The organism is Caenimonas aquaedulcis, assembly GCF_015831345.1.
Lineage (GTDB): Bacteria > Pseudomonadota > Gammaproteobacteria > Burkholderiales > Burkholderiaceae_C > Ramlibacter > Ramlibacter aquaedulcis.
This window is the reverse complement of sequence record NZ_JADWYS010000001.1, coordinates 1681586-2138210: the sequence shown is the minus strand read 5'-3', so window position 1 is coordinate 2138210 and position 456625 is coordinate 1681586. Positions and strand designations below refer to the sequence as shown.

Genomic DNA, 456625 nt, shown 5'->3' with positions numbered 1-456625 from the left:
CCGCTGTGCGTGAAGGAGGGCATCGGCGTCATCAGCTTCTATGCGCTGGCGGCCGGCTTCCTCTCGGGCAAGTACCGCACCGCGGGCGACGCCGCCAAGAGCGCCCGGGGCAAGAACACGGTGGCCAAGTACCTCAATGAGCGCGGCCTGAAGGTGCTGGCGGCCTTGGACGAGGCGGCGCAGCGCACGAACAGCACGCCCGCGCGCGTGGCGGTGGCCTGGGTGATGGCGCAACCGGCGATCGCCGCACCCATCGCGAGCGCGACGTCGCTGGAGCAATTGGGCGAGCTGGCCAGGGCGGCGGAACTGGTGCTGGATGCCGAGACGCTGGCGCTCCTGAACCGGGCCAGCGAGGAGGCCTGAAACCCCTGCTATACTCACGGGCTCAGCGGCTGTAGCTCAGTTGGATAGAGTACTTGGCTACGAACCAAGGGGTCGTGGGTTCGAATCCTGCCAGCCGCACCAGATGTCACCCCCCGGTAATCGAAAGGTTCCGGGGGGTTTTCTTTTGGCCCGCGGCATGAACGCCTCCACGCTTTTGTGCGCCGTCCTGCCGTCCCAAGAGCCATCGGCTGACAGAGCCGTGTACCCGGTGTTTCTATCGTTGCATCACCCGGCCCGGTGCGGTCGAAAAGGAATGAAGATGTCACCGAAGATTCCTGGTGGGCGGCCCGCCCGTCCCATCGAAGACGCTACGCGGCGTACCGAGCAGGTCCAGAAAGACCTGGCCGTGTCCAGCGCCGACCTGCACCTGACCAACACCATCCTCACGCACAGCCTGCCCGATCCGCTGAAGAAGGTGGAAGTGCGCAAGGCGCTGGAGCAGAACGTGGCGGTGGAAGAGAAGGTGGCCGAGGCTGCCGAGGAACTCGCCGAAGTCACCGAGCTGCTGCACGAGGAAGTCGCGCAGCGCCGTCACCTCGAGCGGCAGCTGCACCAGCGCGGCGCCTGACCGCGCTACGCGCTCAGGCTTCGGCCTGGGCCTGCGTGCCGGCCTTGGCGTGCAGCTGCGCGACGCGGAAGCACTGGTGGGCGCAATAGTCCACCAGCGCATCGATTTCGGTGGACTTGTCGAACACCGCATCCACACCCAGTTGCGCGCACCGCTTGCGCACGCTGGCGTTGATGTAGTTGCTGAAGACAATGACCTTCTGGTGGGGCTTGCGATCCACGATCCGCTGGGCGAGGTGGATGCCGCTGCCCTGCTTGAGGAACAGGTCGACGATCAGGACGTCCCAGCCGTCCGCGTTGGCTTCCATCCACGCCAGGGCTTCGTCCTCCGTCGCGCTCGTTCCCGTCACTTTCACGCAGGTCAGCTCTTCCAGAGTCCCGATCAGGTTCTCGCGGATGGTCGCGTTGTCCTCGACGATGAAGGTTTGCAGGTGCACGGGGCGGGGCAGGGCAGGTGGAGGGGTGATAGGGGCGATGGCGGGTGTCGGGGTACAAGACCAATGTAAGCGCGGCAGTTCCAGGATATCAGGGGGCAGGGCCCGCGTTCGGGTGTAGGACCGTGCCTACCGCCTACACAGCCCGACCATCGCCGCATAAGATGGCGCACCCATGCACACCATCGATCGTCCCGGACAGGCCGAACCCGGCAAGCTCCAGCAGGCCGAGACCCTGCTGCAATTGCTCGAGCGCACCGCCTTCATCGGCGTGTGGACGCTCGACCTTCCCGGCGACCGGCTCGAGTGGTCGGAGCAGCTCGCCCGCCTGCACGAAGCGCCTGCGGGCTACAGCCCCTCGCGCAAGGACGCCTACCAGCACTACGCCCCGGAGTGGCGCGACGCGATCGCCCGGCTGGTGCACGCCTGCATCGCCGACGGCACGCCCTTCGACGAGGAAATGCAGGTCATCACGCAGTCCGGCCGCCGCGCGTGGGTGCGCACGGTCGGCCAGGCGGTCCGCGACGACGAAGGCCGCATCGTGCGGGTCGAGGGCGCGGTGCAGGAGATCGCACCGCACAGGCACCGCCTGGGCACGCTTTCGCGGCATACGGTGAGCATGGGAGGCGCGATGGGCAGCGGGGAGGCCTTCGCGACGATCGACAAGGAGGGCCGCTTCACCTACGTGAACGAGCAGGCGGAACTGCTGCTTGGCCGGCCCGCGCCGCAATTGCTCGGGCGCATGATCTGGAACACCTTCCAGAAGACGGTGCGCCTGCGGCTGGAGGAGCAGTTCCGCCGCGCGATCCGCCAGGGCAACCTGCTGGAGACCGAGGAGCTCGACGCCAGCCTGTCGCGGCGCATCGAGGCGCGGGGCTATCCCTTCGGGGCGGGGCTCGCGGTGCACCTGCGCGACGTGACGGAGCGCCACCAGTCCCAGGAACACCTGCGGCTGCTGGAAGGCAGCATCGCGCGCCTGAACGACATCGTCATCATCACGGAGGCCGGGCCCTTCAGCGCGCCCGGCCCGCGCATCGTGTTCGTCAACGAGGCGTTCGAGCGTCGCACCGGCTACACGCCGCAGGAAGTGATGGGCAAGACGCCCCGCCTGCTGCAGGGCCCGAACACGCAGCGCAAGGAGCTCGACCGCATCCGCGCGGCGATGGAGCAGTGGCAGCCGGTGCGCGTGGACCTGATCAACTACAAGAAGAACGGGGAGCCCTTCTGGGTGGACCTGGAAGTCTCCCCGGTGTGGGACAAGGAGCGCCGGCTCACGCACTGGGTGGCGGTGGGCCGCGACATCACCGAGCGCAAGATGGCCGAGGAGAAGATCCAGTACCTCGCCTTCTACGACGCGCTCACGCAGCTGCCCAACCGGCAGCTCCTGCTCGACCGGCTGGAGCGCGCGCTGTCCGACCCGGACCGCTCGCACGAAGGCGCGCTGATGTTCATCGACCTGGACAACTTCAAGGTGCTCAACGACACGCTGGGCCACCAGAAGGGCGACCAGCTCCTGCAGCAGGTGGCCGAGCGCCTGCGCTCGTGCGTCGCGCGCGGCGATACGGTGGCGCGCCTGGGCGGCGACGAATTCGTGATCCTGCTGGAAAACAGCGGGACCAAGCCCTTCCGTCCCGCGGAGGGCGCGCGCATCGTGAGCGAGCGCATCCTCGCCAAGCTCGGCGAGCCCTACCTGCTCTCGGGCTACCTGCACCACAGCACCTGCAGCATCGGCGTGACGCTCTTCGGGCGCACCGTGCCGCTGTCGGTGAGCGAGCTGCTCAAGCAGGCCGACCTCGCGATGTACCAGGCCAAGGCCGCCGGCCGCAATGCGGTGTGCTTCTTCGATCCGGAGATGCAGGCCACCGCCACCGAAAACGCGGCCCTCGCCACGGACCTGCGCCAGGCGTGGCGCGAGGGGCAGTTCCTCATCGACTACCAGCCGCAAGTCGGCGCCGACGGCCGCATGACGGGCGTGGAGGCGTTGCTGCGCTGGCGGCATCCGCAGCGGGACATGGTGCCGCCCTCGCACTTCATTTCGACGGCGGAGGAGACCTCGCTCATCATCCCGATCGGCCACTGGGTGCTTCAGCAGGCCTGCGCGCAGCTGGCCGAGTGGTCCAAGCGCGAGGATCGCAAGCATTTGAGCATCGCGGTGAACGTGAGCGTGCGGCAGTTCCGCCACCCGGACTTCGTCGACGAAGTGATGACGGTCGTGCGCGAATCGGGCATCGCGCCGCACAAGCTGAAGCTGGAACTGACCGAGAGCCTGCTGGCCGACGGCATCGAGGTGACCGTCGCGAAGATGGGCAACCTCAAGGCGATGGGCGTGACGCTGTCCCTGGACGATTTCGGGATGGGGTATTCATCGCTGTCCTACCTGAAGCGCCTGCCGCTCGACCAGCTGAAGATCGACCGCGAATTCGTGAAGGACATCCTCACCGACGCGAACGACGCCGCGATCGCCAAGACGATCATCGGCCTGGCGCAGAGCCTGGGGCTCGGTGTGATCGCGGAAGGTGTGGAGACGCCGGAGCAGCGCGCGTTCCTCGCGAAGCAGGGCTGCGACGAGTTCCAGGGCTTCCTGTTCTGCAAGCCCCTGCCGATCGAGGAGCTGGAGTCCTTCATGGACTCGCTGGAATCCGGCGCGGCCGTCTAGACCGGCGCGATCTGCAGCGGCGCGGTGGCCACCGCGCGCGGCATGCGGATCGAGATTTCGTCCGGGCCGCGCACCAGTTCCACCTGCTCGGAGACAGCCAGTGCCTGCACGTCCGCCCAGTCGAGGTGGCGATAGCTCGGCTCGATCACCAGCGGTTCGGCGGCGTCTTCCAGCGGCGTCACGCGCACGGTGATCTCCGCGGCGCCGTTGCGGATCTCGGCTTTCACCGTCACTTCGCAGGCGCCGGAGGATGCGTCGGTCAGCGAGATGAGCGATGCGATCACCAGGTTGCGCAGCGCGATGCGCCACACCTGGAAATCGGCGTTGGTGAGTTCACGCGTGACCTGGAAGCCGCGGAAGTTGAAGTTGCTCGCGAGCAGCGACAGGCATTCCTCGATGCCCTGGTCCAGCTTGATGCTCACGTCTTCGCCCGGCTCGAACCAGGTCGCGACCTTGATGCAGCTCGCGACCGCATCGCGCGCCAGGCGATTGAGCTTGGAGATGCTGGTCTGGAAGTCGGCCGGCGTGTCGGTGCCGCGCTCCAGCCGTGCATTGAGCACCTCGGCCATCATGGAAATCGCCTGCAGGTTGACGACCATGTCGTGCTTGAGCACGGGGCCGAGCCGCCGCAACACACCGTAGCGCGCGGCTTCGGCTCCCGTTCGGGGCTTGCGGGCGGCGGAGGCCGTGAAGGGGATGGTGTCGTCGGATGCGGTCAAGATGAGCCATTGTTCACCCGAAGCTCAAGCATGTCCGTAGGAGGGCTCGCATGCGGCTGTAGGACAAGCACGGTGGCGCCGCCGTGGCTATGCTTGCGGCCATGAGCAAGGCATTCACCCGGGAAACGGACGGCGACGAGGACGACGAGGAAGCCTCCCTGCCGCCGCTCCCCGGGGGCGGCAAGAACTACATGACGCCCGCGGGATACGCCCGGCTGCGCGCCGAATTGCTGCAGTTGATGGACGATGAGCGCCCCAAGGTCGTGGAAGCCGTGCACTGGGCCGCGAAAAACGGCGATCGCTCCGAAAACGGCGACTACATCTACGGCAAGAAACGCCTGCGGGAGATCGACCGGCGCATCCGGTTCCTGACCAAGCGCCTGGAGATCGCCGAAGTGGCCGACCCGGCGGTGCACCATGGAAGCGACCAGGTGTTCTTCGGCGCCACCGTCACCTATGCCGAGGAATCGGGCGTGGAGCGCACCGTCACCATCCTGGGCATCGACGAAGCGGACAGCACGCAGCAGCAGGTGAGCTGGATTTCCCCGATCGCGCGCGCGATGTTGAAGGCGCGTGAAGGCGACGTGGTGAAACTCGTCACCCCGCTGGGGGCGCAGGACATCGAGATCCTGAAGGTCGACTACCCGCCGCCCGGCCGCACGCGCTGAACGCGCATGACGGCGGGGGTGCGCCGCAGGGTGCGGATCACGGCGTCCAGGTGGGCGAGGTCGCGCACGGCGACGATGAAGCGCATGTCGGTCGCGTCCTGCGCGCGGTCGTCGCCCATGTCCACGTGCGCGATATCGGCCTCCGCATTCGCGAGTGCCGCCGCGACCCGGGCGAGCGCGCCCTTGCCGTTGACCACGGTGACGAGCAGGCTGGTCTCGAAGGGCCGCACCGGCTCGTCGGACCACTCGACGCTGATGAAACGTTCGCTGTCCTTGTGCTGCAGGCGCTTGGCGACCGCGCAGTCTTCGGTGTGCACGACGAGGCCTTCGCCGCGCCCGAGGTAGCCCACGATCGGGTCGCCCGGGACGGGGCGGCAGCAGGTGGCGAACTGCACCGAGGCATTCTCGCTGCCGTCGAGCACGACCTCGCCCTGCGAGACGTTTTCGTGCGCGGTGTAGCGCTCGCGCGTGATGAGCAGCGTGTCCGGCTTCTCGCCGCGCTCGGCCAGCATGGTGACGAGCCGCTTGGCGACGATGCTCGCGATGCGCTTGCCCAGGCCGATGTCGGTGAGGAGTTCCGCGCGGCTGCGGCTGCCGGTGAAGCGCAGCAGCTTTTCCCAGAGGGAGTGGAACTCGGGTTCGTCGGACGGCAGCTTCTCGAGGCCCTCCGCGCGCAGCGCCTGCGTGAGCAGTTTCTCGCCGAGGTCCTGCGATTCCGCCTGCGCGAGGGTCTTGAGGTGGTGGCGAATCTTGGACCGTGCGCGGCCGGTGCGCACGAAGCCCAGCCACGCGGGGTTCGGCGTGGACACCGGCGCGGTGACGACTTCCACCACGTCGCCGTTTTTCAGCTCGGTGCGCAGCGGCACCTGCATGCCGTTGATGCGGGCGGCCACGGTGCGGTCGCCGATGTTGCTGTGGATCGCGTAGGCGAAATCCACCACGGTCGCGCCGCGCGGCAGCGCCATGATCTGGCTCTTGGGCGTGAAGACGTAGACCGCATCCGGAAAGAGGTCGATCTTGACGTGGTCCCAGAATTCCGCGGCGTCGCGCGTCTCGTGCTGGATGTCCAGCAGCGACTGGAGCCACTTGGTGCCCAGCCGGTCCGCGCCGTCGCCGTCCTGCGAGCTCGCCTTGTACAGCCAGTGCGCGGCCACGCCGGATTCGGCGACGACGTGCATCGCTTCCGTGCGCATCTGGAATTCGACGTTGACGCCGGCCGGGCCGACGAGCGTCGTGTGCAGCGACTGGTAGCCGTTGACCTTGGGGATCGCGATGTGGTCCTTGAATTTGCCCGGCACCGGCTTGTACATCTGGTGCAGCAGGCCGAGCGCGGTGTAGCAGTCGAGGAGCGATGGCACGATCACGCGAAAACCGTAGATGTCGGTGACCTGCGCGAAGGACAGGTGCTTCTCGTCCATCTTGCGGTACACCGAGTACAGCGTCTTCTCGCGGCCCGCGATGCGCACGTCGATCCCGGCGGATTCGAAAGCCGCCTCCACCTCGCGCTGCACTTTCTGGATCAGGTCGCGGCGGCGATTGCGGGCCTTCGTCACGGCCTTGCTGAGGATGTTGTAGCGCCACGGCCGCAGGTGGCGGAACGCGAGCTCCTGCAGTTCGCGGTAGGTCTGGTTCAGGCCGAGGCGGTGCGCGATGGGCGCGTAGATTTCCAGCGTCTCCGACGAGATGCGGGACCACTTCTCGCGCGGCACGTCTTCCAGCGTGCGCATGTTGTGCGTGCGGTCCGCGAGCTTGATGAGGATCACGCGCACGTCGCGCGCCATCGCAAGCAGCATCTTGCGGAAGGACTCCGCCTGGCTTTCCTCGCGCGTGTTGAACTGCAGCTTGTCCAGCTTGGTGAGGCCGTCCACCAGTTCGGCGACCGGCGCGCCGAAGCGTTCGATCAGCTCCGGCTTGGTGACGCCGCAATCCTCGATCGCATCGTGCAGCAGGGCGGCCATGAGCGCCTGCGCATCGAGCTTCCATTCGGCGCACTGGGCGGCGACCGCGATCGGGTGGGTGATATAGGGCTCTCCGCTCGCGCGCAGCTGGCCGAGATGCGCCTCGTCGGCAAAGCGGTAGGCCTTGCGCACGAGCTCGATGTCGGACGCGTCCAGGTAATCCAGGCTCGCAGTCAGCGCGGCGAAGCTCGCGGCCGCGGCGTTCGCGGCGGCAGGGCTGGGCATGGTGGCCGCCGGCGGCTTCTTGCCTTTGCCCTTGCCCGATGGAGTTTGGAGGACCGCGCTCATGTCCTTAATGTAGCGTGCGCTCGGACGCAGTGCGCCCATCAGCGAAAAAGCACCGCTCAGCGGTGCTTTTTCTGTTCGTGAACCACCGCGGAACCGGCTTTGCCGGGCCGCTGGCGGTGCCCCCTTGAGGGGGAGCCGTCCTCAGCCGGGGACTTTCTTGAGCATTTCCAGGCCGATCTTGCCTTCGGCGATTTCGCGCAGGGCGGTGACGCCGGGCTTGTTCTTGCTTTCGATCTTGGGGGCGTGTCCCTGGCTCAGCATGCGAGCTCGGTAGGTCGCGGCCAGCACGAGCTGGAAGCGGTTCGGGATCTGCTGCAGGCAATCTTCGACGGTGATACGGGCCATGAAATAACTCCTGGACTCAGAGGATGTGGAGGGCTTTGAAGGTGTCGGCCCGGGCGCGGCGCTGGGCGGAGAATTTGAGCCGCTGGGCATGCACGATCGCTTTCAGGTCGAAAAGCGCTCGCTCAAATAACTCGTTGATTATAACGAAATCGAACTCCGGGGCTTGCTTCATCTCTTCGGCGGCGTTGCGCAGCCGCAGTTCGATGACGTCGGGGGCGTCTTCGCCGCGCCGCTCCAGCCGGGAGCGGAGTTCCTCCCAGCTCGGCGGCAGGATGAACACCAGCACGGCATTGGCGAAGATCCGCTTGATGGACAAGGCGCCCTGGAAGTCGATTTCCAGGATCACGTCGGCGCCCTGGGCGATGCGCTCCTCGATCGCCTTCTTGGACGTGCCGTAGCGCTGCCCATGGACGAAGGCCCATTCCACGAAGCCGTCGGCCAGCACGAGCGCATCGAATTCCTGCGGGGAGACGAAAAAGTATTCGCGCCCGTGCTTTTCCTGGCCGCGCGGCGGGCGCGTGGTGTGGGAGACGGAGGGCTGAACGCGCGAGTCGAGCTCGAGCAGGGCTTTCACGAGGCTGGACTTGCCGGCCCCGCTGGGCGCTGCGACGACGAAGAGATTGCCGGGGTAGTCCATGGGAGGGCGAATCTTAACAGTCGGATTTCGCGACTTCGAGGCGGGGCGAGCCAAAACAAAGGGGCGCCGGAGCGCCCCTTTTGGATCGAAATTCGTCTCAAGAGTAGGAATACATGATCGTATAGGGGATGACTTGCGAGGGATAGCCGGGGATGACGTAGGTCAGCGTGGCGGAAATGCTTCCGGATGTCCCATTGAAGCTGCAGCTGTTGATGGTCAGCGACCCGCCACCCTGCTCGCCGATGCTGGTAAATGTCGTGTCGGAAGTCAGCCCCGAGCAGAAGTCGACTTCGGTGGTCGGCGCCGGGACGCTGCCCACCTGGATCGTGCTGCTGAAGCCTTGCACAGTGACAGTCACCGTCAGGGTCTTGTTGCCGCCGAGGCCGCTATCGATGACCAGGCCCGGAAGGAAGTTGGTGACGACGCCCTGGTATGCGGGATTGGCCAGTGTGCCGAAGCCCGTGCCCACGACGTAGATGCCGTTTTGCGTGTAACCGAGGCCCGCCACGATCGCGACGCCCAGGTACATGTTCGTTTCCGGATAGAAGCGGAAGGCGAACGCGCCGTAGCTCTGCGTCTGCTTGTGGCCGGTGAAGTAACCGGGATAGGCGGATTCCGCGGCGTTCAGGAGCTGCTCGGCGGCCTGCGCCGGGGTGACCGATGCCGCATGGGCGTCGGCGTGCTGCTTGACGGCGGCGAACTTTTCGGCCGACAGGGATGCAGCTTGCTCGCTGCCGCCGCCGCAACCGGCGAGTAAGAGGCTTGCCGCAGCAAGCGCCAGGAACAAATGACGTGCGAACAAGGCAAACCCCCAGTAGTTGAGCCGCTGAGGGTAACTGAGGAGTTACAACTGAACAAGATGGTCAGCCGTCGCTTTTTGCGACTTATTCGATGTTTTGCACCTGCTCGCGCATCTGCTCGATGAGGACTTTCATATCCACCGAGATGTGCGTGAGTTCGAGCGCCGCAGATTTGGAGCCCAGCGTGTTGGCTTCGCGGTGGAGCTCCTGGATCAGGAAGTCCAGGCGCTTGCCGATTTCCCCGCCTTTTTTGACCAGGCGTTCGATCTCCTCGAGGTGCGAGCCGAGGCGCATCAATTCCTCGGCGACGTCGATGCGGATCGCGAACGCGGTGGCTTCGCTGAGCGCGCGATCCTGCGCGGCTTCGGGCAGGGCCGCGCCGTCGGCGAGCGCCATGGCTTCCTTCCACCGTTCCAGGAAGCGTGTGCGTTGCTGCTCTACGAGTTTCGGCACCAGCGGCGTCGCCTGCTGCGCGAGCTCGCGCAGCTGCCTGAGGTGTCCGAGCATCATCGTCGCGATGCGCGCGCCTTCGCGTTCGCGCGCGGCGACCAGTTCGCCGATGGTGCGCCTGGCGAGTTCCGCGAGCGGTTCGGTCCAGTCGACATCCGCGGAACCCTCCGCCGCCGACAGGCGCACCACGTCCGCGACGCTGAGTGCCCGCGCGTCGGGCAGCCAGCTGCGCACGCTGTCCTGCAGGGTGTTGAGCCGCTGCAGCAGGCGCGGCGTCGGCTCGCGCAGGCTGTCGCCAGCGGCGCTCTCCAGCGCGCCGCGCACTTCCACCTTGCCGCGCCGGATCTTCGACGCGATCATCTCGCGCAGCGCGGGCTCGTGCTGGCGCAACTCCTCGGAAAGCCGGAAGGTGAGGTCCAGGAAGCGGCTGTTGACGGACCGTATTTCCAGGCCGAGCCGGCCGGCCGGCGTGCCTTTGGTCTCCTGGCCGGCGGGTGCTTGCGGCGCTGCCTGCTGGCCGCTTGCGTAACCGGTCATGCTGTAAACTGCCATGGAGACTTTTCTCTCTGGTTCGACGGAACGTTGCGGGATAGCGAGAATAACCGGGGCGCGCCTTGTGGCCCATGATTCTTAAATTATGTCAAAGGTGAAACCTGCTCCCTTGCCGCCGGACACCGTCATCGGTGGCTACCGCGTGGTGCGCAAGCTCTCGGCAGGCGGCTTCGGCGTGGTCTACCTCGCCGTCGACAACGAGGGCCAGCAGGTCGCCGTCAAGGAATACCTCCCCGCGTCCCTCGCCACCCGCGCTCCCGGTGAACTGCTGCCGCAGGTGCAGCCCGAGAAGCTCTCGCTCTATCGCCTGGGCCTCAAGAGCTTCTTCGAGGAGGGCCGCTCGCTCGCGCAGATCTCGCATGCCTCCGTCGTGAGCGTGCTGAACTTCTTCCGCGAGAACGAGACCGTCTACATGGTGATGAACTACCTGGAGGGCGGGACCCTGCAGGACTTCATCATCACCGCGCGCGAGCTGAAGAAGCAGAAGGTCTTCCGCGAGTCGACCATCCGCTCGCTCTTCGACGAAATCCTGCGCGGCCTGCGCATCGTGCACCAGCACAAGATGCTGCACCTGGACATCAAGCCGGCCAACATCTTCATCACCGACGACAACAAGGCCGTGATGATCGACTTCGGCGCCGCGCGCGAGGTGCTGTCCAAGGAGGGCAACTTCATCCGCCCGATGTACACGCCGGGCTTCGCCGCGCCGGAGATGTACCGGCGCGATTCGTCGATGGGCCCGTGGACCGACATCTACGCGATCGGCGCCTGCATCTACGCCTGCATGCAGGGCTATCCGCCCAACGACGCGCCGCAGCGCCTCGAGAAGGACCGCCTCGCCCTGGCGCTCTCGCGCCTGCGCGGCGTCTACTCGGACAACCTGATCGAAGTGGTGGAGTGGTGCATGTCGCTCGACCCGCTGTCGCGCCCGCAGTCGGTGTTCGCGCTGCAGAAGGAATTGAGCCGCGAGGGCGAGCGCCGCTACACCAAGCTGTCGGTGGGCGAGAAGATGCGCCTGCAGTTCGACAACATGGTCTCCGACACGAAAAAGAACGTCAAGCGCGCCACCGGTTTCGGCGGCGTGAAGGCCAAGTAAAACGACAGGAACCGAGTCCCCGCGATGAAATTCTCCGTGTTCCAGATCAGCCGCAAGGGCGGGCGCGAAAAGAACGAAGACCGCATGGGTTATTGCTACACGCGGGAGTCGGGCCTGTTCGTGCTGGCCGACGGCATGGGCGGGCACCCGGAGGGCGAGGTCGCCGCGCAGCTCGCGCTGCAGACGGTCTCCGCGCTGTACCAGAAGGAAGCGCGCCCGATCGTGAAGGACGTGTCCGAATTCCTCTCGACCGCGCTCATGGCGGCGCACCACCAGATCATCCGCTACGCCAGCGAAAAGGGCATGCTGGACACGCCCCGCACCACGCTCGTCGCGGCCATCGTGCAGGGCACGTCGGCCACCTGGGTGCACTGCGGCGATTCGCGCCTGTACGTGGTGCGCGGCAGCGAACTCCTCACGCGCACGCGCGACCATTCGTACCTCGAGCAGCAAAGCGGCGCGGGCGGCGTGGTCCGGCTGGACCGCATCAACCGCAACATCCTCTTCACCTGCCTGGGCTCGCCGACGAAGCCCGTGTTCGACGTCACCGGCCCGGTGCAGTTGCAGCAGGGCGACAAGATCCTCCTGTGCTCCGACGGCCTGTGGGGCAGCCTCGAGGACATCGACATCGTGCGCGACCTGTGCACGAAGCCCGTGTCGGAGGCGGTGCCGGACCTGGTCGAGGCGGCCCTTCGCAACGGCGGCGACCACAGCGACAACGTGACGGTGATCGCCCTCGAATGGGAAACCCCCGACACCTTCGAATCGACCCGCGGAATTTCCACCGACAGCATCAGCGACGGCGTGTTCGCCTCCACCATCCAGGCAGGCGTGCTCGACACCATGGTCGAGGACCTCGACGACGCCGCCATCGAGCGCTCCATCGCCGAGATCAATGAAGCGATCCGCCGCTCGGCTGCCCGCAAAACCTGACCCACCATGACAAATTTCGAGAGAAGCGGCCGGCGCGCCGCAGACCAGCTGCGCCCCATCCGCATCACGCGGGGCTTCACCATCCACGCCGAAGGATCGGTCCTCATTGAATTCGGCCAGACGCGCGTGCTGTGCACCGCGTCGGTCGAAGAGAAGGTGCCGCCGCACAAGCGCGGCAGCGGGGAGGGCTGGGTCACCGCGGAATACGGCATGCTGCCGCGCGCCACGCACACGCGCGGGGACCGCGAAGCCGCGCGCGGCAAGCAGAGCGGGCGCACGCAGGAGATCCAGCGCCTGATCGGCCGCTCCATGCGCGCGGTGTTCGACTTGAAGAAGCTCGGCGAGCGCACGATCCAGATCGACTGCGACGTGCTGCAGGCCGACGGCGGCACGCGCACGGCGGCAATCACCGGCGCCTTCGTCGCTGCGCAGGACGCGGTGACCAAGCTCATCGCCACGGGCAAGTTGAGCGAATCGCCCATCACGGGTCCCGTGGCCGCCGTGTCCGTCGGCATCGTCGAAGGCACGCCCCTGCTGGACCTCGAATACGTGGAAGACGTCGGCTGCGACACCGACATGAACGTCGTCATGACCGGCGCCGGCCACTTCGTGGAGGTGCAGGGCACGGCCGAGGGCGCCGCCTTCACCCGCGCCGAAATGGACGAACTGCTGCGCCTGGCCGAAAAGGGCATCGCCGAGCTGGTCGTGCTCCAGCAAGAGTCCCTGGCAGCCTGACCTGCCTTTCTCCCCCTCCCTCTGGGAGAGGGCAGGGGTGAGGGCATCGGGGTCCCTCCGGAGCGACAATCAGTCCCATGATTTCCCGCATCGTCCTGGCCTCCAACAACCGCGGCAAGCTCGCCGAGCTGCGCGCGATGTTTGCGCCGCTCGGCATCGAACTCGTTCCCCAATCCGAGCTGGGCATTCCCGAAGCGGACGAGCCCTTCCGCACCTTCGTGGAGAACGCGCTCGCGAAGGCGCGCCATGCCTCGCAAGCGAGCGGCCTGCCCGCGATTGCCGACGATGCGGGGCTTTGCGTGGAAGCCTTCGGCGGGCTGCCCGGCGTCGACACCGCGTTCTATGCCACGCAGTTCGGCTACGAGAAGGGCGATGCCAACAACGTGAGGGCCCTGCTCGAACAATTGCAGGGCCATGCCGACCGGCGCGCCGCCCTCGTGAGCACGCTCGTCGCCGTGCGCGCCCCGCAGGACCCGGAGCCGCTCATCGCGGCAGGGCGCGTCGCCGGCGAGATCGCGCGCGAGCCCGTGGGCGACAACGGCTTCGGCTTCGACCCCGTGATGTTCATCCCCGAATTCGGCAAGACCTTTGCGCAATTGCCCGTGGAGGTGAAGAACGCCAACAGCCATCGCGGCAAGGCCGCGCGGCAGATGCTCGCCCTGATCCGGGAGCGATGGCTGTGAACGTCACGATGGTGCCGCCGCCGCGCGACGTGCAGCACTACCTGCGGCCCGGCACCTTGCAGCTCGCTGCGCTGCCCCCGCTGTCGCTGTACATCCACCTGCCGTGGTGCCTGAAGAAGTGCCCGTACTGCGACTTCAATTCCCACGAGATGGCGCGCGGCGAACTGCCGGAGAAACGCTACCTCGACGCGCTCGTCGCGGATCTCGAAGCCGCGTTGCCGCTCATCTGGGGACGCACGATCCACAGCATCTTCATCGGCGGCGGCACGCCCAGCCTGTTTTCTCCGGGCGGGATCGACCGCCTGCTCGGCGACGTGCGCGCCCGCCTGAAGCTGGAGCCCGATTGCGAGATCACGCTCGAAGCGAACCCGGGCACTTTCGAGAAGGATCGCTTCCGCGCATTCCGAGGCGCAGGCGTCACCCGCCTCTCGGTCGGGGTGCAGAGTTTCAACGATGCGCACCTTGCCGCGCTCGGGCGCGTGCATGACCGCGCGCAGGCGATCGCCGCGGTGGAGGAAGCACAGCAGGCCTTCGGCACCTTCAACCTCGACCTTATGTATGCCCTGCCGGGCCAGTCGATGGCGCAGCTGGAGCAGGATCTCGCGCAGGCGATGGCCCTGGCGCCGCCGCACCTGTCCGTCTATCACCTCACCATCGAGCCCAACACGTACTTCGCGAAGTTCCCGCCGCGCGTGCCCGACGACGACACGGCCTACGCGATGCTCGACCGCATCACCGAAGTGACCGGCGGCGCAGGCATGGAACGCTACGAGGTGTCGGCGTATGCGAAGCCTGGCCACCGCTGCTGGCACAACCTCAACTACTGGCAGTTCGGCGATTACCTGGGCATTGGCGCCGGTGCGCACAGCAAGCTGAGTTTTCCGCATCGCGTGGTGCGCCAGGTGCGCTACCGCGAGCCGCGCCTGTACATGGACAACGCGCTCGCGGGCCGGCCGCTGGCGCAGGAGGACGAAGTGCCGCGTGCGCAATTGCCCTTCGAGTTCATGCTCAATGCCCTGCGGCTGAAGGAAGGGTTCGCATTGAACCAGTTCACCGAGCGCACGGGCCTCGCCCCCACCGCGATCGCGGCGCCCCTGGCCGAAGCGCTGGCCAAGGGACTCGTCGAGCGCGACATGAGCCACGTGCGTCCCACGACGCGCGGTTTCGATTTCCTGAGCGACCTGCAGTCGCTCTTCCTCGCGCCCGAGGCGCCGGCAGTCCCATGAACGTCCTCGACTCCATTGCGCGGCAGGTCCGCGCGTATCCCCAGCGTCCGGCGCTGATCCTCGGGGCCAACACGCTCACCTACCGGCAGCTCTGGCAGAACGCGGCGCGCGCCGCCAGTCACCTGCAGGCACAAGGCGTCGCGCAGGGCGATTGCGTGGCCGTCGCGAAGATGAACCCGCAGGCCTACCTCGTGATCGTGATGGCGCTCGCGCGGCTGGGCGCCGTTTCCACGCTGGTGCAGCCGGGTTGGAACGCGGGCAAGCGGGCGCAGGTGTTCCTGCGAAACGGCGTGAGCGCGTGGGTGCAGGGCGACGACGCCGGTCCTGCGCAGGCGCAGCAAGGCGTGCCGGGCCTGCGCGCGATCACGGCGCAATCGCTCTTCGCGCCCCTGCCGCAGGACGCGGTCGTTCCCAAGCTGGCACAGGGCCTCGAGGACCGCCCCTGGCGCATCGGCCTGTCGTCGGGGACGACTGGCGAGGGCAAGAGCATCCCCTGGACGCACGGCCAGGTGGCGCGCCTGCATCGCGTGTCACTCGACGTGTATGCGGCGGGGCCCGGTGAGCGCCTGCTCGTGTTCGCCGACCTGGGCATCGGCCTGGGCATGGGCCACGCGATGATGCAGCTCGCAGGCGGAGGCGCGGTGATCCTCTCCGATTCCATCCAGCCCGGCGCTTTCTTCGAGGCCGCCTCGCAACACCGCGCCACCCAGGCACTGACGACGACGGCGATCGCGTTCACGCTGCTCGAACACGCGTCGGCCGTCGGCGCGCCACGGTTGCCCGCGCTTCGCTCGCTGCTGCTGGGCGGCGCGACGGTGCCGCCCGCGCTGCGGCAGGGGCTGCAGGACAAGGTCTGCCCCAATCTGCAGGTCACCTACGGGTCTACCGAGACGGGCACGCTCGCGCGATCGGATCACCATTCGCACCTCGCGCGTCCGGAATCCGCGGGCCGCGTGATGCCCTGGATCACCGCGCAAGCCGTCGACGACAGCGACCGGCCGCTGCCTCCGGGCGAAGCGGGACGCCTGCGTTTCCGCTCTGCCGCGATGGCCTCCTCTTACCTCGGCAACCCCGATGCGACGGCGCAGGTGTTCCGCGACGGCTGGTACTACCCCGGCGACGTGGGCGCGCTGGACGACGAGGGCTACCTCGTGCTCGGCGGCCGCAACGACGACCTCATCAACCTGCAGGGCGTGAAGGTCAATCCGGCGCAGGTGGAAGACGCGATGGCCAGCCATCCCCAGGTGATCGAAGCGGCGGCCGTGGAAGTCCTGCAACGCAATGGCCGCAAGGCGCTGGCCGCGGCCGTGGTGGCCCGGTTCGCGTTCGAGACGCGCGAACTGCGTGCACACGTGCGCGAGAGGCTCGGGCGGCTCGCCACGCCTTCGCTCGTGCTCTTCGTGGAGTCGCTGCCGAAGAACGAGGCGGGTAAGCTGATGCGCGGTGAGCTGCAGGCGCGCATCGAGAAGGCCATCGGCGATTCCGGCCCCGACGATTCTGCCCATGCGAATTAGATTGCGCCGCATCGTGCGCGCCATTGCAGCGGCCGCGCTGATCGCCGCGGCGTGCAGCGCGGCGGCGCAGGCACCGATACGGATCGTGGTGCCGACGACGGCCGGCGGGCCGCTGGACGTGGTCGGGCGCGTGCTCGCGACGGGCCTTTCCCGCGACCTGAAGGAGACGGTGATCGTCGACAACCGGCCCGGGGCGAACGCGATCATCGGGACCGAATATGTGGTCCGTGCGCCCTCGGATGGGCGCACCCTGCTGCTCGGCTCGGGATTCGTCGCGACGAATGCGGTCTTGAACAAGCTCTCGTTCGACCCCGCGCGCGACCTGGCGCCGGTGGCGGAGCTGACGCGCGCGGGCATGGTCGTGCTGGTGCGAAAGGGCCTGCCCGTCTCCGGCCCTCGCGACCTCGCCGGCGCGGCGGCCGCCCAGCCCGGCGGACTGAACTGCGCGGCGCCGCCCGGCGAGATGGGGCTGGGCTGCGAGCAGCTCCGGCAGGCGCTCGGCGGCGCTGTCGTCACCGTTCCCTATCCCGGCGTCGCGCCCGCGATCCAGGCGCTCGTGGGGGGGCACGCCGATGTGATGCTGGCGCCGTACGACGCCGCCCTGCCGTTTCTCGACGGCGGACGCGTGGTCCCCATCGCCACCAGCGGAACGACGCCGGTGATGGCGCCGTTCGAACGGCTTCCCTTGCTCAAGGAGCAGTGGCCGGGCTTCGTGGTGGTCGGCTTCCTCGGCGTGTTTGCTCCCGCCGGCACGCCGGCGGAGACCATCAGGAGGTTGAATCGTGAATTCGCCTCGCTACTGAAGGACCCGCCGGTGCGCGAGTTCATGCGCGCCCGCGGCTCGAGCGCGGATGAGGTCGGGCCACCGGAGAAGCTCGCCGCCACCCTCGCCGACCGGCTCGACTATTACCGGCGCCTCGCCGACGCGATCGGCCTCAAGCCCCAATAGCTTTCACCGGTACTGGCGACACATGCCGTCTTTGCATGGCACCCGCGTGCATCCGGCATTTGCGTGAGGACGGCGCCGAGCCTAGAGTAGCCGTCTGCCTACCTAGGGGACATCCATGAATGCCAACATTGCGGCGCTGCACAACCGTGTGGACGCTGTCATCGCGCTCGCCGCGACCCGGTCCGACGCGCACCGCTCCCAAATTATCCAGGGCTTCGCCCGTGAGTATTTCAGCCGCATGGATGCGGACGACCTGGCCGAGCGAACGCCCGAAGACCTGCTCGGCGCCCTGGAGTCGCACCTGCAGCTCGCGCAATCGCGCGAGCCCGGCACGCCGAAGATGCGCATCTTCGAGCCGAGCCAGGCGCAGGACGGCTGGACCTCGAAGCACTCCGTCATCCAGATCGTCAACGACGACATGCCCTTCCTCGTGGATTCCACGAGCCTCGAGATCAACCGGCAGGGCCTCACGCTGCATCTCATCGTGCACCCGATCTTCGCGGTGCAGCGCGATGCGAGCGGCGTGCTCAAGGCCGTCTCGCCCGCCTCCGCGTCGCCCGGCGTTCCGCGCGAGTCCTGGATGCACATCGAGGTAGACCGCCTGATCGATGCGGAGCAACGCGACACCCTGGCGGCAGGCATCGAACGTGTGCTGGCCGACGTGCGCGCCGCCGTGACCGACTGGCAGGCCATGCTCGGGCGTCTGCAGGAAGCGATCGCCGAGCTCGGCCGCGCACCGGCCTCGTTGCCGCAGGCGAACGTCGCGGAGAGCCGCGCGTTCCTGCAGTGGCTCGCCGACGGCCACATGACGTTGCTGGGGTACCGGCAGCACGACCTCGTGGAAGATGGCGGCGCCGAAGGCCTGCGGCTCGTGAAGGGCAGCGGCTTGGGCCTGCTGCGCGAATCCCAGACCGGCGAGATGTCCGCGAGCTTCGCCGCGCTGCCCGCGACCGCGCGCGCGCTCGCCCGCGCGCCCTTGCCGGTGCTCGTGGTGACCAAGGCCAATACACGTTCGACCGTGCACCGCGCGGGCTACACCGACTACATCGGCGTCAAGCGCTACGACGCGCAGGGCCGGGTGACGGGCGAGCATCGCTTCATCGGCCTCTTCACCTCCACCGCCTACAGCGCGCGCGTCGCGGAAACGCCGCTGCTGCGCGGCAAAGTCGGCGCGATCGCGACCAAGGCGGGCCTGCCGCCCGGCGGCCACCTCGCGAAGGCGCTGGACCACGTGCTGGAAACCTATCCGCGCGACGAGCTCTTCCAGATTCCCGACGACGAACTTTTCGAAACCGCGCTGGGCATCGTGTCGCTCGGCGAGCGGCAGCGCCTGCGCCTGTTCATGTGGCGCGACCCTTTCGACCGCTTCGTCTCCTGCATGGTCTACGTGCCGCGCGAGGCGTACTCCACCGACCTGCGCGTGAAGTTCCAGCGCATCCTCATGGCCGCGCTGGGCGGCGCGAGCGCGGAATTCGACGTGCTGCTCAGCGATGCGGTACTCGCGCGCATCCACTTCACGGTCCGCACGACACCCGGGCAGATTCCCTCCTACGACCGAAAGGACATCGAGCGGCAACTGGCCGCCGCCGCGCGGCGCTGGGACGACGACCTGCGCGACGCGCTCGTCGAAAGCGAAGGTGAGGCAGCGGGCCTCGCCCTGTTCAAGCAATGGAGCGCTGCGTTCCCGGCTGCGTATCGCGATCGTGTGACGGCACGCGACGCCCTGCCCGACGCGCGCAAGCTCGCTGCTGTCACCGCGTCCGCGCCGCTGCAACTCTCGCTCTACCGCCCGGCAGGCAACGCCGGCACGCTCGGCCTGAAGGTCTACCGCCGCGGCTCGCCCCTCGTCCTCTCCGACAGCCTGCCGATGCTCGAACACATGGGCGTGCGCGTCATGGGCGAGAGCAGCTACCGCGTGGGCGATGGCGCGATCTCGCTGCACGACTTCGAACTGCAGGCGCCCGCCGGTGTCGAGGCCGACCCCGCGACGGCAGGTCCGCTCTTCGAGGACGCGTTCGCCCGCGTGCTGAACGGCGACGTCGAAAGCGACGATTTCAACCGCCTCGTGCTGCTGGCCAACCTGTCCGCGGAAGAGGTCGCGGTGCTGCGCGCCTATGCGAAGTACCTCAAGCAGATCGGCTTCGCGCAGTCGCAGGCGACGATTGCCGCGACGCTCTCCACGCATCCGCGCATCGCGCGCATGCTGGTGGGCCTGTTCAAGCTGCGCTTCGACCCGCAGAACGCCGATGCCGAAGGCGCGCAGGCGCAGGTGAACGGCATCGAGAAGGCGCTGGAGAAAGTCAGCAACCTCAACGAGGACCGCGTGCTGCGCCAGCTGCTCGCCCTGGTGGATGCGACCTTGCGCACGAACTACTGGCGCACGGGCGTGGGCCACTCCGGCGCACCGGGGCCGCGCCGCGCGTTCCTCAGCTTCAAGTTCGACTCGTCGAAGATCCCGGGCCTGCCGCAGCCGCGCCCGCTGTACGAAATCTTCGTGTACTCGCCGCGCTTCGAGGGCATCCACCTGCGCGGCGGCAAGGTCGCGCGCGGCGGCCTGCGCTGGTCCGACCGGCCGGACGACTTCCGCACCGAGGTGCTGGGCCTGGTGAAGGCGCAGATGGTGAAGAACACCGTGATCGTGCCGGTGGGCTCCAAGGGCGGCTTCGTGCTGAAGAAGGCGCCCCCGCAATCCGATCGCGATGCGTTCATGAAGGAAGGCATCGCCTGCTACCAGGACTACCTGCGAGGCCTGCTGGACATCACCGACAACCTCGTCGGCGGCAAGCCGGTGGCGCCGCCGCAGGTGGTACGCATCGACGGCGACGACCCGTATCTCGTGGTGGCAGCGGACAAAGGAACGGCCACCTTCTCCGACTTCGCGAACCAGGTCAGCCTGGAATACGGCCACTGGCTGGGCGATGCGTTCGCATCGGGCGGCAGCGTGGGCTATGACCACAAGGTCATGGGCATCACGGCGCGCGGGGCGTGGGAGAGCGTCAAGCGGCATTTCCGCGAGATGGGCGTGAACACGCAGTCGCGGGCGTTCACAGTCGCGGGGATCGGCGACATGTCGGGAGACGTCTTCGGCAACGGCATGCTGCTGTCGCCGCACATCCACCTCGTCGCAGCCTTCGACCATCGGCACATCTTCATCGACCCGAATCCCGATGCGGCGGCCTCCTTCGCGGAACGCCAGCGCCTCTTCGCGCTGCCGCGCTCCTCGTGGGCGGACTACGAATCGAAGCTCATCTCCGCCGGTGGAGGCATCTGGGCCCGTTCGGAAAAGTCCATCCCGATCTCGCCGCAGGCAAGGGAAGCGCTCGGCATCACGGCGGACAAGCTGGCCCCGACGGAGCTCGTGTCCGCCATCCTGAAAGCACCGGTCGACCTGCTCTACAACGGCGGCATCGGCACGTACGTGAAGGCATCGAGCGAAACCCATGCCGATGTGGGCGATCGCGCCAACGACGCGCTGCGCATCAACGGCAACGAACTGCGATGCAAGGTCGTGGGCGAGGGCGGCAATCTCGGCTTCACGCAAAGAGGCCGCGTGGAAGCCGCGCTGGCCGGCGTGCGCCTGTACACCGATGCGATCGACAACTCCGCGGGCGTGGACACCTCCGACCACGAGGTGAACATCAAGATCCTGCTGGGGCTCGCTGTAGGCAAGGGCCGCATCGATGAAGCCAAGCGCAACGCCATCCTGCCGACCATGACGGACGACGTCGCGGCGCTCGTGCTGCGCGATAACTACTTCCAGACGCAGGCGCTGTCCATCGGCAAGCGGCTCGCGCCGCAGTTGCTCGATGAACAGGCTCGCTTCATGCGCTTCCTCGAGAAGAACGGGCGGCTGAACCGCGCCATCGAATTCCTGCCCACGGACGACGAGCTCGCCGAGCGCAAGACGCGCGGCCTGGGCCTCACCACGCCGGAGCAGGCGGTGCTGCTCGCCTATTGCAAGATGTGGGTGTACGACGAGCTGCTGGAATCCAACCTGCCCGAAGACCCGTGGGTCGAAACGGCGTTGGCGCGTTACTTCCCTTCGGCGCTGCAGCGCGACTTCCCGCAGGAGATCGCGGCGCATCCGCTGCGGCGCGAGATCATCTCCACGCACGTGCTCAACAGCATGATCAACCGCGTCGGCCCGACCTTCGTGCACCAGGTGTCCGAGGTGACCGGCGCCGCGCCGGCGCAGGTCGTGCGTGCCTACCTCCTGTCGCGCGAAGTGTTCTCCAGCGTCGCGCTGTGGCAGCGCATCGAGGCGCTGGACAACCAGGTCAGCGACGACGTGCAGGGCGAACTCATCATCGAGTGGCGCCGCCTGATTGCCCGCGCGACAGGATGGTTCCTGCGCTCGCGGCGCCTGCAGGAGCCGATGGAGCGCGTCGCGCAGAAGTTGCAGCCCGCCGTGGCGGCGCTGCGCGAGCGGCTGGAGCCGGAAGGCGCGGAGTCGCCGCGCGTTTCGCAGTGGATCGCCGCCGGCGTGCCGCGCGACCTCGCGCTGCAGGTGAACGCGGCGGACCGCCTCTTCAGCGCACTGGACATCGCGGAGATTTCCGATTCCGCGCAGCGACGCCTGGACGTCACGGCCGACGTGCACTTCGGCGTGGGCGAGCGCCTGGGCCTCGAGCGCCTGCGCCAGCAGATCGACCTCCTCCCCGCCGACAACCACTGGCAGGCGATGGCGAAAGTCGCATTGGCAGAGGACCTGGGTGGCCTTCGCCACACCATCGCCCTCGACACCGTCAAGGGCGACGCGGGCACCGCCGCGGAGAAACTCTCCGCGTGGGAAGCGCGCAACCCGATGGCATTCGCGCGCGCGCGGCGCCTCGTGGGCGACCTCGCCGACACGCCCAACCCCGACCTCGCGATGCTGTCCGTCGCGCTGCGCGAACTGCGCAACCTCGTGCAGGACTGAAGCGCGGGACCGGTGCGGGGACTGAAGGACTGAAGCGGGGACCGCGGGATCAGGCCGACAGCGCCTGCATCTCGCGGTACAGGTCCGCCTTGCCTTCGAAGCCGATGCCCGGAAGGTCGGGCAGCGTCACATAGCCGTTCTTCACCTTCACGCCGTCGGGGAAGCCGCCGAAGGGCTGGAACAGGTCCGGGTAGGACTCGTTGCCGCCCAGGCCCAGGCCCGCCGCGATGTTCAGCGACATCTGGTGGCCGCCGTGCGGGATGCAGCGGCTCGCGGACCAGCCATGTTCCTTGAGCATGTCGAGCGTGCGCAGGTATTCGACGAGGCCGTAGCTCAAGGCGCAATCGAACTGCAGCCAGTCGCGGTCGGGGCGCATGCCGCCATGGCGGATCAGGTTGCGCGCATCCTTCATCGAGAACAGGTTCTCGCCCGTGGCCATCGGGTTCCTGTAGTAGTTGCGCAGCGTCGCCTGCAGTTCGTAGTCGAGCGGATCGCCCGCTTCCTCGTACCAGAACAGGTCGTACTGCGACAGGGCCTTTGCATACGCGATCGCGGTGTCGAGGTCGAAGCGCCCGTTCGCGTCCACCGCGAGCTTCTGGCCGTCCTGCAGCACGGAGAGGATCGAGTCGATGCGGCGCAGGTCTTCATCGAGCGACGCGCCGCCGATCTTCTTCTTGACGACCGTATAGCCCCGGTCGATGTAGCTGCGCATCTCGTCCTTCAGCTTGCCGTGGTCCTGCCCGGGGTAGTAGTAACCGCCCGCGGCATACACGAACACATCGCGATTGGGTTTGCCGTTGCCGTAGCGGTCGGCCAGCAACTGGAAGAGGGGCTTGCCCTCGATCTTCGCGACGGCATCCCACACGGCCATGTCGATCGTGCCGATCGCCACCGATCGCTCGCCGTGGCCGCCGGGCTTTTCGTTGGTGAACATCGTGTTCCACACCTTGTGCGGATCGATGTTCTTGCCGTCATCGGACATCAGCGATTCCGCGCTGGCTTCCATCACGCGCGGGATGAAGCGTTCGCGCATCAGCTTGCCCTGGCCGTAGCGGCCGTTGGAGTTGAAGCCGTAACCGACCACCGGCTTGCCGCCCTGCACGACGTCGGTGATGACCGCCACGAGGCTCAGCGTCATCTTGCTAAAGTCGATGTAGGCGTTGCGGATGGGGGAGCTGATGGGAAGGGTGACTTCGCGAATGTCGACGATCTTCATGGGTGTGTCCTCGGGTTCCTGCCAAAACTGAATCGTCCGCGATCCCGGCCGCTTGCGCCAATGCCCAATTTCTCTGCTTCAATGCCCTGGAGGCACCGATGCTGAACTTTCTCTGGCTCGAAGACTTCCGTGTGCTCGCTGCGACGGGCAATTTCTCCCGCGCCGCCGACGAGCGGCATATGACGCAGCCCGCGTTCAGCCGCAGGATCCGCGCGTTGGAGGAATGGCTTGGCGCGGAGCTCTTCGACCGCAGCACGCAGCCCGCGAAGCTCACCGAAGTGGGCGAGTGGTTTCGCGGCGTCGCGGATGAGCTGCTGGCGCGCGTAGCCCGCGTCCCCGGCGAGGCGCGCATCGTGGCGGAGGCGAGCTCGGTCACGTTGCGAATCGCCGCGACGCATGCGCTGTCGTTCACCTTCCTGCCGCTGTGGCTTCGCGGCCTCGAAGCGCGCACCACGCTCGGCCCGGTGCAGCTGGTGTCGGATGTGCTGCAGCGCTGCGAGGCGCTGATGCTGCAAAGCAAGGTGCAGTTCGTCCTGAGTCACTCCCATGCGCAGGCGCGGGGGGCGCTGGATGGCGAGGCTTATGTGTCCGTGGTGGTCGGGCACGACAAGCTGGTCCCGGTGTCGGCGGCGAACAAGCAGGGCAAGCCGCTGCATGTGCTGGGGGGCAAGACGGCGAAGGCCGTGCCGGTGCTGGAGTACGCCGGCGAGTCCGGGCTGGGGCGCATCGTGCGTGCGGTGGTGGGGCCGCGGCTGGAATCCCTGCCGGTGCGCGTGGCTTTCACCGCACATCTCGCGTCGGTGCTGCGCACGATGGCGCTGGATGGGCGCGGGGTGGCGTGGCTACCGGAGATCCTGGTGAAGGAGGACATGGCCGCTGGACGACTCGTGCCCGCCTCGGATGACGGTTGGAACGTGCCGATCGAGATCAGGCTGTACCGCGAGCGCAGGGCCTTGGGTGCGGCGGCGGAGGCGTTCTGGAGTTCCGCAAAGTAGCCGCAAATGGCGGAGAGTGTGGCTGCTACAGTATAACTCAAAGGCGTACCAATGGCCACCAACAAAAGCCAACAGCGCTAGGCGTGGTGCGGCATAGCGCCCCGGTGGCGGTGCAAGGCGTACTACCAAAAACCACGAAAAACAACGAAAAAAGGGGGGTAAAATGGGGGGTAACTACCAAACCATCCCTGCTGCCGCAGCCGTGACCCGCCACAACCTGCTTAACGACGCCGCCGTGCGTAGCAAAGGCAAAGCGCCTGGCTACCACCTGGACGGCCACGGCTTGTACTTGCAGGTTGGCGAAACTGGTACACGCTCTTGGGTGCTGCGCTACACGTTAAACAATTCACGCCGCGAGATGGGACTCGGATCTGCCTCCGACTTTGGGCTGGCAGAAGCGCGGGAGCGCGCCCGCGAAGCTCGGAAGCTAGTCGCAGAAGGTGTTGATCCTATTGCTGCGCGGCGACAGGCAAAGGACGAGCGCGCAGCGGGCATTGCGCGACAAAAACTCGAAGGCAAGACCTTTAAGCAATGCGCGCTGGAGTACATCGAAGAATACTCAGCCGACTGGAAGAACGCCAAGCATGGTGCTCAGTGGCTCAACACGTTGACCACCTACGTCTTTCCTAAGCTCGGGGCGAAGCGCATGTCAGATATCGACAAGGCTGACATACTGCGCGCCATTTCGCCAATTTGGAAAGACAAGGCCGAAACTGCATCGCGTACGCTTCAGCGTATACGGATTGTTTTCAACTACGCCGCCGCCAAGGACCACGTGCAAGCGCCGGATGCGGAATTCTGGACCCAGGTGAAGATCGCGCTTGGTGGCAATGTCAGGGCGCGCAAGGTCAAACACTTCGCGTCCTGCCCGCATTCTCAGGTGGGTCGCGTCTTGCAAAGAGTATGGGAAAGCACGGCGACGGATCGGGTGAAGATCGCGTTCGAGTTCGCCGTCCTCAACGCCACGCGATCGGGTGAGGTTCGAGGCGCACGATGGTCGGAGTTCGACAAGAGCTACAAGGACTGGACAATTCCAGGCGAACGCATGAAGTCGGGGCGGCCCCATCGCATTCCGCTGTCGAAGCGTGCACAGAAGTTGATGAAGCTCGCCGAGAAGCTTCGAACGACAACTGACGGCGACCTGGTGTTTGCCAATCCCTCCGGCAAACCCTACAGCGACATGGTGTTCACACAGCTGCTCAAGCGCCTGAAAGAGCCATTCACGATGCACGGGTTTCGATCGAGCTTTCGAGTTTGGGGCTCCGAAGAAACGCAATATGCGCACGAGCTAATGGAGTTCGCTCTAGCGCACGTTGTCACCGATCAAACAGTCCGCGCCTACGCGCGTAGCGACATGCTGGAAAAGCGCCGCGAAATGATGGACAGTTGGGCCAACTACATCTGGCAGCACGCACCGACAGCAACGGCAACCGAGAGCTAGCTCTCGTCTTTGGAGCGAATCGCTCCGCCCTCCGCAAATCAAACTGACCTGCGCAACAGGTGGCGCTAGCACGCGCCTGTCTCAAGTCAGCTGGTCACTCAACACGCAATTTCCACTGGACCAACCTGAGGTCAGACATGGTCACGCCTGCATTCCGAATCATCCTGCTCAACGTCAAGCCCTTGTTCGAACTTGGGCAAATTCTCGTGACGCCAAACGCCGCGCGCCTCATTGCGACACATCGCACCCGTGTCGAGGTGCTACTCGCGAGGCATGTCACCGCCGATTGGGGCGATGTAACTGCCGTAGCGGATATAGCAAACCGCCTGGCGCTCCAGAGCGGCGGCGAACTCATGTCGATCTACAAACTCAAGACAGAAAGTGAGGTACTTCCGACAGCAACCCATCAACTAAACCCGCAACTGTGGGTGGTCACCGAGGCCAATCGTGAGACCACCACATTTCTAACACCTGGCGACTATTAGACGCCAAGCATCTCAACCCAAACCTGAAAAATCAACCATGGAACAGAAAGCCACCTACGCTGCGTTGAAAGGCCAAATCGCCAAGCTCCAGAAGGACGCCGACGAACTCCTCAAGACGGAACGCGTAGCGGTCATCAACCGCATCAAGGAAGCCGTAACGGTCTATGCACTGACCGCAAGAGACCTGGGCCTAGGTAAACAATTGCGCAAACCGCGTAGGAAGAAGAATTTGGAAGCCGCGGGCCAAGAAACGCCTGCAAAGGTTGCGCGAAAGCCGAGGCCGGCGAAGTTCTCCGATGGCAAAGGGAACGAGTGGAGCGGGCGCGGCGAGCAGCCGGAGTGGGTGAAGGGCGCGCTAGGCGCCGGCCAGACGCTCAACGACCTCAAGCGAAAGCCTGCGAAGTAGACCTCGATCAGCACCCAGCAGTGCTGCTGGGTGCTCAGACTCCTTGCGTTCGGTCGCGTGAGTGTCGACAAGTGGCCGACAGGCCTCAACACACCTTTCCGTCAGCCTGTAGTGAAGGTACCCCCTCTCGGCAACCAAGCCCACGGATACGCGCAATTGCCGTCACCTGGCAAGCCCGCCGGTTGAAAAAACCTACGCGAATGCGTCCCACACGTCGCGACGTCCGATCGTGGTGCCTCTTGGATTCCCTTGAACTTGTAAATATTTGGGCGTCGGACTTCGGCGCGCAACCACACGCAAGGAACAAGATGATATTCAGCAAGGAAGCCAACTCCACACGCCCCCGCGTGGCATTGTTGGAACGTCGCCCCAACACATTCGTGCGGCAATGTGCCGTTGATGCAGCGCGAGCATCGAATGCAAAGCTGAAGCGCAGACGGCCCACTCGTAATACCCCGCACACAGGCACCCACGCGTATGGACCTGGAGGCAGACATGAGGGAGTAATGGGAGGGTTAGGGAGAGTCATAGGGAGGGCAGAGTGATGAATAACGAGTCCGAATCTGGCAAGTCAAAGCCTTGGTTCTCCTCCACGTTCGACACCGTAGGCGTCAAGCTTCGTGCCGATGGCGTTGACCTCTACCAATTGCACCAACTCCACCCCAAACGAGTTGTCTACCGTGAGGGCAGATACCGCGTAAAGAGTCGCTTCGGCACCTTTGCCTGGCTTCGCAGTCGGCGCGGTCAGGGAGTGCTGTTCATTGAAGCGTCAGTGCCGAAGTTCCTCACTGGCCAAAATCTGGTCGGTACGGAAAGACTTCGCCAAGGCGCGATCGAGCTGATCGACAAGGTTCTTGCACGTGCCAGGATAGAGTTGTCGTCCGAAGAGGTGCGCAGCTATCGGGCGGGTGACTTCGAGTTGACTCGGGTGGACTACGCAAATCACCTCTGGTGCGGTAGCAAGGCTCACGCATTGGTCTTCATGCGCGCACTCCATCGTCGAACAGTGGCGAAGATATGGAACTTCACGCAGTACCGCAGGCAAACCCTGTACTGGAGCAAAGATTCGAAGCGCTGGACGATGAAGGCCTACTTGAAGGCGCTGGAACTCAAGAAACGGCCGATGGGGTCGCAAGTCCGCGCTCGGAAAACCCTCACGCAGAAGGCCGAGGGCATGATTCGCTTCGAACTCACGCTGCGCGGCCAGGAGTTGAAACGTCTGGGTCTAAACCGCCCGGAAACGTGGACCCCAGAAAACGCGCGCGAGCTGCTCACAGAACGTGTAAAGGCCGTGCTGCCCCAGGAAGGCCAGGTGATCGACTTGAGGGGGATGGAACAATTAGGTGACAGAACGCGCATCCGTCTTGAGCTGTTTCTTCTTGGACAGACCGCTGCGTTTGACCAATACGAGCGCGCAAAGCTCGATGATCGGCGCGACATCCGTGAGCACACGGGTTTCGATATCGACTCGGTTTTGACCCCCAGTGAGCAGCACGAGAGCATGAAAACCCTACTTCAAATGTTCGAGCAAGGCTGGGGCTTTCGCTCGCGAGAAGCGAAATGGGAAGACATGAAACAGGGGAAATTGGGCCCAGTTTAATGAGCGAAGGGGAGGCAGCATCCGTTCGTCTTCAGATGCTGCCTCCGGGAATTACGGCCTACTTGCGGATGCCGTTACGAATAACTTCTTCAATGTCACTTCGCGCAACTCGTCGGCCGCGAAGGCCAACACTGACGCTTCTGAGCTTACCGTCGTTGATGAGGTTGCGAAGATGATTGATTGAAATTGAAAGATCTCTCGCCGCTTCGGCATATTTCATGAGCGATGGCTGGAAATTCGCGGGTTCAATTCTGGGCTTTGATGGGAACCCTTTGGGCCGAAGAGCGCCCTTTTTCTGGGATGGGCCAGATTCCACCGTTCTAGTGGGGCGATTGATTGGCTCGGGATCGTCGAGCCACATATTGCGCTTCCTCGCAAGGGACTGACCTTGCGACTGCGACTGCGCACTTTTCTTCATATGAGCCTCTCCTAAATGCAGGCCCACCCTCCCGTCTACAGCAGACAGGCTTGGCATGCTCGCTGACTCGGAAAGACGAGTCAGGTGGGCCAGGAAAGTCGAGTTGTGATGGCTTGAAATGCAAGATGGCGCATGGAAAAAGCGTATCACATCTACACGTCCAACGAAGTGCAAATCAATGAGGCAAATAGATGCCTATAAATTCAGCAGCGGTCTTTCATTTCTTTCGTCCGGAAAAACTAAACCCGTTCGGCGGAACGCTGCTCAAGTTAATTCGATGCTTGAAAGATTGTTGAGGGAGACAAACATTCTTCATCAGCTAGAGCACGACTGCGGCACGCCCGTTGAGCTTAATTTAATCGTGCAGGCATGCATTTCAACCGGAGACGGTAATGACAACGCAGAGAGACTCGAAGTTCTGTTTTGCGCGAATCATGGTACGCAACAAATGAATGGAGCTACTCAAATGACACGATATTTATATGGGCTTCCAATTTCGGATCGGTTCGAGGTGATTCGCTGCACATCAATCACCGAGAATGATGGTACGGTGATTTACGCGAAGGACGTTGGCCTAGACTATTTTTTGCGGCTGGTCCCATTTGTGGCTGCCACGTTGGCGGAATTTCCGGACCGGGGCGTGGGTGAGACTTTCAACTAGCAGCCTTTCCCGATGCCGCCTCACAGGTTCGGGAATTGAACTCTGGTCCGACGTCATAGCCATACTAGGTTCGTCGCAAAACTGCCGGCCAAGTGCCAACGTACGGGCCAGCGAATCCGATTCGTCTGAGCAATGCGAGTGCTTCGACTATGTCATGCACGGCGATAGCAGCTATGGATAGATCCGGAACGCCGAGTTCCTTGGGGAGTGCAGTCTCCCAACCTTCGAATGCTGGCCAAGGTACTAGCTTCTGGGACGAGTCGCAGTGTTCCACGCGGATCCACTTTGCCCCGCCAGGCGCTTCGAGCAAGGCGACAGACGTGCGGCTCGGGTGCTGCCAAGGCCAAGGTCGTGACCCGGAACGAGAAAAGCTGGGGAGGGTTGGTTGTTGCTGCAACGGTGTAGGCTCGGGCGAATACGGACTGGCGTTTCGGCGCTCGCAAGTAAGCTCCTGTCTGGCCAACTCGCGTGCACGTTGATCGGCCAATCGCGAATTGGCTGCCGTCTGCGCTTCTGCCTCAAATCGGGAAAGCAAGTCGCGGGTGTTTGCGGCTAGTAGCGCCCGTTCATCGTCTGTGAGCAAGCGACCCCCTCCGGCACCGAACTTCGCAGCGCCCAGCGCATCAGCGGCACCGTAGCGACGGGAGAAGCAGGTCGACCCTAGTACTATCAATTCGCCGCTGTCTTCGACCACGTGGATTGCGGCGTAAACGCCATGCCCACACCCTGGTTGCTGGCAAGCAACGCGATGTTCATGTGGCACGCATACGATCGCAAGCAAACGAGCCTTATGCTTCAGTTCGATGGACTGTTCCATAGACAAGCGCTAACCCAATACGGTGGTGAACTAAGAAGCTGCCACCACTTGCGCCAGCTCCACGGAAATGCCTGCAAATTCAGGCGTGTTGGCATGATCACGCCAGTAGGACACGAAATCATCGTTCGGGGCCGTTCGCACGATCTTCCAGATGTGGGTGGTATTTTCCTCCGTGTAGGGCGCAGCCAGCCCTTCGACCGATGTCGCATCGCCAACCACGACGTAATCCAGTTGCTTCGGTGCATCAGCGATAAACACATGATCGACTATCGAAATTTTGCTGTCTGGGTGAGCACCCATCCGGCAAATAAATGGACTCACAACCTCGTAGTACACAGCGCCGTCAGTAGGCGTATGACGGTAGATGGGTGCAGGTGAGATCTGGTCACACGAAACCCAGCCCGCCAGAACGTGTCGGCGTTTGCGGGTGCTCCCGCGGTAGACCTTGAGAATCAGGTCTGGCTCTGGACCTTGATTCTGATCGACCTGATATCCAATCTTTTCGTTGCTGGCCATTGCGATCTGCAGCAGATCAGCCTCTTCCGAAATTTCGTCGAGCGGCGTGAGATAAAGATATGCGATATTGACTAACTTCTCCGTTCCCTTGATGTTCCAGCTCGACGTCCAAAAGTAACCGGATTTGCGAATATCTCGCTTGGCCGATGCTGACGTGTGGTGGAAGAGGCGAATTTGGGGGGCGTTTCCCAGAAGTCTGGCTTCCCCCGTAGCGAGCGACGGCAGGTAAGGAACTCCGTGAACTGTGCAGGCATAGAGCAGACTTCCGTCCGTCAAATGTGTACGCACAGCGTCGCTTGAAAACCTAACCTGTACGCGAGCACCATGCGCCACATCCACTATCAACAGGCCCGCTCCCGTCTCTTCATCAAAGCCGACATGTGATGCCAAAAAGAATAGCGGTTGAATCCATAACAGCTTGGAGGCTACCTCAAGAAAAATGAGGTCTGGGACAATGGTGGAATAGTTTGGGTGATGAACCAACTTGCACTTTAAAAACCCTTGAAACTCGGTATCTCCCGAATGAGCAACGGAGAAGTTTCGGACGTACTCGCGACGGCCTGCGACGGCGCGCCTATTAAAGGAAAGGTCTCGATTCATCAGGCCAATCCTCGCACAGTTGTTTGCCGCACGCTCGCCACACCTAGGATCAGTCACGAGTTACCCGGCGTGTTCGGGCCATCGATTGTCTATGTGTATGGCTACATCGCGCGGGCGCTCTCTCATTCAAGGCCGTCTGCCCCGTCCCGATGACGAACAAGTAACATTCGCCATGCCCACTGATTTATTAGCTAATTTTAGGAGGCTGGATACAGCCGCTCTCGCGGCGGATCATGGGGTCGAGTTTGAAAAGGCGGCAGCGGCCGACCTGGTTATCAACTCGCTTGGTCCAATCTTGGAGGTCGCGTCGCTCGCACAGAGCAGCGCAAGCTGGTCAAAATTCGCGAAAGAGCGGTTGCCACGGCACATAGCCACTCCCCTACGAAACGCCCGCAAATCGCCATTGCAGACATTCACCTGCAACCAGGCGGAGCAAGCAGCGGGATTCATGTGCCTTGATGCAGTAAGTGCCGACGCTTTCAGGCCGGCTCTCTTGGCCTTCGATACTGAGGCGCGCCGCATGATGAAGTTCAAGCGGAACGGATCGCAAACCAAGGGTCTGGTGTGCGGGGCGGTGGGTGAGATGCTTGACAATGTTTTTGAGCACTCCGGCGCACCCCGGACTGGCATCGTGGGATTTCTAGGAACACCCGAATACCTTGACATTTCCGTGAGTGATGCAGGGATGGGTGTTATGGCAAGCCTGAGACAAAATCCAGCCTATGCGTATCTTTCTGATGCTGGAATGGCCTTGGCCTTGGCAGTTCGGGACGGGACATCGCGATTCTCGACGACAGCGGACGGCGAGGGCCGCGGGCACGGCTTTAGCACCTTGTTTCGCGGGCTGAATTCACTGGACGCGGAAATTCGCTTACGCAGCGGAGACTATTCGCTCGAAGTCAGCGGCAAGGCTCTTATGGAAAGGGCGCCTACGATTTCACAGAAGGCCCGGTTGCCGGGCCTCGTCGTGACGTTTCGGACGTACTTCTAGCGGCGCTTTCTTCCGGGACGGCACCGGAGCAATCGTCTTCGCGCTGAACCACAGGCTCACGCTGCGCAGGTTGTGTGCGAGCAGTTCATCCAAAGCCTCTCCTTCTTGCGTCGGCGCGCTTGCCCAACTCAACTGCTCACCTGCTAAGACCGCCCGCCTTCTCATTCGGGTCCTGATAGAAGCTGAGCCGTTTAGAGCAGTGATGCTTGGGAAACTCTTCTGCAGCATGGGAACCCAACGTGCGTCGCCCCTAAAGACAAGATGAAGAGGCCGCCCAATCCGTTGAACAAGTTCATCGAGCTGTTGAGCGTGGTAGACGCCCTGCTCCTCGGGAGCCGCTCCAGTTTCAAATTCGACACTTACAGCGCGGATTTCCGAATGAGCGCTCAGAAACTCCGCCATGCGACCGTAGTCGCGATCCGTAACGGCGTTGAGGTGCAGGGCTGTGCGGAGGCCGGCGTCGTGCAGTTCCGACCAAGACAATAAGATGCGCTTCAAGCTGTGCATTGCATCGTGGCGTGGAGCGTCGAGCGTGACGCTGTAGTTCGGCGTAGTCACCATCAGCGGATCTAAAGCGCGGATACCGGCAAGCAATTCTGATCGGCCACGCGTCACACCCCAAAACTTTTCGATCTTCCGGTCAAGCCCGACGCCGGACAAGATCAGAGGCGTCTTGGCCGCCAACCGAAAGCGGCTGTCGACCTCGCTGCGGGTGAGCGCTGTACCACCTTTTCCTGACCGATTGAATGCATCGCTTAGCGGAATCGCAGCTACAGGGAGTTGAACGAGGTTCGAGATTTTTGGGTAGGTGAACAGCAGATGGGCGAACGTCGGTAATTGCACGAGCGGAATGCCGCGACGGCGCTCGATGTCGTCATACCCAAAGCCGCGCACCTCGTGGATGCGCGCGACAAAGTGTCGATTGTTGGGACATACCTTCTGACACGCCTGACGATCCACACAGGTGCAGTGATCCATGCAATCGAACAACGACGCCGACACCTGGAGTCCGCCGCATTCGGGGCGATCGGGACAATCACGACATCCCATCGCCGGCGGTTCGCCGCGGTTGTGCCACAGGGTGCGGATGAGAGATTGGGCGTCAGCTTTGTCGATCACTTGGTGGCTCCTTCAGAGACCTTGACGATCATCACATTGGCCTCGGAAATTACCTCCGTAACCACGCCCCGCATCACGCCATGCTTTGAATCGACCATCTCAAACAGGGCCAGCGAAGGCTTGTCTGCGGCCGCCAGCGGCGTCAGCCCCTGGAAAACAACGAGACCTGTTTCGATGCGTCGCACGTGGACGATTTCACCTTCAGCCACTTTCAGCGCCCCACCCGATTTCGCCACAAACGTGCGCTCAATGGGGTTTGCAGGCAGCGCGAAGAGGTTGTCGGCGGACTGCGTGAACCGGTCACTCCACGCCTTGGTATGGCTCTTCGCCTGCGAATTGATGTAGTTAAACCCCATGCCTGATTTCCTTGAAGATCGGCCGGTAGAACTTGGAACGCCCATCGACGCGCTCGCAGATAAGCCCCTTTTGTGAGAGCGCCGCAAGACGGTTGCTCCACGCGGCCGACGTGGAGAGTGGCGGATTTTCTGGGTAACGCGAAAAAAGCGTGGAGGCATCAGCTTCGCCGAGTTCCGTGATTGCGTCCAGCGCACGTCGCTGTTTGTCATCGAGCGCACCAACTAGGAATGGTCGGACGATTTCTCCGTGCCCGTCAATATCGCCGAAGAGAAATGCGTCGCTGACATCACCCGCGTAGGCTGCGACCTCCTCGATGGTCGCCTTGTCGCGGCACAGATGGACGACATAGAAGTCGGCCTGATTTCGACCGTAGTCTCGTAGCGCCTTAAACGATGAGCGAAAGAAGGACGCGGTGACCAGGTCTGTCTTCCGCAGATCCACCGCCGCAAGTGCTTGGGCGGGAACGCTGGCGCACTGCTCAATCAGCTTTGGTAAGAAGGCTTTTCCGGCCCCGGTGCCGGCTAGCGTCTTCGAGCCGTAGAGGACTTGCACATCGATGACGGTGGCAGGATTCATTTAGTTATCTCACGTGAATTGCGTGAATGTTATCCGAAGGGCAATAGTGCCGCAAGCTCAGTCGCAACGACATCAAGTGAGTGAGCGCTCACAGTTCTGGGTGGGTAGCCACGTTGTGTCGAGTTAGCGCGTGCACTCGCCCTTGGCACAGGGAAGAGCACGGTTGAGCTGAACGGAGAGACGAGTAGGTTAGGATTCAAGCGCGGCACACTTTCAGTTGGGGGAGTAAACGTCCCTTTGGTTGTCTGACCTCGGTCGTGGTGGGCTCAGCATCGGGGGGGTACCCGAAATACGCACCAAAATACCCGGAGGGGCGGAGCTTGAATGCAGTTGAGATTGAACAAGCCATCACCGACCTGGCTGACCGCCCGTTTGATGCGCTTAACTTCCCCTACTCTTTCCTTGAGGCCTTCGGCAACAAGGAAACGACGATTAAAAGGCTACGCGCCGGGACTTCTAACAAATCCGACCTCGGGGGCGTTCTTCAGACTAACAACATCCACATTGCGGCCGCAGACCCTGGCACAGTGACCGAAACGCTGGCCGCACTTAAGGCCAGCCCCGCAACCGCCAAGGCTAAGGCGAAGTTCATTCTCACCACCGACGGAGAGGACTTCGAGGCCGAAGACCTGACTAGCGGCGAGACCGTCGCCTGCGCCTTTAAAGATTTCCCCGACCACTTCGGCTTCTTTCTACCTCTGGCGGGTATCAGCACCGTCCGTCAGATTAGCGAGAACGCCTTCGATATCCGGGCGACAAGCCGTCTAAATCGACTCTATGTCGAACTGTTGAAAGACAACCCGGACTGGGGCAGGGCAGAGCGCCGCCACGACATGAATCACTTCATGGCACGGCTAATCTTCTGCTTCTTTGCCGAAGACACAGACATCTTTGTTGGCAGAGGCAAATTCACTGAGACGATTGCGCGAATGAGCGCAAAGGACTCATCGAATACCCACCAGGTGGTGAGTACGCTGTTCCTAGCCATGAATACCAAGGCGGGTGCGGACAGAACAGCCGCCAATATTCCCCGCTGGGCCGATGATTTCCCGTATGTGAACGGCGGCCTTTTCTCCGGCAGCATGGACGTGCCTACGTTCAGCAAGATCGCCCGCTCTTACCTGCTGCACGTCGGCGGCCTTGATTGGACCAAGATCAATCCGGACATCTTCGGGTCGATGATTCAGGCGGTTGCCGAAGACGAAGAGCGCGGCGAGCTGGGGATGCACTACACAAGCGTCCCCAATATCCTCAAGGTGCTGAATCCGCTATTCCTCGACGATCTCCGCGCGCGCCTGGACGAGGCGAGTGACAATCCCCGCACCTTGCTCAACTTACGCAAGCGTATGTCGAAAATCAGGGTCTTCGACCCGGCCTGCGGCTCCGGCAATTTTCTTGTCATCGCGTACAAGGAAATGCGCGCGATAGAAGCAGAGATCAACCGGCGGCGCGGAGAGCCAGATCATGCTTCAGAAATCCCGCTCACCAATTTGCGAGGAATCGAGCTGCGTGACTTCCCGGCAGAGATCGCTCGCCTCGCCCTGGTCATCGCCGAGTACCAATGTGACGTGCTCTATCGCGGGCAGAAGCTGGCGTTGGCAGAGTTTCTGCCTTTGCGCAGTGAAAACTGGATCACTTGTGGAAATGCGCTTCGACTCGACTGGCTGAGCATCTGCCCGCCTAGCGGAACGGGCGTGAAAATCCAGGCCGATGACCTATTCGGAACCCCGCTTGACCAAGCTGAGATCGACTTCGAGAACGAGGGCGGCGAGACCTACATTTGCGGGAATCCCCCTTACAAGGGAAGCAATTGGAGGACGACGGAGCAGACCGAGGATTTGGGAGCGATCGCCTCTCACAAGGCACAGGACTGGAGAGCTCTCGACTATGTTGCGGCTTGGGTTATCAAGGCAGCGCAGTACGGCGATAGATGCCGGTGCGCCACAGCTTTCGTGACGACGAATTCCATTTGCCAAGGCTTACAGGCCTCCATCCTCTGGCCCATCGTATTCGGACACGGCCAAAGCATCGCCTTTGCGCATACATCGTTCAAATGGTCAAACCTAGCGAGCCACAATGCCGGCGTTATTGTCATCGTGGTAGGCATCACATCCGACGCTGCTGGCAAGAGAAGGTTGTTTGAAACCGACGAGAATGGCGAAACCCGAGTCCGTGAGGTTTCTCAGATCAATGCGTACTTGTTGAACGCAAGCAACGTATTCGTCAAAGGGCGGAAGGTACCTATTGGGTTTGACGCGGAGATCACCGACGGAAGCGGTGCTTTAGACGGGGGCAATTTGATTCTGGACAAACTCAGTTGTGAGCAGGTCAGCGCGAGTGGATCAGAAGACACAGCTCGATTCGTCAGACCCTATCTAGGATCGTCCGAGTTTATCCGTGGAACGCAGCGTTGGTGCCTGTGGATTCGCGATGAAGAGCTCAACAAGGCACTTGAGCACCCCGAAATAGCAAAAAGAGTTGAGGCCGTTCGCAGTTACCGTCGGAACGCTGGGACACGCGCACGCACCGCGGCGAACCGAGCGCATAAGTTTGCTTGGATTAACAAGAGAGAGGGGCGCCAGATCATTGTCCCCACGGTATTTTCGGAGCGCCGAGAGTTCATTACCGCGGGATATCTCTCTGATGAGTACATCATCAACAATGCGGCGAGCATTGTTCAGAATGCGAGCTTGTATGTCCTGGCAATAATGTCTTCGACACTACATATGAGCTGGGTAAGAGCTGTTGCGGGGAAGCTAAAAAGTGATCTTCGCTATACCTCCGCGACCTGCTACAACACATTCCCACTTCCGCCATTGACTGAGAAAAACAAGGCCGACTTGACTCGCTGTGCCGAGGACATATTGATCGCACGCGAGCATCACTTCCCCGCTACCATCGCTGATCTCTACGATCCCGACAGCATGCCTAGTGAACTACGGGCTGCTCATAAGCACAACGATGAGGTGCTGGAGCGCATTTACATTGGTCGCCGCTTCAAGAACGACACCGAGCGGCTGGAGAAGCTGTTCGACCTTTATACCAAGATGACCGCCGCGGATTTGCCGGCCGAAGCCAAGAAACGTAAGGCGGGAGCGAACGCATGAACGAGAAGATCAAGTCCGTCCCCACGGTTTCCGTTTCCTACGTGCGCAACGGCGCATCGACCAAGGCTAACGCTTTGGGGATGCGACCGATGCAGGAGCGCGCCTACGAAAAGCGCGGGGAGCAGTATCTTCTGATCAAGTCGCCGCCCGCTTCGGGCAAGAGCCGCGCGCTCATGTTCGTGGCACTCGACAAGCTCAAGAACCAAGGCATCAAGCAGGCCATCATCGTCGTGCCCGAAAAGTCCATTGGCGCTAGCTTCAGCGACGAGCCGCTGTCAAGTTTCGGCTTCTGGTCGGACTGGCATGTCGAGCCGAAATGGAATCTATGCAATGCACCCGGCAATGAAAACGGCGGCAAGGTGAAATCCGTCGGCGTCTTCCTTGACGGCGCCGACAAGGTACTTGTCTGCACTCACGCGACGTTCCGTTTCGCTGTCGATGCCTACGGTATCGAAGCGTTCGACGACCGGCTCATTGCCGTCGATGAGTTCCACCACGTTTCGTCCAATTCCGACAACAAGCTCGGCCAGCATCTCGGGCAGTTCATCGGCCGTGGCAAGACGCACATCGTCGCGATGACCGGCTCCTACTTCCGGGGCGATGCAGAGTCCGTGCTGTCGCCCTCAGATGAGACCAAATTCGACACTGTTACCTACACCTACTACGAGCAGCTCAACGGGTATGAGTACCTGAAGCAGCTCGATATAGGCTACTTCTTCTACAGCGGGCCCTACGTTGATGACATCCTCGACGTCCTCGACCCGGCCGAAAAGACGATCATCCATATTCCCAACGTCAATTCGCGCGAGAGCACGAAGGACAAGGTGCGCGAGGTCGAGCACATAATCGAGACGCTCGGTGAATGGCAGGGCATCGACGCCACGACCGGTTTTCAGCTTGTTAAGCTCCCCGACGGCCGCGTGCTGCGGATCGCCGATCTTGTCGACGACGACGCCACGAAGCGCGACCGCGTGTCGGCTGCGTTGAGAGATCCAGCACAGAAAAATAGTCGAGACTATGTGGACATAATTATTGCGCTTGGCATGGCCAAGGAGGGCTTCGACTGGATCTGGTGCGAGCATGCGCTCACGGTTGGCTACAGAGCTAGCCTTACTGAAATAGTCCAGATCATCGGGCGCGCCACTCGCGACGCGCCAGGGAAGACCCGTACGCGATTCACCAACTTGATTGCCGAACCTGATGCTTCGGAGGAAGCCGTGACGGAAGCCGTCAACGACACACTCAAGGCCATCGCGGCGAGCTTGCTGATGGAACAGGTGCTCGCTCCGCGCTTTGAGTTCCGACCTAAGAACCCCAACAACGGGCCTACACCTGGCTTCGACTACGGCGAGGGGGGATACGATCCGAGCAGGTCCAACGTCGGTGTCAATCACGAAACGGGACAGGTGCAGATCGAGATAAGGGGCCTTGCCGAACCTAGGAGCAAAGAAGCCGCGCGCATTTGCCAGGAGGACTTGACCGAGGTGATCGCCACGTTCATTCAGGACAAGACCGCGGTTGAGCGCGGACTTTTCGACGAAGACCTTGTGCCCGAAGAGCTCACTCAGATTCGCATGGGCAAGATCATCAGGGACAAGTATCCTGACCTTGACGTGGAAGATCAGGAGGCCGTTCGTCAGCATGCCATTGCCGCTATCAATCTGACCCAGCAGGCCAAGCAGATCGTTGCCGGCGGCAACGCCGTTGAACCAACGACCAACACGGCGCTCATCGATGGCGTGCGCCGCTTTGCGATGGACGTGCGCGAGCTAGACATCGACCTCATCGACCGAATCAATCCCTTCGGCGAAGCCTATGCGATTCTTGCAAAGACGATGAGCGAAGGAAGTCTCAGGCAGGTTGCGGCGGCCATCTCTGCCAAACGCACGAGTCTGACGCCCGATGAAGCGAAAGAGCTTGCTGTCCGCGCGGTGCAGTTCAAAAGGGAGCGCGGTCGGATTCCGGCGCTCGACTCACAGGACGTGTGGGAGCGGCGCATGGCTGAAGGCGCGTCGGCGTTCATGCGCTTCAAGGCGGAGGGGCGTTATGAATGATCCGGACCTCGACGAATTGGCTTCGGAGCTTTCAGAATTCTCCGCGCCCGAAAAAAAGGGCGGACGCTCCCCGCGGGAAGAGCGCGTCATCGCAGGCTTTGAGGAAATTCAGCGATTCTTCGCGCAGTATGGTCGCGCCCCCCAACACGGCGAGGATCGGGACATCTTCGAGCGCGTATACGCCGTTCGCCTTGATCGGCTGCGCGCGCTTCCTGACTGCCGCAGCCTGCTTGTGCCACTCGATCATCAAGGCTTGCTAGCAGGCGGGGTGATCGCCTCAGAGCCGTCGGACGCCATCGATGTGTACAAGCTAGCCGCCGAACTTGCAGGTGTAACGGGCGCAGATGACATCAACGTATTGCGTCATGTCCGCACAAGCGCGGAGAAACGCGCTGCCGAAGAGATTGCGGCCCACACCCCCTGCAGGGATTTCGAGGATTTCAAGCCGCTGTTCCAAGAAGTCGAGACGGGCTTGAAAGAGGAGCGGTGGCAGACCAAACCCTTTGGCAAGGACGCCAGCATCGAGGTTGGGGACTTTTTTATCCTGGCAGGACAGATCGCGTATGTCGCCGAGATGGGCGACACGTACAAGACTCCCAATGCGGAAACAAATGGGCGGCTCCGGGTCATCTACTCTAACGGAACAGAAAGCGACTTGCTGCTTCGATCCCTCCAAAGAGCTCTCTACAAGGACAGCGATGGCAAGGCTGGACGCCGTCTGGTTAAGGTGGATGATGGCCCGCTATTCTCCAATGAGATAGACGACGACGACCAGCAAAGTGGCACCATCTACGTGGTCCGAAGCAAGTCTGAGTTGCCTGCTGTCGCGGCGCACCGCGAGGTGCTGCACAAGATTGGTGTTACCGGTCGCAGCAACATCGCCGCGCGCTTCTCGGGCGCCAAGTACGACCCGACGTTCCTCCTCGCCGACGTCGAGATTGTCGCAACCTACGATCTTTACAACATTGACCGAGTCAGGCTCGAGAGCTTGATCCATCGCGTGTTTAGCCCGGCGCGCATGGACGTCGAGATCAAGGATCGTTTCGGCAACCCCGTCGTCCCGCGCGAGTGGTTCCTCGTTCCGTTGTTCATAGTTGATGAGGCCGTCAAACGCATTGCGGATGGTTCAATTACTCAATACGTCTACGATCCAAAAGCTGTGCAGCTGGTGAAGATGGGGGCGACGCGCGAGACCTGATTTGGCTCAATGGTCAGGCGCGACATCTTGGCTCAGTTCCGACATGTGCGCGTGCATCGCGTCGTGGCCGTTAGCGACGTGCTGGAACTGGTTGTGCTTAGCTATTGGGCTCAATCGTGACGCGAATTTCGTGTAGTCGCAGCTTGTGTCAACCGCTGTTCTTCGCGTAAGCTGAGTAGTAGACGCCGATGGACCTATTCCGGACGCGCCCCTCAGCCACCAGTTTCTGACACATCTTGAAAACCACTTCAACCATGTTTTCGCCGTCGGGTGCTTCCACCAGGGGCTTCGTCAAGATCTGTGGTGTGTGCACGATCGACGATGCTGTTCTATGTGCAGACCTGGGTGCGGATGCAATCGGGATGCTTTTAACCAAGCCAGGAGTGTCCCGTAAGTTGGGCTCGGATCGGTTAGCGCTCGACGAGGCGGCGAGTTTGGCCGCGGCTCTGCCGGTGGGGCTGAAATCGGTGTTGCTTGTCGATGCCGTTCAGCTGGATGACTTGCTCCGGCTGGCTGAGGAAATCAAACCGAACGCCATGCAGATCCGGCAGCCCCTTAGTCCAGCGATGCTTTGCCGGCTGAAAGAGCGGTTTCCCGATCAGGGCATCATCAAGACTATATCCGTTGTATCTGGGGCGCCCGTCTCCTCGCTCGAAGACGAAATCCGCGCGTACGTCGATCATGGGGCTATCGACGCCGTGCTGCTCGACAGCCCGCAAGGCGGCAGCGGCGTCGCTCATGACTGGGTAACATCTGCGAGCCTGGTGGAGCGGTTTGCCGGAACGCCCGTCATCCTCGCGGGCGGGCTGAGCGCGGACAACGTTGCTGAGGCTCGTCGCTTGGTTCGCCCCTACGGTGTGGACGTCATGTCGGGCGTCACATCTTCCGAACGACGCGATCGCAAGGATCCAGTCCGACTGCGTGCCTTTCTCGAAGCATGCCATGAGAGCCCAGAGCAATGAATGATGAACGGCAATTCACGACACCGTATCTCCGGGGATTGGATACATACCTACGTGATGAACTTCGCAACCGTCGCATAGCCTGGGGCATGGGAGTTGAGGATTTCTACAACCGAGTGGACGCGTGGTTTGGGAACTTTGCGCACGCCGATCAGCCTCTGGCCTTGAAGGTGATGCTGAAGCTGCAGCATTACAGCGAGCCGGACTTCAAGCGCGCAATCGACAATTTCCTTGTGCCAATCCAGCAATATCTCGTTCAAACCGGCAGTAGTCTCGGCGATCTGCGACTCGTGTTGCCCTCGGAACGCGGCGACAGTGCAGATCGTCACGCCTATGACATCATTAAGGCTTGGGGTTTGCGACAAGACCAGGTGGTAACGGTCGAGGATCTCGCCCGGACGGACGCGGGATGCGTCCTCGTCTTCTTCAACGACACGCATGGCACCGGCAATCAGTTTCTACGTGAAGTCTTTTCTAAGGTCCGGAGAGAGAACTTTAAGGCAGTGTTCCTCGTCGCAGTGACGATCGCGGAGAAAGCGCTGCTACGATTCAGCCGTGAATTAAAAGGCATTCGGCTCTTGCCGGAGGTAGCGACACTCAGCATCTTCGATGAATTCACGGCACGTGAAGTGAACCGCCTGCGGGAACTCGGGTCGCAGGTGTACTCCAAGCATCCGTTTGGATATGGCAACGCCGGCCTGCTGGTTTCCTACTGGTTCCAATGCCCGAACAATACGCTGCCCTTAATATGGGCGAATCACAAAACAGAAAACAACAAGGTGGACGGCATCGCGTTTCCATGGGCCCCTCTCTTTCCCTATCGGCCCAAGGCAACGCAGACCGAGCCTGCCCTCCCCAACGTGCCTTCACCTGAATCGCCCGATAACTCGATCCTGAACTGCGATTGGACGTGGTCAAACGAGCAACGACAACTAATCGTCAACCAGATAGAAGCGTGGGGGTTGACGAGCACGGCGTTCTATCAGACGGCCAGCGACTGGTTCCGCAACTTCAAGCAGGAAGAGCGCGAAGCCGCACTCGAGATATTCTTTAAGACTAGCTATTTGAACATCGCGGCGATACGTAGCGCCATTCGGGAAATCCGAAGAACACTGATGGTCGAATTGGGTCGCGTCGGCGGAGACATGGGCGACATAGTCCTCGTAACGACGGGGGACGAGAAAAATTCGGTCTACCACTACGTGTACGAATTCATGCGGGAATGGCACCTAAGCATTGATCAAGTTGAAAGTCTCGAACGTCTGAGTCCCGATCGAGTCATCGACAAGACGCTTGTCTTCTTCTACCACACCAGACCGAACGGACAGCACTTTGAAAAGCATCACGCCGAGCGACTGGCCAAACTGACCCCGCGCGCGAACGTGTTTGCCGCGTATGCAATGTCAAGTGCTGCAAAGAAGAAATTCTGCGAATTGAAGGTCGAATCGCCAAGCGTTGCGTGCTCTCAAGCTGCATCCCGCACCATGGATACGCTGGTGCCAGGAAGCCTAGAGGTAGTGTCTCGGATAGAGCGTGAGTTGCGACCCGACTCGACACCTCGCGATCCGGCCAACACATTTCTCAGCGCGTACTACTTTCAGTGCCCAGAGAACTCCAGCCCGCTACTGTGGGCTGAACAGAGCGAGACCGAGCAGCGGCGTCGCTGGAGGCCGCTTTTTCGCCGAATCATCATGCCCTCGTCGGGCACGGTTCCAAGCGATTGACCGGCCGACGTTTTGGCTCTTACGACCACGCTCTTATCTTAACAAGAGAGAAGAAGACGCGTCCTTAGTGCCGTTTGGAGAGATCCAAACTTGGTGAAGCTAGCACTTTTCTGCGGAGTCGAATGTCTTGTCTGGTACAGACACTCCCTTCAGGCACACCGTGCCCTGACGCTTTGCGGCTTCCAGGACAGATGCGCGGTCCGCGTCAGCGATGGCAAAGGCGTTTCCCGTGTATGTCACTCCAGTCGCGTCGGTTATGCAGAGGGCTTCAGGACCGCACATTTCAGCCTTCGCAACCTGAATCTTCAAAGGTTGATCCGTGGCGGTCGCGGGAGCTGGTTGAGGACTCGATTGAGCGGAAGTAGCTGGCGCCGCTTTCGCCTCTCGTTGTTGCCGCTCGACAGCCAAGCGCGCCAGCTGCGGAAACTGGTTGAACTCCACCGAGCCACCGCGGACTTCGACTGCGAGGTTCTTTGAGCCGCCCGCTTCGAACTGCGAAGTGAAGGTCATGGCCGCCTTCAACTCCTCCTGCGCGTACGGCTTCCACGCACGGGCTTCAAGTGCGAAGGCCAAGCCTTGCTCCTCGTCGGTAAGGAATTTCTTTCCTGCCATCCGATATAGTGCGATCGCGGCAGCCTGATCCGCGTCTGGATGCGTCACCGTTTGGATCATTTTGATCTCTTCGCTGACCGCCTTCAAAACTTCAGGCGTGGTCTGCAAGTTTGCCTGCCCAGAACATGACCACTTTCCGACATCGCCGTTGTACCCCGCTTCCGTAACGATGCTCAGCGCAACCTGAATCCGGCTCAAACCGTTGGGGTCGGCCTTCTTCACGATGCTCTCTTCGACGATTTGCTTCGCCAACTCAATTACCTTCGGGTCGGCACAACCCGGCGGCTTGTTGGTGCAAGCCGTGAGCGTCGAGAGTATCAGCGCGCACGGCACTGCGAGTAATACGAGGCGCGTTACGCCTGCGACACTGCCGAGTTTCGAACTTACCTTTTTCATGTTCATGGTAGATGCACCTTTGGGTGTGTATGTGGTTTGCAGGAGAGGTTGTGCTTTGGTGGGAGCACGCTTGATTGACCGAGGTGGCCGATTGACCGCCTCGCTCGGATGTCGTCCTGGTTTTGATGCCAGCATTCGCGTGTGCGAACACTGTTGGCCGAGACGTCATTGCTACAGAGCCCCTTACCACCCTCCTCGGAAGCTGGAAGATAGCTCAGTCGGTTGTTTCGCACAACCATATGGTTCACACGCGAACCAGCCGCGCTTTCACACTCTTTCCCATGCCGACTGCCTGGGACGACAAAGCCGCCTTTTCTGAACGCCTCCGCTCGGCACTCAAGCGGGCGCCTGGGGCAATTCAATCCGCCGCCCAGCTCGCACACGAATTCAACTTGCGCCACGACGGGGAGTCCGTCTCGGACCAAGCAGCCCAGAAGTGGATCACTGGAAAGGCAAGGCCTTCGCCTGAAAAGCTGGAGACGCTGGCGCAAATGCTTGGAGTTACCGCCTACTGGCTCCGTAACGGGTCTCCACCTGCTCCTGTGCGGAAGTTGGCGGGAAAAAAGTCTAGCCAAGCTACCGCTGCAGGCCGCCTCAGCGAACCCGAGGCAAAGCTAGTTTCGCGACTTAGAACGTTGTCTGAACATCAAGTCCGTCTGATTTCAGAGCTCGTCGAGCAACTGGCCGTGGAGCGGGAATTGGCTGGGCACTGACCCGGCTTTTTTGCGCCTATAGGGGCTAGTTTGGTGGGGCGTGCGGTTGCCCCTACTTGCATTGCCAGGGGGCCGCTGCCGGGAGCGTAGGGGCGCTTAAGCGGCCGGTTGCGCGCCCGTGCTGGGCCGCCCAAGCCCCAAGGCAGGCTACCTGTGCAAGGCGCGCCACAGCGCGCTACAGCAGCACATGCCAAAAAGTGGGTAAAAAGGGGGGTAAACCGGGGCGGTAGGCCAAAAGCCGCGCCAATGCTGGGTGTGTGGCGGAGAGTGTGAGATTCGAACTCACGGACGTCTTGCGACGTCGCCGGTTTTCAAGACCGGTGCATTCAACCGCTCTGCCAACTCTCCGTACCCACCGATTCTATCGGCCCACCGAGTACAGCCTCGCGTTGTTCACCGCGTACACCTTGCCGTCCGCGCCGATGGCGGTCGGGGTGTAGGCCTCGCCCAGGCCCTCCGTGAGGCGGATGCCCTGGCTCAGGGTGTTGGTCACGAGGTCCCAGCGGTAGAGCACGCCGTCCTCGCTGTTCACGAGGATCGAGCGCGTCAGCGGGTCGACCGCCATGGTGTTGATGCACCACTCCTTCACCGGGCCGCTGGTGCCGCTCTCGAAGGTAGGGCCGGAGATCGCGAGCACCACCTTCATGACTGGAATACCGGAGATCGGGTCGGGCTCGCTCACGCCGGGGTCGATCACCGCGATGCGGTTGTCGCCGTCGCCGGTGCCGGTGCCCGCGTAGTTGTTGTACTTCACGGCGAGCAGGTAGGAGGAGGGCCCCGTGTACGACGGCACCATGGCCGCAGGGATGACGGAGGCCGTGTCGTCCCAGCCGAAGGCGCCGGGCGAGAGGGTCGGCACGAGCTGCGGCGAGAACTGCAGCAGCCAGCCGCGTGCGTTGTGCGCGCCGAACACCGTCTCCAGCACGCCGAAGAACACCCGGCCGTCGGGCCCCACGGTCGGCGACGCCGTGCTGTCGTCGGAGACGCGCGCGGGCGTGCCCGATTGCGGATCGGTGAGCAGCACCTTGTGCTTGACGGCCAGGGTGAGGCTGTCGAGCGCCACCAGGTAGCCGCGCTGCGTCACGAAGGGCACCGGATCGCCGTTGAACGTCACATACACCGTGGAACCGTCCGGCGAGAGCGCGGGCGCGCTGTTGGTTGCCACCTTGACGATGCCTGCCTGGCCCACGGCGGCCGCGGCCGACACCCACGATCCCTGACCGTCCGGGCCGATGCGCGCAAGCCCGCTCGTGAGCCCCGCGGGATTCGCGCCCGCGGCGATGAAGCCGAAGTACACGTTGCCGCGCGTGTCCGTCGTGAGCGGCGTGTTGATGAAGATGGTCTGGTTGAACGCGGCCGGATTGGCGTCGTACGCGGCCTGCCCGTAGAACACGACGTTCTGCATCGCGCCCTGCGCGGCATCCGGCGCGCTGCGCACCATCAACTTGCCGCCGGCGCCGGGGGCCAGCAAGAGGCCGCCCGGGGTGAGCGCGATGTTGTAGCTGGGCGTCCAGTGATGCGCGGGCAGCACGTAGTCGCTGTCGGCCGACCACAGGAGCGAGCCGTCGCCGCCTGCATGCGCCTCGATGCGAAAGCCGTCCGTCGCGCCTGTCTTCACCGGCACGATCACGGTGTTGCGCGCGGTCACCACCGGGGATCCGTAGTGGATCAGCAAGGCGCCGGTGCTCGTGTATTGCGGCTGCAGGTCGACCGGCGTGGACCAGGTGATGCGGTCCAGGCTTTGCGTCGCCACGCCCGAGCGCGCGGTGTGCCGCTCGTCGCGTCCGAAGTTCGCCCAGGCGGGCGGCGGTGCCGATGCCACGCAGTCGTACACGCGGCATGCGAAGTCGGCGAGCGCCCCGACGCGCTGCACCGTGTTCCCGTTCATCGGGCCGTACACGTACACGTCGTCGCCGAGGATGCCCACGTAATTGCCCTGCGCGGGCCAGTAGCGGTAGTAGAAGGTGCCGTAGCCGGCGATGTCCGCGTAACCATCGGAGGATGCGCCGCTGAAATACTGCGGGTAGGCGGTGGGCGCCCAGTCGAGCGCAGCGATGTAGTCCAGCATGGGTGCGGTGGCTTGCGCGCCCGGCGCGGCCTGTTTCGCGCGCGAGGCGGAGGCCGCCAGGCGACCGTCCTGCGCACCCCCGCCACACGCCACCAGCAGCGCACTGGCCGCGACGGCGGCCACGACATGAACCAACTTCTTCATGATTGCTCCAGCATTCCCTTGCGTTCGATGAATTCCACGACGGCCGCCAGGCCGTCGCGGGTCTTGAGGTTCGTCATCACGAAAGGCTTGTCCTTGCGCATGCGCTTCGTGTCCGTTTCCATCACGCCCAGGTCCGCGCCGACATAGGGCGCGAGGTCGGTCTTGTTGATGACGAAGAGGTCGCTCTTGGTGATGCCCGGCCCGCCCTTGCGCGGGATCTTCTCGCCGGCGGCCACGTCGATCACATAGATGGTGAGGTCGGACAGCTCGGGGCTGAAGGTGGCCGCGAGGTTGTCCCCGCCGCTCTCGACGAACACGATGTCGGCTTGCGGAAAATCCACCAGCATGCGGTCGATCGCCTCGAGGTTGATGGATGCATCCTCGCGGATTGCGGTGTGCGGGCAGCCGCCCGTCTCCACGCCCATGATGCGTTCGGCGGCGAGCGCGCCGCTCACGGTGAGCAGGCGCTGGTCTTCCTTCGTGTAGATGTCGTTGGTGATCGCGACCAGGTCCCACTTGTCCCGCATCGTCTTGCAGAGCATTTCCAGCAGGGTGGTCTTGCCCGACCCGACAGGCCCGCCGATGCCCACACGAAGCGGCGGCAGTTTCTTGGTGCGGTTGGCGATGTGGTGCAGGGGGGTCATGAGCGAAAGAGCCTCGAGTATTGCGTTTCGTGCCGCGCGGAAAGGATCGCCAGCATCGGCGAGAAGGATTGGCGCGTGTCGTCGTCCAGCGAGAGTGCATGGTCCACGGCGGCCGGGATGTCCGCGGCCAGCCGCGAGAGGATGCGCTGGCCCGCGCTCTGGCCGAGCGGCACCGACTTGATCGCCGCCTGCATCATGTTCTCCGCCCAGCCGAAGGCGAAGGCCATGGCGGCGTCGCGCGCGCTCGCGGAACTCTCCGATGCGGCCAACGCGAAGGCGACAGGGTAGGTCGGCGGCGACACCGAACGCGCGGCGGTGTCGGGACGGATGGATTTCAGCCACTCGATCATCGAGCGTCCCATCTGCTCGGTCTGCTGGCGCAATTCCGCCGTCTCGCGGGTCTGCAGCACCCACGCGTCCAGCGCGGCGACGCGCGCTTCGTCGTTGGCTCGCCAAGCGACCATCGCCTGCGCGACGACCGCGATGTCGGACCGTGCGAGCGTCATCTGCAACTGCGCGGCGAGCCAGGCCGATGCGCTCGCTTCGTCGTGCACGAGGCCCGCGTCGACGGCCGACTCCATGCCTTCCGAATAGGAGAACCCGCCGACCGGCAGCGCGGGCGACGCGAGCCAGATGAGCTGCAGCAGCGCGGCGTCAGTGGCCGTGGTGTCCGTGGTCATGGTCGTGATCGTGGGCGCGGCCTTCGTAGGCGTTCTCGCGCAAGGGGCCGTGCGCGTGCCCACCCGTGGCGTACGCGCCGTTCTCCGGTTCGAACGCGGCTTCGGTTTCGTTCACGATCAAGTGCATGGCCCGCAGCATGTCCGCGAGCACATGGTCGGGCTCGATCTTCAGGTGGTCGGGCTTCAGCTCGATCGGCACGTGCCGGTTGCCCAGGTGGTAGGCCGCGCGCGTCAGGTCGAAGGCCGAGCCGTGCTGCCCGCAATGCGTGATCACCAGCACGGGTTGCGGCGCCGCGACGACCTGGATGAGCGACCCATCCTCGGCCACGAGCACGTCGCCGCCGCGCGCGACAGTCCCGCGCGGCAGGAACACGCCGAGGTGACGGCCTTGCGAATCGGTGCAGTCGAAGCGGCTTTTCTGGCGCACGTCCCAGTCGAGTTCGACGGTGGAAGCGCGTTTGAGCAGGACGGGCGCGAGGCCGTGGCCGCCCGCGAGCAGTTTGGAAACCTGGAGCATCCGCCGATGCTAAAAGAGAAAGTAGCGCTGCGCCATCGGGAGAACCTTGGCCGGCTCGCAGGTCAGCAGCACCCCGTCCGCGCGCACGGCGTAGGTTTGCGCATCGATCTCCATCTTCGGCGTGTAGCCGTTGTGGATGAGGTGGTGCTTGCGCACCTGGCGGACGTTGCGCACCGCGCTCAGGTTCTTCTTGAGGCCGAACTTGTCGCCGATGCCTGCCGCGAGGCCCGCCTGCGACACGAAGGTGAGGGAGCCCTTCGCGACCGCGCCGCCGAAGGCGCCGAACATGGGCCGGTAGTGCACCGGCTGCGGCGTCGGGATCGACGCATTCGGGTCGCCCATCGCGGCCATCGCGATGAAGCCGCCCTTGAGGATCAGCGCGGGCTTCACGCCGAAGAAGGCGGGCTTCCACACCACGAGGTCCGCCCACTTGCCGGCTTCGATGCTGCCGACTTCGCGCGAGATGCCGTGCGAGATCGCGGGGTTGATCGTGTACTTGGCGATGTAGCGCTTGACGCGGAAGTTGTCGCTCCGCGCGTTGTCTTCCGCGAGCGTGCCGCGCTGCACCTTCATCTTGTGCGCGGTCTGCCAGGTGCGCAGGATCACCTCGCCGACGCGGCCCATCGCCTGGCTGTCGGAGCTCATCATGCTGATCGCACCGAGGTCGTGGAGGATGTCTTCGGCCGCGATGGTCTCCTTGCGGATGCGGCTTTCGGCGAACGCGAGGTCCTCTGCGATCGCCGGGTCGAGGTGGTGGCACACCATCAGCATGTCCACGTGCTCGTCGAGCGTGTTGACGGTGTAGGGCATCGTCGGGTTGGTCGACGAGGGCAGGAAGTTCGATTCGCCCACCACGCGCAGGATGTCCGGTGCGTGGCCGCCGCCCGCGCCCTCCGTATGGAAGGCGCACAGCCCGCGGCCCTTGGTCGCGGCGATGGTGTTCTCGACGAAGCCCGATTCGTTGAGCGTGTCGCTGTGGATCGCGACCTGCGTGTCCGTCGCCTCGGCCACGTCCAGGCAGTTGCTGATCGCGGCCGGCGTGGTGCCCCAGTCCTCGTGCAGCTTCAGGCCGATGGCGCCCGCGTTGATCTGCTCGTGCAGGGCCTGCGGCAGGCTCGCGTTGCCCTTGCCGAGAAAGCCGAGGTTCATGGCGAACCCGTCGGCGGCCTGCAGCATGCGCTCCAGGTTCCACGGCCCCGGCGTGCAGGTCGTCGCGAAGGTGCCGGTCGCCGGGCCGGTTCCACCGCCGAGCATCGTCGTCACGCCCGAGGCGAGGGCTTCCTCGATCTGCTGCGGGCAGATGAAGTGGATGTGGCTGTCGATGCCGCCCGCGGTGACGATGTTGCCTTCCGCGGAAATGATCTCCGTGCCCGGGCCGATGATGATGTCCACGCCCGGCTGCGTGTCCGGGTTGCCGGCCTTGCCGATCGCGTAGATGCGTCCGCCCTTCACGCCGATGTCACCCTTGACGATGCCCCAGTGGTCGACGATCAGCGCGTTCGTGATCACGAGGTCCATCGCATATTCGCCGCGTGTGCGCTGCGATTGCGCCATGCCGTCGCGGATCGTCTTGCCGCCGCCGAACTTGACTTCCTCGCCGTAGCCGCCCGCGCGCAAGGTGTAGTCGTCCTCGACTTCGATCACGAGCTCCGTGTCCGCGAGGCGGACGCGGTCGCCCGTCGTCGGACCGAACATTTCCGCGTAGGCGCGGCGACCGATCGTGGCCATTACAGGTACCCCTGCACGAGGCCGCGAAAGCCGTAGACCCTGCGGTCGCCGGCGAAATCCACCAGTTCCACCGTGCGCTGCTGGCCGGGCTCGAAGCGCACGGCCGTCCCCGATGCGATGTTCAGGCGCATGCCGTGCGCGGCTTCGCGATCGAAATCGAGCGCGCCGTTCGTCTCGGCGAAGTGGTAGTGCGAGCCGACCTGGATCGGCCGGTCCGCGGTGTTGCGCACCACGACCGTCGCGGTGCGCCTGCCGGGATTGATGACGTGGTCGCCCGCGTCGGTGAAGAGTTCGCCGGGGATCATGGTTCAGACGATGGGTTGGTGCACGGTGACGAGCTTGGTGCCGTCGGGGAAGGTGGCTTCGACTTGGATGTCCGGGATCATCTCCGGGACGCCGTCCATCACGTCGGCGCGGGTGAGGAGGGTGCGGCCTTCGCTCATGAGCTGCGCGACGGTCTTGCCGTCGCGCGCGCCTTCCATCACCGCCGCGGAGATCAGCGCCACCGCCTCCGGGTAATTGAGCTTCAAGCCGCGGGCCAGCCGCCGCTCGGCCAGCAGGCCGGCGGTGAAGATCAACAGCTTGTCTTTTTCGCGGGGGGTCAGCTCCATGGCGAACCATCTTAGTGCAAGCCTTGGCGCCCGGCATACGCCGAAAGGCGCATTGCGGGCACGGAAACTGCAATTCCTACCCGTGAGCAGCCACCCCACCATCCCGATCCTTCCCGTCACGGCCGATCCGCCCCAGCGCGTGGTGAAGGTACGGCGCGACTACAACTCCTGGGTCGCCAGCGAGACGATGGAGGACTATGCCCTGCGCTTCACCCCGCAGCGCTTTCGCAAGTGGTCGACCTTCCGCGTCGCCAACACCGCATTCGGCGCCGCGTCCTTCCTGATCCTGGAGGCCGTGGGCGCCACGCTGCTGGTGCAATACGGCTTCCTCAACGCCTTCTGGGCGATCCTCGCCACCGGGCTCATCATCTTCGTGGCGGGCTTGCCGATCAGCATCTACGCCGCCCGCTACGGCGTGGACATGGACCTGCTCACGCGCGGCGCGGGCTTCGGTTACATCGGCTCCACGCTCACCTCGCTGATCTACGCGTCCTTCACCTTCATCTTCTTCGCGCTGGAAGCGGCGGTGATGGCGTACGCGCTCGATCTCGCGCTGGGCATCCCGCCGGTCTGGGGCTACCTCGTGTGCGCGCTCGTGGTGATCCCGCTCGTTACGCACGGGGTGTCGGCGATCAGCCGCTTGCAGATGTGGACGCAGCCGCTCTGGCTCGTCATGCTGGTAGTTCCTTTCGCTTATGTCCTGATGCGCGATCCCGGTGCCTTCGCCGGCATCACGCACTACGCCGGGGAAAAGGGACAGACCGCGGCCTTCGACATGCACATGTTTGGTGCCGCGCTCACCGTGGGCATCGCGCTCATCACGCAGATGGGCGAGCAGGCCGACTACCTGCGCTTCATGCCCGCGCGCGAATCGGTGAGCCGCCGCAGCTGGTGGCTGGGCGTGCTGGGGGGCGGGCCCGGCTGGGTGGTCCTCGGGGTCGTCAAGATGCTGGGCGGCGCGTTGCTGGCCTACCTCGCGATCACGCACATGGTGCCGCCGGACCGCGCGGTGGACCCGAACCAGATGTACCTCGCGGCCTACGAATACGTCTTCCCGCGCTACGGCTGGGCCGTCGCGGCGACGGCGCTCTTCGTCGTGATCTCGCAACTCAAGATCAACGTGACGAATGCCTACGCCGGCTCGCTCGCCTGGTCCAACTTCTTCTCGCGCGTCACGCACAGCCACCCGGGCCGCGTCGTGTGGGTGCTGTTCAACACGCTCATCGCCTTCATGCTGATGGAGATGAACGTCTTCCAGGCGCTGGGCGACGTGCTCGGCCTGTATTCCAACATCGCGATCGCCTGGATGATGGCGGTCGTCGCGGACCTCGTCGTCAACAAGCCGCTGGGCCTCTCGCCCAAGGGCATCGAGTTCAAGCGCGCTTACCTTTACGACATCAACCCCGTCGGTGTGGGCGCGATGGCGCTCGCGTCCACCCTGTCGATCGTGGCGCACCTCGGCTTCTTCGGTCCGGGGCCGCAGGCGTTCTCCGCGGTGATCGCGCTCGGCGTCGCGTTCGTCACCGCGCCCCTCATCGCCTGGGCGACGAAGGGCCGCTACTACATCGCGCGCCAACCCGCGCAAAAGGGGAGCTATCTCGGTACCGCGCTCCAGCGCTGCGTGATCTGCGAGCGCGAATACGAAGGCCCGGACATGGCCCATTGCCCGGCCTACCAGGGCTCCATCTGCTCGCTGTGCTGCACGCTGGACGCGCGCTGCGGCGACCTGTGCAAGCCGCACGCGAGCCTCTCCGCGCAGTGGTCCGGCGCGCTGCGTGCCTTGCTGCCGCGCCGCGTGTGGCCCTACCTCGACACCGGCCTCGCGCACTTCCTGCTGCTGATGCTAATCATCGTGCCGTTGCTCGCCTCGCTCTTCGGGTTGCTGTATCACCAGGAAGTGCAAGCCGTCGCGCCGCTGCTGCAGGACACGGAGTTTTCCGACATCACGCTGCGCTCCGGCTTCCTAAAGGCCTACATGGCGCTGCTGGTGATCGCGGGCATCGTCGCGTGGTGGCTGGTGCTCGCGCATAAGAGCCGGCAGGTGGCTCAGGAAGAGTCCAACCGACAGACGCACCTGCTGATGCGGGAGATCGAGTCGCACCGCCAGACGGACGAGGCGCTGCAGACCGCGCGGGTGCTCGCCGAAGAAGCGCGCCTGGCCGCCGAGCAGGCCAACCAGGCCAAGAGCCGCTACATCAGCGCGATCAGCCACGAGCTGCGCACGCCGCTCAACAGCATCCTGGGCTACGCGCAGCTGATGGGCGAGGACACCGGCGTGCCGCCGCACCGCAAGCAGGCGGTGCACGTGATCCGGCGCGGCGGCGAGCACCTGCTGTCGCTGATCGAAGGCACGCTGGACATCGCGCGCATCGAGTCCGGCAAGCTCACACTGAATGTGAAGCCCATGGGCTTCGAGGACTTCATGCACGAGATGGCCGGCATGTTCGAGCCGCAGGCGCAGGCCAAGGGCTTGCGCTTTCGCTTCGAGGTGCAGGGCAGCCTGCCGGAAGTCGTGCGCGCGGACGAGAAGCGCGTGCGGCAGATCCTCATCAACCTGATCGGCAACGCGGTGAAGTTCACGGCGCAGGGCGAGGTGCGCCTGCACGTGCGTTATGCCCGCGAAATGGCGACGATCGACGTCGAGGACACGGGCCCGGGCTTGAGCCCGCAGGAGCTCGCGCAGATCTTCGAGCCCTTCGCGCGCGGCAGCAGCGCCAGCCCCGCGGCGCCGGGCGCGGGGCTCGGCCTCACGATCGCGAAGATGCTCACCGACCTCATGGGCGGGGAGCTCACCGTGACGAGCACGCCCGGCACGGGCTCGGTGTTCCGCGTCAAGCTGTTCCTGCCCGAGCTGCGCAACGCCACCCTCGCGGCGCCGCTCGCGCAGCGGCCGCGCCGCGGCTACGAAGGCCCGCGCCGCAAGCTGCTCGTCGTGGACAACGAAGAGGCGGACCGCGAACTGCTCGTGCACCTGCTGGAGCCGCTCGGCTTCGAGCTGCGCACCGCGGCGAGCGGCCACGACGCGCTCGACCTCCTTGCCGCCGGCCTCAAGCCCGACGCGATCCTCATGGACCTCGCGATGCCGGGCATCGACGGCTGGGAGACGATCAGGCGCGCGCGCCTCTTGCCGCACGTCCACGCGAAAGTGGCGATCGTCTCCGCCAACGCCTTCGACAAGGGCCTGGACAACGACGTGGGCGTGCGGGCGGAGGATTTCATCCTCAAGCCGGTGCGACATCCCGAACTGCTCGACTGGCTGGAGCGGCAGCTGCAGCTGCGCTGGCTCGACGCGCCGGTCCCCGCAGTCGTGGCGCCGGCGGCGAAGCGGCCTGGCGACTGGACCTGGCCGGACGCCGACGCGCTCGACGGCTTGCGCCAGGACGTGCAGCTCGGCTACTACCGGGGCATCCTCAACCGGCTCGCGCAGATCGAGACCGCGCGGCCCGATTGCGCGGACTTCGTGGCCGCGCAGCGTGAGTTCGCGCGTCAATTCCAGTTCGAGGCGATGAGCCAGTCATTGGCACTGGCGCCGCTGGCACAGGAGAAATCATGAGTGCAGTCCTCAACTTCGAACGCTCCACCAGCGAGGTGGTGCTGATCGTCGACGACGTCCCCGACAACCTGTCCGTGCTGCACGACGCGCTGGACGAATCGGGCTACACCGTGCTCGTCGCCACGGGCGGCGAAGCCGCATTGCAGCGCGCGTCGCAGGCGCTGCCGGACATCGTGCTGCTCGACGCGATGATGCCGGGCATCGACGGCTTCGAAGTCGCCAAGCGGCTGAAGGCATCCGCCCTGACGGCGCACATCCCGATCATCTTCATGACCGGGCTCACGGAAACCGAGCACCTGGTCGCCGCGCTGGAGGCGGGCGGGGTGGACTACGTCACCAAGCCGATCAAGCCCAAGGAAGTGCTTGCGCGCATGGGTGTGCACATGCAGGGCGCGCGGCAGGCACGCCAGACGCGCAACGCGCTCGACGCCTTCGGCTACGCCAGCATCACGGTGCGCGCGAGCGACGGCAAGCTGATGTGGCAGACGCCGCTCGCACGCGAGCTGTTGATGGCCTACTACGGAACGACCGCTCCGGCGGCGCCTGAAGCCGTGGTGGCATGGCTGCGCCGCCACCTGAAGGAGGCCGAGCAGCAGATCGAGCCGCCGCGCCTCACCGCGCAGCTCGGCGCGCGGCGCCTGACCTTCCGCCTGCACCAGCAGACGGGGGACAGCGAAGGCGGCGGCGACTGGCTGATCGTGATGCGCGAGGAATCCGATGCGCAGGTGATCGAGGCGATGAGCCTGTCGTTCAAGCTCACCGCCCGCGAGGCCGAAGTGCTCTACTGGGTGGTGAAAGGCAAGATCAACCGGGACATCGGCGACATCGTGGGTTCGAGCCCCGCCACGGTGAAGAAGCACCTGGAGCGCGTGTTCGCGAAGCTGGGCGTGGAGACGCGGACTGCTGCCGCCGGGATGGCGATGACGCGCATCCGGCAGTTGCATCCGCAGTTCGAAGGCTAGCCCGCGCGTGCCGCCATGCGCGCGCAGAGATCGAACGCGTGCTGCAAGCCTTCCACGCGCGCCACGCCGCGACCGGCGATGTCGAAAGCGCTGCCGCTGGCCGACGTCGCCACCGGCACAGGCAGGCCGCCGTGCAGCGTGACGCCGCGCTCGAAGCCCATGAGCTTCATCGCGATCTGGCCCTGGTCGTGGTACATCGCGACCACCGCGTCGAAGTCTCCCCGCCTCGCGGCGATGAAGACGGTGTCGGGCGACCAGGGGCCCGTGGCCTCCAGGCCTTCTTCCTTCAGGCGCCGCACCGCGGGCGCGATGATCTCGATCTCCTCCATGCCGATCGAGCCACCGTCGCCGGCGTGCGGGTTGAGGCCCGATACCGCGATGCGCGGACGCTCGATGCCTGCGCGTTTCAGGGCGCCGTCGATGATGCGCACGGCCTCGCCGATGGTCTCTTCGGTGATCAAGGCTGCGACGTCGCGGATCGGCACGTGCGAGGTCACGCGCGACGTCCACAAGTCGCCCGTGATGTTGAACTCGCACACGAAGTCGCGCACGCCGAAGCGTTCCTGCATGAAGCGCAACTCGTCCTCGTGCGTCATGCCCGCCATGCGCAGCGCGTGCTTGTTGAGCGGCGCGAAGACGATCCCGTCCACGGCCCCCGAGCGGGCGGCGTCGGTCGCGGCCGAGAGCGCCCGCAGGGCGACGCGCCCCGCGGCCGCGGTCGACTGCGCGCGCTCGATGGTGCCTTCGCCTTTCTGCACGAGGTAGCTGATGCGGTCCGGCTCGAAGCGCAGGTCTTCGATGGCCTCGATGCGCAGCACGGGCAGGCTCACACCGGCGAGCCATTCGCCGTCCGCCAGCGACGCGTCGTCCGCGATGAGCAGGATGTCCGCGGCGCGCAGGTTGGCGGCGTGCGCCAGCAGCTTCACGCCCATCTCCGGGCCCACGCCCGCCGGGTCGCCCAGCAGCACCGCCAGGCGGGGCCTCTTCGCGTTCGATGCGGCCTCGTTCATGAGCCGTCCGCCTTGATGTTCGCGTCGCGCACGAGCTTGCCGAAACGCTCGTATTCGCCGCGGTTCATGTCGCTGAACTGCTCGACGCTGATCGCGCCGACCTCGCCGCCCAGGCCCTTGATACGCGCCTGCACGTCGGGCATCTTGAGTACGCGCGCGAGTTCCGCCGTGAGGCGATCCACCACGGGTTTGGGCGTTCCCGCGGTGACGAAGAGGCCGTACCAGGTCTGCACGTCGGCGCCCTTGATGCCCTGCTCGGCGAGCGTGGCGACGTCCGGCATTTCGGGGGAGCGCTTTTCCGCGGTGACGGCGAGCGGGCGGAACTTGCCGGCGCGGATCTGTCCCATCGCGGAGGAGGTCGAGTCGAACATCATGTTCACCTCGCCGCCGATGATGTCGATGTGCGCCTGCGCGCTGCCCTTGTAGGGCACGTGGATGGACTTGGTGCCCGTCACGAGCCCGAAGGCTTCCCCCGCGATGTGCTGCGTGCTGCCCACGCCCGAAGAGGCGTACTTGAAGCTGCCGGGCTTGTCGTTCATCGCGGCGACCAGTTCCTTCACCGACTTGTAGGGAGAGGTCGCCGACACCACGAGCACGTTGGGCATCACCGCGACGAGGCCGATCGGCTGCAGGTCCTTCAGCGGGTCGAACTTCAGCTTGAGCAGGTGCGGCGCGATGGCCTGCCCCGTGTTCGTGGCGAGCAGCAGCGTCGTGCCGTCCGCGGCCGCCCGCGCCGTCAACTCCGCGGCGATGGTGTTGGAGGCGCCGGGCCGGTTCTCCACCACCACCGACTGCTTGAGGTCGGCCGCGAACTTCTCGGCGAGCAGCCGCGCGAGGATGTCGGTGCCGCCCCCGGGCGAAGCGCCGACCATGATGCGGATGGACTTGTCCTGTTGGGCCGCGGCGGGTGCGGCGGCAAAGGCAAGGCTCAAGGCGGCGGCCAGGGCCCCCAGCCAGCGGGTGGTGTTCATCGTGTCTCCAGCTTTATAGGTAGGTGCCGGCCCAGCGTACGGGAGGGCGCCATTCACATCCAATGAAATTAGTGGAAGAATCCATATATCGATGTGGATAGTATGTACTTGACAAACTAGAAGCAGGTACTATAATTGGGCCATACCGAGAGAAAATCATGGCCGCAATTCTGAACCAGCCCCACTTCCAAGACGCAGAGAAGGCACGCGAGTACCTTGAAGCCCTGCGCTGGCCGCATGGCGTGGTCTGCCCCCACTGCGGCGTGATTGGCTCTGCCACGGCCCTGACCGGCAACAAGAACTACCGCCCCGGCCTGTACAAGTGCACCGCCTGCACCGACCAGTTCACCGTCACCGTGGGCACTGTGTTTGAACGCTCCAAGATCGCCCTGAACGTGTGGCTCCAAGCCGTCCACCTGATGTGCGCCAGCAAGAAGGGCATCAGCGCCAAGCAGCTGGAGCGCATGCTCGGCGTGACCTACAAGACTGCCTGGTTCATGGCCCACCGCATCCGCGAAGCCATGAAGAGCGAATCCGGCTCCCTGCTCGGCGGCCCCGGTTCCTCCGGCATCGTGGAAGCCGACGAAACCTATTGGGGCAATGCGACCGACGAAAACGACAAGCCGGTTGCCAAGCCGCGCGGCGGCTTCCGCCACAAGATGATGATCGTCTCGCTGGTCGAGCGTGACGGCAACAAGCGTTCCATCCACGTCCCGAACGTCAACGGCCAATCCCTTGCCGCAGTGCTCAAGTCGCAAGTGTCCGAGAAGGCCCGCCTCATGACGGACTCTGCGAAGTACTACCGCAAGGTCGGCAAGGAGTTCGCCTCCCATGAGTACGTGGACCACGGCAAGAAGGAATACGCTCGCGGCGACGTCACGACAAACACGGTCGAGTGCTCGTTTGCGATCCTCAAGCGCGGCCTCATCGGCACGTTCCACAGCGTCAGCGAGAAGCACCTGCAGCGCTATTGCACCGAGTTCGACTATCGCTGGAACACCCGCACCACGGCAGGCTACAGCGACACGATGCGCGCTGACGCGCTGCTGGCGCAGATCGGCGGCAAGCGCCTGACCTATCGGCGGACTGATTGCCAGCCGCAAGCCCTCGTTTGAGAGCCTTCTTTCCCTCCTAATGAAAAACCCGCCGCGTGCATGGCAAGCGGCGGGTTAAAGGCTTAGAACCTTTTAGACCGGGAACAGCTCAAGCTGGCCCGGATGGGAGCGCCAGTGTTGGCACACGTCTTCCCACTGACCCAAACGGAACCGGCGGTAGGCGCGCACGAAGACGCTCTTGAACTTGGCGTAGCGCATGGCTAACTCCTCGATTCAAGGAGTGGCCTTTCCTTGTCGGATCGCCGCCCGAGGAGTAAACTCCCCCTACTCGTCCAGAGTGGTGGACGGCGCTCCGAGATGGCTTTTGCAGGCCACGGGAACGTCACCATCGAAGCCAGCGCCGCGTCAACGGTGCTGGTGGCTTTCAGCAAGCCCAAGAGCTTGCGTCGTCTTTCAGCTTGCCAACGGCCCCTGTAGTGCTCTTTCCGTCAAGAGCGTGCACTACAGGGGCCTTCTCTTTTCCGCCCCGGCTACGGCAGGCTGATCACCGGGGCCGACTTATCTCCGCATAAAACCCCCTTCAAGAGCCGCTATTGTAGCTGCTAGCCTAGGCGCGTCAATAGCGATATGATAGCGCCCAGTAGCAATCAAGAAAGGAATAGACATGGCGACCACCGAAGCAAAGCCGGCTGCACCTCAGGTGAAGACTCAGCGCGAGCGCAGCCCTGCCTACCCGTTCATTTCTCTCAAGGTGGCATTTGAGCGGGCCGCAACCTTCGACGCGAAGTTGGGGCGGCATGGCGCGCCTTACGACAAGGCGGGGATTGCGTGGGGCTACAAAGGTGATGGTAGCCAAGCGCAGCAAACCCTATCCGCCCTCAAGTACTACGGCCTAGTGGAATACGTTGGCCCGACGAATGACCGCAAGGTGGTGCTTACCGAAGACGCGCGCAACTACATGCGCGCACAACAGGCAAGCACAAAGGCCCAAATCGCTCAAGCATGCGCGCTTCGTCCAAAAGCAATGCAGACGTACTGGGCGCGTTGGGGCGCTGATCGACCGATGGATGAGATTTGCCTTGATCAACTCGTGATCAAAGACAACTTCACGGAGGGCGCGGCCAAAGTCTTTCTCCGGGTCTACGATGAAACAATTGCTTTTGCAGGGCTGTCTGACGGCAGTAAAATCGACCCTGAAGAGGATGGTGTCGAGCAAGAGCCCGAAGCAAGGCAGGAGCGCGCCGCCTCACCGCATTTGCAGGCTGCGCCGGCGCCGATTTTGTCGGCTGCGGCGATTAGGCTGGCGATGCCGCTGAAAGGAGTTGGTATGCGACAGGAAGTGTTTTCGCTGGCGGAGGGTGACGTTGTCGTTCAATGGCCAGCGCAACTTAGCAAGGACAGCTTGCAGGACGTGGCGGATTGGCTTCCAATTCTGGAGCGCAAGATTAAGCGAAGCGTTTCTACGGAAGCGCCTGCGGCGCACCGTCAAATAGACTTGGGCGATGACCACACGCAAGCGCCAGACAACGACGAGCTCTGATGCTCTGAAGCCCGACGACGTTCTCCGGCGGATGCTCAACACGCCGCCCACGCCCAAGGTGAAGCCACCAAAGCCCGCGCCTGCCGCTCCAAAGAAGGCGGGCGGGCGGGTGCAGCCGCTGTTGAATCAGAAAGTGCGCGACGACGTTGGCGGCCCGAACGGCTGGGATTGAGGCCTCCAGCGAAGCCGAAGGGCTAGCGACGGGTGATGGGCGGGATGGTGTCGGCGAAGCCTTCGCTGAGAGCTTTAGAGGCGGCATTGGTGCGGCCCACGGCCTCTAGCCACTGCTGGAACAGCGCCAGATCGAAGCCAGGCTGGCCGGGGCCTTTGCCCTGAACCTTCTCCCACAGGACCAGTTCCGCCTGATTAGCGGCATGGTACTCGTCCACCAAGGCTTGTCGTCTTTGCATGTTTCAAGCGTAACAGGTAAGACACGCACATAAGGTGTGTGCGACCTGCTACGCTTCAACCCCTGTTAACGTGTACAGTGGTTTGTCACGTACATACTATCCATCGATGTATATGTCAATCTTTGGGCGGTGTCCTACAAAGTGTCCTGGCGTCCACGGCGCAAGCTCAGGCGTAGGCCCACTCCACCGCCCGAATCATGAGTGCAACCCTCGAAGTCACTTGCGAGGCCCCCGCGAACGTGTGGGGGCCGTTCGGCAACATGTACATCGCCGCGTACTCCTCGCGGCTCGCGTCCAGCAAGTACATGGCCTATGCGAAGGTCTTTCCCTACCGCCCGCGCGACTTCTGGGACGGCTGCGGCCTCGCGAAGTTCGCCACGGACATGCAGTGGGCGAGCAGCGCGGCCGCCATCCTGGATGCGGTGTTCATCGCCCAGTACGCCGTCGAGCGCCGCCTGGGCATCGCGGCCTCGCGCGGCGACACGGACTTCGAAACCACGCCCGCCCCGCTCGAAGTGCTGCGCATGGGTTGAAGGCGTCCGCCGGGGGTTCCCGGTGCGCCTGAGCGACGCGTCGCTCCTCATGCGGCTGCGCACGCGGCAGTTGCTGCTCATCGCGAAGCTCGGCGACGAACGCAACCTGGGCCGCGCGGCATCGGCGCTGGGGGTGAGCCAGCCCGCGGCCACCAAGCTGCTGCAGCAAGCCGAAGACACGCTCGGCACCACCCTGTTCACGCGCGAAGCACGCGGCATGACGCCCACCGCGAGCGGCGAGGTGCTGATTCGCTACGCCCGCCATCTCACCGTGGAATTCGGCTTTGCACGCGAGCAGATGACTGCGCTGCGCACCGGGCTGCGCGGCCTGCTGCGCCTGGGCAGCGTGCCCGGCGCGCTGCCCCAGCTGCTCGCGCCCGCGCTGTCCGCATACAAGCGCGAGCATCCGCGCGTCGCTGTATCCGTGCTGGTCGAAACGAGCGACGTGATGATCGCCCACCTGGAAAGGGGCGAGGTCGATCTCGTCGTCGGCCGCCTGCTGGAAGGCAGCCACGAGGACGAGTACGACAGCCGCATGCTGCTGGAGGAGCCGCAGGTCGTCGTGGTGCGCCGCGGCCATCCCCTGCTCGACGCCGCCGAGCCCCTGACGATGGCCGACCTCGTGCGCTGGCCCTGGGTGCTGCAGCCGCCCGGCTCCCCGCAGCGCAGCCGCTTCGAGGCGGCGGTGCGCGGCGCGGGCCTGCACGGCCGGCTGGACATTACGGAAACCGCGTCCACCGTCGCGACCACGGCGCTGCTGGAGGCGAGCGACATGGCCGCCGTCATGCCGGAATCCCTCGCGGCCCATTACGGGCGCCTGGGGCTGCTGCAAGTGCTGCCGATCACGCTGGCGCTGCGCGTGCCGTCGATCCACCTGATCACGCGCCGGCACCGGGAGCTCTCGCCGGTCGCCCAGGAATTCATCCGCCTGCTCGCCCCTTCCGCCTGAGGGGCGGCGCATACGCCACCCGGCGTATATGCCGGAACTGCCGCGCTACCCAGAATCAATCCGTCCACTTCTCCCGGACCGACCCCTCAATTTCGATTCTGGTTTTACTCGCAAGGAGCATTCGCATGCAACGTCGTTTCACACTCAAGGCGCTCACGGCCGCCGTCGCGCTGGCCGGCCTCTCGGCCATCCCCGCGCATGCCGCCGACACCATCAAGGTCGGCGTGCTGCACAGCCTGTCCGGCACCATGGCCATCTCCGAGACGGTCCTGAAGGACACGGTCCTCATGGCCATCGACGAAATCAACGCCAAGGGCGGCGTGCTGGGCAAGAAGCTCGAGCCCGTCGTCGTCGACCCGGCCTCCAACTGGCCGCTCTTCGCCGAAAAGACCAAGCAGCTGCTCGGCCAGGACAAGGTCGCCGTGATCTTCGGCTGCTGGACCTCCGTCTCGCGCAAGTCGGTGCTGCCGGTCGTGGAAGAAATGAACGGCCTGCTGTTCTACCCCGTGCAGTACGAGGGTGAGGAGCTCTCCAAGAACGTGTTCTACACGGGCGCGGCGCCCAACCAGCAGGCGATTCCCGCCGTCGATTACCTGATGTCCAAGGAAGGCGGCGGCGCCAAGCGCTGGGTCCTGCTGGGCACCGACTACGTGTACCCGCGCACGACCAACAAGATCCTGCGCGCCTACCTCAAGAGCAAGGGTGTGAAGGAGTCGGACATCGACGAGAAGTACACGCCCTTCGGCCACAGCGACTACCAGACCATCGTCGCGGACATCAAGAAGTTCTCCGCGGGCGGCAAGACGGCGGTGGTCTCCACCATCAACGGCGACTCCAACGTGCCGTTCTACAAGGAGCTGGGCAACGCCGGCCTGAAGGCCAAGGACGTGCCGGTCGTCGCCTTCTCCGTGGGCGAGGAAGAACTGCGCGGCGTGGACACCAAGCCGCTCGTGGGCCACCTGGCCGCCTGGAACTACTTCCAGTCGATCAAGAACCCGACCAACACCGAGTTCGAGAAGAAGTGGGCTGCCTACGCCAAGTCCAAGAACCTGCCCGGCGCCGACAAGCCGCTCACCAACGACCCGATGGAAGCCACCTACATCGGCATCAACATGTGGAAGCAGGCCGTCGAGAAGGCCAAGTCCACCGACACCGACAAGGTGATCGCGGCGATGGCCGGCCAGACCTTCAAGGCGCCGAGCGGCATCGTCTCCAAGATGGACGAGAAGAACCACCACCTGCACAAGTCGGTGTTCATCGGCGAGATCAAGCCGGACGGCCAGTTCAACGTGGTGTGGAAGACCCCCGGCCCGGTGAAGGCCAAGCCCTGGTCCCCGTACATCGAAGGCAACGACAAGAAGCCCGACGAGCCGGTGAAGAAGTAAATCGCGACGCTTCCTCCCCCCGGGCCGGGGGAGGAGCTTGCAGGAAGGGTCGCGTGCTTCCCTTCCTACAGGTTCCTTCATGTTCATCCGCTGCTTCCTCTTCCTGCTCTTTTTCGCCGCCGGCCACGCGCACGCCTTCACCCCCGCCGAAGCGAAAGCCATGGCGACGGGTGAGACGGATGCGCGCATCGAGGCACTGAACAAGGCCGTCGCCTCCGCCGACGACCAGACGGCCGCCTTCCTGCAGGCGCTGATCGACGACAGCGTGAAGGTCGCCGGCGACAAGGTCTTCGTCGTCAAGGGCGACAAGGCTTTCGACCCCGTCACCGGCGCGCAGACGCCCCTGCCGGCGGACGCCGAGGACGTGATCAACAACAACCGGATGCGCGGCGAACTCGACACCGCGATGGCCGCGCTCAAGCTCTTCTCGAAGGACGAGAAGGAGCGCGCGGCGGCGGTGAAGCTGCTGCGCACCGAAACCGACGAGGCGCGCCTGCCGCTGATCGAGAAGGCCTATGCCGCCGAATCGAATGCGCAGATCAAGGAGCAGCTGGGCCTCGTGCGCGCGGCGGTGCTCCTGGGCTCCAGCGACAAGGGCAAGCGCATGGACGCCGCGAAGCTGCTGTCGCAGAGCAACAGCGGCGGCACCAAGCTGCTGCTCATCGAACGCCTGAAAGTCGAGACCGAGCCCGACGTGAAGGCGACGCTCGAAGCCTCGCTGCGCACCGTCGAAGCCTCGCTCGCCTGGGGCGACAAGCTCGGCGCGGTCTTCTCGGGCATCAGCCTCGGCTCCATCCTCCTGCTGGTCGCGCTGGGCCTCGCCATCACCTACGGCCTGATGGGCGTCATCAACATGGCGCACGGTGAGCTGATGATGATCGGCGCGTACGCGACCTACGTGGTGCAGGGCATCTTCCAGAAATACCTGCCGGGCGCGTTCGACTGGTACCTGCTGGCCGCGGTGCCGGCCGCTTTCCTCGCGTCCGCGTTGATGGGCGCGATCCTCGAGCGCAGCGTCATCCGCTTCCTGTACGGCCGCCCGCTCGAAACGCTGCTCGCCACCTGGGGCATCAGCCTCATGCTGCAGCAGCTCGTGCGCTCGACCTTCGGCGCGCAGAACGTCGGCGTGGAAAACCCGAGCTGGATGAGCGGCGGCATCGTGGTGCTGGGCAACCTGCAGCTGCCCTGGAACCGCATCATCATCATCGGCTTCGCGTTCGCCGTGCTGCTCGGGATGGGCTTCCTGATCGGCCGCACCCGGCTCGGCCTCTTCGTGCGCGGCGTCACGCAGAACCGCCCGATCGCGTCCTGCATGGGCGTGAACACGGCGCGCATCGACACCTATGCCTTCGCGCTCGGCTCGGGCATCGCGGGACTTGCGGGTTGCGCCTTGAGCCAGATCGGCAACGTCGGGCCCGACCTCGGGCAAGGCTACATCGTGGACTCGTTCATGGTCGTGGTGCTCGGCGGCGTGGGGCAGCTCGCGGGCACGGTGTACGCGGCGCTCGGGCTGGGCGTGCTCAACAAATTCCTCGAGGGATGGACCGGCGCGGTGCTCGCGAAGATCGCGGTGCTGGTGCTGATCATCGTCTTCATCCAGAAGCGGCCGCAGGGGATCTTCGCGGTCAAGGGCAGAAGCGCGGAAGCATGATGAAAAGAGATCCAGTGCCGGCCGTCCTGCCGCTCGTGCTGCCGCCCCGGCCATCCATGCTGAGCGGCAGGGGATGGACTGCCTTCGTCGTCGCGCTGATCGTCGTGTGCGCCGTCGCGCCGCTGCTCAACCTCTATGTTCCCCAGGGCAATGCCTTACACATGAGCGACTACGCGGTCGCGCTGGTCGGCAAGATCATGTGCTACGCCATCTGCGCGCTCGCAATGGACCTGATCTGGGGCTACACCGGGATCCTCTCGCTCGGGCACGGCCTGTTCTTCGCGCTCGGCGGCTACGCGATGGGCATGTACCTCATGCGCCAGATCGGCACCGACGGCCAGTACCACTCCCACCTTCCGGACTTCATGGTGTTCCTGGACTGGAAGGCGCTGCCCTGGCACTGGACTTTTTCGGGCAGCTTCGCGGCGACGCTCTTCCTCGTCGTCGCGGTGCCGGCCGCGGTCGCCTTCGTGTTCGGCTTCTTCGCCTTCCGCTCGCGCATCAAGGGCGTGTATTTCTCCATCATCACGCAGGCGCTGACGTACGCCGCGATGCTGCTGTTCTTCCGCAACGAGACGGGCTTCGGCGGCAACAACGGCTTCACCGACTTCAAGCGCATCCTGGACATCCCGATGCAGACGCCGGCCATGCGCATGGTTCTCTTCGTGTTGACGGGCGTCACGCTGCTCGCGTTCTACCTTTTCGGCCGCTGGCTGGTCGCGAGCAAGTTCGGCCGCGTGCTGCAGGCGATCCGCGACGCGGAATCGCGCGTGATGTTCTCCGGCTACAACCCCATCGGCTACAAGCTCACGATCTGGACGATCTCCGCGGTGATGTGCGGCGTGGCGGGCGCGCTCTACGTGCCGCAAGTGGGCATCATCAACCCGAGCGAGATGAGCCCCGCCAATTCCATCGAGATCGCGATCTGGGCGGCGGTCGGCGGGCGCGGCACGCTGATCGGCCCGATCCTCGGCGCGTTCATCGTCAATGGCGCCAAGAGCTGGCTCACGGTGACGGCGCCGGAGTTCTGGCTGTACTTCCTCGGCGCGCTCTTCATCGCCGTCACGCTGTTCCTGCCGCAGGGCGTGGTCGGCCTCGTGCGCAAGCTGCGCGGGAGCAAGGCATGACGCCCGACCTGCTGGACGACGGCGCACGCCGCGCGAAGGCCTACCGCGAGCGCGAGCCCGCGGGCAAGACGGAATCGGGCGGCCGCGCCGCCGGCTTCTCGCGCGTCGTCACGGACCGCGAGGTCGACACCACGCACGGCCGCATCCTCTACCTCGAGGACGTGAGCGTGAGCTTCGACGGCTTCAAGGCGATCAACAAGCTGTCGCTGGACATCGCGCCGGGCGAGCTGCGCTGCATCATCGGGCCGAACGGCGCGGGCAAGACGACGATGATGGACATCATCACCGGCAAGACGCGCCCGGACGAAGGCACCGTGTTCTTCGGCAGCACCATCGACCTGCTGCGGTACACCGAGCCCGAGATCGCGCAGATGGGCATCGGGCGCAAGTTCCAGAAGCCCACCGTCTTCGAGCAGCTCTCCGTGTTCGAGAACCTCGAACTCGCGCTCAAGACGGACAAGGGCGTGAGGCCCTCGATGTTCTTCCGCCTCGACTCCGGCCAGGGCGACCGGCTCGCCGAAGTGCTGCACACGATCCATCTTGCCGACGGCGTGAACCGCCTGGCCGGCAACCTCAGCCACGGGCAGAAGCAGTGGCTGGAGATCGGCATGCTGCTGATGCAGGACCCGAAGCTGCTGCTGCTCGACGAGCCCGTGGCCGGCATGACGGACGAGGAGACCGTGCGCACCGCCGAGCTCTTCCTCAAGCTCAAGGGCCAGCATTCGCTGATGGTCGTGGAGCACGACATGAGCTTCATCGAAACGATATCCGACATCGTCACGGTGCTGCACGAAGGGTCCGTCCTCGCGCAGGGTCCCCTGTCGCAGGTCCAGAACGACGAACGCGTGATCGAGGTCTACCTCGGCCGATAGCCATGCTCAGCGCCAAGAACATCAACCAGTACTACGGCGGCTCGCACATCCTGCGCGACGTCAGCCTCGACACGCACCTGGGCAAGGTCACGGTGCTGCTCGGCCGCAACGGCGTGGGCAAGACCACCTTGCTGAAATCGCTCATGGGCCTCGTGCCCGTGAAGACGGGCACGATCGCGCTGTCGGGCCAGGACATCACCCATGCCACGCCGTACCAGCGCGCGCGCGCGGGCATCGGGTTCGTGCCGCAGGGCCGCGAGATTTTCCTGCGCCTCACGGTGGAAGAGAACCTGCGCATGGGCCTCGCCTACAAGCCCGCAGGGACCGCCATACCCGCCGAGCTCTACGAACTGTTCCCCGTCCTCAAGCAGATGCTGGGACGGCGCGGCGGCGACCTGTCCGGCGGCCAGCAGCAGCAGCTCGCGATCGCGCGCGCGCTCGCCGCGAAGCCGAAGGTGCTGATCCTGGATGAGCCGACGGAGGGCATCCAGCCCAGCATCATCAAGGACATCGGCCGCGTGATCCGCATGCTGGCCGACCGTGGCGACATGGCGATCCTGCTCGTGGAGCAGTACTACGATTTCGCGAAGGAGCTCGCCGACGACTACCTCGTCATGGAGCGCGGCGAGTTCATCGCGCGCGGCCAGGGCAAGAACATGGAAGCCGACGGCGTGCGGCAGCTGGTGGCGATCTAGACCTCCTTCGGTCCTGCGCCACGGGTAGGCACCTGCCTACCGGATCAGGGGGCGGCGTCGCTCAGAGGCGGCGCCGGGGCGAACGTATCTTTCAGGCATCAACTTAACCACCTGGGAGAAATCAAATGCCCGTCATCCTCTGGCTTCTTGGCGTTCCGCTCGTCGTCGTCGTGCTGCTGATGCTGCTGCACGTGGTCTGATCAGGGCTTGCCCCTGGCCGCGGCCAGCTGCTCGAGGGTTCGCCCCGACTGCTCGCCGCGGTCACCTTCTTCCGCTTCGCCGCCGGCCGCAGGCGGTATCTCTTCGGTGCCCTGGTTGGCATAGGGTTGCCGGCCCTGGCCGTTGTCCCACGTGACTTCCGACTTCGCTCCATGCTCGGCCTGGGGCGCGTTCGCGTTGCTGGGATCCTGCGGATGGTTCATGAGGGGCTCCGGGGTGAGGGGAAAGAAGGCGGCGCCTGCACGAAGGTTTCCTGCGGGGCGCGGATTTCGGGAAGCACGTACACCACGCTCGCGCGCCCGCGCAGCGGGCCCAGGTGATTCGCATAGAACGCGTCGGCCACGTGCAGCGAGCCGTCGGAAATCCTCTTGTCCTCCACCGCGTCGGACGCCAGGCGCTGGCTCGCGCGCCCGGGCGAGACCGGCGACGAGATCGGGTGCAGGGTCAGCGCCGCATCGTGGTTCACCCAGACGATGCCGTCGCTCGCGAGCGATCGCCAGGAGCTGCCCTCGAATCGGCCGGCGGGCGTGAACGGAACGGCGGCCGCGTCGCCGCGCCGCGAACCCAGCAGCACGGGCGCGCTGCCCGCGAGCTTGCCGGTGCCGTCGAAGGAGAAGATGCGCGCATGCGCCTTGTCGACGACGAAGAAGGGCAGGCGGCCGTGGTCCTGCGTGTCCACGGCCCACTTCGCGACACGCAGCACTTCGGGCGAAGCGCGATCGCGCTCCAGCTGCGCATGCAGGGGCGCGGTCTCGGGGGAGGTCCGCACGGCAGACGACATCCGGTCGAAGAAGATGCCGAAGCAGACAAGGACGACGGCCAGCGCGGTGTAGAACACCAGGCCGGCCCGTCCCAGGGAATTGGAAGCTGGTGCGCGCACCCGCAACAGCCTAGCGGCCCTGCCGCCCTTGTCTGTAGGACGTGTGCCCGTCAGGGGCCATAGGCCAGGGGCACCGTCACCGATGAGCCGCCGCCGATGTCCGCAGGCTTGTCGATGTTGGCGCGTCCCGGCGCCCTGGCCTGCATGTTGTATTTACCGGCGACCGCGGAGTCGGGTGCGAAGGTCAACGCGCCTCCCGCCGTGTACGCCGCCTTCACGGGCGCCGCGACCGGCAGGTGGAAGCGATAGGTCGCCGCGGTCGCATCGACCGCCTGGCTGCCCATCGCGATCGTGGGTCCGCCCGTCAACACCTGCGACGCGTAGACGGAAGCGTCGGTCAGCGCCGTGGACACGGTCGAGCTGCCCGACACCGTGCTCACGACCACGGTGCCCGTGACGTCGGCCATGGTGGAGACCGGCGTCGCGATCGCCGTGGCGGTGCCGTTGATCGACGTGGTCGTGGTGCCCGCCGTCACACCCGTGACGACGGCCGTGGCGTGGCCTTCGCTCGCGACGACGAGCGTGTAGGTGCCGGTGCCCAGGTAGGGAATCGAGAACTTGCCGGTGGCGTCGGGCGTCGTGGAGCGGACGACGGCGCCATCCTGCTGCACGGAGACGGTGGTGCTGACGAGGGGCATCGAGGTGGCGACGTAGCCGGAGACACCGGATGCGACGCGCGGCACGACCGCGATCACCGGCTTCAGGATGTACTGGCCGGAATTGCCCGCCTTGACGATCGACTTGCAGGCGTCGAAGTCCAGCACCACGTCGGCCATCTGGCCGGACGCCACGTCGAAGTGCGCTTGCAGCTTGAGGCCGCTTTGCTGCGCGCTCGGCGTACTGAGCGCGGTGACCGCGCCGCCCGTGGGCTGGATGGAATTGGCCAGCGTGGTGGTGCCCGTGCCGGAGTTGCTCGCGAGCACGAGGCGGATCTGCGAGTACTGGCCGGCCGGCAGCGGCGTGGAGCCGAGTTCCTCGAGGACGCCATTGGTGAGGGCGAGCAGGTCGACCTTGCGGGCGGGCGAGACGACGAGGTCCTTCCAGCCGGCGTCCGCTTCGGCCGCGGCGCTGCTCTGGTGGACGCTGACTTTCTCGATGGTGATCCACACGTGGTCGTAACCGCAAGCGGGCGCGTCCGTGAGCGCGACGCGCAGGGTGCCGTCGCCGCCCACATTTCCGGTGCCGGCGCCGTTGTCGTCGCCTCCGCCGCCGCAGGCGGCCAATACCGCCGTCAATGCCAGCGCGCCCGACCAGCGCATGACGCCCGATGTCCAGCTGTTCAATCTCATCCCGGGTCCCCCAGTTGTGAATGGACACCCATGGTGCGGACTCGGCCGGACGGTATGTGACTGAACGTTAGCGAAAGCAGGGAAAACGGGGGCTTGCGCCGCATCCTGTAACGAGAACGGATGAGTTCGAACAATTCAGGCAAAAAAATGCCCCGCATGCCGCGGGGCGCTCCCTGAAGACGACCTTCTTGTAGCGACAGCGAACTTATTTCGTGGGGACGAGCACGACCGGGTCGGCGGTCTTGGGCTCGATCGTGACGGGGCCGGAGCCCGCGGGGATCACGACGGTTTCCACCTCGCGGATCACGCCGCCGCCGGCCACGCTGCCGCTGGTGCTGCCGTAGCCGATGACGCGGGCCTGGCAGGCCGCTTTCTCTTCGCCAGAGAGCACGTCGCAGCGCTGGGCGGCATTGTTCTGGAACTGGGCGCCGGCGTTGTCGAGCACGCCGCGCTGCTTGTCGGCGCGCGCATTGCGCGCTTCCTTCAGGCAGGTCTCCTGGTCTTGCTGGGTCTTGCCCGTCATGCAGGCCTGGACTTCCTGCTGGTACACGCCGGAAGCGTCGATGCCCGTGGTGCCGGTGGCAACCTGCGCGGTGGCGGCGGTCACGGCCAGGAAGGCGATGACGCCGAACGAGGCGAGGCTCTTGCGTGAGTGGTTGCTGCGTGCGTTCATTTGTCTTTTCTCCTGGATGCGTTTCCTGATTCGATGGATGAAGTCTAGGAACGCATCCAGCCCGGCGGTGCCGGAGGAAGGGCCGACACACCGGTCGCGTTGGGCGGGTCGCACCGTAGGACGTGGACGGCAGGCGTGGGAGAGCACGCCGGCTGAGCTACGAAAGGAGAACTAAAGCGCCCAGGTGCGCGGCCGCGTGGCGGGTAATTGCCACAACAGCGGCCGCCAGGCGTCGCGCACGAGCTTGAGCAATTGCAGCGCGGGCTCGACCAGCGGAGCCAGCACGCGCACGACGATCACGCGCGGGCCGGGTGCGGTGGCACCGGCGAGGCCGGAGAGTTCATGCGCGTCGATCACGGCGCGCGCCGCTTCGAGGACCGCGTCGCGCCGGGCGCGCGGGATCTCCGTGCCCGCCGCGAAGAAGAGCGTGCCTGTGCAGCGATGTCCGGCAAGTCCCAGCGGGCCGTCCATCAATGCAGCGTCCTTCGCGGCAATGCGCCCGCGCTCCAGCCACGCGCCTTCGAGCTCCACGTGTTGCAGCAGGCTGCCGTTCACGAAGGGCTGCCCGGACGCGGGCAGTCCCAGCGCGGCGACGTCCCAGCCCATCGCCTCGCCACCCGGCGCGACCTGCAGCGACAGGAGGTTGTGCGCGATGCAGCCGTTGTGGCAGATGGCTTCCAGCGGCAGCCATTCGATGCGCGCGCCGTCTTCCACCACGATGCGCGTGCGCTGCAGCGCCGCCTCGCCGTCGCTGCGGTAGAAGCGCGTCGCGCCCGGCGTGGTGACGAGGCCGTGGGAGCCCGCACGCGCACGGACGCTGATCTCCAGCGTGTCGCCGCCGACCAGCCCACCCGGCGGGTGCACGACGACGTTGTGCGCGAGCGCATCGCCTTCCGGGTAGAGCGACTGCAGGATGCGCAGCGGCCCGTCGTGCTCGAAGCGGGACACGCAGCGATGGCCCTCCATCCGGTAGTCCAGCGACAGGCGCGCGTGCCAGGCCATGGAGTGCGCGGCAGCTCAGTGGCCTTGCGAGCCGCGATGCGCCCAGGCCGTGGTGTGCCGCTCCAGCAGGCTGAAAAGCTCGTACATCACCATCGCCATCGCGCCGATGACGACGAGGCCGGCGAAGGCGAGGCCCATCTGCATCGCCGACCCGGCGGAGATCAGCAGGTAGCCGATGCCCTCGTTCGCCGCGGTCATCTCGGACACGGTGGTCCCGACGAAGGCGAGCGTGATCGCGACTTTCAGCGAGGCGTAGAAGTAGGGCAGGGAGCGCGGCAGGCCGACTTTCACGAGCACGTCCCAGCGCCGCGCGCCGAGCACGCGCAGCACGTCCTCGAGTTCCGGCTCCAGGGTCGCCAAGCCCGTCGCGATGTTCACCATGATCGGGAAGAAGGAGATGAGGAACGCGGTGAGGATCGCGGGACCGGCGCCGATGCCGAACCACACCACCAGGATCGGCACGAAGGCCGCTTTCGGCAGCGCGTTGAACGCGGTCATGAGCGGATAGACCGCCGCGTACGCCATGCGTGAACTGCCGATGAGGAAGCCGAGCAGCACGCCCACCACGATCGCCAGGCCGAAGCCCGCCATCGTGACCCAGAAGGTGCGCCACGCGTGCGCGGCGATGATGCCCTTGAATTCCACCATCTGGTTCCAGATGCGCAGCGGGCTCGGGAAGATGAATTCGGACACGTCGAACGCGGAGCAGATCACCTGCCACAGCAGGACGACCGCCACCAGCAGCACCCACGGCGACCAGGTCTCCAGCTGGCGGCGCTTCATGCGGGCACCTGCGTCGTCTGCCGGATGGCCCCGATGTGCCCGCGCAGCTCGTGCACGATGTCGGTGAACTCCTTCGTGTAGGTGAGCTCCAGCTCGCGCGGGCGCGGCAGCCCGATTTCGCGCCGAACGACGAAGCGGCCGGGGCGCTTGCTCATCACATACACCGTGTCGGCGAGAAACACCGACTCGCGCAGGTCATGCGTCACGAGGATCACGTTGAAGCGCTGCTCCGTCCACAGGTCGCGCAGGATGCACCAGAGCTCCTCGCGGGTGAAGGCATCGAGCGCGCCGAAGGGCTCGTCGAGCAGCAGCATCTTGGGCTCGTGGATCAGCGCGCGGCAGATGCTCGCGCGCTGCTGCATCCCGCCCGAGAGTTCCCACGGATACTTGTCCTCGTAGCCCGCGAGCCCGACTTTCTGCAGCAGCTTGCGCGCACGCTCCGCATACTCCGACCGCTTCGCCTTGAAATTGGCGCGGTAGGGCTCGACGATCTCCAGCGGCAGCAGGACGTTGTCCACCGTCGTGCGCCAGGGCAGCAGCGACGGCGCCTGGAACGCCATGCCGGAAATCTTCAGCGGGCCCGTCACCGGCTGGCCATCGACGCGGATCGCCCCGCGCGAAGGCTTCTTCAACCCCGTGGCGAGTTTCATGAACGTGGACTTGCCGCAGCCCGAGGGCCCGACGATGGCGATGAATTCGCCCTGCTTCACGTCGAGGTCGATCGCCTCCACCGCGAAGTTCCCGGCGGCCAGCGCGTCCTCGTCGTAGGCGAGCCAGACGTCTTCGAACTTCGCGAAAGCGGGCCCTGCGCTCAAGCCGCCCCTCACTTCTTCGGCAGCACCGCGTTGAGCTCCGCCGCGGGCGGCAGGAACGAGCCGTTCCACACCGCGTCCGGGTTCACGCGCGTCTTGGTGCCGAAGGCATCGGACACCTGCGAGGCCATGAGCGACATGCGGCCCGGATTGACCTTGCCGAAGCCCTCGGCCCGCGCGTCCGGGCTGTTGATGACCGTGTCGATCGCGAGCTTGAGCCGGCGCGTCTCCAGTTCCGTATTGATGATGCCGTCGCGTGCCTTCACGTCGGCGATGGCGGCCTCCGGCTTCGCGATGACGTCCTTCATGCCCTTGGTGAAGGCCGAGAGGAAGGCCTTCACCGCGGCCGGGTTCTCCTTGAGCAGCTTCGGCGTGGCGATGACCACGTTGCCGTACAGCTTCACGCCGTTGTCCGCATAGGGCAGCACGACGACGTCCTGCGCCTTCACGCCGCGCGCTTCGAGGTTGAGGAGCGAAGTGAAGGTAAAGCCCGTGATCGCGTCCACGTCGCCGCGGGCGAGCATGGTCTCGCGCAGCGGCGGATCCATTGCGGTCCAGGTCACCCCGGAGATGCCGTTGGCCTTCTGGAAGATCGGGAAGGCGCGGCGGCCGGCGTCGAACACCGGCGCGCCGAGCTTCTTGCCGTTCAGGTCCGCCGGGGCCTTGATCCCGGACTTCTTGAGGGCCATCACGGAGGCGGGCGTGTTGTTGTAGACCATCATCACCGCGACCGGCTTGTTGGGCGCGTCGGGGTTGTTGGCGTGGAATTCCATCAGGGCCGCGAGATCGGCGAAGCCCATGTCGTAGGTGCCCGACGCGACGCGCGTGACGGCGCCGCCGGAGCCGTTGCCTGCGTCGATCGTGACGTCGAGGCCGGCCTCCTTGAAATAGCCTTTCGCCGCAGGTGTGAGGAAGAGCGCGGCGGGCCCCTCGAAGCGCCAGTCGAGCTGGAATTTGATGGGGGTGGTTTGCGCGTACGCGGGCAGCGCGGCGGCCAGCGCCAGCGCGCCGAGGGTGAGCAGGGACTTCATGAGCAGGCGTTTCTTCATCGACAGGACTCCATTGTTCAAAACGATGGGGCGTTCAAGCAAGAAGGGTGCCTCAGCAGCAGGCGCTCCCCATTGTGCCTTCCCCGCCAAACGCCTCCTGGCTCAGCCGTGGAGTAGGGCGCGTCCCACGCGCCCACGCGCCAAGCACGCACGATGAGCCTGTGTGGCCGACTACGCCCCGGCCTTGCGCGCCAGCCGATATTTCTTTCACCGGCTGCTCACCAGCGGCAGGTGGTCGGGAACCGGTAGGGCCGGCCGCTTTCAACAACATGCCGTTCGCGGCTTAAAGGAGTCTCAAATGGGTTTCATTCTCTGGCTTATCGTGGGTGGTATCGTTGGTTGGCTCGCCAGCCTGGTCATGAAGACCGACGGCCAGCAGGGCATCCTGCTGAACGTGGTCGTGGGTATCGTCGGCGCCTTCATCGGCGGCTGGCTGATCTCCCCGATGGTCGGCACGGGCACCATCAATGACGGTTTCAGCATCGGCTCGCTGGTCGTGTCGCTCGTCGGCGCCATCATCCTGCTCGCCATCGTCAACCTGTTCCGCCGCGGCCGCGTCCGCTAAGAACACGCGCTGAGCAAAAGCGCACCAAGCAGTATTCGGGCATCCGCTTCGCAAGAAGCGGATGCCTTCTTGTTTGCGGGCCCGGAAACTACTTCGCGAAGACCTGGTTCATGTCCGCGAAGGCCTTGAACTCCAGCGCGTTGCCCGAGGGGTCCAGGAAGAACATCGTGGCCTGCTCGCCCACCTCGCCCTTGAAGCGGATGTGCGGCTCGATGATGAATTTCGTCCCGGCCGCCGTGAGCTTGTCCGCGAGCAGCTGCCAGACCGGCACCGTGAGGATCACGCCGAAGTGCCGCACCGGCACATCGTCGCCGTCCACGGCGCTGGTCGACGCGCTCCTGCATTCCTGCGGCGCGAGATGGGCCACCACCTGGTGGCCGTAGAAATCGAAATCCACCCATGCGTCGCTGCTGCGGCCTTCGCGGCAGCCGAGCAGGCCGCCGTAGAAGCGGCGCGCTTCGGCGATGTCGCGAACGGGAAAGGCGAGGTGGAACAGGGGAGTGACGGCCATGCGGGTTTCTCTTCTTGGATGAGGGGGATGACAGCAGGCATTGTCTTATGAAGCGCACAATCGCACGCGGCGCATCACCAGCAGCCCCACGCTGTACGAACAATGTCCTCACCGAAAGACGATCGCAAGACACCCCCGGCCGCCGGCGGCATGCGCAAGGGGCTCACGAACTACGGCGACGCCGGCTTCTCGCTCTTCCTGCGCAAGGCCTTCATCAAGGGCGCGGGCTATACCGACGCCGCGCTGGACCGCCCGGTGATCGGCATCGCCGACACGGGCAGCGGCTACAACCCCTGCCACGGCAACATGCCGCAATTGATCGAGGCGGTGCAGCGCGGCGTCATGCTCGCCGGCGGCCTGCCGGTGAAGTTCCCGACCATCTCCATCGGCGAGAGCTTCGCCGCGCCCACGAGCATGTACCTGCGCAACCTCATGTCGATGGACACCGAGGAGATGCTGCGCGCGCAGCCGATGGATGCCGTCGTGCTGATCGGCGGCTGCGACAAGACCGTGCCGGCGCAACTGATGGGCGCGGCCTCCGCGGGCCTGCCCGCGATCCAGCTCATCACCGGTTCCATGCTGACCGGATCGCATCGCGGCGAGGTGGTGGGCGCCTGCACCGACTGCCGCCGCTACTGGGGCAAGTTCCGCGCGGAGGAGATCGACGACACCGAGATCGCCGACGTGAACAACCAGCTCGTGCCCAGTGTGGGCACCTGCTCGGTGATGGGCACCGCGAGCACCATGGCTTGCGTCGCCGAAGCGCTGGGCATGACGGTGCCGGGCGGCGCGTCGCCTCCGGCGGTGACCTCCGACCGCATGCGCGTCGCGGAGCTCACCGGCAGCACGGCGGTGCAGATGGCCAGGGACGGCCTCACCATCGACAGGGTTCTCACGGCGCAGGCGTTCGAGAACGCGATGCGCGTGCTGCTGGCGATCGGCGGCTCCACCAACGGCATCGTGCACCTCACGGCGATCGCGGGCCGCATGGGCTACGACGTGGACCTGAAGGCGCTGGACCGCATGGGCCGCGAGACGCCGGTGCTGGTGGACCTCAAGCCCTCGGGCCATCACTACATGGAGCACTTCCATGCGGCGGGCGGCATGACGGCCCTGCTGCGCGAGCTCAGGCCGCTGCTGCACCTCGATGCCATGACGGTGACCGGGCGCACGCTGGGCGACGAGCTGGATCGCGCGAGCCCGGGTTTCGCGCAGGACGTGATCCGCACGCGCGCCAACCCGATCTATCCGCAGGGCGGCATCGCGGTGCTGCAGGGCAACCTCGCGCCCGGCGGCGCGATCATCAAGCAGTCCGCGGCCGACCCGAAGCTCATGGAACACGAAGGGCGCGCGGTGGTGTTCGAGGGGCTCGAAGACCTCGCGAACCGCATCGACAGCGACGCGCTCGACGTGACGGCCGACGACATCCTCGTGCTCAAGAACATCGGGCCGAAGGGCGCGCCGGGGATGCCGGAAGCCGGCTACATCCCGATCCCGCGCAAGCTGGCGAAGGCCGGCGTGAAGGACATCGTGCGTATCTCCGACGGGCGCATGAGCGGCACGGCCTTCGGCACCATCGTGCTGCACGTGACGCCGGAGTCCGCGGTGGGCGGGCCGCTCGCCTATGTGCGCAGCGGCGACCGTATCCGCCTGTCGGTGGAGCGGCGCGAGCTCGAGCTGCTGGTTTCTGCCGAAGAACTGGCGAAACGCGCCAAGGAAAATCCGGTGCAGGTCCCGACCGCGCAGCGCGGATACCGCAAGCTGTTCCTGGAGACGGTGACGCAGGCCGACCAGGGGGTGGACTTCGATTTCCTGCGGGGCACGCAGGCGATGGGAGCGCTCCCCAAGGCCTGAGGGCGTTAGGCTTTCGCGGCGCCCATCCTGCCGCGAAGATACGCGACGAACGCCTGCTTCTCCTCGTCGCCGGCGAAGGCGCGGTTGGGCACCCAGTTGCGCACGCCGTCGCTGAAGCCGAGCAGCACGCCCAGCCGCGCCGCTTCGACCGCCTCGAGCTCCGCCCATGCGCGCGCGTACGAGCCGCCTTCCGGCGTCACCGTGGCCATGCCTTCGTCGGTGAAGGAAATATCGAGCTGCTGTTGCGGCTTGCTGGCCTTGGTGATGCGCTGCCGTTCGATGAGCGGCTTCAGGCCCATCTTCCAGGTCACGAACACGCCCAGCGCGAGCCACGCAAACGAGATGAGGGGCGCGTCGCGGAAGGCGCCGGGCCCGAGGAAAAAGAATCCGCCGAACCACAGCACGCCCACGAACCACATGAGGCCACGCGAACGCGGGTGGCGCCCGGCGCGCGCGCTGCGCTCGGCGTCGTACGCGTCGATGAGGTCCCGGTGCGTCGAGACGAAGGAGAATCGGTACGTCACGCGCGAAAGTCTAGCGCGCCCCGTCGCTATCATTCGCGCATGCCCGAGATCACCCGCGAAACCCTTCCCGACGGCACGCTCCGGCTGGCCGGTGGCCGGGCGACCTTCGCCTACCGGCGTCTTCGCCCCGGTGCGCTGCTGGTCACGATCTCCGGCATCGACGAAGGCCAGTTCGGCACGGCCACGCTCGATGAAATCCGGATGGAGATGCTGCGGCACCGGCCGGTGGAACTGTTCATCGACACCGCGGCGGCGATCGCGGTGACGGGCTCCGTGCCCCAGGAGTGGACGCAGTTCTTCGCCCTCAACCGCGAACACCTGACCCGCGTGAGCGTGCTGGTGGGCAACAAGGCGATCGAGCTCACCGTGGCCATCGCGCAGCACCTGTCGCAGACAGGCAACCTGATCCAGATCTACAGCGACGCGGAGCTGTTCGCGGCGCGCGTCGCGGCCGCCGCTTCGCACCGCTAGCGCGTCCGAAGTCGTTTCAGTACGTCTTGTAGGGCAGGAACTTGCCCGACAGCACCACATGGACCCGGTCGCCCTTCGGGTCGGGTTCGCGCTGGATGTCCATCGAGAAGTCGATGGCGCTCATGATGCCGTCGCGGGCACGGCCGGAGGCTGCGGGCGGCCTACTTCTTGAGGTCGCTCTTGCTGTTGACGATGCGTCCCACCAGGCCGTAGGTGATCGCTTCCTCCGGGCCGAGCCAGCGGTCGCGCTCGATGTCCTGCAGCACCTTCTCGTAGTCCTGGCCGGTCTCGCGGGAGATGGTGCGGGCGATGCGTTCGCGCGCCTTGATGATCTCCTGCGCATGGATCGCGATGTCCGTGGCCTGGCCGCCGGCGCCGCCGCTCGGCTGGTGGATCAGGAAGCGCGTGTTGGGCGTGCAGAAGCGGCGCTCTTTCGGCACCGCCAGGTACAGGTGGGTGGCGGCGCTGCCGACCCAGCCCGTGCCGATCATGTTCACGGGCGCGGTGATGAACTTGATCATGTCGTGGATCGCGTCGCCCGACTCGAGGTGGCCGCCCGGCGAGCTCACCAGCATGTCGATAGGCTGGTGCGAATCGGCGTCCAGCGCGATCAGGCGGCGCGTGATGTCCGCGGCGGCGCGGTCGTTGATCTCGCCGAAGACGAGGACGGTGCGCGACTTGAAGGCTTTTTCCTCGAGGAACGCGTTGCGTGGCTCGGCCGTGCTGGCGGGTTCGTTGTCGTGCTCGTGTGGGGTTTCCATGGCTGTGTTCCTTGTGCTGTCGCTGTGCGGCGTAAGAAAAATAGTACGCGCCTGTCGGTCTGTTCCGGCGATGGGGTGCCGCGCGGATGCCTAGAGTAACCCAATGCGCAAATCCACAGAAAACGCACCGGGCGGTGACCTGACCCGCCGCACGGTGTTGAAAGGCGCGACCGCGCTGGTCGCCGTACAGGCCCCTATGCAAGTAGACGCCCAGCAGGCCGCCCCGCCGGCCACCTCATCCATGGACGCGCCGCCGAGCCGCCTGCGCATCCGCCTCACCGTCAATGGCCAGCCGCGCGACCTGGACGTCGACACCCGCACGACCCTCCTGGACGCGCTGCGCGAGAACCTGCAGCTCACCGGCAGCAAGAAGGGCTGCGACCACGGCCAGTGCGGCGCCTGCACGGTACTGGCCGACGGCCGGCGCATCAACGCCTGCCTGTCGCTCGCGGTGATGCACGACGGCCAGTCGGTCACGACGATCGAGGGCCTCGCGCGCGGCGAGCAACTGCACCCGCTGCAGGCGGCCTTCATCAAGCGCGACGGCTTCCAGTGCGGCTATTGCACGCCTGGGCAGATCTGCTCGGCGGTCGGCATGCTGTCCGAGGTGCGCGCCGGGATGCCCAGCCATGTGTCGGCCAGCCTGGAAAGGGCGGGGCCGTTCAACGAGGAAGAGATCCGCGAGCGCATGAGCGGCAACATCTGCCGCTGCAGCTGCTACCCCAACATCGTCGCGGCCATCAAGGACGTGGCGGGAGGCGCGGCATGAAGTCCTTCAGCTATGAACGCGCGGCCACCGCGGAAGCCGCTGCCGGCGCGGTCGCGGCGCGCCCGGGCGCGAAGTACATCGCAGGCGGCACCAACCTGCTGGACCTGATGAAGCTGCAGATCGAGACGCCCGCGCACCTGGTGGATGTCAACCGCATCCCCGGCCTCGACCGCATCGAGGACGTGGCGGGCGGCGGGCTGCGCATCGGCGCGATGGTGCGCAACAGCGATCTCGCGGCCGATGCGCGCGTTCGCAGGCGCTATGCGGTGCTGTCCCGCGCGCTGCTCGCGGGCGCCTCCGGGCAATTGCGCAACAAGGCCACCACCGCAGGCAACCTGCTGCAGCGCACGCGCTGCTACTACTTCTACGACACCAGCAAGCCTTGCAACAAGCGCCAGCCCGGCACCGGCTGCTCGGCGATCGGCGGCTTCAACCGCATCCATGCCATCGTGGGCGCGAGCGACCAGTGCATCGCGGTGCATCCGTCCGACATGGCGGTCGCGATGCGCGTGCTGGACGCGCAGGTGGAGACGGTGCTGCCGCAAGGCGGGCGCCGCGTGATCCCGATCGCGGACTTCCACCGCCTGCCGGGCAACACCCCGAACGTCGAGACCAGCCTGCAGCCCGGCGAATTCATCACCGCCGTGACGCTGCCTGCTCCGCCGCCGGGCGTGCAGCTGTATCGCAAGGTGCGCGACCGGGCGTCTTACGCCTTCGCGCTGGTGTCGGTCGCGGCGATCGTCGATGCGCGTGGCGGAAACGTCCGCGGCGCGCGCATGGCATTCGGCGGACTGGCCCACAAACCCTGGCGCGTGCCCGAGGCCGAGGCCGTGCTGGCCGGTGAGAAGGCGGGGCGGGCGGCTTTCGAGGCCGCCGGCGAGGCGGTGCTGCGCGGCGCGCAGGGCCGGGGCCACAACGATTTCAAGATTCCGCTGGTCCGCCGGGTGCTGGACGGCGTACTGGCGCAAGCCACGAGCTGAAAGGACGAGCATCATGGAAATGAACCAGCCGGCGCCGCAGAACCCCCTGGACCAGAACCACCAGGGGCTGATGGGGCGCGCGATGGACCGCGTCGACGGCCACCTCAAAGTCACCGGCCGCGCGCCGTATGCGTACGAAGTGAAGGAGGGCGCGAAGCCCGCCTACGGATGGCTCGTGGAGGCGACGATCTCCCGCGGCCGCGTGAGCGCCATCGACACGCAGGCGGCCGAGCGCTCGCCCGGCGTCTTGATGGTGATGACCCACCGCAACGCGCCGAAGCAGGCGCCCTTCGCCCATGAAGGCGAGGACCGTTTCGCGCGGCCGCGCCCGCAGCTGAACGACGCGCGGATCGAGTACTACGGGGAGCCCGTCGCGTTCGTCGTGGCCGAGACGATCGAGCAGGCGCGCGCGGCCGCCGCGCTGGTGCGCGTGAGCTACGCGCAGGACAAGGGCGAGCATGAATTGCAGCCGCTGCTCGCGAAGGCCGAGAAGCCCGCGGGCGGCGAGGGCAAGGAGCCCGACAGCCATGTGGGCGACTTCGACGGCGCGTTCGCCGCGGCCCCGGTGAAGATCGACGCGACCTACACCACGCCCATGCACATCCATGCGCAGATGGAGCCGCACGCGAGCCTCGCGTGGTGGGAGGGGGATCGCGTCATCGTGCACTGCTCCTCGCAGCTTCTGGAGAGCGCGCAGAAGTGCGTCGCGCACACGCTGCAGATCCCCGAGGAGAAGGTGCGCATCGTGAGCCGCTACATCGGCGGCGGCTTCGGCGGCAAGCTGCCGATCTACGGCGACGTGATCCTGTCCGCCCTCGCGTCGCGCGAGCTCAAGCGCCCGGTCAAGACGGCGCTCACGCGCCAGCAGATGTTCCACGTCACCACGCACCGCACGGAGACCGTGCAGCGCCTGCGCCTGGGCGCCACGCGCGACGGCGTGCTCACCGCCATCGGGCACGAGGCCTGGTCGCACAGCGCGCGCTTCGACGACTTCTACGAGTCGGCCGCCAAGCAGACGCGTTCCCTCTACGCCGCCGCGAACCGCATGACGCAGCATCGCGTGGTCAAGCTCGACCTGCCGGTGTCCGACTCCACGCGCGCGCCCGGCGAGGCGGTGGGCATGCTCGCGCTGGAATGCGCGATGGACGAACTGGCCGACGCGTTGAAGATGGATCCGGTCGAACTGCGGCTTCGCAACGAGCCGAAGCAGGACCCGGAAAAGAACGTGCCGTATTCGACGCGGCAGCTCGTCGCCTGCCTGCAGGAAGGCGCGAAGCGCTTCGGCTGGAGTCGCCGCAGCGCCCAGCCCGGCCAGGTGCGCGAGGGACGCTGGCTGGTCGGCATGGGCATGTGCGCCACCACGCGCGGCAACCTGCTGCGGCCCTCGAAATGCGGCGTCGCCATGGACGGCGAGGGCGTGCTGACGGTGAAGATGTCGATGACCGACATCGGCACCGGCAGCTACACGGTACTCACGCAGATCGCGGCCGAGATGATGGGCATCGCGCCGGAGAAGGTGCGCATGCTGCTGGGCGACAGCGACTTTCCGCCGACGGCGGGCTCGGGCGGATCGTTCGGCGCGGCGAGCGCGGGCTCCGCCCTGTACGACGCCTGTGACAAGCTGCGCACGAAGTTCGCGCAAGGTGCCGGCATCGATCCGGCGCAGGCGGTGTTCGAACGCGGCCGCATCAGCGGCGGCGGCAAGTCGGCCACGCTCGCGGGCCTGGCCGGGGCCTCGGGCGTGCAGGCCGAGGGCGAGATCAAGCCCGGCGAGATGGAAAAGAAGTTCTCGCAGCAGGCCTACGGCGCGCAGTTCGCGGAAGTGGCGGTCGATATGGATTCGGGCGAGGTGCGCCTGCGCCGCATGCTGGGCGTGTTCGCTGCGGGCCGCATCCTGAATGCCAAGACCGCCCGCTCGCAGGCGATCGGCGGGATGATCTGGGGCGCGAGCAACGCGCTGCACGAGGACGCGGTGGTCGATCCGCGCTACGGCTACTTCGTCAACCATGACCTGGCGGAGTACCACGTGGCGGCCCATGCGGACATCCCCGCGATCGAGGCGATCTTCCTGCCGGAGGTGGACGACAAGACCAATCCGCTGAAGATCAAGGGCGTGGGCGAACTGGGCATCAGCGGCGCCGGCGCGGCGGTGGCCAACGCCATCTTCAACGCCACCGGCGTGCGCGTGCGCGACTACCCGGTGACGCTGGACAAGATCCTCGCGGGCCTGGGCGGCGCGAACTACGCGAGCCGCTGATCAGGGCACGATGGTGATGAAGAGGTAGACCGCGAAGATCACCAGGTGCACCACGCCCTGCAGCACGGTGGTGCGCCCGGTGCCCAGCGACAGCGTTGCGACCATCAGCGACAGCACCAGCAGCACGGTGGACTTGGCGTCGATGCCCAACTGCAGTGTCCAGCCCGTGAGGAGCGACACGATGGCTACCGCGGGAATCGTGAGGCCGATGCTGGCGAGCGCGGAGCCGAGCGCGAGGTTCATGCTGGTCTGCAGCCGGTTGGCGCGCGCGGCGCGCACCGCGGCCAGGCTCTCGGGCATCAGCACCACGGCCGCGATGATGATGCCGACGAGGGAGTGCGGCGCGCCCATGGCCTCCACGCCGGATTCGATGGTCGGCGCCAGCGCCTTGCCGAGCAGCACCACCGCGCCCAGGCAGGCGAGCAGCACGCTGCCGCTGACGGCCGCGGTGCGTTTCGACGGTGGTTGCGCATGGTCGTCCGGCGTGGCCTTCGCGGGCAGGAAGTAGTCGCGGTGCCGGACTGTCTGCACCAGCAGGAAGGTGCCGTAGAGCACCAGCGACACGAGCGCGATGAACCCGAGCTGGCTGCGGCTGTACATAGGGCCCGGCGCCGTGAGCGTGTAATTGGGCAGCACCAGCGTGAGGGTGACGATGGCCGCGAGCGTCGCCAGCGACGCATTGACGCCCGACAGGGTGAAGGTCTGTTCGCCATGCCGATGGCTGCCGACGAGCAGGCACAGGCCCACCATGCCGTTGAGGATGAGCATGACCGCTGCGAACACCGTATCGCGCGGCAGGGCCGCCGCGGCCGGTCCGCCGGAGAGCATGAGCGAGACGATCAGGCCCACCTCGATCACCGTGACGGCGACGGCCAGCAGCAAGGTGCCGAAGGGCTCGCCCACTCGGTGCGCCACCACTTCGGCGTGGTGCACCGAGGCGAGCACGCAACCCACCAGGCCCGCGGCGACCAGCAGGCCGTACCAGCCCGACAGGCCCAGCCATGTCCCGGCGAGAAGGAGCCAACCCGCAACGGGCGCGACCAGGGTCCAGCGGGGCAGGGCGTGTGACGAGGGCATCGGCCGATGATAGGGGGCGCCATGCGCGGCGGCCCGGCGTTTCATTCGTAAGCGCAACTTCCGGGTGTAAGTAGGTGCGGGTGATTGGCGATTGCCGCCGCGGGGCTTAAGGTCGGCAAGCCCATTCCACTCCTTCCCCAACGACGAGATCTCCCATGCTCAGACGCCTTTTGCTCCCCGTCCTCGTGCTCGCCGCCACGGCCGGGCTGGCGTGGCCCGCCCACGCCGCCTATCCCGACAAGACCATCCGCCTCATCGTGCCCTCGGCGCCCGGCGGCGCACCGGACGCCCTGATGCGCGCGCTGGCCCAGCAGCTGACGCTGCAGATGAACGTGCCCATCGTCATCGACAACAAGCCCGGCGGCTCCTATGTCATCGGCACCATGGACCTCGTGAAGTCCGCCCCCGACGGCTACACGCTCGCCTACGGCAACGTGGTTTCGCTCGCCACCAACAAGTCGCTGCTCACGACCGTGCCCTACGACGTGGAGAAGGACCTGACGCTCGTCTCCAACGTGCTGCGCCTGTCGAACCTCATGGTGGTGAACAACAACCTGCCGGTGAAGACCGTGCCCGAGCTCATCGCCTATGCGAAGAAGAATCCCGGCAAGGTCGCCTTCGCATCGGACGGCAACGGCACCACCGCGCACCTGGGCGTGGAACTCTTCAAGGCGATGACCGGCACGCACATGCTGCACGTGCCCTACCGCGCTGCGACCTCGGCGGTGACGGACCTCATCGGCGGCGGCATCCAGATGATGATGATCAACACGCCCGTGTCCGGCCCGCTCGCGCAGGCCGGCAAGGTGCGCGCGCTGGCGATCTCCTCGCCGCAGCGCTCCCCGACGTACCCCGACGTGCCGACGATCGCCGAGTCCGGCGTGCCCGGCTTCGAAGTGACGGCGTGGGGCGGCATCGTCGGCCCGGCCAACATGCCCAAGGACGTCGTGGCCAAACTCAACGCGGAAATCCGCACGGCGCTGGCCAGCCCCGCGCTGCGCGAGCGCTTCCGCGCGCTCGGCGCGGACACTTCGCCCAGCACGCCGGAGGAATTCCTGGAGCTGTCGCGCCAGGAGACCATCAAGTGGGCGAAGGTCGTGAAGTTCTCCGGCGCGAAGATCGATTGAGGCCCTCGCGATGAGCCCGTGGAAAGCCGCGCAGCCGGGTGACGACGCCGGCGCCATCGACACCCCCGCGCTGGTGCTCGACCTCGATGCCTTCGAGCGCAACCTCCAGCGCATGGCGGACGCCTTGCGCGGCACGAAGGTGCGGCTGCGCGCGCACGCCAAGAGCCACAAATGCCCCGAGATCGCGAAGCGGCAAGTGGCGCTCGGCGCCGTGGGCATCTGCTGCCAGAAGGTGAGCGAGGCGGCGGTGTTCGCGGACGCGGGCATCGCCGACATCCTGGTGACCAACCAGGTGATGGGCGAGGCCAAGCTGCGCCGGCTCGCGCCGCTCGCGCGCAAGGCGCGCATCGGCGTGCTGGTGGACGATGCGCTGCAGGTGCAGCCGCTCGCTGCGGCGGCACAGGCGCACGACGTCACGCTGGACGTCTACGTCGAAGTGGATGTCGGCGCGCACCGCTGCGGCGTGGCGCCCGGCGAGGCCGCGGCGCGGCTCGCACGCGACATTGCCGCCGCACCCGGCCTGCGCTTCGCGGGGCTGCAGTGTTATCACGGGCCGGCGCAGCACCTGCGCACGCCGGTGGAACGCAAGGCGGCGATAGACAGCGCCTGCGACGCCGCGACGCGCTCGCACAAAGCCATCGAGGCGTGCGGCATCGCGGTCGAGCGCATCACCGGCGCGGGCACGGGCAGCTTCGTGAACGAGCGCGACAGCGGCGTGTTCGACGAGATCCAGGCGGGCTCCTACATCTTCCTGGACCGCGACTACGGCGACAACACGCGTGGCCCCAATGATGTCGCCTTCGAACACGCGCTCTTCGTGCGCACGACGGTCATGAGCCGCGCGACCGATGCCTTCGCGATCGTCGATGCCGGCCTCAAGGCGTCCAGCGTGGACTCCGGGATGCCGACCGTTTGGCAGCGGCCCGACCTGCGCTACGCCAAGGCCGCTGACGAACATGGGGTGATCGCGACCGCGGACGCCGGAGCGCTCGCCCTCGGCGATGTGCTCCACCTGGTGCCCGGCCATTGCGACCCGACCGTGAATCTCTACGACGAGCTGGTGTGCGTACGCGCCGGCCGTGTCGAGGCCCTGTGGCCCATCGCGGCGCGCGGCGCGCTGCTGTAACCCGCTCAATCCCAACCTTCCCGGAACTCCTGAATGCAAGCCTTCGACCTCCTCATCCGTAACGCCAGCATCGTGGACGGCACCGGATCGCCGCGCTATGCGGGCGACATCGGCATCCGCGGCGACCGCATCGAGCGCATCGGCGACCTCTCCGCCGAGCGTGGCACGAAGGAGATCGACCTCGGCGGGCGCATCGCCGCGCCCGGCTTCATCGATGCGCACACGCACGACGACCGCCTGATGCTCTCCAGCCCCGACATGTCGCCCAAGGTGAGCCAGGGCATCACCACGGTGGTGGCGGGCAACTGCGGCATCTCGCTCGCGCCGATGCCGCGTCCCGTGCCGCAGCCGGTGACGCCGCCGCTGAACCTGCTCGACGAGGAGGGCGGGTGGTTCCACTTCCCGACCTTCGCGTCCTACGTGGCCGAACTGCGCGCCAAGCCCGCGGCCACCAACTGCGCGCTGCTCGTCGGGCACACCACGCTGCGCGTCGCCACCGTGGACGACCTCGGGCAGCCCGCCTCGGCCGGCCAGATCGGGCAGATGCGCGAGCTCGTACGCGAAGCGATGGAAGCGGGCGCGGTCGGCGTGTCCACGGGCCTCTTCTACGAGCCGTCCGTCGCCGCGCCGACGGAAGAGGTGATCGGCGTCTGCCAGCCGCTCAAGGAATTCGACGGCGTGTATTGCACGCACATGCGCGACGAGGCGGACCGCGTGATCGATTCGCTGGAGGAGACCTTCCGCATCGGCCGCGAGGTCGGCGTGCCGGTCGTGATCTCGCACCTCAAGGTGGTCGGCGAGAAGAACCACGGGCGATCGCAGGAAGCCCTGAACTTCATCGAGAAAAACATGGCGAGCCAGCCGATCTGCATCGACTGCTATCCGTACACCGCGGGATCCACCATCCTGTCGGCCGACCGCGCGGCGAGTTCGTCGCGCGTGATCGTGAGCTGGTCCAAGACGCTGCCGGAGTACGCGGGCCAGGACCTCGATGCGATCGCGCGGCAGATGGGCGTGGCGCAGGATGAGGCGATCCGACGCCTGAGCCCCGCCGGCGGCATCTACTTCCGGCTCGCCGAGTCCGACGTGCAGGTGATCCTCAAGCACGACAAAGTGATGATCGGCTCGGACGGCTTGCCGCACGACGCGTCGCCGCATCCGCGCCTGTGGGGCAGCTTCCCGCGTGTCCTCGGGCACTATGGCCGCGTGCTGGGGTTGTTCCCGCTGGAGATGGCAATCTACAAGATGACGGGCCTCACCGCGAAGAATTTCGGGCTGAAGGACCGGGGGGTGCTGAAGGAGGGTGCCTTTGCGGACCTCACACTCTTCGACGCCGACACCATCGACTCCGCCGCCACCTACGAGAAGCCCATCGCGCCGGCGCACGGCATCGACACGGTCATCGTCAACGGCCAGCCCGTCTGGCAGGCGGGCCGGTCCACCGGCGCGCGCCCGGGCCGCGTGCTCTCGCGTGACGTGCAGCCCGCGCAGGCATGACCATGGCATCGCTCGCGCAACTGGAAACCCCCGCGCTGCTCCTGGACGAGGCGCAGATGGACCGCAACATCGCCCGCATGCGCGATCGCGCACGCAAGCTGGGCGTGACCTTCCGCCCGCACGTGAAGACGAACAAGTCGATCGAGGTGGCGCGCCGCCTGATGGAGTCGCCCGAGGGCCCGATCACCGTATCCACGCTGCTCGAGGCGGAGTATTTCGCGGAGCGCGGCGTGAAGGACATCCTCTACGCCGTGTGCATCGCGCCGAACAAGCTCGATCACGTCGCGGCCCTGCAGGCCAAGGGCGTGCGCCTCTCGATCATCCTGGACAGCATGGAGACGGCGCGGCTGCTGGCGGACCGTGTCCGCTCGCATGCCGCCCGCTTCGACGTGCTCATCGAAATCGATTCGGACGGCCACCGCTCCGGCGTCAAGCCCGGGAGCGAAGACTTGCTGCGGATCGGCCGTTTCCTCGAGGACTCGGGCATTCCCGTCCAGGGCGTGATGACGCACGCCGGCAGCAGCTACGACAGCCCTTCGGTGGACGCGATCCGCGCGATGGCCGAGCAGGAGCGCGCCGCGGTGGTGCTGGCGGCGACGCGGCTGCGCGCAGAGGGCATCGCGTGCCCGGTCGTCAGTGTCGGTTCCACGCCCACAGCGCTCTTCGCCGAGCACCTGGAAGGCGTGACGGAATTGCGCGCCGGTGTGTTCGTGTTCTTCGACCTCGTGATGGCCGGCCTGGGCGTATGCCGCATCGACGAGATCGCGCTGTCGGTACTGGGCACCGTGATCGGCCATCGCCCGGACAAGGGCTGGACGCTGGTCGACGCCGGGTGGATGGCGATGTCGCGCGACCGCGGCACGTCGGCGCAGGCCGTGGACCAGGGCTACGGGCTGGTGTGCGATGTGCACGGCAAGCCGGTGGACGACCTCGTGATGGTCGGCGCCAACCAGGAGCACGGCATCATCGCGCACCGCTCCGGCCGCATCGACGGCGCGCTGCACCTGCCCGTGGGCACGCAGCTGCGCATCCTGCCCAACCATGCGTGCTCGACCGCCGCGCAGTACCCGCAATACCAGGTGCTCGGCCCGGCTGGCGATGTCACCGCCACCTGGCAGCGCTTCAGCGGCTGGTGAACCCGATCCGAGGATGCCCATGATCATTATTTCCGAGCAGGAAGCGCGCGCGCTGGTCGGCGTACCCGACGCGATCGCGGCGGTGGAGCAATCGTTCGCCGCCATGGCGCGCGGCCAGGCGCGCAACTATCCCGTGGTGCGCGAGGCGGTGGGCCACCAGGACGCCGTGTTCGGCGTGAAGACCGGCTGCGATACGTCGGCGCCGCTGCTGGGGCTCAAGGCGGGCGGCTACTGGCCGCACAACCTGGCGCAGGGCCTGGGCAACCACCAGTCGTCCACGCTGCTGTTCGATGCGGAGACCGGCCGCGCGAGCGCGCTGGTCAGCGCCAACTACCTCACCGGCGTGCGCACGGGCGCGGCCAGCGCCATCGCGACCAAGTACCTGTCGCGTCCCGGCAGCAGTGTGCTGGGCATGATCGGCGCGGGCGTGCAGTCGCAGCACCAGCTGCGCGCCACGCTGGCCGTGCGCCCGATCAGGACCGTGTACGCGTGGAACCCCTCGCCCGACAAACTCGCCGCGTTCGGCCGTGTGGTGCAGGAGCTCGGCCTGGAATTCATCTCCGCGGACCGGGAGGTCGTCGCTTCGAAAGCGGACATCCTCATCACGGTCACCCCGTCGAAGCAGGCGCTGGTGGACAAGTCCTGGGTGCGCCCCGGCACGCACATCAGCGCGATGGGCGCCGACACGAAGGGAAAGCAGGAGCTGGACCCCGCGCTCGTGGCCGCGAGCGCGATCTTCGTGGACGAGGCTGCGCAGGCCATCACGATCGGGGAATGCCAGCACGCGTTCGGCGCCGGGCTCATCACCGAAGCGTCCTTTCGCGGCAGCATCGGGCAGGTGATCGCGGGACTGTGCGAGGGCCGCCGGAACGACGCGGAGATCACCCTCTTCGACGGCACCGGCGTGGCCTTGCAGGACCTCGTGGTGGCCGAGCTGGCGGTGCGCCAGGCCCTCGCGCGCGGTGGCTGCACGATGGTCGACTACTAGCCGGCAGGGCGCGCGCGTACCATGCGCGCATGCCGCACGACATCACCGACCTGCGCTTTTTCGTCACGATCACCGAGAGCGGATCGCTCGCGGAAGCGGCGCGGCGGCTGGACGTGACGGCCTCGGCCGTGTCGCAGCGGCTGCGTCACCTGGAAGCGAGCCTGGGGATGCAACTCGCGCATCGCAGCACGCGGCGCTTCATGCTCACCGAGGAAGGCGAGCTGTTCCACGCGGGCGTGGTGGAGATGCTGGCCAACCTGGACGGCCTCGTGGACAGGCTGCGTGCCCGCTCGGGCGAAGTGGTGGGCACCCTGCACGTCGGCGGGCCGCTCGGGTTCGGCCGGCACTACCTCGCACCCGCCATCGCTCAGTTCCACGCGCTGCACCCGAAGCTGATGGTGTCGCTCACGCTCAGCGATGTCGTCTCGGCGGCGGACGCGAACCGCTTCGACCTGATCGTGCACATCGGCCAGCTTGGCGACTCGAGCATGGTGGCTTACCCGATCGCGCCCAATTCGCGCTTCGTGTGCGCCGCGCCGTCCTACCTCGCGAAGCGGCCGGCGCCGCGCGAGCCGAAGGACCTCGCGCAGCACGACTGCATCGTGCTACGCGAGAACGGTGAGGACGTGACGCTGTGGCGCTTCAGGCGCAAGCGCAGCGAGGCCGCGGTGCGCGTGCCCGCGATTCTCAGCAGCAACGACGGCGAGGTCGCGAAGCAATGGGCGCTGCAGGGCAAGGGCGTGGTGCTCCGCTCCGAGTGGGATGTGGCGGACAGCCTGGCGTCGGGCCGGCTCGTGCGCCTGCTGCCCGGCTGGAGCCTACCGGACGCGGACGTGGTGGCGCTGGTGGCGGGGCGCACGGGGATGTCGGCGCGCGTCAAGCTGTTCCTGTCTTTCCTGCAGGCGCGGTTCCAGCCGGCACCGCCCTGGCGCCGCTAGCGGGCCGCGGCGGGCGGCTCGCCATCCAGGCGCCCGCCGCGACCGTGGCGATGCCGCACCAGCCGGCCAGGCCCAGCGGCTCGTCGAGCAGCAGCCATCCGCCCACCGCCACGAGCGCGGGGACGAGCGCGCCCGCCGCCGACGTGGCGGCCGGGCCCAGGCGGCGCACGGCGGCCGCGAAGACGGCAAGGCCCACCACGCCGGCAAGACAACCCTGCCACAGCACCTGCAGCGCGACCTGCCGCGGGCTCGCGTGGAACATCAGGCTGCGGCCGGATGCGTAGGCGGCGATCCACAGCGGCACGACGCAGAGGGCGGACCACGCACTGATGACCGCCGCAGACTCCCACGCGGTCAAGCCGCCGCCGCGCAGCGCGAGCGTGTACGTCGCCCAGAGCAGCGCCGCGACCAGGAACAACGCGTCGCCCCGCCAGTGACCGGTGCCGCTGGTCCAGCCGGGCAGGGTGATCAATGCCAGTCCCGTTGCCAGCAGGGCGAGACCGCAGCCTTGCGAAAGGCCGGGGCGCGAGCCGAACACCAATGCCCCGAGCGCCGCGACGAGCAAGGGCGAGGCGCCCGGCAGCAACGCGCCCATGTGCGCCGCCGGCGCAAAGGAGGCGCCCGCCATGGCCAGCAGGCCGAAGGGCAGGCCCGCCCCGGCAACGAGCGCCGCGAGGCGCCACGCGGGCAGGCCCGCCGGCCGCAGCCCGCAGCGTCGCCACACGGGCGCGAGCAGCAGGGCGGGGACGCCGTAGCGCAGCAGGGCGAGGTCCCAGGGCGCGAGCTCCGAGCGCACGCCGGCGCGCGTCACCAGCTGCCACCCCGTGGCGATCAGCACCATGGCGGTGGCGGCCGCCCACCCCAGGAGCCGCGGCTTGCGTTCGTTGTCTGTTTTCATTAGACTATCAGTATAGTCAATATTGAAGTATGAACAAGGCAGTACCCCGCGCGTATGCGCAACTGGGCCGGCAGGTGCAGGCCGGCATGACGCGGATGCTCGTGCTTCGCGCCGCGCGCGACCTGGTGGTCGAGAGCACGCAGGCCGCGGCATTCACGTTGGATGCGGTGGCGGCGCGCGCTGGCGTGTCGCGGGCCACGGTGTTCAACCTGTTCGGCGGCAAGGCCGGCCTGCTCAATGCGCTGTTCGACGAGATGTCGCACCGCGCCGGGCTGATGGACGTGGACGCCCTGTTGACGCAGGACGATGCGCGGCGCGCACTGGGCGAGTACGTTCGCGCCTTCGCGGACTTCTACGCGTCCGAGCACGCGCTGCTGAAGAAGCTGCGCGCCTACGCCGCGCTGGACGCCGACTTCGCCCGTCTGGTGGAGGGACGCGAGGACAAGCGCACCGCCGGCCTGGAATTCCTGGTGAACCGCCTGCAGGGCGGCGGACGCGTGACGCTGGCGCAGAAGCGCCTGGCCGCGAAACTCAAGGCGCTGCTGGTGCTGGAGGTGTTCGAGATGCTGGCGGCGTCGCTGACGGTGGCGAAGGCGGGGGAGGCGCTGATGGAGATGGTGGTGTCGGTGCTGGATCGGGACGGTCGAAGGGTCGTCAGGGCAACACGCGCCGCAGCGCACGGATGCGCTGCCAGACCAGTGCCTTCGTGACGTTCATCGACATCATGTCCATGCAGCGCTCCAGCCAGCCATCGCGGGATTTCATGCGGTGGATCGCCCTGCCCAGGTCGCGCAACACGGATTCGCCGTAGGCGCCCTGGGCCTTCGCCACCGCAGCGCGCAGCAGCGGCAAGTCCGGCTTCATCATGGCCAGGTCGATCAGGTCCCGGCTGAAGACGCCGTCATCCATCCAGCGATCCGAATTCGCCAGCAGTTTGCTGGCCGCCATGTCCAGGGGCGAAAGACAGGCCACGCCGCAGATCACGTCCGTCCTGCCCGGCGGGGCCAGCGCCATGCGGGCTTCGAGGACGATCTCGAATTTCACCGCCTTCCCCGCGGCCATCACCGCCACCCGGATGCCATAGGGATCCGCGCGGACCTCGCGTTGGAGTTCCAGCGGTTCGGCGCCTTCGCGCACGAGGGACGAGATGCCTTGGGGACCGGTCAGCAGGGCGCGCAACTCACGCCAGCCGCCCACGTCCGACACGAGGAAATCGATGTCCACCGACTCACGGTATTCGCCATGGCGCAGCGCGATGGCGGTGCCGCCACCGAAATAGCAATGGTGCGCGCGAAGCACGTCGGCGTCCAGCGACTGGAGCACCTGCGCGATCCGCAGATGATGCAGCCGTTCAAACATCGCGCCGGGTGGAGAAGGCGATGCGCAGGGCAGTGATCAGGTCGCGCTCGGCCGTCTCGAGCGCCTGCACGTCGAGATGGCGCGCATTGCGTTCGTAGATGTCGAATGCCTCCGCCGGCGTCAGTTCGGCGCCTTCCTTGAGTTGCCAGGCCAGCTGCCGCAATTGCGGATACCTTGCAAGCTGCACGCGCGCCGGTATCCAGGGGTCCGGCTCGGCGGCATGCGGGTAGTGCGGCGCCGACCGGGGTGTCGCTGCCAGATCAAGGCCCAGTGCGGCCATGACGCTCGCATAGGCGCCGATCGCCACGGAAGGCTCGCCGCGCTCGATCCGGTGCAGGGTCATGCGCGAAATCCCGGCGGCCTCAGCCGCCGCGGTTGCATTGACGCGCTGCGCCCTGCGCTGCTCGCGGATGCGCTTTCCCATGGCGCCGAGCGTCGCCTCGTGGGGCAGGTCAGGCGCCGTAACAGGTTTCATGTATCTCATTATTGACAAAAACAGATATTTGTCAACTATGAGATACAAAATTCAGACCAGCAAATCCCTCAACGTCCGGGCCACCACCTTCGTCGCCTTGCGCAGATCCTCCAGCTCCAGCCGCTCGTCCGCGCGCTTGGCGTGCGACTCCAGCACGGTGCGCGGGCCGGCGCCGTAGATGACGCCGGGGACGCCGGCCTCCGCATACAGCCGCACGTCGGTGTACAGCGGCGTTCCCATCGCGGGGATCGGCTGGCCGAAGACCGCCTCGCCATGTTTCTGGATCGCATCGACCAGGGGCCGGTTGCCCGGCAGCGGGCGCATGGAATTCGCGAGCAGCAGGCGCTTGATATCCACGGTGATGCCCGGGCACAGGGCGGCGGATTCGGCGATCACGCGGCGGATGGAGGCTTCCACCTCCGCGGGATTCTCCTCGGGGATCATCCGGCGGTCGAGCTTGAATACCACCTTGCCCGGCACGACGTTGGTGTTGGTGCCGCCCTCGATCCGCCCGACGTTCAGGTACGGATGGGTGATGCCGGGCACCTGCGACGTGACCTTCCGGTAGCCGGCGTTCTGCGCGTACAGGGCATTCAGGATGGAGACAGCGCCCTGCAGCGCGTCGACGCCCGACTGCGGAATCGCGGCGTGCGCCATCTTGCCGTGCACCGTCACTTCCATCTGCAGGCAGCCGTTGTGCGCCGTCACCACTTCGTAGCTGAAACCCGCGGCGATCATGAGGTCGGGCTTCGTCAGCCCGTGGCGCAGCAGCCAGCCCGGCCCCATCTCGCCGCCGAATTCCTCGTCGTAGGTGAAGTGCAGTTCCACCGCGCCCTTGCGTTTCCCCTGCAGCGACTCGAGCGCGCGCACGGCGAAGGTGAAGCTCGCGAAGTCGCCCTTGCTCACCGCGGTCGCGCGGCCGTACATCTTCCCGTCCTCGATCTCGCCGCCGTACGGGTCGTGCGTCCAGCCTTCGCCCGGCGGGACCACGTCGCCGTGCGCGTTGAGCGCGATGGTGCGGCCGCCGTCGCCGTAACGCCTGCGCACGATCAGGTTCGTGATGGATTGCAGGCCGTACTCGTGCACGTCCGCCTGCGGTACGGCGTGCTTCTCGGCGTCGAAGCCGAATTCCCCGAGCAGGTCCGCGGTGCGTTCGGCATGCGGGGCGTTGTCGCCCGGGGGCGTGTCCGTGGGGATGCGCACGAGCGCCTGCAGGAATTTCACTTCCTCGTCGAAGTGCGCGTCGATCCACGCGTCGAGTCGTTCGTAGTCGGTCATGGGTTTTCTCTGGCGAGATCGTCCAGCAGGCGCTGGAAGGCGTGGACGGCGAGCTCGATGTCGTCGCTGGTCGTGGATTCGAGCGGGTTGTGGCTGATGCCGGAGTTCTGGCCGCGCACGAAGAGCATCGCCTGCGGCATTACTTCGTGGAGCTTCATGGCGTCGTGGCCCGCGCCGCTGGGCATGCGGTGCAGCGGCACGCCGAGGCTTTCCACCGCGCGCTCCCAGCGCTGCTGCCACTTCGGGGCGCTCGGCGCCGCCGCGGCGCGCATCGTCTCTTCGAGGGTGTGCCGCACGCCGCGCCGCGTGCAGATCGCCTGCAGTTCATCGAGCACATCCTTCACCAAGGCGTCGCGCTGCGCGTCCGTCGGCGCGCGCAGGTCGAGCGTGAACTGGCAGCGGCCGGGCACCACGTTGGTCGATCCGCCGGGCACGGTCCAGATGCCGATGGTGCCCACCGAGTCGCCGTCGCGCGCGGCGCGCTGCTCGATGTAGAGCGCAAGTTCCGCCACGGCGGACGCCGCATCGCGCCGGCGGTTCATCGGCGTGGTGCCCGCATGGCTGGCCATGCCGATCACCTCGCACAGGTAGCGCACGCCGCCATTGATGGAGGTGACGATGCCCAGCGGCAGGTCGATCTCGTTGAGCACGGGGCCCTGTTCGATGTGGACTTCGACGAAGCCGAGGTAGCGCGCCGGGTCGCGCCGCAGCGCGGCGATCGCCTCCAGCGTCGCGGGCAGTCCGGCGTGCCGCATCGCCTCGCGCATGGTGACGCCGTCCGCGTCCTTCTGCTCCAGCCACGCCGGGTTGAACGCGCCGATGAGCGCGCCGGAGCCGAGAAAGGTCGCCTTGTAGCGCTGGCCTTCCTCCTCCGAGAAGCCGATCACTTCGAAGTCGAAGGGCAGGCGGCGCTGCTGCCGCGCGAGTTCGCGCACGCACGCCATGGGGGTGAAGATGCCCAGGCGCCCGTCGTACTTCCCGCCATTGCGGACGGTGTCGTAGTGGCTGCCGGTGAGGAGCGCCTTCGCGCCGGCGGCCGCCGCCTTGTGTACCCCCACCACGTTGCCGACCGCGTCGATCTTCACCTCGTCGAAGCCGCAGGCCTTCATCTCGGAGGCGATGAACGCCGCCGCCGCGCGATGCGCGTCGGTCAGGTAGGTCACCGTCAGCTGCCCCTTCTCCTTGAACTCCGGATCGCTGAACTGCGCGAGCTTCTCCTGCCAGTCCCACACGATGTTCCCCAAGTCCGGCTCCACCCCGAACTTGTCGTTCACGCGCAGCTCCACGATCCGGTGGATGTTGCGCAGCGCCTCGGCGCGTTCGAAGTCCACCGGGTTGTCCAGGCGTCGCGCGAAGGTGTCGATGATCTCGCGCCGCGTGAGGCCCGTGCCCCGCGGCCCGCGCACGGCGAGGATGAACGGGAAGCCGAACTTCGCGTTGTAGTCCGCGTTGAGCTGCTGGATGCGCGCGAATTCCTCGGGCGTGCAATCGGTGAGGCCGGCCTTGCCCTGCTCGTTCGTGGACTCGGAGGTGAGCGTCCTGCTCACCATCGCCTTGCCCGCGAGCTCCGGGTGGGCGCGGATCAGCGCGAGCTGCCTGTCCGCGCCCGCCTCGGCGACGATGCGCGCCATCGCGTGCTTGAGCTGCGTGAGCGACGCGAAGGGGCGCTGTGCGAGCGCGGCCTGCGCGATCCACGGCGAGTGTTCGTAGAGGCCGTCCAGCATCGCCGCGGCTTCCTGCGGCGCGGCGGCATTGAGTTGTGCAAGTGTGATCGTCACGTTCAGCCTCGATAGGGATGGGTCTGTTTCCAGTGGCGCGCGATGTCGATGCGGCGGCAGACCCACACCTTGTCGTGCTTCTCCACATGGTCCAGGAAGCGCTGCAGCGCGACGATGCGCCCGGGGCGCCCGAGCAGGCGGCAGTGCATGCCGATGCTCATCATCTTCGGCGCGGTGTCGCCCTCCGCGTAGAGCGCGTCGAAACTGTCGCGCAGGTAGATGAAGAAGTCGTCGGCCTGCGCGAAGCCCTGCGGCAGCGAAAAGCGCATGTCGTTCGCATCGAGTGTGTAGGGAACGACGAGATGCGGCACCACCGCCCCGTCGCTCTTGCGCACCTTCATCCAGAAGGGCAGGTCGTCGCCGTAGTAGTCGCTGTCGTATTCGAAGCCGCCGTAGTCCGCCACCAGCCGGCGGGTGTTGGGGCTGTCGCGCCCGGTGTACCAGCCGAGCGGGCGTTCCCCGGTGAGCCGCTCGATGATGCGCATGGCCTGCATCATGTGTTCGCGCTCGACCGCTTCGTCCACGTTCTGGTAGTGGATCCACTTCAGGCCGTGGCACGCGATCTCGTGGCCCATGTCCCGGAAGGCGGACGCGAGGTCCGGATGGCGTTGCAGCGCCGTGCTCACGCCGAACACCGTCAGCGGCAGGTCGCGCTTCTCGAATTCACGCAGGATGCGCCACACGCCGGCGCGCGAGCCGTATTCGTAGATGCCTTCCATGCTCATGTGCCGCGCCGGGTAGCTCGCGGGATTGAACATCTCCGACAGGAATTGCTCGGAGCCCGCGTCGCCGTGCAGCACCGCGTTCTCGCCGCCTTCCTCGTAATTGAGCACGAACTGCAGCGCGATGCGCGCGCCGCCCGGCCACTGCGCATGCGGCGGGTGGCGGCCGTAGCCGGCGAGGTCTCGCGGGTAGGGGGCGGTGCTGTCGTAGGTCATGGCGTGCTCACGAGAGGGCGGCGGCGATGTCGTGGGTAGGCACCTTCCGGTCGAAGGCCAGGCTCTCCTCGACATGAACGAGGTGGGCCTGCATCAGCGTCGCGGCGCGCTCCGCATCCTTCGCGGCGATCGCCTTCAGGAGTTCGGCGTGTTCCTCGTGCGAATGCTTCGCCGCGCCCGCGCGCTGGTACATGAGCGTGATGAGCGAGCTGCGCGAGACGAGGTCCTTGAGGATCTGCGCCAGCACCTCGTTGCCCGTGAGCTCCGCCATGCGCACATGGAAGTCGCCCAGCAGGTCCATGCCCGCCGCGTCGCCGCCCTCGAGCGCATCCTTTTCCTGCGCGACGTGCTCGCGCAGCGCCCGCAGTTTCGCGGGGGTGAGCTCGCGCACGAAGGCGCGGGTCATCCCGGCCTCCAGCATGCGGCGCACCGCGAAGACCTGGCGCGATTCCTCCACCGTCGGCGCGGCGACGAACGCGCCGCGCGCGGGCTCCATGCGCACCAGCCGCTTCTGGGAGAGCTGGAAGAGGGCCTGGCGCACGAGCGTGCGGGAGACGCCGAAATGGTCGGCCAGCTTCTGTTCCGCGAGCTTGGTGCCCGGCTGCAGGCGGTGTTCCACGATCGCGCGGGAGAGCGCTTCGACGATGAAATGCGTGGTGGACGACTCCATCGGGCGATGGTAGCTCCAATCGAAGAAAGTGTATACACTTGCGTCCACAATTTCTGGAGATCGCCATGGGCCTGAGCACCCACGTCCTCGACACGATGCACGGCAGCCCGGCCGCCGGCATGGCGGTCGCGCTCTACACGACGCAGGGCGACGCCGCGACGCTGGTGAGGCGCTTCGTGCTCGATGCGGATGGGCGCAGCCCGGAGGGGCCGCTGTACGCGGACGGCGAACTGAAGGCGGGGACCTACCGGCTCGTCTTCGACGTGGCCGCGTATTTCGAGGCGAAAGGCGTGGCGCTGCCGAAGCCCGCGTTCCTGGACCGCGTGACGCTGGATTTCGGCGTCGCCAGCCCGCAGCAGCACTACCACGTGCCGCTGCTGGTCAGCCCGTGGAGCTACTCCACCTACCGCGGTTCATGACAGGCTCAGAGCTGGCCTTCGGTCAGCGTGTCCAGCTGGAACTGGCCGCTCTTGTGCCACAGCCAGGTGTCCGTGTAGACCACCTTGCCCATGCGCGCGGGCACGGGGAAGGGCGCCGCGGCGCGAACGGTGCGCTCGATCTCGGCGATCACTTCCGGCGCGTGCTTGGGTGCGCGCATCCAGCTCAGGTTGCGCACCTGGCCGCGCCCGTCGACTTCCACCTGCAGCACGCCGATGGCGTACAGCAGCGGGGGCAGCTTGCCCTTGTAGATGCGGTTCTGGTTGAGCCCGTACAGGTGGGACGCCGCGTCGGCGCGGTAGGCGCGCGGCGTGGTGGCGTTGGAGGCCTGCCCGAAGGCGGGCTCGGCTGCCGGCGGCGTGACTTGCGCTTCGGCCGGAGGCGCCATGGGCTGCACGGCGACGCGCGGGGGCGCGACGGGGGCAAGCGGGGTCGACGAGCAACCCGCCAGGATGGCGGCCACCGCGGTGGCCAGGACGCGCAGGCTGGGAATATGCTTCATGGAGGTCTCCGGGTGGGTGCGCATGTCTGGGCGCGTTACAGCTGAGTTCAATTGAACGCGAACCCGGCTATTTTGACGACGTGCTTTACGTAAACGCTACGAATCTTGCGATTGGACGCGGGCTCGCAACACTTGACGATGGAACTTGTCACATCTTCGCTGCCGGATGAGCCGCTGGTCCTTGTAACAGTGGCGTCGACGCAGGGCTCCGTCCCGCGCGAGGCGGGGGCGTGGATGGCCGTCACCGCGAGGGCCGTCTCGGGCACCGTCGGCGGCGGGCATCTCGAGTTCGACGCGATCGCGCTCGCGCGGGTGCTGCTCTCGCAGCCCGCCCACGCCGGTCCGGAGGAACGGTCGTACACGCTGGGCCCGAGCCTGGGCCAGTGCTGCGGCGGGGTGATGCGGCTTCGCTACGAGCGCCTCGAGGCCGCGGACATTCCCGCGGCGCGCCGGCGGCTCGCCCCGCGGCTCGTGCCGCTGGCGCTTTTCGGCGGCGGCCATGTCGGCCGGGCTCTCGTCAACGTCCTTTCCACCTTGCCCTTCGCCGTGACGTGGATCGACAGCCGCGACGGGATATTCCCCGCTGAACCGCCGCCGCACGTGCAGTGCGAGCATTCCGAGCCCGTGCAGGGCGCGGTGGCGCAGTTGGCGGCAGGCTCGCGCGTGCTCGTCATGAGCTTCAGCCACGCGGAGGACCTCGATATCGTCGCGGCGTGCCTGCTGCGCCAGAGAGAACGCGGCGACCTGCCCTATGTCGGCCTCATCGGCAGCAAGACGAAGTGGGCGGCCTTCCGCCATCGCCTCGAGGCGCGTGGCTTCCCGCCGGCCGAACTTGCCCACGTGACCTGCCCCATCGGACTGCCAGGCATCGCGGGCAAGGAGCCGGCGGTGATCGCGGTGAGTGTCGCCGCGCAGCTCCTTCATACACTGCGTTAGACGCACCGTATTTTCGAAAGACCCCATGGAAAGCTACCTCCTGGACTGGGCCAACCTGCTGCTGCGCTGGGCCCACGTGATCACGGCCATCGCCTGGGTCGGTTCGTCCTTCTATTTCGTCTTCCTCGATTCCAGCCTGACGCCGCCGGTCGACGAGGACCTGAAGAAGCAGGGCGTGAGCGGCGAGCTGTGGGCCGTGCACGGCGGCGGGTTCTACCACCCGGTCAAGTTCGCGGTGTCCCCGCCGAAGCTGCCGGAGCACCTGCACTGGTTCTTCTGGGAGAGCTACACCACCTGGCTCACGGGCTTCTCGCTCTTCACCATCTCCTACCTCTGGCATGCCAGCACCTACCTGATCGACAGGAGTCTCGTCGCGTGGTCGCCCCCGATGGCGATCGCCGTGGCGCTGGCCTTCCTCGTCGTGTTCTGGATCGCGTACGACGCGATCTGCCGCCTCTTCGGGCAGAGGAAGAACGGCGACGCGATCGTCGGCGCGCTGGTGCTGGTGCTCGTGTGCGTCGCGTCCTGGCTCGCGTGCCACTGGTTCGCGGGCCGCGCCGCCTTCCTGCTGGTGGGCGCGATGATCGCGACGGCGATGAGCGCCAACGTGTTCTTCTGGATCATCCCGGGCCAGCGCAAGGTGATCGCCTCGATCAAGGCGGGCGAGCCGGTGGACCCCATCCACGGCCAGCGCGGCAAGCAGCGCAGCGTGCACAACACCTACTTCACGCTGCCGGTGATCTTCGCGATGCTGTCGAACCACTACAGCTTCACCTGGAGCCACCCGCGCAACTGGCTGGTGCTGATCCTGATGATGTTCGCGGGCGCGGCGATCCGCCAGTTCTTCGTCATGCGCCACGGCTACAAGCTCGGGCGCAACGCCAACCCGCTGCCCTATGCGCTGGTGGGCGTGGCCGTCATCGCCGCGACCGTCGTGTGGCTCGCGCCGGCGGCGAGCACGCAGCCCGCGGCCGCAGCGCAACCTGCGGCGGATTACGCGGCGGTGCAGAAGGTCTTCGAGCAGCGCTGCTACCTGTGCCACGGGGCGCAGGTGCAGATGAAAAACGTGCGGCTCGACTCGCCCGAGGGCGTGAAGCAGCACGCGCAGTCGATCTACCAGCAGGTGGTCGTGACGAAGGTGATGCCGATGAACAACGCCACGGGCATCACGGAGGCGGAACGCGGGCTGGTCGCCCGCTGGTTCCAGGCGGGCGCGCCGGCGCCCTGATCAGTTTTTCTGCGTGGGGATCGGCGCCGCGGCCTGGGGCGCGCACTCGCTGCGGCGCACCAGGTTGCTGCCCGTGGGCGCGTCCGTGTTGCGGCAGGCGGCGCGTTCGCTCGACTGCTGGGGGGTCATGGGTTCGGGAGAAGCGCAGGCGGCGAGCAGGGTCGCCGCGGCGATGAGGAGGAGATTCTTCATGGAACTGCTACTGCGTTGTTGTGGAAGGCAGCCGCGATTTTAGGGGGACTCGCGCCGCCTCTTCGCGCGCATCACCGCAAAGCGCCAGCGGACCAGGCCGAACGCGTAGCCGATGTAGTAGCCCGCCAGCAGGCCGAAGACGAGGAGCGTGAGCGGGCTGCGCGTGAATTCGTCGGGTTGCTGCATCGCGGCGGCGTCCATCGTGAACACCTCCACCATCCGCCAGACGAGGCGGCCCACCAGCAGCAGCGACAGGGCGATGCCCAGGTGCGCGTTGGGCGTGTAGAAGAGGCCGGTCGGCGTCGCCTCGAACACGGTCTTCTTCAGTCCCCAGACGGCCAGGCCGAGCCCGCAGGCGACGCCGCCCGCGAGCCACCAGAGGCGCTGCGCATGGTCCTTTGCCAGGAAGCTGAACAGCGCGAGGACCAGCGGAAAGATCACGAGCGTGACCCAGGGCCGGATGCGCCCCGCGCGCTGCCGCCCGACCATGCGCTTGACGCGGACGATCATGCGCCACACCAGCAGCGGCATGAGGGCGAGCAGGGTGACGGTGGTCGTGTCGTGGGGCGTCATGACGCTTCGAGTATCTCGCGGCCCGGTAACGGGCGTGTGAAGGACGCCGCCGTTTCTAGCGCGCCAGCGCCGCCCACAGCATCGTGAGCCCGGCCACCAGCAGCAGCCCATCCATGAGCAGGCGGAAGCGCTCCGCGTCGATCTTCCTCACGTAGCGCTTGGCGATGAAGGCGCCGGCCATGAGCGAGCTGCCGATGATGAGCCCGTCGATCACCGCTTCGGCCGGCAGGGCGCCGAGCGCGCGGAAGGTCACGGCCTTCGCGCCGAACACCGCGAGCGAGCTCATGGCTTCGGTGCCCAGGTACGCGCCCTTCACGAGCCCGTGCATCAGGAAGAAGGGTGTGTTGAGCGGCCCCGTGCTCACGACGATCCCGCTCAGGAATCCGATGAACGCGCCGACCACGGCCAGGTGCCAGCGGTTGAGCCTCCAGTCCTGCAGCGCCATCCACCGGCGCACGGGAATCATCACGATGAAGAAGGCGCCCAGCACCGCCTCGACGATGCCCGGGGGCAGCACCAGCAAGGTGCGTGCGCCCATCGCGGCGAAGGGCATGCCGGTGGCCGAATAGGCGAGCGTGGTGCGCCAGTCCACTTCGCGCCACCAGGCCGCCACGCGCGAGGCGTTGGCCATGACCACGGCGATGGCCATGATCGGCACGGCCTGCCGCGGGCCGTACACGAGCACCAGCGCGGGCATGACCATGATGGACGTGCCAAAGCCGACGATGCCGCCGACGGTGCCCGCGACCAGGCCCAGGATGAGGACGAGCGCGAAGTCCAGTTCAGCCCCGCATGAAAGTGTCAGCAGCCATGTCAGGCGGCATTATGGGTGGGCGCGGCTGGGTTAGCATCCCGCGCCATGAACAACATCCGCTTCAACCGCCGCGCGGTGAACGCGGGGCTGGCCACGAGCCTGCTCCTGGGTTCCACCGCCTGGCGCGGCGCACTCGCCGCGTCCCCTGCCAACGCCTCGCAGCGCGTCCTCGCGCTCGCCGACACGTACTACGAGGAGGGCCTGGCGCTCTTCCCCGTGGGCACGACCGAGAACGTGGGCGACGCGCGCTACGAAGGCGCGTTCGAAATCGAGATCGCGCCGGCCCACCAGGCGCGGCAAAAGCGCCTCTATGAGCGCACGCTGGCGCGGCTGCGAGCGATCGACCGCTCGCAGCTGGACGCCGATGCCGGGCTCACGTACGACCTGTTGAAGTACGAATGCGAGGACCGCCTGTCGACCCTGGCGGTGCCGTGGCACCTGATGCCGGTGGGCCACGTGGATGCGATGCCGATGAAGCTCTCGCAATGGGCGAGCGGCGATGCGGCGCAGCCGATGACGACGGTCGCGAACTACGACCATTTCCTCGCGCGGCTGAAAAAGCTGCCGGCCTGGATCGACCAGGCGATCGTGAACATGCGCGACGGCATCGCGCGCGGCATCACGCTGCCGCGCGAACTGGTGGAAAGGACCCTGCCGCAGTTCGACGTGCTGCTGCCGGCCGATCCGCTGCAAAGCCCGTACCTGGCCGCGACGCGCAGCTTTCCGGCGGAGATTCCACCGGCGCAGCAGCGGCGGATCGCCGCGGCCTACCGCGCGGTGGTGTCGGGATCGGTCACGCCCGCGGTGCGCAAGCTGCGCGCCTTCATGGCGGACACCTACCTGCCCGCGGCGCGCACCACGGCCGGCATGGGCGACATGCCCGGCGGTGCCGATTGGTACCGCCTTCAGGTGCGCTCCTTCACCACGACGTCGATGACGCCGCAGGAGATCCATGAACTGGGCCTGAAGGAGGTCGCACGCATCCGCGCCGAGATGGAGCAGGTGAAGGCGAAGTTCGGCTTCGAAGGCCCCCTGGACGAATTCTTCAGGTCGCTGGACGGCCGTCCCGAGCTGCAGCCCTTCCGCAGCGAGGAGGAAGTGCTCGCGGCGTACCGCGCGATCAACGAACGCGTGAAGCCGGGCCTCGCGAAGCTGTTCGAGCGCGCGCCGAAGGCGGCCCTCGAGATCAAGGCGATCGAGCCGATCCGCCGCGCGACGGCTTCCGACAACTACGTGCCGCCGGCCTCCGACGGCTCGCGGCCGGGCGTGTTCTATGCCGTGGTGAACGACCCGAAGGAGTACCGCAAGACCACGATGACGGCGCTCTTCCTGCACGAAGGGCAGCCCGGGCATCACTACCAGATCGGCATGCAGCGCGAGCAGGGCGGCTCGCGCTACCGGCAGACCACCTGGTACGACGCCTACGGCGAAGGTTGGGCGCTGTACGCCGAGAGCCTCGGCTACGAACTGGGCGTGTACGACGACCCGGTCGCGCAGCTCGGCAGGCTCTTCATGGAGCTGCACCGCGCGCTGCGGCTGGTGGTGGACACGGGCCTGCATTCGAAGGGCTGGTCGCGCGAGTACACGATCGCGTACCTGCGCGAGAAGGAAGGCTCGACCGAGGATTCGGCGCGCCGCGCCACCGAGCGCTACATGGCCTGGCCGGGCCAGGCGCTGGCGTACAAGGTGGGCGAGCTGAAGATCCTGCAGCTGCGCGAGCGCGCGCGCCAGGCGCTCGGCCCGAAGTTCGACATCCGGCGCTTCCACTCGCAGGTGCTGGGGGACGGGTGCATGCCCCTGTCGATGCTGGAAGCGCGCATCGACCGCTGGATCGCCGCCACCCGTTAGCTGTACAGTGGGAGCCTCCACTTCGGGGTTGCTCGCATGTCCAACGGCAAGTCTGCCCACCGCCTGAGCGCACAGGAAAGATCCACGCTCGAGCGCGCCATCGACAAGATCACGCGGCGCATCAAAGAACTGCGGGGCTTCGATCCCTCGGGCATCCAGGAACGCTGGGACCCCCGCATCGAGGCGATGCAAAAGCAGGTGAACACGACCCTCTCGGATGTGCTGGGGGGCAAGGATTCGGCCGAATATCGCCGCTACCGGATCGAGGATCTCGGCTCGCAGATGGAATCCGTGTTCGGCGATCGCTATTCCACCAACGAATTGCGCCAGGGCATCAAGGACGGTATCGCCCATGCGATCTCGAACCTGAACGCCGTCAAGCAGATGATGGCGGATCGCCTGGAGGGCAAGGCCGCGCCGGAGCCCGTCACCGCGCCCGCGCCGATGCCCACGCCGGAGTCCGCCACCGCACCGGCCCCGCTGCCCACGCCAGAGCCCACGCCGGCTCCGACACCCGAGCCCACGCCTGCACCGACGCCGGCCCCAACGCCAGCCCCAACGCCGGCCCCAACGCCGGCCCCAACGCCAGCCCCAACGCCAGCCCCAACGCCGGCACCGACGCCAGCACCGACGCCAGCACCGACGCCAGCACCGACGCCTGCGCCCACGCCTGCACCGACGCCGGCACCGACGCCTGCCCCAACCCCTGCACCCACACCGGCACCAACGCCCGCCCCGACACCAGCGCCCGCCCCAGCGGTCGCGGACGCGCCGGGTGGCCAGGTCGCACTGCTGTCGAGCCGTTGGGGCGTCGAGCTCGAGTCGCTCTCCGACTTCATCGAAGACCTCTCGCTCGAACCGGTGCTCGCGCCGCAGGCCGAAGGCCCGACGCTGCTCGCGGCCGCCTCCGCGCTCGACGCGATGCAGGGCGCCCGGTACGCGGTGCTGTTGGTGTCGGGCGACAAGCTCGACGCCAGCGTCCTGGAGGTCGGCTACATCCTGGGCGCGCTCGGCCCGGGGCGGCTGTGCCTCATGCTGCTGGACCAGGTGCGGCCCTCGGCGCAGTGGGAGGGCATTCCGCGCGTCGTGATGGACGAAGGCGGCGTGTGGCGCCTGCTGCTGGCGCGGGAAATGCGCAAGGCGGGCCTGGACGTGGACCTCAATCGCGCGCTGTAGGCGCGGCCGGCATCACTCCGCGGTCTCGAGCCGCCACGCCGCCTCGGCCTTGCAGCCCAGGCTCCGGCCGACCATGGCCATGCCCTCTTCCCACGCCGCGGCGGACGTCTCGATCAGTTCGCTCGCCTGCAGGGGGCGGCCGCTGTTCACCGAACGCGCGGCCTTGAGGATCAGCGTCTTCATCGACTGCGCGATCTCGTCGAAGCGAAGGGCGGCGTCCGCGAGGCCGTAGTGGCCGAAGTCGGACTGCCAGCGCAGGTACTCGGCCGTGAGGTCGAAGGCGGCGCCGGCCTGGCGGATCGTCGCGAAAGCCCAGGAGTGGTAGTGCGCCAGTCCCGCGCTGCGCAGCGACGGAAATTCGGAAGTCAGCCGCTGGCCAAAGCGCGTCAGCGGATTGGTGCGCGGGCGCCTGCGCCAGTGCCGCTCCAGCAGGTCGAGCGAGAGCGAGGCGAGCTCCATCGGCGCGCGGCGCTTCACCCGGTCCGTGCGGATCAACTCCGCGAAGAGCGGCATGTAGCCCGGGTCTTCCGGCTCGCCGATGCGAAAGAGGCCGCGGAAGTCCTCGCCCTGCAACTCGTAGTACCCCGCGTTGTGGAAATAGCCGAGCCACTGCTCCTCGATGTCGATGTTGGCGAGCACGATGGTGGTCTTCGTGTGCTTCTGCCGGTAATCGGTGGCCGCCGTATCAGGCAGCCAGAAGGCGTCCATCTCGCACGCGATGAGCTTGCCCGCGGAGAGGTGTTCGCGCGCGTGGTCCACCATCGGCCGCCATACGGCGAGTTCCTGGACATCGAGGCCGTACAGGTCGTGCAGCTCGCCGAGCGGCGGCTTGAAGAAGGTCCACTGGTCGCCCTCGAAATCCACGGCGAGCGTGAAGGGCAGCATCGCGCAGGGGTCCAGGCGCAGGCAATGCAGCAGTTCGATCCACAGGTCCCCGTAGCAATTCTTCTCCACCCACACCGCGTCGGGCCCGTGCAGCGGATGGGGCTCGTAGCCCTTCGCCGCGAGCCCGGGGAAGCGCTCGATTCGGGTGGAAGGCGGGGGCGCCGGGGGTGCCGGGGCCAGCAGCGCCATGAGGGGGGCTTGCGGCATCGTCTTACGTTCAGGTTCAAGTGTTGCGCCTATTCTGGGAACTCCCCGTGTCCCCGATTTGTAGGAAGCAGCCCCTTGAGCCTTTCCGCTTTCACGGCATCCGACGCACGCGTCCGCAGACTCAGCGACGAGGCGGGCTGGGCATTTTGCGAAGGGGAAGCTGCCTCGGCGCCTGCTGCCGGCGACGCGGCGTGGCGCGAAATGCCACGCGCGCTCCCCGTCGCCGCGGCATTGCGCGAGCGCGGGGAGTGGAGCGTGGACGATGCGCCGGCCGCCTTCGACGACAGGACTTATTGGTACCGGTTGGTGTTCCACCACACTGGCGCGGCGGGGGAATCGACCGTGCTGAGGTTCGACGGACTCGCCACATTCGCGCGCATCTGGCTGAACGGTGAGGCGCTCGGGCAGAGCGACAACATGTTCGCGGCCTCGGACTTCGAGGTGGGCCCTGTGCTGCGCGAAGGCGTGAACGAATTGATGCTTTGCTTCGACGCCCTCGGGCCTCAGCTGACCCGCAGGCGTCCGCGCCCCCGCTGGCGCGTGCCCATGCTGCAGGCCCAGCAATTGCGCTGGCTGCGCGCCACACTGCTGGGCCGCACCCCGGGCTGGTCGCCGCCCGCGCCTGCGGTCGGCCCATGGCGCGACATCTGGCTGCTGCCGCGTGACGCGGCCGCGCTCGCGCGCTGCAGCTTGGAAGTTGCGTGGGACGGATCGGACGGCACCGTCCGGTGCGACCTGGGCAACGACGGAGTGTTCGCCCTCCCGCTGACCTTCACGGTGGAGGGCCACGGCATGACGGTGTCTGCCGCGATGGAGGCCGCAGGAGACGCAACGCTGTCCACGCAGCTTCGCGTGCCGGGCGCCAGGCCGTGGTGGCCGCACACGCATGGCGAACCCGCGCTCTACACCGCCACGCTCGCCGATGCGAAGGGCGTCACGCTGGTGAAGCGCCGCATCGGCTTCCGGACGGTCGCGATCGATACAGGCGAGGAGGGCTTCGAGCTGCGGGTCAACGGGGTCGCGGTGTTCTGCCGCGGCGCGGTGTGGACGCCGCTGGACGCGGTGAGCCTGCGCGCCCCCGCCGGGGACTACGCGGCGGCGGTCTCGCAGCTTCGCGCAGCCGGCATGAACATGCTGCGCGTCGCGGGCATCACGGTCTACGAGGAGGACGCCTTCTACGACGCGTGCGACGAGCAGGGCGTGCTGGTGTGGCAGGACTTCATGTTCGCGAGCATGGACTATCCCGCGCAGGACGCGGCCTTCGCGGGGTCGGTAGAGCGCGAGGCGCAGCAGCAACTGCGGCGCTGGGGCTGGCGCGCGTGCCTGGCCGTCCTGTGCGGCAACAGCGAGGTGGAGCAGCAGGCGGCCATGTGGGGAGCCCTGCGCGAGCAATGGCGCTCGCCGCTGTTCGACGGGATCCTGCCGGCGGCGTGCGCGCGGCATGCGCCCGGCGTGCCCTACTGGCCGTCCAGCGCGCACGGCGGCGCGGTGCCGTTCCAGGCCGACGCGGGCACCACCTCCTATTACGGCGTCGGTGCGTACCTGCGGCCGCTGGACGACGCCAGGCGCTCGGGCCTGCGCTTCGCCACGGAGAGCCTGGCGTTCTCGAACGTCCCCGGTGACGACGCGATCGCGCGCATGCCGGGCGGCCTGGGGGTGCGCATGCATCACCCGCAATGGAAGGCGCGCGTGCCGCGCGACCTCGGCGCGGGGTGGGATTTCGAGGACGTGCGCGATCACTACCTGCGGGAGCTGGCCGGCGTCGATCCCGTGCGCCTGCGGTCCACCGACCCCGCGCGCTACCTTGCGCTGAGCCGCTGGGTGACGGGGGAGGTGATGGCGGCCGCCTACTCGGAGTGGCGGCGACCGGCGTCGCCGTGCGGCGGTGCGCTGGTCCTGATGCTGCGGGACCTGTGGGCCGGCGCGGGCTGGGGCGTGCTGGACGAACGCGGTGCACCGAAGCCCTGCTGGCATGCGCTCGAGCGTGTGCTGCAGCCGCGCACCGTGCTGCTCACCGACGAGGGCGGCAACGGCCTCTGCGCGCACGCGATCAACGACCGCCCGCAAGCGCTCGACGCGGTGCTCTCCGTGCAGGCCTGGCAGCACGGCCACGTCGCGGTCGCGCAGGGCCGCAGGGAGCTCTCCTTGCCGCCGCGCGGTGCCCTGAGCGTGCCGCTGCTGGAGATGCTCGATCACTTCATCGACCTGAGCTACGCCTACCGGTTCGGCCCGCCGCCGTGCGACGTGGTGGCGGCGAGCCTGCACGACGCGCAGGGCGTCCCCATCGCACGGGCGCTGCACTTTCCCGCGGGGGTGGCGCCGCTGCTCGCGCAGGACCCCGGCCTGGCGGCGACGGTGCGGGTGCTCGACGCGCGCACCGCGGAAGTCGTCGTGACCGCGCAGAGGATCGCGCTCGGCGTGCACTTCGAGGCAGGCGCCTTCCGCGCGGATCGCGAGTGGGTGCACGTCGCGCCCGGCGAGGAACTTGCCGTGGTGCTGCGCAGCGCGGCCGATGCACCCCTGCATTGCATCGTGCACGCGCTCAACGCGGCGGCGCCCGTCCAGCCGAGGCGCTAGGCCGCGCTCAGCCTGCGCGTTCGAGGTAGCTCTGGAACACCGCGGCGTGCACCAGCGCGGAATCGGCGCCGCCCGGCCAGAGGTCTTCGCTGCGGAAGCGCACGTCGTAGGTCGGCTCGTCCTCGGATGGCACGCCGTGCGCATGCGCATCGGGGAAGGGATAGGCCGGCGACTCGCCGACGACCACACCCTCCTTCCCGCGGATGTAGCCCGGCATGCGCGAGTGGCCGGGCACGTGGTCTTCTCGCACGCGCACGCGGTCGCCGGGCCGGAAGCGTTCGCGCGAAGCCGCATTCGCCCGGCCGGGGCGGCTGGGCATCGCGAGCGGCACCGGCCCGCCCGCGCGTTCTTCCAGTTCCCCGCGCGTCATCACGCCTTTTTCGACGCACAGGCTCGCGAGGCTGGTGAGCGAACGCTCGTAGTAGCTCGCCGCCAGGTAGTGGCGCGGCTCCATCCGCTCGATGGCGTGGCGGTACTCGTCCATGTTGAAGATGCCCTGCCGCACCGCGAAGGCATAGAGCGCGTTGGCGCGCACTTCCCACCTGGCGTGGAAAGCGGGCGCATCGAGGGTGTAGCGCACGGTGCCGAAGCCTTGCCGGCCGCCGAGGTCGTGGATGCCGTCCATGGGGTGTCCTTCAGAGCCGCGCCACGCCGATGAGGCCGTCGCGCGTGACGAGGTCCGCCAGCCGCTCTTCGCTCCAGCCTCCGGTGCCCTCGGGCCGCTCGGGCAGCACCATGTAGCGGGTGTCCGCCGTGGTGTCCCACACGCGGATCTGCACCTCGGGCGGCAGGTCCAGGCCCATCTCGCGCAGCACGGTGCGCGACTCGCGCACGACGCGCGCGCGGTATTCGAGATCCTTGTACCAATCCGGCGGCAGGCCGATGATGGTGAAGGCGGTGCAGGAGCACAGCGTGCAGCAGATGACGTGATGGACGTCCGGTGAGTTTTCGAGCACGACGAAATGCCGGTGGTGCGGCGGCATCGACAGGCCGAGTTCGGTCACGGCGGCGCGTCCGTTCGCCAGCAGGCGCGCGCGGAACGCCGGGTCCGTCCAGGCACGCGCGACCACGCGCGCGCCGTTGCGCGGCACCCATTCCTCGGTGGCCAGGTGCGAGAGCTCTTCCACGCCGCGGATGGCCGGCATCCCCCGCGCTTCGAAAGCCGCCTGGATCGCGTCGACGCGGCGGTCGACAGGGGCGAATGAGTGGGTGCGCTGTTCCATCGGGGCACTTTAGCGGGGCGGCGGGGCGTCGTCCAGCGGCGGCCGCGGTTCTCCCGGCGGTGTCAGGTGAATACAGACGCCGATGACCCGATGAATCCGGCGGGCGTCATGATTCGCACCCGGTGCCAGGGGTCGAGGCAAAGCAGGTCCTCGTCGCTGCTGACGATGATGTCGGCATCGCAGGACACAGCAAGGGCGAGGAACTTGTCGTCCGCCGGGTCACGCGAGCGGGGCCTGAGCGCCCGGGTCACGGCTTGCGGGACGTCGTGGATTTCCACGACCCGCACCAGGGAGTCGAAGAATTCCCTGCGCGAGGCGATCGGAAGGTAGCGGTCGAACTTCGGCCGGCGCAGCACGTCCTGGAGTTCATCCAGCGTTTCCGCGGATGCGCACAGTCGCGCCAAGGAGAGCGCACGGCGGTACGCCTGGTTGGGGATCGAGCGGGCCAACAGCACCGCGCCCACGATACTGCTCGTATCGAAGACGACGCGCAGCACCGCTTACCGCCGGCTTTCCTTCACGAGCTGGACGATGTCCTTCTCGGTGAGCTGGCGGGCTTCCGGCGACAGCAGCTTTTCGGTCCGCCGCGTGAAGGCGTCGAACTCCGCGACGATCCTGCTGCGCTTTTGGCGCGCATCCATCAATTCGTCCATGTCCCGCGGGGACACGATGAAGGCGGCGGGACGGCCGTGGCGCGTGACGACCACGGGCTCTCTCTGGGCTGTATCGAGCAGCTTGCCGAAACTGTTCTGCGCCTCCACCGAGCTGACCTTGATCATGGGTACTTCCCAAAAGTAGCTAATATGTACAGTATAGCCATGTTGGCTATCACGGCGACCGCTGCGTCCCGCGGCCCCCGCCCGTGAGTTACCGCCCGGTTACGGCGTCACAATCCCGGCAGGAGACCACCATGACCGCGCCGAATCCCGCCGCCGACCCGCGACGCTTCCTCGAACACCTGTACCACGCCGCCGTGCGGCGCGCGCTGCCGCTGCACAACACGGGCGCCTTCCTGCCCCAGCCGCCCAAGGGACGCACCATCGTGCTGGGCGCGGGCAAGGCGGGGGCGTCGATGGCGCATGCAGTCGAAGCGCTCTGGCCCGCGGACGCGCCGCTCGAAGGGCTGGTCGTCACGCGCTACCACCACGTGCCGCCGCGCCCGGAAGGGGTGAAGCCCCGCATCGAGATCGTCGAGGCCGCGCACCCGGTGCCGGACGATGCCGGCTTGCAGGCCGCGCAACGCATCCTCGCAATGGCGCACGGGCTGACCGCGGATGACCTGGTGCTGTGCCTGATCTCCGGCGGCGGCTCCTCGCTGCTGACGCTGCCCGCCGAGGGGCTCACGCTGCAGGACAAGCAGCGCATCAACAAGCAGTTGCTCGATTCGGGCGCGAACATCTCGGAGATGAACTGCGTGCGCAAGCACCTGTCGCGCATCAAGGGCGGGCGGCTGGCGGCGGCGTGCGCGCCCGCGAAGGTCGTCACGCTCACCATCAGCGATGTGCCGGGGGACGATCCGTCCATCATCGCCTCCGGCCCGACGGTGCCCGATGCCACGAGCTGCGCCGACGCCATCGCGATCCTGCAGCGCTACGGCATCGACGTTCCCGGCGCGATCATGAGCCTGCTGGAGCAGGGCGCGCTGGAAACCCCCAAGCCCGGCGACGCGTTGTTCGAGGGGCACGCCGTGCATCTCATCGCGACACCGCAGCAATCGCTCGAGGCGGCGGCGCAGGAGGCGCGCGCCGCAGGGCTGCAGGCCTACATCCTGAGCGACGAAATCGAAGGCGAGTCGCGCGAGGTCGGCAAGGTCCATGCGGCGCTGGCACGTGCGGTCGCGCATCGCGGCCAGCCGTTCGCGAAGCCCTGCGTCATCCTGTCGGGCGGGGAGACCACCGTCACGATCAGGAAGCAGCCCGAAGGCACGCCGCGGGGTCGCGGCGGCCGCGCCGGCGAGTTCTGCCTGGGCCTGGCGCAGGCGCTGCAGGGGCGGGCCGGCGTCTGGGCGCTGGCGGCGGATACGGACGGGATCGATGGCGTGGAGGACAACGCCGGGGCGGTGGTCTCGCCCGACACGCTGCGGCGCGCCCTGGCGCACGGCATGAAGGTCGACGCTTACCTGTCGCGCAACGACGCGTACGGCTACTTCAGCGCCTTGGGCGACCTGGTGACCACCGGACCCACGAACACCAACGTGAACGACTTCCGCGCGATCCTGGTGCTGTGAGCGAAGGGGACCTTACTGGATCGCCTTGGCGGCGGCCAGGATCAGCTGGGTCGCGCCCGGCTCGGACAGGGAGTCGATCGACACCGTGATGTCGTAGTCCTGCGGCGACTCGTTCTTCACGTCGTAGAAGCGCTTGAGGTAATTGGCGCGTGCCGCGTCGCTCTCCCGGATGATCTCCTGCGCCTCGCGCGGGCTCTTGCCGCCGCTCTTGGGCAGCCACTTGTTGGCGCGGCCGAACTCGGAGCCGGTGATCAGCACGCGCAGCACGTCGGGACGGCGCGCCAGCGCGTAGGAGGCCGCATGGGCGACGATCACGACGTTGCCCTCGTCGGCGGTTTCCATGATCGCGTCGCGGATCAGGTGCCGCACGTCGTCGTGGGCGCCGGCTTCCTTGGGGTTGGTGATGAACTTGATGACGTCCGTGCTGCTGTCGCCGATTTCCTCGACCAGGCTCGCGAGCAGGGACTTTCGCCGTTCGGCGTTGGCGACTTCGGCGGGGGAGAGGTTTCGCCGCTGGGCCGCGCGGGCGACGATCTCCTCGTCGACGATGCGGTAGCCGAGGCCTTCCGCAACGCCCTGGGCGATGACGTCCGCATTGGTCAGCATGGCACGCGAAATACAGATCACACGAGCAGTCATGGCAAAACCTCCGGTAAAGCTGAAAGGATTATCGGGATGAGCCTTGCGCGGCGCAAGCCGCCCTGTCGTTTTTTTGGCGGGCGTCAGGCGCAGAGCGCACGGATGTCCGCCGGGGCTTCCACGGCCCGGATGCCCGTTGCGTCGCCGTCACGCCGGGCCGCGAAAATACGGATTTCTTCGCATTCCATGATCAGCTCGGCCCCGCGGGTGACGCGGTAGCGCTGGACGAAGCTCTTGCCGCGCCATTGCGCGATGGAGGTATGGATGTGCAGGGTGTCGCCGTAGCTCGCCGTCTTGACGAACTTCGCGTGCGTGTCGACCAGGGGGGTGCCGATGATGCCGTGCGTCTTTTCCAGCTCGTGCCAGGGCGGCACGCCGCACTGGACGAAGAAGTGCCGCGAGGCCGCGTCGATCCACCGGAAGAAGTTCGGGAACCACACGATCCGCGCGGGGTCGCAGTCGCCGAATTCGACCTGCAGGGTGTAGGTGACTTCCCTGGTCATCTCAGGCGCTCGCGGCCGCGACGGGGGCGTCCTCCTCGGCCGGTTCGGTCGAGATCCAGTTGCGTGTCGAGAGACCCAGGAGCACCAGCCCGCCGAAGAGCGGCACGAGGTACATCAGCAGCTCGGCCACCGAGTGAAGCGTGGGCATGGCGTTCAGCTTGTCCAGGTGGTAGCGCCCGTGCATGGCGAGCAACAGCGGCGCGGCCCACAGCGCCGCGCGGCGCCACGGCCCGGCCTCGCCGGCCAGCACTTCGCGCCCGGCCAGCAGGAACAGCGCGGACGAAATGAAGACCAGGGTGAAGAAGGTGCCCATGATCGGCTGGCCCGCGCCGAGCATCTCGTGGTTGGGCCAGTAGAGCAGCCAGAGCAGGCAGCAGACCCCGAGGACGGCCGAGGTGTTGCGGGCGCGGACGTGCGCGAAGGCATCGGTGAAGCCGCTCGACCTGCGCTTCATCCACGGCAGCAGCAGGATGCACAGCGGGCCGGTGATGGCGTCCACCAGCAGTGTGACCGGGTAGCCCCAGGCCTCGACGGCGACGCCCTGCCAAGTCGCCGCGATGGAGATCGCGAGGTTCATCATCGCCATGTACGCGGTGAACTGCGTCGCCGCCACGCGCGGGTTCGTCACGTCCATCATGATGGCCGAGCGAGTGCCGTACATGAGGCCCTGGAACACCGCATAGGCCATCACCGCGATCCACAGCGGCAGCAGCAGCTCGGGCATGGGCGCGCCACCCGGTGCGCGCGGCATCACGTAGCCGTGCGACTGCAGCACCCACAGCAGGTAGATCACCGGCAGGCTCATGCCCGCGAGATAGAAGGCGAGCGTGCGCCGGCGGCCCCACCGGTCCGAGAGCCAGCCGCCGAACACCATCGCGGCGGCCGAGATGATGGACGACCAGAGGTTGAGCATCGCGACCTCGTCGTCGTCCATGCCCAGTTCCACCGCCAGGTTCGATTGCAGCGCGAGGCCGAGCGACATCGCGCCGGCCGGCAGGAGGGAGAAGAACACGCCGGAGAAGGCGCCACGCGTTCCCATGAACGAGCGGAAGGACTGCACCGCGAACATGCGCATCTCGGTCGCCGCGGCGCGCCATCGCGTGACCCCGGCCGGCAGCGCCAGCGCTTCGACCACGGTCTCCTTCATCGGCAGCACCACGAAACCCGTGACGGCCGTGATCGCGGCGGCGACGAAGATGAAGCTCGACTGGAAACCCATGTAGCCGATGAGGAAGAGCACGCCGCTGCCGCCGACCGCCTGGCCGACCGAGGCGCCAGCGAACATCAGGCCATTGGCGAGCCCCCGCTCGTCCTCGCCCAACGTGTTGACGGCCAGCGAGTCGATCGCCACGTCCTGGATCGCGCCGAAGGTGTTGTGCACCAGCAGGATCGCGGTGAAGATGCCCAGGCCCGCGGGCAGCGGCACGGCGATGAGCGCGAGGATGGTCGCGGCCATCACGATCTGCGTCACGATGATCCAGGCGCGCCGGTGCCCGAAGCGCTGCGAACGGAACACGTCGACGAACGGGCCGAACGCCCATTTGAAAGCCCAGGGCAGGTAGAAGGAAGCGACGAACGCCCCGATCTCCGCGGGGCCGATGCCCTGCCGGCGCAGCTGCGTGGCGACGGCGGTGGCTGCGAAGCCCAGGGGAATGCCCTCGGTCACGTAGAGGAGGAAGAACGCCGCGAGGCGTCCGTTGCGTGTTCCGAGGAGGTTGGGCAGTCTCATGTCCGTCTGTTCTCTTTGTGGGAGTGGGGGATGAAGCGCAGGGGGTTGCCCCGGCTTGGGAGCGGGCACCATTATGCAGAGGGGCCGGACGCAGAATTCGCAGAGGTTCCGCAGAAGAAGCCAAGAAGACACCGAATTGCCTTTGGACTTTTTTGAGTTCCTTCTGCGTAACCTCTGCGAATTCTGCGTCCGGTCAAGTCCGCATTCGAGGCTGCCAACGGTCCCCGTGCTGGCAGGGTCCTTGCTTGATACAGCAAAGGGAGTGCTTCCCGCTCGCCCGTACATCAGTGTTTGCACGGTGTACGAGCGGGCGGCTTGCGCCCATCCTTTCGTTCTCATTCAAGAGCAGGAGCCTTGGTCATGCAGGAAAAACAGATTCGCGATGCGATCGAGCAGGTCAAGAGCGGCGACATGCCGCGCCGCGCCTTCATCGAGGCGATGGTCGGGGTCGGCCTCACGGCGCCGATGGCGTCGATGATGCTCATGCATGCCGGCGTGGCCCAGGCCCAGCCGAGCCCTGTCTACAAGCCGACGAAGAAGGGTGGCGGCGGCGCGCTCAAGGTGCTGTGGTGGCAGGGCGCGACGCTCCTGCAGCCGCACTTCGCCAACGGCACGAAGGACCAGGAAGGCTCTCGCATCTTCTATGAACCCCTGGCCGTGTGGGACAACGACGGCAACCTCGTGCCCATCCTCGCCGCGGAAATCCCCACCCGCGAGAACGGCGGCGTGGCGGCCGACGGCAAGTCCGTCACCTGGAAGCTCAAGCGCAACGTCACCTGGCACGACGGCAAGCCCTTCACCGCCGACGACTGCGTCTTCACCTGGGAATACGCGAAGGATCCGGCCACGGCCGCCGTCACGATCGCCGTCTTCAAGGACGTCGTCGTCACCAAGGTCGACAACTACACGGTGAAGGTCGCCTTCCAGAAGCCCACGCCCTTCTGGGCCACCGCGTTCGTCGCGGCCGAAGGCATGATCATCCCGAAGCACGTCTTCGCCCCCTACATCGGCGGCAAGTCGCGCGACGCGCCCGGCAACCTGAAGCCCGTGGGCACCGGCCCGTACAAGTTCGTGGACTTCAAGCCGGGTGACCTCGTGAGCGGCGTGGCGTACGACAAGTACCACATGCCCAACCGCCCCTTCTTCGATTCCATCGAGATGAAGGGCGGCGGCGACGCGGCGTCGGCCGCGCGCGCGGTGCTGCAGACCGGCGAGTACGAATACGCCTGGAACCTGCAGGTGGAAGACGAAGTGCTCAAGCGCATGGAAGACGGCGGCAAGGGCCGCGCGCACATCATCCCCAGCGGCGACATCGAGTTCATCCAGCTCAACCTCACGGACCCGTGGAACGAGGTAGAGGGCGAGCGCGCGAGCATCAAGAGCAAGCACTTCGCCTTCACCGACCCGGCGGTGCGCGAGGCGATGGCGCTGCTCGCGGACCGCCAGTCGATCCAGCAGTTCATCTACGGCCGCACCGGCATCGCCACGCCGAACTTCCTGAACAACCCCGCGAAGTACCGCTCGAACAACCTGAAGATGGAGTTCAACGTCGACAAGGCGAACGCGATCCTGGACGGCGCGGGCTGGAAGAAGGGCGCGGACGGCATCCGCGAGAAGGGCGGCAAGAAGATGAAGTTCGTCTTCCAGACCTCCGTCAACGGCATCCGGCAGAAGGAGCAGGCGGTGATCAAGGGCGCCTGCCAGAAGGCGGGCATCGACCTCGAACTCAAGTCGGTCACGGCCTCTGTCTTCTTCTCGTCGGACGTCGCCAACCCGGACACCTACGGCAAGTTCTGGTGCGACATGCAGATGTACACCACGACGCAGACCCAGCCGGATCCCGAACGCTTCATGAACCAGTACGTGACCGAGGAGATTTCCTCCAAGGCCAACAAATGGCAGGGCCGCAACATCGCGCGCTGGCGCAGCGACGAGTACGACAGGACCTTCAAGATGGCCGAGGGCGAACTCGACCCGGTCAAGCGCGCCGCCCTTTTCATCAAGCTGAACGACCTCGTGTGCAAGGACAACGCGATCATCCCGCTGATCAGCCGTCCGCGTGTGCGCGGCGCGGGCAACAAGCTGGTCACCACGCTCTCGGGCTGGGACCTGGACTTCAGCCAGTTGCAGAACTGGTATAGGGAAGCTTGAACGCCGCGCCGGAGTAAACCGCAGTGGGCTCCTACCTCCTGCGGCGCTTGCTGATCGCGCTGCCCAGCCTGCTGGGCATCAGCGTGGTGCTGTTCACCATCCTCGCGCTCGCGCCGGGCGACCCGTTCGGCGAGCTCGCGACGAACCCCAACGTCCCGGCCGAAGTCGCGCAGATGCTGCGCAAGAAGTTCGGCCTGGACGATCCCATCTGGCAGCGCTACTTCCGCTGGCTGTGGGCGATGCTGCAGGGCGACTGGGGCTTCTCGTTCATCAGCCGCGTCGACGTCGACAAGCTGATCTGGCAGCGCGTGCCCGTCACGCTCGCGGTCATCGGCGCGTCGCAGGTGCTCGCGCTGTGCATCGCGCTGCCCGTGGGCATCTATTCGGCGATGCGGCCCTATTCGCTCTTCGACCGCATCGCGAGCGCGCTCGCCTTCGTCGGCTTTTCCCTGCCGACCTTCTTCACCGGCCTGCTGCTGATCCTGCTTTTCTCGATCAAGCTGGACTGGCTGCCCTTCGTGTTCCGCTCGGACATCGCGGCGACCGGCTGGCAGTGGTGGTGGGAGCACATCAAGCAGGCGATCATGCCGGTGATGGTGCTGGGCCTCTTCCAGGGCGCGAGCTGGACGCGCTATGTGCGCTCCGCGATGCTGGACGTCGTGCGCCTGGACCATGTGACCACCGCGCGCAGCAAGGGCCTGTCCGAGTGGGACATCATGATGAAGCACGTGGTTCGCAACGCGCTGATCCCGGTCGTGACGCTCGTGTTCCTGCAGATGCCCGCGATCTTCGGCGGCGCGATCGTCACCGAGCAGATCTTCCGCATCCCCGGCATCGGCTCGCTGCTGATCGACGCGATCCTGCGCAACGACACGCCGGTGATCATGGGCGTGACCTTCGTCTTCTCCTGCCTCGTGATCCTCTTCAACCTGATTGCCGATCTGCTCTATGGCTGGCTCGACCCCCGCATCAGTTATCGCTGACCGCTTCGCCACGGTGGCCAGGCCCGTGTCGCTGTGGGCGGATGCATGGCGGCGCTTCCGCCGGCACAGGCTCGCGCTCGTGAGCCTCGCCGTGCTCGCGGTGATGGTGGCCTTCGTCGTGCTCGGTCCGTGGCTGTGGAAGGTGGCGGTCAACGACATCGACTTCAGCGCGCGGCTCAAGCCCCCGTCCTGGGCGCACCCCTTCGGCACCGACGACCTCGGCCAGGACATCTTCGCGCGCATGCTCTACGGCGGACGCATCTCGATGGCCGTGGGCCTGGCCGCGATGGCGATGGCGCTCACCGTCGGCGTCGCCATCGGCGCGATCGCGGGCATCTCGCGCGGCTACGTGGACACCGCGCTCATGTGGCTCACGGACCTGTTCCTGTCGCTGCCGCAACTGCCTTTGCTCCTGCTGCTCATCTACCTGTTTCGCGACGGCCTGAAGACCGCCTTCGGCCCGGAGGTGGGCGTGTTCCTGCTGATCGTGTGCGTGATCGGCGGTTTTCGCTGGATGCCGGTCGCGCGTCTCGTGCGCGCGCAGTTCTTCTCGCTGCGCGAAAAGGAATTCGTCGAGGCCGCGCGCGCGCTCGGGGCGACCACCACGCGCCAGGTCGTGCGGCACATCCTGCCCAACGCGCTCGGCCCGGTGATCGTCGCGGGCACGATCGACGTCGCGGCGGCCATCATCGCGGAGTCCACGCTGTCCTTCCTCGGGCTCGGCTTTCCGCCGGACATCCCCACCTGGGGCCGCATCCTGTACGACAGCAAGGAGTACCTGGACATCGCCACCTACTGGGCGCTCTTTCCCGGCGCGGCGATTTTCATCGCGGTGCTCGCGATCAATTTCATCGGCGACGGCCTGCGCGACGCGCTCGATCCGCGGAAAGTCATGTGATGGCGTTGCTCGAGATCAAGGGGCTCAAGACCCACTTCAAGACGGACGACGGCTGGCTGCACGCGGTCGACGGCGTGGACCTCACGGTCGAGCGCGGCGAGACGGTGTGCGTGGTCGGCGAGTCCGGCTGCGGCAAGACCGTGACGGCGATGACCGTGCTCAAGCTGATCCCGATGCCGCCGGGCAGGATCGTCGCCGGCCAGGTGTTGTGGCAGGGCCGCGACCTCGTCCCGCTCGACAACGCCGGCATGCGCAAGGTGCGCGCGAAGGAGATCGCCATCGTCTTCCAGGAGCCGATGACGTCCCTCAACCCGGTCTACACCGTGGGCGAGCAGATTGCCGAAGTGGTGCGCCTGCATGGCGGCTTCAGCCGCAAGTCGGCGCTCGACCAGGCCGCGGAGATGCTCAAGCTCGTGAACATCCCGCAGCCGGAGCGCCGCATCCACGACTACCCGCACCAGTTCTCCGGCGGCATGCGCCAGCGCGTGATGATCGCGATGGCGCTTTCGTGCAATCCGCAACTGCTCATCGCGGACGAGCCGACCACCGCCCTGGACGTGACGATCCAGGCGCAGATACTGGACCTGCTCAACGAACTGAAAGAGCGGCTGGGCATGTCGATCCTGCTCATCACGCACGCGATGGGCGTGGTGGCGGAGGTCGCGCAGCGCGTCGTCGTCATGTACGCGGGCAAGGTGGTGGAGGAGGCGACTGCCGCCGAGCTCTTCGCGCGTCCGCGCCATCCCTACACGCGGGGGCTGATCCGCTCCATCCCGCGCATCGACCGCGCCGCGACGCATCGCACGCGGCTGGAATCGATCGCGGGCACGGTGCCCAAGCTGCTCGATCCGCCCGAAGGCTGCCGCTTCGCGCCGCGCTGCAAATACGCGGTCCCCGCATGTGTCGCTGCCACGCCCGCGCTGCGCGAGATCGAGCCCGGGCACAAGGTGGCGTGCATCCGCGCCGAGGACATCACGGAATGACAGAGCCTTTGCTGCGGGTGAGCAACCTGGTCAAGCACTTCCCGATCAAGGGCGGGCTCCTGCGCCGCCAGGTGGACAAGGTGCATGCGGTCGACGGCGTGAGTTTCGACATCGCGGCCGGCGAAACGCTGGGCGTGGTGGGCGAGTCCGGCTGCGGCAAGAGCACCACCGGCCGCTGCATCCTGCGCCTGATCGAGCCCACCTCGGGCGAGGTGTGGTTCGAAGGGCGCGACGTCACCGCGATGGGCGGGGACGACCTGCGCGCGCTCGCGCGCGACATGCAGATCATCTTCCAGGACCCGTATGCGTCGCTGAACCCGCGCATGACGGTGGGCGCGATCATCGGCGAGGCGCTCACCATCCACAAGCTCGCGCGCAACGCCGCCGAGCATCGCGAACGCGTGGCCGAACTCCTCACGCTCGTGGGCCTGTCGCCCGACCACATGCGGCGCTACCCGCACGAGTTCTCGGGCGGGCAGCGCCAGCGCATCGGCATCGCGCGCGCGCTCGCGGTGAATCCGAAGCTGGTGGTGTGCGACGAGCCCGTGTCGGCGCTGGACGTGTCGGTGCAGGCGCAGGTGATCAACCTGCTGGAGGACCTGCAGGACAAGCTGCAGCTCACCTACATGTTCATCGCGCACGACCTGTCGGTGGTGGAGCACTTCTCCGATCGCGTGGCGGTCATGTACCTCGGGCGCATCGCGGAGATCGCGCCCGCGCGTGACCTTTACGCGAACCCGTTGCACCCCTATACCGAGGCCTTGCTGTCGGCGGTGCCGATCCCCGACCCGCAGGTGCGGCGCGAGCGTATCCGCCTGCAGGGCGACGTGCCGAGCCCCATCAACCCGCCCACGGGCTGCCGCTTCCACACGCGCTGCCCGATCGCGCAGTTTCCGCTTTGCAGCGCGGAGACGCCGCCGCTCAAGGAGTCGGGCGCGGGGCACTGGGTGGCGTGCCACTTGCGCGGCTGACGCCCCTCCCTACTCCGCCGGCGGCGGGGCCGACTTGAGCTGGCGCATCAGCGACCACGCGACCGCACCCAGCACCAGCACGCCGGCGACCAGCACGGCCCACAGCACCGCCGAGCGCTCGGTCATCCCGGCGGGGCGCAGCGACGCCAGGAAGCCGGGCTCGGGCTGCGCATCGCCGCCGGTGACCGCCGCAGCCGTGACGGCCTGCGGCAAGTCGTCGATGCGCTTGCCTGCCAATGCCGCCGACAACGTGGACAGCGGCAAAGCGGCTGGCGGCGTGGCGGCCCGCCCCGCCGCCAGCTGGAACGGTGCGTCGCCGGTGGCGACGAAGACCACGCGAAGCGGCTCGAATTCCGCGGCCGCCGTGATGGCTCCGGGCGCAAGCGCCGCTCCCTGTGTGGACTCGATGCGCAGCCACGCCACCGGCGCGCCATGCAGGGGCAGCGGCTCGTTGGTCGTTTCGTTCCCGGCCGAGCCGAGTCGGAAGATGACGGTGCTTGCCAGGACCCGCCACGGTTGCGACGGCTCGTTGCGCCCGAGGATGCGCACGGGCTGCAGGCTGTTGGCCTGGTTCGTCGCGAGCGACAAGGTGGCGATGGGCGTCGCGAACGGCACGCGCACTTCGAGGCCCTGTGCCTGGGGCTGCAGCGCGGGCAGTGCCGTGCGAAGGCGCGCGCGTGGCCGGAGGGTCGAGCCCGTGGTGCCCGTGACGGAGGACACGGCGACGCCTTCCTGCCCGTCCCAGTCGAGCCGCAGGTAGCGGCCTTCCAGCACGAGCGGCGCGTCGAGCTGCAGGGTGTCGTTCGCCGGGGCGCCTGCGCCCTCGAAGCGATAGAGGCGGCCGCGCGCGCCGGCGCTGTCCCATCTCGCGAGGTCGCTGCTGCTGGAAACCTCCAGGCGCACAGGTGTGTTGGGGGGCAGGGTGGCCTGCACCTGCAGGGCCGCCAGCGGCTCCTTGAGTCCGCGCGTGTCGAAGATGACCGAATCGACTCTGGCGGCGCCGGGCGCCGGCGCCTGCCCGTCGGTGCGCACCCAGACCGAGCGCTGGCCGTCCCCGATCTGCACCTGGATCGCCCCGCCCACGGGCCGGGACTGCCGCGCGCTCGTGCTGAACAGCGGCATCGCGGGGAACGCCTGCGTCGTGGAAGGTGGTGCGGTCACATGCGCGGGCGCGCCGGCGAACGCGAAGGGCACGGCCTCGCCCGCCGCGTTGAACACCCGCACGTCGCGCGCGTCGCGCGATTGCAGGCGCGCGAGCGCGTCCACTGGCAGGTCGATGCGCGCCATGCTCGCGCCTGCGGGCAGCGTGACGGGTGCGCGCCACGCGAACTCGCGCGCTTGCGGCGCCTGCGCCGACGCGGCCGGGGCGCCGCACATCGCCACGCCCCACGCGAGCGCCAGGGAGAGTCGCTTCATGACCCGGCTCCCTGCAGTTCGCTGTCCACCGGGGCGGCTTTCGCGCGCGCCGGCGGCAGCGGTGCGAAGTAGCCCACGACCAGCATCAGCACGCCGACGGCGATGAACACGAAGATCCGCTCGGACCCGCCGCGGTTGGACAGGTCGATCACGAAGAGCTTCAGCACCGTGGCGCCCAGCAGGACGGCGCCGAGCATCCACGCGTTTCGCAGCGCGCGGCGGTGCGCGCCCACCATGAGGCCGAGCGCGAGCAGCGTCCAGAGGATCGAGTAACCCGCCTGCACGAGGAAGGACGCGAAAAGGCTGCGCCCATCCCACGCCACGCCGAAGTACTGGTGCGCGACGCGCAGCCACACGGTGTTGATGGCGACGAAGGCGATACCGGCCAGCGCGTAGAGCCACACGTCTTCATGCGCCGCGCGCGGCACGTCCAGTGCGCTGCGCCGCAGACGCACCAGCCATAGCGCGCATGCCGCGAGGCCCAGCGCGACGGCGAGGTCCGTCGGATTGAGCAGCGGCACGTAGGGCAGGGGGCGCGCGTTGCCGCTGGAGTACACGGCCACGAGCAGGCTCCCCGCCGCGACGCCGGCCGCGAGCGGCGCGGCCGCGAGCCAGAGGTAGGCGCGCGCGAACCGGTCCAGCGGCCAGCCGGGCCGCGGCCGGTCGAACCACGGCTTGCGCGACAGCAGCAGCAGCACGAGGGTGGCCGCGACCAGCAGGATCACCGTCGCCCACGCGGTCTGCCAGAGGCCGCCGCGCCCGATCGCGAAGACGAGCAGGTTGCCCTCCAGCAGCACGATGAGCCACACGCCGCCCGCGTGCACCCACGGCCACCAGGAGGCCGGGGGCCCCGCATCGAGCTTGCGCAGCATCGTGTAGTGCAGGGCCAGCACGAGGGGCCATGCGAGCCAGCCGCCTTCGATGAAGACGTGGTCCATGCTCGCGGCGCCGCGGATCGCGTAGTACAGCAGCAGCGGCATCACGGCCCAGGCCGGCGTCGCCGCGATGGGCCAGGGACGCTGGCGCGCCGGCCATGCCAGCAGGTGCGCAGCGAACGCACTGGCGACCCACGCGAGCATCTGGAGGTGAAGCTGCATCGGCCGGCTGAACACGGGCGAAGCGGCGCCGAACGCATCCGGCACGAGCCGCACCGCTTCGCCGTGCAGCGCGCCGAGCCACCACAGGAAACCGACCCAGAAGAGCACGGGCGCGAGCGTGGCCTCGATGCCCGCGAAGGACCGGGCCAAGTGCGATTCGCCCATCGCGCCGGAGGGGGCGGGTTCGCGCGTCCACCACGCCATCGCCATCGCGGAGGCGGCCAGCATGAGTTGCCCGATGAAGAGCGGGTTGGCGAAGGGATGCAGGGCCACGCGCGCGCCGGGCGTGTGCTCGAGCGCGGAGAGGAAGGACACGGCGGCGAAAGCCTGCAGCGCGAGGCCCGCCGCGCGCGCGAGCCAGCGTCCCTGGCGGCGGCCCATCCAGAACACGGCCCCGCCTTCGACGGACCACACGGCGGACGTCCAGCGAGCGTCCAGCGCAAGCGGCACGGCCAGCGTGACGAAGCCCAGCCCGAGCGCCAGGAAACACTCGGCCATCCAGCGACTCGCGGCATCCGCGCCGCGCTTGCGCCGCGCCATCCACGCGCCCAGCAGCAGGTAGAACGCGCCCATGGCGAGCGACGAAAACGCGAGCGCGTAGTCGATATCGCGCATCAGGCCGGCCTGCAGGCCGAACGCGACGATGGGCACGCCGAACACCAGCGTGCCGTCGACCGCGCGCCGCGCCGAGAGCGAGTGCCGCGTCGCGTAAAGCACGCTCGCGGCGACGTAGACGAGGAAGAAGGCGATGAGGAAAGGCTCGGTGGTGTCGAGGTCTTCGGGGCGGTACTTGAGCACGCCCCACGCGGTGGCGACGCCGAAGGTCGCGAAGAAGCCGAGCAGGTTCAGCGCGCGCCACGCCTTCGCCCACGCGATGGCCGCGATGGCCACGCCGAGCAGCAGGTAGTAGCTGAAAAGGCCGACGTGGCTGCCCTGGCCGGTGGAGACGAGCAGCGGCGCCGCGAAGCCGCCGGCGAAACCGATGAAAGCCATCGCCATCGCGTTCTGCGCGATGGCGATCACCGCGGCGAAGGCGCAGATGAGGCCCAGTGCCGCGAAGGCCGCGCCCGCTGGCAGGAACTGGTAGAGGCGGAACGCCGCGAACACCGTGAGGTACAGCACCGCGACGCCCGCGCCCTGCAGCGTGAGCGCGTAAGCGAGCTTGTCCGGGGCTTTGCCGCGCAGTCGCATGCCGAAGGCGAACAGGGCGATCCCCGCGGCGGCGATCCCGGCGAGGCGCAGCTCGGGCGGCAGCAACGAGTTGTCGATGGCGTACTTCGCCAGGAAGGCGAGCCCGACGAAGACCACCAGCACGCCCATGCGCACGACCGTGTTGCCGCCGAACAGCCAATCGCGCGCCTTGCCCGCGAGCAGCGTGAAGACATCGGGTTGCGGGGGCGCAGACGGCCTGGCTGCAGGCGCCGCCACGGACGCGGCGGCGGTCGGCTGGACCGCGGCCGCCTCCTGCGGGAAGGTCTCCTGGAAATCCGGCGGCGCCGGCGCGCGGGGCGCGGACGCTGCGACCGGCGCCATGGCGGCCGGTGTGCCGACCGGTGCCGGCGCGGCGATGGGCGCCGGGGCCGGCGGTTTGTCCGCGCCGGCCTGCGCGCCGAGGCGCGCCTGCGTCGCCTCGACCTCGCGGCGCACCGCGTTTCGCAGCATGCGCCCGGCCAATGCGCCGAGAAGCGCGCCGGCCACTGTTTGCCATTCCCAGCCGTACCCGTGCCACAAAAGCCCGAGCACCGCTCCCCAGATTGCGCCCCACAGCACCATGTCGTGCCTCCATCCTCGATACGTCCAGCCGCCGGCGGCGACTGTGGCGCCCCCTGGCGCCTCGCCGGGGATGCTCATCCGTGCAGTATAAGAACTTGCTACTAGGCGTCTCGCCTCGTGCGGCGCCCGCGTCCAGTGGCGACAATGGGGCGATGGACATCGCACGCATCCGCCAGGAAGACAGGCAGCTACACGCTTTCGCATCGCTCCAGGAGGACGCCGCCGTGCAGCGCGCGCAGTCCGCCGCGCAGGGGCCGCTCGCGGGCAGGTTGGTCGCCGTCAAGGACATCTTCGACACGGCCGACCTGCCCACGGCGTACGGGTCCGCCATCTACGCGCGCCATCGCCCCGCGAGCGAGGCCGCGATGGTGGGCATCATCCGCCGCGCCGGCGGCGTGATCGTCGGCAAGTCCGTCACCACGGAATTCGCGTACCTGCAGCCGGCAGCCACGCTCAACCCGGCCGCCCACGGGTGCACCCCGGGCGGATCGTCGGCAGGGTCCGCCGCCGCGGTCGCGGCGGGAATGGTGCCGCTCGCGATCGGGTCGCAGACGGGCGGCTCCACCGTGCGCCCGGCGTCGTATTGCGGCATCGCGGGGTTCAAGCCCGGCTTCGACCTGCTGCCGACCTCGGGCATGAAGGCGTTCTCGTGGTCGCTGGACACGGTGGGCCTTTTCGCGCGCACGGTCGGGGAAGTCGCGGAATTCGCGCAGGCCGTGAGCGGCGGGCGCATCGCCGCGCCGCTGCCCGCTTCGCTCAGGCGGTGGAGCGTCGGCGTGCCGCGCGCCTACCCGTGGGGGGAGATTTCCCAGAGCGGGCAGCAGGCGATGGGCCGGGCCATCAGTGCCTTGCGGGCGGCCGGGGCCAACGTGGTGAGCTGCGACTTGCCGGCCTGGGTGGGCGAAGCCTTCACCGCGCACGACGCGATCCAGGGCTGGGAAGCTTCGCGCGCGCTGCGCCGTGAAATGGAGGAGCACGCGGCGATGCTGTCGCCGCTGCTGCGCGAGTACCTCGCGGGCGCGATGAAGGTGAGCGACGCGCAGTACGCGGATGCGCAGGCGACGGCGGGCGTCGCGCGCGCGCGCGGCGACGCGTGGTTCGACGGGATCGACGTGCTGCTCACGCCGAGCGCGCCGGACGAACCGCCGGAAGGATTCGGCAGCACGGGTGCGTCCACCTTCAACCGCGCGTGGACTTTGCTCGGCACGCCCTGCCTGTCCGTGCCGGGAGCTACCGGCATCCACGGCCGGCCGATGGGTTTGCAGGTGATCGCGCCGCGCGGCCTGGACAGCCTGTGCCTGGCGGCCGGCGCCTTCCTGGAAGGCGCGCTCAGCGCTTTCGAGCGGTGACTTCGATCTCGATACGCATGCGCGGATCGGCCAGGCCCGCGGAGATCATCATCGCGGCCGGGCGGATCTCGCCGAAATACCTGCGCAGCACGGGCCAGCACGACTCGAACTCATCCGCCTTCGGCAGGACGTAGGTCACGCGCACCACGTCGCGCAGGCTGGAGCCGGCTTGCTGCAGCGCGGACTCGATGTTCTTCATGCACTGCTCGGCCTGTTCGACCACGCCGTCCTGGATTTCCATCTTCGCGTAGTCGAAGCCGGTGGTGCCCGAGACGAACACCCATTCGCCGTCGACCACGGCGCGCGAGTAGCCGATCTGCGCTTCGAAAGTGGAGCCGGAGCTGATGAGTCGGCGGGTCATGGCGCGAATTCTACGCACGAGCCGCAAGGAAGACAGTGAAGACTGCACCTACAAGGGGAGGGTCTGCTTGCCGACCCGGGGCGCTGCGATGGGGCGCGATAGTGGGTGATCGAAGCAACCAACCTGGGACACCACAACATGAAAACCCAAACGATCGCGATCTGTGTTTTTGCGGCGCTGACCGCCGCGTCAGGCGCTGCGAGCGCCAAGGGCTGCCTGAAGGGCGCCGCCGTGGGCGGGGCCGCGGGCCACGTCGCCGGCCATCATGGGCTGGCAGGCGCGGCCGTGGGTTGCCTGGTGGGCAAGCATCGCGCAAACAAGAAGGCCGCCGAAGAGCAGGCTGCCGCGCAGTCGACCACGGCCAACAGCACGACGAACGGCACGAGCAACACCAGCACGACGACCAAGCATTGATCCGGGATACGGATCAGGCAAAGACGCGGCGGGCCTTGTCCTCGAGCTCCTGCCTGCGCATCATGATGCGCGGCACGTCGGGGTGCAGGGGGTTGATCTCGCGCAGCGCCCACGAGTAGAAGGCCTGAGCTACCGTGACATGAATGAAATTGAGTATCTTCATGTAGCGTATGGTGCGAAGCCGCAGAGCCACACCCTGTAGGTGTGTTTCCAGTGACTACGCGCCCTTTTCCGACACGGCGTGTCGGCGCGCGCGACGAGATCCGCCGGGGCCCGCGCCGGCACGCGCTTTCCCATGGACGGGCTGGCGCGAAATCATGCCCCGTGACGTGCGCTCGAGTGTGGTGTGCCGCACACAACTTGCAGCGTTTCACACACGGTCGCGCAGGTTCGGGCTCGCTTCGGACCAACTTTTTGACAGCTCCGCGCGCACGGCCGCGGCCTCGGCGGCTTTGCCCTGGGCGCTCAGCGACGTCGCAAGCCCGCGCAATGCCCAGCCGCTGCCCGGATGTTCGGCCAGCGCCTGCCGGTAGGTCGCCTCGGCCTGCGGCCAACGTCCCGCGCGCGCCTGGAGGCCGCCCAGCGCGACACGCGTGCCGTCCGCGAGCAGCGGCGGTTCGCGTGCATCGACCTTCACGCTCGCGGCCATGGCCTGCGCCTGCAGCTTCTCCGCATCGTCGAAGCGTTTGTCGGCCAGGGCCACTTCCGCTTCGAGCCCGCTTTGCGCCATGTCGAGCATGGAGCGCACGTTCCTGTGCATGCCCGACTTGCCGTCGTTCGCCTTGCGCGTGGTGGCGGCCACTTCCTGCAGGTGCGCGAGCGACTGGCGCGCCTCGTCCATGCGGCCCAGCCGCACCTGCGCGATGCCGTGCGCGTATTCCATCCAGGCTTTTGCCAGGCCCTTGTCGCCCGGCGCCTGCGGCTCCGCCAGCGCGGCCTCCCAGTTCTCCATGCGCACGAGCGTGATGAGCGGCAGGCTGCGCACGTACTCGCCCATGATGTTCTTCGCGGCGGCGGCGCGCAGGGCCATGGCACGCGCCGCGGTCAGCGCCGCATCCTCGCGGCCCGCCATGAGCGCGGCGTACCAGAGGAAGTGCGTGTTGTGCCCGCGCCAGTCCTTGCTCACGCTGAAATCCTGCGCCTTCTCGGTGGCGGCGAGCGTGGCGTCGGCCTCGAGCGCGCGCTCGTTGACGCGCGCCGCCTCGGCGTAGCGCCCGACGTGGACGAAGGTGTGCGCGGGCATGTGCACGAGGTGCGGCGACTGCGGCGCGAGGCGTCCCAGCTTGTCAGCGGCGGCCACGGCGCGGCTCGCAACGGGCAGCGCATCGGCGACGTGGATGAGGTAGTGGTTGAGTCCCGTGTGGTCGGGGTGCAGCGCGAGTGCGCGCTCGAGGCGGTCGGCGACCTCGCCGATGCGGCCCACGGGCTGCCCGGATTTCTGCCACATCACGGGGCCCTCGGTCGAGATGATCTCGGCCTCGGCGTAGAGCGACAGGATGTCCGCATCCTGCGGGTAGCGGTCGGCGAGCGTGCGCATCCGCTGCGCGTAGGCGACGTCCAGCGGATGCGCCTTCTCGTCGTCCTCGTCCTGCGCGCCCTTGCCGCACATGTCGGCCATCAGCGGCGCGGTCTCGCGCGCGACGCTGCTGTGTCCGTAGCGCAGCGCCAGCGATTCGACGAGCGCGCGTTCGCGCGGTGTCGCGTGGTCCAGGCGCTTGAGCGCATAGCCGACGTATTGCAGGGCCTCGGCGTTGTTGTCGCGGTCGGAATTGTTGATGTTGGGCCCGAGCTGCCACGCCACGCCCCACGCGCACATCGCGCAACCGGAGTCCTGCGCGAGCGCGGCCTTGAAGATCCGCACCGCCTCGACTTCGTTGAAGGCATAGGCCTGCAGAACGCCCTGGTTGAAGAGTTCCTGCGCGCGCGGGGAGCTCGTGGTGATCGGGATATGGATCTGCCCGTAGCCGTGGAGCACCGGCGCGCGCGCGTTCGGGTCGGGCATGAAAGGCAGCAGGCTCGCGCAGGATGTGAGCAGTGCGAGCACCGCCACGGAGGCGGCGACGGGACGCAGGCGGAATGCGGTGTTCTTCATGGAGACCCTCCTCGGCTTCAGGCCCGCAAGGACGATACCAGTTCCAGCACCGCATCCGCAAACAGCCGCGGCGCTTCCTGCGGCACGTTGTGCCCGACCCCGGGCACGACGCGATGCGAGCGTGGCCCGCTGAACTGGCGCGCATGGGCCTGCGCCGGGGCCGGTGGCCGCACGCCGTCGTCGGCGCCGTCGAATGTGATGGCGGGAACGGTGATCACGGGCTGGGCGGCCAGGCGCGCTTCGATCCCTGCATAGGCCGGATCGCCGGCCGCGAGGCCGAAGCGATGGCGATAGGACTGGATCACCACGTCGACGAAGTCCGGGTTGTCGAAGGCGGGCGCGGTGCGCTCGTAGGTGGCGTCGTCGAAAGGCCAGGTCGGCGACCACAGCCGCCACAGCAGCCGATTGAATTCGCGGCGGTGCTGCGCCAGCCCCGCGCGGCCGCGCTCGCTGTGGAAGTAGTACTGGTACCAGAGGCTGTGCTCGCCCGACGGGTCGAGCGGGCGCATCGCCTTCGCGATGTCCTGGATGTTGTAGCTGTTGCAGGAGACGAGGCCCGCGCAGCGCTGCGGCCACAGGGCCGCGACCACGCACGCGGCGCGACCGCCCCAGTCGTAACCGGCCAGCACGGCCCGGGGCACGGCCAATGCATCCATCAGCGCCAGCAGGTCCGCGCCCAGGGCCGCCTGCTCGCCCGAGCGCGGCGTCGCGGCATCGAGGAAGCGCGTCGGCCCGTAGCCGCGCAGGTAGGGCACGATGACCCGGCAGCCCGCCGCCGCGAGCATCGGCGCCACCTCTTCGTACGCATGGATGTCGTAGGGGAAACCATGCATCAGGAACACCGGCGACCCCGAGGCAGGCCCTGTCTCGTGGAAGGCGATGGACAGGGGACCGGCGGCGATCTCGCGAAGCGGTGTCATGGCGAAGGCACTCCAGGGTGTGGGCGGCATTGTGGCGCATGGCTACCATACGCGCATGGCCCTCATCCTCATCGTCGAAGACGAAACCACGCAGCGTTTCGCGGCGAAGTTCAGCCTCGAGAAAGCCGGCCACAAGGTCATCGAGGCGGTGGACGGCATCGAGGGCCTCGCGCAGGCGCGCGCGCGCCTGCCCGACGTGATCGCCTGCGACGTCGTGATGCCGCGCATGGACGGCTACGAGTTCCTCGCCGCGCTGCGAGGCGACGCGCAGCTGGCCGGCATCCCGGTGCTGCTGCTCACCTCGCTCGCCGAGCGCGCGGATGTTCGCAAGGGCATGCGCAGCGGCGCGGACGACTACCTCACCAAGCCCTTCAAGTTCGCGGAGCTGGTCGAGGCGGTGCAGGGCCTGGTGGGCAAGCGCGTGCAGCGCGAATCGCAGGCCGCGCGCAGCGCGCTGACGGATCTCGAGGCCGCCATGCAGTCGCAGAAGAACGAGCTGAGCCTGCGCTACGAAGTGCAACTCCTCAACGAGCTCAATGCGCGCTGGACGAACAAGGACCAGGCGAACGTGCAGCTCCAGTTCGCCGACGCGGTGCTGGTGCTGGTGGGCGTGTTCGCGGGCCCGCTGCCCGCGAGCCCCGGCTTCAGCGAAGCCGACGAGATGCGCGCGGCCTACCAGTTCGCGCGCGACCAGCTCACGCTTTTCGGCGCGCAGCACGTCCTGCCCTGCGGCAACGACATCCTGGCGGTGTTCCCGGCCGACGTCGCGTTCCAGGAGCCGGGCGAGGCGGTCGCGCATGCGTGGCGCGCCACCGAATCCCTCGTGCGCGCGGTGCCGGTGCAGGCCCTGGCACGCGGCCCGGTGAGCCTGGTGCAGGTGGCGGACCCGATGCTGGGCGGTGCGTCGACGCAGCTGGTGGGCGGAAGCGCGTACCTGGAAGCCCAGGTCCTGCGCGACATCGCGCGATCGCGGGGCTGGGCTGTCGTCGCGGCGGAGGTCTTGCGGGCTGACTTGGAAAGCGCGAACGCGTTGGCGCCAGGCGAAGAAGGCTCCGACGCGCAGGAGCCCTTCTTTCGCGTGCGTTGAAGCGCCGGCCGCTCATCGCCGCTTCTCCTTCGCGCGCTGGTTTCCCGCCTTGCCGAGCGCCTTCCACTTCCTGCGCTGCGCGATGCGCTCCAGCGGCGTCTGCTCGCTGCGCTGCGCGTCGCGCATCAGCTTGCGCATGTTGAGCAGGCGGTCCCCGGACACGTGGTCGCGCACCGCGCAGCCCGGCTCGCCGCGATGCGTGCAATCGCGAAACCGGCACGCGGGCGCGAGCCGCTGCACGTCGTCGAAGGTGGAGGCGAGCGCCTGCGCATCCGCATCGGGGCGCCAGGTGCGTAGCCCCGGCGTGTCGATGATGCACGCGCCTTCCGGGCACAGGTGCATGGATCGCGCCGTCGTGGTGTGCCGCCCGCGCCCGTCGCCTCGGCGCACCGCGCCGGTGTCCTGCGCGGCCTCCATCGTCAGCGTGTTCGTGAGCGTGGACTTGCCCGCGCCGGAGGAGCCGAGCAGCACGAGCGTCTGCCCGGCGCCCAGCCACGGCGCGAGCGCGAGCCGCGCGTCGGCGCTCGTGCCGTTGACGGCGAGGATGGGCAGGTCGTCCGGCATGCGCTCGCGCAGCAGCGCCACCTTGCCGTGCGCATCGCCCACGGCGTCGGCCTTGGTGAGCACGACGACGCAGGCCACGCCGCAGGCGCGCACGAGCGCGATGTAGCGCTCGATGCGGCGCGCGTTGAAGTCCGCGTCCAGGCCCATCACGAGCAGGGCGGTGTCGACGTTGCTCGCGAGCGGCTGCCTGCGCCCGTCGTTCGCGCGCCGCGCGATCTGCGTGACCGGCGGCGCGCGGCGCGTGATCCAGTGGTCCTGGTGCGCGTCGGTTTCCACCAGCACCCAGTCGCCGATGGTGAGCGTGTCGCCCTGCGCCTGCAGCGCATGCAGCACGCGCGGCAGCGTGCGGGCGAGGCGCTCTTCCAGCCCGTCGTGCAGCGTGAACCAGTCGCGCTGCGTTTCGACGATCCGCATGGGGCGTGCCGCGGATTCGCCGCTGTCCTCGATCGCCGCGAACTGGTTGGCGATGAGGGGAGTGAGCCCGATACGGCTCAGCGTCTCGAATTGAAAATCGATCATGGTGTCTTTTTGGAATCGGTTGATGCGGGGATCGGGCGCGCGTGGGCGCGCACATGCCGCCTGCGCGAAGGCGCGCAGCGGGCGGAAGCAGCAAGGGCGTGGGTCGGCCGCTAGGCGCGGCGATCGGGGGCGATCAGCGAGACCGGGTCAAAAGAGGCGCGTCGCGCTAGGGCGCGATGCAGGCGGCTGGAAAGCCGGGGAGCGACGCAGGGTCAGGCGGCCGACAGGAGGGCAAGGGGCATCTGGTTCATGGCTTGGTCTCCTGTGGTGTTGAGGGAAGGCGCGAGTGTGCACCTCGCGCCGCCGGGATGTCAATAGTCCAACCACTCCAGGGGCGCGACGAGCCTGGCGCCGCGGATGCGCGCGATGGTCTCGCCGACGGCGTCGATGTTGTTGTCGAAGGAGCCGTGCGATGACGCGATGTGGTCGTTGGCCTTCGTGGTGATCACCTCCGGCGTGTCGACGGTGCGCAGCAAGGCCGGCTTCGCGCCCGGCCAGCGCGCGCGCCAGCGCTGGATTTCCGCGAGCTGGCCGGCGTCCCACTGGTCGTCGTCCTGCTCGTAGTCGGCGCGCTGCGCGCGTTCCATGCCGAGCAGCGGCATCTTGCGCACGTCGTCGAGCGCCCGCGAGACGAGGTACAGCAGCGACTTGCCGTACGCCGGCAGCGAGGGCGAGGGCAGCGCGTCAGATTTCTCGTTCGCGTCGGACAGCACGTAGAGCCACAGCGACGAGAGATTCAGGACGCCCGCATCCGCCGCCGCCACGTAGTGCGCGTTCGCGAATGCAGACGAACACGCGGCCGCGAACAGCGTCGTCGTCCTCACGCGCAGCGGCGGCGCGCCGGCCGCGCCTTGCGCGCCCGCGGCCGCGGAGACGAAGTGGCCAAGCAGGATGGAGCCGGCCGAATGCCCCGCGAGATGCAGCTCCAGTGTCTTGCCTTTTTGCGCGAGGTCGTCCGCGAGTGCCGCGAGGTTGCGCAGCAGCAGGTCCAGGCCGTGGCCGGTTTGCACGGAATCCGCCGCGTTGCCGCGCATCTCCGTCCACAGGCCCTTGCCCAGCACGTGCGCGAGCGCTTCGACCGCGCGGTCCTTCGCGTCGCCCAGCGCGTCGAGGATGCCTTTCGAGCGCGCGGCCTCGTCGCCGAGCACGCGCGCGGCGCAGTCCTGTGCGATCTGCGAGAGCGTCTCGCCCACGCCGGTCTTCCAGGTCATGAAGACCGGATAGACGCCGTTGGCCTCGAAGCACGGGCCGAGCACGCGGATGCGCTTGATGGATTCGTCCTCGCTGTTGAGGCCGCCGTGCGCGTACACCACCACCTTCAGCACCTTGTCCTGCGCGGGCATCCACTGCTGCGGCGCGATGCGCACGATCTCCTCGGCGAGGCCCTCCTTGTCGCCGGCGTCGCGCGTGAAGTCGGTCGCGGCGAGCTCGCCGTTGTTGCCCGTCACCAGCGTGTGTCGGTACGCCGAGTCGGTGGACCAGGGCTCGTACGGCTTGTGGGCGAAGGGATGGTCGAGCGGCCACGGGTCGTCGGCGGGGTTGTCGTCCTGCCGCGTGCTGCGGTCCAGGCCCGTGAGCGAGCCGCCGCGCCCGACGCGCCAGCGCGAGGCGACCATCGGCCGCGCGGAGGCCTTGCCCGTCGCGCGCACGAAGGCGGGCACGCCGAGCGCGCAGGCCCAGGCATCCGTCGCGTTCACGATCCAGTCGTCGTAGGGCAGCACCGCGAAGCCGGACGCGCCCCACTTAGTGCCCCAGGAGTTCTGCACCACGAAGCCGCGCTCGTTGTAGCCCACGAGCGCGAAGGCGTGGCCGCCGCGGCTCCTGGGATCGGTGATGGGCGCGATGTCGTTCAGGTCCGCATGCTTCTTGGGTGCGGCCGTCGCGCGCTTCGCCGCCAGCGCGTCCCAGCCGTCGTGGGCCGTCGCCGACACGTAGATCGCGCCGATGTTGACGATCGCCGCCTGCAGGTCTACCACCGAGTTGCGGTCGATGCGGTAGTACACGCCGAGCGGCCGGCGCGCGGCGTCCTCCGCCCACTTCGCACCGGGCCGCACGAATTTCGGCGTGCCGTCCTTCCCCAGCACGTAGGGCCACTCGTCCTGGCTGCACACGCCGTGCTTGTGCCAGCCCTTGAGCGCGCCGCGGCAGCTGGAGCCTTCGTAGTCCACGCCCGGCCATTCGTCGTAGCGCTTGGCGAGCTCGTAGAGCATGCGCGGGCTGACCGGGAGGAAGGGGACCTTGACGTCGTCCTGGATATGCCGCGTCCAGAACAGGTAGTTGGTGACGCAGGCGAGGCCGAATCCGGTGCAGGCGCCCTGGTTGCCCTGGTCCAGCACCAGGCCCTGCGCGACGTAGCTTGCGATGAAGCGGTCCACTTCGTCGTTGGGCGGGTAGACCGCGGGCAGCGAGCGCAGCGGCGCGCGGTAGGGAAGATCGCGCAGGTCCAGCCGGTCGGGACGCGCATCGAAGCGCCGTGCAGTCGCCTGAGTCATGTGCTACCCCTTCCCATGCCATGTGCACGGGAAGGTCATGCTAGGCCCGCGCGGCGTGCGCCGCAACCTCCATTCTGGGGAGGAAACCGGTGCTTATCGCTTGGCGGTCGACCACCAGTTGCCCGAGGCCACCGCCATCGACAGCAGCTGGATCTCGCTGTCGTAGTAGCCGGTGGTCAGGTGGGTGGCGTTCCAGTTCCACATCGTGTCCAGGAAGCCCTGGAAGCGCGCGTCGACGCAGGCGCCCGCGCAGATCGGGCCGTGGTAGGCCGCGCTGTTGCCGCCCGGGAAGTTGCCGCCCATGAGGATGGTGCCATCCAGGGCATAGCCCATGCCGATGTTCGCCGGGTCGCCCTTGGAGGACGACTGGAAAAAGTCGATCATGCGGCCCGTGATCTGCTGGAAGCGCGTGTCGCCCGACAGCACGAAGTCCGAGGAGAAGCGCCACGGGTTGCGGCAGGCGTTCCACCAGAAGTAGCCTTCCTTGTCGTTGCCGTCGCCGATGTAGCCGGTGGAGGGCTGCGCGCCGTCGTCGTTGTCGGTGTTCATGACGAAGTCGGGCATGAGTCCCACGGGCGAGTACACCGTCTGCATGCGGTTGAGCAGCTTGTACGCCTTGTCGACGGCCTTGTCCCACAGCTTGTCGCCGGTGGCGGCCGCGAATGCGCGAAAGTGGCCGATCATGTAGTCGGAGGTGCGGTTGTTCTTCGCGCTCGGCAGGCCCCGCGTGGAGCCGTCGGGGTTCATGCTCCAGGTCTTCAGCGCCTCGATGGTGTTCTTGCCTTCCTGCAGGTAGTTCCACGTCCCGCTGGAGCCCCACTGGCGGTCGGCCATCAGCAGGGCCATGGCGATGTCGAGGTCGCCGTCCATCGCGCTCCAGCCTTCGCCGCCGGAGGTGCCGTTGGCGTTGATGCGCCATTCGTTCAGGTACTTGCCGTTCGGGTCGAACGGGATCACCGCGTACGCGGGGCGGGCACGCACCACGGCCAGCAGGCCGTCGAACAGTTGCTGCGCCTGGGGATCGTGGCCGGCGAAGAGCGCGGCCAGCAGCATGCCGTAGCCCATGCCCTCGGACACGGTCATGTAGGAGGAATTGGAGAACAGCACCGCATAGCCGCCCGCGACGATGGAGCTCGCGTCGACGATGCGCGCGGCCTTCCAGGCGGAGTATTGCGTCTTGAGCAGCGTGTCCATCGACTCGGCGCTCTGCGACGGGGCGATGCCGGCGGCGTACTTGTCGAGGCGCGCGCCGAAGGGATAGGCGGCCGCCGCGCTGGGAGTGGCCGTGGCGGACAGCGGCTGCTGGGTGCCGGCAACCGGCGCCGCGGCCGGGGGGGTGTATGCGGAGTCGGTGCCGGTGGCTGCCACCGTGCCGCCGCCACCACCGCCGCCGCAACCCGTCAGGGCGACAACAGCGGCAGAGGTAGCGGATTGGAGAAAAAAGCGTCTTCTCATGTTCAACAAGTTGTAAGGAGGGGAGGCCGGGCGGGGCATGTACTGCTGACCCAGGGCCCTGTTGAAAGATGAGCTGCGGCTCCGTCCACCAGCGTGACGATGTGTGTGCCTGTTCGGCGATCCACTTGCATCGAGCTCGGCGCAACCTCAGCGAGAGCCGCGACTGTAGTAGGAGAAGTCCGACATGGCGATAGGCTCGCGCCTACGAATGTAAGGAGGCTCGGCAATTGTTAGCCGTGAATTCGTCACGAATGCGCGCTCGGCCATTTCACGAAATGCATGCGGGCAAAGGCAAAAAGATGAGCCAACGCACCGCAGGCTCAGCCGAATCTACGGATGAGGACCCCCGTTCCGTACGGCCGAGGCATGTGCGCATCGCGAACTAAAAACGGCCGAGCCACAGGGTCGCGCGCAGGCTCGGCCGTAGAAGTTGCAATTTCTCACCGGCTTGGGCGGCCGTGAATCGCGGGTAAAGGCCGGCGGCGGGCGCGCAGGGGGGCCACGGAAGAGCTATCCTCGGGGGCAGGGTAATCACAGAGAAAACCGATTCACATGTCCGTAGCACATCAGGACCATGCCGCCCACACGGTGCTGGTCGTGGACGACCATCCGGCCGCGCGCTACGCCACCTGCCGGGCCGTGCGCGCCGCCGGGTTCCAGGTCCTGGAGTGCGCCACGGGCGCCGCGGGCCTGCAGATGGCTCGGCAGGGCGTGTCGGCTGTCGTGCTGGACGTCCACCTGCCGGACCTGCACGGCTTCGAGGTGTGCCGGCTGCTGCGGGCCGATCCCGCGACCCGCACCATCCCGGTGGTGCACGTCTCGGCCATCCACGTCGGCACGAACGACATGGTCAACGGTCTGGGGGCCGGCGCCGATGCCTATTACGTGAGCCCGGTCGAGCCTTCCGTGCTGGTGGCGACGCTCGACGCCCTCATCCGCGCGCGTACGGAGATGACGTACCTGGCCGCGCAGGACCGGCGCTTCCGGGGAATTTTCGAAGGTGCGTCCAGCGCCATCGCCCTGGTGGGAGCCTCGGGGGAACTGCTGGAAGTGAATGCGGCGTTTGCCGAACTGGCCCAGACACACCGCCAGCGCCTGACCGGCGTGCACCTGAGCAAGCTGGTGCCGGTGGACTGGACGGTGCGGGTCGAAGCCCTGGCCGCCGGATGGTCCGGCACGTCCTGGACGGGGAAATTCCCGTTGAGCGCCGGCCGTCGCGGCGCGGTGCCCGTGGAATGGAGCGTCAGCCCGCATCCCGATGAGCACGCGAGCGTCGCCGTCGCGCGGCTCGACCCCGCCGGCAGGCCCTGACGGGGAGCCCGCTCAGTCGTCCAGCCGGACGAACGGGCGCGGGATCCCGCGGGCATCCCCTTCGACTGCGACCTGCCGCAGGCCTTCGGGCCCGGGCTCGGGCGCCTGCGCGGTTTCCAGGGTGACGTCGCGGACGCCGAACTTCTCCATGTCCGATGGCGACAGGTAATAGAAGGCCTCGGCGTCATAAGGGGCGATCTTGCCGAACCAGCAGATGAAGCCGTCGACGCCGATGCGCTGGAAGAACGCTGCTTCGCGCCGGGCGAGGCGGCGGGCGTCGGCCATCCGTTCGTCGCTCCAGGCGGCTTGGCCGGTCTGCTGCAGGTAGAGCACGTGCGTCATGTTGCCGTGCCAGGCCACGGCGCCGGGCCAGCCGAGGCGTTTCCTGCGTGCCGCGGGGAAGATGTAGTTGGCGCAGGAGGACAGGCAGTCGGCGGGCACCTCCACGTCCAGTTGCCGTTCGTGGATGGCTTCGGCCATGTCCAGGGCCGGGTCGACGAGGCCGCCGCGCGAGGTGATGACGAGCCGCGTGACCTGCGGGTCCTGCAGCAGCTGCAGGAACTGCGCGGCGGACGTGCGGTCGATGCGTCCATCGAAGGTGATGGTGTCGCCCGAAACCCTCACGCTGCCTGCGCGCGCCGGAAGCGACGCCATGGCCAGTGCGCACGCCAGGCCGAAGCCGTGAACGACGATGCCCCGCAGCAAATGCATCGCGCCGCCGCGTCGCTCAGCGCAGCGCGCGCAACACCGTCTCGGCCGTCGCGGGTGCCGGCATGCCGGCGGCCGAGCCGTCGGCGCGCGCACCGCTGACCGCGTCGCGCAGGGCTTCCCACACGCTGATCGCGAGCATGAAGGGCGGTTCGCCCACGGCCTTGCTGCCGCCCACGTTGTCCTCGCGGTTGGCTTCGTGCCAGAAGCTCACCTTGAAGTGCGCGGGAATGTCGCCCGTCGCCGGGATCTTGTAGGTGCTGGGGGCGTGCGTGGCGAGCAGGCCCTTGTCGTTCCACACCAGCTGCTCGGTGGTGAGCCAGCCCATGCCCTGCACGAAGCCGCCTTCGATCTGCCCGAGGTCGATCGCGGGGTTCAGGCTCGTGCCCACGTCGTGCAGGATGTCGACCTTCAGCACGCGGCTCTCTCCGGTGAGCGTGTCGATCGCGACCTCGCTGCAAGCCGCGCCGTAGGCGAAGTAATAGAAAGGCCGGCCGGTGAGCGTGGCCTTGTCGTAGTGGATCTTCGGCGTGCGGTAGAAGCCGTCGCTCCACAACTGGATGCGGTTCGCGTACGCGGCCTTCACGACCTCGTCGAAGCTGCGCGTGGACTTGGGCGTCGTCACGCGGCCGCCCGCGAAGCTGACCGCGCCCGCGCCGCAGCCGTCGAGCCCGCTCACGAAGGCCGCGAGGTTGTCGCGCACGTTGCGCGCCGCGAACTGCGCCGCGCGGCCGTTCAGGTCCGTGCCGCTGGACGCCGCCGTCGCCGACGCGTTGGGCACCTTGCTCGTGTCGGCCGCCGTGGAGCGCACGCGCTCGAACGGCACGCCGAGCTCGTCCGCGACGATCTGCGCGACCTTGGTGTTGAGGCCCTGGCCCATCTCCGTGCCGCCGTGGTTCACCTGCACGCTGCCGTCGGTGTACACGTGCACCAGCGCGCCGGCCTGGTTGAAGAAGGTGGCGGTGAAGCTGATGCCGAACTTGACCGGCGTGATTGCGATGCCGCGCCGGATGACGCCGCCCTTCGCGTTCCACGCGGCGACCTCCGCGCGGCGTTCGCGGTACCGCGCGTCGCGCTCGAGCTGCATGATGAGCGGATGCAGGATGTTGTCCTCCACCTTCATCCGGTAGTGCGTGACGTTGCGGTCTTCCACGCCGTAGAGGTTGCGCAGGCGCACGTCCAGCGAGTCGAGCCCGAGCCTGCGCGCGATGTCGCCGAGGATTGCCTCGATCACGATCACGCCCTGCGGCCCGCCGAAGCCGCGGAAGGCCGTGTGGCTCTGCGTGTTCGTCTTGCAGCGGTAGGACACGATCTCGACGTCCGAGAGGAAGTACGCGTTGTCGGCGTGGAAGATCGCGCGGTCGGCGACGGGGCCGGACAGGTCCGCGGAGAAGCCGCAGTTCGCGAGCATCGTGAGCTTGAGCGCCGTGACGAGGCCGCTGCCGTCGTAGCCCACGGTGTAGTCGTAGGCGAAGGGGTGGCGCTTGCCGGTGATCATGAAGTCGTCGTCGCGGTCCAGCCGCAGTTTCACCGGCCGCCTGAACTTGCGCGCGGCGAGCGCCGCCCACACCGCGAGGTGCCCGGCCTGCGTCTCCTTGCCGCCGAAGCCGCCGCCCATTCGCCGGCACTCCACCGTCACCGCGTTGTTCTCCAGCCCGAGCGCATGCGCGACCCAGTGCTGGATCTCTCCGGGGTGCTGGGTGCTGGAGTGGATCCACCATTGGTCCTGCTCCAGCGGCAGCGCGTACGCCACCTGCCCTTCGAGGTAGAAGTGCTCCTGCCCGCCGACTTCGAGGTGTCCCGTCATGGTGTGGACGGACTGCTTCAACGCGCCGTCGGCGTCGCCGCGCCGCACCGTCACCGGCGGCAGCACGTAACTCTTCGCGGCGTGCGCGTCGCGCGGCGACAGGATCGGCGCGAGCGGCGAGATGTCGGGCTGGACCTTGCGGGCCGCGCGGCGCGCCTGCATCACGGTGTCCGCGACGACGAGGCCGATCACCTGGCCGACATGCTGCACGGTGTCGCGCGCGAAGATCGGTTCGTCGCCGACGAAGGTCGCCAGCATCGGGTCGCCGGGGATGTCCGCCGCGAGCACAACGCCGCGCACGCCCGGCATGGCGAGTGCCGCGGCCGCATCCACGCCGCGCAGCTTGCCGTGCGCGACGCTGGAGAGAATCGGCGCCGCATGCAGTGTGCCCTTGACCTCCGGGATGTCGTCGACATAGGGGGCGCTGCCGGCGACCTGCGCCCTCGCGCTCTCGTGCGGCCGCGAACTGCCCATCGCGCGGCCCGTGTCCGCCTCGGCATGCGGCGAGTCCGTGCCGGGCGCGAGGTTGCGCTCGCCCGCGTCGGCCGGCCCGCCCGGCCCGCCGCCGGTCGACGCGTTGAATTCCTTGTCCCGCATGTTCATGCAGACACCTCGCTGATCGTGATGGACTCCAGGTTGATCCCCTGCACGCCCTGGCTCTCCAGCCAGAAGCGCTGCATCAGGTTGCCCAGGACTTCGCTGCGGTAGGCGGCGGAGGCGCGCATGTCGCTGATCGGCTGGAACTGCGCGCGCAGCGATGCCGCGGCCGCTTGCGCCGCGTCGGCCGTCCAGCGCTTGCCGCGCAGGGCGGCTTCGGCCTGCACGGCGCGTACGGGCGTCGCGGCCACGCCGCCGGCGCCGATGCCGGCCTGCGCCACCACGCCGTCCTGCAGCGCGAGGTTCACCACGAGGCACACGGCGGAGATGTCGTCGTCATAGCGCTTGCTGATCTTGTAGGCGCGCAGGAACTCGTCCTGGCGCGGCAGCGGCACCTTGATCCACGCGAGCACTTCATCGGGGGCGAGCACGTTCTTGCGATAGCCGGTGTAGAAGTCTTCGAGCGGCATCTCGCGATGGCCGCGCGCGCTCATGAGCACGATGCTCGAGCCCAGCGCGATGAGCAGCGGCATCGAGTCGCCGATGGGCGAGCCGTTCGCGACGTTGCCTCCCAGCGTGCCGGAATTGCGCACCGGCAACCCGGCGAAGCGGTTCGCGAAGGTCTTGAGTTGCGGGCGGTCGGCGGCGAGGGCGCCGTAGGCATCCTCCAGGGTCACCGCCGCGCCGATGGCGATGTGGTTCGCGAAGCGTTCCACGCGCCGCAATTCCTCCACCGCGGTCACGTCGAGCACCTGCGCGAATTCCATGTGCATCTTCGTCACCCACAGGCCGGCGTCGGTGCAGCCGGCGACGACCTGCGCCTGGGGGTGCGCGGCGCGCAATGCGAGCAGCGAGGCGAGCGATGCCGGCCGCATGTAGCCGCCGGCGTCCGGCGCGGGCCGCAGCGCGGCCAGTTGCGCGCGCAGCGCCTTCTCGTTCACGCGCACCGCGGGCAGCTTCGCCATCTCCTGCGCCGCCTCGAGGATGGGCCGGTAGCCCGTGCATCGGCACAGGTTGCCCGAGAGTTCTTCCTGCGCGAGCTCCCGCGTCACGGCCTCGCCCTTGCACACGTGGTTCTGGTACATCCCGAACAGGCTCATGACGAAGCCGGGGGTGCAGAAGCCGCATTGGGAGCCGTGGGAGCGCACCATCGCCTCCTGCGCCGGGTGCAGGGTGCCGTCGCCGGCCGCGAGGTCTTCCACCGTCCACAGCGCCATGCCGTCCACCGAATGCGCGAGGCGGATGCAGCTGTTGATCGCGCGATAGCGCAGCGCGCCACCCTCGACCTCGCCCAGCACCACGGTGCAGGCGCCGCAATCGCCCTCGCCGCAGCCTTCCTTGGTGCCGGTGCACGCGAGATCCTCGCGCAGCACTTCCAGCAGCGTGCGCGCGGGTGGTACATTGTCCAGCGCAACCAGCTCGCCGCGGCGGATGAATCGGAGGGTCTTGGATTCCATATCAACGCATGTTAGGTGTTGTCAGGCCTTTCGGGCAGTACTGAGAATGTTTCACTTCGCAGCTTCCCGCGAGAGTGCGCAGGTCACGATGCGCACCGGAGGACGACGCCCGTGACCGCCCGGCTCCAGCTCGCCCACATCACCAAGCGCTACCCGGCGGTCGTCGCCAACAGCGACGTGTCGCTCACCGTCCAGCCCGGGGAGATCCATGCCGTCCTCGGCGAGAACGGCGCGGGCAAGTCCACCCTCATGAAGATCATCTACGGCAGCGTCAAGCCCGACGAGGGCAGCGTGCTGTGGAACGGCGAGCCCGTGCACGTGCGCAACCCGCAGGAGGCGCGGGCGCTGGGCATCAGCATGGTGTTCCAGCATTTCAGCCTGTTCGACACGCTCACCGTGGCGGAGAACGTGTGGCTGGGACTGGACAAGCACCTCACGCTCGCGCAGGTGACGCAAAGCATCACCGCCAAGGCGGGCGAGTACGGCCTCGACATCGATCCGCAGCGGCCCGTCCATACGCTCTCGGTGGGCGAGATGCAGCGCGTGGAGATCATCCGGGCCCTGCTCACGAACCCCAAGCTGCTGATCCTGGACGAACCCACCTCCGTGCTGACCCCGCAGGCGGTGGAGAAGCTCTTCGTGGTGCTGAACAAGCTGGCCTCCGAGGGCTGCAGCATCCTCTACATCAGCCACAAGCTGCACGAAATCCGCGAGCTGTGCACCGCGTGCACCGTGCTGCGCGGCGGCCAGGTGACGGGCGTGTGCAACCCGCAGGACGAATCGAACGCGTCGCTCTCGCGGCTCATGATCGGCGCGGAGCCGCCGCAGCTCGAGCACCACGAGCGCCAGGCCGGCGAGGTCGTGCTGGCCGTGCGCGACCTGCGCCTGCCGCGGGGTGACCAGTTCGGCGTGGACCTGGACGGCGTCACGCTCGAAGTGCGCGCCGGCGAGGTCGTCGGCATCGCCGGCGTGTCGGGCAACGGCCAGAAGGAGTTGCTGTACGCGCTCTCGGGCGAGGACACGCGCGCGCAGGCGCCGATGATCCAGGTGTTCGGCCGCGATGCCGCGCGCCTCGGCCCGGCGCAGCGCCGCGCGCTGGGCGTGCACTTCGTGCCGGAGGAGCGGCTGGGCCGCGGCGCGGTGCCCACGCTCGGGCTCGCGCACAACCTGCTGCTCACGCGCGACGACGCGATCGGCCGGGGCGGATGGATCCGCGTGAAGACCCTGCAGCAGCAGGCGAAGGACATCATCGCCCGCTTCAACGTGAAGGCCGGCGGGCCCGACGCGGCGGCGAAGTCGCTGTCCGGCGGCAACCTGCAGAAGTTCATCGTGGGCCGCGAGATCGACGCGAACCCGAAGCTCCTCATCGTCTCGCAGCCCACCTGGGGCGTGGACGTCGGCGCGGCGGCGCAGATCCGCGGCGCCATCCTCGCCCTGCGCGATGCCGGCTGCGCGGTGCTCGTGGTGAGCGAAGAGCTCGACGAGCTGTTCGAAGTGTGCGACCGCCTGCATGTGATCGCGAAGGGGCGGCTCTCGCCGTCCATCGCCCGCGCGCAGGCGACGGTGCCGCAAGTGGGCGAGTGGATGAGCGGTTTGTGGACGTCGGGACAGGGTGACATGCATGCTCAAGCTTGAGCCCCGGCCGCAGGCCTCGAAATTCTGGAGCGTGGCCTCGCCGATCCTCGCGCTGCTGATCACCGTGGTCATCGGCGTGATCCTCTTCGTCGCGCTCGGCAAGGACCCGGTGAAGGGACTCCAGGTGTTTTTCTGGGAGCCGATCAAGTCGCCGTACGCGCTGGGCGAGTTGACGGTCAAGGCCACGCCGCTGCTCGTCATCGCCCTGGGCCTGGCGGTGTGCTTCCGCTCCAACGTATGGAACATCGGGGCGGAGGGCCAGTTCATCATCGGCGCGGTGGCCGCCGGTGGCGTGGCGCTGCTCGCGGGCAAGGACACCGGCCGCTGGATCGTGATGGCGATCGTGCTGGCGGGCATCCTCGGGGGCATGGCCTGGGCCGGATTCGTGGCGCTGCTGCGCGACCGGTTCAACGCGAACGAGATCCTCGTGAGCCTGATGCTGGTGTACGTCGCGGACATGGTCCTCAGCTACCTGGTCTACGGGCCCTGGAAGGACCCTGCGGGCTACAACTTCCCGCAGACCAAGAATTTCGACGCGATCACGCAGATTCCGCGCCTGATGCAGGGGTCGCGCGTGAGCATCGGCCTGCTCATCGCGCTGGCGGGCGTGGCGGCGCTCTGGGTGTTCCTGTTCCGCACGCGCGCGGGGTTCGCGCAGCAGGTCGGCGGGCTCGCGCCCGCCGCCGCGCGCTATGCCGGCTTTTCCTCGCGCAAGGCACTGTGGATCGCGCTGCTCACCTCCGGCGGCGCGGCGGGGCTCGCGGGCGCGCTCGAGGTCGCGGGGCCGATCGGCCAGCTCACGCCGTACGTGCCGGCGGGCTACGGTTTCGCGGCCATCATCGTCGCCTTCGTCGGGCGGCTGCACCCGGTGGGGATGGTGTTCTCTGCGGTGCTCATGAGCATGTTCTACATCGGCGGCGAGCTCGCGCAGTCCCGCCTGGGGCTGCCCAAGTCGCTGACCGGCGTGTTCCAGGGCCTGCTGCTGTTCACGCTGCTGGCCTGTGACACCCTCATGGCCTACCGCCTGCGCTTCGCGGCGCGGCCCGCGCTGAAGGAATCGGCCTGATGGAATCCTACGCACTGCTGTTCGCGGCAACGCTCAATGCGGGCACGGTGCTCGCCATCGCGGCGTTGGGCCTCCTGATCAACGAGAAGGCCGGCATCGTCAACCTGGGCGCCGAAGGCATGATGCTGTGCGCCGCCGTCGCCGGGTTCGCGACCGTGGTGCATACCGGCAACGACTGGATCGGCTTCGCCGCCGGCATGGGCGCGGGCGCGGTGCTCGCCTTCCTCTTCGGCCTGCTCGTGATCTGGCTCAATACCAACCAGTACGCGACCGGCCTCGCGCTCAGCCTGTTCGGCGCGGGCTTTTCCGCCTTCGCGGGCATCAAGTACGTGCAGGAGAAGTTGCCGGAGCGGCCGCACTTCTCGATTCCCCTCCTGGGCGACATCCCGCTGCTCGGCCCCGCGCTCTTCCGCCAGCACCCGATGGTGTACCTCACCATGGCGCTCGTGGCGTGGCTGATCTGGTTCCTGTACCGCTCCCGCACCGGATTGGTGTTGCGGTCGGTGGGCGAGTCGCCCGAATCCGCGCATGCCCTGGGCTACCCGGTGCGCCGCATCCGCCTGGCCGCCGTCGTCGCAGGCGGCGCGCTGTGCGGCCTGGCGGGGGCCTACATCTCCGTCGTGTACACGCCGCTCTGGGTGGAGGGCATGGTGGCGGGCAAGGGCTGGATCGCGCTGGCGCTCACCACCTTCGCCACCTGGCGCCCGGCCCGGGTCTTGCTGGGGGCCTACCTGTTCGGCGGCGTCACCATGTTGCAGTTTCACTTCCAGGGCATCGGCGTGGACATCCCCAGCCAGTTCCTCACGATGCTCCCCTACCTGGCGACCATCGTGGTGCTGGCCCTCATTTCGCGCAACCCGGCCTGGATCCGCATCAACATGCCGGCGTCGCTGGGCAAGCCGTTTTATCCCGGCTCATAATCACCGTTTTCGTCACACCTATGGAGAAGGACCCCGGCCATGATTGACTCGAAGAAGCGATCGATGCTGAAGCTTGCCGCGCTGACCGCGATGGCGGCTGCGGCGCTTGCAGGATGCAGCAAGACAGAGGCACCGGCGCCCGCGCCCGCCGCGCCAGCCCCCGTGGCCTCCGCCGCGGCCCCCGCGCCCAAGCCCGAACCCCTGAAGATCGCCTTCGCCTACGTCGGCCCGGTGGGCGACGGCGGCTGGACCTTCGCGCACGACAACGGCCGCAAGGCGATCGAGAAGGAATTCGGCGACAAGATCGTCACGAGCTTCGTCGAGAAGGTGCCGGAATCGGCCGACGCCGAGCGCGTGCTGCGCGACATGGTGTCCCAGGGCAACAAGCTGATCTTCGGCACGACCTTCGGCTACATGGAGCCGATGCTCAAGGTCGCCGCCGACAGCAAGGACGTGAAGTTCGAGCATGCTACCGGCTACAAGAACGCCCCGAACATGCGCGCCTACGATAGCCGCACGTACGAAGGCGCGTACATGGCGGGCGTGATCGCGGGCAAGATGACCAAGACGAACACGCTGGGCGTGGTCGGCTCGATCCCGATCCCGGAAGTGATCCGCAACATCAACAGCTTCACGCTCGGCGCGCAGTCGATGAACCCGAAGGTGAAGGTCAAGGTGGTGTGGGTGAACGAGTGGTTCAGCCCGCCCAAGGAAACCGAGGCCGCGACGTCCCTCATCAACGGCGGCGCCGACGTGCTGATGCAGAACACCGACTCGTCGGCCGTGCTGCAGACGGCGGAGAAGATGGGCAAGCGCGCCTTCGGCTGGGACAGCGACATGACGGCCTACGGCCCGAAGGCGCACCTGGGCTCCGCGGCGATCAACTGGGCGCCGTACTACATCAAGGCCACGCGCGACGCGCTGGAAGGCAAGTGGGCCACCTCCGCCGAGAAGACCTGGTGGGGCGTGAAGGAAGGCGCGATCGACATGGTGTCCATCGCCGCCGACGTGCCGGAAGACGCCAAGAAGAAGGTCGACGAAGTGCGCGCCGGCCTGAAGGACGGCAGCTTCTCGATCTGGAAGGGCCCCATCATGGGCCAGGACGGCAAGCCCATCAAGGACGCCGAAGGCAAGGAATGGACCGGCAGCGATGCGCAGCTCGGCGGCATCAACTTCTATGTCAAGGGCGTGGAAGGCAAGGTCCCCGGCGGCGACAAGAAGTAAGCCAATTGCTCCTTCCCCGAAAAGCGCGGCGCTGCCGCGCTTTTTTCATGGGCGCCGCGTATCCTTGGATGCTGTGCACACTTTCCTGATCCGATCCGTCCTGGTCGCTGCGTCGCTGCTGGCACCCATCACCGCGCGCAGCCAGTGGGCCGACCCCGCTGCCGCCGTGGCGGCCGCGCGCGAGGATGCGGTGCGACGCGCCGGCATCCCCGAAGGCGAACTGCAAGTGCTGTCGGTGGAGCGCGTCACCTGGCCCGACGCGAGCCTGGGGTGCCCGCGCGAAGGCGTGCTCTATACGCAGGCGCTGGTGAAGGGCTGGCGCGTGCGGTTGCAATCCGCCGCGGGCGAGCTGGACTACCACCTCGGCGAGCGCGGCGCGCCGCTGCCGTGCCCGCCCGGCCGCTCCAGGGCGCCCCTGCCGGCTTCGAGCAACTGAACATGGCCGCTGCGCGCATCCCCGCGGGCGTCTGGGTCCTCGGCCTCGTCAGCATGCTCATGGACATCTCCTCGGAGATGATCCACAGCCTGCTGCCGGTGTTCATGATGACGGGCCTGGGTGCGAGCGCGACGGCGGTCGGGCTGGTCGAAGGCCTGGGCGAGGCGACGGCGCTGATCGTGAAGATCTTCTCCGGCACGCTGAGCGACTACCTCGGCAAGCGCAAGGGCCTGGCGGTGCTCGGCTACGGCATGGGCGCTGCGAGCAAGCCTCTGTTCGCCATGGCGAATTCGCTCGGCGTCGTCGTGTGCGCCCGCTTCATCGACCGGGTCGGCAAGGGCATCCGCGGCGCGCCGCGCGATGCCCTCGTCGCGGACATCACGCCCGCCCACCTGCGCGGCGCCGCGTTCGGGTTGCGGCAGTCGCTGGACACGGTGGGCGCGTTCGCGGGCCCCCTGGTCGCCGTGGGCTTGATGCTGCTCTGGTCCAACGACTTCCACCGCGTGTTCTGGGTCGCGGTCATCCCGGGCGCGCTGGCTGTGCTGCTGTTGTGCTTCGGCCTGCGCGAGCCGGCGCGGCCGCCGGCGCAGCAGCGCGTCAATCCGCTTCGCCGCGAGTCGATGAAGCGCCTGCCCGCCGCGTTCTGGTGGATCGTCGCGATCGGCGCGGCGTTCACCCTGTCGCGCTTCAGCGAGGCATTCCTGGTGCTGCGCGCGCAGGGCACGGGCTTTCCCATCGCGCTGGTGCCGCTGGTGCTGGTGGCGATGAACCTCGTCTATGCCGCTTCCGCCTACCCCTTCGGCAAGCTCGCCGACCGCGTCGACCACCTGCGCCTGCTGGCGATCGGCGTGGCCGTGCTGCTGGCCGCCGATGTCGTCCTGGCGCTGGCGGCCCACTGGAGCGTGGTGATGGCCGGGGTGGTGCTCTGGGGACTGCACATGGGCATGACGCAGGGCCTGCTGGCCGCGATGGTCGCGGATGCCGCGCCGGCCGAACTGCGTGGCACGGCCTTCGGCCTGTTCAACCTGGTGAGCGGCGTCGCGATGCTGGCCGCCAGCGTGCTGGCGGGCGTGCTGTGGGACGCCGGGGGGCCGGCCGCCACGTTCTACGCGGGCGCGATTTGCTGCGTGGCGACGCTCGCCGTCCTGGCCGCCGTACGGACCCGGGTGCCCGTGAAGCCGCCCGCGGCCTGAATCCTGTTCGTTCAGCCTGCATTCATGCAGGCACCCGGATGATCGCTCCATCACAACCGAAGGAGCCCTCATGAACCGCATCGCCATCGCCTCCCTGATCGCCGCCGCAGCCGCCGGCGCGCACGCCGAGACCTACCTGGACAACGCACGGGTGCGCAGCGCCGATCCGCAGTTCGAGAGCGTCAGCGTCCCGCGCGAGGAGTGCAGCCGCCAGCTGGTAAGCGAGGTGCGCCGCGTGGACGGCGACCGCAATTACGGCGGTGTGGTGGTCGGAGGCGTGGCCGGTGCGGTGCTCGGCAACCAGGTCGGCCAGGGCCACGGCCGCGAAGCCGCCACCGCGCTCGGCGCCGTGGTCGGCGCGTTGGCGGGCGACCGCATCGCCAACGGCGACCGGGTGCAGCAGTACCAGGAAGTCCCGCGCGAAGTGACCACATGCCGCACCGTCAACGAGGTGCAGAACCGCCTCACCGGCTACCGCGTCGCCTACGAGTACCGCGGCCAGCAGTTCACCACGCTGATGCGCGAGAACCCCGGCCCCAGCCTGCAGGTCCGGGTTTCGGTCGAGCCTGCCGGAAGGTAATAACATGCGCAGACGTCTCTGGCTGCTTCCGCTGAAAATGAACCTGCTCATCCTGCCGATCCTGCTCGTCCTCCTCCTTCTCACCGGCCCCGCATGGGCCGACGTGAGCCGGGACGACGCGGCCGCCGTCGCGCAGCGCATGACCAACGGGCGCGTTCTGTCGGTGGAGCGGTCCGAGGCGGGCCGGCGCGTCGTGTGGCGCGTGAAGGTGGTCACGGCGCAGGGCGAGGTCCGCGTGATCCTGATCGACGCCGCCACGGGCCGGCCGCTGTAATGCCATGCGCCTGCTGCTGATCGAGGACGAGGCGCCGCTGCGGCTCACGCTGGCTCGCCAGCTCGAAGCGGACGGCTACCGCGTCGACCAGGCGAATGACGGGGAAGACGGCCTCTTCCAGGCGCGCGAATATCCCGTCGACCTCGCCATCGTCGACCTTGGTCTGCCCAAGCGGAGCGGCCTTTCCGTGGTGGAGCAGCTGCGCGCCGACGGCCGCACCCTCCCCATCCTGATCCTCACCGCGCGCGGCAGCTGGCAGGACAAGGTGACGGGGCTGGAGGCGGGCGCCGACGACTACCTCGTCAAGCCTTTCGAATACCCGGAGCTCGCCGCCCGCGTGAAGGCGCTCTTGCGCCGCTCGCTCAAGGCCACCTCCGACGTGCTCACGCTCGGGCCGCTCGCCATCGACTTCTCCGCGCAGTCCGCGAAGCTCCACGGCGAGCCGCTGGACCTCACCGCCTTCGAATACCGCGTGCTCGAATTCCTGGTGCGCGAGCGCGCGCGCGTGGTGACCAAGCAGGAGCTCGCCGATTACCTGTACCCGCACGACGAGGACCGCGACAGCAACGTGCTGGAGGTGCTGATCGGCCGCCTGCGCCGCAAGCTCGACGCGGACGGCACGCTCGCGCCCATCGAAACCCTGCGCGGCCGGGGGTACCGCCTCACGCTCCAATGAAGGTCCAGGACTCCATCCGCGCGCGCCTGATCCTGGGCGCCGCCGTGGTGCTGGTCACTTTCGTCGCGGGCGCGGGCTGGGCGGTGCAGCGCGCGCACCAGGACAGCGTGCTCACCCAGCGCTTCGCGCAGCTGCAAAGCACGGTGTACCTGCTGCTCGCCGGCGCGGAGATCGACGACGCGGGCGCGCTCGTCATGCCGCCGTCCTTTCCCGAGCCGCGCCTGTCGCTGCCCGCCTCCGGGCTGTATGCCAATGTCGTCAACGTCGCGAAGCGCGAGGAGTGGCAGTCGCCTTCCACCGTGGGCGCGGAGCCTCCCTTCCAGCGCGACGTGCCCGTCGGGCAATGGCGTTACGACACGCGCACCACGCAGGGCCGCACCTACCTCGCCGCGAGCTACGGCGTGAGCTGGGCGGGCAAGACGCAGCCCGTGCCGCTGGTGCTCTCGGTGCTGGAGGACAAGTCGGAATTCAACCGCGAGATCGCTGTCTTCGAACGCACCATGTGGACCTGGCTCGCGGGGGCTTCGCTCTTGCTGCTGCTCTCGCAGACGCTGCTGCTCGAATGGGGCCTGTCGCCGCTGCGCCGCGTGGCGCGCGAAGTGCGGCGCATCGAACAGGGCGAGCAGTCCGAGGTCGAAGGGCGCTATCCCGCCGAGATCGCCGCGCTCACCGGCAACCTCAACACGCTCATCAAGCAGGAGCGCGTGCGCCAGACGCGCTACAAGGAGGCGCTGAGTTTTCTCGCGCACAGCCTGAAGACGCCCCTGGCCGTGCTGCGCGGCGCGCTGCACGAGCCCGCGGAGCTGCCGGCCGCGGTGACGCAGCAGGTGGCGCGCATGGACGACATCGTGCAGCACCAGCTCGGCCGCGCGGCGGCCAGCGGATTGGCGCGTTTCGCGCCGCACCTTGCGATCGCGCCGGTGCTGCATCGCATCCGGGACTCCCTGCAGAAGGTCTACGCGGACAAGTCGCTGGACTTCGCCATCGACTGCCCGGCCGGCCTCAGCTGGCGCATCGACGAGGGCGATGCCTTCGAGATGCTCGGCAACGTCATGGACAACGCGGCCAAGTGGGCCGTGCACCGGGTGCGCGTGAAAGCGTGGACCGAGCGCAGGCGCCTCGTGCTGGAGATCGACGACGACGGCAAGGGCTTCGGCGACACGCAGGCCATCCTGCAGCTGCATGTGCGCGCCGACGAGCAGGTGCCCGGGCACGGGGTGGGCCTGGCGGTGGTGAACGACCTGGTGGCCAGCCACGAGGGGGAACTGAAGCTGGAGCGCTCGGAATGGGGCGGGGGGCGCGTGCGCATCGCGCTTCCCGCAGCCTGAACGGATTTCTGCGATCCGTTCAGTCAGCGTTCATGCAGGCAGGCAGATGATGGACCCATCCCAACCAAGGAGTCCACATGAAAGCCTCTCTCTCCGCCAAATTGCTCGCAGGCGCCGCCCTGGCGGTCGCGGGCCTCGGTGCCGCCTCCGCGGCGCATGCCCGCAGCGACGTCTTCTTCTCCATCGGCCTGCAAGGCGCGCCGGTGTACGTGGAGCCCGCGCCCGTGTACGTGCAGCCCCGCCCGGTCTACGTGCAACCCCGGCCGTACTACGAACAGCGCCCGGTGTACGTCGAGTCCGAGCCGATCTACCTCGGCCCCGCGCCGATCTACTTCCGCACCACGTATGAGGAGCGCGCCTGGCGCCGTGCCGAATGGCAGCGCCGCGAATGGGCACGCACCCACCACCATGGCGGCGGCTGGGAACGCCACCACCGCGACGGCCGCCGCGACTGAAGCCCCCCGGCGGGCGCGGGTGAACGCCCCCGGCTAGAATCGTGCGGTCATTGGGGAGTAGCCGTCCTTCCGCCCCGAAGGAGCTTGCATCAACACACTTGGCCCTCGCGGCCATGGTGCAAGCAGCATCCAGCCTGGCAAGACCTTTGACTACGCCGCCACCCCTCGGCCGGGAGGCGCGTAGTCATTGGACTTCGTTCATCCCGGCCTGGAGCATTCATGGAAGCATTCCTCGTATCGACCGGCATCGTCGCGGTCGCGGAAATCGGCGACAAGACCCAGCTGCTGGCCTTTCTCCTGGCCACCAAGTTCCGCAAACCCATCCCCATCATCCTGGGCATCCTGGCCGCCACCGTGGTCAACCACGGCCTGGCCGGGGCGCTGGGCGCCTGGCTGACCTCGCTGGTCGAGCCGCAGACCCTGCGCCTGATCCTGGCCGCGTCCTTCGTCGCCATGGCGGCCTGGACGCTGATTCCCGACAAGCTGGAGGACGACGCGAAGTTCGCGGCCTTCGGCGCCTTCGGCACGACGCTCGTCGCCTTCTTCCTGGCCGAAGTCGGCGACAAGACGCAGCTCGCGACCATCGCGCTCGCGGCGAAGTACAACTCGCTGTTCGAAGTCGTGGCGGGCACGACGCTGGGGATGTTGATCGCCGACGTGCCGGCCGTGCTGCTGGGGGACCGGGCGGCGCATCGCATCCCGTTGCGGCTGGTGCGGATCGTGGCGGCGCTGCTTTTCCTTGCGCTGGGCGTGGCGACGGCGTTCGGCGCGGGGTCGAAGTGGGGCTTTTGAGGCGAAGAAAAAAAAGCCCGGCATGGCCGGGCTTTTTTTATTCAGGCCGCGCGAGCGGCCATCGCTCACCTCATCACGGATCGACGCGGATGATCGTCGGGTTGGGCAGGTTGCTCGTGCCGCTGTAGGCCACCGAGCCCATGTACTTCGTGCCCGGGGTCAAGCCGCTGGTCGCGATGTTGATGGTGCCGGCCTGGCCGGTGGTCGCCGTCGACGGCGCGGTCACCGTCATGTTGCCCGTGGCCGCGGCACCCAGTTGCCAGCTGTACAGGTTGAAGTTGGCCGCGCCCGAGGGCACCGCGAACCCGATCACGCGCACGGTGTACGTGCCCGCCGGCGGGTTGCGGAAGCTCACTTCTTCCTGCGCCGTGGCGCCGCCGCTGGAGCCCACGAGGTTGCCGCCGTAGTACACCTCCATGTCGAGGTCGCTCGCCTGGCTCACGTCGCTGTCGAAGGTCGAGAAGCGGACGTGCGTCATGCCCGCTGGCAGCGTCACGGTGAAGTCCACCGCGCCGTTCGTCGCGACCGAGCCCGGCTGCTTGGCCGCCGGCACGAGCCCGCGCGCCGTCGCGGTGAATGCGCCGTCGTAGCCGAAGGTCACGTTGTACGAACCGCTCGCCTCGGTCGGCGCGCCCATGGCCACCGGCCGCGCGACGATCGGGATGCGCACGTTGTGCGTGCCGTCGGAGAGCGTGAGCTGCCCGCCCGCGTACGTGAGCAGCGGCGCCGCCGTGGTGCGGGTGAAGGTCGTGGTGAACGACTTCGTCTGGCCGGGCGCGATCGTGAAGGTCGCGGGGTTCACGGCCACCGTGAAGCCCGCCATGCCGGTGAGGCTGGCGTTGTAAGTGGCAGTGGTGTTGCTCACGTTCGTCACGCGGCGCGTCACGGTCTGCACGCCCGGCAGGGCGCCCAGCGCGATCGACGCGACGTTCATGTCGCTCGGGTTCAGCACCGGGATGCCCGACGAAGTGCAGAACGAGGCCGGCAGCTGCGTGCCGCACAGGAAGCCCAGCCAGTCCGCGTAGCCCGAATCGAACACCAGGCCGGGGTCCGTCGCCGCGATCGGCTTCACGTGGCCCGCGCCCTGGCGGAAGATCACCAGCGGGTTGGTGTTGGGGCCGTCGAGCACGTCGGTGCCGGTCGTCATCAGCGCGGACTTGATCGCCATCGGGGACCACGTGGGCTTCAGCTGCTTGAACAGCGCCGCGAGGCCGGCCACGTGCGGGCTGGACATCGAGGTGCCGCTGTACAGGTCGAAGCTGCGGCCCGAGTTGCCCGGGGGCGCGACCGCCGCGAGGATGTCGTTGCCCGGCGCGATCAGGTCGGGCTTGAGCAGGCTGCCGCCGCCGGCGAGCAAGGGGCCGCGCGAGGAGAACGAGGCGGTGAACGGCGCCGGCGCGCTGAAGTCGAAGGTGCCCTTCGCGACGGTCGCCGTGGCGCCCGTCGTGGCGGCATAGGCCTTGAGCGACGGACGCGCCGTGTCGTCGACGTGCACGGTGGGCACCGAGTGGTAGTCGGCGTTCAGCGACGAGCCCGGTGCGACGTTGACCAGCACCATGCCGATGCCGCCGGCTTCCTTCACCGCGAGGCTCTTGTTCACGCGGTCGTTGGTGCCGCGGTCGCACAGGACGACCTTGCCGGAGACCTTGGCCGGGTCGAGCACGGGGGTGCCGCCGTTCCAGGACGCCGAGAAGCACAGGCCCGCGGAGGCCGTGCTCGCGCCCGGGAGTGCTGCGGCGCTGGCGTCGATGAACCCGGCCGGACCCGCGGCGGTGGCCGCCAGCGAGATGCCGTTGTAGGTCGTGCCGTTGCCGAGCGTGACCGAGCCCACCGCCGTGCGGTTGTGCGTGCCTGCCGCCACCGTGGTGAGCCACGGGCCGGGGTGCGCCACGGTGCTGGCCGTGGGGCCGCTGTTGCCGGCGGAGGCCGCGACGAAGACGCCCGCGTCCGCCGCGAACAGGAAGGCGATTTCCACGGGGTCGCGGAAGTTCGTCGTCGAGCCGCTGATGGAGAAGTTGATCACGTCCACGCCGTCCGCGACCGCCTGGTCGATGGCCGCGACGCTGTCCGACGAGAAGCAGCCGCCTTCCGGCTCGACCGCCCAGCAGACCTTGTACGCCGCGATGCGCGCGCGCGGCGCCATGCCGCTGATCGTGCCGAAGGGCGCCGCGGGGCCGGTGACCGGCACGCCGCTGTTGCCGCCCGCCGTGCTGGCCGTGTGCGTGCCGTGGCCGCCCCAGTCGCGCGGCGAGTTGTACTCGAAGGGGAAGGCCGCGGCGACGCCTGCATTGCCGCCCCAGCCCGCGTTGTAGTAACGCGCGCCGATCAGCTTCTGGTTGCAATCCGTGCCGGAGAACTGGTCGCCGGGCGTGCACTTGCCGTTCCAGCCGGGGATCTGCTGGTAGTCCAGCTTGCCGTCCTTGGACGCATTGCCGTTCGTGCCGGTGCGGTCGGTGAAGCTGAGGGACTCGGGCCAGATGCCCGAATCGACCATGCCGATGATCACGCCTTCGCCCTTGGCGCCGGTCGTGTTCCAGAAACCGCCCGAGCCCGCGAGGCCCAGGAAGTTGGGCGTGGACGAGGTGTCCATGCTGCGCACTTCGTCCTTGCTCACCGCGAGCACGCCCTTGGCCTGCGAGAGCTTGGCGACCTGCGCGTCCGTGAGTTCGGCCGCGAAGCCGTTGTAGACATAGCCGTAGCTATAGAGCTTCTTGGCGCCGCCGACGCCCTGGATCGCGGCGTCGTGCTTGGACGCGAGGTGCGCCATGTAGTTGACGACGGCCGGCGAGTTCGGGTCGATCTTCTGGCCCTTCTTCGGCTTGGTCGCCTGCAGGCCCTTGATGCTTCCGTCGTACGCGGTGACCGGCTTTTCGTCCAGCTGCACGATGTACACGTTGTTCTTGCGCGCCTGCCCGACCCGGCTGCCGCGGTCGGTGTCGACCGGTGTGCTGGTGACCTCGCCGGAGGGGGAGGGCTGCGCTCGAAGCGGGGCGGGGGCCTGGGCCGCCGCCAGCGGGGCCTGGGCCGAGGAATTGGTGGAGGCCGTATCAGCGCCGCCACCGCAGGCCGCGAGCATCGCCGCAGCCACCGCCGACGCGCACGCCGGCATCCATGTCCTGGATAGGATTTTCACTGCTTACCCTCCTTGGGCAGTCGATCGGCGTGCCTCGTAGGCGCGCCGAAAGTTTCGGTTGATACTTGGATCCGCTCGGCGCGGGCACTGGTAATGCGCGCGCCGGGCCCATTCGGTCATGCAGGCTTCATGCCGTCAATGGGAGCAACCTGAGGGGCCGGCTGGATGAGCAGGACTATTTGGTAACGAGCTGTTGCGACTGCGTCGGCGCGATATCCTGCATGTGTATTTTTCTGCGTCGCCGACTCCATGAACCAACACCCCGACATTTCCCCCGCACGCCTGCCCGAGCTGCTGCGCCGCATGCCGAAGGCCGAACTGCACATCCACATCGAGGGCTCGCTCGAGCCCGAGCTGATCTTCGAGCTCGCGCAGCGCAACGGCGTGAAGCTTGCGTACCCGGGCGTCGAGGCGTTGCGGCGCGCCTATGCCTTCACCAACCTGCAAAGCTTCCTGGACATCTACTACGCCGGGGCGAGTGTGCTGCTCAAGGAGCAGGACTTCTACGACATGGCGTGGGCGTACTTCGAGCGCGCCGCCGCGGACCACGTGGTGCACGCGGAACTGTTCTTCGATCCGCAGACGCACACGGCGCGGGGTGTCGCGATGCGCACGGTGATCGACGGCCTGCATCGCGCCTGCGAAGACGCGCGTGCGCGGCTCGGCGTGGACGGTTCGCTCATCCTGTGCTTCCTGCGCCACCTGAGCGAGGCCGAGGCCTTCGCGACGCTGGAGGAGGCCATGCCCTTCCGGGACAAGTTCATCGGCGTGGGCCTCGATTCGAGCGAGGTGGGCCATCCCCCCGAGAAGTTCGCGGGCGTGTTCGAGCGCTGCCGCGAACTCGGCCTGCACCTCGTCGCGCATGCGGGCGAAGAGGGCCCGCCCGCGTACGTCTGGACGGCGCTGGACACCCTGCACGTGGAGCGCATCGACCACGGCGTGCAGTCGGTGAAGGATCCCGCGCTGATGAAGCGGCTGGCAAAGGACCGCATTCCGCTCACGGTGTGCCCGTTGTCCAACCTGAAGCTGTGCGTGTTCCCGAAACTGGAAGACCACAACCTGAAGCAGCTGCTCGACGCGGGCATCGTTGCGACGGTGAACTCGGATGACCCGGCGTACTTCGGCGGCTACATGAACGACAACTTCCTGCAGACCTTCGCGGCGACCGGCATGGATGCGAGGCACGCCTACCAGCTGGCCGCGAACAGCTTCGAGGCGAGCTTCGTGGATGAGGCGATGAAGAAGAAGTGGCGTGCGCAACTCGACGAGGTGTTTGCGTCCTTTGAGTGATTTGTAGAGCGCGCTGGTCGCGTCAGGCGGTATGCGGCAGGGGCTCATACTGTGGCGGTTTTTGCTTCGCAAAAACTCCGCTGCTTTCGCTGCTCCGGCGGCGGCACCGCAAAAACTCGCTTCGCTGACGCTCTCGCTCAAACACTTGCGGTGAGTCAGTTCACAAGGCGCGCAAGCGCGCTCCGCCGCCGGAGCAGCGAAAGCAGCCACCACAGAAATCGCCCCTGCCGCCTACCGCCTGACGCGACCCGAGGAGTGGCGTGCCTGCGGGTTTGAACATCCGAGTACCACTCTCCGGGTCGCGGCAGGCGGTGCCCGGTGGGGCGATTTCTGCGGCGCCTGGGATTTCCGGGCTGGGGGCGGGCGCGCTTGCGCGCTTCGTGAACTGACTGGCCGCAAGTGTTTGAGCGAGAGCGTTAGCGAAGCGAGTTTTTGCGGCCCCGCCCCCAGCCCGGAAATCCCAGGGAAGTTTTGCGAAGCAAAACCGCCGCAGTATGAGCCCCACCGGGCACTGCCTGACGCGACCCAGCGCGTGACTACACCGAGCTTCCCAGCCATCGACCAACGCGACTGGGTAAAATCATCGTCGCCGTTGCGCCCCGCAGCGGCAATTTCATTTTCGGGGCCATGTAGAGGACCACCATGTACAAAAACCTCGCTGCTGCGCTCGCGGCCGCCTGTTTTTCGATTCCCGCCTTTCATGCCGCCGCGGCCGAGCCGCTGAAGATCGGCTTCGTCTATGTCGCGCCGGTCACCGAGGCCGGCTGGGTGCGCCAGCACGAGGACGCGCGGCAGGCCGTGCAGTCGGCCTACGGAGACAAGGTCAAGGCGGACTTCGTGGAGAACGTGCCCGAAGGCCCCGACGCCGAGCGCGTGATTCGCGATCTCGCGGCGACGGGCCACAAGCTCATCTTCACGCCGAGCTTCGGCTACATGGAGCCCACCATGAAGGTGGCGAAGGAATTTCCGGATGTGAAGTTCGAATCCATCACCGGCTACAAGACGGCGCCCAACGTGGCAACAGCGAACGCCCGCTATTACGAAGGCCGCTACCTCGCGGGGATCGCGGCGGGGCGCATGTCGAAGTCGCACGTCGCGGGTTACGTGGCCGGCTTCCCGATTCCCGAAGTGCTGCAAGGCATCAACGCCTTCACGCTGGGCATGCGCTCGGTGGACCCGAAGGCACAGGTCAAGGTCGTGTGGCTCAACGCCTGGTTCGACCCGCCGCGCGAGCGGGAGGCGGCGATGACGCTCTTCAACCAGGACGTCGACGTGATCGCGTTCCACACCGGTTCCACCGCCGTGATGACGGCGGCGCAGGAGCGCGGCAAGATGGCCGTGGCCTACCACTCGGACATGCGCAAGGCCGGCCCGGACGCGCAGATCGTCGCCGTCACGCACCAATGGGGTGACTACTACAAGCGCCGCACGCAGGCGGTGCTCGACGGGTCCTGGAAGAGCGGCAACGTGTGGGGCGGCGTGAAGGAAGGGATGATCCGCGTCGGCGACTTCGGCCCGAAGGTGCCGAAGTCGGTGCAGGGCGAAGTGCTCGCGCGCCAGCAGGACATCGCATCGGGCAAGCTGCGACCCTTCGTGGGGCCGATCGTGGACAACGAAGGCCATGAAGTGCTCGCGCGCGGTCAGGCCCTGACGGACGAACAGATCCTCTCCATGAACTACCTCGTGTCGGGCGTGCAGGGGAAAATTGCAAAATAGGGCGATGCGCGCCTTTCGAGCCTCCCTTCTCCGTTTCGCCGACGATGCTTCGGCGGTCTTCGACGAGGACGGCCTGCTGGTGGTCGGCCCGGATGCGCAGGGGCGGCGCGTCGTCCGGGCGGCGGGCAGCTACCAGGCGCTGGCGGGCAACTTCCCCGGCGTCGCCGTCGAACACCTCCCGTGCCGCATCATCGCCCCCGGCTTCATCGACCTGCATATCCACTTCCCGCAACTGGACGTGATCGGTTCGCCGGCCCCGGGGCTGCTGCCCTGGCTCGAGAACTACACCTTTCCCCACGAATCCAAATTCTCGGACGAGGCCTATGCGGGCGAACTCGCGACCTTCTTCGTCGACGAATTGCTGCGCCACGGCGTGACGAGTGCGCTCACGTTCGCGACATCGCATCCGTCGTCGGTCAATGCGCTCATGACCGAGGCACAGGGGCGCGGCATGCGGATGATCGCGGGCAAGGTGCTGCAGGACCGGCACTCGCCCGACGGCGTGCGCGACCAGACGGAGCAATCGCTCGTCGACACCGAAGCGCTGATCCAGCGCTGGCACGGCAACGGCCGGCTGGGCTATGCGATCACCCCACGCTTCGCGCCCAGCTGCACCGAAGCGCAGCTGCGCGGCGCGGGCGAGCTCGCGGCCAGGTATCCGGACGTGTGGATCCAGTCGCACGTCGCGGAGAACCTCGACGAGATCGCATGGGCGCGCGAGCTCTTTCCCGCCTCGCGCAGCTACCTGTCGATCTACGACGATTTCGGGCTGATGCGCGAGCGTGCCATCTACGCGCATTGCATCCATTTCGACGACGAAGACCGCGCGCTGATGCGCTCCACCGGTGCGGCGGCGGCGGTGAGCCCCACGAGCAACCTGTTCCTCGGCAGCGGCTTCTTCGACTACGAAGGCGCCCGGCGCATCGGCTTCAAGCATGGCCTCGCGAGCGACGTCGGCGGCGGCACGAGCTTCAGTCCCTTCCACACGATGCTGGCGGCGTACTACGTGGGGCGCGAAGGCCAGACCAAGCCCGGCGTGTCGCTGTCGCCGCAGAACCTCTGGTGGCAGCACACGGCGGGCGCGGCGCAGGCGCTGGGCCTCGACGGCGTCGTGGGCAACCTGCAGCCGGGCTGCGAAGCGGACTTCATCGTGATCGACCCGAAGGCCACGCCGCTGCTCGCGCGCAAGACAGCGCAGGCGGCCAACCTCGACGAGCTGCTCTTCTCCCTGATCGTGCTCGGGGACGACCGGGCGATCGAACGCGCGGTGATCGCCGGTTGAGGGGCGGGGCCCCGCCCCTACAATTCCCGGCAGGAGAGAACTTCATGAGCATCAAGAGCGACAAATGGATCCGCCGCATGTCGGAGCAGCACGGCATGATCGAGCCCTTCGAGCCGAAGCAGGTGCGCGAGCGCGAGGGCCACAAGATCATCAGCTACGGCACCTCCAGCTACGGCTACGACATCCGCTGCGCGCCCGAGTTCAAGGTGTTCACCAACATCCACAGCACCGTGGTGGACCCGAAGAACTTCGACGAGAAGAGCTTCGTGGACATGCATGGCGACTTCTGCATCATCCCGCCCAACAGCTTCGCGCTCGCGCGCACGGTGGAGTACTTCCGCATCCCGCGCAACGTGCTCACGATCTGCCTGGGCAAGAGCACCTATGCGCGCTGCGGGATCATCGTCAACGTGACGCCCTTCGAACCGGAATGGGAAGGCTACGTGACGCTGGAGTTCTCCAACACCACGCCGCTGCCCGCGAAGATCTACGCGGGCGAGGGCTGCGCGCAGGTGCTCTTCTTCGAGAGCGACGAAGTCTGTGAGACGAGCTACAAGGACCGCGGCGGCAAGTACCAGGGGCAAAGCGGCGTCACGCTGCCCAAGGCCTGAGCCGCTGCGACGCGGCGATCCGGATCGCCGGGCCGCGAATCTTCATCCCGCTTCCCCTTGCCTGACCGCCAGGCGGGCGGCGGCCAGGTCCCAGCCGGCCCAGCCGCAGCTCTTGAACAGCACGGGTCCGCGCCCGGCCGGCGCCGCATCGCGCAGGACCTCGCCCAGTGTGGGGAACGAGGACACGTCCAGGCCGGCCTGGATCAGGTCACCGGCTTCGTGTTGAGCATCGCGCGTATCGACGACCACGCGTCCCCGTTGCGCCATGTCCCGGCACATGCCGGCGTCCAGCTCGACCATGGCGGGCGTGAAGGCGCCGACGGCCGCGATGAAGGCGTCATCGCGTGGCCTGGCACGCAGCACGACTGCGTTCGCGGGTGTGCAGGTCACTACCAGCGGGCAGTCCGCGAGCGCCGCGTGAGGGTCCTCCACGACACGGGCCGCAAGGCCGAGCGTCCGTGCATGGGCGGAGAGCGCCTGCGCGCTGGCGGCGCTGCGGGACGCGATCGCGACCTCGCGCACGCCGAGCCCCTGTGCAAAGGCTTCCACGTGCGCACGCCCCTGCGCGCCGGCGCCGACCACCAGCAGCGGCCCGGCCGCGCTGGGTGCGAGATGCTGCGCCGCCAGCAGCGACACCGCGGCGGTCCGGCGCGCGGTGACGGTGGGACCGTCGAGCAGGCCGATGCGCGCGCCCGTCGCCACGTCGAACACGGCGACGTCGCCCTGGATGGCGGCGCGGCCGCTGCCCGCGTTAGCGGGCGTGAACGTGATGAGCTTGGCGATCGCGATGCGGCTGTCGCAGGCGGGCATGACGAACAGGCTGCCGCCTCCGGCGAGGGGCTGCACGAGCCGTTCGGGCACCTGCACCGACGCATCCGCCAGCAGCCGGCGAATCTCCTCGGCCAGGGCGGGATAGGGGAGCCGGGCCGCCGTCATGGCCGCGTCGAGCAGGTTCTGCATGCCGCGATTGTGGCGGCTCCCGCCGCGCCGCGCTCCCGTCCTACAGCCTCACGCGGCTGCGGCCTGACTCGGCCGTGCAAGGGGCTTCCTAACATCGCTGCAACTTCCGCAGGAACCCGACATGCCCACCTCTTCCGCCCGCACCCGCGCCGCCACGCCCCGAGACATGCTGATGTGGGCCGCCCTCGGTCTGCTGGCCATCGGCCAGCTCGTCGCGTTCTGGATGCTGTGCAGCCAGCAGGTGGCCAGGGCCCAGACGCGTGACGCGGCCGCCCCGGTGCAGCGTGTCGCCATGGCCGACTGCCAGCGCGCCATGCCGCGCTCGACCTTCTACACCTGCGCCGACAGGGCCCATCGCGATTGACTACGCGCGGCGGCGGCAGGCGTCCGACAGACGGAACCTGCCCTCGCCGACCGCGCCGACGCGGGGCTCGACCTAGGATCAATCCAGGTCGAAACGAGAAACCCCAGCCACCGCAGGAGCCCCGTCATGAACAACGCCGTCGCCCACGTCAATGTGCCCTGGAGCGAAATCACCCTGACGTCGATCGATGCCTCGGACGAGTACGACGCCCTGACCGGCTCCATGCGCTACTGCCCCACCTCCCTGCTCTCGGCTTTCGCGCTGCTCATGGCAGGGCATGGCCGCTGCATCAACACCTCCATGATGCTGGGCGACCGCGAGTACGCGATGTGGCAGCTGGCACGCGCGCACACCCTGCAGGACCGCGAGCTGCGCGGCATCGCGGCCAAGCTCTTCGCCTATTTCGACGACGAGCGCGCGCCGGTCCCCGCTGGCCTGCACGCCTGAGTCACGCCTGCTCGTCGGCGCCTTCCACCAGGAAGCGCACGCGCCGCACCCCCTGCCATTCGTCCGCATCGAGCCGGAACGCGAGCGTCACGCGCGCGGGCAAAGGTTCCGTGCGGCCGAACCAGATGCCGTCCACCGGCTGGCCCTGGTGCTTCAGCTTCAGCTGCAGGTGCTTGTCCCCCACGAGGCGCTGTGAAATCACTTCGACCTCCTCGCTGAACACCGGCGGCGCGAAGCCCTGGCCCCACACTTCATGATGCAGCGTGTCGACCAGGTCGGCGCGGCGGTATTCCGGCGCGAGCGGGCCGTCTGTGGCGAGGCTACGCTTGAGTGTCGCGGCGTCCAGCCATTCGTGAGCGACCTGCGTCAGCGCGTTCTCGAAGACGTCGAGCTGGTCCTCCGGCACCGTGCAGCCCGCAGCCATCGCATGGCCGCCGAAACGCAGCAGCACGCCGGGGTGGCGCTTGGCCACGAGGTCGAGCGCGTCGCGCAGGTGGAAGCCCGGGATCGAGCGGCCCGATCCCTTGAGCTCGTGCTCCTTGCCCGGCGCCTGGCTCGCCGCGAAGACGAAGGTGGGGCGGTGCAGCTTGTCCTTCACGCGCGAAGCGACGATGCCCACCACGCCCTCGTGGAAGTCGGGGTCGAACACGCAGATGGCGGGCGGCGGTTCCTCGCCTTCGTCGAACAGCGTGTCGACGATTTCCATCGCCTGTTCGCGCATGTCGCCCTCGACTTCGCGGCGCTCGCGGTTGATCGCGTCGAGCTGCTTCGCGAGTTCGTCGCCGCGCGCGGCGTCGTCCGTCATCAGGCATTCGATGCCGAGCGTCATGTCGGACATGCGGCCCGCCGCATTGATGCGCGGCCCGAGCGCGAAGCCGAAGTCGAAGGTCGTGGCCATCGCATGCTTGCGCGCGGCGGCGGCAAAGAGGCTCGCGAGTCCGCAGGGCATCGCGCCCGCGCGGATGCGCTTGAGGCCCTGCGCGACGAGGCGGCGATTGTTCGCGTCGAGCTTGACGACGTCGGCCACAGTCCCCAGCGCGACGAGCGGCAGGAGCGCGTCGAGCTTGGGCTGCGTCTGCGCATCGAAGACGCCGCGCTGGCGCAGCTCGGAGCGCAAGGCCAGCAGCACGTAGAACATCACGCCGACACCGGCAATGGATTTGCTCTCGAAGCCGCACTCGGGGTGGTTCGGGTTCACGATCACCGCGGCGTCCGGCAGTTGCGCGCCGGGCAGGTGATGGTCCGTCACCAGCACCTGCAGGCCCAGCTCGTTCGCGGTCGCGACACCCTCCACGCTCGCGATGCCGTTGTCCACCGTGATGAGCACGTCGGCGCCGCGCTGCTTGACGCGCCGTGCGATCGGCGGCGTGAGGCCGTAGCCGTCGATCACGCGGTCGGGCACGAGGTAGTCGACGTGCTTCGCGCCGAGGAGGCGCAGGCCGCGCACGGCGACGGCGCAGGCGGTGGCGCCGTCGCAGTCGTAGTCCGCGACGATGCACAGCTTCCGGTCGCCGGCGATGGCATCGGCCAGCAGCACGGAGGCCTGCGCGAGGCCCCGCATGCCGGCGGGCGGCAGCAGGCGGGCGAGGCCGTCGTCGAGTTCGTCCTTGCCGAGCACGCCGCGCGCGGCGTAGAGCCGCGCGAGCAGCGGATGGACACCCGCCTGTTCCAGCGCCCAGGCGGCGCGCGGCGGGATGTCGCGGGGAATGATCTTCATAGGGCTTCGAGCACGTCGGCGGGTTTCACGGGCGCGATCATGCCACCGAGCCTGCGCATGAGTCCGCCGGCGCCTTCGCTCGTCCAGGTGCGCGCGCTGCGTTCGCCGCACAACGAGAGCTGGACCGGCGCCCCGGTGCGCAGCGTTTGCACGAGGGCCGCGCACTCGGTCGCATCGATCTCGCGCCACGCCGAGGCCCACGCGGCCCAGTCTTCATGCAGCGCGGGCTGGCGCAAGGCTTCGGCGATGCGCGGCGGAGCCGTGGACGCCGCGCTGTCGGTGCCCAGCGCGCCCGTGCCGCTCGCCCAGAACGACGTGATGGGCAGCAGCCCGCGCGCGATGCGGTCCTCGTTCAGCGGATGCGTGTACAGCAGCATCTGCATCTCCTGCTGCAGGCGGCGCAGCGGCGCGGCGCCGGCCGTGCGCGGCATCCAGGGGTCGATGACGCGGCCTTCCACGCGATCCAGCGATGCGGCGGGCAGTTGCCGGAAGAGGTCGCCGCGCGCGAGCCAGCGGGTGGGCGCGACATAGTGCAGGTCGATCCCGTCCTCGGCAAAGTAAGGGCGCATCGCTTCGAGGCAGGTGCGGGACTGCTGCTCATCTACGGACAGGTCGGCCACCACGTCCATGGCCACGTGGTCGGTGCCCACGCGCCAGTGGCAGGGCGTGATCCAGGCCCAGGCGCCGTCCGCGCCGCCGAGCCGCTCATGCGACGCCTCGCGCGCGGCCCACGGGATGAGGCCGTCGACGGTGGGGAGCCCCAGGAGCGTGGCGAGCAGGCGCTCGTGCGGCATCGACAGCGAGTGCTCGTCGCCCGGCGGCTTCTCGCCGGGAACGAGGCGCGTGAGCAGGCTCGCGAGGTGGGGCAGGGGAGTGCTCCGCAACGCCTCGCCGGACCCCGGCGCCAGGCATGAGGCGAAGGGGATCAACAAGTGGGCGCCGTCCGACATGCCCGTATTGTCGGGGATGCCACAATCTGGCCCAACAATAAGCAGGGCTTGCCCTCATCCATGCGAATCCCTTACGAACTGGCCCTGGGCTGGCGCTACACCCGCGCAGGCCGCGCCACCCGGCGCAACGGCTTCATCTCCTTCATCTCCGGCGTGTCCATGCTCGGCATCGCGCTGGGCGTGGCGGCGCTCATCATCGTGCTGTCGGTGATGAACGGCTTCCAGAAGGAAGTGCGCGACCGGATGCTGGGCGTGGTGTCGCACATCGAAGTGTTCGGCCCCGGCGGGGGCATGCTGCCGGATGCGAATCGCACGATCGCGGAGGCGAAGAAGAATCCGCAGGTCGTCGGCGCCGCAACTTTCGTCTCGGCCCAGGCCCTGCTCGCGCGGGGCGAGGACATGCGCGGCGTGATGGTGCGCGGCATCGACCCCGCGCATGAAGCCGAGGTGACCGACATCGCCGCGAGCATGCAGCCGGTGCTCGACAAGCTGGTGGCCGGCCAATTCGGCGTGGTGCTGGGCGTCGAGCTCGCGCGGGCCCTCGGCGTGCGCACCGGCGACCCGGTCACCCTGATCGCGCCCAGCGGCCAGGTCACCCCGGCCGGCGTCGTGCCGCGCCTGAAACAGATGACGGTGGTCGGCACCTTCGATTCGGGCCACTTCGAATACGACAGCGCGCTCGCGATGCTGCACCAGGACGACGCGGCGAAAATCTTCCGCTACGAAGGCCCGACGGGCATCCGCCTGAAGCTCAAGGACCTGCACCAGGCGCCCGAGGTGGCCGCCGAGCTGGGCCGCACGCTCACCGGCGAAGTGCTGATCCGCGACTGGACGCGGCAGAACCGGACCTGGTTCGCGGCGGTGCAGGTCGAAAAGCGCATGATGTTCATCATCCTCACCCTGATCGTCGCCGTGGCCGCGTTCAACCTCGTGAGCACGCTCGTGATGACGGTGACCGACAAGCGCGCCGACATCGCGATCCTGCGCACGCTCGGCGCGAGCCCCGCCAGCATCATGGGGATCTTCGTCGTGCAGGGCGCCGCGGTGGGCGTCATCGGCACCTTCGCCGGCCTGATGCTGGGCCTGGGGATCGCCTACAACATCGATGTGATCGTGCCGGCGCTGGAGCAACTGTTCCACGCGAGCTTCCTGCCCAAGGACATCTACCTGATCAGCCGCATGCCCAGCGACCCGCAGCGATCGGACATCCTGCCGATCGCCGTCATCTCGCTGGTGCTCGCTTTCGTGGCGACGATCTATCCGAGCTGGCGCGCGAGCCGCGTCAACCCCGCGGAGGCCCTGCGTTATGAGTGAGCCGATGAGCGACTACGTGCTGCGCGCCAAGGGGCTTACCAAGCGTTTCAGCGAAGGCGGACTCGACGTCGAGGTGCTGCGTGGCGTCGACATCGAAGTGCGCAAGGGCGAGACGGTCGCGATCGTCGGTGCGTCCGGCTCGGGCAAGAGCACGATGCTGCACCTGCTCGGCGGCCTCGACGCACCCACCTCGGGCACTGTCGAACTGATGGGGCACGAATTCACGCGACTGGACGCCGCCGCGCAGGGCAAGCTGCGCAACCGGCACCTGGGCTTTGTCTACCAGTTCCACCACTTGCTGCCTGAGTTCAGCGCCCTGGACAACGTCGGCATGCCGCTTCGCATCCGCCGCGACTCGCCGGAAGATTGCGCGCGCGTTGCGAAGCAGACGCTGGAGTCCGTGGGCCTCGGCCACCGCATCGGCCACCGGCCGGCGGAGCTATCGGGCGGTGAACGCCAGCGCGTCGCGATCGCGCGCGCGCTGGTCGCGAACCCGGCCTGCGTGATGGCGGACGAGCCCACCGGCAACCTCGACCGCGGCACCGCCGACATCGTGTTCGACCTGATGCTCAAGCTCGCGCGCGAGCGCGGCACGGCGTTCGTGATGGTGACGCACGACGAGACGCTGGCCGCGCGCTGCGGCCGGCAGCTGCGGCTCAACAGCGGATCGCTGGTCTAGCGCGCCAGCGCCATCTCGCGCAGCGCCTGCGTGAAGTCGCGCGCGAACAGGGCCGCGTCGAAGAGCGGCGTGCCCGCCACCCGCTCCCGCAAACCGCCCCGCAGCTTCGCGAGCGCGTGGATGTCCGAGCAGAACGCCTGCGCCTTTTGCAGGTAGTCGCCCTCGTCCTTCGCGATCCACCCATCGAGCCCGGCCGCATGCAGCAGGCTTGCGCCCTGGCGCGACAGCATGCGGTCGCCCGCGAGCGTGAGGGTGGGCACGCCCATCCACAGCGCCTCGCAGGTGGTCGTGCCGCCCGGGTAGGGGAAGGTGTCGAGGATCATGTCGACCTTGGAATGCGCCCGCAGGTACGCGAGCCGCGACGTGCGCCCGTGCATCGCGACGCGGCCGTCGTCGATTCCCGCGGCCCGCAGGCGCCGCATCAGCTGCTCGCGCGCGCCGGCGTCGCCGAGCTGCCCGTTCTGCAGGCGCAGGTGCGAACCGGGCACGGCCCGCATCGCGCGCGACCAGGCCGCCAGGACCGCGTCGCCGATCTTGCCGAGGTTCTGGAAGCTGCCGAAGGTGATGTGGCCGTTGGCGAGCGCGGGCAGTGCCGCCACGGGGGGCGCATCGCCCGGCGGCCGGAAGCACAGGCGCGTGCGCGGCAGCAGCCCGATGCGCTCGGTGTAGTGCGTCTCCTCGCCCGGCGCGATGCTCGCCGCGTCGGCCAGCAGCCAGTCCATCTGCTCGACGCCCGTCGTCGCGAAGTACCCGAGCCAGGTGGCCTGGATGGGCGCGGGCCGGTACGCGAACACGCAGAGGCGGTTGTACGCGGTGTGCCCGGCAAGGTCGATCAGCACGTCGATGCCGTCGGCATGGATCAGCCGTGCCGCGGCTTCGTCGTCCAGCCGCGCGATCTCGCGCCACTGCGCGAAGTACGGGCGCATGCTGTCGCTGAGCGAATCGCGCCGCATCACCGTGGGATAGGCGTACGCCGTCACTTCGGCCGGGTCGAGGTGCTCGAGCAGGCCCTCCAGGAAATAGCCGACCGGGTGCTGGCGCAGGTCGCCGCTCACGAAGCCCACGCGCAGCGGGCGGCGCGCCGGGACTTCGCCCTGGACGGTGAACGGGATGCCGCGGGCGCGCTTGGAGGCGAAGCGGCCGAACGCCATGGCCGCCGCCTTGAAATCGGAGGGCGTGACCGAGGGGTCGTGGTTCAGCGCCAGCAGCAGGTTGCTGCGCGCGCCGGCGAATCCGGGGTCGAGTTCGACGGCGCTGCGGTACGCGGCCTGCGCTTCGGCGTGGCGGCCTTGTTCCTTCAGCAGGTTGCCCAGGTTGCTGTGGATCGCGCCCCGGTTCGGCTGCAGCGCCAGCGCCCGCAGGTAGTGCCGCTCCGCACCGCTCACGTCGCCGAGGTCGGACAGCGTGTTGCCGAGGTTGCTGTGCGCCTCCGCGAAGTCCGGCCGGTGCGAGATCGCCTCCTCGTAGCGCCGCCGCGCCTCGGGCATGCGGTGCGCGTCGCGCAGCAGGTTGCCCAGGTGGTTGAGCGCATCGGCCGGCTCGCGCAAAAGCGGCACGGCCTGTTCGATGCAGGCGATCGCCTCTTCGAGCTGCCCGGCCTGCACCAGCGCATTGGCGAGGTTGTAGCGCGCCTCGCCGTCGCGCGGCAGCAACTGCACCGCGCGCCGCTTCGCCTCCAGCGCCTCCTGCGGTTTGCCGAGCGCGGCGCACGCGACGCCGAGCGCCTTCCACAGGAAGCCTTCCTTCGGGTGGGCCGCGACGAGCCGCCGGGTGGCGGCCTCGAGGTCTGCGTGGCGTCCTTCCCTGTGCAGCTGCGCCAGTTGGGCAGCCGCCCCGCGCGGCAGGCTCTGGGGCGCTACAGGATCCGGTTGAACCATAGGAGCGACAGGCCGGCCGACAGCAGCGCGAGCACGGCGGCGGCCATGGCAAGCAATGCGGAGATTTCGGTTTCCTTTTTCTCCACGGTCAGGCGCGAGCTCAGGGTCTCGTAGACCTTCTTCAGGTCGCCGGCGGTGCCGGCGTAGTAGTACTCCGCGCTCGTCTTGTTGGCGATCGCTTTCAGGGTTTCCTCGTCCAGCCGCACGCGCATCGACCAGCCCTCGAAGCCGATGGTCTCGCCGTCCACGGTGCCGATGCCCACGGTGTAGACGCGCACGCCCCGGTCCGCGGCGAGCTTCGCGGCCTCCAGCGGGTCCACGCCGGTGGTGCGCTGGCCGTCGGTGAGCATGATGATCGCGGCGGACGTGTACGAGCCCGGTGCGACGGGCACGAAGTCCTTCTTTTCCTTCTTGTCGCCGTCGATCGCGAAGCCGCGCTGGCGCTCGCGGCCCGACTGCAGCGATTGCAGGTCGATGCCCGCATCGGGAAAGAGGGTCGCCAGCGAAATCACGATCGCGTTGCCCGTGGCCGTGGCGCGCTGCAGCTGGAAGCGGTCGATCGCGGTGACGAGGTCTTCGCGGTTCACCGTGGGCAGCTGCGCCACCTGCGCCGAGCCGGCGAAGGCGACGATGCCGACCTTCACGTTGCGCGGCAGCTCGCTGATGAAGGACTTGGCGGCGTTCTGCGCGGCGACGATGCGGCTGGGCTGCACGTCGGTCGCGCGCATGCTGCCCGAGACGTCCATCGCGAGGATGATGGTCTGCTGGTTCGACGGCAGGGTGACGACCGCCACCGGGCGCGCGGCCGCGATGAGCATCGCGGCCATCGCGAGCAGGAAGAGCGCAGGCGGGATGTGCCGGCGCACGGTCTGCCCCGCGCCCATCGCCTCGCGCACGATCGAGAGCGACGCGTAGCGCAGCGCCATCTTCTTCTTGCGCCGCAGCAGCCAGACGTACAGCAGCACGAGCACGGGCAGTGCCAGCAGCAGCCACAGGAATTCGGGCCAGAGAAAGTTCACGGGAAAACCTCCGCTCCGCGAGCTGCGGTATTCGCCTTGGGAGCGGCCCGGCGGCTCATGCGGCGCGCCTCAGGTGATGCGGCAGCCCGCCGCCGGCGGCCAGGCGGATGCGGCGCTTGCGCATGTCCGCGAAGCGCACGACCGCGTCGACCAGGTCGCCGTCGGTGGACAGCTCGAGCGCGTCGACGCCGGCCTTGACGAAGGATTCGCGCAGCTCGGCTTCGCGCTGCGCGGCGACGCGCGCGAAGCGCTTGCGAAAGCCCGCGTCGTGCGTGTCCACGAGCAGCTGCTCGCCGGTTTCGGAATCGCGGATGGTGAGCAGGCCGAGGTCGGGCAGCTCGAGTTCCAGCGGATCGAGCACGCGCACCGCCACCACCTCGTGCCGTTGCGCGAGCAGGGCGAGCGGGCGTTCCCAGCCGGGTTCGCTGATGAAGTCGGAGACCACGAACACGGTGGAGCGGCGCTTGATCGTGCCGGCCGCCGATTCGAGGAGGTCGGAAAGGCGCGTGACGCCGCTTTCGGCCGCCGCGGGCCGGGCCTGGAGGCTGTGCAGCACGTGCAGCACATGCCGGCGGCCGCCGCGCGTGGGGATGACGGTGTCCACGCCGCTGCCGTAGAGCATGGCGCCGACGCGGTTGCCGTGGCGCGTGAGCAGCCGCGCGATGACGGCGACGAATTCCGCCGACACGCCGCGCTTGCGCTGCTCGCCCGAGCCGAAGTCCACCGAGGGGCTGAGGTCCACGAGGAACCAGGCGGCCATCTCGCGGTCTTCCGTGAAGACGCGCACGTGCGGCACCTGCAGTCGCGCGGTGACGTTCCAGTCGATGTGGCGCACGTCGTCGTGGTGCTGGTATTCGCGCAGGTCGGCGAGGTCCAGGCCGCTGCCGCGCATCAGCGTGCGGTAGTTGCCCTGCAGCAGGCCGTCGAGCCGCCGGATGACGGTCCACTCCAGCCGGCGCAGCACCGTCTCCGCGCCCGGCACCGGCGCGCTCGCGGGCGCGGCGCCCGGCACCGCGTCCCCGCTCCGCGAAGTTCTACGCCACCAGCTTTTCATGTTCGAGCGGCTTCGGCGGTGAGGGAATCTTGGCCATGATCTTCGCGACGAGCGCATCGGCGGACAGGCCCTCCGACAGCGCTTCGTAGGACATCACCAGGCGGTGGCGCAGCACGTCGGGCACGAGGTCGGTCATGTCTTCAGGCAGCGCGTAGGTGCGGCCGCGCAGCATCGCCAGGGCGCGCGCGCCTTCGGTCAGGTTGATCGTCGCGCGGGGGCTCGCGCCGAAGGTGAGGTATTTGCCGATCTCCTTGAGCCCATGCTTGTCGGGATCGCGCGTCGCGGACACGAGCCGCACCGCGTATTGCACGAGCGACGGGTCCACGTAGACGCGCCGGCACTCGCGCTGCAGCGCGGCGAGCTGCTCGGTCGTCGCGACCGCGCTCACCTCGACCGCCGGGCCGGTGACGCGTTCGACGATCACGAATTCCTCCTCGTCGGTCGGGTAGTCGACGAGCACCTTCATCATGAAGCGGTCCACCTGCGCCTCGGGAAGGGGGTAGGTGCCTTCGGTCTCGATCGGGTTCTGCGTGGCCATCACGAGGAAGGGGCTGGGCACCTTGTGCGTCTCGCCGGCGATCGTCACCTGCCGCTCCTGCATCACCTCCAGCAGCGCGCTCTGCACCTTCGCGGGGGCGCGGTTGATCTCGTCGGCCAGCAGCAGGTTGGTGAACACCGGGCCGAGCGCAGTGCTGAAGTCGCCCGTCTTCTGGTTGTAGATGCGCGTGCCCACGAGGTCCGCGGGAACGAGGTCGGGAGTGAACTGGATGCGCTTGAATTGCCCGCGGACCGTGCTCGCCAGCGTCTTCACGGTGAGCGTCTTGGCCAGGCCCGGCACGCCTTCCACGAGCAGGTGCCCCTGCGCGAGGATCGCGACCATCACGCGTTCGAGGAATCGGTCCTGCCCGACCACGACGCGCTTGACCTCGTAGAGGATCTGCTCCATCAGCTGGGCGGTGTCGCTGTCCTGGCGTGTGGTGGGTTCCATGGAGGCGGTGGTCCTTGCGAAAGAAATGGGTATGGCGTGGCCGTCAGAACGGCGGCAGGCCGGCGGCGGTGGCGGCGTTCTCGATCGGCACGGCAAAGCCGATGCCGAGGAAGGTGCGCGCCGAGGTCGGGTTCAGGATGGCCGTGACGATGCCCACGACTTCCCCGTCCATGGTGACCAGCGGCCCCCCGGAGTTGCCGGGGTTGGCGGCGGCGTCGAACTGGATCAGGTTGTTCATCTCCTGCTTGCCCTCGGGCGAGCGGAACGCGCGTTTCAGGCCGGACACCACGCCGCCGGAGGCGGACGGCCCGATGCCGAAGGGAAAGCCCACGGCCATCACCTTGTCGCCGGGACGCAGGTCCGCGGTGGAGCGCATGGTGGCGGCGATCATGTCGTCTGGAATCTTCGAGGCCTGCAGCACCGCGAGGTCGTTCTCCGGCTGCGCGCCGGTGACGGTGGCCGAGGCTTCCAGGCCGTCGGAGAAGATCACCTTGATGCGGTCCGCGCCGGAGACGACGTGCAGGTTGGTGAGGATCACGCCCTTGTCGATGATGACGACGCCGGTGCCCACGCCCTGCTCGACTTCCTCGTCTTCCGCGGCGGGCGTGGCGGTTCCGGGCGGCACGGCCGGGCCCAGGGGCTTGGGCTTGGGCGTGGCCTTGGCGCCCGCCTTGGGCTTTTCGGACTCATCCTTGAGCCGGCTCTTCTTCACGTAGCTCACCACCCGCACGACCGAAGGCAGGATGTTTTCGTAGGCCTTGGCGTATTCGGAGGGAAGCGTTTCCTTCTCGAGGGTCTTGAGCACCGCGGCGTCGATGTCTTCCTGCGTGAGGCGGCGCTGGCTGCCGTGCTGGTTGTGCCAGGTGCTGAAGGCGAGCGCGGCGGCGAGCAGGACGATCGCGGCCCACAGCAAGCGCGTGCCGGCATGGGCGAAGCGGGAGGGGCGGGCCGGAGCCGCCGGAACCGGCGCAGCCTCGCCTTCGGGAACCTGCGCCTGGGCGGAGCGGTCCGGTCGGCTGGAGCTGTAGAGAGCTGGCCTTCGCATGCGTTCACCTATCGAAAACAAGATCGCGAGAGTGAAATGACACGGTATCACGGTTTGCGCCCGCATGCACGTGCGTGACCCCGCGCCCGTCATGCGGGCATGATGGGCGCATGCCCGCATGGATCGACACCCATTGCCACCTGGACGCGCTGGAGTTCGCCGCCGACACGGCCGCCATGCGCGCGCGCGCGTCGCGCGCCGGCGTGGTGCATTGCATCCTGCCGGCCGTGGCCGTGTCGAATTTCACGGCGGTGTGCGAGCTCGCACATGCGCACGGCGACAGCTACGCGCTCGGCATCCATCCGCTGTGCACGGGCGATGCGCGCGACGAAGACATCGAGACGCTCGATCGCGCGCTCGCGGCGGCGGCGGGCGATCCGCGCCTGGTCGCCGTCGGGGAGATCGGCCTGGATTATTTCGTTCCCGGGCTCGATCCGGCGCGGCAGGAGAAGTTCTATGCCGCGCAGCTCGACCTCGCGCGGCGGCACGGCCTTCCGGTGTTGCTGCATGTGCGGCGCTCGGCGGACAAGCTGCTCAAGCACCTGCGCGCGGGTGGCGTGCGGGGCATCGCGCATGCGTTCAACGGCAGCGCACAACAGGCGAACGAATTCATCCGCCTGGGCTTCAAGCTGGGCTTCGGCGGCACGGTGACCTTCGACCGCGCGTTGCAGATCCGCCGGCTCGCCGCGGAATTGCCGCTGGAATCGATCGTGATGGAAACCGATTCGCCCGACATCCCCCCGCACTGGCTTTACAGGACGGCCGACGAGCGCGCGCAGGGGCAGCCGCAGGGCCGCAACGAACCGGCGGAATTGCCGCGCATCGCGGCTGAGCTGGCGTCGTTGCGGGGAATCGAGGTGGAGGAACTGGCGGCGGCTACGTCCAGGAATGCGGTCGAGGCGCTGCCCAAGCTGGCACAGGTGGTGGAGCTGGGCAGGCTTTGACCGTGGAGCTATTTCATGTCGGCCAGCGCCCGCTGCACCGTCGGCGTTTCCGGCACCGGGTAGCCCGCGGCGCCGAAGGTGTCGACGATCGCCTTGTGCGTGTCGAAGTACACCTGCCAGTAGTTGTCCGTATGCGTGTACGGCCGCACCGCCAGCAGCGGGCCTTCAGGCGTGAACTGCAGGATCTGCACTTCGGGCGCCGGGTCTTTCGACACGTTGGGGATCTTTTCCAGCGCTGTCTTCAGGCGCGCGATCGCATCGTGCACGTCCACGCTGTTCGCGACCTTGGCGGTGGTGTCCACGCGGCGCGCGGGGAGGGTGCTGAAATTCTGGATCGTGTCCGACAGCACCTTGTTGTTGCCCACCAGCGCGACCACGCCGTCGCCCATGACGAGCGTCGTGCCGAAGAGGCCCAGCTCCGTCACCTTGCCGTTGACGCCGCCGATGATCACGTGGTCGCCCAGCTTGTAGGGCCGCAGCACCTGCAGGAAGATGCCGGCGGCGAAGTGCGTGAGCAGCCCGCCCCACGCGGTGCCGATCGCGATGCCCGCGCCGGCGAGGAGGGCGGCGAACGAGGTGGTCTTCACCCCGAAGACCTCCAGCACCGCCAGCACGAGCAGGATGTTCAGGCCCATCGACAACGCGGCGCTGAGATAGCCCGCGAGCGTCGCGTCGATGTGCCGGCCGCGCTTGAGCGCCGCGAGCGCGAGGCGGCGAATCCATCCGATCACCCATCGGCCCACGATCCAGACGGCGATCGCGCCCAGCACCTTCAGCCCGAAATCGACACCCTGCGTGCCGAGGAAACTCCACATGACTTCCGTATTCATCTTCGCTCCGCTGCTTTGGACAGCCGGCATTCTCCGATAATGCGCGCCAGTGAAACATAGTCCGCCCGCACTCCCCGAAGTCAACTTCTCCGACCACGGCGACGTCCGCTACCTGCACCTGGGCACCGAGTGGGTGCAGGGGTCGATGTGGCTGGACAAGCCCTTCGACATCCACCTCGAGTACGTGCAGCGGATGATGGCCTGGCTGCTCTTCGTCGAGCCCGCATCGGTGGCGTCGCGCCACGCGATGCAGCTGGGCCTCGGGTCCGCCGCGCTCACCAAGTTCTGCCGGCGCAAGCTGCGGATGAAGACGACCGCCATCGAGCTGAACCCGCAAGTCGTGGCCGCATGCCGCCTCTGGTTCAAGCTGCCGGCGGACGACGCGAAGCTCTCCGTCGTGCTCGGCGACGCGGCGGAAGTTGCCGCGCACGCGCACTGGCGCGGGCAGGTCGATGCGCTGCAGGTGGATCTCTACGACCACGAGGCGGCCGCGCCGGTGCTGGACAGCGCGGAGTTCTATGCCGACTGCCGCGCGCTCCTGACCGGGGACGGCTGCATGACGGTGAACCTCTTCGGGCGCTCGTCGAGCTATCCGGAGAGCCTCGCGAAGATCGTGGCGGCCTTCGGCGCCGACGCGGTCTGGGCCTTCCGGCCCACGCGCGAAGGCAACACCATCGTGCTCGCCCTGCGCGAGCCGCAACACCCGGTGCGCGGGGAGCTTGCCGAACGCGCCGAAACCATCGAAACTCGTTGGGGCCTTCCCGCACGCAAGTGGTTGCGCGTGTTCAAGCCCGCCACCTCCGCCGACGCATGAGCACCGCCGCCAAACCCAAAGTCATCCCCGCCGCCCGCACGCCGCACCACGGTCCCATCGACTGGCGCCGCCTCGTCGAGTGGCTGAGCCACGACGCGATGATCTCTCCCGACGAAGCGCGGCGCACGATCGCGCGCTGCTCCCAGGCCGAGAGCGCGCAGCATCCGCTGGTGCGGCTCGCCGCCGTCGCGATGGCTCGCGCGAGCGACGGCAAGCCGCTGGACATCGAGACCCTCACCCAGTGGCTGGCGGCGCGCGCGGGGCTGGACCACCTGCGCATCGACCCGCTCAAGGTCGACGTGGGCAAGGTCGCGGACACCATGAGCGCGGCCTACGCCGAGCGGCATCGCGTGCTGCCGGTGCAGGTGACGGCCGCCGAAGTGGTGGTCGCGACGGCCGAACCCTTCATCACCGACTGGGTCGCGGAGGTGGAGCGCCAGTCGCGCCGCAGCGTGCGGCGGGTCGTCGCCAACCCGGTGGACATCCACCGCTACACGGCGGAATTCTTCGCCCTGGCCAAGTCGGTGCGCGCGGCGCAGAAGGCCGGGGGCAACGCGGGCGCCGCGAGCTTCGAGCAGCTCGTCGAACTCAACAAGACAAACAAGCAGCTCGACGCGAACGACCAGGGCGTGGTGCAGGTGGTCGACTGGCTGTGGACCTACGCCTTCGACCAGCGCGCGAGCGACATCCACCTGGAGCCGCGGCGCGAGCAGGGCGTGATCCGCTTCCGCATCGACGGCATCCTCCACCCGGTCTACCAGATGCCCCTGGGCGTGCTCAATGCGATGACGGCGCGCATCAAGCTGCTCGGCCGCATGGACGTGGTCGAGAAGCGCCGCCCGCAGGACGGCCGCATCAAGACGCGCAACCCGCGCGGCGACGAGATCGAGATGCGCCTTTCCACCTTGCCCACCGCATTCGGCGAGAAGATGGTGATGCGCATCTTCGACCCCGACACCGCGGTGAAGGACCTCGATGCGCTCGGCTTCGCGCAGCACGACGCCGCGCGCTGGGAGGCGCTGGTGAAGCGCCCGCACGGCATCGTCCTCGTGACCGGGCCGACCGGCTCCGGCAAGACCAGCACGCTCTATTCGACGCTCAAGCGCCTCGCCACCGAGGAGGTGAACGTGAGCACGGTGGAAGACCCGATCGAGATGATCGAGCCGGCCTTCAACCAGACGCAGGTGCAGCCACAGCTGGACTTCGGGTTCGCGGAAGGGCTGCGTGCGCTGATGCGGCAGGACCCGGACATCCTCATGGTCGGCGAAATCCGCGACCTGGAAACCGCGGAGATGGCGGTGCAGGCGGCGCTCACGGGCCACCTCGTCTTCTCCACGCTGCACACGAACGACGCGCCCTCGGCGATCACGCGCCTGATGGAGCTCGGCGTGCCGGCCTACCTCATCAATGCCACCATGCTGGGCGTGCTCGCGCAGCGCCTCGTGCGGACGCTGTGCAAGCAGTGCCGCCAGCCCGACGACGAAGCGTCGCGCGAAGCGCTGGACGCAGCCATCAAGCCCTGGAAGATCAACGGCGGCTACACGCCCTACAAGCCCGTGGGTTGCGTGGATTGCCGGATGACCGGCTTCATGGGCCGCATGGGGCTGTACGAACTGCTGACCGTCAGCGACGCCTTCAAGCAGAAGCTCGGCCAGGAGCCGGGCATGGATGCGCTGCGCAAGCAGGCGGTCACCGACGGCATGCGCCCGCTGCGCCTTGCTGGTGCATTGCGGGTCGCCGAAGGGCTCACGACACTGGAAGAAGTGTTGACGGCGACCCCGCCGCTGGATTGAAATCCGGTCCCAGGCTGAGTGGGGCCTAACTGCGGCCTGACCGGAAGCTGTAGGTGTAACCCACAACGGTGGGCCGCGAGATTGCACCCACAATGCGCCATCGAAATCCTTCCCGAGGAGACAACACCGTGAAAATCAAGAGTCAGCAAGACTTCTTTTCCGGCCTCATGTTCATGACGGTCGGCATCGCCTTCGCGTGGGGCGCCACTACCTACAACATCGGCGAGGGCGCCCGCATGGGGCCCGGGTACTTCCCGCTGATGCTGGGCATCCTGCTCACGGGCCTCGGGGGCTTCATCGTCTTCGAATCGCTGGTGGTGGAAACCGAGGATGGCGAGAAGATCGGGTCTTGGGCGTGGCGGCCGCTGGGCTTCATCATCGCGGCCAACCTGGTGTTCGGCATCCTGCTGGGCGGACTGCCGAGCATCAAGCTGCCCGCCATGGGCATGATCGTCGGCATCTACGCACTGACCTTCATCGCCAGCCTCGCCGGCGACGAATTCAGTTTCAAGGAAAACATCGTCCTGGCGACCCTCCTGGCCATCGGCAGCTACCTTGCGTTCATCGTCCTCCTGAAACTGCAGTTCCAGGTGTGGCCCTCGTTCATCACGGGCTGAAACAAGGATCAAGAAAATGGATCTCATCTCCAACCTCGCGATCGGCTTCGGCGTCGCTTTCACCCCGATCAACCTGCTGTATTGCTTCATCGGCTGCCTGCTGGGCACGCTGATCGGCGTGCTGCCCGGCATCGGCCCGGTGGCCACCATCGCGATGCTGCTGCCCGCCACGTACGCGCTGCCGCCCGTGTCGGCGCTGATCATGCTGGCCGGCATCTACTACGGCGCGCAATACGGCGGCTCCACCACCGCCATCCTGGTGAACCTGCCGGGGGAATCCTCGTCGGTGGTGACCGTGATCGACGGCTACCAGATGGCGCGGCAGGGGCGGGCCGGCCCGGCGCTGGCGGCGGCGGGCCTGGGCTCGTTCTTCGCCGGCTGCGTCGGCACGCTGATCCTCGCGGCTTTCGCCGCGCCCCTGACCGAAGTCGCGTTCAAGTTCGGTCCCGCCGAATACTTCTCGCTGATGATCCTGGGCCTGATCGGTGCGGTGGTGCTGGCATCCGGCTCGCTCATCAAGGCCATCGCGATGATCGTGCTGGGCCTGCTGCTCGGCCTGATCGGCACCGATGTGAATTCCGGCGTCGCGCGCTACTCGTTCGACATTCCTGAGCTCACCGACGGCATCGGCTTCATCACCATCGCCATGGGCGTGTTCGGGTATGGCGAGATCATCAGCAACCTCTCCAAGTCCGCCGAGCACCGCGAGGTCTTCACGGGCAAGGTGAAGGGCCTGTTCCCCACCAAGGAAGACTTCAAGCGCATGATTCCCGCCGTGCTGCGCGGCACGGCCCTGGGCTCCGCGCTGGGCATCCTGCCCGGCGGCGGCGCGCTGCTGGCCGCCTTCGCCGCCTACACGGTGGAAAAGAAGACCAAGCTGCAACCCGGCGAAGTGCCGTTCGGCAAGGGCAACATCCGCGGTGTGGCGGCGCCCGAGTCGGCCAACAACGCCGGCGCGCAGACGTCCTTCATCCCGCTGCTCACGCTGGGCATCCCGCCCAACGCCGTGATGGCGCTGATGGTGGGCGCGATGACGATCCACAACATCCAGCCGGGCCCGCAGGTGATGACCAGCAACCCGCAGCTGTTTTGGGGCCTCATCGTGTCGATGTGGCTGGGCAACCTGATGCTCATCATCCTGAACCTGCCGCTGATCGGCATGTGGATCAAGCTGCTGACGGTGCCTTACCGCTGGCTGTTCCCCGCCATCGTCCTGTTCTGCGCGATCGGCGTGTATTCCACCAACAACAACACCTTCGACGTGTGGATGGTCGGCATCTTCGGCGTGGTCGGCTACGCCTTCATCAAGCTCGGATGCGAACCCGCGCCGCTGCTGCTCGGCTTCATCCTCGGCCCGATGATGGAGGAGAACCTGCGGCGCGCGCTGCTGCTGTCGCGCGGCGACTGGAGCGTGTTCGTCACGCGCCCGCTGTCGGCCGGTCTCCTGGCTGCCGCGCTGCTGCTGGTGATCATCGTGGCGCTGCCGTCGATCAAGGCCAAGCGCGAAGAGGCTTTCGTCGAGGATTGACGCCAGGGCTCCTTCCGCAAAAAGCCGCCTTCGGGCGGCTTTTTTTTAGCGCGACAATGGCGCCAGAGGGACCGTATGCTGACGAAAAGCCACCCGCAGCGCATCGCGCTGCACAACGAGATCCACGCCCGGCCGCCCGAGGCGATGCAGGTGCCGCTCGCGCTGTCGCACATCGTGATGGCCGGCGGCACGGAGGACCGCGAGGCGAGCCGCGCGCACCTGGCGGACCTGCTGCGCGACCACCACCTGCCGCTGCCCGACGCGGATTCGACGCACCTGCGCATGGACGTGGGCGCCTTTCGCCTGCGCTGGGAACTGCACACGGAATTCGTCACCTGGACCTTCTCGCGCCCGTACGACGCGCAGGGATTCGGCGACCGCGACCCGGACACGGCCCTCGACGCCGTGCCCGAGGACTGGCTGGCCGGCCTGCCCGGGCAGTGCCTCGCAAGCCTGCACCTGTGGGTGCTCCCGGCCAAAGCCGTGACCGGCGCGTCGCTCGCCAGGAACGTGCTGCACGAGGACACGCTGGTCGCCTCCACCGTCGCCGAGGGGCTGGGCGAGGTCTACACCGATTTCGCGCTGCACCCCGACGGGTTCTCGCGCATGGTGCTGCTCACGGGCAGCGTGACACATCGGCGCCTCGGGCGGCTGGTGCAGCGCCTGCTGGAGATCGACACCTACCGCATGGCGGCGCTGCTCGGCTTGCCGGCCGCGCGCGAAGCCGCGTCGGTGCTCGCCTATGCCGAGCGGGAGCTTGCCGAACTCGCCGGGGCCATCCGCAATGCCGGGCGTCACGAGGAGCCGCAACTGCTGGACCGCCTCACCAAGCTGGCGGGCCAGGTCGAGAGCCAGTACGCCGCGACGCATTCGCGCTTCTCGGCGAGCTCGGCTTATTTCGAGCTGGTGGACCGGCGCATCGCCGACATCGGCGAGGCGCGCCTCGGCACGCTGCAGACCATCGGTGAATTCATGGACAGGCGCCTGTCCCCGGCGCGCGCGACCTGCGAGTGGGCGACGCGCCGGCAGGACGCGCTGTCGCAGCGCGTCTCGCGCATCAGCAACCTCTTGCGCACGCGCGTGGAGATCGAGCAGCAGCAAAGCAGCCAGGCGCTGCTGGCCGCGATGAACACGCGGCAGGGCCTGCAGCTCAAGTTGCAGGCCACGGTCGAGGGCCTGTCGGTCGCGGCCATCACCTATTACATCGTCGGGCTGGTGAGCTACCTTGCCAAGGGCGCGCATGCCATCGGCTGGCCCTGGAGCGCGGAGAGCACGGCGGCGTGCGCGATTCCCGTGGTGGCGCTGGCGGTGTGGTGGTCGCTGAGGCGGCTGCACTCGCGGGTGTTCGGGGATTGACGGGCGCCGGGGTCCGCTAGCCGTCCTTGCGCCGGAGCCTCCGGCGTGCGCTATCCCTCACCACCAGCTCGAACTCCATCACGCGGCTTCGCGCTTCGCCGCGCCCTTCGATCAGGGCGACCAATTGCTCCGCGGCCGCCTCGCCGATCTCCACGATCGGGGTCCTGACCGACGTCAGCCCGGGCGTTTGCGTCGCGCCGAGGTCGGTGTTGTCGATGCCGGTGATCGCCACGTCGTCCGGGATCGAGATCCCGGCTGCCCGGCAAGCCATCATCGCCCCCACCGCCAGCACGTCGTTCGTGGCGAGCACCGCCGTCGGCCGGGGTTTGCGCGCGAGCAATTTCTTCATCGCGGCGGCGGCGTCGTGCAGGGCGATGCGCGCATGCTCCACCTGCGGCTCCTTCAGGCCCGCCTGTGCGATCGCGGCGCGGAACCCCGCGAGCCGCTCCCGCCCCCGGTCATTGCCCTCGACCGGGGCGCTCACGATGCCGATGCGCTCGTGCCCGAGCGAGATGACGTGCCGCGCCACTTCCTGCGCTGCCGCGCGGTTGTCGAAGCCGATGTAGGGGTGCCGGCCCGTGGTGTCCACGCCCCAGGTCAGCACGAAGGGTCGCCGGTGCTCGTCGAGCAGGTCGAACAGGCGGGGGTCGTGGTCGATGCCCACCAGCATGAAGGCGTCCACGCCGTGCTCCACCAGCTGGCGCGCGACGTGCAGCTCCTGTTCCAGGTCGTAGTGATGTTCGGCGAGCACGACCGAATAGCCTTGCGCAGACAAGTGCTGCTGCAGCGCGCTCGTCGTCTTGGCATACAGCGCGTAGTCGAACGAGGGCACGATGGCGCCGACCATGCGGCTGCGCTGGCTTCGCAGCGAGCGCGCCGCACCGTGCGGTACGTAGCGCAGCTGGGCCACCGCGTCGCGTACGCGCTGCAGCGTGGCGGGGTCCACGGCGCCGGGGGAGTTCAGCGCGCGCGAAACCGTTGCCGTGGACACGCCGGCCAGCAGGGCCACGTGCTTGGCGCCGGGCCGGTTAGTCGCGTTTCGCTGGTCCATGGCGCATGAGCTTATTCGGATATGTAAACGATTTCATTGTATTGGCGGCCGTCAAGGGAATTCCCCTACATTGCGGGGCTGGAGCAGGGGGCCATCCCCGCTCACAATCCGCATGTAATCGAATACATCCAGCCTGCCACAGGAGACGCCATGACGCAACGCGAACCGCTCGATCCCCATCCCTCGCAACCCACGCGCCGCCGCGCCCTGAAGCAGGCCGCGTCCGTGGGCCTGCTCGCCACCGCCGCGCCGCACCTGCTCGCGCAGGGCGACGACCTCGCGCCGTATCGCAGCGCGAAGATCAACTGGAAGCAGGTCGAGGGCGAATCGATTTCCGTCGCCGTGATCCCCGCGAGCTATTTCGACAACCTCCTGTCGCTGCTGCCGCAGTTCGAGGCGCTCACCGGCATCAAGGTGCGCGCCGAGAAGGTGCCGCCCGGCCAGATCCGCCAGAAGGCGCTGCTCGACCTGTCGTCGCGCACGACCACCTACGCGACGCACGCCGCCGACCCGATGTACTACCCGCTGTACGTGGCGAACAAGTGGGTCGAGCCGCTCGACAAGTACCTCAACGACGGGACGCTCACCGACCCCGCGTGGTTCCGCTACGACGACATCCTCAAGGCCTGGCGCGACGCCGACTCGATCGACGGCAAGCCCTACGGCATCCCGTACGACGGCGAAGTGACGGTGCAGGTCTACCGCAAGGACCTCTACGACGCGAAGGGCCTGCACCCCGCGACGACCTACGACCAGCTGCTGTCCAACGCGAAGGCGCTGAACGATCCGGCCAACCGCGTGTACGGCCTGGCGATGCGCGGCTTTGCCGGCGCCGGGCAGAACATGTACATCTACCCGTCGCTCTTCCGTGGCTTCGGCGGCAACTGGTTCCAGGGCAAGGACGTCGTCGTGAATTCGCCCGAGGCCGTGAAGGCCCTGCAGTGGTACGTGGACGCGCTCACCGCCTACGCGCCGCCCGCGGTGCGCAACTGGAACTGGCCGGACATCGCCGATGCGTTCTCGCAGGGCACGGTCGCGACCTACCTGGACGCGCATTCGTCCGCCGCGGTGCTGAACGATCCCGCGAAGTCCAAGGTGATCGGCAAGATCGGCTTCGCGCGCTGGCCCAGGGGCCCGAACGGCAAGCGGGTCACGTCCATCTGGAACTGGGGCTTCCCGATCAACTCGGCCCTCACCGACAAGCAGAAGAAGGCCACCTGGCTCTTCATCAGCTGGGCCGCGTCGGCCGAGACGCAGGCGCGCACCTCGTGGAAGTTCGCGGGCGCGGCCAAGCGCTCGGGCGTGAACCGCCTCTCCGCCTGGAAGTCCGCGGAGTTCTCGCAGGCCGTGGGCGGCGCGGGCAACAACTTCATCGCGGCCGCGCTCGAATCGCTGGAGCAGGACACCGACGTCGAATGGCGCCCGCGCGTGCCGCAGTGGCCCGCGATCGGCGAAACCATGGCCACCGCGATCCAGTCGGCGCTGGTCGGGCAGAAAAAGCCCAAGGAAGCGCTCGACGAGGCGCAGGCGCGCATCCAGCAGATCCTCAAGAGCTAGCGTGTCCGTCCCCGCGGCCTACATCCCGCGTCCGGGCGACAGCCTCGCGCGGCAGGAGCGGCGCTTCGCGCTCGCCCTGCTCGCGCCCGCGCTGCTGGTGCTGCTCGTCACGACGACGGCGCCCCTCTTCTACCTTGCGTGGAACAGCCTGAACCGCATCGACCTCGGCATGCCGTGGCTGTCGGGCTTCGCGGGGCTGGGCAACTTCGCGAAGATGGGGAGCGATCCGCGCTTCTGGAATTCGCTGTGGCTCACGCTCGTGTACACGGGCTCCACCGTGGTGCTGCAGGTGCTGATCGGCCTGTCGCTCGCGCTGCTCGTGCTGCAGATCCCGAAAGGACAGGGCGTTCTGCGCGTCGCGGCCATTCTTCCGATCGTGCTCGCGCCGGTGGTGGTGGGCCTTTTCTGGAGAACGCTGGTGCTGTCGCCGGAGTTCGGCCTGGTCGACCTCGTCACGCGTTCGCTCGGCCTGGGCAGCCACAACTGGCTGGGCGATCCGCAACTCGCGCTCGTGTCGGTGATCGCGATCCATACCTGGCAGTGGACGCCGTTCGCCTTCCTCGTGCTGCTGGCAACGCTCGCCACCTTGCCACCCGACGTCTATGAAGCGGCGCGGCTGGATCGCGCGAGCGCGTGGCAGCGCTTTCGGCACATCACGCTGCCGCTGGTGCGGCCCGCGATCATGATGGTGGTGATCATGCGGATGATGACGGCGCTCTCGGCCTTCGCCGCGATCTTCGCGGCCACGGGCGGCGGGCCGGGTTCGTCAACGGAGATTCTCAATCTCTACGCCTACCGCACCTCCTTCACCGAGCTGAACATCGGCTATGGCGCTTCGCTCGCGATGGTGCTGCTGGGCATCACGCTCGCCGTGTCGTACTTCATGTTCCGCCTGCGGAGGGCGCGATGAGTCCCGCCTCGCGTGGCGCGCCGCTGCGCCGCCTCCTGCTGTGGATGGGGGCGGGCGTGCTGCTCGCGGTCTGGGCCTTCCCGGTGGTGTGGGGACTGCTTACGTCCTTCAAGACCGAGCGCGACGTGCTGGCGTACCCGCCGGTGTGGCTCTTCACACCCACGCTGGACAACTACCGCGAGGTGATCTTCGGCACCTCGTCGATCCTGCCCAACCTGTGGTCGAGCATCGTGGTGTCCAGCGCGTCGACCCTGCTCACGATGCTCTTCGCCGTGCCCGCGGCGTATGCGATCGCGCGCCTGCGCTATCCGGGCAAGCGCGCCTCCGGCTTCTACGTGCTGGCCACGCAGATGCTGCCGCCGGTGGGCCTGATCATTCCCTACTACCTCGTGCTGCAGAAGACGGGCCTGCTCGATTCGTACAGCGGCCTCACCGCGATCTACCTCACCTTCTCGCTGCCCTTCGCGGTGTGGCTGATGGTGTCGTACTTCGAGGACGTCCCGTTCGAGATGGAGGAGGCGGCGCTGCTCGACCGCGCCGGGCGCATGCGCACGCTCTGGTACGTCATCCTGCCGCAGGTGCGCGGGGGCATCGCCGTCACCACGGTGTTCGTGTTCCTCAACGCCTGGAACGAGTTCCTCTTCGCCGTCGTGCTCGGCGGCAACCGCGTGCGGCCGGTCACGGTCGCGATGTTCAATTTCATTTCCGTGGAGCAGACCCAGTGGGCGCGCCTGGCGGCCGGGGCCATGCTGGCCATGGCGCCGGTGATCCTGATCGGTCTCTTCGCGCAGCGCCACATCGTCAAGGGCCTGACGGTGGGCGCTGTCAAAGGGGGAGGCAGGCGATGAGCCCATCGGCCAACGTTCGCCTGGAAGGCATCGTGAAGAAGCATGGCAGCTTCACGGCCTTGCACGGCATCGACCTGGAGGTTCGTCCGGGCGAATTCTTCGCGCTGCTGGGGCCTTCGGGCTCGGGCAAGACCACGACGCTGCGCATCCTCGCGGGGCTGGAGGCGGTCGACGCGGGCCGCGTCGTGATGGACGGCGTCGACGTCACGCATGCGCAGCCCGGCGAGCGCGACGTGGCGATGGTGTTCCAGAGCTACGCCCTGTATCCGCACATGACGGTGGCGGGCAACATCGGCTTTCCGCTCAAGATGGTGGGCATGGCCCCGGCGCAGATCGACACGGCGGTGCGCGAGGCGGCGGCCAAGGTGGACATCGGACACCTGCTCGACCGTCGGCCGGGGCAGCTCTCCGGCGGCCAGCAGCAGCGCTGCGCGCTCGCGCGCGCGATCGTGCGCCAGCCCAAGCTCTTCCTGCTCGACGAGCCGCTGTCCAACCTGGACGCGAAGCTGCGGCTGGAGACGCGCGCCGAATTGCGCAAGCTGCAGCGTTCGCTCGGCGTCACCGCCGTGTACGTCACGCACGACCAGGAAGAGGCGATGACCGTCGCCGACCGCATGGCGGTCTTCATGGAAGGGCGCATCGTGCAGGTGGGAACGCCGCACGAGATTTTCCGCAAGCCGGCCACGGTGGCCGTGGCCGGCTTCATCGGCACGCCGCCGATGAACCTGCTGCCCGCGGTGCTCTCGCCCGCCGGCGTGCAGGTCGCGGGCGCGCTCATGGACGTGCAGGCGGGCCACGGCGCCGAGAATTCCCGCGAGGTGATGCTGGGCGTGCGCCCCGGCGACCTGCGCATCGCCCCCCAGGGCATCCCGGCGCGCGTGGAGTTCATCGAGGACTTCGGCGACAGCAGCATCGTGAACCTCGAAGTCGAGGGCCAGCGCGTCAAGCTGCGCGCGGGCGAGACGCCGGGGCTGAACGAAGGCGAGCGCGTGCACCTGGCGTTCGATCCGCGCGGCGCGCACCTGTTCGACCGGGCCAGCGGCCTGCGCATCTGAGCGTCAACCCCCATTTCCTGGAAGTCCGACCATGGCCAACCGACCCAACATCCTCCTCATCCTCAACGACGACATGGGCTTCTCCGACATCGGCTGCTACGGCGGCGAAGTCCAGACGCCCCACCTCGACCGCCTCGCGGCGGGCGGTGTGCGCTTCTCGCAGTTCTACAACACGGCGCGCTGCAGCCCGTCGCGTGCCTCGCTGCTCACCGGCCTGCATCCGCACCAGACCGGCATCGGCGTGCTCACGTACAACATGGGACCCGAGGGCTATGCCGGCAACCTCAACCAGCGCTGCGTCACCATCGCCGAAGCGCTCAAGGCGAGCGGCTACCGCAGCTACCTGAGCGGCAAGTGGCACGTGGCGGGCAACCTCACGCAGCCGACTGAGAGCTGGCCGCTGCAGCGCGGCTTCGACGGCTTCTACGGCACCATCATCGGCGCGGGCAGCTTCTACGACCCCAACACGCTCACGCGCGGCAACGAGAACATCGAGCACGAGGCGCGCGAGCCGGGCTTCTTCTACACCGACGCGATCAGCGACAACGCGGTCAAGTTCATCCGCGACCACGACCGCGAGCACAAGGACAAGCCCTTCTTCCAGTATGTCGCCTACACCGCGCCGCACTGGCCGCTGCATGCGCACGACGAGGACATCGCCAAATACAAGGGCCGCTTCGACAAAGGCTGGGACAGGTTGCGCGAGGAACGCCTGCAGCGCCTGGTGCAAAGCGGCATCCTGGACAAGCACTGGCCCCTGAGCGACCGCGACCCGACGCAACCCGCGTGGGTGGATGCGCGGCACAAGGAGTGGCTGCTGCGCTGCATGGAGGTATACGCCGCGCAGATCGACCGCATGGACCAGGGCATCGGCCGCATCCTCAGGACGCTCGAGGAAACGGGGCGCCTCGACGACACGCTCGTGATCTTCCTCTCGGACAACGGCGCGTGCGCGGAAGACATTCCCGAAGACCTGACCGTCGACGAGCTGGTGAACAAGCTCATGATCGCCAAGGAACACACGCGCACCGGCGAGCCGGTGCGCTTCGGCAACGACCCGTCTCTGATGCCCGGGCCGGAGGACACGTACCAAAGCTACGGCCGTGCGTGGGCCAACCTGTCGAATTCGCCGTTCCGCCTGTACAAGCACTGGATCCACGAGGGCGGGATTTCCACGCCGCTCATCGTGCACTGGCCCCGGGGCATCGCGGAACGCAATGCGGTGCGCCACACGCCGGGCTACCTGCCCGACATCATGGCGACCGTGCTCGAGGCGACAGGCACGGCCTATCCGAAGGAGTGGCCCGGCCGACAGGTCGAGCCGCTCGAAGGCCACAGCCTGCTGGGCGCGATGCGGCAGGAGAGCACCACGAGACCGCCGATGTTCTGGGAGCACGAAGGCAACGCGGCGGTGCGCCTCGGCAAGTGGAAACTCGTGCGCAAGTTTCCCGACCCGTGGGAGCTGTACGACATGGAGCAGGACCGCACCGAACTCAACGACCTCGCGGCGAAAGAGCCGCAGCGCGTGCAGGAGATGAAGGCCCAGTACGACGCCTGGGCGAAGCGCTGCGGCGTGATCCCGCGCGAGCGGGTGGAAGAGATGCTGCGCGAGCAGAACGTGGGCACGGCGTTCTGGGAGCGCGACGACTTCAAGGCGCCGTACCTGCCGTGAACGGCAAGCCCTGCTGCACGCCGTCGCGCGATGCGGCGGGAACGGCGCCGGCTGGGGCGGCGCCCCCGTCGCGGGCCATGCGCACAACGAGCGCATGGTGCGACATCCCGGCAGGTGAATTCCTCATGGGCAACGACGGCGGCGATGGTTTTCCCGCCGACGGTGAGGGCCCCGCGCGGCGCGTGGCTCTGGATGCCTTCCGCATCTCGCCTACCGCCGTGACCAACGCCGAGTTCGCGCAATTCGTGCGGGACACGCATTACGCGACGCAGGCCGAACAGCTCGGGCAGTCCTTCGTCTTCTACCTGCAGGTGCCGGCTGCGCAGCGCGACGCGCAGCGCCAGGTCTCTGCCGGCATGCCGTGGTGGCTGGCCGTGGACGACGCCTGCTGGCAGCGTCCCGAGGGGCCTGGATCGCATGTCCGGGACCGGCCCGATCATCCGGTGGTGCATGTCTCCTGGCACGACGCGAAGGCGTATTGCGACTGGGCCGGTGTGCGATTGCCCACCGAGGCGCAGTGGGAGTACGCGGCGCGCGGGGGCCTCGCGCAGTGCCGCTACCCATGGGGCGACGAACTCGCTCCCGGCGGCGCCGCGCGCTGCAACATCTGGCAAGGCGAATTCCCGCATCGTCCCGCGGACGGCTGGCGCCCCGGGACGAGACCGGTGACTTCCTTCGAGCCCAACGCCTGGGGCCTGCACAACACGGCGGGCAACGTGTGGGAGTGGTGCGAGGACTGGTTCTGCCCCGCCTACCACCGCGACACGGCGGCGGAGAACCCGCTGCAGGCGCGCGCGACCGGCGAGCGATCGACGCGCGGCGGCTCCTTCCTGTGCCACGACTCGTATTGCAACCGCTACCGCGTCGCGGCGCGCGGGCACAACACGCCCTCGAGTTCCGCGAGCAATTGCGGCTTCAGGGTCGTCGCGGACCCACGCTGAACTGATGCCGCGGCCCGTGGGACACTCGGTGCATGAGTGATCCCGAAGTACCCGCCGCACCGGCGAGGGGCGCGGCATGGTCGGGCCTGGTGTTCGCACTGGCCGGCTCCATTGCCTTCAGCGGCAAGGCCATCATCGTCAAGCTCGCCTACCGCTACGGCGTGGACGCGGTGACGCTGATCATGTATCGCATGCTGTTCGCGCTGCCCATCTTTCTGGCGATGGCGTGGTGGGCAGGACGCGGGCAGCCGCGGCTCTCGGGGCGCGATGCGTTGGGCGTGGTGGCGCTGGGCTTCTCGGGCTATTACCTCTCCAGCTTCCTCGATTTCATGGGGCTGCAGTACATCAGCGCCTCGCTCGAGCGGCTGATCATGTACCTCACCCCGACGATCGTGATGCTGCTGGGCTGGCTGCTGTACCGCAAGGTGTTCACGCGCGTCCAGGTGGCCGGCATGGCGATCAGTTATGCGGGTGTGTTCATGGTCTTCGGCCGCGAGGTGTCGCTCGCAGGCGCCCATGCCGCGCTCGGCACGCTGCTTGTCTTCACGAGCACCGTCACCTATGCGATCTACCTCGTCTACAGCGGCCAAATGGTCAAGCGCGTGGGTTCGCTGCGGCTGGTCGGCTGGGCCACCTCGGTCGCCTGTGTCTGCTGCATCGTCCAGTTCCCCCTGCTGCGGCCGCTCGCGACCGCGACCCACGTCGCGCCCGAGGTGATCTGGCTGTCCCTGTTGAATGCGACGCTCTGCACGGCCGTGCCCGTGCTGCTCGTGATGATGGCCATCGAGCGCGTGGGGCCCGCGGTGTCGGCGCAGGCCGGCATGGTGGGCCCGATGTCGACGATCCTGATGGGCGTGGTGATCCTGGGCGAACCGTTCACCGCGTGGATCGCGGCGGGCTCCGCGCTCGTGATCGCGGGGATCTTCGTCTTCAGCCGCGCGTCACGTTGAGGTGCGCTTTGCCGGCGTGAACTTCCACCCCGCGGGCGGCCCGGATTCCAGCTTCGCGCGCATCTGGGCATTGGCGCAATTGGCCGCGTAGGCGAGCGTCACGTCCTGCCCGCTGGTGCCGGCGAGCGAGAAACATTCCATGCCGAGCTTGGCATTGAGCGGACGCACTACCGATTCCTGTACGAGGTCGGGCAGGTTGCCTTCGGAGAATTGCAGCTGGTACTTGCCGGGCTCCGCCACGAGCTGCGCATCGAGCACCGTGCGCATGCCGCGCAATTCGCGCAGCAGGGCTGCACTGCCCTGGTCGGGCAAACCGGTGACGACGAGGTTGGTCTTCTGCGTGCGGTAGTTGAAATGCTGCAGGAAGAAGTTGCGCGAAAACTCGTCGCCCACCAGCTTGCCGATGTCCGCCAGCGCCTGGTCTTCGGTGGCCCAGCTCTGGCCTGTCGGCAGGCGTGTGCTCAGGTAGACCTCTTCGCCGGTCGCGACGTCGATCGCCTTGAGCGTCCACGAGGTGAGCATCGTCTTGGTGATCGTCAGGCCGGACGCAGGCAGCTTCGTGGAAAGCTGCTTGACCTTCACTTCGCCCTTGATGGCGAAGTCCGCGGGCTGCGCGTTCGCGGGCGCCGGGTTGTCGCCCTCGCCGGACCACACGCGAAAGCCGAAGGACTTGATGCGGTCCTTCACCACGTTCTCCGCGAGCTGCGAACGCTCGCGCGCGAGGTTCGCCCCGTCCGCGCTGCCCACGTCGATGCGGATGGAGATCTTCGGGTCGCCCTTGTTGCGGATGAAGTCGATGCGCTCCTCGCGCGAGAGCTGGTTGAGCGATTTCTGCACGTCGCGCATGCTCACCACGGCGCGCGTCTGCATCTCGACCAGGCCGTCCTTGCCGGTGCTCGGCGCGCCTTCCTGGATCACGGTCTTGATGAACGCGCCGGAGTTCGCCAGGAGCTTGGCCTGCAGCACGTCCCGGTTGCTGTCCAGCGAGGACTTGTCCACGTAGAGCGCCAGGGCCTTCTCGACGAGCTGGCGCTTCGCGTCGTTGCGCGCCTCGGCCTGCGCCGCGGCGGCGTCGCCCTTGAAGCGCGCGTCCTGCGGGTCGACGAGGCCCAGCGCGCTGATGACCATCGTGCCGGGCTCCACCGGCGCGGCCGCGGGCGCAGGCGCCGCGGCCACGGCGGGCGCGACGTTCACCGGCGCCGTGGCGGGCGCTTGCGCGGCGGCAGGGGCAGCCGGGCGGCCCGGTGCGAAGGCGATATAGCCGATCGCACCCAACGCGACGACAGCGGCGGCGCCCGCCGCCCACAGGCCGGCGGCGCGCGGCTTGACGGCGGTGACGGGAGCGGGTGAGGGCGGCGCGACGGGCATTGCGGCCACCGGCTGCGCCACAGCCGGCGCCTCCACCGCCTCCTGCAGCGCCTGCGCGAATTCGTGCCCCGTCTGGAACCGTTGCGCGGGTGCCTTCGCCAGCGCCTTGCGGATCACCGCGTCGAGCGACGGTGCGATGGAGACATTCAACTGCGAAGGCGGCACCGGCTCCTCGCGCAGCACCTTGTACATGATGGTCGTCGTCGATTCGCCGGTGAAGGGCTTCTCGCCGGTGAGCAGCTGGTACAGGATGATGCCGCAGGAAAAGAGGTCGCTGCGCCCGTCCACCGGCTGGCCGGTGAACTGTTCCGGCGACATGTACGACGGCGTGCCGAGCACGGTGCCGGTCTGCGTGAGCTCGGAGGCCTCGATGCGCGCGATGCCGAAGTCGGCGATCTTCACCCGGCCGTTCTGCAGCAGGATCAGGTTGGCGGGCTTCATGTCGCGGTGCACGACACCCTGGGAATGCGCGTGGTCCAGCGCGTCCAGCATCTCGCGCATGATCCGCACCACTTCCGGCAGGGCGAAGCGCTCGCCCTTCTCGAAGTAGTCGCGCAGCTCGCGGCCCTGCACGAATTCCATCGCGATGTAGGCGACCCGTTGCGCCGACGACGCCGGCGCGGCCATCATCGTCGCCTCCTCGTCGCTGATGTCCTGCGCGAGTTCCTCGCCGTAGTCGTAGATCGCGACGATGCCCGGATGGTTCAGGCGCCCGGCCGCCTGCGCCTCTCGCCTGAAGCGCGCCATGACGCCGATGACGTCCTGGCCGCCGAGCTGCGAGGGCAGGATGGTCTTGATCGCGACGGTGCGCTCGATCACGGGATCGAAGCCTTCGTACACGATGCCCATCGCACCCTTGCCGAGGGTGCGGCGGATCTGGTATTTGCCGAGCTTGTTCACGCGCGCCGCGTCACTTGTATTTGGAGTCGATTTCCCAGACGGTGGTCTGCACCAGGCGCTGCACCATGGTGTCCAGGCCGACGCCGCCCCTGGCCTGCTGCGACACGCCCATGACGGAGCTCGAATTCGCGCCGACTTCCATCTTCAGTTCCTTGTAGCCCTGCGCGACCTGCTCGGTGGTGTTGGCGTCCATGATCTTGTAGCGCATGCCGATCAGCCACACGCCGGTGGACTCCTGCGTGTTCACGCTGCTCGTCACGTGGCCCGCCGCCGCGCCGCCGACGCCGCCACCGAGCATCGACATGAGCCCGCCCACGGCGCGGCCGTCGAAACCCTTCTTGTTCTCCGCGATCTGCTCGGCCTTCAGGATGTCGAACTTCACGACCCACTGGGTGGTCTTCAGGCGGCCCACCTGCATCGTCTTGCGCGCGGCCTGCACGTCGCCCAGGTTGTAGGCGAGGGATACTTCATTGAGCAGCGGCCCGAGGTTGGAACGCTCGAGCACCGCGAAGTTGGCCTGCGACAGTTCCAGCTCACCGAAATCGGCGATGTTGTTCGGGCCGAACTTCGCCATGAAGCCCGCGTTGTTGCTCTTGATCTCGCCGGGGATCACGACGAGCGCCGGTCCCTTCTTGCCCTTGTTGACGTACGACACTTCCTGGTAGGTCGCGGCGTCCGCGGCGGCATTCGCCTGCTGCGAGGTGGAGCTGCCCGCGTTGGGCGACGGGTTGCCGAAGGTCGGCTGCGCGAGCGCGGGCGCCATGGCGGCCAGCGATGCCGCGGCGGCGAGCGCGAAAGGCAGGATGTTCTTGCGGTTCATGGTGCTTCTCCTTGTCATGCTGGAATCGGACGGCAGCGCCTTCAGCGCGCGGCGCGGCAGTAGTCGCTGTACAGGCGCGCGACCACTTCGTCCGCGCGCTCCTCGATGAGCGTGAGCGCCATGCCGGAGGTGTCGCTGCCCGCGTAGCTTTCGTTGGTGGCCGACGCCGTCGAGACCGGCCGGCCCGCCGCGTCCGAGAGCGTGAAGTTCATGCCCACGCGCACCTGGTTCACGTTGACCATGGCATTGCGCGTGGCCTGGCTCGCGATCACGCCGCGCAGCACGTACTTCGCGGCGAGGCGTTTGGAGGCGCTCAGCGCGCGGTCCGCGTCGCCCTTGAAATACGCGTCGACTTCTTCCTGCGCGATCTGCGCGCGGATCTGTTCGGGGGAGAAGGTCTTCAAGCCCAGCGCGCGCAGGCGGTTGTTGATCGCATCCACATGGCGGCCGTAGCCGCCCTGGCTCGCGTTCACCGCGCCGTTCTTCTCCTCGGCGATGAGGACCATGATCTTCGCGTTCCTGATGCGCTCGCGGCAGGGCGTGGAAAGCATCTCGTCGATGGTGGCGCGGCGGTCCGCCTGGGCCTGCGCTTCGGCTTTGGCTCCTTCCGGCGGGTTCGAGAATTTGAACCCCTGGGCGTGCACGGAAACCGCGACGGACCAACTGGCAAGCAAAATGGCCGATGATGTGCGCATCACGTGTACAGCTCATCTGGATGGAAGGACGATTATTATGGATTTGGGTATAGCGGGCAAATGGGCGCTGGTGTGCGGCGCCAGCAAGGGTCTCGGCTTCGGCTGCGCGCAGGCGCTGGTGCGCGAGGGCGTCCATGTCGTGCTCGTGGCGCGCGGCGAGGACGCGCTGAACGCCGCCGTCGAGAAGCTGCTGGCGGAGCCGTCGCGCCCTGCCGACACGGCCGTGCAGCACGTCGCGGCCGACATCACCACCGTCGAGGGCCGCGCCAAGGTGTTCGCCAAGCGCAGCGACTTCGACATCGTCATCACCAACGCGGGCGGCCCGCCGCCCGGCGATTTCCGCAGCTGGGACCGCGACGCCTGGATCAAGGCGGTGGACGCCAACATGCTCACCCCGATCGAGCTCATCAAGGCCTGCGTGGACAACATGGCCGCGCGCGGTTTCGGTCGCATCGTCAACATCACCTCCAGCGCGGTGAAGGCGCCGATCGACATCCTCGGGCTGTCCAACGGCGCGCGCAGCGGGCTCACGGGTTTCGTCGCGGGCCTCGCGCGCACGTCCAAGCTCGCGTCGGCGAACGTGACGATCAACAACCTGCTGCCCGGCGCCTTCGACACCGACCGCCTGAAGGGCACGATGGCCGGCGCCGCGCAGAAGTCGGGCAAGCCGATCGAGGAGGTGATGGAAGCGCGCAAGGGGACCATCCCGGCGAAGCGCTTCGGCACGCCGGAGGAATTCGGCGCGGCCTGCGCGTTCCTGTGCAGCCAGCAAGCGGGCTACATCACGGGGCAGAACATCCTGACGGACGGCGGCGCCTACCCGGGCACCTATTGATGTTCAGCGGCGAGACGACACGACGATCCCGCCGACGATCAGCACGAACGCGATCGCGTGGTAGAGGCGCGGCGGCTCGCCCAGGAATGCCGTGGACAACAGCGCCGTGAACAGCGGCGCGAGGTTCGAGAAGAAGCCGGCGACGCTCGGCCCCACGCGCTGCACGCCCAGGCCCCAGCAACGGTACGCGACCACGGCGGGGAAGATCGCGATGTACGCGAGCGCCGCGGCGAGGGGCCAGCCCCACTCGAAATGCGCGTTGCCCGAACCGAGTTCGGCGCCCGCGAACAGGGCCGACCAGCCCAGCCCGTACAGCACCTGCGCCATGAGGAAGGCGGCCCAGTCGCCGCGTATCTCGGGCGGGTCGCCGGGGCGCACGAGCAGCCAGCTGTAGAAGCCCCAGGCCGCCGTCGCCACGAGCACGTAGACGTCGCCCGGCACGAGTCGAAGGTGCCGCAGCACGTCCATGTCGCCGCGGCTCAGCACCAGCACCACGCCGGCGATGGAAAGGACCGCGCCCAGCCATTGCCGCGCGGTGACGCGCTGGTCGAAGAACAGCGCGCCGATCACCAGCATCCACACCGGGATGCTCCCGGCCACGAGCGTCACGTTGAGCGGCGTCGTCGTCTTGAGCGCGAGGTACTGCAGCGCGTTGTAGCAGCCGACGCCGAGCAGGCCCAGCAGGGCGAATCGCTTCCACGAGCCCCACAGGGGACTGCCCCGCCGCAGCACCCAGCCGGCCATCGGCAGCAGGATGAGGAAGGCGAGCCCCCAGCGCAGGAAGTTGAGCGTGACCGGCGGCACGAGGCCCTGGACCATGCGCCCGACGATGGCGTTGCCCGCCCACAGCAAGGGCGGGACGGTGAGCAGCAGCGCGGAGCGCAGGTCGAGTTTCTGGGTCATGGGCGGACCCGCCACTGTATCGGGCCGGAACGTGTCCTGCCTTGCGCAAGGCTGGCGATTTCGTGGCACGATCCTTCGCCCGAGTTTTTTTCTTTCATTGCCTGAGGTATTCCCATGAGCAGAGCCGTCCAGATCCAGCAGCCCGGCGGGCCCGAACAACTGAAGATCGCCGACGTGAGCGTGGGCGAGCCCGGCCCCGGCGAGATCCGCATCCGCCACAAGGCCGTGGGCCTGAACTACATCGACGTCTATCACCGCACCGGCATGTACCCGCTCAAGCTGCCGCACACGCTCGGCATGGAGGGCGCGGGCATGGTGGAAGCGGTGGGCCAGGGCGTCACGCACCTGAAGGTGGGCGACCGCGCGGCGTATGCCAGCCAGCCGCCCGGCAGCTATTGCGAGGTGCGCGTCATGCCCGCCAAGACAGTGTGCAAGCTGCCCGATGCGATCTCCTTCGAGACCGGCGCGGCGATGATGCTCAAGGGCCTCACCGCGCAGTACCTGCTCAAGCGCACGCAGCCGCAGGGCGGCCTGAAGGAAGGCGACCACATCCTGTTCCACGCGGCCGCGGGCGGCGTGGGCCTGATCGCCTGCCAGTGGGCCCGCGCGATGGGCCTGCAATTGATCGGCACCGCGGGCTCGGACGCGAAGTGCGCGCTGGCGAAGGAGAACGGCGCCGCGCACGTCATCAATTACTCCACCGAGGATTTCCAGGCGCGCGTGAAGGAGATCACCGGCGGCCGCGGCGTGAAGGTCGTCTACGACTCCGTCGGCAAGGACACCTGGGACAAGTCGCTCGATTGCCTGCAGCCCTTCGGCCTCATGGCGAGCTTCGGCGCGTCTTCCGGCGCCCCCGCGCCTTTCGCACCGGCGATGCTCGCGGCCAAGGGCTCGATCTACGTCACGCGGCAGACCTTGTTCACCCACATCGCCACGCGCGAGGCGGCGCAGGAGATGGCGGACGACCTGTTCGCCGCGGTGACGGGCGGCAAGGTGAAGATCCACATCGAGCAGCGCTATCCGCTCGAGCACGTCGAGCAGGCGCACCGCGACCTGGAAGCGCGCAAGACCACCGGCAGCACGATCCTCACGCTGTGAGCGGCGAGTTGCTGGATGCGGCCTGGCTGGCGGCCTTGCGGCGGCAGGCGGACGAGCCGCCGCGCGTGCCGAGGGTCGCCTTGTGGGCGGGCGGCACGCGCATCGGCTCCGTCGAGCCGGAGTGGGCGCGCGGCCTCGTGCTCCGGCCCGAGTGGATCGCGCCCGCGCAGCGGGGTGGCGAGGCGGGGTGGGAAGTGCTTGGCGACATCACGGCGAGCCTCCACGCGGTCGCGCTCGCGCTGCGCGATGCGGGGGCGGCGCATGCCTGGCGCGACGAGCAGCTGGCCGTGCGGGACGACTCCGGCGCGATCATCGCGACGGTGGAGCGCGCAGCGGTGCGGCCCCTGGGCATCGCCACCCGCGCCGTGCACCTCGTGGGCCTGTCGCCCGACGGCCGGCATTGGGTGCAGCAGCGCTCGCTCACCAAGCCCAACGACCCGGGGCTGTGGGACACGCTGATGGGTGGCATGGTGCCGGCTTCGGACTCCGTCGAGGCCGCGCTCGAGCGCGAGACCTGGGAAGAGGCGGGGCTGCGCGTCGCGCAGCTTCGCGAGTTGTCGCGTGGCGGCCGCGTGACGCTGCGCTGCCCCACGGACTCCGGCCGCGGCGGCTACGTCGTCGAACAGATCGACTGGTATCGCTGCGTCGTGCCCGAGGGCGTGGTGCCGGTGAACCAGGACGGCGAAGTCGCGCAGTTCGGCCTGCTCGCGCCTGACGAGCTCGCGTCGCGATTGCATCGTGACGAATTCACGCTGGAAGCGGCCCTGATCATCGCGCAGTGCATGGCGCTGTAGTCACTCTCCCACAGGCGCGCGGGCCGTGCGCCCTGCTGAACGATCACTCCTACAGGTGCAAGGCCCCGGGCCTTGCACCTTGCGGCGGCCTGACCGCGTAGATTGTCCTCATCAGACAGCAAGCTGCGCGGGTGCTGGCCCGGCAGCACAAGGGAGAACAACAATGGCATGCCGTGCATTCATCGTCGAGGACAGCCCGACGATCCGGGACAATCTCATCGAGACGCTGCAGGAACTCGCGCAGGTCGATGCCGTCGGGACGGCGGACACCGAGAGCGAAGGCGCCGTGTGGCTCGCGCAGAACGATTCCTACTGGGACCTCGCGATCGTCGACCTGTTCCTCAAGGAAGGCAACGGGCTGAACATCCTGGAGGCGCTGCGGGAACGCAAGCCCACGCAGAAGCTCGTCATCCTCAGCAACCACGCGACCAACGACGTCCGGTGGCGCTGCGAGCAGATGGGTGCGGATGCGGTGTTCGACAAATCCACCGAGATCGAGAAGCTCGTGGACTTCTGCCTCGAACAGGGCGGCGCCCGGTCCGGCGACTAGCCGGAGGCTTCCTCGATCGCGGCCTGCCGCAGCCGGTTGGGCGCCAGCGCGCCGGCGGAGTCGAGGATCGGATAGGCGATCGAGCAGATGTGCGAATTGATGCGCTTCAGGTCGCTGATCAGGTCGATGTGCAGGCCACTGGTTTCGATGCTCTGCATCGTGTTGCCCGACAGCCGCGTGAGGTGCGTCGAGGCATAGGCGCGTTCGAGGTCGCGAAACCGCGCCTTTTCTTCGAGGAGCTTCTGCGCATCGCGCACCGAGCCGTTGAGAAAGACGCTCATGCCCAGGCGCAGGTTGTCGATGAGGCGCGCGTGCAGCTCGCAGATCTCGGCCATGCCGGCGTCGGAGAAGTTGCGGTCCTTCTTGATCTTCTTGTCTTCCACGTCGATGAGGATGCGCTCGACGATGTCGCCGATCTGTTCCATGTTGATCGTGAAGCTGATGATGTCCGTCCAGCGGCGGCTCTCTTCCTCGCCCAGCGCCTCGCGCGAGATCTTGGTGAGGTAGTACTTGATGGCGGAATACAACTCGTCGACCGAGTCGTCCAGCTTGCGCAGGTCTTCCGCGAGCTTCAAGTCGTTGTTCTTGATGACGGTGAGCATGCCGACCATCATGGTCTCGACGACGTCGGCCTGGTGCAGGGCTTCGCGCGCGGCGCAGGAGATCGCGAGCGAGGGGGTCGCGAGCGCCGATGGGTCCAGGTGGTGCGGCCGGCCCGCGACCATGTTCTTCTCGGGCTTGGGCAGCCACTTGCCCACCCAGCCCGCGACCACCTGCGTGAGGCCGATGAACAGCACCCCGACCACGATGTTGAACGTGAGGTGGAAGAGGACCACCACCGTCGCCGCGTCCGTGATGTACGGCCGCGCGTAGCGCAGCCACAAGCCCGCGAAGGGCGCGACGACCATCACGCCGATCGCCTTGAAGACGAAATTGCCGAGCGGAACCTGCCGCACTTCGATCGCGGACTTGGCGGTGGTGAGCACCGCCAGCAGCCCGCTGCCCAGGTTCGCGCCGAGCACGAGGCCGAGCGCCGACTCCAGCGGCACGAGGCCGGACGCCGCCATCGTCGCGGTCAGCAGCACCATGGCGAGGCTCGAATAGGCGATGAGCGAGATGAAGGCGCCCACGGTGATTTCGAGCAGCAACTCGGTCGTGATGGACTCCAGCAGCGCCTTGACCACCGGCGACTGCGTCATGATGGCCGTCGACGCGGCGATGAGGCGCAGCGCCAGCAGCATGAGCCCGAGGCCGATCAGCACCCGGCCGAAGCGCCCGACCGGGCTCGACTGGCGCGAGAGGAACATGACGACGCCGGAGAAGATGAAGAGCGGGGAGAGCCAGGAGAGGTCGAACGAGAACACCACCGCCATGAGGCTGGTGCCGACGTCCGCGCCGAGCATCACGGCAAGCGCGATCGGGAGCGTGACGAGGCCCTGCCCGACGAAGGACGAGACGATGAGCGCGGTGGCGGTGCTCGATTGCACCAGGGCGGTGACGCCCAGCCCGGAGATGGCGGCGGTCCAGCGGTTGGAGACGCTGTGGGACAGCACATTTCGCAGGTTCGCCCCGAACACCCTCAGGATGCCGGCCCTCACCAGGTGCGTGCCCCAGACCAGCAGCGCGATGGCCGCCAGGAGATTCAACAAATGCTTCATTGCTTGAGGTTTCAACTATACGCCGTGGTGCGGCGCAGCATCGGCCTCGTAGCAGGAAGCGGGCCCTATCTGTTGCGCCGGACGCGAAGGATCTCGTCGAGGATCAGGCAGCCGGCGCCGATGGTGATCGCGGTGTCGGCGACGTTGAAGGCCGGGAAGTACCAGCCGTTCCACTGGAACTGCAGGAAGTCGACCACGTAGCCATGAAGCAGGCGGTCCACCACGTTGCCCACCGCGCCGCCCAGGATGCAGGCGAGCGCGAAGGAGAACAGCTTCTGGCCCGCATGCGAGCGCAGCATCCAGACGATGAAGATCGCGGCGGCGACGCCGATGCCCACGAACAGCCAGCGCTGCCAGCCCGCCGCCGACGCGAGGAACGAGAACGCCGCGCCAGTGTTGTGCGCACGCACGACGTTGAAGAAGCTCGTCACGTAGGTGGAGTCGCCCAGGCGGTAGTAGCCCAGGATCAGCACCTTGGTGAACTGGTCGGCAAGGAACAGGACGAGGGCGAGGCCGAGCCAGGGCAGCCAGCCGGTGCCGGAGGCGCCGCGGGGGGCGTTGCGGGATGCCATCAGGCGAACTTCCTTTCTTCGCCGGCGCCGAACAGGTTGCTCGTGCAGCGGCCGCAGAGGGTCGGGTGGGCCGGATCGATGCCGACGTCATCGCGCCAGTGCCAGCAGCGGTCGCATTTCGCGGCTTCGGACGGCGTGACCTTCACGGCCATCGTGTCGCCCGCGGCGATGCGCATCACCGAGGTGATGAAGACGAACTTGAGGTCGTCGCCCAGGCTGGCCAGGGCCTCCCACAGCTCGCCGTGCTCGGCCATCGGGACGGTGAGTTCCACGTTCGCCTGCAGCGACGAGCCGACCTTGCCGGCTTCGCGCAGCGCCTCGATTTCCTTGTTCACCATTTCGCGCGCGACGCGGATGCGCGTCCACTTTTCCATGAGCGCGGGGTCGGGCGCGCCGATCTCGGCGTAGGTCTCCAGGAAGATCGACTCGGAGTCGCCGAAGATCTTCCAGGCCTCTTCCGCCGTGAAGCTCAGGAAAGGCGCCATCCAGCGCAGCATCGCGTGCGTGATATTCCACAACGCCGTCTGCGCGCTGCGGCGGGCCAGCGACTTCGGCGCGGTGGTGTAGAGGCGGTCCTTGAGGATGTCGAGGTAGAAAGCGCCGAGGTCTTCCGAGCAGTACACCTGCAGCTTCGCGACCACGGGGTGGAACTCGTAGACCTCGAAGTGCGCGAGCACCTCGGCCTGGAACTGCGCGGCGCGCGACATCGCGTAGCGGTCGATCTCCAGCATGTCCGCGAACGGCACGGCGTCCTTCGCGGGGTCGAAGTCGCTCACGTTCGCGAGCAGGAAGCGCAGCGTGTTGCGGATGCGGCGGTACGCGTCCACGACGCGCGCGAGGATCTTGTCGTCGCCCGCGATGTCGCCCGAGTAGTCGGATGCGGCCACCCACAGCCGGGTGATTTCCGCGCCGAGCTTCTTGTTGATCTCCTGCGGATCGATCCCGTTGCCGAGCGACTTGCTCATCTTGCGGCCCTGCGCATCGACGGTGAAGCCGTGCGTGAGCAGGCCGCGGTACGGCGCGCGGCCGTACATCGCGCAGGCGGTGAGCAGGGACGAGTGGAACCAGCCGCGGTGCTGGTCGTGGCCTTCGAGGTACAGGTCGGCCTCGGGGCCGCTGTCGTGCGCCGAGCCCGGGTGCGAGTGCTTGAGCACCGTGGTGTGCGTGGTGCCGGAGTCGAACCAGACTTCGAGGATGTCGGTGCTCTTGTTGTACGAGGCCGCATCGACCGCTGCGCCGACCTTCGCCAGGATCTCCTCGGGCGAGGCCTTGCTCCAGGCTTCGATGCCGCCCGCCTGCACCATGTCGGCGGCGAGGTCGAGGATTTCCATCGTCTTCGGGTGCAGGTCGTGCGTGTCCTTGTGCAGGAAGAAGGGCAGGGGCACGCCCCAGCTGCGCTGGCGGCTGATGCACCAGTCAGGCCGGCCCGCGATCATGTCGCGCAGTCGGGCCTGACCGTTTTCCGGGTAGAAGCTGGTCTCCTCGATCGCGGCGAGCGCCATGTTGCGCAGCGTGTCGGGCGCCTTGTCCTTCGTGAAGACGCCCACGCCTTCGTCCATGCGGATGAACCACTGGGCGGCGGCGCGGTAGATCACCGGCGTCTTGTGGCGCCAGCAGTGCGGGTAGCTGTGCGAGATCGTTTCGGTCGCGAAGAGGCGGCCGGCGCCCTTGAGCGTGTCGATGATGGTCGGCACGGCCTTCCAGATGTTCAGCCCGCCGAACAGCGGGAAGTCCGGCGCGTACGAACCGTTGCCCTGCACGGGGTTGAGGATGTCGTCGTAGGCGAGGCCGTGCGACACGCAGGAGTTGAAGTCGTCCAGGCCGTAGGCGGGCGAGGAGTGGACGATGCCCGTGCCGTCGTCGGCCGTCGCGTAGTCGGCGAGGTAGACCGGGGAGAGGCGCCGATAGCCCGCATCGACGTCGTAGAGCGGATGCTGGAAGTTCAGGCCGCCCAGCGCTTCGCCTTCCACCGTTGCCAGCACCTTGCCCTTCAGGCCGTAGCGCTCCATGCACTTCTCGACGAGCGATTCGGCCAGGATGAGGCGGCCGCGCTCGGTCTCGACCAGCGCGTAGATGATCTGCGGGTTGAGGTTGAGCGCCTGGTTCGCGGGGATCGTCCAGGCGGTGGTGGTCCAGATGACGGCGAAGATGTCCTCGTCCGTGCTCTTGCCTTCCAGCCCGAAGGCGCCCAGCACCTTGTCCGGCTCGGCCGCCTTGAAGCCCACATCGAGCGTCTGCGACTTCTTGTCCGCGTACTCGATCTCGAATTCGGCGAGCGAGGAGCCACAGTCGAAGCACCAGTACACGGGCTTCAAGCCGCGGTAGACGAAGCCGCGCTCGATCACGCGCTTGAACGCGCGGATCTCTTCGGCTTCGTTCACGAAGTCCATGGTGCGATACGGGTGGTCCCAGTCGCCGAGCACGCCCAGGCGCTTGAAGTCGGCCATCTGCAGGCCGATCTGCTCGGTCGCGTAGGCGCGGCTCTTCGCCTGCATCTCGTCGCGCGGCAGGTTGCGGCCGTGCTTCTTCTCGATCGCGTTCTCGATGGGCAGGCCGTGGCAGTCCCAGCCGGGGATGTACGCGGCGTCAAGCCCCTTGAGCTGCCGGGCCTTGACGATCATGTCCTTCAGGATCTTGTTGACTGCATGGCCCATGTGGATCTGGCCGTTGGCGTACGGCGGGCCGTCGTGCAGCACGAACTTCTCGTGGTTGCAGCGCGCGGCGCGCAGGGTCTTGTACAGGCCCTTGTCTTCCCACTCCTTGACCCAGCCCGGCTCGCGCCTGGGCAGGTCCCCGCGCATGGGGAAGGGCGTGTCGGGCAGGTTGAGCGTGGCGCGGTAGTCGGTCTTGTCGGCTGTCTTGTCGGTCATGCGAATGCCTTGAGGTTGTCATGCCGGGCTCGACCCGGCATCCAGGATGTTCGGAATGCGGAAGATGGATCGCGGCGGATTGGGGGAGATTCCCCCGGGCTCTGCCGCAATGACAGACCTTTAAATTCGGTCGCGCGTCGTCTGGCGCCGCGTGGAAGCGAAGAACGCCCGCGCCTCGTCGCAGTCCTTGCGAATGCCCGCCGTGAGGGCATCGAGACCGTCGTACTTGAGCTCGTCGTGCAGTTTGTGCAGCAGTTCCACCTGGATGATTTTACCGTAGGCCCCTTCCTCGCCGAGCCCGTGCGGCCATTCCAGGCAATGCGTCTCCAGCAGCACGCGCCCGCCGTTCACGTCCTGCGGGTCCAGCGAGGGCCGGATGCCCAGGTTCGCGACCCCGGGGAGGGGCTCGGGCCCCAGCCCCTCGACCCGCACCGCGAAGATGCCGCTCGCGGCCGGCTTCCAGTGGGAAAACCGCAGGTTCAGGGTCTTGAAGCCGAGCTGGCGGCCAAGCTTGCGGCCATGGACCACATGGCCGCTGACGCTGTAGGGCCGGCCCAGCAGCGCCGTGACGCGGTCCATGTCGCCGGCCCCCAAGGCTTCCCGGACGGCGGAGCTGGACACGCGCAGGCCGTGGACCTCGTAGCTGTTCATGCGCGCGACGTCGAAGCCGCGTTCCTGGCCCGCCGCATCGAGCATCGCGTAGTCGCCCGCCCGCTTCGCGCCGAAGCGGAAGTCGTCGCCCACCAGCACGTATTTCGCGCCGAGCCCGCGCACCAGCACGTTGTCGATGAAGGCCATGGGAACTTGCGAGGCCAGGCGCGCGTCGAACGGAAGCACCACGCACTGGTCGACACCGCAGCGGTGCAGCTCGGTCAGTTTGTCCCGCAGGGTCGCGATGCGGGCGGGCGCGATGTCGGGCTTGCGCGCCATCGCGGCGAAGAAGTCGCGTGGATGCGGCTCGAAGGTGAGCACGCAGCTGGGCACGCCGCGGTGGCGCGCCTCGCTGTTCAGCAGCGCGAGCATGGCCTGGTGGCCGCGGTGCACGCCATCGAAGTTGCCGATGGTCAGCGCGCAGGCCGGGGCGATCCCGGGATGGTGGAAGCCTCTGAAAATGCGCATCGGTCGGTTGGTATCTTTTTGATAGCAGCGGGCGACCGTGGGGCCGGGTTCCGCAAGGGGTTGCTCTTGCGTGGTGGATCGCCAAAACAAGGTATATTGTGCTGTAGAGCGCACGGGTTGCGCCGTGCTGAGCCTTTACGTGGTTTCCTCGTCACAAGGAGTCGTGTCTTGAAGGTGTTGAAGCTGTCCGCCCAAGGTCTGCCGCAGTCCTGGATTTCCCTGGAGCAGGCCGTGCTGCATTACGCCGCAGACGAAGTGCGGTGGGAAGTCGGCGCGCAGGTGGCCCTCTTTCGCGGCGGGCACAACGCCGAGACGGGCGAGCAGTCGCGCATCGCGGTGAGCAGCATCATCGGCACCAAGGGCGTGCCGAACATCAATCCCTTCGACCTCAAGCCCGGCCTCACCAACAGCAAGCTGTTCGCGCGCGACCGCAACGTCTGTGCGTATTGCGGCGGAAACTTCCACGAGGAAGAGCTCACCCGCGAGCACATCATCCCGTTCGCGCAGAACGGGCGGGACCACTGGATGAACGTGGTCACGGCCTGCCGCTGCTGCAACCACCGCAAGAGCAACCGCACGCCCGAGCAGGCGCGCATGCCCCTGCTGTACGCGCCCTACGTCCCCAGCCTGTGGGAAGACTTCATCCTGCGCAACCGGCGCATCCTGGCCGACCAGATGGAGTTCCTGATGGCGCACCTGCCCAAGACGTCGCGCCTGCACATGCAGTAGCGCGGCGGCCCGGCGCCCCTTCAGTACGTCAGTTCCAGGATCGTGAGTTCGTTGTTCGCGGCCGGCCAGGTGCGGCCGATCACGCGCTCTCCGTTGAATTCACCCGTGATCGCGCGCGGCAGGCCCGTGGGCTTCACGCGTGAACTGGCGACGCCGGCGCCCAGCACCGCACCCGGAGGCGGGGACTGGCCGTCGAAGGCCATCTTGTCGCGGCCCGGGTCGAGGTAGCCGCGGGCTCGCACCATGATGGCCAGCGCGGGGGCGTTCCTGTCGTCCGCGGGAATGCGTTCGGCTCGCAGGTTCACCACGTTGCTGGAGCGGGGGAAGGGGCTGCGATAGAAATGCGTCGTGGCGTAGCCAGGTGCCGCGACGGCGAACTCGAGGCGCGCGCCGGGCGGCACGGCGAAGGGACCCCAGGCTCCATCCGCGGCGATCGTCTTCGCGTAGAACGCAGGTCCCTGGCGCTCACCGGTGTTCGGGTCGATGCTGAAGACCTGCAGCTGCGCACCCGGCAAGGCAAGGTTGTTGAAACCGTTGCCCGACGCAGGGTCGGTCGAGGAGGCGCCCTGCCCGGTCACCTTGCCGCTGAGCACCACGCGATCTTCCGGTGTGACGGCCGTCGTCGCGGGGGCACGCCCGGTGATGAAGCGATAAGCCGCATCGAAAGCCGCCGGCGAGAAAGCGGTCTCGCGGTGATCGATGCGCGGGATCACCACGTTCGTCGCGCCCTTGAGCGCAGGCCCTTCGAACGTCACGTTCGTCGGTTTGCCGCGCATGCCGACCCACAGGCCGTCCGGCTGCGCGAACTTGTCGTTGCTGTCCGAACGGATGGTGAGCCACTTCACGGGGCCCGTGACCTCGTCGCCGGCTGCGTTCTTCGGCGCATTGAGCGAGCGGAGGAAGGGGCCCGTTCCCGAGAATTCGTTGGCCTCGTTCACGCCAGGGATCGCCTGCACGCCATGGTTGGGCGTTCCGCCGAGGATCGCGTGGCTCACGGTCTTGTCGCCGCCACCGTTCTGGATGTAGTTGCGGATGGCGTTGCCGCCGCGCGAATTGCCCATCAGCACCACCTGGCGGGACCCGGTGGCCTGGAGCACTTTCTCCACCTCGGCGCGCAGGTAGGCCATGTGCTCGGCCGTCGAAGAGCGGCCGGGCTGCGCCTTCGTGTCGTCGTCGCGCGCGAGGGGGTAGGGATGATCGATGGCGTACAGCCGGTCGCGCGGCCAGCCGTTGGATTCGAAGCGCCAGATCGTGGTCTGCCAGAGCCCGGCGTGGTCGCCGTTGCCGTGCACGAAGACGATGGGCGGTGGCAGTTCCTGCGGCGAGGGAGCGGACGCGCAGCCGGCAAGTGCGAGGACGCACGCGGCCGCGCCAAGGAAAAGGCGCCTGGAAGTCATGGAAGGTCCTGGTTACGCGAAGACACCCGCGGTGTCCTGCATTCTTTCCGAGACCTCGCCCAGCTGGTGCAGGGTATCCCCGAAGCTCAACTCGAGCTGCGTGAGCTTCTTGAAGTAGTGGCTGCCGATGTATTCGTCCGTCACGCCGATGCCGCCGTGCAGTTGCACGGAAGCCTGGCCGATGAATCGCATCGCCACGCCGAGCTGGTACTTGGCGCGCGCCATCGCGCGGCGGCGTTCCTCGGCGGGGGCGTTCAGCTTGAGTGACGCGTAGTAGCTCATCGACCGCGCGAGTTCCAGCTGCATCTTCATGTCCGCGACGCGGTGGCGAAGCGCCTGGAAACTCGCGAGCGTGGTGCCGAACTGCTTGCGCGTGTTCATGTACTCGACGGTGACGTCCATCGTCTTGTCGAGCACGCCCACCGCTTCCGCGCAGGCCGCTGCGATGCCGATGTCCACCGCATGTTCCAGGGCCGTGAGGCCGTCGGGCGTCACCAGCGTCGCGGGTGAGGAGGCGAACTTCACTTCCGCCGCACGCCCGCCTTCCTGCGTCGCGTAGCCGCGCGTCGTCACGCCCTGCGCGGCGCGCTCGACAAGGAAGAGCGCCATCTGGCCGTCGGCCAACGCGGGCACGAGGAAGGCATCGGCCTGGTCGCCGGCCGGCACGATGCTCTTCGCGCCGGTGACGGACCATGCATCGCCCGACTTCGCTGCATTAGTTTCGCAAACATCGACGCGGTAGCGCGCCTTGCGCTCCTGGTACGCGAGCACGACGAGCGCCTCGCCCGCGGCGATCTTCCCGAGCCATGCGGACTTCACGGCCGCTGGCGCGTAACCGTTGATCACGCCGCCCGCAATGAGCGCCTGCGCCAGCGGCTCGAGCACGATGCCGCGGCCGAGTTCTTCCATCACCACCATGCCCTCGACCGGGCCCATGCCCATGCCGCCCTGGTCCTCGGGGATGTAGAGGCCGGCCAGGCCCAGTTCCGCGAGCTGCGTGTACACACCGCGGTCGAAGCCGCCCGCCTTCACGATCGCGCGGCGGCGCTCGAAGTCGTAGCCCTTGTCCACCCATTTACGCACCGCATCACGCAGTTGCTGCTGGTCGTCGCTGAAGTCGAAATCCATGTCTGTTCTCCTGGGTTCAGCCGAGCACGGTCTGGGCGACGATGTTGCGCTGGACCTCGTTGCTGCCGCCGTAGATGGTGGTCTTGCGCAGGTTGAAGTAGGTCGATGCCAGCGGCGCTGCATGCGCGGCGCCGACGTACTCGCCCTGCCAGCCGGCTTCCATCGCCTCGTGGATGTAGGGCAGCGCGTAAGGGCCTGCCGCGAGCATCATCAGTTCACTGTAGCGCTGCTGGATCTCGCTGCCCTTGATCTTCAGCAGGCCCGCGATGTCCAGGGAGTTCTTGCCCGACTTCTCGGCCGACAGCACGCGCAGCACCAGCATCTCCAGCGCGACGACGTCGACTTCCAGCTTCGCGATCTCGTCGCGGAAGCGCCTGTCCTCGTACACGCCTTCGGCCTTCGCGATGCGCTTCAGGCGCTCCAGCTCGCGCTTGGCACGGTTCACGTCGGCGATGTTGGTGCGCTCGTGCGACAGCAGGTGCTTGGCGTAGGTCCAGCCCTTGTTCTCCTCGCCGATGAGGTTCTCCGCGGGCACCTCGACGTTGTCGAAGAACACCTCGTTCACCTCGTGCTCGTTGTCCAGCATGATGATCGGGCGGACCGTGACGCCGGGCGACTTCATGTCGATGAGCAGGAAGGAGATGCCGGTCTGCGGCTTGCCTTCGGTGCTGGTGCGCACGAGGCAGAAGATCCACTCGCCGTGCTGCGCGAGGGTGGTCCAGGTCTTCTGGCCGTTCACGATGTACTTGTCGCCCTTGCGTTCGGCGCGGGTCTTGAGCGAGGCGAGGTCGGAGCCGGAACCCGGCTCGCTGTAGCCCTGGCTCCACCACACCTCGCCGCTCGCGATGCCGGGCAGGAAGCGCTGCTGCTGCTCGGCATTGCCGAAGGCCATGATCACGGGGGCCACCATCACCGGACCGAAGGGGACGATGCGCGGCGCGCCGGCGAGCGCGCACTCTTCCTCGAAGAGGTGCTTCTGGATCGCGTTCCAGCCGGGCCCGCCGAACTGCTGGGGCCAGCCGTAGCCGAGCCAGCCCTTCTTGCCCAGGATGCGCGCCCAGCGCTGCATGTCGTCACGCGACAGGCGCAGGGCGTTGTGGACCTTGTGCGAGATGTCCTTGGGCAGGTTCTCGTGCACCCAGGCCCGCACGTCCTCGCGGAATTTCTGTTCTTCGGGGGTAAAGGCTAAATCCATGGCGTGTCTCCGTTGACCGCGCCATTATCGGCACGGTCGTGCTTTTCCGGGTGTCCGGGTTGCGACATCGGATAATCCGCGCCGATGAAGAACATCGTGATCCTGATCTCGGGCGGCGGCTCCAACATGGCCGCCATCGTGCGCGCGGCGCAGCAGGGCGACTGGCGCAGGACGCTGGATGCGCAGGTCGCCGCGGTCATCAGCAACCGCGCCGACGCCGGGGGGCTCGCCTTCGCGAAGGAGCACCAGATCCCGACCGAGGTGGTGGACCACAAGCGCTTTCCCACGCGGGAGGCCTTCGACGCCGAGCTCGCCGCGGCGATCGACCGGCGGCAGCCCTCCCTGCTGGTGCTGGCGGGTTTCATGCGCATCCTCACGCCGGGTTTCGTGCAGCGCTACGAGGGCCGGATGGTCAACATCCATCCGTCGCTGCTGCCGGCATTTCCGGGCCTGCATACGCACCGGCGGGCGATCGAGGAAGGCTGCAAGTTCTCCGGCGCGACCGTGCACCGCGTCACGGCCGAGCTGGACCACGGGCCGATCCTGACGCAGGCGGCCGTGCCGATCCTGCCGGACGACACCGAAGAGGCGCTCGCCGCGCGCATCCTCACCCAGGAGCACCTGCTGTATCCGCGCGCCATTGCCGCGCTGCTGCCTTCGCTCTGAACGCCGGCGCGAGACTGGGACAATAGGGGCATGCACCCCAAAGCCCTGCTCGATGCCTGTTCCGAGCTCGTGAAGCTCGCGCTTCGATTCGAACACCCCGCCGACTCCGTCGTTTCGCGCTATTTCCGCGACCACAAATCCCTCGGCCCGCGCGAGCGCGCGACGCTCGCCGAGACCGTCTACACGGTGCTTCGCAAGAAGCTGCTCTTCGACCACATGGCGCCCTCGGGCAGCGGGCCGAAGGAGCGGCGCCTGGCGATCCTCGGCTTCCACGGGCCGCGCGATTTCCTCAAGAGCGCGCTGACCGACCAGGAGCGCAAGTGGCTGGACCAGTGCGATTCGATTTCGGTCGCGGACCTGATGGAGCGGCACCGGCACAACCTGCCCGAGTGGCTGGTACAACCACTCAAGGATCAATTGGGCAACGAGTTCTGGCCCCTGGTGGACAGCCTGAACCAGCCCGCACCGCTGGACCTGCGCGTCAACACGCTCAACGACAAGCGCGCGGAGGTGCAGCGTGAGCTGGAACTGGCCGGTGTCGCCTCACGCGTGACGCCTTATTCGCCCTGGGGATTGCGGCTGGCGGACAAACCGGCGCTCACCAAGCTCGATGCCTTTGCGCGCGGCGCGATCGAAGTCCAGGACGAAGGCTCGCAACTGCTCGCGTTGCTGCTGGACGCGAAGCGCGGCGAGATGGTCGTGGACTTCTGCGCGGGCGCCGGCGGCAAGACGCTGGCCATCGGCGCGACGATGCGAAATACAGGGCGCCTGTATGCGTTCGACACCTCGACCCATCGCCTCGATGCGCTCAAGCCGCGCCTGGCGCGCAGCAAGCTGTCGAACGTGCATCCCGCTGCGATCGCGCACGAACGGGACGACCGCGTCAAGCGCCTGGCCGGAAAGATCGATCGCGTGCTCGTCGATGCCCCGTGTTCGGGGCTCGGCACGCTCCGGCGCAACCCGGACCTGAAGTGGCGGCAGTCGCCCGAAGCGGTGCAGGAGATGACGGTCAAGCAGGACGCGATCCTCGCCAGCGCGGCCCGCCTGCTCAAGCCCGGCGGCAGGCTCGTCTATGCGACATGCAGCATCCTGCCGCAGGAAAACGAGGAGATCGCCCGGGCCTTCACCGAGGCCAATAGGGAGTTCAGCCCACTGCCGGCCGCGGAAATCCTGTCCAATCTGAAGGTCGAGTCCGCTGCCGCGCTGTGCAGCGGAGGCGAAACCGGTGGCGACTACCTTCGCTTGTGGCCCCACCGGCACCAGACGGACGGCTTTTTCGCCGCCGTGTGGGTGAAAAATTGACGCAGGTCAAGCGAATGGCGCCCCGCTGTGGTTAACCACAGCTTGTTTTTGAACCTCGCACCGTAAAATGCGTCCAACGACGAGCGGCACCGTCCCGAGTAGCCGCATTTCCTAAAGAGAGAGACCTCCTTCCATGTTGCTCCCCGACTGGGCCGTGCTGAATTCGACCATCGACTGGCTGTCCAACGGCCTGTGGGACCTGTCCTGGTGGCAGATCGTCCTGTACACGCTGGTCACGACCCACATCACGATCGTTGGCGTCACGATCTTCCTGCACCGCTCCCAGTCGCACCGCGCGCTGGACCTCGGGCCGATCCCTTTCCACTTCTTCCGCCTCTGGATGTGGCTGGGCACCGGCATGGTCACGAAGGAATTCGTGGCGATCCACCGCAAGCACCACGCCAAGGTCGAGACGGAAGAAGACCCGCACAGCCCGCAGACCCGTGGCCTGAAGAAGCTGCTGCTGGAGGGCGTCGAGCTCTACCGTGCAGAGTCCAGGAACGCCGAGACGATGACGAAGTACGGCACCGGCACGCCGGACGACTGGATTGAGCGCAACCTCTACACCCGTTACAGCTGGCAAGGCGTGGGCCTCATGCTCATCATCGACCTCGCCTTGTTCGGCGCGATCGGCCTGGTCGTGTGGGCCGTGCAGATGGCCTGGATCCCGGTGATGGCCACCGGCGTCATCAACGGCATCGGTCACTACTGGGGCTACCGCAACTTCGAGTCGGCGGACTGCAGCACCAACGTGTCCTTCTGGGGCATCATCATCGGCGGCGAAGAGCTGCACAACAATCACCATACCTACCCGACGTCGGCGCGCTTCTCGGTCAAGCCCTACGAGTTCGACATCGGCTGGTTCTACATCTCGATGATGGAGAAGATCGGCTGGGCCAAGGTCAAGAAGACGGTGCCGCGCATGCAGCTCGGCGACGTGAAGCCGGTGGCCGACGAGAAGACGCTGGAAGCGCTGATCGCCCACCGCTACGAAGTCATGGCCGGTTATGCGCGCGAGATGCGCAGCGTGTGCAAGGCCGAGATCGCCGCACTCAAGGAAAAGCAGGTCGACCTGTCCCCGCTGAAGGCTGCGAAGCGCTGGCTGCACCGCGACGACGACAAGGTGCCCGCGGCGGCCCGTCCACAGCTGGCCCAGGCGCGCGCGGCGCACCCGGTGCTCGACAAGATGGTCACCATGCGCGAGGAACTCCGCCAGATGTGGCTGAACACGTCACAGTCGCGCGAGCAGCTCGCGCTCGACCTGCAGGCCTGGTGCCACCGCGCGGAAGCCAGCGGCATCGAAGCGCTGCAGCAGTTCTCGATGAGGCTGCGCGCCGCGCACTGAGCTGCCATGCGCCCGCAAAAGGCCCCGCAATGCGGGGCCTTTTTTGGCTTGGGGGTTGTTCAGTCCTTGAGCTCGGCAGGCACCTTGCCGCCGTTTTCCGCGAGCTTCTTCATCACCGCCTTGTGCAGCCAGAGGTTCATTTCGGCAGAGCCATCCTTCGCGCCGGAATAGCCGAGTTCGGTGGCGAGTTCCTTGCGGGCCTGCAGGCTGCTGTCGAGGTCGAGCAGCTTCATCAGGTCGACGATGGACGTGCGCCAGTTGAGCTTCTGCGAATTCTTCTCCGCGAGGCCGTTCATCACCTCTTCGACGTCCACGACGGGCCGTGCCGCCTGGTCGGCGGCCTGTGCCGCAGTGCCGGCGGCAGCGGCACTACTGGCGTCCGGCAGCGGGGCCTGGGCGGTCGTCGCGCCGGGCGTGCCTGAAGTGGTGGTGCTGGTGGTCGAAGCGGCGGCGCCGCCGCGGTGGAATATCTTGTTGAGGATGTTGCCGAAAATGCTCATGGTTGCTCCATTGCGCGGTGAAAGGATGCCGCATCCCTATGGTCGGGCCAAGCGAGAGGACGCCTTGTCGGACAACCTCCCGTCTCATGGATCACCTGACGGTACGAGCGGTAACCGTCCGACATGCAATCGGCACGCGCGCGATACGCCCCGGACATGTGCCGCGCGTTGAATGGAGGCATACGGGCTGCCAGCCCGCCTGAAAGGACCTCCATGAAAAAGCTCTTGCTCGCTGTTGTCGCCGTTGCAAGCCTGTCGGCCGTTGCGGCCTTTGCGGATGCCGCCGACCAAGCGGGGTCTGCCTGGAACAACCACCCGCTGGGCGCCGCTCCCGGCGTCGCGCCCAACTGGGACCCCCAGAACACCGCGGACTCCCAAGCCCAGGGCTACGGCTACGGCTATTGGGGCAACCGGTACTACAACGAGCGCAATCGTGTCGCGCCGGCGTACCCGTACACCCGCGAGGGACGTGCCGCGCGCCGCGACCGTGATGGCGATGGCGTGCCCAATGCCCAGGACCGGTACCCGGACAATTCCCGCCGCTGGTAAAAACAAAAAACCCCGCAGTGCGGGGCTTTTTTGATGGAGAGGGGCGGAAGGTTTACTTCAGCTTGGTCTCTTTGTATTCGACGTGCTTGCGAGCCTTGGGATCGAATTTCATGATCGCCATTTTCTCGGGCATCGTCTTTTTGTTCTTGCTCGTGGTGTAGAAGTGGCCGGTGCCCGCGGAGGACTCCAGCTTGATCTTTTCGCGTCCGCCTTTGCTTGCCATGGTGCTGCTCCTTGGGGTTAGGCCTGGCCGCGGGCACGCAAGTCCGCGAGCACGCTGTCGATGCCGTTCTTGTCGATCAGGCGCAGGGCGGCGCTGGAAACGCGCAGGCGCACCCAACGGTTTTCTGCTTCGACCCAGAAACGGCGGTATTGCAGGTTCGGGAGGAACCGGCGCTTGGTTTTGTTGTTGGCGTGGGAAACGTTGTTCCCGACCATCGGGCCTTTGCCCGTGACGTCGCAGACGCGTGACATGAGAGGGTTCCTTCACCGGCCGCCACTTCGTGGGGGCCTCACCTCGCCCGAGCGGGGGCGGTATCCGGCGGAACGGCCGCGAGGCCAAATCCAGCTAAGCCCGCAATTATAGCCCGATTCAGCTTTCCTGCTCCAGGAAGCGCTGGGCGTCCAGCGCAGCCATGCAGCCCGTGCCCGCGCTGGTGATCGCCTGGCGGTACACGTGGTCCTGCACGTCGCCGGCCGCGAATACGCCCGGCACGCTCGTCATCGTCGCGAAGCCCTGCAGCCCCGCCTTCGTGATCACGTAACCGTCCTTCATCTCCAGCTGGCCCTTGAAGATGTCCGTGTTGGGCTGGTGGCCGATCGCGATGAAGCAGCCCTGCAGCATCAGGTCTTCCGTCTCGCCCGACTTCGTGTCCTTCAAACGCACACCCGTCACGCCCGTGTTGTCGCCCAGCACCTCGTCCAGCGTCTTGAAGGTCTTCAGCTCGATCTTGCCGGCCGCCACCTTCTCCATCAGCTTGTCCACCAGGATCGGCTCGGCCTTGAACTTGTCGCGCCGGTGCACCAGGTACACCTTGCTCGCGATGTTCGACAAATACAGCGCCTCTTCGACCGCGGTGTTGCCGCCGCCCACCACGCAGGTGACCTGCCCGCGATAGAAGAAGCCGTCGCAGGTCGCGCAGCCGGACACGCCCTTGCCCATGAACGCTTGTTCCGAAGGCAGGCCGAGATACTTCGCGGACGCGCCTGTGGCCACGATCAGCGAATCGCAGGTGTAGGTACCGCTGTCGCCGGTCAAGGTGAAAGGCCGCTTGCTGAAGTCCACGGCGCTGATGTGATCGAAGACGATCTCGGTCTTGAAGCGCTCGGCGTGTTCGAGGAAGCGCTGCATCAGGTCAGGCCCCTGCACGCCCTGCGCATCGGCGGGCCAGTTGTCCACGTCGGTGGTGGTCATGAGCTGGCCGCCCTGCGCGATGCCGGTGACCAGCACCGGGTTCAGGTTGGCGCGGGCCGCGTAGACGGCGGCGGTGTAGCCGGCGGGGCCGGAGCCGAGGATCAGGACTTTGGCGTGCTTGGTGGTGGACATGGTGGAAAGCCTGTGTGGAAAACCCCACACCTGGGTGTACATTTCGGGCCAGAGGGGCAAGTATCAACCCGACGCGGGTGAGCAGTTGCTTGCCGTTTTCAATCGCCCCGATTGTAAGAACCCATGACTTGCACGCGGGCCTGAAGGGAATTGAACGATGTCGATGCTGTCCAACCTGGAGTTGATTCGCCGGGTTCCTTTGTTTGCGTTGCTCACCGCGAACCAGGCGGAGTCCGTCGCGGAATCGGTCGTCAAGCGCCGCTTCAAGCGCGGCGAAGTCGTGGTCGAACAGGGCGAGAAGTCCAACACGCTCTTCATCATCCTCACCGGACGGGTGCGCGTCGTAACCTCGGACAAGCGAGGCCGCGAGGTGATCCTTGCCACGCTGCAGCCGGGCGACTACATCGGCGAGATGAGCCTCATCGACAACGAGGCGCACTCGGCCACGGTACGCGCGGAGGTCCAGACGGACATGCTGGCCCTGGGCCGCGCGGAGTTCGCGCGTTGCCTGCCGGAGAACAGCTCGATGGCCTACGCGATCATGAAGGGCCTCGTGCAGCGCCTGCGCCAGGCGGATCGCAAGATCGAATCGCTGGCTTTGATGGATGTCTACGGCCGGGTGGCGCGGGCCCTGCTCGAGTTCGCGCAGCCCGACCGCGAAGGCCAGATGACGATCAAGGACCGGATCTCCCGCCAGGACATCGCCAAGATGGTGGGCGCGTCGCGCGAGATGGTGAGCCGCGTCATGAAGGACCTCGAGGACCGCGGCTTCATCGAAACGCGCGAGGACGGCTCCATGTTGATCAAGGACCGGCTCACGACGCTGGGATGATGCGCAGGGTGTCTGCGGTAAGCTCGCGCTTGCCTCCATGACGTACTCGCTCAATACCCTGAATGATCCGCGCGGCGCGTCGCCCGCGCGGCCGGCGGCAAACCGCTTCGTCCACGAGTTCGCGCTCGTCGCGGGCTTCGTCGTCCTCGTCTTCTGGCTGCTGGCGCTTGCGAGCTACTCCGCGGCCGACCCCGCCTTCTCCACTTCCGGCACCGGCGACGCGATCCGCAACTGGGGCGGCCGCCTGGGCGCCTGGGTCGCGGACGGCAGTTACTTCCTGCTCGGATTCTCGGTGTGGTGGTGCGTCGCGGCTGCGCTGCGCGCGTGGCTCGCGGTGCTGGCGCGCTGGATGCGGGGGCAGGGGGAACCCGAGCCGTCATCGGCCGGCTTGTCCCGCACGAAGTGGGCGTTCTGGCTGGGCCTGGCGGTGCTGCTGTGCGCGAGCACGGCGCTGGAGTGGTCGCGGCTCTATCGTTTCGAGGGGCGCCTGCCCGACCACGCGGGCGGCGCGTTGGGGCACGTGATGGGTCCCTGGGGCATGAAGTGGCTCGGCTTCACCGGTTCCGGCCTCGTCGGCGTCGCACTCGTGGTGCTGGGCGCGGCCATCGTGTTCCGCTTTTCCTGGAGCCACGTCGCAGAACGCCTCGGTGCGCGCCTCGACGGCTTCGTCGAGGCGCGGCGCGAAAAGCGCGAGATCGCGCAGGACCTCGCCTTCGGCCAGCAGGCCGCGCGGCAGCGCGAAGAGGTGTTGATCGAGGAACGCATCGAGATCGAGGAGCATCATCCGACGCCTGTGCTGATCGAACCGGTCCTGGTCGACGTGCCCAAGAGCGAGCGTGTCGCCAAGGAAAGGCAAAAGCCCCTGTTTTCCGAAATGCCCGACTCGAAGCTGCCGCAGGTCGACCTGCTCGACGGCCCGACCGGACGGCAGGAGACGGTCTCGGCGGAAACGCTGGAGATGACGAGCCGGCTCATCGAGAAGAAGCTCAAGGACTTCGGGGTCGAGGTACGCGTCGTGCTGGCGCAGCCGGGGCCGGTGATCACGCGCTACGAGATCGAGCCGGCGACGGGCGTGAAGGGCTCGCAGGTCGTCAATCTCGCCAAGGATCTGGCGCGTTCGCTGAGTCTCGTGTCGATCCGCGTGGTCGAGACGATTCCGGGCAAGAACTACATGGCGCTGGAGTTGCCCAACGCCAAGCGTCAGTCGATCCGGCTGTCCGAGATCCTCGGCTCGCAGGTCTACAACGAGGCGAAGTCCATGCTCACCATGGGCCTGGGCAAGGACATCATCGGCAACCCGGTCGTCGCCGACCTCGCGAAGATGCCGCACGTGCTCGTCGCCGGCACCACCGGTTCGGGCAAGTCCGTCGGCATCAACGCGATGATCCTCTCGCTCCTGTACAAGGCGGAGGCGCGCGACGTGCGTCTTCTGATGATCGATCCGAAGATGCTGGAAATGTCGGTCTACGAAGGCATCCCGCACCTGCTGGCGCCGGTGGTGACGGACATGCGCCAGGCGGCCCACGGCCTCAACTGGTGCGTGGGGGAGATGGAGCGGCGCTACAAGCTGATGAGCAAGCTCGGCGTGCGCAATCTCGCCGGCTACAACCACAAGCTCGACGAAGCCAAGGCGCGCGGCGAATTCCTCTACAACCCCTTCAGCCTCACGCCGGACAGCCCCGAGCCGCTCGACCGCCTGCCCCACGTGGTGGTGGTGATCGACGAGCTCGCCGACCTGATGATGGTCGTCGGCAAGAAGATCGAGGAGCTGATCGCGCGCCTCGCGCAGAAGGCGCGCGCGGCCGGCATCCACCTGATCCTCGCGACGCAGCGCCCCAGCGTCGACGTGATCACGGGCCTTATCAAGGCGAACATTCCCACGCGGATTGCCTTCCAGGTCTCCAGCAAGATCGACAGCCGGACCATCCTCGACCAGATGGGCGCGGAGGCGCTGCTCGGCATGGGCGACATGCTGTACATGCCGAGCGGCACGGGCCTGCCCATCCGCGTGCACGGCGCCTTCGTGAGCGACGAGGAGGTGCACCGCGTGGTGGCCTACCTGAAGGAGCAGGGCGGAGAGCCCAACTACATCGAGGGCGTGCTCGAAGGCGGTACCGTGGACGACGAGGATGGCGCTTCGGGCGGCATCGGCGGCGGAGCCGGCGAGAAGGACCCGATGTACGACCAGGCCGTGGAGGTGGTGCTGAAGAACCGCAAGGCCAGCATCTCGCTCGTGCAGCGTCACCTCAAGATCGGCTACAACCGCGCCGCGCGGCTGGTGGAGGACATGGAAAAGGCCGGCCTCGTCAGCGCGATGAGCGGCAGCGGCCAGCGCGAGATCCTCGTGCCCAACCGCGAATAACGTCCTGTCACAAGTACGGCCGAACGGGAGCACGGCCTACACGGGCGCGATACCTCGGCAGGAGAAAATGCGGGCATGAAAAAGACCCTCGCCGCACTCCTTTTGCTGGCTTCCTCGCTCCCGACGTGGGCCTCGGGCCTCGATGCGCTCGAGAGTTTCGTCAGGAACGCGAAGTCCGGCCATTCCGACTTCACCCAGGTCGTGACGAGCCCCTCCAGGGACGGGCAGGCCGCGCGCAGCAAGACATCCTCCGGCACCTTCGACTTCTCGCGTCCCAACCGCTTTCGCTTCACCTATCGCAAGCCGTTCGAGCAAATCATCGTCGCCGACGGACAGACCTTGTGGATCCACGACGTGGACCTGAACCAGGTCACTTCGCGCAAGCAGGCGCAAGTGCTCAATTCGACGCCCGCCGCGCTGATCGCCGCCGCGCCTGACCTCGCGAGCCTGCGCAAGGACTTCAACCTCGAGGCCGCGCCGGACAAGGACGGCATGCAGTGGGTGCATGCCACGCCCAGGACGAAAGACGGCCAGCTGCACTCGGTGATGATCGGCTTTCGTGGCAACGACCTCTCGGCACTCGAGATCCTGGACAGCTTCGGCCAGCGTTCGCGGCTGACTTTCAACAAGATGGAGCTGAACGCCGCGGTGGCGCCGGACGCCTTCCAGTTCAAGCCGCCGCAGGGCGCCGACGTGGTCAAGCAGTAGCCTTCCTATACTCGGACGGTGAGCAAGACACCCGCCGCCGCGCATGCACCGCTGGCCGAACGCCTGCGTCCCCGGACGCTGGGCGAGGTCATCGGCCAGCAGCACCTGCTGGGCGAGGGCATGCCGCTGCGCATCGCGTTCGAATCGGGCCAGCCGCACAGCTGCATCCTCTGGGGGCCGCCCGGAACGGGGAAGACGACGATCGCCCGCCTGATGGCCGACGCCTTCGACGCGCAGTTCATCACCATCAGCGCGGTGCTCGGCGGCGTCAAGGACATCCGCGACGCCGTCGAGAAGGCGCAGATGGCGCAGGGCACGGCGCTGGAGAACGCTTCGGGTGCCGGAGGCAGGCGCACCATCGTGTTCGTCGACGAGGTCCACCGCTTCAACAAGAGCCAGCAGGATGCCTTCCTGCCCCACGTGGAGTCCGGCCTCTTCACCTTCATCGGCGCCACCACGGAGAACCCGTCGTTCGAAGTGAATTCCGCGCTGCTCTCACGGGCCGCGGTGTACGTGCTGCAGCCGCTGACACCGGCTGACCTCGAGCTGATCGTGGCCAAGGCGCAGGACATCGGCGCGGTGCCGCCGGTTGAAGCCAAGGCGCTCGCGCGCCTGGTCGCCTATGCCGACGGCGACGCGCGCCGGCTGCTCAACACCCTGGAAACGCTCGCCGTCGCGGCGATGCAGGAGAAGCTCGCCGGCATCGGCGACGAGTGGCTGCTGAAGGTGCTGGGCGAGCGCATGCGCCGCTACGACAAGGGCGGCGAGCAGTTCTACGACACGATCAGCGCCCTGCACAAATCAGTGCGCGGCTCGGACCCCGACGCCTCCCTTTACTGGTTGATGCGCATGCTCGATGGCGGGGCGGACCCGCGCTACATGGCGCGCCGCATGATCCGCATGGCTGTCGAGGACATCGGCCTGGCCGACCCCCGCGCGCTGCGCATGGCGCTCGACGCGTCGGAAACCTACGAGCGGCTGGGGTCGCCGGAGGGCGAACTGGCGCTGGCCGAGTGCGTGATCTACCTGGCGATGGCGCCGAAGTCGAATGCCGCCTATACCGCCTTCAACGAGGCCAAGGCCTTCATCAAGCAGGACGGCACGCGGCCCGTGCCACTGCACTTGCGCAATGCGCCGACGAAGCTGATGAAAGAGCTCGATTACGGCAAGAACTACCGCTATGCCCACGACGAGGAGGGCGGGTTCGCCGCCGGGGAGACTTATCTCCCCGACGGAATGGACAACCCGGGTTTCTACCGGCCGGTGGAGCGGGGGCTGGAGATTCGCATCGCCGAGAAACTGCGCGAGCTGCGCAACCTGAACGATCAGAAAAAATAATCGCGCAGGAATCCGCGTGACGCCCGGTGTACAACGAGGGTAAACCCCCCTCGTCCAAACGTTTTCGCCCGAGGGGGCGCTGGCTACAATCGCCCGCATGAACCCGCCCAATGCGAGACCTTGGCGGGTTTTTTGCTAGATGGTGGAGGGCACGAGGGGTTGTGCCGAGAACGGAGAAAGCGCTATGGAAACACTGCTGCAGCAGATCATCAACGGTTTGATCCTGGGCAGCATGTATGCCCTGGTGGCCCTGGGCTACACCATGGTGTACGGCATCATCAACCTGATCAACTTCGCGCACGGCGACGTGCTCATGGTGGGCGCGCTCACCAGCTGGGCGATCATCGTCAGGATGCAGGAGTCCATGCCCGGGACGCCCGGCTGGCTGATCCTCCTGATCGCCCTCCTGATTTCCTGCGTCGTCGCCGCTGTTCTCAACTTCGTGATCGAGAAGGTCGCCTACCGGCCGCTTCGCAACAGCCCCAAGCTCGCACCCCTCATCACCGCGATCGGCATGTCGATCCTTCTGCAAACGCTGGCGATGATCATCTTCAAGCCGAACTACAAACCTTACCCGATGCTGCTGCCGTCCAAGCCGTTCCAGGTCGGCGGCGCGGTGATCACGACGACGCAGATCATGATCCTGGGGCTCACCGCGGTGTCGCTCGCGGTGCTGATGTACCTCGTGAACTACACCAAGCTGGGACGCGCCATGCGCGCGACGGCGGAGAACCCCCGCGTGGCCGCCCTCATGGGGGTCAAGCCGGACATGGTGATCTCGGCGACCTTCGTCATCGGCGCGATCCTGGCCACCATCGCGGGCGTGATGTACGCATCCAATTACGGGACGGTGCAGCACACCATGGGTTTCCTGCCCGGATTGAAAGCCTTCACCGCGGCCGTGTTCGGCGGCATCGGCAACCTCGCCGGCGCGGTGGTGGGCGGGATTCTCCTCGGCCTGATCGAGTCGATCGGCTCGGGCTACATCGGCACGCTCACCGGAGGCGTCCTCGGCAGCCATTACTCGGACATCTTCGCGTTCATCGTGCTGATCATCATGCTCACGCTGCGGCCCTCGGGCCTGCTCGGCGAGCGCGTGGCGGACCGGGCCTAAAGGAACACCTTCATGTTGAACTTCATCAACCGCCAGAACCGCTATGTGCTGATGACGATCGGCGCCATCGCGCTGCTCGTGCTGCCGCTGATCCTCCAGCAAGGCGGCAACGCCTGGGTGCGCATCGCGGACGCCGCGCTCCTGTACGTGCTGCTGGCCCTGGGCCTGAACATCGTGGTGGGCTATGCCGGCCTGCTGGACCTGGGCTATGTCGCGTTCTACGCGATCGGCGCGTACATGTTCGGCCTGCTGGCCTCGCCGCACCTCACGGACACCTTCCCCGCCATCGCCGCCGCGTTCCCGAACGGGCTCCACCTTCCACTGTGGATCGTGATTCCCTCGGCCGCGGCGCTCGCGGGGATTTTCGGCATCCTGCTCGGTGCGCCGACCTTGAAGCTGCGCGGCGACTACCTGGCGATCGTGACGCTCGGCTTCGGCGAGATCATCCGCGTGTTCCTGAACAACCTGGACCATCCGGTCAACATCACGAACGGGCCCAAGGGCCTCAACCAGATCGACTCCATCCATTTCTGGGGGCTGAACCTCGGCAAGCCCCTGACCCTGTTCGGCTTCGACATCGCGTCGGTGTCGCTCTACTACTACCTGTTCCTCGGGCTCGTCCTGGTGAGCATCGTGATCTCGCACCGTCTGCAGCTCTCGCGCATCGGCCGCGCGTGGATGGCGATCCGCGAAGACGAAATCGCCGCGAAGGCCATGGGCATCAACACCCGAAACCTCAAACTGCTCGCGTTCGGCATGGGCGCGACATTCGGCGGGGTGTCGGGCTCCATGTTCGCGGCGTTCCAGGGCTTCGTGTCGCCGGAATCGTTCAGCCTGATGGAGTCGGTGATGATCGTCGCGATGGTGGTGCTGGGGGGCATCGGGCACCTGCCGGGCGTGATCCTGGGAGCGGTGCTGCTCTCCGCCTTGCCCGAGGTCCTGCGCTATGTCGCGGGGCCGCTGCAGCAGATGACGGATGGCCGGCTCGATTCCGCCATCCTGCGGCAGTTGCTGATCGCCCTGGCGATGATCACCGTGATGCTGATGCGCCCGCGGGGCCTGTGGCCCACGCCCGAGCACGGCAAATCGCTGCAGAACAACACGGCGAAATGACGGAGACGACCCCCATGGCAGAAACTGTTCTTCGCGTCGCCGGCATCTCCAAGCGCTTCGGCGGCCTGCAGGCGCTCTCGGACGTCGGCATCACCATCGAGCGCGGGCAGGTGTATGGCTTGATCGGCCCGAACGGCGCCGGAAAGACGACGTTCTTCAATGTCATCACGGGCCTGTACACGCCCGACAGCGGCACGTTCGAGCTCGCGGGTAAACCGTACGTGCCCAGTGCCGTCCACGAGGTCGCCAAGGCGGGCATCGCTCGCACCTTCCAGAACATCCGGCTCTTCGCGGAGATGACGGCGCTCGAGAACGTGATGGTCGGGCGCCACATCCGCACGCATTCCGGGCTGCTGGGCGCCATCTTCCGCACGCCGGGGTTCAAGGCGGAAGAGCTCGCGATCGCCAAGCGGGCGCAGGAGCTGCTGGAGTACGTGGGCATCGGCAAGTACGCGGACTTCAAGGCCCGCACGCTGTCGTACGGCGACCAGCGCCGCCTCGAGATTGCGCGCGCCCTGGCGACCGACCCGCAGCTCATCGCCCTCGATGAGCCGGCGGCCGGCATGAACGCCACCGAGAAAGTGCAGCTGCGCCAGTTGATCGACACGATCCGCAACGACGGCCGCACGATTCTCCTGATCGAACACGACGTGAAACTCGTGATGGGCTTGTGCGACCGCGTCACCGTGCTCGACTACGGCAAGCAGATCGCCGAAGGCACGCCGGTGGACGTGCAGCGAAACGAAAAGGTGATCGAGGCTTACCTCGGCCACAACCACACGCAGCCGGCAGCGGTGGCGGCGACCGGAGAAGCGCAATGAGCCAGACCCTGCTGAAAGTGAGCGGCCTGAAGGTCGCGTACGGCGGCATCCAGGCCGTCAAGGGCGTCGATTTCGAGGTGCGCGAAGGCGAGTTGGTCACGCTGATCGGCTCCAACGGCGCCGGCAAGACCACGACGATGAAGGCCATCACCGGCCTGCTGGCGATCAGGGAAGGCGACATCGAGTACCTGGGCCAAAGCATTCGTGGCCGCGGCGCGTGGGACCTGGTCAAGGAGGGCCTCGCGATGGTGCCGGAGGGCCGCGGTGTCTTCACCCGGATGTCCATCACGGAGAACCTCCTCATGGGCGCGCATATCCGCAACGACAAGCCCGGGATCGCGGCGGACATGGACAAGGTCTTCACGATCTTTCCCCGCCTGAAAGAACGCAAGGACCAGCTCGCCGGCACCATGTCGGGCGGCGAACAGCAGATGCTCGCGATGGGCCGCGCGCTCATGAGCCGCCCCAAGGTGCTGTTGCTGGACGAGCCTTCGATGGGGCTCTCGCCCATCATGGTGGACAAGATCTTCGAGGTGGTGCGCGAGGTGTACGCGCAGGGCGTGACGGTGCTGCTCGTGGAGCAGAACGCGAGCCGCGCGTTGCAGATCGCCGACCGGGGCTACGTGATGGAATCGGGTGTGATCACGATGTCGGGGGATGCCAGGCAGATGCTCAGCGACCCGAAAGTGCGGGCCGCGTACCTCGGGGAGTGAGGCGCAAGGCGAGGGAGTCGCTCAGTAGCGATAGCGCAGGCCCAGGCTGGTGGTGCGCTGGGGCTCGCGCGGGACGCCCGTGAACCGCAGGTCGCTGCTGCTTTCCACGTCGAGGGTGGCCGAAAGGCTCGGCGTGAATGCATAGCTCACGCCGACGGTATAGCCCTGGATACGCGGTTCACTGAGAAAGAGGCGGGGTTTGTCGACGACGCCCAGTTGCACGCCCCAGAAGCTGCCCGCCAGGCGCTCCTGCTTCACGTACAAACCTTCCGCGTGCACAGGGTGCGGCGCGCCCAAGGCAAACAGCAGTCCAGCAAGGCACAGAAGATCGCGTGTCGCTTTCATGGCCGGCTCCTCGCGCCGGAGAAAGCTCCGGCAGAGTCACTGTAGCCAGAGGTAACGAAATCCCCTGTCGGACAATTCGCACACGCGGCGTAGGACGCCCAGCAAATGCCTAGTCGACCTTGGCACCCGAAAGCTTCACTACCTTTTCGTATTTGACGAGCTCGGATTTCATGAAGGCGGCGAATTCCTCGGGGGTGGTGGCGACCGGCTCGGCCATCAGCGCCGCGAAGCGGGTCTTCGCTTCCGGGGACTGCAGCGCCGTCACGAAGGCCTGGTTGAGCTTGTGCACCACGTCGCGCTGCAAGCCGGCCGGGCCGACGAGGCCCCACCAGGTGTCGATGGCGAAACCCTTGAGCGTATCGGCCACCGGCGGAATGTCGGGGAGTGCGGGCGAGCGACTCAGCGTGGTCACCGCGATGGCCTTGAGCTTGCCGGCGCGGATGTTGGGCGCCGCGGTCGCCAGGTTGTCGAAGTTGAAGTCGACCTGCCCGGAGAGCAAGGCCAGTTGCGCGGGGTTGCCGCCGTTGTAGGGGATGTGCACGGCGAAGATGCCTGCACCCTGCTTGAACATTTCGCCCGCGAGGTGCCCCGCGCTGCCGTTGCCGCCGCTGCCGTAGTTCAGCCGGCCGGGATTCGACTTGCCGTAGGCGATCAGGTCGGCGAGCGTGCGGATGTTCAATCTTGCTGCAGTGTCCGCATTCATCACCAGCACGTTGGGCACGCGAACCATCTGCGTGATGGCGGTGAAATCCTTCACCGCGTCATAGGGCATCTTCGAGAAGAGCCACGGGTTGATCGCATGCGTGGCGACGGCGGAGATGCCGATCGTGAGCCCGTCCGGCGGCGCCTTGGCGATGACGTCGGCGCCGATGTTGCCGCCGCCCCCCGGCCGGTTCTCGATGATCACGGTGCCGAGCGAATCCTTCACGCGTTCCCCCAGCAAGCGCGCGGTCACGTCGATGGGGCCGCCGGCGGCGTAAGGCACGATGATGCGCAGCGGACGCGCCTGCGCCCGCGCGAAGGGGGAGGCGAACGCGGCGGCCGACGCGGCGGCGGAAGCGATGAGGGTGCGGCGTTTCATGGGGCGACGGGGTCCTTGTGCTTGTCGGCTTCGGTGGTGAAGGAATCGGCGTGGAATTCGTCGGGCGGCAGCTTCGCGAGGGCGGTGTATTCGGCACGCGCGGAGTCCACGACGATGGGTGCGCCGCAGGCGTACACCTGGTGGCCGGAGAGGTCGGGCAAGTCCTCCAGCACGGCCTTGTGGACGAAACCCGTGCGCCCGGTCCAGTTGTCCTCGGGCAGCGCGTTGGAGATCACGGGGACATAGCGCAGGTTGGGCATCTCCGCGAGCTTCGCCTGCACCCAGTCGTCCAGGTAGAGGTCCGCCGGCCTGCGTCCGCCCCAGTACAGCGTGGCGGGTCGGGTGATGCCCTTGAATTGCATGTGCTCGATCACCGCCTTGATCGGCGCGAAGCCGGTGCCCGAAGCGAGCAGCACCATCGGTTTGTCGGAGTCCTCGCGCAGGTAGAAGCTGCCGTAGGGCCCTTCCACGCGCAGGATTTCCTTTTCCTTCATGGCCGTGAAGACGTGGTCGGTGAACTTGCCTCCGGGCATGTGGCGGATGTGCAATTCCACGCCCGGCCCGTTGTGCGGCGCGTTGCCCATCGAGTAGCTGCGCCGCGCGCCGTCGCGCAGGATGAACTCGATGTACTGGCCCGCGTGGTAGCGCATCGTGTCGTTGGCGGGCAGTTGCAGCTTCACGATCATCACATCGTGCGACTTTTTCTCGAGCGAGGTGACGCGCGAAGGCATCTTGCGGATGGGGAATGCGCTTTCGTCGGTCACCTGCCGCGACTCGAGCACGACGTCGGTCTGGGGTACGCCGCAGCAGGTGAGGACATAGCCTGCTGCTTCTTCCTCCGCGCTCAGGGCCTTGCTCTGGTGCACGCCATGGACGACGATGCCTTCGAGCTTCTTGCACTTGCACGATCCGCAGGCGCCGTCCTTGCAGCCGTAGGGCATGCCCACGCCCTGGCGGATGGCTGCGGCGAGAATGGGTTCACCGGCATTGGCGCTGAACGCGCGGCCGCTCGGCTGCACGGTGACCAGGTGGGAGCCTTCGGGGGCCGGGGTGCTCGTCATGTTTTCAGTATCCTCGGGCTCTTTCGACTTCGTTCCGCTCCTGATTTTGCCCTCAAACCAGAACCCCCTCGGGGCATTGCCCGCGCGCTTTCGCCGTGAACGCGTCCTCATCGTCGGCTGCGGGGATGTCGGCACGCGCGTGGCCGGCCTGCTCGGCCGGGGCGTGCACACGCTCGCGCTGAGTTCGACGCCGGCGAAATTCGGCGCCCTGCGACGCCGGGGCATCACGCCGCTGGCGGGCAACCTCGACGAGCCCGGCAGCTTGTCCCGGCTCGCGGGCATCGCGCATCGCGTCATCCACCTCGCGCCACCGCCGAGCGAAGGCCACGCACAGTGGTGGCGCGACCCGCGGACCCAGGCGTTGCTGCGCGCTCTGCGCCGCCGCGGCGCGCCCCCGCGTGTCGTCTACGGCTCCACCTCGGGGGTTTACGGGGACTGTGGCGGCGCCTGGGTGGACGAGGCGAGGCCGACCAGCCCTTCGACGCCGCGCGCCCAGCGGCGAGTGGACGCGGAGGCAGCGGTCCGCCACTTCGGGCGGGCGGCGCATGCGCGCGTTTCGATCCTGCGCATCCCTGGGATCTATGCAGCCGACCGTGCAGGCGGAACGCCGCGCGAGCGTCTGGAGAAGCGCACACCGGTCCTGGATGCGCGGGACGACGTCTACACTAACCACATCCATGCGGACGACCTGGCGCGAGCGATGGTCGCCGCGCTCTGGCGCGGGCGGCCGCAGCGCATCTACAACGCCAGCGACGACAGCGAGCTGAAGATGGGCGACTACTTCGACCTGGCGGCCGACCGTTACGGCCTGCCGCGGCCGCCCAGAGTGCCGCGAAGCACGGCAGGTGACCAACTGCCGCTCATGCTGCTGAGCTTCATGGGGGAGTCGCGGCGCCTGCGCAACGACCGACTCAAGCGCGAGTTGCGCCTGCGGTTGCGCTATCCCACGGTGGCCGCGGGCCTGTAGGTCTCAGGGCAGGCGGCCGCGTTCCCGCAGCAGCTTGATAATCTGGTCGACCGATTCTTCCGGCGACAGCTTGTCGGTTTGCAGGCGCAGCTCCGCCGCTTCGGGGGCCTCGTAGCGGGAGTCGATGCCGGTGAAGTTCTTCAATTCGCCGCGCCTCGCCTTTTTGTACAGGCCCTTCACATCGCGCTGCTCGGCCACGGCGAGCGGCACGTCCACGTGGATCTCCAGGAACTCGTCCGCTTCCACCAGCGAGCGCGCCATCCGCCGCTCCGCCTGGAACGGCGAGATGAACGCGGTGAGGACGATCAGGCCTGCGTCCACCATGAGCTTGGCGACTTCGGCGACGCGGCGGATGTTCTCCACGCGATCGGTGTCGGTGAAGCCAAGGTCCTTGTTCAGGCCGTGGCGCACGTTGTCGCCATCGAGCAGGTAGGTGCGATGACCCATCGCGTGGAGCTTCTTCTCCAGCAGGTTCGCAACGGTGGATTTGCCCGAGCCCGACAGGCCGGTGAACCAGACGACGCATGACTTCTGGCGATTGAGCTCGTTGCGCGCGGCCTTGTTCACATCCACGTGCTGGACGTGGATGTTCTGGCTGCGGCGCAGCGCGAAGTGGATCAGGCCCGCCCCCATCGTGGCGTTGGTGAGCCGGTCCACCAGGATGTAGCCGCCGGTGTCGCGGTTTTCGGTGTACGGGTCGAAGCCGACGGGCCGGTCGAGGTTGAGCGTGCACACGCCGATGGAGTTCAGGCCCAGGGTCTTGGCCGCGACGTGTTCCATCGTGTTGACGTTGACCTGGTACTTCACGTCCATCACGGAGGCCGTGACGGTCTGCGTGCCCATCTTCAACAGGAAGAAGCGGCCGGGCAGGAGCGGTTCGTCGTGCATCCACACCAGCGTCGTTTCGAACTGGTCGGCCACGCCGGCGGGCGCATCCGCCTGCGAGAGCAGGTCGCCGCGCGAGATGTCCACTTCATCGGCCAGGGTGAGCGTGACGGACTGGCCGGCGACTGCTTCTTCCAGGTCGCCGTCGAAGGTCACGATGCGCGACACCGTGCTTTCCTTGCCCGAAGGCTGCACGCGGATGCGGTCACCGGGTCGTACCTTGCCGCCCGCGACGGTCCCGGAGAAGCCGCGGAAGTCCAGGTCCGGCCGGTTGACCCACTGCACCGGCATGCGGAACGGTCCGCGCTGCATGCGCTGCTCGTCGATCTCCACCGTTTCGAGGTACCCCATCAAGGTGGGGCCGTGATACCAGGAGGTCTTCTCGCTCGTGGCCGTGATGTTGTCGCCCTTGAACGCGGAGACCGGAATGTAGGTCACGTTCTCGAGGCCCACCTGCTTGGCGAAGGCGCCGTATTCGTCGACGATGCGCTGGTACACCTTCTCGCTGTAGTCGACGAGGTCCATCTTGTTGATCGCGACGACCACATGTCGGATGCCCAGCAGCGACACGAGGTAGCTGTGGCGCCGCGTCTGCGTGAGCACGCCCTTGCGCGCATCCACCATCAGCACGGCGGCGTCGGCAGTGGATGCGCCTGTGACCATGTTGCGCGTGTACTGCTCGTGCCCCGGCGTGTCGGCCACGATGAACTTGCGGCGCTCGGTCGAGAAGAAGCGGTAGGCGACGTCGATCGTGATGCCCTGCTCGCGCTCGGCGGCCAAGCCGTCCACGAGCAGTGCGAAGTCGATGTTGTCGCCCTGGGTGCCCCATTTGCGCGAGTCGGCTTCGATCGAGGCAAGCGTGTCCTCGAACAGCATCTTGGAGTCGTACAGCAGGCGGCCGATGAGGGTGCTCTTGCCGTCGTCGACGCTGCCGCAGGTGATGAAGCGCAGCAGGCTCTTGTTCTCGTGGGCCTTCAGGTAGCCCGCGATGTCGGTGGCGATGAGGTCGCTGGTGTGTGACATCAGAAATACCCTTCCTGCTTCTTCTTTTCCATGGACGCGGCGGCGTCGTGGTCGATCACGCGTCCCTGCCGCTCGGAGGTCTTCGTGAGGAGCATCTCCTGGATGATCGCGGGCAGCGTGTCCGCATCCGATTCGATCGCGCCCGTGAGGGGATAGCACCCCAGCGTGCGAAAGCGCACCTTGCGCATCATCGGCACCTCGCCCGGGGCGAGCGGCATGCGGTCGTCATCCACCATGATGAGCGTGCCGCTGCGCTCGACCACCGGACGCGTCGCGGCGTAATACAGCGGGACGATCGGGATGTTCTGCAGGTAGATGTATTGCCAGATGTCCAGCTCGGTCCAGTTGGACAGCGGGAACACGCGCAGCGATTCGCCCTTGTGCTTGCGCGTGTTGTAAAGCTTCCAGAGTTCGGGCCGCTGGTTCTTGGGGTCCCACCGGTGCTGGGCGGAGCGGAACGAGAAGATGCGCTCCTTGGCGCGCGACTTTTCCTCGTCGCGACGCGCGCCGCCGAAGGCCGCGTCGAAGCCGTACTTGTCCAGGGCCTGCTTCAATCCTTCCGTCTTCATGACATCCGTATGGATGGCCGAGCCGTGGGTGAAGGGGTTGATGTTTTTCGCGATGCCCTCGGGATTGATGTGCGTGATGAGGTCCAGTCCCAGGTCCTTCACCATCCGGTCGCGAAAGCTGTACATGTCGCGGAATTTCCAGCGCGTGTCGACGTGCAGCAGGGGGAAGGGGGGCTTGCTGGGATAGAAAGCCTTCATCGCGAGGTGCAGCATCACGGCGCTGTCCTTGCCGACGGAATACAGCATCACGGGCTTGTCGACCTCGGACACCACCTCCCGCATGATGTGGATGCTTTCGGCTTCGAGGCGTTGGAGATGGGTCAGGGGCATGGACGTCCTTTCGGCGCGCGAGGGGGGCGCGCTTCGCGTGGAGGCAGGGGATGCGATTGTGCTGGGTTCGCCGACCTGGGGGTCGACAAGTTGCAGGTCATCGCGGCGAGTGTCGAGCCATTCGCGCATTTCAGGCAAGCGCAGCAGGCGGGCGGATCCGGGAATGGCCAATTGCACGGCCCCGCGGCGCGGGGGAAGATGAGACAGCAGCGCCAGATAGTGACGCGTCTCGAGCGGACCCGCGAACGCGAGCCACTGCAGCTGGCCGCGAGCCGCTTTCACCAGCAGGAGGCCGATCTTGCCGCTGTCTGCGGGGATACCCGGCCACGCGGCGAGGTACCGTTCGAGGCCGTGGTACCGGGTGGTCCGTGCATCGACCGGCCCCGGTGGGGGAAGGGCTTCGTCATCCGCGTCCAGGTCGAGCGCAGCGCACAGGCGGTTGATCGTGCCGCTGCCCGGGCGTGAGCCCGTTCTGGCTTCCAGCCAGTCGCCGACTGCCGCACGGCTCCAAAGCCGTGGGACGGGCCCCGAGGCGGCTGGCGGACCGGCGAGCATGGCCTGTACCAGTGCTAAGAGGACCCGTGGGGGTATACCTTCGTTCTCTTTTCGGGGCCGACCTGTGCGAGGACTCACTTCGACAGCGGTCCATCCCCCCGAGCGATACGCCTTGACCGCAGCGATGACGGTCGGGGTGCTCAAACCGGTAGCCGCTGTTACAACTGTCAGCTTCTCGCCCTGCAAACGCAAGCGGACGGCGAGCCGCCGCTTTGCGTTCAGGTCGTCGACACTGACTTGATTGCCGTTCATTTGCAACTAGTTGTAGCTGTGCGATATTCTGCATTAAACATTAATGCAAAAGAACATGTTAAAGATATATTTTGAATATACCAGACTCTGTGATCGCAATGAAAAACCACCCCACCTATGCCATCGTCGGCGCCGGCTTTTCCGGCATGGCGGTGGCCATCCAGTTGCTGCGGAAACTGCCGGGACCGGCCCGCATCTGCCTGATCAACCGCTCGCTGAGCTTTGGCCGCGGGCTTGCGTACGGCACGAATTCGCCGAGCCACCTGCTCAATGTCCCGGCGGGACGGATGAGCCTGGATCCGGATCAGGATTCAGGCTTCATCGACTTCCTGCAAAGCCGGGGCCTGCCCTACAAGGGCGGCGATTTCGTGCCGCGTAGCCTGTATGGTGACTACCTGGAGAGGAGCCTTCTGAAGGCGCAGGCCGGCGCGGCGGACGGCGTCAAGCTGGAGTTGGTCGAAGCTGAAGTGCTCAGCATCGATATGGAAGGGGCCGGCGAATCGCCGACGCTGGTCTTGAACTCGGGTCGGCGCATCGAAGCCACCGAGGTGATCCTCGCGCTGGGCAACTTCACGCCGCGACCCCCTGCGACCGCAAGCAATGCCCACTGGAACGGCGGCCCCCTGGTCAACGACGTATGGTCGCACGGCGTGCTGGAGCGCCTGCAGCCTGAGGAGCATGTGTTGCTGGTGGGCACGGGCCTCACCGCATACGACGCCGTGCTGCGTCTCCTCGACCAGGGCCACAGGGGGCCGATCACGATGCTGTCGCGCCGCGCCTTGCTACCGCAGCCGCATCGCGAGCAGGAAACAGCCCCGCACGCAGGCCTGGTCGCGCCGGACTTCCTGACCGGGGAAGCGAGTGTGCGTGCGCAATTGCGCCGCGTGCGCGCCCTCGTCCGCGACGCCGCCAAGGAGGGTCACGATTGGCGCGATGTGATCGGGGGGCTGCGATCGCATACGCCCCGACTGTGGCAGCAGCTCAGCCTTGCCGGCCGCAGGCAGTTCATGCGGCACCTCATGCCCTATTGGGACACGCATCGCCATCGTGCCGCGCCGGCGATCTACAGGCGCATCCGGGCCGCAATGGACGCGGGTCAGCTGAGCGTCCAGCAGGGGAGACTGATCGATGCCAGCGTCGAAGACGGGCGTGTGCGCGTGACCTGGCGGCCAAGGGGATCGGATCGGCCAGCCACGGCGACTTATGGCGTAGTCATCAACTGCACCGGGCCTTCCAGCGACTTGAATCGAGTCAGCGATCCGCTCATCGTCCAGCTGCGCGACGCCGGGGCGTTGGCTGTGGACGAGCTGGCTCTGGGTCTCGCCGTCGATGACAGCTACCGCATCGTCGGTAGCGCCGGCCGTTCGTTGACGCACGTCCGATACGTAGGTCCCCTTCTGAAGGCTCAGCTTTGGGAGGCGACCGCCGTTCCCGAGCTGCGCACACACGCCCGCAAGGCAGTTGAAAACTTATTGTCGAGCGTTGCCTGATACAGACAGTTACATATTTTTGAGCCTCATCGGCGTGTGGGAAGTCACAAGTAGCAGTTTCCTCAGATGTATCCCTTTGCGAGAATCGTTATTCCCCGTACACTTAAGCTCATGCTGAACAAATTGGTCAGCACGCAGTACATAACAGAGCAGAAACCACACCTGGATAGGGATTACAAATGGCCGGCGCAGACTCAATCATCGGTGGTGGAACGGACCTATCCGCCATTGTCGATGAGCATTCCGTTTCCCTGATCGATCAGTTCCTGTTGGATACCGTCGGAGGTACTGCCCACACGACGGACTTGGACGGTGCAATTCTGGTTACAGGTACGGGCTCCAACGGGGAAGTGCAGGGCGTGTTGTTGCCGAACGGGGTGGCCGTTCTCGGAACCATCAACAGCGGCACATTGCATCTCGATGTATCGCTCCCGGATGGTCTTGGCTTGGTGTTTGCCGCCCATGATGGGATCAGCGTGGAGGAGGTCAGTACTTTCCTCTTCAGCATCGTTGACCAGTATCTGCCGCCTGGTACCAACGATGCTCTTCGCGCCAATCTGCTGGAGGCCGTGGATGATCTCGTGTCGAGCATCGAAGCCCTTGGTCTGCCGAGCATCACCGTCACGATGGTGGACTTCATCAATAGCACTCCGAGCACGCAGCTCTCCGGCGAGAAGTTCGGCGCTTTGCCGTCGAACGAAGTCACATTCGACCCGGGCAACTCCGGCAGCACGGACCTGTTCGCCTTCAATCTGCGCAGCCTCAGCCCCAGCGAACTGCTCCTGATCAAGAACGTCGAAAATGCGCTCGTGTCGGGCGACGGCGTGGTGAAGATCGGCGACAACAACGGCACGCTGATCACCAGTGACAGTGCCAACCAGCAGATTATTGGTGGCGGCGGCAATGACACCCTGATCGGTGGTGGTGGACATGACACGCTGACTGGCGGCGCGGGCGATGATGTCTTTGCTTTCTCGCGCGTCGGCGACTACACGATCACCGACTTTACGCCGGGGCATGACACCTTTGCGTTCAAGCTCCCGGGTGTCACGAATGTTCAGGAACTGCTGCACATGGTCACCAGTTCGGAGCAAACCACCGCAGGGGTGACGTTCCATCTGGCCAATGACACCTCCATCACGTTGGTGGGCGTCACCGCAAGCGAACTCACGGCGGATATGATCAAGTTCACCTTCTGATAAAAAGAGGGTGTGCTCCAGCAGTGTCTATCACCGCTGGTCATTCGCGGCGGCTTCGCATGGGGCTGGGCCACCGGTCCCATCAAGCCGCTCCCCGTCCACCTTTGGGTGGACGGTCGCCATGTGGCCACGGAATTCACGGGAATCGAACTGCCGGCTGACTGCCATGCGGTTTGCGGCCGGCCGCCCGAGCCGCGTTCCGGGTTCAAGTTCGCGCTTCCTTCCCCTGTCCTCGACGGATTTCCTCACGACCTCAACGTCGGCATTCGCCTCGACCACGACGACGGCGTGCATGGGGAAGTGCAAACTTGGCGCAGCGGACCGGTAAGAGGTGAGGTGCGCCAGCAGGGACGCAGCTTCAATGGAACGGTGTGGTTCGATTCGGCAAAACCGGGACGGGTCAACCTGGACGTCCGGGATGAAGCGGGCCGGCTGTTGCTCAGACATCCACTGTCGATCTCGCCCACTCCGGACCCCCAGGGCTACGCGGCCTCCTATACGGTTCCATGCGAATCCCTGCCGCCCACCCCTTTACATTTCGAGTGCCGGGGCCAGCCCTTGCGAGGCTCGCCGCTGACGCGGCGCGTGAGCGTCGTCGGCACCGTAGAAAGCATCACGGTCAGCGGGATTCGTGGATGGGCTTTCGACGGTGCGGACGCCAACAGCCCGCTCGAGTTATGCCTGCGCGTCGATGGCAGGGTTTGCGCATGGTTTAGACCCAACGCCCTGCGCCCCGAACTCGCCGCGCGCCTTGCCCATCCAACGGGTTTGATCGGTTTCTTCGTCCGGTTGCCTGAAGGTATCGCAGACGGCAAGCAGCATCGCGTCGAAGTGGTAGCCGCAGACGACGGGCAACTCCTGTCCAAGGGACAGCAATTCGTGCGGTTCGAAAGAGGCTGGATACCAGCCGCCCTTCCCCGCTTGCGGGCAAGTGCCTCGGTACGCCGGCGCGCGCCCGCGTCGCCGCTCGACAAGCCAGAAGTGACCGTGGTGATTCTCAACCGCAACGGCGCGGAGGTGCTTGATTCCATGCTGGAGTCCTGGACGCGGTACAGCAGCACAGTGGCTGCGGAAATCATCGTGATCGACCACGCGTCGGAAGACGACAGCTTGAGGATGCTCAAGCGCTGGGAGAGTGGACTGGACCTCCGCGTCGTCGCGCTCGACCACAACGCGTCGTTTTCGGCTTCGTGCAATCGCGGCGCCAAGCTGGCGCGGGCGGATACGCTATTCTTCCTCAACAACGACATCATCTGGCTGCACGATGGCTTGCCGCGTCTCCTCGAGTCGCTGCGGGACGAGCGGGTGGGCATCGTCGGCATGAAACTGATCAAGGAAGTCGGCGAGTCGCGCCATGCACTACAGCCGGCCAACGAGGTGCAGCACCTCGGAATCCGGTTCAAATTGCACAACGGCGGCTACTGGCCCTATGAGGTCGCTCCGTCGCCATTGCGCGCCGACCAGGAGCATTCACCGCAGGCCGTACCCGCAGTGACCGGCGCGGCCATGTTGTGCCGCAAGTCGGACTTCGAAGCGGTCGGCGGATTTGATCCGGCTTATTTCTATGGCTACGAGGACGTCGAGTTTTGCCTGCGCCTGTCGCAGCGATTGGGCAAGCTGGTCGTCAGCCGCAACGACGTCTGCGCCCTCCATCGGCATGGGCATACGCGACTTTCGGGGCGGGACATGTCGATCGTGGACAGGGTGCAGGCCAACGCATCTGTCCTTGCCTCGCAAACTGCCCTCTGGACGAAGCAGGCATACTGGCGCAGCCTGCTCCAGGGTGATGGTTTCATCACCAACGAGCCCTTCACGCTGGGCGTGGTTGCCGATCCCTCGCCCGGGGATGAAATGCAGCAGCTCGCCGCCCAAATCCTGTCGGAATTCCCGCACGCACGCGTGGTCTTCTTCCAACCTGGTTCCAACTGGAAGGACGCAGGGGACATCCATGTGTTGATCGTCGGGTCGCACGACTACGACATCCGCTCCCTGCACGGCGCGCGCGCGGATCTGTTGACGCTGGCGTGGATTCGCGACAAGCCAGCACGGTGGAAGGATGCGCCGTGGTGGCAGGATTTCGGCGGCTCCTTCGGCAGGGGGCAGTCGTCGGTCAACTTCGCGGGCGGGCTGCTCGATCGCACCCGCTGGCGGCTGCGCGTTGCCATCCATGTTCCGCTCGGGGCGGAGGAAGTGGCCGGCACTTCGGAGTTGGCCGAAGTTGCGCGCGCGCTGAGGCTCTCGCTGAGCGAAGCGGGCTCGCCTTGCTGGGTGGTACCCCTGGAGCATTGGTCGGACGATGCAGTCATGGCGGATGTGTGCATCACGTTGTGCGCGTTGCAAAAGTCCGGTTCTGGCCCGGTGCCGTCGCTCGCATCCGACACCTTGAACGTGATGTGGCTCGTCCAGGAGGGTTCGAGCATTCCGGAGTCTGCGAGCAAAGCAAAATGCCTGGTGACGCGGGAAGCCCCGACGTATGAGTGGCTGCAAGAAGCCATGAGAGACCGAATTGGACGTACTTTTCATCCATCCTAATTTTCCGGGCCAGTTCCGCAGGGTTGCCGCAGCCCTGGCGCGTCAGCCGGGCATGCGAGTCATCGGCATGGGCGACCAAAGCTGGATGGACCCTGCGCGCGCTATCGCGGACGTACCCGTGATTGCGTATCCGAAGCCAGGTGACTCCGCCATGGGAGCGCATGCCCACTCGCGGTCGTTCGATGCCGCCGTGCGCCGCGGGCACCAGGTGGTGACCACGTTGTCGGCGCACAAGCAGCAGGGCCTGGAGCCGGACGTGATCTTCGTCCACCCGGGCTGGGGCGACGGCTTTTACCTTCGGGATTTCTTCCCCGGCGCCAAAGTGGTCGGCCTCTTCGAGTACTACTACCACCCCAGGGGCACCGACGTAGGGTTCGACCCTGAATTTCCATCCAGTTTCGAAGACATCTTTCGGCTGCGGACGACCAACGCGACGCAGCTGCTCGCGCTCGACTCCTGCGACGAGGGCTTCAGTCCCACCGCGTGGCAGCGCAGCCTCTTTCCTGCGGCCTGGCGATACCGCCTGTCGCTGTTGCATGAAGGCGTGGAAACCGATGTCGTCGCCCCGGATCCGAATGCGCAGATCACCTTGCCCGATGGGACCGTTCTCAAGGCGGGCGACGAGGTCTTGACTTACGTCAGTCGCAATCTGGAGCCCTACCGCGGCTACCACATCTTCATGCGGGCGCTGCCGGCCATTCTTCAGGCGCGGCCGGAGTGCCACGTGGTCATCGTGGGAGGCGATGGCGTCAGTTACGGCAAAAAGCCCGAGCCCGGAACCACCTGGAAACAAAAATACCTGGACGAAGTGAAGGACGGGCTCGACCTCTCGCGCGTGCATTTCACCGATACGCTGCCGTACGAAACGTATGTCAAGGTGCTGCAGGTCTCCCGGGTGCACGTCTACCTGACCTATCCCTTCATCTTGTCGTGGTCCATGCTGGAAGCCATGTCGGCGGGGTGCCTGGTGCTGGCGTCAGGGACTCCCCCGGTGGAAGAAGTCATCAGTCACGGCGACAATGGACTGCTGTTTCCATTTCTTCAGCCGCAGCGCCTGGCAGATGCGGCCATTGAAGCCCTGGCGGATCCGGTCCGATTCTTGCCTTTGCGGGAGCAGGCGCGAAAGACGATCGAAGAGAAATTCGACTTTCACAGGGTGACCGTTCCGGGGTATCTCCGAATGATGGAAGGTTGAACACATATGGCTAAATCCCTTGCAACCCTGTTGCAGGAAGCTGGCCAGCGGCTCGAGAAATTCGACTTCGGCTCAGCCCTGCACCTCTACCAGCAGGCGATGGCTGCGGCTCCCCACAATGCCGCCGCTGCGATGGGGATGGCATTGACGCTCAATCGGACCGGGCGGCCCGCCGACGCCCTGACCTTGCTGCAGAAGATATGGGGCGCGATGAGCGTGGCGAGCCCGAAGCCCTCGCCCACGCAACAAGCTTCCGTGTTGGCGCAGATCGCGCTGGCGCACGAGCAGTTGGGAAAAATGGGCGATGCGCTGGAAGCTTATCGGCAGGCCGCGCGTCTGGTGCGGTCCGACGAATTGCGTCATCGCATCAAGCAGCTGGAGCCGCTCGTCAGCAGTTCGCCACCGGTACAGCAACTCATCTTGAATGGACGCAGGCTGCACAATGCGCGCCAGTACGAAGAAGCCGCCAAGACATTCCAGGGAGCGCTGCGTATCCAATCCGACAACGCCGAGGTGCTGCACGGCCTCGCCCTGGCGTTGCGGGCGCTCAAGCAATCCACGGAAGCGATGCCGTTGCTGCAGAAGGCGATCATCCTCGTCCCGGATCGCGCCGATTACTACAACGATCTTGGGCTCCTCTTCCAGGATCGGCTGGACTTCGCCAAGGCCGTGAGCTTCCACAAGCGGGCGATCAAGGTCGACCCCCGGTTCATCTCCGCGTGGATCAATCTGGGAGTGGCCCACAAGCGCCTCGGTCGCCTCGAAGATGCGGCGTCGGCCTATGCGAAAGCTTTGGAAATCAACCCGCGATCGCCCGAGGCTCATAACAACCTGGGCAACCTCATGCGGATCCAGGGCCAGCTCGTCGAGGCCCGCAATCACCTGCGCAGGGCGCTGGCGCTTGCGCCTACCTACGAGGACGCGAAGTCCAACCTCGCGGAAGTGACCAAAGCGATTGCGGATTCCCGCAAACCCCCTCCGCCACCCGAAGTGAAACCCAAGTCGCCGCGCAAAGTGGTCGCGAAGAAGAAGCCCGCCAAGGTGATTCGGACCGCGAAACCCGCGCGGGCTAAGAAGTAATGCACGACCGCCGGCCCCGGCCGGCCTTTCCCATCTGAAACCGAAAACGAACCATGACCAAGCGCAATATTTCGGCCCGCCCTCGACCGTTGCCAGACGCAACTACGCAGCGCACGGTGATCGACAAGGCCACCGAGAAGGGCTTGTCGGATATCCAGAAGCCGGTGGATGCACCTGCGACCCGGATCGCCAGTACGACGCCGCGCGCCGTCTACTTTTCCTTCATGCATCCGGATCTCGTGCCGGGTGGAGCGCAGACCATCGCGAAGAATCTGCACGAAGCCCACCTGCGGCGCCATGGACCGGGCACTTCCCTGTTCATCGGTGCGATGGTGGGCGGCGGGCCCAGGCGGCCCGCCGGCAGCGACATCGTACAGATGGCTCCCCAGGAATTCGTGTACATCGCGCCCAATTTCGATTTCGAATACTTCACCAACCATGACGAGCTGGGCCAGGTCGCCCTGCTCGAACTCGTGCAGTCGTTCGGACCGACCGTTCTGCACTTCCATCATTTCATGGGATTCGGCATCGACTTCGTGCAGGCCTGCCTGGCACGATTCGATGCGACTTCGGTGTTCACGATCCACGAACACATGCTCGTCTGTCATAACGATGGTCACTTGCTCCAGAACAACAACAACCACATTTGCACCGAGATCAGCTATGCACGGTGTTCGACCTGCCTGCCGCAATTCCGGTACGACTACTTTCAGCACCGGATGGCGCACTTCGCGCGCGTGATCGAGAAGTTCGACCACGTCACGGCGGTGAGCGCGTTTACTGCCGGGCTGGTGGGCACGGCCCTCGGATTGTCGAAGCCCGTGACCGTGGTCCCGAATGGCCCGATCTTCCGGGACCGGGCGGTGATCGACGACGACTTGTCCATCCTGCGAATCGCGTTCATCGGCCAGATTCACCGCACCAAAGGGGTCCACTTGCTGCTCGAAAGCGTGTTGGCTTTGTGCAAGATGAGCTCCAGTGTCGCCCGGCGATTCGACATCGGCATCTGGGGCAACTTTGTCGGAGACGACGCATACCGGGCACGGATCGAGCAGGCAGTCGCGGAACTGGCCGCGTTGCGAGTTCCCGTGGCCCTGCACGGTGCCTACGACGCGTCGGACCTGCCGGCGCTGCTCAGCGATCGCAATGTCGTGGTTATCCCTTCACTCTGGCCCGAGAGCTACTGCCTCACGGCCGATGAGGCGCTGCAACTCGGGAAGATCCTCGTCTGCAGCGAGTTCCCCGCCATCCGCGAACGGTTTGCCGCTTCCGACAGCACGCTTTACTTCCCGATGGGCAGTGCGGGGGGCCTGCGCATGCGACTACAGGAATTGCTGGCGCGACCGCCGGCGCCGCGTTCGCAAGTGGCCGCCGCCCAGAGCTTCACGTCGTTCGAAGACATCTACAACCGGTACTCCGCCATGAACGAGGTCGCACATGCAGCCCACTGAAGCCCCGCAACTGACGAAACGGCTCTCGCTATGCGGGTGGTCCGCGGTGAATTACGTTCGCATGAACCCGGATCTCGAGTCGCTGCCCGCCGATGGGCTGGCGGATCACTTCCTGACCTATGGGCTTCGCGAGCGCCGCAAGTATTCCGACTCGAAGTACGAGCATGTCCACGTGGAGAGAATCGCGTGCGCGGACAGGGACTTCGTACTTTACGGCTGGAGCGAGCACGAGAGCGGGGACCTGGGCGTCTTGCTGGTCAAGGAGGAGGGCGGGAAGGTCGAGTGGGAATTCATCGATGCGGCTGGTCTTTGGCACTGGCGAGACGATGTCGCCAAGCACCTGAACCTGCCGCCGAGGACCGAGCGCCACGGTGTGGTGATGGCAGGACGCGCAACCAGGTTCGATCCGGCGGGAGCGCAGATTTACGTCTATGCCCATAACCGGTTCATCGATTATTCCGGCGTGTTCGAACCACGCCAGTCGGCGCGCGAGCTCTACCTGGAGTGCTTCCGTCTGCTGCAGAGCCAGCAGACGCACAAGGAATTGGTGTTCCTGTTGAGCAGATATCCGGGCTTCCTCGCGCAGATCACACTTGCGCACGAGCAGATCATGGCAGAAGTCCCGGTTGCCGCGGTCTTTGAATCGGCGAACGAAAAGGCCGCGTATTCCATCTGTGCGGTGGTGCTGGGCAATCCGCAGATGCTGAAGGCATGGCTGATGGCATTGCCGGACCACCACGATCTATCGAAGTGCGAGGTCAACATCCTTTGCAATGGCTCGGACGGGTACGACAACGTGGTGAGGGCCGCGCGCTGGTTTGCCGAAGGGCTGGGAGGATTCATCCGGGTCTTTTATTCGCCCCACAACCTCGGCTTCAACATCGCGGTCAATCACCTCGTGCGGCTTTCCACGACGGAGCACGTGATGGTGACGAATATCGACGTGAAGTACCGGCGGTTCGACTACGACAAGCTCGTCACACTCTGCCAGGGAGACAAATGGATCTGCGCCGCGCGCCAATTCAATGGCATGGGCGCGCTGCAGCATCTCAGCCTGGGCATCACGGTAAAGCAGGAAATCGTGCATGGCGAGGCCTTCTCCGCGGTGGAGTCGAAACTGATCGGCCGGAACACTTTTCCTGCTGACAAGACGGGTATCGACCAGGAAGTCCAGTATTTCGGGGCCGCGTGTTTCTTCGCGAGCCGCAAGCTCCTCCACACGCTCGGCCCTTTCTCCCCGCGCTTTCTCTACGCGTATCATGAAGATTCCGATCTGGCGCTGCGAGCTCGCGCGCTGGGCGCAAAGCTGGTGGTCACTCCCGCGCTCGATCTTGTCCACTACGAGAGTTCTGGATCGACCGTGGATCTTCCGAAGAGCTTCTTTATTGCCGCAAACTCCGTGTTGCTGCTGAAATCCATGCAACAGTTGCCCGAGGCGGATCCGGGCGAGGAGCGGGCACGCACAAAATCACCTCTGGCGGCAGACCGGAAGGAATCCGTGCCGGAGACATCGAAGGCGAGTCACTTCCGCGAGAGCCTGCGGGCTTGAATGGCGATACATTCCAAGGTTGAAATGGAGAAAAATAAATGCAATTTCCCGTCTTCATCGTAGGTTCGCCGCGTTCGGGCACCAGTGCGTTGGTGGACGTGCTGCTGTCGGCCGACTATTCCGGATATCGCGAAGGCATGTTCTTCTCGGTGCTGCATGGGCTCGATGAAGTCGTGAGCCGTCACTTTGCGGCGTTCGCGCGCGGCGCGAGCGACAAGGTGCTTATCTCCGCCATCAATGAGGATCAGTTCAAGAGCGAGCTTTTCGCCGTGGTGAAAAAGCTCGGGGATGCGGCCAATGCCTCCGGGCCATGGTTCGACAAGACAGGCAACCCGGAAATGATCTGGGCGATCCCTATCATTCGAACCTTGTGGCCCGAGAGCCTCTTCATATTTGCCAAGCGCCGTGGTATCGAGAATGTCGTCTCGAGGATCAAGAAGTTCCCGGGGCACGACTTCCAGTACCACTGCCGTGACTGGGCCGCCAATATGAGTGCATGGCGGGAGACGCGTAAAAGCTTGCGTCCGGATACCTTCCTGGAAGTGGACCAGCAAGACATGATCCAGCGGCCCGAGCTCATCGCTGGGCAACTGGCGGCACTACTCAAAGTTTCCTCTCCCGAGCGAATGATCCAGACGCTTCGTTCCAACCGGCCGCAGCAGACGGACGCCACCAGCGCCGAGCGCATCATGAGCGTGGACACGCTCGGGTGGACGCAGCAGCAGCTTCTGACTTTCGGGCGGTATTGCGGGCCCGAAATGGAGGCCTATGGTTATTCTTACGATGAAAGCTATCGATCGAAGGGGGTTCAACCAGCCGCTGCCGTCGACCCGATCCCCGGCGAAATGTAGGGGGTACTCCTGATGGCGATTGAAGCGGCTTCTCCTACTGCGAGCGAGGAGTTCGTTCGTGCTCTCTTCGAGCTCGCCTTGCAGCGTCAGCCAAGGCCTGGCGAGCTTGGACCTTGGGTCGATGCGAGCCGGAAGTTGTCCCCGGCAGCCCTCCTGAACAAGATGGGGACGACTCCCGAATTCCTCCAGCGAACCAAGGTAAAGCCGTTTTTCCCCAACGGGCATTACCATTCTGCGGTCGTGGATCCCTCGACCGTGGCGGATTATGTTGCTGCGAGAAGCGGGCGCCAGACGTTCGCTGGAATCGATATAGATCGCCGACGCATGGATACATTGTGGGAGGAGATGGCGGAATCAATCCGCCACGCGCCGTTCCCCGATCAGAAGGAGCCAGGGCTCCGATTCCATTACGAAGGCGGCCCCTTTCCCTATGGCGACGCGTTGACACTGCATGGTTTGATGGGCCGCTACAAGCCGAAGAGGATCGTGGAAATCGGCTCCGGCTTCTCCACAGCATGCATGCTGGATTCAGCGGATATTCATGAAATTGATGTGCAGATTACCTGCATAGAGCCGTTTCCCCAGAGGCTCAGAAGCCTCTTGCGGCCACTGGACAGCGCCCGGATAACGCTGATCGAACAGCCGGTCCAAAGCGTTCCCGTTGAAGATGTGGTCGGGGCCCTGGAAGAAGGCGACATCCTTTTTGTTGATTCGACCCATGTGCTGAAAACAGCAAGCGATGTGCACTATGAGCTGACAGAACTCATTCCGGCGGTGAAGAAAGGAGTCCTGGTACACGTGCACGACTGCCCATATCCGTTCGAGTATCCGCAACTCTGGATCGAGCGAAACTATTCCTGGAACGAAGTCTATGCCCTTCGCGCGTTTCTGATGTTCAATTCCGCCTTCAAGATACTATTTTGGGGCGGCATGTTTAGGCGTATGCGACATCAGCAGGTTATTGAAGCGAGCGCAAAATTCGCCAAAAATGCTGGAAGTTCGATATGGCTCGTTCGGGAATCTTGAGCATCCAGACCTGATGACGCAAAGATGCCAGTGGCTTGTCGACGGCACCTTGGATTGAGCCGGCCCGTCCGAACCCTCATGTGATTGCCGCGCGTCTTGTGGCTACTTCTTGCGCGATCCGCTCCATATCTTCCAACCCATTCGTTCAGGAACGTTACTGATGGCCGAAAGTACTTCGTCCCGCCGCGCGCTCGATTTTATCGTCGTGGGTGTGGCGCGCTCCGGCACCACTGCACTTGCGCGATCGATCAACCTCGATGCGCATTTGTATTGCGCCATCGAATATTTTTCCGGCCAATGGGACGTGGATTATGGCAACCTGTCTGTGCCGGAAGCATTCTTTGACGATGCCTACCATGCCAGCGGACCAAAAAACACCGAGTTGTCCCGGCTTACGTTACGCGAAAAGCTGGCGCAGGGCGAGGTCGCGGCGTTTGGCAACAAGTTGCCGACCTATCACCTCATTCTGGATCGCGTGAATGCGCAACTTCCGGCGCTACGCAATTTGTGCATCTATCGCAGCCTCAATTTTGTCACGGACTCCGTCGACCGGCGCGCTGCGAACCCCAATGACGATTGGCCGGAGGGGCGCACGGGACTCTTCAGCCTATTCGATTGGGTGATCTTGCTAGCGCGTATTGCCGAAGCCCGGTTCGATATGAAGGTGCTTGACTATGACGCGATGTTTTTTGCGGATCCTGCAATCGCCGGACAGGTCCTGCACTACGTAGGGGGCAGGGTGCCGTCCAGCGCAGCGCTGGACCTGTTTCGGCGCAACGAGTTCGCGGGCGGGGGACGCATCATTAGCAAGTCTCCAAAGGCTACGCGCTACGACGCGTTCCTGCGAAGGATCGGCGCTCCGGAACTCGACCGCGAGATTTCCCGGGCGATGTTCGTTCCTGCCGCCGACCTGCATCCCACGTTGCGAGCTTTTGTTCAGGAGAATCTTGCAGTGACGATCGCGCACGTCGCCGACTCAGTCGTCGCAGGAGGACTCTCTTCGGAGATGAGCTGGGCGCGGCGGTGGGCTTTCATGACGTTGGCCGCATTCGACAAATTGGATTCCTGGACGTTCAGCTTGTTAGCCCCAGCGCTGATTGATTTCCAGGAAAGACTGTTTGGATCGCATTTGGCAGACGGGATGGACGACGTACTGCGCTTCTGCTCGGTCTGGCAGCGCAGGGGGCTCGACGCTGCGGCGGCTCAGAGAATTCGCCGCCTCGTACCTGGTCACGAGGCGCAGCCATCTCTGCGTGTATCCAAGGGCGATCCCGCCAAGCCTTCTCGCGGGTCCAAGATGGAAGGCCCGTCATCGCCCAGCCAGGCCGATCAGGACGCCGCCAATGCAGTCACGGAGGCGCGCAAAGCGGTTGATGCGGCACCGAATGACCGGCGAGCCCGCTTGGTCCTCGCGCAGGCGTTGTATCGCAGCGGTGCGAACGGCGAAGCCCTTAGGCTTTTGACGCAACTCATTGCCAGCGGAGCACAAGGAGGCGGCGTCTTTCTGACTTACAGCCGGGCGTTGCATCGAGAGGGTCGCGCCGCCGAAGCATTGCAGGCGGCGCAGCACGCGGTCAGGGCTTCACCCGACAGCATTCCGGCGGCCAAGTGGCTCGCTCAGCTTCAGAACGTCCACAAAGGGTGAGCGCTGACCGGCGGCGGAGCGACACTGCAAAGTCCGGACGCCTATGCTGGACGGCGAATCTTCGCAGCTGCCGCTCTTCGCTCTGCGCGGAGTTTGGCTCGGATATCGGCTTCAAGCAGTGCGAAGGAGTTCGCAAACGCGGCATAGACTTCTTCAGGAGATGGGGGCACAGTGTCACCAACTTGGATCCGGTCTGACTTGATGAGCAATTCCCCGTGGCCCTTCAGGAAGTGCTTGTTGACCGCATCCACTATGGGCTGGTTACGGCTTGCGAACGCCGCAAATTCCTGTTCGGTAACCGACGTCACGGCTGGGCCACCCGGCGGCCGGTTGAGCGTCAACCTGTCGACGAGCCGACAAAGGCGAGGGCCGTCCGGCAGGCGGGACAATTCTTGAAAGACTACCTGCTCAGCCGCAGTGGGCGACCGGTTGATGACGCCGACTGGAAGCGGCACATCAAAGGGCTTTTCTCGCAGCAACCGCAAAAATCCCGGAATGAGATCTGTCCGTTCGGTATCGTAAAGCCTCACGATTATCCGTTCGGCAGGAAGTACCTGGGCAAATTGCTCCAGGCTCACCAGGTAGGCCGTCCTCTCTCTCTCAAAGAAGGTCTTCCGATCACGCAATTTCTCGCGAGGGCCGTTGCCAATTTGTCCGCGTTTGAGATGTTGCAAGAAGGTGGCGACGGCTTGATCGAGTGCGTGGCGCACGTAATGGATGACCGTCACCTCGTAACCTGCGGACGCGAAGAAGTTGCATAGCTCCGTCATCTCGGCCGCACGCGCAAACTGCATGGCTTCACTTGAAAAAAGCAGATCACGGCCCGCCGCTTCGGCGATGCAACCGTTCAGCCAACCCATGACGGCAGGCATGTCGTACCGGGCATGTCGCTTGTTGGCATTGACGAGCCCTCCCATGGCGGCACCGTTCCCTTGGCTAACCTCGCCGCGCGCAGCCCCTTCGTCCGAGTCGTTGAAGCCAGCAGGATAGAGGATGCCGGCGGCTGCGAGTGAGGGACGTAGCATCGCAAGAGCCGCCTGGATCGCAGATGTGCCGGTCTTTCCGGCGCCGGTGTGAAGATAGACTTTCATGCGAGCAGGCTCGGCAAACAGTTTCGGAAGGATACGGTGAGCATATGCGCTGTGGAGGCGCTCGAGCGACCAATCTCCTACATATGTCGCGAGCTTCTGTGTCGAATAAAGTGCCCCCTCCCGCCCCCGGCCCAAACATGTTCCGGTAGCGATGACCAGCATCAGGCTTGCGCCAAATCAATCGATGGCGCGGAGGGGAGTGCGGGACGGCCAAACGGCCGGATGCATTACTGCTTGGCAGGCAGGGGGCGAAAGTGGATCTTTTTGACCAGGGTCTTTGCGCCGTCTTTTTCGCGCTCGACTTCCGTCGTGCGAAATGCGCCGAACCCCGGGATTCGAACCGGCTCTGATCCACCTGCTTGAATCTGCTTTCCGATTTCCGCCAGCACAGCGCGCACCAAAGCGCGGGCTTTCGGATCGGGGACCGCCTCAAACTGCTTGCCCCCGGCCGCTTTCACTTGATCGACGAGTTCATTGATAGTCATACTGGGTTTTCCTTACGTTAAGAGTTAAAAAAATACGCCGCACCGAAACCTACTCGACAAGATCCGCCTTTCTCAGAATTGCCCTCAGCTTCTGCCAGCTCTGCAGGATTTGCGGAGCCGCGTTCCTGGCGACGTCTGACGCGGCATTCTGTTCCAGCCACTTCGCCGCCAAATCGATGTTCGTGGCAAGCTCGAACACCGCCAGCTCCGTGCGCAGCGCCGTCAGGCGGTGGTGCTCTGCTATCCACTCTTCCGTCTCCGAAATCTCGGAAGGCGACAATTGGCCCCGGATCTCATCGGTCAGGATGGGATCCGTCAGCGGCATTCGGCCCACCACGCTCGCCACGGCCTTCTTCGACGTGGCGTCATAGGTATTGCGGACAAGCTGGACGACGTTCTTTCTGATTCGGAAGTGCATTTGTCGGGCATTATAATGCCCGGAAAAATAAACGCAAGCTGTGTCTGCGCGGGTTCGTTCCGCATGCAGATGAGCGCCCCGGCCGAAGTCCTGGGAAAGCCTTCCGAGCGCACCTGCCCGCCTTGCGCCGCCTGTACGGCTCCGTCCTTTCCGTATAGTGTTCCAATCCGTCACTAGGAATCCAATGAAGCGAATTTTGCTGATGCTCGCCTTTTCCGTCGGAGGCGCGATCGCACAAGGCACGGCGACGCCGGTACAGCCCGGTACGGCGGCGAGAGGGGTGGGCGGCGGGGCTGCCGCGTCCCGTCCGCTGCCGGACCCTGTCCCGGAGCGGATCAACGTGAAGGAATTCGGTGCGGTAGGCGATGCCACGACGGACAACACCAGCGCATTCGACGCGGCGGTGTCGCGTGCCAATGCGCTGCGCGCAGCCGGAACGCGTGCCTGCATCTACATTCCGTCAGGCAATTTCAAGATTCACGCGGCGTTCACCCAGTTTGCACCCGGCAACCCGGGATGCATCGTGGGCGAAGGACCTCACCAGTCGAAAATCATTCTCGATGCGGGATTTTCGGGAACGCTGTTTTCCTGGACGGAAGCCTGGTATCAGAGCAACTACGGCCCGGACACGGGCCCTTCGACAGACGATCGGGTGGGCCCTTCGGTGCGAGGCATCGGGGTCCAGGGCGACAAGCGTAGCCCTCACATCCAGAATGCATTTGTTTTCTATGACCGGAACGATGGTGTCGTCATGGAGGACGTGGCCGTCTACTTCCTGCACGGCCGCGCGTGGCATGCAGGGGTGACTCGCACGATGCCGCTGGCCTTCATGCGGGAATCGGAGTTTCGCAACCTGACATTCTGGCAATCGGGCACCGAATCCCTCCCTGTCATGGAAATCGACAGCAGCGGAACGGGCGACAGCTCCAATCAGCTGGTTTTCTATAACGTCAATATTTTGAGGTCCGTCGGCAAGGGGCTCTTCCTCCACAATTCCGCCAACACGTCCAAGGGAACCGGAAACATCCGCTTTTTCGGCCTGCGCACGGAGTCCGGGGGTGACGACCTGTTCACCATCGGGAGCGAATCTGACAGAGGCAAGGCCGTGAACAACATCTCCGTCTACGGCTTCATCGGCAACGCCTCGGCCAAAGGGTTCCATGCGATCAGGATCACGGCTCCAAACAAGTCTTTGGCGCCGTATAACATCCTCATCGACGGCACGATTACCTCCGGCGCAGGCGGGGGGATCAACATCGATGCAGCGCGAAGCATCCAGATTTCCATGCGGCAGATTTCCACGCAACAGACCCACGTGACCGTCGGCCCTTCCACGAAAGTCGGAAACAATATCAACTTCAATGCGCACGGCAACGAGCGCAATTTGACTTATCGAATCGATCCGTCCTCGCTCAAGAACTTCCTGACCCCTGCAGCCCCGAGAGTGGGAGACCCCAGCGTTGCCAACTGAACTACGTGCCCGTCGCAAAGTCGCCATGAAACGACCCGCCGTCCTGGACCCGGCCAGGCCCCGGGCCATCCCGACCTACATTCCGCCTTTCGCCGTCATCCGCAATGCCTTCGCGCTGGCCAGCAATTCCACGGGTGAGGTCGCGGCAACGATTTCCTATGACGGGCTGGTCAAGCTCGTCCAATCGCTCGTGCGGATTGCGCCGGTGGATGAGGACTGGTATCTCAAACAGTATCCGGATGTCAGGCAGGCCATCAAGTCAGGGCAGTTCCACTCGGCCCGTCACCATTTCGTGGATTGCGGGTACGTCGAGGGACGCCTGCCGGGACCGCTCAAGGTCGACGAGGACTGGTATCTGAAGGAGAACCCGGATGTCGCCGCGGCAATCCAGGCACGCAGGTACAAATCGGGTTCGCACCATTTCGTGGAGGCCGGCTACCAGGAAGGCCGCGCGCCCGCACCGCTTGACGAAGACCTGAGAGGCTCGGATGAGCCTCGATGAGGTGGCGCCCGATTCCGGGCAGCAGCGCGCTGATCGTAGCCAGGCCACGCTGCCCTTGCGGGTGGTCATCGACGCCGCGCGGTTCGACCAGGATGGCGCACTCAATTGCCTGGGGTGGGCCGTGGGCTCGCCAGAGATCATCGCCCTGACGGTCATGTCGCGAGGGCAGGAGATCGGGCGTGCGAAGTATGGATTGAAGCGCCCCGACGTGGGGGAGCGGATGGCCCGCTACCCAGGCGCCGCCGTGTCCGGGTTTTCTTTTGTAGGCTCCAGTCCACTTCTGTCCGACCTGCGTTTCATCACCCTCCAGGTGCTACAGCGCGATGGCAAGCAGACGAACGTGCTGGTTCCGCTGGCGATGCAGGCGGATTCCCCCGTCCACGTGTCGCGGACCGCATCGGTGGCGCGCGCGGTCCCCGACACGCCGCCGCAACGACCTGCCGCAGCGCTGCGGATGCATTGCGACAAGGTCACGATCCGGGCCGACGGTTCCGTCGGTGCCAGCGGCTGGGCGCTGCACAAGAGCGGCATCTCATCGATCGAGATCTTCGTTGGCGATGCGAAGGTCGGGGAGGCAACGGCGGTCCTGCCGCGTCCCGACGTGGCCGACGAGTACCCTGAAGCGGCCCAGGGGCCGAACTGCGGCTTCGAATTCCGGGGTGCCGTGGGCCGTCCGCTCGAGGGCCCGCAGCACGTCAGTGTCAGGGTGCGATCCAACAGCGGCGAAGAAGTGACGGCCAGGCGGACTGTCGAGGTCGAAGCCACGGCCCGCCCTGCCGCGGTGGCAGGTGCGTCCGCGATCCGATTGCACCTGGATGCGCCCGAATCGGCAGACGGAGTGGTGCGTGGCAAGGTGGACGACCGCCTGACGGTGATCGGCTGGGCGGTCGGCCAGGCTGCCATCGCCAGCGTGACGGTCTACTTCGACGACGAGCGCCTGGGCGACGCATATCACGGCATCCGGCGCCAGGACATCGAGCAGGCCGTCCCCGATTGGCCAAACGCGCTGCTGAGCGGCTTTGCGTTTGCGGTGCCGGCGCGCGTCCTGAGGAACGGGGATCATCGGCTGAAGGTCGTCGCCACCGATGCCGAAGGCCGCACGCAAGCGGTCGAGGTCTCGGTCGCCGTCGACCGCCAGTCCGGCAACGCGCGCCAGCCGCTGCGCACCCGCATTCCGTTCGTCGAGACCCAGACCTTGCGCAATTTGCTGGAAAGCTGGAGGCAGTCCCCGCGCTTCCTGGCGATCGTGCCCGTGCGCGAATTCGGTGAAGCTGGCGAGTCGCTGGCCGCAACTTTGAAAAGCATCTGCGCTCAGACGTATGCCGACTGGCAAGTCATCGTGCTGCACGACTTGCGGGGGGCCCAGGCGACCTCGCTCAAGAAGCGCAGCCTGGAGGCGATGGGGGAGGTGGCCGCGCGATTGTCCGTGCGCTCGCTTGGCGAAACCGGCTGGCCCGAAGCGGCCCGAGGCGCCTCCGACCTGGTCGCCGTCTTGCGGCCAGGCGACGTGTGGGCCAGTGATGCCTTCATCCGGTTCGCTCTGCGCTTCGCCTCCGGCGATCGTGGCCCGGCCGTGATTTATGCGGACGAACGTCGCCAGGACGAGCTTTCGGGTGAGTGGCAAGCATTCCACAAGCCCGGGTGGTCGCCCCAACTCGCCTGGTCCACCAACTACCTGGGCAGGGGATGGGTCGCGACGTCTCCGCTTGCGCAGGAAGAGTTTCAAACTCCCGGCGCCTACGCGTGCGCCTCTGACTACGAGCGGGTGCTTCGTATGACGGAGCGTGCGAAGGCCGTCATCCACCTGCCTCAACTCCTGACCCAGCTGGGGGGTACCGCGGACACCCCGCAGGCCGAGCGTGCCGCCCTTCAGTCCGCGATGCGCCGGCGGGGCGAGGGCGCAAAGGTGCTGCAAGGCCTGGTGCGTGGAAGCTATCGCATCAAGCCGGCGGCGGCCGTTGTCGGAAAGGTCTCCATCATCATCCCGACCATCGCGGCGCGCGGCCTTGTGGAGACCTGCGTGAGGTCGATCCGGGAGCGGTCGACTTACACCGATTTTGAAATCATCCTTGTCGACAACATCCGCGGCCCCAGTGCGAAGTGGAAACGATGGTTCAAGGCCAATGCGAATCGCGTGGTCCACGTCGACGAAGACTTCAACTGGTCGCGGCTCAACAACCTGGGGCGCAAGCAGGCGTCGGGGGACTACCTGCTTTTCCTGAATGACGACATCGAGGTCATCGAACCCGGATGGCTGGAAGCGTTGCTCGAGCAGGCTTGCAACCCGCAGGTCGGAGTCGTCGGTGCTCGACTGCTGTATCCGGACGGGAAGGTCCAGCACGCGGGGATGTTCCTGTCGAATCATGGTGTGGCGCGGCATGCCTTCAGGTTTGCGGAAGCCGACGATGCGGGCTACTTTGGCCAATCCCTGACCTTGCGCAATGTCGCTGCGGTTACCGGCGCATGCATGATGGTCAAGGCGGAGGTGTTCGACCGCCTGGGGGGCTTCGACGAGGCGCACAGCGTGATCAACAACGACATCGACTTCTGCCTGCGCGCCCAGGCGGCGGGCCTGAACGTCGTCTACACGCCATTCGCGCAGCTCCGGCATCATGAGCTTGCGAGCCGCGCCCAGGTCGCCGATGTATACGACCGGAGCGCGTTCCTGAAGCAATGGGCAGCCGCGTTCGACCATGGCGATCCGTATTTCAATCCCAACCTTCTTGCGGACGCCGACGACTTCCTCATCGACACGGAGCCGCTTCGAACGATATTCGCGGGCAGCCCGCTCTTCGACGCCGCGGCCATCAGGAGAATTCTGGTCGTCAAGCTCGACCACATCGGTGACTTCATCACCTCCATCCCGGCCATACGCAAGCTGCATGCGGCATTTCCGGAAGCGTCGCTCACGCTGCTTGTAGCTCCGGCGGTCGCGCAGCTGGCGCGGTCGCTCGAGGGCGTGAGCGAAGTGATCGAGTTTTCGTTTTTCCATGCGAGGTCGGGCAGCGGAATGGTCCCGCTCACTCCCGAGGCGCTGGATGCACTGCGGGCCCGACTGGTTGCGCGACAGTTCGACCTGGCGGCCGACCTGCGCAAGCATCCCGACACGCGCCACCTGCTGCAATGCACGGGGGCCGTCTGGCTCGCGGGTTTCGACCACCGGGGGGAATTCCCCTGGCTCGACATCGCCCTGGAGTGGGAGGGCGACCTCGCCACGCGCAACAAGCACAGCCACGTATCGGAAGACCTGGTCAATCTCGTGTCCGCCATCACCAATGCCGGAGAGGTCGATCGAAGCCTCATGCCTCGGGAGGCGTCGCTTGGGCCACTGCCCGCGAACGTCCCGGAAGAGATCTATCGCCGCCCGGTCGTGTGCATTCACCCCGCCGCCGGAAGCCCCATGCGCCAATGGCCCGCAGCACACTTCTCGCGGCTCGTCGACCTGCTGGTGCGTGCGTTGCCCGTGAACGTCGTGCTCGTCGGGGGACCGGACGAGGTGGACCTCGCCGGCGAAGTCCTGGCCGGCGTGACCGACCGGAAGCGTGTCTGGTCGCTGGTGGGAAAGACGAAGTTGTCGGAGATGCCGGCGGTGCTCCAGCGCTGCGCTCTGTTCATCGGCAACAACAGCGGGCCACAACACCTCGCGGCCGCGCTCGGCGTGCCGACCGTGGCCATTCATTCGGCCGTCATCGACTCCCGCGAGTGGGGGCCGATCGGAACGCGTGCGATCGCCCTGCGCCGCGACATGCATTGCGGCCCGTGCTACCTCGCCACGCCGGGCGACTGTTTCAGGGGCCTGGCGTGCCTCACGCAGATCACTCCCCGCAGCGTATTCGAGCGCTGCCGTGAATTTCTCCGGATACCCCAATGATCAAGACCAATCCCCTCGCCGCGGACCCGATGGCCTCGAAATACTGGGATCCCGTCACGGCCTCACTGACGGAATCCAAGAACACGTACGCCGACAAGATGGCCTCGGGTTTCTTCAAGACCTACCTCGGTGGGGATGTGGTGCTGGACATCGGCTTTCGGGGCGGCCGCGCCGACGCCGTCCCCATCCTCAGGAATGCGATAGGGATCGAGTTGGACTACCCGGGGTATGACGGCCGGCGCCTGCCGTTCGATGCCAACAGCGTCGATACCGTCTATTCCTCGCACTGCCTGGAACACATCGCAGACTACGCCGGCGCATTGATGGACTGGATGCGGGTGCTCAAGATCGGCGGTTTCATCGTGGTGGTCGTGCCCCACATGTATTTGTACGAGCGCAAGACGCACCCGCCGAGCCAGTGGAATCGGGATCACAAACGCTTCTATTCTCCCGCGCGGCTCCTGCGGGAGTTCGAGGAGAGCCTGCCGCTCTCCACGTTCCGGGTGTGCCACCTGCGCGAGAACTGGAATCCGAACTTCAATTACCAGTCCGATCTCACCAAGCACGCATCGGGGCCCTATGAAATCGAAGCTGTCGTCAAGAAGATTGAATGAGCGTCATGGCCGGTAACCTGCAGCGAAGAAAGCTGTACCTGCACGTCGGGATGCAAAAGACGGGCTCGAGCTATCTGCAGCACATGCTGCGCCTGAACGCGAAGGTGCTGGACGGACTGGGTGTGGCCTACCTGAATTATTCGGAGGAAATCGTCAGCAGCGGCAATGGGGATGCCCTGATGAAGGCGGCGGCCGGCAAGGGGCTGCCTATCCCGCTGGAGCACTACTTCGGGGCGCATCGCACTGCGATCATTTCGTCCGAACTGCTCTATTCCGTAGGCCATGATTGGGTCAAGACCTTCCAGGCCATGCGCGACCTGGACGTGGAGGTGGTGCTGATCGCTTTCTTCCGCGATCCGCTCGCCTATTTATTGAGCGCGTATTCGCAGAACGTGAGCCGTCATGGCTACCAGCACGACTTCGAGACTTTCGTCCTGCAACTGCCGGTCGATCTCTACATCGAGCCGATTCGCACCATGGTGGACGCGGCCGTGGCGACCGGAGTCAAGGTTTCCTGGAAATTGAAGAATTACGACGCTTGGGGCGACGGATTGTTCAAGGAGTTCCTGGCGCTTTGCGAACTCGATGCGCAATGCTTCCAGACAACGGGGCCAAGGTTGAATGCGTCGCTGAACGCGGACCAATTGCTCGTCCTGCGCGTCTACAACTCCCATTTTCCGCAGGACATTTCCTCCAGTTTGTCGCAATACCTGCAAGCCAATGACCTGTTTGCCGGCGGGAGGCCGCAAGCTGCGACACCCAGGGCCCGCGACATGGTGCGGGAGAAGTATTCGCTGGCGCTCCACTGGATCAATCTTCGCTTGTCGGACCCTCCGCTCGACATCGCCGAGGTGCCTTCACAAGCGCCCGTTTCGACCTTTTCCATGGGCGAAAGCGAACTTTCGAAACTCATGGGATTCTTTGCTTCGGGCGTCAACATCACGAAGACGATGGAAACTTATATCGAGCGAATGATGCGCCGCAGCAGCGAGGTCCATGTGGACGTCCTTCGAAGGTATCCGGACTTCGACCCGGTGCACTACCTCGTGTGCAACCCGGACCTCGTGATTGCCAACGTCAATCCCTTCCAGCATTTCGCTGATCACGGAGCGGCGGAAGGGCGGTCCTACAAGTTGAAGCTCGATCCCGTCGGGGATTGAACTGCTTTCCTCATGAGCAGAGCCTGCTGCGCGTGGTGCCGGAGGCCGGAATCGAACCGGCACGCCATCTCTGGCGGGGGATTTTGAGTCCCCTGCGTCTACCAATTTCACCACTCCGGCACGAAGGGAAGGGACTTGGAAATTATGGCACAGTGACAGCGATGAACTACCCCACGATCGAGGACGCGATCGGCCACACGCCGCTCGTCGCGCTGCAGCGCATCGGAGCCGATGAGAACCGCAAGAGGGGCAACGTGCTGCTCGGAAAACTCGAGGGCAACAACCCCGCAGGCTCGGTGAAGGACCGGCCCGCCCTGTCCATGATCAAGCGCGCCGAAGAGCGGGGCGAGATCAAGCCCGGCGACACGCTGATCGAGGCGACATCCGGCAATACCGGCATTGCGCTCGCGATGGCTGCGGCCATTCGCGGCTACCGCATGGTGCTCATCATGCCGGAGGACTTGTCCATCGAACGCGCGCAGACGATGAAGGCCTTCGGCGCGGAGCTGATGCTCACGCCCAAGAGCGGCGGCATGGAGTACGCGCGCGACCTGGCCGAGAACATGCAGAAGGAAGGCAAGGGGCGCGTCCTCGACCAGTTCGCCAACGCCGACAACCCGCGCATCCACTACGAGACCACCGGTCCCGAGCTGTGGGAGCAGACCGGCGGAAAGATTACCCACTTCGTCAGTGCGATGGGCACGACGGGCACCATCAGCGGCGTGTCGCGTTTCCTGAAGGAAAAGAACCCGGCGGTGTGCATCGTCGGCGCGCAGCCGAGCGAGGGCTCGCGCATCCCGGGCATCCGCAAATGGCCCGAGGAATACATGCCGAAGATCTACGACCCCAGCGCGGTGGACGAACTCGTTTCCGTCAGCCAGGACGATGCCGAAGAAATGTGCCGCCGCCTCGCGCGGGAGGAAGGCATCTTCGCCGGCATCTCGGCCGCCGGCGCGTGCTGGGTCGCGCAGCAGATCGCGAAGACGGTGGAGAAGGCGACCATCGTGTTCGTGGTGTGCGACCGCGGCGACCGATACCTCTCGACGGGCGTGTTCCCGGCCTGAAGGCATCGATGCAGCACGAATACAGGTTCTGCCCCAACTGCGCCGGCCCGCTGGCGTTCTTCGCGCAGATGGAAGACGGCGGCGAGAAGCAGCGGCTGCGCTGCGCCGCGTGCGCCTGGACGCACTGGAACAACCCGACGCCCGTGCTCGCGGCGGTGGTGCAGTATCGGGACCAGATCCTGCTCGCGCGCAACGCGGCGTGGACGCACAAGATGTATGCGCTGATCACGGGCTTCATGGAGGCGGGCGAAACGCCGCAGCAGGGCATCACGCGCGAGATCAAGGAAGAGACCAACCTGGACGCGAGCGAGGTCAACCTGATCGGCGTCTACGATTTCCAGCGCATGAACCAGGTGATCATCGCCTACCACGCGGTGGCGGATGGCGAAGTGAAGTTGTCGCCGGAGCTCGTCGACTACAAGCTGTACGACTACGACGCGGTGAAGTGCTGGCCGGCGGGGACGGGATACGCGCTCGCAGACTGGTTGCGCACGAAGGGGCTGGCCCCGCAGTTCATCGAGATGCCGCGCCGCGACTGACGCACGCCTAGAATCCGGGCATGGATATCGCCAAGGAAATCGACACGCGCGGGCTCAATTGCCCGCTGCCCATCCTGAAAGCCAAGAAGGCGCTCGCGGACCTCGCGTCCGGCCAGCTGCTGAAGGTGGTGTCCACCGACGCCGGGTCGGTGCGGGACTTCCAGGCTTTCGCCAAGCAAACGGGCAACGAGCTGATGGAGCAGTCGACGGTCGGCGGCGACTACATCCACGTGCTCAGACGCCGCTGAGCACCTCTTTCAGGTATTGCCTGAAGCCCGGGCCCACCTCGGGGTGGCGCAGGGCAAGTTCGACGGAGGCTTCCAGGAAGCCCTGTTTGCTGCCGCAGTCGTAGCGCTTGCCGCGGTACTGGAAGGCATGCACGCCCTCGGTGGCCATCAGCTTCGCGATGCCGTCCGTGAGCTGGATCTCGCCGCCCGCACCTCGCGGGTTGTTGCGGATGTGGTCGAAGACGCCCGGGGTCAGGATGTACCGGCCCGCGACGCCCATCCGCGACGGCGCATCGGCAGGCTTGGGCTTTTCGACCATGCGGTCCACCTTGGTCAGGCCTTCGCCGGCCGGTGAGCCCGCGACGATGCCGTAACGCTGCACGTGATCCGCCGGAACCTCCTGCACCGCTAACAAAGATGTCGGCAGTTTCTGGAAGACACCGACCATTTGCGTCAGCACGCCCGGTCCGCCTTCGGGTCCGCACATCAGGTCGTCCGCGAGCAGGACGGCAAAAGGCTCGTTCCCTACGAGCGGCTGTGCGCACAGGACCGCGTGGCCAAGCCCGAGGGAGCGGGGCTGCCGTACATAGGAGCAGTCCATGTCGTCGGGATGCATGGCGCGCACGATCCGCAGCAATTCCGTCTTCTGGGCGGCCTCGAGTTCGCTCTCGAGTTCGTACGCGGTGTCGAAGTGGTCTTCGATGGCACGCTTGTTGCGACCTGTCACAAAGATCATGTGGCGGATGCCGGCTTCATAGGCTTCCTCCACGGCGTACTGGATGAGGGGTTTGTCGACGACCGGCAGCATCTCCTTCGGTTGCGCCTTGGTCGCGGGCAGGAAGCGCGTTCCCAAGCCCGCCACAGGGAAAACCGCCTTGTTGATTTTCGTGATTTTGTTCATCGACTACTCTAAAATATACCGCTAAAGTTTGCCCGCTTTTGGGGCTCAGGCTCAACTATCCGGCCAAACGCTACGCATATTTGTAAGACAAGGACGCAAACGGGTGGATATCCTACTTCTCGAACGTCTGGTGCCTGAAGCCCATGCATGGCTGGAGGCTCGCCACTCCGTCGAGTCGCGTCCGGAGCTTGCAGGAGACCCGAGCGCGTTGCGAAAGGCGGTCTACAACGCGCAGGCCGTGATCCTTCCGCGCAAGGTCGTGGTAACCCGGGAATTCCTGGATTTCGCCCCGCTCCTCAAAGCCGTCGCACGCATGCACGTCGGAACCGACAACACCGACCTCGAAGCCTGCCGCGAACGCAACGTCCGCGTCATCCAGGCCACCACCGCCAACGTCCGCTCCAATGCCGAGTACCTGCTGGCCAGCCTGCTGCTGCTCTACCGCCGCGGTATCGGCTCCTCGCTCAATGGCGACCGCCACGCGGACATCCGCCTCGGCCGCGAGCTCAATGGCAGCACGATCGGCATCTTCGGCCTGGCGCCGACCGCCCACACGCTCGCGCTGATGCTGAGCGCCCTGGGCGCCAAGCTCATCGGCTACGACCCCGCCATCCACCACACGGCGCCGATCTGGGCGCGCCTGCAGATCCAGCCCGTCAGCCTGCAGGACCTCATGTCCACCGCGGACGCGGTTTCGGTGCAGGTGATGTATGCGTCGCGCTACCAGAACTTCATCAACGACAAACTGCTCGCGCATTGCAAGCCGGGGCAGATGTGGGTCGGCATCAGCCGCTCCCACCTGTTCGACCAGGAAGCGCTCGCGCGGGCGCTGACGGACGGCCGCATCGAGGCCTGCATGATCGACGGGGCGGAGTCGGGGTTCGCGTCCCGGGGATCGCCGCTGCACGAGATCGAGAACCTCTACATCACCCCGCGGCTCGGCTCGCACACGCGCGAATCGCGCCTGCGCGCGAGCTGGTATGTGGTGCACCGGATCCACGAAACCCTGACCGCGACCACCTCGCGGCTCGCGCAGCTGGACGCCATGCCCAGCGCGCCCATGGACCTCGAACCCGGCGACCCGAAGCCGCCGCCGCAGTTCATCGTCCGCTAGGGCCTAGCCCAGCCGCGCCAACTGCTCGCGAATCTTCGCAAGCGTTGCCGTGAACTCGGCGATGCGCTTACGTTCCTGCTCGATGACCGCCGGCGGGGCCTTCGCGACGAAAGCTTCATTGGCCAGCTTGTTGTTGGCCTTGGCCACTTCGCCCTCGAGGCGTGAGGCCTCCTTGGACAAGCGGGCCTTCTCCGCCGCCACGTCGATCTCCATGTAGAGGCACAGCCGTGCCTCCCCGGCCACGGCAACCGGTGCCGACTTCGCCGCCGCCGCCCACGATGCCTCGTCGTCGAAGACCTTGACCTCGCTGAGCTTGCCCAGCGCCTGCAAGGCCGGCGCGGCTTCCCGCATGAAGGCCGCGTCCCCCAGCACGTAAGCGGGCAAGCGCGTGCTCGGTGACACGTTCATCTCGCCGCGCAGGTTGCGGCAGGCATCGATCACGGCCTTCAGCTTGGCGACATGCGCTTCGGCCGCGGGGTCGATCGCCGCGCTGTTCGACTCGGGGTACGGCGCGATGCTGATCGACTCGCCCGTCTTGCCGGCGACGGGAGCGACCTTCTGCCAGAGCTCCTCGGTGATGAAGGGGATGATCGGGTGCGCGAGCCGCATGATCGCCTCCAGCACGCGGATCAGCGTGCGGCGCGTGCCGCGTTGCTGCGCGGCGTCGCCGGTCTGGACCTGCACCTTCGCGATCTCCAGGTACCAGTCGCAGAACTCGTCCCAGACGAACTGGTAGATCGCGCCGGCGGCGTTGTCCAGGCGGTATTCGGCGAAGCCCTTCGCCATCTCCGCTTCCACACGCTGCAGAAGCGACACGATCCAGCGGTCCGCCGCGGTTTGCGTCGCGCCGGCTTCCGCGAGGTCGTGGCCTTCGCAATTCATCAGCACGAAGCGCGTCGCGTTCCAGAGCTTGTTGCAGAAATTGCGGTAGCCCTCGCAGCGCTTCGCATCGAAGTTGATGCTGCGGCCCAGCGACGCGAGCGACGCGAACGTGAAGCGCAGCGCATCGGCCCCGAAAGCCGGGATGCCTTCCGGGAATTCCTTCTCGGTGTTCTTGCGCACCGTGGGCGCGGTCTCGGGCCGGCGCAGCCCGGTGGTGCGCTTGTCCAGCAGCGGCGCGAGCGCGATGCCGTCGATGAGGTCCACGGGGTCGAGCACGTTGCCCTCGGACTTGCTCATCTTCTTGCCGTGGGAATCGCGCACCAGGCCGTGGATGTAGACATGCCTGAACGGCACCTGTCCCGTGAAGTGCGTCGTCATCATGATCATCCGGGCGACCCAGAAGAAGATGATGTCGTAGCCGGTGACGAGTACCGAAGAAGGCAAGTACAGGTCCAGGTCCTTCGTCTTCGCGGGCCAGCCGAGCGTGGAGAAGGGCACGAGCGCCGACGAGTACCAGGTGTCCAGCACGTCCTCGTCCCGTCGCAGGGTCTTGCCCGGCGCCTTGGCCTGCGCCTCCGCTTCGTTGCGCGCGACGATCACGTTGCCGCCCTCGTCGTACCACGCGGGAATCTGGTGGCCCCACCAGAGTTGCCGCGAGATGCACCAGTCCTGGATGTTGTTCATCCACTGGTTGTAGGTGTTGACCCAGTTCTCGGGCACGAAGCTCACTGCGCCGGATTGCACCGCGTCGATGGCCTTCTGCGCGATCGACTTGCCCGTCGGGTCCTTGTCGCTCACCTTCGACATGGCGACGAACCACTGGTCCGTGAGCATGGGTTCGATGACCTGGCCCGTGCGCTCGCAGCGCGGCACGGTGAGTTTGTGATTCTTCGTCTCCACCAGCAGGCCCAGCGCGTCCAGGTCCGCGACGACCAGCTTGCGCGCGGCGAAGCGATCCATGCCGCGGTACTTCGCGGGCGCGTTGTCGTTGATCTTCGCATCCAGCGTCAGCACGCCGATGATCGGCAGCTGGTGGCGCTGGCCCACCGCATAGTCGTTCGCGTCGTGCGCGGGCGTGACCTTCACGACGCCGGTGCCGAATTCCTTGTCCACGTAGTCGTCCGCGATCACGGGGATGTCGCGGTCGCACAGCGGCAGCTTCACCTGCTTGCCCACGAGGTGCCTGTAGCGCTCGTCCTCCGGATGCACCATGAGCGCGACGTCGCCCAGCATGGTTTCGGGCCGCGTGGTCGCCACGACCATGGAGCCCGATCCATCGGCCAGCGGATACGCGATGTGCCAGAGGAAGCCGTCCTCCTCCTCGCTCACCACTTCCAGGTCGCTCACGGCGGTCTTGAGTTCCGGGTCCCAGTTCACCAGCCGCTTGCCGCGATAGATGAGGCCTTGCTCGTAGAGCTGCACGAAGGTCTCGGTGACGACGTGCGACAGGTCGTCGTCCATCGTGAAGTACTCGTGGCCCCAATCCACGCTGTCGCCCATGCGGCGCATCTGCGTCGTGATGGTGTTGCCGGACTTTTCCTTCCACTCCCACACGCGCGAGACGAAGTTCTTGCGGCCGAGGTCATGGCGCGACTGGCCCTGCTCCTGCAGCTGCCGCTCCACCACGATCTGCGTCGCGATGCCGGCGTGGTCCGTGCCGGGCACCCACAGCGTGTTGAAGCCGCGCATGCGGTGGTAGCGCGTGAGGCTGTCCATGATCGTCTGGTTGAACGCATGGCCCATGTGCAGCGTGCCCGTGACGTTGGGCGGCGGCAGCTGGATGGAGAACGCGGGCGCGCCGTCTTTGGGCTCCCCGGTGCCGCGGTAGCCGGCGCGGCCGTAGCCGCGCTCCTCCCATGCCGGGCCCCACCGGGCCTCGATGGCGGCGGGCTCGAAGGACTTGGACAGGCTCTGGAGGCCGGGTTGCTGGGGCGTATCGCTCATAGGAGTGGAATGCAAAACGGCACCCGCGGGTGCCGTTGGATGACCGGGTGGGGGAAGGCGCGATTTTACTTGGGGAGCGCCCGCGCCGCTTCGATGCACGCCGCCAGCACCTTCGCGTCGCCGACCTGGTTGGCCAGCAGCAGGATGAGGCGGGCGTTCAGCAGCTCGGACTCTTCCTTCGACAGGCCCTGGTGCGCATCGAGCAGCTGTTCGTAGAAACCGTCGGCATCCTGCAGGTTCAGGGCGGTCTTCATGCAGTCTCCCTGTCGGCCGCGAGCGCCCGCGCCACGGCGCGCACCAGACCCGCATCGACGCTCTCCCCGGTGGCCGCCACATAGCTGTCCGGCCGCACCAGAGCCCACGCATGGCCGAACACGTGGCAGGCACCCTGCAGGCGTCCATCGGTGTCGCGGACGAATTCCCGGGCGCCCGCTCGCTCTTCGGGTCCGGTCACCTGGACGGCGCGCAGCGGCGCCGATTCGCAGAGCGCGCGTAGCCGCTGCATGGATGAGACGCTCGCCTCGCCGAAGAGGAGCAGGAGCAATCGCCCATCGGCCCAACGCAGCAGGTCGTTGACCTTGCCGCGCGTGCCGTCCGCCCATTCGAAGCCGACGTTCTGCACCGACTGGCCGCCCGTCGAGTGGCACACGCTCGAGCGGGAGTAGGGGTTGGCGATCGCCATGCGCCCGGTGTTCACGAGGTGCCGCGCGAACACGTGCTGCCGCGCCAGGCCCAGCGCGGCCGCCCGGAAGGTTCGCTCCATGCCGTCGGCCGGCCGCAGGAAGCGCGCGGTGCGATTGGTCACCAGCACGTTCTGGCACGCCGCCTCATGCCGCTCTTCGTGGTAACTGTCGAGCAGGCCCGGCGCGGCGCGGCCCTTGATGACCGCGGCGAGCTTCCAGGCCAGGTTGTCCGCATCCGCGACGCCCGTGTTGCCGCCGCGCGCGCCGAAGGGGCTGACGACCTTGGCGGCGTCGCCCATGAAGAAGACGCGCCCGTGCCGCATGCGGTCGATGCATTCGCTGCGGTAGGCATAGGGGCCCACCCAGACGATTTCCACCGCGCAATCCGCGCCGAACTGCCGCAGCAGCCGCTCGCGCACGACGTCCTCGCGGCTCACGTATTCCGGGTCGGCGTCCGGAGGCATCTGGTAGTCGATGCGCCAGACGTTGTCACCCATCAAGTGCTGCCAGACCGCGCGGTTCTCGTTGAAGGGCGCCTCGATCCAGGTGTGCCGCTCCACCGGCGGGTGCTTCGTGAAGCGCACGTCGGCGATGCACCAGCGGTCGTCACCCTTCTTCGCCGTGACGCTCGCGCCTGCCCATGCGCGAAAGGGGCTGTGCGAGCCGGTGGCATCGATCACATGGTCGGCCCGCAGCTCGTACTCGCCGGCCGGCGTGCTCACGGTGAGCGTGGCGCATTCGGCGTCCTGGCGGAAGCCGGTCACGCGGCTGGACCAGCGCAGGTCGATGCCGCCGAGCTCATGGATACGCTCGACGAGGAAGCCTTCGATGTAGAACTGCTGGATGTTGATGAACGGCGGCTGGCTGGACAGGTGATAGCCGGGCTGCTGCTTCAGGTCGAAGGAGTACACCTCGTCGTGGCCCGCGAAGGTACGGCCGACGCTCCACTGGATGCCCTTCGCCGCGATGCGCTCGTAGAAGCCCAGCCGCTCGAAGATCTCCAGGGACTTCTGCGTGTAGCAGATGCCGCGTGAAGACGCGCCCTTCACGCCCACCGTGTTGTCTTCGTCGAGGAGGACAGCGGGCACCCGGTAGTGCGCGAGTGCGCAGGCCATCGTCAGGCCCGCGAGACCGCCGCCGACGATCACGATGGGGTGATGGCCGGGCTGGCCTGCGCGCAGCTCGGGCGGCTCGATGAAAGGGTATTCGGGCAGCTTGTAGCCGCTGCCCTGGGTGAATTCGTAGCCGTTGGTGAAGGCGCTGGACGCGAACTCGGCCACGGGCGTCACTTCCGAGCGGAGACTTCCGGCCGGTCGTTCTGCTGGGGCTTCAGTGGCGCGGCCTGCTTGCCCGCCGCGCGATCCTTGCGCCACGCTTCCTTGCGCGCCGTCCATTCGGCGAGGCGCGCATGCGCGGTCTTGCTTTCCTGCAGCATCTGGAATTCATCCGCGAGCTGCGCGGTGAGCTCGAGCCGGACGCCGTTGGGGTCGAAGAAGTAGATGCTGTGGAAGATGTGGTGGTCCGTGATGCCCAGCACTTCGATGCCATGGGCCTCCAGGCGCGTCTTCATGTCCCTGAGCGCCTGCACGGAATCCACGCGGAATGAGATGTGATTGACCCAGGCCGGCGTGTTGGGCGAAGGCTCGCAGGCCTGGTCGTCGCCCAGGTCGAAGAAAGCGATGAACGAGCCGTCCTGCAGGCGGAAGAAGAAGTGGGTGTAGGGGCAGTACTCGCCGGTACTCGGCACGTGGTCGCTCTGGATGATGTGATAGAGCGGCAGGCCCAGGATGTCTTCGTAGAAATGCCGCGTCTCTTCCGCATCCTTTGCCCGATACGCGAAATGGTGGAGCTGGTGGATGGGCGCCGGGGCGGGCAGCGGACTCGTCTGTTTCAGCACGGCGGCCATGTCGTCTCCTGATTCAACATTGCGTAATGCATTTACTATAGCGTAATCGGTCCGTGGCTGTCACCCGGGCTATGCAAGCAGCATTGCCGTGCGCGATGCTGTGGTAAGCTATCAGTGCAACCGTATCGATAGTCTATATCAATGCGGTGCATTGTCGCAGGCTATTAGACGATGCGTCGGGACGGGACTACCCTGCGGGTGTTTCGCCCCGCACCGGGCGACGCGACAACGTTCATCAACCCAACTAGGAGATTTCCAAATGGCAGCACTCAAAGGCTCCAAGACGGAAGAAAACCTGAAGGCAGCCTTCGCCGGCGAGTCCCAGGCCAACCGCCGTTACCTGTACTTCGCAAACAAGGCGGACGTGGAAGGCCAGAACGATGTGGCGGCCCTGTTCCGCTCCACCGCGGAAGGCGAGACGGGCCATGCGCACGGCCACCTGGAGTGGCTGGAGCAATGCGGAGACCCGGCCACCGGGCTGCCGATCGGCCCGACGCGCGACAACCTGAAGGCGGCGGTTGCCGGCGAGACGCACGAGTACACGGACATGTACCCGGGCATGGCCAAGACGGCCCGCGAAGAAGGCCATGACGAAGTGGCCGACTGGTTCGAGACGCTGGCGAAGGCCGAGCGCTCGCATGCGAACCGCTATACCAAGGCGTTGAACGAACTGGTGGATTGATCCGCTGAGAAAGCGGGTTCAAGGACGCAGAACCCGCGGAAGTGACGCAGAAGGAAGACAAGAACAATTCAATTGAATTTTTTTGAATTTCTTCTGCGTCATTTCTGCGCTTTCTGCGTCCAAAAAGGCTGCGGCAAATCACTCCCATCGAGAGAACAAGAATGGCATCACGCGAAGGCAACCTCGAAGCGCCGACCCGGCATCCCATCGACTGGAAGAATCCCGAGTACTACGACGAGAAGAAGACCTTCGACGAGCTCGAACGCATCTTCGACATCTGCCACGGCTGCCGCCGCTGCGTGAGCCTGTGCGGCTCGTTTCCCACGCTCTTCGACCTGGTCGACGAAAGCAAGACGCAGGAAGTCGACGGGGTCGACCGCAAGGACTACTGGAAGGTCGTCGACCAGTGCTACCTGTGCGACCTCTGCTACATGACCAAATGCCCCTACGTTCCCCCGCACGAGTGGAACGTGGATTTCCCGCACACCATGCTGCGCGCCAAGGCGATCAAGTTCAAGAACGGCGACGTGAGCTTCGGCGAGAAATTCCTGTCGTCCACCGACGTGCACGGCCAGTTCGCCGGCATTCCCATCGTGACGCAGGTCGCCAACGCGGTGAACCAGACGAAGCCGGCCCGTGCCCTCATGGAATCCGCGTTGCACGTCGACCACAATGCGTGGCTCCCCGCGCTGGCGACGCGCAAGTTCCGCTCCGGCGCGCCCAAGTCGAAGGACTTCCCCGTGAAGGAAGGCGCGAAGACGCCCGGCAAGGTCGCGATCTTCTCGACCTGCTACATCAACTACAACGAGCCCGGCATCGGCCACGACCTCCTGAAGGTGCTGGAGCACAACGAGGTGCCCTATGTCCTCGTCAACAAGGAAAAATGCTGCGGCATGCCCAAGCTGGAACTGGGCGACCTCGACTCGGTGAACGAGAGCAAGGAAGCGAACATCCCCGTCCTCGCGAAGTACGCGAAGGAGGGCTGGGCGATCCTCACGGCGGTACCGAGTTGCACGCTCATGTTCAAGCAGGAAATCCCGCTGATGTATCCCCATGACGCCGACGTGCAGGCCGTCAAGGAAGCGATGTGGGACCCGTTCGAATACCTCATGCAGCGCAAGCGCGACGGCCTGCTCAAGACCGAATTCCCGAAGTCCCTCGGCAAGGTGAGCTATCACGTGCCATGCCACACGCGCGTGCAGAACATCGGCCGCAAGACCGAGGAGATGCTCAAGATGGCGCCCGACACCCAGGTTCACACCAACGAGCGCTGCTCGGGCCACGCAGGCACCTTCGGCGTGAAGGTGCCCTACCATGAGCAGGCGATGAAGATCGGCAAGCCGCTCTTCAAGAAGATGGCGGAGCATCCCGCGGGCGGCGCGCCGGATTACATCGCCTCGGACTGCCCGTTGGGCGGCCACCACATCGACCAGGGCTTCGACGTGAACGCGCTGGGCACACCGCAGCTCGCCCATCCGCTCACGCTGGTGCGCAAGGCATACGGGTTGGACTGAACATGCAACTCACCGGACACATCACCGCCGACAGCCTCATGACGCTGGAGGCCTACAGCAAGTACCGCAAGGCGCGCAAGGGCGAAGTGATCGCGCATCGCAAGCTGCGCAGCGTCGCCCTCGGCGACCACGTCACGCTGCAGTTCGAAAGCGAGATGACCATCCGCTACCAGATCCAGGAGATGCTGCGCATCGAGAAGATCTTCGAGGAGGAGGGCATCGCCCAGGAGATCGAGGCCTATGCGCCGCTGATGCCCGACGGCAGCAACTGGAAGGCGACGATGCTCATCGAGTACCCCGACGAGAACGAGCGCCGCCGCGAACTTGCGCGCCTCATCGGCATCGAAGACCGCATGTTCGTGGAGGTCGAGGGGCACGAGCGCGTGTACGCCATTGCCGACGAAGACCTCGACCGCGAGAACGACGAGAAGACATCGGCCGTGCACTTCGTGCGTTTCGAGTTCACGCCGGCGATGGTGGCGGCGATCAAGGCGGGTGCGAGCGTGAAGCTGGGCTGCGATCACCGCAACTACCCGGCGCACACGATCATCGCGCCGGAGCCGCTCGCGTCGCTGGCCGGGGACCTCAAGTAGGCGGGAACAAATCCACGCGGTCGGTGATGATGCCGTCCGTGCCGAGGTCCACCAGGCGCTGCGCCGCCCACTCGTCGTTGACGGTGTAGCTGAGGCAGCGAAAGCCCGCGCTCTTCGCCTGCGTCACGCTGCTTGTGTCCCACAGCGCATGGTTGCAGACGATGGCGGTGCAATCCAGCGTGAGCGCGGTTTCCAGCCAGCCCTTCCAGAGCGTGTCCAGCAGCAGCCCGCGCGGCAGGTGCGGTGCCGTGGCCTGCGCGCCCTCCAGCGATTCCACCTGGAACGAAGTGAGCAGCGGCGGGATGGGCGCGTTGTTCCAGAGCCTGTCGGCGTGGCGCGCCACGACCTCGCCGGTGAAGCGTTCGACACCGGGCGTCGGCTTGATCTCGATGTTCAACAGGTGGCCGTTCGCGATGCAATAGCGCGAGATGTTCTCGAGCGTCGGCAGTGGCTCCCCGGCGTAGGCGCGCGAATGCCAGCCGCCGGCGTCGAGCTTTGCGAGTTCGCTCCAGGGATGGTCCCCGCCTGTCGCGCTGGGCGCGGGCCCGAAGATCTCGCGCACATTCGTCGTGCGCGTCAGCGTCGCGTCGTGCATGAGGAAAGGCACGCCATCCGACGACAGCTTGGCGTCGCACTCGAACATGCGATAGCCGTGGCTCGCCCCGAGCTTGAACGCGGCGAGCGTGTTTTCCGGCGCCAGCTTGCCGGCGCCGCGATGCGCGACCCAGCGCGGGTAGGGCCAGGGCTTGTCCGTCACATGCGCTTGCCGGTTTGCGCGTCGAACCAGTGCACGCGGTCTTCGCGGGGCTTGACCTGGATGGTGTCGCCCGGCGCCGGGGCGATTTCGTGCTCTTCGCTGCGCACGATGATCTGCTCCGTGCCCACTCGCGCATAGATCAGCCGCTCGGCGCCCAGCAGCTCGGTCGTCTCGACCTGCGCGCTCCATCCGCCTTCGCCGATATCCAGGTGCTCGGGGCGGATTCCCATGACCGAACGAGGACGCGCGCCCGGCGCACTCATCAGCAGGTTCATCGGCGGCGAACCGATGAAGCTCGCGACGAATGTGGTGGCCGGGTGGTGATACACCTCTTCGGGCGTTCCGAACTGCTCCATCTTGCCGGCGTTCATCACGATCATCCGCTGCGCGAGCGTCATCGCCTCGACCTGGTCGTGCGTGACGAAAAGCGAAGTGATGCCGAGTTCGCGGTGCAGCTTCTGGATCTCGATGCGCGTCTGGGCGCGCAGCTTCGCATCGAGGTTGGACAGCGGCTCGTCGAACAGGAACACCTTCGGCTGGCGCACGATGGCGCGGCCCATCGCCACGCGCTGGCGCTGCCCGCCCGAGAGCTGGCGCGGCGTGCGGTCCAAGAGGTGGCCCAGCTCCAGGATGCCGGCGGCCTTGTCCACGCGGGACTTGATCTCGGCCTCCGGCATCTTGCGGATCTTCAGGCCGTAGGCCATGTTCTGGAAGACCGACATGTGCGGATACAGCGCATAGTTCTGGAACACCATGGCGATGTCGCGATCGGCCGGTTCCAGGTCGTTGACCACGCGTCCGTCGATCTCGATGGTGCCTCCGGAGATTTCCTCCAGCCCCGCGACCATGCGCAGCAGCGTGGACTTGCCGCAGCCCGAGGGGCCGACGATCACGACGAATTCGCCGTGCCCGATTTCCGCGTTCACGCCGTGGATGACCTGCAATTCCTGCTTGCCCTTGCCGTAGCGCTTGACGACGTCGCGCAGTGCGATGCCTGACATCAGTAGGTACTCCTCATGTTCTTCATTTCCAGCTCTTTACTTTTCCGTGTCCACCAGGCCCTTGACGAACCACTTCTGCATCAGCGTGACCACCAGCGCGGGCGGCAGCATGGCGAGGATGGCGGTGGCCATCACCACGTTCCATTCGATCTGCGCGTCGCCGCCGGTGGGCATCATCTGCTTGATGCCCAGCACGACGGGGTACATGTTCTCCTGCGTCGTCACCAGGAGCGGCCACAGGTACTGGTTCCACCCGTAGATGAACTGGATGACGAAGAGGGCCGCGGTGCTGGTCGCCGACAGCGGCAGCAGCACGTCCTTGAAGAAGCGCATCGGCCCCGCGCCGTCCATGCGGGCCGCCTCGGTCAGTTCGTCCGGCACGGTCAGGAAGAACTGGCGGTACAGGAATGTCGCCGTCGCCGACGCAATGAGCGGAATCGTGAGGCCCGCATAGGAGTTGAGCATGCCGAGGTCGGAGACGACCTTGTAGGTGGGCAGGATGCGCACCTCCACCGGCAGCATGAGCGTGATGAACACGGCCCAGAAGAACGCCATCCGGAAAGGGAAGCGGAAGTACACGATGGCGAAGGCCGACAGCAGCGAGATCGCGATCTTGCCCACGGCGATGGCCACGGCCATGATGAGGCTGACGGTCATCATGCGTGCAACCGGCGCATGCGAGCCGCCGCCGCTGCGCTCGCCCATCAGGGCGGCGCGGTAGTTGTCGGCCAGGTGCGTACCCGGCGTGAGCGGCATGGGCACCTGCAGGATGTCCTGCGTGGTGTGCGTGGACGCCACGAACGTGAGGTAGACCGGGAACGCCACGATCAGGACGCCGATGATCAGCACCGCGTGGGTGATGAAGGTGAGGATGCGGCTGCGCTCGACCATCAGTAATTCACCTTCTTTTCCACGAAGCGGAACTGGATCACGGTGAGGGCAATGACAATCACCATCAGCACCGCCGATTGGGCCGCGGAGCCGCCGAGGTCCAGCGCCTTGAAGCCGTCGAAGTACACCTTGTAGACCAGGATCGACGTGTCCTTGCCCGGTCCACCGTGCGTGGCGGCGTCGATGATGCCGAAAGTGTCGAAGAACGCGTAGACCACGTTGATCACCAGCAGGAAGAAGGTCGTGGGCGACAGCAGCGGAAACTGGATCGACCAGAAGCGGCGCCACGGCCCGGCGCCGTCGATGGCGGCCGCCTCGATCAACGAGCGCGGGATGCTTTGCAACCCGGCGACGAAGAAAAGGAAGTTATAGGAAAGCTGCTTCCATACCGCCGCCATGATGACCAGAGCCATCGCGTGGTTGCCGTTGAGCAGGGGGTCCCAGGGCAGGCCCGCGTTGTGCAGCCAGTAGGCGATCACGCCGATGCTGCCGGAAAACAGGAACAGCCACACCACGCCCGCGACGGCCGGCGCCACCGCATAGGGCCAGATCAGGAGCGTGCGGTAGAAGAGCGTGCCTCGCGTGACGCGGTCGGCGAAGTAGGCGAGGAACAGCGACAGGGAGATGCCGAAGAACGCCACGAACAGCGAGAACATCGCCGTGGTCTTGAACGATTCGAGGTAAGTCGCGTCGTTGAAAAGATTGCGGTAGTTCTCCAGCCCGGCCCACTGCACGGAGGTGCCGAAGGCGTCCTGTTGCTGGAACGACTGGAGCAGCGCCTGGGCCGCGGGCCAGAAGAAAAAGACGCCGATGATGACCGCCTGCGGCGCGAGCAGCAGCCAGGGCAGCCATGACGATTTGAAAGTGACCCGCTTCTCCATTGCATTCCCATTGTGTCACCGCGTGGCGCGGAAAAGAAAGCGGCCCGCAGGCCGCTCCTTGCGATGGCCCCCCGACGGGGCCGGGTCCTCAGGAACCCTTGTTCGCCTTCTCGAAGCGCTCGAGCAGTTCGTTGCCGCGCTTCACGATGGAGTCTAGGGCTTCCTTGGCGGTCTTCTTGCCGGCCCACACCTGCTCGAGCTCTTCGTCCTCGATGGTGCGGATCTGCACGTAGTTGCCCAGGCGGATGCCGCGCGACTTGTCGGTGGTCTTGCGCACCATCTGGTTCACCGCCGTGTCCGTACCGGGGTTCTGCTTGTAGAAGCCCGAGTCTTCCGTCAGCTTGTACGACGCGAGCGTAACGGGCAGGTAGCCCGTGCGCTTGTGGCTGGCCGATTGCACTTCAGGGTTGGACAGGTACTCGAAGAAGGCGGCGACGCCCTTGTATTCCTCCGGCTTCTTGCCGGCCATGACCCACAGGCTCGCGCCGCCGATCACGGTGTTCTGCGGTGCGCCTGCGACGTCGGGGTAGAAGGGCAGGGGCGCCACGGTGAACTTGAATTTCGCGTTCTTGGCCACGTTGCCGTAGAAGCCCGACGAGGTCGTGATCATCGCGCACTCGCCCGAGACGAACGAACCTTCGGCGGTGTTGTTGCGGCCCTTGTAGACGAAGAGGCCGGTTTTGGCCATGTTGCCCAGGTTCTCGATGTGGCGCACGTGCAGCGGCGAGTTGCCGACGAGCCGCGCGTCCATGCCGTCGAGGCCGTTGCGTTTGGTGGCGAGCAGCGTGTTGTGCCAGGTGGAGAAGCTCTCCAGCTGCGTCCAGCCCTGCCAGCCGATGGTCAGCGGGCACTTGTGGCCGCTCGCCTTGAGCTTGGCCGCGGCGAGCGCCACTTCGGGCCAGGTCGCGGGCAGCTTGTTGGTGTCCAGGCCCGCCTTGTCGAACGCGTCCTTGTTGATGTAGAAGACCGTGGTCGAGCTGTTGAACGGGAAGCTCATCATCTGGCCGTTGGGCGCGGTGTAGTAGCTCGCGACCGCCGGGATGTACACCGAGGCGTCGAACTTCTTGCCGGCGTCGTTCATCACCTTGGTGACGGGCACGATGGCGTTCTTGCTGGCCATCATCGTGGCGGTGCCCACTTCGAACACCTGGAGGATGTTGGGTGCGTTGCCGGCGCGGAAGGCCGCGATCGCCGCTGTCATGGATTCGTCGTAGCTGCCCTTGTAGACGGGCACGACCTTGTAGTCTTTCTGGCGTGCGTTGAATTCTTTTGCCAGGTCGTTGACCCATTCGCCGTTCACGGCAGTCATGGAATGCCACCACTGGATTTCGGTCTGGGCGTGCGCTGCGAACGATGCGGCCGCGGCCAGCACGAGCGCGGTCAATTTCTGTTTCATGAGTACTCCTGTATGAAAGTGCGTCCGGTGGTCCGGAAGGGGGCGACTGTACCGCCCATTTGTGACCGCCGATTAAACATTGCGCGCGGGACACGCCACAAGCGGGTTTCCCATGAGCCAAAGTGCAGTTCGCCCTCCGCCCGCGCAGCATGCTGCACTGCGGTAACATCAATCCACCCCCCCATGAACGCACCCACAACGCTCAATCACCTCATGGACGCGGCCCGGGACGACGTCCCCCGCCTGCGCGAGATTCCGTACAACTACACCTCGTTCTCCGATCGCGAAATCGTGATCCGCCTGCTCGGTCCCCGGGCCTGGGACGTGCTGAACGAGCTGCGCGACGAGCGCCGCACGGGGCGCTCCGCCCGGATGCTGTACGAGGTGCTGGGCGACATCTGGGTCGTGCAGCGTAATCCCTACCTGCAGGACGACCTGCTGGACAACCCGAAGCGCCGCGGCCAGCTGGTCGAGGCCCTGCACCACCGCCTGGCCGAAGTGCAGAAGCGGCGGGAGTCGGCGGGCGACGCGGGGCGCGACGGCCTCGTGGCCGAACTGCTGCAGGCGGCGGGCAAGGCGGTGGAAGCCTTCGACGAGAGCTTCCGCGAGATGGGCGCCCTGCGCAAACAGGCGGCGCGCGCCCTGCGCCGCTACACCGCGAAGGACAACATCAAGTACGACGGCCTGTCGCGCGTCTCCCACGTGACGGACGCGACCGACTGGCGCGTGGAATACCCCTTCGTGGTGCTCACGCCCGATACGGAAGAAGAGATGGCCGGCCTGGTGAAGGGCTGCATCGACCTGGGCCTGACGATCATCCCGCGCGGCGGCGGCACCGGCTACACCGGCGGCGCGGTGCCGCTGACCTGGAAGAGCGCGGTCATCAATACTGAAAAGCTCGAGGCCATGACCGAAGTCGAGATGATCGACATTCCCGGCCACACCGAAAAGCGCCCGACGATCTGGACCGAAGCCGGCGTCGTCACGCAACGCGTCGCGGACGCGGCCGAGCGCGGCGGCTTCGTCTTCGCCGTGGACCCGACGTCCGCGGAAGCCTCGTGCATTGGCGGCAACGTCGCGATGAACGCGGGCGGCAAGAAGGCCGTGCTCTGGGGCACCGCGCTGGACAACCTCCTGTCGTGGCGCATGGTGACGCCGCAGGCGCAATGGCTGGAAGTGGTGCGCCTGGACCATAACCTCGGCAAGATCCACGACGCGGACGTCGCGACCTTCGAGCTGCGCTACTTCCAGGCCGACGGCAAGACCCCGATCCGCACGACGCGGCTCGAGATCCCGGGCCACACCTTCCGCAAGGAGGGCCTGGGCAAGGACGTCACGGACAAGTTCCTCTCCGGCCTGCCCGGCATCCAGAAGGAAGGCTGCGACGGCCTCATCACCAGCGCGCGCTGGATCGTGCACCGCATGCCCAGCCACACCCGCACGGTGTGCCTCGAATTCTTCGGCAATGCGAAGGACGCGGTGCCCAGCATCGTGGATATCAAGGACTACATGTTCGCGGAGCAGCAGCGCTCCGGCGTCCTGCTCGCGGGGCTGGAGCACCTCGATGACCGCTACCTGCGAGCGGTGGGCTACTCCACGAAGTCCAAGCGGGCGATCCTGCCGAAGATGGTGCTGTTCGGCGACATCTCCGGCGACAACGCCGACGACGTGGCGCGGGTGACCTCTGAGGTGGTGCGCATCGCCAATTCACGCAGCGGCGAAGGCTTCATCGCGATCAGCCCGGAAGCGCGCAAGAAGTTCTGGCTCGACAGGAAGCGCACCGCCGCGATCAGCAAGCACACCAACGCCTTCAAGATCAACGAGGACGTCGTGATTCCGCTGCCGCGCATGGCGGAGTACACGGACGGCATCGAGCGGATCAACATCGAGCTGTCGCTTGCCAACAAGATCAAGCTGGCCGACGAGCTCGAGGCCTTCTTCGCCCGGGGCAACCTGCCGCTGGGCAAGCAGGACGACGCGAGCGAAATTCCCTCTGCAGAACTGCTGGAGGACCGAGTCGGCCAGGCGCTGGAACTCGTGCGCGACGTGCGCGCCCTCTGGCGCGGCTGGCTCGCCAAGGTCGACACGCTGTTCCCGGAGCTGCAGGACCACTCCCTGCGCGCCAGCTGGAAGACGCAGATCCGCGCGCCGCTGCAGACGATCTTCGCGGGCGAACCCTTCGCCGCGATCCTCGCGGAGTGCAACGCCATCCACCAGCGAGTGCTCAAGGGCCGCGTGTGGGTCGCGCTGCACATGCACGCGGGCGACGGCAACGTGCACACCAACATCCCCGTCAACAGCGACGACTACGAGATGCTGCAGTCGGCGCACGCCGCGGTGAAGCGCATCATGGTCCTCGCGCGTTCGCTCAATGGCGTGATCTCGGGCGAACACGGCATCGGCATCACCAAGCTGGAATTCCTCACCGACGAGGAGCTCAAGCCTTTCGCGGACTACAAGCAGGAAGTCGATCCGGAGGGGCGCTTCAACAAGGGCAAGCTGCTGCGGCACGCCCAGCAGGATTCGCCGACGTCCGTCTATGCGGACCTCACGAACGCCTACACGCCCAGCTTCGGGCTGATGGGGCACGAATCGCTCATCATGCAGCAGAGCGACATCGGCGCGATCAGCGACAGCATCAAGGACTGCCTGCGGTGCGGCAAGTGCAAGCCGGTCTGCGCGACGCACGTGCCTCGCGCGAACCTGCTGTACAGCCCGCGCAACAAGATCCTCGCGACCTCGCTGCTGGTCGAGGCCTTCCTCTACGAGGAGCAGACCCGGCGCGGCGTATCCATCAAGCACTGGGAGGAGTTCGAGGACGTCTCCGACCACTGCACCGTGTGCCACAAGTGCCTGTCGCCCTGCCCGGTGAAGATCGACTTCGGTGACGTGTCCATGAACATGCGCAACCTGCTGCGCAAGATGGGCAAGAAGAGTTTCCGGCCCGGGAATGCGGCAGCCATGCTGATGCTGAACGCGACGAACCCGGAAACGATCAAGCTCATTCGCGGCGCGATGGTGGGCATCGGCTTCAAGGTCCAGCGCCTGGCCAACGACCTGCTGCGCGGGTTTGCCCACTTCCAGGTGAGAAAGCCCCCGGCGACGCACGACCGCGCGCCGATCAAGGAGCAGATCGTCCACTTCGTGAACAAGAAGCTCCCGGGTAATTTGCCCAAGAAAACGGCGCGTGCGCTGCTGGACATCGAGGACAAGGATTACGTCCCGATCATCCGCGACCCGAAGGCGACGAATGCGGAGACGGAAGCGGTCTTCTACTTTCCGGGATGCGGTTCGGAGCGCCTGTTTTCGCAGGTGGGCCTCGCCACGCAGGCGATGCTCTGGCACGCGGGCGTGCAGACGGTGCTGCCCCCGGGCTACCTCTGCTGCGGCTACCCGCAGCGCGGCTCGGGCCAGTACGACAAGGCCGAGAAGATCATCACCGACAACCGCGTGCTGTTCCACCGGGTGGCCAACACGTTGAACTACCTGGACATCAAAACGGTGGTGGTGAGCTGCGGCACGTGCTACGACCAGCTGCAGGGCTACGAGTTCGACAAGATCTTCCCGGGCTGTCGCATCATCGACATCCACGAGTACCTGCTGGAAAAAGGCATCACGCTCGACGCGTCGAATTCGGCGGGAGCGTACATGTACCACGACCCCTGCCACACGCCGATGAAGCTGCAGGACCCGATGAAGACGGTGAAGGCGCTCGTCGGCGACACCGTGCGCAAGTCGGATCGCTGCTGCGGCGAGTCGGGGACCTTCGCCGTGACCCGGCCGGACATCTCCACGCAGGTGCGCTTCCGCAAGGAAGAGGAACTTCGCAAGGACGAGGCCGCGCTGCGCGAAACGGGCAAGCTCGGCGCGAAGGAGAACATCAAGATCCTCACGAGCTGCCCGAGCTGCCTGCAGGGCCTGAACCGCTACAGCCACGACCTGCAGAACGGCCTGCTGGAAGCCGACTACATCGTGGTCGAGATGGCCAACCGCATCCTGGGCGACAACTGGATGCCCGAGTACGTCGCCGCGGCGAACAACGGCGGCATCGAGCGGGTGCTGGTCTGATGGCCGTGCCCGGCTGCCCGCTGTGCGAGGGGCCAGGAGGAACGGTCATTTTTTCCGGCCCGAAGTTCCGGGTCGTCCGTGCCGCGGAGGAGGGCTTCCCGGCGTTCTACCGGGTGATCTGGACAGCGCACGTGGCGGAGTTCTCGCAACTGTCGCCGGAGGATCGCGAAACCTGCATGGCGGCGGTCGTCTGCGTCGAAGAGGCGCTGCGCGAGCACCTGCAGCCGACCAAGATCAACCTCGCGGCCCTCGGCAACATGGTCCCGCACCTGCACTGGCACGTGATTGCACGCTTCGACTGGGATAGCCGCTTTCCCGATCCGGTGTGGTCGCCGGCGCGCAGGCAGGTCCCGTCGGAGCGAGTCGCCGACGTCGAGGCGCTTCGACCCGGCCTCGAAGCACGGATTTCTGCGCGCCTCGTAAACTCTCCCCCATGGCCGGCCTGAACCCCCAATCCCCTACGCCCCGCGACCTCACCGTGCACGGCCAGTCGCGCGTGCTCGAGGTCGAGTTCTCGGACGGCGCGCATTTCCGAATTCCCTTCGAGCTCATGCGCATCTACTCCCCGTCGGCCGAGGTGCAGGGCCACGGCCCCGGCCAGGAAGTGTTGCAGACCGGCAAGCGCGACGTCACGCTCACGGCGCTCGAACCCATCGGCAACTATGCCGTGCAGCCCACCTTTTCCGATGGGCACGACACGGGCATCTTCTCCTGGGAATATCTCTACTTCCTCGGTTCCGAGCAGGAGCGGCTCTGGGCCGATTACGCCAAGCGCCTTGCTGCCGCCGGCGTCGACCGTGACTCGCCCATGCCGGACAAACCCGGCCACGCCTGCGCGCACTGATGTGCTTTCGCGACGCCGGCCCCGGCCTATTCCCGGTCGGTCCGCGGGGTTGTGCGCACACCTCGCGTGAATGCCCTAGCATCGAGCCATGAGTTCCACGCATTTCGGGTTCGAGACGGTCGAGGAGACGGAGAAGGCGCGCCGCGTGCGCGGCGTTTTCGACTCCGTCGCGCCGCGCTACGACCTCATGAACGACCTCATGTCCGCGGGCCTGCACCGCGCATGGAAGGCGTTCACCGTGCTCACCGCGAACGTAAAGCCGGGCGACCGCGTCCTGGACATCGCGGGCGGCACCGGCGACATGGCGCTGGCCTTCGCGAAGAAGGCCGGCCCCACCGGCCGTGTGGTGCACACCGACATCAACGAGGCGATGCTGCGCAGCGGGCGCGACCGCCTGCTCGACGCGGGCGTCGCCCTGCCGACGCTCGTGTGCGACGCCGAGAAGCTGCCGTTCCCCACGGATTCGTTCGACGTGGCGTGCGTGGCCTTCGGCCTGCGCAACATGACGCACAAGGACGCGGCGCTGGCCGAGATGAACCGCGTGCTCAAGCCCGGCGGCAAGCTGCTCGTGCTGGAGTTCTCCAGGGTCGCCAAGCCGCTGGGGAAGGCCTACGACTGGTATTCGTTCAAGGTGCTGCCGCAACTGGGCAAGCTGGTGGCGGGCGACGATGCGAGCTATCGCTACCTCGCCGAATCCATCCGGATGCACCCCGGGCAGGAAGAATTGAAGGCGCTGATGAAGTCGGCCGGTTTCGGGCATGTGGACTACCACAACTTGACGGGCGGCATCGCGGCACTACATGTGGGTATCAAGTGTTAGGGCGCGCCTGCGCCATGGAGTCGAAATGAAAATCTGGTCCTGGTTATTCGTCCTCATCCTCTCGTTCGCGAGCTTCGAATCCGAGGCGGCGCGCCGCCTGGGCGGCGGCTCGTCGGTCGGCAGGCAATCGAGCAACGTCACGCAGCGCGAGGCGACGCGCAGCCCGAACACGGCGCCCACCAACTCCCAGCAGAACCAGGCCGCTCCCGCGCCCGCGCCCGCCGCACCTCCGGCGGCGGCGGCCCCGCGCCGGCCGTGGGGCGCGATGCTCGGCGGTCTCGCCGCCGGCCTGGGCCTCGCGTGGCTGGCCCACAGCCTGGGCCTGGGCGGCGCGTTCGGCTCGATCATCATGTTCGCGCTGCTCGCGTTCGTGGCGATGGCCCTGATCGGCTGGTTCATGCGTTCGCGCCGTCCGCAGCAGGGCGGCCTCGCCTACCAGGGCGCGGGCGCAGCGGCCGATTCCGCGGTGCCCCCGCGCCAGTACAGCCCGGACAAGGTCGGCAACGACGCCTCCGCCCGCCCGTGGGAGCGCAGCAGCATGGCTTTCGAAGCCGCCAAGTACGCGCCGCAGGGCAGCGGCGTGCAGATCGGTTCGGCGCTGGCCGGTTCGCAGTCCTGGGGCATCCCCGCGGGCTTCGACGCCGACGGGTTCATCACGGCCGCCAAGCGCAACTTCGTGACGCTGCAGGACGCCTGGGACCGCTCCGACATCGCCACCCTGCGCTCGATGATGACGGACGAGATGCTGGGCGAGATTCGCTCGCAGCTCGCCGAGCGCGAAACGCACACCGCGGGCCAGCCGAACCGCACGGAAGTCGTGATGCTCGAGGCGCAGCTGCTGGGCATCGAGGACCTGGGCAACGACTACATGGCCAGCGTGGAGTTCTCGGGGATGATCCGCGAGGAGCCGTCCGCCGGGCCGAGCCCGTTCCGCGAAGTGTGGAACATGACCAAGCCCAAGAGCGGCGCGAGCGGCTGGCTGGTGGCGGGCGTGCAGGCACTGCAGTAGTCCGCGCATCGCAGGCGCCCGAAGGCTCCCGCGAGGGAGTCATCATGAATAATGGGGGACTATGGCGACACAGTCCCCCTTTCCATTCCTGGACACCTTCTTCAACCGCATCGGGCAGGGGCTGCAGCCACCCGTCTGGATGGTCGAGGAAGTCCAGCGGCGCATCGTCCTGCTGCTCAACCACGTGCTGATGCAGGAACCCGAAGCGCAGGCGCGGCTGAAGCGCCAGGTGGGGCGGGTGGTGGAGGCGCACTGGCGCGTGTTCAACATGCGGCTCGCGGCCACGCCCGCGGGCCTGCTCGAACTCTCGACGACGGCCGTTCCTGCCGATCTGTCGCTGACGCTGACGGAAGAATCCCCCTGGGAGTTGCTCCAGTCCGCGCTGCGAGGCGACAAACCGCCGGTGCGCATCGTCGGTGACGTGCAGTTCGCGGCGGAGATCAACTGGCTGGTGGATCACGTCCGCTGGGACCTGGAAGAGGACCTCTCGCGCATCGTGGGCGACGCGCCTGCGCATGCCATGGGCGAGGGCGCGCGCCGCATGGTGGAGGCGCTGCGCGGGTTCGCACGACCCGCTTCCGCGCCGCAGACCCCCACCCCGCCCGCGGCGACGCCCACGCCGGGCACGGGCGCGTGACGCGGTTTATGCGCGGCTTCTTCATCATGTGGGTCGTGCTGCGGTACGGCCTCGACGAGCTGGTGCTCACCAGCTTCCGGCGGCCGTGGCTCAGCACCGCGGCGCGCGTGATGTCGTTCGGCCGGGACCTGCGCGCGCCGCGCGGGCAGCGCCTGCGCCAGGCGCTGGAGCACCTGGGGCCGATCTTCGTGAAGTTCGGGCAGGTCCTGTCCACCCGGCGCGACCTGCTGCCGGTGGACATCGCCGACGAGCTCGCGCAGTTGCAGGACAACGTGCCTCCTTTCCCGACGTCCGTGGCGATCGCCACCATCGAGCGCGCTTTCCGCCGCCCCGTGGATTCCATCTTCACGAGCTTCGAGCGCGAGCCCGTGGCGAGCGCATCGATCGCGCAGGTGCACTTCGCGACGCTGGTGGACAAGCACGGCAGGACGCGCGATGTCGCGGTCAAGGTGCTGCGCCCCGGCATGCTGCCGGTGATCGAGAAAGACCTGCACCTGATGCGCACGATGGCCGGGTGGGTGGAGCGCCTCTCCGACGACGGCCGGCGCCTGAAGGTGCGCGAGGTCGTGGGCGAATTCGACAAGTACCTGCACGACGAACTCGATCTCGTCCGCGAAGCCGCCGCCGCCGCACAGCTGCGCCGCAACATGGACGGCCTGAACCTCGTGATGATCCCCGAGATGCTCTGGGACTTCTGCCATTCCGACGTGATGGTGATGGAGCGGATGTACGGCGTGCCGATCAGCCAGATCGACCGGCTGCGCGATGCCGGCGTCGACGTGAAGAAGCTCGCGCGCGACGGCGTGACGATCTTCTTCACGCAGGTGTTCCGCGACGGCTTCTTCCACGCCGACATGCACCCGGGCAACATCCAGGTGAGCCTCGCGCCGGAGACCTTCGGGCGCTACATCTCGCTGGACTTCGGCATCATCGGCACGCTCACCGAGTCCGACAAGGAATACCTCGCGCAGAACTTCGCCGCGTTCTTCCGCCGCGACTACAAGCGTGTCGCGCAGCTGCACATCGAATCGGGCTGGGTGCCGCCCGGCACGCGCGTCGACGAACTGGAAGCCGCGGTGCGCACCGTCTGCGAGCCGTATTTCGACCGCCCGCTCAAGGAGATCTCGCTGGGCCTGCTGCTGATGCGCCTGTTCCAGACCTCGCGCCGCTTCCAGGTGGAGATCCAGCCTCAGCTCGTGCTCCTGCAAAAGACGCTGCTGAACATCGAAGGGCTCGGCCGCCAGCTCGACCCGGATCTTGACCTGTGGAGCACCGCCAAGCCTTTCCTGGAGAAGTGGATGCTGGAGCAGGTCGGCCCGCAGAAGCTGATCGACGAATTGCGCGACCAGGCGCCGCGGTACGCGAAGATGCTGCCCGACCTGCCGCGCCTGCTGCACGACTTCCTGCACCACCGGCCTGCGGACCACCGGCGCGACCTCGAAGACCTGCTCATCGAACAGAGGCGCACCAACCGGCTGCTGCAGCGCATCGTCTACGGTGGCGTGGGATTTGCATTGGGCCTGGTGGCCATGCAGCTGCTGAACGCGCGACTGCACCTCTTCTGAGCGCGGGCCCGTCGGGCATAATTTCGCTGCCCAAAACCGGGGTGGGGAACAACGATGAACTACACGCTGATCACCTTCGTGGTGCTGTATCTCGTGGGGACGCTCGGCATCGGCGTCTGGGCCGGCACGCGCATCAAGAACACCACGGACTTCGCCATCGCGGGGCGCAGCCTGCCGCTCGTCATGGTGGTGACGACGACCTTCGCCACCTGGTTCGGGGCGGAGACGGTGATGGGCATCCCTGCCAAGTTCGTGCAGGGCGGTCTGAACGCCATCGTCGAGGACCCGTTCGGGGCCGGCACCTGCCTGATCCTGGTGGGGCTGTTCTTCGCGTCGCGGCTCTACCGCATGAACCTGCTGACCATCGGCGACTTCTACCGCCAGCGCTTCGGCCGCGGGATCGAGGTGTTCTGCTCGGTGGCGATCATCCTGAGCTACCTCGGCTGGGTGGCCGCGCAGATCACGGCGTTGGGCCTGGTGTTCTCGGTGCTCACGAACGGCGCCATGTCCGAGACGAGCGGCATGATCGTCGGCACGCTGGCGGTGCTCGTCTACGTCGTGATCGGCGGCTTCCTGGCCGTGGCCTGGACCGACTTCATCCAGATGATCGTGCTGGTGATCGGCCTGTCCGTGATCGCCTTCTTCGCGAGCGACCTCGCGGGCGGCTCGGACAAGGTGCTCACCATGGTGGGATCGAAGGACCTGTGGAACTTCCTGCCGCCGCCCACCTTCACCGACATCGCGTTCTTCATCGGCGCGGGCCTCACCATGATGCTCGGGAGCATCCCGCAGCAGGACGTCTTCCAGCGCGTGATGTCCGCGAAGGACGAGAAGACCGCGCGGCGCGGCGCCGTGATCGGCGGGGTGAGCTACATCCTCTTCGCCTTCGTGCCGATGTTCATCGTGGCGAGCGCCGTGGTGGTGATGGGCGAGAGCGCCGTGGAGCTCGCCAAGAACGACTACCAGCGCCTGCTGCCGACCTTCGTGCTGACCAAGATGCCCCTGGTGATGCAGATCCTCTTCTTCGGCGCGCTGCTGTCCGCCATCAAGAGCACGTCCTCGGCCACGCTGCTCGCGCCCTCGACCAGTTTCGTGGAAAACATCCTGAAGAACCTGCGCCCCGGCATGACCGACAAGCAGCAGCTCTTCGCGATGCGCGCCACCATCGTCGTGTTCACCGCGTCCGTCCTCGCGTATGCCGTCGCCATGAAGGGCACGCCCATCTACGACCTCGTCTCCAGCGCCTACCAGGTCACACTGGTCGGCGCCTTCGTGCCCTTGGTGATGGGCCTTTACTGGAAGCGCGCGACCACGCAAGGCGCGATCGTGTCGCTGGCCGCCGGCATCGCCGCCTGGGTGCTCTTTTTCCCCCAGGTCGGCGGGGAGGCGCTCAGCAAGATGTTCCCGGGCCAGCTAGCGGGCCTCGTGGCCGCTTTCCTGGGCATGGTGGTCGGCTCGCTCGCGCCGCAGGTGCTGCGCAACCGCCACGAGCCGCGCAAGCCGCTGGCGGGCATGGTGCCCCACTGAGGGGCTTGGGAAACCCCCCTCCGCCTATAATTGAAGGCTTTGCACCCTCGCCGGGGTGCGCCCAACCCTTTCCGACTGCCATGCCCATCTACGCTTACAAATGCGGATCCTGCGGACATGCCAAGGACGTGCTGCAGAAGATCTCCGACGCCCCGCTGACCGTTTGCCCGGCCTGCGGCGCCGCCGCGTTCACCAAGCAGGTCACCGCGGCGGGCTTCCAGCTCAAGGGCTCGGGCTGGTACGCGACCGACTTCAAGGGCGGTTCCACCTCCGCGCCGGCCCCCGCGACCGACTCCAAGCCGCCCGAGGGCGGCAAGACCGAAGGCGCGAAGACTGAAAGCGCGACCAAGCCTTCCGAAGGCTCGGCCCCCACTTCCACCAAGACCGACACCCCGTCGGCATCGGCCTGAGTCGCACCATGTCGGCCCTGCGCAAATGGTTCGTGGCCGGCTTGCTGGTGATCGTCCCGGTGGCGATCACCATCGGCGTTCTCCAGTGGATCATCGGCACGCTGGACCAGACGCTCCTGATCCTGCCGGAAGCCTGGCAGCCCGATCGCCTGATCGGCGTTCACATCCCCGGCTTCGGCGTGCTCCTCACGCTGGGCATCCTGCTGGTCACCGGCGCGGTGGTGAGCAACTTCCTGGGCAAGAAGCTCGTGCGCTGGGGCGACCAGCTCGTGAGCCGCATCCCGGTGGTCCGCTCGATCTATTCGAGCGTCAAGCAGGTGTCCGACACCCTGTTCTCCCCCGGCGGCAATGCGTTCCGCACCGCGGTGCTGGTCCAGTGGCCGCGCCCCGACGTGTGGACCATCGCCTTCGTCACCGGCGCGCCCGGCGGCGAAGTCGTCGAGCACCTGAAGGGCGACTACGTCAGCGTCTATGTGCCCACCACCCCCAATCCCACGGGCGGCTATTTCGTCATGCTGCCCCGGCGCGACTGCATCGAGCTGCGCATGAGCGTCGACGATGCGCTCAAGTACGTCATCTCCATGGGTGTGGTCGTCCCCCACGCCGCGCTCCACACCAATCCCCGGTAACGCGCGGCCCCTCCCGCCCGCGCGTCATCCTTCAACCGAAGAGCACCTGCCATGTCCCAACAGAAAATGCGAACGACCTATTGCGGTCTCGTGACCGAAGCCCTCCTGGGCCAGACCGTGACCCTGTGCGGCTGGGTGAACCGCAGGCGCGACCACGGCGGCGTGATCTTCGTGGACCTGCGCGACCGTGAAGGCTATGTCCAGGTCGTCTGCGACCCGGACCGCGCCGAGATGTTCAAGACGGCCGAGGGCCTGCGCAACGAATTCTGCGTGCAGGTCACGGGCCTCGTGCGCGCGCGCCCCGAGGGCACGACCAACGACAACCTCAAGAGCGGCAAGATCGAACTGCTGTGCCAGGAATTGACGGTCCTCAACCCCTCGGTGACGCCGCCGTTCCAGCTCGACGACGAGAACCTGTCGGAGACCACGCGCCTCATGCACCGCGTGCTGGACCTGCGCCGCCCGTACATGCAGAACAACCTGATGCTGCGCTACAAGGTGACGATGGAGGTTCGCAAGTTCCTCGACGCCAACGGCTTCATCGACATCGAGACGCCGATGCTCACCAAGAGCACGCCCGAGGGCGCGCGCGACTACCTCGTGCCCAGCCGCGTGCACGACGGCATGTTCTTCGCGCTGCCGCAGTCGCCGCAGCTGTTCAAGCAGCTGCTGATGGTGGCCGGCTACGACCGCTACTACCAGATCACCAAGTGCTTCCGCGACGAGGACCTGCGCGCCGACCGCCAGCCGGAATTCACGCAGATCGACGTGGAAACCTCCTTCCTCACCGAAGAGGAAATCCGCGAGATGTTCGAAGGCATGATCCGCAGCACCTTCAAGAACGTGAAGGGCATCGACATCGGCGCCTTCCCCGTGATGAAGCACGCGGACGCGATGCGCCTCTACGGCTCGGACAAGCCGGACCTGCGCGTGAAGCTCGAATTCACCGAACTCACCGACGTGATGAAGGACGTGGACTTCAAGGTGTTCTCCGGCCCGGCCAACGCCGAGGACGGCCGCGTGGTGGCGCTGCGCGTGCCCGGCGGCGCCGGCATGAGCCGCGGCGACATCGACCAGTTCGGCGAATTCGTGAAGATCTACGGCGCCAAGGGCCTGGCGTGGATCAAGGTCAACGAAGTGGCGAAGGGACGCGAGGGCCTGCAGTCGCCGATCGTGAAGAACATCCACGACGCCGCCGTCGCCGAGATCCTGAAACGCTCGGGCGCCAAGGACGGCGACATCATCTTTTTCGGCGCGGACAAGGCGAAGGTGGTGAACGACGCGATCGGCGCGCTGCGCGTGAAGGTCGGCCACAGCGAATTCGGCAAGGCCAACGGCCTGGTCGAAGGCGAGTGGAAGCCGCTGTGGGTCATCGACTTCCCGATGTTCGAATACGACGACGACGGCCAGCGCTGGAACGCGGTGCACCACCCGTTCACCTCGCCGAAGGACGGCCATGAGGACCTCCTCGAAACCGACCCGGGCAAGGCGGTCGCCAAGGCCTACGACGCGGTGCTCAACGGCATCGAACTCGGCGGGGGGTCGGTGCGTATCCACCGCGAGGACGTGCAGAGCAAGGTGTTCCGCGCGCTCAAGATCGACGCGGAAGAAGCGAAGCTGAAGTTCGGCTTCCTGCTCGACGCCCTGCAATACGGTGCGCCTCCGCACGGCGGCATCGCGATCGGCCTGGACCGCTTCGTCATGCTGATGACGGGCGCGGAAAGCCTGCGCGACGTGATCGCCTTCCCGAAGACCCAGCGCGCGCAGGACCTGCTCACGCAGGCGCCGGGGCCGGTGGACGAGAAGCAGCTCCGCGAGCTGCATATCCGGTTGAGGAATACCGCGGCAGCGTGATACAGGCTTCTTGTGGGTGCTCCACTGTTTGGCTAAAATGGCCAACAAGGAGACACGCCCATGCAAATCACCGCGACTGAAGCCAAGAACCGGTTCGGCTATTTCTGCAGCCAGGCCAAGGGCGAGCCGGTCATCGTGGAAAAGGATGGCCGGCCAGACACGGTGTTGTTGGGCTACGAGGAGTTCCAGGCGCTGACGATGGCCGCCCGTGGCAAGTCCCTGTCGGCGCGAAAGAAGGAATTCAACGAGACCTACCGGGATTGGCTCGACGCGCAGAACCGGGAATTCGAAAAGAATGGCCTGTGGTGCGAAGGCTCTGTTGCCTGGCAGCAAGGCTGAGATGGCGCAGTTCGATATTTATCTCAATCCCATCCAGGCATCCCGCGAGTCCGTGCCGTACGTCGCGGACGTACAGAGCGGTTTGCTCGAGCGTTTGCCGACGCGCCTGGTCATGCCGCTGTCAAGGGTCGGCGCCGATGTGACCAGACTTCCCGAGAATCTGTGCCCTGTGGTGCAGGTGGATGGTGAAACCCTGATCCTGCTGGCCCATCAGGCGGCGCCTCTTCCTGCCCGAATGCTCAGGAAACCCGTGGCCTCGATCTCGCATCGCGCTGGCGAAGTGGCTGCGGCGATGGACGCCATCCTCAGCGGCTTCTGAATAGTCGGCGAGATGTCTCGACAAGACTCATGACCCGCGAACTCAGCAAACGCAGTTATCTTTTTTCACTTTCTTTTGGATTTCTGGGGCGTTTACTACGCTTTCTATTTCATTGAAAAAGCCGTTTAAGAGTGATAGGAGGGTCGTGCAGCAGAGGCGATCCGAAATCGGCGCAATCAAGCAGTCCGATATATCGCCCCAGATTTTGTGGCGAAGATGAGTTCTACGCGCGTTACAAGGAATGGGTCGACATGCACCACGACGTCGTGGAGCAGTTCGGCGTCTTCGGCGAGGAATTTCGGATCTGGTAAATGGGCAGCTTCGTCACAATAGGCGGGTGACGCCCCCCTTCAAGATCCCCCAATCCGTCCTGGTGGTGATCCACACCCCGGCGCGGGATGTCCTGCTCATCCATCGCGCCGACGCCGCCGGCTACTGGCAGTCCGTCACGGGCGCCAAGGACAGGGATGACGAATCCTTCGAGGATTGCGCCACGCGGGAAGTGCGGGAAGAAACCGGCATCGACGCACGCAAGGGCATCCTCACCGACTGGGGCATCGAGAATGTCTACGACATCTACCCCCGCTGGCTGCACCGCTACGCGCCCGGCGTGACGCGCAACACGGAGCACGTCTTCGGCCTGTGCGTGCCCGATGGCACGGCCGTGACGCTGAATGCGCGGGAGCACACGGACTTTCGCTGGCTGCCCTGGCGCGAGGCCGCGGATGCCTGTTTCTCGCCTTCCAACGCCGAGGCCATCCTCTTGCTGCCACAATTTGCGCAATGAGTTCCTCGCTGTTCCGGATCGCCACCTACAACATCCACAAAGGGGTGCAAGGCATGGGGCCGGTCCGGCGGCTGGAGATCCACAACATCGGCCACGCGGTCGAGCAGCTCGACGCCGACGTCGTCTGCCTCCAGGAAGTGCGCAAACTCCACCGCCAGGAAGAAAAATACTTCAAGCGCTGGCCGGAACTGCCGCAGGCCGAGTTCCTCGCGCCCGAGGGCTACGAGTCGGTCTACCGCACCAATGCCACCACGGCGCACGGCGAGCACGGCAATGCGCTGCTGTCGCGCTGGCCGGTCGTGTCGCATGCGCATGAGGACGTCTCGGACCACCGCTTCGAGCAACGCGGCCTGTTGCACGTCCACGTGCAGGTCGACCGCAAGCCGATCCATGTGATCGTCATGCACCTGGGCTTGATCGCGGGCAGCCGGCTGCGGCAGGTCGAACGGCTCGGCCAGTACATCGAGCGCGAGATCCCGAAGAAGGAAGCGCTGGTGGTCGCGGGCGACCTCAATGACTGGGGCTGCAAGCTGCGCCCGGCGATGAACAAGCTCGGCCTGCGGGATTTCGTCGGGGAGCGGCAATTCACCTTCCCCTCGCGCCTGCCGCTCACGCAGCTCGACTTCGTCTACTCGCGCGGTCTCGAGCCCGTGGGCGTGCACATCCCGCGCGGGCGCATCTGGTGGCGCATGTCCGACCACCTGCCGCTGATCGCGGAGTTCCAGCTGTAGGCGGGCCCGATGGCGCACGCCCTTCCGCCCCTGCGCGCCGGCCACGAGCTGTACCTGCTGCAGGGCAGTGTCGAATTCTTCCCCGCGCTCGTGCAAGCCATGGACGCCGCGCGTGCGGAAGTGCGCCTCGAAACCTACATCTTCGATTTCACCGGGCAGGGCGCCGAGGTCGCCTATGCGCTGGAGCGGGCCGCGCGGCGCGGCGTGTCGGTCAAGGTCGTGATCGACGGCTTCGGCAGCGGCGCACTTCCGCCGTCCTGGGAAGAGCGCTTCCTGCAGGCCGGGGTGCAATGGCACGTCTACTCGCCGGTAGGCACCTTCAGCCTGCTGCGCTTCGGCAGCTGGCGCCGCCTGCACCGCAAGCTGTGCCTCGTCGACGGCGAGACCGCGTTCTGCGGTGGCATCAACATCCTCGACGATTTCCACGACCCCACCTACGGCCGGCTGGAGGCGCCGCGATTCGATTTCGCGGTGCGCGTCCGCGGACCCCTCGTTGCGGAAGTGGCCGACACCATGTCGCGCCTGTGGTTGCGAATGCAGGCGATGCAGCAGGCCCGCCGTGCGCGGCTCGCGGGTGCCCTCGTCTCGTTCCGGGCATCCGGCAACCCGCGCACGCACGGCGTTGCGGCGAGCGGCGAGGGCGCCATCTCGCACGCACGGGCCGCGCTCGTGCTGCGCGACAACCTGCGCAACCGCATGCGCATCGAGCAGGCTTACCGCCGCGCGATCGGTCGTGCGCACGACGAGATCGTCATCGCCAACGCGTACTTCGTGCCGGGCCGCAAGATGCGCAACGCGCTGGTCGCGGCGGCGCGCCGCGGGGTGCGCGTGCAGCTGCTGCTGCAGGGGCGCTACGAGTACTTCATGCAGTACTACGCGGCGCGGCCGATCTACAGCGCCTTGCTGCGAGCCGGCGTGGAGATCCACGAATACGCGCCGAGCTTCCTGCACGCGAAGGTGGCGGTGATCGATGGGCACTGGGCCACGGTCGGCTCGTCCAATCTCGATCCCCTGAGCCTGCTGCTCGCGCGCGAGGCGAACGTCATCGTGGAGGACGCCGCATTCGCGGCCCAGCTGCGCGGCAAGCTCGTGGCGGCGATGCAGGCGGGCCGCGCGATGGACCCGGCAGCTTTCGAGAATCGCCCCATGCGCCAGCGCGTGATGGAGCGCATCGCGTTGCTGGCGATGCGCCTCGCGCTCGCGGTGCAGGGAAAGAATTACCTCTGACGATGGCGGACCTCGTCGTTCACCGGCCCGAAGGCCTGTATTGCCCGCCGGGCGATTTCTACATCGACCCCTGGCGCCCGGTCGACCGGGCGGTGATCACGCATGCGCATGCGGACCACGCGCGCGTGGGCCACGGCCACTACCTGGCCGCGGCGTCCGCGGAGGGCGTCCTGCGCACGCGACTGGGCGACATGAACCTGCAGACGCTGCCTTATGGCGAGCGGATCCTGCACAACGGCGTCGCCGTGTCCCTGCACCCCGCCGGCCATGTGCTCGGCTCCGCGCAGGTGCGCCTCGAGCATGGCGGCCAGGTCTGGGTGGCCAGCGGCGACTACAAGGTCGCGCCGGACAGGACCTGCACGCCCTTCGAGCCCGTGCGCTGCGACGTCTTCATCACCGAATCGACCTTCGGCCTGCCGATCTACCGCTGGTGCGACGATTCGGAGCTCTTTGCGGACATCAACGCCTGGTGGTCGCGCAATGTGCTGGCGGGCCGCGCGAGCGTGATCGCCTGCTACAGCTTCGGCAAGGCGCAGCGGCTGCTGTCCGGGGTCGATCCGTCGATCGGCCCGATCATCGTGCACGGCGCCGTGGAGCCGCTCAACCGCGCGTATCGCGCCGAAGGTGTGGAGCTGCCAGCCACCCAGCTGGTCACGGACGTGAAGGACAAGGCCGACCTCAAGCGCGCGCTCGTCGTGTGCCCGCCGAGCGCCGCCGCGAGCACGTGGATGCGCCGCTTCGGCGACGCGAGCACCGCCTTCGCGAGCGGCTGGATGCAGGTGCGCGGCAACCGGCGGCGCGGGGGCTGGGACCGCGGCTTCGTCCTGTCGGACCACGCGGACTGGCCCGGGCTCATGCGCGCGATCGGCGCCACCGGCGCGCAACGCGTCATCGTCACGCACGGCAGCGTGCCCGTGATGGTGCGCTACCTCACGGAGCAGGGGCTGCAGGCCGAGGCCTTCGAAACCGAGTACGGCGGCGATGCGGTCGAAGGCGACGCGCAGGCGGCGCCGGACGTGCCGCCGGACGGCGGGGCCGCGGCATGAAGCGCTTCGCCGAACTCTTCGCCGAGCTCGATGCCACGACGTCCACCAACGCGAAGGTGGATGCGCTGCAGCGTTACTTCGCGCAGGCCCCCGCGCAAGATGCGGCGTGGGCCGTCTATTTCCTGTCCGGCGGCAAGCCGCGTCAGGTGATCCCGACGTCGCATCTGGCGACGCTCGCCTGCGCCGTGGCGGGCATCGAGCCCTGGCTGTTCGACGAGTGCTACCAGTCCGTGGGCGACCTCGCGGAAACGATCGCGCTCGTGCTGCCGCGGGATGCGGAGCCGACCGACGTCGGCCTCGCGGAATGGATCGAGCAGCGCCTCTTGCCCCTGCGCGGCGCCGGCGAGGCGGAGATCACCGAGCGCGTGAAGTCCTACTGGCGGGAGCTCGATGCGCAGGGCCGCTTCCTCCTCACCAAGCTCGTGGGCGGCGGCTTTCGCGTGGGCGTGAGCAAGCTCCTCGTGCAGCGCGCGCTGGCGGCGCATTCCGGCGTCGATGCCAAGCGCGTCGCACAGCGCATGATGGGCTACACCGACGGCAAGGTGATGCCCTCGGTGGAGCGCTTCGAGGCCTTGATCGCGCAACACCAGGAAGGCGCGGAGGTGAAGCTCGACGAGGGCCAGCCCTATCCCTTCTTCCTCGCCCACCAGCTCGACGCGCCGGCGGAAGTCTTCGCGTCGCGGCTGGGCCCGGTGTCGGACTGGCAGGTCGAGTGGAAGTACGACGGCATTCGCGGCCAGGTCGTGAAGCGGGGCGGAAAAGTCTGGGTGTGGTCGCGCGGGGAGGAACTCGTCACGGAGCGCTTCCCGGAGATCGTCGCCCTGGCGCAGCCGCTGCCCGACGGCACGGTGCTCGATGGCGAAATCATGGTGTGGGGCGACGCCGGTCCTGCGCCTTTCGCGCTCCTTCAGCAGCGCATCGGCCGCAAGACGCTGACGAAGAAGGTGCTCGCCGATGCGCCCGTCACCTTCATGGCCTACGACCTGCTGGAGCAGGACCACAAGGACGTGCGTGAGCTCACGCAGCGGGAACGCAGGCAGCGGCTGGAGGCCCTGTTGGCCGGCTCGCTCGTCAAGATCTCTCCCGTCGAGACGGCGCAGTCCTGGCTGGAGCTCGCGCAGCGGCGGGAACGTTCGCGCGAACTCGGCGTCGAGGGCCTGATGCTCAAGCGGCTGGACGCAGCCTATGGCACGGGGCGCACCAAGGCCGAGGGCCTCTGGTGGAAGTGGAAGATCGACCCGATGGCCATCGACTGCGTGCTGATCTACGCACAGGCCGGCCACGGCCGCCGCGCTTCGGTGTACACCGACTACACCTTCGCCGTCTGGAACCGGCAACCGGAGAGCAGGGAAGAAGCCGAGGCGGTGATCGAGGCCATCGCCCGAAGGGAACCCGCCCAGCCCGGCGCGTTGCAGCTCGTGGCCTTCGCCAAGGCCTACTCCGGCCTCACGGACGAAGAATTCCGCCAGGTGGACGCGATCATCCGCAAGAGCACGCTGGAGAAGTTCGGGCCGGTGCGCAGCGTCAAGCCTTCGCTCGTGTTCGAGCTGGGTTTCGAAGGCATCAACCGCAGCCCGCGCCACAAGAGCGGCATCGCGGTGCGCTTCCCGCGCATGCTGCGCATCCGCCACGACAAGCCGATCCACGAGGCCAACACCCTGCAGGACCTCGAAGCGCTATTGAAGTGATAGCGACTGTCGCCCGCCGGACATGGCTTGGGGCCAAAACCTTGCCAAACCGCCGCGAATGCGGCAGTGTTACCATTTGCCCATGCTGATGAAAGCACAAGACGCCATGAAGGACGGAGACAACGACGCGGGCACGCCCGTGTCGGTGAAGATCCGCGAGCGCATCCAGGCTGCCCGCAAGCGCTTCCACTCCAACGACAACATCGCCGCGTTCATCGAACCCGGCGAGCTGGAGCAGCTGCTGGACGAGGTCGAGGCCAAGATGCAGGGCGTCCTCGACAGCATGGTGATCGACACGCGCAGCGACCACAATACCAGCGACACGGCGCGCCGCGTCGCCAAGATGTATCTGCAGGAAGTCTTCAAAGGCCGCTACGTCAAGCAGCCCGCGATCACCGAATTCCCGAATGCCGAACACCTGAACGAGCTGATGATCGTCGGCCCGATCACCGTGCGCAGCGCGTGCAGCCACCATTTCTGCCCCGTCATCGGCAAGGTGTGGATCGGCGTGATGCCCAACGAACACACCAACGTCATCGGCCTGTCCAAGTACGCGCGCCTGGCCGAATGGGTCATGGGCCGCCCGCAGATCCAGGAAGAGGCGGTGGTGCAGCTGGCCGACCTCATCATGGAAAAGACCCAGCCCGACGGCCTGGCGATCGTGATGGAAGCGAGCCACTTCTGCATGGCCTGGCGCGGCGTGAAGGACATGGATGCGAAGATGATCAACTCCGTCATGCGCGGCGCATTCCTCAAGGACTCCGCGCTGCGCCGCGAATTCCTCGCTCTCATCCCCGGAAAGAACTGAGATGCTGGTACGCCTTCTCTATGCAAGCCGGGCCGTGGACACGAGCCCCGAAGCGATCGAATCCATCCTCAACCAGGCGCGCCAGCACAACCCGGAGAACGGCATCACCGGCATCCTGTGCTACGGCGGCGGCATCTTCCTGCAGGCCATCGAAGGCGGGCGGCTGCAGGTGAGCGACCTGTTCGGCCACATCCAGCGCGATGCGCGCCACAAGGACGTCGCGTTGCTGCACTTCGAGGAAATCTTCGAGCGGCGCTTCGGCGGCTGGAGCATGGGGCAGGTCAACCTGTCCAAGATCAACCACGCCATCCTGCTGAAGTACTCCGAGAAGCCCGAGCTCGACCCCTACTCGGTCTCGGGCAAGGTTTCGCTCGCGCTGCTGGAAGACCTGATGGCCACCGCCGCGATCTGCGGCCGGGTCTGAGCACGCAGCCTTGCCGGCGAGCGCGCTTGCCCTCGTCCTCCTCGCCGGCCTGATCCACGCCAGCTGGAACATCGCGGCCAAGAAAGCCGGCGGCGACTCCCGGTTCGCGGTCTTCACAAGCCTGGTCATGGTGGTCTTCTGGGCCCCGCTGGGCATCTGGCTCGGGGTGCGGCAGGTGCCGGCCTGGGGCTGGACCGAATGGCTGCTGCTGGCCGCGAGCGCGCTGCTGCACACGCTCTACTACATCGTCCTGCTGCGCGGCTACCGCAAGGCTGACCTCACCGTGGTCTATCCGCTGGCGCGCGGCTCCGGCCCCCTGCTGTCCTCCCTGGCGGCCATCCTCCTGCTGGGCGAGCACCTGTCGGCACTCGGCGCCTTCGGCATCCTCGGCGTCGCGCTCGGGGTGTTCCTCATCGCGGGCGGCCCGGGCCTCTGGCGTGCCTCGCACGACCCGCTGCAGCGCCAGCGCGTCCGCAAGGGCATGCTGTACGGGGTGCTGAGCGGCGCGTTCATCGCGAGCTATACCGTGGTCGACGGCTACGCGGTGAAGTTCCTGCTGATGTCGCCGATCCTCGTGGACTACGTGGGCGGACTGCTGCGCCTGGCCGTGCTCGCGCCCGTGCTCGTGCGCGAGCGGCCGGTGGTCGCCGCGATGTGGCGCAGCCAATGGAAGTACGCGACCTACGTCGGCATCATCAGCCCCGTCTCGTACGTGCTCGTGCTGTATGCGATGCAGGTCGCCCCGCTGTCGCACGTGGCGCCGGCGCGTGAAGTCTCGATGCTTTTCGCGGCCTTGATCGGCGGGCAGCTGCTGGGCGAAGGCGAACGCGGCCTGCGGCTGCTCGGCGCGGCCTTCATCGCGGCCGGCGTGATGGCACTGGCCCTCGGATGAGCGCCATGCCAACGCCCACCCTCCTCGGGTGCGACTTCTCGAGCTCGCCCACCCGGCGCAAGCCGATCGTGATCGCATCGGGCTCACTCGTGTCGGGCCGCGTCGTGTTGTCCCGAATGGAGCGGATCGAGTCGCTCGCCGCCTTCGGCGAATGGCTCGCGCGCCCCGGCGACTGGATCGGCGGCTTCGACTTCCCGTTCGGCCTGCCGCGCGAGCTCGTCGAGCACCTGCAGTGGCCGCTGCAATGGCGCGATTGCATCGCGCACTACGCCGGCCTGTCGCGCGCGGAAATCCGCGAAACCTTCGCGGCCTTCTGCGATGCGCGCCCCGCCGGTTCCAAATTCGCGCATCGCGCCTTCGACAAGCTCGCCGGCTCCAGCCCTTCGATGAAGTGGGTCAACCCGCCCGTCGCGTACATGCTGCACGCCGCGCTGCCCCTGCTGCTCGAGGCCGGCGTGCACATGCCGGGGCTCCACGAGGGCGACCCGCGACGCGTCGCGCTCGAAGCGTATCCGGGCCTACTTGCGCGCGAGCTCATCGGCCGGCGCAGCTACAAGAGCGACGAAAAGGCGAAACAGACGGCGGACCGGCTCATCGCGCGCAAGGACCTCGTCACCGCGCTGGAACTGGGCGGCACGCGGCTGGGCGTGCGGCTCAAGCTCACGCACTCGCAGCGCGACACGCTGGTGGACGACGCGAGCGGCGACAGCCTGGACGCCGTGCTGTGCCTGCTGCAAGCCGCGTGGGCGCAGCGGCAAGGCGCGCCGCGCTACGGGTTGCCCGCCGCGTTCGACCCGCTGGAAGGCTGGATCGTCAGCGCCTGATCCGCGGGCGCGTCGCCCAGGGACCTGAACGCGTGAAGCGCTTCGGCATCCGTGCGGTACATGAAGAGCAGCGGGTTGTCGTAGAGCGCGTCCGATTTGCGCAGCACGCGCTCCACCGGAAGCTTGATCCCGCTGATGTGCAAGCCGATGCCGCGCTCGTCGAGCATCTTGCGCAGCTGCATGAAGACCTCCACGCCGGTCGCGTCGACCCGGTTGATCGGGTGCGCGAAGAGCGCCACGTGCCGTGTGTCCGGGTGCGCCGCGAGATGGTCCACGATTGCGCGCTCGAACGCCGAGGCCGAGGCGAAGTCGAGTTCATCGTCCATGCGCAGCGCATACAGGCCGTCCGCGAGCGGCGGCAGCTTCCACAAATGCCGGTCGCGCAGGCTGCCGTCCGGGTGCAGGCCCAGCTCGATGATGCGCGGGTGCAGGCGCAGGTACAGGAAGTGGGCGAGCCCCATCACCACGCCGGCGAGCACGCCCCAATAGATCTTCGGCGCGGTGATCACCGTAATCGCGAACGTGACCAGCGCCGTGACGGCCTCCACCCGGTCGACGCGCCAGAGGCGCAGCAGGCTCTGCGGCTTGAAGAGCCCGGCGACCGCGACGACCACGACGGCGGCCAGCACGGCGCGCGGCACGTGGAAGAGGGCGGGCGTGAGGAACAGCAGCACCAGCACCACGATCAGCGTGGACGCCACGGTGGCCCAACCCGTCTTCGCGCCGGAGTACAGCGTGATGGCGGAGCGCGAGAACGAGGTGCTGGTCGGGAAGCTGCCGGAGAACGCGGCGGCCAGCTTGCCCATGCCCTGGCCGATGAGGTCCTGGCCGGCGTCCCAGCGCTTGCCGTCGTGCTGGCTTTCGATCTTCGCGCTGGAGGCCATCTCGAGCGAACTCACCAGCGCGATGACGAGCGCAGGCACGACGAGCGCACCGAGGTGGTTCCAGCCGGGCCATCCCGGCCAGTAGAACGACGGCAGGCCTGCGGGCAGGCTGCCCACCACGGCGCCGTGGGCCGAATAGCCCGTGGCATAGGCGATGGCGCCCGAGGCGACGATGACCGCGAGCACCGTGGGCAGGCGCGGTGCGAACCGCTTGCCGAGCACGAACGCGGCCACACTGCCCAGACCGAAGGCCAGCGCGACGGGATCGACCTGCGGGGATTGCCACAGCGAGGTCAGCCCGCCCTCCAGCCCGATGAGCGCCGGAATCTGCGACACGATGATGAGCAGCGCCGCCGCCTGGCTGAAGCCGGCGAGCACCGGCGAGCTCACGAGGTTGAGCACCCACTGCGCGCGCAGGGCGCCCAGTCCCAGCTGGATGCCGCCCGACAGCAGCGCGAGCCATGCGGCGAGCGCCACCCACTCGCCGCTCGCCGGTGCGGCCAGCCCCGCCAGCGACGCGCCGACCAGCACGCTCGACAGGGCCGAGGGCCCGACCGACAGGCGCGTGGACGCGCTGAACAGCACGGCCGCCAATGCGGGAAGGAAGGTCGCGTACAGGCCTGTGACGAGGGGCATGCCCGCGAGGCCGGCATACGCGACGGACTGCGGAACCATCACGACCGCCACCGTCAGCGCGGCGGCGAATTCGCTGCGCAGCAGCGGCGCGGTCAGGCGGGGCCAGCGGAGAAAGGGAAACCAGTCGTGGCGGCGGGACATCGTGTGAGTATGCCAACCCGCCGGGCTAGCGCTGCGGCATGTCCTTCGCCGAGTAGCCGAGGCTGACCGTCGCATCCTCGGGAATTGCGGGCATCGTGTCGTTCCAGCGCTCCCAGTCGCTGCGCATGGCGGCGAGACGGTCGGGCTCCCGCGCGGCGTGGTTGGCGCGCTCGCGCTCGTCGGCGGCGACGTCGAAGAGATAGTCGATGCCGTCCACCCGCAGGTACTTCCAGTCGCCGTCCCGCAGCGCGCGCTGTCCGCGGTGCTTCATGCGCCAGTGGAGCGGCCGCGCGAAGCGGTGCTTCGCGTCGCGCAGCACCGGCAGCAGCGAGACGCCGTCCAGCGGATAGGCCTCATGCGCCGCCACGCCGGCGGCATCGAGCAGGGTCGCCGACCAGTCCATCGTCATGCAGTGCTGGCCGCTCACGCCGCCGCGCGCGATTTGCGCGGGCCAGTACGCGATCCACGGCACGCGGATGCCGCCTTCGGTCAGGTCCATCTTGCCGCCGACCAGCGGCCAGTTGTCCGAGAAGCGTTCCCCGCCGTTGTCGCTCGTGAACACGACCAGCGTGTCGTCCGCGATGCCCTTCGCGCGCAGCGCGTCCATCACCCAGCCGATGCCCTCATCCATGTGGTGGATCATCCGGCGATAGGTGTGGATGTTGCCGCCGTGCAGGTGGAAGAGGTTGTCCTTGACGTCCCGCGCAAGTGCCTCGTCGTCCCGCGTTTCCCAGGGCCAGTGGGGCGCGGTGTAGTGCAGGCTGAGGAAGAACGGGTCGCCGCTGCCGGACGCGCGGTTCACGAAGTCCACCGCGCGGCGCGACAGCAGGTCGGTGAGGTAGCCGGCCTCGTGGCGCTCGGTCTCGCCTTCGTACAGGTCGTGCGCGCCGGTGAAGGCGCAGTGCGTGAAGTAGTCGACGCCGCCGGACATCGGCCCGAAGAATTCGTCGTAGCCGGAGCGCAGCGGGCTGAACGCGGGCGGGTAGCCCAGGTGCCATTTGCCGACCAGCGCGGTGCGGTAGCCCGCTGCTTTCAGGAGCGATGGCAGGGTGGGGTGCCCGGGCGGCAGGCCCAGCGTCGTGCTGCCCCGGCTCCTGCTGTTGATGGGTTCCTCGGCGGCGCCGCGCAGCCGGTACTGGTAGCGCGCCGTCATCAGCGCGAACCGCGTCGGGGAGCACACGGGTGAGTTCGAATAGCCCTGCGTGAACTTCAGCCCGTTCGCCGCGAGCGAGTCGAGCACCGGGGAGACCGGGCCGAACGCGGCGTCACGCCCGCCGTAACAGCCGAGGTCCGCGTAGCCGAGATCGTCCGCGACGATGAAGATGATGTTGGGCCGCATGCGCGCACTGTAAACCCAGCACAATCCTCGCTTGCCTGCGGATCACCCTCATGCCTGAAGCTTCCTCCCTCGCGCAAGACTGGCTCGCACGCCGCGGCTGGAGCGCGTTCGATTTCCAGCGGGAGGTGTGGGACGCCGTCGCGCAGGGCCGCAGCGGCATGCTCCACGCGACGACGGGCTCGGGCAAGACGTACGCCGTCTGGCTCGGCATGCTGCAGGAGCTGATCCGCCGGCATCCGCCGCGCAGCACCGCCGAGCCGCTGCGGGTGATCTGGCTCACCCCGATGCGCGCACTGGCCTCCGACACCACCAAGGCGCTCGCCGAGCCGCTGAGGGACCTCGCGCCGCACTGGACCATCGGCCAGCGCACCGGCGACACGCCCGCGGCGGAGCGCGCGCGGCAGGACAGGCGGTTTCCCACCGTGCTCGTGACCACGCCGGAATCGCTGAGCCTGATGTTGACGCGGGAGAAGTCCCGCGAGGAACTGCAGTCGGTGCAGTACGTGATCGTCGACGAGTGGCACGAGCTCATCGGCAGCAAGCGCGGCGTGCAGGCACAGCTGGGCATCGCGAGGCTGTGGCGCTTCAACCCGAAGCTGGTGGCCTGGGGCTTGAGCGCCACCCTGGGCAACCTGCGGGAGGCGATGGAGGTCCTGTGCCGGCCCGGCGCCACGGCAGGTGTCCCGTCCCCGGTGCTCGTGCGCGGCCGCATCGACAAGAACATCGTGATCGACACGCTCATCCCGACCGACCCCGGCAAGTATTCCTGGGCGGGCCATCTCGGCGCGCAGATGCAGCAGCCGGTCGTGGACGAGATCGAGCGCTCGGGCACGACGCTCGTCTTCACCAACGTCCGGTCGCAAGCGGAGATCTGGTATCAGCTCCTGCTGGATGCGAAGCCCGAGTGGGCGGGCCAGATCGCGCTGCACCACGGCTCGATCGACAGGGCCACGCGGGAGTGGGTGGAGGACGGCCTGAAGGGCGGCACGCTGCGCGCGGTCGTGGCGACGTCCTCGCTGGACCTCGGCGTGGACTTCCTGCCCGTGGAGCGCGTGCTGCAGATCGGCTCGGCCAAGGGCATCGCGCGGATGATGCAGCGCGCCGGCCGCAGCGGCCATGCGCCCGGCCGCGCGAGTCGGCTCACGCTGGTGCCGACCAACACGATGGAGATCGTCGAGGCCGCCGCGGCGCGGCGCGCCGCGCAGGCCGGGCGCGTGGAAGAGCGCAACGCGCCGGACAAGCCGCTCGACGTGCTGGTGCAGCACCTGGTCACCATCGCGCTCGGAGGCGGCTTCTTGACCGAGGCGCTGTACGAGGAAGTGCGCACGGCGTGGTCGTACAGGACGCTCACGCGCAAGGAGTTCGACTGGGCGCTCGCGTTCTGCGCGCGCGGTGGCGACAGCCTCACCGCCTACCCGGACTACCACCGCATCGCGCAGGACGAGGAGGGCGTCTGGCGCGTCCCCGACCGCGCCATCGCCAAGCGCCACCGGCTGGGCATCGGCACCATCGTGAGCGACGCCGCGATGCAGGTGAAGTACCTGAGCGGCGGCAACATCGGCACGATCGAGGAGGGCTTCATCGCGCGGCTGCACAAGGGCGACTGCTTTTTTTTCGCGGGCCGCCTGCTCGAATTCATCCGCGTGCAGGACATGGCGGCCTACGTGAAGAAGGCGACGAAGCGCAAGGGCACGGTGCCCACGTGGCAGGGCAGCAAGATGGCACTGTCCGCGGAACTGGGCGACGCGGTGCTGGAGATGATGCAGCGCGCGGCGGGCGGCGATTTCCTCGAACCGGAGCTCGAGGCCGCGCGCCCGATGCTGCTCACACAGGAGCGGCTGTCGAAGATTCCGACGCCCGGCACCTTGCTGGTCGAGACCTTCCGCTCGCGCGAAGGTCATCACCTGTACGTCTATCCCTTCGCGGGCCGGCACGTGCACCTGGGCCTCGCGAGCCTGCTCGCATGGCGCCTCGCACGCGAGCAGCCCAACACCTTCAGCATGTCGGTCAACGACTATGGCTTCGAGCTGGTCAGCGCCGACGCGATCGATCTCGCCCAGGTGCTGGACCAGCGCGTCTTCTCGACGCAGGACCTGCTGCACGACGTGCTCGCGTCGCTCAATTCGACGGAGCTCGCGCAGCGGCGCTTTCGCGAGATCGCGCGGGTGGCGGGCCTCGTGTTCTCGGGCTACCCGGGCCAGCACAAAAGCGCGAAGCAGCTGCAGGCGTCCAGTGGCCTGTTCTTCGAGGTGTTTCGCAAGTACGACAAGGGCAACCTGCTGCTCGACCAGGCCGAGCGGGAAGTGCTCAGCCAGGAGCTGGAGATCTCGCGCCTGCGTGCGACGCTGGAGCGGCTGCTCGGCAAGGCGGTCGCGCATGCCGAACTGCGGCACCCCAGCCCCATGAGCCTGCCGCTGATGGTGGAGCGCTTTCGCGAGCAGCTCACCACCGAGCAGCTCTCCACGCGCCTGGACCGCATCCTGCGCGACATGGAGCGCGACGCGGGCTAGTTCTGCGCCGCCGGTTCGGCAGGAGCCGCTGCCGGGGCGGCCACCGGTGCGTCGGTGGGAGGCGCCGCCTCGGCCTGCTGCGCGGGCGCCTTCATGACCGGCTGGTGGATCGCGTCGTGCACGAACTTCAGCTTTTCCAGGGCCTTCGCGGTCAACGCGAACGGGTAGGCGTCGTCCTGGCCGAGGCTGCGGTTGAGGCTGTTCACGAGCAGCGTGAGCGGGATCCATTGGTCCACGAGCTGATCGAAGCTGGAGAACTCACCCTCGAAGGGATCGACCACCTCCTCTGCATCGTCCGCATCGGTGCCGGGCACCACCACGCGTGTGCTGTACGAGGACGCGGTTTCCATCAGGTCGACCATGTGCAGGTAGTGCGCCCAGGTCTCCGCCCAGTCTTCCCAGGGATGCGAGGTCGCGTAGGCGCTCACATACTCGAGTTGCCAGTTGGCGGGCGTACCGCCGGCAGCATAGTGCGCCTGGAGGGCCTGCGCATAGTCCGTGCGTTCGTCGCCGAACATCTCGCGGAAGGGTTCCAGGCGCTCCGTGCCGGCGATCAGACGATCCCAGTAGAAGTGGCCGGATTCATGGCGCAGGTGGCCCAGCAGGGTGCGATACGGTTCGTGCAGCGCCAGGCGACGGCGCACGCGTTCTTCATCGTCGGCTTCCGCCACGTTCAGCGTGATCACGCCCTGCGCATGGCCCGTCATGACGTGCTGGCCGGGCTGGTCCTCCAGGAACTGGAACACCGGGCCGTCGCGCTCGCCGTTGGGCGGCTCCACCGACACCAGCCGGAGCCGGGCGAGGGTGTAGAACAGGCGACGCTTGGCGGACTCGATGCGAAACCAGCGGGTGTGGTTCTCGCCCAGGGTGAGGTCCGGCAGGATATGCGTCTGGCGGCAGGACACGCACAGCGGGTTCGGGTCTTCCGCCGGCACCACGAAGTTGCACGCCTGGTACTCCACGGCGTTGCTGCATTGCCGGTACTGGCGCGACACCGTCTTGGTCCGGTTGGCGCGCTTGCGGCGCCACAGCCCGGAGGTGTCGTCCGGAACGGGTTCGATGGCGCACAAGGCCAGCCGGTTCGGCAGGAACGCGAGCGTGCTGCCGCAGTGCAGGCACTTCACGTTTTCGAAGAACAACGGATTGCCGCAGTTGTCGCAGCGGAACGTTCTCATGAATACGGCTCCCTCAAAATGGGCGAAGGCAGTCGACGCCCTGCGGCGCACTGCCTTCGCGCAAGTCCGCGCCGGAACGCGGGCCCGTCGTCGCCTTCCGATTACGGACGGACGGCGAGGTTGTTGCGGACTTCGCGCACGCCCTTGGTGTTGCGCGCGATCACTTCGGCTTGCGCCTTCTCGGCGTTCGACTTGGCGAAGCCGGACAGGGCGACGGTGCCGTTCAGGGTCTCGACCTTGATGGCGCCGGCGTCGACCGTCTTGTCTTCGACGAACTTGGCCTTGACGGCGGTCGTGATCGAAGCGTCGTCCACATAGGCGCCGACGGTTTCCTGGCCGCGGATCACCGAGCAGCCGGTGCTGACGATGGTTGCACCTGCCACCAGGGCGAATGCGAGGGCTCGAGCGTATTTCATGACTTTCTCCTTCAGTTGATTGGGTAAATCCCAGTGCGCTTGCTTGCCAAAATGCTTCCCCGGCCGTCGCACCACGCGGCCCGGGTTGCGTTCATTCATTCGTAGGGCGGCTCGTCCTTGCCGAAGTCCGCACCCGACATGGCGGACATCACGATGTTGGAGAGCTGCGAAGACTTGAGCAGCGCCACGACCAGCCCGGTCGCGGACATCAGCCGCCAGGGCCTGGCAACCACGACGACCGCGCCGACCGCGGCTGCGATGCCGAGGAACTGCGCCGGATGCTTGCGTGCATAGGACGACAGCACGGGCGTCGCCACTTCCAGTGCCATGTGCGCGGGATGGTGTCTCCACCAGGTCTGCGCGGCACGATTCAATCCGTCGAAGCGACCGCCGAAGCGTCCGCCGAAGCGGCGGCTGAACCAGCCTTCGCCCGGCGCGCGCGCCTGCTCGCCCGCGGTGTCGTCACCCGCCGCGCGCGCGCGTGTCGTGTCGTCGCCGTCACGGCGCTTTTCGCGCCGCTCCAGCTGCTGCAGGATGGCCAGGCGGCTGCGCGCGAGGCGGTCGGCGGCGCCGGTCATGCCTGCGCCCCGAGGGTGCGCAGCGTCTGGGCGTCCGCATCGAGCTGCGCCTTCACTTCGGCGAAGGCCTGCGCGGGCAGCGGCTTGCGCGCCACGTTCCATGCCAGCACTGCCAGCACGAGCGGCAGGCCCGGCACCACGAGCAGGATCCAGTGGAACTCGTCCAGCATCACCCCGAGCATCGCGGCCACGCCGGCGAGGACCAGGAACACGACGAGTCCCACACCCGCGACGGCCCAGGCCACCGCCCGGCGGGCGACCTGGCCGCCCACCGACGACGCTTCTTCCTGCACCAGCGCGGCATAGCCCGCCAGGTGGTCGATGACCAGCTCGGGCTTGTGGATCAGCACCGAGAAGATGGGATGCAGCATGGCCATTCGGGTCGGCTCGGCAGGTCAGTAGTCGCGGCGGCGGTCGGCGTTGCGGCGCAGGGCCAGCAGCAGCGCGGCGACGCCGGCGCCGATGGCGGCGGCGATCAGCGCGGACTTCACCGGCTGCTCGCTCACGTAGCGCGTCGTCGACTGCGTGTAGTGGCCCAGCTGGCGTTGCGCGGCGGCGGCCGCGTCGCTCATCGTGCTCGCGCCGCGGCTGGCGAAGCCCTTCATGCTGTCGCGCAGGTCGCGCGCCTTGTCGCTCGCGCTCTCGAGCGCGTGGCTCGCGAACTGGCGGCCCGAATCGAGCGCGTCGTCGGCGTAGCCGGATGCGGCGGCGCGAAGGTTTCTGTTGTTGGTGTTGGTGTTCATGAGGATTTCCTTTGGTTCAGCCTCTGCGGCCCAGGCTCACCACGAAGGCCACGACGGCCATGATGATGAAGACGAAAAAGAGGATCTTGGCGATCGACACGGCGCCCGCGGCGATGCCGCCGAACCCGAAGAGGGCGGCGATGAGCGCGATCACGAGGAAGACAATGGCGTAGTGCAACATCTGGAACTCCTATGCGGGACGCGCCCGGGTGTGGTGGGTGGAGTGCGGGAGGTCCGCGACGCCTGCGGCAAGGTTAGTGGCGCTACGGCCGCGCAGTTCATCGGAGGCGCACCTGACTGCGTGTCGGTGCGCGGGATGCAACTGTGTAGGAGACGGCCGACTGCCGGTCGGCTGTTTTTGGAAACGGCGGCGCGGCGCCGGTCCGGCTAGTCAGGCCGGCTGCAGGCTCTTGGGCAGCACGGCCGAAATGCGCGTGCCCTTGCCGGCTTCGGAAGTCACGGTCAAGCGCCCGCCGGCGGCTTCCACGCGGTGCTTCATGCCGGCGAGCCCGTGCGTGGAGCTGCGGATTCCCTGCGTGTCGAACCCCTTCCCGTCGTCGCGGATATCGACTTCCACATGGTTGCCGTAGTTGCGCACGCTGATCTCGACCTGCTTCGCGTCCGCGTACTTCCCGACGTTGGTGAGCGACTCCTGCACGAGGCGGTAGACGGTGAGCTGCTTGGCTTCGTCCAGCTCCACGGGCTCCAGCCCCGAGGTGATCTCGATGCCGGAGCGTTCGGAGAATTCGCGGGCCAGGATTTCGAGCGATGCCGTGAGGCCGAGGTTGGAAAGCGAGGACGGCCGCAGGTCCTCGATGATGCGGCGCTTGAGCGCGATGCCGCTGTTGAGCGATTCGGTCAGGTGCTGCAGGCGCTGGCCCACTTCGGGCGATTGCTGGTTGAGCCGGGACTTCAGCCGCGCGACATCCAGTTTCGCCGCGGTGAGCAGCGCGCCGAGCTCGTCGTGCAGCTCGCGCGCGAGGTGGCCGCGCTCTTCCTCGCGCACGTTCTGCAGGTGGGTCGCGAGCTCCGCCAGCGTCGCGGTGCGCTCGCGCACCTGGCGCTCGAGCAGGTCGCGCTCCTGCTGCAGGATTTCCTGCTGCCGCTCGCCGGCGGCCTTCAGCGCCGTGGTCTGGCGCAGGTACAGGTAGAAGGCGAGGAGGCCGGCGAGCGTGACGGCGGCGATGCCCAGGCGCGACAGCATCAGCGTCTTGCGCACCTGCGACTGCGCCACTTCCATGCGGCGGGTGGAGCTGTCGATGAGCTTGGTGGCCTCGGTACGGATCGCGTCCATGTGCTGCTTGCCGACGTCGGTCAGCAGCACGAACTTCCAGGCGTCCTCGTTGCCCTGCTTTCGCATGCGCACGGACAGGTCCATTTCGGCGAGTTTCTGCTGCACGTTGCGGCTGAGCTGCCCGAAGGTCGCGAAGTCGTCGCCGGGCGCCGCGTACGTTGCGCGCATGGCATCGAGCTGGGTGCCGATGGCGGCCACGGCGGATTCGTAGGGCTCCAGGTAGCGCGGATCGCCGGTGAGCAGGTAGCCCCGCTGGCCTGTCTCTGCATCCAGCACGTGCTGCAGCACGCGGTTGAGGGTGGCTCGCGTGCGCGAGGCCTGGGCGATGTCGTCGAGCGCCTCGCTGGACTGCACGAAGCCGGTTTCGTTGATGCCGATCAGGATGACGGCCGCGAGCAGCGCGAGCATCAGGCTGATCGCCATCTTGGGCAATGAGAACGAACGCATGAATATCACCCCAAATCGCCTCTGTTGTGCATAGAATCCGGCATAGTCGAGGCTGAAGGGTAGGCCATTTCAGTCGAAAGTTGGGCACAATGGGTCAACAACAGGACCCCGAAAGAGTACAGACATGATCAAAGTCGGCATTGTGGATGACCACGCCATCGTCCGGTCCGGATTGAAGCAATTCTTTTCCGAACAGGTGGACCTGCGCGTCGTGGGCGAAGCGGCGAGCGGCCGGGAAGCCATCGACCTCGTGCGCACCACCGAACTGGATGTGCTGGTGATGGACTTGTCCATGCCCGGCCAGAGCGGTATCGATGCGCTGGGCATGATCCGCGCGAAGGCGCCGGACGTCGGCATCCTGATTCTCTCCGGCTATCCGGAAGAGCACTACGCGATGAACCTGATCCGCCAGGGCGCGAGCGGTTACCTGAACAAGGAATGCGAGCCGATGGAGATCGTCAACGCGATCCGCACGATCGCGCTCGGCCGCCGCTATATCTCGCCCGCCGTGGCCGAACTGCTGGCGCAGCAGCTCAACCGCAAGGAAGGCGGCGCGCCTCACGAACAGCTTTCCGAGCGCGAGTTCCAGGTGTTCCTGAAACTCGCCAAGGGCGAGACCGCGGGCGACATCGCCAAGGCCTTGTCCCTGAGCGTGAAGACCGTCAGCACGTACCGCACGCGGCTGATGGAGAAGATGAGCCTGGCATCGAACAGCGACCTCACGTATTACGCGTTGAAGAACAAGCTGATCGATTGATCGATTGATCGATTGATCGATTGATCGATTGATCGATTGATCGGGTGATCCGGCCGGGCGTCACGCGCCCGGCTTCGGGGCCTCGTGCAGGGCCACGCAATAGTCGACCAGCGCGTCGATCTCATTGGACTTGTCGAACACCACGTCCGCACCGAGCTGCAGGCAGCGCTTGCGCATGTCCTCGGTCGCGTAGTTGCTGAGCACCACCACCTTCTGTCCCGCGGCGCGCTCGCGGCATGCTTCCAGCACGCCGAGGCCGCTGCCCTGCTTCAGGAAGAGGTCGATGATGGCGAGGTCCCACTTGCCCACGTGGGCCGCGAGCCAGGTGTTGGCCTCGAGCTCGGTCTCGGCCCAGCCAAGGGCCTCGATGGAGGCCAGCTCCTCCAGCGTTCCGATGAGGTTTTCGCGGATGGTGGCGTTGTCTTCGACGATGTAGGTGCGCAGTTCCACGGTCAGTGATTCGGCGGCGATAGGCGCTGGGGCGCCTCTCCGGGGTTGTGCACGGATGTGTGTTGCATGTGTGTCGTCGCCCGCCTCGCCCATTCTGCCAGCCGGGGCTCCAGCCGAACGTAGGAAGTTTCCTACACCGGCAAGGAGGAACCGTAGGCACCCGCCGACGCGAGCTGGTGCCCGGGGATGACCGCGCCGGCGCAGGGCGCACCCGAGACTCGATCGACATGCATGACGCCACCCCATCGACCCCGACGCACGCGGCGCATCCCCTGTGGATGAAGATCGCGCTCGGATTTCTCGTGCTGGTCGCAGTGCTCGCACTCGTGCTGGTCTTCTTCCCCTGGGACGTCCTGCGCGGGCCGCTCAACCGCTATGTGAGCGAAAAGACGGGACGGCACTTCGAGATCACGCGCAAGCTCGATGTGAAGCTCGGGCGCAACACGCGCATCCTCGCGGACGGGCTCCAGTTCGCCAACCCCGACTGGGCGAAGGACCCCCAGCTCGTCACCGCGGACAGCGCGGAGATCGAGCTCAGCCTGCTGCCGCTGCTGCACCGTCGCATCGTCATCCCGCGCATCGAACTGCGCCATCCGCAGCTGGGCCTCCAGCTGGAGCCCGACGGCCGCCGCAGCTGGGCGCTCGGGCAGGACACGGCCGATCCGAAGAACCGGCCGGAGATCGGCGCCTTGGTGGTGGACGAAGGCAGCGTGCATTTCATCGCGAGCGGGCACGGCGCCGACATCCAGACGCAGTTCTCCATCCGCGGCCCCGACGGCAATGCGTCCGCGGGCGACATGCCGCTGGCGTTCAAGTCTTCCGGCACCTGGCAGAGAGAGCATTTCACGGGCGGCGGGCGCACGGGCAATGCGCTGTACCTCAGTGCGCCGCTGGAGCATCCGTTCCCCATCGACATCTCCGCGGTGGCGGGCCAGACGACCGTGCGCGCCTCCGGTGCGGTGTCCAGCCTCGCGACGCTCGACGGCGCGAAGATCGAGGTCAACATCAAGGGCCACGACCTGGCCGACCTGTACAAATTCTTCGGCGTGGTGCTGCCCTCCACGCCGCGTTACGTGCTGCGCGGCGACGTGTCGAAAAACGGGGCGGTGTGGCATGCGACCAACCTGAACGGCAAGCTGGGCAACTCGGACCTCACGGGCGAGCTCTCCTTCGACCGCAGCGGCGCCGTCCCGCTGCTCACGGGCAACATCAAGTCGAAATCCCTGGACTTCGACGATCTCGCGCCGCTGGTCGGCCTGCCCGAGACTACTCGCAGCGCCGCGGCGCTCCCGGAGGTGAAGGGCGTGCGCGCGGCGCCCGTCGCGGTGAAGACGGCCGCGAAGGGGGACCCGAACGGAAAGATCCTGCCCACGGCACGTATCGACGGGCCGCGCCTGAAGCGCATGAACGCGGACGTGCACTACCAGGCCATCAAGGTCACCAACGTGCGCCACCTGCCGCTGGAGCGCATGAGCGTGCATGTGAACATGAAGGACGGCGTGCTGCAGCTCGACCCGCTGGACATCGGCGCCGCGGGCGGCAGCTTTGTCGGCGCGGTGCGCATCGACGGGAACAGTTCGCCTGCCGCTGCGACGATGCATCTCACCGCGCGGCAGCTGGAGCTGAACAAGCTCTTCGGCGGCCTGAAGTTCACCAAGGCGGCCTTCGGCAAGATCCACGGCGAGATCGACCTCAAGGGGCGCGGCGATTCGGTCGCGCAGATGCTCGGCACCTCCGGCGGCAAGGTCGCGATGCTGATGGGCGGCGGCGAGATCAGCAACATGCTGCTCGAGCTCGCGGGCATCGATGGCGGCGAGATCATCAAGTTCTACCTGAAGGGCGACGAGAACGTGCAGCTGCGCTGCGCCGCGACCGCATTCGACGTGAAGAACGGCGTGATGCAGGCCAGCGCGTTCGTCGTGGACACCGCGGACACCGTGATCTACGGCGACGGGCAGATCAGCCTCGCCGCCGAATCCATCGACCTCACGCTGCATCCCTACCCGAAGGACATGAGCATCCTCGCGCTGCGTTCGCCGCTCAAGGTGGCGGGCAACTTCGTCAAGCCCCGGATCGGCCCGGAGAAGGGCGCCCTCGCCATGCGCGGCGGGCTGGTGCTGGCACTGGCTGCGATCAACCCGCTGCTGGGCCTGGCCGCCACCGTGGAGACGGGACCGGGCAAGGATGCGGACTGCGGCCCGGTGCTGCGCGATGCCGCCTCGCCCTATGCTGCCGCCCGCATCACCGCCTTGTCGAAGGCAGCGCAGGGCAAGGAGCAGGACAAGCCCAAGCGGCCCGGCATCCTCAGCCGACTGCTCGGCGGCCCGGCGCGCGCCGCGGACAAGTCCACCGAACCGTCCACCGAACCGTCCACCGAACCGTCCACCGGCAAGCCGGCCGGGCAACTCCCCTGAGCGGCGCGGTGCCGGTCAGCGCTTGGCGAGCAGGCTCACGTAGTCGTGGCTCGCCGTGTTGACGGTGGAGATACGGTATTCCACGGGTTTGTCGCCGAACGTCAGCGCGACGCGATGCACTTCGAGCACCGGCGCGCCCATCGCGACGCCCAGGATGCGCGAGGTCTCGCGGCCCGCGGCGGTGGCGCGCGCACGCTCCCGCGCGCGCAGCACCGTGATGCCGTAGTCCGTCTGGTAGAGCGTGTAGATCGTGCTCGGCCGCTCGAGGAAGCGCTTTTCCGTGAGTCCCTTGAAGGTCTGCGCGGCGATCGCGATGTGGTCATGGACGACCGCGCGGCCCGACAGCGACAGCCGGTTGTCGATCCGCACGACCGCGTCGCCGGGCTTGATGCGCAGCGCGGACGCCTCGGTGTCGTCGGCCCGCGCGCGCAGGAAGCCCACGCATTCGACCTGCGGATATTCCCGCGCCCGCAATTCGTCGGCGACGGGAAACTCCTCGCGCGGCTCGACGTGGAAGAACTGGAACATGAACCGCGCGTCGTTGTGCAGCGCGACGAACGTGCCCTTGCCCTGCCGGCGCACGAGCACGTTCTCGTGCACGAGCTCGTCCACCGCCTTGCGCAGCGTGCCGATGCTCACGCCCAGCGCGCGCGCGATCACCGGCTCGCTCGGGAGCGTGTCGCCCGGGCCATAGCGGCCGCCTTCCACGAGGCGCTGCAGCTCGCGCTTGGCTTCCCGGTACAGCGGCCCCGAGCCGAGCGCGGCAAGCGGCTGCAGGCCGTGGGGAGGAGGCGTCGTGCTCATCCGGCCAGTGTAGTCGAGGCCGTCGAGTCATCTATATGACTTGATTGACAGTACCGGCCGCGGCGTCAAAACTCGTGCCGTCGAAGGAGAACACCGTGATCCATTTTGTCTTGCACGACCCGGCCGACAATGTCGCCGTCGTCGTGGTGGAGGGCGTGAAGTCCGGCGCCGAGCTGACCGGCTGGGTGATGGACGACGACCGCACGGTGTCGCTCACCGCGCGGCAGGACATCCCGATCGGCCACAAGATCGCCTTGAAAGACCTGGCCGTGGGCGACACGGCCGTGAAGTACGGCATCGACATGGGCCGCATCGTCGCGCCCATCCAGGCCGGCCAGCACGCGCACGTGCACAACATCAAGACCAAGCGGTGGTGAACGGCATGCCCCTCATCCACTCCGACACCACCTTCCTCGGCTACCGCCGCGAGAACGGCCGCGTGGGCGTGCGCAACCACGTCATCGTCCTGCCGCTCGACGACCTGTCCAACGCCGCCGCCGAAGCGGTCGCGCACAACATCAAGGGCGCGCTGGCGATCCCGCACCCGTACGGGCGGCTGCAATTCGGCGCTGACCTCGAGCTGCACTTCCGCACGTTGATCGGCACCGGCTGCAACCCCAACGTGGCGGCGGTGGTGGTCATCGGCATCGAAGAGGGATGGACGAAGAAGGTGGTCGACGGCATCGCCGCGACCGGCAAGCCCGTCACCGGCTTCGGCATCGAGGGCCACGGGGACCACGACACCATCATGCGCGCGAGCAAGGCCGCGCGTGAGTATGTGCAGTGGGCGAGCGAAAAGCAGCGCGAGCGATGCGGCATCGCCGAGCTGTGGGTGTCGACCAAGTGCGGCGAGTCCGACACGACCTCGGGTTGCGGCGCGAACCCCACCGTGGGCAACGCCTTCGACAAACTGCACCCGCTCGGCGCGTACCTGTGCTTCGGCGAAACGACGGAGCTCACGGGCGGCGAGCACATCGTCGCCGCGCGTTGCGCGAACGATGCGGTGCGCGAGAAGTTCATGTTCATGTTCGACCGCTACCAGGAGGTCATCAACCGCCACAAGACGAGTGACCTGTCGGACTCGCAGCCCACCAAGGGCAACATCGCGGGCGGCCTCACGACCATCGAGGAAAAGGCGCTGGGCAACATCCAGAAGATCGGCCGCAAGTGCACGGTGGACGGCGTGATCGACAAGGCCGAGGTGCCGGCGCATCCGGGCCTGTGGTTCATGGATTCGTCGAGCGCGGCGGCCGAGATGGTCACGCTGTGCGCGGCCTCCGGTTATGCGGTGCACTTCTTCCCGACCGGCCAGGGCAACGTGATCGGCAACCCGATCCTGCCGGTGATCAAGATCTGCGCCAACCCGCGCACGGTGCGCCTGATGGGCGAGCACATCGATGTCGATACCTCGGGCCTGCTGCAGCGGGAGATCAACCTCGACCAGGCCGGCGACCGGCTACTCGAATGCATGCTGCGCACCGCGAACGGGCGGCTCACGGCGGCGGAGGCGCTCGGCCACCGCGAGTTCGTGCTCACGCGCCTGTACGAATCGGCGTGAGCATGCGGCTGTCCCTCGACGAAGCCGCCGACCTGGCGCGGCGGGCCCTGCGGCGCGCGGGCGCGGGCGAGCAGATGGCGGCGAGCACGGCGAGGGCGCTCGTGCTCGCCGAAGCGCAGGGCATCGCCTCGCACGGCCTGTCGCGTGTGGCGCAATACGCGACGCACCTGCGCAATGGCCGGGCCGACGGCGCGGCGATGGCGCAAGTGCTCCGTCGCAAAGGCGCCGCGCTGCTGGTCGATGCGAAGCAGGGCCTCGCGTTTCCCGCGTGCGATCTCGCGGTGCGCGAAGGCATCGCCATCGCGAAGGAACTCGGCGTGTGCTTTGCCGGCGTGACGGCCAGCCATCATGCGGGGGTGGTGGTCGATCACCTGCGGCCGGCCGTTGCCGCGGGACTCGTGGGGCTGGGCTTCGCCAACTCGCCGGCGGCGATGCCGGCGGCGGGAGGGCGTCATCCGGTGTTCGGAACGAACCCCGTCGCGGCCGCGTTTGCGCGCCGGAGCGATGCGCCCCTGCTCATCGACCTGTCGCTTTCGGAAGTCGCGCGCGGCAAGCTCATGGTCGCGGCGAAGGAAGGCCGGTCCATTCCCCCCGGGTGGGCCCTGGATGCGCAGGGCGAGCCCACCACGGACCCACGCGCGGGACTGGAGGGCTCGATGCTCCCGGTGGGGGCCGCGAGCAGCACCAAGGGCTCCATGCTCGCGCTGATCGTCGAACTGCTGGTGGTGGCGCTCACGGGCGCGAACTTCGGCTTCGAGGCGTCGTCCTTCTTCGTCGACGAAGGCAATGCGCCGCGCATCGGGCAGGCCTTCCTGCTGGTCGATCCGGCGGCGCTGGCGGGCAGCGAGGTGTACTTCGACCGGATGGAGGCACTGGTTGCGGAAATGCTCGTCGATGAAGGCGTGCGGCTCGCCGGGCAAAGGCGGGCTGCGCTGCATGAGAAGGCGTCGGCGCATGGACTCGAGCTTCCCGACGCGCTGGCCGCGCAGCTGCAGTCGCTCGCCGGTTCAGCGCCCTGACGCGCAGACGGGGCACGACGCGTTCCTCGGCACCCGCATCTCCGTCCATTCCATCCGCCTGCCATCCAGCATCTGCAGCCGCCCCGCCATCGATTCACCGGCACCGCACAACAGCTTCAGCGCCTCCGCCGCCTGCATGGCGCCGATGATGCCCACCAGCGGCGCGAACACGCCCATGGTCGCGCAGCGTGTCTCCTCGAAGTCGTCGTCGGGCGGGAACACGCAGGCATAGCACGGCGATGCCGCATCGCGCGTGTCGTACACCGACAACTGGCCATCGAAGCGGATCGCCGCGCCCGACACCAGCGGCTTGCGGTGCTTCACGCAGGCCGCGTTGATCGCGTGGCGGGTCTTGAAGTTGTCGCAGCAGTCGATGACGACGTCGGCGGCGGGCACCAGCTCATCGAGCAGCGCCGCATCGGCGCGTGCGTGAACGGTGCATACGACGGCCTCGGGGTTGATCGCCCCGACCGCCTCGCGTGCGGATTCGACCTTCGAAGCGCCCACGCGCGCCATGTTGTGCGCGATCTGCCGCTGCAGGTTGGTGAGGTCCACCGTGTCATGGTCCACCAGCGTGATCCGGCCCACGCCCGCGCTGCCGAGGTACAGCGCGACGGGCGACCCGAGCCCGCCCGCGCCGATCACCAGTGCGCGGCCGGTGGCGATGCGCTCCTGTCCCTCCACCCCGATCTCGTCGAGCAGGATGTGGCGGGAATATCGCAGGAGCTGCTCGTCCGTCATGCCCGCGATTGTGGCGCGGAAAGAAAAAAGCCGGCTGCTGCCGGCTTTTTCCAGGGAGGGCGGAAGATCAGTTGGTCTTCTCGGCCTTGTTCTCGACGATCTGCGTCTTGCTGATCAGCACCGGGCGGCCCTTGAGCTGGTTCAGCGCCTGCACGAGCTGGAAGTCCTTCTCGCCACCGAATTCGGTGACCTTGCGCTCGGCGGCGGGGCGCTTGGCTTCCTCTTCGGCCTTCTTGCGGGCTTCCTCGCGCAGCTTGTCGCGCGCGGCGTCCTTGGCGTCGTTCGCGCCGACGACCAGGTGCTTGTCCAGGTCGGCTTCACGGGTGCGCAGCGCGGCGAAGACGTTGCCTTCCTCGAATTCGTCCACCATCACGTCCGGCACGATGCCCTTGGCCTGGATCGAGCGGCCGCTGGGGGTGTAGTACTTGGCCGTGGTGAGCTTCAGGCCGTTGGTCGGGCAGTTGTCGCCGCGGTAGGCGAGGTCCAGGCAGCGCACGGTCTGCACGGAGCCCTTGCCGAAGGTCTGGCTGCCCAGCACGATGCCGCGGTGGTAGTCCTGCAGCGCGCCGGCGACGATCTCGCTCGCGGAGGCCGAGCCTTCGTTGACCAGCACCACCAGCGGCACGCTCTTCAGCGCGGCCGGCAGGCGGCGCAGCGGGTCCGCGCCGCTGCGGCGCATGTAGAACTCCGGCGAGGCGAGGTAGGTGAACTTGCTGTCCGCCAGCTGGCCGTTCGTGGACACCACGTTCACGCGCTCCGGCAGGAAGGCCGCGGACACGGCGATCGCGCCATCGAGCAGGCCGCCCGGGTCGTTGCGCAGGTCCAGCACGAGGCCCTTGAGGTTCGGCTCGGCCTTGTAGATTTCCTCGATCTTGCGCACGAAGTCGTCGACGGTGCGTTCCTGGAACTGCGAGATGCGGATCCACGCGTAGCCCGGCTCCACGACCTTCGAGCGCACCGATTGCGTCTTGATTTCCTCGCGCGTCACGGTGACGGGGAAGGAGCGGTTCTCGTCCTTGCGGTAGATGGTGAGCATCACCTTGGTGCCCGGCTCGCCACGCATGCGCTTGACGGCGTCGCTGAGCGTCAGGCCCTTCACCGCGGTGTCGTCGATCTTGGTGATCAGGTCGTTGGGCTTCAGGCCGGCGCGGTACGCGGGCGAGCCTTCGATGGGCGAGACGACCTTGACGAGGCCTTCTTCCTGCGAGATTTCGATGCCCACGCCGATGAAGCGGCCGGACGTGCTCTCGCGGAATTCCTTGAAGGTCTTCTTGTCCATGAACTGCGAGTGCGGGTCGAGGTTGGACACCATGCCGCCGATCGCGTCCTGGATCAGCTTGCGCTCGTCCACCGGCTCCACGTAGTCGGTCTTGATGATGCCGAAGACCTGCGCGAGCTGCTGCATTTCTTCCAGCGGCATCGGGGAGAGCGAGCCGCGCGCGACCGTCTGCAGCGACACCGTCGTCAGCGCGCCGGCCAATGCGCCTACGGAAATCCAGCCGGCTGTCTTGAGTTTGTGGCTCATGGGGAGTGAATCCTGTCCTCTACTGCTGAAAATATACACCTGGGAAGGGGTTCTGACGCATCCATTGCGCAAGGGTTCCGGCCCTTTGTCCCAATCGTGCAAAACTCACGCCATTTACCCGGCCTTTACCTGCCTCGCAGCAGGGCGATTCATGCCTTGCCTTGGTGCGCGACCGCCGCGGCCGCCCGGACCGCGGCCTCCGCGTCGCCGAGGTAGTAGCTGCGCAGGGGCTTCAGGTGCTCGTCGAGTTCGTACACCAGCGGGATCCCGTTGGGGATGTTCAGGCCGACGATGTCCGAATCGGAGATGCCGTCCAGGTACTTCACCAGCGCGCGGATCGAGTTGCCATGGGCGGCCACCACCACGCGCCGGCCGGACTTGATCGCTGCCGACATGGACTCGTTCCAGAAGGGCAGCACGCGCGCCACCGTGTCCTTCAGGCACTCGGTGAGGGGAACCTGCGCCGGGTCCAGCTTCGCGTAGCGCACGTCGCCGCGCTCGCTGCGCGGGTCGCCGGGCTCCAGCGGCGGCGGCGGGGTGTCGTAGCTGCGCCGCCAGGCCAGCACCTGCGCGTCCCCGTACTTGCGGGCCGTCTCGGCCTTGTTCAGGCCCTGCAGGCCCCCGTAGTGCCGCTCGTTCAGGCGCCAGGAATGGGCGACGGGCAGCCAGGTGCGGTCCATCTCGTCCAGGCAATGCCACAGCGTGCGGGTCGCGCGCTTGAGCACGCTCGTGTAGCAGAGGTCGAAGTCGTAGCCCTCGGCCTTGAGCAGGCGGCCGGCGGCCTTCGCCTGCTCGACCCCGGTGGGCGTCAGGTCGACGTCAGTCCAGCCGGTGAAGCGGTTTTCGAGGTTCCAGGTCGATTCGCCGTGGCGGATCAGGACGAGTTTGTGCATGGGCGGGGAAGTGAAAGGAAAGGGGAGGGGGAAGGTGCGGGGACAGCCGTCATTTTAGAATCGCAGGTTGCCCTTGCCGGGCTTCAACCCAAGGAAAGACGTGAAATTCATTCTCGATAACTGGATGCTCCTGTCGGTGGCCATCGCCTCGGGCGGCATGCTGATGTGGCCGCTGGTCGCCGGCGCGACCGCGGGGGGCATCGGCAGCGCCGCGGCCGTCCAGCTGATCAACCGCGACCGCGCGGTGGTGGTGGACGTGAGCGAAACCGAAGAGTTCGCCGCCGGCCACGTGGGCGGCGCGAAGAACGTGCCGCTGGGCCAGCTCGAGCAGCGGCTTCCCGAAGTCGTCAAGAACAAGACCGTCCCGCTGATCCTGGTGTGCGCCAGCGGCGCGCGGGCCAACCGTGCGCTGGCCACGGCCAAGAAACTGGGTTACGAGCAGGCCCAAGTGCTCGCGGGCGGCCTGAAATCCTGGAAAGAGGCTAACCTGCCGGTTGAGAAATCCTGAGGCCCTCCTCCCATGCAGCCAGTCAAGATGTACACGACGGCCGTTTGCCCCTACTGCATTCGCGCCAAGCAAGTCCTCGCCTCCAAGGGCGTCACCCAGATCGACGAGATCCGCGTCGACATGAATCCGCAGGAACGCATGAAGATGATGGAGATCACCGGGCGGCGCACCGTGCCGCAGATCTTCATCGGCGACACGCACGTCGGCGGCTGCGACGAACTCGTGGCGTTGGACAGCCGCGGCGGGCTCGTCCCGCTCCTGAACGGCGGCTGATCGCCCCGCGCGGGGCGCCTCCCGCGTCCTGAGATAATCGCGCTCTTCCCATCCGGCCCGCTCGGTACACCCGACGGGCCTTTGTATTGACCCGAAAGAATCCATCATGGCCGACCAGCAAGACCCCGTGTTCCAGATCCAGCGCATCTACCTGAAGGAAGCGTCGATCGAGCAGCCCAACTCGCCCGCCATCCTCATCGAGCAGGAACAGCCCGCTGTCGACATCCAGCTCGGCGTCGAAGCGCTGCAGGCCGCCGAAGGCGTGTTCGAGATCAGCGTCACCGCCACGGTCACGACCAAGATCAAGGACAAGACGATGTTCCTCGTCGAGGCCAAGCAGGCCGGCATCTTCGAGATCCGCAACCTGCCGCAGGACCAGCTGGACCAGGTCATGGGCATCGCCTGCCCGCAGATCGTCTATCCGTACCTGCGCGCCACCGTCGCCGACCTCGTCACGCGCGCCGGCTTCCCGCCCGTGCACCTGGCCGAGATCAACTTCCAGATGATGTACGAGCAGCAGCGCGCCGCGCAGGACCAGGCCGCCGCCAACGAACCCTCGCAGATCATCACCACGGCCTGAGCGCCGCTCGGAAGGCGCCTGCCGTCATGAAGGTCGCGATCCTCGGCGCCGGCGCATGGGGAACCGCCCTGGCGGTCAGCATCGCCGGGCGCCATGAGGTCTCGCTCTGGTCGCGCGATCCGGCGCAGGCCGCCGGCCTGTCGGCGAGCCGGCGTAACGAACGCTACCTGCCCGGCATCGACCTGCCGGTGTCCGTTTCCATCGCCGCCACGCCGGCCGGCGGGCTGCGCGCCCTCGCGGATACCCATGAACTTGTGATCGTCGCCACGCCCATGTCGGGCCTGCGCGGCGTGCTGGCGGCCCTGGATGGGTGCGCCGCACCCGTCGCGTGGCTGTGCAAGGGTTTCGAGGAACCGGCCGGCGGCTCGCCGGGCCTGCTGGGGCACGAAATCCGCGCCGCGGTCGCGCCCCGTTTGATGGCGGGTGTGCTGAGCGGGCCGAGCTTCGCGCAGGAAGTCGCGCAAGGCCGCCCGACCGCGCTCGTCGCCGCGAGCGAGCATGCGCAGGTTCGCGACCTGCTGGTAGCGGCGGTGCACGGCCCGTCGGTGCGGGTCTACGGCAACGACGACATCGCCGGCGTCGAGATCGGCGGCGCGGTGAAAAACGTCCTCGCGATCGCTACGGGCCTGTGCGACGGACTCGGGCTCGGCCTGAATGCGCGTGCCGCGCTGATCACGCGCGGCCTGGCCGAAATGACCCGCCTCGGCCTCGCGCTTGGCGCGCGCGCCGAGACTTTCATGGGGCTGTCCGGCCTGGGCGACCTCGTGCTCACCGCCACGGGCGACCTGAGCCGCAATCGCCGCATCGGCCTGCTGCTCGCGCGCGGCGACAGCCTGCCGCAGGCGCTGCAGTCGCTGGGCCATGTCGCCGAAGGCGTGTACTGCGCGCGCACGGTGGTGCAGCGCGCACAGCGGCTGGGCGTCGACATGCCCATCGCCCGGTCGGTCGTCGCCTTGCTCGACGGGCGGCTGTCGCCGGCCGACGCGGTCGCGGACCTGATGGGCCGCGAAGCGCGTACCGAAAGCGAAGGCTAGGCGTCGATCGCCGCCAGCGCCTGCGCGATCGATCCGGCATCGTCCGGCCGCACGAGCCGCGAGACCTCCACGCCATCGCGCAGGAAGATGAGCGTGGGCCACAGCTTGACGCGATAACTCCTGCCCAGGGGCCGCCCGCTGCCGTCTTCGACCTTCAGGTGGCGCACCTTCGGGTGCGACGCCATCGCGGTCGCAATCGCCGGCTGCGCACCGCGGCACCAGCCGCACCACGGGGTGCCGAATTCGAGCAGGGTGGCGCCCGGCATCGCGTCCACCGCCTGGCGGTCGGGCGCCTGGGTTGCATAAGTGGTTTCCATTCCGTGATTCTCGCGGAGCCGAAACTGTCCCGCCATAATCAACTCAACCGCAGGAGGGAGCCCCCGAGGATGAATATCGTCGAAGCCATCGGCCGCAATGCGCTGTTCCATCCGGACAGCCCGGCGTGGATCGGACCGCCCGGCGAACTCACCTACGGCCAGCTCATGGGCCAGGTGGCCTGGCTCGCGTCGCAGCTCGCCGCCGCCGGTATCTCGCAGGACGACCGCGTCGAGCTGCAGGTCTTCGGTGCGCGCCCGATGATCGTCGCCACGCTCGCGCTGGCTTACCTGGGCGCCGTGTCCGTGGCGCTGCCCAAAGGCAACCGGGGTGACGGCCGCGAAGAGTTGGCGCGTGCCTGCGGCGTCAAGTTCATCGTGCACAACCTCCCGGCGGATCGCGCGCAGCGCCTGGGCACGGCCTGCCCCCTCATCTCGCTCCAGGATCTCGACGCCCAGCGCAAGGCCGCGCCCCGTGTGCGCATGGCCGATGTGGCGCCGGATGCCCTTTGGCGCATCGGCACTTCGTCCGGCACCACCGGGCAGCCGAAAGCCATGGGCTTCACCGCGGGCGCGCTCATCGTCGGTGCGCATCTCGTGCGCACCGTCTATCCGAATTTCCCGACGGACCGGGTGCTGATCGCCATGGGCGCGGGCATGCCCTTCGCCTTCCACTACTGGTTGCGACCGCTCTATGCGGGCGCGGCCGTGACCGTGCCCGAAACGCTGGTCGCGCGCGACATCTTCGAGACCCTCCGAAGGGAGCGGATCACCGTGATGATCACGACGCCTTCCACCGCAGTCGATCTCGCAAACGCGGCGTCGAAGCCCGGCTCCCCCTATGCCGAGCCGACGGAGCACCTTCGCGTGCTCGCGTCCGGGGGCGGCGCCATCACGCCCGCGACGCAGGCGGCGCTGCGGCGCCATGTGTGCCCCGGCTTCACCGTCAATTACGGATCGTCCGAAGGGGGCCTCATCGCCGTGGCGGATGCCGCGCTGCAGGAGACCGACCCGAAGTGCGCTGGCCGGCTCCTTCCGTGGATGGAACTGCAGGCGGTGGACGACGCCGGCGCGCCGCTTCCCGCAGGCAAGACAGGCCGCCTGCGGCTGCGCTCGCCGACCATGGCCAGCGGCTACATCGGCGCGCAGGCCGGGGAGGACGCAGAGGGTTTCCGTGGCGGCTGGTTCTACAGCGGCGACTTCGGCAAGGTGGCGCGAGACGGGCGCGTGTACCTGTCGGGCCGCAAGAGCGATGTCATCAACCTCTCCGGCGCGAAGATCGACGCGAGTCGCGTCGAAGCGGTGGTCGCGCAGGACTCGCTGGTGACGGAGTGCGCCGTGCTCGTGGTGCCGGGCCCCCGCAACAAGGACATCCTCGTGGTGGTCGTGGCCGCGCGCGAACCCGTGGACAAGGAGGCGATCGTCCAGCGCTGCGGCGACCAGCTGGGCGCCGCGTGGCGCCCCCGCGCGATCGTGCGGGTCGACAAGCTGCCGCGCAACGAAGCCGGCAAGGTCATGCGCGAACGCCTGCGCAAGAACATCCGTTTCGGTGAAGGGAGTACCGTCCAATGAAGCAGCTGGCTGTTGCCGCGTCGCTGGTGTGGGCCCTGCTGGCAGGCGGGGTGCATGCGCAGGACCGCACCGTTCGCCTGGTCGTGCCCGTGCCGGCCGGCGGCTCGCTGGACATGCTGGCCCGGGGCCTCGCCACGAAGCTGTCGACGCCCGGCGGCGAGACCTGGGTCGTGGACAACCGGCCCGGCGCGGAAACGATGATCGGCTCCGAAGCCGTGGCGCGTGCGCCCGCGGACGGACGCACGGTGCTGCTGGCCGGCTCGACCCTCGTGCTCGCGCCGCTTACGCGCCGCGTCAACTTCTCGCCGGTGGACGAACTGCGGCCGGTCGTGCAGCTGTCGTACTCGAACTACCTGCTGGTCGTTCCCGCGGAATCGCGCATCGCATCCGCGGCCGATGTGGCTTCCGCCGCCGCCTCCCGGCCCGGCGGCCTGAACTGCGGTGCACCGCCGGGGCCGATGGCGCTCGCGTGCACGCAGCTCGGCGCCCGGCTGGGGGGCAAGGTGACCCCCATCCCGTTCGCGGGCGTGGCGCCGGCCGTGACGGCGACGCTGGGCGGGCACGTGGACATCCTCTTCGTGAGCGCGGAGTCGGCGGTCAAACTCGTCGAGGCCGGAAAGCTGCGCGTGCTCGCGGGATCGTCTCCCGGGATCGTGGGCACGCACCCGGTCTTCCCGGATGTATGGCCCGGCTTCCTCATGGACGGCTTCATCGGCCTGTTCGTGCCCGCGGCCACGCCCCCGGATGAGGTGAAGCGCCTCAACGCCGCCGCGAACCATGCCCTCAATGACCCCGCGCTCGCCGCGGCGATGCACGATGCGGGGCAGGAGCCCGTGGGCGGCACGCAGGAGCAGTTCGCCTCGCACATGCAGCGCACCCAGGCGCTCTATGCCGACCTGATCCGCAAGCTCGGCCTCGGTCCGCGCTGACGTGCCGGGATTGCGCCGGCGCACCGGCGGCGCGGCCCCGATGCCGCTATGCTCGGTGGCATGAAGGCAACCCTCGAATTCACACCCGAAATGCTCGCGCGGCTGGCGCAGGAGGACGCGGCGCGCGCGCTGGCGGAAGACGTCGGCGCGGCCGACCTCACCGCCGCGCTGGTGCCCGCCGGCCGGCGGGCACTTGCACGCGTGCTGGCGCGCGAATCCGCCGTGATCTGCGGCGCGCCCTGGGTCGAAGCCACGATCCGCCAGGTCGAGCCGGAGGCGGAGATCCACTGGATGGTGCGAGAGGGCCAGCGTTGCCTGGCCGACCAGGTCGTGCTGGAAGTGACGGGGTCTGCGCGCGGCCTGCTCACCGCCGAGCGCACCGCGCTCAATTTCCTGCAGCTCATGAGCGCGGTCGCGACGAAGACCGCAGCCTACGTGGACGCGGTGCGCGGCACGCGCGCGCACATCGTGGACACGCGCAAGACGCTGCCCGGCCTGCGCATGGCGCAGAAGTACGCGGTGCGCATGGGCGGCGGCACCAACCACCGCATCGGCCTGTACGACGCCGTGCTCATCAAGGAAAACCACATCGCGGCAGCGGGCGGCGTCACGCAGGTGATGAAGGCCGCGCAGGCGGCCGCGGCGCAGGCGAGCTTCATCGAGATCGAAGTCGAGACGCTGGACCAGCTGAAGGAAGCGCTCGATGCCGGCGCGAAGATGATCCTGCTGGACAACATGGAGCTGCCCACCTTGCGCGAGGCCGTGCGCATCAACGATGCGCGCGCCGTGCTGGAAATCTCCGGCGGCGTGACGATGGACAGCGTGCGTGCGCTGGCCGAGACGGGCGTGGACCGCATCTCCATCGGCGCGTTGACCAAGGACGTGAAGGCGACCGATTTTTCGATGCGCCTGAAGGAGCTATGACGTGAGTGCAGTGATCCCGATCAAGGACGTCGAATACGAACACCCGCTGCCGGGCAACACGTGCGACACGAAGCACGCCTGGGCGCGCATTCCCGCGGAGCCGTCACCCTCGGAGCGCGTGGCGCTCAAGGAGAAGATCAAGCGGCTGCTCAAGGAGCGCAACGCGGTGATGGTGTCGCACTACTACGTGCACCCCGACCTGCAGGACCTCGCGGAGGAAACCGGCGGCATCGTGAGCGACTCGCTCGAGATGGCGCGCTTCGGCCGCGACCACCCGGCCACGACGCTGGTCGTGTCGGGCGTGAAGTTCATGGGCGAGACCTCCAAGATCCTGTCCCCGGAAAAGCGCGTGCTGATGCCGGACCTGGACGCGACCTGCTCGCTCGACCTGGGCTGCCCGATCGACGAGTTCTCCGCGTTCTGCGACCAGCATCCGGACCGCACGGTGGTCGTGTATGCGAACACCAGCGCGGCGGTGAAGGCGCGTTCGGACTGGCTCGTGACATCGAGCTGCGCGCTGGACATCGCGCGCGCGCTCAAGGAAGCGGGCCACAAGCTCCTCTGGGCGCCGGACAAGCACCTGGGCGGCTACATCCAGCGCGAAACCGGCGCGGACATGGTGTTCTGGAACGGCTCGTGCATCGTGCACGACGAATTCAAGGCCTTCGAGCTGGAAGCGCTCAAGAAGCAGTACCCGAAAGCCAAGGTGCTCGTGCATCCGGAATCGCCCGCGGACGTGGTCGCGCTCGCGGATGCGGTGGGTTCGACCTCCGGCATCTTGAAAGCCGCACGCGACATGCACGCGAAGGAATTCATCGTCGCGACCGACAACGGGATGATGCACAAGCTGCGCACGTTGAACCCGGACAAGGTCTTCATCGAAGCGCCGACGGCGGGCAACAGCGCGACCTGCAAGAGCTGCGCGCATTGCCCGTGGATGGCGATGAATGGTTTGGCCGGGCTGGCGCACGTGCTGGAGACCGGCGCGAACGAGGTGCACGTGGACCCGGCGCTGGGCCTGCGCGCCCGTGTGCCGATCGACCGCATGCTGGCGTTCACGGCCGCGTTGAAGGCGGGCCAGCCGGCCGGCTCGCTGGTGCCGAACATCGGCGCGGCCTGAACGGGTGGATGCGCGCAAGCGCGCGGGCGCTCACGCGCCCGGCGTGAGGATGGTCGGGTTGGCGACGTCCGCGAGCTCCGGGTAGTCCTTGATGAAGTGGCCGCCGCGGCTCTCGTGGCGCGCCTGGGCGGAGCGCACGATCAGGTCGGCCACCGTCACGAGGTTGCGCAGCTCCAGCAGGTCGCGCGTCACGTGGAAGTTCGCGTAGAACTCCTGAATCTCTTCCTGCAGCAGGCGGATGCGGTGCGCGGCGCGCTCCAGACGCTTGTTGGTGCGCACGATGCCCACATAGTCCCACATGAAGCGGCGCAGCTCGTCCCAGTTGTGGGAGATCACCACGGCCTCGTCGGCATCGGTGACGCGGCTCTCGTCCCACGCGGGCACGGAAGGCGGCGCGGGCAAGGCCGTCGCGCGGATGTCCTGCGACGCCGAGTTGGCGAACACCATGCATTCGACCAGCGAGTTGCTCGCGAGTCGATTTGCACCGTGCAGGCCCGTGTAGGCGCATTCGCCGATGGCATGCAGGCCCGCGAGGTCGGTGCGGCCCGCGAGGTCCGTGTGTACGCCGCCGCAGGTGTAGTGGGCGGCGGGAACGACGGGGATCGGCTGCTTCGTGATGTCGATGCCGAGCTCCAGGCAGCGCGCATAGATCGTCGGGAAATGTTCCTTGATGAATGCCGGCGGCTGGTGCGAGATGTCCAGGTACACGCAGTCCAGGCCGTGCTTCTTCATCTCGAAGTCGATCGCGCGGGCCACGACGTCGCGCGGCGCGAGTTCGGCGCGTTCGTCGTGCGCGGGCATGAAGCGCGTGCCGTCCGGCAGCAGCAGCTTGCCGCCTTCGCCGCGCACCGCCTCGGTGATGAGGAAGGACTTGACGCTCGGGTGGTACAGGCAGGTCGGGTGGAACTGGATGAACTCCATGTTCGTCACCCGGCAGCCCGCGCGCCATGCGGCGGCGATGCCGTCGCCGGTGGAGGTGTCGGGGTTCGTCGTGTACAGGTAGACCTTGCCCGCGCCGCCGGTGGCGAGGATGGTCTGCGGCGCGCGGTAGGTGATGACCTCGTCCGTCGCCTCGTCCAGCGCGTAGAGGCCCACGCAGGCCGCCGGGCCGGGCAGGCCGAGCTTCTTCGTGGTGATGAGGTCCACGAGGGTGTGGTGCTCGAACACCGTGATGTTCGGCGTGCGGCGCACGTGCTCGATCATCGTCTGCTGCACGGCGGCGCCGGTGGCGTCCGTCACGTGCACGATGCGCCGCGCGCTGTGCCCGCCTTCCCGCGTGAGGTGCAGGTGGCCGTCCTCCTGCGAGAAGGGCACCCCCAGCTGGCGCAGCCAGGTGATGGTCTCCGGCGCGTGCTCGACGACGAAGCGTGTCGCGTCGATCTGCGACAGGCCCGCGCCCGCGACCAGGGTGTCGTCGACGTGCGACGCGAAGCTGTCGCCTTCGCCGAGCACGGCCGCGATGCCGCCCTGCGCCCAGCTGCTGGAGCCGTCGCGCATCTCGCGCTTGGTGAGCACCGCGACGCGATGCGTGGGCGCGAGGTGCAGCGCGGCGGACAGGCCGGCGAGGCCGCTGCCGACGATGAGGACATCGAAGTCGAGGGAAGTGGGTTTCATTGGATGGTCGCCGCCGGGCCGCCCCAAGGCGACCGCGCCCCCTCGGGGGGCAGCGCAGCACACGAAGTGGCAAGCATGGGGGTCATGTCAGGCAGGCTGGTAGGCCAGCCGCACGTAGATGGGGGCGTAGGCCTCGGCCTGCGTCACATCGATGAGCGTTTCCTTCGCGAGCTCCAGCATCGCGATGAAGGTGACGATCAGCACCTGGATGCCGCGCGACGGGTCGAACAGGTGCTCGAACTCCACGAACTTGCGTCCCTGCAGCGCGCGCAGCACGATGCTCATGTGCTCGCGCACCGACAGCTCCTCGCGCGTGATCTTGTGGTGCTGCACGAGCTTCGCGCGCTTGACGATGTCGCGCCAGGCCTCCTGCAGGTCGACCACGTTCACGTCGGGGAAGCGCGGCTGCAGCGCCTGCTCGATGTAGACCTGCGCGCGCAGCACGTCGCGGCCCATCTGCGGCACTTCGTTCAGGCGGGCGGCGGCGAGCTTCATCTGCTCGTATTCGAGCAGGCGCCGCACGAGTTCCGCGCGCGGGTCCTCGGGCTCCTGGCCTTCCGCCGTCTTGCGCGGGGGCAGCAGCATGCGCGACTTGATCTCGATCAGCATCGCGGCCATGAGCAGGTATTCGGCGGCGAGTTCGAGGTTGCGCGTGCGGATCTCCTCCACGTACACCAGGTACTGGCGGGTCACGCCGGCCATCGGGATGTCGAGGATGTTGAAGTTCTGCTTGCGGATGAGGTAGAGCAGCAGGTCCAGCGGGCCCTCGAAGGCCTCGAGAAAGACTTCCAGCGCATCCGGCGGGATGTACAGGTCCGTCGGCATGGCGAAGAGCGGCTCGCCGTACAGGCGCGCGAGCGCGACCTGGTCCACCACCTGCGGCATGCCCGGGATGTCCCCGGCCCCGGGCGCCGCGGATTCGGGCAGCGTCGCCTCGCCGGGATGGCTCATTTGTTCTCGGTGGAGTAGACGTAGGGCTTTTGCGCCACCCGTGCGTCGCGGAACTCGGCCTGGGCGTCCCGGTCGAGGTTTTTGTCCCACCAGATCGCCCGGCCCGCGCGCTGCCGCGCTTCGAGATCGGGGCTGTCCGACTTCATGCCGGAGATGAGGTCGGTGATTTCCGAGTTGTAGTCGGGACGGCGAAAGATGCGTTGGAAGAAGGACATACTGGAAACCTTTCCGATGATTTTACTTCCCGTCCCATGAAGATCGTCTTGAAGCTGCTGGCGCTGGTCGCCGCGTCCTGCTTGTTGTCCGCCTGCGACCCGCAGCGCATCGCCGAACTGGAGGAGGGCGTGTCCACCGAGGCGGACGTCCGCGCGAAGTTCGGCGCCCCCGATGGCGTCTGGCCCGGAGCGGGTGGCGAGCGCATCTTCGAGTACAACCGCCAGCCGTCGGGCCACCAGAATTACATGATCGGCATCGGCCCCGACGGCCGGATGAGCTCGCTGCGGCAGGTGCTCAACCCGGGCAATTTCGCGAAGGTGGTGCCGGGCATGCCGGCGCAGGACGTCCGCCGCTTGCTCGGACGGCCCGCCAAGGAGGTGCCGTATGCGTTGAAGAACGAGACCGCGTGGGACTGGCGTTTCATGGAGCCGCCCAACACGTCCATGATCTTCACCGCCTGGTTCGGCCCCGACATGCGCGTCATGCGCACATCGACCCAGCGCGACCCGGAGGCGCCGGAGAATCGCTAGCCGCGGGGGCTACTCCTTGCTGGAGGGCGTGACGACATCGACCGCCGCGCCCACGGCCTTGCCGGTGAGCTTGGCGGCGCCGACCGCGGCGTCCACGGCGAGGCTGGCCGCGGTGGCCGTGACCACGACCACGGCGCAGCCGGACAGGGCCAGGACGCCGGACAGGGCCAGTGCGGGCAGCAGGAGTCGTTTCATCGCAAGGCCGAGCTTAGCGCACCCGCATGCCCGGTTGCGCGCCGGGCGAAGGCGACAGCACGAAGATGCCGGGCGTCGTCTTTTCATCGCCGTGGCTCGCGGCGAGCACCATGCCCTCGCTCACGCCGAACTTCATCTTGCGCGGCGCGAGGTTCGCGACCATCACGGTGAGCTTGCCGACGAGGTCTTCGGGCTTGTAGGCCGAGGCGATGCCCGAGAACACGTTGCGCAGCTTGCCTTCGCCCACGTCGAGCGTGAGGCGCAGGAGTTTGGTCGAGCCCTCCACGGCCTCGCAATTGACGATCTTCGCGATGCGCAGGTCGATCCTGGTGAAGTCCTCGATGCCGATGACCGGCGCCATCTCGTCGCCGCCGGGAAGTTCGCTCCCTGCCCCACTGGGCGAGGGTTGGGGTGGGGGCAGGCTGTTCGCCTCCGCCTGCACCTCGAACAACGCGTCCAGCTGCTTCACATCCACCCGCTGCATCAAGTGCTTGTAATCCCCGACGGCATGCCCCGCACCCATCGGCTGGCCGGCATTGGCCCACTCCAGCGGCTTGCATTGCAGAAAGGCTTCCGCCTGCGCAGCCAGCGCCGGCAACACCGGCTTCAGGCACGCCGTGAGCACCTTGAACATCTCCAGGCACCAGCTGCCCACGGCGGCCGCCTGCGCGGCTTGCCCTTCCTTCACGAGCTTCCACGGCGCCGCGCTGTCGAACTGCGTGTTCACCTGGTCGGCGACGGCCATGATCTCGCGCAGGGCGCGCGCGTAGTCGCGCGATTCGTAGAGCGCGCGAACCTGTTCCACCAGCGCCGCGCCGGCATCCAGGGGTAGATCGCTCGCGACCAGCTTGCCGCCCGGCACGAACTTCACCGCGCGGCTCGCGATGTTCACGTACTTGCCGATCAGGTCGCTGTTCACCCGGGCCATGAAGTCCTCGGGGTTGAAGTCGATGTCCTCGTTGCGGCCCGAGAGCTTGGCCGCCAGGTAGTAGCGCAGCCACTCGGGGTTCATGTGGAGCGACAGGTACTTGAGCGGATCGAGCCCGGTCCCGCGGCTCTTGCTCATCTTCTCGCCGTTGTTCACGGTGAGGAAGCCGTGCACGAACACCTTGTTCGGCACCTTGCGGCCGCTGAAGTGCAGCATCGCGGGCCAGAAGAGGGTGTGGAAGGTGATGATGTCCTTGCCGATGAAGTGGTACTGCTCGACCTGGGGGTCGGCGATGAACTTGTCATAGTCCACACCGATCCTGCCGAGGTAGTTTTTCAGCGACGCGAGGTAGCCGACCGGCGCGTCCAGCCACACGTAGAAATACTTGCCCGGCGCATCCGGGATTTCGATGCCGAAGTAGGGGGCGTCCCGGCTGATGTCCCAGTCGCCCATTGCCGTCTTGCCCGTCTCGTCGGGGACCAGCCATTCGCTGATCTTGTTGAGCACCTCGGGCTGCACGGCGCCGCTCGTGGTCCATTCCTTCAGGAAGGCGAGGCAGCGCGGGTCGGACAGCTTGAAGAAGAAATGCTCGGACGACCGGAGCACGGGCGTCGCGCCGGAGAGCGCGGAGTACGGGTTGATGAGGTCGGTCGGGCTGTAGACCTTGCTGCACACCTCGCAGTTGTCGCCGTACTGGTCCTTCGCGTGGCAGTTCGGGCACTCGCCCTTGATGAAGCGGTCGGGCAGGAACATGTTCTTCTCGGGGTCGAAGAACTGCTCGATGGTCTTGCTCGCGATGAGGCCGTTGGCCTTCAGGTCCTTGTAGATCCGCTGCGCGAGATCGTGGTTCTCGGGGCTGTCGGTGCTGCTCCAGTTGTCGAAGGCGATGTGGAAGCCGTCGAGGTAGGGCTTGCGGCCCGCCGCGATTTCCGCGACGAAGGCCTGCGGCGTCTTGCCCGCCTTCTCCGCCGCGATCATGATCGGCGCGCCGTGCGCGTCGTCCGCGCAGACGAAGTGCACCCGGCTGCCCTGCATCCGCTGGTGCCGCACCCAGATGTCGGCCTGGATGTATTCCATGATGTGGCCGATGTGGAACTTGCCGTTGGCGTACGGCAGGGCGGTGGTGACGAAAAGCTGGCGCGGTGCTGCAGGCATGTGGGTTTTTTCCAGGGGAACCGCGCATTTTAGCGAGGCAGGGATGAAGCGCCGGGCGCAAGGGCGTTGGGTGGCCGCCAGTCACTGTAAAAATAAACAGCGTCCCTGCATAATGGCGGCCCATGAGCGCACAACCGAAGATCATCATCGTGGCGGGGCCCAACGGCGCGGGCAAGACGACTTTTGCCCGCGAGTTCCTGCCCGGCGAAGCGGCTTGCTCCTCCTTCATCAATGCAGACCTGATCGCGGCGGGCCTGTCGCCGTTCGCCCCCGAACGCGCGGCCATCCAGGCGGGGCGGCTGATGCTCGAGTCGATCGGCCAGCACGTCGCGAGACACGAAAGCTTTGCGCTGGAAACGACTCTGTCCGGCCAGGGCTATGCAAGGCAGATTCCCCAGTGGCGCAAGCTGGGCTATCGCGTCGAACTGCACTTCCTAGCCCTCGAGTCTGCGGAGCAGGCGATAGAGCGTGTCGCACAGCGGGTGAGCCAGGGCGGGCATGACATCCCCGAACCCACCATCAGGCGCAGGTTCGAATCGGGCCGGCGCTTGTTCGATACGATCTACCGGCCGCTGGTGGACCGGTGGCATCTCTACGACAACTCCAGCGACGACTTCGTGCTGGTTGAATGGAGCGACATGCATATGGCCAAACCCCAGGACTTGCGCGAACCCCAACCCGCATACGGCCGGGTGCCACCCAATGCCGACGAGGCCTTGAAGGGCGCGATGGCCGCCATGACCCGGGCTGCGGAGCGCGCCAGGAAGGTCGCCCTCCAGACAGGGACGTTCCTTGTTTACATGCGCGATGGCCGCGTGACGCTCGTGAGTCCCCACGACAAGCGCAGTTGATTGCGGGAGCGGGGCCGGCTCTGCCTGAAGGCAATCGCTACACTGCACCCGCATCCACCCACATTCCCATGCCCACCCCAGAAGCGTTATCCCAGGCCCTCGCGGCCGTCATCGATCCCAACACGGGCAAGGACTTCGTCAGCACCAAGGCGCTGAAGAACCTGCAGGTCAGCGGCGCGAACGTCTCCTTCGACGTCGAGCTCGGCTATCCCGCCAAGAGCCAGATCCCGGCGCTGCGCAACCAGCTCGTCGCCGCGGCCAAGGGCGTGGCCGGCGTCGGCAACGTCACGGCGAACGTGACGAGCCGCATCGTCGCGCACGCGGCGCAGCGCGGCGTCGCGCTGCTGCCCGGCGTCAAGAACATCATTGCCGTCGCCTCGGGCAAGGGCGGTGTCGGCAAGAGCACGACCGCCGTCAACCTCGCGCTGGCGCTCGCCGCCGAGGGCGCGGCGGTCGGCCTGCTCGACGCGGACATCTACGGCCCGAGCCAGCCCATGATGATGGGCATCGAGGGCCGGCCCGAATCGTCCGATGGCAAGACCATGGAGCCGATGGAGAACTACGGCGTGCAGGTCATGTCGATCGGCTTCCTGGTGAACCAGGACGAGGCCATGATCTGGCGCGGCCCGATGGCGACGCAGGCGCTGGAGCAACTGCTGCGGCAAACCAACTGGGGCGATCTCGACTACCTCATCGTCGACCTGCCGCCGGGCACCGGAGACATCCAGCTCACGCTGTCCCAACGCGTGCCGATGACGGGCGCGGTGATCGTCACCACGCCGCAGGACATCGCGCTGCTCGATGCCAAGAAGGGCATCAAGATGTTCGAGAAGGTCGGCGTGCCGATCCTGGGCATCGTCGAGAACATGGCCGTGCACATCTGCAGCCACTGCGGCCACGCCGAGCACATTTTCGGCGAGGGTGGCGGCAAGCGCATGGCCGAGCAATACAACATGGACTACCTGGGCGCCTTGCCGCTGGACATCAAAATCCGCGTGCAGGCGGACAGCGGCAAGCCCACCGTCGTATCCGACCCCGACGGCGAGCTCGCGGGCATCTACAAGGCGGTGGCGCGGCAGATGGCGATCAAGATCGCCGCGAAGGCGAAGGACTTCTCCGCGAAGTTCCCGTCGATCACGATCTCCAAGGACACCTGATCGTGGAGCGCCCGGGCATCGAAGTCGCGGTGGTGATGCGGCGCGAACGCCTGGACAACCGCTGGCAGCCCTGGCGCTGGATCCTCGAGGACGTCGTGCCGCAGGAAGCGGGCTTCGGCACCGAAGCGCGCCTGATGCGCAGGGACGACGACGCCGAGCAATGGCTGCATCCGGGCTTCACCGTCGAGCTGTTCCGTGACGACGCGGAAGGCTATTACCTGAACGCCACCACGGACCATCCTTGCTGGTTCGTCCTGTGGCGCATGGACGAACCGCGGGAGGGCGAAGAGCCCTTCGCGCGGCCCGCCGCGGTGTCGCTGAGCTATCACGACGCGGGCCGCTGGCTCGACGCCCAGGAGACCGTCGAGCAGGTGCCGGCGCCGCCCGAAGTCATCGAGTGGTTGCGCGCCTACGTCGAAGAGCACCACATCGTCGAACCCAAGCGGCGCAAGCGGCCCGAGAGTTTCAAACGGCTGGAGGACCGGTTCGGGAACCCGGCGTCCGTCACGACGGAGAAGAAGTTCGGCGGGGGCGGCCATGAGTGACGGATTTCTGGGCCGGTGGTCGCGGCGCAAGCTCGAGGTGAAGGAGGGCAGGGAGGTGCCTCCTGAGCCGGTGGCGGAAATCTCCCCGGCCTCACCCCGACCCGCTCCCGCCAGCGGGACAGGGAGCGAGCCGGCCGCTTTGCTCGCCGGGGACCCGCCCCCGCCCCCACCGCCGCCGCCCACCCTCGAAGAAGCCCATTCCCTCACCCCCGATTCCGACTTCCGCCGTTTCGCGACGCGCGAGGTCGCGCCCGAAGTGAAGAACGCGGCGATGAAGAAGCTCTTCGCCGATCCGCGCTACAACGTGATGGACGGCCTGGACATCTACACCGGCGACTATTCCCAGCCGGACCCCATGCCCGAATCCATGCTGCGCCAGCTCGCGAGCGCGAAATTCCTCGGATTCTTCGCCGACGAAGACAAGCAGGACGAAGCCGCCGCAGCGCCGCAGACCCGGGATGTTGCCGATGACCCCACCGGGCAATCCGTGGCACAGTCGGATCCGGCACCCCCAGCAGTACCCGAGGGCCCCGACACACATGCCGACGCTGATTTGCGATTGCAACAAGACCATGCCGCTGCAGGAGAAGACCCTGGGCGCGGCACTGGGCGAGAACCTGACGCTGCATAGCAGCCTGTGCCGGCGCGAAGCCGGCGACTTCCAGAGCGCGATCAGGAGCGGCGGCGACGTCGTCGTCGCCTGCACCCAGGAAAAGCGGCTCTTCGCCGAGCTGGGCGGGAACACCGAGGGCGCCGTGTCCCCGATCCGCTTCGTCAACATCCGCGAAACCGGTGGCTGGAGCGCGGATGCGCCCAAGGCCATGCCCAAGATCGCGGCGTTGCTCGCCGCGGCGCACCTGCCCGAGCCGGAACCCGTCCCCGTCGTCACCTACAAAAGCGCGGGCCGCCTCGTGATCATCGGCGAACTCGACGATGCCGAACGTGCCGCCGCCATGCTGGCGGACGTGCTCGACATCACGCTCTTCACGCAGGGCGGCGCCGGCGCGCAGGAGCGCAGGTACCCCGTGCTGGGCGGGCGCATCGACGCGCTGGCGGGCTGGCTCGGCGCCTTCGAGTTGAAGTGGACACGCGACAACGCGATCGACCTCGACCTGTGCACGCGCTGCAACGCCTGCGTCGTCGCCTGCCCGGAGCAGGCGATCGGCCTGGACTACCAGGTCGACATGGACAAGTGCACGTCGCACCGCGCCTGCGTCCAGGTGTGCGAAGCGGCCGGCGCGATCGATTTCGACCGACCCGCGCAGGCCTTCAGCGAAGCCTTCCACCTCGTGCTGGACCTGCGCGCCGAAGCGGCGTTCCGGCAGCACGCGCCGCCGCAGGGCTATTTCCATGTTCCCGATCCCGCCGATCCGCGCAGCCTGTCCACGCTCCTCGAACTGCGCGGCCTGGTCGGCGAATTCGAGAAGCCGAAGTTCTTCCAGTACAAGCAAAAGCTCTGCGCGCACAGCCGCAACGAAACGGTGGGCTGCAACGCGTGCATCGACGTGTGTTCGGCCGAGGCGATCTCCAGCGAGAAGTCGCGCCAGCAGGTCAAGGTCAACCCGAACCTGTGCGTCGGTTGCGGCGCGTGCACCACCGTATGCCCTACCGGTGCGCTTACCTTCGCCTATCCACGCGCGGGCGAGCAGGGCGACAAGCTGCGGACCTTGCTCGGCACCTACGCGAAGGCCGGCGGACGCGACGCCGTGGTCCTGTTGCACAGCCACGAGAAGGGCCGCGAACTCGTCGAGGCGCTGGGCCGCGCCGCGCAGCTCAAGCGCGCCGCCGGTGTCCCCGCGCATGTCATTCCCGTGCCGGTGTGGCACACGGCCAGCATCGGCCTGGACGTCTGGCTGTCCGCCATCGCGCTGGGCGCGACGCAAGTCGCGGTGCTCGCGGCAGGCGAGGAAGCGCCGCAGTACCTGCAGGCGCTGCGCGCGCAGATGGATGTGGCGGATGCGATCCTCAATGGCCTGGGCTATGCCGGGTCGCACTTTCGCCTCATCCAGGCGCGCACGGTGCCCGCGCTCGACCAGGAACTCGTCCAGCTCGCGGCCCACCGGCCGCGCGCCGTGGCCACGCCTGCGCGCTTCGCGCTGGCACAGGAAAAGCGCGCGACGCTCGAACTGGCGATCGACCACCTGGTCGAGCATGCGCCTCAGCGCGCGGATGCGATCGCCCTGCCCGCGGCCGGCTCGCCCTTCGGCGCGATAGAAGTGGACAAGGACAAGTGCACGCTCTGCCTGAGCTGCGTCGGCGCCTGCCCGTCGAACGCGCTGCTGGACAACCCGCAGTTGCCGCAGCTGCGCATGGTCGAGAAAAACTGCGTGCAGTGCGGCCTGTGCGAGCAGACGTGCCCGGAGGACGCGATCACGCTCGTGCCGCGCCTGCTCACCACGCCGCAGCGCAAGGAGCCACGCGTGCTCAACGAAACGCAGCCCTATGGCTGCATCCGCTGCGGCAAGCCTTTTGGCACGCTCAAGGCGATCGAGGCCATGCTGGGCAAGCTTGCGGGCCACTCGATGTTCCAGGGCGCGGCGCTCGAGCGCCTGAAGATGTGCGGCGACTGCCGGGTGATCGACATCCATTCGAGCACCGACGAAACGAAGATCACCGACCTATGAACAGCGCGCAGACCGGCCGTTCGCCGCCGCAGTCGTCGGCGCTGGACGAGGAAACCGCGCGGGCCGAGGTCTACGGCCTGCTCGCGCTGTTGTTTTATGCACCGCCCGAACCCGCGCTGCTCGCGGACCTGCGCGTGGCGGTGACCGAGGCGCCGGCCGCCGGCGGGTTCCTCGAGGAGCCCTGGCGCGGCGTCGTTGCCGCCGCGCGGGCGATGGGCGACGAGGAGATCGCGCGCGAATACGACGCGCTCTTCGGCGGCGTGGGCAAGCCCGACGTCTACCTCTTCGGCTCGCACTACCTGAGCGGCTTCCTCAACGAGCGGCCGCTCGCGAAGCTGCGCACCGACCTCGCGTCGCTCGGGCTCGCGCGCGGCGACGAGATGCCCGAGACCGAGGACCACATCGCCTACCTGTGCGAGGTCATGCGCTACCTCATCGCGGGCGACGAGGTGGAAGTGTGCAACCTCGCGCGCCAGCAGGAGTTCTTCGCCGCGCACGTGCAGCCCTGGGCCACGGCCATGTGCGACGCGCTGGCGGCGCACCCGCGCGCGCGCTTCTATGCGGCGCTCGCGGCGTTCACGCGCGCGTTCATGGGCGTCGAGGCGCAGGGCTTCGACATGCTCGATTGAACGTTCGTTTGAACGCGCCGAGCATGGTGCGTTGCAGCATGCGGCGCGCGGCCGTCGCAGATTGCGACGCGGCGAACACACCGGTGTTTGCATGCTTGCACAAGGCTGGTGCGCAGGCTACATTCGTCCAAGGATATGCAGTTCAATTCCTAACGGGCGCCAGGAGACACACCATGAGCCAACCAAAAGCCACGCTTTCGCGCCGGACGCTGTTCGCCGGCGCGGGAACCGCGGGGGCTCTCGCCGCGGCCGCGAGCCTCCTGCCCGGCGCCCAGCCGCCCACCGTGGCGGTTCCCGAACTCAAACCCCCGCCGGAGAACGGCGGCGGCTACCAGCTGACCGATCACGTCAAGCGGTACTACAAGACCACCCTCATCTAACTCCCGCACGGAGTCATGACCATGTTGCTGACCAAAAAAATGGGCGCCGCCGCCCCGGGCGCCCGCTCGCCGTTCCTGCACAGCCTGCACCGCGGCCTGTCCACGGCGCTTCCGACGATGGACCGGCGCGCGTTCCTGCGCCGCTCGGGGCTCGGCGTGGGCGTCGGCATCGCCGCGTCTTCGCTCACGCTCGTGAAGAAAGCCCGGGCGGCCGACGGCGCCGCCGTCGGCATCGGGCAGGGCAAGGTCGAGGTGAAGCGCACCGTCTGCAGCCACTGCTCGGTGGGCTGCGCGATCGACGCGGTGGTGGAAAACGGCGTGTGGGTGCGCCAGGAGCCGGTGTTCGACTCGCCGATCAACCTCGGCGCGCATTGCGCCAAGGGCGCGGCGATCCGCGAGCACGGCCACGGCGAGTTCCGCCTGCGCTACCCCATGAAGCTGGTCAACGGCAAGTACGAGCGCATCAGCTGGGACACGGCGCTCAATGAAATCAGCGCGAAGATCCTGGAGCTGCGCAAGGCGAGCGGCCCCGAGTCGGTGTACTGGGTCGGGTCCTCCAAGCACAGCAACGAGCAGGCGTACCTGATGCGCAAGTTCGTGAGCCTGTGGGGCAGCAACAACTGCGACCACCAGGCGCGCATCTGCCACTCCACCACCGTCGCGGGCGTCGCGAACACGTGGGGCTACGGCGCCATGACCAATTCGTACAACGACATGCAGAACAGCAAGTGCGCGTTGTACATCGGCTCCAACGCCGCCGAGGCCCACCCGGTGAGCATGCTGCACATGCTGCACTCCAAGGAAAACGGCTGCAAGATGATCGTGGTGGACCCGCGCTTCACGCGCACCGCCGCGAAGGCCGACGAGTACGTGCGCATCCGCTCCGGCTCCGACATCCCCTTCCTCTTCGGCCTGCTGTACCACATCTTCAAGAACGGCTGGGAAGACAAGAAGTACATCAACGACCGCGTCTACGGCATGGAAGAGGTCAAGGCCGACGTCATGGCGAAGTGGACGCCGGACAAGGTCGAGGAAGCCTGCGGCGTGCCCGAGGCGCAGATGTTCAAGGTCGCGCAGATGATGGCGATGAACCGCCCGTCCACGCTCGTGTGGTGCATGGGCCAGACGCAGCACACCATCGGCAACGCGATGGTGCGTGCCTCTTGCATCGTGCAGCTCGCGCTCGGCAACGTCGGCGTGTCCGGCGGCGGCGCGAACATCTTCCGCGGCCACGACAACGTGCAGGGCGCGACCGACATCGGCCCGAATCCCGACTCGCTGCCCGGCTACTACGGCATCGTCGAAGGCTCCTGGCGGCATTTCGCCAAGGCCTGGGGCGTCGACTACGACTGGATCAAGGGCCGCTTCGCCAACGTCGGCATGATGAGCAAGCCCGGCATCACGGTGTCGCGCTGGATCGACGGCGTCCTCGAGAAGAACGAACTCATCGACCAGGACCCGAACCTGCGCGGCGTCGTCTTCTGGGGCCATGCGCCGAACTCGCAGACGCGCGGCCTGGAGATGAAGCGGGCGATGGACAAGCTCGACCTGCTGGTGGTCGTCGACCCGTATCCCTCGGCCACCGCCGCCATGGCGGCGATGCCGGGCAAGCCGGAAGACCTGAACGCCAACCGCGCGGTATACCTGCTGCCGGCCGCCACGCAGTTCGAGACGAGCGGCTCCGTCACGGCGTCGAACCGCTCGATCCAGTGGCGCGAGAAGGTCATCGAGCCGCTGTGGGAGAGCCGCACCGACCACATGATCATGTACCAGCTCGCCGAAAAGCTCGGCTTCGGCAAGGAACTGGTCAAGAACTACAAGATGCAGAAGGTCAAGGGCATGGACGAGCCCTTGCCGGAGGACATCCTGCGCGAGGTGAACAAGTCCTGCTGGTCCATCGGCTACACGGGGCAGAGCCCGGAGCGGCTCAAGGCGCACATGCGCAACATGGCCAACTTCGACGTGAAGACGCTCAAGTCCAAGGGCGGCAAGGACCCGGTCACCGGCTACGACCTCACGGGCGATTACTTCGGCCTGCCGTGGCCGTGCTTCGGCACCCCGGAGCTCAAGCACCCCGGCTCGCCCAACCTGTACGACACCAGCAAGCACGTGATGGACGGCGGCGGCAACTTCCGCGCGAACTTCGGCGTGGAGCGCAACGGCGTCAACCTGCTGGCCGAAGACGGCTCCGCGTCCAAGGGCGCGGACATCCAGACGGGCTATCCCGAATTCGACCACGTGCTGGTCAAGAAGCTCGGCTGGTGGGAGGAACTCACCGACGTCGAGAAGGCGGCCGCGGAAGGCAAGAACTGGAAGACCGACAACTCCGGCGGCATCATCCGCGTCGTGATGAAGAACCATGGCTGCCATGTGTTCGGCAATGCGAAGGCGCGGGCCGTGGTGTGGAACTTCCCCGACGGCATCCCGCAACACCGCGAGCCGATCTACAGCACGCGCCCGGACCTGGTCGCCAAGTACCCGTCGCACGACGACAAGAAGGCGTTCTGGCGCCTGCCCACGCTCTACAAGTCGCTGCAGCAGAAGAACGTCACCGACAAGGTCGCTGAGAAATTCCCGCTCATCCTGACCTCGGGCCGCCTGACGGAATACGAGGGCGGCGGCGAGGAGACGCGATCCAACCCCTGGCTCGCCGAGTTGCAGCAGGAAGCCTTCATCGAGATCAACCCGAAGGCGGCGGCGGCGCGCGGCATCCGCAACGGCGAGCGCGTGTGGGTGAACACGCCCACCGGCGCGCGCCTCAACGTGCAGGCGATGCTCACCGAGCGCGTCGGCCCGGACACCTGCTGGATGCCGTTCCACTTCTCGGGCCGCTGGCAGGGCGCCGACATGCTCGCCTACTACCCCAACGGCGCGGCGCCGGTGGTGCGCGGCGAGGCCGTGAACACCGGCACGACCTACGGCTACGACAGCGTGACGATGATGCAAGAGACCAAGACCACGATCTGCAACGTTGAGCGCGCCACTGCGTAACGGAGAACGAATATGGCAAGAATGAAATTCGTCTGCGACTCGGAGCGCTGCATCGAGTGCAACGGTTGCGTCACCGCGTGCAAGAACGAGCACGAGATCCCGTGGGGCGTGAACCGCCGCCGGGTCGTCACGCTCAACGACGGCGTGCCGGGCGAGCGCTCGATCTCCGTCGCGTGCATGCACTGCTCGGACGCACCCTGCATGGCGGTGTGTCCCGTCAACTGCTTCTACCGCACCGACGAAGGCGTGGTGCTGCACGACAAGGATGTCTGCATCGGCTGCGGCTACTGCAGCTATGCGTGCCCCTTCGGCGCGCCGCAGTTCCCCTCCGCCGGCACCTTCGGCGTGCGCGGCAAGATGGACAAGTGCACCTTCTGCGCGGGCGGCCCCGAAGCCAACGGCTCGGAAGCCGAATTCCAGAAGTACGGCCGCAACCGGCTCGCCGAAGGCAAGCTGCCCGCCTGCGCCGAGATGTGCTCGACCAAGGCGCTGCTCGCGGGCGACGGCGACGTGGTGGCGGACATCTTCCGCAACCGCGTGGTCAAGCGCGGCAAGGGCGCCGAGGCCTGGGGCTGGGGCACCGCCTACGGATCGAAGCAGGCCGGCCAGCCCGGGGGAGCGAAGTCATGAAGCGCGTACTCATCGTCATCTGGACCTTCGCGCTGCTCGCCGCCTGCGGAGAGACGCCCCAGGCCCTCGACCACAGCCCGAAGCAGGACACGGCGGCCTTCCAGGGCACCGGCATGTCGTTCACCGCCGCCGGCTGGAAGCCGGGCGACAAGGCGAGCTGGGAGCAGCAGCTCAAGACGCGCGCCCAGAACGGGCAGAACGACTACACCAAGGTCAACTGAAGGGCTCATCGATGCTGCGTCACGTGCTGTCGATTCTTGCGCTGGCCGCCAGCGTGTCCGCGTTCGCCCAGGGCAAGCTGCAGGTCGAACCGCTCGCGCCGCCCGCGCAAGCCGCGTCCGCCGCGCAGCACGACGGCATCCAGGGGCAGAACATCTTCGAGGTCAAGCCGGAGGTGAAGCCCGACGCGAGCTCCGACGCCAATTACATGAAGCAGAGCAACGGCCAGCGCAACGCGGTGCAGCCCGGCAACAACGCGCCGATGTGGCGCGGGGCTGTGTCCGGCCAGGCGGGCTTCACCAACTACCCGCACAGCCAGGCGCCGGAAGCGGGCGTGCTGATCCAGGCGCCGGTGCAGTATCCCGGCTCGCGCTTCACGACCGCGGGCGAAGCGTGGCGGCAGGTGCGCAACAACTGGCTCATCCCCTACGGTGGCGCCCTGCTGCTGATCGTGCTCGGGGCGATCGCGCTCTACTACTTCGCCAAGGGGCCGATCGGCGTGCACGGCGTGGACGAAGGCCAGCACCGCATCGAGCGCTTCACGCCGTTCGAGCGTTCGGCGCACTGGGCCAACGCGATCGCCTTCAGCATCCTCGCGATCTCCGGCATCGTCATGGCTTTCGGCAAGTTCTTCATCCTGCCGGTGGTGGGCGGCGCGATCTTCGGGCCCTTCACCTGGCTGCTCAAGAGCCTGCACAACTTCGCGGGGCCCGTCTTCGCGGTGTCCCTCGTGATCATGTTCTTCACCTTCCTGCGCGACAACTTCCCCGGCCGCGGCGACCTGAACTGGCTGCTCAAGGGCGGCGGCCTCTTCGGCAGGAGCAAGGGCCACGAGCCGCCTTCGGGCCGCTTCAACGCGGGCGAGAAGATCGTCTTCTGGTTCGGCATGCTGGTCCTCGGATTCTTCGTCGTGTCCTCCGGGCTGGTGCTGGACAAGCTCATGCCCGGCATCGAATACGACCGCATGGGCATGCAGTACGCGCACATGATCCACAACACGGCGACCGTCCTCATGATGTGCGTGTTCATCGGCCACATCTACATCGGCACCATCGGCATGAAGGGCGCCTACACCGCGATGCGCCGCGGCTGGGTCGGCGACGAGTGGGCGAAGGAGCACCACGCCTACTGGTACGAGGACATCGCCGCAGGCAAGATCCCCGCGCAGCGCAGCCGCCCGACGGTGATGGCCGCGAACGACGCAGAAACCCCCCGCACGGCCTGAAGCGCCGCACAGGAGACCCCGACCCATGAAGAGACTCCTCGCCCCCGCCCTGCTGGCCGCCGTGTGCGGGCTCGTGCTGGCGAAAATCCCGCCGCCCGACCCGGCGACCAAGGCGAAGGCGGACGAGGCCGCCGCCAAGACCGCATGGCAGGGCAAGGTGGATGCCTACCTCACCTGCAAGGTGCAGGACAAGATCGCCGCGCAGTACCTGAAGTCCGCCGGCAAGCCGGCGCCCGCGGTGGCGGCGCCGGCGGCATCGAAGGCTGCGTCTGCCGCGGCACCGGCGGTGGCCAGGGCCGCGTCGGGCTCGGCCGGTGCGGCGTCGGCGTCGATGGCCGCCGCCTCGACGTCCGCGCCCTCGGGAACGCCGGTCGCCTTCGCGCCACCGCCCCCGTGCGCGGACCCGGGCCCGTTCGCCTACAACAAGCCCGAGGAAAAGCCCCTGGAAACCTCCGGCGCGCACTCGCCCGCGGGCAATGCCACCAGCCCGCCCAGCGTGAGGCAGGAGTCGGCGACGATGGCGCCCGCGAAGAAGTAACGCCGGGTCCCTCCCGGACGCGATCGAAGCCGGGCCGCGAGGTCCCGGCTTTTTTTCATGTAGCCTTGTCCCATGGCATTGCCCCATCTCACCGAAGCCCGGGCGCCGCTGACGCGCGAGGTCGAGACCGTCAACGAGCACGGCGAGCGCGCCACCACGTCCATCCCGGCCGAGCGGCCGCTCACGGTCTACGTCGACAAGCGCGAACTCGTGACGCTGATGACGCTCGGAGCGCGCCCGGAATGGCTGGTGCTCGGCTACCTGCGCAACCAGCGGCTGGTGACGTCCATCGAGGAGGTCGAATCCATCACCGTGGACTGGGATGTCGGCTCCGCCGCGGTGAAGACCCGGGAAGGCATCGCGCGCATCGAGGAGCGCACGGCGCAGCGCGTGGTCACCACGGGATGCGGGCAGGGCAGCATGTTCGGCGGCCTGATGGACGAGGTCGATGCGATCTCGCTGCCGGCCGCGCGCATCACGCAGGCGCAGCTCTACGGGCTGCTGGGCGCGATCCGTGCGCAGGAGAGCACGTACAAGTCCGCCGGGTCGGTGCACGGATGCGCGTTGTTCCGCGGCGCGCAGATGCTGCTGTTCGTGGAGGATGTCGGGCGGCACAACGCGATCGACACCATTGCCGGATGGATGTGGCTGCAGGAGCCGCAGGAGCCCGCGGGAGACAAGGTGTTCTACACGACAGGCCGCCTCACGAGCGAGATGATCATCAAGTCCGCGCAGATGGGCGTGCCGATCGTCGTCTCGCGCAGCGGCATCACGCAAATGGGCCTGGACATCGCGCAGCAGCTGGGCCTGTGCGCGATCGGCCGCGCGACCAACCGGCACTTCCTCTGCTTCACGGGCAGCGAGCGCCTGCAGCTGCAGCCGGAACTCGCCGCCCGACCGCTAACGGCGCCTTAAGTCTTCGACGCTAGCCTGCCGCTCATGACCCAATCCCCCTGGAAGCTCGGCTGGCGAACGCTCTGGCGAGACCTGCGCGCGGGCGAGCTGCGCCTGCTCATCGTCGCGGTGACGCTCGCCGTCGCCGCGCTGACCGCCGTGGGCTTTTTCGCCGACCGGCTGAAGGGCGGGCTCACGCGCGACGCGCGCCAGCTGCTCGGCGGCGACGCCGTCGTCTCCAGCGACAACCCCACGCCGCAGGCCTTCCTCGACCAGGCGAAGGCGCTCGGCCTGCAGGGACTCACCACACTCACGTTCCCGACGATGGCGCGCGCGCCCGATGCGCAGGGCGGCGGCATCAAGCTCGTGGCGTTGAAGGCCGTGCCCGCGGGTTATCCGCTGCGTGGCAACCTCGAAGTGGCCGCGCAACCCGACACTGCCGGCGCGAAGACGCGCGACGTGCCGGCGCGCGGCGAGGCCTGGCTCGATGCATCGCTGCTCGAAGCGCTGGAGCTCAAGCCCGGGGACCCGCTGCTGCTCGGCGACCTGAAGCTGCGTATCGGCAAACTGATCGTGACCGAGCCCGACCGCGGCGCGGGCTTCGCGGCTTTCGCGCCGCGCGTGATGATCAACGACGCCGACCTGCCCGCGAGCAAGCTGATCCAGCCGGCGAGCCGTGTGCTTTATCGCTTCGCCGTGACCGGCCCCGACGCGCGCGTCGCATCCTTCGTCACCTGGGCGCAAGCGCAGGCCAAACTGCCCTCCGTGCGCGGCGTGCGCGTGGAGTCGCTGGAAGGCGGCCGGCCCGAGATGCGCCAGACGCTGGACCGCGCCGAGAAATTTCTCAACCTCGTCGCGCTGCTCTCGGCGCTGTTGAGCGCCGTGGCGGTGGCGCTCGCGGCGCGCGGCTTCGCGGCGTCGCACCTCAACGACTGCGCGATGCTGCGCGTGCTGGGGCAGAGCCAGCGCACCATCGCGTGGAGCTACACGATCGAGTTCGCCCTCGTGGGCGCGTTCGCGAGTGCGCTGGGCGTCGCGATCGGCTACGCGGTGCACTTCGTGTTCCTCATGCTGCTGGCCGGACTCATCGGCGACGCGCTGCCCATGGCCAGCCTGTGGCCCGTCGCCTTCGGCATGGGCATGGGCCTCACGCTGCTCTTGGCCTTCGGGCTGCCGCCGGTGTTGCAGTTGGCGCAGGTGCCGCCGCTGCGCGTGATCCGGCGCGACCTCGGCAACCTGAAGCCCGCTTCCTTGTTGGTGCTGGGCGTCGGCGTCGCGGGCTTCGCGGCGCTGCTCATGGCGGCCAGCAGCGACTTGCTGCTCGGCGGCATCGCGGTGGGCGGGTTCGCGGGCGCTGCCATCCTGTTCGCGGGCCTGAGCTGGCTCGCGGTGAAGGTGCTGCGCTGGTCCGTCAACGAGGCGACGGCGCCGCGATGGCTGGTGCTGGCGACGCGGCAGATCTCCGCGCGGCCCGCCTACACGGTGGTGCAGGTGAGCGCGCTGGCCGTCGGACTGCTGGCGCTGGTGCTGCTCGTCCTGCTGCGCACCGACCTGATCGCGAGCTGGCGGCAGGCGACGCCACCCGACGCGCCGAATCGCTTCGTCATCAACGTGATGCCCGAACAGAGCGACGCGTTCCAGAAGGCGCTGACCGACGCGGGCGTGAAGCGCTTCGACTGGTTCCCCATGATCCGCGGCAGGCTCGTCGCGGTGAACGGCAAGACCGTCACCCCCGACGACTACGTGGAGGACCGCGCCAAGCGCCTCGTCGACCGCGAGTTCAACCTGTCCAACAGCGCGCAGCAACCGCCGCACAACGAAGTGGTCGCGGGCCGCTGGACGCCCGAAGAGCAGGGCGCCGCGAGCGTGGAGGAAGGCATCGCGAAAACATTGGGGCTCAAGCTCGGGGACACCGTGCGCTTCGACATCGGCGGCCTGCAGACGGAGACGAAGATCACTTCGCTGCGCAAGGTGGACTGGACGTCGATGCGCGCGAACTTCTTCGTGATGTATCCCGTGAGCCAGCTCAAGGACGTGCCCGTCACCTACATGGGCGCCTTCCGCGCGCCGGGCACCAAGGGCTTCGACAACCGGCTGGTGCGGGCCTTTCCCAACATCACCAACGTCGACATGACCAGCACGATCACGCAGGTGCAGGGCGTTCTGGACAAGGTGATCCGCGCGGTGGAATTCCTTTTCGGCTTCACGCTCGCGGCGGGCGTCGTGGTGCTATTTGCCGCGGTGACGGCCACGCGCGAAGAGCGCGCGCGCGAGTTCGCGGTGATGCGCGCGGTGGGCGCGAGCTCGGCGCTGCTGAGGCAGGTGCAGCGCGCGGAACTGGCGGGCGTGGGCCTGCTCGCGGGCTTCCTCGCGAGCGTCGTCGCCTCCATCGTGGGCTGGGGCCTGGCGCACTACGCGTTCGACTTCGAATGGACCGCGTCGCCGTGGGTGCCGCTCGCCGGCGCGCTCGCCGGTGCGTTGCTCGCCCTCGCCGCCGGGTGGTGGGGCCTGCGCGAGGTGCTCAACCGGCCGGTGGTGGAAACCTTGCGCCGCGCGGCGGAATAGGCCGCACGCGACAATCGGGCCATGCAGATCCAGGAAAAGCCCCCCGCCGGAACGCCCTTCGAGTGGATTGGCGGCGAAGAGAAGGTGCGCGCGCTCGTCGAGCGGTTCTACGACTTGATGGACCTCGAGCCCGCGTATGCCGTCCTGCGCGGGGTGCACGGCACGGAGCTCGCGAAGGCCCGCCAGCACCTCTTCTGGTTCCTGTGCGGCTGGCTGGGCGGGCCGCAGCACTACACGGAGAAGTTCGGCCATCCGCGGCTGCGCATGCGGCACATGCCTTTCAAGATCGGCATCAAGGAGCGTGACCAGTGGCTCGCGTGCATGGACCAGGCGATGGCGGAGACAGGTGTTCCTGAAGACTTGCGCGCGCGGCTGAAGGAGAGCTTCTTCGGCACCGCGGACTGGATGCGCAACACGCACGGCTGATTACAGCAGCGCGACCGGCGTGGCCGGCTTGAGCAGCACGACGACCGCCCCCGCCCCGCCTTCATCCCCACGCGCCTGTACGAAGGCCATCACCTCGTTCTTCTGGATCAGCCAGCTCTGAACCCGGCCTTTCAGGACAGGTGTCTTGCCGGGCGACCCCAGGCCTTTGCCATGGACGATCCGCACGCAGCGCCACCCGCGCTTCTGCGCGCCGCGCATGAACTCCGACAGGGCCTCGCGCGCTTCCTCTCGGCGCAAGCCATGCAGGTCGATCTCGCCCTGGATCGACCACTTGCCTTTGCGCAAATCGCGCGTCACGTCCGTGCCCACGCCCGGCCGCCGGAAGCTCAATGCGTCGTCCACGTCGAGCAGCGTGCTCGCGTCGAACTGGTCGCTGAGCGCCTCGTGCAGCACGCGCTGGTCGTCCAGTTGCTGCTGCACAGGGATCGGCGCGGGCGGGTCGGGTGCGAGGTTCGCGCGTTGGGGCGTGCGCATCGGCTTCACCGCACCGGCCGCGCGCACGAAGAGGTCGCGCTCGGCCTGCTCGCGCCGCTGCGCTTCGCGCCGCGCGGCTTCCTGCGCCGCCGCGAGGCGCTGCTGTTCGGCGAGCTTCTGCTGCATCGCCTGCAGGTCTTTCAGGGACTTCGCCTTCATGGAAGGTGCGTCAGAGCAGGCCCCGCTCCGCCATGGAGAACGCGTCGCCCTGCGCGACGATCACATGGTCGAGCACGCGGACGTCGACGAGCGCGAGCGCCGACTTGAGCGTCTGGGTGAGCGCCTCGTCGGCGCGTGAGGGACTCACTTCGCCGCTGGGATGGTTGTGGGCGAGCACGACGGAAGCCGCATGGTGATTGAGCGCCCGCTTGACGATCTCGCGCGGATAGACGCTGGTGTGGGTCAAGGTGCCCTGGAACAGCTCTTCCATGGCGATGAGCCGGTGCTGCGCATCCAGGAAGAGCACCGCGAAGACCTCGTGCTGCTTGCGCGCCAGGTGCAGCTGCAGGAATTGCTTGACTGCGCCGGGCGTGCCGAAGACTTCGCGCGCACCCAGCTGCTGGGCCAGCCCGCGACGGGCGAGTTCCAGCACCGCCATGAGCTCCGCCCGCTTGGCGGGGCCGCCCAGGCCCTTGATGCGCTTCAGGTCTTCCGCGGCGGTGTGTAGCAGCCCCGCAATGCCGCCGAAGGTGCTGAGCACCTCCTGCGCCATCTGGAGCACGCCGCGGCCCGCCGTGCCGGTGCGCAGCAGCAGGGCCAGCAGCTCGGTGTCGCTGAGGGCCGCGGCGCCGCGCATCAGCAGCTTTTGGCGCGGCTGGGCATCCGCCGGAAGGTCTTTGAGGTTCATGGGAGTCGCGCGGGCGGCGGCTTTCTACAATGGAGGCATCTTATCGGGACTTCCATGGCCTCCACCGCGACCCGCATCCATCCGGGTTCCTTCCTCACGCTGCACTACCGCCTCGCCGGTCCGGGCGGCGACATCATCAACACGTTCAAGGACAAGCCCGCGACCTTGACGCTGGGCACGGGCGAGCTGTCGCCCGCGGTCGAGCAGCGGCTCATCGGGCTGGAGGAGGGCGCGCACGAAATCTTCGACATCCCCGCGGGGCAGGCCTTCGGCGAGCGCAATCCGGAGATGGTGCAGTGGGTCGCGCGCAGGCTGCTCAACGAAATGGGCGACCCCGACGAGAAATACCAGGTCGGCGACGTCGTGCAGTTCCCCACGCCCGACGGCATGGGCCAGTACGCGGGCTCGGTGCAGAAGGTCGGGCAGGACGGCGACGGCGACGGCAAGGCGGACGCCGTGTTGTTCGACTTCAACCACCCGCTCGCGGGCCAGCCCGTGACCTTCGAAGTGCAGGTGATCGGGGTCCTATGAACGCGCTGGACAAGCCCGAGCACCTCGAGATCCTGCTGGCCGAGCCGCGCGGCTTCTGCGCCGGCGTGGACCGCGCGATCGAGATCGTCGAGCGCGCGCTGCAGAAATTCGGCGCGCCGATCTACGTGCGCCACGAGATCGTCCACAACACCTTCGTCGTGAACGACCTCAAGGCCAAGGGCGCGATCTTCATCGAGGACCTCGCCGAGGTGCCGCCCGGCGCCACGCTCGTCTTCTCCGCGCATGGCGTGAGCAAGGCGGTGCAGGCCGAGGCGCAGGCGCGCGGCTTCGACGTCTTCGACGCGACGTGCCCGCTCGTGACCAAGGTGCACGTGGAAGTCGCCAAGCTCGCGAAGGAGGGCTACGAGTTCATCATGATCGGCCACAAGGGGCACCCGGAAGTCGAGGGAACCATGGGCCAGCTCGAGCGCGGCATCCACCTGGTGGAAGACGTCGAGGACGTCGCGAGCGTGCAACCCGCCCAAACGGACAAGCTCGCGGTCGTCACGCAGACGACCCTGTCGGTGGACGACGCGGCCGAGATCGTCGCCGCGGTGCGCGCGCGCTTTCCCTCGATCCGCGAACCGAAGCAGCAGGACATCTGCTACGCCACGCAGAACCGCCAGGACGCGGTGAAGGTCATGTCGCCGCAGGTGGACCTGCTGATCGTCGTGGGCAGCCCCACGAGCTCCAACAGCAACCGGCTGGCGGAACTCGCGCGCAAGCTCGGCGTGGAAAGCTACATGGTGGACAACGCCGACGAGATGCGTCCCGAATGGCTGGAAGGCAAGTGGCGCGTCGGCCTCACGGCAGGCGCATCCGCGCCCGAGGTGCTGGTGAAGGAAGTGATCGACCGGATCAAGGCTCTGGGCGCCGTGTCCGTGCGCAGGATGGACGGCATCGAGGAGACCGTGAAGTTCCCGCTGCCCAAGGGACTGAAGCTGTGAACCGCGAGCAGGTCGAAGCCGCTGCGCGACGCTTCTCGCAGGCGCGCGTGCAGTTCCTGCTGCGCACGCCCTTGTGGAAACTGCCCGGCGCGATGTTCGGTGCGGAAGGCGCGCAGGTCTGGCTGAAGCTGGAGCAGTTCCAGGCGGGCGGCAGCTTCAAGGCGCGCGGCATGCTCAATCGCCTGCTGGCCAACGACATTCCCGCGAGCGGCGTGATCGTCGCGTCCGGCGGCAACGCCGGCATCGCGACTGCGGTTGCCGCCAAGGCGCTGGGCGTCCGCTGCGAGGTGTTCGTGCCCACGGTCAGCAGCCCCGCAAAGCAGGCGAAGTTGCGCGAATTGGGTGCACACCTGGTCGTGACGGGCGACGCTTATGCCGACGCGCTCGAGGCCTGCCTCGCACGCCAGCGCGAAACCGGCGCGCTGCTCACGCACGCCTACGACCAGCCCGAAGTGGTGGCCGGCGCGGGCACGCTGGCGAAGGAAATCGAAGAAGACGGCGGCCTGCCGGACAGCGTCTTGGTGTCGGTGGGTGGCGGCGGGCTGATCGCCGGCATTGCCTCGTGGTTCGAAGACCGCGCGCGCGTCGTCGCGCTGGAGCCCGAACTCGCGCCCACGCTGCACGCCTCTCGCGCGGCGGGTGAGCCCGTGGACGTGAAGGTGGCTGGCATCGCCGCGGATTCGCTGGGCGCAAAACGCATCGGCGCGATCGCCTGGGACGTGACCCAGCGCCATGTGCACGATGCGTTGCTACTGCCCGACGCGGCGATCCGCGATGCGCAGCTGTGGCTCTGGAAGACGATGAAGCTGGCCGTGGAGCCGGCGGCCGCGCTGCCCGTGGCGGCGCTGCAGACCGGCCTCTACAAGCCGCGCGCGGGCGAGACGGTCTGCCTCGTCATCTGCGGCGCGAACCTCGATCCGGCGACGCTCTCCTGAGCGCGCGGCGCTTCAGCCCTGCTGCGCCTCGCAGTTCACCATCCACGGCACGCCGAACTTGTCGTTGAGCATGCCGAAGCCCTCGGCCCAGAAGGTTTTCTGGAAGGGCATGGTGACTTGGCCGCCGGCCGCGAGCGCATCGAAGGTGCGCATGCCCTGCGCGGTGTCCGGCACGTTCACCGACACCGTGAAGCCCTTGTAGCCCTGGAAGGGCTGGCCGGGGCCGGCGTCGCTGCCCATGAGGATCTGCCCGTTCGCCTCGACGCGGCCGTGCATCACGCGGTTCTTGAATTCGGCGGGCATCTTGCCGTCGTCCATGGGGGAGCCGCCGAAGCGGTGGAATTCGCCGATGGTGCCGCCCAGGGCTTGCGCGTAGAACTTCAGCGCCTCCTCGCAGCGGCCGTCGAAGGTGAGGTAAATGTTGAGGTCCATGCTGTGCTCCTTGGTGGGTCGAACCGTGAAAGGGTGTCCATGCTAGCGCTTCAGCCCGGCAGGACATGGCAGGAGTCCCCGCCCCGATAAAATCGCCCGATGCTCGATATCAACCACCTCCGCAAAGACCTGCCCTCGGTCGTCGCGCGCCTGGAGACGCGCAAGAAGCCGCAGGCCTTCCTGGACGTCGCCGCCTTCACCGCGCTCGAAGCCGAACGCAAGGCGATCCAGACCCGCACGGAGGAACTGCAGGCGCAGCGCAACCAGCTCTCCAAGCAGATCGGCCAGCTCAAAAGCAAGGGCGAATCCGCCGACGCCGCCATGGCGCAGGTCGCGGCGCTCAAGGACGAGCTGGAGTCGTCCGCCAAGCGGCTGGACGCGATCCAGCCGGAGATGCAGGCGCTACTGCTGGCCGTGCCGAACCTCCCGCACGAGAGCGTGCCCGTGGGCGCGGGCGAAGCCGATAACCAGCAGGTGCGCCAGTGGGGAACGCCCCGGTCCTTCGACTTCCCCGTGAAAGACCACGTCGACATCGGCGCCAAGCTGGGGCTGGACTTCGAGCTGGGCGTGAAGCTCAGCGGTTCGCGCTTCACCGTGATGAAGGGCCCGATCGCCCGTCTGCATCGCGCGCTTGCGCAGTTCATGATCGACGTGCAGACCACCGAGCACGGCTACACGGAGTGCTACACGCCGTACATCGTGAACGAGGCCACGCTGCGCGGCACGGGTCAGCTGCCCAAGTTCGAGGAAGACCTTTTCGCCGTCACCAAGGGCGGGCAGGAGGGCTTCGATTCCGGGGAGCAGCAGGCGCTCTACCTGATCCCAACGAGCGAGGTGTCGCTGACCAACTTCGTGCGCGACGAGATCCTCGCGGCCGACGCGCTGCCGATGAAGCTCACCGCGCACACGCCGTGCTTCCGCTCCGAGGCGGGCAGCGCCGGCCGCGACACGCGCGGCATGATCCGCCAGCACCAGTTCGACAAGGTCGAGATGGTGCAGATCGTACATCCGGACACGAGCTACGAAGCGCTGGAGCAGATGGCCGGCCACGCCGAAGCCATCCTGCAGAAGCTGGGCCTGCCGTATCGCGTGATGCTGCTGTGCACCGGCGACATGGGCTTCGGCGCCGCGAAAACGTACGACCTGGAGGTGTGGCTGCCCGCGCAGGGAACCTACCGCGAGATCAGCTCGGTGTCCAACTGCGAGGCCTTCCAGGCCCGGCGGCTGCAGGCGCGGTTCAAGAACGCGCAGGGCAAGAACGAGCTCGTCCATACGCTCAACGGCTCGGGCCTGGCGGTGGGTCGGACGCTCGTGGCTGTGCTGGAAAATTGCCAGAACGCGGACGGGTCGGTGACCGTCCCCGAGGCGCTGCGGCCCTACATGGGCGGGCTGGAAACGATCCGCCCGTGATCGGTTAGAATTTCGGGCTTCGCACCACGCGAACCGAATTCAGGAGCGGTGGCAGAGTGGTCGAATGCGCCGGACTCGAAATCCGGTGTACGGTTATGCCGTACCGTGGGTTCGAATCCCACCTGCTCCGCCAAAGACCAAGCCCCGTTGCTATTCAAACGATAGCGCGGGGTTTTTGCTTTATCGCGATGCGGTCACAGGCATGGCGTGGCGGCGCGTCAGCCCTTCGCCGGCCGTGCCATCAAGGTGAACCCCCTTCGCGGCAGCTGCAGCGCCACGACGGCAGCTGCCATCAACAATGCGCCGGCGGCACCGAAGGCAACCCAGTGCGTGCCGAAGTGCTCGAAGCCCCAGCCCCCGAGCCACGAGCTGAGCATGCCGCCCAGCTGGTGTCCGACGTACGCCGTGCCGTAAAGGACGCCCACGAGCCGCACGCCGTACACGTCGGCCAGGATGGCCGACGAGAGCGCGATACTGCCTGCCCACACGAGCCCGCCGATCGTCGCGGTGAGGTAGAGCTCCCAGTGCGCGCCGACGGCGACGAGCGCGAAGAAGCCGAGGCCGCGCACGAAGTAGATCGCGGCAAGGATGTGCCGGCGAGGCAGGCGGTCGGCGAATCGCCCGAGCACAAGTGTGCCGCCGATCGCAACGAAGCCGATCACGCCGATGCCCATCGAACTCGTGAACGCATCGAAGCCATGGTCCATCAGCATCGGCATCCCGTGCGTGCCCAGCAGGTTCATGCTGAAGCCGCAGCAGAACAGGCCGAAGAAGATCTTCCAGAAGGGGGCCGTGGACATCGCCTGGCGCAGCGTCAGGCTTTCCGGCCGGCCGCCGGGACGGGCGCGCAGCGCGGCGAAATCCTCGGCACTGAGGTCCGTTTGCGCGGGCGCGGCCTCGTGGATCACGAACACTGCGGCAGGCAGCGTGAAGAGCGTGAATACCGCGGCGAAACCCGCCAGGGTCGACCGCCAGCCGACGTGCTCGATGGCGAAGCTGAGCAGGGGTGTCATCGCCGCCATGCCCGCCATCGACCCGGTGGAGAGAAAGAAGAGGGCCATGCCGCGCCGCTGTGTGAACCAACGGCTGATGACTGGAGTCAACGCCACCGGGCTGGTGAAAGCGAGCCCGATGGACAGAAGCAACCCGAACGCCACCAGGAAGGCGGCAGCGTTCGTCGTTGCGATGGTCCACAACACCGCAACGATGACGAGCGCGTTGCCCGCCAGCAGCACGGGCCGCGTGCCGAAGCGCGCGATCAACGCACCGGCCAGCGGCATCGCCAGGCCATAGGCCAGCATGCCGACGGCGACGATGCTCGCCAGGAGGCTGCGGCTGAATCCGAGGTCGTGCGCCATCGGCAGGAAGAAAGGGCCGAAACTCAGGCGCATACCCGACGACAACAGTGTCAGGAACGCGGCCGCGGCGACGATGTTCCAACCGAAGTACCAGCGTGCGTGCATCACGCATCCTAAATGGATTGGGCCGCCGCCGGGGAGCGGCGGCCGGCCATGCCGTGGCGACCCCGGTTAGGCGGGATTGCCACGCGACCGCTGCACGGCAGCGATATCGATGCCGGGGATCATTGCCGCCATGGCGAAGCCGCCATCCACCGGGAGCACCGCGCCGGTGATGAACTTCGCCGCATCGGACGCGAGGAACACCGCCGCGTTGGCGACGTCTTCGACACGGCCGATCACGCCGAGCGGCGTGCGGCGGCGGCGCTCTTCCCAGCCTTTCTCGTCGAGCGTCCGGCGCGACATCTCGGTCGGGATGGCGCTCGGTGCGATCGAATTCACGCGAATGCCGTCGTGCCCGAGCTCCACGGCCAGCCCGCGCGTGATGGCATCTGCGCCGCCCTTGAGCGCGGCGTACGCGCTGCTGTAGCCGACACCCGCCAGCCCCACGACCGACGAGATATTGAGGATGACGCCGTGCTTCCTGTCGCGCATCTGCGGAACGACCCGCTGGCACATCAGCAGCACCCCCTTGAGTCCCACGGCGAGCATGCGATCGATCGTGGCCGCATCGACCTCCTCGATGGGGCCATAGCGCGCGAACATCGCGCTGTTGACGAGGACCGAGACGTACCCGAACTTCCTCGACGCCGCGTCGACACAGCCGAGCACACTCTGCGGGTCGGTGACGTCCAGCGCCAGGCCCAGCGCCCTGCCGCCATTGCCCTCGATCCTCGCGGCGAGCGCGAGCGATCCGGCTTCGTTGATGTCGGCGATCACCACGGCAGCGCCGGCGCGGGCGTAGGCGAGCGCCATTGCTTCCCCGAGGCCCTGGGCCCCGCCCGTGATGAGGACGACTTCCTTCGCGAGGTTCAAGGCTGTCCCCGTCATGTGGCATACCCCTTCGCGAGTTCGTCGAGGCCCGGTTTTCCGACGAGGCGCTGCCGCTCGGCGAAACCGACGACGAGTCCGCCCTTCTCCTCGATGAGGCCGTCCTTTTTCAGGGCACCCAACGCCCTTTGCATGCCGAGCACGGCGCCTTGCAACGCGGTATTCGCATACAGCACGAGGCTGTAGCCCATCTCGCCGAAGGCCCGTACCGGCATGGCCGGCGTCTTGCCGCCAACCACGATGTTGATCAGCAAGGGCTTGGTGAATGCCTTTGCGACCGCGGTGATCTCGTCCATCGTGGTCATGGCCTCGACGAACAGGATGTCAGCGCCGGCTTCGGCATAGCGATGCGCGCGCTCGATGGCGGCCTCGAAGCCCTCCACGCCGCGCGCATCGGTACGGCCGATGACCAGGAAGTCGGGATCCTCGCGCGCGTCGACGGCTGCCTTGATCTTGGATGCCATCTCCGCAGCGGAAATGACCGCCTTGCCGTCGAAGTGGCCGCATTTCTTCGGGAAGGCCTGGTCTTCCATCTGGATCGCGTCGGCGCCGCTGCGCTCGAGCACCTTCACGGTGTGGCGGACGTTCATCGCGTTGCCGAAGCCCGTGTCGGCGTCCACCACCAGCGGCAGCGCGACGACGTCGCGGATGCGCGCCGTGTGGTCCGCGATCTCGTTCAAGCCGGCATAGCTGAAGTCGGGCAAGCCCAGAGCCATGTTCGTCACGCCCGCGCCGGTGAGGTAGACGGCCTCGAAGCCGATGTCCTCGATGACGCGCGCGCTCATCGCGTTGAACGCGCCGGCCAGCAAAGTGCCCCTGCGGGTTTCCACGGTGCGCCGGAATGCGGCGCGGCGTTCTGCGTGGGTCATGCGAGCGATGGTCCTCACTCGAGCCGGATCCTGGCGGCCTTGATCACGGTGCCCCAGCGCGTGCCTTCGGTTTCGATGAACTTCTGGTACTGCGGCGCGGTCATCGCGGGATGCGCGTCCACGCCGAGCTTGCGCAGGGCCTCGGGAAATTCGTTCCCGCGCAGGAGGGCGTTGATCTCTTCGTTGACCTTCTGCACCACTTCCGGCGGCGTCTTCGCGGGCGCGACCACGCCAAACCAGTTGGCCACGTCGATCTTGTAGCCTTGCTCGGAGAGCGTGGGCACGTCCTTCAGCAGGGCGAAGCGGCTTCCGGTGGTGACTGCGAGCACTTTCACCTTGCCGTCCCTGGACAACTGGTCTGCGCGCGCGGCGGGCATGACCATCAGGTCGACCTGGCTGCCGAGCAGCGCGGTGACGGCCGGCGCTTCACCCTGGAAAGGCACGTGGAGCACGTCGATGCCGGCCTGGCCCTTGATCATCTCCAGGATGATCTGCGACGTGCTGCCGATACCCCAGCTCGCGCTGGTCAGCTTGCCGGGCGAGGCTTTGGCCAGCGCCACGGCCTCCTTCATGTTCGATGCCTTGATGTCGGCGCGGGCGGTCACCGTGAACGGGTTGATCGCATAGGGCGCGATCGCGACGAAATCCTTGATGGGGTCGTACGGGACGGAAGCGAACACGGTCGGATTGATCGCGTGCGTCTCGGCACTCGCCAGGAAGAACGTGTAGCCGTCCGGCGGCGACTTCGCGGCGAGCTCCGCGCCGATGCGGCCGTTGGCGCCGGCGCGGTTGTCCACGACCACGTTCTGCTTGAGGCGATCGCCCAGGTGCTGCGCGAGCAGCCGCGCGGAAGCGTCGGTCACCCCGCCTGCGGGCCACGGCACGATCAGCTTGATGGGCCGATTGGGGTAGGCCTGGGCCATCGCGGGAGCGGCGGCAAAAGTGCCGAAGGCCGCGGCGGCCAAGGCAAGGACGGCTCGGCGCCCGAAGGCGTGGATGGTTCTCATGGATGTCTCCTGTGGGGATGCGCTTGTGCACGGACTTTCGGCCAAGCGTCCTTTCCCTTCAAGAGGCCGTTGCTGAATTCACAGTTGCGTGGAGCGAGATAATCGATTCATGCCGGCCCGTCGTGCGGGGCAACACAGCGCTCCTCCAGGAAATCCACGAAGAAGCGCACCTTCGGCGCGAGCTGCCGGCGGCTGGGGTAGACGACCCACAGATCCGGATCCACGGACTTGAGGCCCGGCAGCACCTGCACGAGCCTGCCCGAGCGCACATCGTCCTCCAGGATGAACAGGGGGCCGCGGCCGATGCCCACGCCCTCGAGCGCGGCGAGGCGCAGCGTGTTTGCATCGTTGGACCGCACGGTGCCCTGCACCGGTACGCGCAACTCGGGCTCGTCTCCACCCCAAAAGCGCCACTCCACCTGTTCCCCCGAATGCGCATAGACCAGGCAGTTGTGGCCGGACAGGTCGAGGTAGCTGCGCGGAGTGCCGTGCTTCTCGAGGTAGGCGGGCGATGCATAAAGGATGCGGTGGAGCACGAGCAGCGACCGCACGACCAGCGAATGTCCCGAGGGGCGCTCGATCTGCAGCGCCAGGTCGTAACCCTCCTCCACGAGATCGACGTTTCGCTCCGTCAGGTTGACCTGCACCGAAATCTTCGGGTAGCGCTTGAGGAACTCCGGCAACACCGGTGCGATGCGCTTCATCCAGAAGAGGGTTGTGGAGCTGATGCGCAGCAGCCCCTGCGGGTTCCTGCGGCCCACCTGCACGAGCTGCGTGAGGTCCTCCACCTCGCCGAGGATGCGGTGGAAGCGCTCCAGGCAGAGCTGCCCTGTCTCGGTCAGCCGCACCTTGCGCGTCGTGCGCTGCAGCAGCCTCTCGCCCAGCGTCTCTTCCAGGTATGCAATGTGGCGCGACACCGCGGCAGCGGAGAGGTCGAGCCGGTCCGCAGCGCGCGCGAAACTGCCTAGTTCGGCGACCGTCACGAAACTTCGCGCGCAATCGAGCAGGTTCATTCTTGCGTGGAAGGTAAGACTAAGTTGCGGCCCGCCATCTTACTGCGTGGGCCTGCCGCACCTATAGTCGCCGCCAGCCCGCAACAAGAAGAGACCCACCCGATGAAAAAAGAGATCCTCCTCGTCCTCGACATGCAGAACGACCTCGTCCATGTGGACGGACCCAACGGAAAGTCGCCGCTCGGAGCGCAGGTGCGCGAGCGTGCCATCCTCGACAAGACCGCATCGGCGATCGGGAAAGCGCGCGCCGCGGGCATTCGGGTCGGTTATGTGCGCGTGGGCTTTTCGCCGGACTACAAGGAGTGCCCGGCCGCCTCGCCGGTGTTCGGCGGCGCGCCCAAGGCAGGCCTCTTCAAGCTGGGCACCTGGGGGACGGAGATCCATCCGCAACTGAGCCCGCTGGACGACGACGTGCAGGTCGTCAAGCATCGCGTCAGCCCTTTCTACGGGACCGACCTCGAATTGCAGCTCAGGACCCTCGGCATCGGCCGCATCTACTGCTGCGGCGTGTCCACGCAGGCCGTGGTCCAGGCGACGGTGCGCGATGGTCACGACCGCGACTACGACATGGTCGTGCTGGAAGACTGCTGCGCCGCGCATTCCCCCGAAGAGCAGGCGAATTCGATGGGCAGCATCGCGCGTTTTTGCCGCGTCACGACCAGCGACGCGGTCCGGTTCGGCTCGGACTGAGCGTCCGGCCACAACATCCCAAGGAGACCCACACATGACAACCACAGCAGCGGTTCACGCCTTCGACGTGATCGTCGTAGGCCACGGCATCGCAGGCCTGTCGTCCGCCGTATCGGCGATGGAAGGCGGCGCGAGAGTCGCCGTGCTCGAGCGCTCGCCCGCCGAGGAGAGCGGTGGCTGCACGCGCTACACCGAGGCCTTCCTGCGCCTGAAGAACGAGAACGAAGTCTCCGACGATTTCGAAACGGCCATGGCCGAGTGCGGCAGCGCCAACTCCGACCCGAACATCATGCGCGCGCTCGACGCCGCGCCGGAGCAATGGTCCGGCAAGGTGCGCGCGACCAACGTGACGGACCCGGAGTACATTGCGACCTTCGCGCGCGAAGCCGTTCCCGCCGTGCAGTGGTTGAAAGGCATGGGCGTTCGCTACATCCCCACCGTGATGCCCCAGCTGTCGTGCCGCAAGGACACGCCGCTCATCTGCCCGAGCGGCGGCGGCCTCGCGATGATGGACGCATTGATGGCGAAGGCTCGCGCGGGTGGCGTGCAGTTCTTCTACGAAACGCCCGCACGCTCGCTCGTGCAGGACGACAGCGGGGCCGTCGTCGGTGTCCGCGCCATGGGCAAGGGCAACAAGCCCGTGACCTTCCGCGCGCCGGCAGTGATCCTGGCCAACGGCGGCTTCGAAGGCAGCCACGAAATGCTCGCGCGTTACGTCGGCGTCGGCGCGGCCAACATCCGCCCCGTGGCGCCCGGCTGCCACTACAACCACGGCGACGGCATCCGCATGGCCATCGACGTCGGAGCCGCGCCGAGCGGCGACTACAACGCGTACCATGCCACGCCCGTGGACGAGCGCTCGGGCCGCTTCGAAGCGAAGATCCTCATCTTCCCGTACGGCATCGTCGTCAACAAGCTGGGTCGCCGATTCACCAACGAATCGTCGAGCTCCACCTACGACAACTTCGACCGCCTGTGCTACGGCATCCAGCAGCAGCGCGACGGCATCGCCTACGTGATCGTCGACGCGAAGATCAACGACATCCCGGACTGGAAGAAGGCCGTCTACACCGACAAGCAGCCGATCGAGGCGGCCACGCTGGAACAGCTGGCGAAGCAGCTGGACATTCCTGTCGACACCTTCCTGAAGACGGTGAAGGAATACAACGCAGGCTGCCGTCCCGGCGCGTTCGATCCCTTCGACGGTGACAACCTCGCCACCGAGGGCGTGGAGCCGCCGAAGTTCCATTGGGCCCGCACGATCGATCAGGGTCCGTTCCTGTGCTATCCCGTCGTGCCTTCCAGCATCATCACCTACGGCGGCATCAAGACCGACTCGTCGGCGCGCGTGCTGAACACCGAAGGCGACCGCATTCCCGGCCTGTTCGCCGCCGGCGCGCTGGTCGGCGTCTACTACCGCAAATACGCCGGCGCGACGTCGGTGCTGCGCGGCGCGACCTTCGGGCGCATCGCGGGTCGCGAGGCCGCAGCGCAAACGCGCGCGGTGGCAATGCCTGATGCTTGAGCAGCTGGCGGTAGCGGGCACCGGCTATGACTACTACAGCCTCAAGGCGGCGCAGGCCGACCTGGGACTTGCGGGTATCGAGCGGCTGCCGAAGACGCTGAAGCTCGTCCTGGAGAACCAGCTTCGCCTGCGCGCCGAAGGCCTCGCCTCCGACGAGACGATCGCCGCGATCGCGGCCTGGCTGGACAGGCGCGAGAGCCCGCAGGAGATCGGCTTTCGCTTCGGCCGCGTGCTCATGCCCGATTCGTCGGGCGTGCCGCTGCTGGGCGACCTGGCGGCCATGCGAGAGGCGCTCGCGTCCCTGGGGGGCGACCCCGCCCGGCTGAATCCGACGGTGCCGGTGGACCTCGTGGTCGACCACTCCGGCATGGTCGAGTTCTGGGGCGAGGAAGCTGCGGCCGCGAAAAACCTCGCGCTCGAAATGCGGCGCAACCAGGAGCGCTACGAATTCATCCGCTGGGGGGCGGGAGCGTTCGACAACCTGCGCGTGATCCCGCCCGGCAGCGGGATTTGCCACCAGGTGAACATCGAGTCGCTCGCCACGGTGGTGACCACGCGGGAGGTGAATGGGCGCTTGGTTGCCTTCCCGGACTCCGTGCTCGGAATGGACAGCCACACGCCGATGGTGAACGCCCTGGGCGTGCTCGGGTGGGGCGTCGGCGGCATCGAGGGCGGGAATGCGGCGCTGGGCGAGCCCATCCCCATGCTCATGCCGCAAGTGATCGGCGTGAAGCTGAGCGGGCACCTGCGCCCCGGCATCACCGCGACGGATCTCGTGCTCACCCTCACGCAGTTGCTGCGCACCGAGGACCTGGTGGGGAAGTTCGTCGAGTACTTCGGCGAGGGGGTGGCGAAGCTCTCCACGCCGCACCGCGCCACCGTCGCCAACATGACGCCGGAAATCGGCAGCACCGTCGGCTTCTTCCCGGTCGACGAGGAGACGCTGCGTTACCTGCGCGAAACGGGGCGCGCGCCGGGCCACGTCGCGCTCGTCGAGATGTATTGCAAGGCGCAGGGACTCTGGGGAGGCGAGGGCGCGCCGGAGTCCGACTACACGAGGGTGATCGAGTTCGACCTGCGGACCGTCGAGCGGTCCGTCGCGGGGCCGAGCCGGCCGCAGGACCGCATGCCGCTTTCGCAGGTGCCCGCCGCGCTGCGCCGGTCGCTCCCGGGCGGCCGCAAGGAAAGCCCCACGTTGCAGGACGGCGATGTCGTGATCGCGGCGATCACGAGTTGCACGAACACGGCCAATCCATCCGCGATGGTGGCGGCGGGGCTGCTCGCCCGCAACGCCGTGCGGGCCGGACTGCGCACGCGGGAGTGGGTGAAGACATCGCTATCCCCGGGATCGCTGGCGGTCGCCGATTACCTGAATGCAAGCGGCCTCCAGGAATTCCTGGACCGCCTGGGCTTCCACGCCGCCGGGTTCGGCTGCATGACATGCATGGGAAATTCGGGCCCGCTGCCGGTGCGAACCATGGAAGCGATCGACACCTACGGCGTCACCGCCGCGGCGGTCCTGTCGGGCAATCGCAATTTCGAGGGCCGCGTGCATCCCGCCGTGCGCGCGAACTTCCTCGCGTCGCCGCCGCTGGTGGTGGCGTATGCACTGGCCGGCACCGTCTCCAGGGACATCGAGGGCGAGCCGCTCGGCGAAGGCGCGCATGGAAAGCCCGTGTATCTGCGCGACATCTGGCCGCCCGACGGGGAGGTCGCGCAAGTGGTCGCCGCGTGCGTGAAGCCGGCCGTGTTCACGCAGCGATATGCCGCGATCGAGGCATCCGGCGCTGACTGGCGCGCCGCACGCGAAACCGGCAGGCTGCTCTTTCCGTGGCGGGAGGCGAGCACGTTCATCCGCAAGCCACCCTTCTTCGCGCAGCTCCAGGCGCAGGCTCGGGCGCCTTCGGACATCCGGGGTGCGCGAATCCTGGCCATGTTCGGCGACATGGTGACGACGGACCATATCTCGCCCGTCGCGGAAATTCCGCTGAATACCGCGGCCGCCCGCTACCTGCAGTCGCAGGGAGTGCTGCCGCGCGACTTCGTGAGCTACGCCGCGCGCAGGCTCAATCACGACGTGATGGTGCGCGGCACCTTCGGCAATGTGCGGATTCGCAATGAACTCGTGCCGGGCACCGAAGGCGGCGTCACGCGGCACGCGCCGGGCGGGGAGCTGCTGCCGGTACACGAGGCCGCCGACCGGTACCGCGCCGAGGGCGTGCCGCTGATCGTGGTCGCGGGCGCGCTGTATGGCGCGGGCTCATCGCGCGACTGGGCGGCGAAAGGCGTGCGCCTGTTGGGGGTGAGGGCGGTGATCGCGGAATCCTTCGAGCGGATCCACCGCTCCAATCTCGTCGGCATGGGTGTGCTGCCGCTCGAGCTGCCCGCGCACGTCACGCGCGAGACCCTGCAGCTGAACGGCATGGAAACGATCGACCTGCAGGGCATTGCCACGATGGAGGCGCCCGGGCAGGCCATCCGTTGCACGATCACGCATGCCGGCGGCCGGCGCCGCAGCCTGCAACTGCGGGCGCGCATCGACACCCAACGCGAGCTGGAGTACTTCCGCAACGGCGGCCTGCTCGAGAAGGTGATCCGGGACCGGCTGCAGTCACAATAACAAACCGTCACGTCGGTTTATTATAGAATCTCCGGAGTGTTCCTTTCCGGAGATCATGCGTGAACGTCCTCATTGTCTTCGCCCATCCCGAACCCCGGTCCTTCGGACGTGCCCTGCTCGACCGCGGCGTGGCGACACTGCGTGAAGCGGGCCATGAAGTCGTGGTGTCGGACCTGTACGCCATGGAGTTCAACCCCGTGGCCGGTGCGGGCGACTTCACCGAGCGCCGCTTTCCCGATGCGCTGCAATACGACCGGGAGCAGAAGCACGCCAGCGCGCACCATGCCTTCAGCCCCGACATCCAGGCGGAAATCGACAAGCTGCAGGCCTGCGACATGCTCATCCTGCAATTCCCGCTGTGGTGGTTCTCGATGCCGGCGATCATGAAGGGCTGGGTCGACCGCGTGTTCGTGAACGGATTGGTCTACGGCAGCGGCCGCCGCTTCGATTCCGGCGGCATGAAGGGCAAGCGCGCGATGGCCGCGATCACCACCGCGTGCTATCCGGAGATGGTCGAGGCCGACGGCCTGCTCGCGCACCTGGACATCAACCTCTGGCACCTGCAGCACGGCACGCTCGGCTACGCTGGCTTCGACGTGCTGCATCCCTTCACCGCCTGGTCCATCCACTACACCACGCCCGAGAAGCGCGCCGCCTATCTCGACGCGTACGCGCAGCGCCTGCGCGGCATCGCAGAGGAAACGCCGATGCCCGCGCACCGGCTCGCCGAATTCGGCAGCGACTGGCGGCTCAAGCCCGGCATCGCACCGCGCACGGTCGGCCATCGGCGCGTGGCGCAAGCGCAGGAGTGACGATGGCGCTCGCGAAGTGGAACGAACTCGACGTGCCCGCGCTGCTCGCGCTGGAGCCGGGCGGCGGGCCGGGCGTCTGGCGCAACCGCTTCGGCGACTCGAACCTCAACGGCCGCTCGTACGGCGGCCAGCTGCTGGGGCAGGCCATGGCGGCGGCCCTGATGGAAGCGCCCGCGGACCGCGCGCCGACCATGATGCAGTTTCTCTTCATGCAGGGCGCGATGCCGCAGGAGCCGATCGATTTCACCGTGACGCCGCTGCAGGACGGCAAGCGCTTTTCCTCGCGGCACGTGCGCGGCGCGCAGCAGGGCCGCCTCCTGCTGGATGCGCAGGTGACTTGCGCGGTCCCGCTGGAGGCGCCGGAACACGCCGACCCCACGACGGCGCCCGCCGGCGAGCATCCGCATGACCTGCCGGAATTCGCGCAGCTCGACGCGGGCCTGCGCGAAGGCATCGAGCGCCTGGGCGGCTATTCGGCCGACCACAAGCCGAGCGTCGAATTCCGCATCCCGCATGCGAAGCGGCAACTCTCCGCGGCGACCGCCACGGAGCGCTTCCGCTTCTGGATGCGGGTGCGCGGGCCCCTGCCGCAGGACTCCCGCCTGCACGCGGCCGCGTTCGCGTACATCTCCGACTGGTGGCTCAATTTCAGCAGCCTCTCGATGCACCTGCGCGACATCGGCGAGCGCAGGCTCTACATCTCCAGCCTCAACCATGCGATGTGGCTGCACCTGGCGCCGCGCGTGGACGAGTGGCTGCACGTGGAGACGGTGAGCCCGCGCGCGGTGGCCGGCCGCGGCCTCGCGATGGCGTGCTTTCACGACCTGCACGGCCGCTTCGTGGCGTCCGCCACGCAGGAGTGCCTGATGGCGTACGCCGGCTAGCGGTAACTAGCGGGCCGGACGGGGCGCACTGCGTCGCAGGGTGGCGCGCGTCATCATCAGCGCGGTCTCCACCACCTCGTCGAGCGGCGCGCGGCTGTCGCTCCACCACTCCACGGTCCAGTTCAGGCCGCCCAGGATCAGCAGGCGCAGCGCATCGCGCTGCGAGCGCGTGCTGAACTGCGTGCCCTCGGCCGCCGCGTCCACCAGGCCCTGCCACAGCCGCCCGTGCTTGCCGATCTCGTGGCGCAGGGTGGTGCGGATGTGTTCCGGCACCTGGCCCGTATTGCGGATCACCGCCTGCGTGTAGTTGGAGATCTCCAGCACGAAGCGAAGGTGCGACTCCACCACCGCGCAGAGCCGCTCCACCGGCGGCGCCTTCGGGTCGAGCGCGGCGAGCGTCTCCAGCGTGTGCTCGCGCACGTGCTCGACGCCCGCGACCATCACCGCCTCCACCAGCGCCTCGCGGGACTCGTAGTAGTAGTAGAGCGTGCCGATCTTCAGCTGCGCCTGTTCGGCGATGTCGGCCAGCTTGGCGCCGGCGAAGCCTTCGCGGCTGAGCACGAGCGCCGCGGCGTCGAGGATGCGCTGGCGCGTCGCTTCCGACTTCTTCACGTCTTCGCCCGCGGCGCGCGAGGCGCCGGATTTCGGCGCCATGGTCCTGGCGCGCTTCGCCGGCGCGGGCGCCTTCGCGGCGCGGAGGGTGGATTTCTGCATGCGGGCGATTGTCGCCGCTGGCCGGGGACTTGCGCCAACGCCCCGTTCAAATATAAAATCTAAATTAGATTTGAAAATATACAGATCCCCACGCCACGACAAAGGACCTCACCGAAATGCTGCCCACCAAGGAAATCAGCCGGATCGCGCAGGAGCGCTTCGCCGCCTTCGAGAGCGGGGACGCCGCGCGCGCCGTCGCCCTCTACGCCGACGAGGCGAAGTACTGGGACACGAAGACCCCCGGGGGCGTGAACGGCAAGGCCGGGCTGCACGGCCACTTCGCGCGTTTCCTGCAGGCCTTCGACGTGCGCTATGCGCTGCTGGAGGAGCATCGCCTCGAGGGCCGCAACGCCTCCATCGTGCTGTGGGAGTGCGCCGTGCGCGGCCGCGGCGCGGACGGCGCGCCGGGCGAGGGCCTCGTGATGCAGCGCGGCATGAACCTCTTCGAGATGAGCGGCGGCCTCATCACCCGCGAGGAGTCCTACATGGACCTCGCGTCGCTCGACCGCCTGCTCACCCCCGCCGCCTGAAAGGAAAGACGCCATGCTCACCGATTCCGAAATCTTCGCCGCCACGCGCCGCTGCATCGACATGTGGAACACGCTGGACCTCGAGGCCACGCTGGACACCTACACCGACGACGTGATCTATTGCGACCCGAAGACCGGCAAGCGCATCATCGGCAAGGCGAACCTGCGCCGGTACCTGCGCAAGTTCTTCGAGCGCTGGGACATGCAGTTCGTGGTGACCGAGGAGTACCGGCTCGAAGGCCTCGACGGGCAGGCCGTGCTGTGGGACTGCAGGATCAGCCGCCGCGAAGGCGGGCCTTCGCGCGTCGTGCGCGGCATGGACATCTGCATGGTGCGCGGCAACCAGCTCTGCCGCGACGAGGCCTACATGGAGACCTCGGTGCTGCAGGAACTCATGCAGCTGCCCGTGGCCGCGGCCGCAGCGGCCTGAACGGGGCAGGGGAGAATCCGCCGATCATGCAGGCCACCCAGATGCTCATGCAGGCGCACGCGCTCTCGCGCGGCGGCGTCGCCACGATCAGCGGCGGGCGCGAGCGCACCTGGGGCGAGATCGCGCAGCGCGTGCCGCGCATGGCCGGCGCCTTCCAGTCGCTAGGGCTGCAGCGCGGCGACCTCGTCGCCGTGCTCTCGATGAACAGCGACACCTTCCTCGAGCTCTTCTTCGCCGTGCCCTGGGCCGGCGGCGCGCTGGCGCCGCTCAACATCCGCTGGTCCATCGCGGAGAACGAATACGCCATCGGCAATTCACGCGCGCGGCTGCTGCTGGTCGACGAACACTACGTGGCGCAGGCGCTCGAGCTGAAGACGCGCTGCGGCTCGCTCACGCACCTCGTGTTCATGGGCGGGGGCGAGCCGCCGGCCGGCATGCTGTCGCTCGAGTCGCTGCTCGATGCGGCGGCGCCGGTGCCCGACGCCTGCGTGAAGGACGACGAGCTCTACGTCATCTTCTACACCGGCGGCACGACCGGGCGTCCCAAGGGCGTGGCGCTCTCGCACCGGGCCATCGTGTACTCCTCGATCTGCTACCTCGCGATGCTGCCGTCCATCGAGTCGCTGCGCTTTCTCTACGTCGGCGGCTTCTTCCACTTCTCCGGCGCGAGCCCGCTCTGGTACATCACGCTCGCGGGCGGCACGCACATCATCCTGCCGAAGTTCGAGGCCGAACCGGTGATGCGCGCCATCGGCGAGCACCGCGCGACCAATGCGACGCTGATCCCGACGATGGTCAACATGATGATGAACCATCCGGACTTCGGCACGTACGATTTCAGCAGCATGCAGGCCTGCATCTACGGCGGCGCGCCCATGCCGGAGGCGCTGCTGGTCGAGGCGATGCGCAAGCTTCCGGGCTGGAAGTTCTTCCAGATCTACGGCATGACCGAGACGGGGGGCTTTTCCACCATGCTGCGCTGGCGCGATCATGCGGCCGACCGCCCGGGCGGCAGCAAGCTGCGTTCGGCCGGGCAGGCGGCCATCGGCGTGCAGGTGGAGATTCGCAGGCCGGACCGCAGCCGCGCCGGCGTGGGCGAAGTGGGCGAGATCGCAGTGCGCAGCGGCGCGCTCATGACCGGCTACTTCCGCGACCCGGAAGCCACGGCCGCGGTGCTCGCGGACGGCTGGATGCACACGGGCGACGGCGGCTACATGGACGCCGACGGCTTCGTCTTCATCGTCGACCGCATCAAGGACATGATCGTCTCGGGCGGCGAGAACGTGTATTCCGTCGAGGTCGAGCGCGCGCTCTACTCGCACCCCGCGGTGCGCGAGGTGGCCGTGTTCGGCATCCCGCACGAGCAGTGGGGCGAGGCCGTGCATGCGGTGGTGGTGCTCAAGGCCGGCGCCACGGCCACGCAGGCCGAGCTGGTGGCGCACTGCCGCGAGTCCATCGCCGGCTACAAGGTGCCGCGCTCGCTGGAGTTTCGCGATGAGCCGCTGCCCACCACCCCGGTCGGCAAGATCCGCAAGAACGTGCTGCGCGACCCGTACTGGCCCCGTCGGCCCTCATGACCTGCAGCTGGTCCTGGACCAGGCGCCACCGCGGGCAGAGAGGTGGCGAGGCGTTCGAGCAGGCGCTCACCAGCCTCCCCGAGATCGAGGCCTGCCTCGCGGCGACCCGCCAATTCACCGGCCGCGAAGCGGAAGTCATGGCGCGCGTGCTGTTCGGCATCTCGACGGTCGGCATCGCGATCGACCTGGGCCTGAGCGAGCAAACCGTCAAGAGCTACCGCAAGCGCGCCTACCAGCGCCTCTCCTTCGGCAGCGAGCGCGACCTCCTCAACTGGTACCTGAAAGCCTGGTCGCTGCGCCGGCGTTCCCGCGGCGATAAATAGTCCGTTCAGACGGTCTATATTTCATTTCGTCCCCGCGCGCAACAGGTGTGATGCGTAGCGCTTCGGAGGGGCAGACGCGGGGGCGCGCGAGCCCTATCGTCCCCATGCCCCGAGTTGGGCATCACTCCACACGCATGAGGACCTCCATGAAACTTTCACACTTCGCGCTCGCCACGGCGGCGTGCATCGCCGCCGGCAACGCCTGCGCGCAATCGAACGTCACGATCGGCGGCATCGTCGATATCAACCTCGCCCACGGCTCCGGCAGCATCGCGAACAAATCCTTCGTGGGCAGCAGCGGCATCGGCGCGAGCCAGTTGCGCTTCACCGGCGTCGAGGACCTGGGCGGGCAACTGCGCGCCGGCTTCTGGCTGGACTCCATGCTGCAGCCCGACTCGGGCGCAGGCACGCCCACCAACACCAACAACCAGGCGAGCGGCGGCGCCGCGGCGCTCGCGGGCTCGCAGGGCCTCACCTTCAACCGCCGCTCGACGCTCAGCCTCGGTGGCCCGCTCGGCGAGCTGCGCCTGGGCCGGGACTACACGCCCTCGTACTGGAACCTGCCGGTTTACGACCCGTTCGGCAACCTCGGCGTGGGCTCCACGCACACGCTGAACGGCGCGATCACCGGCGCCACCGGCGTACGCGCGTCCAACGCCATCGCCTACTACTACGGCCATGCGTTCAACGCGTTCGCGACCGGCCAGTCGCTCCAGGGGCTCAACGTCGGCGCGATGGCGTACGCGGGCGAGAACGCGAGCAACGCGGCCGATGCCGGCAGCGGCAACGGGGCCAGCGTCCGGGTGGGCTGGACAGCGCCCGCCTGGTCCGTCGCCGCCGCCACCGGCCGCACACGCAACGTCGCCGGCGACCTACGGCAGACGAACCTCGGCGGCGCCTACGACTTCGGCGTCGTCCGGGTCATGGGCCACCTGGTGCGCGACCGCAATGGGGCCGTCACGGCCAAGGGCTACCTGCTCGGCCTGACGGCGGCGGTGGGCATCCACCAGTGGCGCGCGTCGGTGTCCGCGTACGAGACCGATGCGCCCGGCCGGCCGAAGGCGACCAAGCTCGCCGTCGGCTACGTGCACAACCTCAGCAAGCGCACCGCGGTCTACGCCACCGGCGCCGTGATCGACAACGAGGGGGGCGCCGCCTTCGGCCTGAACCAGGCGGTCACCGCACCCAATGCCCGTTCGCGCGGCTTCGACCTGGGCGTGCGCCACAGCTTCTGAACACGCGCGCACTTGCGCCGCGCTGCGAACAAATATAAAATCTAAATTAGATTTGAAAAAAGGGCGGCCGCCGCCCGGAAAGGTCTCATGAGCAAGTCCGTTTGGGGTAGATCCACTTTCACGGCGGTGCTCGCCGCCGCCCTTGCCTTCGCGGGCAGCGCGTTCGCGCAGAAGCAGTACGCGCCCGGCGTCACCGACACCGAGATCAAGATCGGCCAGACCATGCCCTACAGCGGGCCGGCGTCCGGCTTCTCCGGCATCGGCAAGGGGGCGGTCGCTTACTTCGCCATGCTCAACGAGCGTGGCGGCATCAACGGCCGCAAGGTCAACCTGCTGAGCCAGGACGACGCGTATTCGCCGCCCAAGGCGCTGGAGATCACGCGCAAGCTGGTGGAGCAGGACGGCGTGGCGCTGATGTTCGGCACGCTCGGCGCGGCGAACAACACGGTGATCCGCAAGTACCTGAACGACAACAAGGTGCCGCAGCTCTTCTTCGCCGCGACCGCGCACGAGCTGGGCGACCCGGCCTATCCCTGGACGCTGGGCTTCGCCGCCTCCGGCACGATCGAGGGCCGCATCTACGGCAAGTACATCCTGGCCAACAAGCCGGCCGCGCGCGTGGGCATCCTCTACCAGGACGACGCCTTCGGCCGCGACTACCTGAAGGGCCTGATGGAAGGGCTCGGCGACAAGGCGAAATCCATGGTCGTCGCCACCGCCACCTACACGCCCACCGACGCCACGGTCGATTCGCAGCTCACCACGCTCGCGGCGGCCAAGGCCGACACACTGGTGCTGATCTCGATCCCGAAGTTCACCGCGCAGGCGATCCGCATGGCGTACGACACCGGCTGGAAGCCGATGATGCTGATGGCGGGCGCCTCCAACACGATGGGCCAGACGCTCAAGCCGGCGGGCTTCGACAAGTCGGTCGGCATGCTGTCGGCGCAGTTCCTGAAGGACCCGAGCGATCCGGCCTGGAAGAACGACGCGGGCATGAACGACTTCCGCGCCTTCATGCGCAAGTACGCGCCGAACGGCGACCCGACGGATTTCTACTATGCCTACGGCTACAGCCTCGCGCAGACGCTGGCCGAGGTGCTGCGGCGCTGCGGCGACAACCTCACGCGCGAAAACATCATGCGCCAGGCCACGAACCTCAAGGACCTGGAATTGCCGCTGCTGCTGCCCGGCATCAAGGTGAACACCTCGCCCACCAACTACCACCCCATCACGCAGATGATGATGTGGCGCTTCGACGGCGCGAACTGGCAGCTCTTCGGCAAGGTCATGTCGAGTGAATGAAGCCGCATTGCTGCAGGTGCACGGCCTGTCGGTGCGCTTCGGCGGCATCACGGCGCTGGACGGCGTGTCCTTCTCCGTCGCGCGGGGCAGCATCTGCGGGATCATCGGCCCGAATGGCGCCGGCAAGACCACGTCGTTCAATTGCCTGAGCGGCCTCATCGTGCCGCAGGAGGGCCGCATCGAGCTGGACGGACGCTCGCTCCTGGGCTGCCCGCCGCACGAGATGGTCGCCCGCGGCATCGGGCGCACCTTCCAGAACGTGGCGCTGTTCCCGACGCTCACGGTGCTCGAGAACGTGCTGGTCGGCTCCTACAGCACCACGCGTGCCGGCGTGGTGCCGTCGATCCTCAACCTGCGCGGCGTACGCACCGAAGAGGCGGCCACGCGCGAAACCGCCCAGGCCCTCATGGCCCGCTTCGGGCTCTCCGGCTATGCGCAGGTGCGCGCGGCCGAACTGCCGTTCGGCGTGCAGAAGCGCATCGAGCTCGCGCGCGCCATGGCCACGCGTCCCAAGGTGCTGCTGCTCGACGAACCGGCGGCCGGCCTCACGCATGCGGAGCTCGAAACGCTGAGCGACATGATCGTGCGCATTCGCGACGAGATGGACACCACCATCCTCCTCATCGAACACAACGTGCCGCTGGTGATGCGCCTGTGCGACTGGATCGTGGCGATGGACTTCGGCCGCAAGATCGCCGAGGGCCTGCCCGAGGCGGTGCGGCGCGACCCGGAAGTGATCCGCGCCTACCTGGGGGCCGAGCATGCCGCATAAGCTGGAACTGCAATCGGTCTTCGCGAGTTACGGCGCGACCTCGGTTTTGAAGGACGTCAGCCTGCGTGTGGCCGCCGGCGGCATCACGGCCCTGCTCGGCGCGAACGGGGCGGGCAAGACGACGACGCTGCGCGTCATCTCCGGCGTGTTGCGCGCCTCGGCCGGCCGCGTGCTGGTCGATGGCGAGCCGCTCGCATCGCGCTCCCCGCATGCGGTGGCGAAGCTGGGCGTCGGGCACGTGCCCGACGGCCGCGGCACGCTCGCGGAACTGAGCGTCGAGGACAACCTGCGGGTGGGCGGCTGGCTGCTCCCGCGGGATGCGCAGGTGCGCGAGCAGGCCGAGCGCATGTACGAGATCTTTCCGGCGCTGAAGCCCCGCCGGCTGCAGCAGGCCGGCACGCTGTCGGGCGGCGAACAGCAGATGCTCGCGATCGCGCGGGCGATGATGCCGCGCCCGCAGCTGCTGCTGCTGGATGAGCCTTCGTTCGGCGTCGCGCCGCTGGTGGTGGAGCGCATCTTCGAGGTGCTGCGTGCGATCAACCGCAGCGAGGGCGTCTCCATCCTGCTGGTCGAGCAGAACGCGAAGCTCGCGCTGCGCACCGCCGATTACGCCTACGTGCTCGATTCCGGACGCGTCGCCCTGCACGGCGACTCCGCGCAGCTGCGCGAGAACGAAACCGTGCAGAACTCATACCTGGGAGCCTGAGCTTGGACGCATTCGACATCTTCCTGCGACAGGTGCTCGGTGGCATCGCCACCGGCAGCATCTACGGCTCGCTCGCGCTCGCGCTGGTGATGATCTACCAGTCCACCCAGAAGATCAATTTCGCGCAGGGCGAGATGGCGATGTTCTCGACCTATATCGCCTGGTGGCTGATCGCCGCCGGCCTGCCGTACTGGCTGGCCGCGCTGGCGACGGTCGCGATCGCGCTGGCCATCGGCGCGCTGGTCGAACTGCTGGTGATCCGCCGCATCTCGGGCGGCCCGCCGCTGTCGGTGATCGCGGTGTTCATCGGGCTGCTGCTCATTTTCCACAGCCTCGCGGGCGCGATCTTCGGCAATGCGCTGCAGCAGTTCCCCAGCCCCTTCAAGGGCGAGATCGCCGGGCTCTCGCGCATGATCTCCGTGCATTCGCTCGGCATGCTGGGCGTGAACCTGGCGGTGCTGCTGGTGCTCTTCCTCTTCTTCCGCTACACGCGCCTGGGCCTCGCGATGCGCGCCGCGGCATTCAACCCGGCGTCCAGCCAGCTCTCCGGCATCCCGGTGCCGCTCATGTTCACGCTCGGCTGGGGCGGCGCGAGCGCGGTGGGCGCGGTGGCGGGCATGATGGTCGCGCCCATCACCTACCTCGACCCGGACATGATGGGCGGCGTGCTGATCTACAGCTTTGCGGGCGCCCTGCTCGGCGGGCTCACCAGCCCGGGCGGCGCGATGGTGGGCGGCATCGTCGTCGGCATCCTGGAGAACATCCTCGGCGCCTACGTGATCGGCACCGAGCTCAAGCTGCCTGCCGCGCTGGTGCTCATCATCCTCGTGCTCCTCGTCTGGCCCTCGGGTGTCTTCGGGCGGCGCATCGTGTCCCGTGTCTAGCGTCCCGAGTCCGCGCATGTCCAACTTCTTCCATCGCCACCCGGCCGCGCGCAACGTCCTGCTCGCGGGCGTCCTCCTGCTGCCGCTCTTCGCGGCGAGCGGCTACCAGCTGCTCAAGCTCAGTTCGCTCGCGATCTACGCCCTGGCGCTCCTGGGCATCGTGCTGCTCACCGGCTTCGTCGGGCAGATCTCGCTGGGGCAGGGCGCGTTCTTCGCGTTCGGCGGCTATTCGGCCGCCGTGCTGATCGCCTCCTTCGGCCTGCCGTACTGGGCCAGCATCGTGCCGGCGGCGGCGCTGTGCTTCGTGTTCGGCTACCTGTTCGGCATCCCGGCGATCCGCCTGTCGACGCACCACCTCGCGCTCGCCACCTTCGGCCTCGCGATGGCGGTTCCGCCGCTCATCCGCTACAAGGTCTTCGCGCCGTGGACCGGCGGCGTCCAGGGCATCGTGCTCGACAAGCCGAAGGCGCCGTTCGGCCTGCCGCTGTCGCCCGACCAGTGGCTCTACGCGCTCACGATCTGCGTGGTGCTCCTGTGCTTCGCCGGCGCGGCGCAGCTCGTGCGCGGGCGGCTCGGGCGCGCCATGCGCGCCGCGCGCGACAACCCGGTGGCCGCCGCCGCGATGGGCGTGGACGTCGCGCGGATCAAGTGCATCGCCTTCGGCCTGTCGGCGCTGATCACCGGCGTGGCCGGCGCATGCAGCGCGGTGGTGACGCAGTTCGTCTCCCCGGACAGCTACGACGTGTACCTGTCGCTCTACATGCTGGTCGGCGCGATCGTCGGCGGCCTCTACTCGCTGTGGGGCGCGGTGCTGGGCGCCATCGTGATCGAGTTCCTGCCCACACTGGCAGAACACATTTCCAAGACCGGTACCTCGGCCGTCTATGGCGCGATGCTCATCGTCGTCGTCTTCCTCGCGCCCACGGGCGTCACGGGGACGATCGGCCGCCTGGCGGACAAGGTGCGCGAACGCACCGCGCGCAAGTCCGCCCCCGGGGCGTCCGCGCCCGCGGTGGCGTCGCCGGCGGAGTGAGGGCCGCGATGCCGCAGACCCGGGCCGACCTGCAGGCGCGCCTGCAGGACTACCTGCAGGGCCTCTGGCACAAGCCGGTGCGCGTGCGGGGTTTCCGTCGGTTTCCGGTGGGCCTTTCGTGGACCACGATCGGGTTGACCGCGGAGGTCGGCGAGGGCAACGACGCCCGGACGCTGCCGCTCGTGCTGCGCCTGGGCGACCCCGGCGGCCTGTTCGCGCCCTATACGGCGCGCCCCGAATACCTGGCGCTCCAGGCCTTCGCCGACGTGCCCGCGCTTCCCGTGGCGCGCGTGCACGGCTACAGCGACGACGAGACGATCCTCGGCGCGCCCTTCATGGTGGCCGACCTCGTCGCGGGCGACACGCCCATGCCCTGGCGCGGCGCGGGCGCGGCCGATGGCGCGCAGGTGCAGCCGTCGCTCGCGCAGGACTTCGCCGACGCCCTGGCCGCGATCCACGCCTTCGACTGGCGGCGCGGCGGGCTGGACGGCCTCGCGGGGAACGTGCCGGCGTCCGAGGTGGCGCGCCACCAGGTGCGGCACTGGGCGCGGCATGCCGGGCTCGGCGAAGACGGCGCGCACCCGCAGATGCATTACGCGCAGCGCTGGCTCGAGGCGAACGCACCGCAAGCCGAACATGTCACCGTCGTGCACGGCGACTACCGCGTCGGCAACTTCCTGCAGCAGGACGGGCGCATCACGGCGATCCTCGACTGGGAGACGGTGCACCTGGGCGATCCGCACGAGGACCTCGCCTGGGCGCAGTCGCGCACCTTCGCGGCCGGCACCGCGCGGGTCGGCGGGCTGTTCGACCGCGAGGCGTTCCACTCGCGTTACCAGGAAAGGAGCGGCATCCGCATCCGTCCCGCGGTGCTGCGCTATTACGACGTGATGGTGCAGTTCAAGATGTGCGCGATCCAGATCGGCGCGCAGCGGCGCGTCGATGCCGGCCGCGCGAGCGACGTGCGCATGGCCGTGATCGGCTTCCAGGTGGCGCCGGCGCTGATGGAATTGAACCGCCTGATCGGGGAGCTGCCGTGAGCACCTTGGCCGGCCTCATCGAGACCCTGCGCAATTCGCTGCGCGAAGGCGTGGCACCGGAGCTCGTGTCCGATGCGGCGCACTCGCAGTTCGCCGGCGTGATCGACGTGCTGGACAAGCTGCAGGGCATGGCGGTGTGGTCGCCGGCGCTGCTGCGCGAACGCATCGCGGTGCTCGAAGCGGGATGCGCGGCGGTCGTGCAGCGTGCGCTGTCGGCGGGTGTGGCGCCGCCGGTCGATCCCGCGCCTGCGCTGCCGCCGCAGGCCACGCAGGCGCAGCTGGAAGAAGCGCTGCGCAACGCCGAGCGCCGGGTGGCGCGCCTGACGGACTGGCTCTTCGAGCCCGGTGCCGATGCCGCGCCCGCACCGGCGCTGCGCCGCGAGCTGGACCTGCTCGTGCGCGCGACGCTGCGCGACGCACTCGCGGTGGAAAAGCGCCTCACGCCGCGGGCCGACCTGTCCGGCATGACGCGCGCCAGTGAGGAAGACGTGGATTCCGGCGCGAGGCCGGGTTAACAGAGTACCGGGAAGCCCCATGAATTTCGTCCATTCGCTGCAGCGCTCCGCGCAGCTCCATGCCTCGCATACGAGCACCGTGTTCGGCGAACGCTCGCGCACCTGGGGCGAGACGCTCGCCCGCGTGCAGCGTCTTGCCGCCGCGCTCCAATCCCTGGGCGTGCGCGAGGGCGCGCGCGTCGCGATCCTCTCGCTCAACAGCGACCGGTACTTCGAGATGTTCTACGCGGTCTCCTGGGCCGGCGGCGTGTTCGTGCCGCTCAACACGCGCTGGGCGGTGGCCGAGACGACTTATGCGCTGCGCGATTGCGACGCGCGCGTGCTGTGCGTCGACGAATCGTTCGCCGACGTCGCGCGGGCGCTGCAGGCCGACGGTGGCGTGGACCACGCGATCTTCATCGGGGAGGGCCCGGCGCCCGAGGGCATGCACGGCGCCGAAGCGCTGCTCGCGCAGGCGGAGCCGGCGCAGGAGCCCGATGGCGCAGGCGGGGACGCGGTGTGCGGCATCTTCTACACCGGCGGCACCACCGGCCATCCCAAGGGCGTGATGCTGTCGCACCGCAACATCCTGTTCGCTTCGCTGAACTGGATCGGCTGCCTGCAGGTGTCGCAGGCGACCGTGTACATGCACGTCGCCGGCTTCTTCCACCTGGGCGGGGCTTCGCCGGCCTTCACCGTGGCGCTGGCGGGCGGCACCAACGTCATCCTGCCCAAGTTCGAACCGGTGCCGGCGATGCGCGCGATCGAGCGCAACCAGGTCAACTACGCGCTGCTCATCCCGGTGATGGTCAATACGCTGATCAACGATCCCGCGCTTGCGGACCACGACCTGTCGAGCGTGAAGCGCTGCCACTACGGCGGCTCGCCGATTCCCGAGTCCGTGCTGCGCGGCGCCATGGCCAGGTTGCCGACCTGGCAGTTCTTCCAGGGCTATGGACTCACGGAGACCTCGTCCGTCATCACCACGCTCGCCTGGGAGCACCACGCCCTCGAAGGCGCCACGGCGAAGCGGCTGAAGTCCGCTGGCTGCGCGAGCTATGGCTGGCAGGTCAGGATCGTCGGGCCCGACCGGAAGGAAGTGCCGCGCGGCGAGGTGGGCGAGATCGCCGCGCGGGGCGACGGCATCATGCTGGGCTACTGGGGCAAGCCCGACGCGACCGATGCGGTGAAGGCGGACGGCTGGATGTACACCGGCGACGGCGCATGGATGGACGAGGACGGCTTCGTCTACATCGTCGACCGGCTGAAGGACATGATCGTCTCCGGCGGCGAGAACATCTTCTCCACCGAAGTCGAGAACGCGATCCACAAGCACCCGGCGGTGCTCGAGTGCGCGGTGATCGGCATCCCCGACGAGCAGTGGGGCGAGGCCGTGCATGCGGTGGTGGTGCCGCGGCCGGGCGCCGCGCTGACGGCGGCCGAGGTGATCGCGCACTGCCGCACGCTGATCGCGAACTACAAGTGCCCGAAGTCGGTGGAGGTCACCACGCAGCGCCTGCCGGTGTCGGCGGCGGGGAAGATCACGAAGAACGTCTTGCGCGATCCGTTCTGGCAGGGCAGGGCGCGGCGCGTGAATTGAATGAAATCGGACTTGGCCGTACGCAGAATTCGCAGAAGTTACGCAGAAGAAGACAAGAAGGTTTGAAAACTCCGATTGAATTTTCTGTATTCGTTCTGCGTAGTTTCTGCGAGTTCTGCGTCCTGTCCCTCAAACCTGCTCTTCCGGCAGCCGCACCACGATGCCGTCGAGTTCGGGCTGCATGCGGATCTGGCAGCACAGGCGGCTTTCCTCCTTCAGCACCGGCACGCCCTCCAGCATGAAGATTTCCGTCTCGGTCTTGGGCGGCAGCTTGTCCGCGAATGCAGGGTCCACATAGCCGTGGCAGGTGGCGCAGCTGCAGGAGCCCCCGCAGTCGCCCAGGATGCCGGGCACGCCGTTGTCCACGGCCACCTGCATGAGGCTCTTGCCGATGGGCGCTTCGACGGTGCGCTGCGAGCCGTCGTACTCGATGAAAACTACCTGGGGCATGGCGAATTCTTCCAATGGGGCGGATGGCAAAAAAGCCGTTGACATAGTCCGTCTCGTCGGACTATTATTGCATCAACGCGATCCGCGAACAACCTGATTTTTCCGTCTGAGTGGAGGTCTGTCTTGGACAACTGCGCAACCGTCATTCCCATCGTCCCCGACCGCTCGGCAGCACCGCGCTGGGACCAGCTCGTGCAGGCCGACCACGTGCATGGTTCGCTCTACACCGACCCCGCGATCTTCCAGGCGGAGCTCGCCGCGATCTGGTTTCGCACCTGGGTCTATGTGGGCCACGAGAGCGAAGTGCCGAACCCGAACGACTACGTGATGAAGTCCATCGGCCCGGAGCCGGTGATCATGACGCGCGCGAAAGACGGATCGATCCACCTGCTGCACAACCGCTGCCCGCACCGCGGCAACCGCGTGTGCGTGACGGACAAGGGCAATGCCCGCTCGTTCACCTGCCCCTACCACGGCTGGACCTTCGCCAACGACGGCGCGCTCAAGGGCTACCCGTTCCCTTCGGGCTACGAGGACGCGGACCGCTCGAAGCTCGGCCTCGGCAAGGTCGCGCGGGTCCAGAGCTACCGCGGCTTCGTCTTCGGATCGATGGCCGAAGAGGGCCCGACGCTCGAGGAACACCTGGGCGCCGCGATGAAGGCGATCGACGCTGTCTGCGAGACCTCGCCCGAAGGCGAAGTGCAGGTCACGGCCGGCTTCCTCAAGCACAAGGTCCGCTCCAACTGGAAATTCCTGGTGGAGAACGAGACCGACGGCTACCACCCCTCCTTCGTGCACGCGTCCATCTTCGAGGTAGCGCAAAGCGGCATCGGCACGCTCTACAGCAGCGAGTCCACCGCCGTCTCGCGCGATTTCGGCAACGGCCACACCGAGAACGACCTGCGCCCGGAATTCCGCAAGCGCGACGTACCGATGAGCTGGTTCGGCACCACCGCCGAAAAGCTCCCCGAGTACACGCAGAAGATGAACGCGGCCTACGGCGAGGAGAAGGCGCGCAGGATCATGATCGACGGCACGCCGCACATCATGATCTTCCCGAACCTGTTCATCGCGGAGATCCAGATCTTCGTGATCCAGCCGATCGCGGTGAACGAGACGGTGCAGCACGTGACGGCGCTGCAGTTCAAGGGCGCGCCCGACCTGAACCGCCGCATGCGCCAGCAGACCATGGGCTCGGTCGGCCCGGCCGGCTTCCTGCTGGCCGACGACGCGGAGATGTACGAGCGCACGCAGCTCGGCGTGCAGTCGCAGAATCCCGAATGGCTCTATCTCGGCCGTGGCCGCCACCGCGAGCGGCGCGACGAGAACGGCTTTCGCATCGGCGACGCCACGGACGAGACGCCCAGCCGCGGCATCTGGCGCCACTACCGCGCGCTGATGGAGGCCGCGTGATGGCCATGACGCCCGAGCAACGCGCGACGCTGGAAGACGTCACGCAATTCATCTACCGCGAAGCGCGGCTGCAGGACGAGCATGCGTACGACGCCTGGGAAGCCCTCTGGACCGACGACGGCGTGTACTGGGTGCCCGCCAACGGCGAGGGCGGCGACCCGGAGCAGGAGATGTCCATCCTCTACGACAACCGCTCCCGCATCGCGCTGCGCATCCGCCAGTTCCACACCGGCAAGCGCTTCAGCCAGACGCCGCGTTCGGGCCTGCGCCGCGTGGTCTCGAACATCGAGGTGATCGGCGACGACGGCAAGGAAGTGCGCGTGTGTTCCAACGCGATCGTCTTCGAGTCGCACGTGCGCGGCGACACCATCTGGGCGTCGCGCAACGAGTACACGCTGCGGCGCGAGGGCGAAGGCTTTCGCATGGCGCGCAAGAAGGTGGTGCTGGTGAACAACGGCACGGCCCTGTGGTCCATGGCCTTCCTGATCTGAACCGGACAAAGGTGAACGCGATGACATCCTCCACTACCGGTCCGGTGCTGCTCACCGTCCACGACGATGGCGTGGCGCACGTTCGCCTCAACCGGCCCGAGTCGGCCAACGGCCTCAACATCGAGCTGCTGAAGGCGCTGCACGAGGCGCTCATGGAAGTGCACGGGGACGGCCGCGTGCGCGCTGTGCTGATTACAGGCGCGGGCAAGAACTTCTGCGCCGGCGGCGACGTGCACACCTTCCTCTCCAAAGGGGAGCAGCTGCCCGACTACATCCGCGTCGCCACCTCGTACCTGCAGATGGCGGCCGCGCTCCTGATGCGCATGAACCCGCCGGTGGTGTCCGCCGTGCAGGGCTTCGCGGCCGGCGGCGGCGGCATGGGGCTCGTGTGCTCGTCGGACTTCGTCATTGCCGGCGAATCCGCCAAATTCCTCGCCGGCGCGACGCGCGTGGCGATGGTGCCGGACGCCGGCGTGTCGGTCACGCTCACCCAGCTCGTCGGATTGCGCAAGGCCATGGAGATCCTGATGCTCAACCCGGTGATTCCCGCAGCCGAAGCGAAGGCGATCGGCCTCATCACGCGCGTGGTGCCGGATGCGAGCCTGGAAGGCGAGGCCTGGGCGCTGGCGCGCGAGCTCGCGCAGGGCGCGCCGGCCGCGCTCGCGCACACCAAGCGGCTCCTCTGGAGCGGCATCGGCCAGGGCGTGGAAGCGGCGATGCCGGAAGAGAACAACACGCAGGCCACGCTCTCGGGCATGGCCGACGCGCGCGAAGGCCTCGCGGCGGTGATCGAGAAGCGCGCCCCGCGCTTTACGGGGCGCTGATGGCTGCGGTCGCCGGATCGCCCACGGGCGAACTGCAGGGCCGCCGCGCGCTCGTCACGGGCGGCGCGAGCGGCATCGGCGCGGCGATCGTGCGGCGCCTGGCCGCGGGCGGCGCTGTGGTCGCCATCGCGGACCTGCAGGCCGAGGCGGCGCGAGCGCTGGCGCAGGAAGTCGGCGGCATCGCGGTCACGCTGGACGTGACGGATTTCGACGCGGTGGCTGCGGCGGTGACAGACCACGGCCCCTTCCACATCCTCGTCAACAACGCGGGCATCGACCAGCACGCGTTCTTCACGCGCACCACGCCGGTCGAATGGCGCCGGCTGCTCGCGGTGAACCTCGAAGCTGTGTTCAACACCACGCACGCCGTGCTGCCCGGCATGCAGGCCGCCGGCTACGGCCGCATCGTGAACGTCGCCTCCGAGGCGGGCCGCCTCGGGTCCCGCGGCGGGGCGGTGTATGCGGCGGCCAAGGGCGGCGTGATCGCCTTCACACGGTCCATCGCACGCGAGAACGGCGCAAAGGGCATCACCGCCAACGTGGTGGCGCCGGGTCCGATCGATACCCCGCTCCTGCGGCAGGCCGTGGCGCAGGGCGGCGAGAAGCTGCTGGCCGCGATGACCGGCGCGACGCTGGCAGGGCGCCTGGGCACACCGGAGGAAGTCGCGGCGGCCGTGGCATTCCTCGCGAGCGAATCCGCGGGCTTCATCACCGGCGAGGCGCTGGGCGTCTCGGGCGGCATGGGGGCGGGCGCATGAGCGAGACAAGTTCCAGCGCGGCCGTGGACGAGGTCATCGCGCGCGTGAAAGCGGTGTACGGCAAGTGGAGGCGCGACACGCCCGTGGCGCAGATGCGCGCGGATTGGGACGCACTCTTCTCGGCAGGCGGCGATGCGCGCGTCGAGCCCGTCGATGCGGCGGGCGTGCCCTGCCAATGGGTCGCCGCCCCCGGTGTTCGCACGGACCGGGCCATCGTCTACCTGCATGGCGGCGGTTTCCAGGTCGGTTCGCTCGCGTCGCACCGCGAGCTCATGGCGGAACTGTCCGCCGCGTCCGGCGTGCGCGTGCTGGGCGTGGGCTACCGGCTCGCGCCGGAGCATCGCTACCCGGCCGCGCTGGACGACACGCTCGCGGCGCTCGGCTGGCTGCGCTCGCAGGGCTTCGCAGCGAAGGACATCGCACTCGCAGGCGATTCGGCAGGCGGTGGCCTCGCGCTTTCCGCACTTCTTTCCCTGCAGGCGCGCGGCGAGGCGCTGCCCGCAGCCGCCTTCCTCATGTCCGCATGGACGGACCTCACCGCCGCGGGTGCGAGCTACGAGACGCGCGCCGCCGCCGACCCGATCCACCAGCGGCCGATGATCGTCATGATGGCGCGCAACTACCTGGGCGCGGGCGCCGAAGCGAACGACCCGCTCGCCTCGCCCCTGATGGCGTCGCCCGCGCAACTGCGCGCGCTGCCGCCCTTGCTGCTGCAGGTCGGCGACCGCGAGACGGTGCTCAGCGACTCCGAGGACTTCGCGCGCAAGGTGCGCGAGGCGGGCGGGCAGGCCGAGTGCCAGGCTTGGCCCGGAATGATCCATGTGTTCCAGCAGTTCCCCGGCGAGCTTGCGCAGGCGCGGCAGGCGCTCGCCGGTGGCGGACAGTTCCTCGCGGCGCACCTGGGCGCCGCCCCTTCCCGAAAGACCCACCCATGATCGGAATCACCGGATTCGGCGGCTACGTGCCGCGGCTGCGCCTCTCGCGCCAGGCCGTCGCGCAGGCCAATGCCTGGTATGCGCCCCAGTTCGCGGGCCGCAAGGGCACGCGCGCGATGGCCAACTGGGATGAAGACAGCATCACCATGGCGGTGGCCGCCGCGCGCGACTGCCTGGGCGCGGCGGGCGACCGCCGGCGGGTGCGCGGCCTCATGCTCGCCTCCGACACGCTGCCCTTTGTCGAGCGCCTGAACGCAGGCGTGGTCGCGGGCGCGCTCACGCTGGCCGACGACGTCGATGCGATCGACCTCGGCGGCTCGCAGCGAGCCGCGCTCTCCGCCGTGGCGCAGGCCGTCGCGCGCGTGAAGGCAGGCGGCGGCAGCACGCTCGTCGTCGCCGCCGACAACCGCAAGACCCTGGCCGGCAGCGCTCAGGAACTGGAGTACGGCGACGCCGCGGCGGCGCTGCTCATCGGCAGCGAGAACGTGCTCGCGGAGTACCTCGGCGGCGGCACGCTGTCGGTGGACTTCGTCGACCACTTTCGCTCGGCCGGCGAAGAGACCGACTACCACTGGGAAGAGCGCTGGGTGCGGGACGAGGGCATCGGCAAGCTCGCGCCGAAAGCCATCGCCTCGGCGCTGGCGCAGGCCGGCGTGCAGGCCGGGCAGGTCGACCACTTCATCTTCCCCTCGGCCTTCGCGAAGATGGATGCACAGCTCGCGAAAGCCTGCGGAATCCGCGCGGAGGCGGTCGTCTCCATGCTGACCGACCAGGTCGGCGACAGCGGGCTGCCGCACGGCCTGCTGGTGCTCGCGCACCTGCTCGAGACCGCGAAGCCCGGCGCGCACATCCTGCTCGCGCAGTTCGGCAGCGGCGCGCAGGCGCTGGTGTTCCGCGTGACGGAGGCCATCGGTTCGTTCCGGCCCGCGCGCGGCGTGAGCGGCTGGCTCGCGCGCGGCGCCGAGGAGCGCAACTACACGAAGTTCCTCGCCTTCAAGGGCCAGCTTGCGCTGGAGCGCGGCATGCGCGGCGAACAGGACAAGAAGACCGCGCTCTCCACCGCATGGCGCCACCGCACCGCGCTCGCGGGCCTGGTGGCCGGGCGCTGCGAGGTGACGGGCAGCGTGCACTTCCCGCCGTCGCGCCTCTCCTACGACCAGGGCAAGCCGCTGCAGGACACGCAGAAACCCTATCCCCTCGCGGACCGTCCGGCGAAGGTCTTGAGCTGGTCGGCGGAGTACCTGTCCTACCACCCGGCGCCGCCGCACCACTACGGGCAGGTCGACTTCGAAGGTGGCGGCCGCATCCTGATGGACTTCACCGACCTGGACGTCGGCGAGGTCGATGCGGGCACCGCGATGGAGATGGTGTTCCGCATCAAGGACACGGACGAGCGGCGCGGCTACACGCGCTATTTCTGGAAGGCCACGCCCGCGCGCGCCGCCGCCATCCCCCACGCGAACTGAACGGAGCAATCGATCATGGCAACAGGCATCAAGGACAAGGTGGCCATCCTCGGCATGGGCTGCAGCAAGTTCGGCGAACGCTGGGACGCGAGCCCCGAGGACCTGATGGTCGAGGCGTACACCGAGGCGATGGCGGATGCGGGCATCACGCCCGAGCAGCTCGGCGCCGCCTGGTTCTCCACGCACATGGACGACGTGGGCACCGGCCGCGGCGGCACGCCGCTCAGCATCGCGCTGCGCCTGCCCAACATCGGCGTGACGCGCGTGGAGAACTTCTGCGCGGGCGGCTCCGAGGCGATCCGCGCCGCGGTGTATGCCGTGGCCGCGGGCGCGTGCGACATCGCCCTGGCCGTGGGCGTCGAGAAACTCAAGGACACGGGTTACGGCGGCCTGCCGATGTCCACCGTGGGCACCTACATCCCGCAGTGGTACCCCAATGCCGTCGCGCCGGCGAACTTCGCGCAGCTCGCGTCGGCCTACCGCACGCGGCACGGCGTGGACGCGGCCCTGCTCAAGCGCGCCATCGCGCACGTGTCGGTGAAGAGCCATGCCAACGGCGCCAAGAACCCGAAAGCGCACTTCCAGAAGGCGGTGAGCGAGGAGACCGTGCTGAAGGCGCCGATCATCGCGGAGCCGCTGGGCCTCTTCGACTGCGCAGGAGTCTCCGACGGCGCGGCCGCCGTGATCGTCACGCGGCCCGAGATCGCGCGCGAGCTCGGCAAGCGCAACCTCGTGACCTTCAAGGCGCTGCAAGTCGCGGTGTCGAACGGCTGGGAGCTGCAGTCGAGCGAATGGGACGGCAGCTATGTCCACACCACGCGCATCGCCGCGAAGCGGGCGTACGACGAGGCCGGCATCCGCGATCCGCGCAAGGAAGTGAGCATGACGGAGGTGCACGACTGCTTCTCCATCACCGAGCTCGTCACCATGGAGGACCTCTTCCTCTCCGAAACCGGCCAGGGCTACAAGGATGTCCTGAACGGCGACTTCGACGCCGAGGGCCGCATCCCCTGCCAGATCGACGGCGGCCTGAAATGTTTCGGGCACCCCATCGGCGCGAGCGGCATCCGCATGCTGTACGAGCTGTACCTGCAGCTGCAGGGCCGGGCCGGCGCACGCCAGCTCGCCAACCCCACGATCGGCCTCACGCACAACCTGGGCGGCCAGCCCTCGCAGAACGTGTGCTCGGTGTCCATCGTCGGCCTCGAGGGCGCGTGAGCGATGGGTGAGCCTGTCGTCCTCGTCGACCGTCCCGCGCCGCACGTCGCGCGGCTGCGCATCAACCGGCCCGACAAGCGCAACGCGATCGACTACGACGTGCGCCAGGGGTTCATCGAAGCGCTGCCCGCGCTCCTGGCGGACAGCAGCGTGCGCGCGCTCGTCTTCGGCGGTGTGCAGGGCGTGTTCTCGGCCGGCGGCGACGTCGCGAGCATGGAGGGCCTGGACGAGCAGGGCGCGCGCGAACGCTTTCGCCACATCCACAAGCTGTGCCGGCTGGTCGCGGGCGCGCGCATCCCGGTGGTGAGCGCGATGGAAGGTTTCTCGGCGGGCGCCGTGGTGGGCCTCGCGCTGCTGGGCGACCACATCGTGGCCGGGCCGGGCACGAAGATCCTCTTTCCCTTCCTCAAGCTCGGCCTCGCGCCGGACTGGGGGCAATTGCTCACGCTGCCGCGCCGCGTCGGTCTCGGGCACGCGCGGCGCATCCTCTCGAGCGGCGACACGCTAGGGGGCGAGGAAGCCTTTCGCATCGGCCTCGCGGATACGCTGGTGGCCGATGCGCAGGTGATGGACACCGCCGTGTCCCGGGCGGCCGCGTTCGCGCAATTGCCCGCCGACGCCTTTGCGCGCATGAAGCGGCGCCTGAACGAGCCCGCACCCTCGCTGGAAGCCGAGTTCCAGCGCGAGGCCGACGACCAGGCCGTGCTGTTGACCGGCCCGGAATTCCGCGAAGGTTTCGACGCGTTCCGCAACAAGCGCGCCGCGGACTTCATCGCCCTGCCGGGAGCCGGGAAGCCATGAGCGACGTCGTCACGCCGCCCGTGCTCGTCCAGCGCGAAGGCGCGGTCGGCATCGTCACGCTGAACCGGCCCGACAGGCGCAACGCGCTCGATCTCGCGATGCGCGCCGCCATCGCTTCGGCCTTCACCGACCTGCAGGCCGACGCGGGCGTGAAAGCCATCGTGGTCACCGGCGGCGACGCCGTGTTCGCCGCGGGGGCGGACTTGAACCTTCTGGTGGACAAGGGTTCGCAGCAGGTCGCCGACATCGACCTCGGCCGGTACTGGGCGCCGGTGGCCGGCAGCCGCAAGCCCGTGATCGCGGCCGTGAGCGGCTTCGCGCTGGGCGCGGGCTGCGAGCTCGCGCTGATGTGCGACTTCATCGTCGCCGACCCCAGCGCGCGCTTCGGCCAGCCGGAACTCGCGGTGGGCATCATGCCCGGCGCGGGCGGCACGCAGCGCCTCGTGCGAACCCTCGGCAAGCAGGTCGCGAGCCTGATGCTGCTGACGGGCGAGCAGATCACGGGCGAGCGCGCGTTCGCGCTCGGGCTGGTGGCCGAACTGGCGGGCGACGGACAGGCGCTCGCGCGCGCCATCGAGCTCGCGCGCAAGGCCGCACGCATGCCGCCCAAGGCCGTGGAGGCGACCCGCCGCGTGCTGCGCCAGGGCGCGGACCTGCCGCTCGAGGCGGCGCTCGCGCTCGAGAACCGCGAGTTCCTGCTGCTCTTCGACACCGCCGACAAGACCGAAGGCATGCGTGCCTTCCTCGACAAACGCAAGCCCGATTTCACCGGGACCTGACATGAACGACACAACGATCGGCGTCATCGGCGCCGGCACCATGGGCCGCGGCATCGTGCAGCTTTTCGCGCAGGCAGGGCACCGCGTGCTGTGCCACGACGCGCAGCCGGGCGCGGCCGCCAAGGCGGTGGATTACGTGGGCGGCATGATCGGCCGCGGCGTGGAGAAGGGCCGCATCACGGCGCAGGAGTTCGCGCGCATCCAGGGCCGCATCCATGCGGCCGCCGATATCGCCGCGCTGTCGGAGTGCGGCGTCGTGATCGAGGCCATCGTCGAAGACCTCGAGGCGAAGCGCTCGCTGTTCCGCGCGCTGGAGGCCGTCGTGCGCGGCGACGCGATCCTCGCAAGCAACACCTCGTCGCTCACCGTGGCCGAGATCGCCGCCGCCTGCGCGAAACCCGAGCGCGTCGCCGGGCTTCATTTCTTCAACCCGGTGCCGCTGATGAAGGTGGCGGAAGTGATCGCCGCGGTGCGCACCTCGCCCGCCACGGTGGAGACGCTGCGCGCCCTGACCGAGGGCGCGGGCCATCGCGCGGTGGTCACGGCCGACCAGCCGGGCTTCCTGATCAACCACGCAGTCGCGGCCTCTACACCGAGGGCCTGCGCATCGTCGAGGAGCAGGTGGCTTCGCCCGCCGATGTCGACGACGTGCTGCGCGATGCCATGGGTTTTCGCATGGGTCCGTTCGAGCTGCTCGACCTCACCGGGCTCGACGTGTCCTCGAAAGTGATGGCTTCGATCTACGAACAGTTCCAGCAGGAGCCGCGGTTCAGGCCTTCGTCGCTCGTCGCCCCGCGCGTCGCGGCGGGCCTGTTCGGCCGCAAGAGCGGCGAGGGCTGGTACCGCTACGACGGCGAAGGCAGGAAGATCGCATCGGCTTCACGTCCGGCACCGCTGCTCGCGTCCGGCACGCGGGTCTGGATCGATCCCGAAGCGCACGCCGCCGATGAACTGCAGGCGCTTGTCCTGAACGCCGGTGCAGCGATCGCGGCCAATCATAGTGAAGCCGACCTCGCCATCGTCCAGCCCTGGGGCCGGGATGCCACGGCCACCGCGATGGCGCTCGGCCTCGACGCCACCCGCTGCGTGGCGGTGGACCCGCTGCCGCCGCTCGCGCTGCGCCGCACGCTGATGCTCACCGCCGTCACATCGCCGCAGGCGCGCGATGCGGCGCATGCGCTTCTTTCGGCCGACGGCACGGCCGTCACCGTGATCGGCGACAGCCCCGGCTTCATCGCGCAGCGCGTGATGGCGACCATCGTGAACATCGCCTGCAACATCGCGCAGCGCGGCATCGCGAGCGTGGCCGACCTGGAAGCCGCCGTGCCCCTGGGCCTGGGCTATCCGCACGGCCCGCTCGCCTGGGGCGACCGCCTCGGCGCGCCGCGCATTCTCGCCATCCTCCGGGCGCAGCTCGAAGCCACCGGCGATCCGCGCTACCGCGCGAGTCCCTGGCTCGTGCGGCGCGCCGGGCTCGGCCTGCCGCTCACCACACCCGAGGCCGCGCGCTGAGCGCGACCTGCCCGCACATCCCCCATCCACCCAGGAGAACCGAATGAACGCTCCCACATCCAATCCCGCGCGCTACGACGCGGTCATCATCGGCGCCGGCGCCGGCGGCCTGTCCGCGGCGGCGCGCCTCGTCGCCGCCGGCAAGAAGGTGCTCGTCGCCGAGCGGCTGGACCGCGTCGGCGGCCGCGCGTCCAGCGAGCAGATCGACGGCTTCACCGTGAACATCGGCGCGATCGCGATCGAGCGCGGCGGCGTGTTCGAGGAAACCTTCGACCTGCTCGGCGTGCCGCTTGACATCCGAGAGCCGAGCCCGGCCACGGTGTTCTTCATCGACGGCAGGGTGATCAACGTCGCCAAGGGCGGCTGGGGCATGCTGCTCGGCACCTTCACCAAGCAGGCGGCGAAGATCGGCGCGAAGTTCTCCGACGCGCGCGCGGGCGGCGACCTGCCCGAGGCCAAGATGAGCACCGCGGAGTGGCTGTCGCAGTACACGGGCAACGAGACCGTGCATGCGATCTTCCGCAACCTGTGCGCGGCCATCTTCGCGGCGAACGCGGACGAAGTGCCGGCGCGCGCCTTCCTCACCTACTTCGCGATCAAGGGGGCGTTCAAGCGCTTCGGCTTCTGCCCGCGCGGCACCATCGGCCTCTGGAACGACCTGGCCGGCGGCATCCGCAGCCGGGGCGGCGAGGTGTGGACGGGCGCAGCGGTCAAGGCGCTCCATGCGCAGGACGGCCGCGTCACCGCGCTCGACATCGACAAGGACGGCGTGACGCAGCGCGTCGAGGCCGACGTGTTCATCAGCAACATCGGCCCGGCCGCCACCGTGGCGCTGCCCGGCGCCGAAGCGTTCGGCGCGGAGTACATCGCGCAGACCCGCCAGCTGCTGAAACCCGCGGCCAACATCGTCATCAACTTCGCGACGCAAAAGCGCCTGATCGACGTGCCCGGCCTCGTCACCTTCGGCAAGACGCGCACCCTGTGCAACATGGGCGAACTCACGGCGACCTGCCCCGAGCTCGCGCCTGCCGGCTGGTACCAGTACGTGGCGTATGCGGTGCCGCGCCCGGCGATCGGCGACTTCGACGAGAAGGCCCAGATCGAGGACTCCCTGCAGGACCTGCGCGAGCAGTTCCCCGGCTTCGCCGACGCGAAGATGCTGTCGATCCGCGTGATGCGCGGCGAGTGGCCGGCGCAGCGCTCCTGCGCGGGCTTCGACATGTCGCAGGACACGCCGCTCGCGAACTTCTGGCACGTGGGCGATGCGGTCAAGGACTATGGCGACGGCGGCACCCAGGCCTGTGCCTACACTGGGCGCGAGGCCGCGAAAAAAGCGCTCGGCTACATGAGCCCGGCCATCGCCTGAGCGACCACCAGACCACGGGAAGACACATGGACGACGCACGGCAACAGCAGGCCGCCTCCGCACACCGGGTGTTGGCGGCGCTGCGCGCATCATTCGACGCGGCGGCGGCGGCGCTCGCCGCGCGATGCAGCGAAGGCGGCAAGCTGAACGCGCGCAAGCTCGACGCCGAGCAGGTGCCCAGCTTCGAGCTGGCCTGGGCGGGCGCCGAGCTGCTGGCGGCCGAAACCGGCATGGCCGCGCTGCAGGCCGACGCGCCCGCCGTGGCGGTGGACCTCGCACTGATCTTCTGCGTCGAGGCGGCCACCGCGGTGGTCGCGCGGCTGGAGACGCTGTACCTGGAGCTGGGCCTGTCCCTGGCGCCGCTGCGCGAACTGCAGTCGCAGCCGGCCTGGGACGGGTTGCGCCGCGATGCGGGCGGCGCGCGTGCGCTGGAAGCAGCCGGGCGCGCCGTCGCGCTGTCGGATGGCGAGGTGGGTCCCACCGAACTCGACGAGCCGCATGCCCTCGCGCAGGAAGCATTCCGGCGTTTCTCGGCCGAGGTGGTGGCGCCGCAGGCCGAAGCGATCCACCGCGACGACCTCACGATTCCCGAGAGCCTGTTGCAGCCGCTGCGCGAGATGGGTGTGTTCGGCCTGGCGATTCCCGAGAAGTTCGGCGGCAGCAGCCCCGACGACCGCGAGGACACCCTGCTCATGGTGGTGGTGACGGAGGCGCTGTCCGAAGGATCGCTCGCGGCGGCCGGCAGCCTGATCACGCGGCCGGAGATCCTGAGCCGCGCGCTGATGGCAGGCGGCACCGACGCGCAGAAGGCCGAGTGGCTGCCGAAGCTCGCGGCCGGCAATCCGCTGTGCGCGATCGCGATCACCGAGCCCGACTACGGCTCGGACGTCGCGGGCCTCGCCCTGAAGGGCGTGCGCGTCGACGGCGGCTGGCGTCTCACCGGGGCCAAGACCTGGTGCACGTTCGCCGGCAAGGCCGGTGTGCTGATGGTGGTGACGCGCACCGATCCGGACCGGTCCCTGGGCCACAAGGGCCTGTCGCTGTTGCTGGTGGAAAAACCTTCGTACGAAGGCCATGATTTCGAATACGTGCAGGACGGCGGGGGAACGCTCGCCGGGCGCGCCATTCCCACCATCGGCTACCGCGGCATGCATTCCTTCGACCTCTCGTTCGAGAACTTCTTCGTGCCCGATGCGAACGTCGTCGGCGGCGAGGCGGGCCTCGGCAAGGGCTTCTACCTCACCATGGCGGGGATGGTGGGCGGCCGCATGCAGACCGCGGCTCGCGCGTGCGGCGTGATGCGCGCGGCCCTGCGCGCGGCGATCCGCTACACCGGGGACCGAAAGGTGTTCGGCTCGGCGCTGGCGGAGTTTCCGCTCACGCTCGCCAAGCTCGCGCGCATGGGCGCGCGGCTTGCCGCCTGCCGGCAGCTCGCCTATTCGGTGGCGCGGCTGGTAGACACCGGCGCGGGCCGCATGGAGGCGAGCCTCGTGAAGCTGCTCGCCTGCCGCTCGGCGGAGCTGGTGACGCGCGAGGCGCTGCAGTTGCACGGCGGCATGGGCTATGCGGAAGAGACGGCCGTGAGCCGCTACTTCGTCGATGCGCGCGTGCTGTCGATCTTCGAGGGCGCGGAAGAAACGCTGGCCCTCAAGGTGGTCGCGCGCAGCCTGATGGAACGCGCACTGGGCATTGCGCCCTCGGGGGCTTGAGATGGCGGCGACCGGCGTCCTCTCGGGCATGCGCGTGGTGGAGGCCGCGGCCTTCGTCGCCGCGCCGCTGGGCGGCATGACGCTCGCGCAGATGGGCGCCGACGTGATCCGCATCGACACGCTGGGCGGCGGCCTGGACTACCGGCGGTGGCCGGTCACCGATGACGACACCAGCCTGTTCTGGACCGGACTCAACAAGTCGAAGCGCTCTGTCGCGCTGGACCTGTCATCGCAGGAGGGCCGCGAACTCGCCATGGCGCTGATCTGCGCGCCGGGCCCCGACGCGGGCCTGTTCGTCACCAATTTCCCGCCGCGAGGCTGGCTCGATTACGACAGGTTGCGCGCCGGAAGAAGCGACCTGATCCAGCTCACGCTGCAAGGCGACCGGCATGGCGGCTCGGCGGTGGACTACACCGTCAACCCGCGCCTGGGCGTGCCTGCGATGACCGGCCCCGCGTCCAGCGGCGAACCGGTGAACCACGTGCTGCCGGCATGGGACCTGATCACCGGCCAGATGGTGGCCGTCGGCCTGCTCGCGGCGGAGCGCCATCGCGGACGCACCGGCCAAGGCCAGCACATCAAGCTCTCCCTGCAGGACGTGGGACTTGCCGTCATGGCGCACCTCGGCTTCATCGAGGAAGCGCGCCGCGGCCAGCCGCGCGCACGGCACGGCAACGAGCTCTTCGGCGCCTTCGGCCGCGATTTCCGTTGCGCGGACGGCGAGCGCGTGATGGTCGTGGGGCTCACCGGCAAGCAGTGGCGCGCCATCGCGGACGCCACCGGGCTGGGCGCCGAATTCGACGCGCTCGGCCGGCAGCTGGGCCTCGACCTCGCGCAGGAAGGCAACCGTTTCCGCGCGCGGCGCGAGATCGGCGAGCGGGTCGGCGCGTGGATCGCGGCGCGTCCGCTCGCGGCGGTGGCGCAGGCCTTCGACGCGCAGGGCGTCTGCTGGACGCGCTACCAGGGCATCGAGCAGCTGGTCAATTCCGATCCCGAGTGCAGCCCGGCGAACCCGATGTTCTCCACGCTGCATCAGCCCGGCGTCGGCGAAGTGCTGGCACCCGGCATCCCGCTGGACTTCCAGGGATCCGGGCGCCTTCCGGCGCAGCCCGCGCCGGTCCTGGGCCAGCACACCGAAGAGGTGCTGGCGCAATTGCTGGGCCTGGACACCGCGCAGTTCGGACGGCTGGCCGAACGCGGCGTCGTCGCCCGGCCGCCTGTCGGCTGAGCCCCGTTTTCTCCGTGTAAATACTATGCAACCCCCCGGGATTTGCTCATAATATAAACCGTCCCGTCGGTCTATTTAACGGCCCCCACCCCCTTCAGGAGACATCCATGCGTGCTACCTTCCGACAACTCGCCGCGGCACTTACGGTGCTCGGCGCTTCCCTCGCCGCGCTGCCGGTTTCCGCGCAGACGACAGTCATCAAGTACTCCAACTGGCTGCCGCCCGGCCAGGCCATGCGCGTCAACGTGATCGAGCCGTGGATCGCGGAAGTGGAGAAGGTCACGCAGGGCCGCGTGAAGATCGAGACGCAGCCGAAGGTGGTGGGCACCGTGCCCGCGCAGTTCGACGTGGCGCGCGACGGCCAGGCCGACCTGGTGATCTTCGTGAACGGCTACACGCCCGGGCGCTTCGACATCATGGAAGTGACCGAGCTGCCTTTCACCAGCGACAACGCCGAGCAGTACGCCGCCGTCGTCTGGCGCTTCTACCAGAAGCAGCTCGTGAAGTACGGCGAGTACAAGGGCGTGCACCCGCTCAGCGTGTTCGTCGTGGGCACGGGCCAGTTCTTCAACAACAAGAAGCCGATCAAGACCATGGCCGACTTCAAGGGCATGAAGCTCCGCAGCCCGCAGGCCGGCGTGAACCAGAGCCTCACGCTGCTCGGCGCGGTGCCGGTGCTCAAGCCCATCTCCGAGCTGTACGAGCTGCTGTCGTCGGGCGTCCTGGACGGCACGGTGCTGGTGCCCGAATCGGTGGCATCGTTCAAGCTGGCCGACTCGCTGCCTTACGCCACCATCATCCCGGGCGCGCTCTACAACACCATCCTCACCCTGGGCATCAACGAGGACAAGTGGAAGAGCATCCGCAAGGAAGACCAGGACGCGATCATGAAGATCTCGGGCGAGCCTTTCGCGCGTTCGGTGGGCCGCACCTACATGCAGGGCGACGAGGCCACCTGGGCCGCTTACCGCAAGGCCGGCCGCACGATCGAGACCGCGAGCCCCGCGATGATCGCCGAGATGAAGACGGCCCTCAAGCCGGTGGAAGCCACCTGGATGGAGAAGGCGAAGAAGAAGGGCGTCGCCCAGCCCGAGAAGCTGATCGAGGCGCTTCACGCCGAGCTCGACGCGGTCAAGGCTGGAAAGTAGACGCGCCATGACAAAAGGCCCGACGCGCCAGGCGGTGCGGCTGCTGGAGGCGGCCAGCGCGGTGGCACTGCTCCTTCTCATGCTGCTGGTGCTGGTGGACGTCGCCGGCCGCAACGTGCTGAACAAGCCCGTGCCCTGGAGCACGGAGCTGCTGGAGATCATCGTGGGCGTGATGATCTTCCTGCTCTACCCGGTGCTCGCGCTGCAGTCGGGCCACATCACGGTGGACCTGATCCACGTGCGCCCCTCGCTGCGGGTCGTGCAGCGTCTCCTCGGGGCGGTGGTCGGCGGCACGCTCTTCGGCGTCATCGCCTGGTGCCTGAGCCGCCAGGCGATCCGCGCCCTGGGTTACGGCGAAGCGTCGCCCATTCTCGGCATTCCGCTCGGGTGGGTACTCGCCACGATGTCGGTGCTGGCCGGCGTCTGCACGCTGGCCTTCATCGTGTCGGCCGTCGGCGTGCTGCGCAACAGGGAAACGCCGGCGCAGCTCGCCGGCAACGAGGTGATCTGATGCTTGCCGCCTGCCTGGGTTTTCTCATCGCTTTCTCGTTCATCCTCTTCCAGGTGCCCATCGCCACCGCGCTGGGCCTGGTGGGGTTCGGCGGCTACGTGATCCTCAACGACTGGAAGCCGGCGCTCAGCATGGTGGCCACCGTCACCAAGGACAGCACGCTGGTCTACACGCTGATCGTGCTGCCGCTCTTCGTCCTCATGGGCAACCTGGTGGCCGGTGCGGGCATCTCGGTGGACCTGTTCCGCGCGGCCCAGGCCTTCATCGGGCGCCGCCGCGGCGGCCTCGCGATGGCCACGGTCGCGGCCTGCGGCGGCTTCGGCGCGATCTGCGGCTCCAGCGTCGCGACCGCGGCCACCATGGGCAAGGTCGCCATCCCGGCGATGCGCAAGCTCGGTTACTCGGATTCGCTCTCGGCGGCATCGGTGGCCGCGGGCGGCACGCTCGGCATCCTGATTCCGCCCAGCATCATCATGGTGGTGTACGGCGTCGCGACGCAGACGCACATCGGCAAGCTGTTCGCCGCCGGCATCGTGCCCGGCATCATCGCCATCTTCGGGTACATGGCCGCGGTGAAGTGGTCCGTGTGGCGCAACCCGGCGTCCGCTCCGCTCGCCGACGAGATGGAAAAGACCGACAAGGCGGCGCTGCTCAAGTCGCTCTGGCCGGTCGCCGTGATCTTCGGCGTGGTGATGGGCGGCATCTACGGCGGCTTCTTCACGTCGATCGAGGCGTCCGGCATCGGCGCCTCGGCGGCGATGGTGTTCGCGATGACGCACCACTCGCTGAAGATGAAGGACATCTACGCGATCCTGGTCGACACGGCCAAGACCTCGACCATGATGTTCGGCATCATCCTGGGCGCGGCGCTGTTCGGCGAGTTCATCAACCTCACCGGCGTGCACGAGGGCTTGCTGAAGGTGGTGAACGGCAGCGGCCTGCCGCCCTTCGGCATCATCCTGCTGATGATCGTCCTGTACATCCTCCTGGGCAGCGTGCTCGAGAGCCTGTCGATGATCCTGCTCACGATCCCGATCTTCTTCCCGATCATCAAGCAGCTCGGCTACGACCCGGTGTGGTTCGGCATCCTGATCGTGGTGGTGGTCGAGATCGGCCTCATCCATCCGCCCATCGGCGTGAACCTGTTCGTGATCCGCTCGGTGATGCCCGACATCCCGATGATGTCCATCGTCAAAGGGGTCATTCCCTTCATCGTGGCGGACTTGTTGCGTATCCTGTTGATCGCCTCGGTGCCGGCGCTCTCGCTGTGGCTGCCGAACCTGCTCTTCAAGACCGCCGTTGGATGACGCCGCTCCCGTGACCGATCTCTCGCTTCCCCCGCCGCTGGACCTGCGGCCCGAAACCCTGGGCCCCCGCCTGGCCGCCTTCCTGCAGGCACGCTGGGGCGAGCCGGTGCAGCTGTCGGACTGGAAACGCTTTCCTGCGGGCTTCTCGTGGACCACGATCGGCTTGCGCGCGCTGCGCGCCTCGCAGGCGGAGCCGCTCGACCTCATCCTGCGCGTGGGCGACCCGCGCGGGCTGCTCGCGCCGTACAGCGCACAGCCCGAGTACGTGGCGCTCGCCGCGTTGCAGGACGTGCCGGGCTTGCCGGTGCCCAGGGTGCATGCGTTCAGCGACGACACGTCCTTCATCGGCGCGCCCTTCCTCATCACGCAGCGCGTGGACGGCGATACGCCGATGCCGTGGAAGGGCGATGCCGCCCGGCGCGAGGAGGCGCACAACGCGTCGCTCGCGCTCGACTTCATCGATGCCGTCGCCGCGCTGCACCGCGTGGACTGGCGCGCGACGCCGCTCGCGCAGCTCTGGGCGGGCGTGGACACGAACACGCTCGCGCTGAACCAGGTCGAAACGTGGGCTCGCCATGCCTGCATGCTGGATGGCGGCCACCGCGCGGGGCGCTCGCCGCAGATGCACTACACGCTCGCCTGGCTGCGCCGCCACGCGCCCGCCGGCGGTCACGCGGTCATCGTGCACGGCGACTACCGGGTGGGCAACTTCCTGCAGCAGGACGGGCATATCACGGCCATCCTGGACTGGGAGCTGGTGCACCTGGGCGACGCGCACGAAGACCTCGCGTGGGCGGGCCTGCGCGTCTTCGCGGGCGGCTCGCCGCGCATCGGCGGGCTGGTGGACCGCGACCTCTTCTACAAGCGTTACGCGGAACGCACGGGCTTCACGCTGCAGCCGCGGGTGCTGCGTTTCTACGAAGTGCTCGGCCTCTTCAAGAGCGCCGCGATGCTGGTGGGGGCGGTGCGCCGTATCGAGACCGGGCAGGCGCGCGACATCCGCATGGCGTCGATGGGCTTCCAGCTCGCGTCGACCCTGCTCGAGATCAACCGCCTGATCGCGGAGGCCGCATGAAGCAGTCGCTCCCCGAACTGGTCCGCGCCGCGCGCGTCGCGCTCGCGGAAGCGGTGCGGCCGGAGCTCACCAGCGACCATGCGCGCTCGCAGCTCGCGGGTGTGCTGGACATCCTCGCCAAGCTCGAACGCATGGTGGTGTGGTCGCCGGAGGCACTGCGCGAGCAGGCGGCGCTGTTGCGTGCCGGCTGCCAGGCGTTCACGGCGCGCCTCGCGGCGGACGGCGTGACGCCACCCCCACTCACCACGCCACCCGGTTCGCCGGACGACTCCGCCGAGGCGCAGGCCCACGCGGCGGAAGAACAGGTCATGCAGCTGACCGACTGGCTGTTCGATCCGTCGACCCGCGTCGCAGAGGCCTTGCGCAGCGACCTCGACCGCATCCTGCAGCAGGCCCTGCGCCAGGCGCTCATCGTCGAGCGCAAGCTGATCCCGCTCACCGATTTCACCGCCATGTCAACGGCCGCCTCCCCGTCCCCGAAGGACTGAGCGTGCGCCCCAACCAGGATGACGATTCCATGCTGACTCCCCAGGACGACCTGCTCGGCCACCCGACTTCCGGCACCTTCGACGGCACCGGCGGCCCGACAACCCAGGCCGGCAACGGCGACCCGCGTTTCACCGAGCGCTACTGGTACACCGGCCAGCCGCTGGACGGCACGCCCATCATCTTCGACATCGGCCTGGGCTACTACCCGAACAAGGGCGTGATGGATGCCTTCGCGGGCGTGACCATCGGGCGCAAGCAGATCAATTTCCGCGCGTCGCGGCGGCTTGCCGGCAACCCGCTGGAGAGCACCGTCGGGCCGCTGAAGATCCAGGTGGAAGAGGGGCAGTCGCGCCACCGCGTCACGCTGGGCGAGAATGGCTCGGGCATCTTCTTCGACTTCCAGTTCCAGGCGAGCTTTCCGGCGGCGAAGGAAAAGCAGAGTTACCGCGAGCGCAAGGGCGTGGTCGAGGAGGACCTGGCCCGCGTGGCGCAGCTGGGCCGGTGGCAGGGCTGGATCGTGGCCGACGGCAAGCGCTACACGGTGGAGCCCGCGACCTGGTGGGGCCAGCGCGACCGCTCGTGGGGCATCCGCTCGGAGATGCGCACCGACGACGCGAAACCCCCGGTGCAAACGCACAGCAACTTCTTCTGGACCTGGTCGATGTTCCAGTGCGAGAGCGTGGCCGTGTCGATCTTCCTGAAGGAACGCGAAGCCGGCAAGCCCTATTACCTCTCCGGCGCGGAATTCGTGCGGCAGCCGGACGGCAGCGTGAAAAAGCGCGAAGCGACCGGCGCCACGCACGACCTCGTGTGGGCGGACGATCCGCTCGGGCAGAGCATCGAGAGCGCGACGCTGCGCCTCGAGTTCGAGGAAGGCCCGCCGCGCGAGCTGCGGCTGCAGGCGCTGCCCACGCGCTTCTACCTGAAGGGTGGCCTCTACGGCGGCTTCGGCGGCTGGAACCATGGCGACGACCGCGGCGAGTACGAGGAGGCGCATGACGTCTGGAACCTGGACGATCCGCAGGTGCGCGCACGCGCCCGCACGCTGTCCGACCACGTGGTCCGGGTGACGACCGACGGGCTCACGGGCATCGGCATCGCGGAATACGGCGTGGCCGAAGGCTTCGCGCGCTATCCCGCGCCGCAGCGTTTCCCGGCCTTGTGAGGAGGACGACGTCATGCAACTGACGCAAGCATTGACCCGCGCGGTGCAGACCCGCCATGCCCACACCGCCACCATCTACCAGAACCGCAAGCGCAGCTGGAAGCAGGTCGGCGAACGCGTGCCGCGCCTGGCGGCGGGGCTGCGCGGCCTGGGGCTGAAACGCGGCGACCGCCTCGCCGTGCTGGCGCTCAACAGCGACAACTACATCGAGCTCTTCTTCGCGGCGGCCTGGGCCGACCTCGTGCTGGTGCCGCTCAACACGCGCTGGGCGGTGCCCGAGAACGTGTACACGCTGCGCGATGCGGAATGTTCCGCGCTGATGGTGGACGACGCGTTCGCGGCGCAGGTGCCGCAGCTGTTGGCGGGCCACCCGATGCCGCAGGTCGTGCACATGGGCGACGGGGCCACGCCCGTCGGCCTGCGCAGTTACGAGGCGCTGGTTGCCGATTCGAAACCGATGGCCGACGAGTGCGGCAGCGGCGACGAGCTGTGCGGCATCTACTACACCGGCGGCACGACGGGCCATCCCAAGGGCGTGATGCTCTCCCACGCGAACTTCACCGCCGCGTCGATCAACTGGATCGCGACGCTGCATTTCGACGAGGACACGGTGTACATGCACTCGGCGGGCCTGTTCCACCTGGCCGGCGCGTCGCCGGCGTTCGCCCTGACGATGGCGGGCGGCACGCACGTTTGCCTGCCCAAGTTCGATGCGATGCTGGCCTTCGAGGCCATCCAGGAGCACCGCATCAACTACTGCCTTTTCGTGCCGACGATGATCAACATGATGCTGAACCATCCGGATTTCGACCGATACGACCTGACCAGCGTGCGCTACTGCGAATACGGCGCGTCGCCGATGCCAGACGCGGTGCTGGAGGCGGCCATCCGGAAGCTGCCGTCGTGGGTGTTCATCCAGGGCTACGGCATGACGGAGACGGCCGCGCTCACGGTGAGCCTGCCCTGGAAATACCACTTCGACGGCGAGCACGGCAAGGCGAAGCGGCAGGCGGCAGGCCGCGCCGCCTATGGCGTGGACGTGAAGATCGTGGATGCGGACGGCCAGGAAGTGCCGCGCGGCACGCCCGGCGAGATCGCGGTGCGGGGCGCGCAGGTGATGCTCGGGTACTGGAAGAAGCCCGAGGCCACCGCGGCGGTGCTGCGCAACGGCTGGATGCATACCGGCGACGGCGCCTTCATGGACGAGGACGGCTTCGTCTACATCGTCGACCGGGTCAAGGACATGATCATCAGCGGCGGCGAGAACATCTATTCGCGCGAGGTCGAGAACGCGGTGCATGCGCACCCGGCGGTGCGCGAGTGCGCGGTGATCGGCGTGCCCGACGAGAAGTGGGGCGAGGCCGTGATGGCCGTCGTCTCGCTCAAGGACGGCAGGACAGCCACGCCGGCCGAGATCATCGAGCACTGCAGGACGCTGATCGCGGGCTACAAGTGCCCGAGGCACGTGGAATTCCGAGATGCGCTCCCCCTTTCCGGCGCGGGAAAGATCATGAAGAACGTGCTGCGCGAGCCCTACTGGGAAGGCAAGAAGCGGTCGGTGAACTGAACTAGCGCGCGCCCAGCGCCCGCCGCGTCATCTTGAGCGCCGCGCTCACGACTTCGTCCACCGATGCGCGCGAGGGCGTCCACCACTCCACCGTCCAGTTGAGCGCGCCGAGGATCAGCAGGCGCAGCGCGCGCCGCTCGTTGGGGCTGGGGTAGTCCTTGCCCATCACGGCGTCGTCCACGAGCTTCTGCCAGATCTTCCCGTAGCGCGCCTGTTCCTTCTCGACTTCGGCGCGCAGGTGCTCCGGCATCTGGCCCGCGTTGCGCACGGCCGCCTCGGTGTAGTGGGAGATCTCCAGCACGTAGCGCAGGTGCGACTCCACCGCCACCGCGAGCCGGTCGATCGGTGCAATGCCGGGCGCCAGCGCGGCGAGCGCCGCTTCGGTGTGCTTGCGCACCTGCGTGCTGCCGGTCAGGAGCACGGCCACGACGAGCTCTTCGCGCGACGCGAAGTAGTAGTACAGCGTGGAGATGCGCAGGTCCGCGCGCCTGGCGATGTCGGCGAGCTTGGTGCCGGCATAGCCTTCCTGGCTGAGCACATAGGCGGCGGCGTTGAGGATGCGCATGCGCGTGTTGTCGGACTTGCGCAGTTCGCCGTCCGGCACGTCGCTCAGCATCGCGTCGCGGCCGGCCGCGGTCGTCTGTTCGATCTTGGTCGGGGGTGTGGGCTTCTTGGGCATGTTGGAGCGGATTCTGAACGAAGTCGTCAGCTGCCCGCGATCCGCCCCGCATGGCCGGCCCACCAAGGATCCTTCAGGGAGTTGCGCAGGACCTTGCCTGTCGCCGTGCGGGGCAGGGCAGGGGCGAAGTCGACGGAGGTCACCTTCTTCACGCTCCCCACGATCTCGCGCACGTGCGCCATGAGCTCGGCCGCGCTCGCCGATGCGCCCGGGCGCAGAACCACCACGGCCTTGGGCGTCTCGCCCCACTTTTCGTCGGGCACGCCGAACACGCAGGCCTCGGCCACGGCGGGGTGGCGCTGCAGCGCCTCTTCCAGTTCGGTCGGCCAGACGTTGTAGCCGCCCGAGACGATCATGTCGTCCTTGCGGTCGACGAGGTAGATGAATCCGTCTTCGTCGAGATAGCCCATGTCGCGGGTGAGGATGCTGCCGTCGGCGAGCGTGCGCGCCGCGGTGGCCTTGGCATCGCCCCAGATGCCCGTCATGGTGCATCCGCGCGCGGCGATCTCGCCGATCTCGCCCGGGGGCAGCACCTCGCCCTCTTCACCGCGGATCGTCACGATCACGTTGGCGGTGGGCCTTCCCACCGAGCGAAGCCGGCGCATCTGCGCATCCGTGCCGCTCGTGACGTGCTGGTGCGGCAGCAGCATGCTCACCGGCGCCGTCTCGCTCTGGCCGTACATCTGGTAGAGCGCCTTGCCGAAGATCTCGATCGCGAGGCCCAGCGTGGAGGCGGCGATGGGCGAGCCGGCGTACATGAGGCATTCGAGGGCGGACAGGTCGCGCCCGCGCGCGGTCGGGTCCTTCAGCATCTCGCGGATCATCACGGGCGCGGCGACCGCGTGCGTGATGCGCAGCGACTCCAGCAATTCCAGCGTGCGCGCCGCATCGAACGACGGCATGGGCACGATGCGCGCGCCCACCGTCAGCATGCTCCAGAGGAAAGCCACGCCCAGGTGCGCGAGCGAGGTCGGCACGAGGTAGCGGCTGCGCTCGGTGACCAGCGGGGTGGACCAGCGCCATTCGGCGTTGTACTTGCGCCAGTCCGCGATCGAGTGGTAGATGCCCTTGGGTTTGCCGGTGGTGCCGCTGCTGAAGCGGATGATGTGCGGGTGGTCGTCGCCCACCTCCAGGGGAACATCCTCGCTGGAAGCGCCGGCGAGGGCGCTTTCGTAGTCGAGCATGCCAGCCGGCGCGGGGCCGCCGTAGACGATGACCGTCTTCAGGTGCGGCAGGCCTTCGAGCAGCGGCGCCACCGCCTCGATGTACTTCGCCTGTACAAGGAATACCCGCGCCCCCGTGAGCTCCAGCAGGTAGCGGTTCACCGTGCTCGAGTGATAGGTGTAGAGCGTGGCGCGCGGATGCGCGCCGAGGGCGCACGCGGCGGCCTGCTCCACGGTCTCGGCGGCGTTGTCCCCGAGCATCGCCACCGGGTCGCCCGGGCCCGCCCCCGCCGCGCGAAACACGTTGGCCAGGCGGCAGGCGCGATCGAACATCTGCGCGTAGGTCTGCTCGCGGCCTTCGAACCAGACGGCCACGTTGCCCGCGTACATGCGGGCCGAGCGGCGAATGATCATTGCGGGATCCATGACTTGCCTTTCTTCCGGGTTCCGGTTTATTATAGAATCGAAATTCGATTCGAAAAGGAAAAACGATGCAGATCAAGCCCGCACCCACCACGCCCCCAGCCGTCGTTCCCTACGGCCATCCCGATTTCTTCGATGCCTACGGCGCCGCCTGGGGCTTCAAGGAAACGCTGATCAACTTCTACGCGCCCGACGGCCAGTACACCGACAAGGCCTCCATGGTCGTCGTGAAGGGCCACGAGATGCTGGCGCGCTTCATGAAGGTATACCTGCAGTTCTCCCCGAAGTGCACGGTGACTTTCATCAACTGGATCAAGTCCGACAAGGGCTTCGCCGCCGAGTGGGTGTGGGAAGGCACCAACGACGGCCCGCTGCGGCTGCACGGCCAGGAAAGCCCGAAGAACGGCAAGCCGTGGTCGATTCCCGGCATCTCGATCTGCACCGTCAACGACCAGGGGAAGATCCAGACGCACGCGGACTACTGGGATTCCGATGCGCTCCTCGCCACCTGGAAGTGAGCGGACATGAGCGTGCAAGACAACGCCGGGCCGATCCAGCCCAACGACGACCTGCTCGGCCACCAGACGCCGGCGCGCATGTCGCGTCCCGCCATGGCCGACACGGCCGAGGCGATCTTTACCGAACGCTACTGGTACATGGGCGCCTCGGTGCCCGACGGCAGGACGGTATTCGGCGCCGGGCTGGGCTACTACCCCAACCGGGGCGTGATGGACGGCTACGCCGGCTTCACGCTGGACGGCGTGCAGCACAGCTTTCGCGCCTCGCGCCGGCTCGGCGCGAACCCGCTGGAAACGCGGATCGGCCCGCTCTCCATCGAAGTGGGCGAGGGCCTGGGCGTGCACCGCATCCGTCTCGCGCCGAATGACTCCGGGCTCGCGATGGACATCGAGTACCGCGCCTCGCACGCGCCCAACGACGAGGGCCGCGACGTGCTGGAGAAGTCGGGCCGCGTGGTGGCCGACGTGACGCGTTTCGTGCAGTTCGGCCACTACACGGGCTGGGTCGAAGCGCAGGGGCAGCGCAGGGAATTCGACCGGCAGCCGCTCTGGGGCGCGCGCGACCGCTCGTGGGGCCTGCGTGTGGAAGCGCGGACCGACGAGTCGCATCCCCCGGTGACGCGCTTCAAGCCGCTTTTCTTCGGCTGGGTGTGCGCGCAGTTCGAGGACCGCGGCATCCACTTCTTCCTGAAGGAATCCGCGCCCGGCGAAACCCGGTTCTTCGTCGGCGACGAGACCGCGCCACTTGGACGCCCGGCCGACACCGTGGCGATCGTGGGCGTGGAGCACGAGCTCGAATGGGCCGACGATGCCTACAGCCAGCACCTGGCGGGCGGCGTCTTCCACCTGCGCTATGCCGACGGCACGCGCAAGGCGCTGAAGCTGCGCGCGCTGCCGGCCAAGTTCTACCTGAAGGCCGGGCTCTACGGCGGGCTGGACGGCTGGTTCCAGGGCGACGACAGGGGCGCGCTGCACACCGACCACACCCGGTGGGACCACGCCGACCCCGAGACGCGCCGCAAGCTGCGCACGCTGGCCGAGCAGCCGATGCAGTTCGAACTCGACGGCCGCATCGGCTACGGAACCATCCAGTGCGGGCTTTCCGCCGGCTACCCGAGGTATCCGCAGGTGCAGCACCTGCCGGTGATGTAGACGGCGCGGTCTCCATGCTCCTCCTTCAAATCGTCGTCGCCGGCGTGGCGCAGGGCTGCGTCTACGGCCTGATCGCGCTCGGCTTCGTGCTGATCTACAAGGCCACCGAAACCGTCAATTTCGCGCAGGGCGAGCTGATGATGCTCGGCGCCTTCGCCGGCTTCGGCTTCATGGCGCTCGGCCTGCCGTTCTGGATGGCGGGTGTGGCATCCGTCGCGGCGATGGCGCTGGTGGGACTGGGTCTGGAGCGGGTGCTGATCCGACCGGTGCTGGGGCAGCCGGCGTTTTCAATCGTGATGCTCACCTTCGGCCTGGGCTACGTCGCGCGCAGCGGCATCACCATGCTTCCGGGAATCGGCACCGAGACCCACATGCTCGCCGCGCCGTACAAGGGCGCCGTCCTGAGGGCGGGGGGCGTGGTCATGGCCGCGGAGCACATGGTGATCATCGGCGCGACGGCGGTGCTGTGCACCGCGCTCTGGATGCTGTTTCGCTTCACGCGCATCGGCGTTGCCATGCAGGCTTCGTCGCAAAACCAGCTGGCCGCGTACTACATGGGCATCCCGGTGCAGAAGCTGAATGGCCTGGTGTGGGGGCTGGCGGCGGCGGTGGCGACGGTGGCCGGACTGCTGCTCGCGCCCATCACCTTCGTGCATGCCAACATGGGCTTCATCGGGCTGAAGGCCTTTCCCGCCGCCATCGTCGGCGGGTTCAGCAGCCTGCCGGGCGCCATCGTGGGCGGCATCGTCATCGGCGTGGTCGAGGCGCTCTCAGGCTTCTACCTCCCCGAGGGGTTCAAGGACGTCGCACCCTACGTCGTCGTCCTCATCATGCTGACCGTGAAGCCGACCGGCCTCTTCGGCGAACGCGCGCGCAAGAAGGTCTGACATGCGCTTCGTCTTCAAGACCCACTACGACCAGGACATCGCGCTCGCGCGCCACGGCGGCCAGCGCTTCTGGTACGGCGCGCTGCTCGCCGCGCTGGTGCTGGCGCCCTGGGTCGTGCCCGAATACGGGATCGCGCAGCTCACGTTCGTGCTGATCTACGGCATCGTCGCCGTCGCGCTGATGCTGCTGGCGGGCTTCACGGGCCAGTTCTCGATCGGCCATGCGGCTTTCATGGGCGTAGGCGCCTACACGGAGGCCTACCTCGGCGCCAGGGGCTGGCCCTTTCCGCTGTCCATGGCCTGCGCCATGGGGCTCTCCGGGGCGGTCGGCCTGGTCGTGGGCCTGCCCGCCCTGCGCGTGAAGGGCATGTACCTCGGCATCGCCACGCTTTCCTTCGGCTTCATCGTCGAAGAGGTCATGTCGCGCTGGGAAAGCGTGACGGGCGGCAGTGCCGGCAAGTCCGTGGCATCGCCCTCCCTGTTCGGCTGGACGCTGGACAGCCCGGCCGCCTTCTACTACCTGTGCCTGTTCTGCACCGTCGCGAGCACGCTGGGTGTCCTCAACCTGCTGCGCGCATCGACAGGACGCGCATTCGTCGCCATCCGCGACTCGGAGATTTCCGCGCAGAGCATGGGCATCCAGCTCGCGCGATACAAGTCGATGTCGTTCTCGCTGTCGGCGGCGCTTGCCGGCCTGGGCGGCGCGCTGTACGCGCACAAGATCCAGTTCATTTCGCCCGAGCAATTCAGCGTCGTGCAGTCGATCGACCTGCTGTTGATGGTGGTGATCGGGGGTCTGGGTTCGATGCATGGCGCCTTCTTCGGGGCGGTCTTCCTGATCGGCATGCCGCAGCTGATCTCCGTGGCCAAGGACTACCTGCCCGAGAGCATCCGGCAGGCCACGGGCTTGCAGGGGCTCGTGTACGGGGCCGTGCTCATCGCATTCGTCATGCTGGAGCCGATGGGGATGTACGGGCGCTGGTTGAAGATCCGCACGTGGCTGGAGCTCTACCCGTTCTACCGGCGCGGCATGTTCAAGCGGCAGAAATCGTTCCAGAAATCGGAACGCCTGAAATGATCGTCGGGCCATGACCTCTTCCGTCCTCCTGTCCGCCAGGAACCTCAGCGTCCGCTTCGGCGGCGTGCTGGCCGTGAACAACGTCAGCTTCGACGTGGAGCGCGGCGAGGTGTTCACGCTCATCGGCCCGAACGGCGCGGGCAAGACGACCGTGTTCAACCTCATCAGCCGCATCTACAACGCGACCGCCGGCACGCTGGACTTCGACGGGCAGCGGCTGACGCACGTGGCCCCGCACGACGTGGCCGGCCTCGGCATCGCGCGCACGTTCCAGAACATCGAACTGTTCGAGCACGCCACCGTGCTGCAGAACCTGCTCATCGGCCGCCACATCCGGCGGCGCGCCGGCATCTGGAGCGAGCTCCTGTTCACGCGCACCGTGCGCGAGGGAGAGCGGGAAACCCGTCGCAAGGTGGAGGAAGTGATCGACTTGCTCTCGCTCCAGCATTACCGCGACACCCTGGTCGCCGGGCTGCCCTACGGCGTGCGCAAGGTGGTGGAGCTCGCGCGGGCCCTCGCGACGCAGCCCAAGCTGCTGTTGCTCGACGAGCCGTCCTCCGGGCTGAACGCCGAGGAAACCGGCGACATGGCGTTCTGGATCAAGGACATCCAGCGCGACCTGCACGTGACGATCCTCATGGTGGAGCACGACATGGGCCTGGTCTCGCGGGTGTCCGACCGGGTGCTCGCGATGAACCAGGGCGAGGTGCTCGCCCTCGGCGCGCCCGCGGTGGTGCAGTCCGATCCCGCGGTGATCGAAGCCTACCTGGGCAGTGTCGACGACGTCGAGTCGCTGCGGCGGGGACCGGCCGCATGAACGACGTGCTCGTCCTCAGCAACATCGAGAGTGCCTACGGTCCGATCAAGGCGATCCGCGGCGTGAGCCTGCGCGTGGCGCGCGGCCGCATCGTGACGGTGCTCGGCTCCAACGGAGCGGGCAAGACGACCATCCTGAAGACCATCAGCGGCATCATCGACCCGCGCAAGGGCAGCGTCGTCTTCCGCGGCGTGGACATCACCGCGAAGGATCCGACCTTCATCGTGCGCCAGGGGCTGAGCCACGTGCCCGAAGGGCGCGAAGTATTCCCGCTCCTGACGGTGCACGAGAACCTGCTGATGGGCGCGTACACGCGAGGCGACCGTGACGCCGTGGCTCGCGACATGGAGCAGGTCTACACCTATTTCCCGATCCTGCGCGACCGCCAGAAGCAGCAGGCGGGCCTGCTGTCGGGTGGCCAGCAGCAGATGCTCGCCATCTCGCGCGCGATCCTGGCGGGCCCCGAGCTGATCCTGCTCGACGAACCGAGCCTCGGGCTGTCGCCCAAGCTCACGAAGGACATCTTCGAGATCGTGATCCGCATCAACCGCGAGCGCGGCACGACCATCCTGCTGGTCGAGCAGAACGCGAACATGGCGCTCAATGCCGCCGACCACGGCTACGTGCTGGAGAACGGGCGTGTCGTGATGGAAGACACCTGCGAGAACCTGCGCGCGAAGGACGATATCCGCGAGTTCTACCTCGGCCAGAAGGGCGGGGACGACCGCGCGGAACGGCGCTGGAAGAAAAAGAAGACCTGGCGCTGAGCGCGCACAACGACATGCCCAAGCCCTGGAACCTCACCACGACCCGCCCGCCGGAACACAGCGCTGCCGTCCCGGGCGACTCCGTCGTGCAGATTTTCTGGAACGCCTGCGAGCGGCGTGCGGACACCGTCGCGATGCGGCAGAAGCACTTCGGCATCTGGCGCGGCTGGCGCTGGCGCGAGGTCGGCGCCGCCGTGCGCGAGTTGGCGCTGGGTTTCGTATCGCTGGGGCTCGAGCCCGGCGAATGCGTGTCCATCCTGTCGAATACACGCATGGAATGGGTCTGGTGCGACCTGGCGGTGCAGACGGCCGGTGGCGTGGCGAACGGGATTTATCCGAGCGACCCCGCGAGGCAGGTCCGCTTCGTCTGCGAAGACTCCGCCACGGTGCTGCTGGTGGTGGAGGACGAGGAACAACTCGACAAGGTGCTTGGTGTGCGGGAGCACCTGCCGCTGCTGCGGCACATCGTGCTGCTGAATGCGAAAGGGCTCGACCAGTTCGCCGATCCGATGGTCATCACCCTGGAGGAGCTGCGCCGCCAGGGCGCCGCCTTCGACGCCGCGCATCCCGAAGCCTTCGGCCGCCTCGGCGCGCTGCGCCGGCCGGGCGACCTGGCCGCGCTGATCTATACCTCCGGCACGACGGGGCAGCCGTTGGGAACCATGCATTCGCATCGTGGACTCGCGGCCGCCGTGCGCGCGCAGGTCGCCGCCTTGCCGCAGGACGAACGCGACGAGCGCATGTGCTTCCTGCCGCTGTGCCACGTGGCCGAACGCGTGGCGGGTTGCTACGTGGCTCTCTGCACGGGCGCCGTGCTGAACTTCGTGGAGAACCCGGACACCGTCGCGGAAAACGTGCGTGAGATCGCGCCCACCGTGTTCGGCGGCGTGCCCAGGCTGTGGGAGAAGTTCTATTCGGCCGTGACCATCGCCGTGCAGGAGGCCGGGCCCGTGCAGCAGGCGCTCTATCGCTGGAGCCTGGATGTCGGCCACGAAGTCGCCGCGCGGGTTCTCGAAGGGGAACCGGTCGGTTTTGCACTGAGGCTCAAATACCGTCTGGCCGGCATCGCCGCCCTGGATCATGTGCGCCGCTTCATCGGCATCCACCGGTGCCGCTACCTCACCACCGGCGCGGCGCCCATCTCCCCGGAGCTCGTTCGCTGGTACCTGGCGCTGGGCGTTCCGATGCTCGAGTCATGGGGGCTGGCCGAAGCCTGCGGGCTATCGACGTCCATGCCGGCCGCATCGATGCGGCCGGGCAGCGTCGGGAAGGCGCTGCCCGGCACCGAGGTGCGGGTCGATGCCGCCTCGGGTGAATTGGCCGTACGGGGACCCCATGTGTTCATGGGTTACCTGAACCAGCCCGAGCGCACCGCGCTGGCCTTCGACGACGAGGGGTGGCTGCGCACGGGCGACATGGGCGCGGCGCTGGGGGACGGGTACTTCCGGTTCGACGAGCGCAAGAAGGACCTCATGGTGACGGCCGGCGGCCGCAGCTTCGCCCCGAGCGCGTGGGAAAACGAATTGAAGTTCAGCCCTTATGTGACCGACGCGGTGGTGACCGGCGAAGGCCGGAGCTACCTGACGGCGATCGTGCTGATCGAGCAGGAGAACGTGGAGAAGTTCGCGCAGGACCGCGACATCCCGTTCTCTAGTTATGCGAGCCTCACGCGCGCGCCCGAAGTCCGCGCCCTGGTGCAGGGCGAGGTCGACCGGGTGAACCGAAAGCTGGGGCAGTCGGGGGAGATCAGGAAGTTCTTCCTGCTCGAGAACCAGCTCGGCGCGGAAGACGAGGAACTCGCGCCGACCATGCGGCTCAAGCGCCGGCTGGTGCTCGCGAAGTACGCCTCGCAGATCGAGGCCATGTACGCCTGACGGGAGCGCCCCGGCGCTCCCGTCCTATTTGCCTTACAGCGGCAGGTAGTCGGTGAAGGGGACCCAGCGTCCTGCCTTTACCTGCGAGACCCGGATCTGTGCGCCCCCCAGGCGGCGCGTCGGCCCGAAGGCGTACTCGGGGTTGCCGAGGAATGTCTTGGCGTACTTCACGTTCTGCAGGGCATTGACCATGCTCTCGGTCGTCGGCTCCGCGCCGGCATTCTTCAATGCCGTCGCGAACAGGTCGATCGAGGCCCAGCCCGTGGCGGAATACACATCCGGCATGGACGAGAAACGCGCGTTGTACGCGTCCATCCACTCGTTCAACTCCTTGCTGTTCTTCGGGTCGTCGCGATACATCATCGGGTACTCGCCGATCGCGTAGAAGCCTTCCAGCGGCGGGCCGCCGAGCTTCGCCACGTCGGCCTGGAACGAGGCGCTGCTGCCCAGGAAATCCCCGCTGTAGCCGAGCAGCCGTGCCGCCGTCGCGCCGCCGATGCTCTCGCGTGTCGCGGTGGCCATGACGATCGTGTCGGGCTTCGCCGCCACCAGCCGTTGGGCCTGCGAGGCGAAGTCGGTCGCGCCCCGCTTGAAGGACGCCTTCTCGACGAGCGGCAGGTTCTGGTCCTTCAGCACTTCCTCGGTCGCGCGCAGGATGTCCTGGCCGAGTTCGTCGTCCTGGTAGAGGATGGCCACGCGCTTGTAGCCCTTGCGCTTGATCATCTCGTTGAGGCCGGCCTTGATGCCCACCTCGAACGGCGTGAGGATGGCGAACTTCAGCTTGTGGAAGGGCTCCCAGTTTCCGCGGTGCGCGCTGATCGGGAACAGGTCCAGGATGCCCTTGTCGACGATCACGGGCGCGGTGGCGAGCGTGACCGCGGTCCCGAGCACGTTGACCATCGCGAACACGCGGTCGCTCGTGACCAGCTTCTGCGCCGCGAGCACGGCGCGCTTGGGGTCGTAGCCCGAGTCCTCCACCAGCAGCTTGATTTTGCGGCCGTTCACCCCGCCGGCGGCATTGATCTGGTCGATGCGCATGTTCATGCCGTTCAGGAGCGGCTTGCCGATCGAGACGATGGGTCCCGACAGGTCCTGGATCGTGCCGATCACGATTTCGTTCTTCGTCACGCCTTGCGTGGTCTGCGCGAGAGCCAGCATCGGAATGCCGGCGCCCGCCCCGGCGGCGGCCAGCCCGGCAGCGCCTACGAATGATCTGCGTTTCATGAAGTCACCTCTGTCTCTGGATTGAAAGTTGGAAGATGGGGTCCGTCAGGCAAGCTGCTCCGAGCCGGGACCGGACAGCTCGTGCATCATGGATTTCGCCGTGCGCTGGCGATCGATCGCCAGCGTGGCGCGCAAGTGGTCCGACAGCGCCTGGCGGGCGGCCTGCCAGGCGGCATCGCGCTTCGCGGCCGGGACGCCGTAGAGGCGATCGATCAGGGCGTTGATGGCCGCATCGCCCCGGTCGCGCGATTGCGCGACGTCCAGGTTGTCCGCCTCGCTGGCGGCAAAGAGCGGCGCGGCGTCGGGAAGGAGGGTCTTCACCGTCCCGGCGAACTGCCGCTGCGCCTGCACGTGCTGCAGCAGCTGCGCGGACGACCATCCGCCTTGCAGCTGGAGGTTGCCGAGCGCGTAGATCACGGCATGGAGCTGGATGCGCGCCTGTTCGGTCGCCAGGTGCGGCGCCACCTGCGCGCGCAGCCCGGCGGCGAGCGCGCCGAGGAGCTGGCCCCAATCGTTGTTCATCGTGCACGCTCCATGACGTCGAGGAGATCGCGCATGAGCTGCGGCAGCCCGAACGCGAGGGACGTCATCCGCAGGTCCGGCGAGCGACCCGATTCGATGCGGCGCGCGCCGCTCATGTTCATGGCGATGACCTTGAAGAGCGACAGCGCCTCGTAGTAGCGGACCGACTCCCGATTCACGGTACGGCCCGCCGCGGCGGCGTAGCGATCGTAGAGCGCGTCGCGCGGCATCAGGCCGCAGACCCGCTTGTCCCCGTCCAGGAACATCCGCATGCAGGCCCAGCCGAGATCCTCGTGCGGGTCGCCCAGGTGCACGAGCTCCCAGTCGAGGATGGCCGTGATCCGCCCCTCGTCTTCCAGGAAATTGCCGCTGCGGTAATCGCCATGCACCAGCGTCACCGCCGGCGCCACGGGCGCGTTCTCGCGCAACCAGTGAAGGGCGTAATGCAGCAGCGGCAGGCGCCGCAGCTCGTTCGCCTCCAGCATCGCCTGCCAGCGAGCCAGCTGGCGCAGCGCCGCGTTGCCTTCGGTCGTGGCGTGGTCCAGTGCCGGCAGTTCCTTTTGCGTCCAGTCGAAGCGGTGCAATGCGGCGAGCGTGTCGACGAACTGCGCCGCGATGGTGTTGTCGCCGGATTCGGCGCCGCGCGCCTGCTCCCAGGGCGTGCGCACCACGCCGCGCACCCTTTCCTGCACCATGAAGGGCGCGCCGACGACCTCGGTGTCGTCGCTCGCGAAGAGGACCGCGGGGACCGGTACGGCGCCGCCGTGGAGGCTGCGCAGCACCTGCGATTCCGGCGCGGTGGAATAGGGCGCGAGAAGGCCCGTGGGTTCGCCGATGCGCACCACGACGTCCTGGACCTTGCCGGTCGGCGTGTCCTGCGTGATCGTCGCGCCGTAAGTGCTCCAGGAAAATCCCCCGGTGAAGCGCCGCCACAACTGCAGGCGGCTGCGCACGCCGGTGCGCGCCTCGATGAATTCGCCCAGGCGCTGTTCCATCCGTGCCTTGCCGGCAACGGATTCAGTGGACGCGCCGCGCATGGTCTCTCCAGTAGGGCTCCCGCAGCGGCTTCTTGGTGATCTTGCCGGCCGCCGTCTTGGGTAGCGGCTCGGTGCGGATGTCCACCGACTTGGGGCACTTGTACGGCGCGATGAGCGTGCGGCAATGGGCGATCAGCGCTTGCGCGTCCAGGCTCATGCCTTCCGCGAGCACCACGACGGCGTGGACCGTCTCTCCCCATTTGGCGTCGGGGATGCCGATCACGGCCGCCTCGCGCACCGCGGGATGGCGGTGGATCGCGTTCTCCACCTCGGCCGAGTAGACGTTTTCGCCGCCGGTGACGATCATGTCCTTGATGCGGTCGACGATGTAGATGAAGCCGTCGGCATCCATGTAAGCCGCATCGCCCGAGTGCATCCAGCCGCCGCGCAGGCACGCCTGCGTGGCGGCGGGGTCGCGCCAGTAGCCGAGCATCACGTTGGGCCCGCGGATGGCGATCTCCCCCACCTCGCCCGTGTCGGCTTCGCTGCCGTCGGCACGCGTGATGCGGACCTCGCAGACCGCGGAGGACCGTCCCGCGGAGAGCCGCTTTCCGGCGAGCGGTCCCTCCAGCACGTGGTAGCAGGCGGGGAGCGTGGTTGCCATGCCGGCTGTCTCGGTCATGCCGTAGGCATGGACGAAGCGCCAGCCCGGCAGCTTCTCCATCGCGGCGAGCAGCACCGGCTCCGGGATCGGCGAGCCGCCGTAGATGCACTGGCGCACGCTGGTGAGGTCGTGCTGCGCGAAATCCGGATGGGACAGCATCATGTTCACCATGGTCGGGATCAGCACGGTGCTGTTGACACGATGCGCGGCAATCGCCTTCATCACCGGCAACGCTTCAAACTTGGGCAGGAAGACGTTGGTGCCGGCGCAGGCCGTCGTGTACCAGAGGTAGGCGGCGCCGGAGAGGTGGAAGAGGCCGCCGACATGCATGTGCACGATGTGCTCCTCGCCGGGAGGCAGGGCGGCGAGCCAGCTGAGGGCGAGGCTCACCGCATTGGCGTGCGACAGCATCACGCCCTTCGGGTAGCCGGTCGTGCCGCCCGTATAAAAGATGGCGTACAGGTCGTCGCCGCGCCGCGCCGACTCGGCAACGCCCGGCAGTCCTTCCAGGGCGGCCTCCAGCTCAACCATGCCTGAGCGCGCGGATGCGTTGCCCATGTAAATGACGCTGCGGATCCCGGCGCACTGCGCGGCAAGCTCGGCCGCGGCATCCGCGAAGCTCTCGTCCACGACCAGCACGCTGGCGCCGCTGTGGTTGAGGGTGTAGACGTTTTCGGGAACGGCCAGCCGGATGTTCATGGGCACCGCGACCGCGCCTGCCCACGGGATGGCGAAGAGCAGCTCGCCGTAGGTGTCGCTGTTCATGGCCAGCACCGCGACCCGGTCGCCTTCGGCCACGCCCTGCGCCTGCAGGAGCTGCGCCATGCGCGGGATTCTCCCCATCGATTGCGCCCAGGTCCGGGCGCGCCCGTCCACGCGGAAGCCATCCCGGTGGGGATGCAGCCGGGCGGCCCGGCGCACGAATTGCGTTATCTGCATGCTTTCGTCTCTCCTATTATCGAATCGAAATTCGATTCGATAATGTAACGCCGACCCGCGGCCAGCGCAAGCCGCGCGGAAAAAAACCGGACGGGGGTTGCGACCGTCGGCCAAACCTGCATAAAATCAAATTCGAACTCAAATTAGAAACCGTACGCCGCGTCGCGGTGGGCGTTTGGCAACCTCACAGGAGACAAAACGATGAACAGATCCCTCCGGGCGCTCGCCGCCCTCGCGCTCGCTGTTGCCGCACTCGGCGCCCACGCCCAGCAGCAAGGCATCACCGACACCGAGATCCTCATCGGCGACGTGATGCCGCTCACCGGCCCGCCGGCGCTCGGCGGCATCGCGCACAACATCGGCGTGCGCGTGGCCGTGGCCGAGGTCAACGCCGCCGGCGGCATCAACGGCCGCAAGGTGCGGCTCATCACGGAAGACGACGGCTACGTCAACACACGCACCATCCAGGCCGTGCGCAAGCTCGCGACGGTGGACAAGGTGTTCGGCATCACCACCGTGTCCGGCGCGAACCAGGGCCTGGCGGCGTTGCCGGTGATCGAGCAGACCGGTGTGCTGACCTTCAGCGTCATGGGCTTTTCCAAGCAGCTCTACGACCCCGTGAAGAAGAACGTCTTCGTCATCGGCCAGACCTACGACGTGCTGTTCGACGACATGACGACTTTCATGGCGAAGAAGTACCCCGGCCGCAAGTGGGGCATCGTGTCGCAGGACGACGAGTCGGGCGAGATCGTGCGCGAAGGCTTCGAGCGGGCCGCGAAGGCGGCGAGCCTGAACGTGGTGTCGCGCCAGATCTACAAGAAGGGCCAGCAGGACTTCTCGTCGGAGATGGCGAAGTTCAAGCACGACGGCGGCGACATCCTGATCGCCGGCGGCATCGTCAACGAGAACGTGGCGATGGTGAAGGAGCTCGAGCGCCTGGGCCTGAAGGTGCCGATGGGCATGTTCTACGTCGGCCGCTACCCGATCACGCTGGAGCTCATGGGCGCGGCCAGCGACGGCACGCTGTGGGCGGACTATGTCGAAGCCGAGACCGGGCCCAAGGGCGCCGCGTTCCTGGAGCGCGTGAAGAAGACCGTGTCCGAGGATGAATTCAAGCGCGTGAACCGTTTCACGCTCACGGGCTACGCCTCGGCGCGCACCATGTTCGAGGCCATCCGACAGTGCGGCAAGGCCGTCACCTGGGCCTGCGCCATCGACCGCCTCGAAGCGATGAGGGGCTACGACACGGGCGTGATGGCGCCGGTGGCGTTCAGCAAGACGTCCCACTTCTCCGTGCAGAAGCCCATCGTGATGGAAGCCGTGTACGGCACGCGCAGCTTCAAGCCGGTCCCATGACGGCGGCGCCGCCCGCGGGGTTCCGGCAGGTGGGCCGCTATTGCGGCGCGTTCATCGACCATTGCGGGCCGGTGTTCGGCAGGCTCGAGGAGGGCGGCGTCGTGCTGGGCTTTCGCGTGCTGCCGCACCACACCAATCCGCTGGACTGCGCGCACGGCGGCATGCTTGCATCGTTCGCGGACATGGTGCTCGCCTGCGGCGCGATGTACCGGCCCGAGGGCTGGGGTCGCATCCTGCCGACGATCTCGTTGCAGCTGGATTTCCTTGCACCTGCCCCACGGGGCGCGTGGGTGGAGGGGCGATGCGAGGTGCTGAAGGCCACGGGCTCGATGGTCTTCACGCAGTGCGTGGTGCGGGCCGATGGCCAGGCGGCGATGCGCGCGAGCGCGGTGTTCAAGCTCGGACCCGCGCCGCAGGACGACCGGCCGTGGGATCCCCTGGAGCTGCTGTAGCCGCTACGCGAACCCGTTCGCGAAGATGTCCGCGATCTGGCGCGCGAGTTCGCGCGGCGAGACGGGCCCCGAGCGGCGGTACCACGAGAAGGTCCAGATCATCATGCCGAAGAGGAGCAGGGCGTAGGGCTTGCGCATGCGCTTGTCCTCCATGCGCTTCGGGTTGATCTCCAGCAGCAGCCTTTCCATCTGTTCGGTCATCTCCACTTCGAGCTTGCGGATCTGCTCCCGCTGCGCCTTCGGCAGGAACTTGAGGTCGTTCATCAGGATGATGTGCTCGTGGCGCGAACGCGCGGCGCCCTGCATGAAGCTCTCGATGAACTGGTGGAAGCGCTCCGCGGCCGGCAGCGGGAGCGCCAGGATGCGCGCGAGGTCTTCCGCCTGCTGCGTGATGTACTCGTGCACGATCGCATACAGCAGGTCTTCCTTGCTGGGGAAGTAATGGTAGAGATGCGACTTCGAGGTGCCGCAGGCCTGCGCGAGGTCCAGCATGGTCGCCACATCGAAGCCCTTCTGCGCGATGAGCGCGGCGGCTTTCTCCAGGATGACCTGCTTCTTGTCTTCGTAGTCATCCGCGCGAACTCGAGTCATCGTCCACCTCCTTGCAGGATTCCCTGCCGTCGTATATATTAGACCGACGAGACGGACTATATATTGGCCACGCCATCGTGCGAATTGGGGTAAGCATGGAGACAAGCGACAAATCGCTCCTGATCGTGGGCGCCGGGCATGCCGGCAGCGAGCTCGCGATCTCCGCCCGCCAGGGCGGCTGGGCGGGGCCGATCACCCTGCTGGGCGAAGAGCCCGGCGTTCCCTACCACCGGCCGCCGCTGTCCAAGGCGTACCTGGCCGGCGAGGCGGACCTGGAATCCATCCTGCTGCGGCCCGCCGCCGCTTACGAGAACGCGCGCGTCGAGCGGATCACGGGTGTGCGCATGACCGCGATCGACCGCGCAGCAAGGCAGGTGCGCCTGGAGGACGGCCGCTCGCTGCACTACGACAAGCTGGCGCTGTGCCTGGGCGGACGGCCCCGCCCGCTGGTGTGCGAGGGCATGCCGGCAGGCGCGCCGCCCGCGAACCTGCTTTACCTTCGCACGCTGCAGGATGCCGGGGCGATCGGCCGGCACCTGGGCGAAGGCAAGCGGCTCGTCATCGTCGGCGGCGGCTACGTGGGGCTGGAAGTGGCGGCGTCCGCGAGCAAGCAGGGCGTGCACGTGACGGTGCTGGAGGCGCAGCCGCGCGTGCTGGCGCGCGTGGCCGGGCCGCGGCTTTCGCAGTTCTATGAATCTGTGCACCGCGAGCATGGGGTGGAGATTCTCACGGGCGTGCAGGTCGCGCGCGTGCGTTGCGAAGGCGCGGACATCACGGCGATCGAGTGCACGGACGGCCGCGTCGTCGAGGCCGACTGCGTCGTCGCGGGGATCGGGATGCTCGCCAATGTCGACGTGCCGATGGCGGCCGGCCTCGCCACCGCCGAAGGGATCGAGGTGGACGAGCATGGCGCGACAAGCGATCCGGACATCTTCGCCGCGGGCGACTGCACGCGCTACCTCCACCCGCTCTACGGGCGCGAGGTCCGCATCGAGTCGGTGCCCAACGCGCTCGAGCAGGCGCGCGCGATCGCGGGCTGGCTGTGCGGCAAGCCCAAGCCCAACCGCGCGGTCCCCTGGTTCTGGTCCGACCAGTACGAGCTCAAGCTGCAGATGGCGGGCCTCGCGCATGGGCACGACCGGTGCGTCCTGCGTGGGGAGCCTGCGTCGCGCAGCTTCTGCGCGTTCTACCTGCAGGGCGACCGCCTCCTGGCCATCGACGCGGTGAACCGCCCCGCGGAATTCATGGCCGTGCGCCGTGCGCTGGTGCGCCCCCTGGTGGTGGATGCGGAGCGCCTGGCCGACGAAGCCGTCCCGCTCAAGGACCAGCTGGCGTGAGGATGCCCGCTTAGGGGAAAGTACCGAGCGGGCAGCCTTCCGGGGCCCACATAATCCGTTGATTCACAGTCCGACGCGACGGTCTATATTTAAGCCATGACAAGCATCCCCACCGCCGTTGCCGACACGCCCGCGCTCGCCGTGCACAACATCCAGGTTGTCTACGGCGGGGCGATCGAAGCCGTGCGCGACGTTTCGCTCGAAGTGCGCGCCGGCCAGATCGTCGCGCTGCTGGGCTCCAACGGCGCCGGCAAGTCCACCGTGCTGAAGGCGGTCTCGGGCGTGCTAGACGCGGAAGACGGCGAGATCGACAAGGGCTCCATCCAGCTCTTCGGCCGCGCGATCGAAAAGGATGCGGCGCCCGAGATCGTGCGCCAGGGCATGGTGCAGGTGCCGGAGGGCCGGCGGCTCTTCGCCACCCTGACGGTCGAGGACAACCTCCTCGCCGGCGCGCACCTGCGTTCCAGGTCGGAGCTCGCGGCGGCGAAAGAGTATGTGTTCAAACTGTTTCCGCGGCTGGTGGACAAGCGCTCCACCGTCGCGGGCTACCTGTCGGGCGGCGAGCAGCAGATGGTGGCGATCGGCCGCGCGCTCATGAGCGCGCCGAAGCTGCTGGCGCTGGACGAGCCCTCGCTCGGCCTCGCCCCGCTGGTGGTCGCCGAAATCTTCAACAGCATCCGGCAGCTGCGCGACCAGAGCGGCCTCACCATCCTGCTGGTGGAGCAGAACGCGAGCCGGGCGCTCGCCATCTGCGACTACGCCTACATCATGGAAAACGGCCGCGTCGTGCTCGACGGCACCGGCGAGCAGTTGCGCCGCAACGCCGACGTGCGCGAGTTCTACCTCGGCCTGTCCTCCAAGCAGGGCCGCACCCACATGAAAGACGTGAAGCACTACAAGCGGCGCAAGAGGTGGCTGTCATGAGCGTGGCGAACGCGACGGAGACGCCCGTCCTCGAAGTCAGGAACGTGTCCAAGCGCTTCGGCGGCGTGAAGGCGGTGAACGACGTGAGCCTGCGCGTGATGCCGCGAGAGATCGTGAGCCTCATCGGCCCCAACGGCGCGGGCAAGACCACGACCTTCAACCTGATCAGCGGCGTGCTGCCGCCCTCCAGCGGCCAGATCATCTACCGCGGCGAAGACACGGCGAAGCTGCGCTCATCCGACTTCGCTCGCAGGGGCATCGGCCGGACCTTCCAGAACCTGGCGCTGTTCCGCCACGGCACCGTGGTGGAGAACCTGCTGGTGGGGCGGCACGTGCACTTCAGGTATTCCGTGATGGAGGCCCTCGCCTTCTGGGGACGTCCGCGCCGCGAGGAGATCGAGGCGCGCGAGAAGGTGGAGAAGATCATCGAGTTCCTGGAGATCGAGGAGCTGCGCGACAAGACCGTGTCGCAACTGGCCTACGGCCAGCAAAAGCGCGTCGAGCTCGGGCGCGCGCTCGCGTGCGAGCCGCAACTCCTGCTGCTCGACGAGATCGTCGCGGGCATGAACCGTGAGGAAAAGGAAGACATCGCGCGCTTCACGCTGGACATCCGCGACGAATTCGGCATCGCCGTGCTGATGATCGAACACGACATGCAGGTCGTGATGGACCTCTCCGACCGCGTCTACGTGCTCGACTTCGGCGCGCTGATCGCGCAGGGCACGCCGGCCGAAGTGGCCGCGGACCCGATGGTGCTCGCCGCCTACCTCGGGGAGGACGCGCATGCTTGACCACGACAACCTCATCCGCGGCAACGTCACCATGCCCGGCCTGCTGCGCCTGCGCGCGCAGGAGCGGGGCGCGCAGGTCGCGCTGCGCGAAAAGGACCAGGGAATCTGGAAGGCGCGCACCTGGGCCGAGTACTACCGGGACGCGCGGCGCACGGCGCTGGGCTTCCTGAAGCTGGGCCTGCAGCGCGGCGACAGGATCGTGATCGCCGCGGAAGACGTGCCCGAGTGGTTCTACGCGGACCTCGGCGCGCAGATGATCGGCGTTCAGGTGGTGGGCATCTACCCCACGAATCCCTGGCCTGAACTGCAGTACATCACCCGGCACTGCCAGGCGAAAGTCGCCATCACCGGCGACCAGGAGCAGACCGACAAGGTGCTGGACGCCATGGCCAACGGGGAGGGCCTCGCGCACCTGGAGCGGATTTTCTGCGTCGACATGAAGGGCCTGCGCCGCTACGAGCCGGGCCGGCCCGACAGCTTCGCGCACCTGCTCGCGCTCGGCGACCAGCTGCTCGCGGAAGACCCCGAAGCGGACCGCCGGCTCGATGCATCGATCGATTCGCTGGTGCCGGACGACATCAACATCCTGGTCTACACCTCGGGCACCACCGGCCCGCCGAAGGGCGCGATGCTGACCCACCGCAACATCGCTTACGGCGCGTACGCGTATGCGCACGCGCGGCAGATGATCGGCAAGCGCTTCGAGTCGGTGTGCTACCTGCCGCTGTGCCACCTGGCCGAGCGCACGTATTCCACGGTGCTGCACCTCATCACCGGCGGCTGCGTGAACTTCGCGGAGTCGGTCGACACGGTGTCCACGAACGTGCGCGAGATCGCGCCGACCTTCTTCCTGGGCGTGCCGCGCATCTGGGAAAAGCTGCAGCAGGGTTTCGAGTTCCGGATGAAGGACAGCTGGAAGCTCCAGCAGTGGGTGTACCGCCACGGCATGGCGCGGGGCCGGGTGCTGTCGGACCGGCGCGCGGCGCAGGGCCGCCTCACCGGCCTCGCGGACCGGCTCGAGTTCGGCTTCTGGTGGCTCGTGCTCTTTCGCAACATGCAGCGGCACATGGGCCTGAACCGCAGCCACACGCGCATGTGCGGCGGCGCGTCGGTGTCGCCCGAGACGCTGAAGTTCTTCGACATCATCGGCCTCACGGTGGCGCAGGGTTACGGCCTCACCGAGGCCGGCGGCCTGGCCTTCGTGCAGGTGCCGGGTCGGCCTTACGTGTCGGGCAGCAGCGGCCCGGCCATGGAAGGCGCGCAGTGGAAGCTGGGCGAGGACGGCGAGATCTTCATCCGCTCACCCGGCGTCTTCAAGGGCTACCTGCACGACGAGAAGGGCACCGCCGACGTGCTGGACGCCGAGGGCTGGCTCGCGAGCGGCGACATCGTGGAGATCCGCGGTGGCGACGAGGTGGCGGTGGTCGACCGCAAGAAGGCCATCATCATCACGAGCGGCGGCAAGAACATCGCGCCCTCGGAGATCGAGAACGCGATGAAGGACAGCGAGTACGTGCGCGAGGCGATCGTGGTCGGCGAGGGCCGCAAGTTCCTGGGCGGCCTGATCCAGATCGACTTCGAGACCGTCGGCCGCTGGGCGGCCGAGCGCGACCTGCAATACACCACCTACAAGTCGCTCACCGCGCTGCCCGAGGTCGTCGAGCTGATCCAGCAGGTGGTGGACCAGGTGAATTCGCGCTTCGCCCGCGTGGAAAACATCCGCAAGTTCGTGCTGCTGGAAAAGGAGCTCGACCATGACGACGGCGAACTCACCGCCACGCAGAAAGTCCGGCGCGGCCTGATCAACGCCAAGTTCGCGCGCGAGCTGCAGATCATCTACGGCTCCTGAAAGTACAGCATGGGATATTTCGTTGAACTGGTGGTGTCGGGGCTGGCGATCGGCGCGATCTACGGCCTCGTGGCCATGAGCTTCGCGGTGATCTACAAGGCCACCGGCATCGTGAACTTCTCGCAGGGCGAGCTCGGCATGCTCACGGCGTACACGTCCTGGTCGATCGCGACCACGCTGGGGGCCGGCGGCATTGCCACGGTGCTTATCGCGGTGGTCGCAGGGGCGGTCATCGGCATGCTGTGCGAACGGCTCATCATGCGGCCGATGCTGGGCGAGCCGGTGCTCTCGGTGGTGCTGGTGACGATCGGCCTGGCCGTCGTGCTGCGCTCCATCGTGACCATCGGGTGGGGCGCGGCGCCGCACAAGTTCGAGGTGGCGGGCGTGGACGCCGTGCTGGACATCGGCGGCATGGGCATGCGCGTGAGCCAGCTCGGCGTGATCGCGATGCTCGCCGCGGCGCTCGCCGGCTTCTGGTGGTTCCTCAAGTACAGCCGCTTCGGCGTGGCGATGCGCGCCGTGGCCGCCGACGAGAACGTGGCGCGGCTGATGGGCATCTCCACCGCGCGCGTGCAGTCCGTGGCCTGGGCCTGCGCGTCGGCGCTCGCGGGCCTCGCCGGCGTGTTCTTCGCGGTGATCTACGGCCTCTCGCCCACGATCTACGAGCTCGGCCTGAAGGCGTTTCCCGCCACGGTGCTGGGCGGTTTCGACTCGGTGCTGGGCTCGGGCGTGAGCGGCCTCGTGATCGGCGTGCTGGAGAACCTGGTGGGCGGCTACCTGCCCAGCACGCTCAAGGAAGTGGCCGGGTTCTTCCTGATCCTGGTGGTGCTCATGGTGCGGCCCTTCGGCCTGTTCGGCGAAAAACGGATCGAGAGGGTCTGATGAAAAGCGGCTTCTTCAAGCAACGGTACGCCGAGCTCGTCGTCCTCACCGACTCGCGCGCCGTCAAGGCGTGGACCGTGGTGCTCTTCGCCGCGCTGCTGCTCGCGCCAATGGTGCTGGGCCCCTTCCTGCTGGCGCACGTCACGGTGATCCTGTTCACGCTCGTGGGCGCGCTGGGCCTCACGGTGCTCACCGGCTTCACCGGGCTCATCTCGCTCGGGCATGTGGGCTTCCTGATGCTCGGCGCCTATGCGTATGCGATCGGCGTCACCCGTCTCGGCCTGCCGCCGGAACTCGCGCTGCTCGCCTCGGCGGGGGTGCCTGCGCTTTTCGGCCTGGTCGTGGGCGTGCCTTCGCTTCGCCTGCACGGGCTGTACCTGGCGATCACCACGCTGGCATTCAGCCATATCGTGAGCGCGGCGCTGCTGGCCGGCGGCAAGTTCACCGGCGCGGGCCGCGGCATCACGGTCCTGCGGCCGCGCATGCTGGGCATCGACCTGTCGAGCGACCGCGCCTTCTACTGGTTCTGCCTCGCGATGTGCGTGCTCGCCGTGCTGGTGACCCTGAACCTGCGGCGCTCCTACGTGGGCCGGGCGCTGGTCGCGATCCGCGACAACGACATCGCGGCGCGGACCATGGGCGTGAACCTCGTTCGCTACAAGCTCCTCGCCTTCCTGATCAGCGCGGCGATCACCGGCGTCGCCGGCGCCATGATGGCCATGTACATCAGCATCGTGAGCGTGGAGAGTTTCCCCTTCCTGCTCTCGATCGAGGCGCTGGCGATCATCATCGTCGGCGGGCTCGGTTCGGTGCTGGGAGCGGTGTTGGGTACCGTCTTCATCGTCAGCATGCCCGAAGTGTTCGCGGCGCTCACGTCGGGCATGGGCGGGCGCCTCGCCGACCTCATGACCACCAGCGCGCACGAGATCAAGAGCGTGCTCTACGGCCTCGCGATCATCGCATTCCTCAGGTTCGATCCGCGCGGGTTGCGCGGCATCTGGCACGACATCCGCCATGCATGGGTCTACTGGCCCCTGCGATATTGATTTCAACGAAGGAGCATTCCATGACGCTACACCTCAGCAGACTGACCGCCGCCGCCCTGGTGACCCTGGGCATGTCACTGCCCGCCCTCGCGCAGCAGCAGGGCGTGACCGACACGGAGATCGTCGTCGGCGACATCCTTCCGCTCACCGGCCCCCCGGCGCTCCTCGGCGTCGCGCACAACCTGGGCGTGAAGGCGGCGGTGGCCGAAGTGAACGCCGCCGGCGGCATCAACGGCCGCAAGGTCCGCCTGATCTCCGAGGACGACGGCTACGTGCCCTCGCGCACGGTGCAGGGCGTGCGCAAGCTCATCACCAGCGACAAGATCTTCGCCTTCACCTCGATCTCGGGCACCGCCCAGGCCGAGGCCGCGATGCCGGTGATCAAGCAGGCGGGCATTCCGGCGATGGCGCCGATCACGACCTACGAGGGCCTCTACAACCCGACGATCAAGAACGTCTTCGCGGTCGGGTACGACATGAGCAACGCGGTGGAAGAGCTCGTCTCGATGATGGCCGATCGCTATCCCGGCAAGAAGTGGGCCGTCATCTCGCAGGACGACGACTACGGCGAGAACGTGCGGGCGGGCTTCGAGCGCGCGGCCAAGGCCAAGAAGCTGCAGGTCGTGTCGACCCAGGTCTACAAGAAGGGCCAGGCCGACTTCTCGTCCGAGATCCTGAAGGTCAAGCAGTCGGGCGCCGAGGCGCTGATGGCGGGCGGCGTGCTCGGCGAGAACGTGGCGATGACCAAGGAACTCGAGCGCATCGGCCACAAGATCCCGGTGGGCGTGACCTACGTGTCGCGTGTGCCCGCGAGCGCCAAGCTGATGGGGCCCGCCGGCGAGAATGTCTACACCGTCGACTACGTGTACCTGGAAAGCTCGCCGCAGGGCAAGGCCTTCACGGAGAAGCTGGGCAAGTACCTGAGCGCCGAGGAAATGCCGAAGGTCAACCGCTACAGCTACACGGGCTATGCGGCGGCGCGCGCGTTGTTCGAAGCCATGGGCAAATGCGGCAAGGCGCTGACCTGGGATTGCACGAATGCGGAGCTGGCGAAGGTGAAGAACCTCGACACCGGGGTGATGACGCCGATCTCCTTCAGCGCGACGAACCACCTTGCCGCGCCGAAACTGCTGCTGCTGAAGGCCGACCCCGCCGCGGTCACCTACAAGGCCGTGCAGTAAGGAGGGCTCAGGACTTCTCGGCCAGGAAGCCCTTGAGGAAGAGGCGCGAGATGCGGTCGCACAGTTCCTGCGGCTTCATCGCGCCGCCGGGCTTGTACCAGAAGTCCGTCCAGTTCAGCATGCCGATGAGCATCATGGTGTAGGGCTTGTAGACGTCTTCCGGCAGGCCGGGGTTCAGCTCGCGAATGAGCGCGGACACGCTTTGCGTCAGCTGCCGCTGCAGTTCGATCAGCGGGGCCTGCTTGGCTTTCGGCAGGTACTTCACGTCGTTCATCGCGATGACGTGGCGCCGGCGCGATTGCGCGGACTTCTGGGTGTACGCCTGGACCAGCGCCATCAGCCGCTCGCGCGGGGTCCCGGCCGTGGACACCGCTTCGTCGAGTCCCGCGATGACGCGCTCCAGGTGCTCCTTGAGCATCGCGAACAGCAGGTCGTCCTTGGTCGGGAAGTAGTGGTACAGCATCGACTTCGTCGCGCCGCACGCCTGTGCCACGTCCTGCATCTTGGCGGAGGGATAGCCTTCCTTGGCGAACAGCGCCGCGGCGCAGTCCATGATGGCCTGGGCCTTGGATTCGTAATCGTCTGAACGTACGCGAGGCATGGATTCTCCGTAAAGCGCGCGAAGTGTAGCAAGCAGCCTTGCGGCGACCGCCGGATTCGCATAAAATAAACCGACGCGCCGGACTATAAATGACCGATTTCGCCCCCGACTTGACCTATATCAACCCATGACCGAATTCGAATTCCAGGAGCCCGATTTCCTCGGGGAGGACCTGCGCATGGTGCGCGCCCAGGTGCGGCGTTTCGTCGAGGAGCGCATCGTGCCGCACGGCGAGGCCTGGGAAGCATCCGGCGAGATCCCGCGCGAGATCTTCCGCGACCTCGGCGCGATGGGTTTCCTCGGCATGCGCCATCCCGTGGAGTACGGCGGCGGCGGCATGGGCGCGATGGCCTCGGTGGTGCTGGGCGAGGAGCTGTCGCGCTCGACCTTCGGCGGCGTCGCCTCCGCGCTCACGGTGCACAGCGACATGTCGGTCGGCCACATCGCGCACCGGGGCACGCACGAGCAGAAGCTCAAGTACCTGCCCGCCGCCTGCGCCGGCGAGAAGGTCGGCGCCGTGTGCGTGACCGAGCCGAACGCCGGCTCCGACGTCGCGGGCCTCAAGACGCGCGCGGTGCGCACGAAGGAAGGCTGGGTGCTCAACGGCTCCAAGACCTTCATCACCAACGGCGTGTTCGGCGACATCTACATCGTCGCGGCGCGCACCGACCCGGAGGCCAAGGGCAGCCGGGGCATCTCCCTCTTCATCGTCGAGAAGGGCAACCCGGGGTTGAAGATCGCGCGCAAGTTCGACAAGCACGGCTGGCGCTCCTCGGACACGGCCGAGCTGTTCCTGGACGATCTCTTCGTGCCGCACGACGCGCTGCTCGGTGAAGAGGGCAAGGGCTTCTACTACATCATGAGCACGTTCCAGAACGAGCGGCTCGTGGTGGGCGCGCTGGCTTCGGGCACCAGTTCGAAGGCGATCGAACTCACGGTGGACTACCTCAGGCAGCGCCAGGCCTTCGGCAAGCCGCTGTGGGAGCAACCCGTGGTGCGCAACAAGGTCGCGTGGATCGCCGCGAAGGCCGCGGCCGTGCGTGCGCTGACCTACCAGTGCGCGCAGATGATCGACGAGGGCAAGGACACCGTCCGCGAGGTATCGATGCTGAAGGCCTTCGGCGCGGAAACCCTGCAGGAGGTGGTGCATACCTGCCTGCAGCTGCACGGCGGCACGGGATTCATCATCGGCACGCCCGTGGAGCGGATGGCGCGCGACTCGCGCATCCTCACCATCGGCGGCGGCGCGACCGAGGTGATGCTGGAAGAGGTCGCCAAGCGCATGTGAACGGGACCCGCGAGCCGCCATGCCCCACGAATTCACTCCCTACGGCTGGCCCGCGCTCGGCCCGCTGTACCTCGCGCCGACCGAGGCGCTCGACTTCGAGGACGCCGCCGTTGCGCGTTTCGCCGACGTTGCGGTGAAGGGCGCTGCCACGCAGCGCGAGCGCGCCGTCCGGCTCTTCTACGCGGTGCGCGACGGCATCCGCTACGACCCTTACCACGTGCCCCGCGACGCACAAGGCTACGCCGCCAGCACCGTCGTGCGGGACGCGCGCGCGTTCTGCATCCCGAAGGCGGTGTTGCTCGCGGCCTGCGCACGGCGCGTGGGCATTCACAGCGCGATCGGGCTGTCGGACGTGGTGAATCACTTTTCCACGCCGAAGCTTCGTGCGGCGATGGGTGGGCGCGATGTCTTCCTGGACCACGGCTGGGCCGCGCTGCACGTCGACGGCCGGTGGGTGAAGGCGGTGCCCGCGTTCAACGCCGGCCTGTGCGCGCTCATGGGCGTGCCGCCCACCGAATTCGACGGCACGCGCGACGCCGTGTTGCAGCGGTTCAAACAGGATGGGTCGGAGCACATGCGCTACCTCAAGGACCACGGTGTCTGGTCGGACCTTCCGTTCAACCGCATCCGGGACGACTTCAGCGGCTACTACCCGGCCTCGATGGTGGGCCGGGCGGAACCGGACCTGGAATTCGGCAAGGAGCAGGCATGACCGGACCCCTTTCCCACCTCACGGTGATCGAGCTCGCGGGCATCGGCCCCGGGCCCTTCGCGTGCATGCTGCTCGCGGACCTCGGGGCGAAGGTGATCCGCATCGACCGCCTGCCCACCGGCAAGCCCGCCGCCGGGGGCCTGGAAGACCTGATGCGAAACGACGGCGTCGTGGACCGCGGGCGCCAGTCGGTCGCCGTGAACATGAAGGACCCGCGCGGCGTGGAAGCCGTGCTCAGGCTCGTGGCAGGCGCGGACATCCTCATCGAGGGCTTTCGCCCGGGTGTCGCGGAGAAGCTCGGCCTCGGCCCCGCGCCTTGCCATGCCCGCAACCCGAAACTGGTGTACGGGCGCATGACCGGTTGGGGGCAGACGGGCCCGCTCGCGCAGGCCGCGGGGCACGACATCAACTATGTCGCGCTCTCGGGCGCCTTGCATCTCATGGGCCCGGCCGACAGGCCGCCCATCCCGCCGCTCAACCTCGTCGGCGACTACGGCGGCGGCGGGATGCTGATGGTGGTGGGCGTGCTCGCGGCCTATGCGCAGGCGCTGCGCTCCGGCCTCGGGCAGGTCGTCGACGCGGCGATGACGGACGGCGCGAGCCTGCTCATGGCGGCGCAGTACGGCCTCGCGGCCAAGGGCTTCTGGCACGACGCCCGCGGGACGAATTTCCTGGACGGCGCGGCCCACTTCTATGGCACCTACGAATGCGCGGATGGCCGGCACGTCTCGGTGGGCGCGATCGAGCCGCAGTTCTACGAGAAGCTGCTGAAGATCTGCGGCATCGACGACCCGCAGTTCCGCCGGCAATGGGACGAGGGCGAATGGCCCGCATTGCGCGGCAAGCTCGCGGCGGTGTTCGCGACGAAGACGCGCGACGCGTGGTGCGCCCTGCTGGAAGGCAGCGATGCCTGCTTCGCACCGGTGCTGTCGATGGCGGAGGCGCCACTGCACCCGCACAATGCCGAACGCGGCACCTTCGTGACGCAGGACGGCGTCACGCAACCCGCACCGGCCCCGCGTTTCGATCGCACGCCGGCATCCTTGCCTCACAAGGCGCCGCGCGTGGGACAGCACACCGCGGCCGTGTTCGAGGCGGCTGGCTTCCCGTCTCCGGAGATCGCGCAACTGATCGAGGCGGGCGTCGTCTTCGACGCGGGACTTCACGCATGAACGCCCCCGCGGACTCGCCGCGCAAGTCGGTGCACCTGCGGCGCGTGAGCTGCGAAGGGTTCGAGCGCGAGGACGGCCTGCTGGAGATCGAGGGCCTGCTGGTGGACACCAAGCCCGTGCCCTTGCAGATGCCCACGCGGATGCTCCCGGCCGGCGAGCCGGTCCACCAGATGCGGGTGACGCTCGTCCTCGACCGTGAGCGCACGATCCTGGACGTACGCGCTTTTACCGAGCACTCGCCTTACCCGGTATGCGGCGAAATCGCGTCGTCCTACCGGCAACTCGTGGGCCTGCGCATCGAGCCCGGCTTCACGCAGCAGGTCAAGCGCATGTTTCGTGGCGTGCACGGTTGCTCGCACATCACCGAGATGCTGCCCACCATGGCGAGCACGGTGTTCCAGATGTTGTGGTCCGACAGCGACTTCGACGGCGTGGATCCCGCCGGCAGCGCGCGGCGCACGTCGCCCCTGGGCGGCTGCCACGCGCTGAAGCTCGACGGCGAGGTCGTCCGCACGTATTTCGCCCACCTGAAGGACGCATCCCAATGAATGGCACGGCTTCCACCCTGTTCGACGTGCGCGATGGCGTGGCGACGCTCACGCTGAACGAAGGTGCGCGCATGAACCCGCTGACCGACGCGCTGCAGCAAGGCTGCCTGGCCGCGCTGAAACGCGTGCGGGAAGATCGTTCCATCCGCGCGCTGATCGTGACGGGCGAGGGCAAGGCGTTCTGCGCGGGCGCGGACCTGGCCGAGTTCGGCCGCCGCGCCGCGCAGCCCGGCGCATCGATGGGCACTTACGTCGGCGAGATGATGGAGCAGACCGGCAACCCGATCGTCGCGGGCCTGCGTGCGTTGCCCGTGCCCGTGGTCTGCGCGATGAACGGCGTGGCCGCCGGCGGCGGCGTGGGGCTGGCGCTCGCGGCGGACATCGTTGTCGCCGCGCGGTCGGCGTATTTCTACCTGCCGTTCGTGCCGGCGCTCGGGCTCGTTCCCGACATGGGCGCGAGCTGGCATCTCCCCCGTGCCCTCGGGCGTGCGCGTGCGCTTGCGCTCACGTTGACGGGCGACAAGCTGTCCGCCGAGAAGGCGGTGCAATGGGGTTTGATCTGGGATTGCGTGGACGATGCGCAATTGCAGGCGCACTGCCGGCAGCTCGCCTCGCGCCTGGCCGAGCTGCCTGCCGGCGCCGCCAATGAAGCGCGGGCGTTGTTCGCGGCGGCGGAGTCGAGCTCCTTCGAGGAACAGCTCGCGCGGGAGCGCGAGCGCCAGATGGAGTTGATCGAGCGGCCCGCCTTCGCCGCGGGCGTCGCGTCCTTCGGCGCGAGGCGCAAGCCGGGCCCGTGACGGGATCGAATTTGCGGCCGCGCTCCGCTGCGTACGTGCTCGCAGTGGTCCTCGTCGTCATCTGGGGCAGCAACTACAGCATCCAGAAAGGCTTGCTCGCGTTGCTCGGCCCGTCCGGCGTCGTCGCCGCGCGGTATGTGATCACCGCGCTGTGCGCCTTGTTCATCCTGTTGTGGCGCCACGGGCTGTCATGGCCGCGCCTCGAGCGGCGGGAATGGATGGTGCTCACCGGACTGGCGTTCGTCGGCCATGTGTTGCATGTGACGGTCATGGCGAACGCGATGAACCTGTCCACGCCTTTCTCCAGCGCGCTGATCTCCGCCTGCGGACCGATCTTCACCTTGCTGATCGTGCGGTTCACCAGCGCGGTCCGGCTCGATCGGGTGCAGCAGCTCGGCGTCGGGCTCGCCCTCGCCGGGATCCTCGTTTTCCTGTCGGACAAGCTGCAGGCGACCGCGGCGGGCACGCTCGGGGACTTGCTGCTGCTCGTCGCGACGCTGCTCTTCGCGTGCCACACCGTCGCGGCCCGGGCCCTGATCGCCCGGCGCGGCGTGCTGGTCGTCATGACGTACGCGACCCTGATCGCGACGCTGCCCATGCTCGCGCTGCACCTGCCGGGCGCGTGGGCGGCGCCATGGCGGACGCTCTCGCTGGATGGGTGGATGGCGCTGGCATGGTCCCTCATCGTCGCGTCGTTCGGCGGGTGGCTGGTGTGGGGTTGGCTCAATCACGAGCTGGGCGTTCCACGCACCGCGCCTTTGCTGTACTTGCTGCCGCCAGTGGCCGGGCTGATCGCCTGGGCCACGCTGGGAGAGACGTTTTCCGCCTGGAAGATCCTCGGGGCGCTCATGGCGCTCGGGGGCGTGGCGCTGGCCCAATTCTCCCGGCCGAACTGGAAATCACGGACCCCGTAACAAAGGCGATCCCGACATGACATCCGTCCTTGACCGCGCCCGCAGTTTTCTTTTCGTGCCCGCGTCGCGTCCCGAACGTTTCGCGAAGGCGCTGGACAGCGGCGCGGGCTGTGTCATCGTGGACCTGGAGGATGCCGTGCCCCCGGACAGGAAGGACGAGGCGCTCGACCAGCTCGTGGAGCAGCTGGCCCGCTTTGCCGACAAGGACCTGGCGCGGACGATGGTGCGCATCAACGCTTGCGGCAGCGCATGGCATGACAGGGAAGTGCGGTCGCTCAGGCGCTGGGTCGAACGCGGCCTCGGCGGCGTCATGCTTCCCAAGGCCGAAGCGCCCGCGGCGTTGCACGCATTGAACGCGGCGCTGGGCGGCCAGGCCCGGCTCGTGCCGCTGGTGGAGTCCCTGGCCGGCCTCGATGCGGCCGACCTGCTCGCACGGGTGCCGCAGGTGTCGCGGCTGGCGTTCGGCCATCTCGACTTCCAGCTCGACCTCGGAATGCGTTGCGGACCCGAAGAGCCCGAGCTCGCGCCGGTGCGGTTCGCGCTGGTGGCGGCGTCGCGCCGCGCGGGGATCGCGGCGCCCGTCGATGGTGTGACGCTGGACACCTCGGATGCGGTGCGGACGAGCGCCGACGCTCACCGGTCGCGCTCTTTCGGATTCGGCGCCAAGCTGTGCATCCATCCCTCGCAGGTTTCCGCCGTAGAGCGGGTCTTGGCACCTACCCCGGAAGAACTCGAGTGGGCGCGGCAGGTGGTTGCGGAGGCGAAAGCGCGCAACGGGGAAGCTTTCAGCCTCCATGGAAAGATGGTCGACCTCCCCGTTTTGCGACTCGCCCAGGGGACGTTGCTGCAAAACGAATCAATCCGCTGAAGCCGCATGCGCAAGACGGTCTGGTATGGTCGCTGGCAACTTGGGAGTCCTCGCGCAAACCATGCAAGCCTTCTGGATGATCATCGCGTCGCTGCTGTTCACGCTGATGGGCGTGTGCATCAAGTTCGCCGCAACGGCCTTCACCAGCGCCGAGCTGATCTTCTATCGCGGGTTGATCGGCGCCATCCTCATGTGGGGATTTGCGCGCATCGAGGGGGTGAGCCTTCGCACCCGCATGCTGCCCATGCACGCATGGCGCAGCGTCATCGGTGTCGTCGCGCTGGGCATGTGGTTCTACGCGATCGCCTACCTGCCGCTGGCGACCGCGAACTCCCTGAACTACATGAGCAGCATCTGGATCGCGGTGTTCGTCGTCGCCGGCACGCTGTTGACCTGGACGCCGCAGTCGGGCCGCCCGCTTGCGCAGGCCACCTTGATCCTGAGCGTCCTCGCCGGCTTCGCGGGCGTGGTCCTGCTGCTTCAGCCGGAACTGTCGAGCGACCAGCTGTTCGCCGGGGTCATCGGGTTTCTCTCCAGCATCGCCGCCGCGCTGGCCTACCTGCAGGTCGCGGCCCTGTCGAAGGCAGGCGAGCCGGAGAGCCGGACGGTCTTTTATTTCGCGCTCGGCTGTGTCGTGGGTGGCGCGGTGTGGATGGCCATGACAGGTGTTTCGCCCTGGTCGTGGCGCCAGTCGGTGTGGTTGTTGCCGATCGGGATGCTGGCCGCACTCGGGCAGTGGTGCATGACGCGTGCGTATGGGGACACGGGCGGAGCGCACGGAAGCGCCACGCTGGTCGTGGCCAACCTGCAGTATTCCGGGATCCTGTTTTCTGCGGCATTCGGATATCTGCTTTTCGATGACCGCATCACGCTCATGGGCTGGTCCGGCATCGCGCTCATCATCGCGAGCGGGATCGTGTCGACCATCATCCGGATCCGCTCGTTCGCCGGTTCGCCGGGCGAAGAGCGTTGATTCGCCGTGTAGCGCGCCGGGCTTCAGCTGCTAATCGGCATAGCCCGGCATGACCCGGTCCAGGACACGCAGCATCGCGGAGAAATACAGCCATTCGCGCTCGGCGCGCGAATGGCTGTTCTGCGGGTTCGGCCTGTCGACCTCATCGACCATCGCTTCGGGCAGCAGCGCCAGCGGCCGCCCCGTGGCCATCGCGAGCACCTGGGCCTTGCAGACTTTCTCGAGTTTGTAGAGCAGGCGGTAGGCCTGCGCAACCGTGTCGCCTGCGACGACCACGCCGTGGTTCTTCATGAAGAGGACCTGCTTGCTGCCCATGACGGATGCCAGGCGTTCGCCTTCGCTCAAGGCGTGCGCCAGGCCGCTATAGCCGTCGTCGTACGCGATATTCCGTGAGAAGTGGTAGGCGGTGGTCTGGCACGTCGGCAGCAACCGGTTGTCCTGCAGCATGTTCAGCGCGAGCGCCCAGGTCTGGTGGGTATGCAGGACCACCCTGGCGCCGAGGAGCCGGTGCAGGGGCGCATGGATGCAGTAGGCACTGAGCTCGAGCTCGCCCGTGCCTTCCAGGACGCGGCCCGACTCGTCGAACGCGATCATGTCGCTCGCCCTCGCTTCGGACCAATGGCGCCCGAAGGGCAGCACGAGGTACCGGTCGGTGTGACCGGGCAGCATCATGGTGAAGTGGTTGTCGATGCCCTCCTCCAGGCCGTCGTGCACGGCCAGGCGATGGGCCGCCGCGAGGTGGACGCGGGCGAGCCGGACTTCGCCGTCGAGGTCGGTGGGCGGCAAGGCCATGTCGTTGCGATCAGTCCTGGAAAGACGGATCGAGCTTCACCATCTTTTTCAGGAGGGCGGGCCAGGGCGATTGGTAGTCGGAGCTGCCGGTGACTTTCTTTCGTCGCAGGTCCCGGTGCAGCGTCTGGTAGACGCTTTCGCAGATGGCGGGATCGGGTTCGACCAGTGGACTGGCACACGCCATGGCCATGAGCTGGGTCTGGCACGCACGCTCCAGGCGCCACAGCAGGGTGAAGGTGTCGCCGATGGTCCAGCCGCACACCAGCAAGCCGTGATTGCGCATGATCATCACGTCGTGATCGCCCAGGTCGGCGACGATCTTGCGGCCGATCGCCTCGTTTTCCGCGAGCCCGTCGAAATCGTGGTACGCGGCGTGGAGGAAGCGCATCGATGTCTGGCTGACCGGCAGCAAGCCGCACTTCAGCGCGGAGACGGCCATGCCCGCGGCGGTGTGGGTGTGCGCGACGCAGAACGCGTCCGGGCGCGCGGCGTGGATGGCGGCGTGGATGACGAAGCCGGCCCGGTTGACGCCGTACTCGCCTGTGCTGAGCACCACCTGGCCCTCGAGGTCGATCTTGATGAGGCTCGAGGCGGTCACATCCTCATAGAGCATGCCGTACGGATTGATCAGGAAATGCCCCGGCTCTCCCGGCACGCAGCACGAGATGTGGTTGCCGGTCAATTCGGTCATGCCGAAATGGGCGACCAGGCGGTAGGCGGCGGCGAGTTCGACCCGCGTGCTCCACTCCGCCTGGCTCACGAGGTCGCGGATGGCGACGGTGTCCTGGATCACGATGCGTTTCGTTCCGGCGGGACTAGCGGGGGCGGCGACGCGACCACTGCACGCGGATCTCGTCGAGGGCGGGCAGGGGCAACCGGGCTTCGATGCCGTCTGCAAGCTTCCGGTCCAGTTCCAGGATCTCCTGCGCCTCATAGAGGATGTCGTCCAGTCGCGCGCGAGGCAGGACCACGACGCCGTCGTCATCGCCGACGACGATGTCGTCGGGGCTGACCTTCAGGCCGCCGCACTGGATGTCGATGCCGGTGGCGCCGAGCATCAGGAAGTCGCCGTAGCCCTGGATGGCCGAACCTTTGGAAAAAATCGGGTAGCCGCGGCTGCGGGACACGCCGATGTCGCGTACGCAGCCATCCATCACGATGCCCGAGATGCCGGCCAGCGCCGCGAAACGCGACATGTTCGCGCCGCTGATCCATCGATCGATGCCGACCTGCACGACCATGACGCTGCCCGCAGGGGCGGCCGCCATCACGTCATAGAAGCTGCGGGACCCCTTGGGCTGCGATCCCTTGGCCACGAACTGCACCGTGTAGGAGGGGCCGGCGACGCGCATGCCCGGCGCGAGGGCCGTGACGCCCGCCACCCCGGTTTCCAGCCCCAGCCGCCTGGCCGCGTCGTAGAGGGTCGATGCGTCGAATGCATCCAGTGTGTCGAACTCTGTCATGGGGAGGTTCCTCAGGCAGCCAGTGCCCGTTCGTTTTTCAGGTAGCGCTCGCGGATGGCCCGGGCCGACCAGCGCGCCAGGGCTCCGATGGTCGCCGTGGGATTTTTCCCGGGCAGCTGCGGGAAGGCGCTGCCGCCCACCACGAAGACGTTGGGCACCGACCAGGATTGCAGGTAGGGATTGACGGCGCTCGTCGCGGGGTCCGCGCCCATGGGCACGCCGCCCGTGTTGTGCGAGCCCTGGTAGGCCTTCGTGTCGTACGGTGCGCTGGCGGCCGTGCCATCCGCGCGGACCGCGCCCATCTCCCGCGCGATCTCCAGGGATCGCTCGGTGAGGAATCGCGACAGCTTGATGTCGTTCTCGCGGAAGTCGAAGGTCATGCGCAGTCGCGGGCGTCCCCACCGGTCCACGCTCGAGGGGTCCAGGTCCAGATAGTTCCGCCTGTCGGCCATGGACGCTCCGCACACGTTCAGCCGCGCCGTGTGGTTGTAGTAGCGCACCGCCGCCTTCTTCCACTCGGCGCCCCACCGGGGCGTGCCGGCGGGAACCGCCATGCGGCGAATGGGCCGGCCGCCCGAGGACTCGGCCGTGATCATGCCGCCGCCATAGAAGTCCGTCGAACTCGCGGTGAATGCCGCGGAGTTGAAGTCGTCGATGGTGGTGCCCAGGGCACCGCTGCCGATGAAGCCGTTGATCCAGGTTCCTTCGTCGAAGAACATCGTCGCGCCGCCGCGCACGTGGTAGGCGTAACCCCTGCCGACGACGCCTTCGCCGTGCCGCGGGTCATACGGCTTTCCGATCCCCGACAGCAGCATCAGGTGGGTGTTCGAGTACGTGTAGCCGCTCAGCACCACCACGTCGGCGGGCTGGAACACCCGTTGGCCTTCGGCATCGACATACTCCACGCCGCGTGCATGCTTGCCTTCCTTGTCGAGCACTACTTTCAGCACGCGCGATTGCGCGCGGATCTCGACGTTGCGCTGGCGTGCCAGCGCCGGCAGGATGGCGCTCACGGGTGTTCCCTTGGCACCGACGGGGCACTGGAACCGGTCGCAGAATCCGCAGAACACGCACGCATGGAGCTTTACGCCCAGGGGGTTCACGAATTCCCTCGACGAGTTCGCCGCGGGGATGGGGTAGGGGTGGTAGCCGAGTTTCGTGGCCGCCGTGCGAAACAGGCTGCCCGACATCGAATCGGGCAGCGGCGGGTTGCGGTACGCGTGGCTGCGAAATCCTTCGAACGGATTGGCGCCCGATTGGCCCGATGTCCCGGTGATCGCTTCGAACCAGTCGTAGTCGGCTTCGATGTCCTTGTAGGAGATGCCGAAGTCGGCCACCTGCATGTCGTCGGGAATCTGCGCGAGGCGACCTGCTTTGGCCAGGTGCGTGCGGAACTCGAAGTCGTGCGGATTGAAGCGCGTGTTGATGCCGTTCCACGCCACGCCTGCGCCACCGACGACCTCACCCAGGAGATACGCGCCGAAGCGGTTCAAGGGCCGGGCGGTTTGTGATGCCTCGTGCCGGTGAGTGATGGTTTCGACCGACAGGTCCTGCATCATCGCGCCGCGCAGGCCCTGCAGGTCGTCTTGCTCGATGGCGCCGGCTTGCAGGCCCGGTGCTGGAGCCCGGGCCTTGCCGCGTTCCAGCCCGACGATGTCCAGGCCGGTCTGCGCCAGCTCCGCCAGCACCACGCTGCCGGCCCAACCGACGCCGCAGATCACCGCGTCTTTCCTGGGGAGTGTGCGCATCAGGTCCTGTCCCGGAAATCCGCGATGGTCTGGATCGGGACGAGCTGCGCCACCGGCAGGTTCTTGCCGACGAAGCTGCGGTAGTCATGTCCGCAACCGGGGAAGCCGACCATCTTCCATCCACCGGCATTCCTGTTGCCGCCATGGATCGGGTCCGAGAAATAGCCTTCCATGGTGCTCTGGATCGCCTGGTCGAGGAAGTGCGCGATCCACGGATGCGCGATCGCCTTGCGCTCGATCGCGCTCAGGAGTTCGTGGCGATCGCCTGGGTCCAGTTGCGCGAAATCGCATCCCGCGCTTTGCCTGGCGAGCTCGTCCAGCGCGGCCAGCCCTTTGCTGTAGAAGGTCCGCGGCGACCAATCGCCGGGGATGTCAGCGTCCGGCTCGGCCGGCAGGTAGGTTCCCTTGCCGGCACCATAGTCGCCCCCCAGCTGGCCGTCGATGAAAGCGACGACACCCGCGTCGCTGGCCGAAGGGCCGATGGCATCAGCCGGGATCAGGCAATCGACCAGCGCGGCGAGGCACGCGTGTTCCTTGGCTGTGAGCATAGGTGTCAGGTGGTCCAGCGCCAGGTGTTGATGTTCCAGGTGTTGCACTGGACATTGGGATTGGAGTTGTAGCCCACCAGCTTGGCCTTGGTGCCTTCGACCGGCTGCGTCTGGGAAATCGGCAGGACGACCAGGTCCTCCCGGAGCAGGGCCTGGATCTTCTGGTACGCCTCCTTGCGTTCCGCGCGTTTGAAGGATGCCTGGGCTACCGCCAGCAGGCGATCGACTTCCGGATTCTTGTACTGGTAGTAGTTGTTCCCCGATCCGCCCTGGATGGGAATGGCCGCCGAGCTGAAGCGCCGCGTCATGTCCGGGTCCGCACCCGCGCTGTAGGAAGAGGAGATCAGCAGGCAGTCGAACTGCGATTTCAGGTAGTAGTCGGCCCAGATCACGGCAGCCGGCATCGTCTTGATCTGCATGGCAATGCCCAGCTTGGACCAGTCCTGCTGCAGCAGCTGCAGCACCTGCTCACGCTGCGCGACACCGGAGACGGTCGCCGCCGTGAATTCGAGGCGCTGGCCTCCTTTCGCGCGGATGCCGTCGGAGCCCCGCACCCAACCAGCGTCGTCGAGCGCCTTGTTGCCCAGTGCCAGGTCATACGCGTGCTTGGGCAAATCGGGATTGAAGGCCCAGGAAGATCGCGGCACGATCGATTCGGTCTCGACGGGCAAGCCGTAGTAGACCGCGCCGATGATGGCCTTCTTGTTGATGCCGGCGTACATCGCGCGGCGCACGGCCTTATCCTGGAAGATGGGCTTGCCCAGGTTCAGCGCGATGCCCTCCACCTGGGAGAACCGCACCTTTTCGACCTTGCGATCGTGCAGCGCCGAGGCTTCCTTGACGAACTGCGGGGCAATACCGCGGTGGCCGATGTAGTCGATCTGTCCGGTCTTGAACTGGGTGTAGAGATTGTTCGTGTCCGGGATGTAGTTGAAGATCACGCGTTCGACGAACGGTCCGTCGCCGAAGTAGTCCTTGTTGGCCTCCACCGTGATGCCCTGGCCCGCCACGCGCTTGCCCCACTTGAACGGACCGGTTCCGATGGGCGCGGAGTTGAAGGGCGCAGTGTTCGGATCGGCGGCGCTGGCCAGAGCATGCTTGGGCACGATGAACGTGAGGGCGAGCAGCGCGAGGTAGGGCGAATAGGCCTTGGACATCTTCCAGGTGAGCTCGTACGGATTGACGATCGTGATGTCCCTCACCAGGTCGTGCCCCTGTCGTGCGTTGGCCTTGAAGTTCGGGTTGTTGATCAGCTCGATCGTGTACTTGACGTCCTCGGCCGTGAAGTCCTTGCCGTCATGCCACTTCACGCCCTTGCGCAGCTTGACCGTCCAGCTCAGGCCGTCGGCAGAGATGCTTCCGTTTTCCAGGCTGGGCACTTCCGCGGCCAGTTCCGGCACCAGCGTGCCGTCCGGCTCCACGCGCCACAGCGGATTGAACAGGGCGAACCACACGCCCTGGTCGACCTCGAGCTGCGGCATCAGGGGATTCAGCACCGTGGGCTCGGACGAGAAGCCGACGACGACCTGGCCCTTCTGGACCTTGGCCTTTTGCGCCAGCGCGAAGCGCGGCAGCATCAACGCGGCCGGCGCCGCCAGCACCGTGCGGCGGGAGAGATGGATCGAGCCGGCCGACTCGCGCTCGGGGGCATTCCGTTCTGCTGTCATCTCCGACTCCTTGGTGAAAGATACTAGATATTGAAGTGCAATACATTAGATTCTAGAACCAAGCGCAGAAGGAGTCAAGCGCTGATCGCCCGTCAGCTAACTTCGTTCGGCCGGCCCTGCGTCACTCCGGATCAGGTTGCCCGGGCGGGGTGTTGGGGAACTGGTTGAACGAGAGCTGGAACTGCCGGATCATTTTGCGGATGGGCCCGCCGGTCCAGGCGTTGGCCGCGCCGACATTGGTCTGCTCCTTCGGGTCGCGCTTCAGGTTGAAGAGATAGGGAGATTCGAGCTTTCCCTTCATGTCGTTGACCTCCGGCATCCAGTAGAAATGCAGTTTCCAGTCGCGCCACTTGGCCGCGTAGAGCTCGTTCTTGAGGTAGAAGCAAAAGCCTTCCCGTCCGGATTTCTCGGCTCCGAGGAAGAACGCGCTCAGGTCCATGCCGTCGATGGGCCTGTCGGTGGGCACCGTTGCGCCGGACATCGTCGCCAGCGTCGTGAAGATGTCCGTGACGTGGACGATCTCGTTGCTCACGCGGCCTGCGGCGATCCTGCCGGGCCAGCGCACGATGAAGGGCACGCGCAGGCTGCCCTCCATCGCGGTGTGGTACGTGCCGCTCCACGGCCCGGCGGTGCCTCGCCACGGCGCCCGGAACTCCGGGCCGTTGTCGCTGCAAAACACGACGATGGTGTTGTCGGCAATGCCGCGCGCGTCCACCGCGTCGACGATCTGGCCCACGCGATGGTCCATCTCCATCATGCAGTCGCCGTAGTCTCCGGCTTCGCTCTTTCCCGAGAAGTCTCGATGCGCGAGCGTCGGGTAGTGCATGTTGATCAAGGGGACATACAGGAAGAACGGGCGTTCGGCGGCAACCTGGCGCTCGATGAAGTCGATCGACTTGCGCGTGAGTTCCTCGTCGATGGTCCTGCGCGATTCGAGGTCGTAGAGCTTGGCGTTCCTGCAGTCGCTTCCGGCCTTGCCTTCCATGATGTAGGGAAGGTCCACCACGCTGGGGTCGAAACCGAACGTGCTGGTGTACGCGCTCTCGTCCGTCGTGCGGGGGATTCCATACCATTCGTCGAAGCCCCGCGCGGTGGGCAGGCGCCCCTGGGTTTCGCCGAGGTGCCACTTGCCGAACATCGCGGTGGCGTATCCCTGCGCGGAGATGAGCTGGGGCAGGGTCACTTCCCATCGCGTCAATCCATGGGGCAAGCCCGCCGGCGCATGCTGCAGGCACCCGGTGCGTATCGGATGCCGGCCGGTCATGAGCGCCGAGCGGGTGGGTACGCAGTCGCTCTCGACGTTGTAGTTCTGGAGCTTGAGCCCCTGGGCGGCGAGGGCGTCGATCCTTGGCGTGGGCGCGCCCAACAGGCTGCCCCCGCCGTAGCAGCCGAGTTCGCCCCAGCCGAGGTTGTCCGCCATGATGAAAACGATATTGGGTTTTGCGTTCATGATTCAGTCTGCCTTTGCGCCCGATGCCTTGATGATTGCGGGCCATTTCTTGAGATCTTCCGCCAGGAGGCGCGTAAGGGCTTCAGGGGACGAGTCCCCCAGCAGTTCCAGGCCCTGGTCGACCAGCTTCGCCCTAACCGCGGGACTGTCCGTCGCTTTTTTCAGGCTGGCGCGAAGCTTCGCGAGGACCTCCGGCGGCGTGTTCGCGGGTGTCACGAGCGCGGACCAGGTGAACACGTCGTAATCCCTGACGCCGGCTTCCTGCATCGTCGGCACGTCGGGCAGCAGCGGCGAGCGCTTCGTGCCCGTCGTGGCGAGCGCGATAAGCTGTCCCGAGCGGATCTGGGCCAGCACATTCGGTGTGTTGAAAAAAGCCATGTCGACTTCGCCGGACATCAAGGCGATGACGCCCTGCGGCGCGCCCTTGTACGGGACGTGCAGCAGGTTGAGCCCCGCTTTCTGGGCGAACAGCACCCCCGAAAGATGGTGGCTTGTCCCGGGGCCACCGGAGGCATAAGTGTATTTTCCGGGGGACGACCTGGCCAACGAAATCAGCTCGGCCACGGTTCTCGCCTTGCTGGTTGGAGGCACGACCAGGACATTGGACACGCCACCGATCATGCCGATCGGCGAGAAATCCTTGATCGGGTCGTACGCCACTTTCGAATACAGCGATGGCACGAAAACCTGGGTGCCTTGCGTGACATAGCCGAGCGTATATCCGTCCGCGGGGGCGCGCTTGAGCTCCGCGATGGCGATCGAGCCCCCGGCGCCGGCCTTGTTGTCGATCACCACGGGTTGCCCCAGGTCGGCAGTGAATTCCGTCCCGAGAATCCGGGCGTTGATATCGGCGGTGCTGCCCGCCGCGAGCGGGATGATCATGCGGATGGGCCGGCCCGGATACGAGTCGGCCCACGCGCTCGTGGCGCTGCAGGCGATGAGTAGGCTGGCGAGGAGGGCGTTTCTGGTTGAATGCATCACGAGAGTCTCTTTCAGGGTGAGGCGGAGTGCGCTATGCGAGAAAGCGGGCGGCGTCCACATGCCACACCACGTTGACCGGTTGCGTGGGCGGAAACCGCGTCATCGACTGGTTGGTGAGTTCCTGCACCGCAATCTCCGTGCCGCCGTCCAGCGTGACGAAGTGCTTGACGGTGCCGCCGGTGATCAGCGTGTCGGTGACGAAGCCGTGCAGGACATTGTGGTCCGGCTCGACGGTGTCGTGATCGACGATCCGCAGGGACTCCGGCCGCAGGAGCACCTTGCCTTTGGTGCCGGCGACGCGGCAGGTTGGCGGCAGCGGAACCCGGCACGATTCGCCCGACGCGAGCCGGACCGTGCCGATGGCCCCGGGATGGGTCACTTCGCCAGGCAGCAACGTGGACTGCCCGATGAAGTCGGCCACGAATTCCGAGGCCGGCTCGAAATAGAGCTCGGCCGGCGGCCCCAGCTGCTCGACCCGTCCGGCGTTCATCAGCATGATCCGGTCGGACATGTTGAGCGCTTCTTCCTGGTCGTGCGTCACGTACAGCATCGTGATGCCGAGTTGCGTGTGGATATGCTTGATCTCGAGTTGCATCTGCTCTCGCAACTTCTTGTCCAGCGCGCCCAGCGGCTCGTCCATCAGGATCAGGCTGGGCCGGTAGACGATGCATCGCGCGATCGAGATGCGTTGCTGCTGGCCGCCGGACAGCTCCTGCGGCTTGCGGTTCGCGACGTGGGGCAGCCGCACGAGCTCGAGCACCTCGGTCACACGGCGCCGGATCTCGTCTCTTGCGACCTTGCGGATCTGCAAAGGGAAGGCGATGTTCTCGAACACCGTCATGTGCGGCATCAATGCATACGTCTGGAACACCATCCCCATGCCTCGCTCTTCGGCGGGCAGGGAGGTGACGTCGCGACCGTTCAGGATGATCTCGCCGCCCGAAGGGGTCGCCATCCCCGCGATCATGTTGAGAAGCGTCGTCTTGCCCGAGCCGGAAGGACCCAGGAGCGTCAGGAACTCGCCCTGGCGGACCTCGAGGCTGGTCTCGTGCAGGGCCACCAGATCGCCGTAGCGCTTGGTGACGTTGCGCAGGCCAACCATGGTGGGGGACGATTCGAGGTTCATGTGGATGCGTTCGGCTGGAGACGTGCGGCAAGGATGCAGACCGCAACCGACAGGGCGGTGAGCATGGTCGAGATGGCGGCGAGCACGGGAGATACCTCAAACTGGATCGAGGAGAACATCTTGACCGGCAGCGTGGTGTAGCCGGCGCGCGCCACGAACAGGGAGATGACCACCTCATCGAAGGAGATGAGGAAGGCGAAGAGGCCACCTGCGACCATGGCCGGCTTGAGCAGGGGCAGCGTCACCTTGCGCAGTACGGTGAACCGGCCGGCGCCCATGACCCGTGCGACCCGCTCCAGCGAGGGATCGATCTGCCTCAGGCCCGCATTGGCCGTGACGATGACGAACGGCACCGTCGCCACGCCGTGGGCCAGGACCAGCCGGAGCATGCCGTTGCTCAAACCGAGTTCGACGAAGTAGACATAGAGCGCCAGCGCGATCACGACGTGGGGAACCATGATCGGGCTCAACAGGAAGAGCGCCAGCCAGCGTCGTCCGGGAAACCGTCCCCGCGACAAGGCGTACGCGGCAGGCACGCCCAGTACGAGCGCGAGTGCGGACGCGGCCAGCGCCACGCGAAAACTCAGCCACGCCGACGAGATCCAGCCTTCCTCGGCCAGCAGGCGCCTGAACAGGTTGAACGAGAAGCCCTTGGGAGGAAAGACGATCTGGTTGGAGTCGCCGAACGAAATCACGACGACGATCAGGCTCGGCAAGACGAGGAACCCCAGGAAGGCCACCGCGACCCCGTTGACCGCCATCCTCCATCGGGAAATACGACGATCCATTAGTCGTCCTCGCCCGCGAGCAGGGACGAGCCGCCGGGAACCCTGGACAGCGCGAGGGCCGCGGCCACCGCCACCGTGGTCAGCACGACAGCGATGGCGGATGCGACCGGCCACACCATGGCTTCGCGCGTGTAGAAATCCACCAGGTTCGCGAGCATCATGTCCTTGCGCCCGCCCAGCAAAGCCGGGACCACGTAGAACCCGAGTGACAGAATGAAGACGAGCAGGCACCCGGCGGTCACGCCCGGCACGCTCAGGGGAAGTGTGACCTTCCAGAAGATCCGGAACTTTCCTGCGCCCATGATCGCCGCCGCCTTCGCGAGTTCGGGCGGTTGCTTCAACAGGCTGGTGAGGATCGGGAAGATCATGAACGGCACGAGGAAGTGGCTCATGCCCACCATGACGCCGAAGCGGTTGAAGAGCAACTTGATGGGACCCAGGCCCACCGCGGCCAGCAGCTGGTTGACGACGCCCGACTGGCCCAGCAGGATCGTGAAGGCGAAGCTCTTGACGAGGATGCTGGTCCAGAACGGCACCAGCACGAACACCATCAGGAACGCGCGGCGCCTGGGCGGCTGCCGCGACAGGAAATACGCCGTCGGGTAGGCGAGCAAGAGCGAAAAACACATCGCGCCGAAACTGATCTGCAGGGTGGTCGCAGTGACCAGGAAGAACAAGGGCGTCGACAGCATCTTGCCGTAGGCAAAGCCGGACAGATGCGCGCCGTCCGCGCTGAGGAAACTCTGCCAGGCGACGGCCGCCAGCGGCAGCGCGAAGGTGGCGGCCATGAACAGCGCCGCGGGGAGGGCGAAGCTCGCCGTGCGCAGCTGTTCCTGCAACTCGAGGGTGGATTTCACACGTCGATCGATGTCAGGCCAGCAGCCACTCCTTGAAACGGATGTTCAATTCATCGAGGCGGCCATCCCACCATTGGGCGTTGACGAACATGTTGTCCTTCGAGCCGACGTTGGGCAGCCACTTTCGCACGGCGGGATCGACCTTGGCCAGCGCGTCGGTGTAGGTCGGCGCGTCGCCGGACAGGTTGGCGTGTTCGACCTGGCACTCCCGGTTCATGACGAAGGACAGGAACCGCATCGCCGCCTCGCGGTTCTTCGTGCCGCGCAGCACGCCGGACCAGCCGAGCCCGAGGATGTTCTGCCGGAACGAATAGTCGATCGGCACCCTGGCTGCCTGCAGGTCCTTCACGCGCGTCGTATAGGTGAACGTGAAGTCGGTCTCGTTGGCCTGGATGAGCGCCACGGTCTGCTGGGTCTGGGCAATCCAGTGCGACACGTTCGGCTTGATCCGGTTCAGGGCCCTGAAGGCCCGCTCGATGTCGCAGGGATACACCTGGTCGGGCGGCACGCCATCGGCCATCAAGGCGATTTCCAGCGTGTCGTTGATGCGCGTGCGCAAGCCCCTTCGGCCCGGGAAGTTCTTCACGTCCCAGAACTCGGGCCACGTCTTCGGAACCTTTCCGCCGAAGCGGTCGGTGGGGAATGCGATGCCTCCTGCGTAGACGGAACCGCCCACCGCGAACTCATGGCGGGCCTGCGGAATGCAACCTTCGCGGTTGACGATCTTCTCGTCGATCGGCTCCAGCAGCCCGAGCCGCGTGCAGACCGGCACCCAGGCATCGAGCAGGTCGACGACGTCCCACTCGACGTCCTTGCGCTCGACCTGCGCCCGGATCTTGGCGAGATCCGGGCCCGCGACCGACACGATCTCGATGCCCGTCGCCTTGGTGAAGGGTTCGTAGAACGCGCGACGCTTGGCCTCGCCCCCGGCGCCGCCGACATTGACGACCACGAGCTTCTTGGTCTGTGCCGAGGCCGGGCGCAGGTACATCGGCAGCGCGACTGCGCTCGCGGCGAGTCCTCCCGCCTTGATCAGCGAACGGCGGGACAGGGGCCGGCTCTTGAAACCATCATTCGAATCAGTCACGGAAAGCTCCTCGGTTGAGTGAAGTGGGCTGTCAGGCCGCCCAGTACCACGTGCCGATGTTCCAGGTGTTGCAGGACACATTCGGGTTGGAGCGATAGCCCATGAGCTTCGCCTTGCTGCCTTCGACGGGCTGCGGCTGGCACAGCGGCAGGATGACCAGGTCTTCGCGGATGAGGGCCTGGATCTTCGCGTACGCGTCCTTGCGCTCGGCGCGCCGGAAGCTGGCCTGCGCGACGCCCAGCAGGCGGTCCACTTCGGCGTTCTTGTACTGGTAGAAGTTCTGGCCGGAGCCACCCTGCACGGGAATTGCACCGGAGCTGAAGCGCTGCGTCACGTCAGGGTCGGAGCCGGTGCCGTAGGTGGTGGACAGCAGCAGGCAGTCGAACTGCGACTTGGTATAGAAGTCGCCGTAGACGACGGCGGCCGGCATAGTCTTGATCTGCATGGCGATGCCCAGCTTCATCCAGTCCTGCTGCAGCAGCTGGAGCACCTGCTCGCGCTGCGCATTCCCCGACACCGTCGCCACGGTGAATTCGAGGCGCTGGCCGGCCTTCGCGCGGACGCCGTCCGGGCCGCGAACCCATCCCGCTTCGTCCAGCAGCTTGTTGCCCAGCCCGAGGTCGTAGCTTTGCTTGGGCAGGTCGGGATTGAAGGCCCACGACGAACGCGGCGTGACCGACTCGGTCTCGGTGGGCAGTCCGTAGTACACCGCATCGATCATGGCCTTCTTGTTCATGCCCGCGTACATTGCGCGGCGCACGGCCTTGTCCTGGAAGATCGGCTTGCCCATGTTCAGGGCGATGCCCTCGACCTGCGAGAACTTGACCTTCTCCACCTTGCGGTCGCGCAGCGCGGAGGCTTCCTTCACATACTGCGCGCCGATGCCGTAGTAGCCGATGTAGTCGATCTGCCCGGTCTTGAACTGCGTGTAGAGGTTGTTCGAGTCGGGGATGTAGTTGAAGATGACGCGCTCCACATAGGGGCCGTCGCCGAAATAGTCCTTGTTGGCTTCGACCGTCACGCCCTGGCCGGCCACGCGCTTGCCCCACTTGAACGGCCCGGTGCCGATCGGCGCGGAGTTGAACGGCGCGGTGTTCGGGTCGGCCGCGGTGGAGAGCACGTGTTTGGGAACGATGAAGGTCCAGGCCAGCAAGGCAAGGTAGGGTGCGTAGGCCTTGGACATCGTCCAGGAGATGTCGTGCGGGCTGGAGACCGCGATGTCCTTGACCAGGCCGTGGCCCTGGCGCGTGTACGCCTTGAAGTTGGGGTTGTTGATCAGCTCGAGCGTGTACTTGACGTCCTCGGCCGTGAACTCCTTGCCGTCGTGCCACTTCACGCCCTTGCGCAGCTTGATCTTCCAGGTGAGGCCGTCGGCCGAGATGCCGCCGTTGTCCAGCGTGGGCACTTCGGCCGCAAGCTCCGGCACCAGCGTGCCGTCGGGGTCCGCGCGCCAGAGCGGGTTGAACAGCGCGAACCACACGCCCTGGTCGGTTTCGATGCGGGGCATGAGCGGATTGAAGACGGTGGGCTCCTGCGAGAAACCCACCACGATCTGGCCCTTCTGGCCCTTGGGCGGCTTCTGGCTCTGGCCCATGGCGAGGTGCGGCAGCATCAACGCGGCGGGGGCAGCGAGTACCGTCCTGCGGGAGATATGAAATGAGCCATTCGACTCAGGCTGGAGGGCTTTCCGTTCCATGGTCATTCGCAAACTCCTGTTTAGATACTAAATATTGAAATACAATACAGCGGATTTTAGACCAAGCGCCCAAAGAGTCAAGCGGTTGTGTACGGATCAATAGCCGCGCTTGCGGTCGACCAGGCCGTGCATCGGCTGGCCATCGTGGTGGCGGCGAATGTTCTCCAGCACGGCGTCGACAGCGACTTCGGGCCGCGCGGCAGTGGCTATATGCGGTGTGATGCGCACGCGCGGATGCCGCCAGAGCGGGTGGCCGGCCGGCAGCGGCTCCGGGTCGGTGACGTCGAGCCGCGCGCTGGACAAATGTCCGGACGCGAGCAGGCGCATCAGCGCCCCGTGGTCCAGGTGGGCGCCACGCGCGACCTGCACCAGCGAGGCGCCGCGGGGAAGCTGCGACAGCAGCTCCTCACCGAGCAGGCCCCGCGTGTCGTCCGTCAACGGCAGCAGGCACACGAGCACCTCGGTGCGCGCGAGAAACGCACGCATGGCCTGCGCGCCTGCAAAGCATTCGACCCCTTCCATCCGGTGCGCCGAGCGGCTCCACGCGGCGCAGGCATAGCCGAGCTGCACCAGGCGATGCAGCGAAGCTTTCGCCAGGTTGCCCATCCCGAGCACGCCCACGCGAACCTGCGAGGCGCTGCGGATCGGCCTCGGTAACCACACGCCGCGTGCCTGCTGCTCCGCGTAGTCGAAGCAATCCCTGTGCACGTCCAGGACCGCGTGCAGCACGTACTGCGCCATCCCTTCCGCGAAGGCGGGATCGATCATGCGAACGAGGGGGACGCTGTCGGGGATGGCCGACAGGTCCAGGTGGTCGATGCCGGCGCCGGTGGTGAAGAGGATTTCCAGGTTGGGAAAGACCTCGTGCAGGCGCGGCGGCGGCGTCCAGGCCGCCATGTAGCGCACGTCGGCCGGATCGCCCGTGTCCGGCCACTGCCGGAACTCGATGTCCGGTGCGCGCTCGGCGAACAGGCGCGCCCACTGCTGGCCGCGCACGGGGTCCGATTTGTAAACAAACGCCGGCAAGCCCAAAAAAAACCTCCAGGCAGTTGCAACGGATAAATACTAGCAGTATATTAGCTTGCATTACTATGTATCACAATACAATACCGACAGCCGAGACTTCGCGTTCTGTGTCCGTGCCATGGACCGCCTACTTCCCGAAGCGCACCGATGGCGACCAGCTCGATGTGGTCGCCTTGCTGCAGCAGGGCCTGGCGCGCGGCAGCGAACGTTGCGTGATCGCCTATGAAGGCGAGGCCGTCACCGCGGGGCAGATGCGCACTCGTGTCGCGCAGGTGCAGGCGCAGCTGCGCGGGGCGGGCATCGGGGCCGGGGACCGCGTCGCGGTGATGATGTCCAACTCGGTGGAGCACGTCGCGCTCATCTACGCGTTGATCCTGTCCGGCGCGGTCTGGATCCCGGTGAACGTGCGCCTGCGCGGCGCGGGCCTGGACTACATCGTGCGGCATTCGCGTCCGGCTCTCCTGGTGTTCGACGCGGAGTTCGAGGAGGTGCTGGCTTCGCTGTCCGGCGTGAAGACCTTGCGCCTGCAACCGGGCGCGAACGCGGATGCGCAGGCGCAGGAGATGAGCTGCAACCGCGACATCCGCCACGGCGACCCGCTTTGCATCATCTACACCTCCGGCACGACCGGCGCGCCCAAGGGCGTGGTGTTCACCCATCGCATGCTGCGCATCGCGAGCGAGGCCGCGCTGATGGTGGCCGGCATCCGCGACAAGGACCGCGCATTCCTGTGGGAGCCGCTGTGCCACATCGGCGGCGCGCAGATGCTGATGCTGCCGTTCCTCGTCGATGCGCAACTGCACGTGGTCAAGCGCTTTTCGGCCAGCCGGTTCTGGGCGCAGTGGCGCACGGCCGGGGCGACGCACCTCCACTACCTCGGCGGCGTGCTGGACGTGCTCATGCAGTTGCCGCAGGCGGGAGACATTCGCGTCGCCTGGGGCGCGGGTGTTTCCGTGCAGGCCTGGGGGCCCATCCGGGCGCGATTCGGCTGCGAACTGCGCGAGTGCTACGGCATGACCGAATGCTCGAGTTTCGCGACCCTGAACGCGAGCGGCACGCCCGGGTCGATCGGCGCCGCGCTGCCGTGGATCGGCATCGAATTGCTGGATGCGGAGAGCCGGCCCGTGCCGTCCGGCGACATCGGCGAGATGGTCCTGTCCAGCGATGTCGAAGGCGTCTTCCTGCCTGCGTACCTCGACAATCCGGAGGCAACGGCGAGCGCCCTGCGCGGCGGCAAGCTGCACACCGGCGACCTGGCGCGGCAGTTGCCCCATGGGGAATACGCCTTCGTCGGGCGCCGCACCGACTCCATGCGCGTGCGCGGCGAGAACGTGTCGGCCTGGGAAGTCGAGCGTGTCTTCGCCCTGCACCCCGCGATCAAGACCGCGGCCGTCGTCGGCGTGCCTGCGGCCATCGGCGAGCAGGACATCCTGATGTATGTCGAATTCGAATCCGGCGCCGCGGTGGAATGGGGCGAACTGGTGGCCTGGGCCCAACCGCGCCTGGCCGATTTCCAGCTGCCGCGCTACTACGCGTCGGTCGACAGGTTCGAACTGACCCCCAGCGAACGCATTCGCAAGCACCTGCTGCCGCGCGACGCGGCAGGCGCGTGGGACCGCACCCTTTCAAAGTCATCTTCCAGGAGCCCCGCACATGTCCAATCCAGATAAGCTCATCGTCGTCGAGCGACGCGGCGCCGTGGGCGTCATCCGCCTCAACCGCCCCGACAAGCTCAACGCGTGGACAGTCGCCATGCGCAGCGACATCATGGCCGCGATGAAGGCATTCGAAACCGACGCCGACGTGCGCGCCGTGGTGCTCACGGGCACGGGCGAGCGCGCGTTCTGCGCCGGCCAGGACCTGGGCGAGGCGCACGGATTCAACGCCGACGACTCGGAGGTGTGGATCCGTGGATGGGGCGTGTTCTACACCGTGCTGCGCAGTTTTCCCAAGCCGCTGGTCATGGCGCTCAACGGCATCGCCGCGGGCTCGGCCTTCCAGGCGTGCCTGATGGGCGATGTGCGCGTGGCCCACGCGGGCGTGCGCATGGGCCAGCCGGAAATCAATTCCGGCATTGCCAGCATCACCGGTCCGTGGATCATGAACCTCATGCTCGGCATGTCCCGCACGATCGAGCTCACCCTCACGGGCCGCCTGATGGACGCCGACGAGGCCCACCGCCTCGGCCTGGTGCATCACATCGTCCCGCAACACGAGGTGCTGGAGCGCGCGGTGGAGATCGCCGACGAACTGGGGATGAAGCCGCCCGTCGCCCTGCGCCTGGACAAGGCGCGTTTTCGCGAGATGTCCGAGCCTTCGTTCCTGGAAACCATCGAGGCGGCCGTGCGCGCGCACCGCAAGTCCTACGACAGCAACGAACCGCAGCGCATGGTCGAAGCCTTCTACAAGGCCCGTGGCGGCGCGCTGCCCGCCGCCGACGTCAACGCATAGGACGGCCGGCATGACGAGCGCTTCCATGCGGACGGTGCAGGCTTCCACGGCGCCTGTCCTGGAGATCGAGGGCCTGTCGATCGAGTTGCCTGCGGGGGCCGACCGGTCCCATGCCGCGAAGAACCTCGACATCCGGATCTACCCCGGCCAGACCACCTGCATCGTGGGCGAGTCCGGTTCGGGCAAATCGCTGGCGGCGCTGGCCACCATGCGGCTGCTGCCGGAGGGCGTGCGCATGAGCGGGGGCGCCATCCGCCTCAACGGGCAGAACCTCGCGGCGCTGACCGAGGCGCAAATGCGCGGCGTGCGCGGGCGCGACATCGGCATGATCTTCCAGGAGCCGCTCACCGCGCTGAACCCGGTGATGCGCATCGGCGACCAGATCAGGGAAGTGCTGGAAGTGCACGGGCAAGGCAGCCGAGCCAGCCGCACCGCCAAGGCGATGGAGCTCATCACGGAAGTAGGCCTGCCCGAGCCGGCCCGGATCATCCGCGCGTTTCCGCACGAGCTGTCGGGCGGCCAGCGCCAGCGCGTCGTCATCGCCATGGCGCTGGCGCTCGAGCCCAGGCTGCTGATCGCCGACGAGCCCACCACGGCGCTGGACGTGACGACGCAGGCGCAGATCCTCAAGCTGATCGCCGACCTGCGCGAGCGCCACCACATGGCCGTGATGTTCATCACCCACGACTTCGGCGTGGTGCGCGAGATTGCCGACCGCGTCATCGTGATGCGCCACGGCGAGCGGGTGGAGGAGGGCAGCGCGCGGGAAGTGCTGGGCAATCCCCAACACGCCTATACCCGGCAGCTGCTGGACGCGGTGCCCACCATGGTGCCCCCGCCCGCCAGGCGCTTGCCGGAGGAAGAGGCGTTGGTGGTCAGCAACCTGAACAAGACGTACGGGCAGCGCCAGATGTTCGCCGCCAAGCGCACGGTGCACGCGGTGTCGGATGTGAGCTTCGCGATCCGCCGCGGCGAGACGCTTGGCCTGGTGGGCGAATCGGGTTCCGGCAAATCGACCGTCGGGCGTTGCGTGATCCGGCTGATCGAGCCCGACACCGGCACCATCCGCGTCGGCGACCTGCAGATCGACAACCTGTCGCTGCGCGAGCTTCGGCCGCAGCGCCGCAGGGTGCAGATGGTGTTCCAGGACCCCTTCGGATCGCTGGACCAGCGCCGGACGGTGGGTGCCAGCATTTCCGAAGGGATGATCGCCAATGGCGCGTCGACGGCGCAGGCGCGGGCGCGCAGCATCGAGCTCCTGGAACTGGTGGGCCTGCAGCCCGCTGCGGTGGACCGCTATCCACACGAATTCTCGGGCGGGCAGCGCCAGCGCGTGGGCATCGCGCGCGCGCTGGCCCTGAACCCCGACGTCCTGATCGCCGACGAGGCCGTCTCCGCGCTGGACGTGTCCGTGCAGTACCAGGTGCTGCAGCTGCTGCGCGAGGTGCAGGCCCGCATGGGCCTGGCCATCCTGTTCGTCACGCACGACCTCCGTGTGGCGGCGCAGATGTGCGACCGGATCGCCGTCATGCAGAAGGGCAAGCTGGTGGAGCTGCAGGACACGCGCGACCTGCTGTCATCGCCGCGGCACGCCTACACGAAGGCCTTGCTGGCGTCCGTCCCGGGTCACGACATGATGCCGCTGCGCGAGGCCGCACGCGTCGTCGCCGAAGAGGCCGCATGACCGTGACCGCCACAGCGACGGGCAAGCGGCCGGCCGAGTGGGCCATCGTCGAACACGAGCCGCTGCCGCCCAGCATCGCGGCGCTGCTGGACAGCGCCGCCGCGGCGCATCCCGACCGGTCCTTCTGGAACACCATCGAGGGCGACGGCGCCTCGCTGAGCTATGCGCAGCTGGCCCGCCTGACGCGCGTCTGCGCACAGCACCTGCGCGCTGCCGGCGTCCGCAAGGGCACGCACGTGGCGGTGATGCTGCCCAACGCGCCGGGCTTCCTGATCGCCTGGATCGCGCTGTGCCGCCTCGGCGCGGTGGCGGTGATGATCAACACCGCCAGCACCGGTGGCGAACTCGCCCGCATGCTGCAAGGCACGGATGCGCGCTTCCTGCTGATCGATGCGGCCTACCTCGACACGTATCGCGAATTGCCCGCCGGCGCGCAGATGCGTCCCGGGTGCCTGTTCGTCCATGACGCGCCGGCTTCGCAGGCATCACTTCCGGCGGCCATCGATTTCGACACGCTGCTGCAGAGCGACTCGGAGCTGTCCGGGGACGCGGCGACGCTGGACGACATCGCCAGCATCCAGTTCACGTCGGGTTCCAGCGGCGTGCCCAAGGCCTGCATGCTCTCGCACCGCTTCTGGCTGACGCTGGGCAAGGCGCGCTCGTGCGTGGGGCCCGCGCCGCGCCGCATGCTGATCGACTCGCCCATGTTCTACCTGGGCCCGCTCTGGCGCGTGATGATGTCGATGTACTGCGGCACCACGCTTTTCGTCGCGCGCAAGTTCAGCCTGAGCCGCCTCTTCGACCGGATCGTCGAGCATGGCATCGACACCTGCGCCGTCACGTATCCCGTCGCCAAGCTCGAACCCGACCCGCGGCTCTTGCAGTCGTCGCTGCGCTGGCTCACGACCTACGGGCTCGCCAAGGAAGTGCATGCGGGGATGGAACGGATGTTCGGCGTGCCGGTGCGGGAGATCTACGGGATGACCGAAGTGGGCTCGGTGCTCGCGATGCCGGTGAGCGACACCAGCATGGTGGGTTCGGGTTCGTGCGGCCTGCCGGTACCGTTCCGGCGCTGCAGGATCGTGCGCGCCGGCAAGGACGTGGACACCGGCGAGGCCGGCGAGCTGTGGGTCGCGGGGCCCGGCATGTTTTCGGGCTACTACGGCGACCCGAAGGCCAGCCGCGATGCGTTCGACGGCGAGTGGTTCAAGACCGGCGATCTCTTCAAGCGGGACGAGGACGGCTACTACTACATGCTGGGGCGCATCAAGGACGTGATCCGCCGCAGCGGCGAAAACATCTCGGCCGCGGAGGTCGAGCTCACCGTCAACGCGATCGACGGCGTGCTCGAAGCCGCGGCCGTGCCGGTGCCCGACCCGCTGCGCGGCGAGGAGGTCAAGGTCGTCGTGGCCCGCGCGCCCGGCGCGCGTGGCGCGCAGCTCTCCGTGCAGGAGATCGTGCGGGCCTGCGAGGCGGCGCTTTCGCCCTTCAAGGTGCCGCGCTACGTGCAGTTCCTCGATGTGCTGCCCAAGACACCCACCGGAAAAATCGACAAGCCGGGCCTGAGGAACATGCGGGCGATCACCGCCGACGTGTTCGACGCGAGACCGGAAAAGCAAAGGTAATCACGGATGAAATCGGACGACGTCGGCATCATCGGGTATGGCAGCTCCGCCTATGAGAAGAATGGCAGCCAGCCCACTTTCGCCTACCTGGCGGACGCCGCGGCGGCGTGCCTGGCCAGCGCGGGCATCGCGAAGTCGGAGATCGACGGCATCGCGCTCAGCTCGTTCCACGCGCCGCCCGACAACGCCGCCACGCTCGGCGAGTACCTCGGGCTGGAGCTGAACTGGGCGCACTTCTTTTCGGCCGCCAGTGCGGGCCCGGTGATCTCGGTGATGGAGGCGGTGCGTGCCGTGGAGTCGGGCGTCGCCAACTGCGTGCTGTGCCTGGGCGGCGACAGCCGGACGATGGACGACTTCCGCCACCTCATCTCGCGCTTCAACCAGGCGGTGGCCAATTACGCGGCGCCGCTGAACTTCGGCGGCATGAACGGATTCTTCTCAATGATCCAGCGCCGCCACATGCACGAGTTCGGCACGAAGCGCGAGCAGCTCGGGCGCATCGCCGTGGCCCAGCGCTACAACGCGCTGCGCAATCCCCAGTCCCTGTTCAGGAAGGAACTGACGCTGGACGATTACCTCAACGCGCGGATGATCGCGGATCCGCTTCGCCTGTACGACTGCCCGATGCCCGCGTCCGGCGCGGACGCCATCCTGGTGGCGCCGCTGGATCGCGCGCGGCCCGGCAAGGGCGTGCGCATCCTCTCGGGCTTCCAGAAGCACAACCACCTGCCCGGCGAGATCACGCCGCTCAGCGGGGGCTGGGCGGCGTTTCGCGAGCGCCTCTTCAGCGAAGCGGGTGTATCCCACGACGAGCTGGACCTGGTGCAGCTCTATGACGACTATCCCATCATGGTGTCCATCCAGATGGAAGACCTCGGCTTTTGCGGCAAGGGCGAAGTCGGTGCATTCCTGGATCGCCACACCCTCACGTTCGACGGCAGCTTTCCGCTCAACACCGGCGGCGGCCAGCTCTCCTGCGCGGCGACGGCGGGCGGTGGCGGATTGATCGGCGTGCTGGAGACGGTGTGCCAGCTGTGCGGCGAAGCCGGCGAGCGGCAGGTCGAGGATGCCCGCACCGGCCTCGTCAGCGGATTCGGCATGGTGTCTTACGGGCACGGCCTGTCGGCCAGTGCATTGATTCTTCAGAAAGCGGGGAAGTGACATGGAGTTTCCGAAGCCCACCGAAGACGCCGTCAACCGCGAGATGCTGCAGGCCTGGCACGCGCACGGCGAGTTGCTGCTGCAGCACTGCACGCAGTGCGCGGCCGTCACCTACTATCCGCGCAGGATCTGCCCTTCCTGCTGGTCCAGCCGGATGGAGAACCGGCCTTCGGCGGGCGAGGGCACGGTCATCAGTTTTTCCGTCGTGCATCGCGGCGTCGACGAAGCGTTCCGGCAGCTCGGCACCACTGTCACGCTGGCGTCCGTGCGGACCGACGACGGCCCGCAACTGATCACGCTGATCGTCGGCGACGACCGTGACCAGGTGGCGATCGGCGGTAGGGTCAGGCTCGCACGCGACGCGGACCGGGAGCGCTATCCCTTGCCCGTCTACTCGCTCGCCCCTTCCGGAAAGGACGCATCATGAGCTCGTTTCTCGCACGGCGAATCGCCGTCGCCCTCCTGCTCCTTCTCGGCGTCTCGGTGATCGGCTTCTCGATCCTGAACCTGGCGCCGGGCGGCCCGCTGTCGATGCTCGCGGCCACCGGCGACCTGTCGCAGGAGGATCTCAAGCGGCTCGGCACGCAGATGGGCCTGGACGATCCGCTGCCCGTGCAATACCTGCGTTGGCTCGGCCACCTGCTAGAAGGCGACTGGGGCCGCTCCTACCGTGACCATTTGCCGGTACTGGAGATCATCGCGTCCCGGCTGGGCGCCACCTTCCTGCTCATGCTCACCTCGACCGGCATCGCCGTCGTGCTGGGGACCTGGATCGGCGTGATGAGCGGCGTGCGGCGCGGCGGCAGATTCGACACCGCGACCTCCGTGCTCTTCGTGACGCTGGTGTCCATTCCCACCTTCTGGCTGGGCCTGGTCGCCATCTACCTGTTCTCCGTCAAGCTGGGGTGGCTGCCGCCGGGCAACCGCGAGACGCCGGGGGATGGGTCCTTCGTCGACCTGCTGTCGCACCTTCTCATGCCGGCGCTGGTGCTCGCCATGGTGCACGTGGCGGTCTGGAGCCGCTACATGCGCGCCTCGGTGATCGACGCGTTCTCGCAGGACTACATCCGCACGGCGCGGGCCAAGGGCCTGTCGCAGGCGCAGGTCCTCTGGCGCCACGTGCTGCCCAACTCGCTGCTTCCCATGATCTCGATCGCGGGCATGCACATCCCCGCGCAGCTCGGCGGCGCCCTCGTCACCGAAACCGTGTTCACCTGGCCCGGCATGGGGCGGCTCTTCATGGACTCGCTGAACTACCGCGACTACCCCGTCGTCCTCGGCGTGCTGATGCTGACCGCGGTGCTCACGCTCCTGGGCAGCCTGCTCGCCGACCTCGGCTACGCGATCGCCGATCCCCGTGTGCGTCCCAACTAAAGCCCGCAGGAACTCCCCATGACTACCCTGGCTTCACCTCGCGTGGATGCGCCCCGGCGCGCGGTCGTCGGCAAACGCTCGCGAGCCCTGTATGCGGCGATCTTCATCGTGCTGATGATCGCGAGCTGCGCGTTCATCCCGTTCCTGCTGCCGTGGACGGACACGCAGATCGACATCGTCAACCGCCACCTCGCGCCGTCCTTCGGGGTGCATCCCGCGGGCACCGACGAACTGGGCCGCGACCTGCTGGCCCGGCTGCTGGTGGCAGGCCGGATCTCCCTGTCGGTCGGCGTGGCCGCGATGGCGATGAGCGTGTGCATCGGCGTGACGCTGGGCCTGCTCGCGGGCTTCTACAGCGGCTGGATCGGCAACGCCATCATGCGCATGGTCGACGTCGCCCTGTGCTTCCCCAATGTGTTTTTGATGCTCACGCTGTCGGCGCTGCTGCAACCCAGCGTCGTGACGCTGATCATCCTGATCGCGTGCACCTCCTGGATGGAGATCGCGCGCGTCGTGCAGGCGCAGGTGTCATCGCTGCGCGAGCGGGAGTTCGCGCTGGCCGCGCGCTCCGTCGGCTGCAAGGACGCGCACTTGATCTTCAAGGTCCTGCTGCCCAACACCATGCCGACCATCCTGGTCGCGGCGACGCTCAACGTGGCGCACGCGATCCTGGCGGAGAGCTACGTGAGCTTCCTGGGCTACGGCGTGCAGCCGCCCACGCCCAGCTGGGGGAACATGCTCAACCAGGCGCAAGGCTACCTGGACTCCGCGCCGTGGATGGCCATCCTGCCGGGCGCGCTGATCACGATGACGGTCCTCAGCTTCCACTTCCTCGGCGAAGGCGTGCTGGATCTCTTCGACGTCCGGTCGCGCAAGCGCTGAACGCCAACCCCCATGCAATCAACGGAGCACCACATGAACCCAGCCCCCGATAGCCTTCTGCGCTATCCCGAAGTCAGGGACAGCGTCTCGCGCGAAGAGTGGGAACAGCGCGTCAACCTGGCCGCCGCGTTCCGCCTGTGCGCCAAGTACAAGATGACGGACCTGATCTACGCGCACCTGTCCGCGAAGGTTCCCGGCAAGCCCGGCCAGTACCTGATCAATGCATACGGCCTGTTCTGCGACGAAGTCACGGCGTCCAACCTGGTCACGGTGAACTTCGACGACAAGATCGTCCATGACCCCACCGGCCTGGGCGTCAACCCCTCCGGCTATGTCGTGCACGGCGGCCTGCACAAGCGCCGGCCCGACGTGCAGTGCGTGATTCACGTGCACACCATGGCGGGCGGCGCGGTGTCGGCGCAAGCCCATGGCCTGCTCAACCTCACGCAGCACGCCATGCGCTTCCACGATCGCGTGGCCTACAGCGATTTCGCCGGCACCGCGACGAACGACGACGAGGCCGAACGCCTGGGCCGTGACCTGGGCGGGCGCAAGGTGATGATCCTGCGCAACCATGGACTGCTCACCTGCGGCAGCCAAGTGCGTGAAGCCTTCGACTTGATGTACCACCTCGAGTCCGCGTGCCAGATGCAGGTCGGCGCGCTGGCCGGCGGCAACGTCATCGTGTGCGATCCAGCGACCGCGGAATCCGTGGCCGCGTATTTCGACAAGCCCAACCGCGTGGGGCCGACGAAGGACTGGCCGGCGATGCTGCGGATGCTCGACCGCGCGGACCCGAGCTTCCGCGATTGAGCCGCCGGGTGGACCCGATCAACATCGGCGACATGCGGGCGCTCGCCAGGAGGCGGCTGCCCCGCATGCTGTATGACTACCTCGATGGCGGCACGCACGACGAACTGACGCTGGGCACCAACCTCGAGGACTTCGACCGGCTCCGGTTCGTGCCGCCGGTGCTCCAGGACGTGAGCCGCATCGACCTGGCCACCACGATCTTCGGCGAGCGACTGTCGATGCCGCTGATCCTCGGGCCGGTGGGCTCGCTGGGCGTGTTGTCCCGGCTGGGGGACATCGCGACCGCCAGGGCCGCGGAGGCCTGCGGCATCACCTCCTGCCTGTCGACGACGGCGGTGTCCTCGGTGGAAGATGTCTGCGCCGCGCGCAAGGAGCCGATCTGGTTCCAGCTGTATGTCATGAACGAACCCGGCCACCACGAGCACCTGATCCAGCGTGCGAAGGCCGTCAACTGCAAGGCGCTGGTGCTGACGGTCGACTCCGCCATCTCCGCGCAGCGCGACCGCGACATGCGGCATGGCTACACCCACACGGGCCAGGTCAAGCTGTCCAACATCGCCGACATGATCACCCGGCTCGACTGGATTCGCGATGTGCTGCTCGGGCCGCGCCTGAACTTCGGCAGCATGCCGGGGGGCAAGAACAACTACAAGCGGATCATGTCCAAGGCCGGCGGCGGGCTGATCGCGAAGGACCTCACCTGGGACACCTTCAGGGACATCCGCGCGAAGTGGGATGGGCCGCTCGTGCTGAAGGGCGTCATGACGCCTCGCGATGCGGTGAAGGCGGTGGAGTGCGGTGCGGACGGCATCGTGGTCTCCAACCATGGCGGACGCCAGCTGGACGGCGCGATCTCATCGATCATGGCGCTCGCGCCCATCGTGGATGCGGTGAACGAGCGGGCCGTCGTGATGCTGGACAGCGGCATCCGCCGCGGGCAGCACGTGGTCAAGGCGCTGGCCATGGGCGCGAAGGCCTGCCTCATCGGCCGCGGCTATGCGTACGGGCTGGCGGCCCGGGGGCAGGCCGGCGTGGAACAGAGCATCGAGATCTTCCGCAAGGAAATGACGATGACCATGGGCATGCTGGGGTGCCGCAGCATCGGCGAGCTGCGGCGCGAACTGCTGCACACGGGCGATTGGCAATTTTAATAAGGGGACTCCCATGCCGCGATTTGCCGCCAACCTCACCATGCTCTTTACCGAGCTGCCCTTCCTCGAACGCTTCGCCGCAGCGCGCAACGCCGGCTTCGAAGCGGTCGAATACCTGTTTCCGTACGCCTACCCCAAGGAGCAACTCGTCGCCGCACTGCGTGCGAACGGGTTGCGGCAGGTCCTGCACAACCTGCCCGCCGGAGATTGGGAATCGGGCGAGCGCGGCATCGCCTGCCATCCGGACCGCGTCGCGGAATTCCGGGAAGGGGTCGCGCGAGCCATCGAGTACGCCCGCGCGCTGCACTGTCCCCAACTGAACTGCCTCGCCGGCAAGGTGCCGCCGGGTGTCACGCACGGGGATGCGCACGCGACGCTGGTCGGCAACCTGCGCTTCGCCGCTGCCGCGCTGAAGCAGGCGAGCATCCGTCTGCTGGTCGAGCCCGTCAACCACCACGACGTACCCGGCTTCTTCCTCACGCGCACCGATCAGACGCTGGCACTCATCGACGAGGTCGCGAGCGACAACCTCTTCCTGCAGTACGACATCTACCATGCCCAGCGCATGGAAGGCGAGCTGGGCGAGACGCTGCGCCGGCACATGCATCGCATCGGGCACATCCAGCTGGCGGACAACCCCGGGCGCCACGAGCCGGGCACCGGCGAGATCAACTACCCCTGGCTGTTCGCGCACATCGATGCGCTCGGCTACCGGGGCCTCATCGGCTGCGAATACAAACCGGAGGCCACCACGTCCGAAGGCCTCGCGTGGATGAAGACGCTCGCGAAGGAACCGACGTGACCGCACCGCGACTGCAAGTCGGCTTCATCGGCCTGGGCATCATGGGCGCGCCCATGGCCGGGCACCTGTTGAACGCGGGCCACGCCTTGTTCGTGCATACCCGCGGAAAAGTGCCCGCGTCCCTCACGGGTACCGGGGCCGTGGTCTGCGCTTCGGCGCGCGAGGTGGCCGCGCGCGCCGACATCGTCTTCATCATGGTGCCCGACACACCCGACGTGGAGGCCGTGCTGTTCACTGAATACGGCGTGGCGTCGGGGCTCTCGCAGGGCAAGACGGTCGTCGATTGCAGCTCTATCGATCCGATCGCGACGCGCGAATTCGCGGGCCGGATCGAGGCGCTCGGGTGCGACTACCTCGATGCGCCCGTGTCGGGCGGCGAAGTGGGTGCCAAAGCTGCGAGCCTGACGATCATGGTGGGCGGCACGCCGGCAGGCTTCGAGCGCGTCAGGCCTTTGCTCGAGCAGATGGGAAAGAACATCACGCGCGTGGGCGGCGCGGGCGACGGCC

The 456625-nt window shown here is 67.1% G+C and carries 431 protein-coding genes, 4 tRNA genes, 3 pseudogenes and 1 riboswitch (2 of these 439 cut by a window edge); of the genes and pseudogenes, 271 read left to right on the top strand and 167 right to left on the bottom strand.

What is annotated here, in order from left to right:
• From I5803_RS10280 to I5803_RS10270, 3 genes are all read left to right on the top strand, one after another.
• On the top strand, nt 1-363 hold the 3' end of the coding sequence (locus I5803_RS10280) for an aldo/keto reductase (RefSeq protein WP_196986274.1). 594 nt of this gene lie to the left of the window's left edge; only the last 363 of its 957 coding nucleotides appear in the window; its start codon lies off the left edge, out of view; the stop codon is at nt 361-363.
• A 25-nt stretch (nt 364-388) separates the two neighbouring features.
• Nucleotides 389-465 (top strand) — tRNA-Arg (locus tag I5803_RS10275).
• A 178-nt stretch (nt 466-643) separates the two neighbouring features.
• Nucleotides 644-952 carry a hypothetical protein gene (locus I5803_RS10270; protein ID WP_196986273.1) on the top strand — a complete coding sequence of 103 codons (309 nt, stop codon included), beginning with the start codon at nt 644-646 and terminating at the stop codon, nt 950-952.
• A 13-nt stretch (nt 953-965) separates the two neighbouring features.
• On the opposite strand, the gene I5803_RS10265 is transcribed toward I5803_RS10270, so the two are convergent.
• Nucleotides 966-1388, bottom strand: a complete 423-nt coding sequence (locus I5803_RS10265) for a response regulator (RefSeq protein ID WP_196986272.1) — start codon at nt 1386-1388, stop codon at nt 966-968.
• Nucleotides 1389-1560: 172 nt separating this feature from the next.
• Between I5803_RS10265 and I5803_RS10260 the strand changes: the two genes are divergently transcribed.
• A complete protein-coding gene (locus tag I5803_RS10260; protein WP_196986271.1) occupies nt 1561-4041 on the top strand; it encodes a sensor domain-containing protein in 2481 nt (826 codons plus the stop codon).
• Here I5803_RS10260 and I5803_RS10255 read toward each other — a convergent pair.
• Nucleotides 4038-4760, bottom strand: coding sequence for a hypothetical protein (locus I5803_RS10255; protein ID WP_196986270.1), 723 nt, complete (start codon nt 4758-4760; stop codon nt 4038-4040). The genes I5803_RS10260 and I5803_RS10255 overlap by 4 nt on opposite strands.
• A 101-nt stretch (nt 4761-4861) precedes the next feature.
• On the opposite strand from I5803_RS10255, the gene greB reads away from it, so the two are divergent.
• Nucleotides 4862-5428, top strand: coding sequence for a transcription elongation factor GreB (gene greB, locus I5803_RS10250; protein WP_196986269.1), 567 nt, complete (start codon nt 4862-4864; stop codon nt 5426-5428).
• On the opposite strand, the gene I5803_RS10245 is transcribed toward greB, so the two are convergent.
• The 5 genes from I5803_RS10245 to I5803_RS10225 form a co-directional block, all read right to left on the bottom strand.
• Entirely contained in the window at nt 5401-7674 is a 2274-nt protein-coding gene (locus I5803_RS10245) for a RelA/SpoT family protein (protein WP_196986268.1), read from the bottom strand. The genes greB and I5803_RS10245 overlap by 28 nt on opposite strands.
• A gap of 141 nt (nt 7675-7815) precedes the next feature.
• Nucleotides 7816-8019, bottom strand: a complete 204-nt coding sequence (gene rpoZ, locus I5803_RS10240; RefSeq protein ID WP_093162973.1) for a DNA-directed RNA polymerase subunit omega — start codon at nt 8017-8019, stop codon at nt 7816-7818.
• Between the two features lie 16 nt (nt 8020-8035).
• Nucleotides 8036-8656, bottom strand: a complete 621-nt coding sequence (gene gmk, locus I5803_RS10235; protein ID WP_196986267.1) for a guanylate kinase — start codon at nt 8654-8656, stop codon at nt 8036-8038.
• Nucleotides 8657-8753: 97 nt separating this feature from the next.
• Nucleotides 8754-9458 carry a hypothetical protein gene (locus I5803_RS10230; RefSeq protein WP_196986266.1) on the bottom strand — a complete coding sequence of 235 codons (705 nt, stop codon included), beginning with the start codon at nt 9456-9458 and terminating at the stop codon, nt 8754-8756.
• An 82-nt stretch (nt 9459-9540) separates the two neighbouring features.
• The gene (locus I5803_RS10225) at nt 9541-10458 is read right to left on the bottom strand and encodes a YicC/YloC family endoribonuclease (RefSeq protein ID WP_196986265.1); all 918 of its coding nucleotides are present in this window, start codon (nt 10456-10458) and stop codon (nt 9541-9543) included.
• A gap of 85 nt (nt 10459-10543) precedes the next feature.
• On the opposite strand from I5803_RS10225, the gene I5803_RS10220 reads away from it, so the two are divergent.
• The 8 genes from I5803_RS10220 (at nt 10544) to I5803_RS10185 (ending at nt 22512) form a co-directional block, all read left to right on the top strand.
• Entirely contained in the window at nt 10544-11554 is a 1011-nt protein-coding gene (locus I5803_RS10220) for a serine/threonine protein kinase (RefSeq protein ID WP_196986264.1), read from the top strand.
• A gap of 24 nt (nt 11555-11578) precedes the next feature.
• Nucleotides 11579-12487 carry a PP2C family protein-serine/threonine phosphatase gene (locus tag I5803_RS10215; RefSeq protein WP_196986263.1) on the top strand — a complete coding sequence of 303 codons (909 nt, stop codon included), beginning with the start codon at nt 11579-11581 and terminating at the stop codon, nt 12485-12487.
• A gap of 6 nt (nt 12488-12493) precedes the next feature.
• Entirely contained in the window at nt 12494-13222 is a 729-nt protein-coding gene (rph, locus tag I5803_RS10210; RefSeq protein WP_196986262.1) for a ribonuclease PH, read from the top strand.
• Nucleotides 13223-13299: 77 nt separating this feature from the next.
• Entirely contained in the window at nt 13300-13905 is a 606-nt protein-coding gene (rdgB, locus tag I5803_RS10205; RefSeq protein WP_196986261.1) for an RdgB/HAM1 family non-canonical purine NTP pyrophosphatase, read from the top strand.
• The gene (gene hemW / locus I5803_RS10200) at nt 13896-15131 is read left to right on the top strand and encodes a radical SAM family heme chaperone HemW (protein ID WP_196986260.1); all 1236 of its coding nucleotides are present in this window, start codon (nt 13896-13898) and stop codon (nt 15129-15131) included. The genes rdgB and hemW overlap by 10 nt, the downstream gene beginning before the upstream one ends.
• Nucleotides 15128-16645 (top strand): class I adenylate-forming enzyme family protein, encoded by a 1518-nt coding sequence (locus I5803_RS10195; protein ID WP_196986259.1) that lies wholly within the window; start codon nt 15128-15130, stop codon nt 16643-16645. The genes hemW and I5803_RS10195 overlap by 4 nt, the downstream gene beginning before the upstream one ends.
• Nucleotides 16635-17594 carry a tripartite tricarboxylate transporter substrate binding protein gene (locus I5803_RS10190; RefSeq protein WP_196986258.1) on the top strand — a complete coding sequence of 320 codons (960 nt, stop codon included), beginning with the start codon at nt 16635-16637 and terminating at the stop codon, nt 17592-17594. The genes I5803_RS10195 and I5803_RS10190 overlap by 11 nt, the downstream gene beginning before the upstream one ends.
• A gap of 115 nt (nt 17595-17709) precedes the next feature.
• A complete protein-coding gene (locus I5803_RS10185; protein ID WP_196986257.1) occupies nt 17710-22512 on the top strand; it encodes an NAD-glutamate dehydrogenase in 4803 nt (1600 codons plus the stop codon).
• Nucleotides 22513-22561: 49 nt separating this feature from the next.
• On the opposite strand, the gene I5803_RS10180 is transcribed toward I5803_RS10185, so the two are convergent.
• Nucleotides 22562-23728: a mandelate racemase/muconate lactonizing enzyme family protein gene (locus tag I5803_RS10180; protein ID WP_196986256.1), complete on the bottom strand. Its 1167-nt coding sequence runs from the start codon at nt 23726-23728 to the stop codon at nt 22562-22564.
• A 98-nt stretch (nt 23729-23826) separates the two neighbouring features.
• Here I5803_RS10180 and I5803_RS10175 point away from each other — a divergent pair, with 98 nt between their 5' ends.
• The 5 genes from I5803_RS10175 to I5803_RS10155 all read left to right on the top strand — a co-directional run bounded on the left by I5803_RS10175 (nt 23827) and on the right by I5803_RS10155 (nt 28655).
• On the top strand, nt 23827-24723 hold the full coding sequence (locus I5803_RS10175; protein WP_196986255.1) for a LysR family transcriptional regulator: 897 nt from the start codon (nt 23827-23829) through the stop codon (nt 24721-24723).
• A gap of 163 nt (nt 24724-24886) precedes the next feature.
• Nucleotides 24887-26164 (top strand): tyrosine-type recombinase/integrase, encoded by a 1278-nt coding sequence (locus I5803_RS10170; protein WP_196986254.1) that lies wholly within the window; start codon nt 24887-24889, stop codon nt 26162-26164.
• A 137-nt stretch (nt 26165-26301) separates the two neighbouring features.
• Nucleotides 26302-26649: a type I restriction endonuclease subunit M gene (locus I5803_RS10165; protein WP_196986253.1), complete on the top strand. Its 348-nt coding sequence runs from the start codon at nt 26302-26304 to the stop codon at nt 26647-26649.
• A gap of 37 nt (nt 26650-26686) precedes the next feature.
• Nucleotides 26687-27055 carry an H-NS histone family protein gene (locus I5803_RS10160; protein ID WP_196986252.1) on the top strand — a complete coding sequence of 123 codons (369 nt, stop codon included), beginning with the start codon at nt 26687-26689 and terminating at the stop codon, nt 27053-27055.
• 544 nt (nt 27056-27599) lie between these two features.
• Nucleotides 27600-28655 (top strand): phage/plasmid replication protein, II/X family, encoded by a 1056-nt coding sequence (locus I5803_RS10155; protein WP_196986251.1) that lies wholly within the window; start codon nt 27600-27602, stop codon nt 28653-28655.
• A 58-nt stretch (nt 28656-28713) separates the two neighbouring features.
• On the opposite strand, the gene I5803_RS10150 is transcribed toward I5803_RS10155, so the two are convergent.
• Nucleotides 28714-29073 (bottom strand): helix-turn-helix domain-containing protein, encoded by a 360-nt coding sequence (locus I5803_RS10150; RefSeq protein ID WP_196986250.1) that lies wholly within the window; start codon nt 29071-29073, stop codon nt 28714-28716.
• Nucleotides 29074-29191: 118 nt separating this feature from the next.
• Here I5803_RS10150 and I5803_RS10145 point away from each other — a divergent pair, with 118 nt between their 5' ends.
• Nucleotides 29192-29734, top strand: coding sequence for a hypothetical protein (locus tag I5803_RS10145; protein ID WP_196986249.1), 543 nt, complete (start codon nt 29192-29194; stop codon nt 29732-29734).
• Nucleotides 29735-30581: 847 nt separating this feature from the next.
• Here I5803_RS10145 and I5803_RS10140 read toward each other — a convergent pair.
• A complete protein-coding gene (locus tag I5803_RS10140) occupies nt 30582-31667 on the bottom strand; it encodes a hypothetical protein (RefSeq protein ID WP_196986248.1) in 1086 nt (361 codons plus the stop codon).
• 172 nt (nt 31668-31839) lie between these two features.
• Between I5803_RS10140 and I5803_RS10135 the strand changes: the two genes are divergently transcribed.
• Nucleotides 31840-32658: a hypothetical protein gene (locus tag I5803_RS10135; RefSeq protein ID WP_196986247.1), complete on the top strand. Its 819-nt coding sequence runs from the start codon at nt 31840-31842 to the stop codon at nt 32656-32658.
• Here I5803_RS10135 and I5803_RS10130 read toward each other — a convergent pair.
• Genes I5803_RS10130 through I5803_RS10120 form a run of 3 tightly spaced genes read right to left on the bottom strand, consistent with a single transcriptional unit; the run spans nt 32605 to nt 34710 of the window.
• A complete protein-coding gene (locus I5803_RS10130; RefSeq protein ID WP_196986246.1) occupies nt 32605-33777 on the bottom strand; it encodes a DUF4417 domain-containing protein in 1173 nt (390 codons plus the stop codon). The genes I5803_RS10135 and I5803_RS10130 overlap by 54 nt on opposite strands.
• Entirely contained in the window at nt 33774-34133 is a 360-nt protein-coding gene (locus tag I5803_RS10125; RefSeq protein WP_196986245.1) for a hypothetical protein, read from the bottom strand. The genes I5803_RS10130 and I5803_RS10125 overlap by 4 nt, the downstream gene beginning before the upstream one ends.
• Complete coding sequence (locus I5803_RS10120; RefSeq protein WP_196986244.1) at nt 34123-34710, bottom strand: hypothetical protein; 588 nt, start codon at nt 34708-34710, stop codon at nt 34123-34125. Before I5803_RS10120 ends, I5803_RS10125 begins: the two co-directional genes overlap by 11 nt.
• A gap of 320 nt (nt 34711-35030) precedes the next feature.
• On the opposite strand from I5803_RS10120, the gene I5803_RS10115 reads away from it, so the two are divergent.
• The 5 genes from I5803_RS10115 to I5803_RS10095 all read left to right on the top strand — a co-directional run bounded on the left by I5803_RS10115 (nt 35031) and on the right by I5803_RS10095 (nt 43755).
• Nucleotides 35031-37817, top strand: coding sequence for a class I SAM-dependent DNA methyltransferase (locus tag I5803_RS10115; RefSeq protein WP_196986243.1), 2787 nt, complete (start codon nt 35031-35033; stop codon nt 37815-37817).
• The gene (locus I5803_RS10110; protein ID WP_196986242.1) at nt 37814-39871 is read left to right on the top strand and encodes a DEAD/DEAH box helicase; all 2058 of its coding nucleotides are present in this window, start codon (nt 37814-37816) and stop codon (nt 39869-39871) included. Before I5803_RS10115 ends, I5803_RS10110 begins: the two co-directional genes overlap by 4 nt.
• Nucleotides 39864-41069, top strand: a complete 1206-nt coding sequence (locus I5803_RS10105) for a GIY-YIG nuclease family protein (protein WP_196986241.1) — start codon at nt 39864-39866, stop codon at nt 41067-41069. The genes I5803_RS10110 and I5803_RS10105 overlap by 8 nt, the downstream gene beginning before the upstream one ends.
• A 236-nt stretch (nt 41070-41305) precedes the next feature.
• A complete protein-coding gene (locus I5803_RS10100; RefSeq protein ID WP_196986240.1) occupies nt 41306-42031 on the top strand; it encodes a phosphoribosylanthranilate isomerase in 726 nt (241 codons plus the stop codon).
• Complete coding sequence (locus tag I5803_RS10095; protein ID WP_196986239.1) at nt 42028-43755, top strand: phosphoribosyltransferase-like protein; 1728 nt, start codon at nt 42028-42030, stop codon at nt 43753-43755. The genes I5803_RS10100 and I5803_RS10095 overlap by 4 nt, the downstream gene beginning before the upstream one ends.
• A 99-nt stretch (nt 43756-43854) precedes the next feature.
• Here I5803_RS10095 and I5803_RS10090 read toward each other — a convergent pair whose 3' ends face one another.
• Entirely contained in the window at nt 43855-44769 is a 915-nt protein-coding gene (locus tag I5803_RS10090; RefSeq protein ID WP_196986238.1) for a hypothetical protein, read from the bottom strand.
• Between the two features lie 119 nt (nt 44770-44888).
• On the opposite strand from I5803_RS10090, the gene I5803_RS22405 reads away from it, so the two are divergent.
• Nucleotides 44889-45476 (top strand): helix-turn-helix domain-containing protein, encoded by a 588-nt coding sequence (locus I5803_RS22405; RefSeq protein ID WP_354001645.1) that lies wholly within the window; start codon nt 44889-44891, stop codon nt 45474-45476.
• 258 nt (nt 45477-45734) lie between these two features.
• Here the strand turns inward: I5803_RS22405 and I5803_RS10080 are convergent.
• The 8 genes and pseudogenes from I5803_RS10080 to I5803_RS10045 form a co-directional block, all read right to left on the bottom strand.
• A tRNA-Ser gene (locus I5803_RS10080) sits at nt 45735-45824 on the bottom strand.
• 13 nt (nt 45825-45837) lie between these two features.
• Nucleotides 45838-47688 carry a hypothetical protein gene (locus tag I5803_RS10075; RefSeq protein WP_196986236.1) on the bottom strand — a complete coding sequence of 617 codons (1851 nt, stop codon included), beginning with the start codon at nt 47686-47688 and terminating at the stop codon, nt 45838-45840.
• Nucleotides 47685-48332 (bottom strand): urease accessory protein UreG, encoded by a 648-nt coding sequence (gene ureG, locus I5803_RS10070; RefSeq protein ID WP_196986235.1) that lies wholly within the window; start codon nt 48330-48332, stop codon nt 47685-47687. The genes I5803_RS10075 and ureG overlap by 4 nt, the downstream gene beginning before the upstream one ends.
• Nucleotides 48329-49012: an urease accessory protein UreF gene (locus tag I5803_RS10065; protein WP_196986234.1), complete on the bottom strand. Its 684-nt coding sequence runs from the start codon at nt 49010-49012 to the stop codon at nt 48329-48331. The genes ureG and I5803_RS10065 overlap by 4 nt, the downstream gene beginning before the upstream one ends.
• Nucleotides 48990-49529: pseudogene (gene ureE / locus I5803_RS10060) on the bottom strand (urease accessory protein UreE); the annotation flags it as partial. The pseudogene ureE and the gene I5803_RS10065, both read right to left, overlap by 23 nt.
• A 9-nt stretch (nt 49530-49538) precedes the next feature.
• Entirely contained in the window at nt 49539-51257 is a 1719-nt protein-coding gene (ureC, locus tag I5803_RS10055) for an urease subunit alpha (RefSeq protein WP_196986232.1), read from the bottom strand.
• Nucleotides 51257-51562 carry an urease subunit beta gene (locus I5803_RS10050; RefSeq protein WP_196986231.1) on the bottom strand — a complete coding sequence of 102 codons (306 nt, stop codon included), beginning with the start codon at nt 51560-51562 and terminating at the stop codon, nt 51257-51259. The genes ureC and I5803_RS10050 overlap by 1 nt, the downstream gene beginning before the upstream one ends.
• A 3-nt stretch (nt 51563-51565) precedes the next feature.
• Nucleotides 51566-51868 (bottom strand): urease subunit gamma, encoded by a 303-nt coding sequence (locus I5803_RS10045; RefSeq protein WP_196986230.1) that lies wholly within the window; start codon nt 51866-51868, stop codon nt 51566-51568.
• A gap of 187 nt (nt 51869-52055) precedes the next feature.
• Between I5803_RS10045 and I5803_RS10040 the strand changes: the two genes are divergently transcribed.
• Nucleotides 52056-55421: a hybrid sensor histidine kinase/response regulator gene (locus I5803_RS10040; protein WP_231402694.1), complete on the top strand. Its 3366-nt coding sequence runs from the start codon at nt 52056-52058 to the stop codon at nt 55419-55421.
• The gene (locus tag I5803_RS10035; protein ID WP_196986228.1) at nt 55418-56383 is read left to right on the top strand and encodes a response regulator transcription factor; all 966 of its coding nucleotides are present in this window, start codon (nt 55418-55420) and stop codon (nt 56381-56383) included. Before I5803_RS10040 ends, I5803_RS10035 begins: the two co-directional genes overlap by 4 nt.
• Here I5803_RS10035 and I5803_RS10030 read toward each other — a convergent pair.
• Entirely contained in the window at nt 56380-57393 is a 1014-nt protein-coding gene (locus tag I5803_RS10030; RefSeq protein WP_196986227.1) for a 4-hydroxythreonine-4-phosphate dehydrogenase PdxA, read from the bottom strand. The two genes, I5803_RS10035 and I5803_RS10030, sit on opposite strands and share 4 nt — an antisense overlap.
• A complete protein-coding gene (locus I5803_RS10025; protein WP_196986226.1) occupies nt 57390-58364 on the bottom strand; it encodes a Bug family tripartite tricarboxylate transporter substrate binding protein in 975 nt (324 codons plus the stop codon). The genes I5803_RS10030 and I5803_RS10025 overlap by 4 nt, the downstream gene beginning before the upstream one ends.
• Before the next feature lie 158 nt (nt 58365-58522).
• On the opposite strand from I5803_RS10025, the gene I5803_RS10020 reads away from it, so the two are divergent.
• Nucleotides 58523-59479, top strand: a complete 957-nt coding sequence (locus tag I5803_RS10020; RefSeq protein ID WP_196986225.1) for an IS1595 family transposase — start codon at nt 58523-58525, stop codon at nt 59477-59479.
• Between the two features lie 72 nt (nt 59480-59551).
• On the opposite strand, the gene I5803_RS22220 is transcribed toward I5803_RS10020, so the two are convergent.
• Complete coding sequence (locus I5803_RS22220; protein ID WP_255553400.1) at nt 59552-59677, bottom strand: hypothetical protein; 126 nt, start codon at nt 59675-59677, stop codon at nt 59552-59554.
• A gap of 406 nt (nt 59678-60083) precedes the next feature.
• Here I5803_RS22220 and I5803_RS10015 point away from each other — a divergent pair, with 406 nt between their 5' ends.
• Together I5803_RS10015 and I5803_RS10010 are read left to right on the top strand one after the other, a co-directional pair.
• Nucleotides 60084-60959, top strand: a complete 876-nt coding sequence (locus tag I5803_RS10015) for a hypothetical protein (protein WP_196986224.1) — start codon at nt 60084-60086, stop codon at nt 60957-60959.
• Complete coding sequence (locus tag I5803_RS10010) at nt 60922-61131, top strand: hypothetical protein (protein ID WP_196986223.1); 210 nt, start codon at nt 60922-60924, stop codon at nt 61129-61131. Before I5803_RS10015 ends, I5803_RS10010 begins: the two co-directional genes overlap by 38 nt.
• 22 nt (nt 61132-61153) lie before the next feature.
• Here the strand turns inward: I5803_RS10010 and I5803_RS10005 are convergent, their stop codons facing one another.
• Nucleotides 61154-61369 carry a hypothetical protein gene (locus I5803_RS10005; protein WP_196986222.1) on the bottom strand — a complete coding sequence of 72 codons (216 nt, stop codon included), beginning with the start codon at nt 61367-61369 and terminating at the stop codon, nt 61154-61156.
• A 197-nt stretch (nt 61370-61566) separates the two neighbouring features.
• Between I5803_RS10005 and I5803_RS10000 the strand changes: the two genes are divergently transcribed.
• The 7 genes from I5803_RS10000 to urtE all read left to right on the top strand — a co-directional run bounded on the left by I5803_RS10000 (nt 61567) and on the right by urtE (nt 68581).
• Entirely contained in the window at nt 61567-61902 is a 336-nt protein-coding gene (locus tag I5803_RS10000) for a hypothetical protein (RefSeq protein ID WP_196986221.1), read from the top strand.
• Between the two features lie 22 nt (nt 61903-61924).
• Nucleotides 61925-62851: a LysR substrate-binding domain-containing protein gene (locus I5803_RS09995; protein ID WP_354001644.1), complete on the top strand. Its 927-nt coding sequence runs from the start codon at nt 61925-61927 to the stop codon at nt 62849-62851.
• Nucleotides 62852-62976: 125 nt separating this feature from the next.
• Nucleotides 62977-64236 carry an urea ABC transporter substrate-binding protein gene (gene urtA, locus I5803_RS09990; protein WP_196986220.1) on the top strand — a complete coding sequence of 420 codons (1260 nt, stop codon included), beginning with the start codon at nt 62977-62979 and terminating at the stop codon, nt 64234-64236.
• Between the two features lie 79 nt (nt 64237-64315).
• Complete coding sequence (gene urtB / locus I5803_RS09985) at nt 64316-65887, top strand: urea ABC transporter permease subunit UrtB (RefSeq protein ID WP_196986219.1); 1572 nt, start codon at nt 64316-64318, stop codon at nt 65885-65887.
• Nucleotides 65888-65943: 56 nt separating this feature from the next.
• Nucleotides 65944-67014 carry an urea ABC transporter permease subunit UrtC gene (gene urtC, locus I5803_RS09980; protein ID WP_435520873.1) on the top strand — a complete coding sequence of 357 codons (1071 nt, stop codon included), beginning with the start codon at nt 65944-65946 and terminating at the stop codon, nt 67012-67014.
• Entirely contained in the window at nt 67011-67886 is an 876-nt protein-coding gene (urtD, locus tag I5803_RS09975) for an urea ABC transporter ATP-binding protein UrtD (RefSeq protein WP_196986217.1), read from the top strand. The genes urtC and urtD overlap by 4 nt, the downstream gene beginning before the upstream one ends.
• Before the next feature lie 2 nt (nt 67887-67888).
• Entirely contained in the window at nt 67889-68581 is a 693-nt protein-coding gene (gene urtE / locus I5803_RS09970; protein WP_196986216.1) for an urea ABC transporter ATP-binding subunit UrtE, read from the top strand.
• 200 nt (nt 68582-68781) lie between these two features.
• Here the strand turns inward: urtE and I5803_RS09965 are convergent, their stop codons facing one another.
• From I5803_RS09965 to I5803_RS09930, 8 genes are all read right to left on the bottom strand, one after another.
• Nucleotides 68782-69003, bottom strand: a complete 222-nt coding sequence (locus I5803_RS09965; protein ID WP_196986215.1) for a hypothetical protein — start codon at nt 69001-69003, stop codon at nt 68782-68784.
• Entirely contained in the window at nt 69000-69680 is a 681-nt protein-coding gene (locus I5803_RS09960) for a hypothetical protein (RefSeq protein ID WP_196986214.1), read from the bottom strand. Before I5803_RS09960 ends, I5803_RS09965 begins: the two co-directional genes overlap by 4 nt.
• Before the next feature lie 50 nt (nt 69681-69730).
• A complete protein-coding gene (locus I5803_RS09955) occupies nt 69731-70969 on the bottom strand; it encodes a DUF4382 domain-containing protein (protein WP_231402381.1) in 1239 nt (412 codons plus the stop codon).
• A 205-nt stretch (nt 70970-71174) separates the two neighbouring features.
• Complete coding sequence (locus I5803_RS09950; protein WP_196986213.1) at nt 71175-71642, bottom strand: hypothetical protein; 468 nt, start codon at nt 71640-71642, stop codon at nt 71175-71177.
• Nucleotides 71643-71813: 171 nt separating this feature from the next.
• Nucleotides 71814-72644: an urease accessory protein UreD gene (locus I5803_RS09945; protein ID WP_196986212.1), complete on the bottom strand. Its 831-nt coding sequence runs from the start codon at nt 72642-72644 to the stop codon at nt 71814-71816.
• A gap of 15 nt (nt 72645-72659) precedes the next feature.
• A complete protein-coding gene (locus tag I5803_RS09940) occupies nt 72660-73427 on the bottom strand; it encodes an ABC transporter permease (RefSeq protein ID WP_196986211.1) in 768 nt (255 codons plus the stop codon).
• Complete coding sequence (locus I5803_RS09935; protein WP_196986210.1) at nt 73424-74242, bottom strand: ABC transporter ATP-binding protein; 819 nt, start codon at nt 74240-74242, stop codon at nt 73424-73426. The genes I5803_RS09940 and I5803_RS09935 overlap by 4 nt, the downstream gene beginning before the upstream one ends.
• Nucleotides 74243-74250: 8 nt before the next feature.
• Nucleotides 74251-75288: an ABC transporter substrate-binding protein gene (locus tag I5803_RS09930; RefSeq protein WP_196986209.1), complete on the bottom strand. Its 1038-nt coding sequence runs from the start codon at nt 75286-75288 to the stop codon at nt 74251-74253.
• Between the two features lie 298 nt (nt 75289-75586).
• Between I5803_RS09930 and I5803_RS09925 the strand changes: the two genes are divergently transcribed.
• Nucleotides 75587-75853 (top strand): GlsB/YeaQ/YmgE family stress response membrane protein, encoded by a 267-nt coding sequence (locus I5803_RS09925; protein WP_196986208.1) that lies wholly within the window; start codon nt 75587-75589, stop codon nt 75851-75853.
• An 88-nt stretch (nt 75854-75941) separates the two neighbouring features.
• Here the strand turns inward: I5803_RS09925 and I5803_RS09920 are convergent, their stop codons facing one another.
• Complete coding sequence (locus I5803_RS09920; protein ID WP_196986207.1) at nt 75942-76364, bottom strand: VOC family protein; 423 nt, start codon at nt 76362-76364, stop codon at nt 75942-75944.
• A gap of 102 nt (nt 76365-76466) precedes the next feature.
• Here I5803_RS09920 and I5803_RS09915 point away from each other — a divergent pair, with 102 nt between their 5' ends.
• Nucleotides 76467-78218 carry an IlvD/Edd family dehydratase gene (locus I5803_RS09915; protein ID WP_196986206.1) on the top strand — a complete coding sequence of 584 codons (1752 nt, stop codon included), beginning with the start codon at nt 76467-76469 and terminating at the stop codon, nt 78216-78218.
• 5 nt (nt 78219-78223) lie between these two features.
• On the opposite strand, the gene I5803_RS09910 is transcribed toward I5803_RS09915, so the two are convergent.
• On the bottom strand, nt 78224-78742 hold the full coding sequence (locus I5803_RS09910) for a YcxB family protein (protein ID WP_196986205.1): 519 nt from the start codon (nt 78740-78742) through the stop codon (nt 78224-78226).
• Nucleotides 78743-78781: 39 nt separating this feature from the next.
• Here I5803_RS09910 and I5803_RS09905 point away from each other — a divergent pair, with 39 nt between their 5' ends.
• Nucleotides 78782-79213: a hypothetical protein gene (locus tag I5803_RS09905; RefSeq protein WP_196986204.1), complete on the top strand. Its 432-nt coding sequence runs from the start codon at nt 78782-78784 to the stop codon at nt 79211-79213.
• Nucleotides 79214-79229: 16 nt separating this feature from the next.
• Here the strand turns inward: I5803_RS09905 and I5803_RS09900 are convergent.
• Together I5803_RS09900 and I5803_RS09895 are read right to left on the bottom strand one after the other, a co-directional pair.
• Nucleotides 79230-79346 (bottom strand): annotated as a pseudogene (locus I5803_RS09900) (cyanase); the annotation flags it as partial.
• Nucleotides 79347-79374: 28 nt separating this feature from the next.
• Entirely contained in the window at nt 79375-79974 is a 600-nt protein-coding gene (locus tag I5803_RS09895) for an ATP-dependent Clp protease proteolytic subunit (RefSeq protein ID WP_196986203.1), read from the bottom strand.
• 103 nt (nt 79975-80077) lie between these two features.
• On the opposite strand from I5803_RS09895, the gene paoA reads away from it, so the two are divergent.
• From paoA to I5803_RS09880, 3 genes are read left to right on the top strand one after another with little or no spacing between them, the layout of a single operon-like run.
• Complete coding sequence (paoA, locus tag I5803_RS09890) at nt 80078-80743, top strand: aldehyde dehydrogenase iron-sulfur subunit PaoA (protein WP_196986202.1); 666 nt, start codon at nt 80078-80080, stop codon at nt 80741-80743.
• Complete coding sequence (locus I5803_RS09885) at nt 80740-81723, top strand: FAD binding domain-containing protein (RefSeq protein ID WP_196986201.1); 984 nt, start codon at nt 80740-80742, stop codon at nt 81721-81723. The genes paoA and I5803_RS09885 overlap by 4 nt, the downstream gene beginning before the upstream one ends.
• Before the next feature lie 13 nt (nt 81724-81736).
• Entirely contained in the window at nt 81737-83980 is a 2244-nt protein-coding gene (locus tag I5803_RS09880) for a xanthine dehydrogenase family protein molybdopterin-binding subunit (protein ID WP_196986200.1), read from the top strand.
• Here I5803_RS09880 and I5803_RS09875 read toward each other — a convergent pair whose 3' ends face one another.
• Entirely contained in the window at nt 83981-85057 is a 1077-nt protein-coding gene (locus I5803_RS09875) for a calcium:cation antiporter (protein WP_196986199.1), read from the bottom strand.
• A gap of 155 nt (nt 85058-85212) precedes the next feature.
• On the opposite strand from I5803_RS09875, the gene I5803_RS09870 reads away from it, so the two are divergent.
• From I5803_RS09870 to I5803_RS09845, 6 genes are read left to right on the top strand one after another with little or no spacing between them, the layout of a single operon-like run.
• Nucleotides 85213-86184: a Bug family tripartite tricarboxylate transporter substrate binding protein gene (locus I5803_RS09870; RefSeq protein WP_196986198.1), complete on the top strand. Its 972-nt coding sequence runs from the start codon at nt 85213-85215 to the stop codon at nt 86182-86184.
• A gap of 10 nt (nt 86185-86194) precedes the next feature.
• Complete coding sequence (locus I5803_RS09865; RefSeq protein WP_196986197.1) at nt 86195-87310, top strand: DSD1 family PLP-dependent enzyme; 1116 nt, start codon at nt 86195-86197, stop codon at nt 87308-87310.
• A gap of 33 nt (nt 87311-87343) precedes the next feature.
• The gene (locus I5803_RS09860; protein WP_196986196.1) at nt 87344-88807 is read left to right on the top strand and encodes an N-acyl-D-amino-acid deacylase family protein; all 1464 of its coding nucleotides are present in this window, start codon (nt 87344-87346) and stop codon (nt 88805-88807) included.
• Complete coding sequence (locus I5803_RS09855) at nt 88804-89943, top strand: DSD1 family PLP-dependent enzyme (RefSeq protein WP_196986195.1); 1140 nt, start codon at nt 88804-88806, stop codon at nt 89941-89943. Before I5803_RS09860 ends, I5803_RS09855 begins: the two co-directional genes overlap by 4 nt.
• Nucleotides 89944-89962: 19 nt before the next feature.
• Nucleotides 89963-90931 (top strand): ornithine cyclodeaminase family protein, encoded by a 969-nt coding sequence (locus I5803_RS09850; protein WP_196986194.1) that lies wholly within the window; start codon nt 89963-89965, stop codon nt 90929-90931.
• Nucleotides 90932-90960: 29 nt separating this feature from the next.
• A complete protein-coding gene (locus tag I5803_RS09845) occupies nt 90961-91869 on the top strand; it encodes a LysR family transcriptional regulator (protein WP_196986193.1) in 909 nt (302 codons plus the stop codon).
• Here I5803_RS09845 and I5803_RS09840 read toward each other — a convergent pair.
• Nucleotides 91808-92767: a DMT family transporter gene (locus tag I5803_RS09840; RefSeq protein WP_196986192.1), complete on the bottom strand. Its 960-nt coding sequence runs from the start codon at nt 92765-92767 to the stop codon at nt 91808-91810. The genes I5803_RS09845 and I5803_RS09840 overlap by 62 nt on opposite strands.
• A gap of 29 nt (nt 92768-92796) precedes the next feature.
• Between I5803_RS09840 and I5803_RS09835 the strand changes: the two genes are divergently transcribed.
• Nucleotides 92797-93477 carry a TetR/AcrR family transcriptional regulator gene (locus I5803_RS09835; RefSeq protein WP_196986191.1) on the top strand — a complete coding sequence of 227 codons (681 nt, stop codon included), beginning with the start codon at nt 92797-92799 and terminating at the stop codon, nt 93475-93477.
• Here the strand turns inward: I5803_RS09835 and I5803_RS09830 are convergent.
• From I5803_RS09830 to I5803_RS09805, 6 genes are read right to left on the bottom strand one after another with little or no spacing between them, the layout of a single operon-like run.
• Nucleotides 93422-94126 (bottom strand): nucleotidyl transferase AbiEii/AbiGii toxin family protein, encoded by a 705-nt coding sequence (locus tag I5803_RS09830; protein ID WP_196986190.1) that lies wholly within the window; start codon nt 94124-94126, stop codon nt 93422-93424. The genes I5803_RS09835 and I5803_RS09830 overlap by 56 nt on opposite strands.
• Nucleotides 94119-94601: a helix-turn-helix domain-containing protein gene (locus I5803_RS09825; protein ID WP_196986189.1), complete on the bottom strand. Its 483-nt coding sequence runs from the start codon at nt 94599-94601 to the stop codon at nt 94119-94121. The genes I5803_RS09830 and I5803_RS09825 overlap by 8 nt, the downstream gene beginning before the upstream one ends.
• A gap of 51 nt (nt 94602-94652) precedes the next feature.
• Complete coding sequence (locus I5803_RS09820; protein ID WP_196986188.1) at nt 94653-95879, bottom strand: M20 family metallopeptidase; 1227 nt, start codon at nt 95877-95879, stop codon at nt 94653-94655.
• Nucleotides 95876-97657, bottom strand: coding sequence for a 2-oxo-4-hydroxy-4-carboxy-5-ureidoimidazoline decarboxylase (uraD, locus tag I5803_RS09815; RefSeq protein ID WP_196986187.1), 1782 nt, complete (start codon nt 97655-97657; stop codon nt 95876-95878). The genes I5803_RS09820 and uraD overlap by 4 nt, the downstream gene beginning before the upstream one ends.
• Nucleotides 97658-97659: 2 nt before the next feature.
• Nucleotides 97660-98595 carry an allantoinase PuuE gene (puuE, locus tag I5803_RS09810; RefSeq protein WP_196986186.1) on the bottom strand — a complete coding sequence of 312 codons (936 nt, stop codon included), beginning with the start codon at nt 98593-98595 and terminating at the stop codon, nt 97660-97662.
• A gap of 7 nt (nt 98596-98602) precedes the next feature.
• On the bottom strand, nt 98603-99265 hold the full coding sequence (locus I5803_RS09805) for a GntR family transcriptional regulator (RefSeq protein WP_196986185.1): 663 nt from the start codon (nt 99263-99265) through the stop codon (nt 98603-98605).
• A 65-nt stretch (nt 99266-99330) separates the two neighbouring features.
• Here I5803_RS09805 and uraH point away from each other — a divergent pair, with 65 nt between their 5' ends.
• Complete coding sequence (gene uraH, locus I5803_RS09800; RefSeq protein WP_196986184.1) at nt 99331-99684, top strand: hydroxyisourate hydrolase; 354 nt, start codon at nt 99331-99333, stop codon at nt 99682-99684.
• Nucleotides 99685-99689: 5 nt separating this feature from the next.
• Here the strand turns inward: uraH and I5803_RS09795 are convergent, their stop codons facing one another.
• Entirely contained in the window at nt 99690-100205 is a 516-nt protein-coding gene (locus I5803_RS09795) for a hypothetical protein (RefSeq protein ID WP_196986183.1), read from the bottom strand.
• 138 nt (nt 100206-100343) lie between these two features.
• Between I5803_RS09795 and xdhC the strand changes: the two genes are divergently transcribed.
• A complete protein-coding gene (xdhC, locus tag I5803_RS09790) occupies nt 100344-101141 on the top strand; it encodes a xanthine dehydrogenase accessory protein XdhC (protein ID WP_196986182.1) in 798 nt (265 codons plus the stop codon).
• Between the two features lie 25 nt (nt 101142-101166).
• Nucleotides 101167-102369, top strand: coding sequence for a urate hydroxylase PuuD (locus tag I5803_RS09785; protein ID WP_196986181.1), 1203 nt, complete (start codon nt 101167-101169; stop codon nt 102367-102369).
• Here I5803_RS09785 and I5803_RS09780 read toward each other — a convergent pair whose 3' ends face one another.
• Genes I5803_RS09780 through I5803_RS09770 form a run of 3 tightly spaced genes read right to left on the bottom strand, consistent with a single transcriptional unit; the run spans nt 102370 to nt 103915 of the window.
• Nucleotides 102370-102561, bottom strand: a complete 192-nt coding sequence (locus I5803_RS09780) for a hypothetical protein (protein ID WP_196986180.1) — start codon at nt 102559-102561, stop codon at nt 102370-102372.
• A 39-nt stretch (nt 102562-102600) separates the two neighbouring features.
• The gene (locus I5803_RS09775) at nt 102601-103134 is read right to left on the bottom strand and encodes a CcdC protein domain-containing protein (protein WP_196986179.1); all 534 of its coding nucleotides are present in this window, start codon (nt 103132-103134) and stop codon (nt 102601-102603) included.
• 55 nt (nt 103135-103189) lie between these two features.
• Nucleotides 103190-103915 carry a sulfite exporter TauE/SafE family protein gene (locus I5803_RS09770; protein ID WP_196988516.1) on the bottom strand — a complete coding sequence of 242 codons (726 nt, stop codon included), beginning with the start codon at nt 103913-103915 and terminating at the stop codon, nt 103190-103192.
• Nucleotides 103916-103993: 78 nt separating this feature from the next.
• Between I5803_RS09770 and I5803_RS09765 the strand changes: the two genes are divergently transcribed.
• Entirely contained in the window at nt 103994-105796 is a 1803-nt protein-coding gene (locus tag I5803_RS09765; RefSeq protein ID WP_196986178.1) for a DUF885 domain-containing protein, read from the top strand.
• A gap of 36 nt (nt 105797-105832) precedes the next feature.
• Nucleotides 105833-106972: a hypothetical protein gene (locus I5803_RS09760; protein ID WP_196986177.1), complete on the top strand. Its 1140-nt coding sequence runs from the start codon at nt 105833-105835 to the stop codon at nt 106970-106972.
• Between the two features lie 12 nt (nt 106973-106984).
• Here the strand turns inward: I5803_RS09760 and I5803_RS09755 are convergent, their stop codons facing one another.
• Complete coding sequence (locus tag I5803_RS09755) at nt 106985-108064, bottom strand: DUF1839 family protein (RefSeq protein ID WP_196986176.1); 1080 nt, start codon at nt 108062-108064, stop codon at nt 106985-106987.
• Between the two features lie 201 nt (nt 108065-108265).
• Here I5803_RS09755 and I5803_RS09750 point away from each other — a divergent pair, with 201 nt between their 5' ends.
• Nucleotides 108266-110641 carry a glycoside hydrolase family 2 protein gene (locus I5803_RS09750; RefSeq protein ID WP_196986175.1) on the top strand — a complete coding sequence of 792 codons (2376 nt, stop codon included), beginning with the start codon at nt 108266-108268 and terminating at the stop codon, nt 110639-110641.
• A gap of 7 nt (nt 110642-110648) precedes the next feature.
• Here the strand turns inward: I5803_RS09750 and I5803_RS09745 are convergent, their stop codons facing one another.
• The 4 genes from I5803_RS09745 to I5803_RS09730 form a co-directional block, all read right to left on the bottom strand.
• Nucleotides 110649-111266 (bottom strand): SH3-like domain-containing protein, encoded by a 618-nt coding sequence (locus I5803_RS09745; protein WP_196986174.1) that lies wholly within the window; start codon nt 111264-111266, stop codon nt 110649-110651.
• A 10-nt stretch (nt 111267-111276) separates the two neighbouring features.
• Nucleotides 111277-111864, bottom strand: coding sequence for a nitrile hydratase subunit alpha (locus I5803_RS09740; protein WP_196986173.1), 588 nt, complete (start codon nt 111862-111864; stop codon nt 111277-111279).
• Between the two features lie 62 nt (nt 111865-111926).
• Nucleotides 111927-112361, bottom strand: coding sequence for a putative toxin-antitoxin system toxin component, PIN family (locus I5803_RS09735; protein ID WP_196986172.1), 435 nt, complete (start codon nt 112359-112361; stop codon nt 111927-111929).
• Nucleotides 112362-112364: 3 nt separating this feature from the next.
• Nucleotides 112365-112643, bottom strand: a complete 279-nt coding sequence (locus tag I5803_RS09730) for a type II toxin-antitoxin system Phd/YefM family antitoxin (protein WP_196986171.1) — start codon at nt 112641-112643, stop codon at nt 112365-112367.
• A gap of 131 nt (nt 112644-112774) precedes the next feature.
• Here I5803_RS09730 and I5803_RS09725 point away from each other — a divergent pair, with 131 nt between their 5' ends.
• Nucleotides 112775-114091, top strand: coding sequence for a glycerate kinase type-2 family protein (locus tag I5803_RS09725; protein WP_196986170.1), 1317 nt, complete (start codon nt 112775-112777; stop codon nt 114089-114091).
• Nucleotides 114092-114103: 12 nt separating this feature from the next.
• Here the strand turns inward: I5803_RS09725 and I5803_RS09720 are convergent, their stop codons facing one another.
• From I5803_RS09720 to I5803_RS09710, 3 genes are all read right to left on the bottom strand, one after another.
• A complete protein-coding gene (locus I5803_RS09720; RefSeq protein WP_196986169.1) occupies nt 114104-114730 on the bottom strand; it encodes a cytidylate kinase-like family protein in 627 nt (208 codons plus the stop codon).
• Between the two features lie 83 nt (nt 114731-114813).
• Entirely contained in the window at nt 114814-115233 is a 420-nt protein-coding gene (locus I5803_RS09715; RefSeq protein ID WP_196986168.1) for an acyl-CoA thioesterase, read from the bottom strand.
• Nucleotide 115234: 1 nt separating this feature from the next.
• Complete coding sequence (locus I5803_RS09710) at nt 115235-116962, bottom strand: MFS transporter (RefSeq protein ID WP_196986167.1); 1728 nt, start codon at nt 116960-116962, stop codon at nt 115235-115237.
• Nucleotides 116963-117322: 360 nt separating this feature from the next.
• On the opposite strand from I5803_RS09710, the gene I5803_RS09705 reads away from it, so the two are divergent.
• From I5803_RS09705 to I5803_RS09685, 5 genes are read left to right on the top strand one after another with little or no spacing between them, the layout of a single operon-like run.
• The gene (locus I5803_RS09705; RefSeq protein ID WP_196986166.1) at nt 117323-119113 is read left to right on the top strand and encodes a peptide ABC transporter substrate-binding protein; all 1791 of its coding nucleotides are present in this window, start codon (nt 117323-117325) and stop codon (nt 119111-119113) included.
• A 23-nt stretch (nt 119114-119136) separates the two neighbouring features.
• The gene (locus tag I5803_RS09700; protein WP_196986165.1) at nt 119137-120096 is read left to right on the top strand and encodes an ABC transporter permease; all 960 of its coding nucleotides are present in this window, start codon (nt 119137-119139) and stop codon (nt 120094-120096) included.
• Nucleotides 120062-120994, top strand: coding sequence for an ABC transporter permease (locus tag I5803_RS09695; protein ID WP_196986164.1), 933 nt, complete (start codon nt 120062-120064; stop codon nt 120992-120994). Before I5803_RS09700 ends, I5803_RS09695 begins: the two co-directional genes overlap by 35 nt.
• Nucleotides 120994-121977 carry an ABC transporter ATP-binding protein gene (locus I5803_RS09690; RefSeq protein WP_196986163.1) on the top strand — a complete coding sequence of 328 codons (984 nt, stop codon included), beginning with the start codon at nt 120994-120996 and terminating at the stop codon, nt 121975-121977. Before I5803_RS09695 ends, I5803_RS09690 begins: the two co-directional genes overlap by 1 nt.
• Entirely contained in the window at nt 121974-122948 is a 975-nt protein-coding gene (locus I5803_RS09685) for an ABC transporter ATP-binding protein (RefSeq protein WP_196986162.1), read from the top strand. Before I5803_RS09690 ends, I5803_RS09685 begins: the two co-directional genes overlap by 4 nt.
• A gap of 9 nt (nt 122949-122957) precedes the next feature.
• Here I5803_RS09685 and I5803_RS09680 read toward each other — a convergent pair whose 3' ends face one another.
• Both I5803_RS09680 and I5803_RS09675 read right to left on the bottom strand, forming a co-directional pair.
• Entirely contained in the window at nt 122958-124364 is a 1407-nt protein-coding gene (locus tag I5803_RS09680) for a DUF3999 family protein (RefSeq protein ID WP_196986161.1), read from the bottom strand.
• The gene (locus I5803_RS09675; protein WP_231402380.1) at nt 124361-127312 is read right to left on the bottom strand and encodes a DUF2339 domain-containing protein; all 2952 of its coding nucleotides are present in this window, start codon (nt 127310-127312) and stop codon (nt 124361-124363) included. The genes I5803_RS09680 and I5803_RS09675 overlap by 4 nt, the downstream gene beginning before the upstream one ends.
• Nucleotides 127313-127386: 74 nt before the next feature.
• On the opposite strand from I5803_RS09675, the gene I5803_RS09670 reads away from it, so the two are divergent.
• Nucleotides 127387-128583, top strand: coding sequence for an amidase (locus tag I5803_RS09670; protein ID WP_196986160.1), 1197 nt, complete (start codon nt 127387-127389; stop codon nt 128581-128583).
• Here I5803_RS09670 and I5803_RS09665 read toward each other — a convergent pair.
• The gene (locus tag I5803_RS09665; RefSeq protein WP_196986159.1) at nt 128564-128944 is read right to left on the bottom strand and encodes a RidA family protein; all 381 of its coding nucleotides are present in this window, start codon (nt 128942-128944) and stop codon (nt 128564-128566) included. The two genes, I5803_RS09670 and I5803_RS09665, sit on opposite strands and share 20 nt — an antisense overlap.
• Before the next feature lie 138 nt (nt 128945-129082).
• On the opposite strand from I5803_RS09665, the gene I5803_RS09660 reads away from it, so the two are divergent.
• A complete protein-coding gene (locus tag I5803_RS09660) occupies nt 129083-129358 on the top strand; it encodes a hypothetical protein (RefSeq protein WP_196986158.1) in 276 nt (91 codons plus the stop codon).
• Nucleotides 129359-129371: 13 nt separating this feature from the next.
• Here I5803_RS09660 and I5803_RS09655 read toward each other — a convergent pair whose 3' ends face one another.
• The 3 genes from I5803_RS09655 to I5803_RS09645 all read right to left on the bottom strand — a co-directional run bounded on the left by I5803_RS09655 (nt 129372) and on the right by I5803_RS09645 (nt 132370).
• Complete coding sequence (locus I5803_RS09655; protein ID WP_196986157.1) at nt 129372-129521, bottom strand: hypothetical protein; 150 nt, start codon at nt 129519-129521, stop codon at nt 129372-129374.
• Nucleotides 129522-129728: 207 nt separating this feature from the next.
• Nucleotides 129729-131450: a tetratricopeptide repeat protein gene (locus I5803_RS09650; protein WP_196986156.1), complete on the bottom strand. Its 1722-nt coding sequence runs from the start codon at nt 131448-131450 to the stop codon at nt 129729-129731.
• Between the two features lie 17 nt (nt 131451-131467).
• On the bottom strand, nt 131468-132370 hold the full coding sequence (locus I5803_RS09645) for an alpha/beta fold hydrolase (RefSeq protein WP_196986155.1): 903 nt from the start codon (nt 132368-132370) through the stop codon (nt 131468-131470).
• A gap of 55 nt (nt 132371-132425) precedes the next feature.
• Here I5803_RS09645 and I5803_RS09640 point away from each other — a divergent pair, with 55 nt between their 5' ends.
• Nucleotides 132426-133457, top strand: a complete 1032-nt coding sequence (locus I5803_RS09640) for a response regulator transcription factor (RefSeq protein ID WP_196986154.1) — start codon at nt 132426-132428, stop codon at nt 133455-133457.
• 12 nt (nt 133458-133469) lie between these two features.
• Here the strand turns inward: I5803_RS09640 and rsgA are convergent, their stop codons facing one another.
• The 3 genes from rsgA to I5803_RS09625 form a co-directional block, all read right to left on the bottom strand.
• Nucleotides 133470-134540, bottom strand: coding sequence for a ribosome small subunit-dependent GTPase A (gene rsgA / locus I5803_RS09635; RefSeq protein WP_196986153.1), 1071 nt, complete (start codon nt 134538-134540; stop codon nt 133470-133472).
• A 311-nt stretch (nt 134541-134851) separates the two neighbouring features.
• Nucleotides 134852-137032 carry a C1 family peptidase gene (locus tag I5803_RS09630; protein WP_196986152.1) on the bottom strand — a complete coding sequence of 727 codons (2181 nt, stop codon included), beginning with the start codon at nt 137030-137032 and terminating at the stop codon, nt 134852-134854.
• Nucleotides 137033-137125: 93 nt separating this feature from the next.
• A complete protein-coding gene (locus I5803_RS09625) occupies nt 137126-138487 on the bottom strand; it encodes a glycosyl hydrolase family 8 (protein ID WP_196986151.1) in 1362 nt (453 codons plus the stop codon).
• Nucleotides 138488-139039: 552 nt separating this feature from the next.
• On the opposite strand from I5803_RS09625, the gene I5803_RS09620 reads away from it, so the two are divergent.
• The gene (locus I5803_RS09620; protein ID WP_196986150.1) at nt 139040-139798 is read left to right on the top strand and encodes an ATP-binding response regulator; all 759 of its coding nucleotides are present in this window, start codon (nt 139040-139042) and stop codon (nt 139796-139798) included.
• A 12-nt stretch (nt 139799-139810) separates the two neighbouring features.
• Here I5803_RS09620 and I5803_RS09615 read toward each other — a convergent pair whose 3' ends face one another.
• Genes I5803_RS09615 through xdhA form a run of 3 tightly spaced genes read right to left on the bottom strand, consistent with a single transcriptional unit; the run spans nt 139811 to nt 144367 of the window.
• A complete protein-coding gene (locus I5803_RS09615; RefSeq protein WP_196986149.1) occupies nt 139811-140509 on the bottom strand; it encodes an NfeD family protein in 699 nt (232 codons plus the stop codon).
• Between the two features lie 16 nt (nt 140510-140525).
• The gene (gene xdhB, locus I5803_RS09610) at nt 140526-142916 is read right to left on the bottom strand and encodes a xanthine dehydrogenase molybdopterin binding subunit (protein ID WP_196986148.1); all 2391 of its coding nucleotides are present in this window, start codon (nt 142914-142916) and stop codon (nt 140526-140528) included.
• On the bottom strand, nt 142913-144367 hold the full coding sequence (gene xdhA / locus I5803_RS09605; protein WP_196986147.1) for a xanthine dehydrogenase small subunit: 1455 nt from the start codon (nt 144365-144367) through the stop codon (nt 142913-142915). Before xdhA ends, xdhB begins: the two co-directional genes overlap by 4 nt.
• 111 nt (nt 144368-144478) lie before the next feature.
• Here xdhA and I5803_RS09600 point away from each other — a divergent pair, with 111 nt between their 5' ends.
• The 12 genes from I5803_RS09600 (at nt 144479) to I5803_RS09545 (ending at nt 154946) form a co-directional block, all read left to right on the top strand.
• Nucleotides 144479-146002 carry an ABC transporter ATP-binding protein gene (locus I5803_RS09600; RefSeq protein ID WP_196986146.1) on the top strand — a complete coding sequence of 508 codons (1524 nt, stop codon included), beginning with the start codon at nt 144479-144481 and terminating at the stop codon, nt 146000-146002.
• Nucleotides 145989-147068 carry an ABC transporter permease gene (locus I5803_RS09595; RefSeq protein ID WP_196986145.1) on the top strand — a complete coding sequence of 360 codons (1080 nt, stop codon included), beginning with the start codon at nt 145989-145991 and terminating at the stop codon, nt 147066-147068. Before I5803_RS09600 ends, I5803_RS09595 begins: the two co-directional genes overlap by 14 nt.
• Entirely contained in the window at nt 147068-147988 is a 921-nt protein-coding gene (locus I5803_RS09590) for an ABC transporter permease (RefSeq protein ID WP_196986144.1), read from the top strand. Before I5803_RS09595 ends, I5803_RS09590 begins: the two co-directional genes overlap by 1 nt.
• Nucleotides 147989-148027: 39 nt before the next feature.
• On the top strand, nt 148028-149212 hold the full coding sequence (locus I5803_RS09585; protein ID WP_196986143.1) for a BMP family ABC transporter substrate-binding protein: 1185 nt from the start codon (nt 148028-148030) through the stop codon (nt 149210-149212).
• 73 nt (nt 149213-149285) lie between these two features.
• Nucleotides 149286-149648 (top strand): DUF8738 domain-containing protein, encoded by a 363-nt coding sequence (locus I5803_RS09580; RefSeq protein ID WP_196986142.1) that lies wholly within the window; start codon nt 149286-149288, stop codon nt 149646-149648.
• A gap of 2 nt (nt 149649-149650) precedes the next feature.
• Complete coding sequence (locus tag I5803_RS09575) at nt 149651-150841, top strand: MFS transporter (RefSeq protein WP_196986141.1); 1191 nt, start codon at nt 149651-149653, stop codon at nt 150839-150841.
• Nucleotides 150842-150911: 70 nt separating this feature from the next.
• Entirely contained in the window at nt 150912-151421 is a 510-nt protein-coding gene (locus I5803_RS09570) for a glycine zipper 2TM domain-containing protein (protein ID WP_196986140.1), read from the top strand.
• Nucleotides 151422-151425: 4 nt separating this feature from the next.
• Nucleotides 151426-151695: a PepSY domain-containing protein gene (locus tag I5803_RS09565; RefSeq protein ID WP_231402379.1), complete on the top strand. Its 270-nt coding sequence runs from the start codon at nt 151426-151428 to the stop codon at nt 151693-151695.
• Between the two features lie 4 nt (nt 151696-151699).
• Nucleotides 151700-152371, top strand: a complete 672-nt coding sequence (locus I5803_RS09560; RefSeq protein ID WP_196986139.1) for a response regulator transcription factor — start codon at nt 151700-151702, stop codon at nt 152369-152371.
• On the top strand, nt 152368-153699 hold the full coding sequence (locus tag I5803_RS09555; RefSeq protein ID WP_196986138.1) for an ATP-binding protein: 1332 nt from the start codon (nt 152368-152370) through the stop codon (nt 153697-153699). The genes I5803_RS09560 and I5803_RS09555 overlap by 4 nt, the downstream gene beginning before the upstream one ends.
• Before the next feature lie 77 nt (nt 153700-153776).
• Nucleotides 153777-154154 (top strand): PXPV repeat protein, encoded by a 378-nt coding sequence (locus I5803_RS09550; RefSeq protein WP_196986137.1) that lies wholly within the window; start codon nt 153777-153779, stop codon nt 154152-154154.
• A gap of 40 nt (nt 154155-154194) precedes the next feature.
• Nucleotides 154195-154372: riboswitch (yybP-ykoY riboswitch) on the top strand.
• A gap of 1 nt (nt 154373) precedes the next feature.
• Entirely contained in the window at nt 154374-154946 is a 573-nt protein-coding gene (locus tag I5803_RS09545; RefSeq protein ID WP_196986136.1) for a TMEM165/GDT1 family protein, read from the top strand.
• A 73-nt stretch (nt 154947-155019) separates the two neighbouring features.
• Here the strand turns inward: I5803_RS09545 and I5803_RS09540 are convergent, their stop codons facing one another.
• Entirely contained in the window at nt 155020-158079 is a 3060-nt protein-coding gene (locus I5803_RS09540) for a S8 family serine peptidase (protein WP_196986135.1), read from the bottom strand.
• 249 nt (nt 158080-158328) lie between these two features.
• Between I5803_RS09540 and I5803_RS09535 the strand changes: the two genes are divergently transcribed.
• From I5803_RS09535 to dcd, 4 genes are all read left to right on the top strand, one after another.
• Complete coding sequence (locus I5803_RS09535) at nt 158329-159369, top strand: adenosine deaminase (protein WP_196986134.1); 1041 nt, start codon at nt 158329-158331, stop codon at nt 159367-159369.
• A 642-nt stretch (nt 159370-160011) separates the two neighbouring features.
• Nucleotides 160012-161085 (top strand): BMP family ABC transporter substrate-binding protein, encoded by a 1074-nt coding sequence (locus I5803_RS09530; protein ID WP_196986133.1) that lies wholly within the window; start codon nt 160012-160014, stop codon nt 161083-161085.
• A 4-nt stretch (nt 161086-161089) separates the two neighbouring features.
• Complete coding sequence (guaD, locus tag I5803_RS09525) at nt 161090-162367, top strand: guanine deaminase (RefSeq protein ID WP_196986132.1); 1278 nt, start codon at nt 161090-161092, stop codon at nt 162365-162367.
• A gap of 44 nt (nt 162368-162411) precedes the next feature.
• Nucleotides 162412-162978, top strand: a complete 567-nt coding sequence (gene dcd, locus I5803_RS09520) for a dCTP deaminase (protein WP_196986131.1) — start codon at nt 162412-162414, stop codon at nt 162976-162978.
• Nucleotides 162979-163020: 42 nt separating this feature from the next.
• Here dcd and I5803_RS09515 read toward each other — a convergent pair whose 3' ends face one another.
• A complete protein-coding gene (locus I5803_RS09515) occupies nt 163021-163938 on the bottom strand; it encodes a delta(1)-pyrroline-2-carboxylate reductase family protein (protein ID WP_196986130.1) in 918 nt (305 codons plus the stop codon).
• A gap of 121 nt (nt 163939-164059) precedes the next feature.
• Here I5803_RS09515 and I5803_RS09510 point away from each other — a divergent pair, with 121 nt between their 5' ends.
• Complete coding sequence (locus I5803_RS09510; RefSeq protein WP_196986129.1) at nt 164060-164302, top strand: hypothetical protein; 243 nt, start codon at nt 164060-164062, stop codon at nt 164300-164302.
• Nucleotides 164303-164428: 126 nt separating this feature from the next.
• Nucleotides 164429-164749 (top strand): hypothetical protein, encoded by a 321-nt coding sequence (locus I5803_RS09505; protein ID WP_196986128.1) that lies wholly within the window; start codon nt 164429-164431, stop codon nt 164747-164749.
• A gap of 1 nt (nt 164750) precedes the next feature.
• On the opposite strand, the gene recJ is transcribed toward I5803_RS09505, so the two are convergent.
• Both recJ and I5803_RS09495 read right to left on the bottom strand, forming a co-directional pair.
• Nucleotides 164751-166466, bottom strand: a complete 1716-nt coding sequence (gene recJ / locus I5803_RS09500) for a single-stranded-DNA-specific exonuclease RecJ (protein ID WP_196986127.1) — start codon at nt 166464-166466, stop codon at nt 164751-164753.
• Nucleotides 166463-167416 (bottom strand): phosphoglycerate mutase, encoded by a 954-nt coding sequence (locus I5803_RS09495; protein ID WP_196986126.1) that lies wholly within the window; start codon nt 167414-167416, stop codon nt 166463-166465. Before I5803_RS09495 ends, recJ begins: the two co-directional genes overlap by 4 nt.
• Before the next feature lie 60 nt (nt 167417-167476).
• Between I5803_RS09495 and I5803_RS09490 the strand changes: the two genes are divergently transcribed.
• Both I5803_RS09490 and lolD read left to right on the top strand, forming a co-directional pair.
• Nucleotides 167477-168730, top strand: coding sequence for a lipoprotein-releasing ABC transporter permease subunit (locus tag I5803_RS09490; protein ID WP_196986125.1), 1254 nt, complete (start codon nt 167477-167479; stop codon nt 168728-168730).
• Nucleotides 168723-169409 carry a lipoprotein-releasing ABC transporter ATP-binding protein LolD gene (gene lolD / locus I5803_RS09485; RefSeq protein ID WP_196986124.1) on the top strand — a complete coding sequence of 229 codons (687 nt, stop codon included), beginning with the start codon at nt 168723-168725 and terminating at the stop codon, nt 169407-169409. The genes I5803_RS09490 and lolD overlap by 8 nt, the downstream gene beginning before the upstream one ends.
• On the opposite strand, the gene I5803_RS09480 is transcribed toward lolD, so the two are convergent.
• From I5803_RS09480 to I5803_RS09460, 5 genes are read right to left on the bottom strand one after another with little or no spacing between them, the layout of a single operon-like run.
• Nucleotides 169406-171286 (bottom strand): O-linked N-acetylglucosamine transferase, SPINDLY family protein, encoded by a 1881-nt coding sequence (locus tag I5803_RS09480; RefSeq protein ID WP_196986123.1) that lies wholly within the window; start codon nt 171284-171286, stop codon nt 169406-169408. The two genes, lolD and I5803_RS09480, sit on opposite strands and share 4 nt — an antisense overlap.
• Complete coding sequence (locus I5803_RS09475; RefSeq protein WP_196986122.1) at nt 171265-172305, bottom strand: VWA domain-containing protein; 1041 nt, start codon at nt 172303-172305, stop codon at nt 171265-171267. The genes I5803_RS09480 and I5803_RS09475 overlap by 22 nt, the downstream gene beginning before the upstream one ends.
• 55 nt (nt 172306-172360) lie before the next feature.
• Entirely contained in the window at nt 172361-173359 is a 999-nt protein-coding gene (locus tag I5803_RS09470) for a DUF58 domain-containing protein (RefSeq protein ID WP_196986121.1), read from the bottom strand.
• Nucleotides 173340-174347, bottom strand: a complete 1008-nt coding sequence (locus tag I5803_RS09465) for an AAA family ATPase (protein ID WP_196986120.1) — start codon at nt 174345-174347, stop codon at nt 173340-173342. The genes I5803_RS09470 and I5803_RS09465 overlap by 20 nt, the downstream gene beginning before the upstream one ends.
• A gap of 43 nt (nt 174348-174390) precedes the next feature.
• Nucleotides 174391-175392 carry a S1C family serine protease gene (locus I5803_RS09460; protein WP_196986119.1) on the bottom strand — a complete coding sequence of 334 codons (1002 nt, stop codon included), beginning with the start codon at nt 175390-175392 and terminating at the stop codon, nt 174391-174393.
• Nucleotides 175393-175502: 110 nt separating this feature from the next.
• Between I5803_RS09460 and I5803_RS09455 the strand changes: the two genes are divergently transcribed.
• Nucleotides 175503-176336 carry a TatD family hydrolase gene (locus I5803_RS09455; RefSeq protein ID WP_196986118.1) on the top strand — a complete coding sequence of 278 codons (834 nt, stop codon included), beginning with the start codon at nt 175503-175505 and terminating at the stop codon, nt 176334-176336.
• 8 nt (nt 176337-176344) lie between these two features.
• Here the strand turns inward: I5803_RS09455 and I5803_RS09450 are convergent, their stop codons facing one another.
• Nucleotides 176345-177166 (bottom strand): mechanosensitive ion channel family protein, encoded by an 822-nt coding sequence (locus I5803_RS09450; RefSeq protein ID WP_196986117.1) that lies wholly within the window; start codon nt 177164-177166, stop codon nt 176345-176347.
• Nucleotides 177167-177215: 49 nt separating this feature from the next.
• On the opposite strand from I5803_RS09450, the gene I5803_RS09445 reads away from it, so the two are divergent.
• The 5 genes from I5803_RS09445 (at nt 177216) to I5803_RS09425 (ending at nt 183274) form a co-directional block, all read left to right on the top strand.
• Nucleotides 177216-177980 (top strand): class I SAM-dependent methyltransferase, encoded by a 765-nt coding sequence (locus I5803_RS09445; RefSeq protein ID WP_196986116.1) that lies wholly within the window; start codon nt 177216-177218, stop codon nt 177978-177980.
• Complete coding sequence (tfpB, locus tag I5803_RS09440) at nt 177977-179773, top strand: type IV pilus assembly ATPase TfpB (protein ID WP_196986115.1); 1797 nt, start codon at nt 177977-177979, stop codon at nt 179771-179773. Before I5803_RS09445 ends, tfpB begins: the two co-directional genes overlap by 4 nt.
• Nucleotides 179774-179901: 128 nt before the next feature.
• Nucleotides 179902-180390: a tripartite tricarboxylate transporter TctB family protein gene (locus I5803_RS09435; protein ID WP_196986114.1), complete on the top strand. Its 489-nt coding sequence runs from the start codon at nt 179902-179904 to the stop codon at nt 180388-180390.
• Nucleotides 180391-180406: 16 nt separating this feature from the next.
• Complete coding sequence (locus I5803_RS09430) at nt 180407-181918, top strand: tripartite tricarboxylate transporter permease (protein WP_196986113.1); 1512 nt, start codon at nt 180407-180409, stop codon at nt 181916-181918.
• A 75-nt stretch (nt 181919-181993) separates the two neighbouring features.
• Complete coding sequence (locus tag I5803_RS09425; protein ID WP_196986112.1) at nt 181994-183274, top strand: DUF3422 family protein; 1281 nt, start codon at nt 181994-181996, stop codon at nt 183272-183274.
• Nucleotides 183275-183290: 16 nt separating this feature from the next.
• Here the strand turns inward: I5803_RS09425 and I5803_RS09420 are convergent, their stop codons facing one another.
• Nucleotides 183291-184325, bottom strand: coding sequence for a LacI family DNA-binding transcriptional regulator (locus I5803_RS09420; protein ID WP_196986111.1), 1035 nt, complete (start codon nt 184323-184325; stop codon nt 183291-183293).
• Between the two features lie 150 nt (nt 184326-184475).
• Between I5803_RS09420 and I5803_RS09415 the strand changes: the two genes are divergently transcribed.
• From I5803_RS09415 to I5803_RS09385, 7 genes are all read left to right on the top strand, one after another.
• Complete coding sequence (locus I5803_RS09415) at nt 184476-185882, top strand: ABC transporter substrate-binding protein (RefSeq protein ID WP_196986110.1); 1407 nt, start codon at nt 184476-184478, stop codon at nt 185880-185882.
• 1 nt (nt 185883) lies between these two features.
• Entirely contained in the window at nt 185884-186792 is a 909-nt protein-coding gene (locus tag I5803_RS09410; RefSeq protein ID WP_196986109.1) for a carbohydrate ABC transporter permease, read from the top strand.
• Entirely contained in the window at nt 186789-187640 is an 852-nt protein-coding gene (locus tag I5803_RS09405) for a carbohydrate ABC transporter permease (protein ID WP_196986108.1), read from the top strand. Before I5803_RS09410 ends, I5803_RS09405 begins: the two co-directional genes overlap by 4 nt.
• Nucleotides 187637-188695, top strand: a complete 1059-nt coding sequence (locus I5803_RS09400) for an ABC transporter ATP-binding protein (protein ID WP_196986107.1) — start codon at nt 187637-187639, stop codon at nt 188693-188695. Before I5803_RS09405 ends, I5803_RS09400 begins: the two co-directional genes overlap by 4 nt.
• A 31-nt stretch (nt 188696-188726) precedes the next feature.
• Entirely contained in the window at nt 188727-190367 is a 1641-nt protein-coding gene (locus tag I5803_RS09395; RefSeq protein ID WP_196986106.1) for an arylsulfatase, read from the top strand.
• A 77-nt stretch (nt 190368-190444) separates the two neighbouring features.
• Nucleotides 190445-191308: a formylglycine-generating enzyme family protein gene (locus I5803_RS09390; protein WP_196986105.1), complete on the top strand. Its 864-nt coding sequence runs from the start codon at nt 190445-190447 to the stop codon at nt 191306-191308.
• Between the two features lie 32 nt (nt 191309-191340).
• The gene (locus I5803_RS09385; protein ID WP_196986104.1) at nt 191341-192258 is read left to right on the top strand and encodes a DMT family transporter; all 918 of its coding nucleotides are present in this window, start codon (nt 191341-191343) and stop codon (nt 192256-192258) included.
• Here I5803_RS09385 and I5803_RS09380 read toward each other — a convergent pair.
• The 3 genes from I5803_RS09380 to I5803_RS09370 are packed head-to-tail and all read right to left on the bottom strand — an operon-like array spanning nt 192250 to nt 196020.
• Nucleotides 192250-194526 carry a serine/threonine-protein kinase gene (locus I5803_RS09380; protein WP_196986103.1) on the bottom strand — a complete coding sequence of 759 codons (2277 nt, stop codon included), beginning with the start codon at nt 194524-194526 and terminating at the stop codon, nt 192250-192252. The genes I5803_RS09385 and I5803_RS09380 overlap by 9 nt on opposite strands.
• Nucleotides 194527-194536: 10 nt before the next feature.
• Nucleotides 194537-195346, bottom strand: a complete 810-nt coding sequence (locus tag I5803_RS09375; protein WP_196986102.1) for a hypothetical protein — start codon at nt 195344-195346, stop codon at nt 194537-194539.
• A gap of 41 nt (nt 195347-195387) precedes the next feature.
• Nucleotides 195388-196020: a hypothetical protein gene (locus tag I5803_RS09370; RefSeq protein ID WP_196986101.1), complete on the bottom strand. Its 633-nt coding sequence runs from the start codon at nt 196018-196020 to the stop codon at nt 195388-195390.
• 58 nt (nt 196021-196078) lie between these two features.
• On the opposite strand from I5803_RS09370, the gene I5803_RS09365 reads away from it, so the two are divergent.
• Entirely contained in the window at nt 196079-196876 is a 798-nt protein-coding gene (locus I5803_RS09365; protein WP_196986100.1) for an SDR family oxidoreductase, read from the top strand.
• A gap of 3 nt (nt 196877-196879) precedes the next feature.
• On the opposite strand, the gene I5803_RS09360 is transcribed toward I5803_RS09365, so the two are convergent.
• Complete coding sequence (locus tag I5803_RS09360) at nt 196880-197779, bottom strand: DMT family transporter (RefSeq protein WP_196986099.1); 900 nt, start codon at nt 197777-197779, stop codon at nt 196880-196882.
• A 114-nt stretch (nt 197780-197893) separates the two neighbouring features.
• Between I5803_RS09360 and I5803_RS09355 the strand changes: the two genes are divergently transcribed.
• The 3 genes from I5803_RS09355 (at nt 197894) to I5803_RS09345 (ending at nt 200221) form a co-directional block, all read left to right on the top strand.
• On the top strand, nt 197894-198877 hold the full coding sequence (locus tag I5803_RS09355) for a quinone oxidoreductase family protein (protein WP_196986098.1): 984 nt from the start codon (nt 197894-197896) through the stop codon (nt 198875-198877).
• Complete coding sequence (locus I5803_RS09350; protein ID WP_196986097.1) at nt 198874-199671, top strand: NUDIX hydrolase; 798 nt, start codon at nt 198874-198876, stop codon at nt 199669-199671. The genes I5803_RS09355 and I5803_RS09350 overlap by 4 nt, the downstream gene beginning before the upstream one ends.
• 163 nt (nt 199672-199834) lie before the next feature.
• Nucleotides 199835-200221, top strand: a complete 387-nt coding sequence (locus I5803_RS09345) for a response regulator (protein WP_196986096.1) — start codon at nt 199835-199837, stop codon at nt 200219-200221.
• Here the strand turns inward: I5803_RS09345 and I5803_RS09340 are convergent.
• The 4 genes from I5803_RS09340 to I5803_RS09325 form a co-directional block, all read right to left on the bottom strand.
• The gene (locus I5803_RS09340; protein WP_196986095.1) at nt 200218-201879 is read right to left on the bottom strand and encodes a Na/Pi cotransporter family protein; all 1662 of its coding nucleotides are present in this window, start codon (nt 201877-201879) and stop codon (nt 200218-200220) included. The genes I5803_RS09345 and I5803_RS09340 overlap by 4 nt on opposite strands.
• Nucleotides 201880-201944: 65 nt before the next feature.
• The gene (gene lspA / locus I5803_RS09335) at nt 201945-202451 is read right to left on the bottom strand and encodes a signal peptidase II (protein WP_196986094.1); all 507 of its coding nucleotides are present in this window, start codon (nt 202449-202451) and stop codon (nt 201945-201947) included.
• Nucleotides 202451-205321 (bottom strand): isoleucine--tRNA ligase, encoded by a 2871-nt coding sequence (gene ileS / locus I5803_RS09330; protein ID WP_196986093.1) that lies wholly within the window; start codon nt 205319-205321, stop codon nt 202451-202453. Before ileS ends, lspA begins: the two co-directional genes overlap by 1 nt.
• Nucleotides 205322-205441: 120 nt before the next feature.
• Nucleotides 205442-206440, bottom strand: coding sequence for a bifunctional riboflavin kinase/FAD synthetase (locus tag I5803_RS09325; RefSeq protein WP_196986092.1), 999 nt, complete (start codon nt 206438-206440; stop codon nt 205442-205444).
• Between the two features lie 168 nt (nt 206441-206608).
• Between I5803_RS09325 and I5803_RS09320 the strand changes: the two genes are divergently transcribed.
• Nucleotides 206609-207169, top strand: a complete 561-nt coding sequence (locus I5803_RS09320) for an HNH endonuclease (protein WP_196986091.1) — start codon at nt 206609-206611, stop codon at nt 207167-207169.
• Between the two features lie 20 nt (nt 207170-207189).
• Here the strand turns inward: I5803_RS09320 and I5803_RS09315 are convergent, their stop codons facing one another.
• Genes I5803_RS09315 through I5803_RS09305 form a run of 3 tightly spaced genes read right to left on the bottom strand, consistent with a single transcriptional unit; the run spans nt 207190 to nt 210889 of the window.
• The gene (locus I5803_RS09315; RefSeq protein ID WP_196986090.1) at nt 207190-208566 is read right to left on the bottom strand and encodes an alpha/beta fold hydrolase; all 1377 of its coding nucleotides are present in this window, start codon (nt 208564-208566) and stop codon (nt 207190-207192) included.
• A 12-nt stretch (nt 208567-208578) separates the two neighbouring features.
• Nucleotides 208579-209694, bottom strand: a complete 1116-nt coding sequence (locus tag I5803_RS09310; protein ID WP_196986089.1) for an acyl-CoA dehydrogenase family protein — start codon at nt 209692-209694, stop codon at nt 208579-208581.
• A gap of 16 nt (nt 209695-209710) precedes the next feature.
• On the bottom strand, nt 209711-210889 hold the full coding sequence (locus I5803_RS09305; RefSeq protein ID WP_196986088.1) for an acyl-CoA dehydrogenase family protein: 1179 nt from the start codon (nt 210887-210889) through the stop codon (nt 209711-209713).
• A gap of 84 nt (nt 210890-210973) precedes the next feature.
• On the opposite strand from I5803_RS09305, the gene purN reads away from it, so the two are divergent.
• The 3 genes from purN to I5803_RS09290 all read left to right on the top strand — a co-directional run bounded on the left by purN (nt 210974) and on the right by I5803_RS09290 (nt 214202).
• Complete coding sequence (gene purN, locus I5803_RS09300; RefSeq protein ID WP_196986087.1) at nt 210974-211555, top strand: phosphoribosylglycinamide formyltransferase; 582 nt, start codon at nt 210974-210976, stop codon at nt 211553-211555.
• A gap of 30 nt (nt 211556-211585) precedes the next feature.
• A complete protein-coding gene (locus I5803_RS09295; protein WP_196986086.1) occupies nt 211586-212857 on the top strand; it encodes an RsmB/NOP family class I SAM-dependent RNA methyltransferase in 1272 nt (423 codons plus the stop codon).
• Nucleotides 212858-212990: 133 nt separating this feature from the next.
• Nucleotides 212991-214202: a DesA family fatty acid desaturase gene (locus tag I5803_RS09290; RefSeq protein ID WP_196986085.1), complete on the top strand. Its 1212-nt coding sequence runs from the start codon at nt 212991-212993 to the stop codon at nt 214200-214202.
• 59 nt (nt 214203-214261) lie between these two features.
• Here the strand turns inward: I5803_RS09290 and I5803_RS09285 are convergent, their stop codons facing one another.
• On the bottom strand, nt 214262-214702 hold the full coding sequence (locus tag I5803_RS09285) for a DUF3597 domain-containing protein (protein WP_196986084.1): 441 nt from the start codon (nt 214700-214702) through the stop codon (nt 214262-214264).
• 213 nt (nt 214703-214915) lie between these two features.
• Between I5803_RS09285 and I5803_RS09280 the strand changes: the two genes are divergently transcribed.
• A complete protein-coding gene (locus I5803_RS09280) occupies nt 214916-215251 on the top strand; it encodes a hypothetical protein (RefSeq protein WP_196986083.1) in 336 nt (111 codons plus the stop codon).
• A 52-nt stretch (nt 215252-215303) separates the two neighbouring features.
• Here I5803_RS09280 and rpmG read toward each other — a convergent pair whose 3' ends face one another.
• From rpmG to trxB, 3 genes are all read right to left on the bottom strand, one after another.
• Nucleotides 215304-215474: a 50S ribosomal protein L33 gene (rpmG, locus tag I5803_RS09275; RefSeq protein ID WP_196986082.1), complete on the bottom strand. Its 171-nt coding sequence runs from the start codon at nt 215472-215474 to the stop codon at nt 215304-215306.
• A 17-nt stretch (nt 215475-215491) separates the two neighbouring features.
• Entirely contained in the window at nt 215492-215725 is a 234-nt protein-coding gene (rpmB, locus tag I5803_RS09270) for a 50S ribosomal protein L28 (protein WP_196986081.1), read from the bottom strand.
• 118 nt (nt 215726-215843) lie between these two features.
• Entirely contained in the window at nt 215844-216797 is a 954-nt protein-coding gene (gene trxB / locus I5803_RS09265; protein ID WP_196986080.1) for a thioredoxin-disulfide reductase, read from the bottom strand.
• A 157-nt stretch (nt 216798-216954) separates the two neighbouring features.
• Between trxB and I5803_RS09260 the strand changes: the two genes are divergently transcribed.
• From I5803_RS09260 to I5803_RS09225, 8 genes are all read left to right on the top strand, one after another.
• A complete protein-coding gene (locus tag I5803_RS09260; RefSeq protein WP_196986079.1) occupies nt 216955-217629 on the top strand; it encodes a Crp/Fnr family transcriptional regulator in 675 nt (224 codons plus the stop codon).
• 37 nt (nt 217630-217666) lie between these two features.
• Nucleotides 217667-219991: a DNA translocase FtsK gene (locus I5803_RS09255; protein WP_196986078.1), complete on the top strand. Its 2325-nt coding sequence runs from the start codon at nt 217667-217669 to the stop codon at nt 219989-219991.
• 75 nt (nt 219992-220066) lie between these two features.
• Complete coding sequence (gene lolA, locus I5803_RS09250) at nt 220067-220699, top strand: outer membrane lipoprotein periplasmic chaperone LolA (RefSeq protein ID WP_196986077.1); 633 nt, start codon at nt 220067-220069, stop codon at nt 220697-220699.
• Between the two features lie 18 nt (nt 220700-220717).
• Nucleotides 220718-222037: a replication-associated recombination protein A gene (locus I5803_RS09245; protein WP_196986076.1), complete on the top strand. Its 1320-nt coding sequence runs from the start codon at nt 220718-220720 to the stop codon at nt 222035-222037.
• A gap of 184 nt (nt 222038-222221) precedes the next feature.
• On the top strand, nt 222222-223151 hold the full coding sequence (locus I5803_RS09240; RefSeq protein ID WP_196986075.1) for a branched-chain amino acid ABC transporter permease: 930 nt from the start codon (nt 222222-222224) through the stop codon (nt 223149-223151).
• Between the two features lie 12 nt (nt 223152-223163).
• Nucleotides 223164-224264 (top strand): branched-chain amino acid ABC transporter permease, encoded by a 1101-nt coding sequence (locus tag I5803_RS09235; RefSeq protein WP_231402378.1) that lies wholly within the window; start codon nt 223164-223166, stop codon nt 224262-224264.
• 14 nt (nt 224265-224278) lie between these two features.
• Nucleotides 224279-225085, top strand: coding sequence for an ABC transporter ATP-binding protein (locus I5803_RS09230; RefSeq protein WP_231402377.1), 807 nt, complete (start codon nt 224279-224281; stop codon nt 225083-225085).
• Nucleotides 225082-225798: an ABC transporter ATP-binding protein gene (locus tag I5803_RS09225; RefSeq protein WP_196986073.1), complete on the top strand. Its 717-nt coding sequence runs from the start codon at nt 225082-225084 to the stop codon at nt 225796-225798. Before I5803_RS09230 ends, I5803_RS09225 begins: the two co-directional genes overlap by 4 nt.
• 21 nt (nt 225799-225819) lie before the next feature.
• Here I5803_RS09225 and I5803_RS09220 read toward each other — a convergent pair whose 3' ends face one another.
• The 3 genes from I5803_RS09220 to I5803_RS09210 form a co-directional block, all read right to left on the bottom strand.
• A complete protein-coding gene (locus I5803_RS09220; RefSeq protein ID WP_196986072.1) occupies nt 225820-226143 on the bottom strand; it encodes a hypothetical protein in 324 nt (107 codons plus the stop codon).
• A gap of 109 nt (nt 226144-226252) precedes the next feature.
• Nucleotides 226253-227224, bottom strand: a complete 972-nt coding sequence (locus I5803_RS09215) for a Bug family tripartite tricarboxylate transporter substrate binding protein (RefSeq protein WP_196986071.1) — start codon at nt 227222-227224, stop codon at nt 226253-226255.
• The gene (locus tag I5803_RS09210; protein WP_196986070.1) at nt 227221-228285 is read right to left on the bottom strand and encodes a CDP-6-deoxy-delta-3,4-glucoseen reductase; all 1065 of its coding nucleotides are present in this window, start codon (nt 228283-228285) and stop codon (nt 227221-227223) included. Before I5803_RS09210 ends, I5803_RS09215 begins: the two co-directional genes overlap by 4 nt.
• Before the next feature lie 46 nt (nt 228286-228331).
• On the opposite strand from I5803_RS09210, the gene I5803_RS09205 reads away from it, so the two are divergent.
• Nucleotides 228332-229252, top strand: coding sequence for an SDR family oxidoreductase (locus tag I5803_RS09205; RefSeq protein WP_196988512.1), 921 nt, complete (start codon nt 228332-228334; stop codon nt 229250-229252).
• Between the two features lie 3 nt (nt 229253-229255).
• Here I5803_RS09205 and cysN read toward each other — a convergent pair whose 3' ends face one another.
• Complete coding sequence (gene cysN, locus I5803_RS09200; RefSeq protein WP_196986069.1) at nt 229256-231160, bottom strand: sulfate adenylyltransferase subunit CysN; 1905 nt, start codon at nt 231158-231160, stop codon at nt 229256-229258.
• Complete coding sequence (gene cysD / locus I5803_RS09195) at nt 231160-232059, bottom strand: sulfate adenylyltransferase subunit CysD (protein WP_231402670.1); 900 nt, start codon at nt 232057-232059, stop codon at nt 231160-231162. The genes cysN and cysD overlap by 1 nt, the downstream gene beginning before the upstream one ends.
• 905 nt (nt 232060-232964) lie before the next feature.
• Here cysD and I5803_RS09190 point away from each other — a divergent pair.
• The 10 genes from I5803_RS09190 (at nt 232965) to I5803_RS09145 (ending at nt 246884) form a co-directional block, all read left to right on the top strand.
• Nucleotides 232965-234356: an FAD/NAD(P)-binding protein gene (locus I5803_RS09190; RefSeq protein ID WP_196986068.1), complete on the top strand. Its 1392-nt coding sequence runs from the start codon at nt 232965-232967 to the stop codon at nt 234354-234356.
• Nucleotides 234357-234535: 179 nt separating this feature from the next.
• Nucleotides 234536-235555 carry a calcium-binding protein gene (locus I5803_RS09185; RefSeq protein ID WP_196986067.1) on the top strand — a complete coding sequence of 340 codons (1020 nt, stop codon included), beginning with the start codon at nt 234536-234538 and terminating at the stop codon, nt 235553-235555.
• 12 nt (nt 235556-235567) lie between these two features.
• Nucleotides 235568-238087: a glycosyltransferase family 2 protein gene (locus I5803_RS22400; protein WP_196986066.1), complete on the top strand. Its 2520-nt coding sequence runs from the start codon at nt 235568-235570 to the stop codon at nt 238085-238087.
• A complete protein-coding gene (locus tag I5803_RS09175; RefSeq protein WP_196986065.1) occupies nt 238062-239282 on the top strand; it encodes a glycosyltransferase family 4 protein in 1221 nt (406 codons plus the stop codon). Before I5803_RS22400 ends, I5803_RS09175 begins: the two co-directional genes overlap by 26 nt.
• Nucleotides 239283-239288: 6 nt before the next feature.
• Nucleotides 239289-240362 (top strand): tetratricopeptide repeat protein, encoded by a 1074-nt coding sequence (locus I5803_RS09170; RefSeq protein ID WP_196986064.1) that lies wholly within the window; start codon nt 239289-239291, stop codon nt 240360-240362.
• A 53-nt stretch (nt 240363-240415) separates the two neighbouring features.
• On the top strand, nt 240416-241813 hold the full coding sequence (locus I5803_RS09165) for a glycosyltransferase (RefSeq protein WP_196986063.1): 1398 nt from the start codon (nt 240416-240418) through the stop codon (nt 241811-241813).
• A 61-nt stretch (nt 241814-241874) separates the two neighbouring features.
• A complete protein-coding gene (locus I5803_RS09160; RefSeq protein WP_196986062.1) occupies nt 241875-243362 on the top strand; it encodes a glycosyltransferase family 2 protein in 1488 nt (495 codons plus the stop codon).
• Nucleotides 243363-243400: 38 nt separating this feature from the next.
• Nucleotides 243401-244213: a sulfotransferase family protein gene (locus tag I5803_RS09155; protein WP_196986061.1), complete on the top strand. Its 813-nt coding sequence runs from the start codon at nt 243401-243403 to the stop codon at nt 244211-244213.
• Between the two features lie 12 nt (nt 244214-244225).
• Nucleotides 244226-245239, top strand: coding sequence for a class I SAM-dependent methyltransferase (locus I5803_RS09150; RefSeq protein ID WP_196986060.1), 1014 nt, complete (start codon nt 244226-244228; stop codon nt 245237-245239).
• Between the two features lie 109 nt (nt 245240-245348).
• Entirely contained in the window at nt 245349-246884 is a 1536-nt protein-coding gene (locus I5803_RS09145; protein WP_196986059.1) for a hypothetical protein, read from the top strand.
• Nucleotides 246885-246925: 41 nt separating this feature from the next.
• Here I5803_RS09145 and I5803_RS09140 read toward each other — a convergent pair whose 3' ends face one another.
• The 3 genes from I5803_RS09140 to I5803_RS09130 all read right to left on the bottom strand — a co-directional run bounded on the left by I5803_RS09140 (nt 246926) and on the right by I5803_RS09130 (nt 248878).
• Nucleotides 246926-247975 (bottom strand): hypothetical protein, encoded by a 1050-nt coding sequence (locus tag I5803_RS09140; protein WP_196986058.1) that lies wholly within the window; start codon nt 247973-247975, stop codon nt 246926-246928.
• 227 nt (nt 247976-248202) lie between these two features.
• Entirely contained in the window at nt 248203-248460 is a 258-nt protein-coding gene (locus tag I5803_RS09135) for an HU family DNA-binding protein (RefSeq protein ID WP_196986057.1), read from the bottom strand.
• Nucleotides 248461-248509: 49 nt separating this feature from the next.
• Nucleotides 248510-248878 carry a hypothetical protein gene (locus I5803_RS09130; RefSeq protein WP_196986056.1) on the bottom strand — a complete coding sequence of 123 codons (369 nt, stop codon included), beginning with the start codon at nt 248876-248878 and terminating at the stop codon, nt 248510-248512.
• Between the two features lie 184 nt (nt 248879-249062).
• Between I5803_RS09130 and I5803_RS09125 the strand changes: the two genes are divergently transcribed.
• The 5 genes from I5803_RS09125 to I5803_RS09105 are packed head-to-tail and all read left to right on the top strand — an operon-like array spanning nt 249063 to nt 256496.
• Nucleotides 249063-250349: a glycosyl hydrolase family 28-related protein gene (locus I5803_RS09125; protein ID WP_196986055.1), complete on the top strand. Its 1287-nt coding sequence runs from the start codon at nt 249063-249065 to the stop codon at nt 250347-250349.
• Between the two features lie 25 nt (nt 250350-250374).
• Entirely contained in the window at nt 250375-250851 is a 477-nt protein-coding gene (locus I5803_RS09120; RefSeq protein ID WP_196986054.1) for a hypothetical protein, read from the top strand.
• Nucleotides 250838-254722: a glycosyltransferase family 9 protein gene (locus I5803_RS09115; RefSeq protein ID WP_196986053.1), complete on the top strand. Its 3885-nt coding sequence runs from the start codon at nt 250838-250840 to the stop codon at nt 254720-254722. The genes I5803_RS09120 and I5803_RS09115 overlap by 14 nt, the downstream gene beginning before the upstream one ends.
• A complete protein-coding gene (locus tag I5803_RS09110) occupies nt 254719-255336 on the top strand; it encodes a methyltransferase domain-containing protein (protein ID WP_196986052.1) in 618 nt (205 codons plus the stop codon). The genes I5803_RS09115 and I5803_RS09110 overlap by 4 nt, the downstream gene beginning before the upstream one ends.
• Entirely contained in the window at nt 255333-256496 is a 1164-nt protein-coding gene (locus I5803_RS09105) for a hypothetical protein (protein ID WP_196986051.1), read from the top strand. Before I5803_RS09110 ends, I5803_RS09105 begins: the two co-directional genes overlap by 4 nt.
• Nucleotides 256497-256529: 33 nt before the next feature.
• Here the strand turns inward: I5803_RS09105 and I5803_RS09100 are convergent.
• A tRNA-Leu gene (locus I5803_RS09100) sits at nt 256530-256616 on the bottom strand.
• Between the two features lie 41 nt (nt 256617-256657).
• On the opposite strand from I5803_RS09100, the gene cysM reads away from it, so the two are divergent.
• Genes cysM through I5803_RS09085 form a run of 3 tightly spaced genes read left to right on the top strand, consistent with a single transcriptional unit; the run spans nt 256658 to nt 258347 of the window.
• Nucleotides 256658-257560, top strand: coding sequence for a cysteine synthase CysM (gene cysM, locus I5803_RS09095; protein ID WP_196986050.1), 903 nt, complete (start codon nt 256658-256660; stop codon nt 257558-257560).
• Nucleotides 257561-257568: 8 nt separating this feature from the next.
• Entirely contained in the window at nt 257569-258099 is a 531-nt protein-coding gene (locus I5803_RS09090) for an NUDIX domain-containing protein (RefSeq protein WP_196986049.1), read from the top strand.
• Between the two features lie 20 nt (nt 258100-258119).
• The gene (locus I5803_RS09085) at nt 258120-258347 is read left to right on the top strand and encodes a sulfurtransferase TusA family protein (protein ID WP_196986048.1); all 228 of its coding nucleotides are present in this window, start codon (nt 258120-258122) and stop codon (nt 258345-258347) included.
• Here I5803_RS09085 and galU read toward each other — a convergent pair.
• Nucleotides 258334-259227: a UTP--glucose-1-phosphate uridylyltransferase GalU gene (galU, locus tag I5803_RS09080; RefSeq protein WP_196986047.1), complete on the bottom strand. Its 894-nt coding sequence runs from the start codon at nt 259225-259227 to the stop codon at nt 258334-258336. The genes I5803_RS09085 and galU overlap by 14 nt on opposite strands.
• 103 nt (nt 259228-259330) lie before the next feature.
• On the opposite strand from galU, the gene I5803_RS09075 reads away from it, so the two are divergent.
• A complete protein-coding gene (locus tag I5803_RS09075; protein ID WP_196986046.1) occupies nt 259331-260341 on the top strand; it encodes an NAD(P)-dependent oxidoreductase in 1011 nt (336 codons plus the stop codon).
• A 3-nt stretch (nt 260342-260344) separates the two neighbouring features.
• Here the strand turns inward: I5803_RS09075 and I5803_RS09070 are convergent, their stop codons facing one another.
• From I5803_RS09070 to I5803_RS09055, 4 genes are all read right to left on the bottom strand, one after another.
• Nucleotides 260345-263167, bottom strand: coding sequence for a valine--tRNA ligase (locus tag I5803_RS09070; RefSeq protein ID WP_196986045.1), 2823 nt, complete (start codon nt 263165-263167; stop codon nt 260345-260347).
• A 65-nt stretch (nt 263168-263232) separates the two neighbouring features.
• Complete coding sequence (locus I5803_RS09065; RefSeq protein WP_196986044.1) at nt 263233-263421, bottom strand: DUF2783 domain-containing protein; 189 nt, start codon at nt 263419-263421, stop codon at nt 263233-263235.
• Nucleotides 263418-265130, bottom strand: a complete 1713-nt coding sequence (locus tag I5803_RS09060) for an FAD-dependent monooxygenase (RefSeq protein WP_354001643.1) — start codon at nt 265128-265130, stop codon at nt 263418-263420. The genes I5803_RS09065 and I5803_RS09060 overlap by 4 nt, the downstream gene beginning before the upstream one ends.
• A 5-nt stretch (nt 265131-265135) precedes the next feature.
• Nucleotides 265136-265756, bottom strand: a complete 621-nt coding sequence (locus tag I5803_RS09055; RefSeq protein WP_196986042.1) for a VOC family protein — start codon at nt 265754-265756, stop codon at nt 265136-265138.
• Nucleotides 265757-266015: 259 nt separating this feature from the next.
• On the opposite strand from I5803_RS09055, the gene I5803_RS09050 reads away from it, so the two are divergent.
• From I5803_RS09050 to I5803_RS09040, 3 genes are all read left to right on the top strand, one after another.
• Complete coding sequence (locus I5803_RS09050; RefSeq protein WP_196986041.1) at nt 266016-266438, top strand: rubrerythrin family protein; 423 nt, start codon at nt 266016-266018, stop codon at nt 266436-266438.
• Nucleotides 266439-266599: 161 nt separating this feature from the next.
• A complete protein-coding gene (locus I5803_RS09045; protein ID WP_196986040.1) occupies nt 266600-267952 on the top strand; it encodes a (Fe-S)-binding protein in 1353 nt (450 codons plus the stop codon).
• Between the two features lie 2 nt (nt 267953-267954).
• A complete protein-coding gene (locus I5803_RS09040; protein ID WP_196986039.1) occupies nt 267955-268545 on the top strand; it encodes a DUF3501 family protein in 591 nt (196 codons plus the stop codon).
• On the opposite strand, the gene ugpQ is transcribed toward I5803_RS09040, so the two are convergent.
• The 5 genes from ugpQ to ugpB all read right to left on the bottom strand — a co-directional run bounded on the left by ugpQ (nt 268538) and on the right by ugpB (nt 273471).
• On the bottom strand, nt 268538-269302 hold the full coding sequence (gene ugpQ, locus I5803_RS09035) for a glycerophosphodiester phosphodiesterase (RefSeq protein ID WP_196986038.1): 765 nt from the start codon (nt 269300-269302) through the stop codon (nt 268538-268540). The genes I5803_RS09040 and ugpQ overlap by 8 nt on opposite strands.
• Entirely contained in the window at nt 269299-270303 is a 1005-nt protein-coding gene (ugpC, locus tag I5803_RS09030) for a sn-glycerol-3-phosphate ABC transporter ATP-binding protein UgpC (protein ID WP_196986037.1), read from the bottom strand. The genes ugpQ and ugpC overlap by 4 nt, the downstream gene beginning before the upstream one ends.
• Nucleotides 270304-270339: 36 nt before the next feature.
• Nucleotides 270340-271194: a sn-glycerol-3-phosphate ABC transporter permease UgpE gene (gene ugpE, locus I5803_RS09025; RefSeq protein ID WP_196986036.1), complete on the bottom strand. Its 855-nt coding sequence runs from the start codon at nt 271192-271194 to the stop codon at nt 270340-270342.
• The gene (ugpA, locus tag I5803_RS09020) at nt 271194-272075 is read right to left on the bottom strand and encodes a sn-glycerol-3-phosphate ABC transporter permease UgpA (protein WP_196986035.1); all 882 of its coding nucleotides are present in this window, start codon (nt 272073-272075) and stop codon (nt 271194-271196) included. Before ugpA ends, ugpE begins: the two co-directional genes overlap by 1 nt.
• 88 nt (nt 272076-272163) lie before the next feature.
• On the bottom strand, nt 272164-273471 hold the full coding sequence (gene ugpB, locus I5803_RS09015) for a sn-glycerol-3-phosphate ABC transporter substrate-binding protein UgpB (RefSeq protein ID WP_196986034.1): 1308 nt from the start codon (nt 273469-273471) through the stop codon (nt 272164-272166).
• A 183-nt stretch (nt 273472-273654) separates the two neighbouring features.
• Here ugpB and I5803_RS09010 point away from each other — a divergent pair, with 183 nt between their 5' ends.
• From I5803_RS09010 to I5803_RS08905, 22 genes are all read left to right on the top strand, one after another.
• On the top strand, nt 273655-277539 hold the full coding sequence (locus tag I5803_RS09010; protein WP_196986033.1) for a DUF3683 domain-containing protein: 3885 nt from the start codon (nt 273655-273657) through the stop codon (nt 277537-277539).
• A complete protein-coding gene (locus I5803_RS09005) occupies nt 277539-277985 on the top strand; it encodes an HIT family protein (RefSeq protein WP_196986032.1) in 447 nt (148 codons plus the stop codon). Before I5803_RS09010 ends, I5803_RS09005 begins: the two co-directional genes overlap by 1 nt.
• Nucleotides 277973-278383, top strand: a complete 411-nt coding sequence (locus tag I5803_RS09000; protein ID WP_196986031.1) for a gamma-butyrobetaine hydroxylase family protein — start codon at nt 277973-277975, stop codon at nt 278381-278383. Before I5803_RS09005 ends, I5803_RS09000 begins: the two co-directional genes overlap by 13 nt.
• An 88-nt stretch (nt 278384-278471) precedes the next feature.
• Nucleotides 278472-279203 (top strand): bifunctional demethylmenaquinone methyltransferase/2-methoxy-6-polyprenyl-1,4-benzoquinol methylase UbiE, encoded by a 732-nt coding sequence (gene ubiE / locus I5803_RS08995; protein WP_196986030.1) that lies wholly within the window; start codon nt 278472-278474, stop codon nt 279201-279203.
• 25 nt (nt 279204-279228) lie between these two features.
• Nucleotides 279229-280212, top strand: a complete 984-nt coding sequence (locus I5803_RS08990; protein ID WP_196986029.1) for a Tim44 domain-containing protein — start codon at nt 279229-279231, stop codon at nt 280210-280212.
• Nucleotides 280213-280273: 61 nt separating this feature from the next.
• The gene (locus tag I5803_RS08985) at nt 280274-280849 is read left to right on the top strand and encodes a hypothetical protein (protein ID WP_196986028.1); all 576 of its coding nucleotides are present in this window, start codon (nt 280274-280276) and stop codon (nt 280847-280849) included.
• Nucleotides 280846-282414 (top strand): ubiquinone biosynthesis regulatory protein kinase UbiB, encoded by a 1569-nt coding sequence (ubiB, locus tag I5803_RS08980; protein WP_196986027.1) that lies wholly within the window; start codon nt 280846-280848, stop codon nt 282412-282414. The genes I5803_RS08985 and ubiB overlap by 4 nt, the downstream gene beginning before the upstream one ends.
• A gap of 54 nt (nt 282415-282468) precedes the next feature.
• On the top strand, nt 282469-283941 hold the full coding sequence (locus I5803_RS08975; protein WP_196986026.1) for a high affinity choline transporter 1: 1473 nt from the start codon (nt 282469-282471) through the stop codon (nt 283939-283941).
• Between the two features lie 80 nt (nt 283942-284021).
• The gene (locus tag I5803_RS08970) at nt 284022-284351 is read left to right on the top strand and encodes an FmdB family zinc ribbon protein (RefSeq protein WP_196986025.1); all 330 of its coding nucleotides are present in this window, start codon (nt 284022-284024) and stop codon (nt 284349-284351) included.
• Between the two features lie 8 nt (nt 284352-284359).
• Nucleotides 284360-284980: a DUF502 domain-containing protein gene (locus I5803_RS08965; protein WP_196986024.1), complete on the top strand. Its 621-nt coding sequence runs from the start codon at nt 284360-284362 to the stop codon at nt 284978-284980.
• 51 nt (nt 284981-285031) lie between these two features.
• Nucleotides 285032-286834, top strand: coding sequence for an aspartate--tRNA ligase (gene aspS, locus I5803_RS08960; RefSeq protein WP_196986023.1), 1803 nt, complete (start codon nt 285032-285034; stop codon nt 286832-286834).
• 60 nt (nt 286835-286894) lie between these two features.
• Nucleotides 286895-287173: a type II toxin-antitoxin system prevent-host-death family antitoxin gene (locus tag I5803_RS08955; RefSeq protein WP_196986022.1), complete on the top strand. Its 279-nt coding sequence runs from the start codon at nt 286895-286897 to the stop codon at nt 287171-287173.
• A 1-nt stretch (nt 287174) separates the two neighbouring features.
• A complete protein-coding gene (locus I5803_RS08950) occupies nt 287175-287492 on the top strand; it encodes a CcdB family protein (protein WP_196986021.1) in 318 nt (105 codons plus the stop codon).
• A 337-nt stretch (nt 287493-287829) separates the two neighbouring features.
• On the top strand, nt 287830-288279 hold the full coding sequence (gene nudB / locus I5803_RS08945) for a dihydroneopterin triphosphate diphosphatase (RefSeq protein ID WP_354001642.1): 450 nt from the start codon (nt 287830-287832) through the stop codon (nt 288277-288279).
• Nucleotides 288276-289010: an endonuclease/exonuclease/phosphatase family protein gene (locus I5803_RS08940; protein ID WP_196986019.1), complete on the top strand. Its 735-nt coding sequence runs from the start codon at nt 288276-288278 to the stop codon at nt 289008-289010. The genes nudB and I5803_RS08940 overlap by 4 nt, the downstream gene beginning before the upstream one ends.
• A 9-nt stretch (nt 289011-289019) precedes the next feature.
• A complete protein-coding gene (gene clsB, locus I5803_RS08935) occupies nt 289020-290237 on the top strand; it encodes a cardiolipin synthase ClsB (RefSeq protein WP_196986018.1) in 1218 nt (405 codons plus the stop codon).
• Between the two features lie 2 nt (nt 290238-290239).
• A complete protein-coding gene (locus tag I5803_RS08930) occupies nt 290240-291283 on the top strand; it encodes a ligase-associated DNA damage response exonuclease (RefSeq protein ID WP_196986017.1) in 1044 nt (347 codons plus the stop codon).
• The gene (locus I5803_RS08925) at nt 291280-292971 is read left to right on the top strand and encodes an ATP-dependent DNA ligase (RefSeq protein ID WP_196986016.1); all 1692 of its coding nucleotides are present in this window, start codon (nt 291280-291282) and stop codon (nt 292969-292971) included. Before I5803_RS08930 ends, I5803_RS08925 begins: the two co-directional genes overlap by 4 nt.
• Before the next feature lie 88 nt (nt 292972-293059).
• Nucleotides 293060-293779, top strand: a complete 720-nt coding sequence (gene folE, locus I5803_RS08920) for a GTP cyclohydrolase I (protein ID WP_196986015.1) — start codon at nt 293060-293062, stop codon at nt 293777-293779.
• 1 nt (nt 293780) lies between these two features.
• On the top strand, nt 293781-294203 hold the full coding sequence (locus I5803_RS08915) for a BLUF domain-containing protein (protein ID WP_196986014.1): 423 nt from the start codon (nt 293781-293783) through the stop codon (nt 294201-294203).
• 10 nt (nt 294204-294213) lie between these two features.
• Nucleotides 294214-295095, top strand: coding sequence for an EamA family transporter (locus I5803_RS08910; RefSeq protein WP_196986013.1), 882 nt, complete (start codon nt 294214-294216; stop codon nt 295093-295095).
• Nucleotides 295096-295100: 5 nt separating this feature from the next.
• A complete protein-coding gene (locus tag I5803_RS08905) occupies nt 295101-295919 on the top strand; it encodes a DUF429 domain-containing protein (protein WP_231402376.1) in 819 nt (272 codons plus the stop codon).
• On the opposite strand, the gene I5803_RS08900 is transcribed toward I5803_RS08905, so the two are convergent.
• Together I5803_RS08900 and I5803_RS08895 are read right to left on the bottom strand one after the other, a co-directional pair.
• Complete coding sequence (locus I5803_RS08900) at nt 295865-297580, bottom strand: SulP family inorganic anion transporter (RefSeq protein ID WP_196986011.1); 1716 nt, start codon at nt 297578-297580, stop codon at nt 295865-295867. The genes I5803_RS08905 and I5803_RS08900 overlap by 55 nt on opposite strands.
• A gap of 25 nt (nt 297581-297605) precedes the next feature.
• Entirely contained in the window at nt 297606-298919 is a 1314-nt protein-coding gene (locus tag I5803_RS08895; protein WP_196986010.1) for a sulfatase family protein, read from the bottom strand.
• A 50-nt stretch (nt 298920-298969) separates the two neighbouring features.
• On the opposite strand from I5803_RS08895, the gene I5803_RS08890 reads away from it, so the two are divergent.
• Entirely contained in the window at nt 298970-301429 is a 2460-nt protein-coding gene (locus I5803_RS08890; RefSeq protein ID WP_196986009.1) for a ligase-associated DNA damage response DEXH box helicase, read from the top strand.
• Here I5803_RS08890 and I5803_RS08885 read toward each other — a convergent pair.
• The 7 genes from I5803_RS08885 to I5803_RS08855 form a co-directional block, all read right to left on the bottom strand.
• A complete protein-coding gene (locus I5803_RS08885) occupies nt 301426-302604 on the bottom strand; it encodes a zinc-binding metallopeptidase family protein (protein WP_196986008.1) in 1179 nt (392 codons plus the stop codon). The two genes, I5803_RS08890 and I5803_RS08885, sit on opposite strands and share 4 nt — an antisense overlap.
• A 101-nt stretch (nt 302605-302705) precedes the next feature.
• On the bottom strand, nt 302706-303020 hold the full coding sequence (locus I5803_RS08880; RefSeq protein ID WP_196986007.1) for a BON domain-containing protein: 315 nt from the start codon (nt 303018-303020) through the stop codon (nt 302706-302708).
• Nucleotides 303021-303115: 95 nt separating this feature from the next.
• A complete protein-coding gene (locus I5803_RS08875; RefSeq protein ID WP_196986006.1) occupies nt 303116-303598 on the bottom strand; it encodes a hypothetical protein in 483 nt (160 codons plus the stop codon).
• Entirely contained in the window at nt 303595-303969 is a 375-nt protein-coding gene (locus I5803_RS08870; protein WP_196986005.1) for a hypothetical protein, read from the bottom strand. The genes I5803_RS08875 and I5803_RS08870 overlap by 4 nt, the downstream gene beginning before the upstream one ends.
• 24 nt (nt 303970-303993) lie before the next feature.
• Complete coding sequence (locus I5803_RS08865; RefSeq protein WP_196986004.1) at nt 303994-304341, bottom strand: DUF883 family protein; 348 nt, start codon at nt 304339-304341, stop codon at nt 303994-303996.
• A gap of 16 nt (nt 304342-304357) precedes the next feature.
• Nucleotides 304358-304522, bottom strand: a complete 165-nt coding sequence (locus tag I5803_RS08860; protein ID WP_196986003.1) for a DUF1328 domain-containing protein — start codon at nt 304520-304522, stop codon at nt 304358-304360.
• A 210-nt stretch (nt 304523-304732) separates the two neighbouring features.
• The gene (locus I5803_RS08855) at nt 304733-306082 is read right to left on the bottom strand and encodes a sensor histidine kinase (RefSeq protein WP_196986002.1); all 1350 of its coding nucleotides are present in this window, start codon (nt 306080-306082) and stop codon (nt 304733-304735) included.
• A 124-nt stretch (nt 306083-306206) separates the two neighbouring features.
• On the opposite strand from I5803_RS08855, the gene I5803_RS08850 reads away from it, so the two are divergent.
• Nucleotides 306207-306839, top strand: a complete 633-nt coding sequence (locus I5803_RS08850; protein ID WP_013902425.1) for a response regulator — start codon at nt 306207-306209, stop codon at nt 306837-306839.
• 60 nt (nt 306840-306899) lie between these two features.
• Here the strand turns inward: I5803_RS08850 and I5803_RS08845 are convergent, their stop codons facing one another.
• Nucleotides 306900-307289, bottom strand: a complete 390-nt coding sequence (locus tag I5803_RS08845) for a response regulator transcription factor (protein WP_196986001.1) — start codon at nt 307287-307289, stop codon at nt 306900-306902.
• Nucleotides 307290-307516: 227 nt separating this feature from the next.
• On the opposite strand from I5803_RS08845, the gene I5803_RS08840 reads away from it, so the two are divergent.
• Nucleotides 307517-309703 carry an AsmA family protein gene (locus I5803_RS08840; RefSeq protein WP_231402375.1) on the top strand — a complete coding sequence of 729 codons (2187 nt, stop codon included), beginning with the start codon at nt 307517-307519 and terminating at the stop codon, nt 309701-309703.
• Nucleotides 309704-309718: 15 nt separating this feature from the next.
• On the opposite strand, the gene I5803_RS08835 is transcribed toward I5803_RS08840, so the two are convergent.
• Nucleotides 309719-310507, bottom strand: a complete 789-nt coding sequence (locus tag I5803_RS08835; protein WP_196986000.1) for a GntR family transcriptional regulator — start codon at nt 310505-310507, stop codon at nt 309719-309721.
• Between the two features lie 95 nt (nt 310508-310602).
• On the opposite strand from I5803_RS08835, the gene I5803_RS08830 reads away from it, so the two are divergent.
• From I5803_RS08830 to I5803_RS08820, 3 genes are read left to right on the top strand one after another with little or no spacing between them, the layout of a single operon-like run.
• Entirely contained in the window at nt 310603-310884 is a 282-nt protein-coding gene (locus I5803_RS08830; protein WP_196985999.1) for a UxaA family hydrolase, read from the top strand.
• A 5-nt stretch (nt 310885-310889) separates the two neighbouring features.
• Nucleotides 310890-312065: a UxaA family hydrolase gene (locus tag I5803_RS08825; protein WP_196985998.1), complete on the top strand. Its 1176-nt coding sequence runs from the start codon at nt 310890-310892 to the stop codon at nt 312063-312065.
• A 2-nt stretch (nt 312066-312067) separates the two neighbouring features.
• Entirely contained in the window at nt 312068-313084 is a 1017-nt protein-coding gene (locus I5803_RS08820; protein ID WP_196988509.1) for an Ldh family oxidoreductase, read from the top strand.
• Here I5803_RS08820 and I5803_RS08815 read toward each other — a convergent pair.
• From I5803_RS08815 to gpmA, 3 genes are all read right to left on the bottom strand, one after another.
• Entirely contained in the window at nt 313073-313825 is a 753-nt protein-coding gene (locus I5803_RS08815; protein WP_196985997.1) for a HesA/MoeB/ThiF family protein, read from the bottom strand. The genes I5803_RS08820 and I5803_RS08815 overlap by 12 nt on opposite strands.
• A gap of 67 nt (nt 313826-313892) precedes the next feature.
• Nucleotides 313893-315350, bottom strand: coding sequence for a S41 family peptidase (locus I5803_RS08810; protein ID WP_196985996.1), 1458 nt, complete (start codon nt 315348-315350; stop codon nt 313893-313895).
• A gap of 149 nt (nt 315351-315499) precedes the next feature.
• The gene (gpmA, locus tag I5803_RS08805) at nt 315500-316243 is read right to left on the bottom strand and encodes a 2,3-diphosphoglycerate-dependent phosphoglycerate mutase (protein ID WP_196985995.1); all 744 of its coding nucleotides are present in this window, start codon (nt 316241-316243) and stop codon (nt 315500-315502) included.
• A gap of 100 nt (nt 316244-316343) precedes the next feature.
• Between gpmA and I5803_RS08800 the strand changes: the two genes are divergently transcribed.
• The 4 genes from I5803_RS08800 to I5803_RS08785 all read left to right on the top strand — a co-directional run bounded on the left by I5803_RS08800 (nt 316344) and on the right by I5803_RS08785 (nt 318638).
• Nucleotides 316344-316751: a rhodanese-like domain-containing protein gene (locus I5803_RS08800; RefSeq protein ID WP_196985994.1), complete on the top strand. Its 408-nt coding sequence runs from the start codon at nt 316344-316346 to the stop codon at nt 316749-316751.
• A gap of 12 nt (nt 316752-316763) precedes the next feature.
• Nucleotides 316764-317024 carry a glutaredoxin 3 gene (gene grxC, locus I5803_RS08795; protein WP_196985993.1) on the top strand — a complete coding sequence of 87 codons (261 nt, stop codon included), beginning with the start codon at nt 316764-316766 and terminating at the stop codon, nt 317022-317024.
• 106 nt (nt 317025-317130) lie between these two features.
• The gene (gene secB / locus I5803_RS08790) at nt 317131-317604 is read left to right on the top strand and encodes a protein-export chaperone SecB (protein ID WP_196985992.1); all 474 of its coding nucleotides are present in this window, start codon (nt 317131-317133) and stop codon (nt 317602-317604) included.
• A gap of 26 nt (nt 317605-317630) precedes the next feature.
• Nucleotides 317631-318638 carry an NAD(P)H-dependent glycerol-3-phosphate dehydrogenase gene (locus tag I5803_RS08785; protein WP_196985991.1) on the top strand — a complete coding sequence of 336 codons (1008 nt, stop codon included), beginning with the start codon at nt 317631-317633 and terminating at the stop codon, nt 318636-318638.
• Here I5803_RS08785 and I5803_RS08780 read toward each other — a convergent pair.
• Nucleotides 318635-318955 carry a thioredoxin family protein gene (locus I5803_RS08780; protein ID WP_196985990.1) on the bottom strand — a complete coding sequence of 107 codons (321 nt, stop codon included), beginning with the start codon at nt 318953-318955 and terminating at the stop codon, nt 318635-318637. The genes I5803_RS08785 and I5803_RS08780 overlap by 4 nt on opposite strands.
• 69 nt (nt 318956-319024) lie before the next feature.
• Between I5803_RS08780 and I5803_RS08775 the strand changes: the two genes are divergently transcribed.
• From I5803_RS08775 to nadA, 4 genes are read left to right on the top strand one after another with little or no spacing between them, the layout of a single operon-like run.
• Nucleotides 319025-320524, top strand: a complete 1500-nt coding sequence (locus I5803_RS08775) for a class I adenylate-forming enzyme family protein (protein WP_196985989.1) — start codon at nt 319025-319027, stop codon at nt 320522-320524.
• Nucleotides 320521-321453 (top strand): Bug family tripartite tricarboxylate transporter substrate binding protein, encoded by a 933-nt coding sequence (locus I5803_RS08770; RefSeq protein ID WP_196985988.1) that lies wholly within the window; start codon nt 320521-320523, stop codon nt 321451-321453. Before I5803_RS08775 ends, I5803_RS08770 begins: the two co-directional genes overlap by 4 nt.
• 60 nt (nt 321454-321513) lie before the next feature.
• Nucleotides 321514-322377: a carboxylating nicotinate-nucleotide diphosphorylase gene (gene nadC / locus I5803_RS08765; protein ID WP_196985987.1), complete on the top strand. Its 864-nt coding sequence runs from the start codon at nt 321514-321516 to the stop codon at nt 322375-322377.
• Nucleotide 322378: 1 nt separating this feature from the next.
• The gene (gene nadA, locus I5803_RS08760) at nt 322379-323497 is read left to right on the top strand and encodes a quinolinate synthase NadA (protein WP_196985986.1); all 1119 of its coding nucleotides are present in this window, start codon (nt 322379-322381) and stop codon (nt 323495-323497) included.
• 30 nt (nt 323498-323527) lie between these two features.
• On the opposite strand, the gene nadB is transcribed toward nadA, so the two are convergent.
• The 3 genes from nadB to I5803_RS08745 form a co-directional block, all read right to left on the bottom strand.
• Nucleotides 323528-325111, bottom strand: a complete 1584-nt coding sequence (gene nadB / locus I5803_RS08755) for an L-aspartate oxidase (RefSeq protein WP_196985985.1) — start codon at nt 325109-325111, stop codon at nt 323528-323530.
• 87 nt (nt 325112-325198) lie between these two features.
• On the bottom strand, nt 325199-326062 hold the full coding sequence (locus I5803_RS08750; RefSeq protein ID WP_196985984.1) for a segregation and condensation protein A: 864 nt from the start codon (nt 326060-326062) through the stop codon (nt 325199-325201).
• A complete protein-coding gene (locus tag I5803_RS08745; protein ID WP_196985983.1) occupies nt 326059-326277 on the bottom strand; it encodes a DUF3460 family protein in 219 nt (72 codons plus the stop codon). The genes I5803_RS08750 and I5803_RS08745 overlap by 4 nt, the downstream gene beginning before the upstream one ends.
• A 36-nt stretch (nt 326278-326313) precedes the next feature.
• Between I5803_RS08745 and I5803_RS08740 the strand changes: the two genes are divergently transcribed.
• Entirely contained in the window at nt 326314-326808 is a 495-nt protein-coding gene (locus I5803_RS08740) for an outer membrane protein assembly factor BamE (protein WP_196985982.1), read from the top strand.
• Nucleotides 326809-326817: 9 nt separating this feature from the next.
• On the opposite strand, the gene I5803_RS08735 is transcribed toward I5803_RS08740, so the two are convergent.
• Together I5803_RS08735 and metG are read right to left on the bottom strand one after the other, a co-directional pair.
• Nucleotides 326818-327003, bottom strand: a complete 186-nt coding sequence (locus I5803_RS08735) for a hypothetical protein (protein WP_196985981.1) — start codon at nt 327001-327003, stop codon at nt 326818-326820.
• A gap of 13 nt (nt 327004-327016) precedes the next feature.
• Nucleotides 327017-329086: a methionine--tRNA ligase gene (gene metG / locus I5803_RS08730; RefSeq protein ID WP_196985980.1), complete on the bottom strand. Its 2070-nt coding sequence runs from the start codon at nt 329084-329086 to the stop codon at nt 327017-327019.
• A 122-nt stretch (nt 329087-329208) separates the two neighbouring features.
• Between metG and I5803_RS08725 the strand changes: the two genes are divergently transcribed.
• The 15 genes from I5803_RS08725 to I5803_RS08655 all read left to right on the top strand — a co-directional run bounded on the left by I5803_RS08725 (nt 329209) and on the right by I5803_RS08655 (nt 344760).
• Nucleotides 329209-329937 carry an ATPase gene (locus I5803_RS08725; protein ID WP_196985979.1) on the top strand — a complete coding sequence of 243 codons (729 nt, stop codon included), beginning with the start codon at nt 329209-329211 and terminating at the stop codon, nt 329935-329937.
• Nucleotides 329938-330005: 68 nt separating this feature from the next.
• Nucleotides 330006-331094 carry an iron-sulfur cluster carrier protein ApbC gene (apbC, locus tag I5803_RS08720; protein WP_196985978.1) on the top strand — a complete coding sequence of 363 codons (1089 nt, stop codon included), beginning with the start codon at nt 330006-330008 and terminating at the stop codon, nt 331092-331094.
• Nucleotides 331094-331639: a DUF3305 domain-containing protein gene (locus I5803_RS08715; protein WP_354001703.1), complete on the top strand. Its 546-nt coding sequence runs from the start codon at nt 331094-331096 to the stop codon at nt 331637-331639. The genes apbC and I5803_RS08715 overlap by 1 nt, the downstream gene beginning before the upstream one ends.
• Nucleotides 331632-332270: a DUF3306 domain-containing protein gene (locus tag I5803_RS08710; protein WP_196985977.1), complete on the top strand. Its 639-nt coding sequence runs from the start codon at nt 331632-331634 to the stop codon at nt 332268-332270. Before I5803_RS08715 ends, I5803_RS08710 begins: the two co-directional genes overlap by 8 nt.
• Nucleotides 332179-334263, top strand: a complete 2085-nt coding sequence (locus I5803_RS08705; protein ID WP_196985976.1) for a 4Fe-4S binding protein — start codon at nt 332179-332181, stop codon at nt 334261-334263. Before I5803_RS08710 ends, I5803_RS08705 begins: the two co-directional genes overlap by 92 nt.
• Nucleotides 334260-334892 carry a TorD/DmsD family molecular chaperone gene (locus I5803_RS08700; protein ID WP_196985975.1) on the top strand — a complete coding sequence of 211 codons (633 nt, stop codon included), beginning with the start codon at nt 334260-334262 and terminating at the stop codon, nt 334890-334892. The genes I5803_RS08705 and I5803_RS08700 overlap by 4 nt, the downstream gene beginning before the upstream one ends.
• 173 nt (nt 334893-335065) lie before the next feature.
• Nucleotides 335066-335272 (top strand): formate dehydrogenase, encoded by a 207-nt coding sequence (locus I5803_RS08695; RefSeq protein WP_196985974.1) that lies wholly within the window; start codon nt 335066-335068, stop codon nt 335270-335272.
• 21 nt (nt 335273-335293) lie between these two features.
• On the top strand, nt 335294-338263 hold the full coding sequence (locus I5803_RS08690) for a formate dehydrogenase subunit alpha (RefSeq protein ID WP_196985973.1): 2970 nt from the start codon (nt 335294-335296) through the stop codon (nt 338261-338263).
• 12 nt (nt 338264-338275) lie between these two features.
• The gene (fdh3B, locus tag I5803_RS08685; RefSeq protein WP_196985972.1) at nt 338276-338893 is read left to right on the top strand and encodes a formate dehydrogenase FDH3 subunit beta; all 618 of its coding nucleotides are present in this window, start codon (nt 338276-338278) and stop codon (nt 338891-338893) included.
• Nucleotides 338890-339114 (top strand): hypothetical protein, encoded by a 225-nt coding sequence (locus I5803_RS08680; protein ID WP_196985971.1) that lies wholly within the window; start codon nt 338890-338892, stop codon nt 339112-339114. The genes fdh3B and I5803_RS08680 overlap by 4 nt, the downstream gene beginning before the upstream one ends.
• Nucleotides 339115-339125: 11 nt before the next feature.
• Nucleotides 339126-340337, top strand: coding sequence for a formate dehydrogenase subunit gamma (locus I5803_RS08675; RefSeq protein ID WP_196985970.1), 1212 nt, complete (start codon nt 339126-339128; stop codon nt 340335-340337).
• Nucleotides 340338-340362: 25 nt separating this feature from the next.
• A complete protein-coding gene (locus I5803_RS08670; RefSeq protein ID WP_196985969.1) occupies nt 340363-340875 on the top strand; it encodes a hypothetical protein in 513 nt (170 codons plus the stop codon).
• Nucleotides 340876-340947: 72 nt separating this feature from the next.
• Nucleotides 340948-341790 (top strand): formate dehydrogenase accessory sulfurtransferase FdhD, encoded by an 843-nt coding sequence (locus I5803_RS08665; protein ID WP_196985968.1) that lies wholly within the window; start codon nt 340948-340950, stop codon nt 341788-341790.
• A 24-nt stretch (nt 341791-341814) separates the two neighbouring features.
• Nucleotides 341815-344334 (top strand): ABC transporter permease, encoded by a 2520-nt coding sequence (locus I5803_RS08660; RefSeq protein ID WP_196985967.1) that lies wholly within the window; start codon nt 341815-341817, stop codon nt 344332-344334.
• 21 nt (nt 344335-344355) lie between these two features.
• Complete coding sequence (locus I5803_RS08655) at nt 344356-344760, top strand: group II truncated hemoglobin (RefSeq protein WP_196985966.1); 405 nt, start codon at nt 344356-344358, stop codon at nt 344758-344760.
• Here I5803_RS08655 and I5803_RS08650 read toward each other — a convergent pair whose 3' ends face one another.
• Nucleotides 344761-345414, bottom strand: a complete 654-nt coding sequence (locus I5803_RS08650) for a Smr/MutS family protein (protein WP_196985965.1) — start codon at nt 345412-345414, stop codon at nt 344761-344763.
• A gap of 10 nt (nt 345415-345424) precedes the next feature.
• Nucleotides 345425-346102, bottom strand: coding sequence for a RadC family protein (gene radC / locus I5803_RS08645; RefSeq protein ID WP_196985964.1), 678 nt, complete (start codon nt 346100-346102; stop codon nt 345425-345427).
• Between the two features lie 54 nt (nt 346103-346156).
• On the opposite strand from radC, the gene I5803_RS08640 reads away from it, so the two are divergent.
• The 3 genes from I5803_RS08640 to I5803_RS08630 are packed head-to-tail and all read left to right on the top strand — an operon-like array spanning nt 346157 to nt 348515.
• Nucleotides 346157-346633 carry an FKBP-type peptidyl-prolyl cis-trans isomerase gene (locus tag I5803_RS08640; RefSeq protein ID WP_196985963.1) on the top strand — a complete coding sequence of 159 codons (477 nt, stop codon included), beginning with the start codon at nt 346157-346159 and terminating at the stop codon, nt 346631-346633.
• Nucleotides 346630-347580 carry a 4-hydroxy-3-methylbut-2-enyl diphosphate reductase gene (gene ispH / locus I5803_RS08635; protein ID WP_196985962.1) on the top strand — a complete coding sequence of 317 codons (951 nt, stop codon included), beginning with the start codon at nt 346630-346632 and terminating at the stop codon, nt 347578-347580. Before I5803_RS08640 ends, ispH begins: the two co-directional genes overlap by 4 nt.
• Complete coding sequence (locus tag I5803_RS08630; RefSeq protein ID WP_196985961.1) at nt 347577-348515, top strand: threonine/serine dehydratase; 939 nt, start codon at nt 347577-347579, stop codon at nt 348513-348515. The genes ispH and I5803_RS08630 overlap by 4 nt, the downstream gene beginning before the upstream one ends.
• Nucleotides 348516-348527: 12 nt before the next feature.
• Here the strand turns inward: I5803_RS08630 and I5803_RS08625 are convergent, their stop codons facing one another.
• Nucleotides 348528-348947, bottom strand: coding sequence for a VOC family protein (locus tag I5803_RS08625; protein WP_196985960.1), 420 nt, complete (start codon nt 348945-348947; stop codon nt 348528-348530).
• 99 nt (nt 348948-349046) lie between these two features.
• Here I5803_RS08625 and serS point away from each other — a divergent pair, with 99 nt between their 5' ends.
• Nucleotides 349047-350357 (top strand): serine--tRNA ligase, encoded by a 1311-nt coding sequence (serS, locus tag I5803_RS08620; protein WP_196985959.1) that lies wholly within the window; start codon nt 349047-349049, stop codon nt 350355-350357.
• 42 nt (nt 350358-350399) lie between these two features.
• Nucleotides 350400-350490: transfer RNA gene (locus tag I5803_RS08615), tRNA-Ser, on the top strand.
• A gap of 85 nt (nt 350491-350575) precedes the next feature.
• Here I5803_RS08615 and I5803_RS08610 read toward each other — a convergent pair.
• From I5803_RS08610 to I5803_RS08590, 5 genes are all read right to left on the bottom strand, one after another.
• Nucleotides 350576-351820, bottom strand: coding sequence for an MFS transporter (locus I5803_RS08610; protein ID WP_196985958.1), 1245 nt, complete (start codon nt 351818-351820; stop codon nt 350576-350578).
• A gap of 66 nt (nt 351821-351886) precedes the next feature.
• Nucleotides 351887-352705, bottom strand: coding sequence for an SDR family NAD(P)-dependent oxidoreductase (locus I5803_RS08605; protein ID WP_196985957.1), 819 nt, complete (start codon nt 352703-352705; stop codon nt 351887-351889).
• Complete coding sequence (locus tag I5803_RS08600; protein ID WP_196985956.1) at nt 352702-353574, bottom strand: isocitrate lyase/PEP mutase family protein; 873 nt, start codon at nt 353572-353574, stop codon at nt 352702-352704. The genes I5803_RS08605 and I5803_RS08600 overlap by 4 nt, the downstream gene beginning before the upstream one ends.
• A 14-nt stretch (nt 353575-353588) precedes the next feature.
• Nucleotides 353589-354581, bottom strand: a complete 993-nt coding sequence (locus I5803_RS08595; protein WP_196985955.1) for a Bug family tripartite tricarboxylate transporter substrate binding protein — start codon at nt 354579-354581, stop codon at nt 353589-353591.
• A gap of 107 nt (nt 354582-354688) precedes the next feature.
• On the bottom strand, nt 354689-355594 hold the full coding sequence (locus I5803_RS08590; protein ID WP_196985954.1) for a LysR family transcriptional regulator: 906 nt from the start codon (nt 355592-355594) through the stop codon (nt 354689-354691).
• A gap of 102 nt (nt 355595-355696) precedes the next feature.
• Here I5803_RS08590 and I5803_RS08585 point away from each other — a divergent pair, with 102 nt between their 5' ends.
• The 5 genes from I5803_RS08585 to I5803_RS08565 are packed head-to-tail and all read left to right on the top strand — an operon-like array spanning nt 355697 to nt 362125.
• Nucleotides 355697-356284: a cysteine hydrolase family protein gene (locus tag I5803_RS08585; protein ID WP_196985953.1), complete on the top strand. Its 588-nt coding sequence runs from the start codon at nt 355697-355699 to the stop codon at nt 356282-356284.
• Nucleotides 356285-356318: 34 nt separating this feature from the next.
• Entirely contained in the window at nt 356319-357809 is a 1491-nt protein-coding gene (locus I5803_RS08580; RefSeq protein ID WP_196985952.1) for an FAD-dependent oxidoreductase, read from the top strand.
• Entirely contained in the window at nt 357802-360429 is a 2628-nt protein-coding gene (acnA, locus tag I5803_RS08575; protein ID WP_196985951.1) for an aconitate hydratase AcnA, read from the top strand. Before I5803_RS08580 ends, acnA begins: the two co-directional genes overlap by 8 nt.
• Before the next feature lie 59 nt (nt 360430-360488).
• Nucleotides 360489-361241, top strand: a complete 753-nt coding sequence (locus I5803_RS08570) for an NAD(P)H-dependent oxidoreductase (protein WP_196985950.1) — start codon at nt 360489-360491, stop codon at nt 361239-361241.
• 2 nt (nt 361242-361243) lie between these two features.
• Complete coding sequence (locus I5803_RS08565; RefSeq protein WP_196985949.1) at nt 361244-362125, top strand: acyl-CoA thioesterase; 882 nt, start codon at nt 361244-361246, stop codon at nt 362123-362125.
• Between the two features lie 6 nt (nt 362126-362131).
• Here I5803_RS08565 and I5803_RS08560 read toward each other — a convergent pair whose 3' ends face one another.
• Nucleotides 362132-362839 (bottom strand): TetR/AcrR family transcriptional regulator, encoded by a 708-nt coding sequence (locus I5803_RS08560; protein WP_196985948.1) that lies wholly within the window; start codon nt 362837-362839, stop codon nt 362132-362134.
• Between the two features lie 116 nt (nt 362840-362955).
• On the opposite strand from I5803_RS08560, the gene I5803_RS08555 reads away from it, so the two are divergent.
• The 13 genes from I5803_RS08555 (at nt 362956) to I5803_RS08495 (ending at nt 374768) form a co-directional block, all read left to right on the top strand.
• A complete protein-coding gene (locus I5803_RS08555) occupies nt 362956-363369 on the top strand; it encodes a nuclear transport factor 2 family protein (RefSeq protein WP_196985947.1) in 414 nt (137 codons plus the stop codon).
• 13 nt (nt 363370-363382) lie between these two features.
• A complete protein-coding gene (locus tag I5803_RS08550) occupies nt 363383-363799 on the top strand; it encodes a nuclear transport factor 2 family protein (protein WP_196985946.1) in 417 nt (138 codons plus the stop codon).
• 26 nt (nt 363800-363825) lie between these two features.
• A complete protein-coding gene (locus I5803_RS08545) occupies nt 363826-365376 on the top strand; it encodes an AMP-binding protein (RefSeq protein WP_196985945.1) in 1551 nt (516 codons plus the stop codon).
• Entirely contained in the window at nt 365373-365699 is a 327-nt protein-coding gene (locus tag I5803_RS08540) for a LuxR C-terminal-related transcriptional regulator (RefSeq protein WP_196985944.1), read from the top strand. Before I5803_RS08545 ends, I5803_RS08540 begins: the two co-directional genes overlap by 4 nt.
• Nucleotides 365700-365845: 146 nt before the next feature.
• Nucleotides 365846-366934: a porin gene (locus I5803_RS08535; RefSeq protein WP_196985943.1), complete on the top strand. Its 1089-nt coding sequence runs from the start codon at nt 365846-365848 to the stop codon at nt 366932-366934.
• A gap of 87 nt (nt 366935-367021) precedes the next feature.
• Nucleotides 367022-368239, top strand: coding sequence for an ABC transporter substrate-binding protein (locus tag I5803_RS08530; RefSeq protein ID WP_196985942.1), 1218 nt, complete (start codon nt 367022-367024; stop codon nt 368237-368239).
• Complete coding sequence (locus I5803_RS08525) at nt 368232-369011, top strand: ABC transporter ATP-binding protein (protein WP_196985941.1); 780 nt, start codon at nt 368232-368234, stop codon at nt 369009-369011. Before I5803_RS08530 ends, I5803_RS08525 begins: the two co-directional genes overlap by 8 nt.
• Nucleotides 369001-369717 carry an ABC transporter ATP-binding protein gene (locus I5803_RS08520; protein ID WP_196985940.1) on the top strand — a complete coding sequence of 239 codons (717 nt, stop codon included), beginning with the start codon at nt 369001-369003 and terminating at the stop codon, nt 369715-369717. The genes I5803_RS08525 and I5803_RS08520 overlap by 11 nt, the downstream gene beginning before the upstream one ends.
• Before the next feature lie 2 nt (nt 369718-369719).
• Nucleotides 369720-370601: a branched-chain amino acid ABC transporter permease gene (locus I5803_RS08515; RefSeq protein WP_196985939.1), complete on the top strand. Its 882-nt coding sequence runs from the start codon at nt 369720-369722 to the stop codon at nt 370599-370601.
• A 16-nt stretch (nt 370602-370617) separates the two neighbouring features.
• A complete protein-coding gene (locus I5803_RS08510; protein WP_231402374.1) occupies nt 370618-371634 on the top strand; it encodes a branched-chain amino acid ABC transporter permease in 1017 nt (338 codons plus the stop codon).
• 8 nt (nt 371635-371642) lie between these two features.
• Nucleotides 371643-372674, top strand: a complete 1032-nt coding sequence (locus I5803_RS08505; protein WP_196985937.1) for a phosphotransferase family protein — start codon at nt 371643-371645, stop codon at nt 372672-372674.
• Nucleotides 372671-373189: a hypothetical protein gene (locus I5803_RS08500; protein ID WP_196985936.1), complete on the top strand. Its 519-nt coding sequence runs from the start codon at nt 372671-372673 to the stop codon at nt 373187-373189. The genes I5803_RS08505 and I5803_RS08500 overlap by 4 nt, the downstream gene beginning before the upstream one ends.
• A gap of 19 nt (nt 373190-373208) precedes the next feature.
• Complete coding sequence (locus tag I5803_RS08495; RefSeq protein ID WP_196985935.1) at nt 373209-374768, top strand: acyl-CoA synthetase; 1560 nt, start codon at nt 373209-373211, stop codon at nt 374766-374768.
• 129 nt (nt 374769-374897) lie between these two features.
• On the opposite strand, the gene I5803_RS08490 is transcribed toward I5803_RS08495, so the two are convergent.
• The gene (locus I5803_RS08490) at nt 374898-375218 is read right to left on the bottom strand and encodes a 2Fe-2S iron-sulfur cluster-binding protein (RefSeq protein ID WP_196985934.1); all 321 of its coding nucleotides are present in this window, start codon (nt 375216-375218) and stop codon (nt 374898-374900) included.
• A gap of 123 nt (nt 375219-375341) precedes the next feature.
• On the opposite strand from I5803_RS08490, the gene I5803_RS08485 reads away from it, so the two are divergent.
• The 20 genes and pseudogenes from I5803_RS08485 (at nt 375342) to I5803_RS08390 (ending at nt 396980) form a co-directional block, all read left to right on the top strand.
• A complete protein-coding gene (locus tag I5803_RS08485; RefSeq protein WP_196985933.1) occupies nt 375342-376631 on the top strand; it encodes an aromatic ring-hydroxylating oxygenase subunit alpha in 1290 nt (429 codons plus the stop codon).
• Nucleotides 376631-377122, top strand: a complete 492-nt coding sequence (locus I5803_RS08480; RefSeq protein WP_196985932.1) for an aromatic-ring-hydroxylating dioxygenase subunit beta — start codon at nt 376631-376633, stop codon at nt 377120-377122. Before I5803_RS08485 ends, I5803_RS08480 begins: the two co-directional genes overlap by 1 nt.
• A 20-nt stretch (nt 377123-377142) precedes the next feature.
• Nucleotides 377143-377946, top strand: a complete 804-nt coding sequence (locus tag I5803_RS08475) for an enoyl-CoA hydratase/isomerase family protein (protein ID WP_196985931.1) — start codon at nt 377143-377145, stop codon at nt 377944-377946.
• Nucleotides 377946-378704, top strand: a complete 759-nt coding sequence (locus I5803_RS08470) for an SDR family oxidoreductase (protein WP_196985930.1) — start codon at nt 377946-377948, stop codon at nt 378702-378704. The genes I5803_RS08475 and I5803_RS08470 overlap by 1 nt, the downstream gene beginning before the upstream one ends.
• Nucleotides 378701-379639 carry an alpha/beta hydrolase gene (locus tag I5803_RS08465; protein ID WP_196985929.1) on the top strand — a complete coding sequence of 313 codons (939 nt, stop codon included), beginning with the start codon at nt 378701-378703 and terminating at the stop codon, nt 379637-379639. The genes I5803_RS08470 and I5803_RS08465 overlap by 4 nt, the downstream gene beginning before the upstream one ends.
• Nucleotides 379636-381105 (top strand): hydroxymethylglutaryl-CoA synthase family protein, encoded by a 1470-nt coding sequence (locus I5803_RS08460; RefSeq protein WP_196985928.1) that lies wholly within the window; start codon nt 379636-379638, stop codon nt 381103-381105. Before I5803_RS08465 ends, I5803_RS08460 begins: the two co-directional genes overlap by 4 nt.
• Before the next feature lie 15 nt (nt 381106-381120).
• Nucleotides 381121-382323, top strand: coding sequence for an acetyl-CoA acetyltransferase (locus tag I5803_RS08455; protein WP_196985927.1), 1203 nt, complete (start codon nt 381121-381123; stop codon nt 382321-382323).
• 3 nt (nt 382324-382326) lie between these two features.
• A complete protein-coding gene (locus I5803_RS08450) occupies nt 382327-383124 on the top strand; it encodes an enoyl-CoA hydratase/isomerase family protein (RefSeq protein ID WP_196985926.1) in 798 nt (265 codons plus the stop codon).
• Nucleotides 383121-383903: an enoyl-CoA hydratase-related protein gene (locus I5803_RS08445; protein WP_196985925.1), complete on the top strand. Its 783-nt coding sequence runs from the start codon at nt 383121-383123 to the stop codon at nt 383901-383903. Before I5803_RS08450 ends, I5803_RS08445 begins: the two co-directional genes overlap by 4 nt.
• A gap of 1 nt (nt 383904) precedes the next feature.
• A pseudogene (locus I5803_RS08440) lies at nt 383905-385415 on the top strand (3-hydroxyacyl-CoA dehydrogenase).
• A gap of 43 nt (nt 385416-385458) precedes the next feature.
• The gene (locus I5803_RS08435) at nt 385459-386781 is read left to right on the top strand and encodes a phytoene desaturase family protein (protein ID WP_196985924.1); all 1323 of its coding nucleotides are present in this window, start codon (nt 385459-385461) and stop codon (nt 386779-386781) included.
• Nucleotides 386782-386807: 26 nt separating this feature from the next.
• Nucleotides 386808-388490, top strand: coding sequence for an acyl-CoA dehydrogenase family protein (locus I5803_RS08430; protein WP_196985923.1), 1683 nt, complete (start codon nt 386808-386810; stop codon nt 388488-388490).
• Between the two features lies 1 nt (nt 388491).
• Complete coding sequence (locus I5803_RS08425; protein ID WP_196985922.1) at nt 388492-389718, top strand: CoA transferase; 1227 nt, start codon at nt 388492-388494, stop codon at nt 389716-389718.
• A gap of 107 nt (nt 389719-389825) precedes the next feature.
• Entirely contained in the window at nt 389826-390866 is a 1041-nt protein-coding gene (locus I5803_RS08420; RefSeq protein ID WP_196985921.1) for a TRAP transporter substrate-binding protein, read from the top strand.
• Between the two features lie 7 nt (nt 390867-390873).
• On the top strand, nt 390874-391377 hold the full coding sequence (locus I5803_RS08415) for a TRAP transporter small permease (RefSeq protein WP_196985920.1): 504 nt from the start codon (nt 390874-390876) through the stop codon (nt 391375-391377).
• The gene (locus I5803_RS08410; RefSeq protein ID WP_196985919.1) at nt 391377-392684 is read left to right on the top strand and encodes a TRAP transporter large permease; all 1308 of its coding nucleotides are present in this window, start codon (nt 391377-391379) and stop codon (nt 392682-392684) included. Before I5803_RS08415 ends, I5803_RS08410 begins: the two co-directional genes overlap by 1 nt.
• A 10-nt stretch (nt 392685-392694) precedes the next feature.
• Nucleotides 392695-393759: a phosphotransferase family protein gene (locus tag I5803_RS08405; RefSeq protein ID WP_196985918.1), complete on the top strand. Its 1065-nt coding sequence runs from the start codon at nt 392695-392697 to the stop codon at nt 393757-393759.
• A complete protein-coding gene (locus I5803_RS08400; RefSeq protein WP_196985917.1) occupies nt 393756-394247 on the top strand; it encodes a hypothetical protein in 492 nt (163 codons plus the stop codon). Before I5803_RS08405 ends, I5803_RS08400 begins: the two co-directional genes overlap by 4 nt.
• Nucleotides 394248-394276: 29 nt before the next feature.
• Nucleotides 394277-395413, top strand: a complete 1137-nt coding sequence (locus I5803_RS08395) for an Rv3169 family protein (protein ID WP_196985916.1) — start codon at nt 394277-394279, stop codon at nt 395411-395413.
• A gap of 13 nt (nt 395414-395426) precedes the next feature.
• Entirely contained in the window at nt 395427-396980 is a 1554-nt protein-coding gene (locus I5803_RS08390; protein WP_196985915.1) for an acyl-CoA synthetase, read from the top strand.
• A gap of 1 nt (nt 396981) precedes the next feature.
• On the opposite strand, the gene I5803_RS08385 is transcribed toward I5803_RS08390, so the two are convergent.
• Complete coding sequence (locus I5803_RS08385; protein WP_196985914.1) at nt 396982-397659, bottom strand: TetR/AcrR family transcriptional regulator; 678 nt, start codon at nt 397657-397659, stop codon at nt 396982-396984.
• Nucleotides 397660-397685: 26 nt separating this feature from the next.
• Nucleotides 397686-399236 carry a class I adenylate-forming enzyme family protein gene (locus I5803_RS08380; RefSeq protein ID WP_196985913.1) on the bottom strand — a complete coding sequence of 517 codons (1551 nt, stop codon included), beginning with the start codon at nt 399234-399236 and terminating at the stop codon, nt 397686-397688.
• A gap of 77 nt (nt 399237-399313) precedes the next feature.
• On the opposite strand from I5803_RS08380, the gene I5803_RS08375 reads away from it, so the two are divergent.
• From I5803_RS08375 to I5803_RS08345, 7 genes are read left to right on the top strand one after another with little or no spacing between them, the layout of a single operon-like run.
• Nucleotides 399314-399763: a nuclear transport factor 2 family protein gene (locus tag I5803_RS08375; RefSeq protein ID WP_196985912.1), complete on the top strand. Its 450-nt coding sequence runs from the start codon at nt 399314-399316 to the stop codon at nt 399761-399763.
• Nucleotides 399764-399769: 6 nt separating this feature from the next.
• The gene (locus I5803_RS08370) at nt 399770-400915 is read left to right on the top strand and encodes an Rv3169 family protein (protein WP_196985911.1); all 1146 of its coding nucleotides are present in this window, start codon (nt 399770-399772) and stop codon (nt 400913-400915) included.
• 14 nt (nt 400916-400929) lie between these two features.
• Nucleotides 400930-401802, top strand: a complete 873-nt coding sequence (locus tag I5803_RS08365) for a branched-chain amino acid ABC transporter permease (RefSeq protein WP_196985910.1) — start codon at nt 400930-400932, stop codon at nt 401800-401802.
• Between the two features lies 1 nt (nt 401803).
• A complete protein-coding gene (locus tag I5803_RS08360; protein ID WP_196985909.1) occupies nt 401804-402880 on the top strand; it encodes a branched-chain amino acid ABC transporter permease in 1077 nt (358 codons plus the stop codon).
• A 10-nt stretch (nt 402881-402890) separates the two neighbouring features.
• Complete coding sequence (locus tag I5803_RS08355) at nt 402891-403697, top strand: ABC transporter ATP-binding protein (protein WP_196985908.1); 807 nt, start codon at nt 402891-402893, stop codon at nt 403695-403697.
• Nucleotides 403694-404464 (top strand): ABC transporter ATP-binding protein, encoded by a 771-nt coding sequence (locus I5803_RS08350; RefSeq protein WP_196985907.1) that lies wholly within the window; start codon nt 403694-403696, stop codon nt 404462-404464. Before I5803_RS08355 ends, I5803_RS08350 begins: the two co-directional genes overlap by 4 nt.
• 14 nt (nt 404465-404478) lie before the next feature.
• The gene (locus I5803_RS08345; RefSeq protein ID WP_196985906.1) at nt 404479-406338 is read left to right on the top strand and encodes an AMP-dependent synthetase/ligase; all 1860 of its coding nucleotides are present in this window, start codon (nt 404479-404481) and stop codon (nt 406336-406338) included.
• Between the two features lie 33 nt (nt 406339-406371).
• Here the strand turns inward: I5803_RS08345 and I5803_RS08340 are convergent, their stop codons facing one another.
• From I5803_RS08340 to I5803_RS08325, 4 genes are read right to left on the bottom strand one after another with little or no spacing between them, the layout of a single operon-like run.
• On the bottom strand, nt 406372-407562 hold the full coding sequence (locus I5803_RS08340; RefSeq protein WP_196985905.1) for an ABC transporter substrate-binding protein: 1191 nt from the start codon (nt 407560-407562) through the stop codon (nt 406372-406374).
• Nucleotides 407563-407607: 45 nt separating this feature from the next.
• A complete protein-coding gene (locus I5803_RS08335; protein WP_196985904.1) occupies nt 407608-408084 on the bottom strand; it encodes a hypothetical protein in 477 nt (158 codons plus the stop codon).
• Nucleotides 408081-409121 carry a phosphotransferase family protein gene (locus I5803_RS08330; protein ID WP_196985903.1) on the bottom strand — a complete coding sequence of 347 codons (1041 nt, stop codon included), beginning with the start codon at nt 409119-409121 and terminating at the stop codon, nt 408081-408083. Before I5803_RS08330 ends, I5803_RS08335 begins: the two co-directional genes overlap by 4 nt.
• A complete protein-coding gene (locus I5803_RS08325) occupies nt 409102-410664 on the bottom strand; it encodes an acyl-CoA synthetase (RefSeq protein WP_196985902.1) in 1563 nt (520 codons plus the stop codon). Before I5803_RS08325 ends, I5803_RS08330 begins: the two co-directional genes overlap by 20 nt.
• A 201-nt stretch (nt 410665-410865) precedes the next feature.
• Between I5803_RS08325 and I5803_RS08320 the strand changes: the two genes are divergently transcribed.
• Nucleotides 410866-412020 carry an ABC transporter substrate-binding protein gene (locus I5803_RS08320; RefSeq protein ID WP_196985901.1) on the top strand — a complete coding sequence of 385 codons (1155 nt, stop codon included), beginning with the start codon at nt 410866-410868 and terminating at the stop codon, nt 412018-412020.
• Complete coding sequence (locus tag I5803_RS08315) at nt 412017-412472, top strand: PaaI family thioesterase (RefSeq protein WP_196985900.1); 456 nt, start codon at nt 412017-412019, stop codon at nt 412470-412472. Before I5803_RS08320 ends, I5803_RS08315 begins: the two co-directional genes overlap by 4 nt.
• Nucleotides 412473-412475: 3 nt before the next feature.
• On the opposite strand, the gene I5803_RS08310 is transcribed toward I5803_RS08315, so the two are convergent.
• Complete coding sequence (locus I5803_RS08310) at nt 412476-413063, bottom strand: TetR/AcrR family transcriptional regulator (protein WP_196985899.1); 588 nt, start codon at nt 413061-413063, stop codon at nt 412476-412478.
• A 95-nt stretch (nt 413064-413158) separates the two neighbouring features.
• Here I5803_RS08310 and I5803_RS08305 point away from each other — a divergent pair, with 95 nt between their 5' ends.
• The 7 genes from I5803_RS08305 to I5803_RS08275 all read left to right on the top strand — a co-directional run bounded on the left by I5803_RS08305 (nt 413159) and on the right by I5803_RS08275 (nt 421073).
• On the top strand, nt 413159-414400 hold the full coding sequence (locus I5803_RS08305; RefSeq protein ID WP_196985898.1) for an NAD(P)/FAD-dependent oxidoreductase: 1242 nt from the start codon (nt 413159-413161) through the stop codon (nt 414398-414400).
• A gap of 96 nt (nt 414401-414496) precedes the next feature.
• The gene (locus tag I5803_RS08300; RefSeq protein ID WP_196985897.1) at nt 414497-415324 is read left to right on the top strand and encodes an ABC transporter ATP-binding protein; all 828 of its coding nucleotides are present in this window, start codon (nt 414497-414499) and stop codon (nt 415322-415324) included.
• Nucleotides 415321-416115, top strand: a complete 795-nt coding sequence (locus I5803_RS08295) for an ABC transporter ATP-binding protein (protein WP_196985896.1) — start codon at nt 415321-415323, stop codon at nt 416113-416115. The genes I5803_RS08300 and I5803_RS08295 overlap by 4 nt, the downstream gene beginning before the upstream one ends.
• Nucleotides 416108-417964 carry an AMP-dependent synthetase/ligase gene (locus I5803_RS08290; protein ID WP_196985895.1) on the top strand — a complete coding sequence of 619 codons (1857 nt, stop codon included), beginning with the start codon at nt 416108-416110 and terminating at the stop codon, nt 417962-417964. Before I5803_RS08295 ends, I5803_RS08290 begins: the two co-directional genes overlap by 8 nt.
• Before the next feature lie 9 nt (nt 417965-417973).
• On the top strand, nt 417974-418846 hold the full coding sequence (locus I5803_RS08285; RefSeq protein ID WP_196985894.1) for a branched-chain amino acid ABC transporter permease: 873 nt from the start codon (nt 417974-417976) through the stop codon (nt 418844-418846).
• Nucleotides 418846-419892, top strand: a complete 1047-nt coding sequence (locus I5803_RS08280) for a branched-chain amino acid ABC transporter permease (protein WP_196985893.1) — start codon at nt 418846-418848, stop codon at nt 419890-419892. The genes I5803_RS08285 and I5803_RS08280 overlap by 1 nt, the downstream gene beginning before the upstream one ends.
• Before the next feature lie 20 nt (nt 419893-419912).
• On the top strand, nt 419913-421073 hold the full coding sequence (locus I5803_RS08275) for an ABC transporter substrate-binding protein (protein WP_196985892.1): 1161 nt from the start codon (nt 419913-419915) through the stop codon (nt 421071-421073).
• Nucleotides 421074-421080: 7 nt separating this feature from the next.
• Here the strand turns inward: I5803_RS08275 and I5803_RS08270 are convergent, their stop codons facing one another.
• A complete protein-coding gene (locus tag I5803_RS08270; RefSeq protein WP_196985891.1) occupies nt 421081-421674 on the bottom strand; it encodes a TetR/AcrR family transcriptional regulator in 594 nt (197 codons plus the stop codon).
• A gap of 127 nt (nt 421675-421801) precedes the next feature.
• Here I5803_RS08270 and I5803_RS08265 point away from each other — a divergent pair, with 127 nt between their 5' ends.
• From I5803_RS08265 to I5803_RS08230, 8 genes are all read left to right on the top strand, one after another.
• Nucleotides 421802-422962 carry an acyl-CoA dehydrogenase family protein gene (locus I5803_RS08265; protein WP_196985890.1) on the top strand — a complete coding sequence of 387 codons (1161 nt, stop codon included), beginning with the start codon at nt 421802-421804 and terminating at the stop codon, nt 422960-422962.
• A 19-nt stretch (nt 422963-422981) separates the two neighbouring features.
• Entirely contained in the window at nt 422982-423674 is a 693-nt protein-coding gene (locus tag I5803_RS08260) for a transglutaminase-like domain-containing protein (protein WP_196985889.1), read from the top strand.
• Entirely contained in the window at nt 423671-424846 is a 1176-nt protein-coding gene (locus tag I5803_RS08255) for a CaiB/BaiF CoA transferase family protein (protein WP_196985888.1), read from the top strand. Before I5803_RS08260 ends, I5803_RS08255 begins: the two co-directional genes overlap by 4 nt.
• Complete coding sequence (locus tag I5803_RS08250) at nt 424843-425394, top strand: DUF2889 domain-containing protein (RefSeq protein ID WP_196985887.1); 552 nt, start codon at nt 424843-424845, stop codon at nt 425392-425394. The genes I5803_RS08255 and I5803_RS08250 overlap by 4 nt, the downstream gene beginning before the upstream one ends.
• Nucleotides 425391-426191 carry an enoyl-CoA hydratase-related protein gene (locus I5803_RS08245; RefSeq protein WP_196985886.1) on the top strand — a complete coding sequence of 267 codons (801 nt, stop codon included), beginning with the start codon at nt 425391-425393 and terminating at the stop codon, nt 426189-426191. Before I5803_RS08250 ends, I5803_RS08245 begins: the two co-directional genes overlap by 4 nt.
• Before the next feature lie 35 nt (nt 426192-426226).
• Nucleotides 426227-427105, top strand: a complete 879-nt coding sequence (locus I5803_RS08240) for a DMT family transporter (RefSeq protein ID WP_196985885.1) — start codon at nt 426227-426229, stop codon at nt 427103-427105.
• Between the two features lie 16 nt (nt 427106-427121).
• Nucleotides 427122-427973, top strand: coding sequence for an HpcH/HpaI aldolase/citrate lyase family protein (locus I5803_RS08235; protein WP_196985884.1), 852 nt, complete (start codon nt 427122-427124; stop codon nt 427971-427973).
• A 61-nt stretch (nt 427974-428034) separates the two neighbouring features.
• Entirely contained in the window at nt 428035-428946 is a 912-nt protein-coding gene (locus tag I5803_RS08230; protein WP_196985883.1) for a DMT family transporter, read from the top strand.
• A 30-nt stretch (nt 428947-428976) separates the two neighbouring features.
• Here the strand turns inward: I5803_RS08230 and I5803_RS08225 are convergent, their stop codons facing one another.
• The 14 genes from I5803_RS08225 to I5803_RS08160 form a co-directional block, all read right to left on the bottom strand.
• Nucleotides 428977-429738, bottom strand: coding sequence for a class II aldolase/adducin family protein (locus I5803_RS08225; protein WP_196985882.1), 762 nt, complete (start codon nt 429736-429738; stop codon nt 428977-428979).
• A 10-nt stretch (nt 429739-429748) separates the two neighbouring features.
• Nucleotides 429749-430531, bottom strand: a complete 783-nt coding sequence (locus I5803_RS08220) for a class II aldolase/adducin family protein (RefSeq protein ID WP_354001641.1) — start codon at nt 430529-430531, stop codon at nt 429749-429751.
• Between the two features lie 22 nt (nt 430532-430553).
• Complete coding sequence (locus I5803_RS08215) at nt 430554-431201, bottom strand: RraA family protein (protein ID WP_196985880.1); 648 nt, start codon at nt 431199-431201, stop codon at nt 430554-430556.
• Nucleotides 431202-431212: 11 nt separating this feature from the next.
• Complete coding sequence (locus I5803_RS08210; RefSeq protein ID WP_196985879.1) at nt 431213-432949, bottom strand: GMC family oxidoreductase; 1737 nt, start codon at nt 432947-432949, stop codon at nt 431213-431215.
• The gene (locus I5803_RS08205) at nt 432949-433497 is read right to left on the bottom strand and encodes a gluconate 2-dehydrogenase subunit 3 family protein (protein WP_196985878.1); all 549 of its coding nucleotides are present in this window, start codon (nt 433495-433497) and stop codon (nt 432949-432951) included. Before I5803_RS08205 ends, I5803_RS08210 begins: the two co-directional genes overlap by 1 nt.
• A 5-nt stretch (nt 433498-433502) precedes the next feature.
• Nucleotides 433503-435164, bottom strand: coding sequence for a peptide ABC transporter substrate-binding protein (locus I5803_RS08200; RefSeq protein WP_196985877.1), 1662 nt, complete (start codon nt 435162-435164; stop codon nt 433503-433505).
• A gap of 121 nt (nt 435165-435285) precedes the next feature.
• Nucleotides 435286-436614, bottom strand: coding sequence for an arylsulfatase (locus tag I5803_RS08195; protein WP_196985876.1), 1329 nt, complete (start codon nt 436612-436614; stop codon nt 435286-435288).
• Between the two features lie 3 nt (nt 436615-436617).
• Complete coding sequence (locus I5803_RS08190; protein WP_196985875.1) at nt 436618-437496, bottom strand: Bug family tripartite tricarboxylate transporter substrate binding protein; 879 nt, start codon at nt 437494-437496, stop codon at nt 436618-436620.
• A 130-nt stretch (nt 437497-437626) separates the two neighbouring features.
• Nucleotides 437627-438721: an ABC transporter ATP-binding protein gene (locus I5803_RS08185; protein WP_231402373.1), complete on the bottom strand. Its 1095-nt coding sequence runs from the start codon at nt 438719-438721 to the stop codon at nt 437627-437629.
• Entirely contained in the window at nt 438718-439482 is a 765-nt protein-coding gene (locus tag I5803_RS08180) for an ABC transporter permease (RefSeq protein WP_196985874.1), read from the bottom strand. The genes I5803_RS08185 and I5803_RS08180 overlap by 4 nt, the downstream gene beginning before the upstream one ends.
• 26 nt (nt 439483-439508) lie before the next feature.
• Nucleotides 439509-440366 carry an ABC transporter permease gene (locus I5803_RS21990; RefSeq protein WP_196985873.1) on the bottom strand — a complete coding sequence of 286 codons (858 nt, stop codon included), beginning with the start codon at nt 440364-440366 and terminating at the stop codon, nt 439509-439511.
• A 13-nt stretch (nt 440367-440379) separates the two neighbouring features.
• Complete coding sequence (locus I5803_RS08170) at nt 440380-441453, bottom strand: ABC transporter substrate-binding protein (RefSeq protein ID WP_196985872.1); 1074 nt, start codon at nt 441451-441453, stop codon at nt 440380-440382.
• A 31-nt stretch (nt 441454-441484) separates the two neighbouring features.
• Nucleotides 441485-443149 carry a peptide ABC transporter substrate-binding protein gene (locus I5803_RS08165; protein ID WP_196985871.1) on the bottom strand — a complete coding sequence of 555 codons (1665 nt, stop codon included), beginning with the start codon at nt 443147-443149 and terminating at the stop codon, nt 441485-441487.
• A gap of 96 nt (nt 443150-443245) precedes the next feature.
• Nucleotides 443246-444145 (bottom strand): 2-hydroxyacid dehydrogenase, encoded by a 900-nt coding sequence (locus tag I5803_RS08160; RefSeq protein ID WP_354001640.1) that lies wholly within the window; start codon nt 444143-444145, stop codon nt 443246-443248.
• Between the two features lie 95 nt (nt 444146-444240).
• Between I5803_RS08160 and I5803_RS08155 the strand changes: the two genes are divergently transcribed.
• The 12 genes in view from I5803_RS08155 to I5803_RS08100 are tightly spaced (at most 33 nt apart) and all read left to right on the top strand, a layout consistent with a single transcriptional unit that may run on beyond the window.
• A complete protein-coding gene (locus I5803_RS08155; RefSeq protein ID WP_196985869.1) occupies nt 444241-445845 on the top strand; it encodes an AMP-binding protein in 1605 nt (534 codons plus the stop codon).
• The gene (locus I5803_RS08150; RefSeq protein WP_196985868.1) at nt 445829-446626 is read left to right on the top strand and encodes an enoyl-CoA hydratase/isomerase family protein; all 798 of its coding nucleotides are present in this window, start codon (nt 445829-445831) and stop codon (nt 446624-446626) included. The genes I5803_RS08155 and I5803_RS08150 overlap by 17 nt, the downstream gene beginning before the upstream one ends.
• Nucleotides 446627-446636: 10 nt before the next feature.
• A complete protein-coding gene (locus tag I5803_RS08145) occupies nt 446637-448310 on the top strand; it encodes an ABC transporter ATP-binding protein (protein ID WP_231402372.1) in 1674 nt (557 codons plus the stop codon).
• Nucleotides 448307-449935: a class I adenylate-forming enzyme family protein gene (locus I5803_RS08140; RefSeq protein WP_196985867.1), complete on the top strand. Its 1629-nt coding sequence runs from the start codon at nt 448307-448309 to the stop codon at nt 449933-449935. Before I5803_RS08145 ends, I5803_RS08140 begins: the two co-directional genes overlap by 4 nt.
• Nucleotides 449936-449941: 6 nt before the next feature.
• A complete protein-coding gene (locus I5803_RS08135; RefSeq protein ID WP_196985866.1) occupies nt 449942-451096 on the top strand; it encodes a thiolase family protein in 1155 nt (384 codons plus the stop codon).
• A gap of 1 nt (nt 451097) precedes the next feature.
• Nucleotides 451098-451523, top strand: coding sequence for a Zn-ribbon domain-containing OB-fold protein (locus tag I5803_RS08130; RefSeq protein ID WP_196985865.1), 426 nt, complete (start codon nt 451098-451100; stop codon nt 451521-451523).
• Nucleotides 451520-452470: an ABC transporter permease gene (locus tag I5803_RS08125; protein WP_196985864.1), complete on the top strand. Its 951-nt coding sequence runs from the start codon at nt 451520-451522 to the stop codon at nt 452468-452470. Before I5803_RS08130 ends, I5803_RS08125 begins: the two co-directional genes overlap by 4 nt.
• 18 nt (nt 452471-452488) lie before the next feature.
• Nucleotides 452489-453352 (top strand): ABC transporter permease, encoded by an 864-nt coding sequence (locus I5803_RS08120; protein ID WP_196985863.1) that lies wholly within the window; start codon nt 452489-452491, stop codon nt 453350-453352.
• A gap of 33 nt (nt 453353-453385) precedes the next feature.
• Nucleotides 453386-454165: a class II aldolase/adducin family protein gene (locus I5803_RS08115; protein ID WP_196985862.1), complete on the top strand. Its 780-nt coding sequence runs from the start codon at nt 453386-453388 to the stop codon at nt 454163-454165.
• A gap of 8 nt (nt 454166-454173) precedes the next feature.
• Nucleotides 454174-455316, top strand: coding sequence for an alpha-hydroxy acid oxidase (locus tag I5803_RS08110; RefSeq protein WP_196985861.1), 1143 nt, complete (start codon nt 454174-454176; stop codon nt 455314-455316).
• A 13-nt stretch (nt 455317-455329) separates the two neighbouring features.
• The gene (gene hyi, locus I5803_RS08105) at nt 455330-456118 is read left to right on the top strand and encodes a hydroxypyruvate isomerase (RefSeq protein WP_196985860.1); all 789 of its coding nucleotides are present in this window, start codon (nt 455330-455332) and stop codon (nt 456116-456118) included.
• Nucleotides 456115-456625, top strand: the 5' portion of a protein-coding gene (locus I5803_RS08100) for a 2-hydroxy-3-oxopropionate reductase (protein WP_354001639.1). It continues 380 nt past the right edge of the window; the window shows 511 of its 891 coding nt (coding positions 1-511); the start codon lies at nt 456115-456117; the stop codon falls past the right edge of the window. Before hyi ends, I5803_RS08100 begins: the two co-directional genes overlap by 4 nt.

Coding starts and splice junctions, on each gene's coding strand:
- I5803_RS08250 (WP_196985887.1), top strand. CDS start 424,843: ATGAACGCCCCCGCGGACTCGCCGCGCAAGTCGGTGCACCTGCGGCGC.
- I5803_RS10215 (WP_196986263.1), top strand. CDS start 11,579: ATGAAATTCTCCGTGTTCCAGATCAGCCGCAAGGGCGGGCGCGAAAAG.
- I5803_RS09695 (WP_196986164.1), top strand. CDS start 120,062: ATGGCTGGCTCGACCCCCGCATCAGTTATCGCTGACCGCTTCGCCACG.
- purN (WP_196986087.1), top strand. CDS start 210,974: ATGAAGAACATCGTGATCCTGATCTCGGGCGGCGGCTCCAACATGGCC.
- I5803_RS08315 (WP_196985900.1), top strand. CDS start 412,017: ATGACGGCGGCGCCGCCCGCGGGGTTCCGGCAGGTGGGCCGCTATTGC.
- I5803_RS08820 (WP_196988509.1), top strand. CDS start 312,068: ATGCGGCTGTCCCTCGACGAAGCCGCCGACCTGGCGCGGCGGGCCCTG.
- serS (WP_196985959.1), top strand. CDS start 349,047: ATGCTCGATATCAACCACCTCCGCAAAGACCTGCCCTCGGTCGTCGCG.
- I5803_RS09840 (WP_196986192.1), bottom strand. CDS start 92,767: ATGAAAACAGACAACGAACGCAAGCCGCGGCTCCTGGGGTGGGCGGCC.
- I5803_RS10035 (WP_196986228.1), top strand. CDS start 55,418: ATGAGTGCAGTCCTCAACTTCGAACGCTCCACCAGCGAGGTGGTGCTG.
- I5803_RS10030 (WP_196986227.1), bottom strand. CDS start 57,393: ATGAACGAGGCCGCATCGAACGCGAAGAGGCCCCGCCTGGCGGTGCTG.
- I5803_RS08215 (WP_196985880.1), bottom strand. CDS start 431,201: ATGACAGAGTTCGACACACTGGATGCATTCGACGCATCGACCCTCTAC.
- I5803_RS09875 (WP_196986199.1), bottom strand. CDS start 85,057: ATGCCCTCGTCACACGCCCTGCCCCGCTGGACCCTGGTCGCGCCCGTT.
- I5803_RS09555 (WP_196986138.1), top strand. CDS start 152,368: ATGAAGGTCCAGGACTCCATCCGCGCGCGCCTGATCCTGGGCGCCGCC.
- I5803_RS09825 (WP_196986189.1), bottom strand. CDS start 94,601: ATGAAACCTGTTACGGCGCCTGACCTGCCCCACGAGGCGACGCTCGGC.
- I5803_RS08780 (WP_196985990.1), bottom strand. CDS start 318,955: ATGGAAACCACTTATGCAACCCAGGCGCCCGACCGCCAGGCGGTGGAC.
- I5803_RS09050 (WP_196986041.1), top strand. CDS start 266,016: ATGGCAGCACTCAAAGGCTCCAAGACGGAAGAAAACCTGAAGGCAGCC.
- I5803_RS09325 (WP_196986092.1), bottom strand. CDS start 206,440: ATGCGCATTTTCAGAGGCTTCCACCATCCCGGGATCGCCCCGGCCTGC.
- I5803_RS09470 (WP_196986121.1), bottom strand. CDS start 173,359: ATGAAAAGCTGGTGGCGTAGAACTTCGCGGAGCGGGGACGCGGTGCCG.
- I5803_RS08465 (WP_196985929.1), top strand. CDS start 378,701: ATGAGCGAGACAAGTTCCAGCGCGGCCGTGGACGAGGTCATCGCGCGC.
- I5803_RS09530 (WP_196986133.1), top strand. CDS start 160,012: ATGTACAAAAACCTCGCTGCTGCGCTCGCGGCCGCCTGTTTTTCGATT.
- I5803_RS08870 (WP_196986005.1), bottom strand. CDS start 303,969: ATGCTGCATCCCATCTTCTCGGTGCTGATCCACAAGCCCGAGCTGGTC.
- I5803_RS08260 (WP_196985889.1), top strand. CDS start 422,982: ATGCCCCACGAATTCACTCCCTACGGCTGGCCCGCGCTCGGCCCGCTG.
- lspA (WP_196986094.1), bottom strand. CDS start 202,451: ATGGCATCCCGCAACGCCCCCCGCGGCGCCTCCGGCACCGGCTGGCTG.
- I5803_RS08540 (WP_196985944.1), top strand. CDS start 365,373: ATGACCTGCAGCTGGTCCTGGACCAGGCGCCACCGCGGGCAGAGAGGT.
- I5803_RS09140 (WP_196986058.1), bottom strand. CDS start 247,975: ATGAAAGTCTATCTTCACACCGGCGCCGGAAAGACCGGCACATCTGCG.
- I5803_RS09285 (WP_196986084.1), bottom strand. CDS start 214,702: ATGAGCATTTTCGGCAACATCCTCAACAAGATATTCCACCGCGGCGGC.
- hemW (WP_196986260.1), top strand. CDS start 13,896: ATGGCTGTGAACGTCACGATGGTGCCGCCGCCGCGCGACGTGCAGCAC.
- dcd (WP_196986131.1), top strand. CDS start 162,412: ATGAGCATCAAGAGCGACAAATGGATCCGCCGCATGTCGGAGCAGCAC.
- I5803_RS09565 (WP_231402379.1), top strand. CDS start 151,426: ATGCGCAGACGTCTCTGGCTGCTTCCGCTGAAAATGAACCTGCTCATC.
- I5803_RS08370 (WP_196985911.1), top strand. CDS start 399,770: ATGAGCGTGCAAGACAACGCCGGGCCGATCCAGCCCAACGACGACCTG.
- I5803_RS09575 (WP_196986141.1), top strand. CDS start 149,651: ATGGCCGCTGCGCGCATCCCCGCGGGCGTCTGGGTCCTCGGCCTCGTC.
- I5803_RS08695 (WP_196985974.1), top strand. CDS start 335,066: ATGAGCCAACCAAAAGCCACGCTTTCGCGCCGGACGCTGTTCGCCGGC.
- I5803_RS09535 (WP_196986134.1), top strand. CDS start 158,329: ATGAACCAACACCCCGACATTTCCCCCGCACGCCTGCCCGAGCTGCTG.
- gmk (WP_196986267.1), bottom strand. CDS start 8,656: ATGGACTACCCCGGCAATCTCTTCGTCGTCGCAGCGCCCAGCGGGGCC.
- I5803_RS08680 (WP_196985971.1), top strand. CDS start 338,890: ATGAAGCGCGTACTCATCGTCATCTGGACCTTCGCGCTGCTCGCCGCC.
- I5803_RS08340 (WP_196985905.1), bottom strand. CDS start 407,562: ATGAAACGCAGATCATTCGTAGGCGCTGCCGGGCTGGCCGCCGCCGGG.
- I5803_RS08750 (WP_196985984.1), bottom strand. CDS start 326,062: ATGAGCCATCCCGGCGAGGCGACGCTGCCCGAATCCGCGGCGCCCGGG.
- I5803_RS10170 (WP_196986254.1), top strand. CDS start 24,887: ATGGGGGGTAACTACCAAACCATCCCTGCTGCCGCAGCCGTGACCCGC.
- I5803_RS08275 (WP_196985892.1), top strand. CDS start 419,913: ATGACGCTACACCTCAGCAGACTGACCGCCGCCGCCCTGGTGACCCTG.
- I5803_RS08195 (WP_196985876.1), bottom strand. CDS start 436,614: ATGAACGCAAAACCCAATATCGTTTTCATCATGGCGGACAACCTCGGC.
- I5803_RS08865 (WP_196986004.1), bottom strand. CDS start 304,341: ATGAACACCAACACCAACAACAGAAACCTTCGCGCCGCCGCATCCGGC.
- I5803_RS08670 (WP_196985969.1), top strand. CDS start 340,363: ATGAAGAGACTCCTCGCCCCCGCCCTGCTGGCCGCCGTGTGCGGGCTC.
- I5803_RS09730 (WP_196986171.1), bottom strand. CDS start 112,643: ATGATCAAGGTCAGCTCGGTGGAGGCGCAGAACAGTTTCGGCAAGCTG.
- I5803_RS08745 (WP_196985983.1), bottom strand. CDS start 326,277: ATGTCCTTCTTCCAACGCATCTTTCGCCGTCCCGACTACAACTCGGAA.
- I5803_RS09420 (WP_196986111.1), bottom strand. CDS start 184,325: ATGGACCAGCGAAACGCGACTAACCGGCCCGGCGCCAAGCACGTGGCC.
- I5803_RS09465 (WP_196986120.1), bottom strand. CDS start 174,347: ATGGAACCCACCACACGCCAGGACAGCGACACCGCCCAGCTGATGGAG.
- urtE (WP_196986216.1), top strand. CDS start 67,889: ATGCTCAGCGCCAAGAACATCAACCAGTACTACGGCGGCTCGCACATC.
- paoA (WP_196986202.1), top strand. CDS start 80,078: ATGCGCAAATCCACAGAAAACGCACCGGGCGGTGACCTGACCCGCCGC.
- I5803_RS08445 (WP_196985925.1), top strand. CDS start 383,121: ATGAGCGACGTCGTCACGCCGCCCGTGCTCGTCCAGCGCGAAGGCGCG.
- I5803_RS08200 (WP_196985877.1), bottom strand. CDS start 435,164: ATGACAGCAGAACGGAATGCCCCCGAGCGCGAGTCGGCCGGCTCGATC.
- I5803_RS08295 (WP_196985896.1), top strand. CDS start 415,321: ATGAGCGTGGCGAACGCGACGGAGACGCCCGTCCTCGAAGTCAGGAAC.
- I5803_RS09725 (WP_196986170.1), top strand. CDS start 112,775: ATGACCGCGCCGAATCCCGCCGCCGACCCGCGACGCTTCCTCGAACAC.
- I5803_RS08225 (WP_196985882.1), bottom strand. CDS start 429,738: ATGGCCTTGCCGCCCACCGACCTCGACGGCGAAGTCCGGCTCGCCCGC.
- I5803_RS09235 (WP_231402378.1), top strand. CDS start 223,164: ATGTTGAACTTCATCAACCGCCAGAACCGCTATGTGCTGATGACGATC.
- I5803_RS09355 (WP_196986098.1), top strand. CDS start 197,894: ATGAGCAGAGCCGTCCAGATCCAGCAGCCCGGCGGGCCCGAACAACTG.
- I5803_RS08140 (WP_196985867.1), top strand. CDS start 448,307: ATGACCGTGACCGCCACAGCGACGGGCAAGCGGCCGGCCGAGTGGGCC.
- I5803_RS08330 (WP_196985903.1), bottom strand. CDS start 409,121: ATGCGCGGCGCGTCCACTGAATCCGTTGCCGGCAAGGCACGGATGGAA.
- I5803_RS09940 (WP_196986211.1), bottom strand. CDS start 73,427: ATGAAGCGCCGCCAGCTGGAGACCTGGTCGCCGTGGGTGCTGCTGGTG.
- I5803_RS08855 (WP_196986002.1), bottom strand. CDS start 306,082: ATGCGTTCGTTCTCATTGCCCAAGATGGCGATCAGCCTGATGCTCGCG.
- I5803_RS09885 (WP_196986201.1), top strand. CDS start 80,740: ATGAAGTCCTTCAGCTATGAACGCGCGGCCACCGCGGAAGCCGCTGCC.
- urtB (WP_196986219.1), top strand. CDS start 64,316: ATGTTCATCCGCTGCTTCCTCTTCCTGCTCTTTTTCGCCGCCGGCCAC.
- I5803_RS09950 (WP_196986213.1), bottom strand. CDS start 71,642: ATGAACGCACGCAGCAACCACTCACGCAAGAGCCTCGCCTCGTTCGGC.
- I5803_RS09125 (WP_196986055.1), top strand. CDS start 249,063: ATGAAGCGAATTTTGCTGATGCTCGCCTTTTCCGTCGGAGGCGCGATC.
- I5803_RS08580 (WP_196985952.1), top strand. CDS start 356,319: ATGACAACCACAGCAGCGGTTCACGCCTTCGACGTGATCGTCGTAGGC.
- I5803_RS09850 (WP_196986194.1), top strand. CDS start 89,963: ATGATCATTATTTCCGAGCAGGAAGCGCGCGCGCTGGTCGGCGTACCC.
- I5803_RS09190 (WP_196986068.1), top strand. CDS start 232,965: ATGAAAAACCACCCCACCTATGCCATCGTCGGCGCCGGCTTTTCCGGC.
- ugpA (WP_196986035.1), bottom strand. CDS start 272,075: ATGGAGAAGCGGGTCACTTTCAAATCGTCATGGCTGCCCTGGCTGCTG.
- I5803_RS09920 (WP_196986207.1), bottom strand. CDS start 76,364: ATGGCCGTCACTCCCCTGTTCCACCTCGCCTTTCCCGTTCGCGACATC.
- I5803_RS09415 (WP_196986110.1), top strand. CDS start 184,476: ATGACGCAACGCGAACCGCTCGATCCCCATCCCTCGCAACCCACGCGC.
- I5803_RS08350 (WP_196985907.1), top strand. CDS start 403,694: ATGAACGACGTGCTCGTCCTCAGCAACATCGAGAGTGCCTACGGTCCG.
- I5803_RS08380 (WP_196985913.1), bottom strand. CDS start 399,236: ATGATCATTCGCCGCTCGGCCCGCATGTACGCGGGCAACGTGGCCGTC.
- I5803_RS08430 (WP_196985923.1), top strand. CDS start 386,808: ATGGACGACGCACGGCAACAGCAGGCCGCCTCCGCACACCGGGTGTTG.
- I5803_RS08905 (WP_231402376.1), top strand. CDS start 295,101: ATGCCAACGCCCACCCTCCTCGGGTGCGACTTCTCGAGCTCGCCCACC.
- I5803_RS08415 (WP_196985920.1), top strand. CDS start 390,874: ATGACAAAAGGCCCGACGCGCCAGGCGGTGCGGCTGCTGGAGGCGGCC.
- I5803_RS09160 (WP_196986062.1), top strand. CDS start 241,875: ATGAACCCGGATCTCGAGTCGCTGCCCGCCGATGGGCTGGCGGATCAC.
- I5803_RS09830 (WP_196986190.1), bottom strand. CDS start 94,126: ATGTTTGAACGGCTGCATCATCTGCGGATCGCGCAGGTGCTCCAGTCG.
- I5803_RS10220 (WP_196986264.1), top strand. CDS start 10,544: ATGTCAAAGGTGAAACCTGCTCCCTTGCCGCCGGACACCGTCATCGGT.
- I5803_RS08455 (WP_196985927.1), top strand. CDS start 381,121: ATGGCAACAGGCATCAAGGACAAGGTGGCCATCCTCGGCATGGGCTGC.
- urtD (WP_196986217.1), top strand. CDS start 67,011: ATGACGCCCGACCTGCTGGACGACGGCGCACGCCGCGCGAAGGCCTAC.
- I5803_RS08880 (WP_196986007.1), bottom strand. CDS start 303,020: ATGAAATACGCTCGAGCCCTCGCATTCGCCCTGGTGGCAGGTGCAACC.
- I5803_RS09645 (WP_196986155.1), bottom strand. CDS start 132,370: ATGACACCGCTTCGCGAGATCGCCGCCGGTCCCCTGTCCATCGCCTTC.
- I5803_RS08900 (WP_196986011.1), bottom strand. CDS start 297,580: ATGTCCCGCCGCCACGACTGGTTTCCCTTTCTCCGCTGGCCCCGCCTG.
- I5803_RS10075 (WP_196986236.1), bottom strand. CDS start 47,688: ATGAAGAAGTTGGTTCATGTCGTGGCCGCCGTCGCGGCCAGTGCGCTG.
- I5803_RS09065 (WP_196986044.1), bottom strand. CDS start 263,421: ATGAAGACCGCCCTGAACCTGCAGGATGCCGACGGTTTCTACGAACAG.
- I5803_RS09865 (WP_196986197.1), top strand. CDS start 86,195: ATGAGCCCGTGGAAAGCCGCGCAGCCGGGTGACGACGCCGGCGCCATC.
- I5803_RS10025 (WP_196986226.1), bottom strand. CDS start 58,364: ATGAACACCACCCGCTGGCTGGGGGCCCTGGCCGCCGCCTTGAGCCTT.
- I5803_RS09305 (WP_196986088.1), bottom strand. CDS start 210,889: ATGGATTTAGCCTTTACCCCCGAAGAACAGAAATTCCGCGAGGACGTG.
- I5803_RS10175 (WP_196986255.1), top strand. CDS start 23,827: ATGCTGAACTTTCTCTGGCTCGAAGACTTCCGTGTGCTCGCTGCGACG.
- I5803_RS08230 (WP_196985883.1), top strand. CDS start 428,035: ATGCAAGCCTTCTGGATGATCATCGCGTCGCTGCTGTTCACGCTGATG.
- I5803_RS10155 (WP_196986251.1), top strand. CDS start 27,600: ATGAATAACGAGTCCGAATCTGGCAAGTCAAAGCCTTGGTTCTCCTCC.
- I5803_RS10110 (WP_196986242.1), top strand. CDS start 37,814: ATGAACGAGAAGATCAAGTCCGTCCCCACGGTTTCCGTTTCCTACGTG.
- I5803_RS09675 (WP_231402380.1), bottom strand. CDS start 127,312: ATGAGCATCCCCGGCGAGGCGCCAGGGGGCGCCACAGTCGCCGCCGGC.
- ureC (WP_196986232.1), bottom strand. CDS start 51,257: ATGGCCACGATCGGTCGCCGCGCCTACGCGGAAATGTTCGGTCCGACG.
- I5803_RS09930 (WP_196986209.1), bottom strand. CDS start 75,288: ATGAAGAAACGCCTGCTCATGAAGTCCCTGCTCACCCTCGGCGCGCTG.
- cysD (WP_231402670.1), bottom strand. CDS start 232,059: ATGCCCCTGACCCATCTCCAACGCCTCGAAGCCGAAAGCATCCACATC.
- I5803_RS10045 (WP_196986230.1), bottom strand. CDS start 51,868: ATGGAGCTGACCCCCCGCGAAAAAGACAAGCTGTTGATCTTCACCGCC.
- I5803_RS08740 (WP_196985982.1), top strand. CDS start 326,314: ATGAAGATCGTCTTGAAGCTGCTGGCGCTGGTCGCCGCGTCCTGCTTG.
- I5803_RS10135 (WP_196986247.1), top strand. CDS start 31,840: ATGCCCACTGATTTATTAGCTAATTTTAGGAGGCTGGATACAGCCGCT.
- fdh3B (WP_196985972.1), top strand. CDS start 338,276: ATGGCAAGAATGAAATTCGTCTGCGACTCGGAGCGCTGCATCGAGTGC.
- I5803_RS08975 (WP_196986026.1), top strand. CDS start 282,469: ATGAACTACACGCTGATCACCTTCGTGGTGCTGTATCTCGTGGGGACG.
- I5803_RS08145 (WP_231402372.1), top strand. CDS start 446,637: ATGACGAGCGCTTCCATGCGGACGGTGCAGGCTTCCACGGCGCCTGTC.
- I5803_RS09120 (WP_196986054.1), top strand. CDS start 250,375: ATGAAACGACCCGCCGTCCTGGACCCGGCCAGGCCCCGGGCCATCCCG.
- I5803_RS08640 (WP_196985963.1), top strand. CDS start 346,157: ATGGCCTCCACCGCGACCCGCATCCATCCGGGTTCCTTCCTCACGCTG.
- I5803_RS09550 (WP_196986137.1), top strand. CDS start 153,777: ATGAAAGCCTCTCTCTCCGCCAAATTGCTCGCAGGCGCCGCCCTGGCG.
- I5803_RS09360 (WP_196986099.1), bottom strand. CDS start 197,779: ATGACCCAGAAACTCGACCTGCGCTCCGCGCTGCTGCTCACCGTCCCG.
- I5803_RS09105 (WP_196986051.1), top strand. CDS start 255,333: ATGAGCGTCATGGCCGGTAACCTGCAGCGAAGAAAGCTGTACCTGCAC.
- I5803_RS08305 (WP_196985898.1), top strand. CDS start 413,159: ATGGAGACAAGCGACAAATCGCTCCTGATCGTGGGCGCCGGGCATGCC.
- I5803_RS08850 (WP_013902425.1), top strand. CDS start 306,207: ATGATCAAAGTCGGCATTGTGGATGACCACGCCATCGTCCGGTCCGGA.
- I5803_RS09455 (WP_196986118.1), top strand. CDS start 175,503: ATGCCCGCATGGATCGACACCCATTGCCACCTGGACGCGCTGGAGTTC.
- I5803_RS08710 (WP_196985977.1), top strand. CDS start 331,632: ATGAGTGACGGATTTCTGGGCCGGTGGTCGCGGCGCAAGCTCGAGGTG.
- I5803_RS09515 (WP_196986130.1), bottom strand. CDS start 163,938: ATGCAGAACCTGCTCGACGCGGCCATGACGGCGGCCCGGCTCCCCTAT.
- I5803_RS08655 (WP_196985966.1), top strand. CDS start 344,356: ATGCAGATCCAGGAAAAGCCCCCCGCCGGAACGCCCTTCGAGTGGATT.
- uraH (WP_196986184.1), top strand. CDS start 99,331: ATGGGCCTGAGCACCCACGTCCTCGACACGATGCACGGCAGCCCGGCC.
- I5803_RS08205 (WP_196985878.1), bottom strand. CDS start 433,497: ATGCTCACAGCCAAGGAACACGCGTGCCTCGCCGCGCTGGTCGATTGC.
- folE (WP_196986015.1), top strand. CDS start 293,060: ATGAAAGCACAAGACGCCATGAAGGACGGAGACAACGACGCGGGCACG.
- I5803_RS10190 (WP_196986258.1), top strand. CDS start 16,635: ATGCGAATTAGATTGCGCCGCATCGTGCGCGCCATTGCAGCGGCCGCG.
- I5803_RS10040 (WP_231402694.1), top strand. CDS start 52,056: ATGGAGGACTATGCCCTGCGCTTCACCCCGCAGCGCTTTCGCAAGTGG.
- I5803_RS09430 (WP_196986113.1), top strand. CDS start 180,407: ATGGATCTCATCTCCAACCTCGCGATCGGCTTCGGCGTCGCTTTCACC.
- I5803_RS08335 (WP_196985904.1), bottom strand. CDS start 408,084: ATGAACAACGATTGGGGCCAGCTCCTCGGCGCGCTCGCCGCCGGGCTG.
- I5803_RS08450 (WP_196985926.1), top strand. CDS start 382,327: ATGGGTGAGCCTGTCGTCCTCGTCGACCGTCCCGCGCCGCACGTCGCG.
- I5803_RS08550 (WP_196985946.1), top strand. CDS start 363,383: ATGCTCACCGATTCCGAAATCTTCGCCGCCACGCGCCGCTGCATCGAC.
- I5803_RS09005 (WP_196986032.1), top strand. CDS start 277,539: ATGGCCGTGCCCGGCTGCCCGCTGTGCGAGGGGCCAGGAGGAACGGTC.
- I5803_RS09785 (WP_196986181.1), top strand. CDS start 101,167: ATGGAAAGCTACCTCCTGGACTGGGCCAACCTGCTGCTGCGCTGGGCC.
- I5803_RS08420 (WP_196985921.1), top strand. CDS start 389,826: ATGCGTGCTACCTTCCGACAACTCGCCGCGGCACTTACGGTGCTCGGC.
- I5803_RS08375 (WP_196985912.1), top strand. CDS start 399,314: ATGCAGATCAAGCCCGCACCCACCACGCCCCCAGCCGTCGTTCCCTAC.
- I5803_RS08475 (WP_196985931.1), top strand. CDS start 377,143: ATGACATCCTCCACTACCGGTCCGGTGCTGCTCACCGTCCACGACGAT.
- I5803_RS08480 (WP_196985932.1), top strand. CDS start 376,631: ATGGCCATGACGCCCGAGCAACGCGCGACGCTGGAAGACGTCACGCAA.
- I5803_RS09345 (WP_196986096.1), top strand. CDS start 199,835: ATGGCATGCCGTGCATTCATCGTCGAGGACAGCCCGACGATCCGGGAC.
- I5803_RS09315 (WP_196986090.1), bottom strand. CDS start 208,566: ATGACTTCCAGGCGCCTTTTCCTTGGCGCGGCCGCGTGCGTCCTCGCA.
- I5803_RS08365 (WP_196985910.1), top strand. CDS start 400,930: ATGCTCCTCCTTCAAATCGTCGTCGCCGGCGTGGCGCAGGGCTGCGTC.
- I5803_RS09185 (WP_196986067.1), top strand. CDS start 234,536: ATGGCCGGCGCAGACTCAATCATCGGTGGTGGAACGGACCTATCCGCC.
- I5803_RS09805 (WP_196986185.1), bottom strand. CDS start 99,265: ATGGAGTCGTCCACCACGCATTTCATCGTCGAAGCGCTCTCCCGCGCG.
- secB (WP_196985992.1), top strand. CDS start 317,131: ATGGCCGACCAGCAAGACCCCGTGTTCCAGATCCAGCGCATCTACCTG.
- galU (WP_196986047.1), bottom strand. CDS start 259,227: ATGAACAAAATCACGAAAATCAACAAGGCGGTTTTCCCTGTGGCGGGC.
- I5803_RS09450 (WP_196986117.1), bottom strand. CDS start 177,166: ATGAATACGGAAGTCATGTGGAGTTTCCTCGGCACGCAGGGTGTCGAT.
- rph (WP_196986262.1), top strand. CDS start 12,494: ATGACAAATTTCGAGAGAAGCGGCCGGCGCGCCGCAGACCAGCTGCGC.
- I5803_RS08895 (WP_196986010.1), bottom strand. CDS start 298,919: ATGCGGCCCAACATCATCTTCATCGTCGCGGACGATCTCGGCTACGCG.
- rsgA (WP_196986153.1), bottom strand. CDS start 134,540: ATGATCGATTTTCAATTCGAGACGCTGAGCCGTATCGGGCTCACTCCC.
- I5803_RS09765 (WP_196986178.1), top strand. CDS start 103,994: ATGAACAACATCCGCTTCAACCGCCGCGCGGTGAACGCGGGGCTGGCC.
- I5803_RS09290 (WP_196986085.1), top strand. CDS start 212,991: ATGTTGCTCCCCGACTGGGCCGTGCTGAATTCGACCATCGACTGGCTG.
- I5803_RS08190 (WP_196985875.1), bottom strand. CDS start 437,496: ATGATCATCCCGCTCGCGGCGGGCAGCACCGCCGATATCAACGCCCGG.
- I5803_RS09915 (WP_196986206.1), top strand. CDS start 76,467: ATGTCCTCACCGAAAGACGATCGCAAGACACCCCCGGCCGCCGGCGGC.
- I5803_RS09400 (WP_196986107.1), top strand. CDS start 187,637: ATGAGCCCATCGGCCAACGTTCGCCTGGAAGGCATCGTGAAGAAGCAT.
- I5803_RS10270 (WP_196986273.1), top strand. CDS start 644: ATGTCACCGAAGATTCCTGGTGGGCGGCCCGCCCGTCCCATCGAAGAC.
- I5803_RS08130 (WP_196985865.1), top strand. CDS start 451,098: ATGGAGTTTCCGAAGCCCACCGAAGACGCCGTCAACCGCGAGATGCTG.
- apbC (WP_196985978.1), top strand. CDS start 330,006: ATGCCCACCCCAGAAGCGTTATCCCAGGCCCTCGCGGCCGTCATCGAT.
- I5803_RS09680 (WP_196986161.1), bottom strand. CDS start 124,364: ATGAAGCGACTCTCCCTGGCGCTCGCGTGGGGCGTGGCGATGTGCGGC.
- I5803_RS09820 (WP_196986188.1), bottom strand. CDS start 95,879: ATGACCGACTACGAACGACTCGACGCGTGGATCGACGCGCACTTCGAC.
- cysM (WP_196986050.1), top strand. CDS start 256,658: ATGAACTACCCCACGATCGAGGACGCGATCGGCCACACGCCGCTCGTC.
- I5803_RS09740 (WP_196986173.1), bottom strand. CDS start 111,864: ATGGAACAGCGCACCCACTCATTCGCCCCTGTCGACCGCCGCGTCGAC.
- I5803_RS09570 (WP_196986140.1), top strand. CDS start 150,912: ATGAACCGCATCGCCATCGCCTCCCTGATCGCCGCCGCAGCCGCCGGC.
- I5803_RS09225 (WP_196986073.1), top strand. CDS start 225,082: ATGAGCCAGACCCTGCTGAAAGTGAGCGGCCTGAAGGTCGCGTACGGC.
- I5803_RS09795 (WP_196986183.1), bottom strand. CDS start 100,205: ATGAAGCATATTCCCAGCCTGCGCGTCCTGGCCACCGCGGTGGCCGCC.
- I5803_RS08520 (WP_196985940.1), top strand. CDS start 369,001: ATGCCGCATAAGCTGGAACTGCAATCGGTCTTCGCGAGTTACGGCGCG.
- I5803_RS08505 (WP_196985937.1), top strand. CDS start 371,643: ATGCCGCAGACCCGGGCCGACCTGCAGGCGCGCCTGCAGGACTACCTG.
- I5803_RS09480 (WP_196986123.1), bottom strand. CDS start 171,286: ATGGTTCAACCGGATCCTGTAGCGCCCCAGAGCCTGCCGCGCGGGGCG.
- I5803_RS10105 (WP_196986241.1), top strand. CDS start 39,864: ATGAATGATCCGGACCTCGACGAATTGGCTTCGGAGCTTTCAGAATTC.
- I5803_RS09280 (WP_196986083.1), top strand. CDS start 214,916: ATGAAAAAGCTCTTGCTCGCTGTTGTCGCCGTTGCAAGCCTGTCGGCC.
- I5803_RS09365 (WP_196986100.1), top strand. CDS start 196,079: ATGGATTTGGGTATAGCGGGCAAATGGGCGCTGGTGTGCGGCGCCAGC.
- I5803_RS09860 (WP_196986196.1), top strand. CDS start 87,344: ATGCAAGCCTTCGACCTCCTCATCCGTAACGCCAGCATCGTGGACGGC.
- I5803_RS08360 (WP_196985909.1), top strand. CDS start 401,804: ATGCGCTTCGTCTTCAAGACCCACTACGACCAGGACATCGCGCTCGCG.
- I5803_RS08595 (WP_196985955.1), bottom strand. CDS start 354,581: ATGAGAACCATCCACGCCTTCGGGCGCCGAGCCGTCCTTGCCTTGGCC.
- I5803_RS09150 (WP_196986060.1), top strand. CDS start 244,226: ATGGCGATTGAAGCGGCTTCTCCTACTGCGAGCGAGGAGTTCGTTCGT.
- I5803_RS09090 (WP_196986049.1), top strand. CDS start 257,569: ATGCAGCACGAATACAGGTTCTGCCCCAACTGCGCCGGCCCGCTGGCG.
- ureG (WP_196986235.1), bottom strand. CDS start 48,332: ATGACCCCCCTGCACCACATCGCCAACCGCACCAAGAAACTGCCGCCG.
- I5803_RS08410 (WP_196985919.1), top strand. CDS start 391,377: ATGCTTGCCGCCTGCCTGGGTTTTCTCATCGCTTTCTCGTTCATCCTC.
- I5803_RS08955 (WP_196986022.1), top strand. CDS start 286,895: ATGCAAATCACCGCGACTGAAGCCAAGAACCGGTTCGGCTATTTCTGC.
- I5803_RS08835 (WP_196986000.1), bottom strand. CDS start 310,507: ATGAGCACGACGCCTCCTCCCCACGGCCTGCAGCCGCTTGCCGCGCTC.
- I5803_RS09655 (WP_196986157.1), bottom strand. CDS start 129,521: ATGAAGATACTCAATTTCATTCATGTCACGGTAGCTCAGGCCTTCTAC.
- I5803_RS09040 (WP_196986039.1), top strand. CDS start 267,955: ATGCAACTCACCGGACACATCACCGCCGACAGCCTCATGACGCTGGAG.
- I5803_RS09660 (WP_196986158.1), top strand. CDS start 129,083: ATGAAAACCCAAACGATCGCGATCTGTGTTTTTGCGGCGCTGACCGCC.
- I5803_RS09750 (WP_196986175.1), top strand. CDS start 108,266: ATGCCACGCGCGCTCCCCGTCGCCGCGGCATTGCGCGAGCGCGGGGAG.
- I5803_RS08940 (WP_196986019.1), top strand. CDS start 288,276: ATGAGTTCCTCGCTGTTCCGGATCGCCACCTACAACATCCACAAAGGG.
- lolA (WP_196986077.1), top strand. CDS start 220,067: ATGAAAAAGACCCTCGCCGCACTCCTTTTGCTGGCTTCCTCGCTCCCG.
- I5803_RS09115 (WP_196986053.1), top strand. CDS start 250,838: ATGAGCCTCGATGAGGTGGCGCCCGATTCCGGGCAGCAGCGCGCTGAT.
- I5803_RS09110 (WP_196986052.1), top strand. CDS start 254,719: ATGATCAAGACCAATCCCCTCGCCGCGGACCCGATGGCCTCGAAATAC.
- I5803_RS10125 (WP_196986245.1), bottom strand. CDS start 34,133: ATGGGGTTTAACTACATCAATTCGCAGGCGAAGAGCCATACCAAGGCG.
- I5803_RS22405 (WP_354001645.1), top strand. CDS start 44,889: ATGCCAGCATTCGCGTGTGCGAACACTGTTGGCCGAGACGTCATTGCT.
- I5803_RS09640 (WP_196986154.1), top strand. CDS start 132,426: ATGGCCCTCATCCTCATCGTCGAAGACGAAACCACGCAGCGTTTCGCG.
- I5803_RS10145 (WP_196986249.1), top strand. CDS start 29,192: ATGCAAGATGGCGCATGGAAAAAGCGTATCACATCTACACGTCCAACG.
- I5803_RS09545 (WP_196986136.1), top strand. CDS start 154,374: ATGGAAGCATTCCTCGTATCGACCGGCATCGTCGCGGTCGCGGAAATC.
- I5803_RS09510 (WP_196986129.1), top strand. CDS start 164,060: ATGCCCACCTCTTCCGCCCGCACCCGCGCCGCCACGCCCCGAGACATG.
- I5803_RS09220 (WP_196986072.1), bottom strand. CDS start 226,143: ATGAAAGCGACACGCGATCTTCTGTGCCTTGCTGGACTGCTGTTTGCC.
- I5803_RS22220 (WP_255553400.1), bottom strand. CDS start 59,677: ATGCGCTACGCCAAGTTCAAGAGCGTCTTCGTGCGCGCCTACCGCCGG.
- I5803_RS08325 (WP_196985902.1), bottom strand. CDS start 410,664: ATGCAGATAACGCAATTCGTGCGCCGGGCCGCCCGGCTGCATCCCCAC.
- I5803_RS09745 (WP_196986174.1), bottom strand. CDS start 111,266: ATGGACGGCATCCACGACCTCGGCGGCCGGCAAGGCTTCGGCACCGTG.
- ugpE (WP_196986036.1), bottom strand. CDS start 271,194: ATGGTCGAGCGCAGCCGCATCCTCACCTTCATCACCCACGCGGTGCTG.
- I5803_RS08705 (WP_196985976.1), top strand. CDS start 332,179: ATGCCGACGCTGATTTGCGATTGCAACAAGACCATGCCGCTGCAGGAG.
- I5803_RS08590 (WP_196985954.1), bottom strand. CDS start 355,594: ATGAACCTGCTCGATTGCGCGCGAAGTTTCGTGACGGTCGCCGAACTA.
- I5803_RS09045 (WP_196986040.1), top strand. CDS start 266,600: ATGGCATCACGCGAAGGCAACCTCGAAGCGCCGACCCGGCATCCCATC.
- I5803_RS08180 (WP_196985874.1), bottom strand. CDS start 439,482: ATGGCGGTCAACGGGGTCGCGGTGGCCTTCCTGGGGTTCCTCGTCTTG.
- I5803_RS09705 (WP_196986166.1), top strand. CDS start 117,323: ATGCAGGAAAAACAGATTCGCGATGCGATCGAGCAGGTCAAGAGCGGC.
- I5803_RS09965 (WP_196986215.1), bottom strand. CDS start 69,003: ATGAACCATCCGCAGGATCCCAGCAACGCGAACGCGCCCCAGGCCGAG.
- I5803_RS08545 (WP_196985945.1), top strand. CDS start 363,826: ATGCAGGCCACCCAGATGCTCATGCAGGCGCACGCGCTCTCGCGCGGC.
- I5803_RS09715 (WP_196986168.1), bottom strand. CDS start 115,233: ATGACCAGGGAAGTCACCTACACCCTGCAGGTCGAATTCGGCGACTGC.
- I5803_RS09495 (WP_196986126.1), bottom strand. CDS start 167,416: ATGTCGGACGGCGCCCACTTGTTGATCCCCTTCGCCTCATGCCTGGCG.
- I5803_RS09775 (WP_196986179.1), bottom strand. CDS start 103,134: ATGACGCCCCACGACACGACCACCGTCACCCTGCTCGCCCTCATGCCG.
- I5803_RS10195 (WP_196986259.1), top strand. CDS start 15,128: ATGAACGTCCTCGACTCCATTGCGCGGCAGGTCCGCGCGTATCCCCAG.
- I5803_RS09165 (WP_196986063.1), top strand. CDS start 240,416: ATGACCAAGCGCAATATTTCGGCCCGCCCTCGACCGTTGCCAGACGCA.
- I5803_RS08530 (WP_196985942.1), top strand. CDS start 367,022: ATGAGCAAGTCCGTTTGGGGTAGATCCACTTTCACGGCGGTGCTCGCC.
- I5803_RS09405 (WP_196986108.1), top strand. CDS start 186,789: ATGAGTCCCGCCTCGCGTGGCGCGCCGCTGCGCCGCCTCCTGCTGTGG.
- I5803_RS09395 (WP_196986106.1), top strand. CDS start 188,727: ATGGCCAACCGACCCAACATCCTCCTCATCCTCAACGACGACATGGGC.
- I5803_RS09375 (WP_196986102.1), bottom strand. CDS start 195,346: ATGAACCGCAAGAACATCCTGCCTTTCGCGCTCGCCGCCGCGGCATCG.
- tfpB (WP_196986115.1), top strand. CDS start 177,977: ATGAGCACCGCCGCCAAACCCAAAGTCATCCCCGCCGCCCGCACGCCG.
- I5803_RS08700 (WP_196985975.1), top strand. CDS start 334,260: ATGAACAGCGCGCAGACCGGCCGTTCGCCGCCGCAGTCGTCGGCGCTG.
- radC (WP_196985964.1), bottom strand. CDS start 346,102: ATGAACCTCAAAGACCTTCCGGCGGATGCCCAGCCGCGCCAAAAGCTG.
- I5803_RS10180 (WP_196986256.1), bottom strand. CDS start 23,728: ATGAAGATCGTCGACATTCGCGAAGTCACCCTTCCCATCAGCTCCCCC.
- greB (WP_196986269.1), top strand. CDS start 4,862: ATGAGCAAGGCATTCACCCGGGAAACGGACGGCGACGAGGACGACGAG.
- I5803_RS08210 (WP_196985879.1), bottom strand. CDS start 432,949: ATGCGCACACTCCCCAGGAAAGACGCGGTGATCTGCGGCGTCGGTTGG.
- I5803_RS09945 (WP_196986212.1), bottom strand. CDS start 72,644: ATGGCCTGGCACGCGCGCCTGTCGCTGGACTACCGGATGGAGGGCCAT.
- I5803_RS08875 (WP_196986006.1), bottom strand. CDS start 303,598: ATGACCGGCGCCGCCGACCGCCTCGCGCGCAGCCGCCTGGCCATCCTG.
- I5803_RS08665 (WP_196985968.1), top strand. CDS start 340,948: ATGGCATTGCCCCATCTCACCGAAGCCCGGGCGCCGCTGACGCGCGAG.
- I5803_RS09085 (WP_196986048.1), top strand. CDS start 258,120: ATGGATATCGCCAAGGAAATCGACACGCGCGGGCTCAATTGCCCGCTG.
- I5803_RS08660 (WP_196985967.1), top strand. CDS start 341,815: ATGACCCAATCCCCCTGGAAGCTCGGCTGGCGAACGCTCTGGCGAGAC.
- ileS (WP_196986093.1), bottom strand. CDS start 205,321: ATGACCGACAAGACAGCCGACAAGACCGACTACCGCGCCACGCTCAAC.
- I5803_RS09760 (WP_196986177.1), top strand. CDS start 105,833: ATGTCCAACGGCAAGTCTGCCCACCGCCTGAGCGCACAGGAAAGATCC.
- I5803_RS09720 (WP_196986169.1), bottom strand. CDS start 114,730: ATGACTGCTCGTGTGATCTGTATTTCGCGTGCCATGCTGACCAATGCG.
- I5803_RS08280 (WP_196985893.1), top strand. CDS start 418,846: ATGAAAAGCGGCTTCTTCAAGCAACGGTACGCCGAGCTCGTCGTCCTC.
- xdhA (WP_196986147.1), bottom strand. CDS start 144,367: ATGGAATCCAAGACCCTCCGATTCATCCGCCGCGGCGAGCTGGTTGCG.
- I5803_RS08390 (WP_196985915.1), top strand. CDS start 395,427: ATGCAACTGACGCAAGCATTGACCCGCGCGGTGCAGACCCGCCATGCC.
- I5803_RS09010 (WP_196986033.1), top strand. CDS start 273,655: ATGAACGCACCCACAACGCTCAATCACCTCATGGACGCGGCCCGGGAC.
- I5803_RS08650 (WP_196985965.1), bottom strand. CDS start 345,414: ATGAAGGCGAAGTCCCTGAAAGACCTGCAGGCGATGCAGCAGAAGCTC.
- puuE (WP_196986186.1), bottom strand. CDS start 98,595: ATGACCTACGACAGCACCGCCCCCTACCCGCGAGACCTCGCCGGCTAC.
- I5803_RS08555 (WP_196985947.1), top strand. CDS start 362,956: ATGCTGCCCACCAAGGAAATCAGCCGGATCGCGCAGGAGCGCTTCGCC.
- I5803_RS09710 (WP_196986167.1), bottom strand. CDS start 116,962: ATGAGACTGCCCAACCTCCTCGGAACACGCAACGGACGCCTCGCGGCG.
- I5803_RS10000 (WP_196986221.1), top strand. CDS start 61,567: ATGAGTGCAACCCTCGAAGTCACTTGCGAGGCCCCCGCGAACGTGTGG.
- I5803_RS08400 (WP_196985917.1), top strand. CDS start 393,756: ATGAAGCAGTCGCTCCCCGAACTGGTCCGCGCCGCGCGCGTCGCGCTC.
- rpmB (WP_196986081.1), bottom strand. CDS start 215,725: ATGTCACGCGTCTGCGACGTCACGGGCAAAGGCCCGATGGTCGGGAAC.
- I5803_RS08840 (WP_231402375.1), top strand. CDS start 307,517: ATGCATGACGCCACCCCATCGACCCCGACGCACGCGGCGCATCCCCTG.
- I5803_RS09685 (WP_196986162.1), top strand. CDS start 121,974: ATGACAGAGCCTTTGCTGCGGGTGAGCAACCTGGTCAAGCACTTCCCG.
- I5803_RS09845 (WP_196986193.1), top strand. CDS start 90,961: ATGCCGCACGACATCACCGACCTGCGCTTTTTCGTCACGATCACCGAG.
- ubiE (WP_196986030.1), top strand. CDS start 278,472: ATGAGTTCCACGCATTTCGGGTTCGAGACGGTCGAGGAGACGGAGAAG.
- rdgB (WP_196986261.1), top strand. CDS start 13,300: ATGATTTCCCGCATCGTCCTGGCCTCCAACAACCGCGGCAAGCTCGCC.
- I5803_RS08120 (WP_196985863.1), top strand. CDS start 452,489: ATGACTACCCTGGCTTCACCTCGCGTGGATGCGCCCCGGCGCGCGGTC.
- I5803_RS08810 (WP_196985996.1), bottom strand. CDS start 315,350: ATGAGCCACAAACTCAAGACAGCCGGCTGGATTTCCGTAGGCGCATTG.
- guaD (WP_196986132.1), top strand. CDS start 161,090: ATGCGCGCCTTTCGAGCCTCCCTTCTCCGTTTCGCCGACGATGCTTCG.
- I5803_RS09425 (WP_196986112.1), top strand. CDS start 181,994: ATGCTGACGAAAAGCCACCCGCAGCGCATCGCGCTGCACAACGAGATC.
- I5803_RS09690 (WP_196986163.1), top strand. CDS start 120,994: ATGGCGTTGCTCGAGATCAAGGGGCTCAAGACCCACTTCAAGACGGAC.
- I5803_RS08285 (WP_196985894.1), top strand. CDS start 417,974: ATGGGATATTTCGTTGAACTGGTGGTGTCGGGGCTGGCGATCGGCGCG.
- I5803_RS09895 (WP_196986203.1), bottom strand. CDS start 79,974: ATGGAAACCCCACACGAGCACGACAACGAACCCGCCAGCACGGCCGAG.
- I5803_RS08690 (WP_196985973.1), top strand. CDS start 335,294: ATGTTGCTGACCAAAAAAATGGGCGCCGCCGCCCCGGGCGCCCGCTCG.
- I5803_RS09070 (WP_196986045.1), bottom strand. CDS start 263,167: ATGAGCGATACGCCCCAGCAACCCGGCCTCCAGAGCCTGTCCAAGTCC.
- rpmG (WP_196986082.1), bottom strand. CDS start 215,474: ATGGCAAGCAAAGGCGGACGCGAAAAGATCAAGCTGGAGTCCTCCGCG.
- I5803_RS10165 (WP_196986253.1), top strand. CDS start 26,302: ATGGTCACGCCTGCATTCCGAATCATCCTGCTCAACGTCAAGCCCTTG.
- I5803_RS08815 (WP_196985997.1), bottom strand. CDS start 313,825: ATGACGGACGAGCAGCTCCTGCGATATTCCCGCCACATCCTGCTCGAC.
- acnA (WP_196985951.1), top strand. CDS start 357,802: ATGCTTGAGCAGCTGGCGGTAGCGGGCACCGGCTATGACTACTACAGC.
- I5803_RS09310 (WP_196986089.1), bottom strand. CDS start 209,694: ATGGATTTCGACTTCAGCGACGACCAGCAGCAACTGCGTGATGCGGTG.
- I5803_RS08135 (WP_196985866.1), top strand. CDS start 449,942: ATGAAATCGGACGACGTCGGCATCATCGGGTATGGCAGCTCCGCCTAT.
- ugpC (WP_196986037.1), bottom strand. CDS start 270,303: ATGTCAGGCATCGCACTGCGCGACGTCGTCAAGCGCTACGGCAAGGGC.
- I5803_RS08290 (WP_196985895.1), top strand. CDS start 416,108: ATGCTTGACCACGACAACCTCATCCGCGGCAACGTCACCATGCCCGGC.
- I5803_RS08605 (WP_196985957.1), bottom strand. CDS start 352,705: ATGACGGGGACAGCCTTGAACCTCGCGAAGGAAGTCGTCCTCATCACG.
- I5803_RS09615 (WP_196986149.1), bottom strand. CDS start 140,509: ATGCATTTGCTGCGGGGCATCGTCGTTCACGGCTTCGGCCTGGCGTGC.
- I5803_RS08425 (WP_196985922.1), top strand. CDS start 388,492: ATGGCGGCGACCGGCGTCCTCTCGGGCATGCGCGTGGTGGAGGCCGCG.
- ispH (WP_196985962.1), top strand. CDS start 346,630: ATGAACGCGCTGGACAAGCCCGAGCACCTCGAGATCCTGCTGGCCGAG.
- I5803_RS08860 (WP_196986003.1), bottom strand. CDS start 304,522: ATGTTGCACTACGCCATTGTCTTCCTCGTGATCGCGCTCATCGCCGCC.
- grxC (WP_196985993.1), top strand. CDS start 316,764: ATGCAGCCAGTCAAGATGTACACGACGGCCGTTTGCCCCTACTGCATT.
- I5803_RS08610 (WP_196985958.1), bottom strand. CDS start 351,820: ATGCACGCACGCTGGTACTTCGGTTGGAACATCGTCGCCGCGGCCGCG.
- I5803_RS08150 (WP_196985868.1), top strand. CDS start 445,829: ATGTCCAATCCAGATAAGCTCATCGTCGTCGAGCGACGCGGCGCCGTG.
- I5803_RS09620 (WP_196986150.1), top strand. CDS start 139,040: ATGTCCGTAGCACATCAGGACCATGCCGCCCACACGGTGCTGGTCGTG.
- I5803_RS09505 (WP_196986128.1), top strand. CDS start 164,429: ATGAACAACGCCGTCGCCCACGTCAATGTGCCCTGGAGCGAAATCACC.
- I5803_RS09385 (WP_196986104.1), top strand. CDS start 191,341: ATGAGTGATCCCGAAGTACCCGCCGCACCGGCGAGGGGCGCGGCATGG.
- I5803_RS08535 (WP_196985943.1), top strand. CDS start 365,846: ATGAAACTTTCACACTTCGCGCTCGCCACGGCGGCGTGCATCGCCGCC.
- I5803_RS08460 (WP_196985928.1), top strand. CDS start 379,636: ATGATCGGAATCACCGGATTCGGCGGCTACGTGCCGCGGCTGCGCCTC.
- I5803_RS08385 (WP_196985914.1), bottom strand. CDS start 397,659: ATGCCCAAGAAGCCCACACCCCCGACCAAGATCGAACAGACGACCGCG.
- I5803_RS09870 (WP_196986198.1), top strand. CDS start 85,213: ATGCTCAGACGCCTTTTGCTCCCCGTCCTCGTGCTCGCCGCCACGGCC.
- recJ (WP_196986127.1), bottom strand. CDS start 166,466: ATGAAGATCATTCCCCGCGACATCCCGCCGCGCGCCGCCTGGGCGCTG.
- cysN (WP_196986069.1), bottom strand. CDS start 231,160: ATGTCACACACCAGCGACCTCATCGCCACCGACATCGCGGGCTACCTG.
- I5803_RS09625 (WP_196986151.1), bottom strand. CDS start 138,487: ATGAGAAGACGCTTTTTTCTCCAATCCGCTACCTCTGCCGCTGTTGTC.
- I5803_RS10050 (WP_196986231.1), bottom strand. CDS start 51,562: ATGATCCCCGGCGAACTCTTCACCGACGCGGGCGACCACGTCATCAAT.
- I5803_RS08355 (WP_196985908.1), top strand. CDS start 402,891: ATGACCTCTTCCGTCCTCCTGTCCGCCAGGAACCTCAGCGTCCGCTTC.
- I5803_RS09135 (WP_196986057.1), bottom strand. CDS start 248,460: ATGACTATCAATGAACTCGTCGATCAAGTGAAAGCGGCCGGGGGCAAG.
- I5803_RS08785 (WP_196985991.1), top strand. CDS start 317,631: ATGAAGGTCGCGATCCTCGGCGCCGGCGCATGGGGAACCGCCCTGGCG.
- nadC (WP_196985987.1), top strand. CDS start 321,514: ATGAAGGCAACCCTCGAATTCACACCCGAAATGCTCGCGCGGCTGGCG.
- clsB (WP_196986018.1), top strand. CDS start 289,020: ATGGCGCACGCCCTTCCGCCCCTGCGCGCCGGCCACGAGCTGTACCTG.
- I5803_RS08930 (WP_196986017.1), top strand. CDS start 290,240: ATGGCGGACCTCGTCGTTCACCGGCCCGAAGGCCTGTATTGCCCGCCG.
- I5803_RS10160 (WP_196986252.1), top strand. CDS start 26,687: ATGGAACAGAAAGCCACCTACGCTGCGTTGAAAGGCCAAATCGCCAAG.
- I5803_RS08470 (WP_196985930.1), top strand. CDS start 377,946: ATGGCTGCGGTCGCCGGATCGCCCACGGGCGAACTGCAGGGCCGCCGC.
- I5803_RS09560 (WP_196986139.1), top strand. CDS start 151,700: ATGCGCCTGCTGCTGATCGAGGACGAGGCGCCGCTGCGGCTCACGCTG.
- I5803_RS10245 (WP_196986268.1), bottom strand. CDS start 7,674: ATGAGCGCGGTCCTCCAAACTCCATCGGGCAAGGGCAAAGGCAAGAAG.
- I5803_RS09630 (WP_196986152.1), bottom strand. CDS start 137,032: ATGACTCAGGCGACTGCACGGCGCTTCGATGCGCGTCCCGACCGGCTG.
- I5803_RS08490 (WP_196985934.1), bottom strand. CDS start 375,218: ATGCCCCAGGTAGTTTTCATCGAGTACGACGGCTCGCAGCGCACCGTC.
- I5803_RS08345 (WP_196985906.1), top strand. CDS start 404,479: ATGCCCAAGCCCTGGAACCTCACCACGACCCGCCCGCCGGAACACAGC.
- urtA (WP_196986220.1), top strand. CDS start 62,977: ATGCAACGTCGTTTCACACTCAAGGCGCTCACGGCCGCCGTCGCGCTG.
- I5803_RS09230 (WP_231402377.1), top strand. CDS start 224,279: ATGGCAGAAACTGTTCTTCGCGTCGCCGGCATCTCCAAGCGCTTCGGC.
- I5803_RS08885 (WP_196986008.1), bottom strand. CDS start 302,604: ATGAGAACGTTCCGCTGCGACAACTGCGGCAATCCGTTGTTCTTCGAA.
- I5803_RS08915 (WP_196986014.1), top strand. CDS start 293,781: ATGCTGGTACGCCTTCTCTATGCAAGCCGGGCCGTGGACACGAGCCCC.
- I5803_RS08300 (WP_196985897.1), top strand. CDS start 414,497: ATGACAAGCATCCCCACCGCCGTTGCCGACACGCCCGCGCTCGCCGTG.
- I5803_RS09590 (WP_196986144.1), top strand. CDS start 147,068: ATGGAATCCTACGCACTGCTGTTCGCGGCAACGCTCAATGCGGGCACG.
- I5803_RS08560 (WP_196985948.1), bottom strand. CDS start 362,839: ATGCAGAAATCCACCCTCCGCGCCGCGAAGGCGCCCGCGCCGGCGAAG.
- I5803_RS09650 (WP_196986156.1), bottom strand. CDS start 131,450: ATGAAGAACACCGCATTCCGCCTGCGTCCCGTCGCCGCCTCCGTGGCG.
- I5803_RS10095 (WP_196986239.1), top strand. CDS start 42,028: ATGAATGATGAACGGCAATTCACGACACCGTATCTCCGGGGATTGGAT.
- I5803_RS10015 (WP_196986224.1), top strand. CDS start 60,084: ATGGCGACCACCGAAGCAAAGCCGGCTGCACCTCAGGTGAAGACTCAG.
- I5803_RS08965 (WP_196986024.1), top strand. CDS start 284,360: ATGTCGGCCCTGCGCAAATGGTTCGTGGCCGGCTTGCTGGTGATCGTC.
- urtC (WP_435520873.1), top strand. CDS start 65,944: ATGCTGAGCGGCAGGGGATGGACTGCCTTCGTCGTCGCGCTGATCGTC.
- I5803_RS08165 (WP_196985871.1), bottom strand. CDS start 443,149: ATGGAACGGAAAGCCCTCCAGCCTGAGTCGAATGGCTCATTTCATATC.
- I5803_RS09460 (WP_196986119.1), bottom strand. CDS start 175,392: ATGCGAAGGCCAGCTCTCTACAGCTCCAGCCGACCGGACCGCTCCGCC.
- I5803_RS10260 (WP_196986271.1), top strand. CDS start 1,561: ATGCACACCATCGATCGTCCCGGACAGGCCGAACCCGGCAAGCTCCAG.
- I5803_RS08510 (WP_231402374.1), top strand. CDS start 370,618: ATGTCCAACTTCTTCCATCGCCACCCGGCCGCGCGCAACGTCCTGCTC.
- I5803_RS08270 (WP_196985891.1), bottom strand. CDS start 421,674: ATGCCTCGCGTACGTTCAGACGATTACGAATCCAAGGCCCAGGCCATC.
- I5803_RS09780 (WP_196986180.1), bottom strand. CDS start 102,561: ATGAAGAATCTCCTCCTCATCGCCGCGGCGACCCTGCTCGCCGCCTGC.
- I5803_RS08890 (WP_196986009.1), top strand. CDS start 298,970: ATGCCTGAAGCTTCCTCCCTCGCGCAAGACTGGCTCGCACGCCGCGGC.
- I5803_RS08970 (WP_196986025.1), top strand. CDS start 284,022: ATGCCCATCTACGCTTACAAATGCGGATCCTGCGGACATGCCAAGGAC.
- I5803_RS08320 (WP_196985901.1), top strand. CDS start 410,866: ATGAACAGATCCCTCCGGGCGCTCGCCGCCCTCGCGCTCGCTGTTGCC.
- I5803_RS09955 (WP_231402381.1), bottom strand. CDS start 70,969: ATGAGATTGAACAGCTGGACATCGGGCGTCATGCGCTGGTCGGGCGCG.
- xdhC (WP_196986182.1), top strand. CDS start 100,344: ATGGAACTTGTCACATCTTCGCTGCCGGATGAGCCGCTGGTCCTTGTA.
- lolD (WP_196986124.1), top strand. CDS start 168,723: ATGAGTGAGCCGATGAGCGACTACGTGCTGCGCGCCAAGGGGCTTACC.
- I5803_RS08950 (WP_196986021.1), top strand. CDS start 287,175: ATGGCGCAGTTCGATATTTATCTCAATCCCATCCAGGCATCCCGCGAG.
- gpmA (WP_196985995.1), bottom strand. CDS start 316,243: ATGCACAAACTCGTCCTGATCCGCCACGGCGAATCGACCTGGAACCTC.
- I5803_RS10140 (WP_196986248.1), bottom strand. CDS start 31,667: ATGAATCGAGACCTTTCCTTTAATAGGCGCGCCGTCGCAGGCCGTCGC.
- I5803_RS09905 (WP_196986204.1), top strand. CDS start 78,782: ATGCCCGAGATCACCCGCGAAACCCTTCCCGACGGCACGCTCCGGCTG.
- aspS (WP_196986023.1), top strand. CDS start 285,032: ATGTCCCAACAGAAAATGCGAACGACCTATTGCGGTCTCGTGACCGAA.
- I5803_RS10020 (WP_196986225.1), top strand. CDS start 58,523: ATGGCCGCAATTCTGAACCAGCCCCACTTCCAAGACGCAGAGAAGGCA.
- I5803_RS09595 (WP_196986145.1), top strand. CDS start 145,989: ATGCTCAAGCTTGAGCCCCGGCCGCAGGCCTCGAAATTCTGGAGCGTG.
- xdhB (WP_196986148.1), bottom strand. CDS start 142,916: ATGAACATGCGGGACAAGGAATTCAACGCGTCGACCGGCGGCGGGCCG.
- I5803_RS09215 (WP_196986071.1), bottom strand. CDS start 227,224: ATGAAACGCCGCACCCTCATCGCTTCCGCCGCCGCGTCGGCCGCCGCG.
- I5803_RS09130 (WP_196986056.1), bottom strand. CDS start 248,878: ATGCACTTCCGAATCAGAAAGAACGTCGTCCAGCTTGTCCGCAATACC.
- I5803_RS09055 (WP_196986042.1), bottom strand. CDS start 265,756: ATGGCCGCCGTGCTGAAACAGACGAGTCCGCTGCCCGCCCCGGCGCCC.
- I5803_RS10005 (WP_196986222.1), bottom strand. CDS start 61,369: ATGCAAAGACGACAAGCCTTGGTGGACGAGTACCATGCCGCTAATCAG.
- I5803_RS08770 (WP_196985988.1), top strand. CDS start 320,521: ATGAAGCAGCTGGCTGTTGCCGCGTCGCTGGTGTGGGCCCTGCTGGCA.
- I5803_RS08310 (WP_196985899.1), bottom strand. CDS start 413,063: ATGACTCGAGTTCGCGCGGATGACTACGAAGACAAGAAGCAGGTCATC.
- I5803_RS08985 (WP_196986028.1), top strand. CDS start 280,274: ATGGCGACACAGTCCCCCTTTCCATTCCTGGACACCTTCTTCAACCGC.
- I5803_RS10150 (WP_196986250.1), bottom strand. CDS start 29,073: ATGAAGAAAAGTGCGCAGTCGCAGTCGCAAGGTCAGTCCCTTGCGAGG.
- I5803_RS09490 (WP_196986125.1), top strand. CDS start 167,477: ATGCGAATCCCTTACGAACTGGCCCTGGGCTGGCGCTACACCCGCGCA.
- I5803_RS08725 (WP_196985979.1), top strand. CDS start 329,209: ATGAGCGCACAACCGAAGATCATCATCGTGGCGGGGCCCAACGGCGCG.
- I5803_RS08625 (WP_196985960.1), bottom strand. CDS start 348,947: ATGGACCTCAACATTTACCTCACCTTCGACGGCCGCTGCGAGGAGGCG.
- I5803_RS09155 (WP_196986061.1), top strand. CDS start 243,401: ATGCAATTTCCCGTCTTCATCGTAGGTTCGCCGCGTTCGGGCACCAGT.
- I5803_RS10225 (WP_196986265.1), bottom strand. CDS start 10,458: ATGGCAGTTTACAGCATGACCGGTTACGCAAGCGGCCAGCAGGCAGCG.
- I5803_RS08925 (WP_196986016.1), top strand. CDS start 291,280: ATGAAGCGCTTCGCCGAACTCTTCGCCGAGCTCGATGCCACGACGTCC.
- I5803_RS08585 (WP_196985953.1), top strand. CDS start 355,697: ATGAAAAAAGAGATCCTCCTCGTCCTCGACATGCAGAACGACCTCGTC.
- I5803_RS09755 (WP_196986176.1), bottom strand. CDS start 108,064: ATGCCGCAAGCCCCCCTCATGGCGCTGCTGGCCCCGGCACCCCCGGCG.
- I5803_RS08435 (WP_196985924.1), top strand. CDS start 385,459: ATGAACGCTCCCACATCCAATCCCGCGCGCTACGACGCGGTCATCATC.
- I5803_RS09240 (WP_196986075.1), top strand. CDS start 222,222: ATGGAAACACTGCTGCAGCAGATCATCAACGGTTTGATCCTGGGCAGC.
- I5803_RS08255 (WP_196985888.1), top strand. CDS start 423,671: ATGACCGGACCCCTTTCCCACCTCACGGTGATCGAGCTCGCGGGCATC.
- rpoZ (WP_093162973.1), bottom strand. CDS start 8,019: ATGGCCCGTATCACCGTCGAAGATTGCCTGCAGCAGATCCCGAACCGC.
- I5803_RS09260 (WP_196986079.1), top strand. CDS start 216,955: ATGTCGATGCTGTCCAACCTGGAGTTGATTCGCCGGGTTCCTTTGTTT.
- I5803_RS08600 (WP_196985956.1), bottom strand. CDS start 353,574: ATGACCCACGCAGAACGCCGCGCCGCATTCCGGCGCACCGTGGAAACC.
- I5803_RS09210 (WP_196986070.1), bottom strand. CDS start 228,285: ATGACGAGCACCCCGGCCCCCGAAGGCTCCCACCTGGTCACCGTGCAG.
- I5803_RS08265 (WP_196985890.1), top strand. CDS start 421,802: ATGACCGAATTCGAATTCCAGGAGCCCGATTTCCTCGGGGAGGACCTG.
- I5803_RS10185 (WP_196986257.1), top strand. CDS start 17,710: ATGAATGCCAACATTGCGGCGCTGCACAACCGTGTGGACGCTGTCATC.
- I5803_RS08775 (WP_196985989.1), top strand. CDS start 319,025: ATGAATATCGTCGAAGCCATCGGCCGCAATGCGCTGTTCCATCCGGAC.
- I5803_RS09665 (WP_196986159.1), bottom strand. CDS start 128,944: ATGACCCGCCGACTCATCAGCTCCGGCTCCACTTTCGAAGCGCAGATC.
- I5803_RS08235 (WP_196985884.1), top strand. CDS start 427,122: ATGACATCCGTCCTTGACCGCGCCCGCAGTTTTCTTTTCGTGCCCGCG.
- I5803_RS08395 (WP_196985916.1), top strand. CDS start 394,277: ATGCTGACTCCCCAGGACGACCTGCTCGGCCACCCGACTTCCGGCACC.
- I5803_RS09000 (WP_196986031.1), top strand. CDS start 277,973: ATGGCCGGCCTGAACCCCCAATCCCCTACGCCCCGCGACCTCACCGTG.
- I5803_RS09880 (WP_196986200.1), top strand. CDS start 81,737: ATGGAAATGAACCAGCCGGCGCCGCAGAACCCCCTGGACCAGAACCAC.
- I5803_RS09340 (WP_196986095.1), bottom strand. CDS start 201,879: ATGAAGCATTTGTTGAATCTCCTGGCGGCCATCGCGCTGCTGGTCTGG.
- I5803_RS09855 (WP_196986195.1), top strand. CDS start 88,804: ATGACCATGGCATCGCTCGCGCAACTGGAAACCCCCGCGCTGCTCCTG.
- I5803_RS08245 (WP_196985886.1), top strand. CDS start 425,391: ATGAATGGCACGGCTTCCACCCTGTTCGACGTGCGCGATGGCGTGGCG.
- I5803_RS09925 (WP_196986208.1), top strand. CDS start 75,587: ATGGGTTTCATTCTCTGGCTTATCGTGGGTGGTATCGTTGGTTGGCTC.
- I5803_RS08495 (WP_196985935.1), top strand. CDS start 373,209: ATGAATTTCGTCCATTCGCTGCAGCGCTCCGCGCAGCTCCATGCCTCG.
- I5803_RS08155 (WP_196985869.1), top strand. CDS start 444,241: ATGTATCACAATACAATACCGACAGCCGAGACTTCGCGTTCTGTGTCC.
- I5803_RS09585 (WP_196986143.1), top strand. CDS start 148,028: ATGATTGACTCGAAGAAGCGATCGATGCTGAAGCTTGCCGCGCTGACC.
- I5803_RS08825 (WP_196985998.1), top strand. CDS start 310,890: ATGCCCCTCATCCACTCCGACACCACCTTCCTCGGCTACCGCCGCGAG.
- I5803_RS08125 (WP_196985864.1), top strand. CDS start 451,520: ATGAGCTCGTTTCTCGCACGGCGAATCGCCGTCGCCCTCCTGCTCCTT.
- nadB (WP_196985985.1), bottom strand. CDS start 325,111: ATGAAACCCACTTCCCTCGACTTCGATGTCCTCATCGTCGGCAGCGGC.
- I5803_RS10120 (WP_196986244.1), bottom strand. CDS start 34,710: ATGAATCCTGCCACCGTCATCGATGTGCAAGTCCTCTACGGCTCGAAG.
- metG (WP_196985980.1), bottom strand. CDS start 329,086: ATGCCTGCAGCACCGCGCCAGCTTTTCGTCACCACCGCCCTGCCGTAC.
- I5803_RS08735 (WP_196985981.1), bottom strand. CDS start 327,003: ATGAAACGACTCCTGCTGCCCGCACTGGCCCTGTCCGGCGTCCTGGCC.
- ugpB (WP_196986034.1), bottom strand. CDS start 273,471: ATGAAACAGAAATTGACCGCGCTCGTGCTGGCCGCGGCCGCATCGTTC.
- trxB (WP_196986080.1), bottom strand. CDS start 216,797: ATGTCCACCACCAAGCACGCCAAAGTCCTGATCCTCGGCTCCGGCCCC.
- I5803_RS09390 (WP_196986105.1), top strand. CDS start 190,445: ATGCGCACAACGAGCGCATGGTGCGACATCCCGGCAGGTGAATTCCTC.
- I5803_RS10065 (WP_196986234.1), bottom strand. CDS start 49,012: ATGACCACGGACACCACGGCCACTGACGCCGCGCTGCTGCAGCTCATC.
- I5803_RS08990 (WP_196986029.1), top strand. CDS start 279,229: ATGAAAATCTGGTCCTGGTTATTCGTCCTCATCCTCTCGTTCGCGAGC.
- I5803_RS09835 (WP_196986191.1), top strand. CDS start 92,797: ATGAACAAGGCAGTACCCCGCGCGTATGCGCAACTGGGCCGGCAGGTG.
- I5803_RS09670 (WP_196986160.1), top strand. CDS start 127,387: ATGGACATCGCACGCATCCGCCAGGAAGACAGGCAGCTACACGCTTTC.
- hyi (WP_196985860.1), top strand. CDS start 455,330: ATGCCGCGATTTGCCGCCAACCTCACCATGCTCTTTACCGAGCTGCCC.
- I5803_RS08185 (WP_231402373.1), bottom strand. CDS start 438,721: ATGAACCTCGAATCGTCCCCCACCATGGTTGGCCTGCGCAACGTCACC.
- I5803_RS08565 (WP_196985949.1), top strand. CDS start 361,244: ATGGCGCTCGCGAAGTGGAACGAACTCGACGTGCCCGCGCTGCTCGCG.
- I5803_RS09255 (WP_196986078.1), top strand. CDS start 217,667: ATGACGTACTCGCTCAATACCCTGAATGATCCGCGCGGCGCGTCGCCC.
- I5803_RS09170 (WP_196986064.1), top strand. CDS start 239,289: ATGGCTAAATCCCTTGCAACCCTGTTGCAGGAAGCTGGCCAGCGGCTC.
- I5803_RS10010 (WP_196986223.1), top strand. CDS start 60,922: ATGACCACACGCAAGCGCCAGACAACGACGAGCTCTGATGCTCTGAAG.
- I5803_RS10090 (WP_196986238.1), bottom strand. CDS start 44,769: ATGAACATGAAAAAGGTAAGTTCGAAACTCGGCAGTGTCGCAGGCGTA.
- I5803_RS08675 (WP_196985970.1), top strand. CDS start 339,126: ATGCTGCGTCACGTGCTGTCGATTCTTGCGCTGGCCGCCAGCGTGTCC.
- I5803_RS09295 (WP_196986086.1), top strand. CDS start 211,586: ATGCACCCCAAAGCCCTGCTCGATGCCTGTTCCGAGCTCGTGAAGCTC.
- I5803_RS08115 (WP_196985862.1), top strand. CDS start 453,386: ATGAACCCAGCCCCCGATAGCCTTCTGCGCTATCCCGAAGTCAGGGAC.